Source organism: Phyllobacterium sp. CCNWLW109 (genome assembly GCF_037203905.1).
Classification (GTDB): domain Bacteria; phylum Pseudomonadota; class Alphaproteobacteria; order Rhizobiales; family Rhizobiaceae; genus Phyllobacterium; species Phyllobacterium ifriqiyense.
This window is the reverse complement of the sequence record NZ_JBBCBK010000004.1, coordinates 171,396-632,768: the sequence shown is the minus strand read 5'-3', so window position 1 is coordinate 632,768 and position 461,373 is coordinate 171,396. Positions and strand designations below refer to the sequence as shown.

General features: G+C 52.1%; 444 protein-coding genes, 2 tRNA genes, 2 other RNA genes and 3 riboswitches (2 of these 451 running past the window's edge). Of the genes, 189 read left to right on the top strand and 259 right to left on the bottom strand.

Translation table 11 applies throughout. The features are described from left to right. The 6 genes from V9K92_RS18540 to V9K92_RS18515 form a co-directional block, all read right to left on the bottom strand. Nucleotides 1–1,492, bottom strand: the 5' portion of a protein-coding gene (locus tag V9K92_RS18540; RefSeq protein WP_336439894.1) for an NAD+ synthase. It extends 182 nt beyond the left edge of the window; the window shows 1,492 of its 1,674 coding nt (coding positions 1–1,492); it begins with the start codon at nt 1,490–1,492; its stop codon lies beyond the left edge, outside the window. 52 nt (nt 1,493–1,544) lie between these two features. Next, nucleotides 1,545–1,895: a diacylglycerol kinase gene (locus V9K92_RS18535; RefSeq protein ID WP_337354623.1), complete on the bottom strand. Its 351-nt coding sequence runs from the start codon at nt 1,893–1,895 to the stop codon at nt 1,545–1,547. Nucleotides 1,896–1,992: 97 nt separating this feature from the next. Continuing rightward, entirely contained in the window at nt 1,993–2,427 is a 435-nt protein-coding gene (locus V9K92_RS18530; RefSeq protein WP_337354622.1) for a GFA family protein, read from the bottom strand. Nucleotides 2,428–2,487: 60 nt separating this feature from the next. Continuing rightward, nucleotides 2,488–3,663 (bottom strand): Na+/H+ antiporter NhaA, encoded by a 1,176-nt coding sequence (nhaA, locus tag V9K92_RS18525; protein ID WP_337354621.1) that lies wholly within the window; start codon nt 3,661–3,663, stop codon nt 2,488–2,490. Between the two features lie 96 nt (nt 3,664–3,759). Next, complete coding sequence (locus tag V9K92_RS18520) at nt 3,760–4,191, bottom strand: GFA family protein (RefSeq protein ID WP_337354792.1); 432 nt, start codon at nt 4,189–4,191, stop codon at nt 3,760–3,762. Between the two features lie 80 nt (nt 4,192–4,271). Continuing rightward, complete coding sequence (locus V9K92_RS18515; protein ID WP_115053270.1) at nt 4,272–5,651, bottom strand: class II 3-deoxy-7-phosphoheptulonate synthase; 1,380 nt, start codon at nt 5,649–5,651, stop codon at nt 4,272–4,274. Between the two features lie 196 nt (nt 5,652–5,847). Here V9K92_RS18515 and V9K92_RS18510 point away from each other — a divergent pair, with 196 nt between their 5' ends. Then, nucleotides 5,848–6,729: an alpha/beta hydrolase family protein gene (locus V9K92_RS18510; protein ID WP_336439891.1), complete on the top strand. Its 882-nt coding sequence runs from the start codon at nt 5,848–5,850 to the stop codon at nt 6,727–6,729. Between the two features lie 86 nt (nt 6,730–6,815). Next, nucleotides 6,816–7,112 carry a BrnA antitoxin family protein gene (locus V9K92_RS18505; RefSeq protein ID WP_337354620.1) on the top strand — a complete coding sequence of 99 codons (297 nt, stop codon included), beginning with the start codon at nt 6,816–6,818 and terminating at the stop codon, nt 7,110–7,112. A gap of 12 nt (nt 7,113–7,124) precedes the next feature. On the opposite strand, the gene gor is transcribed toward V9K92_RS18505, so the two are convergent. The 3 genes from gor to rpiA form a co-directional block, all read right to left on the bottom strand. Beyond that, nucleotides 7,125–8,516 carry a glutathione-disulfide reductase gene (gene gor, locus V9K92_RS18500; RefSeq protein ID WP_337354619.1) on the bottom strand — a complete coding sequence of 464 codons (1,392 nt, stop codon included), beginning with the start codon at nt 8,514–8,516 and terminating at the stop codon, nt 7,125–7,127. A gap of 114 nt (nt 8,517–8,630) precedes the next feature. Next, on the bottom strand, nt 8,631–9,176 hold the full coding sequence (locus V9K92_RS18495) for a DUF2059 domain-containing protein (RefSeq protein WP_115052742.1): 546 nt from the start codon (nt 9,174–9,176) through the stop codon (nt 8,631–8,633). Nucleotides 9,177–9,268: 92 nt separating this feature from the next. Then, the gene (gene rpiA / locus V9K92_RS18490; RefSeq protein ID WP_337354618.1) at nt 9,269–9,988 is read right to left on the bottom strand and encodes a ribose-5-phosphate isomerase RpiA; all 720 of its coding nucleotides are present in this window, start codon (nt 9,986–9,988) and stop codon (nt 9,269–9,271) included. Between the two features lie 183 nt (nt 9,989–10,171). Here rpiA and V9K92_RS18485 point away from each other — a divergent pair, with 183 nt between their 5' ends. The 6 genes from V9K92_RS18485 to V9K92_RS18460 all read left to right on the top strand — a co-directional run bounded on the left by V9K92_RS18485 (nt 10,172) and on the right by V9K92_RS18460 (nt 15,720). Continuing rightward, nucleotides 10,172–10,855 (top strand): phosphoglycolate phosphatase, encoded by a 684-nt coding sequence (locus tag V9K92_RS18485; protein WP_307285754.1) that lies wholly within the window; start codon nt 10,172–10,174, stop codon nt 10,853–10,855. Nucleotides 10,856–10,970: 115 nt separating this feature from the next. Continuing rightward, on the top strand, nt 10,971–11,480 hold the full coding sequence (locus V9K92_RS18480) for a BA14K family protein (protein WP_115052740.1): 510 nt from the start codon (nt 10,971–10,973) through the stop codon (nt 11,478–11,480). Between the two features lie 230 nt (nt 11,481–11,710). Then, nucleotides 11,711–13,123, top strand: coding sequence for a circularly permuted type 2 ATP-grasp protein (locus tag V9K92_RS18475; protein WP_115052739.1), 1,413 nt, complete (start codon nt 11,711–11,713; stop codon nt 13,121–13,123). A gap of 81 nt (nt 13,124–13,204) precedes the next feature. Continuing rightward, nucleotides 13,205–14,146: an alpha-E domain-containing protein gene (locus V9K92_RS18470; protein ID WP_307285758.1), complete on the top strand. Its 942-nt coding sequence runs from the start codon at nt 13,205–13,207 to the stop codon at nt 14,144–14,146. A gap of 5 nt (nt 14,147–14,151) precedes the next feature. Beyond that, nucleotides 14,152–14,949 (top strand): transglutaminase family protein, encoded by a 798-nt coding sequence (locus tag V9K92_RS18465; protein ID WP_115052737.1) that lies wholly within the window; start codon nt 14,152–14,154, stop codon nt 14,947–14,949. A 30-nt stretch (nt 14,950–14,979) separates the two neighbouring features. Further along, a complete protein-coding gene (locus V9K92_RS18460; RefSeq protein ID WP_115052736.1) occupies nt 14,980–15,720 on the top strand; it encodes a proteasome-type protease in 741 nt (246 codons plus the stop codon). 6 nt (nt 15,721–15,726) lie between these two features. On the opposite strand, the gene V9K92_RS18455 is transcribed toward V9K92_RS18460, so the two are convergent. Then, a complete protein-coding gene (locus V9K92_RS18455; RefSeq protein ID WP_337354617.1) occupies nt 15,727–17,643 on the bottom strand; it encodes a L,D-transpeptidase family protein in 1,917 nt (638 codons plus the stop codon). Between the two features lie 289 nt (nt 17,644–17,932). Between V9K92_RS18455 and V9K92_RS18450 the strand changes: the two genes are divergently transcribed. Beyond that, nucleotides 17,933–18,544, top strand: a complete 612-nt coding sequence (locus V9K92_RS18450; protein WP_307285768.1) for a L,D-transpeptidase — start codon at nt 17,933–17,935, stop codon at nt 18,542–18,544. A gap of 1 nt (nt 18,545) precedes the next feature. On the opposite strand, the gene V9K92_RS18445 is transcribed toward V9K92_RS18450, so the two are convergent. Beyond that, a complete protein-coding gene (locus V9K92_RS18445; protein ID WP_337354616.1) occupies nt 18,546–18,923 on the bottom strand; it encodes a DUF971 domain-containing protein in 378 nt (125 codons plus the stop codon). A 237-nt stretch (nt 18,924–19,160) separates the two neighbouring features. Here V9K92_RS18445 and moaA point away from each other — a divergent pair, with 237 nt between their 5' ends. The 8 genes from moaA to V9K92_RS18405 all read left to right on the top strand — a co-directional run bounded on the left by moaA (nt 19,161) and on the right by V9K92_RS18405 (nt 25,623). Next, nucleotides 19,161–20,150 carry a GTP 3',8-cyclase MoaA gene (moaA, locus tag V9K92_RS18440; RefSeq protein WP_336440208.1) on the top strand — a complete coding sequence of 330 codons (990 nt, stop codon included), beginning with the start codon at nt 19,161–19,163 and terminating at the stop codon, nt 20,148–20,150. Between the two features lie 134 nt (nt 20,151–20,284). After that, nucleotides 20,285–21,163 carry a DMT family transporter gene (locus V9K92_RS18435; protein ID WP_115052731.1) on the top strand — a complete coding sequence of 293 codons (879 nt, stop codon included), beginning with the start codon at nt 20,285–20,287 and terminating at the stop codon, nt 21,161–21,163. Between the two features lie 2 nt (nt 21,164–21,165). Further along, nucleotides 21,166–21,795 (top strand): molybdenum cofactor guanylyltransferase MobA, encoded by a 630-nt coding sequence (gene mobA, locus V9K92_RS18430; RefSeq protein ID WP_337354615.1) that lies wholly within the window; start codon nt 21,166–21,168, stop codon nt 21,793–21,795. Then, complete coding sequence (gene mobB / locus V9K92_RS18425) at nt 21,792–22,301, top strand: molybdopterin-guanine dinucleotide biosynthesis protein B (RefSeq protein WP_115053268.1); 510 nt, start codon at nt 21,792–21,794, stop codon at nt 22,299–22,301. Before mobA ends, mobB begins: the two co-directional genes overlap by 4 nt. 236 nt (nt 22,302–22,537) lie before the next feature. Then, entirely contained in the window at nt 22,538–23,329 is a 792-nt protein-coding gene (locus tag V9K92_RS18420; RefSeq protein ID WP_336439881.1) for an ABC transporter substrate-binding protein, read from the top strand. A gap of 103 nt (nt 23,330–23,432) precedes the next feature. Then, on the top strand, nt 23,433–24,146 hold the full coding sequence (locus tag V9K92_RS18415) for an ABC transporter permease (protein WP_115052728.1): 714 nt from the start codon (nt 23,433–23,435) through the stop codon (nt 24,144–24,146). Further along, entirely contained in the window at nt 24,143–24,979 is an 837-nt protein-coding gene (locus tag V9K92_RS18410) for an ABC transporter permease (RefSeq protein ID WP_337354614.1), read from the top strand. Before V9K92_RS18415 ends, V9K92_RS18410 begins: the two co-directional genes overlap by 4 nt. 23 nt (nt 24,980–25,002) lie before the next feature. Next, nucleotides 25,003–25,623, top strand: a complete 621-nt coding sequence (locus V9K92_RS18405) for a glutathione S-transferase family protein (protein WP_337354613.1) — start codon at nt 25,003–25,005, stop codon at nt 25,621–25,623. 9 nt (nt 25,624–25,632) lie between these two features. On the opposite strand, the gene V9K92_RS18400 is transcribed toward V9K92_RS18405, so the two are convergent. Further along, nucleotides 25,633–28,086: a penicillin acylase family protein gene (locus tag V9K92_RS18400; RefSeq protein ID WP_337354612.1), complete on the bottom strand. Its 2,454-nt coding sequence runs from the start codon at nt 28,084–28,086 to the stop codon at nt 25,633–25,635. Between the two features lie 58 nt (nt 28,087–28,144). On the opposite strand from V9K92_RS18400, the gene V9K92_RS18395 reads away from it, so the two are divergent. Next, nucleotides 28,145–29,014, top strand: a complete 870-nt coding sequence (locus tag V9K92_RS18395; protein ID WP_337354611.1) for an NAD(P)-dependent oxidoreductase — start codon at nt 28,145–28,147, stop codon at nt 29,012–29,014. A gap of 53 nt (nt 29,015–29,067) precedes the next feature. Here V9K92_RS18395 and V9K92_RS18390 read toward each other — a convergent pair whose 3' ends face one another. The 4 genes from V9K92_RS18390 to V9K92_RS18375 form a co-directional block, all read right to left on the bottom strand. Continuing rightward, on the bottom strand, nt 29,068–29,562 hold the full coding sequence (locus tag V9K92_RS18390; RefSeq protein WP_115052723.1) for an Lrp/AsnC family transcriptional regulator: 495 nt from the start codon (nt 29,560–29,562) through the stop codon (nt 29,068–29,070). Nucleotides 29,563–29,671: 109 nt separating this feature from the next. After that, nucleotides 29,672–30,292 (bottom strand): uracil-DNA glycosylase family protein, encoded by a 621-nt coding sequence (locus V9K92_RS18385; RefSeq protein ID WP_337354610.1) that lies wholly within the window; start codon nt 30,290–30,292, stop codon nt 29,672–29,674. 15 nt (nt 30,293–30,307) lie between these two features. Further along, nucleotides 30,308–30,919, bottom strand: coding sequence for a glutathione S-transferase family protein (locus V9K92_RS18380; RefSeq protein ID WP_337354609.1), 612 nt, complete (start codon nt 30,917–30,919; stop codon nt 30,308–30,310). Continuing rightward, nucleotides 30,916–31,476 (bottom strand): thermonuclease family protein, encoded by a 561-nt coding sequence (locus tag V9K92_RS18375; protein WP_337354608.1) that lies wholly within the window; start codon nt 31,474–31,476, stop codon nt 30,916–30,918. The genes V9K92_RS18380 and V9K92_RS18375 overlap by 4 nt, the downstream gene beginning before the upstream one ends. A gap of 239 nt (nt 31,477–31,715) precedes the next feature. On the opposite strand from V9K92_RS18375, the gene V9K92_RS18370 reads away from it, so the two are divergent. Then, the gene (locus V9K92_RS18370) at nt 31,716–33,239 is read left to right on the top strand and encodes a sensor histidine kinase (RefSeq protein ID WP_307285800.1); all 1,524 of its coding nucleotides are present in this window, start codon (nt 31,716–31,718) and stop codon (nt 33,237–33,239) included. A gap of 90 nt (nt 33,240–33,329) precedes the next feature. Next, a complete protein-coding gene (locus V9K92_RS18365; RefSeq protein ID WP_115052718.1) occupies nt 33,330–33,770 on the top strand; it encodes a DoxX family protein in 441 nt (146 codons plus the stop codon). A 35-nt stretch (nt 33,771–33,805) separates the two neighbouring features. On the opposite strand, the gene cobT is transcribed toward V9K92_RS18365, so the two are convergent. Next, on the bottom strand, nt 33,806–34,825 hold the full coding sequence (cobT, locus tag V9K92_RS18360) for a nicotinate-nucleotide--dimethylbenzimidazole phosphoribosyltransferase (RefSeq protein ID WP_115053267.1): 1,020 nt from the start codon (nt 34,823–34,825) through the stop codon (nt 33,806–33,808). A 122-nt stretch (nt 34,826–34,947) separates the two neighbouring features. Between cobT and V9K92_RS18355 the strand changes: the two genes are divergently transcribed. Genes V9K92_RS18355 through V9K92_RS18345 form a run of 3 tightly spaced genes read left to right on the top strand, consistent with a single transcriptional unit; the run spans nt 34,948 to nt 36,670 of the window. Further along, entirely contained in the window at nt 34,948–35,721 is a 774-nt protein-coding gene (locus V9K92_RS18355) for an adenosylcobinamide-GDP ribazoletransferase (RefSeq protein ID WP_337354607.1), read from the top strand. Between the two features lie 18 nt (nt 35,722–35,739). Continuing rightward, the gene (locus tag V9K92_RS18350) at nt 35,740–35,967 is read left to right on the top strand and encodes a DUF1289 domain-containing protein (protein WP_336439873.1); all 228 of its coding nucleotides are present in this window, start codon (nt 35,740–35,742) and stop codon (nt 35,965–35,967) included. A gap of 1 nt (nt 35,968) precedes the next feature. Then, nucleotides 35,969–36,670: a TIGR02281 family clan AA aspartic protease gene (locus tag V9K92_RS18345; protein ID WP_115052715.1), complete on the top strand. Its 702-nt coding sequence runs from the start codon at nt 35,969–35,971 to the stop codon at nt 36,668–36,670. On the opposite strand, the gene dusA is transcribed toward V9K92_RS18345, so the two are convergent. The 16 genes from dusA to phnG all read right to left on the bottom strand — a co-directional run bounded on the left by dusA (nt 36,667) and on the right by phnG (nt 50,047). After that, nucleotides 36,667–37,671, bottom strand: coding sequence for a tRNA dihydrouridine(20/20a) synthase DusA (gene dusA, locus V9K92_RS18340; protein WP_337354606.1), 1,005 nt, complete (start codon nt 37,669–37,671; stop codon nt 36,667–36,669). The two genes, V9K92_RS18345 and dusA, sit on opposite strands and share 4 nt — an antisense overlap. An 86-nt stretch (nt 37,672–37,757) precedes the next feature. Next, on the bottom strand, nt 37,758–38,387 hold the full coding sequence (gene phnN / locus V9K92_RS18335) for a phosphonate metabolism protein/1,5-bisphosphokinase (PRPP-forming) PhnN (protein ID WP_337354605.1): 630 nt from the start codon (nt 38,385–38,387) through the stop codon (nt 37,758–37,760). Next, a complete protein-coding gene (locus V9K92_RS18330) occupies nt 38,387–39,526 on the bottom strand; it encodes an alpha-D-ribose 1-methylphosphonate 5-triphosphate diphosphatase (protein ID WP_337354604.1) in 1,140 nt (379 codons plus the stop codon). Before V9K92_RS18330 ends, phnN begins: the two co-directional genes overlap by 1 nt. 1 nt (nt 39,527) lies before the next feature. After that, nucleotides 39,528–40,235 (bottom strand): DUF1045 domain-containing protein, encoded by a 708-nt coding sequence (locus V9K92_RS18325; protein WP_337354603.1) that lies wholly within the window; start codon nt 40,233–40,235, stop codon nt 39,528–39,530. Between the two features lie 66 nt (nt 40,236–40,301). Then, nucleotides 40,302–41,633 carry a phosphonate ABC transporter, permease protein PhnE gene (gene phnE / locus V9K92_RS18320; protein ID WP_337354602.1) on the bottom strand — a complete coding sequence of 444 codons (1,332 nt, stop codon included), beginning with the start codon at nt 41,631–41,633 and terminating at the stop codon, nt 40,302–40,304. Continuing rightward, complete coding sequence (phnE, locus tag V9K92_RS18315; protein WP_307285829.1) at nt 41,630–42,598, bottom strand: phosphonate ABC transporter, permease protein PhnE; 969 nt, start codon at nt 42,596–42,598, stop codon at nt 41,630–41,632. The genes phnE (V9K92_RS18320) and phnE (V9K92_RS18315) overlap by 4 nt, the downstream gene beginning before the upstream one ends. 70 nt (nt 42,599–42,668) lie before the next feature. Then, nucleotides 42,669–43,580 carry a phosphonate ABC transporter substrate-binding protein gene (phnD, locus tag V9K92_RS18310; protein ID WP_337354791.1) on the bottom strand — a complete coding sequence of 304 codons (912 nt, stop codon included), beginning with the start codon at nt 43,578–43,580 and terminating at the stop codon, nt 42,669–42,671. Between the two features lie 78 nt (nt 43,581–43,658). Next, nucleotides 43,659–44,492, bottom strand: coding sequence for a phosphonate ABC transporter ATP-binding protein (gene phnC / locus V9K92_RS18305; protein ID WP_115052708.1), 834 nt, complete (start codon nt 44,490–44,492; stop codon nt 43,659–43,661). 95 nt (nt 44,493–44,587) lie between these two features. Then, nucleotides 44,588–45,202, bottom strand: coding sequence for a DapH/DapD/GlmU-related protein (locus V9K92_RS18300; RefSeq protein WP_115052707.1), 615 nt, complete (start codon nt 45,200–45,202; stop codon nt 44,588–44,590). Further along, nucleotides 45,199–45,909, bottom strand: coding sequence for a phosphonate C-P lyase system protein PhnL (phnL, locus tag V9K92_RS18295; RefSeq protein WP_337354601.1), 711 nt, complete (start codon nt 45,907–45,909; stop codon nt 45,199–45,201). Before phnL ends, V9K92_RS18300 begins: the two co-directional genes overlap by 4 nt. A 2-nt stretch (nt 45,910–45,911) precedes the next feature. After that, nucleotides 45,912–46,688 (bottom strand): phosphonate C-P lyase system protein PhnK, encoded by a 777-nt coding sequence (gene phnK / locus V9K92_RS18290; protein WP_307285838.1) that lies wholly within the window; start codon nt 46,686–46,688, stop codon nt 45,912–45,914. Next, nucleotides 46,685–47,566, bottom strand: a complete 882-nt coding sequence (locus V9K92_RS18285; protein ID WP_115052704.1) for an alpha-D-ribose 1-methylphosphonate 5-phosphate C-P-lyase PhnJ — start codon at nt 47,564–47,566, stop codon at nt 46,685–46,687. Before V9K92_RS18285 ends, phnK begins: the two co-directional genes overlap by 4 nt. Continuing rightward, nucleotides 47,563–47,844, bottom strand: a complete 282-nt coding sequence (locus V9K92_RS18280) for a hypothetical protein (RefSeq protein WP_337354600.1) — start codon at nt 47,842–47,844, stop codon at nt 47,563–47,565. The genes V9K92_RS18285 and V9K92_RS18280 overlap by 4 nt, the downstream gene beginning before the upstream one ends. Then, nucleotides 47,841–48,938 carry a carbon-phosphorus lyase complex subunit PhnI gene (locus V9K92_RS18275; protein WP_337354599.1) on the bottom strand — a complete coding sequence of 366 codons (1,098 nt, stop codon included), beginning with the start codon at nt 48,936–48,938 and terminating at the stop codon, nt 47,841–47,843. Before V9K92_RS18275 ends, V9K92_RS18280 begins: the two co-directional genes overlap by 4 nt. Nucleotides 48,939–48,941: 3 nt before the next feature. Then, complete coding sequence (gene phnH, locus V9K92_RS18270) at nt 48,942–49,553, bottom strand: phosphonate C-P lyase system protein PhnH (protein ID WP_337354598.1); 612 nt, start codon at nt 49,551–49,553, stop codon at nt 48,942–48,944. Continuing rightward, nucleotides 49,553–50,047, bottom strand: coding sequence for a phosphonate C-P lyase system protein PhnG (gene phnG, locus V9K92_RS18265; protein ID WP_337354597.1), 495 nt, complete (start codon nt 50,045–50,047; stop codon nt 49,553–49,555). The genes phnH and phnG overlap by 1 nt, the downstream gene beginning before the upstream one ends. 90 nt (nt 50,048–50,137) lie before the next feature. Here phnG and phnF point away from each other — a divergent pair, with 90 nt between their 5' ends. Next, nucleotides 50,138–50,884, top strand: coding sequence for a phosphonate metabolism transcriptional regulator PhnF (phnF, locus tag V9K92_RS18260; protein ID WP_115052700.1), 747 nt, complete (start codon nt 50,138–50,140; stop codon nt 50,882–50,884). Between the two features lie 17 nt (nt 50,885–50,901). On the opposite strand, the gene V9K92_RS18255 is transcribed toward phnF, so the two are convergent. Next, the gene (locus V9K92_RS18255) at nt 50,902–51,513 is read right to left on the bottom strand and encodes a pyridoxamine 5'-phosphate oxidase family protein (protein WP_337354790.1); all 612 of its coding nucleotides are present in this window, start codon (nt 51,511–51,513) and stop codon (nt 50,902–50,904) included. Nucleotides 51,514–51,644: 131 nt separating this feature from the next. Between V9K92_RS18255 and V9K92_RS18250 the strand changes: the two genes are divergently transcribed. Continuing rightward, on the top strand, nt 51,645–52,559 hold the full coding sequence (locus tag V9K92_RS18250) for a sugar kinase (RefSeq protein ID WP_115052699.1): 915 nt from the start codon (nt 51,645–51,647) through the stop codon (nt 52,557–52,559). Here the strand turns inward: V9K92_RS18250 and V9K92_RS18245 are convergent. The 3 genes from V9K92_RS18245 to V9K92_RS18235 form a co-directional block, all read right to left on the bottom strand. Next, nucleotides 52,556–53,575 (bottom strand): aldose epimerase family protein, encoded by a 1,020-nt coding sequence (locus V9K92_RS18245; protein WP_337354596.1) that lies wholly within the window; start codon nt 53,573–53,575, stop codon nt 52,556–52,558. The two genes, V9K92_RS18250 and V9K92_RS18245, sit on opposite strands and share 4 nt — an antisense overlap. A gap of 86 nt (nt 53,576–53,661) precedes the next feature. After that, the gene (locus V9K92_RS18240) at nt 53,662–55,119 is read right to left on the bottom strand and encodes an NAD-dependent succinate-semialdehyde dehydrogenase (protein ID WP_337354789.1); all 1,458 of its coding nucleotides are present in this window, start codon (nt 55,117–55,119) and stop codon (nt 53,662–53,664) included. Between the two features lie 139 nt (nt 55,120–55,258). Next, entirely contained in the window at nt 55,259–56,218 is a 960-nt protein-coding gene (locus tag V9K92_RS18235; protein ID WP_162802506.1) for an AEC family transporter, read from the bottom strand. Between the two features lie 96 nt (nt 56,219–56,314). Here V9K92_RS18235 and V9K92_RS18230 point away from each other — a divergent pair, with 96 nt between their 5' ends. From V9K92_RS18230 to V9K92_RS18205, 6 genes are all read left to right on the top strand, one after another. Then, nucleotides 56,315–56,899 (top strand): histidine phosphatase family protein, encoded by a 585-nt coding sequence (locus V9K92_RS18230; RefSeq protein WP_337354595.1) that lies wholly within the window; start codon nt 56,315–56,317, stop codon nt 56,897–56,899. Nucleotides 56,900–57,005: 106 nt separating this feature from the next. Then, a complete protein-coding gene (locus V9K92_RS18225) occupies nt 57,006–57,287 on the top strand; it encodes an acyl carrier protein (RefSeq protein WP_027231748.1) in 282 nt (93 codons plus the stop codon). A 71-nt stretch (nt 57,288–57,358) separates the two neighbouring features. After that, nucleotides 57,359–58,543: a beta-ketoacyl-ACP synthase gene (locus tag V9K92_RS18220; RefSeq protein WP_337354594.1), complete on the top strand. Its 1,185-nt coding sequence runs from the start codon at nt 57,359–57,361 to the stop codon at nt 58,541–58,543. A gap of 11 nt (nt 58,544–58,554) precedes the next feature. Continuing rightward, nucleotides 58,555–59,832, top strand: a complete 1,278-nt coding sequence (locus V9K92_RS18215) for a beta-ketoacyl-ACP synthase (RefSeq protein ID WP_336439860.1) — start codon at nt 58,555–58,557, stop codon at nt 59,830–59,832. Between the two features lie 117 nt (nt 59,833–59,949). Further along, complete coding sequence (locus V9K92_RS18210) at nt 59,950–60,978, top strand: zinc-binding dehydrogenase (RefSeq protein WP_337354593.1); 1,029 nt, start codon at nt 59,950–59,952, stop codon at nt 60,976–60,978. Between the two features lie 6 nt (nt 60,979–60,984). Beyond that, nucleotides 60,985–61,917, top strand: a complete 933-nt coding sequence (locus tag V9K92_RS18205) for a lipid A biosynthesis lauroyl acyltransferase (protein WP_337354592.1) — start codon at nt 60,985–60,987, stop codon at nt 61,915–61,917. Between the two features lie 5 nt (nt 61,918–61,922). Here V9K92_RS18205 and V9K92_RS18200 read toward each other — a convergent pair whose 3' ends face one another. From V9K92_RS18200 to V9K92_RS18190, 3 genes are read right to left on the bottom strand one after another with little or no spacing between them, the layout of a single operon-like run. Continuing rightward, nucleotides 61,923–62,822, bottom strand: a complete 900-nt coding sequence (locus V9K92_RS18200; RefSeq protein WP_337354591.1) for a dimethyl sulfoxide reductase anchor subunit family protein — start codon at nt 62,820–62,822, stop codon at nt 61,923–61,925. Continuing rightward, nucleotides 62,822–63,589, bottom strand: a complete 768-nt coding sequence (locus tag V9K92_RS18195; RefSeq protein WP_336439857.1) for a 4Fe-4S dicluster domain-containing protein — start codon at nt 63,587–63,589, stop codon at nt 62,822–62,824. Before V9K92_RS18195 ends, V9K92_RS18200 begins: the two co-directional genes overlap by 1 nt. Next, a complete protein-coding gene (locus V9K92_RS18190) occupies nt 63,586–66,438 on the bottom strand; it encodes a molybdopterin oxidoreductase family protein (RefSeq protein ID WP_337354590.1) in 2,853 nt (950 codons plus the stop codon). The genes V9K92_RS18195 and V9K92_RS18190 overlap by 4 nt, the downstream gene beginning before the upstream one ends. A gap of 161 nt (nt 66,439–66,599) precedes the next feature. Between V9K92_RS18190 and V9K92_RS18185 the strand changes: the two genes are divergently transcribed. From V9K92_RS18185 to V9K92_RS18170, 4 genes are read left to right on the top strand one after another with little or no spacing between them, the layout of a single operon-like run. Next, nucleotides 66,600–67,871: an acetylornithine deacetylase/succinyl-diaminopimelate desuccinylase family protein gene (locus tag V9K92_RS18185; protein ID WP_337354589.1), complete on the top strand. Its 1,272-nt coding sequence runs from the start codon at nt 66,600–66,602 to the stop codon at nt 67,869–67,871. A 13-nt stretch (nt 67,872–67,884) separates the two neighbouring features. Then, on the top strand, nt 67,885–69,366 hold the full coding sequence (locus V9K92_RS18180) for an ABC transporter substrate-binding protein (RefSeq protein WP_337354588.1): 1,482 nt from the start codon (nt 67,885–67,887) through the stop codon (nt 69,364–69,366). A 31-nt stretch (nt 69,367–69,397) separates the two neighbouring features. Beyond that, a complete protein-coding gene (locus V9K92_RS18175) occupies nt 69,398–70,345 on the top strand; it encodes an ABC transporter permease (protein WP_337354587.1) in 948 nt (315 codons plus the stop codon). Next, entirely contained in the window at nt 70,342–71,178 is an 837-nt protein-coding gene (locus tag V9K92_RS18170) for an ABC transporter permease (RefSeq protein WP_336439851.1), read from the top strand. The genes V9K92_RS18175 and V9K92_RS18170 overlap by 4 nt, the downstream gene beginning before the upstream one ends. Before the next feature lie 13 nt (nt 71,179–71,191). On the opposite strand, the gene cbiB is transcribed toward V9K92_RS18170, so the two are convergent. Genes cbiB through cobA form a run of 4 tightly spaced genes read right to left on the bottom strand, consistent with a single transcriptional unit; the run spans nt 71,192 to nt 75,346 of the window. After that, nucleotides 71,192–72,172, bottom strand: coding sequence for an adenosylcobinamide-phosphate synthase CbiB (gene cbiB, locus V9K92_RS18165; protein ID WP_337354586.1), 981 nt, complete (start codon nt 72,170–72,172; stop codon nt 71,192–71,194). Nucleotides 72,173–72,201: 29 nt separating this feature from the next. Next, nucleotides 72,202–73,212, bottom strand: coding sequence for a threonine-phosphate decarboxylase CobD (gene cobD, locus V9K92_RS18160; RefSeq protein ID WP_337354788.1), 1,011 nt, complete (start codon nt 73,210–73,212; stop codon nt 72,202–72,204). Next, nucleotides 73,212–74,510 (bottom strand): cobyrinate a,c-diamide synthase, encoded by a 1,299-nt coding sequence (locus tag V9K92_RS18155; RefSeq protein WP_337354585.1) that lies wholly within the window; start codon nt 74,508–74,510, stop codon nt 73,212–73,214. The genes cobD and V9K92_RS18155 overlap by 1 nt, the downstream gene beginning before the upstream one ends. Beyond that, nucleotides 74,507–75,346, bottom strand: coding sequence for a uroporphyrinogen-III C-methyltransferase (cobA, locus tag V9K92_RS18150; protein WP_307286612.1), 840 nt, complete (start codon nt 75,344–75,346; stop codon nt 74,507–74,509). Before cobA ends, V9K92_RS18155 begins: the two co-directional genes overlap by 4 nt. A gap of 105 nt (nt 75,347–75,451) precedes the next feature. Between cobA and V9K92_RS18145 the strand changes: the two genes are divergently transcribed. Together V9K92_RS18145 and V9K92_RS18140 are read left to right on the top strand one after the other, a co-directional pair. Continuing rightward, nucleotides 75,452–76,567 (top strand): cobalt-precorrin-5B (C(1))-methyltransferase, encoded by a 1,116-nt coding sequence (locus tag V9K92_RS18145; protein WP_337354787.1) that lies wholly within the window; start codon nt 75,452–75,454, stop codon nt 76,565–76,567. Beyond that, the gene (locus V9K92_RS18140) at nt 76,560–77,315 is read left to right on the top strand and encodes a cobalt-precorrin-6A reductase (protein ID WP_337354584.1); all 756 of its coding nucleotides are present in this window, start codon (nt 76,560–76,562) and stop codon (nt 77,313–77,315) included. The genes V9K92_RS18145 and V9K92_RS18140 overlap by 8 nt, the downstream gene beginning before the upstream one ends. Here V9K92_RS18140 and cobM read toward each other — a convergent pair. From cobM to V9K92_RS18125, 3 genes are read right to left on the bottom strand one after another with little or no spacing between them, the layout of a single operon-like run. Continuing rightward, on the bottom strand, nt 77,301–78,062 hold the full coding sequence (gene cobM, locus V9K92_RS18135; RefSeq protein ID WP_337354583.1) for a precorrin-4 C(11)-methyltransferase: 762 nt from the start codon (nt 78,060–78,062) through the stop codon (nt 77,301–77,303). The two genes, V9K92_RS18140 and cobM, sit on opposite strands and share 15 nt — an antisense overlap. A 9-nt stretch (nt 78,063–78,071) precedes the next feature. Next, nucleotides 78,072–78,464, bottom strand: coding sequence for a cobalamin biosynthesis protein (locus V9K92_RS18130; protein WP_115052680.1), 393 nt, complete (start codon nt 78,462–78,464; stop codon nt 78,072–78,074). Then, nucleotides 78,464–78,892: a tellurite resistance TerB family protein gene (locus V9K92_RS18125; protein WP_115052679.1), complete on the bottom strand. Its 429-nt coding sequence runs from the start codon at nt 78,890–78,892 to the stop codon at nt 78,464–78,466. The genes V9K92_RS18130 and V9K92_RS18125 overlap by 1 nt, the downstream gene beginning before the upstream one ends. A gap of 173 nt (nt 78,893–79,065) precedes the next feature. Here V9K92_RS18125 and V9K92_RS18120 point away from each other — a divergent pair, with 173 nt between their 5' ends. Next, complete coding sequence (locus V9K92_RS18120; protein WP_337354582.1) at nt 79,066–79,857, top strand: TSUP family transporter; 792 nt, start codon at nt 79,066–79,068, stop codon at nt 79,855–79,857. 40 nt (nt 79,858–79,897) lie between these two features. Here the strand turns inward: V9K92_RS18120 and cobO are convergent, their stop codons facing one another. The 7 genes from cobO to V9K92_RS18085 all read right to left on the bottom strand — a co-directional run bounded on the left by cobO (nt 79,898) and on the right by V9K92_RS18085 (nt 88,717). Next, the gene (gene cobO, locus V9K92_RS18115; RefSeq protein WP_115052677.1) at nt 79,898–80,536 is read right to left on the bottom strand and encodes a cob(I)yrinic acid a,c-diamide adenosyltransferase; all 639 of its coding nucleotides are present in this window, start codon (nt 80,534–80,536) and stop codon (nt 79,898–79,900) included. A 26-nt stretch (nt 80,537–80,562) separates the two neighbouring features. Further along, nucleotides 80,563–84,294 carry a cobaltochelatase subunit CobN gene (gene cobN / locus V9K92_RS18110; protein WP_337354581.1) on the bottom strand — a complete coding sequence of 1,244 codons (3,732 nt, stop codon included), beginning with the start codon at nt 84,292–84,294 and terminating at the stop codon, nt 80,563–80,565. Nucleotides 84,295–84,305: 11 nt separating this feature from the next. Then, the gene (gene cobW, locus V9K92_RS18105; RefSeq protein WP_115052675.1) at nt 84,306–85,358 is read right to left on the bottom strand and encodes a cobalamin biosynthesis protein CobW; all 1,053 of its coding nucleotides are present in this window, start codon (nt 85,356–85,358) and stop codon (nt 84,306–84,308) included. A gap of 4 nt (nt 85,359–85,362) precedes the next feature. Next, nucleotides 85,363–85,887 carry a bifunctional adenosylcobinamide kinase/adenosylcobinamide-phosphate guanylyltransferase gene (cobU, locus tag V9K92_RS18100; protein ID WP_337354580.1) on the bottom strand — a complete coding sequence of 175 codons (525 nt, stop codon included), beginning with the start codon at nt 85,885–85,887 and terminating at the stop codon, nt 85,363–85,365. Then, nucleotides 85,887–86,612, bottom strand: a complete 726-nt coding sequence (locus V9K92_RS18095; protein WP_337354579.1) for a CbtA family protein — start codon at nt 86,610–86,612, stop codon at nt 85,887–85,889. Before V9K92_RS18095 ends, cobU begins: the two co-directional genes overlap by 1 nt. 125 nt (nt 86,613–86,737) lie before the next feature. Further along, on the bottom strand, nt 86,738–86,917 hold the full coding sequence (locus V9K92_RS18090; RefSeq protein ID WP_337354578.1) for a CbtB domain-containing protein: 180 nt from the start codon (nt 86,915–86,917) through the stop codon (nt 86,738–86,740). A 49-nt stretch (nt 86,918–86,966) separates the two neighbouring features. Continuing rightward, nucleotides 86,967–87,199, bottom strand: a riboswitch (cobalamin riboswitch). A gap of 60 nt (nt 87,200–87,259) precedes the next feature. Further along, nucleotides 87,260–88,717 (bottom strand): cobyric acid synthase, encoded by a 1,458-nt coding sequence (locus tag V9K92_RS18085; RefSeq protein ID WP_337354577.1) that lies wholly within the window; start codon nt 88,715–88,717, stop codon nt 87,260–87,262. A 108-nt stretch (nt 88,718–88,825) separates the two neighbouring features. On the opposite strand from V9K92_RS18085, the gene V9K92_RS18080 reads away from it, so the two are divergent. Both V9K92_RS18080 and mmsB read left to right on the top strand, forming a co-directional pair. Next, on the top strand, nt 88,826–89,992 hold the full coding sequence (locus tag V9K92_RS18080) for an isobutyryl-CoA dehydrogenase (protein WP_115052670.1): 1,167 nt from the start codon (nt 88,826–88,828) through the stop codon (nt 89,990–89,992). A gap of 26 nt (nt 89,993–90,018) precedes the next feature. Then, nucleotides 90,019–90,909, top strand: coding sequence for a 3-hydroxyisobutyrate dehydrogenase (gene mmsB, locus V9K92_RS18075; protein WP_337354576.1), 891 nt, complete (start codon nt 90,019–90,021; stop codon nt 90,907–90,909). Between the two features lie 311 nt (nt 90,910–91,220). On the opposite strand, the gene V9K92_RS18070 is transcribed toward mmsB, so the two are convergent. Continuing rightward, nucleotides 91,221–91,358, bottom strand: a complete 138-nt coding sequence (locus tag V9K92_RS18070) for a hypothetical protein (RefSeq protein ID WP_162802472.1) — start codon at nt 91,356–91,358, stop codon at nt 91,221–91,223. A 573-nt stretch (nt 91,359–91,931) separates the two neighbouring features. Between V9K92_RS18070 and V9K92_RS18065 the strand changes: the two genes are divergently transcribed. The 5 genes from V9K92_RS18065 (at nt 91,932) to V9K92_RS18045 (ending at nt 99,387) form a co-directional block, all read left to right on the top strand. Then, on the top strand, nt 91,932–92,936 hold the full coding sequence (locus V9K92_RS18065) for an ABC transporter substrate-binding protein (protein ID WP_115052666.1): 1,005 nt from the start codon (nt 91,932–91,934) through the stop codon (nt 92,934–92,936). 124 nt (nt 92,937–93,060) lie between these two features. After that, the gene (locus tag V9K92_RS18060; RefSeq protein ID WP_115052665.1) at nt 93,061–93,948 is read left to right on the top strand and encodes an ABC transporter permease; all 888 of its coding nucleotides are present in this window, start codon (nt 93,061–93,063) and stop codon (nt 93,946–93,948) included. A 7-nt stretch (nt 93,949–93,955) separates the two neighbouring features. Further along, the gene (locus V9K92_RS18055) at nt 93,956–95,011 is read left to right on the top strand and encodes a quaternary amine ABC transporter ATP-binding protein (RefSeq protein WP_370878870.1); all 1,056 of its coding nucleotides are present in this window, start codon (nt 93,956–93,958) and stop codon (nt 95,009–95,011) included. A 159-nt stretch (nt 95,012–95,170) separates the two neighbouring features. After that, entirely contained in the window at nt 95,171–96,751 is a 1,581-nt protein-coding gene (locus tag V9K92_RS18050) for a trimethylamine methyltransferase family protein (protein ID WP_337354575.1), read from the top strand. A 59-nt stretch (nt 96,752–96,810) separates the two neighbouring features. Next, nucleotides 96,811–99,387, top strand: coding sequence for a GcvT family protein (locus V9K92_RS18045; protein WP_337354574.1), 2,577 nt, complete (start codon nt 96,811–96,813; stop codon nt 99,385–99,387). Here the strand turns inward: V9K92_RS18045 and V9K92_RS18040 are convergent. Together V9K92_RS18040 and V9K92_RS18035 are read right to left on the bottom strand one after the other, a co-directional pair. After that, entirely contained in the window at nt 99,364–100,131 is a 768-nt protein-coding gene (locus V9K92_RS18040; RefSeq protein ID WP_337354573.1) for a phosphate/phosphite/phosphonate ABC transporter substrate-binding protein, read from the bottom strand. The genes V9K92_RS18045 and V9K92_RS18040 overlap by 24 nt on opposite strands. A gap of 9 nt (nt 100,132–100,140) precedes the next feature. Then, a complete protein-coding gene (locus V9K92_RS18035) occupies nt 100,141–101,166 on the bottom strand; it encodes a fatty acid desaturase (protein WP_337354572.1) in 1,026 nt (341 codons plus the stop codon). Between the two features lie 117 nt (nt 101,167–101,283). Between V9K92_RS18035 and V9K92_RS18030 the strand changes: the two genes are divergently transcribed. Together V9K92_RS18030 and bmt are read left to right on the top strand one after the other, a co-directional pair. Next, a complete protein-coding gene (locus V9K92_RS18030; protein WP_337354571.1) occupies nt 101,284–102,120 on the top strand; it encodes a helix-turn-helix domain-containing protein in 837 nt (278 codons plus the stop codon). 90 nt (nt 102,121–102,210) lie between these two features. After that, on the top strand, nt 102,211–103,224 hold the full coding sequence (gene bmt, locus V9K92_RS18025) for a betaine--homocysteine S-methyltransferase (protein WP_336439837.1): 1,014 nt from the start codon (nt 102,211–102,213) through the stop codon (nt 103,222–103,224). A 3-nt stretch (nt 103,225–103,227) separates the two neighbouring features. Here bmt and V9K92_RS18020 read toward each other — a convergent pair whose 3' ends face one another. Together V9K92_RS18020 and V9K92_RS18015 are read right to left on the bottom strand one after the other, a co-directional pair. Then, nucleotides 103,228–103,902, bottom strand: a complete 675-nt coding sequence (locus V9K92_RS18020) for a hypothetical protein (RefSeq protein WP_337354570.1) — start codon at nt 103,900–103,902, stop codon at nt 103,228–103,230. 89 nt (nt 103,903–103,991) lie between these two features. Continuing rightward, entirely contained in the window at nt 103,992–105,581 is a 1,590-nt protein-coding gene (locus V9K92_RS18015) for a trimethylamine methyltransferase family protein (protein ID WP_115052656.1), read from the bottom strand. A gap of 245 nt (nt 105,582–105,826) precedes the next feature. Here V9K92_RS18015 and V9K92_RS18010 point away from each other — a divergent pair, with 245 nt between their 5' ends. Continuing rightward, on the top strand, nt 105,827–106,525 hold the full coding sequence (locus V9K92_RS18010) for a corrinoid protein (RefSeq protein WP_336439836.1): 699 nt from the start codon (nt 105,827–105,829) through the stop codon (nt 106,523–106,525). Between the two features lie 75 nt (nt 106,526–106,600). Here the strand turns inward: V9K92_RS18010 and V9K92_RS18005 are convergent, their stop codons facing one another. Then, a complete protein-coding gene (locus V9K92_RS18005) occupies nt 106,601–106,756 on the bottom strand; it encodes an entericidin (protein ID WP_115052654.1) in 156 nt (51 codons plus the stop codon). Nucleotides 106,757–106,824: 68 nt separating this feature from the next. Between V9K92_RS18005 and V9K92_RS18000 the strand changes: the two genes are divergently transcribed. The 9 genes from V9K92_RS18000 (at nt 106,825) to V9K92_RS17960 (ending at nt 114,986) form a co-directional block, all read left to right on the top strand. After that, the gene (locus V9K92_RS18000) at nt 106,825–107,448 is read left to right on the top strand and encodes a DUF1638 domain-containing protein (RefSeq protein WP_337354569.1); all 624 of its coding nucleotides are present in this window, start codon (nt 106,825–106,827) and stop codon (nt 107,446–107,448) included. Nucleotides 107,449–107,517: 69 nt separating this feature from the next. Then, nucleotides 107,518–108,093, top strand: coding sequence for a DUF4893 domain-containing protein (locus tag V9K92_RS17995; RefSeq protein ID WP_307285970.1), 576 nt, complete (start codon nt 107,518–107,520; stop codon nt 108,091–108,093). Between the two features lie 68 nt (nt 108,094–108,161). Continuing rightward, nucleotides 108,162–108,833: an exopolysaccharide biosynthesis protein gene (locus tag V9K92_RS17990; protein ID WP_307285973.1), complete on the top strand. Its 672-nt coding sequence runs from the start codon at nt 108,162–108,164 to the stop codon at nt 108,831–108,833. A gap of 119 nt (nt 108,834–108,952) precedes the next feature. Beyond that, nucleotides 108,953–109,255, top strand: coding sequence for a virulence factor (locus V9K92_RS17985; RefSeq protein WP_115052651.1), 303 nt, complete (start codon nt 108,953–108,955; stop codon nt 109,253–109,255). Nucleotides 109,256–109,271: 16 nt separating this feature from the next. Continuing rightward, nucleotides 109,272–110,144, top strand: coding sequence for a methylenetetrahydrofolate reductase (locus V9K92_RS17980; RefSeq protein WP_337354568.1), 873 nt, complete (start codon nt 109,272–109,274; stop codon nt 110,142–110,144). A gap of 10 nt (nt 110,145–110,154) precedes the next feature. Continuing rightward, entirely contained in the window at nt 110,155–111,117 is a 963-nt protein-coding gene (locus V9K92_RS17975) for a methyltetrahydrofolate cobalamin methyltransferase (protein ID WP_337354567.1), read from the top strand. A 141-nt stretch (nt 111,118–111,258) separates the two neighbouring features. Beyond that, nucleotides 111,259–113,286, top strand: a complete 2,028-nt coding sequence (locus tag V9K92_RS17970; RefSeq protein ID WP_337354786.1) for an ASKHA domain-containing protein — start codon at nt 111,259–111,261, stop codon at nt 113,284–113,286. A gap of 66 nt (nt 113,287–113,352) precedes the next feature. Then, nucleotides 113,353–114,267, top strand: coding sequence for an ROK family protein (locus V9K92_RS17965; RefSeq protein WP_115052648.1), 915 nt, complete (start codon nt 113,353–113,355; stop codon nt 114,265–114,267). Beyond that, nucleotides 114,264–114,986 (top strand): copper homeostasis protein CutC, encoded by a 723-nt coding sequence (locus tag V9K92_RS17960; RefSeq protein WP_337354566.1) that lies wholly within the window; start codon nt 114,264–114,266, stop codon nt 114,984–114,986. The genes V9K92_RS17965 and V9K92_RS17960 overlap by 4 nt, the downstream gene beginning before the upstream one ends. Here the strand turns inward: V9K92_RS17960 and V9K92_RS17955 are convergent. Next, nucleotides 114,976–115,884: a LysR family transcriptional regulator gene (locus V9K92_RS17955; protein ID WP_115052646.1), complete on the bottom strand. Its 909-nt coding sequence runs from the start codon at nt 115,882–115,884 to the stop codon at nt 114,976–114,978. The genes V9K92_RS17960 and V9K92_RS17955 overlap by 11 nt on opposite strands. Nucleotides 115,885–116,021: 137 nt before the next feature. Between V9K92_RS17955 and V9K92_RS17950 the strand changes: the two genes are divergently transcribed. Together V9K92_RS17950 and V9K92_RS17945 are read left to right on the top strand one after the other, a co-directional pair. Further along, nucleotides 116,022–116,282, top strand: a complete 261-nt coding sequence (locus tag V9K92_RS17950; protein WP_337354565.1) for a hypothetical protein — start codon at nt 116,022–116,024, stop codon at nt 116,280–116,282. Between the two features lie 218 nt (nt 116,283–116,500). After that, the gene (locus tag V9K92_RS17945) at nt 116,501–117,499 is read left to right on the top strand and encodes a GlxA family transcriptional regulator (protein ID WP_337354564.1); all 999 of its coding nucleotides are present in this window, start codon (nt 116,501–116,503) and stop codon (nt 117,497–117,499) included. Nucleotides 117,500–117,504: 5 nt separating this feature from the next. Here V9K92_RS17945 and V9K92_RS17940 read toward each other — a convergent pair whose 3' ends face one another. After that, nucleotides 117,505–118,356, bottom strand: coding sequence for a DUF1194 domain-containing protein (locus V9K92_RS17940; RefSeq protein WP_337354563.1), 852 nt, complete (start codon nt 118,354–118,356; stop codon nt 117,505–117,507). Nucleotides 118,357–118,479: 123 nt separating this feature from the next. Further along, nucleotides 118,480–120,993: a GcvT family protein gene (locus tag V9K92_RS17935; RefSeq protein WP_307285992.1), complete on the bottom strand. Its 2,514-nt coding sequence runs from the start codon at nt 120,991–120,993 to the stop codon at nt 118,480–118,482. 378 nt (nt 120,994–121,371) lie between these two features. Between V9K92_RS17935 and V9K92_RS17930 the strand changes: the two genes are divergently transcribed. Next, the gene (locus V9K92_RS17930) at nt 121,372–123,075 is read left to right on the top strand and encodes a hypothetical protein (protein ID WP_337354562.1); all 1,704 of its coding nucleotides are present in this window, start codon (nt 121,372–121,374) and stop codon (nt 123,073–123,075) included. Nucleotides 123,076–123,121: 46 nt separating this feature from the next. Here V9K92_RS17930 and V9K92_RS17925 read toward each other — a convergent pair whose 3' ends face one another. The 7 genes from V9K92_RS17925 to V9K92_RS17895 form a co-directional block, all read right to left on the bottom strand. Further along, complete coding sequence (locus tag V9K92_RS17925) at nt 123,122–124,558, bottom strand: aspartate aminotransferase family protein (protein WP_336439832.1); 1,437 nt, start codon at nt 124,556–124,558, stop codon at nt 123,122–123,124. 12 nt (nt 124,559–124,570) lie between these two features. Beyond that, on the bottom strand, nt 124,571–125,566 hold the full coding sequence (locus V9K92_RS17920) for an NAD-dependent epimerase/dehydratase family protein (RefSeq protein ID WP_337354561.1): 996 nt from the start codon (nt 125,564–125,566) through the stop codon (nt 124,571–124,573). A gap of 13 nt (nt 125,567–125,579) precedes the next feature. Next, nucleotides 125,580–126,008 carry an EamA family transporter gene (locus tag V9K92_RS17915; RefSeq protein WP_337354560.1) on the bottom strand — a complete coding sequence of 143 codons (429 nt, stop codon included), beginning with the start codon at nt 126,006–126,008 and terminating at the stop codon, nt 125,580–125,582. A gap of 84 nt (nt 126,009–126,092) precedes the next feature. Next, the gene (locus V9K92_RS17910) at nt 126,093–127,415 is read right to left on the bottom strand and encodes an FAD-binding oxidoreductase (protein WP_337354559.1); all 1,323 of its coding nucleotides are present in this window, start codon (nt 127,413–127,415) and stop codon (nt 126,093–126,095) included. After that, a complete protein-coding gene (locus V9K92_RS17905; RefSeq protein ID WP_443094481.1) occupies nt 127,412–128,848 on the bottom strand; it encodes a UbiA family prenyltransferase in 1,437 nt (478 codons plus the stop codon). Before V9K92_RS17905 ends, V9K92_RS17910 begins: the two co-directional genes overlap by 4 nt. 206 nt (nt 128,849–129,054) lie before the next feature. After that, on the bottom strand, nt 129,055–129,318 hold the full coding sequence (locus tag V9K92_RS17900; RefSeq protein ID WP_115052638.1) for a hypothetical protein: 264 nt from the start codon (nt 129,316–129,318) through the stop codon (nt 129,055–129,057). Nucleotides 129,319–129,445: 127 nt separating this feature from the next. Further along, nucleotides 129,446–131,905 carry a mechanosensitive ion channel family protein gene (locus tag V9K92_RS17895; protein ID WP_337354557.1) on the bottom strand — a complete coding sequence of 820 codons (2,460 nt, stop codon included), beginning with the start codon at nt 131,903–131,905 and terminating at the stop codon, nt 129,446–129,448. A gap of 263 nt (nt 131,906–132,168) precedes the next feature. Between V9K92_RS17895 and V9K92_RS17890 the strand changes: the two genes are divergently transcribed. Genes V9K92_RS17890 through V9K92_RS17880 form a run of 3 tightly spaced genes read left to right on the top strand, consistent with a single transcriptional unit; the run spans nt 132,169 to nt 136,011 of the window. Beyond that, nucleotides 132,169–132,444, top strand: a complete 276-nt coding sequence (locus tag V9K92_RS17890; RefSeq protein WP_115052637.1) for a sarcosine oxidase subunit delta — start codon at nt 132,169–132,171, stop codon at nt 132,442–132,444. Next, nucleotides 132,444–135,431: a sarcosine oxidase subunit alpha family protein gene (locus V9K92_RS17885; RefSeq protein ID WP_337354556.1), complete on the top strand. Its 2,988-nt coding sequence runs from the start codon at nt 132,444–132,446 to the stop codon at nt 135,429–135,431. Before V9K92_RS17890 ends, V9K92_RS17885 begins: the two co-directional genes overlap by 1 nt. Beyond that, nucleotides 135,424–136,011 (top strand): sarcosine oxidase subunit gamma, encoded by a 588-nt coding sequence (locus V9K92_RS17880; protein WP_337354555.1) that lies wholly within the window; start codon nt 135,424–135,426, stop codon nt 136,009–136,011. Before V9K92_RS17885 ends, V9K92_RS17880 begins: the two co-directional genes overlap by 8 nt. A 2-nt stretch (nt 136,012–136,013) precedes the next feature. Here the strand turns inward: V9K92_RS17880 and V9K92_RS17875 are convergent, their stop codons facing one another. From V9K92_RS17875 to V9K92_RS17860, 4 genes are all read right to left on the bottom strand, one after another. Beyond that, nucleotides 136,014–137,225: an NAD(P)/FAD-dependent oxidoreductase gene (locus V9K92_RS17875; protein ID WP_307286020.1), complete on the bottom strand. Its 1,212-nt coding sequence runs from the start codon at nt 137,223–137,225 to the stop codon at nt 136,014–136,016. 56 nt (nt 137,226–137,281) lie between these two features. Further along, nucleotides 137,282–138,589: a guanine deaminase gene (guaD, locus tag V9K92_RS17870; RefSeq protein WP_337354554.1), complete on the bottom strand. Its 1,308-nt coding sequence runs from the start codon at nt 138,587–138,589 to the stop codon at nt 137,282–137,284. Next, a complete protein-coding gene (locus V9K92_RS17865) occupies nt 138,582–139,814 on the bottom strand; it encodes a urate hydroxylase PuuD (protein WP_337354553.1) in 1,233 nt (410 codons plus the stop codon). The genes guaD and V9K92_RS17865 overlap by 8 nt, the downstream gene beginning before the upstream one ends. Nucleotides 139,815–139,880: 66 nt before the next feature. After that, nucleotides 139,881–140,588 (bottom strand): 2OG-Fe(II) oxygenase, encoded by a 708-nt coding sequence (locus V9K92_RS17860; protein ID WP_115052631.1) that lies wholly within the window; start codon nt 140,586–140,588, stop codon nt 139,881–139,883. A 195-nt stretch (nt 140,589–140,783) separates the two neighbouring features. On the opposite strand from V9K92_RS17860, the gene V9K92_RS17855 reads away from it, so the two are divergent. From V9K92_RS17855 to V9K92_RS17835, 5 genes are all read left to right on the top strand, one after another. Then, nucleotides 140,784–141,209: a hypothetical protein gene (locus V9K92_RS17855; RefSeq protein WP_307286033.1), complete on the top strand. Its 426-nt coding sequence runs from the start codon at nt 140,784–140,786 to the stop codon at nt 141,207–141,209. A 92-nt stretch (nt 141,210–141,301) separates the two neighbouring features. Further along, nucleotides 141,302–143,836, top strand: a complete 2,535-nt coding sequence (gene secD / locus V9K92_RS17850; protein ID WP_115052629.1) for a protein translocase subunit SecD — start codon at nt 141,302–141,304, stop codon at nt 143,834–143,836. Between the two features lie 186 nt (nt 143,837–144,022). After that, a complete protein-coding gene (gene ybaL, locus V9K92_RS17845) occupies nt 144,023–145,786 on the top strand; it encodes a YbaL family putative K(+) efflux transporter (protein ID WP_115052628.1) in 1,764 nt (587 codons plus the stop codon). Between the two features lie 42 nt (nt 145,787–145,828). Beyond that, complete coding sequence (locus tag V9K92_RS17840) at nt 145,829–146,773, top strand: lysylphosphatidylglycerol synthase domain-containing protein (protein ID WP_337354552.1); 945 nt, start codon at nt 145,829–145,831, stop codon at nt 146,771–146,773. A 136-nt stretch (nt 146,774–146,909) separates the two neighbouring features. Further along, the gene (locus tag V9K92_RS17835; RefSeq protein WP_115052626.1) at nt 146,910–147,470 is read left to right on the top strand and encodes an RBBP9/YdeN family alpha/beta hydrolase; all 561 of its coding nucleotides are present in this window, start codon (nt 146,910–146,912) and stop codon (nt 147,468–147,470) included. Here V9K92_RS17835 and cysW read toward each other — a convergent pair. The 3 genes from cysW to V9K92_RS17820 all read right to left on the bottom strand — a co-directional run bounded on the left by cysW (nt 147,467) and on the right by V9K92_RS17820 (nt 150,270). After that, a complete protein-coding gene (gene cysW / locus V9K92_RS17830; protein WP_337354551.1) occupies nt 147,467–148,333 on the bottom strand; it encodes a sulfate ABC transporter permease subunit CysW in 867 nt (288 codons plus the stop codon). The two genes, V9K92_RS17835 and cysW, sit on opposite strands and share 4 nt — an antisense overlap. After that, nucleotides 148,317–149,159 (bottom strand): sulfate ABC transporter permease subunit CysT, encoded by an 843-nt coding sequence (cysT, locus tag V9K92_RS17825; protein ID WP_337354550.1) that lies wholly within the window; start codon nt 149,157–149,159, stop codon nt 148,317–148,319. The genes cysW and cysT overlap by 17 nt, the downstream gene beginning before the upstream one ends. Nucleotides 149,160–149,262: 103 nt before the next feature. Beyond that, nucleotides 149,263–150,270 carry a sulfate ABC transporter substrate-binding protein gene (locus V9K92_RS17820; protein ID WP_307286044.1) on the bottom strand — a complete coding sequence of 336 codons (1,008 nt, stop codon included), beginning with the start codon at nt 150,268–150,270 and terminating at the stop codon, nt 149,263–149,265. Between the two features lie 746 nt (nt 150,271–151,016). Here V9K92_RS17820 and V9K92_RS17815 point away from each other — a divergent pair. Next, nucleotides 151,017–151,466 carry an RrF2 family transcriptional regulator gene (locus tag V9K92_RS17815; RefSeq protein WP_115052622.1) on the top strand — a complete coding sequence of 150 codons (450 nt, stop codon included), beginning with the start codon at nt 151,017–151,019 and terminating at the stop codon, nt 151,464–151,466. Between the two features lie 12 nt (nt 151,467–151,478). Further along, the gene (locus tag V9K92_RS17810) at nt 151,479–152,075 is read left to right on the top strand and encodes a class I SAM-dependent methyltransferase (RefSeq protein WP_115053253.1); all 597 of its coding nucleotides are present in this window, start codon (nt 151,479–151,481) and stop codon (nt 152,073–152,075) included. A gap of 5 nt (nt 152,076–152,080) precedes the next feature. Here the strand turns inward: V9K92_RS17810 and V9K92_RS17805 are convergent, their stop codons facing one another. From V9K92_RS17805 to V9K92_RS17690, 24 genes are all read right to left on the bottom strand, one after another. Then, nucleotides 152,081–152,854, bottom strand: coding sequence for a thiazole synthase (locus tag V9K92_RS17805; RefSeq protein WP_336439818.1), 774 nt, complete (start codon nt 152,852–152,854; stop codon nt 152,081–152,083). 1 nt (nt 152,855) lies between these two features. Continuing rightward, entirely contained in the window at nt 152,856–153,053 is a 198-nt protein-coding gene (thiS, locus tag V9K92_RS17800) for a sulfur carrier protein ThiS (protein WP_115052620.1), read from the bottom strand. Further along, nucleotides 153,022–154,017, bottom strand: a complete 996-nt coding sequence (gene thiO, locus V9K92_RS17795; protein WP_337354549.1) for a glycine oxidase ThiO — start codon at nt 154,015–154,017, stop codon at nt 153,022–153,024. The genes thiS and thiO overlap by 32 nt, the downstream gene beginning before the upstream one ends. Nucleotide 154,018: 1 nt before the next feature. Continuing rightward, on the bottom strand, nt 154,019–155,836 hold the full coding sequence (thiC, locus tag V9K92_RS17790; RefSeq protein WP_336439816.1) for a phosphomethylpyrimidine synthase ThiC: 1,818 nt from the start codon (nt 155,834–155,836) through the stop codon (nt 154,019–154,021). Nucleotides 155,837–155,938: 102 nt separating this feature from the next. Continuing rightward, nucleotides 155,939–156,059: riboswitch (TPP riboswitch) on the bottom strand. Nucleotides 156,060–156,104: 45 nt separating this feature from the next. After that, nucleotides 156,105–156,674, bottom strand: a complete 570-nt coding sequence (locus V9K92_RS17785) for an NAD(P)H-dependent oxidoreductase (RefSeq protein ID WP_115052618.1) — start codon at nt 156,672–156,674, stop codon at nt 156,105–156,107. 181 nt (nt 156,675–156,855) lie between these two features. Beyond that, a complete protein-coding gene (gene rpsU, locus V9K92_RS17780; protein ID WP_337354548.1) occupies nt 156,856–157,137 on the bottom strand; it encodes a 30S ribosomal protein S21 in 282 nt (93 codons plus the stop codon). A 167-nt stretch (nt 157,138–157,304) separates the two neighbouring features. Next, complete coding sequence (locus tag V9K92_RS17775) at nt 157,305–157,649, bottom strand: RidA family protein (RefSeq protein ID WP_008123603.1); 345 nt, start codon at nt 157,647–157,649, stop codon at nt 157,305–157,307. Nucleotides 157,650–157,734: 85 nt separating this feature from the next. After that, nucleotides 157,735–157,810, bottom strand: a tRNA-Lys gene (locus V9K92_RS17770). A 112-nt stretch (nt 157,811–157,922) separates the two neighbouring features. After that, entirely contained in the window at nt 157,923–158,861 is a 939-nt protein-coding gene (locus V9K92_RS17765; protein WP_337354785.1) for a PhzF family phenazine biosynthesis protein, read from the bottom strand. Between the two features lie 52 nt (nt 158,862–158,913). Then, nucleotides 158,914–159,627 (bottom strand): NUDIX hydrolase, encoded by a 714-nt coding sequence (locus V9K92_RS17760; protein ID WP_307286067.1) that lies wholly within the window; start codon nt 159,625–159,627, stop codon nt 158,914–158,916. 3 nt (nt 159,628–159,630) lie between these two features. Continuing rightward, nucleotides 159,631–160,746 (bottom strand): endonuclease/exonuclease/phosphatase family protein, encoded by a 1,116-nt coding sequence (locus V9K92_RS17755; protein WP_337354547.1) that lies wholly within the window; start codon nt 160,744–160,746, stop codon nt 159,631–159,633. 555 nt (nt 160,747–161,301) lie between these two features. Then, nucleotides 161,302–162,321 carry a ketol-acid reductoisomerase gene (gene ilvC / locus V9K92_RS17750; protein ID WP_113097408.1) on the bottom strand — a complete coding sequence of 340 codons (1,020 nt, stop codon included), beginning with the start codon at nt 162,319–162,321 and terminating at the stop codon, nt 161,302–161,304. Nucleotides 162,322–162,381: 60 nt separating this feature from the next. After that, complete coding sequence (locus V9K92_RS17745; RefSeq protein ID WP_307286079.1) at nt 162,382–163,020, bottom strand: TetR/AcrR family transcriptional regulator; 639 nt, start codon at nt 163,018–163,020, stop codon at nt 162,382–162,384. A gap of 85 nt (nt 163,021–163,105) precedes the next feature. Further along, nucleotides 163,106–164,329, bottom strand: coding sequence for an FAD-dependent oxidoreductase (locus V9K92_RS17740; protein WP_337354546.1), 1,224 nt, complete (start codon nt 164,327–164,329; stop codon nt 163,106–163,108). Nucleotides 164,330–164,352: 23 nt separating this feature from the next. After that, complete coding sequence (locus tag V9K92_RS17735) at nt 164,353–166,278, bottom strand: potassium transporter Kup (RefSeq protein WP_337354545.1); 1,926 nt, start codon at nt 166,276–166,278, stop codon at nt 164,353–164,355. 140 nt (nt 166,279–166,418) lie between these two features. Beyond that, complete coding sequence (locus V9K92_RS17730) at nt 166,419–167,159, bottom strand: pyridoxine 5'-phosphate synthase (RefSeq protein ID WP_115052610.1); 741 nt, start codon at nt 167,157–167,159, stop codon at nt 166,419–166,421. A 109-nt stretch (nt 167,160–167,268) separates the two neighbouring features. Further along, nucleotides 167,269–168,396, bottom strand: coding sequence for an ATP-dependent DNA helicase (locus tag V9K92_RS17725; protein ID WP_122083390.1), 1,128 nt, complete (start codon nt 168,394–168,396; stop codon nt 167,269–167,271). Between the two features lie 61 nt (nt 168,397–168,457). After that, nucleotides 168,458–168,904, bottom strand: a complete 447-nt coding sequence (locus V9K92_RS17720; protein WP_115052608.1) for a hypothetical protein — start codon at nt 168,902–168,904, stop codon at nt 168,458–168,460. Continuing rightward, complete coding sequence (locus V9K92_RS17715; RefSeq protein WP_336439811.1) at nt 168,901–169,257, bottom strand: nitrile hydratase accessory protein; 357 nt, start codon at nt 169,255–169,257, stop codon at nt 168,901–168,903. The genes V9K92_RS17720 and V9K92_RS17715 overlap by 4 nt, the downstream gene beginning before the upstream one ends. Continuing rightward, nucleotides 169,244–169,903 carry a nitrile hydratase subunit beta gene (nthB, locus tag V9K92_RS17710; RefSeq protein ID WP_336439810.1) on the bottom strand — a complete coding sequence of 220 codons (660 nt, stop codon included), beginning with the start codon at nt 169,901–169,903 and terminating at the stop codon, nt 169,244–169,246. Before nthB ends, V9K92_RS17715 begins: the two co-directional genes overlap by 14 nt. Next, complete coding sequence (gene nthA / locus V9K92_RS17705; RefSeq protein WP_337354544.1) at nt 169,900–170,520, bottom strand: nitrile hydratase subunit alpha; 621 nt, start codon at nt 170,518–170,520, stop codon at nt 169,900–169,902. The genes nthB and nthA overlap by 4 nt, the downstream gene beginning before the upstream one ends. A 37-nt stretch (nt 170,521–170,557) precedes the next feature. Further along, nucleotides 170,558–171,151, bottom strand: a complete 594-nt coding sequence (locus V9K92_RS17700) for a LysE family translocator (protein WP_115052605.1) — start codon at nt 171,149–171,151, stop codon at nt 170,558–170,560. A 115-nt stretch (nt 171,152–171,266) separates the two neighbouring features. After that, nucleotides 171,267–171,839, bottom strand: a complete 573-nt coding sequence (ilvN, locus tag V9K92_RS17695) for an acetolactate synthase small subunit (RefSeq protein WP_115052604.1) — start codon at nt 171,837–171,839, stop codon at nt 171,267–171,269. A gap of 17 nt (nt 171,840–171,856) precedes the next feature. After that, nucleotides 171,857–173,659, bottom strand: a complete 1,803-nt coding sequence (locus tag V9K92_RS17690) for an acetolactate synthase 3 large subunit (protein WP_337354543.1) — start codon at nt 173,657–173,659, stop codon at nt 171,857–171,859. A gap of 358 nt (nt 173,660–174,017) precedes the next feature. Between V9K92_RS17690 and V9K92_RS17685 the strand changes: the two genes are divergently transcribed. Next, nucleotides 174,018–175,868 (top strand): ATP-binding protein, encoded by a 1,851-nt coding sequence (locus tag V9K92_RS17685; RefSeq protein ID WP_337354542.1) that lies wholly within the window; start codon nt 174,018–174,020, stop codon nt 175,866–175,868. A gap of 4 nt (nt 175,869–175,872) precedes the next feature. On the opposite strand, the gene miaA is transcribed toward V9K92_RS17685, so the two are convergent. Further along, nucleotides 175,873–176,766 (bottom strand): tRNA (adenosine(37)-N6)-dimethylallyltransferase MiaA, encoded by an 894-nt coding sequence (gene miaA / locus V9K92_RS17680; protein WP_370878831.1) that lies wholly within the window; start codon nt 176,764–176,766, stop codon nt 175,873–175,875. A 14-nt stretch (nt 176,767–176,780) separates the two neighbouring features. Between miaA and serB the strand changes: the two genes are divergently transcribed. Then, the gene (gene serB / locus V9K92_RS17675; RefSeq protein WP_337354541.1) at nt 176,781–177,668 is read left to right on the top strand and encodes a phosphoserine phosphatase SerB; all 888 of its coding nucleotides are present in this window, start codon (nt 176,781–176,783) and stop codon (nt 177,666–177,668) included. Between the two features lie 167 nt (nt 177,669–177,835). On the opposite strand, the gene V9K92_RS17670 is transcribed toward serB, so the two are convergent. The 8 genes from V9K92_RS17670 to V9K92_RS17635 all read right to left on the bottom strand — a co-directional run bounded on the left by V9K92_RS17670 (nt 177,836) and on the right by V9K92_RS17635 (nt 184,995). Continuing rightward, complete coding sequence (locus tag V9K92_RS17670) at nt 177,836–179,329, bottom strand: DegQ family serine endoprotease (protein WP_370878872.1); 1,494 nt, start codon at nt 179,327–179,329, stop codon at nt 177,836–177,838. A gap of 345 nt (nt 179,330–179,674) precedes the next feature. Next, nucleotides 179,675–179,860 (bottom strand): DUF2065 domain-containing protein, encoded by a 186-nt coding sequence (locus tag V9K92_RS17665; protein ID WP_115052599.1) that lies wholly within the window; start codon nt 179,858–179,860, stop codon nt 179,675–179,677. A gap of 16 nt (nt 179,861–179,876) precedes the next feature. Then, complete coding sequence (gene hflC / locus V9K92_RS17660; RefSeq protein WP_115052598.1) at nt 179,877–180,821, bottom strand: protease modulator HflC; 945 nt, start codon at nt 180,819–180,821, stop codon at nt 179,877–179,879. Beyond that, complete coding sequence (gene hflK, locus V9K92_RS17655; RefSeq protein WP_337354540.1) at nt 180,821–181,927, bottom strand: FtsH protease activity modulator HflK; 1,107 nt, start codon at nt 181,925–181,927, stop codon at nt 180,821–180,823. Before hflK ends, hflC begins: the two co-directional genes overlap by 1 nt. 291 nt (nt 181,928–182,218) lie before the next feature. After that, nucleotides 182,219–182,722: a dihydrofolate reductase gene (locus tag V9K92_RS17650; RefSeq protein ID WP_337354539.1), complete on the bottom strand. Its 504-nt coding sequence runs from the start codon at nt 182,720–182,722 to the stop codon at nt 182,219–182,221. Then, entirely contained in the window at nt 182,719–183,711 is a 993-nt protein-coding gene (locus V9K92_RS17645; protein ID WP_337354538.1) for a DUF4424 domain-containing protein, read from the bottom strand. Before V9K92_RS17645 ends, V9K92_RS17650 begins: the two co-directional genes overlap by 4 nt. A gap of 60 nt (nt 183,712–183,771) precedes the next feature. After that, the gene (locus tag V9K92_RS17640) at nt 183,772–184,566 is read right to left on the bottom strand and encodes a thymidylate synthase (RefSeq protein ID WP_115052594.1); all 795 of its coding nucleotides are present in this window, start codon (nt 184,564–184,566) and stop codon (nt 183,772–183,774) included. A 117-nt stretch (nt 184,567–184,683) separates the two neighbouring features. After that, nucleotides 184,684–184,995, bottom strand: a complete 312-nt coding sequence (locus tag V9K92_RS17635; protein WP_115052593.1) for a DUF2853 family protein — start codon at nt 184,993–184,995, stop codon at nt 184,684–184,686. Between the two features lie 245 nt (nt 184,996–185,240). On the opposite strand from V9K92_RS17635, the gene V9K92_RS17630 reads away from it, so the two are divergent. After that, nucleotides 185,241–185,447, top strand: coding sequence for a hypothetical protein (locus V9K92_RS17630; protein ID WP_337354537.1), 207 nt, complete (start codon nt 185,241–185,243; stop codon nt 185,445–185,447). 13 nt (nt 185,448–185,460) lie between these two features. On the opposite strand, the gene V9K92_RS17625 is transcribed toward V9K92_RS17630, so the two are convergent. Next, a complete protein-coding gene (locus V9K92_RS17625; protein WP_337354536.1) occupies nt 185,461–186,048 on the bottom strand; it encodes a tyrosine phosphatase family protein in 588 nt (195 codons plus the stop codon). 93 nt (nt 186,049–186,141) lie between these two features. Here V9K92_RS17625 and ssrA point away from each other — a divergent pair. The 6 genes from ssrA to V9K92_RS17595 all read left to right on the top strand — a co-directional run bounded on the left by ssrA (nt 186,142) and on the right by V9K92_RS17595 (nt 189,287). Next, nucleotides 186,142–186,500: a transfer-messenger RNA gene (gene ssrA, locus V9K92_RS17620) on the top strand. A gap of 147 nt (nt 186,501–186,647) precedes the next feature. Next, nucleotides 186,648–186,998, top strand: a complete 351-nt coding sequence (locus tag V9K92_RS17615; protein WP_115052591.1) for an ArsR/SmtB family transcription factor — start codon at nt 186,648–186,650, stop codon at nt 186,996–186,998. Next, entirely contained in the window at nt 186,982–187,455 is a 474-nt protein-coding gene (locus tag V9K92_RS17610; protein ID WP_337354535.1) for an SRPBCC family protein, read from the top strand. Before V9K92_RS17615 ends, V9K92_RS17610 begins: the two co-directional genes overlap by 17 nt. 38 nt (nt 187,456–187,493) lie before the next feature. Then, a complete protein-coding gene (locus V9K92_RS17605; protein ID WP_337354534.1) occupies nt 187,494–188,264 on the top strand; it encodes a DUF899 domain-containing protein in 771 nt (256 codons plus the stop codon). Nucleotides 188,265–188,306: 42 nt separating this feature from the next. Then, the gene (locus V9K92_RS17600; protein ID WP_307279082.1) at nt 188,307–188,573 is read left to right on the top strand and encodes a hypothetical protein; all 267 of its coding nucleotides are present in this window, start codon (nt 188,307–188,309) and stop codon (nt 188,571–188,573) included. 168 nt (nt 188,574–188,741) lie between these two features. Further along, nucleotides 188,742–189,287, top strand: a complete 546-nt coding sequence (locus V9K92_RS17595; RefSeq protein ID WP_337354533.1) for an AAA family ATPase — start codon at nt 188,742–188,744, stop codon at nt 189,285–189,287. Nucleotides 189,288–189,337: 50 nt separating this feature from the next. Here the strand turns inward: V9K92_RS17595 and V9K92_RS17590 are convergent, their stop codons facing one another. Next, a complete protein-coding gene (locus V9K92_RS17590) occupies nt 189,338–190,543 on the bottom strand; it encodes a multidrug effflux MFS transporter (RefSeq protein WP_337354532.1) in 1,206 nt (401 codons plus the stop codon). Nucleotides 190,544–190,849: 306 nt separating this feature from the next. Here V9K92_RS17590 and V9K92_RS17585 point away from each other — a divergent pair, with 306 nt between their 5' ends. The 5 genes from V9K92_RS17585 (at nt 190,850) to V9K92_RS17565 (ending at nt 193,411) form a co-directional block, all read left to right on the top strand. Then, entirely contained in the window at nt 190,850–191,557 is a 708-nt protein-coding gene (locus V9K92_RS17585; protein WP_307279091.1) for a TetR/AcrR family transcriptional regulator, read from the top strand. 270 nt (nt 191,558–191,827) lie between these two features. Continuing rightward, complete coding sequence (locus tag V9K92_RS17580) at nt 191,828–192,421, top strand: SspB family protein (RefSeq protein WP_337354531.1); 594 nt, start codon at nt 191,828–191,830, stop codon at nt 192,419–192,421. An 8-nt stretch (nt 192,422–192,429) separates the two neighbouring features. After that, nucleotides 192,430–192,621 carry a DUF4169 family protein gene (locus V9K92_RS17575; RefSeq protein ID WP_336439801.1) on the top strand — a complete coding sequence of 64 codons (192 nt, stop codon included), beginning with the start codon at nt 192,430–192,432 and terminating at the stop codon, nt 192,619–192,621. Next, the gene (locus V9K92_RS17570) at nt 192,618–192,851 is read left to right on the top strand and encodes a ribbon-helix-helix domain-containing protein (protein ID WP_336439800.1); all 234 of its coding nucleotides are present in this window, start codon (nt 192,618–192,620) and stop codon (nt 192,849–192,851) included. The genes V9K92_RS17575 and V9K92_RS17570 overlap by 4 nt, the downstream gene beginning before the upstream one ends. A gap of 74 nt (nt 192,852–192,925) precedes the next feature. Further along, complete coding sequence (locus tag V9K92_RS17565) at nt 192,926–193,411, top strand: VOC family protein (protein ID WP_115053247.1); 486 nt, start codon at nt 192,926–192,928, stop codon at nt 193,409–193,411. 3 nt (nt 193,412–193,414) lie between these two features. Here the strand turns inward: V9K92_RS17565 and V9K92_RS17560 are convergent, their stop codons facing one another. From V9K92_RS17560 to V9K92_RS17535, 6 genes are all read right to left on the bottom strand, one after another. Then, nucleotides 193,415–197,131, bottom strand: a complete 3,717-nt coding sequence (locus tag V9K92_RS17560) for an AsmA family protein (protein ID WP_337354530.1) — start codon at nt 197,129–197,131, stop codon at nt 193,415–193,417. Nucleotides 197,132–197,234: 103 nt separating this feature from the next. Continuing rightward, on the bottom strand, nt 197,235–198,644 hold the full coding sequence (locus tag V9K92_RS17555) for an FAD-binding oxidoreductase (RefSeq protein ID WP_115052581.1): 1,410 nt from the start codon (nt 198,642–198,644) through the stop codon (nt 197,235–197,237). 120 nt (nt 198,645–198,764) lie between these two features. Continuing rightward, complete coding sequence (locus V9K92_RS17550; RefSeq protein ID WP_337354529.1) at nt 198,765–199,154, bottom strand: DUF2185 domain-containing protein; 390 nt, start codon at nt 199,152–199,154, stop codon at nt 198,765–198,767. Nucleotides 199,155–199,162: 8 nt separating this feature from the next. Then, nucleotides 199,163–200,116: a hypothetical protein gene (locus V9K92_RS17545; protein ID WP_337354528.1), complete on the bottom strand. Its 954-nt coding sequence runs from the start codon at nt 200,114–200,116 to the stop codon at nt 199,163–199,165. A gap of 109 nt (nt 200,117–200,225) precedes the next feature. After that, a complete protein-coding gene (locus V9K92_RS17540; protein ID WP_336439798.1) occupies nt 200,226–201,113 on the bottom strand; it encodes a dienelactone hydrolase family protein in 888 nt (295 codons plus the stop codon). 40 nt (nt 201,114–201,153) lie between these two features. After that, nucleotides 201,154–202,065, bottom strand: coding sequence for a DMT family transporter (locus tag V9K92_RS17535; RefSeq protein WP_337354527.1), 912 nt, complete (start codon nt 202,063–202,065; stop codon nt 201,154–201,156). A 145-nt stretch (nt 202,066–202,210) separates the two neighbouring features. Here V9K92_RS17535 and V9K92_RS17530 point away from each other — a divergent pair, with 145 nt between their 5' ends. Then, a complete protein-coding gene (locus V9K92_RS17530) occupies nt 202,211–202,681 on the top strand; it encodes an Lrp/AsnC family transcriptional regulator (protein ID WP_115052576.1) in 471 nt (156 codons plus the stop codon). 1 nt (nt 202,682) lies between these two features. On the opposite strand, the gene V9K92_RS17525 is transcribed toward V9K92_RS17530, so the two are convergent. Further along, nucleotides 202,683–203,216 carry a glyoxalase superfamily protein gene (locus tag V9K92_RS17525; protein WP_115052575.1) on the bottom strand — a complete coding sequence of 178 codons (534 nt, stop codon included), beginning with the start codon at nt 203,214–203,216 and terminating at the stop codon, nt 202,683–202,685. 180 nt (nt 203,217–203,396) lie between these two features. After that, nucleotides 203,397–205,739 (bottom strand): glucose/quinate/shikimate family membrane-bound PQQ-dependent dehydrogenase, encoded by a 2,343-nt coding sequence (locus V9K92_RS17520; protein WP_337354526.1) that lies wholly within the window; start codon nt 205,737–205,739, stop codon nt 203,397–203,399. A gap of 258 nt (nt 205,740–205,997) precedes the next feature. Between V9K92_RS17520 and V9K92_RS17515 the strand changes: the two genes are divergently transcribed. Continuing rightward, nucleotides 205,998–208,439: an ATP-dependent helicase gene (locus tag V9K92_RS17515; protein ID WP_115053246.1), complete on the top strand. Its 2,442-nt coding sequence runs from the start codon at nt 205,998–206,000 to the stop codon at nt 208,437–208,439. Between the two features lie 4 nt (nt 208,440–208,443). On the opposite strand, the gene V9K92_RS17510 is transcribed toward V9K92_RS17515, so the two are convergent. The 5 genes from V9K92_RS17510 to V9K92_RS17490 all read right to left on the bottom strand — a co-directional run bounded on the left by V9K92_RS17510 (nt 208,444) and on the right by V9K92_RS17490 (nt 212,063). After that, nucleotides 208,444–209,205: a DUF5131 family protein gene (locus V9K92_RS17510; RefSeq protein ID WP_336439794.1), complete on the bottom strand. Its 762-nt coding sequence runs from the start codon at nt 209,203–209,205 to the stop codon at nt 208,444–208,446. Further along, a complete protein-coding gene (tcmP, locus tag V9K92_RS17505) occupies nt 209,205–210,068 on the bottom strand; it encodes a three-Cys-motif partner protein TcmP (RefSeq protein ID WP_336439793.1) in 864 nt (287 codons plus the stop codon). The genes V9K92_RS17510 and tcmP overlap by 1 nt, the downstream gene beginning before the upstream one ends. Nucleotides 210,069–210,133: 65 nt before the next feature. Beyond that, complete coding sequence (locus V9K92_RS17500) at nt 210,134–210,757, bottom strand: N-acetylmuramoyl-L-alanine amidase (RefSeq protein WP_337354525.1); 624 nt, start codon at nt 210,755–210,757, stop codon at nt 210,134–210,136. A 104-nt stretch (nt 210,758–210,861) separates the two neighbouring features. After that, nucleotides 210,862–211,344, bottom strand: coding sequence for a CreA family protein (locus V9K92_RS17495; RefSeq protein ID WP_337354524.1), 483 nt, complete (start codon nt 211,342–211,344; stop codon nt 210,862–210,864). Nucleotides 211,345–211,430: 86 nt separating this feature from the next. Beyond that, nucleotides 211,431–212,063 (bottom strand): DapH/DapD/GlmU-related protein, encoded by a 633-nt coding sequence (locus V9K92_RS17490; protein ID WP_337354523.1) that lies wholly within the window; start codon nt 212,061–212,063, stop codon nt 211,431–211,433. A gap of 114 nt (nt 212,064–212,177) precedes the next feature. Here V9K92_RS17490 and V9K92_RS17485 point away from each other — a divergent pair, with 114 nt between their 5' ends. The 4 genes from V9K92_RS17485 (at nt 212,178) to V9K92_RS17470 (ending at nt 216,884) form a co-directional block, all read left to right on the top strand. Then, entirely contained in the window at nt 212,178–213,053 is an 876-nt protein-coding gene (locus V9K92_RS17485; protein ID WP_115053243.1) for a 50S ribosomal protein L11 methyltransferase, read from the top strand. An 82-nt stretch (nt 213,054–213,135) separates the two neighbouring features. After that, a complete protein-coding gene (locus V9K92_RS17480; protein ID WP_337354522.1) occupies nt 213,136–214,224 on the top strand; it encodes a hypothetical protein in 1,089 nt (362 codons plus the stop codon). Further along, nucleotides 214,221–214,946: a hypothetical protein gene (locus V9K92_RS17475; protein ID WP_336439789.1), complete on the top strand. Its 726-nt coding sequence runs from the start codon at nt 214,221–214,223 to the stop codon at nt 214,944–214,946. The genes V9K92_RS17480 and V9K92_RS17475 overlap by 4 nt, the downstream gene beginning before the upstream one ends. Nucleotides 214,947–215,045: 99 nt before the next feature. Continuing rightward, nucleotides 215,046–216,884 carry an aminopeptidase P family protein gene (locus V9K92_RS17470; RefSeq protein WP_337354784.1) on the top strand — a complete coding sequence of 613 codons (1,839 nt, stop codon included), beginning with the start codon at nt 215,046–215,048 and terminating at the stop codon, nt 216,882–216,884. 1 nt (nt 216,885) lies between these two features. Here the strand turns inward: V9K92_RS17470 and V9K92_RS17465 are convergent, their stop codons facing one another. Together V9K92_RS17465 and V9K92_RS17460 are read right to left on the bottom strand one after the other, a co-directional pair. Beyond that, nucleotides 216,886–217,179, bottom strand: a complete 294-nt coding sequence (locus tag V9K92_RS17465) for an AzlD family protein (protein WP_337354521.1) — start codon at nt 217,177–217,179, stop codon at nt 216,886–216,888. After that, the gene (locus tag V9K92_RS17460; protein WP_337354520.1) at nt 217,179–217,925 is read right to left on the bottom strand and encodes an AzlC family ABC transporter permease; all 747 of its coding nucleotides are present in this window, start codon (nt 217,923–217,925) and stop codon (nt 217,179–217,181) included. Before V9K92_RS17460 ends, V9K92_RS17465 begins: the two co-directional genes overlap by 1 nt. Before the next feature lie 136 nt (nt 217,926–218,061). Between V9K92_RS17460 and V9K92_RS17455 the strand changes: the two genes are divergently transcribed. After that, nucleotides 218,062–218,406: a cupin domain-containing protein gene (locus V9K92_RS17455; protein WP_115052565.1), complete on the top strand. Its 345-nt coding sequence runs from the start codon at nt 218,062–218,064 to the stop codon at nt 218,404–218,406. A gap of 53 nt (nt 218,407–218,459) precedes the next feature. On the opposite strand, the gene V9K92_RS17450 is transcribed toward V9K92_RS17455, so the two are convergent. From V9K92_RS17450 to V9K92_RS17415, 8 genes are all read right to left on the bottom strand, one after another. Continuing rightward, nucleotides 218,460–220,724, bottom strand: a complete 2,265-nt coding sequence (locus V9K92_RS17450; RefSeq protein ID WP_337354519.1) for a TonB-dependent hemoglobin/transferrin/lactoferrin family receptor — start codon at nt 220,722–220,724, stop codon at nt 218,460–218,462. 225 nt (nt 220,725–220,949) lie between these two features. Then, nucleotides 220,950–221,654 (bottom strand): DUF2461 domain-containing protein, encoded by a 705-nt coding sequence (locus V9K92_RS17445; RefSeq protein ID WP_115052563.1) that lies wholly within the window; start codon nt 221,652–221,654, stop codon nt 220,950–220,952. Beyond that, nucleotides 221,651–223,978: an NAD-dependent DNA ligase LigA gene (ligA, locus tag V9K92_RS17440; protein ID WP_337354518.1), complete on the bottom strand. Its 2,328-nt coding sequence runs from the start codon at nt 223,976–223,978 to the stop codon at nt 221,651–221,653. The genes V9K92_RS17445 and ligA overlap by 4 nt, the downstream gene beginning before the upstream one ends. Before the next feature lie 147 nt (nt 223,979–224,125). Then, complete coding sequence (recN, locus tag V9K92_RS17435) at nt 224,126–225,805, bottom strand: DNA repair protein RecN (protein ID WP_337354517.1); 1,680 nt, start codon at nt 225,803–225,805, stop codon at nt 224,126–224,128. A 23-nt stretch (nt 225,806–225,828) separates the two neighbouring features. After that, on the bottom strand, nt 225,829–226,731 hold the full coding sequence (locus V9K92_RS17430; protein ID WP_115052560.1) for an outer membrane protein assembly factor BamD: 903 nt from the start codon (nt 226,729–226,731) through the stop codon (nt 225,829–225,831). 179 nt (nt 226,732–226,910) lie between these two features. Next, complete coding sequence (locus V9K92_RS17425) at nt 226,911–227,480, bottom strand: DUF4865 family protein (protein WP_337354516.1); 570 nt, start codon at nt 227,478–227,480, stop codon at nt 226,911–226,913. Then, nucleotides 227,477–227,899 carry a cupin domain-containing protein gene (locus V9K92_RS17420; RefSeq protein ID WP_115052558.1) on the bottom strand — a complete coding sequence of 141 codons (423 nt, stop codon included), beginning with the start codon at nt 227,897–227,899 and terminating at the stop codon, nt 227,477–227,479. Before V9K92_RS17420 ends, V9K92_RS17425 begins: the two co-directional genes overlap by 4 nt. Nucleotides 227,900–227,916: 17 nt before the next feature. After that, entirely contained in the window at nt 227,917–228,306 is a 390-nt protein-coding gene (locus tag V9K92_RS17415; protein ID WP_115052557.1) for a tautomerase family protein, read from the bottom strand. A 108-nt stretch (nt 228,307–228,414) separates the two neighbouring features. Between V9K92_RS17415 and V9K92_RS17410 the strand changes: the two genes are divergently transcribed. Further along, nucleotides 228,415–229,305: a LysR substrate-binding domain-containing protein gene (locus tag V9K92_RS17410; protein ID WP_307279170.1), complete on the top strand. Its 891-nt coding sequence runs from the start codon at nt 228,415–228,417 to the stop codon at nt 229,303–229,305. 1 nt (nt 229,306) lies between these two features. Here V9K92_RS17410 and lpxC read toward each other — a convergent pair whose 3' ends face one another. From lpxC to V9K92_RS17300, 22 genes are all read right to left on the bottom strand, one after another. Beyond that, nucleotides 229,307–230,227 (bottom strand): UDP-3-O-acyl-N-acetylglucosamine deacetylase, encoded by a 921-nt coding sequence (lpxC, locus tag V9K92_RS17405; RefSeq protein ID WP_337354515.1) that lies wholly within the window; start codon nt 230,225–230,227, stop codon nt 229,307–229,309. 145 nt (nt 230,228–230,372) lie between these two features. Next, entirely contained in the window at nt 230,373–232,061 is a 1,689-nt protein-coding gene (ftsZ, locus tag V9K92_RS17400) for a cell division protein FtsZ (RefSeq protein ID WP_115052554.1), read from the bottom strand. A 67-nt stretch (nt 232,062–232,128) separates the two neighbouring features. Beyond that, nucleotides 232,129–233,451: a cell division protein FtsA gene (gene ftsA, locus V9K92_RS17395; protein WP_337354514.1), complete on the bottom strand. Its 1,323-nt coding sequence runs from the start codon at nt 233,449–233,451 to the stop codon at nt 232,129–232,131. Further along, nucleotides 233,448–234,389, bottom strand: a complete 942-nt coding sequence (locus V9K92_RS17390) for an FtsQ-type POTRA domain-containing protein (protein WP_115052552.1) — start codon at nt 234,387–234,389, stop codon at nt 233,448–233,450. Before V9K92_RS17390 ends, ftsA begins: the two co-directional genes overlap by 4 nt. Next, on the bottom strand, nt 234,377–235,303 hold the full coding sequence (locus V9K92_RS17385; RefSeq protein WP_336439779.1) for a D-alanine--D-alanine ligase: 927 nt from the start codon (nt 235,301–235,303) through the stop codon (nt 234,377–234,379). The genes V9K92_RS17390 and V9K92_RS17385 overlap by 13 nt, the downstream gene beginning before the upstream one ends. Nucleotides 235,304–235,708: 405 nt before the next feature. Next, the gene (gene murB / locus V9K92_RS17380; protein ID WP_337354513.1) at nt 235,709–236,683 is read right to left on the bottom strand and encodes a UDP-N-acetylmuramate dehydrogenase; all 975 of its coding nucleotides are present in this window, start codon (nt 236,681–236,683) and stop codon (nt 235,709–235,711) included. Nucleotides 236,684–236,728: 45 nt separating this feature from the next. Further along, entirely contained in the window at nt 236,729–238,129 is a 1,401-nt protein-coding gene (murC, locus tag V9K92_RS17375) for a UDP-N-acetylmuramate--L-alanine ligase (RefSeq protein WP_307279189.1), read from the bottom strand. Further along, a complete protein-coding gene (murG, locus tag V9K92_RS17370; protein WP_336439777.1) occupies nt 238,126–239,253 on the bottom strand; it encodes an undecaprenyldiphospho-muramoylpentapeptide beta-N-acetylglucosaminyltransferase in 1,128 nt (375 codons plus the stop codon). The genes murC and murG overlap by 4 nt, the downstream gene beginning before the upstream one ends. A 3-nt stretch (nt 239,254–239,256) precedes the next feature. Then, nucleotides 239,257–240,414, bottom strand: a complete 1,158-nt coding sequence (gene ftsW, locus V9K92_RS17365; RefSeq protein WP_115052547.1) for a putative lipid II flippase FtsW — start codon at nt 240,412–240,414, stop codon at nt 239,257–239,259. Further along, nucleotides 240,414–241,826 (bottom strand): UDP-N-acetylmuramoyl-L-alanine--D-glutamate ligase, encoded by a 1,413-nt coding sequence (gene murD, locus V9K92_RS17360; RefSeq protein WP_337354512.1) that lies wholly within the window; start codon nt 241,824–241,826, stop codon nt 240,414–240,416. Before murD ends, ftsW begins: the two co-directional genes overlap by 1 nt. A 10-nt stretch (nt 241,827–241,836) precedes the next feature. Next, entirely contained in the window at nt 241,837–242,919 is a 1,083-nt protein-coding gene (gene mraY, locus V9K92_RS17355) for a phospho-N-acetylmuramoyl-pentapeptide-transferase (protein WP_115052545.1), read from the bottom strand. Nucleotides 242,920–242,951: 32 nt separating this feature from the next. After that, nucleotides 242,952–244,385 (bottom strand): UDP-N-acetylmuramoylalanyl-D-glutamyl-2,6-diaminopimelate--D-alanyl-D-alanine ligase, encoded by a 1,434-nt coding sequence (locus tag V9K92_RS17350; protein WP_337354511.1) that lies wholly within the window; start codon nt 244,383–244,385, stop codon nt 242,952–242,954. Further along, entirely contained in the window at nt 244,382–245,851 is a 1,470-nt protein-coding gene (locus V9K92_RS17345; protein ID WP_115052543.1) for a UDP-N-acetylmuramoyl-L-alanyl-D-glutamate--2,6-diaminopimelate ligase, read from the bottom strand. The genes V9K92_RS17350 and V9K92_RS17345 overlap by 4 nt, the downstream gene beginning before the upstream one ends. Before the next feature lie 72 nt (nt 245,852–245,923). Beyond that, nucleotides 245,924–247,663 (bottom strand): peptidoglycan D,D-transpeptidase FtsI family protein, encoded by a 1,740-nt coding sequence (locus tag V9K92_RS17340; protein ID WP_115052542.1) that lies wholly within the window; start codon nt 247,661–247,663, stop codon nt 245,924–245,926. Continuing rightward, entirely contained in the window at nt 247,663–248,076 is a 414-nt protein-coding gene (gene ftsL, locus V9K92_RS17335) for a cell division protein FtsL (protein WP_337354510.1), read from the bottom strand. Before ftsL ends, V9K92_RS17340 begins: the two co-directional genes overlap by 1 nt. A gap of 3 nt (nt 248,077–248,079) precedes the next feature. Next, nucleotides 248,080–249,117: a 16S rRNA (cytosine(1402)-N(4))-methyltransferase RsmH gene (rsmH, locus tag V9K92_RS17330; RefSeq protein WP_337354509.1), complete on the bottom strand. Its 1,038-nt coding sequence runs from the start codon at nt 249,115–249,117 to the stop codon at nt 248,080–248,082. Next, the gene (gene mraZ, locus V9K92_RS17325; RefSeq protein WP_115052539.1) at nt 249,117–249,560 is read right to left on the bottom strand and encodes a division/cell wall cluster transcriptional repressor MraZ; all 444 of its coding nucleotides are present in this window, start codon (nt 249,558–249,560) and stop codon (nt 249,117–249,119) included. The genes rsmH and mraZ overlap by 1 nt, the downstream gene beginning before the upstream one ends. A 363-nt stretch (nt 249,561–249,923) precedes the next feature. Further along, nucleotides 249,924–250,357: RNase P RNA component class A (gene rnpB, locus V9K92_RS17320), an RNA gene on the bottom strand. An 88-nt stretch (nt 250,358–250,445) separates the two neighbouring features. Beyond that, nucleotides 250,446–251,204 (bottom strand): transglycosylase SLT domain-containing protein, encoded by a 759-nt coding sequence (locus V9K92_RS17315; RefSeq protein ID WP_115052538.1) that lies wholly within the window; start codon nt 251,202–251,204, stop codon nt 250,446–250,448. A 214-nt stretch (nt 251,205–251,418) separates the two neighbouring features. Further along, nucleotides 251,419–252,183 carry an N-acetylmuramoyl-L-alanine amidase gene (locus V9K92_RS17310; protein WP_115052537.1) on the bottom strand — a complete coding sequence of 255 codons (765 nt, stop codon included), beginning with the start codon at nt 252,181–252,183 and terminating at the stop codon, nt 251,419–251,421. Beyond that, nucleotides 252,170–252,889 carry a DnaJ family molecular chaperone gene (locus V9K92_RS17305; RefSeq protein WP_337354508.1) on the bottom strand — a complete coding sequence of 240 codons (720 nt, stop codon included), beginning with the start codon at nt 252,887–252,889 and terminating at the stop codon, nt 252,170–252,172. Before V9K92_RS17305 ends, V9K92_RS17310 begins: the two co-directional genes overlap by 14 nt. Nucleotides 252,890–253,010: 121 nt before the next feature. Next, on the bottom strand, nt 253,011–253,367 hold the full coding sequence (locus V9K92_RS17300; RefSeq protein WP_115052535.1) for an antifreeze protein: 357 nt from the start codon (nt 253,365–253,367) through the stop codon (nt 253,011–253,013). Between the two features lie 172 nt (nt 253,368–253,539). Between V9K92_RS17300 and V9K92_RS17295 the strand changes: the two genes are divergently transcribed. From V9K92_RS17295 to V9K92_RS17260, 8 genes are all read left to right on the top strand, one after another. Further along, the gene (locus V9K92_RS17295; protein WP_307279226.1) at nt 253,540–254,040 is read left to right on the top strand and encodes a GNAT family N-acetyltransferase; all 501 of its coding nucleotides are present in this window, start codon (nt 253,540–253,542) and stop codon (nt 254,038–254,040) included. Nucleotides 254,041–254,118: 78 nt separating this feature from the next. Continuing rightward, a complete protein-coding gene (locus V9K92_RS17290; RefSeq protein ID WP_115052533.1) occupies nt 254,119–254,565 on the top strand; it encodes a MarR family transcriptional regulator in 447 nt (148 codons plus the stop codon). Nucleotides 254,566–254,570: 5 nt separating this feature from the next. Then, nucleotides 254,571–256,214: an MFS transporter gene (locus tag V9K92_RS17285; RefSeq protein ID WP_115052532.1), complete on the top strand. Its 1,644-nt coding sequence runs from the start codon at nt 254,571–254,573 to the stop codon at nt 256,212–256,214. 7 nt (nt 256,215–256,221) lie between these two features. Next, entirely contained in the window at nt 256,222–257,262 is a 1,041-nt protein-coding gene (locus V9K92_RS17280) for an HlyD family secretion protein (RefSeq protein WP_337354783.1), read from the top strand. A 166-nt stretch (nt 257,263–257,428) separates the two neighbouring features. Further along, nucleotides 257,429–258,694: a DUF3419 family protein gene (locus V9K92_RS17275; protein ID WP_307279233.1), complete on the top strand. Its 1,266-nt coding sequence runs from the start codon at nt 257,429–257,431 to the stop codon at nt 258,692–258,694. Between the two features lie 3 nt (nt 258,695–258,697). Continuing rightward, a complete protein-coding gene (locus V9K92_RS17270) occupies nt 258,698–259,357 on the top strand; it encodes a class I SAM-dependent methyltransferase (protein WP_307279235.1) in 660 nt (219 codons plus the stop codon). A gap of 108 nt (nt 259,358–259,465) precedes the next feature. Next, nucleotides 259,466–260,284: a glycoside hydrolase family 25 protein gene (locus V9K92_RS17265; protein ID WP_115052528.1), complete on the top strand. Its 819-nt coding sequence runs from the start codon at nt 259,466–259,468 to the stop codon at nt 260,282–260,284. Between the two features lie 114 nt (nt 260,285–260,398). Continuing rightward, complete coding sequence (locus V9K92_RS17260) at nt 260,399–261,610, top strand: lytic murein transglycosylase (protein WP_307279239.1); 1,212 nt, start codon at nt 260,399–260,401, stop codon at nt 261,608–261,610. Here V9K92_RS17260 and V9K92_RS17255 read toward each other — a convergent pair. Next, nucleotides 261,605–262,840: an alanine racemase gene (locus tag V9K92_RS17255; protein ID WP_337354782.1), complete on the bottom strand. Its 1,236-nt coding sequence runs from the start codon at nt 262,838–262,840 to the stop codon at nt 261,605–261,607. The genes V9K92_RS17260 and V9K92_RS17255 overlap by 6 nt on opposite strands. Before the next feature lie 179 nt (nt 262,841–263,019). Between V9K92_RS17255 and V9K92_RS17250 the strand changes: the two genes are divergently transcribed. Beyond that, nucleotides 263,020–263,916, top strand: coding sequence for a DMT family transporter (locus tag V9K92_RS17250; protein ID WP_337354781.1), 897 nt, complete (start codon nt 263,020–263,022; stop codon nt 263,914–263,916). 494 nt (nt 263,917–264,410) lie between these two features. Here V9K92_RS17250 and metF read toward each other — a convergent pair whose 3' ends face one another. Continuing rightward, on the bottom strand, nt 264,411–265,337 hold the full coding sequence (gene metF / locus V9K92_RS17245) for a methylenetetrahydrofolate reductase [NAD(P)H] (protein WP_115052525.1): 927 nt from the start codon (nt 265,335–265,337) through the stop codon (nt 264,411–264,413). After that, a complete protein-coding gene (locus tag V9K92_RS17240; protein ID WP_115052524.1) occupies nt 265,337–266,344 on the bottom strand; it encodes an ArsR/SmtB family transcription factor in 1,008 nt (335 codons plus the stop codon). Before V9K92_RS17240 ends, metF begins: the two co-directional genes overlap by 1 nt. A gap of 128 nt (nt 266,345–266,472) precedes the next feature. On the opposite strand from V9K92_RS17240, the gene V9K92_RS17235 reads away from it, so the two are divergent. After that, on the top strand, nt 266,473–266,790 hold the full coding sequence (locus tag V9K92_RS17235; protein WP_307279245.1) for a DUF2293 domain-containing protein: 318 nt from the start codon (nt 266,473–266,475) through the stop codon (nt 266,788–266,790). On the opposite strand, the gene bluB is transcribed toward V9K92_RS17235, so the two are convergent. From bluB to ettA, 3 genes are all read right to left on the bottom strand, one after another. Continuing rightward, nucleotides 266,723–267,466 (bottom strand): 5,6-dimethylbenzimidazole synthase, encoded by a 744-nt coding sequence (gene bluB, locus V9K92_RS17230; protein ID WP_115052522.1) that lies wholly within the window; start codon nt 267,464–267,466, stop codon nt 266,723–266,725. The genes V9K92_RS17235 and bluB overlap by 68 nt on opposite strands. Nucleotides 267,467–267,512: 46 nt before the next feature. Continuing rightward, nucleotides 267,513–267,705, bottom strand: a riboswitch (cobalamin riboswitch). Between the two features lie 26 nt (nt 267,706–267,731). Continuing rightward, nucleotides 267,732–268,340, bottom strand: coding sequence for an MOSC domain-containing protein (locus V9K92_RS17225; RefSeq protein WP_337354780.1), 609 nt, complete (start codon nt 268,338–268,340; stop codon nt 267,732–267,734). A 99-nt stretch (nt 268,341–268,439) separates the two neighbouring features. Further along, a complete protein-coding gene (gene ettA, locus V9K92_RS17220; protein ID WP_115052520.1) occupies nt 268,440–270,089 on the bottom strand; it encodes an energy-dependent translational throttle protein EttA in 1,650 nt (549 codons plus the stop codon). 484 nt (nt 270,090–270,573) lie between these two features. Here ettA and V9K92_RS17215 point away from each other — a divergent pair, with 484 nt between their 5' ends. From V9K92_RS17215 to V9K92_RS17200, 4 genes are all read left to right on the top strand, one after another. Continuing rightward, on the top strand, nt 270,574–271,515 hold the full coding sequence (locus V9K92_RS17215) for an alpha/beta hydrolase (protein WP_337354507.1): 942 nt from the start codon (nt 270,574–270,576) through the stop codon (nt 271,513–271,515). After that, nucleotides 271,512–272,699, top strand: a complete 1,188-nt coding sequence (locus V9K92_RS17210) for a CaiB/BaiF CoA transferase family protein (protein WP_115052518.1) — start codon at nt 271,512–271,514, stop codon at nt 272,697–272,699. Before V9K92_RS17215 ends, V9K92_RS17210 begins: the two co-directional genes overlap by 4 nt. After that, nucleotides 272,696–274,345 carry a thiamine pyrophosphate-binding protein gene (locus V9K92_RS17205; RefSeq protein WP_337354506.1) on the top strand — a complete coding sequence of 550 codons (1,650 nt, stop codon included), beginning with the start codon at nt 272,696–272,698 and terminating at the stop codon, nt 274,343–274,345. The genes V9K92_RS17210 and V9K92_RS17205 overlap by 4 nt, the downstream gene beginning before the upstream one ends. 82 nt (nt 274,346–274,427) lie before the next feature. Further along, nucleotides 274,428–274,748 carry a lipid-A-disaccharide synthase N-terminal domain-containing protein gene (locus V9K92_RS17200; protein WP_115052516.1) on the top strand — a complete coding sequence of 107 codons (321 nt, stop codon included), beginning with the start codon at nt 274,428–274,430 and terminating at the stop codon, nt 274,746–274,748. Nucleotides 274,749–274,756: 8 nt separating this feature from the next. Here V9K92_RS17200 and V9K92_RS17195 read toward each other — a convergent pair whose 3' ends face one another. From V9K92_RS17195 to V9K92_RS17160, 8 genes are all read right to left on the bottom strand, one after another. Further along, nucleotides 274,757–276,067 carry a UDP-glucose dehydrogenase family protein gene (locus tag V9K92_RS17195; RefSeq protein WP_337354505.1) on the bottom strand — a complete coding sequence of 437 codons (1,311 nt, stop codon included), beginning with the start codon at nt 276,065–276,067 and terminating at the stop codon, nt 274,757–274,759. A gap of 133 nt (nt 276,068–276,200) precedes the next feature. Next, nucleotides 276,201–277,262: an L-glyceraldehyde 3-phosphate reductase gene (mgrA, locus tag V9K92_RS17190; protein ID WP_337354779.1), complete on the bottom strand. Its 1,062-nt coding sequence runs from the start codon at nt 277,260–277,262 to the stop codon at nt 276,201–276,203. Between the two features lie 101 nt (nt 277,263–277,363). Further along, nucleotides 277,364–278,365 (bottom strand): ABC transporter ATP-binding protein, encoded by a 1,002-nt coding sequence (locus tag V9K92_RS17185; protein ID WP_115052514.1) that lies wholly within the window; start codon nt 278,363–278,365, stop codon nt 277,364–277,366. A gap of 27 nt (nt 278,366–278,392) precedes the next feature. Next, nucleotides 278,393–279,454 carry a Gfo/Idh/MocA family protein gene (locus tag V9K92_RS17180; RefSeq protein WP_115052513.1) on the bottom strand — a complete coding sequence of 354 codons (1,062 nt, stop codon included), beginning with the start codon at nt 279,452–279,454 and terminating at the stop codon, nt 278,393–278,395. Continuing rightward, entirely contained in the window at nt 279,451–280,290 is an 840-nt protein-coding gene (locus V9K92_RS17175) for an ABC transporter permease subunit (protein WP_115052512.1), read from the bottom strand. The genes V9K92_RS17180 and V9K92_RS17175 overlap by 4 nt, the downstream gene beginning before the upstream one ends. Before the next feature lie 10 nt (nt 280,291–280,300). Further along, nucleotides 280,301–281,251, bottom strand: coding sequence for a carbohydrate ABC transporter permease (locus tag V9K92_RS17170; protein WP_336439766.1), 951 nt, complete (start codon nt 281,249–281,251; stop codon nt 280,301–280,303). Nucleotides 281,252–281,394: 143 nt separating this feature from the next. Then, nucleotides 281,395–282,654, bottom strand: coding sequence for an ABC transporter substrate-binding protein (locus V9K92_RS17165; protein WP_115052511.1), 1,260 nt, complete (start codon nt 282,652–282,654; stop codon nt 281,395–281,397). A 54-nt stretch (nt 282,655–282,708) separates the two neighbouring features. Next, nucleotides 282,709–283,620 carry an N-acetylmuramic acid 6-phosphate etherase gene (locus tag V9K92_RS17160; protein WP_115052510.1) on the bottom strand — a complete coding sequence of 304 codons (912 nt, stop codon included), beginning with the start codon at nt 283,618–283,620 and terminating at the stop codon, nt 282,709–282,711. 198 nt (nt 283,621–283,818) lie between these two features. Between V9K92_RS17160 and V9K92_RS17155 the strand changes: the two genes are divergently transcribed. From V9K92_RS17155 to V9K92_RS17115, 9 genes are all read left to right on the top strand, one after another. After that, on the top strand, nt 283,819–284,706 hold the full coding sequence (locus V9K92_RS17155; protein WP_115052509.1) for a BadF/BadG/BcrA/BcrD ATPase family protein: 888 nt from the start codon (nt 283,819–283,821) through the stop codon (nt 284,704–284,706). Then, the gene (locus V9K92_RS17150) at nt 284,699–285,487 is read left to right on the top strand and encodes a GntR family transcriptional regulator (protein ID WP_115052508.1); all 789 of its coding nucleotides are present in this window, start codon (nt 284,699–284,701) and stop codon (nt 285,485–285,487) included. The genes V9K92_RS17155 and V9K92_RS17150 overlap by 8 nt, the downstream gene beginning before the upstream one ends. A 14-nt stretch (nt 285,488–285,501) precedes the next feature. Beyond that, nucleotides 285,502–286,512 carry an SIS domain-containing protein gene (locus V9K92_RS17145; protein WP_337354778.1) on the top strand — a complete coding sequence of 337 codons (1,011 nt, stop codon included), beginning with the start codon at nt 285,502–285,504 and terminating at the stop codon, nt 286,510–286,512. Beyond that, nucleotides 286,509–287,669 (top strand): N-acetylglucosamine-6-phosphate deacetylase, encoded by a 1,161-nt coding sequence (nagA, locus tag V9K92_RS17140; protein WP_336439761.1) that lies wholly within the window; start codon nt 286,509–286,511, stop codon nt 287,667–287,669. The genes V9K92_RS17145 and nagA overlap by 4 nt, the downstream gene beginning before the upstream one ends. A gap of 51 nt (nt 287,670–287,720) precedes the next feature. Beyond that, nucleotides 287,721–288,320, top strand: a complete 600-nt coding sequence (gene pncA / locus V9K92_RS17135; protein ID WP_336439760.1) for a bifunctional nicotinamidase/pyrazinamidase — start codon at nt 287,721–287,723, stop codon at nt 288,318–288,320. 146 nt (nt 288,321–288,466) lie between these two features. Beyond that, nucleotides 288,467–289,777 carry a sn-glycerol-3-phosphate ABC transporter substrate-binding protein UgpB gene (gene ugpB, locus V9K92_RS17130; RefSeq protein WP_115052505.1) on the top strand — a complete coding sequence of 437 codons (1,311 nt, stop codon included), beginning with the start codon at nt 288,467–288,469 and terminating at the stop codon, nt 289,775–289,777. Between the two features lie 66 nt (nt 289,778–289,843). Further along, a complete protein-coding gene (gene ugpA / locus V9K92_RS17125) occupies nt 289,844–290,734 on the top strand; it encodes a sn-glycerol-3-phosphate ABC transporter permease UgpA (protein ID WP_115052504.1) in 891 nt (296 codons plus the stop codon). 14 nt (nt 290,735–290,748) lie between these two features. Continuing rightward, nucleotides 290,749–291,597, top strand: coding sequence for a sn-glycerol-3-phosphate ABC transporter permease UgpE (ugpE, locus tag V9K92_RS17120; RefSeq protein WP_337354504.1), 849 nt, complete (start codon nt 290,749–290,751; stop codon nt 291,595–291,597). 1 nt (nt 291,598) lies between these two features. Further along, entirely contained in the window at nt 291,599–292,669 is a 1,071-nt protein-coding gene (locus V9K92_RS17115; RefSeq protein WP_307279296.1) for a sn-glycerol-3-phosphate import ATP-binding protein UgpC, read from the top strand. Nucleotides 292,670–292,726: 57 nt separating this feature from the next. Here the strand turns inward: V9K92_RS17115 and V9K92_RS17110 are convergent, their stop codons facing one another. The 4 genes from V9K92_RS17110 to V9K92_RS17095 form a co-directional block, all read right to left on the bottom strand. After that, a complete protein-coding gene (locus tag V9K92_RS17110) occupies nt 292,727–293,509 on the bottom strand; it encodes a MetQ/NlpA family ABC transporter substrate-binding protein (protein WP_337354503.1) in 783 nt (260 codons plus the stop codon). Between the two features lie 23 nt (nt 293,510–293,532). Then, the gene (locus tag V9K92_RS17105) at nt 293,533–294,198 is read right to left on the bottom strand and encodes a methionine ABC transporter permease (RefSeq protein WP_337354502.1); all 666 of its coding nucleotides are present in this window, start codon (nt 294,196–294,198) and stop codon (nt 293,533–293,535) included. Further along, nucleotides 294,188–295,228 carry a methionine ABC transporter ATP-binding protein gene (locus V9K92_RS17100; protein WP_162802500.1) on the bottom strand — a complete coding sequence of 347 codons (1,041 nt, stop codon included), beginning with the start codon at nt 295,226–295,228 and terminating at the stop codon, nt 294,188–294,190. Before V9K92_RS17100 ends, V9K92_RS17105 begins: the two co-directional genes overlap by 11 nt. 333 nt (nt 295,229–295,561) lie before the next feature. Next, nucleotides 295,562–296,662 carry an NADH:flavin oxidoreductase/NADH oxidase gene (locus V9K92_RS17095; protein WP_337354501.1) on the bottom strand — a complete coding sequence of 367 codons (1,101 nt, stop codon included), beginning with the start codon at nt 296,660–296,662 and terminating at the stop codon, nt 295,562–295,564. Nucleotides 296,663–296,747: 85 nt separating this feature from the next. Here V9K92_RS17095 and V9K92_RS17090 point away from each other — a divergent pair, with 85 nt between their 5' ends. Together V9K92_RS17090 and V9K92_RS17085 are read left to right on the top strand one after the other, a co-directional pair. Then, nucleotides 296,748–297,056 carry an ArsR/SmtB family transcription factor gene (locus V9K92_RS17090; protein ID WP_115052498.1) on the top strand — a complete coding sequence of 103 codons (309 nt, stop codon included), beginning with the start codon at nt 296,748–296,750 and terminating at the stop codon, nt 297,054–297,056. 397 nt (nt 297,057–297,453) lie between these two features. Then, nucleotides 297,454–299,745: a putative bifunctional diguanylate cyclase/phosphodiesterase gene (locus V9K92_RS17085; RefSeq protein ID WP_307279308.1), complete on the top strand. Its 2,292-nt coding sequence runs from the start codon at nt 297,454–297,456 to the stop codon at nt 299,743–299,745. A 52-nt stretch (nt 299,746–299,797) separates the two neighbouring features. Here the strand turns inward: V9K92_RS17085 and V9K92_RS17080 are convergent, their stop codons facing one another. Next, the gene (locus V9K92_RS17080) at nt 299,798–301,612 is read right to left on the bottom strand and encodes an acyl-CoA thioesterase (RefSeq protein ID WP_307279312.1); all 1,815 of its coding nucleotides are present in this window, start codon (nt 301,610–301,612) and stop codon (nt 299,798–299,800) included. Between the two features lie 299 nt (nt 301,613–301,911). On the opposite strand from V9K92_RS17080, the gene V9K92_RS17075 reads away from it, so the two are divergent. Beyond that, nucleotides 301,912–302,058, top strand: a complete 147-nt coding sequence (locus V9K92_RS17075) for a hypothetical protein (protein ID WP_307279315.1) — start codon at nt 301,912–301,914, stop codon at nt 302,056–302,058. Between the two features lie 15 nt (nt 302,059–302,073). Here V9K92_RS17075 and V9K92_RS17070 read toward each other — a convergent pair whose 3' ends face one another. The 4 genes from V9K92_RS17070 to V9K92_RS17055 all read right to left on the bottom strand — a co-directional run bounded on the left by V9K92_RS17070 (nt 302,074) and on the right by V9K92_RS17055 (nt 307,296). After that, the gene (locus V9K92_RS17070; protein WP_337354500.1) at nt 302,074–302,871 is read right to left on the bottom strand and encodes an inositol monophosphatase family protein; all 798 of its coding nucleotides are present in this window, start codon (nt 302,869–302,871) and stop codon (nt 302,074–302,076) included. A gap of 31 nt (nt 302,872–302,902) precedes the next feature. Further along, entirely contained in the window at nt 302,903–303,967 is a 1,065-nt protein-coding gene (locus tag V9K92_RS17065) for an ATP-binding cassette domain-containing protein (protein WP_115052496.1), read from the bottom strand. After that, nucleotides 303,967–306,186 carry an ABC transporter permease gene (locus V9K92_RS17060; RefSeq protein ID WP_336439756.1) on the bottom strand — a complete coding sequence of 740 codons (2,220 nt, stop codon included), beginning with the start codon at nt 306,184–306,186 and terminating at the stop codon, nt 303,967–303,969. Before V9K92_RS17060 ends, V9K92_RS17065 begins: the two co-directional genes overlap by 1 nt. 81 nt (nt 306,187–306,267) lie before the next feature. Beyond that, nucleotides 306,268–307,296 (bottom strand): extracellular solute-binding protein, encoded by a 1,029-nt coding sequence (locus tag V9K92_RS17055; RefSeq protein WP_115053235.1) that lies wholly within the window; start codon nt 307,294–307,296, stop codon nt 306,268–306,270. A 181-nt stretch (nt 307,297–307,477) separates the two neighbouring features. On the opposite strand from V9K92_RS17055, the gene V9K92_RS17050 reads away from it, so the two are divergent. Then, nucleotides 307,478–308,494, top strand: a complete 1,017-nt coding sequence (locus V9K92_RS17050; RefSeq protein WP_337354499.1) for a LacI family DNA-binding transcriptional regulator — start codon at nt 307,478–307,480, stop codon at nt 308,492–308,494. Here the strand turns inward: V9K92_RS17050 and V9K92_RS17045 are convergent. Both V9K92_RS17045 and V9K92_RS17040 read right to left on the bottom strand, forming a co-directional pair. Continuing rightward, nucleotides 308,487–309,878 carry a GGDEF domain-containing protein gene (locus V9K92_RS17045; protein ID WP_336439754.1) on the bottom strand — a complete coding sequence of 464 codons (1,392 nt, stop codon included), beginning with the start codon at nt 309,876–309,878 and terminating at the stop codon, nt 308,487–308,489. The two genes, V9K92_RS17050 and V9K92_RS17045, sit on opposite strands and share 8 nt — an antisense overlap. 134 nt (nt 309,879–310,012) lie before the next feature. Then, the gene (locus tag V9K92_RS17040) at nt 310,013–310,516 is read right to left on the bottom strand and encodes a peptide deformylase (RefSeq protein ID WP_337354498.1); all 504 of its coding nucleotides are present in this window, start codon (nt 310,514–310,516) and stop codon (nt 310,013–310,015) included. 220 nt (nt 310,517–310,736) lie between these two features. Between V9K92_RS17040 and V9K92_RS17035 the strand changes: the two genes are divergently transcribed. From V9K92_RS17035 to V9K92_RS17025, 3 genes are all read left to right on the top strand, one after another. Beyond that, entirely contained in the window at nt 310,737–312,869 is a 2,133-nt protein-coding gene (locus V9K92_RS17035; protein ID WP_337354497.1) for a sensor histidine kinase, read from the top strand. A gap of 378 nt (nt 312,870–313,247) precedes the next feature. Next, on the top strand, nt 313,248–313,775 hold the full coding sequence (locus tag V9K92_RS17030; protein WP_337354496.1) for a GFA family protein: 528 nt from the start codon (nt 313,248–313,250) through the stop codon (nt 313,773–313,775). A 149-nt stretch (nt 313,776–313,924) separates the two neighbouring features. Continuing rightward, complete coding sequence (locus tag V9K92_RS17025) at nt 313,925–314,137, top strand: hypothetical protein (RefSeq protein ID WP_115052490.1); 213 nt, start codon at nt 313,925–313,927, stop codon at nt 314,135–314,137. Nucleotides 314,138–314,139: 2 nt separating this feature from the next. Here V9K92_RS17025 and V9K92_RS17020 read toward each other — a convergent pair whose 3' ends face one another. Beyond that, complete coding sequence (locus V9K92_RS17020; RefSeq protein ID WP_337354495.1) at nt 314,140–314,742, bottom strand: cysteine hydrolase family protein; 603 nt, start codon at nt 314,740–314,742, stop codon at nt 314,140–314,142. 69 nt (nt 314,743–314,811) lie between these two features. After that, on the bottom strand, nt 314,812–315,033 hold the full coding sequence (locus V9K92_RS17015; RefSeq protein WP_336439750.1) for a hypothetical protein: 222 nt from the start codon (nt 315,031–315,033) through the stop codon (nt 314,812–314,814). A 421-nt stretch (nt 315,034–315,454) separates the two neighbouring features. On the opposite strand from V9K92_RS17015, the gene V9K92_RS17010 reads away from it, so the two are divergent. Next, a complete protein-coding gene (locus V9K92_RS17010; RefSeq protein ID WP_337354494.1) occupies nt 315,455–315,658 on the top strand; it encodes a hypothetical protein in 204 nt (67 codons plus the stop codon). A gap of 41 nt (nt 315,659–315,699) precedes the next feature. Here V9K92_RS17010 and V9K92_RS17005 read toward each other — a convergent pair whose 3' ends face one another. Next, nucleotides 315,700–315,894, bottom strand: a complete 195-nt coding sequence (locus tag V9K92_RS17005) for a hypothetical protein (RefSeq protein WP_337354493.1) — start codon at nt 315,892–315,894, stop codon at nt 315,700–315,702. Between the two features lie 36 nt (nt 315,895–315,930). Further along, complete coding sequence (locus V9K92_RS17000; RefSeq protein WP_337354492.1) at nt 315,931–316,269, bottom strand: hypothetical protein; 339 nt, start codon at nt 316,267–316,269, stop codon at nt 315,931–315,933. Between the two features lie 473 nt (nt 316,270–316,742). Between V9K92_RS17000 and V9K92_RS16995 the strand changes: the two genes are divergently transcribed. Continuing rightward, nucleotides 316,743–317,042 carry a DUF982 domain-containing protein gene (locus V9K92_RS16995; protein ID WP_337354491.1) on the top strand — a complete coding sequence of 100 codons (300 nt, stop codon included), beginning with the start codon at nt 316,743–316,745 and terminating at the stop codon, nt 317,040–317,042. A gap of 38 nt (nt 317,043–317,080) precedes the next feature. Here V9K92_RS16995 and V9K92_RS16990 read toward each other — a convergent pair whose 3' ends face one another. The 4 genes from V9K92_RS16990 to V9K92_RS16975 form a co-directional block, all read right to left on the bottom strand. After that, nucleotides 317,081–317,554, bottom strand: a complete 474-nt coding sequence (locus tag V9K92_RS16990) for a VOC family protein (protein ID WP_115053233.1) — start codon at nt 317,552–317,554, stop codon at nt 317,081–317,083. A gap of 559 nt (nt 317,555–318,113) precedes the next feature. Then, entirely contained in the window at nt 318,114–318,626 is a 513-nt protein-coding gene (locus tag V9K92_RS16985; protein ID WP_337354777.1) for an autotransporter outer membrane beta-barrel domain-containing protein, read from the bottom strand. 458 nt (nt 318,627–319,084) lie between these two features. After that, nucleotides 319,085–319,161 (bottom strand) — tRNA-Ile (locus V9K92_RS16980). A 98-nt stretch (nt 319,162–319,259) separates the two neighbouring features. Then, on the bottom strand, nt 319,260–320,315 hold the full coding sequence (locus V9K92_RS16975) for a sugar-binding transcriptional regulator (protein ID WP_443094474.1): 1,056 nt from the start codon (nt 320,313–320,315) through the stop codon (nt 319,260–319,262). A gap of 132 nt (nt 320,316–320,447) precedes the next feature. On the opposite strand from V9K92_RS16975, the gene V9K92_RS16970 reads away from it, so the two are divergent. Next, nucleotides 320,448–321,188 carry a hypothetical protein gene (locus tag V9K92_RS16970; protein ID WP_337354490.1) on the top strand — a complete coding sequence of 247 codons (741 nt, stop codon included), beginning with the start codon at nt 320,448–320,450 and terminating at the stop codon, nt 321,186–321,188. A 1-nt stretch (nt 321,189) separates the two neighbouring features. Here V9K92_RS16970 and ptsP read toward each other — a convergent pair whose 3' ends face one another. Genes ptsP through V9K92_RS16945 form a run of 5 tightly spaced genes read right to left on the bottom strand, consistent with a single transcriptional unit; the run spans nt 321,190 to nt 325,860 of the window. Next, a complete protein-coding gene (ptsP, locus tag V9K92_RS16965; RefSeq protein WP_337354489.1) occupies nt 321,190–323,139 on the bottom strand; it encodes a phosphoenolpyruvate--protein phosphotransferase in 1,950 nt (649 codons plus the stop codon). Nucleotides 323,140–323,177: 38 nt separating this feature from the next. Then, nucleotides 323,178–323,555, bottom strand: a complete 378-nt coding sequence (locus V9K92_RS16960; RefSeq protein WP_115052479.1) for a PTS glucitol/sorbitol transporter subunit IIA — start codon at nt 323,553–323,555, stop codon at nt 323,178–323,180. Nucleotides 323,556–323,584: 29 nt separating this feature from the next. Beyond that, on the bottom strand, nt 323,585–324,607 hold the full coding sequence (srlE, locus tag V9K92_RS16955; protein ID WP_115052478.1) for a PTS glucitol/sorbitol transporter subunit IIB: 1,023 nt from the start codon (nt 324,605–324,607) through the stop codon (nt 323,585–323,587). Between the two features lie 17 nt (nt 324,608–324,624). Further along, nucleotides 324,625–325,383 (bottom strand): PTS glucitol/sorbitol transporter subunit IIC, encoded by a 759-nt coding sequence (gene srlA / locus V9K92_RS16950; protein WP_307279373.1) that lies wholly within the window; start codon nt 325,381–325,383, stop codon nt 324,625–324,627. 42 nt (nt 325,384–325,425) lie between these two features. Then, the gene (locus tag V9K92_RS16945) at nt 325,426–325,860 is read right to left on the bottom strand and encodes a transcriptional regulator GutM (RefSeq protein WP_115052476.1); all 435 of its coding nucleotides are present in this window, start codon (nt 325,858–325,860) and stop codon (nt 325,426–325,428) included. A gap of 197 nt (nt 325,861–326,057) precedes the next feature. Here V9K92_RS16945 and V9K92_RS16940 point away from each other — a divergent pair, with 197 nt between their 5' ends. Continuing rightward, nucleotides 326,058–326,696, top strand: a complete 639-nt coding sequence (locus V9K92_RS16940) for a hypothetical protein (protein WP_115052475.1) — start codon at nt 326,058–326,060, stop codon at nt 326,694–326,696. Here the strand turns inward: V9K92_RS16940 and V9K92_RS16935 are convergent. The 4 genes from V9K92_RS16935 to V9K92_RS16920 all read right to left on the bottom strand — a co-directional run bounded on the left by V9K92_RS16935 (nt 326,677) and on the right by V9K92_RS16920 (nt 330,513). Beyond that, nucleotides 326,677–327,999 (bottom strand): acetoin dehydrogenase dihydrolipoyllysine-residue acetyltransferase subunit, encoded by a 1,323-nt coding sequence (locus V9K92_RS16935; protein ID WP_337354488.1) that lies wholly within the window; start codon nt 327,997–327,999, stop codon nt 326,677–326,679. The genes V9K92_RS16940 and V9K92_RS16935 overlap by 20 nt on opposite strands. A 3-nt stretch (nt 328,000–328,002) precedes the next feature. Then, on the bottom strand, nt 328,003–329,001 hold the full coding sequence (locus V9K92_RS16930; RefSeq protein WP_337354487.1) for an alpha-ketoacid dehydrogenase subunit beta: 999 nt from the start codon (nt 328,999–329,001) through the stop codon (nt 328,003–328,005). Nucleotides 329,002–329,005: 4 nt separating this feature from the next. Next, nucleotides 329,006–330,037 carry a thiamine pyrophosphate-dependent dehydrogenase E1 component subunit alpha gene (locus V9K92_RS16925; protein ID WP_337354486.1) on the bottom strand — a complete coding sequence of 344 codons (1,032 nt, stop codon included), beginning with the start codon at nt 330,035–330,037 and terminating at the stop codon, nt 329,006–329,008. Nucleotides 330,038–330,219: 182 nt separating this feature from the next. Beyond that, nucleotides 330,220–330,513 carry a hypothetical protein gene (locus V9K92_RS16920; protein WP_337354485.1) on the bottom strand — a complete coding sequence of 98 codons (294 nt, stop codon included), beginning with the start codon at nt 330,511–330,513 and terminating at the stop codon, nt 330,220–330,222. 141 nt (nt 330,514–330,654) lie between these two features. Here V9K92_RS16920 and V9K92_RS16915 point away from each other — a divergent pair, with 141 nt between their 5' ends. Beyond that, nucleotides 330,655–331,383 (top strand): SIMPL domain-containing protein, encoded by a 729-nt coding sequence (locus V9K92_RS16915; RefSeq protein ID WP_337354484.1) that lies wholly within the window; start codon nt 330,655–330,657, stop codon nt 331,381–331,383. Nucleotides 331,384–331,869: 486 nt separating this feature from the next. Here V9K92_RS16915 and V9K92_RS16910 read toward each other — a convergent pair whose 3' ends face one another. Further along, a complete protein-coding gene (locus V9K92_RS16910; protein ID WP_307286183.1) occupies nt 331,870–332,322 on the bottom strand; it encodes a YcgN family cysteine cluster protein in 453 nt (150 codons plus the stop codon). Between the two features lie 247 nt (nt 332,323–332,569). Between V9K92_RS16910 and V9K92_RS16905 the strand changes: the two genes are divergently transcribed. The 3 genes from V9K92_RS16905 to V9K92_RS16895 all read left to right on the top strand — a co-directional run bounded on the left by V9K92_RS16905 (nt 332,570) and on the right by V9K92_RS16895 (nt 335,795). After that, the gene (locus tag V9K92_RS16905) at nt 332,570–334,690 is read left to right on the top strand and encodes an OmpA family protein (RefSeq protein WP_337354483.1); all 2,121 of its coding nucleotides are present in this window, start codon (nt 332,570–332,572) and stop codon (nt 334,688–334,690) included. Between the two features lie 117 nt (nt 334,691–334,807). After that, nucleotides 334,808–335,332, top strand: a complete 525-nt coding sequence (locus V9K92_RS16900; RefSeq protein ID WP_307279396.1) for a TIGR00645 family protein — start codon at nt 334,808–334,810, stop codon at nt 335,330–335,332. Between the two features lie 169 nt (nt 335,333–335,501). Further along, nucleotides 335,502–335,795, top strand: a complete 294-nt coding sequence (locus V9K92_RS16895; RefSeq protein ID WP_307279401.1) for a DUF2798 domain-containing protein — start codon at nt 335,502–335,504, stop codon at nt 335,793–335,795. Nucleotides 335,796–335,853: 58 nt separating this feature from the next. Here V9K92_RS16895 and rpoD read toward each other — a convergent pair whose 3' ends face one another. Beyond that, a complete protein-coding gene (gene rpoD, locus V9K92_RS16890; protein WP_115052466.1) occupies nt 335,854–337,881 on the bottom strand; it encodes an RNA polymerase sigma factor RpoD in 2,028 nt (675 codons plus the stop codon). 304 nt (nt 337,882–338,185) lie between these two features. Then, nucleotides 338,186–340,135, bottom strand: a complete 1,950-nt coding sequence (gene dnaG / locus V9K92_RS16885) for a DNA primase (protein ID WP_115052465.1) — start codon at nt 340,133–340,135, stop codon at nt 338,186–338,188. A 362-nt stretch (nt 340,136–340,497) separates the two neighbouring features. Here dnaG and V9K92_RS16880 point away from each other — a divergent pair, with 362 nt between their 5' ends. Continuing rightward, nucleotides 340,498–342,168: a Na/Pi cotransporter family protein gene (locus V9K92_RS16880; RefSeq protein ID WP_115052464.1), complete on the top strand. Its 1,671-nt coding sequence runs from the start codon at nt 340,498–340,500 to the stop codon at nt 342,166–342,168. Between the two features lie 14 nt (nt 342,169–342,182). On the opposite strand, the gene V9K92_RS16875 is transcribed toward V9K92_RS16880, so the two are convergent. Next, the gene (locus tag V9K92_RS16875) at nt 342,183–342,347 is read right to left on the bottom strand and encodes a hypothetical protein (protein WP_162802461.1); all 165 of its coding nucleotides are present in this window, start codon (nt 342,345–342,347) and stop codon (nt 342,183–342,185) included. A 98-nt stretch (nt 342,348–342,445) separates the two neighbouring features. On the opposite strand from V9K92_RS16875, the gene V9K92_RS16870 reads away from it, so the two are divergent. The 3 genes from V9K92_RS16870 to cml all read left to right on the top strand — a co-directional run bounded on the left by V9K92_RS16870 (nt 342,446) and on the right by cml (nt 345,064). Further along, a complete protein-coding gene (locus V9K92_RS16870; protein WP_336439734.1) occupies nt 342,446–342,949 on the top strand; it encodes a GNAT family N-acetyltransferase in 504 nt (167 codons plus the stop codon). Next, nucleotides 342,933–343,466: a DUF1003 domain-containing protein gene (locus V9K92_RS16865; protein ID WP_115052462.1), complete on the top strand. Its 534-nt coding sequence runs from the start codon at nt 342,933–342,935 to the stop codon at nt 343,464–343,466. Before V9K92_RS16870 ends, V9K92_RS16865 begins: the two co-directional genes overlap by 17 nt. A gap of 395 nt (nt 343,467–343,861) precedes the next feature. After that, the gene (gene cml, locus V9K92_RS16860; protein ID WP_337354482.1) at nt 343,862–345,064 is read left to right on the top strand and encodes a CmlA/FloR family chloramphenicol efflux MFS transporter; all 1,203 of its coding nucleotides are present in this window, start codon (nt 343,862–343,864) and stop codon (nt 345,062–345,064) included. A 73-nt stretch (nt 345,065–345,137) separates the two neighbouring features. On the opposite strand, the gene V9K92_RS16855 is transcribed toward cml, so the two are convergent. Then, complete coding sequence (locus tag V9K92_RS16855) at nt 345,138–345,587, bottom strand: GatB/YqeY domain-containing protein (RefSeq protein ID WP_115052460.1); 450 nt, start codon at nt 345,585–345,587, stop codon at nt 345,138–345,140. 282 nt (nt 345,588–345,869) lie between these two features. Between V9K92_RS16855 and carA the strand changes: the two genes are divergently transcribed. After that, nucleotides 345,870–347,111 (top strand): glutamine-hydrolyzing carbamoyl-phosphate synthase small subunit, encoded by a 1,242-nt coding sequence (carA, locus tag V9K92_RS16850; protein ID WP_115052459.1) that lies wholly within the window; start codon nt 345,870–345,872, stop codon nt 347,109–347,111. On the opposite strand, the gene V9K92_RS16845 is transcribed toward carA, so the two are convergent. Then, entirely contained in the window at nt 347,108–348,022 is a 915-nt protein-coding gene (locus V9K92_RS16845) for an aldo/keto reductase (RefSeq protein WP_337354481.1), read from the bottom strand. The genes carA and V9K92_RS16845 overlap by 4 nt on opposite strands. Nucleotides 348,023–348,163: 141 nt before the next feature. Here V9K92_RS16845 and V9K92_RS16840 point away from each other — a divergent pair, with 141 nt between their 5' ends. Together V9K92_RS16840 and V9K92_RS16835 are read left to right on the top strand one after the other, a co-directional pair. Continuing rightward, on the top strand, nt 348,164–348,637 hold the full coding sequence (locus V9K92_RS16840; protein WP_307279424.1) for a nuclear transport factor 2 family protein: 474 nt from the start codon (nt 348,164–348,166) through the stop codon (nt 348,635–348,637). A 1-nt stretch (nt 348,638) separates the two neighbouring features. Beyond that, on the top strand, nt 348,639–349,196 hold the full coding sequence (locus V9K92_RS16835; RefSeq protein WP_115052456.1) for a TetR/AcrR family transcriptional regulator: 558 nt from the start codon (nt 348,639–348,641) through the stop codon (nt 349,194–349,196). 47 nt (nt 349,197–349,243) lie between these two features. Here V9K92_RS16835 and V9K92_RS16830 read toward each other — a convergent pair whose 3' ends face one another. Further along, complete coding sequence (locus tag V9K92_RS16830; protein WP_115052455.1) at nt 349,244–349,708, bottom strand: winged helix-turn-helix transcriptional regulator; 465 nt, start codon at nt 349,706–349,708, stop codon at nt 349,244–349,246. Between the two features lie 141 nt (nt 349,709–349,849). On the opposite strand from V9K92_RS16830, the gene V9K92_RS16825 reads away from it, so the two are divergent. Next, a complete protein-coding gene (locus tag V9K92_RS16825) occupies nt 349,850–350,572 on the top strand; it encodes an aspartate/glutamate racemase family protein (RefSeq protein ID WP_115052454.1) in 723 nt (240 codons plus the stop codon). A 16-nt stretch (nt 350,573–350,588) separates the two neighbouring features. Here the strand turns inward: V9K92_RS16825 and ypfJ are convergent, their stop codons facing one another. Next, nucleotides 350,589–351,500, bottom strand: a complete 912-nt coding sequence (ypfJ, locus tag V9K92_RS16820) for a KPN_02809 family neutral zinc metallopeptidase (RefSeq protein ID WP_115052453.1) — start codon at nt 351,498–351,500, stop codon at nt 350,589–350,591. A 335-nt stretch (nt 351,501–351,835) separates the two neighbouring features. On the opposite strand from ypfJ, the gene carB reads away from it, so the two are divergent. Next, nucleotides 351,836–355,321 carry a carbamoyl-phosphate synthase large subunit gene (carB, locus tag V9K92_RS16815; protein WP_115052452.1) on the top strand — a complete coding sequence of 1,162 codons (3,486 nt, stop codon included), beginning with the start codon at nt 351,836–351,838 and terminating at the stop codon, nt 355,319–355,321. 19 nt (nt 355,322–355,340) lie between these two features. Here carB and V9K92_RS16810 read toward each other — a convergent pair whose 3' ends face one another. Beyond that, complete coding sequence (locus V9K92_RS16810; protein ID WP_337354480.1) at nt 355,341–357,125, bottom strand: ABC transporter ATP-binding protein/permease; 1,785 nt, start codon at nt 357,123–357,125, stop codon at nt 355,341–355,343. 335 nt (nt 357,126–357,460) lie between these two features. Between V9K92_RS16810 and V9K92_RS16805 the strand changes: the two genes are divergently transcribed. Continuing rightward, nucleotides 357,461–357,673, top strand: coding sequence for a cold-shock protein (locus tag V9K92_RS16805; RefSeq protein WP_008124164.1), 213 nt, complete (start codon nt 357,461–357,463; stop codon nt 357,671–357,673). A gap of 84 nt (nt 357,674–357,757) precedes the next feature. Here V9K92_RS16805 and V9K92_RS16800 read toward each other — a convergent pair whose 3' ends face one another. Together V9K92_RS16800 and V9K92_RS16795 are read right to left on the bottom strand one after the other, a co-directional pair. After that, nucleotides 357,758–358,432: a type 1 glutamine amidotransferase domain-containing protein gene (locus V9K92_RS16800; RefSeq protein WP_337354479.1), complete on the bottom strand. Its 675-nt coding sequence runs from the start codon at nt 358,430–358,432 to the stop codon at nt 357,758–357,760. Between the two features lie 99 nt (nt 358,433–358,531). Next, nucleotides 358,532–359,563 (bottom strand): zinc-dependent alcohol dehydrogenase family protein, encoded by a 1,032-nt coding sequence (locus V9K92_RS16795; RefSeq protein WP_337354478.1) that lies wholly within the window; start codon nt 359,561–359,563, stop codon nt 358,532–358,534. 110 nt (nt 359,564–359,673) lie between these two features. On the opposite strand from V9K92_RS16795, the gene V9K92_RS16790 reads away from it, so the two are divergent. Further along, nucleotides 359,674–360,591, top strand: coding sequence for a LysR family transcriptional regulator (locus V9K92_RS16790; protein ID WP_337354477.1), 918 nt, complete (start codon nt 359,674–359,676; stop codon nt 360,589–360,591). A gap of 9 nt (nt 360,592–360,600) precedes the next feature. On the opposite strand, the gene V9K92_RS16785 is transcribed toward V9K92_RS16790, so the two are convergent. Further along, entirely contained in the window at nt 360,601–361,215 is a 615-nt protein-coding gene (locus V9K92_RS16785) for a glutathione S-transferase family protein (protein ID WP_336439726.1), read from the bottom strand. A 242-nt stretch (nt 361,216–361,457) separates the two neighbouring features. On the opposite strand from V9K92_RS16785, the gene V9K92_RS16780 reads away from it, so the two are divergent. Then, entirely contained in the window at nt 361,458–362,660 is a 1,203-nt protein-coding gene (locus V9K92_RS16780) for a pyridoxal phosphate-dependent aminotransferase (protein ID WP_115052446.1), read from the top strand. Between the two features lie 428 nt (nt 362,661–363,088). Here the strand turns inward: V9K92_RS16780 and V9K92_RS16775 are convergent, their stop codons facing one another. Both V9K92_RS16775 and trxB read right to left on the bottom strand, forming a co-directional pair. Next, on the bottom strand, nt 363,089–363,985 hold the full coding sequence (locus tag V9K92_RS16775) for a LysR family transcriptional regulator (protein ID WP_115052445.1): 897 nt from the start codon (nt 363,983–363,985) through the stop codon (nt 363,089–363,091). Between the two features lie 57 nt (nt 363,986–364,042). Continuing rightward, nucleotides 364,043–365,017 carry a thioredoxin-disulfide reductase gene (gene trxB / locus V9K92_RS16770; RefSeq protein ID WP_115052444.1) on the bottom strand — a complete coding sequence of 325 codons (975 nt, stop codon included), beginning with the start codon at nt 365,015–365,017 and terminating at the stop codon, nt 364,043–364,045. A 281-nt stretch (nt 365,018–365,298) separates the two neighbouring features. Between trxB and V9K92_RS16765 the strand changes: the two genes are divergently transcribed. Both V9K92_RS16765 and V9K92_RS16760 read left to right on the top strand, forming a co-directional pair. After that, nucleotides 365,299–366,699: a TrkH family potassium uptake protein gene (locus V9K92_RS16765; RefSeq protein WP_115052443.1), complete on the top strand. Its 1,401-nt coding sequence runs from the start codon at nt 365,299–365,301 to the stop codon at nt 366,697–366,699. A 96-nt stretch (nt 366,700–366,795) separates the two neighbouring features. Next, complete coding sequence (locus tag V9K92_RS16760) at nt 366,796–367,266, top strand: winged helix-turn-helix transcriptional regulator (protein WP_115052442.1); 471 nt, start codon at nt 366,796–366,798, stop codon at nt 367,264–367,266. Here the strand turns inward: V9K92_RS16760 and V9K92_RS16755 are convergent. Beyond that, nucleotides 367,263–368,324, bottom strand: a complete 1,062-nt coding sequence (locus V9K92_RS16755; protein ID WP_115052441.1) for a glycosyltransferase family 4 protein — start codon at nt 368,322–368,324, stop codon at nt 367,263–367,265. The genes V9K92_RS16760 and V9K92_RS16755 overlap by 4 nt on opposite strands. A gap of 5 nt (nt 368,325–368,329) precedes the next feature. After that, complete coding sequence (gene greA, locus V9K92_RS16750; RefSeq protein ID WP_115052440.1) at nt 368,330–368,803, bottom strand: transcription elongation factor GreA; 474 nt, start codon at nt 368,801–368,803, stop codon at nt 368,330–368,332. Nucleotides 368,804–369,088: 285 nt separating this feature from the next. Here greA and V9K92_RS16745 point away from each other — a divergent pair, with 285 nt between their 5' ends. The 3 genes from V9K92_RS16745 to V9K92_RS16735 all read left to right on the top strand — a co-directional run bounded on the left by V9K92_RS16745 (nt 369,089) and on the right by V9K92_RS16735 (nt 372,242). Continuing rightward, nucleotides 369,089–370,234, top strand: a complete 1,146-nt coding sequence (locus tag V9K92_RS16745) for a PQQ-dependent sugar dehydrogenase (protein ID WP_337354476.1) — start codon at nt 369,089–369,091, stop codon at nt 370,232–370,234. Nucleotides 370,235–370,308: 74 nt separating this feature from the next. Next, nucleotides 370,309–371,214: a DMT family transporter gene (locus tag V9K92_RS16740; protein ID WP_307279469.1), complete on the top strand. Its 906-nt coding sequence runs from the start codon at nt 370,309–370,311 to the stop codon at nt 371,212–371,214. 89 nt (nt 371,215–371,303) lie between these two features. Then, nucleotides 371,304–372,242 (top strand): extensin family protein, encoded by a 939-nt coding sequence (locus V9K92_RS16735; protein ID WP_337354475.1) that lies wholly within the window; start codon nt 371,304–371,306, stop codon nt 372,240–372,242. On the opposite strand, the gene V9K92_RS16730 is transcribed toward V9K92_RS16735, so the two are convergent. Then, on the bottom strand, nt 372,239–373,423 hold the full coding sequence (locus V9K92_RS16730; protein ID WP_337354474.1) for a low temperature requirement protein A: 1,185 nt from the start codon (nt 373,421–373,423) through the stop codon (nt 372,239–372,241). The genes V9K92_RS16735 and V9K92_RS16730 overlap by 4 nt on opposite strands. A gap of 249 nt (nt 373,424–373,672) precedes the next feature. On the opposite strand from V9K92_RS16730, the gene V9K92_RS16725 reads away from it, so the two are divergent. Then, nucleotides 373,673–374,095, top strand: a complete 423-nt coding sequence (locus V9K92_RS16725) for a VOC family protein (RefSeq protein ID WP_337354473.1) — start codon at nt 373,673–373,675, stop codon at nt 374,093–374,095. Between the two features lie 60 nt (nt 374,096–374,155). Here V9K92_RS16725 and V9K92_RS16720 read toward each other — a convergent pair whose 3' ends face one another. Next, the gene (locus tag V9K92_RS16720) at nt 374,156–374,545 is read right to left on the bottom strand and encodes an acyl-CoA thioesterase (protein WP_115052435.1); all 390 of its coding nucleotides are present in this window, start codon (nt 374,543–374,545) and stop codon (nt 374,156–374,158) included. Nucleotides 374,546–374,705: 160 nt separating this feature from the next. On the opposite strand from V9K92_RS16720, the gene V9K92_RS16715 reads away from it, so the two are divergent. The 5 genes from V9K92_RS16715 to uvrB all read left to right on the top strand — a co-directional run bounded on the left by V9K92_RS16715 (nt 374,706) and on the right by uvrB (nt 381,541). After that, nucleotides 374,706–375,902, top strand: coding sequence for a mandelate racemase/muconate lactonizing enzyme family protein (locus tag V9K92_RS16715; RefSeq protein ID WP_337354472.1), 1,197 nt, complete (start codon nt 374,706–374,708; stop codon nt 375,900–375,902). Nucleotides 375,903–376,042: 140 nt separating this feature from the next. Further along, complete coding sequence (locus tag V9K92_RS16710) at nt 376,043–377,212, top strand: alpha/beta hydrolase (protein WP_115052433.1); 1,170 nt, start codon at nt 376,043–376,045, stop codon at nt 377,210–377,212. An 80-nt stretch (nt 377,213–377,292) separates the two neighbouring features. Further along, nucleotides 377,293–377,580, top strand: coding sequence for a SemiSWEET family sugar transporter (locus V9K92_RS16705; protein WP_307279486.1), 288 nt, complete (start codon nt 377,293–377,295; stop codon nt 377,578–377,580). A gap of 122 nt (nt 377,581–377,702) precedes the next feature. Continuing rightward, nucleotides 377,703–378,608, top strand: coding sequence for an HNH endonuclease (locus V9K92_RS16700; RefSeq protein ID WP_307279489.1), 906 nt, complete (start codon nt 377,703–377,705; stop codon nt 378,606–378,608). A 116-nt stretch (nt 378,609–378,724) separates the two neighbouring features. Beyond that, nucleotides 378,725–381,541 (top strand): excinuclease ABC subunit UvrB, encoded by a 2,817-nt coding sequence (gene uvrB, locus V9K92_RS16695; protein WP_337354471.1) that lies wholly within the window; start codon nt 378,725–378,727, stop codon nt 381,539–381,541. 7 nt (nt 381,542–381,548) lie between these two features. Here uvrB and V9K92_RS16690 read toward each other — a convergent pair whose 3' ends face one another. Then, entirely contained in the window at nt 381,549–382,133 is a 585-nt protein-coding gene (locus V9K92_RS16690; protein ID WP_115053227.1) for a TetR family transcriptional regulator, read from the bottom strand. A 119-nt stretch (nt 382,134–382,252) separates the two neighbouring features. Here V9K92_RS16690 and V9K92_RS16685 point away from each other — a divergent pair, with 119 nt between their 5' ends. Beyond that, nucleotides 382,253–383,557 carry an MFS transporter gene (locus V9K92_RS16685; protein WP_115052431.1) on the top strand — a complete coding sequence of 435 codons (1,305 nt, stop codon included), beginning with the start codon at nt 382,253–382,255 and terminating at the stop codon, nt 383,555–383,557. Nucleotides 383,558–383,566: 9 nt separating this feature from the next. On the opposite strand, the gene V9K92_RS16680 is transcribed toward V9K92_RS16685, so the two are convergent. Next, the gene (locus V9K92_RS16680) at nt 383,567–384,151 is read right to left on the bottom strand and encodes a TetR/AcrR family transcriptional regulator (protein WP_337354470.1); all 585 of its coding nucleotides are present in this window, start codon (nt 384,149–384,151) and stop codon (nt 383,567–383,569) included. A 156-nt stretch (nt 384,152–384,307) separates the two neighbouring features. Here V9K92_RS16680 and V9K92_RS16675 point away from each other — a divergent pair, with 156 nt between their 5' ends. Continuing rightward, on the top strand, nt 384,308–385,336 hold the full coding sequence (locus tag V9K92_RS16675) for an NAD(P)-dependent oxidoreductase (RefSeq protein WP_337354469.1): 1,029 nt from the start codon (nt 384,308–384,310) through the stop codon (nt 385,334–385,336). A 102-nt stretch (nt 385,337–385,438) separates the two neighbouring features. Beyond that, entirely contained in the window at nt 385,439–386,956 is a 1,518-nt protein-coding gene (locus V9K92_RS16670; protein WP_337354468.1) for an ATP-binding protein, read from the top strand. Here the strand turns inward: V9K92_RS16670 and V9K92_RS16665 are convergent, their stop codons facing one another. Continuing rightward, nucleotides 386,957–387,658, bottom strand: coding sequence for an HAD family hydrolase (locus tag V9K92_RS16665; RefSeq protein WP_115052427.1), 702 nt, complete (start codon nt 387,656–387,658; stop codon nt 386,957–386,959). A 128-nt stretch (nt 387,659–387,786) separates the two neighbouring features. Between V9K92_RS16665 and V9K92_RS16660 the strand changes: the two genes are divergently transcribed. The 4 genes from V9K92_RS16660 to V9K92_RS16645 all read left to right on the top strand — a co-directional run bounded on the left by V9K92_RS16660 (nt 387,787) and on the right by V9K92_RS16645 (nt 390,118). Beyond that, a complete protein-coding gene (locus tag V9K92_RS16660) occupies nt 387,787–388,656 on the top strand; it encodes a lytic transglycosylase domain-containing protein (protein ID WP_337354467.1) in 870 nt (289 codons plus the stop codon). A gap of 447 nt (nt 388,657–389,103) precedes the next feature. Next, nucleotides 389,104–389,319, top strand: coding sequence for a cold-shock protein (locus tag V9K92_RS16655; RefSeq protein WP_008124224.1), 216 nt, complete (start codon nt 389,104–389,106; stop codon nt 389,317–389,319). A gap of 64 nt (nt 389,320–389,383) precedes the next feature. Next, nucleotides 389,384–389,632, top strand: a complete 249-nt coding sequence (locus V9K92_RS16650; RefSeq protein ID WP_337354466.1) for a hypothetical protein — start codon at nt 389,384–389,386, stop codon at nt 389,630–389,632. A 60-nt stretch (nt 389,633–389,692) separates the two neighbouring features. After that, on the top strand, nt 389,693–390,118 hold the full coding sequence (locus V9K92_RS16645; protein WP_115052425.1) for a BA14K family protein: 426 nt from the start codon (nt 389,693–389,695) through the stop codon (nt 390,116–390,118). Between the two features lie 40 nt (nt 390,119–390,158). On the opposite strand, the gene V9K92_RS16640 is transcribed toward V9K92_RS16645, so the two are convergent. From V9K92_RS16640 to V9K92_RS16630, 3 genes are all read right to left on the bottom strand, one after another. Then, the gene (locus V9K92_RS16640; protein WP_337354465.1) at nt 390,159–390,803 is read right to left on the bottom strand and encodes an MBL fold metallo-hydrolase; all 645 of its coding nucleotides are present in this window, start codon (nt 390,801–390,803) and stop codon (nt 390,159–390,161) included. A 116-nt stretch (nt 390,804–390,919) separates the two neighbouring features. Continuing rightward, nucleotides 390,920–391,231 (bottom strand): hypothetical protein, encoded by a 312-nt coding sequence (locus tag V9K92_RS16635; protein WP_115052423.1) that lies wholly within the window; start codon nt 391,229–391,231, stop codon nt 390,920–390,922. A 137-nt stretch (nt 391,232–391,368) separates the two neighbouring features. Beyond that, nucleotides 391,369–392,259, bottom strand: a complete 891-nt coding sequence (locus V9K92_RS16630) for a branched-chain amino acid aminotransferase (protein WP_336439711.1) — start codon at nt 392,257–392,259, stop codon at nt 391,369–391,371. A gap of 245 nt (nt 392,260–392,504) precedes the next feature. Between V9K92_RS16630 and V9K92_RS16625 the strand changes: the two genes are divergently transcribed. The 3 genes from V9K92_RS16625 to V9K92_RS16615 all read left to right on the top strand — a co-directional run bounded on the left by V9K92_RS16625 (nt 392,505) and on the right by V9K92_RS16615 (nt 395,221). Further along, entirely contained in the window at nt 392,505–393,008 is a 504-nt protein-coding gene (locus V9K92_RS16625) for a MarR family winged helix-turn-helix transcriptional regulator (protein WP_307279534.1), read from the top strand. Between the two features lie 31 nt (nt 393,009–393,039). Beyond that, entirely contained in the window at nt 393,040–393,768 is a 729-nt protein-coding gene (locus V9K92_RS16620; RefSeq protein WP_307279537.1) for a response regulator, read from the top strand. Between the two features lie 157 nt (nt 393,769–393,925). Next, nucleotides 393,926–395,221: a sensor histidine kinase gene (locus V9K92_RS16615; protein WP_435530168.1), complete on the top strand. Its 1,296-nt coding sequence runs from the start codon at nt 393,926–393,928 to the stop codon at nt 395,219–395,221. A 14-nt stretch (nt 395,222–395,235) separates the two neighbouring features. On the opposite strand, the gene V9K92_RS16610 is transcribed toward V9K92_RS16615, so the two are convergent. Both V9K92_RS16610 and V9K92_RS16605 read right to left on the bottom strand, forming a co-directional pair. After that, on the bottom strand, nt 395,236–395,571 hold the full coding sequence (locus V9K92_RS16610; RefSeq protein ID WP_115052419.1) for a tRNA-binding protein: 336 nt from the start codon (nt 395,569–395,571) through the stop codon (nt 395,236–395,238). Between the two features lie 38 nt (nt 395,572–395,609). Next, a complete protein-coding gene (locus tag V9K92_RS16605) occupies nt 395,610–396,110 on the bottom strand; it encodes a YbjN domain-containing protein (RefSeq protein ID WP_115052418.1) in 501 nt (166 codons plus the stop codon). Between the two features lie 549 nt (nt 396,111–396,659). Here V9K92_RS16605 and V9K92_RS16600 point away from each other — a divergent pair. Next, nucleotides 396,660–396,833 (top strand): hypothetical protein, encoded by a 174-nt coding sequence (locus V9K92_RS16600; RefSeq protein ID WP_307279543.1) that lies wholly within the window; start codon nt 396,660–396,662, stop codon nt 396,831–396,833. 17 nt (nt 396,834–396,850) lie between these two features. Here the strand turns inward: V9K92_RS16600 and V9K92_RS16595 are convergent, their stop codons facing one another. Beyond that, on the bottom strand, nt 396,851–397,147 hold the full coding sequence (locus V9K92_RS16595; protein ID WP_115053225.1) for an accessory factor UbiK family protein: 297 nt from the start codon (nt 397,145–397,147) through the stop codon (nt 396,851–396,853). Nucleotides 397,148–397,316: 169 nt separating this feature from the next. On the opposite strand from V9K92_RS16595, the gene lgt reads away from it, so the two are divergent. The 11 genes from lgt (at nt 397,317) to V9K92_RS16540 (ending at nt 406,663) form a co-directional block, all read left to right on the top strand. Continuing rightward, entirely contained in the window at nt 397,317–398,168 is an 852-nt protein-coding gene (lgt, locus tag V9K92_RS16590; protein WP_337354464.1) for a prolipoprotein diacylglyceryl transferase, read from the top strand. After that, nucleotides 398,165–399,247, top strand: a complete 1,083-nt coding sequence (locus V9K92_RS16585; RefSeq protein WP_336439709.1) for a class I SAM-dependent methyltransferase — start codon at nt 398,165–398,167, stop codon at nt 399,245–399,247. Before lgt ends, V9K92_RS16585 begins: the two co-directional genes overlap by 4 nt. A gap of 67 nt (nt 399,248–399,314) precedes the next feature. Then, complete coding sequence (pgeF, locus tag V9K92_RS16580; protein WP_115052415.1) at nt 399,315–400,106, top strand: peptidoglycan editing factor PgeF; 792 nt, start codon at nt 399,315–399,317, stop codon at nt 400,104–400,106. Between the two features lie 4 nt (nt 400,107–400,110). Further along, nucleotides 400,111–401,262, top strand: coding sequence for a M24 family metallopeptidase (locus V9K92_RS16575; protein WP_115052414.1), 1,152 nt, complete (start codon nt 400,111–400,113; stop codon nt 401,260–401,262). Between the two features lie 62 nt (nt 401,263–401,324). Continuing rightward, on the top strand, nt 401,325–401,930 hold the full coding sequence (locus V9K92_RS16570) for a hypothetical protein (protein WP_336439708.1): 606 nt from the start codon (nt 401,325–401,327) through the stop codon (nt 401,928–401,930). Between the two features lie 144 nt (nt 401,931–402,074). Further along, nucleotides 402,075–403,007, top strand: coding sequence for a ribose-phosphate pyrophosphokinase (locus V9K92_RS16565; RefSeq protein WP_008124277.1), 933 nt, complete (start codon nt 402,075–402,077; stop codon nt 403,005–403,007). A gap of 214 nt (nt 403,008–403,221) precedes the next feature. Then, nucleotides 403,222–403,860 carry a 50S ribosomal protein L25/general stress protein Ctc gene (locus V9K92_RS16560; protein ID WP_115052412.1) on the top strand — a complete coding sequence of 213 codons (639 nt, stop codon included), beginning with the start codon at nt 403,222–403,224 and terminating at the stop codon, nt 403,858–403,860. 24 nt (nt 403,861–403,884) lie between these two features. Then, the gene (gene pth, locus V9K92_RS16555; protein ID WP_307279560.1) at nt 403,885–404,604 is read left to right on the top strand and encodes an aminoacyl-tRNA hydrolase; all 720 of its coding nucleotides are present in this window, start codon (nt 403,885–403,887) and stop codon (nt 404,602–404,604) included. A 12-nt stretch (nt 404,605–404,616) separates the two neighbouring features. Next, a complete protein-coding gene (gene ychF / locus V9K92_RS16550; protein WP_115052410.1) occupies nt 404,617–405,720 on the top strand; it encodes a redox-regulated ATPase YchF in 1,104 nt (367 codons plus the stop codon). Nucleotides 405,721–405,728: 8 nt separating this feature from the next. Further along, nucleotides 405,729–406,193 (top strand): MaoC family dehydratase, encoded by a 465-nt coding sequence (locus V9K92_RS16545; RefSeq protein WP_307279564.1) that lies wholly within the window; start codon nt 405,729–405,731, stop codon nt 406,191–406,193. Next, on the top strand, nt 406,190–406,663 hold the full coding sequence (locus tag V9K92_RS16540; protein WP_162802459.1) for a MaoC family dehydratase: 474 nt from the start codon (nt 406,190–406,192) through the stop codon (nt 406,661–406,663). The genes V9K92_RS16545 and V9K92_RS16540 overlap by 4 nt, the downstream gene beginning before the upstream one ends. Nucleotides 406,664–406,686: 23 nt before the next feature. Here V9K92_RS16540 and V9K92_RS16535 read toward each other — a convergent pair whose 3' ends face one another. The 6 genes from V9K92_RS16535 to V9K92_RS16510 all read right to left on the bottom strand — a co-directional run bounded on the left by V9K92_RS16535 (nt 406,687) and on the right by V9K92_RS16510 (nt 414,264). Further along, nucleotides 406,687–407,232 carry an adenine phosphoribosyltransferase gene (locus V9K92_RS16535; RefSeq protein ID WP_115052408.1) on the bottom strand — a complete coding sequence of 182 codons (546 nt, stop codon included), beginning with the start codon at nt 407,230–407,232 and terminating at the stop codon, nt 406,687–406,689. Nucleotides 407,233–407,315: 83 nt separating this feature from the next. Next, the gene (locus tag V9K92_RS16530) at nt 407,316–408,185 is read right to left on the bottom strand and encodes a cytochrome c1 (protein WP_115052407.1); all 870 of its coding nucleotides are present in this window, start codon (nt 408,183–408,185) and stop codon (nt 407,316–407,318) included. Between the two features lie 20 nt (nt 408,186–408,205). Then, entirely contained in the window at nt 408,206–409,504 is a 1,299-nt protein-coding gene (locus tag V9K92_RS16525; protein ID WP_115052406.1) for a cytochrome b, read from the bottom strand. 21 nt (nt 409,505–409,525) lie between these two features. Further along, nucleotides 409,526–410,089 (bottom strand): ubiquinol-cytochrome c reductase iron-sulfur subunit, encoded by a 564-nt coding sequence (petA, locus tag V9K92_RS16520; RefSeq protein WP_115052405.1) that lies wholly within the window; start codon nt 410,087–410,089, stop codon nt 409,526–409,528. 345 nt (nt 410,090–410,434) lie between these two features. Next, nucleotides 410,435–412,285 carry an ABC transporter ATP-binding protein gene (locus tag V9K92_RS16515; protein WP_337354463.1) on the bottom strand — a complete coding sequence of 617 codons (1,851 nt, stop codon included), beginning with the start codon at nt 412,283–412,285 and terminating at the stop codon, nt 410,435–410,437. A 146-nt stretch (nt 412,286–412,431) separates the two neighbouring features. Then, nucleotides 412,432–414,264 (bottom strand): ABC transporter ATP-binding protein, encoded by a 1,833-nt coding sequence (locus tag V9K92_RS16510; protein WP_337354462.1) that lies wholly within the window; start codon nt 414,262–414,264, stop codon nt 412,432–412,434. A gap of 353 nt (nt 414,265–414,617) precedes the next feature. Between V9K92_RS16510 and V9K92_RS16505 the strand changes: the two genes are divergently transcribed. Beyond that, nucleotides 414,618–415,094, top strand: coding sequence for a tRNA (cytidine(34)-2'-O)-methyltransferase (locus V9K92_RS16505; protein ID WP_307286189.1), 477 nt, complete (start codon nt 414,618–414,620; stop codon nt 415,092–415,094). A gap of 21 nt (nt 415,095–415,115) precedes the next feature. Here V9K92_RS16505 and V9K92_RS16500 read toward each other — a convergent pair whose 3' ends face one another. Continuing rightward, nucleotides 415,116–416,219 (bottom strand): ABC transporter substrate-binding protein, encoded by a 1,104-nt coding sequence (locus V9K92_RS16500; RefSeq protein ID WP_115052402.1) that lies wholly within the window; start codon nt 416,217–416,219, stop codon nt 415,116–415,118. 223 nt (nt 416,220–416,442) lie between these two features. Further along, complete coding sequence (locus V9K92_RS16495; RefSeq protein WP_115052401.1) at nt 416,443–416,715, bottom strand: hypothetical protein; 273 nt, start codon at nt 416,713–416,715, stop codon at nt 416,443–416,445. Nucleotides 416,716–416,870: 155 nt separating this feature from the next. Between V9K92_RS16495 and hemF the strand changes: the two genes are divergently transcribed. Then, on the top strand, nt 416,871–417,782 hold the full coding sequence (gene hemF / locus V9K92_RS16490) for an oxygen-dependent coproporphyrinogen oxidase (RefSeq protein WP_337354461.1): 912 nt from the start codon (nt 416,871–416,873) through the stop codon (nt 417,780–417,782). A 96-nt stretch (nt 417,783–417,878) separates the two neighbouring features. After that, nucleotides 417,879–418,061, top strand: coding sequence for a DUF1059 domain-containing protein (locus V9K92_RS16485; protein WP_115052399.1), 183 nt, complete (start codon nt 417,879–417,881; stop codon nt 418,059–418,061). Between the two features lie 9 nt (nt 418,062–418,070). Here V9K92_RS16485 and V9K92_RS16480 read toward each other — a convergent pair whose 3' ends face one another. From V9K92_RS16480 to V9K92_RS16470, 3 genes are read right to left on the bottom strand one after another with little or no spacing between them, the layout of a single operon-like run. Further along, entirely contained in the window at nt 418,071–419,342 is a 1,272-nt protein-coding gene (locus V9K92_RS16480; RefSeq protein WP_336439702.1) for a CCA tRNA nucleotidyltransferase, read from the bottom strand. After that, on the bottom strand, nt 419,339–419,980 hold the full coding sequence (locus V9K92_RS16475) for a CoA pyrophosphatase (protein ID WP_336439701.1): 642 nt from the start codon (nt 419,978–419,980) through the stop codon (nt 419,339–419,341). Before V9K92_RS16475 ends, V9K92_RS16480 begins: the two co-directional genes overlap by 4 nt. Further along, entirely contained in the window at nt 419,977–420,585 is a 609-nt protein-coding gene (locus V9K92_RS16470) for a DUF1285 domain-containing protein (RefSeq protein WP_336439700.1), read from the bottom strand. The genes V9K92_RS16475 and V9K92_RS16470 overlap by 4 nt, the downstream gene beginning before the upstream one ends. A gap of 123 nt (nt 420,586–420,708) precedes the next feature. On the opposite strand from V9K92_RS16470, the gene V9K92_RS16465 reads away from it, so the two are divergent. Genes V9K92_RS16465 through V9K92_RS16450 form a run of 4 tightly spaced genes read left to right on the top strand, consistent with a single transcriptional unit; the run spans nt 420,709 to nt 427,540 of the window. Next, nucleotides 420,709–421,716: an AAA family ATPase gene (locus tag V9K92_RS16465; protein WP_336439699.1), complete on the top strand. Its 1,008-nt coding sequence runs from the start codon at nt 420,709–420,711 to the stop codon at nt 421,714–421,716. Next, entirely contained in the window at nt 421,716–422,630 is a 915-nt protein-coding gene (locus V9K92_RS16460) for a DUF58 domain-containing protein (protein WP_337354460.1), read from the top strand. The genes V9K92_RS16465 and V9K92_RS16460 overlap by 1 nt, the downstream gene beginning before the upstream one ends. Beyond that, nucleotides 422,627–425,455 (top strand): DUF4159 domain-containing protein, encoded by a 2,829-nt coding sequence (locus tag V9K92_RS16455; protein ID WP_337354459.1) that lies wholly within the window; start codon nt 422,627–422,629, stop codon nt 425,453–425,455. Before V9K92_RS16460 ends, V9K92_RS16455 begins: the two co-directional genes overlap by 4 nt. Before the next feature lie 9 nt (nt 425,456–425,464). Beyond that, entirely contained in the window at nt 425,465–427,540 is a 2,076-nt protein-coding gene (locus V9K92_RS16450) for a hypothetical protein (RefSeq protein WP_337354775.1), read from the top strand. Between the two features lie 2 nt (nt 427,541–427,542). On the opposite strand, the gene V9K92_RS16445 is transcribed toward V9K92_RS16450, so the two are convergent. Then, a complete protein-coding gene (locus V9K92_RS16445) occupies nt 427,543–428,049 on the bottom strand; it encodes a GNAT family N-acetyltransferase (RefSeq protein WP_337354458.1) in 507 nt (168 codons plus the stop codon). 372 nt (nt 428,050–428,421) lie between these two features. Here V9K92_RS16445 and V9K92_RS16440 point away from each other — a divergent pair, with 372 nt between their 5' ends. Next, nucleotides 428,422–429,402: a glutathione S-transferase family protein gene (locus tag V9K92_RS16440; RefSeq protein WP_337354457.1), complete on the top strand. Its 981-nt coding sequence runs from the start codon at nt 428,422–428,424 to the stop codon at nt 429,400–429,402. A 1-nt stretch (nt 429,403) separates the two neighbouring features. Here the strand turns inward: V9K92_RS16440 and V9K92_RS16435 are convergent, their stop codons facing one another. Beyond that, a complete protein-coding gene (locus tag V9K92_RS16435; RefSeq protein WP_115052389.1) occupies nt 429,404–429,874 on the bottom strand; it encodes an NUDIX domain-containing protein in 471 nt (156 codons plus the stop codon). An 85-nt stretch (nt 429,875–429,959) separates the two neighbouring features. On the opposite strand from V9K92_RS16435, the gene V9K92_RS16430 reads away from it, so the two are divergent. Further along, on the top strand, nt 429,960–430,871 hold the full coding sequence (locus V9K92_RS16430) for a metallophosphoesterase (protein WP_115052388.1): 912 nt from the start codon (nt 429,960–429,962) through the stop codon (nt 430,869–430,871). A 26-nt stretch (nt 430,872–430,897) separates the two neighbouring features. Here the strand turns inward: V9K92_RS16430 and V9K92_RS16425 are convergent, their stop codons facing one another. From V9K92_RS16425 to putA, 8 genes are all read right to left on the bottom strand, one after another. Then, nucleotides 430,898–431,512 carry a hypothetical protein gene (locus V9K92_RS16425; RefSeq protein ID WP_337354456.1) on the bottom strand — a complete coding sequence of 205 codons (615 nt, stop codon included), beginning with the start codon at nt 431,510–431,512 and terminating at the stop codon, nt 430,898–430,900. A gap of 178 nt (nt 431,513–431,690) precedes the next feature. Beyond that, nucleotides 431,691–433,394 carry a 2-isopropylmalate synthase gene (gene leuA, locus V9K92_RS16420; protein WP_337354455.1) on the bottom strand — a complete coding sequence of 568 codons (1,704 nt, stop codon included), beginning with the start codon at nt 433,392–433,394 and terminating at the stop codon, nt 431,691–431,693. A 301-nt stretch (nt 433,395–433,695) separates the two neighbouring features. Beyond that, the gene (locus V9K92_RS16415) at nt 433,696–434,640 is read right to left on the bottom strand and encodes an alpha/beta hydrolase (protein WP_307279618.1); all 945 of its coding nucleotides are present in this window, start codon (nt 434,638–434,640) and stop codon (nt 433,696–433,698) included. A 286-nt stretch (nt 434,641–434,926) separates the two neighbouring features. Next, complete coding sequence (locus V9K92_RS16410) at nt 434,927–435,508, bottom strand: NUDIX domain-containing protein (protein WP_337354454.1); 582 nt, start codon at nt 435,506–435,508, stop codon at nt 434,927–434,929. Between the two features lie 24 nt (nt 435,509–435,532). After that, nucleotides 435,533–436,462: a cation diffusion facilitator family transporter gene (locus V9K92_RS16405; protein WP_115052384.1), complete on the bottom strand. Its 930-nt coding sequence runs from the start codon at nt 436,460–436,462 to the stop codon at nt 435,533–435,535. 15 nt (nt 436,463–436,477) lie between these two features. Then, the gene (locus tag V9K92_RS16400) at nt 436,478–438,661 is read right to left on the bottom strand and encodes an anthranilate synthase (protein ID WP_337354453.1); all 2,184 of its coding nucleotides are present in this window, start codon (nt 438,659–438,661) and stop codon (nt 436,478–436,480) included. A gap of 234 nt (nt 438,662–438,895) precedes the next feature. After that, on the bottom strand, nt 438,896–440,575 hold the full coding sequence (locus V9K92_RS16395) for a formate--tetrahydrofolate ligase (RefSeq protein WP_337354452.1): 1,680 nt from the start codon (nt 440,573–440,575) through the stop codon (nt 438,896–438,898). Between the two features lie 85 nt (nt 440,576–440,660). After that, nucleotides 440,661–443,750 (bottom strand): bifunctional proline dehydrogenase/L-glutamate gamma-semialdehyde dehydrogenase PutA, encoded by a 3,090-nt coding sequence (gene putA, locus V9K92_RS16390; RefSeq protein WP_337354451.1) that lies wholly within the window; start codon nt 443,748–443,750, stop codon nt 440,661–440,663. 109 nt (nt 443,751–443,859) lie between these two features. Here putA and V9K92_RS16385 point away from each other — a divergent pair, with 109 nt between their 5' ends. Further along, nucleotides 443,860–444,321, top strand: a complete 462-nt coding sequence (locus tag V9K92_RS16385) for an Lrp/AsnC ligand binding domain-containing protein (protein WP_115052381.1) — start codon at nt 443,860–443,862, stop codon at nt 444,319–444,321. A gap of 45 nt (nt 444,322–444,366) precedes the next feature. On the opposite strand, the gene V9K92_RS16380 is transcribed toward V9K92_RS16385, so the two are convergent. From V9K92_RS16380 to V9K92_RS16355, 6 genes are all read right to left on the bottom strand, one after another. After that, the gene (locus tag V9K92_RS16380) at nt 444,367–445,506 is read right to left on the bottom strand and encodes a DUF2333 family protein (protein ID WP_337354450.1); all 1,140 of its coding nucleotides are present in this window, start codon (nt 445,504–445,506) and stop codon (nt 444,367–444,369) included. 10 nt (nt 445,507–445,516) lie between these two features. Further along, nucleotides 445,517–446,803 carry a DUF6638 family protein gene (locus V9K92_RS16375; protein WP_337354449.1) on the bottom strand — a complete coding sequence of 429 codons (1,287 nt, stop codon included), beginning with the start codon at nt 446,801–446,803 and terminating at the stop codon, nt 445,517–445,519. After that, complete coding sequence (locus tag V9K92_RS16370) at nt 446,803–448,713, bottom strand: AAA family ATPase (RefSeq protein ID WP_307279647.1); 1,911 nt, start codon at nt 448,711–448,713, stop codon at nt 446,803–446,805. Before V9K92_RS16370 ends, V9K92_RS16375 begins: the two co-directional genes overlap by 1 nt. Nucleotides 448,714–448,726: 13 nt before the next feature. Beyond that, complete coding sequence (locus V9K92_RS16365; RefSeq protein ID WP_337354448.1) at nt 448,727–449,878, bottom strand: hypothetical protein; 1,152 nt, start codon at nt 449,876–449,878, stop codon at nt 448,727–448,729. Nucleotides 449,879–449,881: 3 nt separating this feature from the next. Further along, nucleotides 449,882–450,970: a hypothetical protein gene (locus tag V9K92_RS16360; RefSeq protein ID WP_337354447.1), complete on the bottom strand. Its 1,089-nt coding sequence runs from the start codon at nt 450,968–450,970 to the stop codon at nt 449,882–449,884. 149 nt (nt 450,971–451,119) lie between these two features. Then, nucleotides 451,120–451,701, bottom strand: coding sequence for a thymidine kinase (locus V9K92_RS16355; protein WP_337354446.1), 582 nt, complete (start codon nt 451,699–451,701; stop codon nt 451,120–451,122). Between the two features lie 187 nt (nt 451,702–451,888). Between V9K92_RS16355 and V9K92_RS16350 the strand changes: the two genes are divergently transcribed. From V9K92_RS16350 to choV, 3 genes are all read left to right on the top strand, one after another. After that, complete coding sequence (locus tag V9K92_RS16350; protein ID WP_115052372.1) at nt 451,889–452,830, top strand: choline ABC transporter substrate-binding protein; 942 nt, start codon at nt 451,889–451,891, stop codon at nt 452,828–452,830. Nucleotides 452,831–452,924: 94 nt separating this feature from the next. Then, nucleotides 452,925–453,767 carry a choline ABC transporter permease subunit gene (choW, locus tag V9K92_RS16345; protein WP_115052371.1) on the top strand — a complete coding sequence of 281 codons (843 nt, stop codon included), beginning with the start codon at nt 452,925–452,927 and terminating at the stop codon, nt 453,765–453,767. Further along, nucleotides 453,764–454,804 carry a choline ABC transporter ATP-binding protein gene (gene choV, locus V9K92_RS16340; RefSeq protein WP_337354445.1) on the top strand — a complete coding sequence of 347 codons (1,041 nt, stop codon included), beginning with the start codon at nt 453,764–453,766 and terminating at the stop codon, nt 454,802–454,804. Before choW ends, choV begins: the two co-directional genes overlap by 4 nt. 39 nt (nt 454,805–454,843) lie before the next feature. Here the strand turns inward: choV and V9K92_RS16335 are convergent, their stop codons facing one another. The 6 genes from V9K92_RS16335 to V9K92_RS16310 all read right to left on the bottom strand — a co-directional run bounded on the left by V9K92_RS16335 (nt 454,844) and on the right by V9K92_RS16310 (nt 460,506). Next, entirely contained in the window at nt 454,844–455,113 is a 270-nt protein-coding gene (locus V9K92_RS16335) for a hypothetical protein (protein WP_442958517.1), read from the bottom strand. Nucleotides 455,114–455,165: 52 nt separating this feature from the next. Next, nucleotides 455,166–455,999: an ABC transporter ATP-binding protein gene (locus V9K92_RS16330; protein WP_115052369.1), complete on the bottom strand. Its 834-nt coding sequence runs from the start codon at nt 455,997–455,999 to the stop codon at nt 455,166–455,168. Then, on the bottom strand, nt 455,996–456,853 hold the full coding sequence (locus V9K92_RS16325; protein ID WP_115052368.1) for an ABC transporter ATP-binding protein: 858 nt from the start codon (nt 456,851–456,853) through the stop codon (nt 455,996–455,998). The genes V9K92_RS16330 and V9K92_RS16325 overlap by 4 nt, the downstream gene beginning before the upstream one ends. Before the next feature lie 2 nt (nt 456,854–456,855). Next, nucleotides 456,856–457,767, bottom strand: coding sequence for an ABC transporter permease subunit (locus tag V9K92_RS16320; RefSeq protein ID WP_115052367.1), 912 nt, complete (start codon nt 457,765–457,767; stop codon nt 456,856–456,858). A gap of 11 nt (nt 457,768–457,778) precedes the next feature. Then, nucleotides 457,779–458,783: an ABC transporter permease subunit gene (locus V9K92_RS16315; RefSeq protein ID WP_115052366.1), complete on the bottom strand. Its 1,005-nt coding sequence runs from the start codon at nt 458,781–458,783 to the stop codon at nt 457,779–457,781. 115 nt (nt 458,784–458,898) lie between these two features. Next, entirely contained in the window at nt 458,899–460,506 is a 1,608-nt protein-coding gene (locus V9K92_RS16310; RefSeq protein ID WP_115052365.1) for an ABC transporter substrate-binding protein, read from the bottom strand. A gap of 314 nt (nt 460,507–460,820) precedes the next feature. Between V9K92_RS16310 and V9K92_RS16305 the strand changes: the two genes are divergently transcribed. Further along, nucleotides 460,821–461,373 carry the 5' portion of a 3-hydroxyacyl-CoA dehydrogenase gene (locus V9K92_RS16305; protein WP_115052364.1) on the top strand. 209 nt of this gene lie beyond the right edge of the window, so the window shows 553 of its 762 coding nt (coding positions 1–553); it begins with the start codon at nt 460,821–460,823; its stop codon lies off the right edge, out of view.

Below are 461,373 nucleotides of genomic sequence, written 5' to 3'. Positions count from 1 at the left end.
TCTCGTTTTCGACCAGGCATTCGAGGATGTCATCGAGAACCGGGTAAGGCGGCAAAGAATCCTGGTCCGTCTGGTTTTCGCGCAGCTCCGCCGACGGCGCCTTGCTGATGATATTGACGGGGATCACTTCTCCTGAGGGGCCAAGACCACCGGCAGGCACATTCTTGTTGCGCCATTCGGACATAGAATAGACCTGCATTTTGTACAGATCTTTAATGGGATTATAGCCGCCATTCATATCGCCATAAAGCGTGGCATAACCGACGGACATTTCTGACTTGTTGCCGGTCGTCACAACCATGGAGCCAAACTTATTGGAAATAGCCATCAAGATTGTACCGCGGGCGCGGCTTTGCAGATTTTCTTCAGTAATTCCTTCCTTGGTACCTTCGAATGTCGGCCCCAGCGCCCTGAGAAAACCTTCCACCGGCTTGAAGATCGGCACTATGTCATAGCGGCAACCGAGCAATCTTGCGCAATCCTCGGCGTCTTTCAGCGAATCCTTGGATGTGTAGGTGTAGGGCATCATAACAGCGCGAAGCCGCTCTTCACCCAGCGCATCAACGGCCAGAGCGGCGCAGATCGCTGAATCGATACCGCCGGAAAGTCCCAGCACCACGTCCTTGAAGCCATTCTTGTTGACGTAATCGCGCAGGCCGAGCATGCAGGCGCGGTAGTTCGCCTCCTCCCCCTCCGGGATACGTGACATCGGGCCTTCGCCACAGCTCCAGCCATCTTTGCCACGACGCCATGTGGTGACAATCAGCTGTTCCTCAAATTGCGACATTTGGAACGCGAGATTCTTGTCGGCATTGAAGGCAAATGAAGCGCCGTCAAAAATCAAATCATCCTGCCCGCCAAGCTGGTTCGCAAAAATCAGCGGCAGTCCGGTTTCAATGACCTGACGCAATGCCACCTGATGGCGCACATCGACCTTACCGCGATAGTAGGGAGAGCCATTCGGCACGCAAAGTATTTCCGCGCCGCTTTCGGCCAGCGTTTCGCAAACGCCCAGCTCGCCCCATATATCTTCACAAATCGGTATGCCGATGCGGATGCCCCTGAAATTGACGGGACCCGGCATCGGCCCCGGCTGGAACACACGCTTCTCGTCGAATTCGCCATAGTTTGGCAGATCAACTTTGAAACGCTCGGCAATAACCTTGCCGCCATCCAGAACCATGACAGAATTGTGCAGACCTGTTTCGCGCCGCAGCGGCACACCAATAATGACACCTGGACCACCATCACCGGTATCCTCGGCAAAATCCTGAACTGCCTTCTCGCAAGCCGCGATAAAGGCCTTTTTCAGCACCAGATCCTCTGGCGGGTAGCCGGAAATGAACAGTTCCGTGAACAGCACAAGATCAGCGCCCTGCCGCGCAGCATCGGCTCTGGCTTCGCGCGCTTTGGCAAGATTGCCCTTGATGTCACCCAGAACCGGATTGAGTTGGGCAATGGCGATACGGAGGATGTCAGGATTTTTGCTCATTATGAACATATATCGTTTCGTTGATGGAAAAACAATGTTGCCATGAAGCGTATCACAGGAAAAATATGTGCCAGAGCAAGTAGAGCCAGACGATGGCAACAAGGATAACCGAGATCAGCACCGCGAGCGAACCGCAATCTTTAGCGATCTGGATTTCCTTGTGAAAATCGCGCGAAACTGCATCACAAGCCGCCTCAATGCCCGTGTTTAAAACTTCAACCATAATCAGGAAGAGCAACGAGCCGGTTAGAAGCAGGAAAACGAGTACAGAGGGGGCTATAAAAGCGGCAATGGGAATGGACAGGAAAAACAGGACGAGTTCCTGTTGCACTGCCTTTTCATGCGCGGCAAGATGCTTGAGTGCCCGCATAGAATTGATAAATGCCATAACAAGCCGGTGCATGCCCTGCCCCTGAATATTCTAGAGAATTTCAGTTAAACGGAATCGCGGAAATATTCCAGATCGCCGAATAACGTGACAAGCGCAATGTGGCGATTCGTCAACCCGCATCAATGCTTTGGCAGGCCACTACAACACCGCTGCTGCTTTTTTCGTACTGCGGCAGGCCATCGGCAATTTCGTAGTAATCGCCTTTGTCAGCAACGAAAATATGGACTTCACCCTCAAGACTTGTGGGACTATCGAAGGCTCCAGCCATAACTGAGATGTAGTCAAGCTCATTGTGCTTCCAGAACAGGACAGAGCCGCAATGTTTGCAGAAGCCGCGCCGGGCAAACTCACTGGCGGCATACCAACTGATATTTTCTTTTCCGGATATATTAATGCAGTCATCCTGCACGTTCGTCGCTGCGTAATGATGGCCGGACTGTTTACGGCATTGCGAGCAATGGCAGTAGACTATGCCACGAAGGGGACCGCGCGTTTCAAAGTGCACTTTTCCGCAAAGGCACGAGCCTTTATGCAATTCCGTCATCAAATGGTCCTCCTTGCAGGACTGGAGAATAGCCGTGCGCAAGCCCGCCTGCTTTTACATTCACGCCTTGGCTGATCGTTTTGACGACAGCACCAGCAGGAGCGCACCAAGCAGAGCCGACAGCAAAGAGCCAAGCAGAACGCCGAGCTTCGTTTCATCCTGGAGCAAGGGCGAATTGGCGTAAGCGAGCAACCCGATAAACAGGCTCATCGTAAAGCCAATGCCGCAAAGGGTAGAGACGCCATACATTTGCATCCAATTTGCGCCGGCGGGACGCTCAGCCAGCCGCATTTTGATGGCAAGCCATGCAAAGGAAAACACGCCAAGCTGTTTGCCTACAAACAGGCCGGCTGCAACACCAAGCGGCACCGGATCGGCCAGATTGGAGAGCGAGACGCCGCTGAACGAAACACCTGCGTTGGCAAATCCGAATATCGGCACAATTGCAAAAGCGACCCATGGCTGGATGGCATGCTCAAGCTTGAGAAGCGGCGAATCCGCCTCGCCCTTTTCCCCTTTCATGGGGATAGTCAAAGCAAGAAGCACACCTGCAATCGTCGCATGAATGCCGGATTTGAAAACCAGTATCCAGAGAATTACACCAAGCACGACATAGGCCCAGAGCCTGACCATGCCCATGAAATTTATCGCCATAAGGAGTGCAAAAACGACGGCGACACCGGCGAGGGCCGGTATGTTCAAGCCTTGCGAATAGAACAGCGCGATAATGATGACCGCACCCAGATCATCGATAATGGCAAGCGCCGTCAGAAATACTTTCAACGACATTGGAACGCGTGACCCGAGCAGCGAAAGCACGCCGAGCGAGAAAGCAATGTCTGTGGCCGATGGTATAGCCCAGCCCCGGATGGTATCGCCTTCATTGAAGGCAACGAAAATCACAGCTGGAACGACCATCCCGCCAACTGCAGCAAAGCCGGGAAGTGCTCGCCGCGACCAGTTTGACAATTGTCCGCTGATCATCTCACGTTTGATCTCAAGGCCGACCAGCAGGAAAAACACTGCCATCAGCGCGTCATTTACCCAATGCAGGACGCTTAATCCGCCAACATACCGATGAAGCAAATCAAAATATGTCTGGCTGAGCGGAGAATTGGCGATGATCAACGCCAGCGCAGCAACCACCATGAGAATGATGCCGCCAGCGGCCTCGCTTGCCATGAATGAACGGAAGGATGCTGACAGACGGACTCGGCGGGGCGTTTTCGTGTTCATACCGCTTTGATAGTATTCGAAGTAAGAAAACTCCACCCCAAAGTGGTTTGTAATGACATGATTGTGAGAATAGAGTTTTCTGCGTTTATAAGGACGTCACTGTCGCGGATAGAACCTCAAAATTCCGGCTAGTTCCGAACTTGCATCCTTTCCCCTGTCGGAAGGATGACTGGTGCCGTCATTTACAGGCAGTTCTTCAAAATCAAAGGGGCTGATACCCTCAAGACATGCAGCATTAACGCCGTATTCCTGTGGATTTGAGCGGCGCTGATGATGCGTATAGATCCCGCATTTTGAACAGAAATAATGCTTGGCTGTATTCGTATTGCATTGATAAAGTGTCAGCACGTCTTCGCCTTGCAACATAGTGATGTCGCTAATATTGGCGCTCACGGCAACCGCACCGCGCATCCGACAAAAGGAGCAGGTGCATCTGCGAGCACTGTGCAAGCCATTCTTCAGTCGCACATGGAACCGAACAGTGCCGCAATGGCAGGCGCCATCGATTTCGTTGATATTCTTGTCCATGGCACCTCCTGCGCTGTACCTTACCCCTAAAACAATAATGGCGGCCACGTGGGCCGCCATTAAATTTTAAGTTAGTTTGATCAGCCGTTTGCAGCCATTTTCTGTGGCTGGCTGTCACGTTCCTTCTTGAGAAGCTCGGCAACCAGAAAAGCAAGCTCCAAAGCCTGATCGGCATTAAGGCGCGGATCACAATGGGTGTGATAGCGATCCTGCAGATCTTCAGCAGAGATAGCGCGCGCACCACCCGTGCACTCCGTTACATTATTGCCTGTCATCTCAATGTGGATGCCGCCTGGATATGTTCCCTCGGCATGATGAACTGCAAAAAAGCCCTCAACCTCCTTAAGGATGCGGTCGAATGGACGTGTCTTGTAACCATTGGCAGTGATGGTATTGCCATGCATCGGATCACAGGACCAGACAACATTGCGGCCTTCCTTTTGCACGGCGCGGATCAGCTTTGGCAAATGATCGCCAACCTTGTCGTGACCGAAACGGGCAATCAATGTCAGTCGCCCAGCCTCGTTTGCAGGATTGAGCAGATCAATCAGACGCAAAAGATCGTCGGGCTCCAAGCTTGGTCCGCACTTGAGGCCAAGCGGGTTCTTGATGCCACGGCAATATTCAATATGCGCGTGATCAGCCTGACGGGTACGATCGCCGATCCAGATCATGTGACCTGACGTGCCGTACCAATCGCCGGACGTGGAATCCACGCGAGTCAAAGCTTCTTCATAGCCAAGCAGCAGCGCTTCATGGCTTGTGTAGAAGTCTGTCTCACGCAGTTGCGCGTTTGTTTCAGCAGTAATGCCAACAGCGCGCATGAAGTCGACCGTATCGGCGATACGGCGTGCAAGCATGCCATAGCGCTCGCCTTGCGGACTGTCGGCCACGAAGCCAAGCATCCACTGGTTGACGTTCTCCAGATTGGCATAGCCGCCTTGCGCGAAGGCACGCAAAAGATTGAGCGTTGCTGCGGACTGACGGTATGCCATTTCCTGACGTGCGGGATCCGGAATACGCGATTGCTCGGTGAACTCGGTGCCATTGATGATATCACCGCGATAGATTGGCAGTTCAATGCCGTTCTTTGTTTCCGTGTCCGAAGAACGCGGCTTGGCGAACTGGCCCGCAATACGGCCAACCTTGACGATGGGCTGCGAGGCACCGAAGGTCAGAACAACTGCCATTTGCAGGAACACGCGGAAAAAGTCGCGAATATTGTCGGCGCCGTGTTCGGCGAAGCTTTCGGCGCAATCACCACCCTGCAGCAGGAAGCTTTCACCACGCGAGACAGCGGCGAGCTGCTTCTTCAGCTTGCGTGCCTCACCTGCAAAAACCAGCGGTGGATATGTCCGAAGACGGGCCTCGACATCGCTCAGAGCCTGAGCGTCCGGATAAAAAGGCACCTGCTTGATCGGTTTGCCTCTCCAGGAAGTCGGTGTCCAGTTCTTGGTCATTATTGCACCTGTTACTTGCTTTCCACTTTGGTAGCGTTTGTTTGAATTTTTCCGGTCATGCCGGAAGGCGCTCATATAGTCCAATTACGCCTGTGATACCAGTCCCGTTAACAATTACCCCGCTCATCTCTTTTGGTCATTGTGAGAAGTGCCCATCTATATTACCTTAACGTAAAAGTAAGTGTGGGAGGCTGCGATGCAGGAGATTGCTTTTAAGGCTGAAGATGGGTTTCCCTTGCGCGGCACTTTGTTCAGCGGGCCGGGGCAAAAGCCAGCGGTTCTGATCTCTTCTGCTGCGGCGGTTCCTGACAGTTTTTATCGGCATTTTGCCAACAGATTGCTTGAGCTCGGCGCTTCTCATGTACTCACTTACGATTATCGCGGAGTAGCGAAATCACAAGTTCCCAAAGGCTGGAAGCCTCGCCTCCACATGAAGGATTGGGCAGTTCTGGACATGCCTGCAGCGCTGGACGAGCTGAAAAAAGCATCCGGTAACAAACCAATTGTCGGTATTGGCCATTCCTTTGGCGGGGTCGCGCTCGGCCTATGCAACCGTTCAGTTGATTTTGAGCGATATACCACCCTCGCCTCGCTGTCGGGTTACTATCGCAACACTGCCGAGCCCATTGCCGTCTTTGCCAGAATGAACCTCCTGGGCGTGCCGCTCACATATCCGCTTGGACGATTACCCAAATGGAGCGGAATAGGCGAAGCCCTTCCCGGCAGCATTTTCCGTGACTGGGCGCGCTGGTGCCGCAATCGGAACTTCTTATTCGAAGACCCAAAAGTTCCTGAAGCACGGCATTTTTCAGCAGTGGAGATACCGGTTCTGGGCATTGGCATAAATGACGACCCTTGGGGAACGCCAAGGGCTGTTCGATTATTCCTCGAAAGGCTGGTGAATGCAGATGTTCACGAGCTTTGGTTATCACCGGAAAACCGCGCCGATCAGATCGGCCATCTTGGTTATTTCCGCAAAACCCGCGCTGAAACTCTCTGGCCAGACGTGATGGGCTGGTTGCTGAACGGGACGCTGCCCGCAAACGCCATAAAACGCGTTGGCGCTCGTGCAGCATAAGACCAAGGTCGTGCTTTAAACGGAGACAATATTCCCTATTATCGTTTCTTATTTTGATTTCTCTTTCATTTATTGTACGTAGGCGTGTGAGCCCCCTTAGCGACGAGGAAGAGGCAAAAATTCAGGCTGGCATTGCAAATGATCCAGATAATCCTGAGTGGACGGAGGAAGAACTGAAGAATGCGCGCCCATTTCGCGAAGTTTTCCCTGAATTGGCGAAAAAAATCGATGAGGAAATCGCCAAACGTGGCCGCCCGCTTTCTGCCACGACCAAACAGCCGGTAACGATACGTCTTGATCCTGACGTGATTGCCAAGTTCAAAGCGACCGGGAAGGGCTGGCAGTCCAAGATTAACGAAGTGCTCCGGCAAGCAAAAGTCTAATTTCCATCAAATTCAGTCGACGCGTTCGCCTTTGATAAGGCGATAGCTGGGCTTATACATTGTAACAAGCTCCTCCGAAGCGGTCGGGTGAACCGCCATTGTCCGGTCAAAATCGTCTTTGGTGCAGCCCGCTTTGATCGGAATGCCCAAAAGCTGCGCCATTTCGCCAGCATCCGGCCCAAGAATATGGGCACCCACCACTTTGCGGCTCGCCGCATCGACAATGAGCTTGGTCAGCATCCTTTCTGTTGACCCGGAGAGCGTATTGCGCATCGGGCGGAACAAGGCCCGGTAGACTTCAACCTCGTCGAACTTCTTGGCGGCTTCCTCTTCCGAGAGCCCCACCGTACCGACCTCGGGCTGCGAAAATACCGCCGTCGCGATATCATTGTGGTCAGGCTTGGTGGGATTATCCTTGAATGCCGTTTCAAGAAAACACATGGCTTCGTGAATGGCCACCGGGGTTAGCTGTACGCGATTTGTTACATCGCCAACCGCCCAGATATTTCCAACAGTCGTGCGTGAATAGTCGTCAACCTTAATGGCGCCAATCTCATCGACTTCGACGCCGACCTGCTCCAGACCGAGCATTTTTGTGTTCGGCACACGCCCAATTGCCAACATGACCTGATCTGCAACAAGTTCGTCATCTGACGATAAATGCACGTCGAGGCGACCGTCAGTATTACGCTTGACCTCTTTCAATATTTCGCCGCAGCGGATTTTTATGCCTTTGGCTTCCATCGCCTCGTGCAAAAGATGCCGCAGATCATGGTCGAACCGCGAAAGTATCTCCTTGCCACGATAGACAAGGGTGACGTCGACACCCAGGCCATGGAAGATATTTGCAAACTCGACAGCTATATAACCCCCACCGGCGATTATAATGGCCTTCGGCAGCTGTTCCAGATGAAATGCCTCGTTGGAGCTTATGCAAAACTCGTAGCCCGGCAATGCGGCATGCGGGTTTGGGTGCCCACCAACAGCGATCAATATCTGATCAGCCGTAATGCGCTTACCGGTTTTGAGGATTTCAATTGTGTGAGCGTCGATCAGCACTGCTCGGCTGTCAAATATCTCGACATGCGAATTATCCAGCCCCTTGCGATACAGCCCTTCCAGCCGCGCAATCTCACGATCCTTGTTGGCAATCAGCGTGGCCCAGTCAAAGCTGACAGGTCCAACCGTCCAGCCATAACCAGCGGCTGCTTCAAAATGCTCTGGAAACTGCGAGGCATAAACAAACAGTTTTTTGGGAACGCAGCCGCGTATGACACAAGTTCCGCCCATGCGAAACTCTTCGGCAAGGCCGACCTTTTTGCCCATTGCGCCCGCAAGCCTGCCAGCGCGAACACCCCCGGACCCTCCCCCGATAACAAAAAGGTCGTAGTCATATGATGTCATGGGGGAGCACTCCGAATCTTTGCTTGAGCAACTATATGGGACTTATCCAAACGATTTAAAAGCACAAAGCCCGGCTTGAACCGGGCTTTGAAATCAAGTTACCGTAGAGTTAGCTCACGGCTTGGGGGCTTCCGGTGCTGCGGGAGCAGGCGATGTTGCCGCCGCTGCTGCAACAACCTTTTCGGCAACAGCCTGAGCCAGATCGCGGGCTATACCGCGCTGCCAGATGCCGGCGGCCTTCAGAACTTCACGCGTAACAATCGGGCCTTCCGAAAGGAGCTTTTTTCCAGCTGGAGAATTGTAAAAACCAGTGATGGCATTCAGGTCTTCTTCAGTGAAAGAAACAGCATATGCACGGGCTGCTTCGTTTTCGAGATCACCGCGACGCGAAGCCAAAACCAGAGCCTGTTCATCGACAGTGGTGCTGATGATCGATTCCAGGTTCGGGTCTTTCTGGATCAGCTCCGACTTCAGCTGCTGGGCAACCATTGGCAAAATTGTATCGAATTGATCGGTGGTCTTGATAGCCGTAACAGCGGCGCGTGCAGCAGCCAGATGTGATGGAGTGATCTCCTGCGCTTGTGCAGAATAAACACCGCCCAGCATGATTGCGATGGACAAGGGTGCAATCAAGCGGCGAAAGCCAGTTGCTCGGTTCATGAATTTATCGCTCCGTTTTTCGTTGTACGCGTCTCACCCGAAACATCTCCAAGCTTGCAGATGAAACAACCAATTCTAATATTACTGCGCGCCTAGACAGATGGGGCACGCTGCAATGTTTGAATACCGTCAGCACCGGCCAATATGGCTGTGTGCGCCAGATTCAGAAACAATCCATGCTCCACCACGCCGGGAATGGCATGCAAAGCATTGGACAACGCTCTTGTATCCGGAATGCGGCCAAAAGATGCATCCAGGATCAAATGTCCACCGTCCGTTACAAATGGCTCTGTAACAAATGCATCGCCTCCCGTCACCCTTAATGTAAGGGCGCCCGACAGACCCAACCCCGCAGCCGCCCGCTCGATCGCCAGCTTTGTCGCGGCCAGTCCGAAGCGATTGATTTCGATGGGCAGCGGAAAAGCGCCGAGCACATCGACGAACTTTGAAGCATCGGCAATTACGATCATCCGGCTTGAAGCTGCGGCAACGATCTTTTCACGCAGCAGCGCCCCTCCGCCACCTTTGATAAGGCTGAGCTGTGCATCAATCTCGTCGGCACCATCAATGGTAAGGTCAAGCTGCGGCGTTTCTTCAAGCGTTGACAAGGGCACAGAAAGCTCGCGGCAAAGCGCTGCTGTCCGTTCCGAGGTGGGCACGCCAATGACAGATATTCCCTCCTCGACTTTCTTTGCCAAAAGGCGAACAAACTCTTCTGCCGTCGATCCCGTGCCAATACCAAGACGCATGCCATCCTCGACGTAGGTCAATGCCGCAGCGGCAGCTTCGATCTTCAGTGTTCTCGGATCCATGGGTGATGCGTCCTCTTGCAGCTTTGACATGCCATCTTTTTGCATTGACATTGGGCTCCCTAACACGTCAGTCAAAAGGGTCAAGACCAGTGGTGATCGAAAAGGGATGCGAATGTTTGAATCAGACCGCTGGCCTTTTGATTTTGGCCGGTTTGACACCCACAAAGCGATTGCAGGAATAAGATGTCTCAACCCATTATAGTATTCGACCTTGATGGAACGCTGGTAGATACAGCTCCTGATCTTCTCGACAGTCTCAATCATTGTCTGAATGCAGCAGGAATGCAAAAAGTCGACCCGGTGGCGCTGCGCCGCTATGTCGGCCAAGGCGGCCGCGTAATGATCGAGCGTGCTTTTGAGGCACAGCAAAAACTCTTGAGCCCGGAACAACTCGACTGGCTTCTCGGTCTTTTTATCGAGCATTATAGTGCAAATATGCCAGGACACTCCGCGCTTTATGAAGGCGTTGCACAGGCAATGGACGAGCTTGCCAATGCCGGTTACCTCCTTGCTATTTGCACGAACAAGTTTGAAGGTTTGGCCGTATCGCTGCTGGGCCACCTTGGAGAGACATCCCGTTTCGCCGCCATTACCGGTGGTGATACGTTTGCCTTCAGAAAACCCGATCCACGGCATCTCATTGAGACAATCCGGCTGGCAGGCGGAGACGTCGACAGAGCCGTGATGGTGGGCGACAGTCATACGGACATCAACACAGCCAAAGCAGCCGGAATTCCGGTGATCGCAGTTGATTTCGGCTATTCCGATATGCCGGTTGCGACGTACGATCCCAGCCGCGTCATTTCACATTATCGCGAGTTGAGCGTCGAGATGGCCGGGAATTTGATTGCTGCCGTGAACGCATAGGCCAGAGGAAGGAACAAAGCATCGCGATGCGCGTTTCTGTTGTAGAATGATGCCGACAAAATTGGTTCGTCATTAGAACGAAGTGTTTGATACTTCGGGAAACTCTGGAGGAACGATGAAAAAGCTCACTTCAATTCTGACAGCAATGGCCATGTCTGTCGGTATGCTTTCGGCGGGTGCCGTTCCGGCAATTTCCGCACCGCTTGCGCCTGTGGCTATCGAAACCAGCAATGCGAATGTGCAAACCGTGCGTGATCGCAGAACCATTTTTTACAACAAGCATCAACAATATATGAGCCGTGGTGATCGCTGGCGCGGCGACAGGCATTGGCGTGGCGATCGTGGCTGGCGAGGAGATCGCGGCTGGAGAGGCGATAGATATTGGCGCGGCCATCGCGGTTGGCGTCATCATCGTCCAGGATATCGTTATTATGACGGCGCATGGTTCCCGCTGGCCGCCTTTGGCACGGGCGTGATTGTTGGCAGCACTGTTAATCGCCCGGCATATCGTGGCGTCCGTTCGCATACTCAATGGTGCTATGACCGATATCGTTCATATCGTGCGTCGGACAACACATATCAGCCCAATTACGGTCCGCGCCGCCAGTGCAACTCACCCTATTAAGGTGGTGTGACTCGATTCTTTGGCCCGGCTATCACAGCCGGGCCCATTTCTAGTTAGCCGACATCAATGAAATGCCTTCATATTAGACGAAGGCTTTTTGCTCTTGCCCATAAGATATCATAGCTGCCTAGTTTTTAGCCCCTCTTATCCGTGGCGGATGTTAACGGAGGAATGTGCTTGCATTTTTCCCCGAACGCGCTTGAATGTCAGTTGTATAAAAGGGGATTTGAGTGAAGCCATTTGACGAGATGATCAAGACCGGCGACGAGGTCCGTCCGCCATATGACCAGCTGAAAAGCTGGCTCGATACGCAAAATCCAGGCCGACTGGCGCAAAAAGCACTCGACGCTGAGAATGTTTTTCGTAAAACCGGTATTACTTTCGCCGTCTATGGCGACGAAGAGGCTGCCGAGCGGCTTATTCCTTTCGACATTATCCCGCGCATTATAACAGGCAATGAATGGCGACGCCTTTCCCAAGGTATCGAACAGCGCGTGATGGCTCTTAATGCCTTTCTTGATGACATTTATCACCGTCAGGAAATCATCCGCGCCGGGCGCATACCCCGCGAATTGTTTACACATAATGATGCTTATCTGCCGGAAATGGTCGGATTCCGCCCACCGGGCAATGTCTATACCCATATTATAGGCGTCGATATCGTCCGCACGGCCGAAAACCAGTTCTATGTGCTTGAAGACAACGCGCGAACCCCTTCCGGCGTGTCATACATGCTGGAAAATCGCGAAACAATGATGCAGCTCTTTCCGGAACTGTTTCAGCAGATCAAGGTTCGTCCGGTAGAGACCTATCCGAAAATGCTGCGGCAGTCCCTGGCGGCTGTGGCACCGCCCGGATGCAACGGCACACCGACAATCGCGGTTCTGACACCCGGCATCTATAATTCCGCCTATTTCGAACACGCGTTCCTGGCCGATCAGATGGGTGTGGAATTAGTCGAGGGCGGCGACCTGAAGGTCGAAAATGGCAAGGTCGTCATGCGCACGACCGAAGGCAACCGCGCCATCGACGTATTGTATCGCCGCGTGGATGATTCCTATCTCGACCCCCTCACCTTCCGCCGCGACTCGGCGCTTGGCGTTGCCGGTATCATGGATGTGTATCGGTCAGGCAACATCACCATAGCCAATGCGCCGGGAACCGGGATTGCTGACGACAAGGCGCTTTATTCCTACATGCCGGAAATCGTCGAATTCTACACCGGGCGAAAGGCAATACTGGAAAACGTCCCGACTCATCGTTGTTCCGAACCGGACACGCTGAAATATGTCCTCGAAAATCTCAGCGAACTTGTGGTCAAGGAAGTGCATGGTTCCGGCGGCTATGGAATGCTGGTCGGACCGGCTGCCTCCAAAAAAGAGTGCGAGGATTTTGCACTCAAATTGAAGGCCAACCCCAAAAATTACATCGCCCAGCCAACATTGGCGCTATCGACCACACCGATCATGACGGAAAAAGGTCTCGCGCCACGCCACGTGGATTTGCGGCCTTTCGTGCTCGTTTCGGACCGTATCCGCATCACACCCGGTGGGTTGACACGCGTGGCGTTGAAGGAAGGCTCGCTGGTGGTCAACTCAAGTCAGGGAGGCGGCACAAAGGACACATGGGTGTTGGACGATTAGGTTCAATCGACTGCCGATAATTGCGGAAATAAGGGTCATCCATAAGGCCCCCGATGAATAAAAGAGGGATTTTATTAGAAAATGCTACTTGGGCGCACCGCAAACGGTCTTTACTGGATGTTTCGCTATATAGAGCGGGCAGAAAACATGGCTCGGTTGATCGATGCCGGGCTGCGCATGGCGCTGACCAAAACATCCGATGCACCCGAAGAATGGTCATCCGTATTGATGAGCGCCGGTGTGAAGATCGGTTACGACAACAAGTACAAGGAATATAACGCCAGCCTCGTTTCGGATTTTCTCCTGCGTGATCCGAGCAATCCCTCAAGTGTCATGTCCTGCGTCGAAACAGCCCGCTCAAATGCGCGCATGGTGCGTACCGCTTTGACCCGCGAAGCCTGGGAAAGCGTCAATGAAACCTGGATGGTCTTGAAGTCCACCTTGGCCTCAGCAGTTCCCGAAACAGACTTGCCACGCGTTCTCGACCAGATCAAACGTGAAACAGCAATCATTCGCGGCGCTTTTCATGGCACGATGCTGCGCAACGAGATTTTCAATTTCGCTCGGATCGGCACCTTTATTGAGCGAGCCGACAATACGGCGCGAATTCTCGACGTAAAATATTATGTGCTTCTGCCATCGATTTCCTATGTCGGTACAACGCTGGACAATTTTCAGTGGGAGTCCATTTTGCGGTCGGTTTCCGCCCATCGCTCCTATCGCTGGGTCTATGATATCGAATATAGCCCTGTGAATATTGCTGATTATCTGATCCTTAATTCACGCATGCCCCGTTCGCTGAATTTCTGCTATTCCAATATCGTCGATAATCTTAAACATCTGGCGATTGATTACGGTGCCCGGCACGAATGCCACGATATGGCAGAGGGCATCATGACGCGTCTTGAGAACAATGATATCCGCACGATCTTTGACAATGGATTGCATGAATTCCTGAGCGATCTCATCTATCAAACAACTGGCTTGAGCAGTAAAATTGCCAAAGCCTACAATTTTGATTGAAACCCATGCTTTTGAACATCCAGCATAATTCCCACTACCGCTACGATGCGCCCGTTCACTATGCCATTCAGCGGTTACGCCTTCATCCGCAAAGCTCTCCGGGTCAGAAAGTCATCGACTGGACAGTAACCGTGGACGGCGCAACCCAGGAAGCAAATTACCGCGACGGCTATGGCAACCGGACCATGTTGATCAGTGTTGACCGGGGAACAGAAGAACTCGTGATCCGCGCCGCAGGACATGTTGAAACAGAAGACAGGAGCGGCGTTCTCGGCAAGGTCTATAATTTCATGCCGACCTGGCTCTATGAGCGCGAAACCGAATTGACGGCGGCTGGTGAGGCGATCAAGGATCTGGCAGCGGGATTGCCGGCAAAATCGGACAGGCTGGAAATATTGCATGAGTTGATGGGAGCATTGAACCGCAAGCTGGTTTATACGCCCAACTCAACCACCATCAACACAACCGCCGAAGAGGCGCTTCGACTTGGGACCGGGGTCTGCCAGGATCATACCCATGTATTTTTGTCAGCTGCCAGACTTTTGGGTATACCTGCCCGCTATGTCTCCGGCTATCTTATGATGAACAATACGATTGAACAGACCGCCAGCCATGCCTGGGCGGAAGCACATATAGATGGGCTGGGATGGGTGGGCTTCGACGCCGCTAACGACCTTTGTCCTAACGAGACCTATGTCCGCATCGCCTGCGGGCTAGATTATCGGGAAGCAGCGCCTGTTTCCGGAATACGCTTTGGACCATCAATTGAATCACTTGCCGTCGAGGTCAATGTAGAGCAGTAATCGCTTTATATTTCGAACTTGGGATTCGCTATGACTTATTGCGTCGGGCTCAAACTGGACCGTGGGCTTGTGTTTATGTCTGACACAAGAACCAATGCGGGCGTCGACAACATTTCGACATTCAAGAAAATGTACACTTGGGCCAAAACGGGCGACCGGGTGATTACCCTTTTATCGGCCGGCAATCTAGCAACCACGCAGGCCGTTATCAGCATTCTCAACGAGCGGACGAAAACGCCCTCTGAACGCTCGCCTTCAATTTACGAGATGCCTTCGATGTTTCAGACAGCAAGGCTGGTCGGAGACACGATTCGCGATGTGATCCACCAAGTGGATAGTGGCGGTCAGCGGGCCGATTCCTTCGGAGCTTCGATTATTCTTGGTGGTCAGATAAAGGGCGGCGACCCTCGGCTTTTCCTTATTTATCCTGAGGGAAACTTTATTGAATCGACGCAGGACACGCCCTTCTTCCAAATTGGCGAACATAAATATGGTAAGCCGATCATCGTGCGGTCTTACGATCCCGCGATGACTTTCGAGGAAGCGACAAAGCTATTGCTGGTTTCATTTGATTCTACGTTGAAATCGAATCTGTCGGTTGGACTGCCGCTCGATCTGCAATTTTACGAATCAGACAGTTTCCGTCTCGGGTTTGAGAAGCGTATCGAGCGCAATGATCCCTACTACGAGATCGTCTCGGAAGGCTGGTCGCAGGCTTTGAAACTTGCGTTCCAGAGCCTGCCGCCCTTTGAAATCAAATCGCGCGATTAAATTCGCTCAGAGATTTGCTGTTTGAATGGTGTCAGCCTGACGGACGGCCTGTGTCTTGAGAATAGCCTTTTGAAGATAGGCGTCGCGCTCATAGACATCATCATAATAATGAATTTGCCCAGTCGCCGCATCCGGCCAAGCTGTGAAGTAGGAGACGTAAACAGGAAGCTGTGATTTCACCTTCACATTACGCTCGTTCTTGCCGAAATACTGGTTCAACTCCTCCACAGGCATTTCAAGCACTGCAGCTGCCATATCGCGTGGACGCTCCAAACGGATGCAACCATGGCTCAAAGCGCGCATATCCTTCTTAAAATAGGACTTTGCAGGCGTGTCATGCATGTAGATGTCATGGCTGTTGGGGAACAATATCTTCAACTCACCAAGAGCATTGTCCAGGCTTGGCTTCTGTCTGATGCCAACGCCGCCGCCGTTTGATGCAACCTGCCCCCAATTGACTGAACTTGATGGAACCACCCGGCCGGACTTGTCGTAGACTTCATAGCCGCTATTTTCGAGATAGGATGGATTGTTCAGGATTTTTGGCATCATCTCATTGAGAATGATGGAGCGTGGCACCCCCCAAGACGGGTTAAAAACCACCGTTTCAATCGTATCATTGAAGAAATAGGTCTGGTTCTTCGCAGACCCGACAACAACATTCATCGCCAATTTCTCAGCATTATCGTTGAAATATTGTGCGCGATATGCGGGCTGATTAATGAAGACATAGCGACTGCCAAAATCACGAGGCATCCAGCGCAAACGCTCCATCGAATAGAGAATCCGGTCGCGCTTGGACGCGCTGCTCTCGCCCTGAAGAGTTTTTATCGTGGCATTGCCGATAACGCCGTCCGCCTGTCGCCCCTGCGATTTTTGATAGTCCTTAACCGCCTCGACAAGACTTACATCATAGGTTTCAGCAGTTTCATTCGCCTGCAGAACCGCATCATGCTGAAGAAGATAATCCTTGGGTGCTTTTGCCCTGATGAGAGCAACCACATTCTTCAACTCGGCATTGCTTTCGCCAGGACGGATCAATGTGCCGGGCGCGATATGAATAGAAGGGCCAGCAGTGTCAGCTATGGCATGCAAATTCTGCTTAAGCTCGGTGTACCATTTGTTTTGCGGTTCAAATCCCGCTAAGACAGCGCTCGCATCGCCAGCCGACGCAAGCTGATTGATAACGGTGCGCGGCTTTACATTGTCCGTATTCAGATCGTGAAATCCGCTCAGGCGATTAGGATTGATGCGGCCATCCCCCTGATCCATCGCATAACGAAGGGCGCGGGCGGACAGTGAAAGTTCGAACTCGGCAAGCTCCTTCAATCGAGCAGGAATATCGCTCCGCTCATAATCATCTCCGGGTACTTTTACGGCATAGTCCTGAGGATCAAGCCCGCTTTCCGCAGCCTTTGCGAACAATGCAATAACGGCTTTGGCTTTCGGCGAAACATCATAGGATACAGTCCATATCGGGTTCTTGCCGGATGCATAATAAGCGACAATTGCATCAGCAATGTCCTTCTCCGCTTTCACATGCGCTTCGCGAAGATGATCGATCTTCAAACCGAACTGGTCCATCTCCATGGATGGCGCAACACCGGTGCCGACATGTGCGGAAGCTGTCAGTTGCGGGTCAATCTTCGTCAAATCGATCTGAACGAGCGCATCCGCTTTGTAGTCATAATTCTTGGGCGCAGTGACCGTTACACGCTTGATTGGCGCGCGTGACGCGGGCGCAGAATTCTGGTCTACGTTGACCCTTGGTTCTGGCGGCATGACAGGCTGGGATTGAACCCGGCGACCGGGGAACAGAAGCTCCATCAGATTATTGGCTGCCGAAGCTTGCGGCACGGCACTCGCCGTTGCCGACAACATTGCGGCCAGAAAGAGTGCTCGTTTTTTTGAGAAAGAAGTCATGGTGCTCGCCCAGCTGGAACAGTCTCGCCCGCAGTCAAAAGCGGGCTATCAATTTGGTGTCGTTCCAGTTTCGGCGCATCTTGTTTAGAATGTTTTAACAATGCTCCGCCGCCGGCAGATAATTCTCAGGCGACGCATTTTCGGCACTCACCCCGACTCAAAGATTAACGCGATTCACATCGAATTTCATTTTGATTCACTACACGACGAGTTGATCATAGGCATTCTTTTCCCAAACATGCAATAATGTCACAGTACAAGCGGTCGAAACATCGAATTGGGGGATACGATGATTGGAGTTTATCGCGTATTTTTAGTATGTCTTGGCGTTTTTTGTCTAAGTTGCTTCGGCGCGACAGCAAAATCAATGGATAGTAACCTTGGGAAAAGAAAACACCCAAACAACGGATACCAAATTCAGTCGACAAAATTTAAATCTGATTTTTCGCCAATTGCACGAAAAAGTGTTGCTTTTCCTTCCAAATATTCAGCCGGAACCATAGTCATACGAACCAGCGAACGGCGACTTTATCATGTGACAGCAGAAGGCCGCGCATTGGCTTATGGAATAGGTGTCGGCAAGACCGGCTTCACCTGGAGTGGAAGCAACAAAATTTCGCGCAAGGCCGAATGGCCGGGCTGGACGCCGCCAGCGCGCATGCGCGCCCGCGAAGCAAAGAAGGGACGCATCCTTCCCGCTTATATGCCCGGAGGGCCGAACAATCCTCTCGGCGCAAGAGCCCTGTATATTGGTTCGACAATCTATCGCATTCACGGAACCAACCAGCCGTGGACGATTGGTCACGCCATGTCATCGGGCTGCATAAGAATGGCGAATGATGACGTGAAACATCTCTATGCCAATGTCGGTGTCGGCACGCGTGTCGTCGTTCTGCGGTAGTTTATGAGTGTTTCCGGCTGACCGGATCGCGGCTAAGGCCTTTTTGCGTTAACTCGTCGAGATATGCCTGCCAGCGTGTGTCCTTATTCCGGCCAAGATCGATCAGATAGTCCCAGCTGAACAGGCCGGTGTCATGCATGTCGTCAAACGTGATTCGCACTGCGTAATTGCCAATAGGCTCCATCTTGGCAATCTCGACATTGATCTTGCCGGGGACGGTCACGCGTTGCTCGGGAGAATGCCCCTGCACCTCCGCAGATGGCGATGCCACGCGCAGCAATTCAGCGCTTAAATCATAACGCTCGCCATTATCGAATGTAACGACCAGCGACTTTCGATCCTTGCTGACGCGTAGTTCCTTTGGCCAAGCATCGGTCATTACTGATATCCCTGTTTTTATTTGGTGTAGGCGTTGTCGTTGATTGCTGCAAGCGCCAAGACGGCGCCTCTTAATTCCGCCGATCCTTATAAGCAAATGTGCGAAAACGTCTCAGCTATAAGGCATAGACGCCATTCGCAATAACTGGACAAGTCCTTGACGCCGCACTATCTCTGGGTGAGGAGGAAGCCCTTGAACCATTTGGCAACATTCGACCAGACGCCAACGCAGACAAGCATGATCGACCCTTTCGGGCGGACGATCAATTATCTGCGCGTGTCGGTAACGGATCGTTGTGATTTCCGCTGCACCTATTGCATGTCGGAACATATGACGTTCCTACCGAAGAAAGAACTTCTGACGCTTGAAGAACTGGATCGTCTGTGCACTGCCTTTATCGAAAAAGGCGTGAAACGGCTAAGGCTCACGGGTGGTGAGCCATTGGTGCGCAAGAATATCATGCATCTTATCAGCGAGATCTCCCGACATTTGCGTTCAGGCGCTTTGGATGAACTGACGCTGACAACAAATGGCTCACAGCTCGCGCGGTTTGCGCATGAACTGGCGGACCTTGGGGTAAAACGCATCAATGTATCACTGGATACGCTCGACGCTGCAAAGTTCAAGGCCATCACACGTTGGGGTGATCTTGGCCGAGTGATGGAGGGCATTGATGCTGCGCAGGACGCTGGAATCAAGGTCAAGCTGAATGCTGTCGCGCTCAAAGATTTCAACGATATCGAAATTCCGCACATGATCCGCTGGGCACATGGACGCGGCATGGACTTGACACTTATCGAAACCATGCCAATGGGCGAAATTGATCTCGACCGAACGGACCAATATCTTCCCTTGTCGCTGCTCAGAACAAGGCTGCGGGAAGAATTCACGCTGAACGATATTCCTTACAAGACTGGTGGCCCTGCCCGTTATGTCGAAATTCCGGAAACGGGTGGTCGCGTCGGCTTCATCACGCCGATGACGCATAATTTCTGCGAAAGCTGCAATCGTGTTCGCCTGACTTGTACCGGGACACTTTATATGTGCCTCGGCCAGGAGGATGCAGCAGATTTGCGTGCTCCCTTGCGGGCATCAGAAGGCAACGAGCTCCTAAGCAACGCTATTGACGAAGCTATCGGCCGCAAACCGAAGGGCCATGACTTCATTATTGACCGCCGCCATAATCGCCCGGCAGTTTCCCGTCATATGAGCGTGACCGGCGGCTAAAATTCCAAAGATTCCGCATGCACAATATTGCTTTCGTTGATATATCAATGACAGCGATTCTGGAGGAGAATCGTCCTGCCCAGCGGAAGTAAAAAATCTTGGCGCTATCTCCCAATTTGCGCGGAAGTCTGCACATGGCTATCGGCATGGCGTGCTTCACTTTCAATGACGCGACAGTGAAGTTTGTCGCCGAAGAAATGAACATGGGCCAGGTCATGCTGGTTCGCAGCACCATAGCGACAGTGTTAATCGTGGCTCTGGCTTGGTATCAGGGGATGCTGATCCCGATCCGGCAGGCGCTTCACAAGATGACGATATTGCGCGTTATTGGAGAAGTCGTTGGGACAATAACCTTCCTTATCGCACTCGTTCACATTCCGCTGGCGCTAACGTCCGCCATTCTTCAATCATTACCGCTTCTGGTCACACTCGGTGCGGCTTTGTTTTTCGGAGAACCCGTGGGTTGGCGTCGATGGGTCGCCATCATCATAGGCCTTGCTGGCGTTCTGATAATTGTTCGTCCCGGCCAGGAAGGAATGAGCCCCTATGTTCTGCTGATTGTGGTTACGGTGATTTTTGCGTCGTTACGAGACCTTGCAACCCGCAGAGTTCCCAAAACCATACCCGTGCTGATGATATCCGCTTTGACATCGGTCGGCGTTGGCGTCGCCGGTGCCGCGATGATTGTACCGCTGGGTGGCTGGACACCCATGTCGACCACAAATACGTTTCTGTTGATTCTTGCTGCCTGTTGCGTGATGGCAGCGTATCATTTTCTCATTCTTGCAATGCGCGAAGGTGAAATTTCGTTCGTTGCGCCGTTTCGTTATACGAGCCTTCTATGGGCAATCCTTCTTGGCTTCCTGTTTTTCGGTGATTTGCCCGATATGCCAATGATAATCGGCTCGATCATAGTTATTGGCAGCGGTCTATATACGCTTTACCGTGAGCAGATGGTGAGCCGCGCAAAGCCAGCAGCCACTGCGGCAGCGTCTTCACCCGACGGAGTCTGATCTTGAAAACAGCGGGTATCATTCTGGCGGGCGGACAATCGCGCCGCATGAATGGGTCTGACAAGGCTCTTCTACCCTTCGGCACGGGCAGACTGATCGACCATATTCACCAGCGTCTGGCACGCCAGCTACCGGTTCTAGCTCTCAACACCAATAATGATCCTGCACATTTTCGCGATCTTGGCATTCCGATTATCCCGGATGAAATTGCCGGCTACGCCGGTCCCCTAGCCGGGATACTGGCGGGAATGGAATGGGCTTCAACCCATAGCGATGGTTTTTCGCATATTTTGACGGTTGCGACCGATACCCCTTTCTTCCCGGATGATCTTTGTGAAAAACTGAGTCAGCAAATCGCCGATGCACCAGATAGGATAGTGATTGCATCGTCGGCCGGACGGATTCACCCTGTTTTTGGCATATGGCCGATTTCATCACGTGGTGAACTCCGTGCATGGCTGGCTGATGACGAAAACCGCCGAGTGATGAGCTGGATCGCTGCGTACCCACACAAGAGCTTTGAGTTTCCGTTGACAACGACGCAAACAGACCAGCCAATCGACCCCTTCTTCAACATAAATACGCAGGAAGATATTCTCGAAGCGCAAAAGCGATGGACGCCTTCAACATGACGACTCGCCTGTTCGGCATAACTGGCTGGAAAAATTCTGGGAAAACCACACTGACAGTCAAGCTGGTTACAGAACTGACGCGGCGGGGCTGGAAAGTGTCGACGATCAAGCATGCGCATCACGATTTCGACATCGATAAGGAAGGCACAGACTCTTATCGCCACCGCAAAGCCGGGGCTGGCGAAGTTGCGATTGTCTCCGGTCGCCGTTGGGCGGTGATGCACGAATTGACGAATGAGGCTGAGCCGTCGCTGGCCACCATCGTGGAGCGACTCTCACCCTGCGACCTCATATTGATTGAGGGATATAAACGCGAGGGACACAAGAAGATCGAGACACGGCGTCAGGAAGGCCGCTCCGGCGAGCCCCTGACGGCAGGCGATCCGACAATCGTCGCTGTTGCCAGTGACCACGCCTTAAATGATGAAACCGTGCCGGTTTTTGAACTTGATGACGTTAATGGGCTCGCCGATATGATCGAGCGTGAAACGGGACTTCGCGTTTGATGTGTTTGAATGTGTCTTTTCATCCCGTATGTGTGAAATAAAAATATAGAGGCCTCAAATATCGGGAATTTTTACGGTCGGATTCGTTAAACGGCACACGATTCCCGGTTGCTTTTCCTTGAAAACTAGTGGGAATATCGGTGTCAGGAGCAGTGACGTAAACTGCGACTTTGCTCGGAAGGCTGTCCAGAAAAAACAGGGGAACAGCCGGGCTTATAAAAGAGAGGTTCAAATAAATGCGTACAACCAAGCGTCTCGCAATCGCGATTTCTGCTGCAGCCCTCGCCTTAACCATGGGCGCAGCCCATGCACAGGATGCGCTGAAGATCAAAATCGCTTCCGAGGGAGCTTACCCTCCTTTCAACAATCTGACCTCAGACGGCAAGCTTGAAGGTTTCGACATCGATATTGGCAAGGCGCTGTGCGAAGAGATGAAGGCAGATTGCACTTTCGTCACGCAGGATTGGGATGGAATGATCCCAGCACTTCAGGCTGACAAATTCGATGCTGTTATCGCTTCCATGTCGATCACCCCGGAACGTCTGAAGCAGGTCGACTTCTCCAAGAAATACTACAACACGCCGCCAGCAATCGCTGTACCGAAAGATTCCGATATCAAGGATGTCTCACCGGAATCGCTGAAGGGCAAATCCCTTGGCGTTCAAGGTTCGACAAGCCACTCCAACTTTGCTGAAGCCAAATATAGCGGCTCTGACATCAAAATGTATCCGACTGCCGACGAGTATAAGCTCGACGTTTCAAACGGCCGTATCGACGCGGTTATGGATGACGTAGTTGTACTTAGCCAGTGGGTGGACAGTGATGCCGGTTCTTGCTGCAAGATCCTCGGTACAATTACCCCTGATATCGCGATTCACGGCCCAGGTGCTGGTGTGACTGTCAAAAAGGGCAATACTGCTCTGGCAGACAAGTTCAGCGAAGCGATTGCTGCGATCCGCAAGAACGGAAAGTACAAGGAAATCAACGATAAGTACTTCAAGTTCGACGTATATGGTGCAGAAAACTAAGATAAAAAGTTGATCTGACAGGCAGATGGCGGATAAAACTGCCATCTGCGAACTTACAAAAATGACGGGTTGGGGAATTGCCCGCGAGATATGAAAGTTGCCTATGGAAGGCTCAATAGCACTCTTGGGTTTTGGCGAAGGCGGATGGGGCCTGAGCATAGCCAGCGGAATTCTTGTCACTGTGACGCTGGCGCTTGCCACCCTCCCTTTGGGATTGGCGATCGGATTTTTCGTCGCCCTCGGTAAACAGTCAGAAGAACCTTCGGTCAAACTCGCCGCCAATATGTACACGACGATATTTCGTGGCTTGCCCGAGCTGTTGACGCTGTTTCTGGTCTATTATGGCGGACAGATCGGCGTTCAAAAAATCGGTCAATTGCTCGGTTATACCGGTGCCATAGAGATAAACTCCTTTATCGCGGGCATGTTCGCCTTGGGCACGGTCTTCTCATCCTATGCAAGCGAAGTTTTTCTCTCCGCATTTCGTGTTATTCCCAAAGGGCAATATGAAGGTGGCTATGCGATTGGTCTTTCCTATGGGCAAACCATGCGCAAGATTATCCTGCCGCAATTGATCCGTATCGCCCTGCCCGGTCTAGGTAATCTCTGGCTGATATTGCTGAAAGATACGGCGCTTGTGTCGGCCATCGGCCTTGCGGATATTTTGCGCCAGACTGCAGTGGCGGCACGTGTAACGAAGCAAGCCTTCCTGTTCTACGGAACCGCCTGTCTCATTTTCCTTATACTCGGCATCCTTTCATCATTCGTCATTAACGGTATTGATCGCTGGGCGGCCAAGAGCGGGGCAAAAAGATGACCGATAATGCAATCGCCCCCTCTGCAGCAGCAGTGCGCCGACCACCATCGCCGCCCAAGCCATGGACGAAAACACGCATTATCGGCCATGTGCTGGTAGGCCTTTGGACGGCTCTGATCGTCGGTTTGATATATTTTCTCTTCGTCGCCTGGGACAGAGAACTTATTGACAAATATGCTCCGACTTACCTGTCCGGGCTTTGGACCACAATAACCCTTGTCCTCGCCTCAGTGATTATCGGCGCAGTGCTTTCCGTTCCGATTGCGCTTGGCCGGATGAGTAAAAATCGGATCATATCTTCCATAGCCTATTTCTATGTCTACTTTTTCCGCGGAACGCCGCTGATCGCTCAGGTTTTCCTGATCTATTATGGCCTTGGATCGTTCAGCAAAGAACTTCAGGCGATCGGGCTTTGGGGTTTCTTTCGCGAAGCCTGGTACTGCGCATTGCTATCCTTTGCACTAAACACCGCCGCCTATCAGGCGGAAATCCTGCGCGGCGCTGTTCGCAGCGTTGCACCGGGGCAATGGGAAGGCGCAGCCTCCTTGGGTATTTCCAAGTTTGTGACATTCCGCAAAGTCATCTTGCCTCAGGCATTGATCGTGGCTTTGCGGCCCTACGGCAATGAATTGATCCTGATGATCAAAGGCTCAGCTATTGTGGCGCTGATTTCAGTCTATGATCTTATGGGCTATACCAAACTGGCCTATTCACGCACCTTTGACTTCCAGACCTATCTCTGGACTGCAATCATATATCTATTGCTGGTTGAAGCTTTGCGCCATTTATGGGACTGGATGGAACGCCGCATCACCCGCCATTTGACTCGCTAAAACCCGATCACAAAGAGAATCTCATGCTCAAAATCTGGGGTCGAACAAATTCGACCAACGTCAAGAAAGTCCTGTGGGCTGCCGAAGAAGCAGGCGCTCCCTATGAAAATATCGCTGCTGGCGGCGCATTTGGCATAGTCAGTGATCCGGAATATCGCGCCAAAAATCCGAATGGACTTGTGCCCACACTGGAGGATGGCGACCTGATCCTTTGGGAAAGCAATACGATTGTCCGTTATCTGGCCGCTCAATATGGCGTTTCGGAGCTTTTTATTGCCGATGCGGGACAACGCGCAAAAGCAGAACGCTGGATGGATTGGACAACATCCTCGCTTGCGCTTCCGTTCCGTGATCTGTTCTGGAATGTCGTACGCTTGGCGCCAGACAAGCAGGATCTTGCAGCCAAGGAAGCCGGTTTTCAAAACTGTAGCAAATTATTTGCGATGGTCGATGATGCTCTGGCATCACAACCCTATCTGTCGGGCTCAAAGTTCGGCATCGGCGATATTCCGCTCGGTTGCTTCGCCTATGCCTGGTTTGAAATGGCGATTGACCGTCCAGAACTGCCACATCTGAAGAGTTGGTATGAGCGGCTAAAAACCCGCCCCGCCTATCAGAAATCGGTAATGACTCCCCTCACTTGAGGAGCGTCATTACGGGTTCAAACGCCAGATCCCCTGCACACCATCCTGATAAATGGCTTCATCCGTCGAAATCGTAATTGCTTCGATATTCGACCATCTCTCCGCAAAATCACGATAGTTGGACGAGAAAACATTGCCCGACTGACCAGTGGTCTGGATATAGGTGGACTGGTTGAGATCTGAGAGATCAAATAATCCGCGATAACTCGACCCATGGGTCGCGCGGTAAGGATTGCTCTCATCGGTGAACGTCGATTTGCCCCGATCCAACGTATAAGCGCCCCCCGAAGCAGGCACGGTAACATTGAATAATTTGTCGAGTGGACTGACCTGAGCAAAGGGGCGGTGGGCACTATAGGCATAATGCAATGCACCCCAGTTCCATTTTGCACGATCACTGCCAAGCCGCGTTTCAATATCCTTCAGCGCGTCGCCAAGTGAAAGCGCCAGCACGTCGCCGCAAATCTCTTTCTCGGGCGTGCGTCCATTGTCACACCAATCACGTCCCGGATTTTGTCCAAGCCAACGCATCATGGCATCGACGCGGCCCTGCCAATAGGACGGGAAGGCGTCGCCCAGATCATCCTCAAGGATGCGTTTCGTCGCAAACCGCAGCCACGCATTGAACAGTAGCGGCTCGGTGCGCGCACGATCCTCGATGAAGTCCCATTCTTTCAATTGTTTTATCGCCGTCAGATCAACATCATCGCGGCCTTCAACAAGTTTAAGCATGGCAGGAGTCAGAACAGCATAGGCGCCTGCATAGACATCGCCCTGCACTATCCGGTTTGTTTCCAGCGTTTGTTGATTGGCGTTATAGATCAATGATTTGATCCGCTCCAAGCGCCATGGTTCATCCCAGTCAAAGGTCAGGAAGTGCGGATAGTTGGTATCAACCATCTTGGTATTGGCAGTGGCCAGAACATTATCCGCTGGATTATAGGCGCGCGGCAATTCTTCATAGGGAATATACCCTTTCCAGTCGTAAACGGCATCCCAACCGGGGGACGGCGCACGACCCATAATCTGATTAGCCGGATCGCGAACAGGAATTCTGCCCGGTGCGATCATGCCGATATTGCCGTCGACATCAGCAATGACCATCGATTGCATAGGCGTAACATAATCAGCCATGCCATTTTGGAAATCCGATACGTTTGCGAAATCCCAAAGCTTCAATCCGGCAGCGATTGTTTTATCGTCCCCCGCAAGCACAGTCCACGAAAGCGATGCAACCGATCCCTCATCCAGATAGTGTTGAAGGCCGCGATATTCCGGCGGAAGAACTGGCCCGTGGCGTGTGCTACGGCGATCGAAACTGACGGTTTCACTGCCTTTAACGCGAATCTCCACCCTCTTCTTCTCAAATGGTCGAAAACCTTCGGGAGCCTGATACTGATCCGGATTGGCTGGATTGATCTTTTCGATGAAAATATCCTGAACGTCCGATCCTGTATTGGTGAAACCCCAGGCAACCTTGTCGTTACGGCCAAGCAGAACCAGCGGCGCGCCGGGAAGCGTGACACCAACAAGATTTTTCGCTGTTCCATCCGGCTGCTTCACCTGAAGATGCGCGAGATACCAGATCGCGGGTGCGGTCAAACCAAGATGCGGATCATTGGCCAGGATTGGCTTGCCAGTGGCAGTACGTGCTCCGCCAACCACCCAATTGTTGGATGCTCCGGTGGACATGATATCGCTCAGCGCAGCAAATTGTTTCTCCGCCTCAATCGCGCCCGTCTTGATCGTTCCTGTAGGCAGACCAAGCAATTGCTGCAAATTTGGCAATGGAGGCGGCGTATCCCCTTCGACAGGAGGCAAGAGATCCACAATTTCTTGCTCATTCATTCCGAGACGGGCAAATTTCAGTCGCAGCACCTCGTCATCAATATTGGCCGCAAGCGTAACCGACATCAGTTTCAGCGTTACAATGACATCTGCGGCTGTCCATTGTTCAGGGAAATGCTGGAGGATGACGAATTCCGGCGAATATTTCGACCCGAAAGAAGGCCCTGAACTATCTATGAATGCATTGATACCGCGCACATAAGCGTCCACCTTCGCGCGATCGGCTGGTGCCAGTGAATCCGCCGAGCTTTGCGCGGCTTCATAAAGACCAAGTGTGCGAATGAAGACGTCCGTCGCAATGGTCTTATCCCCGAAAAGCTCTGACAGACGGCCTCGCCCTGCCATGCGGGTGACGTCCATTTGCCATAGGCGCTCCTGCGCATGCACAAACCCGAGCGCGCTGAAAACGTCCTCAACCGAGGAGCCGGTGATATGGGGCACAGCATGTTTATCGCGGGTGATGGTGACGGGACCGGACAGTCCCGCAATGCTTGTTTCACCGGTTGCCGGTGCTACCGAACCTGCGAGCCAGGCATAAGCGAAGATAAAAGCGAGAAGAGCGAGAGGTATAAGTGAAAAAACAATCCAAAGCAGGCCTTTGATGATGCGCCGCAATATTCTAACCTCCGCAAATCGACCTGATTGAAGGCCATAAGACAGAGGAAATTACTGAATGGCAAGTGTTGCATTTATTGGTCTGGGCGTCATGGGTTACCCGATGGCGGGGCATTTGAAGACGCGGGGTGGTCATGACGTGACAGTCTTCAATCGCTCTGGGGAAAAGGCCGCAAAGTGGGCGGAACAGTTTTCCGGATCACATGCCGACACGCCTCAAAAGGCGGCAGAGGGCAAGGATTTTGTCTTTTGCTGTGTCGGAAACGATGATGATCTGCGCTCGGTAACGACTGGCGAGAATGGCGCTTTTCACTCCATGAAAAAGGGCGCGATTTTTATTGATAACACCACGGCATCAGCGGAAGTTGCGCGCGAGCTCAGCGCAGAAGCGATAAAGCGCGGGTTCCATTTTCTGGATGCGCCCGTTTCGGGAGGACAGGCGGGTGCCGAAAACGGCGCGCTTACCGTCATGGTAGGCGGCGAAGCGGCAGCTTTTGAAAAAGCCAAGCCAGCCATCGAATCTTACGCGAAAATGGTCGGATTGATGGGCGATGCCGGTGCAGGCCAATTGACCAAGATGATCAACCAGATTTGCATTGCCGGTTTAGTTCAGGGACTGGCCGAGGGTATCCACTTTGGCAAGAAGGCAGGACTTGATATCGAAAAAGTCATCGAAGTCATTTCCAAGGGTGCCGCAGGCTCCTGGCAGATGGAAAACCGGCACAAGACCATGAATGCCGGTAAATATGATTTTGGCTTTGCCGTTGATTGGATGCGCAAAGACTTGGGCATCTGCCTTGCAGAGGCGGACCGCAACCAGGCGAAATTACCGGTTACGGCGCTTGTCGATCAATTTTACAAGGATGTTCAGGTGATGGGCGGAAATCGCTGGGACACGTCATCCCTGCTCGCGCGACTGGAAAAGTAAGCCAGCCGCGCTTGGGTGGATCGGTTTTGGGTCCAGTATGGCCGGCGACCGCTCTAAATTCCTTCCCGGTTTTCGTTGAGGCCTTCGATCCTCATATAGTCCAGCGGCAATTCGGTGGTGTATTTGATCTGCTCCATGGCGAAGGCAGACGATACATCCCGAATGTCGATCTTGCTGATCAGGCGCTTATAGACGGCATCATAGGCCGCAATGTCCGGCACCACTACACGCAGCAGATAGTCGACATCGCCGCTCATGCGATAGAATTCGACCACCTCGGGAAACTCCTGCACCACTTCTGAAAAGCGCTTGAGCCATTCATTATTGTGCGCGCCCGTACGGATGGAAACGAATACCGTCACCCGCGTGTTCACCCGGACCGGATCAAGAATAGCGACCCGGCGCTGGATCACGCCATCTTCTTCAAGCTTCTGGATACGCCGCCAGCAAGGTGTCGTCGATAGTCCAACTTTCTTGGCAACATCCGCCACTGCCAGCGTGGCATCCTCCTGAAGAAGGCGAAGTATTTTTCTATCGAGTCTGTCCATGTTTGCTTACCCCTTGGAATGGGATACTTTATGAGCTGATTAACGGCCGTCGTACAAGAAAATTATTCCAATCTTTTTCAATTGTAAAAAAATTTCATCCGAAAATGGATCAAATTAGATTCTGAACCGTCTGCTGAAGCACGGGCAGAACATCTTGTGCGAACCAGGGATTCTTTTTCAACCAACCACTGTTGCGCCATGATGGATGAGGCAAAGGCAGGATTGCAGGAATTGTGTGGTCGTTAAAATATTCGCGCCAATTGCGCACCGTATCGGTCATGCTGGATTTGCGGCGCGAACCGAGATGATAGGCCTGCGCATATTGTCCAATGGTGAGGACCAATTTCACTTGCGGCATGGCTGCAAAAAGCCGGTCGTGCCAGACTTGGCGGCATTCCCGCCGGGGAGGCAAATCCCCGCCCTGCGCATCGTAGCCGGGAAAGCAAAATCCCATCGGAACAATGGCAAATTTATGCGGGTCATAAAAAGTTTCAGCGTCAACGCCCAGCCACTGACGTAACCGCACGCCGGATGGGTCGTTGAATGGAACACCGGTATTATGAACACGAATACCGGGAGCCTGCCCGCAGAGAATAATGCGCGCGACGGGCGACGGCACACAAACCGGGTTTGGTTCATGCGGCAAAGGCAAACCATATTGCGGATTGTCGCGGCAAATCCGGCAAGCCTTTATCGCCGCACTCAGATCATCCAAACCAATGGAACCCACCGCGAGCATCCAATATCAGGCCTTGGCGCTCGGACGGCTGGAAACCGCCTCATGCCAGCGTTTCAAGTTCTGGAACTCGTCAGGCATGGTTATCTTGGCGGGTTTCAGAAAGTCGACACTGACAAGCAATGTTATATCGGCAATTGAAAAATGTTCTCCGGCGATGAATGTATTGGTTGCCAATTGCTCATCCAGCAAAGCCATGAACTTCACGGCTTTGGGCCGGTTTGCCTCACCCCATTCCGGAACTTGCGGGACTTCCCATTCCGCCATGGCCGGGTGCGTGTGCCGGAAGGCCGCCGAGACTGGCCCAAAAAAATTCAGTTCAACGCGGCGATTCCACATTTCGACACGTGCCTTGCCGAGTGCTCCCTGACCAAAAAGGGCTGGTTCCGGATGCAGCTCTTCAAAATATCGGCAGATCGCAACGGATTCAGTAATGACCGTACCATTATCAAGTTCGAGAATTGGCAACCTTTGCAAAGGGTTGAGTGATTGTATTTCGCTCGATCGATGGCCCAAAGCACCCATGTCGACTGGCACAAGCGGTATATTCAGTCCTTTTTCGGCCAGAAATATGCGCGTGCGTCTCGGGTTGGGCGCGCGACCTCCATCATATAATTTCACCAGATACCTCCCAATAATCCAACAACCCATGCGATGACAGTATCAATCGCTTCGGCGACGACGTTTCGCTCAGGTGGCGATGTTTCGGTAACACCATCATGCGTTCTGCGCCAATCCTGTGGTGTTTCAAATGCGTCGACCCATATGCCAACCCTGCGTCCACGGGCGAGCAATTCCGCATCGCGATAATCGCCATAGGCTATAGCCTGGCCCGTTTCGACCATAATACGGTTGACGTTAATTTGGCCAGCAAAACAGGTTGCCAGAAAGCGATCAAACTTGTCGCGCCCCTGTCCCTCACAACGCACGTCCGTCCTGGCAACGAGCTTTTGCAGAGCTTGCCGGGCGATCTGCCCGCAATTGCGTAGCGATGGCTGCCTGCCGCAGGTTTGATCAAGCTCCGGAGCGTCGATACCCTTTAGCCGAATATGCTGTTTCGAGATTATCAGCGTATCTCCGTCAATCACGTAGGCATTACCGGAAAGGTCAATGGCCGGTGGTCTTTGATCAATGCGCGCTATGAGCAACGCTACCAATCCGAAGAAAATAAGCGTCAAGCAGATATCGAAAAATTTGCGAATGGCCGAGCGTGGCGCCGTTCGGTTTACAGACCATCGTCGAGAGGTGCGAAACCGCCCTCTCACGGCCTGCCCGCTTGATAAAGTTGTTTCATACTTACCTTTATCGCCAAGAATAGATTCGCTTTCTTACCGCAATCTACGCCGCTTTAATCATTTATGAACGGGCTTGCGGTGCAATGCAGCCACTGGACGGTTTATCACCGGGAATGAGGCTTATGGCACTACTAGACGCAAGCCATGCAGACAAGAACATAGTTGACCGGCGCAAGCAGCCGCGCAACCGCGATATGTCTGTGGTTGTTCGCAGCGCCCGGGAACGCCTCATGCAGCGGCCAAAAACAGAGCATTTCGAGCGGGAATTGCTGTTCATGCACACGCGCGCGTTGATCATCAACGCCGCCACTATTCCCTTGCTTATAGCTATCGTCACCGTAACCAGCATTTTTGCCGGGTTCGGCCAGCAAATGATTATCTGGGCGTGCTTCAGCATTTGCCTTTACGCCCTGCTTGGCTTGCTCGCACGCCAGATCAATAGAACCAGCATTAGCGACGGTCACATTCACCAATGGCATCTTGTCTATCTGCTTGGCCACTTTGTGACGGGCATTGGCTGGACATATTTCATATTCCTCCAATGCGAAGTCTGCGGCATCAGCCAGTTTTCGATTATCAAAGCGGTGGTTCTCATTCTCGCAATGGCGATTACCGCCGTGTTTTCTTCCGCTCTGCGCTTGGCTGTACCGATTGCATTTACCCTCCCTATCCTCGCCTATATAAGCGCCGTATCGGATAGTCTTGGCGATCCTGCTCAGGCGACAATGGTTGTAATGCTGCTGGCGGGCCTGACGTTTTTCTATCTGGTTGCCACGCGCCTCAATTATTCAGTTGTTCTCACTTTGGCACTTCAGGCGGAAAAAGATGCACTGATCGCCGAACTTGAAACTGCCAATGCCATGTCTGACGAAGGAAGACGGCGCGCAGAGGAGGCAAATCTTGCAAAATCACGCTTCCTTGCCTCAATGAGTCACGAACTCCGCACGCCGCTCAATGCAATACTTGGCTTTTCGGAAGTCATGGTCAGGGAAGTATTGGGACCGATCGAAAACGCCACATATCGGGAATATGCCAGCGATATTCACGCTTCAGGTGAACACCTTCTCAATCTTATCAATGAGATTTTGGATTTAAGCCGCGTTGAAGCAGGTCGTCACACGCTCAGTGAAGATGCGGTAATGCTGACAGAAATTGCCGATGAGTGCATTCGCATGATGTCTTTGAAAGCGCGTAACAAGGAAATTACGCTCATTGCACAATTCGAATCCGGCATGCTCCCCATGATGGGCGACGAACGCTCCTTGCGGCAAATACTGCTCAATCTCATGGCTAACGCAGTCAAGTTTACGCCGTCAAAAGGAAAGGTCTACGTGAAGATCGGTTGGACCGCCGGCGGCGGTCAATATCTTTCAGTTCGCGACACCGGGCCGGGCATACCCGCCGATGAAATTCCCATTGTCTTGTCCGCTTTTGGGCAGGGATCGATTGCCATAAAGACTGCCGAGCAGGGAACAGGCCTTGGACTACCCATCGTTCAAGCGTTGGTTCACGTCCACGATGGCGAGTTCCATCTCTTCTCCAAGCTTCGCGAGGGAACCGAAGCGCTCGCAACTTTTCCACGAAGCCGCATCGCCACATCTGCCGGGAAGAACAAGACTTCGTCACAGTCCCAAAAAGCTGCCTAGAAGACTCCACTTCAACTTATTGTTATTTGATAGTGGGTTAGCGGGCCTGCATTGCTTGCTGCATTGCAACAATTCGGGGACCCGAAATTAATGGCCGTCAATAACCGCCCACTTTTCATACCAGCGCTAGGCTCAATCTATTCAAATTTCGGCACGCTCGCCGAAACGCTGTTGCGTGTAACGGCTGGCGCTTTGCTCGTCGTTCACGGCTCAGGCAAGATCGCCGCTCCATTCGGCTCTGTCGAAATGGTCGAAAGCCTCGGCTTTTATCCCGGTGTCTTCTGGTCGCCGCTCTTGGCGATAACGGAATTTTTCGGCGGTATTCTGCTGGTTCTCGGCTTGTTTACCCGTCCGGCAGCTTTTGCAACGACCATCGTTTTGATCGTAACCGTCTATTTCCATTGGGTTACTGCCGGGCAAGGATTCTTTGGCGCGGAAAAATCCATTCTCTGGACATTCGTCCTGTTGTTTTTCCTCTTCCGTGGCGCCAACGCTCATTCGGTCGACGCCAAGATCGGCAAAGAGTTCTGATTGAAAGGCCCGTTTCGGCGGGCCTTTTCCATCAATTAATCGCGATTGCTGATGCCTGCCTGCTCAAATGTCGCCATGCCACTATGGCAAAGCGCTGCAGCCTTGACGATCCCTGCCGCAAGCGCAGCACCTGTGCCCTCACCCAATCTCATGCCCAGATCGAGAAGCGGCTTCTTCCCAAGCCGCTCAAGCACCTTGTGATGGCCAGGCTCGGCCGACACATGGCCGATCAGGCAATGATCAATCGCCTCGGGATTGGCGGTATGTAGAATTGCAGCCGCAGCGGTGGCTACATAGCCATCAATAATGACCGGTATTTTCTCAACGCGCGTCGCCAGGATCGCGCCCACCATGGCCGCCACTTCACGACCGCCAAGACGGCGCAACACCTCCAGCGGATCCTTGAGATGCGATCCATGCAAAGCGACCGCAGCACGTACGGCATCGGCTTTGCGCTTCATTCCCTCCCTGTCGGACCCGGTGCCCGGACCAACCCAATCTTCCGCCGCCCCGCCATAAAGCGCGTGGAAAATCGCGGCAGCGATTGTAGTATTACCAATTCCCATTTCGCCAATGCAAAGCAGATCAGTACCGCCTGCAATCGATTCCATGCCGAATGCCATGGTTGCGGCGCAGGTCTTTTCGTCCATCGCGGCATCTTCAGTGATATCGGCGGTTGGATATTCCAGCGCTAGATCAAAGATTTTCAAGCCGAGATCATTGGCAATGCAAATCTGGTTGATAGCAGCGCCGCCAGCAGCAAAATTTTCAACCATTTGGGCCGTTACAGACGATGGATATGGTGAAACGCCTTTTGCGGTAACACCGTGATTTCCGGCAAAAACAGCAACCAATGGCCGCGTCACCTGCGGCTGCGACCTTCCTGTCCATGCTGCAAGCCACTCAACAATTTCTTCAAGACGCCCCAGCGCGCCCGGCGGTTTGGTCAACATGGAGTCGCGTTTGCGAACGACTGCAACAGCCGCGTCATCCGGGCCAGGCAAAGTTTCGATAAGGGTGCGGAAGTCGTCAAATGGCAGGCCAGTGGTCATGATGTTCCTTGCGGTCAACTCTTCATGGCAAATCAGATTTACCCGTCCTATAAGCGCTGTATGGGAAAACGCAAAGGTCAACGTTCGGCGCAGAGTGTCGCGACCTGTCAACCAAGGTGTGCAACATGGACTTGATCACAGATATGATGCGCTCGCTGGCATTTCTTTCTCGTATAAGCGTCGCGTCAAGCTGGTTCGATAGATTTAGCGGGAAGCTGGCAGACAGTGTGCGCGGGTTTCCCTTGGCTGGAGTCGTTCTGTCTTTGCCGGCCGTAATAATCATTCTGATTTGCAAAGCCTTTGACCTTCCAGAGAGTATTAGCGCAATCCTTGTTGTCACGGCGCTGATCGTGACCACCGGCGCACTGCATGAAGACGGCTTGGCAGATGTGGCTGATGGCTTTTTTGGCGGCGCGACCGCGGAACGCCGCCTGGAGATCATGAAAGACTCCAGCAACGGTTCCTATGGCACATTGGCACTGATTCTGACGATCTTGCTGCGGATAGCGCTACTTGCAACCATCATTGATGAAGTCAGTCTGTTTCAAGTCGTTCTTATCGTGATCGGAACGGAAGCTGCCAGCCGCGGATTATTGGTAAAATTCTGGCAAATCCTGCCCTCGGCGCGAAATGGTGGCGTTGCTGACAGAGCCGGAATACCCGATGCATCAGCAGCCAATTTCGCACTCATTTCTGCCAGCCTTATCGGGGTCATCACATTCGGTATTGCTGGCGGGCTTTTGGCGATTATCCTTGCTGCCGCTTTAACTACTCTGGTATTTTTCGGGTTCAGCAGATTGTGCCGGGATAAAATTGGCGGGCAAACTGGCGATACGCTGGGAGCCATACAGCAATTGACCGCAATTACGCTGCAGCTTGGGCTTGTCATTGCCCTCTAATCACACCAGATTTGCTGTATGAGTATTGAGTCACCCTGTATTCTCGTATGCGCGATCGACATAAAGACCGGCTATTGTTTCGGCTGTGGACGTACGCGCGATGAAATCGCCGGATGGATGATGATGTCTGCGGATAATCGCCACTCCATCATGGCCACGCTCCCTGCCCGACTCGCGACGCTGGAACGGCGCCCGCGCCGGGAAACCCGTCGCACTCGCATGGCGCGGGAAAGGCAGGAGCAATAGAATGCGTGTGTTTTGGATCGCCATCGCTCTTATCGGCATTGTCCTGTTGCTACTGGTAACAAACAATGATGCGGGCTCGACATTCGGCATTGCCAATGATTCATTCGCGCGCCTGGCCTATTTTGGCATATTGGGCGTTGTTGTCGGGTCTGCGCTATTGGGTTCTGGAATTCCGCTCAGCCATTCCTTGCGCAACCTCGCCGTATGGATCGTTATTATTCTCACCCTCGTGACCGGATACCAATATCGCTATGAATTGCAGGATGTTGGCCATCGTATTACCGCGGGCCTGATACCCGGCAGCCCGATTTCCATGCGGGATGGAGATGGACTGGTTTCTGTAACGCTGGCCAAGGCAGAAAACGGGCACTTCGAAGTGCGCGGACAGGTTAATGGCGAAACCGTACCCTTCATGATTGACACCGGCGCGTCGTCCATCGTGCTTTCGGCAGATGATGCACGCAGAGCGGGTATCGATCCGGATAAACTTAACTACAGCACGCCCGTTATGACGGCTAACGGCCTTGCAAATGCTGCAAACATCACAATCGACAGTATAAAAATTGGCGATATCGAGCGGCGGAATATGCGCGCCATGGTAACGCAAGATGGCCGTATGGACGGCAGCTTGCTTGGCATGAACTTTCTTAACACACTCAGTGGTTTTTCAGTTCGGGGGGACCGGCTGGTCCTGACTGATTAGGCCGCTTTTTCGATGGCAGCATTCTGAACAGCCGCATAGGCGCGGCGTACGACATTGCTGGTCGCACCTGTCTGATTGGCTTCTGTTGACAAGATTTGCCGCCAGCGCCGCGCACCGGCAGCGCCATGAAACAGCCCGACCATATGGCGCGCTATGTGAGACAATCGCCCGCCAGCCGCTATATGCCTATCCGCATAATGGCACATATAATCAATAATGGCATCGATCGACGCCGGGCCGTTCTCATTGCCGTAAATGGCAGTATCAACTTCAGCGAGCATCATCGGGTTATGATAGACAGCCCGGCCGAGCATCACGCCATCAACATGATTCAAATGCTGAAGGCCTTCGCCGATGGTCTGAATACCGCCGTTTATCCCAATGAATTGATTCACATATTGCTGCTTAAGCCGGTAGACGCGATCATAGTCCAATGGCGGAATATCGCGGTTTTCCTTTGGCGAAAGCCCCTTCAACCAAGCCTTGCGGGCATGAACCCACAGAGCATCGGCACCAGCGTCGAACACGGCTTTCGCCAAATTGTTCAACGCCATCTCTGTATCCTGATCATCGACACCAATGCGGCACTTAACGGTAACCGGGACATCGACCGCCCGCTTCATGGCAAGAACGGCCTGCGCAACGATCTCCGGGGTTTTCATAAGGCAAGCGCCAAATGTTCCCGATTGAACCCGGTCTGAAGGGCAGCCTACGTTCAGGTTGATTTCCACATATCCCATTGCTTCGCCAATGCGAGCAGCTTCCGCCAGCTTGGCAGCGTCAGAGCCACCCAGTTGCAACGCAACCGGCTGTTCCTCATTCGCAAAACCCAGTATCCGCTCCCGATCTCCGTGGATGGCAGCATCGGCAACGATCATCTCGGTATAAAGCAGAGAATAGCGCGTGAACTGGCGATGCAGAGTCCGGCAATGCCTGTCTGTCCAGTCGATCATCGGCGCTACCGCGAAGCGGTTGGCGCCATAAGCACTGCTAACTGGCATTTTTTTCGCTGTCTGGTTTCGGATATGTTGTTATGCCTTCACATAATATCCCGAGGCACAATTGTCCACTCCAGCAGCTGTGTGGCTCAAACCTGTTCGGAGATTGCGGCTTTCACCGCCATCTTTCTCAGCAGCGCAACGAATTCGCCTCCGGCTTTTGCCACGTCCCCGGAATTGTCAATCATGATGGCGTCCAAAGGATCGCAAGGATTTGCACCAGCCCGCATCAAGCGACGTTGAATTTCGTCGGCACTTTCCCTGCCTCGCGCCGCGAGCCGCTTAGCCAACACCTCGTGCGAAGCCGTAATGTGGACTACGGCAAAATTTGCGTAGGTCGCACGAAGCTTCGGAACGATACCGCGCGAAACATTTGCTATTGCGACAGCGCCCAGCCGGATTTCATCATGGACGGATTTAGGCAAACCATAGCATAGGCCATGCGCTTCCCACTGATGCGAAAAAGCACCCGATTGCAACGCCTTCGAGAACTCCGCCTCACTCAACGTATCATGATCCTCCGCATCGACGGACGATGGGCGAGTTACCACGCGGCGTACAAAATGAAATCCCGGCTCATCTTTTAACACCATTCGAGCATAGTCGATAATGGTATCCTTACCGGCACCACTTGGACCGACGACCGCAACAAATACGCCGTTTTGAACGTAGTCAGCTGCAGGGTCAAGCAAGCGCTCTATTGAAGCAGAAGCTGTCATCACACCACTCTTCGGCCTTCGCGCCATACTGTACGCACCACCGGGATGTGCTCATCGACGCGAACGCGAACAAGATCCGCGCGCTTGCCAATCTCGATGACACCACGATCTTCGAACCCTACGGCCTTGGCCGGATTTCTGGTCACAAGCTGGATAGCCTCGGGAAGCGTAATATTATCGACAGTCTCGCTCATGAAGAATGTCGATTGGATAAGGCTGAACGGAATGTAATCCGACGAGAGGATATCCAGATATCCATGCTCGGCAAGCTCTCGCGCCGAAACATTGCCCGAATGCGAACCGCCGCGAACAACATTCGGCGCGCCCATCAGCACTGAAAGACCCGCCTGTTTGGATGCAGCTGCGGCTTCAAGAGTCGTTGGAAACTCGGCAACCTGAATACCCTGCTCGACCGCCTCATCAACATGCGCGCCCGTCGCATCGTCATGACTGGCAAGAACGATACCGTGGTCACGGCAAAAATCTGAAATAGCTTTGCGGTTGGGACCGGAATTCGTCGCAGATTGCGCCATCCGCTTTTCGCAGAATGCATTAAACTCAACATCGGATAATTTCAGCTTACGCTGGTAGTAGGTTGCGTAGGTCTCAAGATTGACAAACTGCCTCTGACCCGGTGCGTGATCCATGAGCGAAGCGAGACGAACCCGGTTGTCATTTTCGAAAAATGCAAATCCATCCAGGCAGTCAGCCGCCGACACCTCGCAGCGCAGATGAAAATAGTGATCAGCGCGCAGGCGATCCTGCTGCACACTGTCTTCTATTGCATCCGCCAGCTTACGGATTTCCTGCGGTGTCATTTCGGCATCTTCATCCATACCGACGCGCAAGGCATCGAGCACGGTGGTGATACCCGATGTGGCAATCTGCGCATCATGGGCTAGAACGGAAGCAATAGGATTCCAGCGGACCTTGGGGCGCGGCATGTAATGGCCTTCAAGATGGTCCGTGTGCAGCTCAATCAGCCCAGGAATAAGATAGTCGCCTTCGAAATCTTCCCCGCCCGATGTGGAGGTGTTCGAAATATCGGCGATTTTTCCGTCGCGGATAAGGACGGAACCGGGAATTACTTCATTCTCCAGAACGATTTTGGCGTTGTTCAATACAAGTTCGGCGGACATTTCAAGCGGTCTTTCTTATGTTCGTTCCTGCCAAGGGATGCAGGGAATGTACTTCGAATGGGGCACCGGGCTCCGCCTCGATAAACAATGCGATATTGTTGATCTCAACAGGCTCTTCGAGAACAGGCTCCAGAAATTCGCTCAGCATTTGAGCGATCTTTTCCCGGTCTTGCTCCGCAACGGGATTGGTAAGCGTCATGTGAAAACGGAAATCATCGAACACATAAGGATACCCCCACTGTTCAAGATTACGCCGCTCCGAAACACTCATTTTCTCAGGATTTCGCCTTGCGATTTCCGCCACGCTGGGCGGCGCGCGAAAACGATCAAATGCAACAACAATATCATTGGCCAACTGGTTTAGCTTCGCCACGGGTTCTTCAGGAACCAGAGCAAAGAAACCGTCAAGATTTGCGATCTTCAGCTTGGGAATCTCTACCGGTCGCATGGAGGACGCAAAATGCATCAAGGCGGACAGAAGCTCCCGTTCCTCCACCCCTTCGGTCAGATGAAAGGGTGCCTTGAGCGTTGCATGGAACCCATAACGCCGGGCGGATTCCGTAAGCTTCGTTACTTCCTCATGCGCCAGGTTGCGAATTTGTGGCGGACGCACCGGCTGCCCGGTAAAGGCATTCCGGCCAAGCCAGTTAGCCGCCACTTTCAACAATGGATCGCTGGAAGGCGGTGTAAAATAAATCGCATAGCGCATTTTGATTCCTCCGGAGCAGTGTCGCGTTACGCTCCGATTATGACAAGCCTTTGAACGTCGCCAATTTCATTGTTGCTTTCCCATCAGGCGGGAGCGCAGTGCATTGGAAATGCTATCAAAGATAAAGATCACCGCGAGGATAAGCACGACCATATAGGCAACATTATGCCAATTGGTATTGGTGCGCATCGCCTCCCAAAGTTTCAGTCCGATACCACCTGCGCCAACCGCACCGATAATGGTGGCCGACCGTGTGTTTGACTCCCAGAAATAAAGCGCTTGGCTGGCGAAAACCGGCAATACCTGCGGTAAGACGCCATACCGCTGAACATTTACGGGCGCCGCCCCAACAGATTTGACGCCTTCGCGCTGCTTGTCATCAATGTTTTCCAGCGTTTCGGAATAAACTTTTCCGAGCGTACCCGTATCGGTGAAAAAGATAGCGGAAATACCGGCAAGCGGTCCCGGACCAAAGGCGCGCGTAAAGAACAATGCCCAGATCAGCATATCGACCGAACGGAGAAAATCGAAAAACCGCTTTGTGATCTGATTTGCAAAGAAGTTCGGCATGATATTGCGTGCGGCTATGAAGGCCAACGGGAACGACACAAGCGTTGCAAGCAAGGTCCCGACAAATGCCATGACAATGGTCTGCATGAGCTTGGTCCAGACATCGCCATGCTGCCAGGAGGAGTTGTACCAGATATTGTCGAATGCCAGCTCGGCATTGGACATTTCCGGCTTTATACGCTCGCCGCTGACAATCATGGATGCGACTTCGCCAAGGGATTTGTTCCAGAAGGGCGAAGCGGTATCGAAGACAAAATTCGCCCAGCCGAAGAAACGTCGGCTGACAACGACCCGCTCTGGAATAATATCGGCGGTTCCGGCAAAGCCGAAATTGACCGTGACCTGATCTTCCTTGAGCGATGCCCAATCAGGCAAAGCTCCCTGAGGTTTGGCACCATCGGGCTCAATGAGCACGAGGAGTTTCTCACTGCCGCGCGTAGCGATAACCTGTGTCGGGGTGATCTGAAGCGACTTACCCGTGCCGAATGTTATCGTGACATCATTGCCTTGCTTGATCGCCCAATCCGGCTTCGGATTGTCGCCAAGCTCGGAAAAGCGCGGATAGCTGATAGTTGTCCCTTCAGCGCCCATACGGACTGTTGTGCGGATCGCATAAGACACCCAGTCGCGAGCATAAATTTCAGCCCGCTGCCATTGGCCTGATGCAAGCACCGTGCCGATGGAAAAAAACCACCAGCAATAGATAACATAAAGCACCACACCAGCCCCTATAATCAAGGGCATGAAGCGCTTCAAAATCGAAGGGTTGAATACATCGGGATAGCGGGCTTCGAAGTCAGCAACATTCAGGGAGGTTATAGCGCTCATGACTGTTTGCCTCCGAAAGCGAAAGCCTGATTGCCAACAAGGCGTCGCCGGAGCCAGGCAGAAAATTGATCGACGGCGATAATCGTTGCCAAAAGCAGCAATATGATTGCCAGTGTCTTTGCTTGATGACCACGCCCGATGGAAAGGCGCAATTCTTCACCAATGCCCCCGCCACCAACCGCACCGATGATTGTGGAGGCACGCACATTGATTTCCAAACGCAACAAAGCATAGGACATGAAATTCGGCATGACTTGTGGGACAATTCCAAAGCCAACTCGCTCGAACCAATTGGCACCAGCTGCGCGCAGGCCTTCATCTGCCTTCATGTCAGCATTCTCGACAACTTCGAAGAATAGCTTGCCAAGCGCACCGATGGTGTGAATGCCGACGGCGAACATAGCGGGTATAGGCCCCAGCGAAAGAATCGCGGCGAAGAACCCAGCGATGACTATCTCGGGAAAGGCGCGCAGAATTTCCATATAGCGACGCGCGGCAAACCTTATCAGCTTGCTCTTCACAAGGTTTTTGGCCGCAAGAAAACAAAGAAGGAAACCGAAAAACGCTCCCACCAATGTCGAGATGATCGCGATATTGAGCGTCTCCAGCATTTTGTAGAAATATTCGGGAATGTAGAGCCCACTGAAAATGTAAACCCGGCCCTCCGGGTAGTCGAATTTCAAGCTTCCATCGAAATAGGGTGATGGCAGATCGAACAAGGCGCGCCAGACTTCCCACCCATCGCGCGGAATCAAATCCCCAGCGAAATCGAAGAAATGTGGCAGCCGGTCAAAGAACTTGCCCGCATTTGACTCGTTTGCAAACCAAAGCGAACCCGAAACAGCAATGAGCAAGCCAATGCCGATCAACCAGGAATATGCACGGCGACGGCTGGCAAGTTCTTGCCAATGACGCTCGATCTCTATTCCTTCAGGCGTTAGTTCTGTCGAATTGGCGCGGCTCATGGGCTTATCCTTCCAGAGCATAAAAAATCACGGCCAGATCAAGTGATCTGGCCGTGAAAGGGTGATTAAATTAACCGCCGACCTGCGCCTTACGAGCGTCAATGATGGGTTGGTAGAATTCAGTGTTTACCTCTGTGTAGCCTTTGAAATCGCCGCCCATCGTTGCTGCAAAGCAGGCTGGATCTGACTTTGGAAGTTCCATCATGAAGTTTTTAAACTTTGTCTTCATGTCGCTGTCTAGCGAAGTACGGACGACTATCGGGCCATTTGGAATCAATGGTGACTTCCACAATTCCACAAAATCCTTCATGTCGATAATGCCCTTATCGACCATCTTGCGCAAATTGCCGGAGGTATAGCCTTCATCGAACTTGCCAACACCCGAACCGAAAGTCGTACCAGCATCAAACTTGCCATCTTTGACAGCAAGCACAAGATTTTCGTGTCCGCCACCAAAGCCGGTTTCGCTGAAGTAATCCTTCACGGAGGTCTTGATGTCTTTTGGCAGAGCCGTAACTGGAACAAGATAACCGGAGGTTGAGTCTGGATCAGCAAAACCCAGCTTTTTACCCTTCATGTCGGCTAACGTCTTGATGCCGCTATCTTTGCGGGCAACCATGATCGAATAATAGCCGGTGGCGCCGTCTGTCTGGACTGTTGTCAGGATTGGTTCAACAGCCTTCGGGTTTGCGAGATAGATTTTTGCGAAACCAGATGCGCCAAGCTCTGCATAATCCAACGTACCGCCGAGCAAGCCCTGGATAACGCCATCATAGTCCGTAGCAGGAAATAGTTTGACGTTCTTTACGCCAAGTACCTTTGGCAGCTGGTCTACAATGCACTGATAATTGCGCAGGCGATCAGCTTCATTCTCACCGCCGATAATGCCAACGCGGAATGTTTCGAGGTTTTCTGCACGAGCCATCGAACCGGCAAGCATTGCGCCGATTGCGATCGCACCAAGAAGGGCTTTTTTGAGCAACATTGGTCTCTCCTGTCAAACGTCTGTTTGAGTTTGTGATCTGTTCATGGTTGCCCGTGACGTGGGCTAGACGATCTCTCAGCGAGCGGCCAGAATAGCCTCAAGCTCGGGAATGGGTTTTGGCGCGCCGCGCGAAATACTGGTCGATGTAATAGCTTCTGAAAATGCGTCCTTGAGGCCGTCAGCACCGTAAATCCGGCGGGCAGCCATTTCCGTCAGGTCGTCCGGCCCGCCATCGAATACGATTTTGCCTCCTTGCATACCGATGATCCGCTGGCAAAAATGACGCGCCGTATCGAGCGTATGCAGATTGGTTATGACCGTAAGGCCCTCGCGCTCATTGATATCACGCAGTGATTCCATAACCACTTGCGCATTGCGCGGGTCCAGCGAGGCGATAGGCTCATCCGCCAGAATGACTTTGGGATTCTGCATCAAGGCGCGGGCGATAGCGACACGCTGCTGCTGGCCGCCGGAAAGCGTGCCGGCGCGCTGCAGGGCCGTCTTTGCAATATCCAACCGCTCAAGCGCGGCTATGGCCATGGCGCGTTCTTCACGCGAAAAAATGCCCAGAAGGCTTTTGATTGTCGAACGGTGATTGAGGCGCCCAAGCAGAACATTGGTAAGCACATCAAGACGCGGCACAAGATTGAATTGCTGGAAAATCATTGCGCAATCACGCTGCCAGTTGCGCAGATTGCTGCCACGCAATTTGGCAACATCCGTGCCTTCAAAAATGATGGCACCTTCCGACGGATCGATCAGCCGGTTGATCATGCGCAGCAGCGTTGATTTACCCGCTCCCGACCGGCCAATAATGCCAACCATCTGACCCTGCGGAATTTCTACATTGACGTTGTCTATGGCGATATTATTGCCAAAGCGCCGCGTCACGTTTTCGATTTTCAGCATCAATTAACCTCTGTTGGCGTCAGCCTGTGGTAGAGGGTTTATGTGAACCTGCAATGGCAGTTTTGTCTCAGTTTCGTGACAACTTTGGGCTGTATCTAAACGTGATGTTTTTCCAGGAATTCCTGGATCTCCAATGTGCGGAAATCATCCAGCCCAGCACGTAATTTTGCGTGATCCCAATCCCACCAGGCCAACCTTTGCAGACGCTCCGCAGTATGGGGATCAAATCGGTCCCGGATTTTTTTGGCCGCAACACCGCCAACAATTGTGTAGGGCGCAACATCCTTCGAGACGACGGCTCCAGCACCGATAACCGCCCCGTCACCAACAGTCACTCCGGGCAGGATTGTTGATCCGTGACCGATCCACACATCGTGCCCAATGGTGACAAGATTTGACCGACGCCATTCAAAAAACTCGTCGTCGACTCCCGCATCATCCCAATATTCGGCGGAACGATAGGTGAAATGATGCAGTGTCGGACGCCATGTCGGGTGGTTGGTCGCGTTGATACGAACGCTGGCTGCAATATTGGCGAATTTGCCAATCTTCGCACACCAGACCGCGCCATCCTGCATAATGTAGGAATAGTCGCCGAGCGTAGCTTCGCTTATGCGGCAACGCTCGGAAACTTCCGTGTAACGGCCCAGCGTGGAATCCTGAACCGTTGCGGTTTCATGCACCAAAGGTATTTCAGACAGACGACTCATGCGGCCGCTCCGGTTTGAGCCGAAAACGCCGTGACATCGATAATCCTGTCAGCGACTGCTTCGCGCACATCGTCATCGTGGAAGATGCCAAGCATGGCGACGCCCGCATTTTTCTTGTCGCGGATCATTGAAACCACCACATCGCGGTTTCTGGCATCGAGTGACGCCGTAGGCTCATCAAGCAACAAAATGGGATGATCCGTGATAAAGCCCCGAGCGATATTAACGCGCTGCTGCTCACCACCCGAAAATGTCGCCGGCGGCAATGACCACAACCGTTCCGGCAAATTAAGCCCCGCGAGAAGAGCGGCTGCCTTTGCGCGCGCTTCATCGCGATCAATGCCGCGTGCCACTAATGGCTCAGCTACAACATCAAGGGCAGAAACGCGCGGCACAGTGCGCAGAAACTGGCTTACATAGCCAATCAGATCGCGTCGAATGCCAAGCATTGTGCGCGCGTCTGCCGCCGCAACATCAACCAACCTGTCCCGGTAAGGCACGATGATTTGGCCGGTATCGGCAGCATAATTGCCATAGATCATCTTGAGAATCGAGCTTTTACCCGCACCGGAAGGACCACCCAGCACGGCGCATTCCCCTGCTTTAATGGAGAAGGAAACATTGGCCACAACCGGCAAGCAAATGCCGTCACGCAAATGCATGGTGAAGCTCTTGGCAACATCGGAAACAACGAGAGGTGTCGGCATGGTCAAACCTGTAGAATGGAGGAGACAAGAAGCTGCGTGTATGGCGCCTGCGGATCGTCCAGAACGCGGTCGGTAAGGCCCGTTTCCACGACGTGACCGTCCTTCATCACCATCATACGATGTGAGAGAAGACGAGCTACGGCCAGATCATGGGTCACGACAATCGCTGCCAGGCCAAGATCGCTGACAAGACCGCGGAGCAGATCAAGAAGCCTTGCCTGCACCGAAACGTCCAGTCCACCCGTCGGTTCATCCATGAAAACGAGACGCGGGTTGGTAACAAGATTGCGTGCAATCTGCAGGCGCTGGCGCATACCGCCGGAAAAGTCGCGCGGCTGATCGTCAATGCGGTCCCCTGCAATCTCAACGCGGCCCAGCCAATCGGTGGCTGTAGCGCGTATATTGCCATAATGCCGGTCACCAACGGCCATCAGCCGCTCGCCAACATTTGCGCCCGCAGACACGGTCATTCTCAAGCCATCAGCGGGATTCTGGTGAACAAAACCCCAGTCGGTACGCATCAGGAAGCGCCGTTCTGCCTCGCCCATGCGGTAGAGGTCACGGAAATGCCCGTCGCGCATCCGGTACTCAACCGTGCCCGCAGAAGGCGCAAGTCTCGTAGCCAGACAATTGAGCAATGTGGTTTTACCGGACCCGGATTCGCCAACGACGGCCAGCACTTCGCCAGGAAAAAGTTCAAACGAAACATTCTTGCAGCCGATACGGCTTCCGTAAAATTTCGATAATGCCCCAACCTTCAAGAGTGGTATATCGCTCATTCTGCTGCCTCCGCCTGTGGTGCCGATAATTCACCGCGATGCCCTGCGGCCTGCCGTTCTTCACAAAAATCCGTGTCGGAACAGACGAACATGCTGCCTCCTTTATCGTCGAGAATGACTTCATCGAGATAGCTGCCCTTGGCACCACAAAGAGCGCATGGCTGCGAAAACTTCTGAATCTCGAAAGGATGATCTTCGAAATCGAGACTGACGACCTGCGTATAGGGAGGAATTGCATAAATCCGCTTCTCCCGCCCTGCACCGAAAAGCTGCAAGGCTGGCGAGTTATGCATCTTGGGATTGTCGAATTTGGGTGTCGGAGATGGGTCCATCACATAACGCCCCTCGACCTTCACCGGATAGGCATAGGTGGTCGCAATATGGCCGTGGCGAGCGATATCTTCGTAAAGCTTCACATGCATGAGCCCATATTCCTCCAGCGCATGCATTTTGCGCGTTTCGGTTTCACGCGGCTCAAGAAAGCGCAACGGCTCTGGGATTGGCACCTGATAGACGAGCGTCTGACCTGCTGCTAGCGCAGTCTCCGGAATGCGATGGCGCGTCTGGATAATTGTTGCTTCTGTGGTCTTCGTGGTCACCGGAACATTGGCAACCTTTTGAAAAAAGGCACGAATTGAAACCGCATTCGTTGTGTCATCAGCGCCTTGATCGATTACTTTCAGCGTGTCCTTCGGGCCGATGATCGCAGCCGTTACCTGTACGCCGCCAGTACCCCACCCATAGGGCATGGGCATTTCGCGGCTGGCAAACGGCACCTGATATCCAGGTATGGCAATGGCTTTGAGAATAGCCCGGCGGATCATCCGCTTGGTCTGCTCATCAAGATAAGCAAAATTGTAGGTGGCAAGCTCGGTCATTTTGTCATAGCCTCAAAGGAGTTGGTTTGCGCAAAACCACGGAGTTTTGATCCTTTGGTTTGAACTGCAAAACGTAGGGATGCATGACGGGAGATATTGAGTTTTATCTTTTTACTGGTGTTTTTGTTTTCATCGTAGCGCTTGCCGCAATCGAGCAGCGCAACAAGAACCGAAAAAAATTGAATAACGATAGTGGCGACACTGGTGTTTCCGGCAGCAGCGACAGCTGGGGCGACTCCGATGGCGGAGGTGATGGAGGCGGTGGCGACTGAGTTCATTCTGCAGCCTCACTGATTTCGTTCTTTTGGCTTTCATGCCCACTACGCATACGGCGCACGAGATCGAGCTCCGCTTGGAAATCCACATAATGCGGTAATTTCAGATGCTCGACGAAACCCGTCGACTGGACATTGTCGCTATGTGAAATGACGAATTCTTCATCCTGCGCCGCAGCGGTGATATCTTCGCCAAGCTCCCGCGCCCTCAATGCGCGGTCGCAAAGAGCCATGGACATCGACTTGCGCTCGCTTTGGCCGAAAACAAGACCGTAGCCACGCGTGAATTGGGGCGGCTGCTTGGATGATCCCTTGAACTGATTGACCATCTGGCATTCGGTAAGACGAATGCGGCCAAGCGTTAGTGGAAAATCAAGTTCGGCGACTTCGAGTTCCACTTCAACCTCACCAATGCGAATTTCACCGGCAAAAGGATGGCTACGCGCGTAGCCGCGCTGGGTGGAATAGGCCAAGCCCAGCAGAAAACCCTCATCGCCGCGCGCCAGAGCCTGCAATCGCAAATCCCGCTCAAGCGGAAAGGTCAAAGGCTCGCGGGTCAAATCGCCCGTTTGAGCTCCCTCGGGCATATCACCATCGGCTTCGATCATGCCATCATGGCCGAGAATATCGGTCACACGCGGCATATGTTCATGGGCCTCGATGCGTTGATCCGGCAGATCAACTGACCCATCTTCCGCAAGTTCAGGATCGAGCAAGCGGTGCGTATAATCGAAGGTCGGACCCAGCAATTGACCGCCTGGCAGATCCTTGAATGTTGCGGAAATGCGGCGTTCAATAGCCATCTGCGATGTCTCGACCGGCTTTGTATAGCCGAAACGCGGCAAGGTCGTCCGGTAAGCCCGAACGAGGAAAATCGCCTCAATCATATCGCCGCGAGCCTGCTTCACAGCGAGCGCAGCAAGCTCGGTATCGTAGAGCGAACCTTCAGCCATCACACGATCAACTGCGAGCGCCAGCTGTTCAATAATCTGATCGAGGCCGATAGTCGGAACGGAGCGATCACCACGGCGGCGGTCTGCCAGAAGCTTGTGCGCATTGCGAATGGCGGCTTCGCCGCCTTTAACAGCAACATACATGGCCTAAGCCTCCTTCTTCGAAATGCGGGTGGTTCGCGGCAAAGCGGCAAGCGCGCCATTGCCAGCAAAGATCAGGTCGATACCACGCGGAAAGACGCCACGATTTGCTGCCCATTGTTCAATAAACATTCTAGGAAGCTCATTCGGCGAAAAGACCGCATTATCCTTGATTCCAGGACCTTCGAGGGTCACTTCTTGCGAACCATCAAAACCGGTCACCTGCAAAATGATTGTGGTCGAACGATCCGGATATTCAGACGTGCCTTTGGCAAATGAATCAAAAGACGGCATGTTTTCGATGTCGCTGACCAAAGCAAAATCGGCCTGGGAAGGATCATTCGTGAGCTCAACGCCGGTATGGAACTTCAGCCAGCCGATAGCGTCCTGCGATGCTTTAACTGGCTTGTCACACCAGACGACCGCATCATGATCCAACAACGTTGCTGCAATCGAAGCTATCGCCGGAGATAAGGGCGATGGAGCAAGAGCCAGATCACCGACGGAAATGACACGGCCCGGATTGGCCATAGCGTCCATCAATGCCCGAAAAATCTCCTGCGAGTTTAAAACCGTGTCGGCGAACCCGCCTTCAAAAACCTGAGTTGCTGCACGCATCAATCATCTCCTCGCACCATAGTGAAAAAATCGACCTTGGTTGCAGCGGTCTCAGCCCGCTTCTGTTCAAGCCCTTCATTCAAACGCTGCGCGATTGGAGCAAGCACGTTGTCTTCAACTGCTTGGCGATGGGCTGGCTCCTGCCAGATCGCATCAAAGACTGCAGCGAGCTTTACTTTCTCGCTTGAACGCCCGAGCGCGTAGGCATGACCGACAGCGCCATTATCGAGCCTTATGGTCGCTCGCGTCACGCTCGCCTCGCCCAGATTGAAAGCTGCGCCACCACCGCCGATGCGTCCACGCACCATGACCAGGCCGGTTTCAGGACCGCGCAGAGTTTCCACTGCTGGCTTGTTTTCCCAGCGCTCCCAGAACTGCCGCATTTCCTGCACGGTTGCTTGCGCCAGAAGCGCCATAGCCGCTTTGCGGCTGGAATCTGCAATCTCAGCTGTTACATCGGGTTCTTTACCCGTTTTCAAATTTGCATTGCGCATTGACACCTCACAGCAATTTGTCTATTTATATATACAACTAGACAATAAGCGTGGTTATAATACCCGTCAATGACAGGAGCATGACAAAGCATGCGTTCAAGCCATTTGATAACCAGGAATAGTGGCGTTGCTGTCTGGCGGCAGATTGCCGATCAGATCAGGGGCGATATTTCAGCGGGCAAAATGGCCAGTGGCGTGCGCATGCCGCCTGAGGTGGAGCTTGCAACCCGGTTTTCCGTCAATCGTCATACAATCCGCAGCGCAATAGCCGCATTAACGAAGGAAGGCGTGCTTCGAGCTGAACAAGGGCGCGGGACATTCGTCGCCAATGCCAAAAAGCTCACCTATCGAATTGGTGAACGCACGAGGTTTTCGGAAATTCTCTCAACACAGGTTCGCGAGACAAAGGGTGTGCTGCTTGGGTCGTCGCTGGAGGAGCCTACAGCGGAAGTTGCCTCTGCGCTTGGAATGCACTCCGGCATGGTCATCAGAATTGATACGATGCACACAGCAGATAACAATCCCATCTCTTGCGCCACATCCTGGTTCGATGCTGCGCGTGTGCCAAATATCATCGAGGATTATCGTGCGACCGGTTCGGTTACCGCAGCGTTTAAACGGGCAGGAATTGATGACTATCTGCGTCAGTCAACGATTATCGGAGCCCGGCATGCTGATGCTGAGGATCTGCGACACTTGAAGCTTTCGCCTGGCGCCATTGTTATCGTCGCAACAGCCGTCAATGTCGATATGGATGGACGGCCTGTTGAATACGCAACAACGCACTTTTCTGCCGACCGCATGGAAATTGCCATCGGCAGACAGTCATCTCTTTAGAGCAAACCTTGCTCTTGCTACCACATGGTTTTTGCGGCCCGCTCCGGCCATTCGCGGTCATAGGTATCACCATCAAAGCGCGCTTCGCTCAACGCGGCAAGGATTTGGCCCGGCGTCGGAAACTCCTTCGGAGAACGATGTTTTGATGGATTCCAAAGCTCCGACCGAATAAGCGCGCGGGCACATTGGAAATAGGCCTCTTCGACCTCAATGACGGTGACGGATCGTGGCGCCTTGCCGTCCACATTGAAACTCTCAAGCACTACCTGATCCGTTTCAATATAGGCACGGCCATTGACTCGAAAGGTCGTTGTCAAACCGGGAATGAGAAACAACAGAGCCACACGCGGGTCACGGACGATATTTCGCAGCGAATCAATACGGTTGTTGCCCCGCCGATCCGGCATCATCAGCGTTCTCTCGTCATGTACCCGGATAAACCCGGCTAGATCACCACGCGGAGAACAATCCAGCCCTTCCGGACCACTGGTGGCAAAAGCAACGAATGGCGATCCTTCGATCAGCAAGCGATAATCCGGCGTGATTCGATCTGCCACTTTGGAAGTCGAGGCTTCACTTACACCGCTATAAATGGCTTCAAGTTGCTCTATCGACGTAATCCGCGTCATCATTTCCTCCTGCATGCGCATTCGCCGACTAACATGCCATGGCGAAACGATTATGACAGCCATCACTTTGGAAATGACATACAGACCGCACTAGTATATCAGTCGCGCGACCAATATTCGGGAGAGATGACATGGGTGGTTTTGCGGCAATCGGCGAGTGTATGATTGAGCTGTCCGGTGCTAATGGCGACCAATGGCGCATGGGTTTCGCAGGCGATACGCTTAACACCACCTGGTATGTCCGGGCGCTTACCAAAACCGAGTATCCCGTAGATTACGTCACGGCTTTCGGCGATGATCCCTTCTCGATGAAGCAGCGCGCATTCCTGAATGAAAACGGTATTCAAACAGCCAATAGTCCGATTATCGCCGGTGCGCGCCCGGGACTTTATGCGATAAGTTTGACCGGGGCCGAGCGTTCGTTCACCTATTGGCGCAATGACGCGGCTGCGCGCCAGCTGGCAGATGACACGGAGGCGCTGGCACAAAGCCTCGCCGGACGTGAGATTGTTTATTTCTCCGGGATCACCATGGGTATTCTCAGTCCCAAAAACCGTGAAAATGTTTTGAACGCTGTCAAAAACGCACGCGAACAGGGATCTCTCATTGTCTTCGATGCCAATTACCGCCCTCGCCTGTGGGAAAATGCCGACACAGCCCAGCAGGTACTCAGCGATGCCTTTCGCGTCACCGACATTGCCTTACCCACATTTCCAGATGAGAACGCACTTTTTGGCGACGCAACACCTGATCACACGGCTGACCGGATAGCCGGTTTTGGCGTAGGCGAGATCGTCGTTAAAGATGGCACGGAGCCAGCGCTTGTAGTGGCTGATGGTCGCCGCACCAACGTGCCAGCAACCATTGCCAAGGCAGTTGATACGACCGGCGCTGGCGACAGCTTCAATGGCGGCTACATTGCCTCGCGCCTTGCCGGCTTTGACCCCGTCAAGGCTGCAGCCAGTGCCCATAGGGTTGCCGCTCGCGTGGTTGAATTTCACGGCGCACTTGCTCCCATGAGCGAAGCGCGCGCGGCCTTTGGCTAAGATTTTTTAAAACTGTACTTTGTCATTTGGCTGTATGTTTCGTCTGGCCGCAGGATCGCCTGCGGGAAGTACGAAAAATGTGTTGAATCTGGCCAAATCTGCGCTTCGAAACACAATGCCGCATAATTTTCATATGTTTTTCCGGTCAAACCAATGGCAGGCTTTCCGCCAAGCGTATTGGATGCATAAAGCTGCACACCCGGCTCGGTGGTGGACACGGTCATTTCCACGCCAGATTTAGCTCCTCTGGCCCAAGCGACCGGGCACAGCGGGCGCCGCTCGCTCGCCAGACAGAAATTATTGTCATAGATAACCTGCTTGCCGTTTTCTTCACGCCGTACTGGTCTGAATTCACGAAAATCATGCGTGGTTCCTGCCACAGGCAAAACGCGCCCATCAGGCAGAAGATCAGCATCGGTAGGCAGATAGGCCTGCGCATCTATACGTACCTGATGATCGAGCGCTTCAGTTGCGCCACCATCATCCAGATTGAAGTAACTGTGATGCGCGAGATTGCATAGGGTTGGCTTGTCTGTGACTGCATCCATACGAATGGCCAGAGTGCCCTTCGACTCAAGCATATAGGTGCAGGTAATGTTGAGATTACCCGGAAAACCCACCTCGCCATCGGGCAGATGAATTGTCAGCGTCACATAGTCCGGCCCAACGGCCACAACCTGCCACAGACGTTTTCCCGCCCCAAGCGTGCCGCCATGAATATTGTGCAAGCCGCGGAAATTCTTCTCCAACTGATAGGTTTTGCCATCAATCGTCAATTCGCCGTCCCGAATGCGATTAATGGAACGGCCAATCGTGGCCCCGAGATAGGGCGAATAGGCGGGGTAATCGGCAAAGTTCTGATAGCCAAGCACCAGCGGACTTTCATGACCTTTCAGGCGCAGGTCCTGAATAACGGCACCCCAGGTCAGGACTTTCGCCGTCAGGCCACCGCCAATAATGGTAATGCAATGCACCGCTTCACCTGAATCAGTATGCCCAAAAACTTCCGTATCCATTTGACTTTAAAACCTTTTATAAGATTCACTGCGCAGGCAGCCTGATGCACCGGAATGCATCAGGTGAATGATGTGAGCTACATAGTCTAAAGACCAAGCCCACCAATGCAGACATATTTGGTATCGAGATAATCTTCGATGCCTTGATGCCCGCCTTCCTTGCCGAGACCTGATTCTTTAACGCCGCCAAAGGGAGCTTCGACGGTTGTGATCAGTCCCTCATTGACGCCGACCATGCCATATTTCAAACCTTCCGAAACACGGAACACACGCCCAAGATCCTGCGTGTAGAAATAGCTGGCAAGGCCGAACTGCGTGTTGTTGGCAAGATCAATTGCTTCCTGCTCCGTCTCAAACTTGTAGACAGGAGCAACGGGGCCAAAGATTTCCTCTGTCGTGAAAAGCATGTCCGGCTTTGCATCGCCAATGACGGTTGGCTCAAAGAAGCTGCCGCCTAGCGAATGGCGCTTGCCACCAGTGACAATCTTCCCGCCCTTCTGTTTTGCGTCAGCGATAAATTCCTCAACCTTTTCGACGGCCTTTTCATCAATGAGCGGACCTTGTTCGGTGCCTGCTTCAAGCCCATTGCCGATCTTGAGCTTTGCAGTCTTTGCTGCAAATTTTTCAACGAAACTATCGTAGATTCCAGCCTGAACCAGAAACCGATTTGTGCAAACGCAGGTTTGTCCGGAGTTGCGGAACTTTGCCATGATGGCGCCGTCGACGGCCCGGTCGACATCCGCATCATCAAACACGATGAATGGCGCATTTCCGCCGAGTTCCATCGATACTTTCTTGACAGTATCGGCCGCCTGTTTGATCAAAATCTTGCCGATTTCGGTAGAACCCGTGAAGGTTATCTTACGCACGACGGGATTGCTGGTAATTTCGCCGCCAATCTCGCTGGCCGAGCCTGTCAGAATATTGACGACGCCTTTCGGAATACCTGCCTGCTCGCATAATAGTCCCCATGCAAGACCTGAATAAGGTGTCTGCGTGGCTGGTTTTACAACGGCTGTACAACCAGAAGCCAAGGCCGGGCCAATCTTGCGTGCCAGCATGGAAGAGGGGAAATTCCAAGGCGTGATAGCGCCGATAACGCCAACTGGCTCTTTGGTAATCATGATCCGGCGATCAGCCCAAGGTGACGGTACGGTATCACCGTAAGTACGACGCGCCTCTTCAGCATACCAAAGGATATAAGCGGCAGACATGCCAACCTCGCCCTTGGATTCGGCGAGTGATTTACCTTGTTCCAGCGTCAGCAATTCGGCGAGCGCATCCTGATTGTCCAGGATTGCATCGTGCAATTTGCGCATCAGCTTTGAGCGCTCCAGCGCCGATGTCTTGCACCAGGTTTTGAAAGCTTCCGCTGCCGCGTCAATGGCGCGCTTCGTTTCGGCCCTACCCGAATTGGGCACTGTGCCAATGACGAGCCCCGTCGCGGGATTGATGACATCGATTGTCTTGCCCGAATCTGCCGCGATCCACTCGCCATTGATAAGATTGGCCTGCTTCATGAACTGGCTGGATTTCTGCAACATCATATTCTCCCTGTGTTCGAAGGGTTATGCTCTTTAGGTGGATTCCGTGAAGGATAACCATATTGCGCTGGGCAATCGAGCCTTGGGTCAAGGTCCGTAAGCACCCTGCTCCTTTTTGGCAAAAGCTGCAACGGCGCAGCTAGCCAAATATATAGGTAACAACTGAAACCCAGAATGCCAGTGTCACCGCAGACAGAGCAGTCGCCATAACCATTGAGTTAGATGCCAAAGCCTGCCCTGTTCCAAAGCGTGTGGCAATGAGATAGGAATTCACGCCTGCAGGCAAAGCTGCTGCCACGACGGCAATTTTTGCGGTAAACGGCGCTAGTCCCAACAGCCACACAGCCCCTAAAACAACTGCAGGCATCAGCAATAATTTTATGACAGACATGACGAGCGCTGCGGCAATATTTCCCGACACGCCAAATTTCTTCAGCCCCATCCCCATCGCGAACAGCGCAACCGGCCCCGCAACACTCGCCAGAGTTTGTATGAGAGCATCCGCTGTCTGTGGCATCGTCAGACCAACAAGCCGCCAAATCCATCCGGCTAATATTCCAAGCACGAACGGATTTCGCAGCAAGCTCTTGAAGAACGAAAGCACGACCGCCGCCAGATGGGCTTCTCCGCTGAATACGCCATCCCGTCGCATCGCGATTTCATGCAAGCTGATTGATGCTGCCATCATGATCGGCATGTGAATGGCGACAATGAGAGAGAGTATCGCAAAGCCGTTTTGCCCGAATACGCCAAGCACAAGCGGCATTCCAAGGAAAACCAAATTGGAGAAAGATCCAGAAACCCCGGCAACGACACCAGCGCGATTATCTCGGCCAAACATATATTTGATAGCGAGGTCCGACGCGGCCCAGGCCACAACGACACCGCTGAAATAGGCGATCCACAGCGACCAGGGCGCTGCGCCATGAAAGTCGGCCGTCACCATGGTTCTGAACAATAATAGCGGCGCTGCAATCATGAACACGAAATCGGAAAGACCATCGCCGACCCGCTCATCAAGCAATTTGAAATGCGCCGCCGCATAGGCGATAGCGATGACGCCAAAAACAACGATGATTGTTTGGATAAGACTCATGATCCTTGGGATAAGCCCGGAAGTTTCGAGGAGCAAGCCTGGAAAACGATCACTTTATTTTTGTGAGCAGAATTCCCATCTGCCTGATAAGGAGAATGAATGGCATATCGATCGAGTCTTTGGCTTTACTCCGGATTGGTTCTGACGTTTGGCATCGCCCTCGCATCCGTGCCCGCTCAGGCGACAGATGCCGCTTGGGCAAGAGTTCAGCGCGGAGGCTATACAATCCTCATTCAGGGCGGCGATGCTTCAGGCGCGCTCAGCCCATCATCTGATACTTCCGCGGATTGTGCCGCACGAACGCTCTCGGACCGGGGTCACCAGCTGGCGCAAAAGCTAGGCGCGCGATTTGCTGCCCGCGGTGTGCGAATCGACAAGGTTTTGACAAGCACCGTTTGTAATGCACGGGAGACAGCGCGCCTTTCCTTTGGTTCATCCCCTATGGAAATATTCGCCCCGCTTGATCCAATGGCTGGCGATGACACAGCAAGAGGAACGCAGCTTGAACAAATTCGAACCACGATCATTTCGTTCAAAGGCTCTGGAAATCTGGTATTGCTCACGGATCGTAACAATATAATAGCGCTAACAGGAGTGGCACCCCGGCCCAGCGAGGCTGTTGTTGCAGCTCCCGCAGAGGACGGAAAAACCATTCACGTTGCCGGAAGAATCATATTCGACTAATCACCACATGCTCTTGGGTCTTTCCCTCGCCTGCGAAAAAAGCTAGATACCGGCTCATCAGATCGCAGGGTCTTAGACGAGACACCTAAAACAAAAGGAAAATCAATTGTCCGAAACATTCGACAAAGTCGCCGATATTATTGCTGAAACCAGCGAGATCGACCGCGACAGCATCACGCCGGAAAGCCATACAATCGACGATCTTGGCATCGACAGTCTGGATTTCCTCGATATCGTTTTCGCCATCGACAAGGCATTCGGCATCAAGATTCCGCTTGAACAGTGGACGCAGGAAGTCAATGACGGCAAGGTTCCGACCGAAGAATATTTCGTGTTGAAGAATCTTTGCGCCAAAATCGACGAACTGGTCGCCGCCAAGAAAGCCTGATCCGCAGACCAACGCGGGCGCTAAGACATATCCATTAACCGGATGCACCGTAACAACGGTGTTGCGAGACAATGCAGAACAACACCGTCGTTATCACAGGTATCGGACTTATTTCCTCTTTGGGCGAAGGGGCCGATGCTCATTGGCAAGCTTTCAACGATGGAGCCAAGCCGCGCATCGATGGTGAAAGATTCAAGCCATACACAGTGCATCCGCTCGGTGAAGTCGATTGGAACAGCCAGATTCCAAAACGCGGCGACCAGCGGCAGATGGAAACCTGGCAGCGAATCGGCACATATACTGCCGGTCTTGCTCTACAGGATGCTGGCATCAAGGACGATGAAGCTCTCTGCGCAACAATGGATATGGTTGTGGCAGCGGGCGGCGGCGAACGCGATGTGACTGTCGACACGCAAATTCTGGCTGAAGCACGTGTACGCAATGATCTTGGCACGATGCTGAACGAAAAACTGTCGACAGAATTGCGTCCGACGCTTTTCCTGGCACAGCTTTCCAATCTCCTTGCGGGCAATATTTCGATTGTTCACAAGGTGACAGGATCTTCACGCACATTCATGGGCGAAGAAGGTGCGGGTATTTCCGCAATAGACACAGCGGTTTCGCGCATTCGTTCCGGCCAAAGCACCCACGCCCTCGTGGGAGGCTCCTATAACGCTGAACATCCCGACATGCTGCTCGGTTTCGAGCTGAACCAGATGTTGAAAACCGATGGATGGTCGCCGGTTTGGCAAAGGGAAAATTCCGAGGGCGGTGGCATTGTCACAGGCTCCGGCGGTGCCTTTCTCGTTCTCGAAAGTGCAGACCATGCCAAGAAGCGCGGTGTTCGCGCTTACGCTGCCATTGACGCTATTTACAGCTCACAGATTCGCCGCAACCGCGAAAACCTTGGCGAAACGATTTCCAAGCTTCTGGGTGCCGCAAGTGCGGATAAGGCACCTGATCTTATTGTTTCCGGTGCAACCGGGGCAAAGAAAGTCACGTCTGCAGAAAAAGCAGCGCTGGAGGCTTTCTCCAGTTCAACAGTTCGTGGACTTTCCAGTAAAACGGGCCATCTGCGCGAGGCACAATTCCCTCTCGCTGTTGCCATCGCCGCATTGAGCGTTTTTCATGGGACAGCCTTTCTCCCGCTTGATAGTGAAAACGAGGCAACTGGTCCGGCTAATATTTCCAGTGCACTCGCGACTTCCATCGGTGCGACGCGCAGTGAAGGCGTTGCCCGCCTAAGCAAGGTTTAAAGGATATTCCAATGTCCAAATATACTGATCATCTAGGTCGCCCCCTGGTTGCGATTACTGGTCTTGGTGTGGTCTCCTCGCTTGGACAAGGCAAGGAAGAAAACTGGGCAGCTCTGACCTCGGGAACTTCCGGCATTCACACCATAACGCGTTTTGCGCTCGACAATTTGCGCACGCAAATAGCCGGGACTGTGGATTTTCTTGAAGAGAGCAGTCAGGGAGCGTCAGCACTTTCGCAGAAACTGGCTTCCCTTGCCGCTGAAGAGGCCATAGCGCAAGCCGGTTTTCCAATCGATGATTTCGGCGGGCCTTTGTTTCTCGCAGCGCCACCCGTGGAACTCGAATGGCGCAACCGCTTCGCGCTTGATGCACTGGTAAAGTCCGAAGGCGAACCCGGTTACGATCTATTGCTGGCAGCGTGCCGAAAGGCACCGCAAAGCGCGATGTTCAACACGGCCGAATTTGGCTTTATAGCAGAATGCATCGCCGACAAGTTCGGAACGCGCGGACTGCCCATCACGCTGTCGACCGCATGTGCATCAGGCGCAACTGCAATCCAACTTGGTGTCGAGGCTATCCGGCGTGGCGAAAGCGACCGCGTCCTGTCAATCGGAACTGATGGCTCCGTGTCGGCAGAAGCGCTTATCCGCTTCTCGCTGCTATCGGCACTTTCAACCCACAATGAACCTGCCCATAAGGCCGCCAAGCCTTTCTCAAAGGACCGTGACGGTTTTGTCATGGCCGAAGGTTCCGGCGCGCTTGTTATGGAATCGCTGGAATCTGCTGTCGGCCGCGGCGCCAATATTCTCGGAATCATGCGTGGTTGCGGCGAAAAGGCAGATGATTTCCATCGCACGCGCTCAAAGCCCGATGGCTCTCCGGCGATTGGTGCCGTGCGCGCAGCCTTGGACGATGCGGGGATCAAGGAAGATGCCATCGACTATGTCAATGCCCACGGCACTTCAACTCCGGAAAACGACAAGATGGAGTATTTGGCCCTCTCGACGGTTTTTGGTGACCGCATATCCTCGTTACCGGTTTCCTCCAACAAGTCAATGATCGGCCATACGCTGACTGCTGCGGGCGCTATCGAAGCCGTTTTTTCAGTTCTGACAATTCAGACCGGCACTATTCCGCCAACAATCAACTATGACAATCCCGACCCTGCAATCGTGCTCGACGTCGTTCCCAACGTGAAGCGTGAGGCAAAGGTTTCAGCGGTGCTTTCAAGCTCCTTCGGATTTGGCGGACAAAATACGTGTCTTGTCATGACGGCAGAACCGAACTAATCCGGAACCTGAATTAGAGCAATTTCAAAATGCGGGATCCGGTTTTCCCGTCCGGAATTGCGCAACCCACAAATGAGCGGCTACGTGCCTTTAGCGGCGCCACTCAAGGAAACGGATATGCGTGCACTACAGCTGATCGAAGATCGCAAACTTGAAATCGTCGACGTCGCTCCTCCGCCTCCCCCTGGCCCCGGCGAAGTCACTGTTAACATCAAAGCGGTTGCGCTCAACCACATTGATGTCTGGGGTTGGCGCGGCATGGCCTTTGCCAAGCGCAAAATGCCTTTGACAATTGGTGCGGAAGCATCCGGCATCGTGGATGCTATCGGCCCGGGCGTCAGCAATCTGCTTCCAGGACAACTGGTTTCGATCTATGGCGCACAAACCTGCGGTCTATGCCGCCCATGCCGCGAAGGTCGCGATAATCTTTGCGAGCATGTCTCCGGCGTGCACGGCTTCCATCTTGATGGCTTTGCTCAAGAGAAGGTGAATCTGAAGGCCCGGCTACTGGTCCCTGCACCTCCCGGTGTTGACGAGATTGGCGCCGCAGTTGCTCCGGTCACATTTGGGACCGTCGAGCATATGCTCTTCGACAACGCGAAGCTCGAGTCCGGCGAAACCATTCTGGTCCATGCAGGCGGATCCGGCATTGGTTCGGCTGCAATCCAGCTTGCCAAAAAGATGGGCTGTACTGTCATCACCACCGTAGGTTCCGACAACAAGATTGAAAAAGCCAAGGCGCTTGGCGCGGATCATGTCATAAATTACCGCGAGGACCGCTTTGAAGGCGTTGTCCGCAAACTGACCAAGAAGAAGGGTGTAGACGTTGTTTTCGAACATGTCGGTGCCGATACCTGGGCGGGATCCATGCTATCGCTACGACGCGGTGGACGGCTCGTGACCTGCGGCTCGACATCCGGTGTCTCTACCAGCATGAATTTGATGATGTTGTTTCAGCAACAATTGAAGCTGCTCGGTTCATTCGGTTGCCGCATGGAAAACATGGCTGATGCCATGCAGAAGATGGCGCGAGGTCTGGTTCAGCCTGTCATCGATACTGAAGTCGGCTTTGATGACATTGATACGGCCCTGAAGCGAATGGAAGGCCGGGATGTTTTTGGCAAGATCATTCTGCGCGTCAACTGATCCCTTATGAAACTTGATAGAAAGCTAGCTCTGTATCGGTGGAGCCAGAAGTTGAAATCGATCAACTACTGGCTTTCCGCAAATATTATATTCGGCATACTTTGGCTTTTGCGTCAGTTGCCCGCCAAGGCTGCGATGGATTTCATCGATGCTTCTGCGCGCAAAATCGGCCCGTTGATGGGCCGCCACCGTGTTGCAATGACCAATCTGCGCAAAGCCTATCCGGACAGACCGGAAGAAGAACTACAGCAGATCGCGCGCGACATGTGGGGAAACATGGCGCGGTTGACGGCAGAATATGTCTTCCTTGATGCAATCTTCGATTACGATCCGCACAGCGACAAGCCGGGATTGATCGAGGTACAGGGCCGCGAAATCTTTGAGCGCATCCGCGACGAAAAAGACCGGCCTCATATTTTCTTCACCGGTCACACGGGTAATTTTGAATTGCTCCCGATCTGTGCCGCAACGTTTGAACTGAACGTGACTGCCTTGTTCCGTCCACCGAATAATCCCTATGTTGCAAGGAAAATTCTGGGCGCTCGCCGTACGAATATGGGCCACCTCGTTCCATCAAAAGCGGGCGCAGCGTGGTCACTTGCCAGTGTTTTGAATGCCGATGGCAATGTGGGTATGCTGGTAGATCAAAAGTTCCATCGCGGCATTCCCACGACTTTCTTTGATCGCCCCTGTAAAACCAATCCTCTATTGGCAAAACTTGCGCGTCAATATGAGTGTGATGTCTATCCCGCACGCTGCATTCGCCTGCCGGGGGGACGCTTCCGTCTGGAATTGGAAGAGAAGATGCAACTGCCGCGCGATGAAAAAGGCGCCGTTGACCTTGCCGCCACTGCACAGGCACTGAACGACAAGGTTGAAAGCTGGGTTCGTGAATATCCCGGCCAATGGATGTGGTTCCACAAACGCTGGAACAAATAGCGCCTTTAGTAGTAATTGGTCACGGCGTGTTTTGCCTCGGCAAAAAACAACCAGCGTTCCACAAATATCCCCAATAAGTGGCTGACAGCAGCGACAGCGAGTATTAATTGCGCTGGCAGGCCGGTTCCCAACGCCATGGCAGATAGTAAAGCCACTATAGGCAATACCACGCCGCTCAACCATGAAATGATCCATAGCTTGGCAGCGTGTTTGCGGGCAACGCGAAAACCCATCTCACGTGTCAGATAATTATCGAGTGAGTGGGGCCTCTCAAACAGCCGGACCTTTCCGATAAAACCGAGCCCGGTTGCGCTTTCCGGTGTTGAGCGTGGCACGAGTGTCGCGATGCGATTGCGCCATACCATCTTGGCGATAAGCGCTGTCAATAATAACAGCACGGCCAACAGCTCGAGTATAAGCATACCGGAAAAAGTGCTTGCCAGCAGAAAGCCGCCAGCCAGTGAAAACGATATAAAACAGAGGGGCGTAAGCCTTGTGTGCCAAGAGTCTACAGTCTTCAGCGACCCATAAATCATTGACGTGCAATAGACCGTCAATAGCGAACCGAGCACACTGATCAAACCCAGAGTCGCATCATACCGATTGGCAAAAATTGCCAAACCGGCGCTTAACATAAAGGGAACAAAGGTAGCGATTGCCATGACACCTTCACGCGACAACCAACTGGAACGCCATTGGCTCAGCGCCCGCCAAGCGCGTTGTGGATTTCCTAAATGGAAAAGCGACGCGATCAAGCCTGTTGCAATGAGAGTTAGCGAGGTCAAGTAGGCTAGCTTTGTTGCAACCATGGCAGCATCGAAAAAGCCAAGGCCGAGCACAATGGCTAGGCCATAGCCCAATCCCGATAAGGTCGTGAAAATGATCATCGAAAACGCTGGATGCATCAGATTCTATCCAACGTTTTGTCGAGCCATGCAAAGAAGCCACGCGCACCTTCGGTATTTTCCGCAAGCGGAATAATCGGTGCAACATCACTCAATGAACTACGAGGACGTGGGGGCAAATATTTATTCGTCGGCCTTGTACCCTGTTCCGGCATCAGATCAAAACCACCCCGCTCTGCAACCATCATGGAGACATCGGAATTCGGGTCACCAAGATCACCAAAGTGCCGAGCATTGACCGGACAGGTTCTGACGCAGGAAGGAACACGATCCTCCTGCTTCAATGTCTCATTATAGATACGGTCAACGCAGAGCGTGCATTTCTTCATCACGCCGGCAGCCAGATCCATTTCCCGGGCACCATAGGCGCATGACCAGGCGCAAAGCCCGCAGCCAATACACTTATCCTCGTCCACCAGCACTATACCGTCTTCTGCACGCTTGTATGAGGCTCCCGTTGGGCACACCGTTACGCAAGGTGCATCTTCGCAGTGCAGGCAGGACTTGGGAAAATGTACCACACGGGCTTCACCCGCTTCGCCGATGATCAGGCCACCTTCCGGAACAACTTCAAAGCTGTGAATGCGATTGAGAAATGTGCCAGATACATCTGCGCCATAGGCATGTTGGTCAGACAAGGCGCTGCCATAACCACCCGTGTTCCACTCCTTGCAACTGATGACACAGGCATGACAACCAACGCAAACATCAAGGTCGATAACCAGACCCAGTTTTTTTGAGGCAGGGCTGTGTGGCAGACTCGTCATTTCGCCCACTCCTGCCCATAACGCACTTCTTCCGGCGGCTCCTTTTGGCTTCCAGAACGCTTTATCGCCTTGAAATGCGGCTCGCTAAACCCTTCGCCAATTTCAGCTTTCTCAATTCGTACGCGCAGATCATACCATGCCGCCTGTCCGGTAATCGGATCGGAATTAGACCAGCGCATGCCATCGGATTTCGGTGGTAGCAACTCGTGAATAAGATGGTTCAGCAAGAATCCCTTGGTGGCCTCGGGCGAATTTGGCTCAAGCGCCCAGGCTCCGCCACGCTTGCCAATTGCGTTCCATGTCCACATGGTTTTGCCATTCACGGCATCAGTACGGGCAATTTCACATTTGATCCGGCCATGATGGGAGATAATCCAAGCCCAGTCTCCATCACTCAACCCGATCTCATCGCAGATGACACCTGGCACATATAGCGGGTTTTTCGTGTGGATCTGGCGCAACCAGGCATTTTGCGAACCCCAAGAATGGTACATGGCCATCGGGCGCTGGGTAATCGCATGGTACGGAAATTCCGTCGTATCAACACCCTGTTCTTCAAACGGGCGGTACCAATCCGGCAGTGGGTAGAAACATTCCAGCAGGCGCTGCTTGTATTGCGATGGCGCAAAGGGTTTTCGAATGCCTTCTGCGGAAAGGCGGAACTTCTGCAACGTCTCCACATAGAGCTGAATCGTCACCGGCTGGGGAGTATCGAAGAAGCCCATATCGATTGCGAATTGCTGATACGCGGCATTGTGATGTTTGAAATACAATGCCTCCTGCGGAATGTGTTTTGTCCAAAAGGCTCCATTATCAATATAATTTTGAATTTGATCCTGATTGGGAGCGCCCCTGCCCTCGCTATCGGCTTGAGCGCCGCGCCAACCTGACAATGGACCAATACCCGGCTTGCGCTGGTGATTGGCGATATAATCGGCATAATCCTTGTAGAGCGCCTCACCATCCTCGTTCACAAAGCCCGGCAGCTTCAACCGAGCACCAAGGTCTATCAATACCGATTGGAAACCGCGTACATCCCGGTCAGGCTTGATGACAGGCCAGCGAATTGCATCACATACGGCCCCCGGTTCAGAAATAGGTCTGTCCAGTAGTGAGATACAGTCATGCCGTTCGAGATAAGTCGTATCGGGCAAGACAAGATCGGCATAAGCAACCATTTCCGATGAATAGGCATCGGAGTAGATAATTTTCGGAATCTTATATTCGCCGGTTGCCTCGTCACGCTCCTCCAGCATCTTGATCGTGCCACGCGTGTTCATCGACGAGTTCCAGGCCATATTAGCCATGTACAGAAACAGCACGTCAATCGGGTAAGGATCGCCCGCATGAGCATTGGCGATCACCATGTGCATCATGCCGTGGGCAGAGAGTGGCGCTTCCCACGAAAACGCCTTGTCTATCCGCTGCGGCTTGCCTTCAGCATCAACAAGCAGATCTTCCGGACCCAATGGATATCCGAGATGTGGCCCAGCCAGAGGTTTTCCCGGCGTCACATGTTCCGAACGACCATGAGGCCGGGGGTGCGCCGTAGCAGGTTTTGGATAGGGCGGCTTGTAACGATAGCCGCCAGGACAATCGATGGAACCAATGATTGTCTGCAACACATGCAAGGCGCGGGCCGATTGAAAGCCATTGGAATGAGCAGAAATGCCACGCATGGCGTGGAAGCTGACCGGTCGCCCAATCATGACCTCATGCTGCTCGCCCTTCATATCGATCCAGGGCTGCTCGACTATAATTTCTTCTTCGAAGGCTACGCGCGCAATCTCTGAAGCAAGCCCGCTAATTGTTGTCGCTGAAACCCCGGTTTCAGTTGCAACAGCTTCGGGAGCATATTTCGGATCGAGATATTTCTCCGCCATTAACCGCAGAACGCTGCGCACCTTGAGTCCATCTGCTGTCGTAAATTCAGCGTTAAGATCGGCAATATGGCCCGGCTCATCGAAACGCACGACAGCGCCTGTCTTTCGGTCTCTAATCAGCGCTTTTCCAAGATCATCGCGCAAGAACAGGCCGTGATCTTCGTGGCCCTCATTGTCGATTACCAGCCAAGGCGCATTGGTATACCGGGCAAGATAGTCCAGATCGATCTTACCCGTCCGGAACAGCTCATGGATAATGCTCAGGACAAGCAGGCCGTCTGTGCCCGGCCGGATGCCAATCCAATTATCGGCGATAGCGGAATATCCGGTGCGAACCGGATTGACCGAAACAAAGCGCGCGCCCCGCTTCTTAAGTTTTGAAATGCCAATCTTGATGGGATTGGAATCGTGATCTTCCGCCACGCCAAAGAGCACGAACAGCTTTGTTTTGTCCCAATCCGGTGCGCCAAACTCCCAAAATGCCCCGCCGATTGTATAAATGCCAGCGGCTGCCATGTTGACTGAGCAGAACCCGCCATGGGCCGCATAATTAGGCGTCCCGAAATTTTGAGCCCAAAAGCTCGTCAATGCCTGGCTTTGATCTCGGCCCGTAAAAAAAGCGAGTTTCTGCGGTGCTGTATCGCGGATTGGTTGCAGCCAATCGACCGCCAGCTTAAGCGCTTCGTCCCAACTGATTTCCCTAAATTCACCCGATCCGCGCGGTCCCGTGCGGAGCAACGGCGCACGCAATCGCGCGGGCGAATAATGCTGCATGATTCCCGCTGAGCCCTTGGCGCAAAGCACACCCTTGTTAATCGGGTGATCGCGATTGCCCTCGATGTAGCGAACTTTTCCATCCTTCAAATGGACATCAATGCCGCAGCGGCAGGCACACATATAACAAGTCGTTTTGGCAATCTCGTCACCAACCGGCTCGGACAGGGCAAGGCGTGGTTCGGAATTCATGTCGTGTTGCCCCGATCATCATCAGCTTCACATGCTGTTTTATAAGAACAATTCCAATCTACCAAACACTCAAACGACATCTCACCAGGAAAGCGGCAATTTGCCATCGTTGCGAAACTTGCCTCTTGCCAAATCGGGATACCGCCTGATTTGATAGGCGAATGGACGAAAAGCTTTCCCGCGCGATTGATAAACGAAGTGACGATCTGATCGCACTCACGCAAGAGTTGATACGCTTTCCGACGATTAATCCACCGGGCGAAGCCTACGCCCCCTGCGCAGAGTACATCGCACAACGATTGCAGAAGAGTGGTTTTGAAACGCAATTGATTCGCGCTGAAGGAACCCCTGGCGATACGGACCGGTATCCACGGACAAATGTCCTTGCGCGCTTCGATGGTCGCACTCCTGGCCAGACCGTTCATTTCAATTCGCATATTGATGTCGTAGATACTGGCAAAGGCTGGACCGTCGACCCTTTTGGAGGTGTCGTCAAGGATGGCAAAATCTACGGTCGTGGCGCATGCGACATGAAAGGCGGTCTCGCCGCTTCAATTATAGCTGCAGAAGCTTTTCTCGAAGTCTACCCTGATTTTGCTGGCGCCATAGAGATTTCAGGCACAGTGGACGAGGAGTCCGGCGGCTTTGGCGGCGTAGCCTATCTTGCTAGCAAGGGGTTCTTTTCCAAACCTCGGGTTGATCACGTGATCATTCCCGAACCACTGAACAAGGATCGTATTTGCCTTGGTCATCGCGGCGTGTGGTGGGCGGAGATCGAAACCAAGGGCGAGATCGCGCATGGCTCGATGCCATTTCTTGGTGATTGCGCAGTCAGGCATATGGGTGCAGTTCTTGATGCATTTGAGAAAGAACTTTTTCCCGCCCTCGATCGGAAAGAAACCCGGATGCCGGTGGTTCCCGAGGGCGCGCGGCGATCGACGATGAATATCAACTCGATTCATGGCGGACAGACCGATGATTTTTCGGGGCTGCCCTCGCCCAATGTTCCAGATTCATGCCGGCTTACAATCGATCGGCGCTTCCTGCTTGAGGAGGATATTGACGAGGTCAAGCGCGAGGTCACATCAATCCTGGACCGCCTTCAATGGGAACGGCCAAAGTTCCATTACAAAATTCGCGACATCATGGAAGTACAGCCCTTGATGACCGAGCGTGACGCTCCTGTCGTAACGGCAGTTGCACAGGCGATTCGCTCTGTTTTCGGCAAAGAACCGGAATATGTGATTTCGCCCGGAACATATGATCAGAAACATATTGCGCGTATCGGGCTTTTGCACGATTGCATCGCCTATGGTCCGGGCATTCTCGATCTTGCCCACCGGCCGGATGAATATGTCGGTATTGAAGATATGATCGAGTCAGCCAAAGTGATGGCTCTTGGCCTGAAAGTGCTACTGTCCGGTTCGATTTAATGGGAGACGCTGAATGAATATCTGGAAAGCATTTTTGTTCGGCACGGCAGTCGCCCTGCTCTCGGCAACCGCTTCATTTGCAGCGAAGACGGATCTCGTGCTCGGCATTGTATTGGAGCCGCCGCATCTTGATCCGACAGCCGGCGCCGCAGCGGCGATCGATGAGATCGTATATGCCAATATATTTGAGGGTTTGACGCGCATTGGCCAGAAAGGTGATGTCCTGCCCGCTTTGGCCGAAAGCTGGACCAAATCAGACGACGGCAAGGTCTATACGTTCAAGCTGCATAAGGGCGTTAAATTTCACGATGGCACGACATTTGATGCGGACGATGTGAAGTTCTCCCTCGACAGAGCTCGAGGCGACACGTCAACCAATGCCCAGAAGGGTCTCTTTGCTGCGATAGATACGGTCGAAAGCGTCGATCCGCTGACTGTCAAAGTGGCTTTGAAACAACCGAGCGGTGATTTTCTCTATAATATGGCTTGGGGCGATGCGGTTATTGTTGCGCCGGAAAGCGCCGATACCAATAAGGACAAGCCAATCGGCACCGGCCCTTTCAAATTGGAAAACTGGGCAAAGGGATCGCAGATCGTCATCGCGAAAAATCCGGACTATTGGGGAACGCCAGCAACGCTCGAAAAAGCCACGTTTCGCATTATCCCCGATCCAGCGGCAGCAACAGCGGCTCTTTTGGCGGGTGATGTGCAGGCATTTCCGGTTTTCCCCAGCTATGAAACCATTGCTCAATTTCAGGCAGATCCGCGCTTCAAGGTCGTGATCGGCACGACCGAAGGCGAAACAGTGATGGGCATGAACAATAAGAAGCCCCCCTTCGACAACGTCAAAGTGCGTCAGGCAATTGCACATGCAATTGACCGCAAGACGGTTATCGATGGAACCATGTTTGGATTTGGAACTCCGATTGGTTCATTCTTTCCACCACATCATCCGGCCTATTTGGATTTGACGGCAGAAGCCGCCTATGATCCCGAACTTGCCAAGAAGCTTTTGGCTGAAGCTGGTTATGCCGACGGCTTCAAGACAACGCTCAAATTGCCACCCCCGACCTATGCACGGCGTGGCGGCGAGATTATTGCCGCTCAACTGCGTGAGATTGGGATAGAAGCCGAAATTATCCCGGTAGAATGGGCGCAATGGCTCGACCAAGTCTTCAAGAATAAAAACTATGAGATGACAATCGTTTCTCACACCGAGCCAAACGATCTCAACATTTTTGCGCGCGATGATTACTATTTCAATTATGACAGCGCTCCGTTTAAGGAATTGATCAAGCAGATAGATGCAACTTCCGATGGACCAAAGCGCATTGAGCTTTATCAGCAGGCGCAAAAGCTGCTCGCAGCCGACGAACCCGCAGCATTTTTGTTTCAATTGCCAAAAACCGGCATATGGGACGCAAAAATCGAGGGCCTTTGGGAGAACGGACCAATTCAGGCAAATGATTTGACCGCAGTAAAATGGGCCGATTAAAGATGACTCCTGGCTTTCAAAAAGGGATGGCATGCTGAGCTACGCGTCAAAACGCGTGGTTATTGGCATCCTTACGTTGCTGGCGGCATCAATCATTGTATTTGCCGTGTTGGAAGTTGTGCCGGGTGATCCGGCGCGACTAATGCTCGGTATCAATGCTACCGAAGACGCCGTTCGAGCCTTACAAGATCAGATGGGATTTAACCGACCCCTGATTTTACGATATTTCAGTTGGCTGGGCGATTTGCTGACCGGAGATTTTGGCAAGTCTTACACCTATTCGGTTCCGGTAATTGATCTCATTAAAGAGCGGATTGCGGTTTCCCTACCTTTGGCGCTGATTTCGCTCGCTCTTTCGACAATAATAGCCATTCCGATTGGAATATTCGCAGCATCAAGGCGCGGCAGCACAGCAGACACGACTGCGATGGGAATTGCGCAAGTTGGCGTAGCAATCCCGAATTTCTGGTTTGCTCTGCTCCTCGTCTATATATTTGCAGTTATGTTACGTCTTTTGCCAGCTGGCGGGTTCGCTGGATGGGAAAACGGCTTTTGGCCGAGCATAAAGTCACTGATATTGCCATCGGTTGCCTTAGCCTTGCCTCAAGCTTCAATTCTCGCTCGGGTAACCCGATCTTCTTTGCTAGACGTTCTCGGCGAAGATTATATACGCACCGCCCGTGCCAAAGGGCTGTCACGGCGCAAAGTGCTTTATCATCATGCGTTGCGTAACGCGCTAATACCCGTCTTGACTATACTTGGCATGCAATTTTCATTTCTCCTCGCCGGTACAATCATCGTGGAGAATGTATTCTACCTGCCGGGTCTGGGGCGCTTGGTATTCCAAGCAATCACTCAACGCGACCTGATAGTGGTAGAGGGTGTCGTCATGATTCTCGTGGCTACTGTGATTGCAGTTAACGTCCTCGTTGATCTGTCCTACGCCATTGTCGACCCGCGTTTGTGGAGCCGCAAGTGAGCCGCAAATTCGAAAGTCTGATCGGCAACAGGTCATTTCTGATTGGAACGATCATCACGCTTATCGTGGCATTGATGGCTGGTCTATCGTTCTTGTGGACGCCCTACAGCGTCTCAGCGCTTGATATAGTCGCGAAGTTAAAGCCGCCATCCATTTCGCACTGGCTGGGTACAGACCATTTCGGTCGAGATATCCTGTCTATGATCATGGTCGGCAGCCGCGCTTCGATTTTCGTCGCGTTTGTTTCGGTTGCGATTGGCGCTGGTATCGGTGTCCCATTGGGACTTTGGGCTGCTGCCCGCGGCGGCATTGTCGACGAGATGCTTATGCGATTCAACGACCTCATTTTTGCTTTCCCTGCCCTTCTGTCGGCCGTCATGATCACCGCCATTTTTGGCCCTGGAGCCGTTAACGCTATCATTGCCATCGGCATCTTCAACATTCCAGTGTTCGCGCGTGTCGCGCGAGGAGCGGCGCTAGCGCTTTGGGTTCGGGAATTTGTTCTTGCCGCTCGGGCCATCGGCAAAGGTGAAGGCCGTATCACCCTCGATCACATCCTGCCGAACTTGGCCAATATCTTGATTATACAGGGCACAATCCAGTTTTCCCTCGGCATTCTTGCTGAAGCTGGGCTGTCCTATGTCGGACTCGGCGCTCAACCGCCAATGCCAAGCTGGGGCCGAATGCTGTTTGAGGCACAAACCATGATCAGCCTCGCGCCGCACATGGCCCTTTTTCCAGGACTGGCCATCATGGTGACAGTGCTCGGGCTCAATTTGCTTGGCGACGGGCTTAGAGACTTTCTCGATCCCAAATTGCGCTATATGCGCTGATAGTGCGCTTGCTCTAGAAAAACAGGCCAACAATAAAAAGGGTAAGAACTGCTATCGCGAAGATCGCTGTTGTTGTGCTGAAAACATGTAAAGCATCCTCGATATTCTCCAACCCCGCGTCCCGCCGCCCAGCACCATTCAACATTGGTTCATTTGCGATGACGCCGCCATAAATGCGCGGGCCCGCCAGCGCTACGTCGATTGCCCCCGCCATTGCCGCTTCAGGCCAGCCAGCATTTGGCGATCTATGCAAGCGAGCGTCCCGCATCATGACATCGAAAGACTGTTTGGCGGCGCGGTAACCGTAAACGACCCAAGCTGCACAAGCGATCAACAAACCAGTTAAACGCGCCGGTACCCAATTGGCAGCATCGTCCAGCTTTGCGGCAAAGCGGCCAAAATCGCGATGACGATCATTCAAATGTCCGATCATGGAGTCAGCCGTGTTCAGCATTTTGTAAGCGAATAGACCAGGCAGCCCGAGCAGTACAAACCAGAACGCCGGAGCAATAATGCCATCCGAGGTGTTTTCAGCGAGACTTTCAATGGCAGCCCGACTGATCGCGGACTCATCCAGGACGTCCGGATCGCGACCCACAATCATTGAAACAGCATGCCGTGCGCCAATCAGTCCTTCTTCGCGCAATGCTATTGCGACCCTCTCAACATGATCGCCAAGACTCTTCTGCGCCAAGAAAACAGCGACGATAATAGCTTCAATCAAACCACCAAAAGGCGGAATTGTCCGTAATGCCAGATGCACAAAGAAGCCAATGGCCGCGGAAAGCAATAAAAGTCCCAGCACAGCAAGAAAACCATCGCGCCGACGCCGCTGGTCGGAATTGCCCGGCACATTAAAGCGCTTGTCCACATAGGAAATAGCTCTGCCAAACATAACAACCGGATGCGGTATTTTTTTCCACAACCATTCGGGGTCGCCAAAATAACGATCTGCCAGCAGGGCAAGAAACAGGATCAAGAGGTTGATTTCCATTATAGATTCTATCCTGTTGAATCAAAATATCAGTTCTGGATTGCACTCAGTGCCAAGGCAAGTCGCTTATGCAACCGGCTCGCTGCCAACTCATCGAGCGGGAGTCCGAACCGTAAGTGCTGCGGCGCATTATTAAATTTCCGGGTAAAGACACGCTGCTCGCATAATGTGTCATGAAGCCGATGCGCCTCATCGAATTTGACTAGAGAAAACAGCATCGTTCCGCCAATCTCGATTAGTTGAACTTCTGAAAGAACATCTGCGAGCAATTTGCGGCGAATTTTTAATCTCGAGGTGTACTCGCTCAAAAGCTTCGCATCAGAAAACGCATGAGCTGCTATGGCAAGCGCTGGCCCGGATACGGCCCATGGTCCAAGCCTCAGTTCCAATCGCTCAGCATATGCATGGGTGGTCAAAGCAAAACCGAGACGTAGTCCGCCAAGGCCGAAGAACTTGCCAAATGATTTGAGAACAATCAGCCCATCCATGCCTGCATATGCAGCGACGCTGCATTCTGGATGGGGGTCAGCAAAGGCTTCATCCACGATGAGATATCCACCTCTGCCATGCATTTCCTTGGCAAGATTAATCAAGATTTCCGCAGGCACAATCCGACCGTCGGGATTGTTAGGATTGACCATCACAACAATCTTTGCAGATCGAGGAATTTCGCCAATTTGAGTCTGATGGGAAACATGCCATCCAGCCTGTTTGAACGAAAATTCGTGCTCTTGATATGTGGGGCCAATGATCGTGACTTCACCAACTTGCATCAATTCCGGCAATATTTGTATCAGAGCTTGAGTGCCGGGCGCAGCGACAATACCAGCCTCAGCGCGGATGCCGTAGTAGCGCCGCGCTGCGGCAATTGCCGTGGCTAACAGCTTCTGATCCGGCAATCTGTTCCAGATTTCCGGCCCAATCTCGGGCAATGGAAACAATTCCGGATTAATGCCAGTCGAAAGGTCAATCCAATCCGACGGCGCACCGCCAAACCGCGCTACAGCGCCATCAAGGGCGCCTCCATGTTCAATCTGCATCATCCAACCAAATCAATTACATGCATATAGGAACCACTGACCGAACCGACGCGCAAACCAGCATCGCCCAGATCATTGTCCAAAGCATCGCTAACATGAAACAAGCGGTGTGCCTTTCCTTCTCGCACAATGCTCGCGTAGTGAAATTCATGTCCGGTCAAGGGCGTGTGGAAAGGCGACCCTTCGACGGGCGTCAGTCGTCGATAGCCCAGATGCAGTTTGCGCTTTGCAAAGCTTGTTTCAACAGGCAATAGACCGAGCATTCTATGTGAAACTCCCGCAGCATCTTCGATGCTTTCGCCAAGCACCATATAGCCACCGCACTCACCATAGATTGGGATGGTTTTGGCCGCTGCCTGCTTCATCCCTTCGGCAAAGTGGCTGGCTGTGGCTAACTTACCCGCATAAAGCTCGGGATAGCCGCCAGGCAAATAAATCGCATCACTGTCCGCGGCAGGGACCTTATCGGCAAGCGGAGAAAAGAAGCTGATTTCAGCACCACGCCTGCGCCAACCATCCAGCAAATGAAAATAGGAGAACGCAAAAGCATTGTCCTGCGCCACCGCTATTCTCTGCCCCAGCGGAGGAACGCGCTTGACATTAGCCATTGATTCCAATGGGCCATATCGTCCCGCAATGTCGAGAATGCTTTGGATATCAATCCGTTCGGAGACCATCAAACCAGCATTTTCAAGGAAATTGTCGAGATCGCGGTGCTCGCCTGCTTGCACTAAGCCAAGATGTCTTTCCGGCAGCTGCAATTGTTCGCTTTTGGGTAATGATCCCAATATGGGAATCCCGACCGGCTGCAATGCAGAACGCAGCATCATTTCATGACGCGCACTGCCAACGCGGTTAAGAATAAGTCCTGCAATCATGACATCTCGCCGGAAATCACGAAACCCACTGACAAGTGCGGCAATTGAATGCGATTGGCGGGCACAATCGACAACCAGAATAATGGGCAGGGATAAATGTTTGGCCAGCTCAGCGGCAGAGCCCTTGCCATCCAAAGCGCCGTCAAACAGCCCCATCATGCCCTCAACGATCAACGTCTTGTCGCCTTCTGCGTGCCTGGAGGCTAGCGCACTGATGAGGTCGGGCCGCATGGCCCAAGGATCAAGATTGACACAAGGCGCGCCAGCGGCAACCGCATGATAGGCAGGGTCAATATAATCCGGACCTGCTTTTGCGGGAGCAATATTAACGCCCAAATTGCGCAATGCCCGCAAAAGGCCAAGCGTAACCGTTGTCTTTCCGCTACCTGATGAGGGCGCGGCAATCAGGAAACCTTTCATCCGGCATCCTTCGCGCGCCGCGTACCGAGCGGGTCGTTTGTCAGGACGCGACCTTCAAGCGCGCCTAGCCAGTCCAACGCACCACGCAGTCGAACGACCTGCCCAACGACCACTATGGCCGGAGGCTTGAGATCAGCAGCCTCCACATCAGACTCTGCTTTCTCCAGCGTTGTTTCAAGCACCTGCTGATGAGCGGTGGTGGCATTGCAGACGAATGCGACAGGTTCGTCAGAGGGGCGGCCCGCCTCCATCAAGCGCGAAGCTATAAGACCAATATGTTTCATCGCCATGTACATGACGATAACGGCAGAGCCCTGTGCAATGCTCTTCCAGTCCATCGAATCGGGAACAAGGCCAGTGGCATCGTGCCCTGTCAAAAAGGTAACGCTTTGATTGGTTTCGCGATGGGTAACGGGAATACCGGCATAGGCCAGTCCGCCAATGCCAGCAGTTATGCCGGGAACAATCCGGAACGGCACGTCATGTTCGACAAGGGTAAGTGCCTCCTCGCCGCCTCTGCCGAATACAAATGGATCGCCACCCTTCAGGCGGAGCACCCGCTTGCCCGCACGGGCGAGCTCAACGAGCCGAAGAGAGATATCCCGTTGCTGCGGTGAAGGTTTACCACCGCGCTTGCCGGCATATTCCAAAACAGCGGACGGGCCAGCAAATGAGAGACATTCTTCGTTCACCAGCGCGTCATAGACAATCACGTCGGCCTGCTCCAGAGCATTGACTGCATGCAACGTCAAAAGTCCTGGATCACCGGGTCCGGCTCCAACAAGCCAGACATGTCCAATCTCAAATTTCGGCAGCTTATTCCGCTTTGCGCGCATCATTTAACCTCGTTCATCTGCGCATAGCACAATTTTTCTGTCTGCAAGAATGCACCTGTCGGAAAAATCATGCAACGATTGCACAAGCTGGTCTATAAGGTTGGAATGAATAACGAGCCTGAGACCGCCTTGCGCAAACCACACGAACCCGGCGGAGGCCCCTTGCGCCGCGGCTGGACAACCGGGGCATGCGCAACTGCAGCAACCAAAGCAGCATTGCTCGCGCTGATCACGGGTGAATTTCCTGATCCGGTGGCAATCATTTTGCCTAAAGGCGAAGTTCCACACTTCCAGCTTGCCATAGAATCGATTGGTGAAGGCTACGCAATGGCTGGAATTGTAAAAGATGCGGGAGACGACCCTGATGTTACACATGGTGCAACCATAATCTCCACGGTGTTCCCGGCTCCGCCGGGAAGCGGCATTCAGTTTGCCGCTGGCGAAGGTGTTGGCACAGTTACACTGCCCGGCCTTCCCATTCCTCCCGGGCAAGCCGCTATAAATCCGGTGCCCCGCGAGATGATGACAAAGATATGCGAAGAAATATGCGCAGAATATGATTTGCCAGCGGATCTGCTAATCGCAATATCGGTTCCGGACGGCGAAGAACTGGCCAAGCAGACATGGAACCCCCGCCTCGGAATTGTTGGCGGTATTTCCATCTTGGGGACAACCGGAATTGTTTACCCGTTTTCTTGCGCTGCCTGGATACATTCCATTCATCGTGGCATTGATGTTTCTCGTGCAGCAGGACTGAAACACGTTCTTGCCGCAACAGGATCCACGTCAGAGGACGCTGCTCAGGCAATATACAATCTGCCTGAGATTGCACTTCTCGATATGGGGGACTTTGCCGGAGGATTGCTCAAATATCTGCGTGTACACCCAATTGACAGGCTCACAATTGCGGGCGGATTTGCGAAACTGACCAAGCTTGCGCAAGGCGCTCTCGATCTTCATTCAGGTCGCAGCCAGGTGGATATGACCTTTCTGGCAGACGAGGCGGAAAACCTCGGGCTAGACCCAGCCGAGAGAAACCGGATTCTAAATGCGAATACGGCCCAGGAAGTGCTTGAAATAACTCAAGAGCTTGGGTTTGACCTTGCACACGCAATTGCCATCAAGGCGAAACAGACCGCAATTGATACACTGAAGGGTGCCCCTGTCGACGTGGAGGTTATTGTGACTGACCGCAAAGGGACTGTACTCGCCCGTGTCTGAAACAACAATTCTCATTCTGGGTGGCACGGCGGAAGCAGTTAAACTCGCATCACGTTTGCAAGCACCGCATCTGCGCGTGATTTCATCACTAGCCGGTCGGACCCTCGCGCCTGCAAAAATTGCGGGCGAAATCCGCGTTGGCGGCTTTGGCGGACCTCAAGGGTTGGCAGACTATCTCAAGGCCGAAAACGTCAAGCTGTTAATTGACGCGACCCACCCTTTTGCCACGCAAATATCGGATAATGCTATTTTTGCCAGCACAACTGTAAATCCGATCGCATTTGTAAGACTGGAACGTCCTGCATGGCTTAAGAAACCTGGCGACAAGTGGGTTGTGGTCGATACATTGACGCAGGCGGCAGATGCTATTCCATCAAAGGCACGGGTGCTGCTGGCGCTTGGCAAACAACATATCGCAACATTCTCCAAGCGAAACAGCGTGCACTTCGTGGTTCGCATGATCGACCCGCCTGAAGCACCGCTTGATCTTGTCGACTTCGAGCTGGAATTGTCTAAACCGGGGACCGTTGAAAGCGAGGCCAGCCTTCTTATCGCCAAGCGGATCACCCACATCGTCTGCCGCAATTCGGGCGGCAAGGCCTCCTATGCCAAAATCACGGCGGCCCGCGATCTGGGTATTCCTGTCATCATGCTTGAACGACCGCGTCGCCCAGAAATCCGCATATTGCCCGACGTGGAGAGCGTTATCGGTTTTGTCAGGGAGACATTGAATTCACTTGGAACCTGAACGCAATGTGTGGCTGTGGCTCTTATGGTAAAGCGCTGAATCTCTGAAGCCGTCGGCGGATAATCCCCGCCCGACAAAGATCATCGCGGAGCGCATCAAACCAGAATCGGCAACCTTTTCGGCGATATCTGCAAGTGTTCCGTGAAGAAATTGTTCATCCGGCCAACCCACACGATAGGCGATAATGACGGGACAATCATCGCCATAAAGCGGGGAAAGCTCTTCCTCAATGCGTTTCAAATTACGGATCGACAAATGGATCACCATGGTGGCACCGGATTTGCCTAAAGTCGCAAGCTCCTCTCCTGCTGGCATGGCGGACGATTTCATCGAAGTCCGGGTGAGGATAATGGTTTGACACACCTCAGGAACGGTAAGTTCCTTTTTAAGCGCGGCAGCTGCTGCAGCAAAGGCAGGCACGCCCGGCGTTACGTCATACTCAATACCCAGCGCATCCAGCCGTCGCATTTGCTCGGCAACCGCTCCATAAATCGATGGGTCGCCGGAATGGACACGCGCTACGTCCTTGCCCTCCGCATGCGCCAACTCAAACTCTGCAATAATTTCATCGAGATTGAGCGAAGACGTGTCGACCACGCGCGCGCCTTCCGGCACCTCCGCAACCATTTCCGGCGGGACGAGTGAGCCTGCATATAGACAAACAGGGCAAGATTGAATCAGCTTCAATCCCCGCACTGTGATAAGGTCCGGGGCACCGGGGCCCGCTCCAATAAAATGAACAATCATGATAATTCGCTATGGGATTGCGTTGTAAACTGCAAGTGCCGCGGTGGCGTGAGCTGATTTTGTCTTGCCAACTATTAGCTGCGCTTTGGATCCCGCACCCGCCAGCGCGGCAGCTTCAGCGACGCCGTGACAACCCACAAGCGCGAAAACCTGCGCAGACGGATTGAGCAAGCGCGGCGTTTCCACTTCCAACCTGGCGGCATCAAATGCGTATAAAGGAACTGCTAGGCGGGTGGCGACATAGACAATCGCTGGCTCGTTCATCCGCTGATCGATAGTGAATAGACCGGCTAGCCGCGAAATATCGCGTCCGGCGGTGGTTATAACGTGTTCTGCTAGAGCAAGCAGCTCGGCAGGATCACACCCGCGCTCACACCCAAGCCCAAGAGTATAGGTTTCCATTAATGAGACTTATGCAGCTCTTCCGGAGTTACGCCCAACATTTCCGCAGTCTTGCGGATAAGATTGGCTTCTTTGGGATCAAGCTCATTATCCGCATTTGCGATCGTAAGAAGATGGCGCAGCAGTTGCACCTTGCGTTCAAAAGGAACATCCGCAAAGGCCAGCGCCGCTTGGCTGCTGGTGGTCTCATAACCAAAGTCCTTGAGGTATTCAGCAACTTCTCCGAATTCGTCGGGCGAAATACCAAAATCGGTCGATGCTATCCGCATGATCGCAGCATACTCAGCCTTTTCAGTTTTTCCATCCGCCAACGCCACATGCAAAAGCAGCAAAAGTTCGGCTGTGAGCACCGGATCATCCGCTACCTTCTGCACCGCGCTCTTTGTGCCCAGAAACGCTGTGATCCGATCAAAAATGCTCTCGCTCATTATACCCCCGAAATGATTTGACGTAATTGATTGCAGCGCAACCCAGCAAATTCAAGTGCGTAAACAACACAGCGGGCGCCTAATCGCATCAAGCCCTATAACTGTCCCGCAAAACCGCTCGCCAAACGCGAAAATCCAACTATTGTCCGCCTCGTTCAAACGAGTCTCCCGCCATGTCCGCCTTTTTCGACAATGTTCATTTGATTTTGATCGCTGCCGCCTTTGCGGCAGGCTTCATAGACTCGATTGCGGGAGGAGGCGGATTGGTGACAGTACCTGCGCTATTGCTGGCCGGTATGTCACCAATAGAATCGCTCGGGACCAACAAGTTGCAATCGCTTTTTGGTTCGGCCTCCGCAACCGTGGCATACGCGCAAAAGGGCCATGTCGATTTGAAAAAGCAGCTGCCGTCAGCCTTGATGGCAGCGCTTGGAGCGGTTGGGGGTGCTCTGCTGGCCGGGTTCTTGCCCGGAGACGTGCTGCGCGCGTTTTTGCCATTGTTGCTAATAGCAATCGCGCTTTACTTTGCTGTCAAACCCAATATGGGCGATGTGGACAGGGCGCAGCGCCTTACACCCTTTATTTTTGGCCTTTGCATCGTTCCCTTGATCGGCTTCTATGATGGGCTTTTCGGGCCCGGCACGGGCTCGTTCTTCATGCTTTCTTTCGTTTCCCTTGCAGGTTTTGGCCTGTTGAAAGCCACTGCTCACACGAAACTGCTGAACTTCTCGTCAAATCTTGGCGGATTCATAACATTCGCATTTCTTGGCGCAATCAACTGGAAAATCGGTTTATTGATGGGAGTGGCGCAGTTCATTGGTGCACGCATTGGCGCTGGCATGGCTATGAAAAATGGCGCGAAAATCATCAAGCCGCTTCTCATCATCGTATGTCTGGCCTTGGCAACCAAGCTTCTGCTTGACAGCGACAATCCAGTCCGTGTGTGGCTGTCGGACTTGTTCTAAAGTCCGACTTCAAGCGGCAATACCAGCCAGCCTTACATCATCAGAACTCGATACCCTTCTGTGCTTTGATGCCCGCACGGAAAGGATGTTTGATCATTTCCATTTCCGTCACAAGGTCGGCAAACTCGATTAGCTCATCCTTGGCATTACGACCTGTGATAATGACATGTTTCATGTGCGGCTTCTGTTTCAAGACGTCAATGATTTCATCGACGGGCAGATAATCATATCGAAGCGCGATATTCAGTTCGTCACAAAGCACCAACTCAGTTTCGTCATCCAATATCATCGCCTTTGCCTGCTCCCACGCATTGCGCGCCATCGCAATGTCACGTGCACGGTCCTGCGTTTCCCAGGTAAACCCCTCGCCCATGGCAGAAATCGTCACTTGCTCCGGAAACTTTTCGAGAACCCAGCGCTCACCCGTATCCCACGAGCCTTTAACGAACTGAATGACGCCGACTTTCATGCCGTGCCCCAATGCGCGGAAGACAACACCGAAACCGGCAGTGGACTTGCCTTTGCCTTTGCCCGTATTGACAATGACCAAGCCCTTCTCGTCCGTTTTCGTGGCCTGTATCTTGTCGCGAACGGCCTTTTTCTTACGCATCTTGTCTGCGTGCCGTTCGTTGATTTCCTCTTCGGTCAGATTCTGTAATTTTTGTGATTTTTCAGCCATTTGGCGTGTCCTTCCGAATCATAATCTCAAGCAGCAAGCTTACTCAGTTCAAATCGTGCCGAATTGGAACGTGGCGACCAGAAACCACGATTCACGGCAGCTTCCAGTTTCTCGGCGATATCACGCAGCGCATGGGGGTTTTTCTCAGCAAGAAAAGCCCTCACATCGTCATCCACCAGAAATGCCTGATAGACTGCCTCAAAATGGTGATCGCCCACAGCCCCTGTCGTAGCGGCAAAAGCAAACAGGTAATCAACTGTGGCAGCCATTTCAAAAGCGCCCTTGTAGCCATGACGCATGACACCCGCAATCCATTTGGGGTTTGTCACGCGCCCACGCACAGTGCGTGCAATCTCTTCTTCCAGTGTACGGATGACTGGTTTTTCAGGGCGCGAATGATCATTGTGGTAGATCGTGGTCCGCTCGCCCGACACAAGCTCCACCGCAGCCGACATACCACCTTCAAACTGGTAATACTCGTCTGAATCAAGCAAATCATGTTCCCGATTGTCCTGATTTTGAACAACGGCATTTACCGTCCGCAATCGTTCTTCGAGAAGGCCACGCTCTGGCTTGCCCTCTTCGCCTGCACCATAGGCGTAGCCGCCCCAGACCAGCCACGCTTCGGCCAAATCATCGCGCTTCGCCCAATCATTCTCATCCATAAGCGCTTGCAGCCCCGCGCCATAAGCACCCGGCTTTGAGCCAAAAACACGGAATCCCGCGCGTTGTTTGGCAAGCTTTTCGTCGGCACCTTCGGCAATCAACCGCGCCTGTTCACTATGCATGCGCGCAGCAATAGGATTGTCCTGCTCGTCTTCGTCCAATGCTCCCACCGCACGAACGGCAGTATCAAATAATGCAATTTGATCAGGAAAAGCATCCCGGAAAAAGCCGGAAATACGCAAGGTTATATCCACGCGCGGACGCCCCAGCAAAGCAATCGGAATGATTTCATATCCAGTAACCCGGCGGGATGCCATGTCCCATACGGGTTTGACTCCAATCAGCGCCAGTGCCTGCGCAATATCATCTCCGCCAGTGCGCATATTCGACGTGCCCCAAGCGGTTAGACCAAATGATGTCGGCCATTCGCCATGATCTTGCGTATATCGGCGGATCAAAAGCTCGGCAGATTTTTGTCCCAATTCCCATGCGGCGGGTGTCGGCACAGCGCGCGTATCAATGGAAAAAAAGTTGCGGCCTGTTGGCAAAACGTCCGGCCGTCCGCGTGTTGGTGCTCCCGAAGGTCCCGGTGCTACAAAACGTCCGTCAAGTGCCGTCAAAAGTGCATTAATTTCTGCGTCGCCACATGCTGAAACAGCCGGATGCAGATTGTCGCGGATACCTTCCAGCACCGCCGTAGTCGCAACCCAATCTTCGGGGCATTCAATTTCACCCGCCACCAGCTTGGCCGCGAGGATTTCAATGCGCTCGACCGTGTCTCCGGCGATACGCCAAGACGCATCGGAAAGAGTTCTCAGGCCTCGCGGGCGCAAACCTTCCCATGGCGCGGCCATGTCACAATCAAGCGGGTCAAAGCCATCGAGTTTGAGATCCAAAGCAATCGCACGTTGCAGACTTTGATCAGATCCATGCCCCGAACCGCGGGGTACACGCGCCAAAGCCACAACCAAATCGGTTAACAGGCTGCCTTTGGGGGATTGCCCGAAAATATGCAATCCATCGCGAATCTGCATTTCCTTGAGATCACAGAGATAGGCATCAAGTTTTTGCAGAGCGAGATCATCTGGATCATGGTCATGAATGCCGGCATCCGTGTCGAGGCCAATATCGCGCACGAGATCGAGAATTTGTCCCTTTAGACGCACAAGACGACGCGGATCAACGCCCGAGGCTTCGTAATATTCGTCAACAAGCGCCTCGAGATCCTTTAACGGCCCATAGCTTTCAGCACGGGTCAGTGGCGGCGTCAGATGATCGATAATAACTGCCGATGAACGGCGTTTAGCCTGCGTACCCTCACCTGGGTCATTGACGATAAAAGGATAGATATGGGGAACAGGGCCTAAAACCGCCTCTGGATAGCATTCTTCGGATAGCGCGAGGGATTTGCCCGGCAGCCACTCCAGATTACCATGCTTGCCAACATGTACAATGGCATGGGCACCATACACGCTCCGCAGATAGGCATAGAATGCGATATAACCATGCGGCGGCACGAGATCAGGCGAATGGTAAGTCTCTTTCGGGTCAATATTATAACCACGAGCCGGCTGAATGCCGACAAGAGTTTCGCCGTATCTCGTCAAAGGCAGCGCAAATAGGCTATCGCCTGCAATGAAATACGGGTCGGCTTCTGGTTTGCCCCAACGCTCGACTACTGCAGCCTGAATCGATTGAGGAAGAGTATCGAAGAAGTCCTTGTATTCTCGCAGAGAAATCGTTTCGCGCACCTCGCGCCCATCATTCGCGGAATTGGTTGGTCCCGCCATCAAATGATTAATCAGAGCATCGCCATCGGCAGGAATATCGGCGACCGGATAGCCCTGCTCGCGCATTTTATTGAGTATATGCCGCGTTGCAGCTGGCGTATCCAAGCCGACGCCATTGCCAAGGCGGCCATCGCGATTTGGATAGTTCGCCATGATCAATGCCGTCAAACGCTTGGCAGGCTTTGTGGCGCGAAGACGAGCCCAGCCAGCAGCCAATGCTGCAACGAACTCAACCCGATCGGCCAAAGGCTCATGCGTAACAATATTTGCTTGAACCGCCTCATCATAATGGCGTGCGGATTTGAACGACACCGCGCGCGATAAAACCCGACCATCTATCTCGGGCAGTGCAACATTCATCGCCAGATCGCGCGCTGAAAGCCCCTGATCAGAATTGCACCATTGATCGACACTTGAGCCTGAGAAGATGACTTGCAGCACCATAGCATCGTCATGCTCAAGCACGGTGGGCTTACGCGACGCGCCGGGCACCGAAACCGCAAATCCAGTTGCATTCAGGACCACTGCTGGCGCGGCTTCATTAAAAATACCTGTCAGTGTTGCAACTGAGACTGGATCTTTCAGGCTGGAAACGAAAACCGGCAAGGGGTTAAGGCCCTTTGCCTTCAGCGCACTAACCAGTGCTTCCACGGGTTGCATTTGTCCGCTTTGCACCAGTGCCCTGTAAAAGCAGATAGCAACAATTGGAGCATCCGCCACCCAGTGTTTGCGCAATTCGGTTAGCGATGGAGCCGAGCTCCCCGGCCACCAAAGGCCCGCCTTTAATAATGGTGCAGCCTCTTGCGGCTTGTCACCACCATGGATCATGGCCGCACAATAGTCGAGGAAGTATTGCGCGTTCTGCGCTCCACCTTCCAGCAAGTAATGCCAAAGAGCGTCGCGATCCTGACGCGTAACCGTCGAAAACCGGTCCAGACCCGGGTCGGGCTTGTCATCACCCGGCAGAACCGCCAAATGAACCTTATGATTTACAGCGCAGGCGTGGAGCGCTTCCAACCCGTAAGGCCAATAGCTTTCGCCGCCGATAATCCTGACAACGATAAGTTTGGAATATTGGGCTGTCCGCTCGATATAGGCATCGACGGACATGGGATGCGCAAGCGCCATCATATTTGCCAAGCGTAACGACAAGCCATTACCAGCTTGCCGTTGGGCCATACCAAGGCTCGCAAGTTCTGTATCGGCAGCAGAAAGAAACAGCACATCTCCCGGTGTCTGGCCGAGATCAATTGCCTCGGTGCCTTCAGCAATCGTTCCTTTTTGAGCCAGCAGAAGATGCATTCAATTTCCGATCAGGCTGCAGCAGCATTAACAGCTGATGTAATGGCTGCTGAATCAATATCGTGCAGGCCAATAACAACGAGCCTTGTCTGGCGTTCTTCGCCCGGATTCCAGCTACGATCAAAATAATGCTCGATGCGTGATCCGACGGCTTGAATGACCAGGCGCATAGGCTTGCCGGGTACATCAACGAAACCTTTGAGCCGCAGGACATCATGATCGACGATCACATGCTTCAACTTCTCAACAAATGATTTGGGCTCTGCAACCGGCCCAAGCCCAACGACAAAGCTTTCAAATTCATCGTGATCGTGCTCTTCGCCTGCCTCATGTTCCATCTCGTGATGGGACTTGCGGTTCGCAATATCCTCTTCGGTGCCAATACCAAGTCCAAGTAGGAGTTGATTGCTAAGCTTGCCAAAGCTAGCCGAAACCATGTTAAGTGAACGCGATGAGCGGCTCTGCACGTCACTCTTGACCCCGGCAAGTTGAGCTTCGTCAATAAGATCGGTCTTATTCAGAACAATAAGATCGGCGGCGCGAATTTGATCCTCGAACAGCTCTTCCAGCGGGCTGTCGTGATCAAGTGACTCGTCCTGCTCGCGCTGAGCATCAACCTTATCGTGATCATCTGCAAAACGGCCTTCCGACACGGCGGCAGCATCAATAACGGTAACAACGCCATCAACGGTTACCTGTGTCTTGATTTCCGGCCAGTTAAAAGCGGCAACCAGCGGCTGTGGAAGAGCAAGACCGGACGTTTCAATGACAATGTGATCAAAGCGATCAGGTCGATCCAGAAGCTTGGTCATGGTGGGAATGAAATCATCAGCCACGGTGCAGCAAATGCAGCCATTGTTAAGTTCGATCATATCTTCGTCGCGGCACGCTTCGATACCGCAGCCTTTGAGCAAATTCCCGTCAACGCCAAGATCACCAAATTCGTTGATGATCAGCGCGATGCGCTTGCCATTGGCATTTTCGAGCAGATTTCGGATCATGGTAGTCTTGCCCGAACCGAGAAAGCCAGTGATGACCGTTGCCGGAATCTTGTGACCCTGCATTTTGTTATCCCTTCATTTTGAGCGGCAGCCCTGCTGCCACGAAATAGACTTTTGCCGCAGCGGCAGCCACGGCTTGATGCAATCGGCCTGCGTGATCACGAAACTCACGCGCCATGCGGTTTTCCGGTACTATTCCAAGACCAACCTCGTTGGAAACCAGAACAATGGCACCCGCGAGATGGCTCAGTGTGTTTGTCAGACGTGTTATTTCGGCATCGATATCACGTTCGGCCATCATTAAATTGGTCAGCCACAGTGTAAGGCAATCGACCAGGATTGCCTTTTCGACACCAGCAAGACTTTCCAGTTTTCCGGCCAGATCAATTGGTTCTTCAACTGTAATCCATCGGGATCCGCGCCGCGCTCTATGATGCCCAATTCGCTCGGACATTTCATCATCCCACGCTCTGCCGGTGGCAAGATAAATAGCATCCCGCCCGGATGATTCGATCAGACCTTCGGCAAAGGACGATTTGCCGGAACGCGCGCCTCCAAGAATAAAGGTAATTTCGCGTTCCAGCGGTTGCATTACTGCTCAAGCTCCGATGAAGCATAATTCTGAATTGCCCAGCCCAGTGCAGTACCAAGTACAACCCAGAAGAAGAGATTGGTTGCCAGTGCTGAGACGGCAAACTCTGAGGCAAGTGTCGGAGGCACCGCTGATGTCAGATCTTCTGCTTCCGGTGCGCCATAAATATGGGGAGCGACAATCAATATAACACCAAGAAGCTTAGCCCAAATCTGCTCACGCAGTACGATCAGATAGACGCCGCCCGCCGTCAGAATGACAGTTATCAGCCACCAGGTCTGCCGCATGGCTAGATCGGCTGCAGGCATAGCAGGCAATTCAGGGGCAAGGCTGAACGCCGGTGCAAAATTGAAGATGAAAAATCCTGCAAGCCCCCAATAGATTCCGTTCTGAAGGGTAATGCGACGACCGAGGAAAAGCGCCGCAGCACCAGTGATCAACGCAAAGCCTGCTCCAGCCACCAGATTGATCAACAACGTATTACCGAGACGTCCAAATGGCAGTTCGGGACCCGCGTCTTCCGCATGTTCGTGCGGAGTAACCGCCGCAGGTGCAGATTCGCTCGCAGAGGCAGGCGTATCATGGGAATGACCTCCGCCACCCGCACTTTCATACTCTTCCGCATGCAATATGAGCGGTACATTTTTTACATACATGGCCGGTGTTAGAATTATTCCGGCAAACAGACCGGCTATGATTGTAGCCAGCAAATATTTGACCAACATGGAGTCCACTCCCCAATTCCAAAAGCGAGACGCCGGGCACCTGCAAAGGCCCCGGACCAAACAAACCATCATTATTTCAATGCTTAAGGGTCGATAGCTGAATCAGCATTTCAGCTATCAAAGACTCAATGGCAAGGAAATCCATATGAATGGCGGGTGTCGTGTGCTGTGTCATGCAGCGTTTCAGAATGTGAAAGACCGACGCCATAAATAATAAACACGCCGAGAAGCAATGACGCAACAGCCGTCGTCAGACGCGATGCGAGTGGGAGAGAAATCGTATTAGAAGTACGAACAGTAGCCATAACAACCTCCGTGCAGGGCCAGAAGGGAAAATCCCCCTCGGTTTTGGGCACTATTACCCTGTGATTGGCAGGTCTCCTGGCTCGCGGGTCGCAAGATAAATGCCGCCTTCCCGGTTTCCCAGTGACTGCCGTCCGCTTTCGCGTTCAGCATGGCATATATCCTAACCGCTCTACAGTCGCGGGGTCGGCTGCGGTGGGATCGCCCTAATGGGTACGACCGTCGCATTCCCTTTTGATCCCTGGCCTTTGGCCAATGCGGGAACCAATCATCTGCTGAACGTTATTCACCAAGCGCTCTAAAAGTCAAACGAATCTGCGACACCTTGATCGCTGCCTACGCCGTCAGACACGTTTAAGCGCAAACAATGCCTCGATATCCAGAACTGACTCCAATTGCGCTGCAATGGAATCGAGCGCCGCATCTACACCAGCGTGATAATCGAGAGCGCCAGCAGATATTCCCATGGACTTTAAAAGTGCTGCCCGGAATGCGTCCGCGTTGAAAAGCCCGTGCATATAGGTACCGAATACTTTGCCGTCAGCGGATATTGCACCATCCGCTATGCCATCAATATTCACGGCTGGCCGGATGCAATCGGGGCCAGTCGTTCGACCAAGGTGAATCTCATAGCCCTTCAACGGTATGTCAAACTGCAATGAATGGGCTTGGACATTGCGCACGGTCTTCTCCGGCTCCATAACTGTATCAATATCGAGATAACCAAGACCTCTAATTTCCCTGATATTTCCTTCAATCCCTTGGGGGTCAGATACTGTTTTACCCAGCATCTGGAAGCCGCCACAAATGCCGATAATATGACCACCTCTGCGCCTGTGCTGATCAAGATCGTGGTCCCAGCCATTTTCACGGAACCGTTGAAGGTCACCAATGGTGGATTTGGAGCCCGGAATAATGACCAAACCTGCATCTGCAGGGATTCGCTCGCCACTTTTGATCATGACGACCTCGACTTGCGGTTCAGCTATCAGCGGATCGAAATCATCAAAATTGGCAATGCGATCAAGCACTGGAACGGCAATTTTCAACGCCCGCCCATCACCTTTGACCAGCCGTTCCAATACAACCGAGTCTTCCGCCGGAAGACGGGAGGCATCTTTCAACCAAGGGACAACCCCGAAGGACGGCCAGCCCGTAAATTGTGTGATAGATTTCAAACCGTCATCGAAAAGCGAAATGTCGCCACGAAACTTGTTGATCAGATAACCGGAAATCATATCCCGATCTTCAGGCGAAAGAATTGCGTGCGTGCCGACAATCGACGCTATCACCCCGCCTCGATCAATATCGCCAACCAGAACCACAGGCACATTGGCTTTGACGGCAAAGCCCATATTGGCAATGTCCCCTGATCGCAGATTGATTTCTGCGGGCGATCCAGCTCCTTCAACGATGACTATGTCCGCATCGGCACGAACGATATCCCACGACTCCATAACCGCATTCAGCAATCCCGCCTTGTATTGCTGATAATCCCTGCCCTTCGCCTGTCCCCAAACTTTGCCCTGGACAATGATTTGGCTGCCCGTTTCTGACTGAGGCTTCAGCAATACCGGATTCATGTGAACGGACGAGGGCACGCCACAAGCCAGCGCTTGCAACCATTGCGCCCGGCCAATCTCACCACCATCATCGCTAACAGCAGCATTGTTCGACATGTTTTGCGGCTTGAATGGAAAAACCCTCAAACCGCGATTGCGCGCCAGACGGCACAATCCCGCCACCAAAACGGATTTGCCAACGTCAGAGCCAGTTCCTTGCAACATGATTGCGTGTGTCATGGGCTTTGAGTAGCGGATATGTCTTTCTCTTCCTAGTCCCATGCAAGCCGTTGCGCGCTTACGCGCATCCGATAGAGTGACCGGCAGCAATATTCGGGAGGAACTATAATGGATGCAGTCGTTGATGCGGCGGCCGGTCAATTTGAACTCAATGATGATCAACTGGCAATTCAGGATATGGCACGCGCTTTTGCGGCTGATCGGGTAGCACCGAAGGCACTCGCTTGGGACCGCGACAAGCATTTTCCCGCCGATGTCATTCGCGAGACAGGTCCGCTGGGCATGGGTGGCATTTATGTGCGCGAGGATGTTGGCGGATCGGGTTTGAAACGGCTTGATGCCGTGCTGATATTTGAAGCTCTTTCAATGGCCTGCCCTGCCTTCTCAGCATTTATATCAATTCACAATATGTCGACATGGATGATCGACCTGTTCGGAACACAAGCTCAACGACAAGAATTTGTGCCCAAATTGACGTCTATGGAGTGGCTGGGCAGCTATTGCCTGACGGAACCGAACTCCGGTTCCGATGCGGCGGCGTTGAAAACTACAGCTGTTCTGGATGGCGATCATTACGTTTTAAATGGTGCTAAACAATTCATATCCGGCGCAGGCGATAGCGATATTTATGTCACCATGGTGCGCACCGGCGAATCCGGACCAAAGGGCATTTCCGCACTGATCATTCCCAAGGATGCTCCGGGCCTGTCATTTGGCGCAAATGAATTCAAGATGGGTTGGAATGCCCAGTCCACCCGCACAGTTTTATTCGATAATTGCCGGGTTCCTGTTGCAAATCGGCTTGGTGCTGAAGGTGATGGATTTAAAATTGCCATGGGAGGGCTTGATGGTGGCCGTCTGAATATCGCGGCATGCTCCTTGGGTGGAGCTCAATCGGCACTCGACAAAGCGGTTGCTTATGCTTCCGAGCGCAAAGCATTCGGTAAGGCCATCAATCAGTTTCAGGCATTGCAGTTCAAGCTTGCCGACATGGAGACGGATCTTTCAGCCGCGCGAATGCTGCTCTACACAGCTGCCTCAAAACTCGATGCGAAGGCCCATGACGCGTCCAAGTGGTCAGCCATGGCAAAGCGTTTTGTAACCGATAAAGGCTTTGATATCGCCAATGACGCGCTTCAAATCCATGGTGGCTACGGCTATTTGCATGATTACGGCGTTGAAAAAATCGTTCGTGACCTGCGCGTCCATCAGATATTGGAAGGCACCAATGAGATTATGCGGGTGATCATCGCGCGGCATATGATCAAAAACTAAACAAGATATTCAGGGAGAGTGCTGCGATGACAATAATCGCCTTTATCGGCCTAGGACATATGGGCAACCCCATGGCCGCCAATCTGGTCAAAGCTGGACATACAGTTCTCGGTTTTGATCTTTTGCCAGACAATTTGGCTGTCGCCACGGCCAACGGCGTGACAGTAGCCTCAAGCGCAGAGTTCGCTGTTGCTGATGCAGATGTGGTCATCACCATGCTGCCAGCCGGGAAACACGTTCTCTCAGTCTACGAATCCGTGACAAAAGCAGCAAAACAGAATGCGCTGTTTATCGATTCATCGACGATTGACGTCGATACTGCGCGCAAAGCACATGAGATCGCCCACAAGAATGGGCTGCTTTCCGTTGACGCGCCTGTTTCCGGCGGTATCGGCGGCGCGGCGGCTGGCACTTTGACTTTTATGGTTGGAGGTAGTGCCGAAGCATTTTCCAAAGCCGAGTCAGTCTTGAAACACATGGGCGCAAAAATTGTCCATTGCGGTGATGCCGGGAACGGTCAAGCGGCAAAAATCTGTAACAATATGATCCTCGGCATTTCCATGATCGGCGTTAGCGAGGCTTTCACATTGGCGGAAAAGCTGGGACTTTCCCATCAGGCGCTTTTCGATGTCGCCTCCACCTCCTCCGGTCAATGCTGGTCGCTAACGACCTACTGTCCCGTTCCAGGGCCGGTTGCCACATCCCCCGCCAATAATGATTACAAACCGGGATTTGCCGCTGCGTTGATGCTAAAGGATTTGAAGCTTGCACAGGACGCTGCGAAAAGTGTAGGCGCTGCGACACCACTTGGCTCGCATGCTGAAGCCATCTATGCGGAATTTGGTGCCGCGGGAAATGAAGGCTCGGACTTTTCAGCCATCATCAATCATCTTCGCACAACTCAGCGCAAAGATTGACCTCACATATGCGGAAATTCGCAAAATTTAGGTTTAATTAAGTTCTCGATAACCTCGCGGTAAGGATGTCCGGTTAAAACTTTAGGGGTGAGTAGATCAAGACCCTGCTCACCGCTCCGGATCAGGTATTGCGTACCGGGGTTGGATCTCCTGCCGAATTTATCAATCGACAGATACCACATCTATTTTGGCAAAAACCGCGCTGCTTTGTAATGAGCAGAGCGGTTTTTTGTTATTCGCACCAAAGTCTAATTCGAATGACAAAAAGCCGTCACCCGGCGAGGCAACGGCTTCATGCAAGCCAATGACAATTAGCCTGCCGAGCGTGTCCAGATGAACGACAGAGCTGACGCAACGCCGCTCTTGGCATTGGTGCGTGGTGTATCGCGCTTTTCAGTTGCATTCCACGCTATGTGGACGCCGTTATTCCGATTGAAAATGTAAAGCATTTCTGCACCTCGAAGAGAAACTGTTGTTGCACTCCAAATGCGCTTATTGCTTAAAGTTTGATCACGGTAATTCGTCATACCTTGTCGCATTTACGTTAGTAGCTACATCAAAAATGCATGGCACCCATGAAAGTTCGCGCTAACTGCGCTTCCCTGCGGGCGTTTTCAACAGAAAAGCCTCCGGACGGTGCATGGCGCTAACAGGAAAGCCGAGAACTACCCACAGTGTCTGCATTTAGCGCGCCATGTCGTTGCAGCTAAAAACCCGTAACGGGATGTTATCGGCACGTACCGACATCAACTTTTGAAAGAAAATCACTGAAAGCGTTGATCTTTCATCTATTGGTTTGTTACGATGCCATTATGAGCATTGTTGTTTTGGCACCTCATTCATTTTTCCGGCGTCGTTTTATCGATAGGCCTTGTCGCGATACACCGCATTTATTCAATCAAAGCATTGCATTCTGTCGGGATAACGATGCCAAATGGCACATAAGCGAATGACTGGTAATGGCAGTACCGGGTAAATTCGCATTCGGGTGAACTGTCAAAAAAGAGTGGGAGACTAAGAACATGAAGAAGCTACTTGCTTCAACTATATTGGCAGCTGGATTATTCGGTTATGCCGGATCAGCTTCAGCAGCCGAAGATTGCGGTACGGTTACAATCGCAAACATGAACTGGCAGTCAGCCGAAGCCTTGGCCAACCTCGACAAGATAATCTTGACCGAAGGCTATGGCTGCGATGCAGAGCTTGTTGCAGGCGACACTGTGCCGACCTTTACCTCCATGATCGAAAAAGGGCAGCCTGATATCGCACCGGAAGGCTGGTTGAATGCTGTTCGCGAGCCGCTTGAAAAAGCTGTCAAAGAGAACAAGCTGGTCTATGCAGCGCCAGCCATCACTGAAGGCGGCACTGAAAGCTGGTGGGTACCCAAATATTTCGCTGATGCTCATCCGGATATCAAGACCATCGCCGACGCGATGAAGCATCCGGAATTGTTCCCCTCGCCTGAAGACCCTAAAAAGGGAGCCGTCTATAATTGCCCATCAGGCTGGGCATGTCAGATCACGACTGCTAACTTTTATAAGGCTTATGAGGGCGACAAGAATGGTTTCACACTTGTCGACACAGGCTCCGCAGCCGGTCTTGATGGCTCGATAGCGAAAGCTTACGAACGCAAAGAGCCTTGGCTTGGCTACTACTGGGGTCCGACAGCCATTCTCGGCAAATATCCGATGGTAAAGTTGGACAATGGCGTTCCATGGGATGAAAAGGAATGGAACCGCTGCAATTCCATCGCAGATTGCCCGGATCCAAAACCAAATGGTTGGCCGATTGCTGACATTTACACGATCGTCACCAAAAAATTCTCTGAACGTGCTGGACCAGCCTTTGAGTACCTGAAAAAGCGTCAGATTTCGACCGAAGAAACAAACAAGCTTCTCGCGTGGATGGTCGACAATCAGGCCACTGGCGAAGACGGTGCTAAATATTACCTGCAGAACAACGAGGCAACCTGGACGAAGTGGGTTTCCCCTGAAGCTGCCGAGAAAATCAAGGCTGCAGTTAAATAGTTGAATTGCGGCGGAGCAAGCTCCGCCGCAAGCAATCTTAATCAGGTTGGATGCCTCAGCATTCAGCCAGCAAGGTCGTATGAAAAAGCCAGGCTTTTTTTGACTTTAAAAGGGGTACCAACGCATGGATTGGTTCTACTCATTCCCGAACATGAATGATGAGACGCTGCGTAATTTGAAAAAAACGATGGATGAGGGCTTTAAGGCTTTCACGCGCGAATATGGCGACATCATTGAATCATTCTTTGAGCCCCTGCAGTACTTTCTGATTCAAGCAGAACGTTTCATGACAGGCACGCCTTGGCCCATCATGGTACTGCTCATTGCAGGCATAGCCTGGCTTGCCAGCCGCAACTGGAAGATCGTGGCCGGAACAATCCTTACACTGCTTCTGATCGGCTATTTCGATATGTGGAGCGATGCGATGAAAACCATCGCAATGATCTTTGTTGGAACAGTCGTATCCATCGTCGTTGGCATACCTATCGGCATTATCATGGCGCGATCCGACAGTTTCCAGAGAATCGTTAATCCAATACTTGACGTGATGCAGACAATGCCGAGCTTCGTATACCTGATACCGGTGGTCATGCTGCTCGGTATTGGCAAAGTTCCCGGACTTATCGCGGTGGTGATTTACGCCATTCCGCCAATGATCCGCCTGACTAATCTGGGTATCCGGCTTGTGGATAAGGACGTGTTGGAAGCTGCCGATGCATTCGGTTCATCGAGCTGGCAGCGCCTGAAAAACGTACAGATCCCCCTCGCCCTTCCAACCATCATGGCTGGCATTAATCAAACGATCATGATGGCGCTCGCCATGGTGGTCATTGCTTCAATGATTGGCGTGCAGGGACTTGGGCAACCGGTGCTGCGTTCTGTCAATGGACAGTTCTTCTCCCTTGGTCTTTTCAACGGCCTTGCCATTGTCGGCATTGCCATCATCTTCGACCGCGTTAGTCAGGCCTATGGCAAGCGTCTTCAAAAACATCAGGAGGTCGTCCATGGCTGATCAAACAATTCAAGGCGCGGGAATTAAGATCAAGAATCTTTACAAGATTTTTGGCTCGCGCGGATCTGCATATGTCGAGGCCGTAAAAAACGGCATGACCAAAACAGAGCTCAACGAGAAGCATCACCACGTGCTTGGCCTCCGCGATATCAATATCGATATGCCCGCGGGTGGAATTCAGGTCGTTATGGGTCTATCCGGCTCTGGCAAATCCACTCTCATTCGCCACATCAACCGCCTGATTGATCCAACTGCCGGTGAAGTTATCATTGATGGTACGGACGTCTGCCAGATGAACGAAAGCGATTTGCGCCAATTTCGCCGGCACAAGACTGCGATGGTTTTTCAGAAGTTTGCACTGCTGCCCCACCGCACAGTTCTTGACAATACCGTCTACGGCTTGGAAATCCAAGGCATTTCCCGCGATAAGCAGGAAGAACAGGCGCGCCGTTGGATTGAACGGGTCGGCCTCAAAGGCTTTGAGGACAACTACCCGAACCAACTTTCCGGTGGTATGCAGCAACGTGTCGGGCTTGCACGTGCGCTGACAAACGATGCGCCAATCCTGCTTATGGACGAAGCATTTTCAGCACTTGATCCGCTGATCCGCATGGACATGCAGTCTGTCCTTCTGGATCTCCAAAAGGAAATCAAGAAGACCATCGTTTTCATCACGCATGATCTCGATGAAGCGCTTCGCCTGGGTGACCGTATTGCCATTTTGAGAGATGGCGAGGTTATTCAACAAGGGACAGGACAGGACATCGTTCTTCAGCCTGCCGATGAATATATCTCCAGCTTCGTCAAGGAAGTTAATCGCGGACGCGTGATCATGGTAGACACCATAGCGACAACTACCGGCGGTCCCGCAGATGCCGGCCATGTCTCGGTTGCCAGCGGCACTACCCTGGAAGAAGCCGCCAAAACAATGACCGACGCAAACCAACAATACGCTACCGTGGTTGACGAAAATGGTAAGTCGTTGGGCGTTCTGAGCATGAATAGTCTTATTCAGGCAATGGTTACACCGATCAGTCATCTGACCGCCGCTGCTGCCGAATAATAGGCTTACAAAAGGATCGCTCTGATAAGCACAGCGCTCCTTATCAGCATCGAATGTCGTTTACTTTGCCCAAGGAGTCGCTCACGCCACGCATCCTTTTTTCACCTCTGGCGATAGTGATCCTATCGCCCTTCAAGGGTGTCATAGAGGGCATGCATTATGAGCGAACCTGCGATTGAAATCGAAAACACTGGTTCATCGCGAGATCATGGTAGACGCGGAGGCCGATCCCGCCCACGCAGCATTGAAAGCGGCGCTTTCGACCAGCCGCCCCCTCGTCAGCTTAGAATTCCTCTGACACCGACCAAAGTGGTCTCCGATGATGAGCTGGAATCGATACACAATGCTTCGCTGAGAGTCTTGCAAGAGATTGGCGTTGACGTTCTGCATGATGGTGCCCGGGAAATCATGAAGAAGGCCGGTGCTGACGTGCGCCCCGGCACTGCACGCGTCCATTTCGACAAGGATATGATCCTTGAATATGTGGGACATGCGCCATCCGAATTCACACTGCACGCGCGCAATCCGGCGCATAATGTCCGTTTTGGCGGCAATAACCTTATTTTTGCACAAATGGGTTCAGCACCAAATTGTTCTGATACAGACAGTGGCAGGCGCTCGGGCAATCAAGCGGATTTCCGCAATTTCCTCAAACTGGCGCAGATGCATAATATCATCAATGCGACGGGTGGTTATCCGGTCGAACCCATTGATATCCATCCGTCTGTGCGACACCTGGAATGCATCCGCGATCTTGCGACGCTCACAGATAAACCATTCCATATTTATTCGCTCGGTAAGGAACGCAATGAAGACGGAATAGAGATTGCACGGATCGCTCGTGGCATCAGCCGTGAACAATTACAGGAGGAAGCCTCCTGCTACACGATTATCAATACCAACTCCCCGCTTAAACTGGATATCCCGATGATGGAAGGCATTATCCAGATGTCTGGTAACGGTCAGATCGTTATTGTAACACCGTTCACACTTGCCGGAGCAATGGCTCCGGTTACCATTGCCGGCGCATTGGTGCAGCAAAATGCAGAAGCATTAGCGGGAATTTCTTTCACTCAAATGGTCAAGAAGGGCGCTCCTGTCGGCTATGGAGGATTTACCTCCAATGTCGATATGAAATCCGGAGCGCCTGCCTTCGGTACACCTGAATACATGAAAGCGCAGATGGTCGGCGGCCAACTGGCCCGCCGCTACGGCATTCCTTATCGCACCTCCAATGTTTGCGCGGCCAATACGGTCGATGCACAGGCAGCCTATGAGTCGGTTTTTTCGCTTTGGGGAGCCATTCAAGGCGGCGCGAATTTCATGCTGCATTCAGCAGGCTGGCTCGAGGGCGGGTTGTGCTGCTCCTACGAAAAAATGATCCTGGATTTCGACCTCTTGCAAATGGTGGCGGAATTTCTGACCCCGCTTGATCTGTCTGACGATGCGCTTGGCGTCGAAGCTATGCGCGATGTTGGACCCGGCGGACATTTCTTTGGCACGGCGCACACGCAATCGCGCTACAAAACAGCCTTCTATGCTCCAATCATCTCTGATTGGCGCAATTACGAGAGTTGGCAGGAAGCTGGATCCCCCACAGCGATCGAGCGCGCAAACCGGGTCTGGAAAGAGCGGCTCGCAACCTATGTCAAACCTGCGATCAACCCGGCTATCGAAGAAGAAATCGATGCTTTCGTAACCAAACGAAAGTCTGAAGGCGGCGCTCCAACCGACTTCTAATTGGCTGACTCAGTTTCTCAACATCTTGAATCATATTTATACCCAAGAGGCTTAATTGCATGAAATCGCACGTTAAAGCAGTTGTCATCGGCGGCGGCGTTGTCGGATGTTCCGTCCTTTACCATCTTGCTCGTGCCGGCTGGACTGATGTCTTGCTGATCGAGCGCTCAGAGTTGACATCGGGTTCCTCATGGCATGCTGCCGGCGGCTTTCACACACTTAATGGCGATCCAAATGTAGCCAAGTTGCAGGCTTATACGGTCAGCCTTTACAAGGAAATTGAAGAGCTTTCCGGTCAATCATGCGGCTTGCATTTAACCGGCGGCGTCATGATGGCCGACAGCCCGGAACGCATGGACTTTTTGCGGCTAGCGCATGCACGAGGACGCTACCTTGGCATGGATACCGAACTGATCACACCGTCCGAAGCCAAAGCCATGTTCCCGTTAATGGACGAAAGCAACTTTGTCGGCGCCATGTGGGATCCGGTCGAGGGTCATCTTGATCCATCTGGAACAACACACGCCTATGCCAAGGCTGCACGCAAACTCGGAGCTGAAATATCGCTGCGTAATCGCGTCGTCGAATTAACGCAGGAGGTTGATGGCACATGGAACGTGATTACCGAGCAAGGAACGGTAAAAGCCGAACATGTCGTTAATTGCGGCGGTCTTTGGGCCCGTGAAGTGGGTCGTATGGTCGGACTGGAACTGCCCGTTCTCGCCATGGAACATATGTATCTCCTGACCGAAGATGTTCCGGAGGTCATGGAATTCAACCAGATTACCGGTCGCGAGCTCATTGGCGTCATGGATTTCAAAGGTGAAATCTATACGCGGCAGGAACGCAATGGCATTCTGCTTGGCACCTATGAAAAGGCCGCGAAGCCATGGTCCCCGGTCAATACGCCTTGGGATTTTGGTCACGAACTGCTTGCGCCGGATATTGATCGTATCGCCCCTTCCTTGGAAGTCGGGTTCAAGCATTTTCCAGGCATTGAAAAGGCTGGAATAAAACAAATTATCAATGGGCCGTTCACTTTTGCACCAGACGGCAATCCCCTGGTGGGGCCTGTCCCTGGACTGACCAATTATTGGACCGCATGTGCTGTCATGGCCGGTTTCAGTCAGGGCGGTGGCGTTGGTCTGGCACTCTCCAACTGGATGGTGCATGGCGAGCCCGGATTTGATGTTTGGGGTATGGATGTCGCTCGGTTCGGTGAATGGGCAACCTTGCGTTATACCAACGCCAAGGTTCGCGAGAATTATTCTCGCCGTTTTTCCATACGATTTCCCAACGAAGAGCTACCAGCCGCGCGGCCTCAACAAACCACACCGCTCTATGAAACGATGCTCTCGCAAAATGCCGTGATGGGTGATTCCTGGGGTCTGGAAACACCGCTCTGGTTTGCACCCAAAGGCACAGAAGCGAAGGACATCGTTTCCTACCACCGCTCCAACGATTTCGAGCATATTGGCAAAGAGGTGCGGGCAACGCGTGGGCGTGTAGGCGTTACCGAAATTGCCAACTTCGCTAAGTACGAGGTTACAGGCATCGGAGCGGAAGCCTTTCTTTCCCGGTTGATGACCAACACAATGCCGAAAAAGGGACGCCTTGTCCTGACACCGATGCTCAATCACGAAGGCAAGCTTATCGGCGACTTTACGATTGCAAAGGCAGATGACGAGCGCTTTGTTATATGGGGATCATCAGCGGCACAGCGTTATCACATGCGCTGGTTCCAAAAGCAGCAGCCAAAAGACGGTTCCGTTACTATTCATCGTTTTGATCAAACATTGGTCGGCTTGTCGATTGCAGGGCCGAAAGCACGCGATGTTCTCGCCAAACTTGTTGATGAAGATGTGTCCAATGCTGCGTTTCGCTTTATGGATTATCGGGAGATGGCCGTTGGGGGCGCGCCATGCAGGGTAAACCGCATTTCCTATACGGGCGACCTTGGCTACGAAATATGGATGGAACCAGCCTATCAAAGGCTGGTCTACAAGGCGATCAAGGATGCTGGCGCTGAATATGATATTGTCGATTTCGGTATGCGCGCCCTGCTCTCCATGCGGCTCGAAAAGAATTTCCCAACATGGTATCGCGAACTGCGGCCGATCTACGGTCCCTATGAGGGTTCAATGGATCGCTTCGTCAAGCTCTCCAAGAATGATTTCATTGGCAGGGAAATGGCAATGCGAGAAAAAGCAGACTTCGATGCTGGTACCAGCACGAAGTTACGCCGTGTCTCGCTTATCATTGATGTACCATCAAGTGATGATGCAGCAGATGTCATGGGCGATGAACCCATTTGGGCAAAAGTCTCCAAGGATTACGGTGTCGTTCAGGCCAGCCATGGCGTCGGTGCTCCGCGCTTCAATAAGGAAGGTGAAGTTGTCGCCAATGCTGGAGACATTGGTGCCGTGCAAGGCGAATGGCGTGTGGTTGGCTGGGTAACATCCGGCGGCTATGCCCACTATGTAGGGCATTCCATGGCACAGGGATATGTGCCTGCAGAACTTGCTGCAAATGAGGACCAGGGCTTGTTCGAAGTGGAAATCCTTGGACGCCGGAGAGCCGCCCGGATCAATATCGAGCCACCATTCGACCCATCAGGTGAAAAGATGCGCGGGTAATTCCCGCGATGAAATGAAAGGCAGGCCTTTGCGCCTGCCTGTCCAGCCAACAACGACAAGAGCACTGGCCGCCTCGTCATAGCGCTGGGCCAACTCCCATGATTTGCAATCTATGGCAGCAACGTCCGCACGACCGGTTGCTACGGCCTTAATAGATTTCCGGTGCCCACCCGTTTCGGAATGACTAATGAAGAGACCTAGTGTCTCGCCCAAAGCCTCAAGGTCGCGCTTCAGAGAAAGATATCCAGACATGGAATCGGGGCTGTTAAATGCGAGACGTTTTTGCCTGATTGTATCCAAAGGCAGATCGGGCTTTCCGTCGGGGGGAGCAGCTATGGCAACACCCTCACCGCGCCTCATTACAATCGGACTGGAATAAAACGCTTCCTTGCCGCCTTCTGTGCCGGAGTAGTCGTCCTGTCCCACAAGCCGGACATGTGGTTGTAGCCCGAGCTCCATCGGTCCCCAACAGGTCTGCGCCAATAAAAGAGCGGGATGACGCCAAAGCGTGGGAAGATCGAGTTCATCTGGCGGCAACGTCGCCGGGTCTGGGGCGATAATATTGCCCGCAGCATCTCTAATGCCCCCCGGGACCGCAGGCAGGTCGGCGTTGCGTCTTGTCAGGTGATCCGGTGCATCAAAGCCTTCTGCGCGAAGAATGCCACGCAGGAGGGACCATTGCGCATCCACTTCTGCGCGTCGTTCCGGCCAATCATACATCGGCAAAGCCGCCACCAGAGTCATGGGCTATACTTAATCTTTCGGTGGCTCTGCGGGAATAGGCAAAGTTGAACCGCCCTGCATACTGATGCCATGACGCCGGGGACGAAAAGCCCGTGCTGTCGCAGGCTCACGTCTTAGCACGGGATGGACAACCTCTTGCTTCTTGCGGAATGCATAGGCGCGCAGAATTTCAAAATAGTTACGAAATACGTAGCCGCCATTCATCCGCTGCCATTCATCTCGTTGTTCATCATAGATTTGCGGCAGATCATACCAAGGTGCGGTGGGGCGCTTATGATGAACAAAATGCAGATTATTATTGAGAAAAAGCAGCGCCAATGGAGATTTCTCGACAATTATCGTCCGCCCGTCAGGGCGCTCTGACCATTGATGTTCGCAATAAGTACGGATGGCGATGATTGATAATCCCCAATAAGCCGCACTGAGCGTATAAATCCAGAGGGGAATACCAAACAAAGCCCAGACGACAACGAGCATGGGAATGAGACCAAGCAAGTGCAAAACCCATGCATTGCGTGTCTTACGTTCCCCGCCAGAGACGAGCTTGAACTCGCTCATAAGGAACCCGGCAACCATTAATGCAGGGCCAATTATAACCCGGCCGACAAGCGTATTGTTCCAGTTCAGCAAGATTTTCAAAGGCTTTGGCAGTTTGTTCCAATCACCCAGCGCGCGAAAATAGCTTTCCGGGTCATCATAAGGGTCGGTCAAGCGCTCATCAGCATGGTGTTTGAGATGCAGGTGCTTATAGCGCCTGAACGGGTAGAACATTCCAAGTGGTACGGAGACGAGCAGCTCGTTAATTGTCCCATTGCGTGTTGGATGACCGTGCAAGGCTTCATGTTGCAGTGACGAATGAAACGCGACTGCTAGGGCCATCAGCAAAAGCGCCAAAATCGGCATTGAGGGATAAAGATAAAGCCCTGCAAAAATCCAAAGCCCGTAACACAACACCATCAAACCAATAGTCGGCCATTCAATACGGTGCCGTTTGTGATTTGCGGATGAATGAGAGGTATGTCGTTCTGATTCCATGTTTTTCATGGTCTCACTGTCAGGAACTGTCAGCAATGATACAATTGTGACTAGGTGTTGATTTTGCGCACCAAATAATGCATTTGTTGTACATTATAAACAAATAGTGATGGCCAAATGGATAAGCGAGATCTTTCGCGCCTGTTTCAAACGCGGATAAAAAGCCTTCTCAATCGTAGCGGCGAGAATCAATCGGCATTCGCTCAATCGGTTGGAATTGACCGTTCTGCGCTGTCACAGCTCTTATCTGGCCAGTCAACGCGGCTCCCCAGGGTTGAAACCTTGCTCAATATTGCTGAGCGACATTCGGTTTCCCTGGATTGGCTGCTGGGCCTTAGTCAAGATGAAGGGATTACCGGCGAGCTACGCCCAAGCATGGAGATTGAAGAAGGGCCAGATAATTTCGAGCGCACTCTTCTGGTCCGCTGGCATGCTGAAGCAACCGGTAGCAAGATTCGCTATGTGCCAGCGCGTATTCCGGATTTGCTGCGTACCCCTGCCGTCATCGCCTATGAAACATCCATGGTTCATCGCGATCCGGCGGCGCAAATGATCGAAACGGCCTTTCGTCTCGATTATAACCGCCAACCCGGTACAGACATGGAAGTCTGCATGCCGTTTCAAACTTTGAATGATTTTGCGTCCGGGAACGGAATCTGGAGCGAATTGACCAAGGACGTTCGCGCTGAGCAACTTGGACATATGTCGTCGTTGCTGGAAGAACTTTACCCCTCCTTCCGTCTCTATCTGTTCGATGGGCGTGAGAAATTTTCCGTGCCTTACACGGTTTTTGGACCTTACAGAGTCGCCCTGTTCGTTGGCGGTATGTACCTCGTCCTCAACACAACAGAATCTGTATTGACGATGCAGCGTCACTTTGACGGTCTGATACGCGTAGCGAAGGTCAACGCGCACGAAGTCGCCGGCTATGTTTCGTCCTTGACAATAGAATAGCCACAGCGTCGGGCCTTGTCGCATATGGGAATTGACCACATATAAAGATTTCTTTATATCAGCATATCATGCAATTAAAGGACAACTTCGATGAACCGTGCGAACCCGCTTGCCGAACTGATTGCTGAAAAGGGTGTGCTATTGGCTGACGGTGCTACCGGTACCAATCTTTTTGCTGCAGGTCTTGAAGCAGGTGAAGCACCGGAGCTTTGGAACGAAGCGCAACCTGAAAAAATAACCGCATTGCACCAGGGCTTCGTGGACGCGGGTGCCGATATTATCTTGACCAACTCGTTTGGCGGCACGCGCCACCGCCTTAAACTGCACCATGCTCAAGATCGCGTTTTCGAGTTGAATAAGGCAGCGGCCGAATTGGCTCGAGGTGTTGCCGACAAGGCAAATCGGAAAGTTATTGTTGCAGGCTCAGTAGGCCCTACAGGTGAGTTGCTGGTTCCGCTTGGCGCTCTCACCGAAGAAGATGCGGTTGCTGCGTTCACAGAACAATTGGAAGGCTTGAAGGCTGGTGGCGTCGATGTTGCCTGGATCGAGACAATGTCTGCGCCCGGTGAAATTCGCGCAGCAGCGGAGGCAGCAGTCAAAGTCGGTCTTCCTTATGTCTATACGGGCTCCTTTGATACGGCCGGCAAGACTATGATGGGCCTGCCACCCAAGGAAATTCATGGCGTAGTAGACGGTTTGGCAGAACGTCCAGTTGCGGTTGGCGCCAATTGCGGCGTCGGTGCCTCGGATATATTGGCATCCCTGCTCGATATGAGCGAGGCCGATCCGTCAGCCACTATTGTAATCAAGGGAAATTGCGGCATTCCGGAATTTCGCGGCGCCGAGATTTACTATTCCGGCACACCTGAACTCATGTCCGACTATGCCCATATGGCAATTAACGGCGGCGCGAAGATCATCGGTGGGTGCTGCGGTACGTCATTCGAACATCTGGCGGCCATGCGCAAAGCGCTCGATAGCCATACACATGGACCACGGCCAACGGTGGAAGAAATTGTTGAAGTCATAGGGCCGATGCGCAACAAGCTCGCTGCCCATGCTGACAACACCCCCAAACGCGAGCGTCGTGGGCGGCGCGGTTAGAGCCTACGCAAACGCGGCCATGTGAAAGCGCTGCTGATCGGATACATATACGTGTTCCCGTCCGACGGGGCATGCCAGCCTCGCTTTGCATCCTCTATCCATGCATTCGAAACCGTCAGTCCAAAGGTAGTCCCGGCAGCGATCCACCGCAAAGCCGATCCCGTCAAAAGCTTGAACAGGACAGGCTGATAGACACGGTTTATTCAAACAGACATCACATGGATGAATGGTTGGAGACAGTTGCGAAGGCTCGAGAGCGCTATCAAACAGTAACGCACCTCTAAACGCCTGCCACAGTCCATATTGGGGATGAATCAGCAACCCGAGCGGAGAAGCGGAAACCCCTTCAGCGCGCTTTGCCCACTCCTGGAATGGCTGATACGGCTGGTCGGAAGGGAAAACGGCAAAGGCCCCCACACGCGTGGCGACTTTGTTTAGTATTTCCTTTGACCAACTATCCAGCGGATCAGCCATATTTGACTGCGACTGCCGCCATTGACCGAAGTGCGGCCATATGGTCGAGCCGAAATGCCCGATCATTACCGCACTTTTGAAATCGGTATGTTCACCAAGGCTCGGCGCCGGTGTCTTGGCATCAAACATAAAACTACCGCGCGGAACAAGGCCAAAAGGCCTTAGTTCCGCAGCAATCCAATCCAACTTCATGTCAGCAGTCATTGCCAGACAACCTACCCCTTCACTGCCGAGGCCCAGACGTCTTTATGGATAAAATCGGCCACTTTAGCCCGGCCGTCTTCGGGCTTCTTTCAGGTGAATGCGTCGGGCATCGATGCCTTTTTCTTGGCAATAAACTCTTTGAGCGATTCATCGATTGCCGGATCAAGATACGGCGCCTCGTAAGTCTCCAGCCAACGGCGGGCAAGTTCGTTGGCGCGCTGGTCGGCACGCTTTTCACCCTCAGCAAGCCATTGCTCATAGGAATTGTTGTCAGCAATGTTCGAACGATAAAAGGCTGTTTGGAAATTGGCCTGTGTATGGTCGCAGCCGAGATAGTGGCTGCCGGGCCCAACCTGCCTGATGGCATCCATAGCTTGGCCGTTTTCGGAAAGATCGACGCCTTCGGCGATTTTCTGGGCCATGCCGAGCTGGTCAATATCCATCATAAACTTCTCGTAAGAGGATACTAATCCGCCTTCGAGCCAACCAGCGGCGTGCAGCACAAAGTTTGTACCCGCCAGCAGCGTCGAATTCAAAGTGTTTGCACTTTCATAGGCCGCCTGAGCATCGGAAACCTTTGATGCGCAAAGCGAACCACCCGTGCGGAACGGCAATCCGAGCCGGCGTGCAAGTTGCGCAGCGCCGTATGACACAAGCGATGGCTCAGGAGTGCCAAATGTCGGTGCTCCCGATTGCATGGAGATAGATGAAGCAAAAGTACCGAAAATGACCGGAGCGCCTGGACGAATCAACTGAGTAAACGACGCCCCCGCCAGAACCTCGGCCAGAACCTGCGTCAGCGTCCCAGCCACGGTAACCGGGCTCATTGCGCCCGCAAGAATGAATGGCGTGACGATGCAGGCCTGATTGTTGCGTGCATATACTTTCAATGCGCCCAACATCGTCTCATCGAAAACCATCGGTGAATTTGCGTTGATAAGGCTGGTCAGCACTGTGTTCTGGTCAAGATAATCTTCACCAAACACAAGTTTGCACATGGAAATTGTATCTTCAGCCCGCTCGGGTGCAGTGACAGATCCCATAAATGGTTTGTCGGAATATTTGATATGAGCATAGATCATATCAAGATGGCGCTTGTTTACAGGCACATCCACCGGCTCACAGACTGTACCGCCCGAGTGATGGATCGAGGGGGCCATATAGGCGAGCTTCACGAAATTCTGAAAGTCGGCAATGGTCGCATAGCGACGATTGCCATCGAGGTCGCGAACGAAAGGCGGACCGTATACAGGGGCAAAAACTGTCGCTTTCCCACCAATCTGGACCGACCGCTCCGGATTGCGCGCATTTTGCGTATAAACTGAAGGCGCTGTTTTCAAAAGTGAGCGTGGCAAACCTTTTGGAAAATGAACCCGCTCGCCTTTGACATCAGCGCCGGCCTCTTTCCACAGTGCGAGGGCCTCTGCGTCATCGCGAAACTCAATACCGATCTCTTCCAGCACTGTGTCGGCATTGGCTTCGATAATCGCCAAACCTTCCTCGTCCAGCACCTCATAGGTATTTATCTTGCGGGTAATATAAGTCAGTGATTTTCCAGGCCCGCCACCAGACCGTGCGGCACGGCGCGCGGCAGCTCCAGCCCCTGCGCCACGACCGCGGCGAACACCACCGCCTGTTTCCGCCTCAGCGGAAGCATCAACTGACGTATCCTCACTCATTTTCTTATCTCCTCAGCGCTTCGTGAGCGCAGGCTTTTCCTTCAACAGACCAAATCCTAACCGCATAGCCTGCAAGAGCGTTTCCGTGTGCGGCACCCGGTGGCGCATCGGAGACAACCAACAGTCGTTTTCGTCATTTACGAGGTCGCATTTAAGCAATGTGTTTTCAGCAACTTGCCCGATATGATAGAGAAACGCCAGAACCCTTGTTCACATCTGCATGAGGCGCGAAAGGAAGCATAGAAATGGCCGACGATGAAATCATTCTTTCGGAGCTTTCAGACGAAGAACTCGTCGAGCAAATGCACGATGATCTGTATGACGGCCTCAAGGAAGAGATCGAAGAAGGCACAAACATTCTGCTTGAACGCGGTTGGGTGCCCTATAGGGTCCTGACTGAAGCGCTGGTGGAGGGAATGCGTATCGTCGGCGAAGATTTCCGCGATGGTATCCTCTTCGTGCCGGAAGTTTTGCTGTCAGCCAATGCGATGAAAGCAGGCATGTTCATCCTCCGCCCTCTCCTTGCTGCAACCGGCGCGCCCAAGCAGGGCAAGCTGGTAATTGGCACTGTTAAGGGTGACATTCATGACATTGGCAAGAATCTCGTTGGCATGATGATGGAAGGCGCAGGGTTTGATGTGATTGACCTGGGCATCAATAATCCCGTTGAAAATTATCTGGCGGCCATTGAAGAGCACAAACCCGATATCCTTGGCATGTCGGCGCTTTTGACCACGACAATGCCGTATATGAAGGTCGTCATCGACACGATGAAGGAAAAAGGCATTCGGGACGACTATGTGGTACTCGTCGGCGGTGCACCGCTTAATGAAGAGTTCGGCAAAGCAGTCGGCGCGGATGCCTATTGCCGCGATGCGGCGGTTGCCGTTGAAACTGCGAAATCATACATGAAGCGCAAACATAATCAGATGTCGGGCGCATAATTACGAAACGGCCGCATGATAATGCAGCCGCTCGTTCTCAGTAAAATGGGAGAAAGCGCCATATTGGCGCTTTAATTATTGAGCAGAATTTGCAACGCGGTGGCCTGCGTTCTGAGTTGCATTTACAGTATTTGCGGCATCGGCACCCACGCCCCGAATGGTATTTGCGCAGCCCGCTAGTGTAACTACAGCAAGAATAGCTGCAATCGGAGCAAAGTGTGATAGTTTCATGGAAATGTCTCCCGTTCTGATAAATTAAATCCAACGTTCGCATAACGCGATGGAGCAACATCGGTTCCATGAATGTTAGCCGAAACCACACAATTCAACCGGAGCCTGTACGGGTCATTGCTTGCGGAATGATTGCACGCGAAGTGCTTGCCATTCGCGAACAGTTTGGCCTCGATCATTTACAGTTGATATGCCTGCCGGCGGAGTATCATCACTACCCTGACAAAATAGCGCCATCTGTTGATCAAGCTATTCAAAAAGCCAAGGCCGAAGGTATAACAAACATCTTCATCGGTTATGCTGACTGCGGAACGGGCGGTTTGCTGGATCGGGTATGTGAAAAGCACGGTGTGGAACGGATTGCTGGCCCTCACTGCTTTTCATTCTATGCGGGTAACGACCTCTTTGCCGCACAATGGGATGCTGACATGACATCATTTTTCATGACAGATTTTCTTGCCCGCCATTTTGACGCCTTCATGGTCAAACCCTTGGGATTGGATCGCCATCCGGAATTGCGGGACATCTATTTCGGCAACTACAAGAAGATGGTCTATATGGCACAAACAGACAATCCAGAACTGAGCGTAAAAGCTGAAAAAGCCGCAGAGTTCTTGGGATTAGCTTACGAGCGTCGGCTTACCGGCTATGGCGACCTGGTACCTGCGCTGAAGGCGGCAGCCGGTCACTGAACGGCCTGCCTCCCCCAATGTCAGCGAGTTTAATTTCTCTTTGTTTTCTGATTCCAACAGGAATTTTCCATGCGATTTCCCATTTTGACAGTTCTTCTGATCTGCATCGCCCATTCTGCTTTTGCGGATGGGACCATCAACAAAATCATCACGGCCTCAGACAAAGTTCGTCTCGCCTCGCATGAAACAACCAAAGCGCAGGCGTTGAGCGAAGCAAGAAAAGGCGGAGAACCGGCAGATATAGCCAAACTCAACGATATTCTTGCCGCGCCCACTCTCGGATTTGGTGAGAATTTTGACATGACCGGCAACTGGCAATGCCGCACAATAAAGCTTGGGAAAACCACGCCGCTGGTAATTTACAGCTGGTTCAAATGTCGTGTCACCGATGATGGATCCGGTTGGATGCTGGAAAAGATAAGCGGATCGCAGCGTACCAAAGGTCGCTTCTTCACTGATAGTGACACAAGGCTGATCTATTTGGGAAGTGGCTTTATTGCTGGTGAAAAGCCGAAAAAATATGGTTCTGGCGCTGATACTGACGAGGTAGGTTATGCCTACCGAATGTCAACGAACTCGTTCCGGATTGAGTTTCCCTCACCAGCGCTCGAGTCAATTTTGGATGTTCTGGAATTAAAACGTTAAGCCCTTTCGTCATTGCAATGTCACCAAGCTCACGCCATATGCGTCGAAAGCACAAGCAAGACGAGAACATGACTGCTACTCAAGCAAACCATAAACCAAGTCCTGAGGACCACATAGAAGAGATGCAAGCGGACAACGATCCGCGGCCTCTCTCTCAGGTTTTCAAGGATTTATCTCTTTCCGTTACCGCTCCTGTTTCATTCACCGAACTGGAGGACGCATTTACGGATCGCAGTTTTGCTGCGCTGTTGACGTTCTTTGCCATCTTGAACCTTCTGCCACTGCCCCCTGGCACTGGAATAGTCACAGGTATCCCCCTTGTGCTTGTGTCGGTTCAAATGGTCATGGGACGGGATTCCGTTTGGCTGCCCTCTTTTCTGCGCACAAAGTCAATTTCGCCTGAACGTTTCAGGCAGGTTTCCGACAAGATTGTGCCCAGGCTCCAATGGCTCGAGCGCTTTATAAAACCACGCAACTGGCCGTTTGGTCGGAAACAAGGCGACCGCTTGCTCGGTGCTTTTACTACTATTCTCGGCATGTCAGTCGTATTGCCGATGCCGCTTTCAAACTGGCTCCCAGCGCTCGCAACTGCAATTATCGGAATTGCCTTATGTGAACGCGATGGGCGACTATTGTTTGCAGGGCTTACAATAGGTGTTGTCTCAATTGCGATTGTCGCTGGTTTTGCCTTCGTCGCTGCCAGCGTTATTACCTATGCAGCAAGTTTTTGGCCCTTCTAAAATAAGTTGTCGCAAAAATAGCACCACGGTACGTCGCATTTGAGTGCCCGTGCGTCGTGAGATAGCTAGCTTAGCCCAATATTTTCCGGCACAAGGAACGTTGTCGGAGGACCTTTTGCATGGCTGATCTCATTGTCGTTTATTGGCGGGATATACCCGCCCAAGTGACCGTCAAAAAAGGCCGCCAGGCAGCAAAGCGTGAACTCCCCATTCGTTTTACTGAAGCTATCGACATGTGCGCGATGCGCATAGGTGCCAAAGATTCTGACGCTTATCTGGCCGAATGGCGTCGCGGCACGCCGGTGCCTGTCAGTGACGATCTTGAAACTGAGGCTGATACGGCCCTCGCCCGTATTGACAATGATTATGACCGGGAACGCCTTGTGGCGCTTGTAAAGGCAGGTGGACATGACAATTCATGAATTGAGAGCGAAGCCAATGACAAAAATCGCAGCATCAATCGAAGTCGCAGCGCGCCAGGCTATCGAATCCCAAGACCTTCCGGGCCTTTTCCCGACGGGTACGCGTGTTTATATCACTGACATGGGCAGCGATAGCGTTGATACGCTCACAGCGGCTGCAAAGCGCGTTCATGATCTTGGATATAAGCCTGTTCCACATTTCGCTTCGCGTCGCCTTTCGACAAAAGCTGCCTTGGAAACCCGCATTCAACGCGCTGCGCAGGAAGCTGGCGTCACAGATGTCCTCGTCATTGGCGGTGGTCTTGAGCGTCAGGCCGGTGAATTTTCTTCCACAATGCAGGTTCTTGAAACCGGCTTTTTTGATAAATATGGCATTACGGAAATGGGTGTTGCCGGTCATCCGGAAGGAAGCCCTGAGTTTTCCGAAGCTGTTGCTTTGGAGGCGCTTCGCCTCAAGAAGAATTTCGGTGAACGCACCGGTGCTCGTATTCGGGTAGTCACCCAGTTCGGTTTTGATGCTGATCGCTTTATCCGTTATTCGGAATCGCTGCGCGAGCATGGCGTGGATTTGCCAGTCCATCTGGGCGTCGCAGGCCCCGCAAAAATCACAACGCTGATTAAATATGCTGCAATGTGTGGTGTAGGTAATTCAATCAGCTTCTTGAAGAAGAATGCGCTTTCGCTAACTGCGCTCGCGACAAGCCATTCTCCGGAGGGTGTAGTTGGCCCAATCGAGCAGCACGCGATTGCCAATCCGGCATCCGCGATCAAGCAGATACACGTGTTTCCGTTTGGTGGCCTGAAGAAATCATCCGAATGGCTGGTTGATCGTGGTTCATGGAACTTGAACGCTACACCCTACCTAGCAGTCAACTCAGCGGCCAATTAAGGATTTCTGCATGACCCGTACGATCGTTGCCTCGGCAACCAGAGAGATCATCATAGGTTTCGATCAGCCTTTTTGCGTAATCGGCGAGCGGATCAACCCTACCGGGCGCAAGAAGCTTGCCGCAGAGATGGTGGCTGGAAACTTCGATACTGTCATCAGGGATGCACTGGAACAGGTGGCCGCTGGCGCAACCATGCTGGATGTGAATGCCGGGGTAACCGCGGTGGATCCGAATGCTACGGAGCCTGATCTTCTGGTCAAGACACTTGAGATCGTACAGAATCTGGTTGACGTGCCGCTTTCCATAGACAGTTCGGTTACAGCAGCTATCGAAGCTGCGCTGCGTGTTGCCAAAGGTCGTCCATTGGTGAATTCAGTAACCGGTGAAGAGGAAAAACTAGAAGCAATTCTTCCGCTTATAAAGAAATATAATGTCCCGGTCGTAGCCATCTCGAACGACGAGACCGGAATTTCCATGGATCCGGACGTTCGCTTTGCGGTTGCCAAGAAGATCGTTCAACGTGCCGCTGATTTCGGCATTCCCGCCCACGACATTGTTGTCGATCCGCTGGTCATGCCCATCGGAGCCCTCGGCGATGCGGGACGTCAGGTATTTGCCCTGCTGCGCCGCCTGCGGGAAGAACTCAAGGTAAATACCACTTGCGGCCTGTCAAACATTTCGTTCGGTTTACCGCATCGTCATGGCATCAATGCCGGTTTCATTCCAATGGTCATCGGCGCTGGAATGACGTCGGCCATTATGAATCCCTGCCGCCCACAGGAGATGGAAGCGGTGCACGCTGCCAATGTTCTCAACGGCACTGATGCCAATTGCACCTATTGGATCAAAAAATACCGTGACCACCAGCCAGCAGGGGCAGGTGCAACTGCGGGAATTTCTGTCCCTGCCGATTCATCCGGTGGTGGTCGTCGCCGTGGTGGACGAGATGCGCGACGCGGCGTCGCAAGCTAGCCGTTTGCGTCAGACGCTCGGCCCGGCATAGATAGGTGGAGGCTACACCCTGCCCTCCACCTAATGAGTTTTGGAGTACCGATCTTGAACGCACCCGTTAAAACACCTGAAAGCTCCGCCAGAGAAGCACTCGTGCTTTTCATGCCTTCAGGAAAGCGTGGTCGCTTTGCAGTTGGCACTCCTATCCTCGATGCAGCGCGTACTCTCGGCGTATATGTCGAAAGTGTTTGCGGCGGTCGCGGTATTTGCGGCCGTTGTCAGGTCGAAGTACAGGAGGGTCGCTTTGCCAAACATGGCATTACCTCCTCCAACGATCATATTTCGGAATTTGGCGCCAAAGAGCAACGATACGCGGAAAAGCGGGACCTCAAACAAGGCAGGCGCCTGTCCTGTTCGGCGATGATCCTTGGCGATCTTGTTGTCGACGTTCCGCAAGACGTTCAAGTCAATGCACAGGTCGTACGCAAAGAGGTCGATACACGCGTGATCGAGCGTAATCCCGCTATCCGCATGTGCTATGTCGAGGTTGAAGAGCCCGACATGCACAAACCGCTTGGCGATCTAGACCGACTGAAGGCTGCGCTCGAAAAGGAATGGGGCTTTCACAATATAGACGTCGACACCTATCTTCTCGCCGATGTTCAGAAGATACTTCGCAAGGGCGAATGGGGCGTCACTGCCGCTATCCACCATGATGAAGAGACATCCCGCCCAACCATGATCGGCTTGTGGCCTGGCCTCAAGAATGAAGCCTATGGCATTGCTTGTGATATAGGCTCCACGACGATTGCCATGCATCTGTCGTCGCTTCTTTCAGTTCGTACCATCGCGTCGGCGGGCACGTCCAATCCGCAAATCCGCTTCGGCGAAGACCTGATGAGCCGCGTCTCATATGTCATGATGAATCCGGACGGACGCGAAGGCATGACCACCGCCGTTCGTGGGGCGATAAATGAACTGATCGACAGGGTCTGCGCCGAAGGCGGAGTTGCCCGCGAAGATATTCTCGATGCAGTTTTCGTCGGTAATCCGATCATGCACCATCTTTTCCTCGGCATTGATCCGACCGAGCTAGGTGGAGCGCCATTTGCGCTGGCGGTTTCAGGCGCTGTGCATCTCAAATCATCTGACATTGGCCTTCCGATGAATCCCGGAACCCGTGTTTACATGCTGCCATGTATTGCTGGGCACGTTGGCGCTGATGCTGCAGCCGCCACTCTGGCGGAAGGCCCGCATCGCCAAGAAGAGATGATGTTGCTGGTTGATGTTGGCACCAATGCCGAGATCGTTCTGGGAAATCGTCATCGTACAGTTGCCGCCTCATCGCCGACTGGTCCGGCCTTTGAAGGTGCAGAAATTTCTGGTGGTCAGCGTGCAGCACCCGGCGCCATTGAGAGGGTTCGCATAGATCCTGTAACTCTGGAGCCTCGCTTCCGGGTGATCGGCACAGAACAATGGTCCGACGAGCCGGGCTTTGATGACGCTGTGGCGGCAAGCGGTATTACCGGCATTTGCGGCTCTGCCATTATTGAAGTCGTTGCGGAGATGTATCTGTCTGGAATAATTTCCGAAGATGGCGTGATCGACGGTAGCCTTGCTGCCAAATCACCACGCGTTATGGCAACTGGCCGCACGTTTTCCTACCTTTTGCACGAAGGTATGCCGACAATTACCATTACCCAGACAGATGTCCGAGCCATTCAGCTGGCAAAAGCGGCACTTTATGCCGGGGTCAAGTTGCTGATGGACAAGTTGGGCATTGATCACGTCGATCAAATACGGTTTGCCGGTGCCTTTGGCTCGTTTATCGATCCGAAATACGCCATGGTTCTCGGTCTGATCCCTGATTGCGATTTGGACAAGGTTCAAGCCGTGGGTAACGCGGCGGGTACCGGCGCACGCATGGCTCTGCTAAACCGTAACTATCGCCGCGAAATCGAGGACACTGTTACTCGCATCGAGAAAATTGAAACTGCTCTTGAACCGAAGTTCCAAGAACATTTCGTTTATGCAATGGCGATGCCTAATAAGGTCGATCCTTTCCCAAAACTGTCCAAAGCCGTTACCTTGCCTCCACGCAAAAATGTCAGCGAGGATGGCATTGCAGGTGACGCCACGCCGCGTCGCCGTTCACGTGAGGATCGCGCTGCCCGCCGATCACGTGATTAGCTTTGTTACTTTCGTAATTTCCGCTATCAAACAACCTCATATGAGTGATTCCGGAAATTACCACCTATGATAGCGTGTTTTGATATTGGTGGCTCAGCCATCAAGGGTGCGATAGCCTATTCGCCAGAAGATATTCGCCCTTTGTCCAAGGTTGCTACTCCCCTGCACGACTTCGATCTATTTGCCATGGCAATAGAAAAAATTGCGGCTGATGGCGGCGTGGCTCCGACAAGTCTGATATCTATATCAATCGCGGGAGTTGTCGACTCTGACACTGGCGTGATCACTTGTGCCAATATCCCATGTATAAATGGCCGCCGGTTGGTTGCGGACCTTAGTGAGAAACTGAAACGGCCAGTGCTTGTGGCAAACGATGCTGACTGTTTTGCATTGTCCGAAGCTGTCGTCGGTGCTGGACGCAATCATCGGGTTGTCTTCGGCATCATTCTGGGAACAGGCGTTGGCGGTGGCCTGGTTATAAACGGCAAAATTCACGAGGGGACTGGAGGTTTTGCAGGCGAATGGGGCCATGGTCCTGTTTCGGCGACACTTGCAGGCAACCCGCCCATTGCCATACCTCGTTATGCGTGCGGTTGCGGTCAGATTGGCTGCGTTGATGCAGTAGGAGCGGCTCGCGGCATGGAACGGCTCCATGCACATATTCACGGTGTTTCGCTTGCCAGCACAGAGATTATTGCAGCTTGGGATGCTGGTGACGAGGCAGCAGCTCGAACGATTGACGTTTATGTTGATATTGTAAGCGCACCATTGGCAATGACACTCAACATAGTCGGAGCCTCTATTGTACCAGTTGGCGGAGGACTCGCTAATTCCCGCTCCCTGATCGGCAAACTGGACGAAGCAGTTCGCCGCCGTATCTTAAGACGGACTGACAGGCCGCTGGTAATTCCGGCAGAACTTAAGATTGAACCCGGCTTGATCGGCGCTGGAGTTCTAGGATTGATGGAACTGCCTAAATGACTGTTTTACTTGAAGTTTGCGTGGATAGTCCTGAAGGGTTGGCAGCGGCAATAAAGGGTGGCGCTGACCGCGTGGAACTCTGTTCCGCACTCGAGCTCGGTGGCTTGACGCCAACTCCCGGCCTGATCGGTCAAGCTGCTGCCTCATCAATACCTATCTACGCGATGATCCGGCCCCGTCCAGGAAACTTCGTTTTCAACGAAACTGATGTCGATGCAATGCTTCGCGAAATCGATGTTATTCGTGCGAGCGGTCTTTCAGGTGTTGTTTTTGGCGCAAACCTGATCAGCGGCGAGTTGGATCACAAGACGCTTGAACGTCTAATCCGGCAATGCAGCGGACTGGGTGTTACGTTGCATCGTGCATTTGACCTCGTGCCAGACCTTGAAGATGCCATTAATATGGTAGTCGATCTTGGATTTGAAAGAATCCTCACCTCCGGACGCGCGCCAACTTCTCGCGAAGGTGTTGATGATCTGCAGCAAACGTTTGAGCTTGCTGACGGACGGATAAAAATCATGCCCGGATCGGGCGTCAACATCGACAATGCCGAGATGCTCCTTGATCGCATTCCCTTTGCAGAAATACATTCATCTTGCGCGGTTTCCCGGCCCATTGTCAGTGAATCGGCAAGGCGGCTTGGTTTTGAAACCGCCTCGCAAAAGCAGACTTGCCCGGATCTCGTTAGAGCTTTGAAAAACTATTGCCTCAGCAGGTAAGTTTGCCAGTACGTTCATACCCTTCGAAATAGACGCGAAGATGTTGAGCTACTGCTTTAATGTGGGCACCGGCATTCTTGGTGACGAGCATACCAAGCTTTGATTCACCAAGCTCGGGTAATCCGTGCTCTGGTCCAAGTTGAACCATATTGTCATCCAGAAGAAACTTCGAGAATGGTGCGACCGCTAAATCGGCAACGATGGCTGCGCGCTGGCCCATCGTATGTGCGCTCATATAAGCGACGCGATAATCGCGGCCCATGCTCTCCAATGCCTCAATGGCGTTGGCACGCCAGATGCAGCCCTCCTCCCACATCGACAACGGCAGTGGACTGCGTTCGTGGGCATTACCGCACTTGGCTCCGGCCCAGATAATCTTTTCAGTCATGAGAACTTCAATTTCATCATGCTTCGCCAATGTCTCATTGACATTGACCAAGGTCACGTCGAGACGCTGCTCATCAAGGCGCTTCCGTAGGTTGTTGCTCTGATCGATAACCACGTCGACTGTCACATCCGGGTGCGACTCAGCAAATCTCTTTAAGACAAACGGGAGCACCCTTTCTCCTACATCGTCCGGTGCTCCCAGCCGCACAACACCAGAAACTGTCGGAGCAATAAATTTTGCAACTGTTTCGCGGTTCAGTGAGAGCATGCGCTTGGCATAACCCAGCAATATCTCGCCACTTGGGGTCAGCTTTACTGATCGTGCGTCACGTTCCAACAGAACATGACCGAGCACCTCTTCCAGCTTCTTGATTTGCATCGAAACTGCGGAAGGGGTGCGGAAGACTGCATTGGCAGCGCTGGAAAAGCTGCCAGTTTCGGCAATCATTGCAAATGTGCGCAATACGTCCAGATCCAGGATCGGAATCGGGTGATGCATTGGTGCTGACATGTCACATCCTCACAGATCAATTTTTCTTAATTATACCATTCTCTAATTTCGTTTGATTGAACATCAATTAGCGCCGATAGTCAAGTGTATCGAAAGGTAAGCACGAAGCACCTTTCTTTTCAAAAAGGAGAACGAAGATGAGTATTTGTGACGAAGGCTATAATAAGGGCGAGATTGGATTTTCCGAGCGTATTGCAGCTTCCATTAACGAGCACGTACACGGCTTGGCGCGAGCTGTTTTGAATGCACGCGATTCCGTTATTCGCAACCGCAGATTTCACGCTACGGAAAGTGCACTTGATTCACTGCCCGAAGGTATTCGGCAAGATATTGGCTGGCCTGATCTGTACGAGCGTCAGGTGCAGGAATGCAATGAAATGAAACACCGGCCAAATTAAATGCGAGGCCAATTCAAAAAAGGGAGCAGATAACGAACTATCTGCTCCCTTTAATATTAGTTACACCTGCGCTTTTGCGACACAGGGCCAAGCCCTTCCATTTAGAATAGTTCTATGGTTGTATCTGAAAAAAAGCTCTAAAGACCACGCCCGCCGCCGGAACATGCTGGTTCAGGTGCGACATGGCCTTAAAGCCAGATACGGGAACATAGGTCAACATGGATCAAGTCGGTCTCACCAAGCGCTCTTTCGTATTTTTTCTGGTTCCGAATTTCTCTATGATCGCATTTGCGACTGCGATCGAGCCTTTGCGTATTGCCAATCGCATGTTGGGATATGAGGCATATCGTTGGCGCCTCGCATCGGTGGATGCAAAGCCGGTAACAGCATCAAATGGCGTTGAATGCGCCGCCAATTCCTCGCTTGAAGATGAGCGGCGTTACTTGACCGGCGAAGACCGTCCATCAATGGTCTTTGTTTGCTCGGGCGTTCACGTTGAAAAGTTCCAGAACAAGTCCGTTTTTGCCTGGCTTCGCGAGGAATTCAACCGCGGCGTCGCGGTCGGTGGACTATGTACAGGTGCGCATATACTGGCTGCGGCTGGCCTGCTCTCAGGCAAGCGCTGTGCCATTCACTGGGAAAACCTGCCCGGCTTTGCGGAAGCCTTTCCTAAAGCTGATGTTTATGCCGATCTTTTTGAGGTCGATGGCAATATTTACACCTGTGCCGGGGGCACTGCTGCGCTCGACATGATGCTCAAACTTATTGGTGATGATTTTGGCGACAATATCGTCAACCGCGTTTGCGAGCAGGCTCTAACCGATCGAGTCCGCAGTCCGCATGACCGCCAACGTCTGCCTCTCCGTGCGCGGCTAGGTGTACAAAATTCAAAAGTGCTTACGATTATCGAGCTGATGGAAGCGCGACTTTCCGAGCCACTTTCATTGATAGAAATTGCCGATCATGTCGGCCTATCTCGCCGCCAGATTGAACGCTTATTCCGCCAGGAAATGGGGCGTTCCCCTGCTCGCTACTATCTGGAAATCCGGCTTGATCGTGCACGCCATCTGTTGATCCAATCGTCAATGCCCATTGTTGAAGTCGCGGTAGCTTGCGGATTTGTTTCCGCCTCACACTTTTCAAAATGCTATCGCGAACTATATGGGCGCTCGCCACAACAGGAGCGCGCTGATCGCAAGCTGCTTATGGCTGCCTAGTCAGGTTAGCGGGACTCCCAGTCCTGCATCCGCTTTTGCCATATTCGCTCTCCGGACAAACAATCGTATTCCCGCTTGTTCTGTACAACCGAGATAGGAGGCATATCTGATGAGCGATAATCCACCTTGTGCACATCGAATGCACCTCCCGCTAATTCGAGGACAAGCTTGCGTCTTACCGCCTCAGGAAATTGATCCCACGAATTGACGGGAATCATGAATGCACCGGGCCCGCCAATGACACAGTTTGTGTAATAGACATCCAAATCCTCGACGGCCCAATCGGAGTAAAAATCGCCCCGGGTCATAAGGGGCAATCCATTTATCGTTACACCCTTTGCGGTCGCATCATTTCTGGCTTCAAGTACGGGGCGTCCATTATTGTTTGCACCATCTCCAGAAACATCGATGACACGGCGCAACCCTTTAAAACCGTTATCATCGAAAAGGGTGGTGCCAAAGTCGATGACGCCTGAGATAGACGTCCTGCTTTGTGTTGTTGGGATAGGCGCTGCAAGTAGGGATGCGAACTTTTCAGCAGATTCTGTACTGTCCACCACCATCCATGGAACGATGACCCGTTGCATTGTCGAGCCTGCCCATTCGACATAGGTAATCGCAACCTTGCCATGAACGCCCTCCTGAATGGCGCGAACCACGTCTCTTTGCCGAAAAGCCGCAACGTAACCATCTCTCTGAATTTTTTGCTCAAAACTTTGCATCGAGCGCGATGCGTCAACCGCAAGAACAAGCTCTACATCCACATCAATTTCGTTTGATTGTGAGCGCGCCAAGGAACTGGCCAAGAGCGCCGCCAGTATCAGAAAACCGCAAAGAGCTTTCTTTTGTGATGACATATGGAAAGTGTACCGCAAAATGAAATAACGCAAAGCGGGTTTGTACTTGTTCACGCGCAGTTGAATGAACACAAAAGAAAAATGGCGCCAAACGGCGCCATTTTTATTTTTCAACGAAGGTTATTAAGCCTTCAGTCGTTCATTTTCAGTGTCGAAAGGTGATTCCGGAATGACCGTGGCCTTGTGAGTCTTACCGAGAATCTTGATTTCGAGTTCTGTACCCAAAGCCGAGTATTCCGGCTTTACCATTGCCAGCGCAAGACTTTTACCCAAGCGCCAGCCGTAAGTACCGTGAGTTGCACGTCCAACGAGTTCGCCTTTGGAGTAAATTGGTTCACTGCCCCTTGCGTCGACATCGGATACGCCAGGTACATGCACCTCCAAGGTAACGAAGTTCCATTTCAAGCCGTCTTCACGTGCCTTCACGACAGCGTCGCGACCAATAAAGTCACCCTTGTTCGGATGAACAAACCGGTCAAGTCCACTTTCAAAGGCATTATACTCAATGGATAGTTCGCGTGGGATGAGACGGTAGGACTTCTCAACGGCCATTGCAGTCATGGCACGGATGCCAAATGGCTTGATGCCAAACTCTGCGCCGGCTTCAAGCAACATTTCGTATATGGCGCTCTGCTGTTCGATGGGGTGATGCAATTCCCATCCGAGCTCGCCGACGAAATTAACTCGGAGGGCATGAGCAGTCGCAGTGCCTACGCTTATTTCTTTACCGGACAGCCAAGGGAATGCTTCATTGGAAAGATCTGCACGTGTCAGCTTCTCAAGCACCTTGCGGCTGTTTGGTCCAGCAAGAACCAAAACCCCATAGGTCGACGTGATGGGACGTAGCGATACTGAGCCATCGGTTGGCAATAGCTTATAGAGATAATCATGATCGTGGTTCTCATATGCCCCGGCAGAGACCAAATAGAATTTGCCAGGCACCCACTCATAGACCGTGAACTCAGAGCGAACGCCACCCTGCTTCGTCAGAAGATGGCAAAGTGCGATGCGTCCCTGTTTTTTGGGGATGCGGTTCGCCAGAATTGAATCAAGCCATTGGCGTGCACCAGGACCCGACACTTCCATTTTAGCGAACGCTGACATATCGAGCAGGCCGACATTGCTGGTAACGTTCTTGATCTCGAGGCCAACATGTTCGAAGTAATTCGAACGGCGAAATGACCACAACTCCTTTACTTTGCCGTTTACCGGCTTGGGATGATTGTGATTCATCAGGACGTCCGGCTTGTCCAGCTTTGCGACGTCCAGTTCATATTCTATCGGTGCAAACCAGTTGGCGCGTTCCCAACCATAGACAGTCCCGAACACAGCACCCAATTCCTTCTGGCGCTCATATGTTGGCGAGCGCTTCAAGGGGCGCGCTGCACCGCGTTCTTCATCCGGATAATGAACTGAGAAGACTTCCGCATAGGCCTCTTCGTTCTTTTCTTTGAGGTAACCCTCAGTTGCGTAGGGTCCAAAGCGTCTTGGATCGACACCCATCATGTCGATGGAGGGTTCGCCTTCCACAATCCATTCTGCCAACTGCCAGCCAGCGCCGCCAGCTGCAGTCACGCCAAAGGAATGACCTTCATTGAGCCAGAAATTTTTCAGGCGGGGCGCAGGTCCAATGATCGGCGAACCATCTGGCGTATAAGCAATAGCACCATTATAGACCTTCTTGATGCCAACTTCGCCAAAGGCGGGAACCCGCGCAATGGCTGTTTCAATGTAAGGCTCCAGCCTGTCCAAATCTTCCTGGAAAAGCTCGTATTCGCTGCCATCTGAAGGTCCATCGACATAGCAGACCGGAGCGCCGCGCTCATATGGCCCAAGTAAAAGCCCGCCATTTTCTTCGCGCATATACCAGGAACTATCACTTTCGCGCAGAACGCCCATCTCCGGCAAGCCTTTTGCTTTGCGTTCAACGATAGCGGGATGAGGCTCTGTAACAATGTATTGGTGCTCGACCGGAATAACCGGTACATCGAGCCCCACCATTTTGCCGGTCTTTCGAGCAAAATTACCGGTGGCGGACACAACGTGATCCGCGGTGATATCGCCTTTATCGGTCTTTACCAGCCATTTATCGGACGGCAACTGTTCGATGCCAAGCACAGTTGTATAACGATAGATCGTTGCACCGCGATCGCGTGCGCCTTTGGCAAGCGCCTGTGTCAGATCAGCCGGTTGAATATATCCATCTTCGGGATGCTGAATCGCGCCCAAAATTCCGTCCATCTCCGCGAGAGGCCAAATTTCCTTTACCTGATCCGGTGTCAGTAGCTTCACCGGTACTCCGATCGTCTCAGCGACACCGGCATAATACATGTACTCGTCCCAGCGATCCTTGGTACGGGCAAGACGAATATTGCTGCAATTGGTAAAACCGACATTCATACCGGTTTCTTCCTGCAGCTCCTGATAGAATTTTACTGAGTACTTGTGGATTTGGCCTACTGAATAGCTCATGTTAAAGAGCGGAAGCAGGCCAGCCGCATGCCAGGTGGACCCGGAAGTCAGTTCTTTCCGTTCGATCAGGACAACGTCGCTCCAGCCTTTTTTGGCCAAGTGATAAAGTGTTGAAACACCCACCACACCTCCGCCGATAACGACAACACGCGCCTCAGTTTTCATTTCTAAACATCCTTTGGTATCGATCGAGGGGTTCGAACGGCATCTATGATTTTTTGCACTATGCCGTTCTGTGTGTCTATTGCTAAGGCCTGTTTGCGACATGCCCAAAACATGGCGCGACGCATAGTAAACACTGCCTGCCTTGACTAAAAAACTTGAAGATCAGCCATACAATTTAACGCAATATGGAGAACTGAAGGGTAGGGTCATAAGCTGTTAGTCCCGGTGAAATGGTACAAGGCTTTTTCGTTTGGACAAGATGAGCAAAGGCGAAGGGACCGTGATCCATTTGCAAGCCTTTGCGACAAAGCTGCCGGGCAAAATTGACGCGACCCTGATCATCAATTGTAAAAAGTGAACGAGCTGAAGCGAAAGCAAATGGTGGATTTGACAACGGGCAGGAAACAATCGGTTACGTGGTTTTTTTCGCCATTGAGTTTGCTGTTTCTAACTGCACTGGTTCTCTGCGTTCTACTGAGCTTACCGCTCATTATTCCCATCGGCCCGATGTACTGGGATACCTACATATATCTGGACGCAGCACAGCGGTTGAAGCTCGGACAAATTCCCGCCGTCGATTTTCAAGCCCCCGTCGGCGCTATGGAATATTATCAGTTTTATTGGTTGCAAACGCTTTTTCCTGCTGGGCAACCGACATTGCTGGCGCAATGGTCTGTCCTGATATCAGCAATGCCGCTGATGGCGGCAGTTATTGCCGTGGTAGATAAAGACAATCGCAAATTAGCGATGGCTATCCTAATACCTTTTCTGATTTTTGCGCTTTGTCCTATGAATACCCAAGCCTTTCATTCCTATCCAGGCGTGAGTGGGTTTGGCATCTACAATCGCCACACGTCTTTATTTCTCTACATCTTAACAAGCGCGCTTATATTTTTGCCGAGAGGTCGCGCCTTAGCAATTATTGCGGCGCTGGCGATGCTTGCGCTTTTTTTCACGAAGATCACGGGATTTCTTGCGGGGGGAATGATTGGCCTTTTTGCCGTACTTACAGGCCGTTTCCTGCTACGCCATGTAATTCTGGCACTCGCGGTTTTCATGATTGTCTTAGCGGGACTTGAGCTCAATAACGGAATGGTCTCATCCTATATCGCAAACATCATTGCGCTGGTCAGTTTGAACGAAGGACTATTGATTTCACGTTTTCTGACGGTCTTTTCGAATAAACTCGACGTTATAATTGCTGCAGCCGGTCTGATCATCTTTTTGTTTTGGCTTGATTGGCGCGGCCATTCCCAAACAACAATGTTGCAGAAAAGCAGGTCTTTTCTCGACCGGGATTGGCTATGGGTCAGCATCTTAATGGTTGCAGGGACATTCCTTGAGACGCAAAACACGGGCAGCCAGGAGTTTATCTTCCTTTGGCCGGTTTTGCTGGCGATAATTTACAAGTCGACGGCATTTGACGAAAAAAAACGGCTAATCATCTTTTGCCTTATCGCCTTCACTGCCATTCCCACGGTAACGAAGGTCATCCACGGCACTTTGCGTTTTGTCGCCGTTGCTCCCAATTATATCCCTGCCCCGGTATCCGAATTAAAAACAATGGGACTGGTTTCGACGCGTGCAGATATAATGGACCGAGCCCTTCTCCTGGAAAACCATTATACGCAAAACGCTAAGCCCTATCAGCAGCTGGCTGATGAAGGGCAATTGCCCAGCTGGCGGCTCTATGCCGAGCTTGACTATCAGATGTACTGGCTTTTATCGGTCGACCATGCGGTTAAAGCCATCAAGCAATTTGAGGCTACAAACAATATACGTCTCAATAGCTTGATGAACCTTGATTTCACTGATCCATTTCCCTGGATATTGGATCGGGATGCCACGCGGCATATTCAAATTGGTGCAGATCCATTCCGCACAGTCGGGACGCTCACGCCATTGGTAGAAGCTTCTGTGCGCGCCACAGACGGTGTACTACGGCCGACTTGCCCGACAACAACAGCGCGGCGTCATCTACAAGACATCTACGCCAAAGCGCTGGACGATCGGACAATCATCAAACTCAACGAGTGTTGGGATCTCTTGCTCAGATCAGGAATGAGGTTACCAACCCAATAGAAAAAGCCGGACAAAGCCGGCTTCCCTAAAAGAATTATCGCGGCGGCTATTTCACTTGGGCTTTCACGAAATCCTTCACAATCCGCACAATCCCACGCGAAAGAACCTCATCCAACGCCTTGATGAACTCATCGACATGTTCGCGCTCACAGATCAATGGAGGTTCCAGTCGGACAACATTGCGATTGTACTCGGTGAAGGCAACCAGCACGCCATGGTCGCGCAGTAAATGACTTCCGATAAAGCCAGGAAGCGAACCTTTAAGCTTATCATCGAGTACGGCCAATACCGGGCGTAACACCATGGGAACGGTTTTGGAGAAGTCATGGAACTCCAGGCCAACCATAAGGCCCTTGCCGCGCACATCCTTGATCATAGCTGGATGCTTTGCTTTCAACTCTTCAAGCTTACTCAGGAGATAAGCGCCCGTCGCTGCTGAATTGGCGATCAGATTATCATCGTAGAGAATATTTATCGCTTCGATCGAAGTTACGCATGCTTCCCCGATACCTCCGAAAGTGGCCATGGCATGGATCATAGCGGTCTTCGGCGTGCCATAGGCTTTCATATAGACATCGCGCCGGGCGATCATCGCCCCGACCGCCGCTTTGCCTCCACCCAGCGACTTGGCCAATGCGGTGACATCCGGAACCACGCCGGCATGTTCAAAAGCATAGAATTTGCCGGATCGGCCAAAACCACACTGAACTTCGTCGGCAACCCAAAGTACGCCATATTGATCGCAAAGCGCTCGTAGTTTTTGCCAATATTCGTTCGGAGCCTGAATAATGCCGCCGCCGCCCTGAATCGTCTCCAGAACAATGACGCCAATCTCTGGATCCGACTTGAAAGCATTTTCTACGGCATTGATATCGCCGAAGGGCACGCGGATCGTATTGTCAACCAGCTTGAATTCGCCACGGTAAAGCGAACCGTCCGTAATAGACAGGACGCCCTTGGTCTTGCCGTGAAACGAGTTTTCGGCATAAACAATCTTGGGTTTCTTTGGGCCTGCCGCACGCTCGGCAACCTTGATGGCCGCTTCCATCGCTTCAGAGCCAGACGAGCCCAGAAATACCATATCCAGATCGCCAGGCGAACATGCTGCCAGATTATGAGCGAGCGCGCTGGCATATTGCGACATGAAGGCGATTGCAATTTCCTGCCGCTTCTCATCTTGAAATTTTTTGCGTGCTTCCACGATCTTCGGGTGGTTGTGACCGAATGCAAGCGATCCGAATCCTCCGAAGAAATCGAGGATCGCTCGCCCGTTCTGATCGTAATAATACATCCCCTCAGCTCGTTCGATCTTGATCTTGTGAAAGCCAAGCAACTTCATGAAGTGAAGTTGTCCCGGATTGAGATGCTTTGTGAAGATTTCTGTCATGCGTGGCAAAGTCATTGCCTTGGCATCATCGACTGACAACAGGTTCGGCCGGATAACCGACGTATCGGCTTTTGTCATTTCTTGAACGTTACTCATCGCCATTCCCCGTTAATGCGCTGCCATTGGCGCTTTGCCTTCTTTGACCAGCCGGTATTCTTTATAGGCCGCAATCAGCATGTCCTCGTCCCGATGCTTTGGAATCCAACCCAATTGTCTTTCCGCCTTCGAAACATCAAGCACGCACATTTCATCAGCGATCAGATATTGCTCGGGATCCATGATGGGCATGTTGATCATGTCGAAAAAATCCAGCGTGCGTTTCACCGCCCAAGCCGGTGTCGGCACAAGCAATGATTTAGAATCAGCGAACCTCACAAGATCGCCCAGAAGCTTGCGAACCGGTGGCGGGTTGAGTGAACCAAGATTATAAGCTTCGTTTGGAACACCTGCCTTCCAACCTGCATAGGCCGCATCCGCGCAATCAAACACGGAAATGAACTGATAAGGGTTTTTGCCAGAACCGATCATTGGAACAGGCAGATTGTAATCCACCAGCTTGAAGAGCTTTTCCAGGATACCAAGCCGCCCGGGACCGATAATCAAGCGGGGCCGAAACAAGGAGATGTTCATCCCACGCTTGCGCCACTCGGTCGCCAGCTCCTCTGTCTTCCACTTTGACAATCCGTATTCGCCAAGTGGAGCAGCCGGATGTTCCTCGGTTTGTGGCCAAACATATGTATGGCCGTAAATCATATCCGTCGTGTAGTGCACCAGCTTGTTGGCGCCAGCCTTATCCAAAGCCTTGATGATATTTTCGGTCCCGTAATAGTTTACAGGGAAAAAGAAATCATGTCGCTTTGCCCTGACCTGTAACGGCGACAGCATTTTCGCTGACAGGTTGTACACCATGTCATCAGCTTTAATTCCGACGTTGGCAATTGCACTGGTGTCTGTGACATCGCATTGCACGAACTGGACGTCGCCATAATGTGGCAGACTGCTCTTAACGATATCGGCGACAAGCACCTCTTCGCCTTCTGCCGCAAGCTTTGGTGCGAGATGCCGCCCGACAAACCCGTCACCACCAAAAATAATATGTCTCATGCCTCGGTTCCACTTATGATGGTGTGTTTAGCGTTGACGATTTCTCAGCATCCGGTGCCGATCCGCTATCGTGACCGCCTTGTGCGATAAGGATTGTGCCCACCATAATAAATGCAATTCCCGCAAGCTTGTATGCTCCAAGCTCTTCCTTGAACAACGCCCAGGCGATGACCGCCACGACGACGTAAGCAAGGCTTAGAAATGGATAAGCGTAGGAAAGATCAACCTTTGAAAGCACAAAGAGATGGGACGCCATGGAAATGACAAACATGAAAAGCCCGGCAAATACCCACGGATTGAATACAATCTGAAAGACGCGTTGGATAATTGTGTCGGTACTGAAGCTGATTGGTCCCAAGCTTATCATTCCATATTTTAGCAGGACCTGGGCAGCCGCGTTTGTCATCACCGTAAACAGAATGAACGGGATATACTTAGTCATTGAAATGTCCCCTTATGTCCTCCGATCGATAACAATCCTGTCTTGAGAACACACCAAGCACATTGTTAAAGTTTGATGCTTTCATCACATTGCTCCAGCCAAGGCAGTTCGCTGCCAAAAGTTCGAATTGATTTCTGGGTCCCGCTCCTGATCAAGTTCCTTCCAGCGCGGAAAGCCGGCTTTGAAAACCGCAGCGCTCATTCGTTGGTCCTTATAAGGATTGACCCGCCCCCCACTGGCAATTGTCATCCGGTCAAGTTCAGCCAGCAAGCCAAGCGTGCGGCGACCGCGATTGGGGAAATCCACGGTGAGAGTGTAGCCCGCTTGAGGAAAGGAAAGGATTCCAGGGGATTGAATATCACCGAACCTTTTCAACACCGTGAGAAAAGAGCTTTGCCCGGCATCGCGCGTGGCTTTTAGCATGTTTGGTATTACGGATGGTGCCGCGGCTTCAGGAATGACACTTTGATGCTGAAAGAGACCGGCTTTGCCGTACAGCCTGTTCCAATTTAAAACCTGATCAAGCGGATAAAAGAAGTTTTGATAACCGCTCAGATGTGACTTCTGTTGACGGCCCTTCAGATTATAATAAGCGGCATTGAACAGCTTTAGGCTGGGGTAATTCAACGCGGAAATCGGGAGGTCGAATGGTACATTCAACCGGCCGGGTTTTGTACTCACCGCGAAATTGCCATTGTCAGCATGATTACCACTTATGAGTACGCCTCTGCCAGCATCAGCACCAGAGGCCAGCTGATCAACCCAGGCTACAGAATATTCATTGTCCGCATCGGCCTGAACGGCAAGGCTGAAATACTCTCCCAAACTCCTAAAGGGGCGGATACGCTCAAGGACATCCAGAGACCCGACCTTCATAAGCTGAACCGTCGCAGCAAGAATGACGCCAGTCAGACCCAGACCACCGATTGTGGCCTCGAAAAGCCGGGAATTCGTTTCGGGCGAGCATGTGATCGTGGAACCATCTGACCTGAGAAGCTCAAAGCGCTCAACATGACAGCCAAATGTTCCACGCCGGTGATGATTTTTGCCGTGGACGTCGTTGGCTATCGCACCGCCCAATGTTACAAAGCGCGTGCCCGGCGTAACCGGCAGGAAATAACCGTGCTTTGCTCCGATGGTTATGATGCTGGAAAGCATTATTCCGGCTTGCGCCGTCAGACGACCAGTGTTGGCGTCAAACTCAATGAGTTGATCGCTGCCACGCATATCGATCAGCGTTCCTTGATCATTATGGCAGGAGTCGCCGTAAGACTTTCCATTGCCAAACGCCAGAAAACCGCCCGGGTCATAACGCTGGTTTTCAAAAAGCTCTCGAGCTTGCTCAAGCGGAATAGCCACACGTTGACGTCTGTCGATCAACCCAAAACTGTTATAATTTCCAGTCACGAGCGCATACCGCCATAAAGAAGGAGAGCAGCTCCGATAGCTATTACAACCTGGCTGCGCCAATCCGATATGATAAACACAACCGGGTCGTCATGCATTTCACCTCTATATGCCAATATCCAGATGCGAATGTTGAGGTAGAGTACGATTGGGCACAGCGGCCAGATCATCCATGGATAAGCGTAAAGACTTACGACGGCGTCACTGTCCACATACAGCGCCAGAACGAGGGCCGCAGCGAATGCCGAAGCGATTCCGCATTGAGCAATAACTTCACGATCAGCGCGCCGGTATCCCCTGCCCGCAATGCGATTATTTTCCTCAACGACAGAATTTTTTAGTTCCACATATCGCTTCACCAGTGCCAGCGACAAAAAGAAGAATGATGAAAATGCCAACAACCAGAACGAGCCTTCAGTCTGATTGGCCGCTGCACCCGCAAGAATACGCAAAGTATATAGCCCTGCGAGGGTAAAAACATCCACCAGCAACATTCGTTTTATTGAGATTGAATAGGCCGTGGTCGTGATCAGATAACCTGCTAGCACGGCACCAAAAGTCCAGTGCAGTTGCGATGCGAGCAGACCCGCTATCAGGAGAAGCGACGCAGCAACAACAAGGCCGAAACGAATAGAAAAAGCACCGCTGGCGAAAGCACGGTTCTTCTTGCGGGCATGCTGTCGGTCAAGCGGAAGATCGAACAAGTCATTGATAATGTAGATTGCCGAGGCTGCAGCGGAAAACGCAAAGAACGCAAAGATGGAATTTACGATTACCTGCCATTCCATCAACATATGGTCTAAAATGGCCGGAACAAATATCAGCGTGTTCTTCATCCATTGGTGGACCCGAAGCATCTTCAGGAATGTTTTGAAGTTGGTTTTGGGTGCTTCGAAGACCCGGGTAGAATGCATTTGTTGCCATTTGCGTGCTGCCCGATCCGGGGCGACCACGATGACCTCGCTCGCTGCATCGAACACCGGCAGGTCAGCACGACTGTTTCCGGCATAAGCGAACTTCACATTATCGTAGGTTTCCAACAAAAACGCTGCTTTGTGTGCCGTCAGGTTGCGGTTTTCATCGGTCGCATAAACCGCATCGAATATCCCAAGATGCCCGGCGATACTGTCTGCGAAGCTGCGTGCCGAACCGGTGGCGAGCACCAGTCTGCGGCCTTGATCGCGTTCCTGCCTTAGATATTCAACAAACTCAGATCGATAAGGCAATGTTGAGGGATCAATAGTAACGCGCTGCGATATCTGATGTTTTAGATTTGCTTTCCCTTTGAGTAACCAAACCGGCAAAAGAAAAACGTAGAGCATATTCTTCTTCAGTAACTGAAACACACTTTCCCAAAGAAGATCGGTCGCTATCAGCGTGCCATCAAGGTCTACGACCAAGTCCAAAACTTTGTTACTCGAAGGAGAATCTATCACGACAAATCCCTGGAGTCCTGCACGTGCGGGACATTTACATTATTCATTGGTGCAGTGCTTACCGTAAAAGATAAAATGAACAATGAACTTATCTAGCAGGGGCGAGTTCTTCGGGGAAAGTAATAGCGACAGTAAATCAACAATTAAAAAAACCGGCTGAAGGACTCAGCCGGCCTATAAAATAGTTATCTGATTTGTAGAATCTACTTGATGGTGGCTTTGCCGCCTTTGATCTCGACGGTTTCACCGCCGGTCAATGCCTCACGGTCGCCATTGGAAAATGTAACAAAGCAACCATTGCTGCAAAAATCGACAGTCTCGCCAGCTCCCACCTGAAGCTCGGTCTTGCTCGAACCTTCCGTGACAACAATTGTCTGAGCAGATGAATCGCCATTTGTGATACTGGCGGCAAAAGCCGACCCGGCAGAGATGGCACTCATAAGAATAGCAATAGCAACCTTGTTCATATCCATTCCAGTGTTACCACCGTCCCTGTTACCAAGAGTCAAACTTACTCTTTCACAAACAGTTATAGCGGCAACAAACTGAACGGCAACTGAACACTCCGTTATTTTGCCTTCATTCTGCCAAGGTCTAAACAGGTTTGGGTTTCGGCTTCTTGCCCTCAGACGTGATCTCGGCCTTGATCCTGCTGGTCAATGCTTCAATCAGAACATCTGCCTCTTCCAGATTAAGCTTCACGTCTCGTGCCGGGTAGGGAATTTCTATCCCCTCCTCGGCAAAACGATCAATCATCGCGAACCGGATATCGTTCTGAACGGTGCCGGAGTTTGACAGATCGGCAAGATGAACGCGCAGTTCAAAATCCATCGTAGAAGGTGTTAATGCCTTGAAGGCTACGAACGGTTCGGGGTTTTTGAGCACGAGAGGTTGTGCCCGTGCGATTTCCATCAACACATCATAAACGCGTTTAGGGTCCGACTTGTAGGAAACGCCAACCGAAATTTCGACACGGCCCAATTTGTTGCGATGGGTCCAGTTGCCGACATTGCCGTTAATAAACGAAGAGTTCGGGATAATTATTGACTGGCGCTGGAAGGTTTCCACCTCGGTTGCGCGCACGCTGATCTTCTTCACAATACCGCCAACGCCGGCCGTTTCGATCCAGTCTCCTACTTTGAACGGACGCTCGGCCAGAAGGATAAGACCGGAAACGAAGTTGGACACGATCGCCTGCATACCAAAACCGATACCCAGTGATAGACCACCAGCAACCAGAGCGAGACTTGATAGATTGATACCAGCGGCTGAAATACCAATTACACCTGCTATACCCAGGCCCAGATAACCAACTGCGGTGCGGATGGAATTGCGCACGCCGGAATCGAGCTTGCCACGCGCCATGACTTTTGTATCGAGCCATCCCTGAAACCAACGCGTGAAGGCATAGAACATTGCAAACAGCAAAATGCCTATGGCAATCGCCACAAGCGAGATGTTGACTGATCCGATCTGAAAGCCAGTGGCGACATTGAGGAACCAGGCCGTCATTTCGCTCCACTGGAAGCCCCACAACAGCAATATAACCGGTATGCCCAACAGGAGGACAAACACATAAATAACAATACTGGCTGCAAGCCCAAGCTGGTCCAGCGTTGTTTCATCCATACCAAAACGGGTTTGAATAGCCCTACCAAACACTGTGCTTGATAGAGCATTTTCGTCTGACACGGCCCGAGCGGTCAGAAAGCCGAGATACATTGTAACAACAACTGCACCATTTATAACGACTTGCTGCGAAACAAAACGCGCAAGCCCGATATAACCAAGCAGGGCAGCAACAACCGGCAATAATGCGATAATGTATAGAGAGTAGCTTATCGTCTTGGGCCATGGCTTGACCTTACCCGTTTCCTGATCTTCCAGCGGTTTTAGCAAGGCGATCGAAAAGATGAGAAGACCAACCAATATTGTGGCAAAGAGGCTTTTGGCCACTGTCAGTGACAAAGGCGATGTTGCGATCTGGTTAATTGTGTCCGCCAGATAATCCAAGCCCGTGATGGTGGCGGTTGCCGTAATGAGAACCATCAATATGCGACCGGGCCGAGGAGCAACCCGCACAAGCCGCCAATTGGGCGCGCCCGGACAGATAACCGCCTGGGCCAAGGCGTGAACAAAATAGACGATCCCGATAACGCTGAATAAAGTGTAGAAAAGAGAAGCAATATCTTCTCTGAGGACATTGAAATAGTCGAGAAAGAAATAGGTGGTGGCAAGGAAAACCACAACGGTGAGCGAGCGCATAAGGGTTGACCAGAATGCCACTGCCAACCGGCTAAGATATGAGGGAGCCTCAACCGTTGCATCGCGCAAATAAAGATGACCCAAGACTCGCTGCCCGCCAATCAACAGCACCAATGCTGTTACGGCAGCCATTCCTGCCGCCGCCAGCATGGATTGCCATTTGAATGCGATAACAAAGCGCCACCATGATGATATGCGCTGGTTCATCGTTTGCAGTTCGCGGCCGTAAGCTTCCGCCACTTCGCTCCCCAGCGAATAATTTATATCGACGCGTTGAGACAGTGTGTTCGCAAACAGCTCCCGCCTGGCATCGCTGATAGCATCAACCATTTTGTTAACGGCGATCAACTGATCCTCGGTTTCTCCAAGAACAGCATTGATTTCCGCTTTTTCGGTTGTCAGTCTTGTCCGCTCGTCAGTGACAATCTGCGCCTCGGCCGGTTGCCCTTGTGCGGGAGGCTGACCCAATTGTTCCAAACGCGAGTTGATTTCAGTCAATCGAGGACGAAATGATACGCCGATCTCGAGAAGCTTTTTTGCCGTCGCTTCCAAGTCAAGACGTAGATCGGCCAGTGCAGCATCTGCATCTGCTTTGTCCTTGAACTTCTGCTGATAACCGGAGATCTGCTTTTTTAGATCATCGATGAGGGGACGCTGTTCGGCAACAATGCCAGAACTAGCAGCGGCGACTGGCTGCTCAGCAGTCTGGGCCCACGTCGAATGTGTTTGTAAGGCGACGGCCAGAAGCATTGCGAAGGCGAGAATAATTTGCCGAAATGAAGAAATCACAGGTTCAAATCCATGCAGGGGAGTTTCATTGTCGACTTGCCCCCTCTTCTCGGCACAATCAAGGCGTGATCAAGAAAAACGGGGTCGGTTCCATGACAGTCATCGCCGCTATACTGATGATTGTACCCGGCTGACAATAGCATATTGTTAAAACCGCGGTTCGCGTCTTTGCAAAAGCCTACATATCCTGTCTTCTGTTTGTACGCGATTCACGCCACCATCATAATAATAACTCCAGCGATTCGCTTATCGGACATGAAACAATGATTATCAAATGCCCCTATTGTGGTCCGCGCGACGTTATTGAGTTTACCTATCAGGGCGACGCGACCCGCAAGAGGCCTGATCCAAGTTCGACAGACCAAAACCTATGGAATGCTTATATTTACGATCGTTCCAATCCCGCAAAATCCCATCGCGAATTCTGGCTGCATACGGGCGGTTGCCGTCAGCATCTGGTCGTTACCCGCGATATGTCGACCCATTCGATTTCATCGGTTGGCTTTGCTCGCGACAGTAAACACGCGGGAGATCAGTGATGACAAGTTCGCGACTTCCAAATGGCGGGCAGATTGAGCGCGCTAAATCCTTTGGATTTACATTCGACGGCAGGGCCTATAGCGGCCATCCAGGTGACACACTCGCTTCGGCATTGCTTGCCAATGGCGTCACGCTTTTTGGACGCTCTTTCAAATATCATCGTCCGCGCGGCTTACTTGCAGCAGGCAGTGATGAACCTAATGCGCTGGTCACAATCATTTCAGGCGATGTTCGCGAGCCGAATGTGCGAGCCACCGAGCTGGAAATTTTTGATGGCCTTGCCGTTCAAAGCCAGAACCGTTTTCCGTCGCTTGAACATGATCTGATGGCCGTCAACCAGCTGGCAGGCTCGCTTCTCTCAGCAGGTTTCTACTATAAAACCTTTATGGGCCCGGCGATTGGCCCGTTGAAAAGCACTCGCTTCTGGATGTTTTGCGAACGGTTTATCCGGCGCGCGGCGGGGCTTGGAAAAGCAGGCATCGCCGCTGATCCAGACCGCTACGAGCGAATGAATGCATTTTGCGATGTGCTTGTAGTAGGGAGCGGCCCCGCAGGCCTTATCGCCGCTGAAGCCGCAGCCGCAACCGGAGCACGGGTTATTATTGCGGAAGAGCGACCTGTCGCTGGTGGCTCTCTATTAGCTTCCGGCGAAATTATTGACGGACGTAATCCGGCAGTTTGGGCACGCGAAAAAGCCGAGGCCCTTGCAACTCTCCCGAACGTTCGCTTTCTGACCCGCACCTCTGTCTGGGGATATTATGACGGAAACGTTTTAACAGCTGTCCAGCGCGTTTCTGATCACAAGCCAAACCGAACCAAGGGACAACCGCGCCAACGTCATTGGGTAATTCGCGCGGGTAAAACCATTCTCGCAACAGGCGCGTTTGAACGTCCAATCGTTTTCCCCGGCAATGATTGTCCCGGAGTCATGCTGGCCGACGCTGTACGCCGCTTTGCTGTCGAGTATGGCGTGGCGGCGGGAAAGAACGTTGCCTTCTTCACCAATAATGACAGCGCCTATGACGCAGCGCGAACATTGTCACTGGCTGGCATTGCAGTAACCACTATTGTCGACGTCCGTCCCGACATATCTGGCGCTTGCAGGGATATTGCCAATATTCTCGGTGCTGAATTGCTACTCGGATCGGCCGTCACCGGCACCCATGCTGGAAAATCCTTAAGCGCTATAACTGTCCAGCATTTCAATATGACGACAGGACGGATATCTGGTGCTCCACGGGAGATAAAAACTGACTGTCTGGGTGTATCCGGTGGGTGGTCGCCGGTCATTCACCTTGCTAGCCAAGCCGGTGGAAAACCCGAGTGGGATGAGGATTTACAAGCTTTCCTCGCGCCAGAACCCAACCAGAACTGGGTCGTCACCGGGTCAGCTGCTGGCTACATGGATACAATCAGCGTTCTTTCAGATGCGGCCACCAAGGGCTCGGCCAAAAGCAGACTTGTTCTGCCGAGTGTGGAGGCACCCATGCTGGATAGTTCTCCTGCACCAGTCTTTGAGATCGAACCAGCCGGAAAATCGCAGAAAGCTTTTGTCGATTTTCAGCATGACGTAACCGCAAGTGATATTCGCCTCGCCTATCGCGAAGGTTTTCATTCGGTCGAGCATCTCAAACGCTATACCACTCTTGGCATGGCAACAGATCAGGGCAAGACTTCAAATGTCCCCGGCCTTGCCATCATGGCCGACATTCGCGGCATCTCAATTCCTGATGCTGGCACTACGAGATTTCGTGCGCCATTTACGCCTGTGTCCATGGGCGCCATCGCTGGAGAGCGCTATGGTGATCTGCGCCCCCATCGGCTGACTCCAATGCATGATTGGCACATCTCGAATGGCGCCAAGACCTACGAAGCCGGCCTTTGGCATCGTCCCATGATCTATGGTAGCCACGGCGAAACCATTGAGCAGGCATATACGCGCGAAGCCCGCGCCGTGCGTGAGGGCGTTGGCATTGTCGATGTATCTACATTGGGCAAGATCGATATTCAGGGGCCCGACGCGGCGGAATTTCTCGACCGTGTTTATACCAATATGTTCTCGACGCTTCCTGTCGGAAAGGCGCGCTACGGTCTCATGCTGCGTGAGGATGGTATCGTTTTTGATGACGGCACCACATGGCGTCTTGGCGAAACCCAATTTTTGATGACAACCACGACGGCCAATGCCGGTCCGGTCATGCAACATCTGGAATATTATCTCGACTGCGTATGGCCGGAACTGCGTGTCCATCTCACATCCGTAACCGACGTTTGGGCTGGAGCCGCTATTTCAGGCCCCAAATCGCGTTCCGTGCTCGAAACATGCGTTGCCGGAACCAAAGTGGACAATACGGCCTTGCCATTTATGGGTATTGTTCATGGTCGCATTGCCGATATTCCGGTGATGATCTGCCGTCTGTCGTTCTCTGGGGAACTGGCTTACGAAGTCTATTCTGGCGCTGGGCATGGAACGCGTATTTGGGAGGCGCTTATAGCTGCGGGTAAACAATTCGACATTGTCCCCTATGGATTGGAAGCACTTGGAACATTGCGTATCGAAAAGGGTCACGTGACGGGCGCGGAGATTGATGGGCGAACCACAGCACATGATCTTCATCTTGGCTGGATGCTCTCAAAGAAAAAAACCTATATTGGCTCGGCCATGATTAATCGACCCGGCCTGAAAGACGAGCATCGGTTATCACTTGTCGGTCTTATTTCGCTCGATAATCAATCAATCAACGGGGGTAGTCACATTGTGTCAGATAAGACGCCCCGCGAACCCGCCGACAGCTTCGGTCACGTAACGGCTGCGTGTTATTCGCCGGCGTTGGGCAAATACATCGCATTAGCACTGGTCAAACATGGAACATCGATGATCGGAAAACGAGCCTTCGCTACCGATCTCCTGCGCGACAAGCACGGCGCGGTCGAGATCGTGAGCCACCACATGTTCGACAAGGATGGGAGCCGGATGCATGGTTGATCTTCAATCACCGCTTGGGGTCACGTTTATCCCGGGAGATCATGGCAATGCTGCTGGCGGCGTTGGCATAACATTGCATGAGCGGACCAACATTTCTCTCATTCAGGTGACCGCCTGGAACAACACCATTCCAACGGTTTTAACGGCAATTGGCAGTGCGACCGGTGTTATCGTTCAAAATAAGCCCGGGCATGGCCGGGTTGCTGGCGAAAAATCTGTTTTTGGTTTTGCGCCAGGACGTTTCATGGTTACGGGAGCAACTCCAGATCTTGAGCAGCGATTGCGCGCTGCCATTTCGACCGATCTTGGAACAATCGTTGCGTTAACGCATGGGCGTACGGTTATTCGTATAAGCGGATCGCGCGTGGAATGGGTGCTAGCCAAGCTGTTTGCACTGGATTTCTCCGAACATGCTTTTCCTGTCGGAACCGGCCGGGCAACATTACATCACGACATTCATACTCTGATCCAACGTATAGACGAAAATAGTTTTGATCTTTACGTTTTCCGCTCTTTTGCGCGTTCCTTCTGGTTAACCCTTAGGCACGCAGCCGAAGAGGTCGGCTATCGTGTGGAATAGTCTTATTTGAATGCAAAGACATCTTCGTCGGGGTGACCATCTCCGCTTATCAGCCCGCGGATGACCTGTGATGCAACCATGGAAAATGTGATGCCGTTACCGCCATATCCGAGAACTGCATAGCATCGATCCATTCCGGGAATTGCGCCAATAAAGGGCAATCCGGTAGTGCTTGAGCCAAAACTTCCTGTCCAAGCGTAATCGGCTTCGGCTATTGATTTGGGGAACATCTTTTTGAGTTTAGTCAATAGAGTATGAGTTTTGGATGAGAGCTTGGCATCACGTTTTCTCTCGTCTTCGAATTCCTCATCTTCACCCCCAACTATAATTCGTCCGTCCTGCGTCGTCCGCATGTAAAGATAGGGATCGGAAGCCTCCCAAATGAGGCAGCGTTCTGGCCATAGCCTTTCAGGTTGCGGCACAGTCGCAAGTGCCCATGTCGAAATAATACGGTGTCCTTTTTTTGGTATGTGCGCGGGTAGTTCATAGCCGGTCGCTGATACAAGATATTTGCAGCGGATTTTCCGACCTTCAACGGTTGTCGCCAGAACATCGCGCGATCTTGGCTCAACATTTGCCACTTCAACAGGAGCATAAATGTGAGCTCCCCTATCAATTGCCTTTTTCAAGTAGCCAAGGGCAAGCTTACGGGGGTTAGCCTCGATATTATCAAAGCTCATAAGTGCTGCCTCACGGTCTATTCCAAATCTTGTCTGAAGGTCAGCTTGGGAGAGGAATGTCGTCTCAATACCTGCTCGCTGGCGGGCAAGAAATTCCCGATGCAGCCCCTTCGCATCCAGCACATCACCAGCGATGTAAAGCGAATCCCTATTCTTCATTTCACACGAAATGCCCAAATTTCGAGTTCGCTCTCGCATCGCATCGACCGCCAGTTTCGAGCATCGCCATGCGCGTTCGGCGTTGTTTAGGCCGATGCGCTTTGCCAATTTATGCAACGGCATATCAATCTCGAATTGTAACAAGGCTGTGCTCGCCGGTGTCGAACCCATCACTGGTTTGCGACGATCGAAAATTGCCACACTATAGCCAGCCTCCGTAAGATTCTCGGCTATAAGTGCACCGCTTATCCCCGCACCGATAACGGCGATATCGATACTGATATCATCCATTAAAGCATCAAATTTCACGCCTGTTGCGGGTTTACCCAACCAGATTGGCTGGCCGGTTCTCAAACGCCGATGCTGTGTTGTCATGAAAATTCCCGAACGATGCAGTGCTCGTTCGAAACGTCCGACACCAAGCTTCGTTCCTAGGTCAACGTGCTTTTGGATGCTTTTCCTGTTACGTAGACTTCTGCAACACTTCTGTCGTCACCCATCGTTTGCAACAACATCAGCTCTTCGACCAACGTCTCGATCGTCTCCATCCGCACGCGCATGGCGGATGTGGCGCGTGCGTCAAGAACAACGCAATCAGCCTCCGCACCAGGTTTGAATGATCCGATAACACCGTCCAAAGATAAAGCACGAGCGTTGCCAAGCGTCGCCTGATAGAAGGATCTGAGCGGATGATACCGCTGCCCTTGGATGTTTAGTATCTTATAGCCCTCATCCATTGTGCGTAGCATCGAATAGGATGTACCTCCTCCAACGTCCGTGGCGAGTGCATTCCGGACATTTGATTTTTTCAATCGGCCAAGATCGAAAAGCCCGCTACCAATAAAGAGATTTGAGGTTGGACAGAAGACTGCAACTGATTTGCTATTGGCGATGGCACCAATCTCGGCATCGGTCAGGTGAATGCAGTGACCAAGCAATGTCTTGGGACCAAGCAACCCGTAATGTTCGTAAACATTGGTATAATCACGGCTCCAGGGGAAGAGTTCTGCAACGAAAGCGATCTCAGCCATATTTTCGCACAGATGTGTCTGCACGTGCAGTTGAGGAAATTCACGCACCAGCGCGCCACTCATCTCGAGCTGTTCGGGTGTCGATGTCGGTGCGAACCGTGGCGTTATAGCGTAAAGCTGACGACCCTTCCCATGCCACTCATTGATCAGAGCCTTGGTCTCGTCATAACCCGACTGCGGCGTATCCAGCAGACCTGATGGCGCATTGCGATCCATCATCACCTTGCCCGCGACCATACGCATATTGCGCTTATGCGCCTCAGTAAAGAAGGCTTGGACGGACGCTTTATGCACAGAACAATAGGCGGCGGCAGTCGTCGTCCCATGCCGGATTAGCTCATCAAAAAAAGCGGAGGCTATTCGTTCCGGATGTCCTTGATTTGCAAATTTTTGCTCCTCGACAAAGGTATATTTATCGAGCCATTCTAATAATGCCCCGGCATAGGATCCTATCACCTGCATCTGGGGATAATGAATATGGCAATCAATAAAACCTGGCACGATAAGATGCGGGTGATGGTCTACGACTTCGACATTTCGTCCCTCGCCTGCCCGCAAAGCTGAATAGTCGTCCAGTGCAACTATTTTGCCATTTCGTATCAGCAGACCACCGTCTTCTATATATGCGTACGTATCCGTGCTGGCTTCGCCTTCCAAAGGTTCATCGTGGAAAGTCAGGACCCGTCCGCGGAGTAATATTTCAGTCATTTGCCGGTTTTCTCAATGTTCCATCACGATACCACGCAACGATTTGCGCACGTTCATCATCGGTTATCCGGGTCAGATTACCGGGAGGCATTGCATGGCTCACCCCGGCCTGAATGTAAATCTCGTTGGCATGGGTCGCGATCAGTTCGGCTGTGTCGAGGCGCACGCCCTTTGGGGGCAGCATAATACCTTCCCAAGACGGCTCTGCGGCATGGCACATTGAACAACGTCCCATGACAGTATCCCGAACGTGCTCGAAATTACGTGCTGCAAGAAATGGTTGAGCAGCGCGAGAAACCTTTTCCTCTCCAGTCAGCACTTTGGGCACAGTCGACAGCCAGATGACAATTATGAAAAGAATGGTTGTTGCAAGCCACGTCCAATGCGGATTGCCCTTTCCCGCATGTTTGGAATTGAAATAATGCCGGATAAGAACACCCATGATGAAGATCAGCGCGGCAATAACCCAATTAAACTGCGTGGAATGCGCAAGGGGGTAGTGATTGGACAGCATCAGGAAAATGACTGGGAGCGTCAGATAATTATTGTGTGTTGATCGCTGTTTTGCTTGTTTCCCAAGCTTTGGATCAGGTGTCTTTCCAGCGATGAGATCAGCAACAACGATTTTCTGATTAGGGATAATCAACAGGAAAACATTGCCTGACATAATTGTCGCGGTGAAAGCGCCGAGATGCAGAAAAGCAGCCCGTCCGGTAAAGAGATGCGTGTAACCCCAAGCCATAAAAGCGATCACCCCATAAAGAACGATCATCAGTGCGGTATCGTTGGAGGCAAGCGGAGAACGGCACAGCAGATCATAAATCAGCCAGCCGATAAAAAGCGAAACAAGGGATATTAAAATCGCGACGGGCGTCGACACATCCAAGACATTGGGATCTATCAAATAAAGATCGGCACCCGCATAATAAACGATGCAAAGCAATGTAAATCCGGAGAGCCAAGTGGCATAGGATTCCCATTTGAACCAGATCAGATGCTCAGGCATATTGGGCGGCGCGACCATGTACTTTTGAATGTGATAGAAGCCACCGCCATGGACCTGCCATTCTTCACCATTTACTCCTTGGGGCAGATTGGCGTGGCGTCGCAGACCAAGATCAAGAGCAATGAAATAGAATGACGACCCTATCCACGCAATGGCTGTGATCACATGTAGCCAACGGGCAGCAAAACTGAGCCATTCCCAGAAAATCAGATAATCCATCGACACCCCACACGTCCCATACCGCGCTACAATGCGGTCGTTCGCGAGCCGATGCAACTGGTCCGGCTATCGGGAATCGTGGAAAATAATCCCTAACGTATTCCGCTGTCCCCAACGCAAACGGCTTACGCCGTGACGCATATTCACGCGGTAATATCCTCGCGAGCCTTTAACCGGGCGTTGACTGACCGGAAAGATCACCGCATCGCCCTGTTTAAGAGAAACGACTTCAGCACGCGATTGCATCCGTGGGCGCTGCTCGGTCAGAACGAACTCGCCTCCGCTGAAATCATCCCAAGGTTGTGACAATAGAATCGCAACCTGTAGCGGAAAAGTGTGTTCACCATAAATATCCTGATGCATGCAATTATAGTCGCCTTCGCGATATTGCAGAAGAAGTGGCGTGGGGCGGTCTTGCCCAGCCGCATGGCATCTTTCAACAAAGGCCTTGTGCTGATCGGGATAGCGAATGTCGATGCCCATCCATTCGTTCCAACGATTTGCGATTTTTGCCAACGGTGGATAAAGCGTGGAGCGCAGTTCCTGGATGACATCCGGTAGCGGGTAGTTGTAATATTTATACTCGCCACGCCCAAAGCCATGTCGCGCCATGACAATGCGCTTCCGGAACTGGTTATCATCTTTATATGCGATTGCGATCTGTCGAGTTTCTGCTTGAGACAGCAGACCGGGCAGCAGCGCGCAGCCGAAATCATCGAGTTCAGTTTCGGCCGCGGCCCAGTTTATTTTGGAAGTATCCAATTTATGTAACACGTAAATCTCCTCAGTTCTTATCCGGGAGCAGCGTGCCGCATTGTGGATATTCTTCCACCCGTTTCCTGCTGAACGCCATATTTTGCTGGCATTTACACATTACACGACGATTTTAAGTGACTCGGGGAGTCAGACTTCATAAAGAAGGACGCAGCGAGGTGCTTTGCACCCCGCTCTGTTTTTACGGGATAAACCATGAATTTGTTTGGAAATAGGAAGACGGGAACACGCGGCACTGCTCCGCTCCTGATTTCTATTTTCTGGATTCTCTCCACTCTTAGCGCGACATTTGGTGCTGGCTGTGTGGTCGATCGCGATGCAAATATCTCATCAACGGATATTCGCACCCCCATAAAGAACACGACACGAATCGCTCGTGAAGTTGATAGCTCATCCGTGCCAGCCCAGCGACCATTGCGGGTCGTTGCTCTCGAAACGCTGCATCTGAAGATAAAAAGCGGATTGCACGCTGACGCCGGATCACAAGACGGACTTTTGCCCGGAGAATCGCAACTCGTTATAGTTCAAAAAGTTGTGGCAGAGCCAGAACAGCTTGGGTCCAGTCGAATACTGGATTATCATTCATTTTTCAGCGCTAGAGCGCCGCCGCTCACCGCTTGATATCTCCGTTTCTCATCAGGGAAATGATGAACCAAATTCCGGCAGCCGTCAGTCAAGGCAGCGTGCCCCGCTTTTCGTAATGGAACACAGATATGCGCACTTCTAGATGGGTTCTTTGGACCTATATTTTTATTATCCTTGCGGGCATTGTTCTTGCCTTCCCTAATATGTTCACCAAGGCACAGCTTGATGCGATGCCGAACTGGCTTCCTAAAAAACAGGTTGCGCTCGGTCTCGATCTTCGCGGCGGCTCCTATCTTGTCCTGGAAGTCGATGCTGCCGCGCTGAAAAAGGATCGCATTCGTTCCATCCTGGATGATGCCCGCGGTCGTTTGCGCACAGCAAAAATTCAACCACAATCTGTTCGGATCGCTGGCGACAGCGTTGTCGTTACAATCACCGATCCTGCACAGCGTGATGCCGCGACGACAGCACTTCGCGAGCTGACGACACAGGTTGCGCAGATCGGATTTGCGGCGCCGGTTAGCGACATTGATATCGCAACCAATGACAACCAAATCCGCCTCACGCTTACTGATGCGGGCATGAAGGATAAGCTCGACAATGCGCTGACCCAGAGCTTGGAGATCGTTCGTCGACGTGTTGACCAGGTCGGCGTTGCCGAACCATCCATCCAGCGCGTCGGTTCAGACCGTATCGTTGTCCAGCTTCCAGGGCTACAGGATCCAAGCCAATTGCGCGCGCTGCTCGGCAGCACTGCCAAAATGACGTTCCATATGGTTGCCGACCGCAACACAGGGGAAGCACCTCCCCCGGGCGTTTCCATTCTTCCTGACGCTAAAGAGCCGGGCGTGACTTATCCCGTCGAAGATCGCGTTGCACTTAGCGGTGAACGCCTCACGGACGCACGCGCCGCTTTTGATCAGCAGACCAACCAGCCGATCATATCCTTTCGGTTTGACAATATTGGTGCCCGTCAATTTGCCGAGATAACAAGCCAGAATGTCGGCCGTCCCTTCGCGATTGTACTTGACGGGAAAGTCCTGACAGCGCCTGTCATTCAGGTACCGATCACCGGCGGTTCAGGCCAAATAACCGGCAATTTCACCGTTCAGGACACTGTTACTACTGCCGCTCTTCTTCGCGCAGGCGCTCTGCCTGCACCTCTGACCGTCATTGAAGAACGAACTGTTGGTCCGGATCTTGGCGGCGACGTCATCAAAATGGGCCTTTTGACCGGTTTGATTGGCTTTGCGCTTGTCGTCGGCTTTATCTTCATTCTTTACAGTGGCTGGGGTCTGATCGCCAATTTTGCTCTTGCACTGAATGTTATTCTGACATTCGGAATTCTGAGTTTGATCGGCGCAACGCTTACACTCCCCGGCATCGCCGCTATTATCCTTGGTATCGGCTTTGCGGTCGACGCAAACATCCTTATCAACGAGCGTATCCGCGAGGAGGCGCGCAAAGGCATAGGCGCGATGGCCGCAGTGGATCGTGGCTTTAAGCTTGCCTATTCGACCATTATTGATGCCAATGCCACGCATCTTATCGCAACCTTCCTCCTGTTCCTTTTCGGCACCGGGCCTGTACGCGGTTTTGCGATTACAATGATCATTGGCGCACTCGTGTCCATGTTCACAGCGGTTACGGTGGTTCGCATCATCACGATGGCTATCGTTCGCCGCCGCAAGATGAAGACAATTCACATCGAGCACCTGTTCAAGCTTGTGCCAGAAAACACCAATATCTCTTTCATGAATGCTCGATTCTTCGGCATTGGTGTTTCTATCTTTCTCTCCATCGCATCCATCATTCTGTTTATCCATCCCGGCCTCAATTATGGTATCGATTTCAAGGGTGGTATCCAGGTCGAAGTCACCACATCCAAACCAGCGGAACTCGCTTCGATGCGCGAAAAGCTGGAAGGATTGGGACTCGGTGAAGTCGCATTGCAGCAAGCTGGCGGCGATAGCCAGGTCCTGATCCGCGTGCAGCGTCAGGAAGGTGGCGAAGAGGCGCAGACTGCAGCTGTAACAAAGGTCAAAGCTGCTGTTGAAGAGCTTGATCCGGGTGTAAAGATTGAGCGTTCCGAAGTTGTTGGACCGAAAGTCAGTGGAGAACTGGCGCGTTCAGGTATTATCGCGGTTGTTCTCGCCAGCCTTGCAATGCTGCTTTACATTTGGTGGCGTTTTGAATGGCACTTTGCCTTGGGCGCCATTGCGACCCTGATCCTCGACACAACGAAAACAGTCGGCTTCTTTGCCCTGTTGGGTCTCGATTTCAACCTAACAGCCATCGCGGCATTGTTGACGATTATCGGTTATTCCGTGAACGATAAGGTGGTCGTCTATGATCGAATGCGCGAAAATTTGCGAATCCACAAAAAGATGCCTCTACGCCAGATCATCGATCTGTCGATCAACCAGACCTTGGCGCGTTGTATCTACACGTCCTTGACCGTCTTCCTCGCCATGCTGCCAATGGCAATCTGGGGCGGAAAAGCAGTAGAGAACTTTGCGCTCCCTATGTTGTTTGGCGTCATTATCGCAACGAGTTCATCGCTGTTTATCGCAGCGCCAATCTTGCTCCTTCTCGGGACATGGTGGGAAAAGAACCACGCCCATCGCATCGGTTCTACTGACAAGGCAGTCACCCAAGGCTGAAAGCGCGCAATTTAATATTTGTCGCTAAATATTTGCGGCGCATGGAAAAAATCGCCTTTCCTGCGCCGCAAAACAACGAAAACGGTTTGCAAGCCGGACCCGGTAGGCAATACTGTTACAAACAACGATCCATCGATTGATACGAGTGTCTTCCATTAACAAACCTCAAGGGGGAGAAGCCGACATATGCCTCATGAAACGCCGCTGATTGCGACCATCGTCATAGGCCTTGTGCTAGCCTTTATTTTCGGTGCGATTGCCAACCGTCTGCGTATCCCTCCCCTTGTCGGTTACCTTGTTGCCGGTGTTCTCGCTGGTTCACACACTCCCGGTTTTGTTGCCGATCAAGATTTGGCAGCCGAACTCGCCGAAATCGGCGTTATTCTGTTGATGTTCGGTGTCGGGCTGCACTTCTCTCTTAAAGATCTTCTTTCCGTGCGAGCGATCGCCATTCCCGGTGCCATTGTCCAAATTCTGGCCGCAACGCTTCTCGGACTGGGACTTGCCTGGATTCTCGGATGGAGCCTTCAAGCCGGATTTGTTTTTGGTCTGGCCCTATCTGTTGCCAGTACTGTTGTTCTCCTTCGCGCAATGCAAGAGCGCCGGCTCATTGAGACAGAACGCGGTCGCATTGCTGTCGGCTGGCTTATCGTTGAAGATCTCGCCATGGTGTTGGCGCTTGTTCTGCTGCCTGCAATTGCTGGTGCACTTAATGGCGGCGACACGCCCAGCGGGCCAATTCACGCCAATAGCGATCCCATAGCAGCCTATTTCAATCTCGGTATTGGCGGCGTGATCGCCCTGACACTCGGTAAAGTTGCGGCGTTCGTTGCCGTTATGCTGATTGTGGGCCGTCGCGTTATTCCATGGACCCTCCATGCCATTGCCCACACCGGCTCACGCGAACTTTTCCGGCTTGCAGTTTTAGCAATTGCGCTTGGCGTGGCTTTTGGCGCAGCAAAACTCTTTGGCGTATCGTTTGCACTGGGTGCGTTCTTCGCCGGCATGATCATGAGCGAGTCTGAATTGAGCCACCGGGCCGCTGAAGAATCGCTGCCGCTACGCGATGCTTTCGCGGTTTTGTTCTTTGTTTCGGTCGGTATGCTGTTCGATCCGATGACAATTATAAACGACCCCCTGCCGCTTCTTGCAACGCTGGCGATCATTGTCATAGGCAAATCGCTGGCTGCCTTCTTCATCGTGCTTGCATTTGGCTATCCAACCGGAACTGCGCTTATCATCTCTGCCAGTCTCGCCCAGATTGGCGAATTCTCCTTTATTCTGGCGGAACTCGGTGTCGGTCTGGGCATGCTTCCAGAGGAAGGGCGCGACCTCATTCTTGGCGGCGCCATTCTTTCAATTCTCGTGAATCCGTTGGTTTTTGCAGGGGTAACCTATGTAAAACCTTGGTTAGAAAAGCGAGCACCCGCAGCTACAGAACCGGCGGCGGAGGCGGATACTCCGAAAGCAGACGAAACGGATGTAGAGGAAATTCGTCCCACATTGCTTACCGACCACGCTGTGCTGGTTGGTTATGGGCGAGTTGGCAGTCTGGTCGGAGATGCGCTGAAAGAGGTCGGAAAGCCATTCCTTGTTATAGAAGACGCCGACAAGACAGTTGCCAAATTGCGGGACGATAACATTGAAACAATCGTCGGGAATGCTGCAAACGGTGATATTCTCGCTGCTGCCAATCTAGCCGGTGCACGGCAGCTTATTCTCGCTATCCCGAATGCGTTCGAGGCAGGACAAATCGTAGTCAAAGCCCGCGCCGCCAATCCAGTTATCAGCATACTTGCCCGCGCTCATTCCGATGCGGAGGTTCAGCATTTGCAGGATCTGGGTGCTGACGCCGTGATCATGGGAGAACGCGAGATAGCGCGAGGAATTGTTTCGCATATACTGAGTTTGGATGAGCCAAAGCCAGAGGGACCACTGACCGAAACCTAAAACTAAAAGAATGATGATTACGAAGGCCGGGCAGGAAAGACAATGAAACTTAAAGATTACATTTGGCCGGTCGTAGGGTTGGCCGCAGTCGGCATATCTGCATGGCTTCTTTACAAGGAGTTGCGTAGTATTTCGCTGGATGATGTGGTCGACAGCCTTAAAGCTATATCGATGCATCGTTGGGTACTGGCTGCTCTAGCGTCGCTAGTGGCCTATGCCGCCCTTGCTGGTTACGACCGCATCGCGCTTTTGCACCTTCGCCGCAAGATTTCATGGGTGTTTATAGCCCTTTGTTCGTTCACGACCTACGCCCTATCCCATAATATAGGTGCTTCCGTGCTTTCGGGCGCGGTCGTCCGGTACCGCGCTTATTCCTCGCAAGGGATGAGCGGGCCGGAAATAGCGCTCCTGATTGCCTTTTGCTCATTCACTTTTCTAGTTGGCGTTATGAGTTTGAGCGCCATCGTGCTTCTGATTGAGCCGGAAATTCTACAGCGGTTCAATTCGGAATTACCGCTTTCACTAAGCTATATTCTCGGTCTTGGTTCGCTGTCACTTATCTTGCTTTACGCTTTCGGCAGCTGGCTGCACTTTAAGCCGCTACGCATTCGCCAGTTTACCCTTGAATATCCCCGGCTGACTGTTGTCGCGCAACAATTAGTCGTAGGACCACTGGAGCTCATCGGCGCGGCTGCAATTATTTATTTCACATTGCCAGAAGCCGGAAATCCCGGATTTATGATTATCCTTGGCATATTTCTTGTATCCTTTTCTGCCGCACTGATATCGCATGCACCGGGCGGATTAGGCGTGCTTGAACTCGTCTTTCTGACGGGCCTCCCGGACATGAATCAAGCCGACGTGCTTGCCGCTCTCATCATATTCCGTCTGTTCTACTTGTTGATTCCATTTGCTCTTTCGCTGGTGGTTGTGCTCGTCTTCGAACGTTCGCAATTGCTCCTGCGCTGGTATAAGAAAGAAGAATGAACATCGGACCATTTTCAGGTTGAGCGATTTCACGTAGGAAATATTTTCCAGATAAGCCACAAATTGGTGCGCAGTTTCTTCAAGAGCACAGCGCCCCACTCTATTTTGAAGGCAGACTTCAACGTGGAGTGCCACAATGACAACATTGATTATTCCGGGATACCGCGGCTCCGAAAATGGCCATTGGCAACGCCAGTGGTTGCTTGAGGATGAGACATCGCAGCTCCTTGAACAGGATGACTGGGACAATCCGGATCTATCCCAATGGCTTCATGTATTGGAGGCCGCTCTTGCCGAAACGCCCGGTGCCATTCTTGTGGCCCATAGTCTAGGATCTATTTTGGTGGCTCACCTTGCGAGCAGGCCTTCAGCTGCGCATGTAGCGGGCGCTGTGCTCGTGGCACCTGCAGACGCAGAGCGTATGGCCGCTTGGGATAAAAAGTTTGCAAGTTTCGCGCCCTTGCCGCGCCATAAACTGAGCTTCCCTTCTGTGGTCGTGGCAAGCCGTGACGATCCTTATATGTCTTTCAATAAAGCACAGGCACTAGCGAATATCTGGGGTTCCGGTTTCGTCGATATGGGTAATTCAGGGCACATTAATGTTGAAAGCGGTTTCGGCTCGTGGCCAGAAGGACATGTCCTGGCAGATTCAATGCGCAGGCCTCACCAGAGTTTTCGCGCACAACGCGCTGCCTAAGCCAATTGCTTGCGTTCAAGCAGATATTTGAGAACTAATGTCACGACAGCAATCAGCGCCAATGTAGATGAGGCTGCAAATGCACCAGTGACATTATAGTCATTGAATAGCAGCTCAATTTGCAAAGGCAGAGTGTTGGTTTGCCCCCGAATGGCGCCGGAAACAACTGAAACGGCACCAAACTCGCCCATCACGCGAGCATTGCATAGCACCGCACCGTAAAGAAGAGCCCAACGAATATTCGGCAATGTAACGTAAAAGAATGTTTGCAAGCCATTGGCGCCAAGGGTGATTGCCGCCTCCTCATCTTCGCTACCTTGAGCCTGCATCAGGGGAATAAGCTCGCGTGCAACGAATGGGCTTGTAACGAAAAGGCTGACCAAAAAGATGGCGGGAACCGTAAACATAATTTTTATGTCGTAGTTCTCCAACAACGGTCCAAGCAGGCCCTGACTCCCATATAGGAAGAGATAGGTTACACCCGCAACGATTGGCGAGACCGAAAAAGGTATCTCGATAAATGTAATCAACAACCCTCGTCCGGGAAATCTAAAGCGCGTAACCAACCATGCCACACAAATCCCGAACATCATGTTGATCGGTACTACGACGATCGCGGTCAAGACAGTTAGCCAAATCGCGTGCAGAGTTGCGGGTTGGCTTATCTGAGTCAAATAAACCGTCATGCCCTCCCGAAATGCATAGGTGAAAATAACGATCAGAGGCACGCCGATAAGTAATATAGACAGCAAAATCGCGGAAATTACCAAAAGCCGCTGGGACAATCGCACGGGCTTTTTGCCGTGTCGCGATGACGGCTTCAGGCTCCCGACGGGCGCAGCAAGATTAGTTACGTTCTGCATATTTCAGCTGCCAGGCCTGTATTGAGTTTGTTACGAAAAGCATGACGAACGCTACGACCAACATAACTGTCGCTATGGCTGCAGCTGCGGGATAGTCATATTCATCAAGCCGGATAAAGACGAGAAGAGACATAACTTCTGTTTCAAACGGCAAATTGCCCGAAATAAAGACGATGGCACCAAACTCTCCCAAGCTTCTTGCAAATGAAAGGCTGCAACCAGCGACAAATGCCGGAAAAATGGCGGGCCAGATAATGTTTGCGAATATCTGACAGTTTGTGGCACCCAAAGAGCGGGCAGCCTCTTCTACATCTGTTGCCACATCTTCCAAAACGGGCTGAACCGTCCGGACAACGAAGGGAATGCTGGTAAACATCATCGCGAGCGCAATTCCCAAAGGTGCATATGCGATTTTGATACCCAGCGGCTCCAGATACCGTCCGAACCAGCCATTGGCGGAAAATACGGTGACCAATGCCAACCCAGCAACGGCCGTGGGCAAAGCGAAAGGCAAGTCGACCACCGCATCAAGAAGTCGTTTTCCGGGAAACTCGTAACGCACCAATACCCACGCTAGGAGCATCCCAAAAAGCGCATTCAGCAAGGTGGCCAACAAAGCTGCACTGACTGTTATGCGATAGGTTGCGACGGCCCGTTCAGAAGAGATGATACTCCAGAAATCCGCCCAACCCAGATTGAAGGATTTGTACAGCATTGCCAGCAATGGCAGAGCCACAATCAACGTAAAATAAAATAACGTCACTCCAAGAGTGAGACCGAAACCGGGCAAAATTCCGCGCTGACTGGACTTGGAAAACAATGACATGCGAGGTTCTTAATTCATCCAGACTTTAACGCAAGTGATCTGTTGCAACGAAAAACGACGCGGATTGGCTGCCGCGCCGTCTGTATAGAGATTTACCTTTGATTCAGCGCTTGGTGAATACCTTATCAAGAATACCACCTTCAGCCAGATGATCTGTGGTGACCTTCTTCCAGCCTCCGAACACATCCTCGACAGTCAAAAGACGGGTTTCTGGAAACTGCGAGGCGTATTTGGCTTTGACTGCTTCATCATGCACACGGTTATAATTCTGCGCGAGGATGTCCTGGCCTTCCGAGGTGTAAAGGAATTTCAGATAGCTTTCAGCAATTGCACGTGATCCGCGCTTATCCGCAACTTTATCGACTACAGATACTGGAAACTCAGCTAACAAGCTTACCGGTGGAATGACCGCTTCGTACTTATCTTCGCCAAGCTGCTTTCGAGTGCCCAGCACCTCTGCCTCGAACGTGATGAGCACGTCGCCAATCCCGCGTTCAGCGAAAGTTGTGGTGGCAGCGCGACCGCCAGTGTCAAACACCGGAACATTGGCAAGCAACTTTTTCGCGAATTCTTGAGCCTTTGCTTGATCCTTATTGTTTGCCTCAAGCGCATAGGCATAGGCGGCCAAGTAAGTATACCGACCATTACCGGATGTTTTCGGATTGGGGAAAACAACCTTTACATCATCACGAACAAGATCATCCCAGTTCTTGATATTCTTTGGATTACCGGCCCGCACGAGAAAAGCAGGAAGGGAATAATATGGCGATGAATTGTTGGGAAGGCGTGATTGCCAATCGGCTGGGATCAAATTTCCCTTATCGTGCAACACTTGCACGTCGGTCACCTGATTGAACGTTACAACGTCAGCCTCAAGGCCTTCAAGAATGGAGCGCGCCTGCTTCGATGAGCCCGCATGCGACTGGTTTACCGTAATGTCCTTACCGACCTGTACCTTGTAAGCAGCGCTAAAAGCTTTGTTGATCTGCTCGTAAAGTTCACGGGAGATATCGTAAGAGACATTGAGAATTTCCGTAGGCTCTTCTGCCGCTTGTGCAGGAGTTAAAGCAAAGCCCAGCGCCAAAGCCGCAAAAGCAACCAATTTTTTCATGAAATTCTCCCAGTCGGAGGCGATAATCGCCCAATCTACTTTTCAAGCCACACCCAATCCGCCTGCTCTCCGGCTTCACGGACAATTATTCTAAGATTGTCGGTAAAAAACGGGCGGAAGGAAGGGTTACCTTTCCAAGGAACCGCAAAGAATAGAAACAAAATACTATGAACTGGGCAAATCAGGGCAAACGACGGCGATGCTCCAGGCCGCCCGCATTAATTGATATACTTCGGGTCTCAGGCTGTCGGTTTACCAAAAACCACGATGTTGCCAGCACCACAGAAAATCTTCCTCGCCCGAGTTGCGCCGCTTCTTCACACGAGCTTTATCATCTGCGCAATTCTCAGAATTACGAGCATCGAATTTGATGTTATCAGACGTGAATACCTCACGCCATAAACGCTCCGCTCGACTGAAGATGTTTGAGACTTCACTATACATTGCGACCTCCAAAAATAACTCGGCTGTAAAGTGGCTTACCATTGACGGGCAATAGAACGACAATGATGACGCCTTGAAATTGTTTGTCAATAATCACGACTGATTTAATCGTGTATCAAAATGGCTTCACAAAGGTATTTTTCAAAGCAAAAACCTTAATGAATTATTATTTTTCAGAGCATTACGTGCCATTATTGAGAAATTCGGGCGCCGCAAAAAAACTCACATTTTTTACGTTTTTATACTAGGAAATGTTTATCGAAGGGCTATGACTGCACCCAGAAGGTTGTAGGCTAAGAAGAATGATATCGCAAAAAGCCAAATATGCTCTCCGCGCGCTTGTCGTCCTCGCACGCGCCGACTCTGAAAAAGCTTTATTCATTTCGGATATTGCAGAAGAGCAAAATATTCCAAAGAAATTTCTCGAACAGATTTTGCTAGACCTAAAGCGTGAAGGCATTGTCATGAGCCGAAGAGGCAAGATGGGTGGCTATCTTCTTCTGAAAGGTGCGGACGACATTACTTTCGGCGAAATTCTGCGCCTGATAGACGGTCCCATAGCGTCCCTTCCGTGTTTGAGTAAAATTGCCTACCGGCGCTGCGAGGACTGCAGCGATGAAGATACCTGTGAAATCCGCCATGTTTTCAACGAAGTTGCGAATGTAACACGCGGGGTACTCGACAAAACGACCATTGCCGATTGTCTGATCTATGGCGAAAAGGGGAAAATACCCGCCATTCTTGATATGTAAAAGGACGATGTGGTGGTCGCTGAAGATCAAGATACTCTTCGATTTTATTCAGAAGAAGCTGAGACCTATGCCAATCGCATTGAACATAGATCATACGAACGATTGGATTCCTTTCTTATTCGTCTTACTCGCAATTGCTCCATTCTAGAACTTGGTTGCGGCGGCGGCGATGACAGTGCCCGCATGCTCGCTCTAGGCTTTGACGTTACACCTACCGATGGCAGCCCAGAACTTGCCTATCAAGCTGAGAAACGTCTGGGCGTTCCTGCAAAAGTATTGAAGTTCGATCAAATCAAGGATCGCAGCAAATTTGATGCTGTGTGGGCCAACGCCTGTCTTTTACATGTTCCGCGACCAAACCTTGCCGCTATTCTTCAGCGTATCGAGCGAGCGCTTAAATCAGGCGGTTTGTTTTATGCCAGTTACAAGGCTGGAAAGCAGGAAGGGCGCGACAAGTTTGGGCGTTATTATAACTACCCCTCTCCTGAATGGCTTAGGCAGGCTTATGGCTCAAGCTGGTCTTTGGTCGAGATCAAGAATTATATGGGGAGTGGTTACGATAATGAGCCGACGGAATGGCTCGATGTTATTGCTACAAAGGCCAGGTAATCTCCCTATGTGAATACAGCCTTGCCTATTACAGGCGTTGACGGCACAGCCATATCGCGCGGCTCCAGCACGACCGCTTGATAAGCTTGATGGCCAGCCTCAACAGCTTTGGCAAAAGCCTGTGCCATTGCTGGCGGATTGCCTGCCTTGGCTACCGCTGTATTGAGAAGGACCGCATCAAATCCCAATTCCATCACAGCCGCTGCATGCGACGGCCGACCCAAGCCAGCATCGATAATAATCGGAACCTCAGGGAAATGCCCGCGTATCGAGCGCAATGCATGCAAATTGAGCGGTCCCATGGCTGAACCAATAGGCGCGCACCACGGCATGAGAACATCGCAGCCCGCTTCCAGCAACCGTTCAGCGATGACCAGGTCATCGGTTGTATAGGGAAACACCTTGAAGCCATCTTCGCTCAAAATCCTTGCGGCTTCTACCAAAGCGAAAACATCGGGTTGTAGAGTGTCGTGATTACCAATGACTTCGAGCTTGATCCAGTCTGTAGAAAAAACGTCACGCGCCATATGCGCAGTCAGCACAGCTTCTTTCACGGTGTGACACCCGGCTGTATTAGGCAATACGCGCAATTCCAAGGAACGAAGCAAGGACCAAAATCCGTCGCCAGTTTTCGTGCCAGCCATTTCGCGGCGCAACGACACGGTTATGATCTCTGTTCCTGAAGCTTTAATCGCATCTATAAGAATTGCAGGAGATGGATACTGCGCCGTACCAAGCAAAAGGCGAGACGATATTTCGGCGCCATAAAGTTTTAACATTTCACCCACCCTGCTTCGGGGTCAAAATTTCGATGCGATCACCATTCTTTAGAGTGTGATTCTGCCGCTCGTTTGCTCGTACAAGCTCACTATTGACTGCTGTTGCGAGCCATTCACCCTCAAATTCAAGCTCTAACAACAGCGCTTCAAGAGTTTGCGCCGAGACATCATGCGCTTGTCCGTTCACGGTTAGTTTCATGGCGTATACTCCTTTCTTTCAGGATCATGTCGGCAGCCTGCTTTGCCATCGCTGGCGCAAGCAGAAAACCGTGTCGATAAAGTCCATTAATGCTGATGCAATTGCCCGTTTTAACCACGCGCGGCAGATTATTTGGGTAGGCTGGGCGAACGCCTGTTCCGGTTTCGATAATTTCGGCTTCACCAAATGCCGGGTGAACACTGTAGGCGGCGTTCAACAATTCCATCATTGAGCGCGCCGTTACCGGTCCATTGGCATCGCTCTCAATCATCGTCGCGCCCACCATGAAGGTGTGGTCCGGTCGGGGCACAATATAAAGCGGGAACCGCGGGTGAATAAGCCGTATGGGTCGTGATAGTGATATGTCTTTGCTGCGCAAAATGAGCATTTCGCCACGCACGCCCCGCAAATCAATATCTGGAGACGCGATTCCAGTACAATCGACAACCCATTCAAAGCTGGAAATTTCAGCGGCGCTCATCTCAGTTTCGCAGCGGGCGCCTAACCCAACGATTTTTGCCTTTAATTCCGTTAGAACCTGACGTGGCGCCAGATGCGCCTCACTTTCAAAGAACAATCCCTTGCGGAAAGCCGCCTCGCCAAGATCGGGTTCCAAGAGCGAAATTGCTTCCTCACCAATGCGCACAAAGCCCGACGTCCGCGCGCCAAAGCGCTCCAGTTCTTTTACATCCCGCGGTGTGGCCACCACCAGCGTTCCCTTGCGACTCACGGATCCGGGAATTACAGACTCCCACCAATTGGCCGCGTTCATTCCAAGATCAATGACAGCCTGTTCAGCGCTTTCGCGCTCACACCAAGGTGCGAGCATGCCACCGGCATACCAGGAGGCTGCAGAATTTTCGCCGCCAAAGGGGTCTAGTATCGTCACTTCGGCTCCACGTGCTCGAAGCTCATAAGCAACTGTGAGGCCGGCAACGCCGGCCCCTTTCACCAGAATATTCACCTCATTCCCCGGCATTGAGCGGCATATAGAGCTCGCCGCCTGTGCGGAATTTCTCCGCCATCGCTGCCATGCCTTCTTTTTGAGCCTCCGCACGAATGTCGTGTGAAATGCGCATTGAGCAAAACTTCGGCCCGCACATTGAGCAAAAATGCGCAACCTTATGCGCTTCTTTCGGCAAGGTCTCATCGTGGTAGAGTCTCGCCGTCTCAGGATCCAGAGAGAGATTAAACTGGTCCTCCCAGCGAAACTCAAAGCGCGCACGGGATAGAGCATCATCTCGAAGCTTCGCCGCCGGATGCCCCTTGGCCAAATCCGCCGCATGTGCAGCAATCTTGTAGGTAATAACGCCGACCTTTACGTCGTCTCGATTGGGCAATCCCAGATGTTCTTTAGGCGTAACATAACAAAGCATCGCCGTGCCAAACCAGCCGATCATTGCAGCACCGATGCCAGAGGTAATATGATCGTAGCCGGGAGCAATGTCTGTCGTCAGCGGTCCAAGCGTGTAGAATGGTGCCTCTCCGCAAACAGCAAGCTGCTTGTCCATATTCTCTTTGATCTTGTGCATCGGCACATGACCAGGACCTTCGATCATAACCTGGCAATCTCTGGCCCAAGCGATCTGAGTCAGTTCACCCAATGTTTCAAGCTCAGCAAACTGCGCCGCGTCGTTTGCATCGGCTATTGAACCGGGTCGCAATCCGTCACCGAGTGAAAAACTGACATCATAAGCACGGCAAATATCGCAGATTTCCTCGAAATGCTCATAAAGAAAGCTTTCCCGGTGATGATGCAGGCACCACTTTGCCATGATTGAACCGCCTCGCGAGACGATGCCCGTGACACGATTAACCGTCAGTGGAATATAATGCAGTCGGACACCGGCATGAATAGTAAAGTAGTCGACGCCCTGCTCTGCCTGTTCGATCAGCGTATCTCTGTAAACTTCCCAAGTCAGATCTTCAGCGATACCGCCAACCTTCTCCAGCGCCTGATATAGCGGGACAGTTCCGATGGGAACCGGCGAATTACGGATAATCCACTCGCGAATATTGTGGATGTTGCGCCCGGTCGACAAGTCCATCACCGTATCGCCACCCCAGCGGATAGCCCAAACCATCTTTTCGACTTCCTCCTCCATCGACGATGTGACGGCGGAATTACCGATATTGGCATTGATCTTCACGAGGAAATTCCGACCTATGATCATAGGCTCAAGCTCAGGATGATTGATATTGGCAGGTATGATGGCCCGCCCCCTGGCGATTTCCTCCCGTACGAATTCCGGTGTCACATGATCCGGTAACGATGCACCGAATGACTCGCCATCCCGAACTTGGTTCCGTGCGGCTTCCCGACCGAGATTCTCCCTTATAGCGACATATTCCATTTCAGGCGTAATAATTCCCGCGCGGGCGTAAGCAAGCTGCGTAATCGCTTTTCCGTCGTAAGCGCGGCGTGGCTGATATTGAACAGGAAATTCTCTTGTAAGCCGCTCGCCCGTGGCGAAGCCATTGTCAGCTGACTGGATTATTCGCCCCTTATAGGAATAGCTATCGGCCTGTTGACCGATTTTCCATGCCTCACGAACACGTGCGATCCCTTTATTGATATCGATACTTGCAGTTGCGTCAGTGTAGGGACCGGATGAATCGTAAACCGCAAGGTTTGGCTCACCAGCGGTGGGATGAACCGCAATTTCGCGCAAGGGAACGCGAATATCAGCATGTATCTGCCCTGGTTTATAAATCTTGATTGAGGCGGGAAGCGGCCCGGTTGAAACTTTCGGGGCCTCGGTAATTTTTGTTACAGCAGTCATCGTCAGGTTCCTTTGCGTTATTGCAGGAAACCCAGTTCTGAGCCGGAAGGATGAAAGAAGCCTCGCGAATCCAATCATGGATTCAGTGCGAATGCACTATGCGCGATAACCTTTGCACCGTCCCTACGCCAGTGTGAACTGGATCAGGTTCAACGGGTCACTGCGCTTGGCTATGCCTGAAGCAGTATCTCAGCCCCTTGTCGGGACTCCCCTGGTGAATGGCCTAAAGTGAACCGCCTGACGTATTGCTGTCAAGCGCTTCATAAAATTACGAAGCGCGAAGCGGTTTCAGAGCACCTGCCCATTTTGCAAGTTCAGTCAAAACCGTGCTGGCGCTGGTAGTTATCAGTTCATTTGGCGTGAACACGCCATCATCGTTGATAAACTGCTGGTACGAAGGAATGGGAACGCTTTCTGCAAGCGAAACCATACGGAGTGCCGAGATCAACCCTTTGACCGATTCGGTAGCACGCAATCCACCGGAAACACCGCCATAACTTACAAAGCTTACAGGTTTGTAGTTCCACTCATTCCATAAATAGACCAAGGCATTGATGAGCGAAGGTGGCGCGTTGTAGTCATATTCAGGCATGACAAAGATGTAAGCGTCGGCCGGCTCAATCGCCTCACTCCACTTCTTTGTATGCGGATGTTCGTATTTTTTCATGCGGGGATGATTCGGTTCGTCATAGACCGGCAACTTGAAATCAGCCAAATCGATAAGCACAGGGTCGAACTTGCCATCCTGCTTGGCGAATTCGTTGAACCACTTTGCTACAGCAGGACCACCACGCCCGGGCCGCGTGCTTGCGATTATAATATTGAGCCTGAGTGCCATAGGATCATATCTCCAAAACTGCGATAATCGATAAGTAAAGACATTGACCCATCGCACAAGAAGGCACTTTTTTGAAACTGCCCGGAATGTCTGCGTAGTCCCACAAAAAACGAAACCCGCTATAGCGATTTGGCCATGCGGGTTTGTCGTCACAATGAAGGGCGTTAAAGCCCGTCAGATATTAGCGATTATTATTATTATAGTCGTTACCTGCTGGCGCGCCAGGGCGTGCAACACGTTCTTTTTTCTTTGGTCCAGGCAACAAGCCTTCGCGTTGAGCCTGCTTGCGGGCGGCCTTGCGGGCGCGGCTAACGGCTTCTGCTTTTTCGCGAACACGACGTTCAGAAGGCTTTTCGAAAGCCTGACGGGCCTTCATTTCGCGAAATAGACCTTCGCGCTGCATCTTTTTCTTCAAGACCCGTAGGGCTTGTTCAACATTGTTATCACGGACGAGAACTTGCAATCGTTTTCCTTACCCATGCTTGCCTCGTCTTGCAGTACCAAAACTGGCCACAATCAGACAAGCGTTTGAAGAATTGCCACAACGGCAATCCGGAGAAGCGCGGACTTTATTCATTCCCGCGCCAAAAATCCAGTGCACCCAAGCAATTAAACTTGGATACGCAATCTTTAGATTGCAGCCGTGATGATGATTTCAACCTTATATTCCGGTGTTGCAAGCTTGGCTTCACCTGTCGCGCGTGCTGGAGCATTGGCCGGATCAACCCATGCATCCCATACTGCATTCATTTCGCCAAAGTCCTTCATGTCATCAAGCCAGATGATGGCCTGCAACAACTTCGACTTATCTGTGCCTGCCTCTTTGAGCAAACGATCAACCGAGGCCAGGACGTCTTTAGTCTGTTCTGTTACGCTCTTGCCCGGACCACCTACCTGACCGGCCAGATAGACTGTATTACCATGGATCACGGCCTGGCTCATGCGAGGGCCTGCTTCAATACGACGAACGCTCATGAAAATCTCCTGTGGAAGGTTTCGGACAAGCCGAGGCTTGCTTGGTGCAAGAAAAAAGGGCCATACGGCCCTCGTTTCAGAAAAATGGTGGGCACAGTAGGGATCGAACCTACGACCCGCTGATTAAGAGTCAGCTGCTCTACCAACTGAGCTATGTGCCCGTCAGCCGCTTCCGCGACGACAGTGAGCGCTCTATAACGGGGCAAATCTTGCCTGTCCAGCCCTTCATCAAACTTTATCGCGTTGATCGGCAAGAAGATGAAATTTTCGCTCTCAGACAAACAACTTGCCCTCTGCCACCTTGATCGCCGCGCCGCCGATTCGTGCGCTTATGATCGCCTTATCCTTAATATCGAGCTCTAGCTCAAGCTTCGACAGCCGGCCCATCTCATAGCCTTGTTCAATAGAAAACCGCTGAACCCCATCGAGCGGTTCATCGAACAAGTGAATTGCACCGGCAAACGCAGCTGTCGCTGAGCCGGTTGCAGGGTCTTCATAAGTTCCTTCGTCACTGACAAACATACGCGAATGAAAGTCGTTCTCATGCCCTACGGTTTCACGGCAGTAAGCATAAACCGGCAATTGCCTATGGCCAATTCGGGGTGCTATCCGCTGCATTGCAGCCTGATCGATCCGTATCCGAGCAGCTGATGCAAGACCACGTATCGGCACAAGTAAAAATGGTACACCGGCATCCCAAATGCTGGGAACATGGTTTTCAAAACCAATCTCGTCGCGCTCTAACCGCAGTGCCCGCGCTATAGCAACCTTGTCGTAGTTGTAGTCTACCCGTTGCGGCAATTTAGGGAGGTCAAATTCCGCAAAAGCCCCGTGTTTTCCCAGTCTTACGCCGCACCGAACAGGTCCAACCTGCTCTTCCAAAATAATAAGCGCATCTTGATCGCTTTCAACTTCACCAAAACGATTTTGCGCAAGTGACACAGCTGTCCCAACCGTAGGATGCCCGGCGAACGGCATCTCATAATCCGGCGTAAAAATGCGGACCCATGCTGTATGAGCGGCGTTTTTCGCCGGCAGCACGAAAACTGTTTCCGACAGGTTGAACTCACGGGCGATACGCTGCATCGCCTCATCATCAAGGCCCTGCGAATCGTGAACGATTGCCAATGGATTCCCTTTCAGGACCTCGGAAGTAAAGACATCATATATTTCATAACGGCGGAAGGTCATGGGCGTTGCCCCTTTTTCAATTTGATGAAAAATAGACCAACCCTAAGGTGGCGCAAGTCAAACCTTGTAACGGTTACATTTGGCTGAAATGCCAGTCGCCGAACGCGCGGAATGTAACAGGTGTTGTATCGGTCATATCAGCCGATGAAGCCACTGCAACAACATCGTCGAGCTCCGAAATAAGTTCTGCAGCGATATGGCGACGTATGCGCGTCAACAATTCTTGGGAACACAAATCAAAATAATAGCGACGAAACAATGCAATGCTGCGATCCGCGGTAACGAGATAAATATTGCTGTCAAAGCCCTGAGCATCCGCTAAATCAATAGCAGTCTCCTCCAAAACCTCACGCCTCATATTCCCTTCAATATCAATAATTTCGTTGCGCACATCACCTTCATCAAAGGAACCGGCCGGAAAATAGACACGCCCTGCCGCCGCCGTTGAACTGGCCATTCGACCGGCGATCAGCTTATTGTCGTTAGAGACGATCACGCCTACTGCATAAACGTGCCAAGGCTTCAGTGATGTCCGATTCTTCTTCCAGTGCATCATCGTTTTGAAACGCGTGCGTTTATAGACCGCTTCGAAGGCATCACCGTTGACGTGAGCCTGCTCAGCCATAAAGAAATCGCCATTGAAAAGAGTAGGATTGGCTCTAATTTCCTCTTCCCAATTTGCCCCAATTTCAGACTTGTTTTCTAATTCATAGGTGAGCGAGCCACTTTCTATCCGTATCGCGGCATGTTTGAGCTCAATCACCGTCTTCTCGGGAGAGGCTTTCATTGTTCAAACCATGTCAAACGTAACTACGACAGGACAATGATCGCTGGCCTTGGGGCGGTCCCAGCCAATACGAGGAAAACGTTCAAACTTTTGATCAGGTGGGAATACTGCCCGGAATGGCTGTCCTTGTCTGATGATGTCGGGAACAGCTTGCATGTTATTCTGCGCCAAGGACGGTGACGCCAAGATATAATCAAGCTGGCACAAGTGCCGTTCATTGGGTCCTCGCGTGTGATAAAGCGTCCAGCGATCCATTTTGGGGCGTCTTTCTACCAGATTTTCACAAAAGCCACCCTCAAGCAGGATGTTAAGACTGCTCTCTATCTCTTTAACCGGCTCGAACATGTACCCAACCAGCGTGTCCCCCTTGATAAGAACACGCTCTCGATAATCATTGAAATCACCACAGATGACCCAACTCTTATCAGCTGATCCCCCACTGCTGGCAAATTTGTCTTCGATGATACGGCGCACGGCCTTTGCCTCCGCAACTCGGACGGGCATGGAAGCAGCCCGCCCATCCATGCCGTTGCGAGGCGTGCCCATGGATTTGAAATGACTGACAAAAAGCGTCAACGGCTTTCCACCGATGCGCACGTCGATCTCTAGGCAGTCACGCTTGAATATTCGCTGGTAGGATTCGATACCCAATAACGCCAGGTCAGAGCTATAAATACCAAAATCATTATATGTGAGATGGGCATGACTCGTCATCGCAACAAATTCGATCGGTAAACCGTCACGTGTCTGATCTCGCATCAGGACAGCAACGTCGATGCCACGGCTATCATTTCCTTCGACCATATATTTGTGGCGATAGCCCTCACCCACCATCTTGAACAAATAGCCGAATTCGAAAGCATTCAGCGCGCCGATATTGTCCACCTCCTGGAGGCAAAGAATGTCCGCGTGAGTTTCGGCGATCGCCAATGCGGTCAGCTGGCGTGTGTCATCGGCATAAGCAATAGCTCGAGCCTGTTCGAGTTGCCGGTATTGCGCCTCATCATCTATCTGAAAGAGCTGCAAGGCTCTGTCTTTGTTAAGATTATTTTTGAAACCGGAAAAGTCGAAGCGATTCATCAGATTTTCAACGTTGAAGGTAGCAATGCGAACTGACATGCAAATACTCTGGATTAAGATCAATGACGCTCTATGCGCTCATAGCCTACCCGCATTACCCCGTTGCTGCCAGTAGCGATTGGCATCACAAGCGCCTATATCAACTCTATGAATAACCGGAAGCTTGAAACAATGAAATTTCTTAAGATGGCGCTGGCTCTTCTGGTTTTAGAAATGGTCGGCCAGACGCCGACTGCTTTCGCGCGAGAAATCCAGACATATCGACCGGCTCCGCGAGGGCTTGATGTGGTGCCGCGATCCCCAACGATCCTGCGCAATAATAGTCCGTATCGGGATAGTCTGCGGGATTGTTCGACAGGAAACTGCTACAATGGACGAGCTAACCGACCGACCGGAAATAACGGTCCTACGCAGGCTGAGAAATGTCGCGCGGCCTATCAGTCCTATCGAGCTTTCGACAATACCTATAAGCCATATAACCGTCCGCGAGAACGATGCAATTTGTAATGTAAATTCAGTGGCTTCGCCGAATCTAAAGGCACAAAAAAGCCACCGGGTTTCGCCGGTGGCCTTTAAAATTGTGTTCTGATCTTCTTAGTTCTTTGCCTTATCGACCAGCTTGTTGCTACCGATCCAAGGCATCATGCCGCGCAGCTTCTCACCAACTTCTTCGATCTGGTGTTTGTCATTGTTGCGACGGATGGCCTTGAAGCGCGATGCGCCGGCCTTATATTCCTGCATCCAATCGGAAGTGAACTTGCCGGTCTGAATGTCGGTCAGAACGCGCTTCATCTCTGCTTTTGTCTCGGCTGTGATTATGCGTGGGCCGGATACATACTCACCCCACTCTGCAGTGTTCGAGATCGAATAATTCATGTTGGCAATACCGCCTTCATAGATCAAATCAACGATAAGCTTTACTTCGTGCAAGCACTCAAAATAGGCCATTTCAGGCGCATAACCACCTTCAACCAATGTTTCGAAACCAGCGCGGATCAGCTCAACGAGACCGCCGCACAGAACAACCTGTTCACCGAACAGATCGGTTTCGCATTCTTCACGGAAATTGGTTTCGATAACGCCCGAACGACCGCCACCAACGCCACAAGCGTAGGATAGAGCGAGATCATGTGCGTTGCCGGATGCATCCTGATGAATAGCGATGAGGCATGGTACGCCACCGCCCTTCTGATACTCACCACGAACCGTGTGGCCGGGGCCCTTTGGCGCGATCATAACAACGTCAACAGTCTTCTTCGGCTCAATGAGACCGAAGTGAACGTTAAGACCATGAGCAAAAGCGATCGCAGCACCATCGCGGATGTTATCGGCGATATGGTCCTTGTAGATATCGGCCTGCAATTCATCAGGCGTTGCCATCATCATAAGGTCGGCCCATTTGGCTGCCTCGGCAACGCTGACGACCTGAAATCCGTCCGCTTCAGCCTTTTTCGCTGTTGCTGAACCGGGACGCAGAGCAATGCGCACATCCTTTGCACCGGAATCCTTCAGATTGAGCGCATGCGCACGCCCCTGCGAACCGTAGCCGATGATGGCGACCTTCTTCGACTTGATCAGATTGATGTCCGCATCACGATCATAATATACGCGCATTTTGTTATTCCTTCCTATGTTTCAATCAGTATTGTTTTCCAGTCGCTTGACCGGTTTTTCTCAAGGTTTGTATAGAACCAGAAATTGTTCAGTGGCCCGTTTTGCGTCACGCTCAATAGCTGCCTCGCCCAACTCGAAGCGATCTCCTAGCAGCAGACGAATTTGCAAATCGCGAACCACCAGACCAAAAAATGTACGGAATGCCTCATCGGTCTGTTCGAACTTAAGCAACCCCGCTTCCCGGCCAAGCAGCAGAACGGGCTCGAGCCTGCGAGCCATGGCAAATGGGCCATTCTCCAGAACGATACCGCCAAGATCGCGACCAAGTCCGTGCTTGTCTGTGCCGGCATGCGTGACAGCAACGCGGTTCAATGCAACTGAGATTTTACCCGACAAAACCCGCAGCCAATCGGCCGCGAAACGCTCCAAACCAGCTACCAGCGCATCGCGATCAAATGCATTGCGGCTGACGGGTACTCCCCTGACCTTGGAGGCTTGCCACTGGACCGTAGCCGTCAGCAAGCCATCGCGGTCGCCAAACCATTTGTATAAGCTTTCTTTCGAACAGCTTGCACGGCGCGCCACGCTTGTCATTGTAAGTTTGTCGCCAGCTTCAACCAGAAGCGCGAGCGCAGCATCAAGGACGTCTTTCTGACGTTCCGTTAATGCCGTTTCGCTGATTTCCAGTTCTGCTTTCAACACATCCTCCAACCGTACCGTACCGTACGTTACGGCTTGGCTTTTAATACATGTCCCAGGGTTTGACAAGCGTTAGGCCGAAAATTCAGCTCCAGACTTTCTCACGCAATCCGATCGGTCCAAATGGATCTATCAGCGTGCCTGAAACCATTGCTGCCAATAATTGCGGCGCTGGCGGAATGCCAGAAATTATTGGTACCAAGCGGTCACGGATGAAGGGCAATATTCTGGAGTCTGATTGATAAAATGGCGTGAATGCGCGCGACAACGCTTGGAAACTCCGTATATGCCCACGTCGCGACGATGCATATAGCGACAATGCTGTTGCAAGGTCTGATGAAGAATGCAGCGCATGAGCGAGAGCCTTGGCATCCAGCAAAGCCATATTTGCACCCTGCCCCAATTGGGGACTCGTCGAATGTGCTGCATCGCCAATAACCGAAAGGTGACGCCCGATTGGGAAAGGGAGTGTATGATGGCCATAACGCGCCAATGCCATATCATCGAAGCTGCCGATCTGGTCGAGATAAACCGAACATTCCGGCCAAAGTGACAATATATTGTCTTTCCATTGCGTCATTCCGGCACTACGCAATTTTGCGTCTTCGTCTGGCTTGGTACTCCAGAAGAAGGCAGCGCTCTTCTCGCCAGCAACGCTTGCTTTGCCTATCGGCAGCACGCCAATCATTATTCCTGCTTTGCGATAACGCTGTTGCAGCGAACGCTCATCAAAGGCATCCGGATGCCATTTGAGCGAGGCCCAATAAGCCCCATAAGCCAGCGGCTTCGGGTCGCGGCTCTTGTATGCAAATTTATTTATTTTCGATCTCGATCCGCTGGCATCAACAATCAGATCAAAGGCCCCGACGCGGCGGCCAGTATCCGTTATGAGCCAAGCGGAACCAGCTCCGACTTCCATTGAAACAACATCAATATTCGTCTCAATATCGATAGCTTCGCGTAGCACTGCATCGTAAAGCACACCAAACAAAGCCGCCCGGTGAACCGCAATGCCATAACGCCCACCCTTAAGCGCAGAGTATCTCACGTCAAGAACAGTGCGGCCAGAATGTGCATCCGCACCATAAAGTCTGTCGATGCGACTACCCAAACCCCGAATCATCTCAAACAACCCGAGATCGTCAAGAACCGTCAGTCCCGTGGGTTGAAGGATAAGACCTGAACCAACCGCAGAAGCCGATTCAAACCGTTCAAACAATGTAACATGATTGTCCGAACGCTTAAGGTAGAGCGCGGCGGCCAATCCAGCCGGTCCTGCGCCAACAATAGCGACCTGTAATTTTTTCATGCGGACCAGTTTGCTAATGCGGGCTAAATATTGACCTGCGTTCCAATCTCGACGACGCGTCCTGTTGGTATCTGAAAATATTCAGTCGCATCGCTGGCGCTTCTTGCCAGAGCAATGAAAAGACGGTCCTGCCAGCGTGGCATTTCAGAGCGCGCCGAAGCCTTCAAGGACCTCCGGGACAGGAAGAATGAAGTCGTCATAATATCGAACTTCCAGCCCTGCTTACGACAAATCGCGAGCGTCCTAGGAATGTTTGGTCGCTCCATATAGCCGAACGTCAAGGTCACCCGCATGAACAGGTCGTTGATAGGTTCTATCCGCACCCGCTCACTCTTTTTCACCAAAGGCGATGGAGCGGTGATTACGGTCAGGATCACATTGTTCTGATGCAAAACCTTGTAGTGCTTAAGACTGTGCATGAGCGCTGTTGGCGTGCTTTTCGGATCGCCAGTCAGGAAAACCGCAGTGCCCGGGACCAGGGTAGGCGGATTTTCAGCCATTTTCTTTGAGATCAAAGCCAGCGGAACTTCGCCCTTGCGAGTTTTCTCGAAGAGCTTCCGGCTGCCGCGAACCCAGGTAAACATGATAAGAACAACCAGGAAAGCAACGACCAAAGACGCCCAGCCTCCATCTACGACCTTAATCAAATTGGCGCTTACAAAAACAAGGTCGATGATGAGGAAACACGCGGTCAGACTGGTTGCCAACCACAAACTCCATTTCCAGATGCGGGTCATGACAATGAAAAGCAGGATTGTCGTTACTAGCATATTTCCAGTAACGGCAATACCGTATGCGGATGCCAAATTTGAAGAGCGCTCGAAGCCCAAAACAAGCAGTATAACAACAATACCGAGAAGTGCGTTGACCTTTGGCAGGTAGACTTGGCCTGACTGTTTCTCTGACGTGTGCTCGATATTCAGGCGCGGCAGAAGGTTCAACTGCACAGCCTGACGGGACAATGAATATGCGCCCGAAATAACGGCTTGGCTGGCGATAACAGTGGCCATAGTCGCCAACACAACCATCGGTAAGAGTGCCCAATGCGGGAACATCTCGAAGAATGGATTTTTTGCTTCATCCGGATTAGCGAGGATGAAGGCGCCCTGCCCAAAGTAATTGAGCAGCAAACACGGGAAAACAACCCACATCCAAGCGGTAGCAATCGGTTTGCGTCCAAAGTGGCCAAGATCGGCATAAAGCGCTTCCGCACCTGTCACGGCAAGGAACACAGTTCCAATCGTGGGGAAAGCGGTACCCGGATTGTCCATGATATATTCGAACGCATAGTATGGGTTAACAGCCGCAAAAATGCTGAGATCGTCGGCAATGTGCAGCAGGCCGAAAAAACCGATTGCAAGAAACCAGATCAACGTAATCGGTCCAAATATCTTTGCTACGCTCGCTGTCCCAAACCTTTGGATGGAGAACAAGGTTAGGAGGATGACAATCGTTATCGGGACGATAAATGGTTTTAATGTTGGCGTTACTATCTCAAGTCCCTCGACGGCCGAGAGAACAGAGATCGCAGGCGTTATCACGGCATCCCCATAAAACAGGGAAGCGCCAATGATACCAAGCCCCAAGATAAGTTGCGGCCGTGATTTAAAGCTGGACCGGGCCAGGGCCATCAAGGATAGGATACCGCCTTCGCCGTCATTATCTGCGCGCAATACGAAGGTGACGTACTTGATGGTAACAATGACCGTCAATGCCCAAAAAATCATGGATACGACGCCGAGCACGTCAGTACGGCTCAAGCTGCCATCAAGGGAGGCAGCATGCAACGCTTCGCGAAAAGCATAGATCGGGCTGGTTCCGATATCGCCATAGACAACACCAAGCGCGCCCAGAACGAGAACTGGAAAGGCTTCCTTGTGATGCGGTTCTGGCTCGTAACTTACCGAACCGTTATCGCAATCATCGCCGACCGCTTGCTGGTCATTCATAAAAGTTTTCCCTCGCTCCTACAGCGTGGGCGGACGAGTTAGTCGTGTTGCACCGCAATATCAATCGCCATTTTAACATATCTCATCCTTTGCGTTATGCAAAAATGCATGACAGCAGATTAGCATGCTAAATCAAAGCATTATACCTTGAGCGCATTGAGAAATCTTTCCACAGAGCCCGCCATCCCATGTATTAAAGCATCCGCTGTGAGGCCGTGACCAATGGAAACTTCGGCAAGTTTTGGCACTTTCTTCACCAGCGCAGGTAAATTTGCTACCGTCAGATCATGTCCGGCATTCACCGCAATACCCGCTTTCGCTGCTGCAGATGCCGTAACGCCCAGCTTCTCAAGTTCAATTAGCGCGCCGTTTGGATCATCATACATTGAGCCATAAGGGCCAGTGTAAAGTTCAATTCGATCAGCGCCAAGTTCTTTTGCGGCCAGCGGCGTCTCCGGATCCGGATCAACAAAAAGGGAGACTCGCATGCCGCGGTTTTTCAAATCCCGAATAATAGGCGTCAGAAATTCTGCGTTGCGCTCCAAGTCCCAACCATGATCGGACGTCGATTGGGCTGGATCATCCGGCACCAGCGTCACCTGTTCTGGTTCATTCCTGGTAACCAGTTCGAGAAATTCACTGGTTGGATAACCCTCAATATTGAACTCTGCTTCAGGAAACTCATCATCAATGAGGGCACGAATTTCCGGAAGGTCGGCAAACCGGATATGCCGTTCATCGGGCCGGGGATGCACCGTCAGTCCGGAAGCCCCCGCAGCCAATGCTATACGGCCGATACCGATGACATTTGGCCAAGGCAGATCACGGCGGTTCCGCAACATAGCAATTGCGTTCAGATTAACAGACAAAGATGCGGTCATGAAAATATCCGGAGCAGTGTATTTGGGTTTTGTTGTACATGAGTTTGGAGACGCTAGACATGCTTATCTTTGCGACGGCAGCGCAAACCCTCAACTTAACCACCTGAATTTATCGGACAACAGTCAAGCGTTCGGCTGCACGGGTTATAGCCGTATAAAGCCAGCGATCCCGCGTGTCTCGAAACGCATAGCTCTCGTCAAACAGCACCACTTCGTTCCACTGTGAACCCTGTGCCTTATGAGTAGTCAACGCGTAGCCATAATCGAAATCATCGAAACGCTTCTTTGTTTGCCACGGTATCTCCACATCGGGATCGTCAAACTGCGCTTTCAGCAATTTTATTTTCGCTACACCCCGTCCTGGCTCTTCATCTTCCGGTGCGATCAGCAAGTTGATGCCAGGTTTTACTGTCTCGCGTGAAGAGGTCATCACCTTCCAAAGCGAACCATTGAGAAGCCCCTTGGCTGGATCGTTACGCAAGCAGACCAGCTTATCGCCTGCCTGCGGAAAGGCAGCCGAAAATCCCTTGAGCTCTCGCAAGCGCTGATTATATCGTTTGCGGGTTCGGTTCGTACCCACGAGCACTTGATCTGCCCCCAGCACCAGCTCTTGAGTAACCTCTGACTTGGAAATCACCTTGGCGGCACCATAATCGCCAAATTCAAATTCGCGCCCCTCACGAACGTCCAAGGCCAACCGCAAAATTGGATTGTCACGCGCTTGCCGATGAATCTCACTCAATAGAAAGTCAGGCTCATGTTCGGTGAAAAAGCCACCGCCGGATATGGGCGGCAATTGTCCCGGATCACCCAAAACAAGAATTGGCGTTCCGAAACTCATAAGGTCCCGCCCCAATTGCTCATCAACCATCGAGCACTCATCAACGACAATCAATTTTGCCTTTGCTACAGGACTCTGCCTATTGAGAGAAAAGGTTGGCGCGATGCTGGTTTTGCCTGTCGTTTCGTTTTCGACAGCCTCTTCACCGCGCGGCCTATAGATAAGCGAATGCAGCGTGCGCGCGTTCTTGGCGCCCTTGGAACGCAAAACCTGCGCAGCTTTGCCCGTAAACGCAGCAAATTGAACATCGCCTTCGATATGTTCCGCAAAATAACGCGCAAGCGTTGTTTTGCCGGTGCCGGCATAGCCAAACAGCCTGAAAATCGGACTTCGTCCGCCCTTCAGCCATTTTGAGACGGCCTGTAAGGCCTCATCCTGTTGTGGTGACAGTTGCATGATCCTGAGAGACAGGATTCGTAATCAAAGGGCAAGGAAAATGCTGACAAAGGCCATTAGACTATAAATTATCAGGATTCCCGGAACGGATCTGTCCTTCGCCGGCAAGGCCAAATTGCTGGTCTAACATACGAAAACGGTCGCCCTTGACCTGCAACTTCCAGCAAATTTTCTTTTCCTCACCTTCATAAGTGAAACATAGGCTACCTTGGTCCAGCGCCCACTCCCCCGAATATGACATGCCCTTTGTTGCGAGCTCGTCGGGCTTGCAGCATTCGATCATCTTGCCGCGTGATGTGCCGTCAGCGCCAAGATACTCGCTGAAATTAAAGGGCGGCTGCGCTTTGACTTCGCCGGTAAGCGTTGCCCCTGTGACGATCTTACGGAGCTCTTCCTCATTAGGCGTAGGCCAAATATCTGCCTGTGCAAGGGCCTGCGTTACCACAAGTCCTCCAACAAGGGCAGCAAGAACAGAAATACTTCGCAATACTGTCAGCATAGTTTTCATACCCGATCAGGATCATTTTCCAGCCTGATAGGCTGCCCATGAGGCGTTGCCAAGGCAGCGCGTTGCCAGGCACGCGTCAGCAAATCTATATCCGCTTTTGGCGCAACCTTCTTTTCCGTTATGAGCGATTCCAACGCAGCAAGCCAGCATTGATAATAGTCGCTAGGGTCTTCCAGCTCGTCCGACTGTTTTAGTTGGGACGATAAAGCCTGTGCCCACTCGGCCCAGCTGAACAATCCACGCTCATGTAGCGCGACCACCATTGCAAATGCTTCTGCCTGCCAAGGTTGCGCAAAAACCGTTGCTTCTCCTCCAGGGGCGGCGGAATTACCGATCAGATCATGCAAGCTCAATATAATCCTCCCAAGCGTCAATACTGATGGTCAACAAAGGATCTGCGGCAACACCCCAAATTTCTGAAGCTTGAAACACGACGGTATAGACATATTGAGGGTTTTCCCCTTGGCCATGCGCGTTCGTGTCAGGAAACACGAAACCATCGCGAACAGCTTCGATGATACCGGTCTTGCCCCGCGCATAGCGTGGTAGGCGCGTATGAGTCTTAGGATTTAGATTACGGGTTCGCACTCGATCACCCGCTTGGAAACGAGGCTCGGACTTCATCTCCCTGTCGCATGGACCACCTTTAGCGAGCACGGAGGGTACGCTTTCTGCTAATAAGACACGTTTTGGAGTCGCGCTCTTTGTTAAAAACCGCGCCATTCTCAATTCGTCATCTGAAACGAACCCATGTCGCTCCAGGAGAACTTCCAAAGCCTTGATCCAAATTTCATAGTAGGATGACGAATAATAATCGGCTGGATGCAGGCTTTCTCGAGCATGACGGCTTTCATCAATGTTCCAATGCCCCATGCCACCCGCAGCAAGCGTGATGCCTAACGCCCTTTTTTCCCATTCTGCATGAAACAATGGCTCGTTGACTTCAGGGGCAACGGGACCAAATCCCATCTGCCCGCCAAGATCGTGCGGCCCGTTCATGTATGCCCCGGCGTCAAAGGCAGTCCGGTCCCGATCATTGAATCCCGCGTAACGAGAGCGGCCAGTTGCTCATCATTCAGGTCATGGGAACCTTCAGGGCGCAGTGGCACCACCAGGTAGCGCAGCTCAGCGGTTGAATCCCACACCCGTATCTGGGTGGTTTGAGGCAGAACCAGATCAAATTCGGCGAGAACACCGCGAGGGTCGATCACGGCTTGTGATCGATAAGGTGGCGATTTGTACCAGACTGGAGGTAATCCAAGCACTGACCACGGATAACAAGAGCAAAGTGTGCAAACGACAAGATTATGCGTATCGGCCGTATTGAATACAGCCTGCATATGCTCGCCTTGCCGACCGGTGAATCCAAGTGAAGCGATAGCCGCCGTAGCGTCCCGCTGGAGCCAGTCTGAAAATTCAGGATCGCTCCACGCTTTTGCTACTACCTTGGCGCCATTTCTTGGGCCGATCTTGGTTTCATAAGTCTCGACTATGGCTTCTATCGCCAAGGGATCGATCAAACCCTTTTCGGTCAGGATCGTTTCCAGCGCACGCACTCGCGCAGCCATGGGGTCAAGCTCATTATCATGGTGATGGTCGTCGTGATCATGTGGCATGGCAAAATCCTATGCACCTAAAGCCTTAGATGCAAGATCACTTCAACATAGGCCAAAGACTTGCCACCAAGAGAACGGCCATAATGATATTGAACCATTTGAGTCTTACTGGATCGGCAAGCCATCCGCGCATGATCTGGCCAAATGCGGCCCAGCTCGATACCGATGGTATATTGACGACAGCAAAGGCTATGCCGACTATCATCATCGTCGTGAAATAGGCATCCGGCGAGGTATAGGTCGCCATGGCTGTAACGGCCATCACCCACGCCTTGGGGTTGATCCATTGAAAGGCTGCCGCTTCCACAAACGTCATTGGCCGAGCCCTGCTATCAACATTGCTTATGGAGCGAGACATCGCAATTTTATAAGCAAGATAAAGAAGATAGGCTCCGCCTGCGAATTTCAGGACGGTATAAAGCACAGGCATGGCTTCAATTAGTGCGCCAAGCCCGCAGCCGACACCAATCAATAGGGTGAAGAAGCCAGAGCCAATGCCGAACATATGCGGAATGGATCGCCTGAAACCGAAATTAACGCCTGAGGTCAGCAGCATTAAATTGTTCGGTCCCGGCGTTATCGAGGTCACGAAAGCAAAAAGAAGTAGTGTCAGGAAAACATCGAGCGCCATTTAAGAACCAGTCAATGAAAATCCAACATTAAGATCTGGCCTGCCACCGCTCAATATCCAACTTGTCAGGGATACAATTTACCCCTGACAAAAAGAGAATTGATCCTCTGACAGATCACATTCCCAAAGGACCACGGTTCATTGCAGCAACACCGGTCCGGCAGATTTCAACAAGACCAAGCGGCTTCATGATCGCAATAAACTGATCGATTTTCGAACCTTTGCCGGTGATTTCAAAAATGAAGTGCTCGGTTGTGGCATCAGCAACTTTTGCATGAAAAGCATCTGCAAGACGTAATGCTTCATTTCGGTGCTCGCCAAGCCCAGCAACCTTGACCAGTGCCAGTTCGCGCTGGATTGGCCCTGCTTGGCCGAGTTCATCAGCACGGACAGAGAGGTCCACAACACGGTGCACCGGCACGATGCGCTCTAGCTGATGGCGTATCTGGTCAAGAATATGCGGCGTCCCTCGTGTCACAATGGTGATGCGTGACAGATGTTGCTCATGCTCCGTTTCGGAAACCGTCAGGCTTTCGATATTGTAGCCCCGTCCGGAAAAGAGACCGATGACGCGTGCGAGTACACCAGGTTCATTATCCACAAGGACGGACAAGACAGTCGTAACAGGTAGTTCAGTCTCCTTGGCGATGAAATATGCCGAGCCGGAGGCTAGATTTTGAGCGTTCATTCTATTTCTCCGGGTTCTTAAACGAGCTGTCTGCCCTTGGCATCAATAGCGTTTGCAACGGCTTCATCGGTGGCTTCGTCAGGCAGAAGCATCTCATTGTGGGCTTTGCCTGATGGTATCATCGGGAAGCAATTTGCCAGATTGGCAACGCGGCAATCAAAAAGCACAGGCTTTTTGACATCAATCATTTCCTGAATAGCGTCGTCGAGATCGCCAGGCTTTTCACAACGAATACCATGGCCACCATAAGCTTCCGCCAATTTGACAAAGTCCGGCAATGCTTCTGTGTAGGAATGCGACAAGCGATTGCCGTGCAGCAATTGCTGCCACTGACGAACCATACCCATATATTGGTTGTTCAAGATGAAGATCTTGATCGGCGCCTCATATTGAACTGCCGCGCTCATTTCCTGCATGGTCATCTGCACAGACGCATCGCCAGCAATATCGATAACCAACGAGTCAGGATGGGCGATCTGCACCCCCAGCGCTGCCGGCAAACCATATCCCATCGTGCCAAGCCCACCGGATGTCATCCAGCGGTTTGGCTTTTCAAAGCCGTAGAACTGCGCCGCCCACATCTGATGTTGTCCGACTTCCGTCGTAATGTAGGTGTCGCGATCCTTGGTCAGAGCATAGAGGCGTTCAAGCGCGTATTGCGGCATGATAACGTCCTTGTTGCGGGTATAAGACAAGGATTTCCGGCTACGCCACTTGTCAATTTGCAACCACCAATCATCAATCGCCTTCGCGTTGGGTTTGGTGGATGAAGCACGCAACAAGCGGATCATATCCTCAAGCACCGAGGCAACGTCACCTATCACTGGAATATCGACCCGAACGGCTTTGTTGATTGATGATGGATCGATGTCGATGTGAATCTTTTTCGAATTTGGTGAGAATCCGCTCAGGCGCCCTGTAATGCGGTCATCGAAACGAGCACCAATGTTCACCATGACATCACAGTCATGCATGGTCATATTGGCTTCATACGTGCCATGCATGCCGAGCATTCCCAGCCAATTCTTGCCAGAAGCCGGATAAGCGCCAAGCCCCATCAATGTCGATGTGATGGGGAAATTCGTCAGCTGTACCAACTCGCGCAACAATTTGCTTGCTTCATCACCGGAGTTGATAACGCCACCACCCGAATAAATCACCGGGCGCTTTGCCGTCAGCATCAGCGCTACAGCCTGCTTTACGGCTTCGAGGTCTGCCTGGATGGTGGGACGATAACTGGTCCGCGGACTGGTTTCAGGAGGTGTATAAATGCCCGTAGCGAACTGAACGTCCTTGGGAACATCAACCAGAACTGGACCAGGACGTCCGGTGCGAGCGATGTGAAACGCTTCGTGCAATATACGGGAGAGATCGTTTACGTCCTTCACCAGCCAGTTATGTTTGGTGCAAGGACGCGTAATTCCAACGGTATCACATTCTTGAAAAGCATCTGATCCGATCAAACTGGTTGGAACCTGTCCGCTGATGCAAACAAGCGGAATTGAATCCATTAACGCATCTTGAAGTGGGGTAACGGCGTTGGTTGCACCTGGACCGGAAGTAACCAGCATGACACCGACTTTGCCGGTGGAACGAGCATATCCTTCAGCCGCATGACCAGCGCCCTGCTCATGGCGAACGAGAATGTGGTTGATCTTGTCCTGCTGAAAGAGTTCATCATAGATCGGAAGCACAGCACCACCGGGATATCCGAAAATATCGGTCACGCCCTGATCGATAAGAGCCTGCACGACCATTTCGGCGCCAGTCATCTCACGTCGTTGCGAAGTTTTACTGCTATCCTGTTTATCTGCTGTCATCGGTCTCTTCCCGTCTATTCTGCGGCGCAAAGCCTTTCAGAAGGTGCTTTCGTTTAACTGAGATGTAGAAAATAAAAAAGGCCCCCGAGGGAGCCTGTGTTTCGCGCATGGGAGCTTTCGCCGGGTGCTTACAACACCCTGCCCATACGCGGTCCCACGACAATAAGAACTGTTTTCATGGTCGCGGACGATAATTTAGTGATTTCAATCCGTCAACCGGCAAAGTGCAAATCAAGTCAGGTGATTGTGGTCACGGCGATTTAGCATTGGGTCGCTAAGGTATTTTCAATTCCTTGCATGCAAAATAGCCATCTGGCCTCTGTCATCCGACGGGCAATCTAACTGGGATAAACAGCCGATGAGCGCTGAAGCCATGCCTACCGGAGAACCGCGGCCATTTGTTCGCAACAGAGCCGATGGTCATATTATCGAATGCAATGGCCGGACAGCTGTCATTTATGCCCAAACAGGTCCATCAACAGGTGCTTCCGACGATTACTGGACCGTCGGGCAACTTATCTCCATTCAAGTCGACAGCGCCCGAATAGTCGGGCTGATATTCAAAGTTGATTTGCCTGAAACCCGATGGGTTTCAGGTTCAGATCAGGATGTGCATGTGCACGTCGAACTTGTCGGACAGGTCAACACGGATGCCAATGACAAACTGACGTTTTCGTCGGGCATCGCAAACTATCCTCATATGGGGGCGATAGCGCATCGTATTCGCGCGACTGATCTGGCCACGATTTATACCGCAAGTCTCAAGAATGCAGTTTCAATAGGACATCTATCGCAGAACGCATCAATCCCTGCCCTGATTTCCATCGAAAGTTTGATTACCCGCCACTTTGCCGTTCTTGGCAGCACAGGCGTCGGAAAATCGAGCGCAGTTTCGCTTCTTTTGCGCAAAATCATCAAGCAGCGCCCAGAACTTCGAATCCTGATCCTTGATCCACATAATGAATTTGCCAGCGCATTTCCCAAAAATGCAATCTCAATAGACCATAATACTTTTGATATGCCCTACTGGTTGTTCAAACTCGAAGAGTTTGCGGAGGCCGTATTCCGGGGACGCCCTGTCATCGCCGGTGAAGTAGATGCCTTGAGGGATTTGATCCCCATGGCCAAGGAACAATTTGCAAATTCAGAGCAACCCGTAGCTCCTTCACTCCTAAAAAGAGACCGGGATTACACATCAATGACGGCTGATACGCCGGCACCCTATCGAATAGCTGACCTAATCAAGTTGATTGATGAACGCATTGGCCAACTTGAAGGCAAGACCGATAGGCCAGTCATGAAGGCTCTGAAACAACGTCTTCAGGCATTGATCGCTGACCCCCGTTATCGGTTCATGTTTACCGCCCCAACGACAATGGACACTATGCGGCAGACCATCAGTCATATTTTCCGCATACCGGCAAATGATAAACCTATCTGCGTTTTTCAGCTGGCTGGATTGCCATCAGAAGTCGTGAACTCTGTTGCGTCCGTATTGTGCCGAATGGCCTTTGATCTGGCTGTTTCAAGCGATGGTACCCTGAAGACATTGGTCGTGTGCGAAGAAGCGCATCGCTACATTCCAGCAAATCCGGACGCGGGATTTTTGCCAACGCGGCAAGCGATCGCCCGTATAGCAAAGGAAGGCCGAAAATATGGGGTTTATCTAGGTGTTATCACGCAACGTCCGGGAGAACTCGATTCCACGATTCTATCGCAATGCAGTACTGTTTTCGCCATGCGGCTGGGAAACGAACGCGATCAGGAAATTATTCGTGGCTCAATCACTGGCGCTTCACAAAGTACAGTCGGCTTTCTGTCATCAATCGCAAATCGTGAGGCCATTGCCTTTGGTGAAGCAGTTCCCACGCCGATGCGTATGATATTCGAGACAATAGCCCCGGAAGACCTTCCTGCGGCAAATATGACGAAGAAGCAAGAATTGGCAAAACCAGACAGTCAGCACTTGAGTCTTGATAGCGTGCTAATGCGAATGCGCCAGCTCAATGCCGCTGACGGCATGGCGAAAGACGATACAGACTCGGCATTTCAAACATTTGAGTCCCCCTTGGCCGCACCCAAACCGCAGCCGGAAAAAATTCCATGGCGCAGTACGGAACTGGTCGTGCGGACGGAACAAAGCCAGCCCACTGTTGAAGGCTTTCGTGCAAGCGATCTGATCCGAACATTCCGCAACGATAAAACCTGATAAATCAGGGATATGGCACTCTTTCCCAATCGTCGCCAAGTTGATTGCGAAACCAGGTCATTTGCCGTTTTGCATATTGCCGCGTGGCAATTGTCGCAAGTTCCGCAGCTTGCTCGGCTCTTATTCTTCCGGCCAATACTTCTGCTATTTCCTTAACGCCAATGGCGCGCATGGCTGGCAGTTCTTGTGAAAGTCCAAGCGATAACAAGGACTTGACCTCCTCGATAGCCCCCTCTTCCATCATTGCTTCAAAACGCTTGGCAATACGCGAACCTAGCCACTGCCGATCCGGTTCAATAATGATCTTTCTGGCAGTTGCAGCATTAATCAACGCCCGGCCAGTTTCCTTCTGCCATTCAATGATGGAGCGGCCTGAAGTATCGAAAACTTCAAGCGCACGAACAATTCGCTGACTATCCGTCGGGCGAAGTGATGCGGCAGCCAAAGGGTCTTTCAGCACCAGCATTTCATGGAGTTTTTCCGCTCCCAGTTCACCATCCTGCTTGCGCCAAAAAGAGCGGACAGCCTCTGGGATAGCCGGCATCGTTGAAAGACCGCCAAGAAGTGCACGAAAGTAAAGCCCGGTACCGCCAGCAAAAATCAAAGTCTTTTCAAAGAGTTCCGGAGACTTCAAAAGTCCCTCGACATCGGAAAACCAGCGCCCTGTCGAATAGGCTAAGGAGGGCGAGACGTGTCCATAAAGATAATGAGGCACTCGCTCCAACTCAGCTTTGCCCGGACGCGCGGTCAGCTGTTCCAGCACATTGTAAACTTGCATGGAATCCGTATTGATGATTACGCCATTCAATTCTTCGGCTAAACGAAGCGCGAGCGCTGACTTGCCGCTGGCCGTTGGTCCGGCTATCAGGATTATCTGTCTGTTCAAATCACTGCCCAAATGGAAATCGCCCCATGCCTCTAATGGCTACGCTCATTGCAAATCCTGCCGCATCCAATCTTACACCATCATTGGGAATTAAAGCCTCGGCTGCAGTCAATGCAACAGGTCTTTATTGGCTGGCCGATGGAATTGCCTGTGACATCACCTTGAAAGACACCAGCGACCTCGACGAAGCCAGAGGCCTACTAGCCCGCGCGCTGGACGGCGAACCCATTGATATTATTATTCAAAATCAGGATAGCAGGCGCAAAAAAATTCTGATTGCAGACATGGATTCAACCATGATTCAGCAGGAGTGTATTGATGAACTGGCCGAGGAAGCCGGGTTGCGCGATGAGGTAGCGGCAATCACCGCGCGAGCCATGAATGGCGAAATCGAGTTCGAACCGGCATTGCGGGAGCGCGTTGCCCTACTGGAGGGCCTGTCATATTCGGTCATCGATAAAGTAATCGCAAGCCGGATTACACTGATGCCGGGCGGACCGGAACTTGTCAGAACCATGAAGAAACACGGCGCCTACACCGCTCTCGTTTCCGGCGGCTTTACCGTATTCACACAACGTATCGCCGAGATGATCGGGTTTAACGAAAATAGCGCTAACATATTGATAAACAATGGAGAAACGCTAACAGGCAAAGTCCAGGAACCCATTCTTGGCCGCGCTGCGAAGGTGGCCGCATTAAGCAGCATTTGCGAGCGTTTTGGCTTTGTGCCGGAAGAAGCGATCGCAGTGGGCGATGGCGCTAATGATCTTGATATGTTGCAACTTGCAGGAACTGGTGTCGCTCTTCATGCTAAACCAGTAGTTGCCGAACAGGCCAAGATTCGAATCGACCACGGGGATTTGACCGCTCTGCTCTATATTCAAGGCTACCGAAAGTCCGACTTCCTTATCTAAGCGCACTCGCCTACCCGCAACTATTTTTCACGCTCTGGTAGAAAAATTTCAGCAAAAATCGAGCATTTTTCAGCAACTTTCAAGAATTATGCTTCGAAATGAACCTGTATCGGTAAAAACCTCGACCGATCAGGGCACTTTCGTACGCAGATTGCGCTTCCCAGTGCTCAGTCCATTTGCAAAGTTACAAATCGCAACTCGCCCGTCTTGGATGCGAGCATGAGGAGCGCATTCTTGCGGCCCTCATCGCGCAGTTTTTCGATACGTGCTGCAACATCCTCCGGAGTCGAAACTGTCTCCTGTGCAATATCGACAATTACATCCCCGGCTTGTATCCGCTTATTGCCTGCAACCGAGTCATCCTGGACTTCTGTTACGAGCACGCCTTCGACTTCTTTGGAGATCCCGAATGACTTGCGGGTATCTTCGTCCAGCACGCCCAGGGTCATCCCCAAGACATCAACGCCCTGAATGGCGCCGTCTTCATCCTGATCAGAATCAACAGGTTTCTTGGGAGCTTGTTCACTGTCTTCCAGACGACCAAGCGTGACCTTTACTGTCTGCTCCTTGCCCTTGCGAACAACGACGACATCCACTTCCTTGCCTACGGGGCTTTCAGCAACAACGCGCGGCAGATCTTTGACAGTTGCCACTTCTTTGCCATCGAAGCGAATAATCACATCACCTGCAAGGATGGAGCCGTTGGCGACAGGACCGCCATCAATGATACCGGCAACCAATGCACCCTTGCTGGTGGTCATCCCCAGACTTTCCGCAATATCGTCCGTCACGGGTTGAATACGCACACCCAGCCAGCCGCGACGAGTTTCACCAAATTCCCGCAATTGGGCAATCACGCCGGACGCCAATTCGGCAGGAATGGCAAAGCCGATACCAATTGAGCCACCGGTAGGCGAGATAATCGCGGTATTGATACCGATGACCTGTCCATACATATCAAACAGCGGCCCGCCGGAATTACCGCGATTGATCGCTGCATCGGTCTGGATAAAATTGTCATAGGGGCCAGAATTAATATCGCGGTTGCGTGCAGAAACAATTCCGACTGTCACAGTGCCACCGAAACCAAAGGGATTACCGATTGCCATAACCCAATCGCCAATGCGCGTTTTCGAAGAATCGCCAAATTTCACTGCAACAAGCTTGTGCTTCTTCGGATCAACCTTGAGAACGGCAAGGTCCGTCTTGGTATCTTTACCGACCAATTCGGCTTTCAGTTTCGAGCCATCACTAAAGTTGACCTCGATTTCGTCTGCATCAGCGATCACATGATTATTGGTTACGATAATGCCCTCTTGGGCATCAACGACGAAACCTGAACCCAATGACTGCACCTGACGGGATGGATTGTTTTGCCCCGGTTGTTGCTTACCGAAATAGTCATTGAAGAATTCCTGAAAGGGCGAGCCCTCGGGAACTTTCGGCATCGGGATTGGACCAGAATCCCCGTCCTGTCCCTTAACGGTCTGCGATGTGGAAATATTCACCACAGCGCCCAGGAGACCCTCGGCAAGATCGGCCACAGAAGCCGGGCCCTGCGCTCTTGGCTGCGCACTATTGGGAACAGTTGGCGCCTGCGTCTGCGCATTTGCCACCGTGACGAGTGCCGGTGGAAATCCGGTGGCTGCCAAGGCAGTCAATGCAATTGCGGCTGTAGCAGAACGGAGTGCTTTGCGGGCAGTGCTAGAAACCATGACAACAGGCCTTTTCAATAAGGTCGGAATATTTCAGGCCAGCAGAACCACCACTATGGTCGAAAGTATGGCCGGACAGAGCAAATTTTATTTATATAGAGCCAATTCTGTTTCACGGATAACGAGACAATCCACGCGGAAGGCAGCGAGGTCGATGTGGTTCCATCGAACGAACTGCCTGACCCGCAGAATGACTCTCTATAAACAAAACCTGCCCTAGCTATTTCAGCGTTTATTTGGTTGGAGTTCAACTCAAGATTTGCTGATTGAGATCGACAGCAATATCCAGCTCTAACCGCGGACCAGCCAAACAACGGCCACGCCAATTGCAATCGATGCAACGCCAGCTACACGCAGGAAACCATCGGGTTGCTCGCTGACATCGCGAGCAACCCGTTTGGCTACGATTGGAAAACACCCGTAGAGCAATCCTTCAAAAACAAGGAACAGTCCGACGGCATCCAAAAAATCAGTCATCAGCCGATCCTGCCCCCTATTGAGGGGCAGGTGTTGTTGCAGCAGGCGCAGGCGGTGTGGAACCGCTAACTGGCGGCAATGCTCCACCAGCATCCTGGAAGTAACGGAAAAACTCGGAGTTAGGTGAAAGTACCATCGTCGTTCCGGTGTTTTCCAGTGCAGTGCCATAGGCCGACATTGACCTATAGAAAGCAAAGAAATCGGGATCTTTCGAGAATACATCCGCGAAGATACGGCTGCGCTCGCCTTCACCCTGACCGCGGATAATTTCCGATTCCTTGCGGGCTTCGGCAACGATCTCGACCACCTGACGATCGGCAATCGCCTTGATCCGCTGTGCAGCTTCACGGCCACGCGCACGCAGACGTTCAGCTTCAGCAAGACGTTCGGCGCTCATACGGGCAAAGGTCTGCTGGGATACTTCCTGAGTTAGATCCGTACGGCGAATACGTACATCGGTGATCTGCAATCCAAGCGATTCAGAGTCAGGACGCAATTGTTCACGCACCTCAAGCATCATGCCTGCACGTTCATCCGACAAAGCAGCTTCAAAGCCGCGCAAGCCGTAAACGCCACGCAGGGCTGCATCAAGACGTGTGCGTAGGCGGGCTTCCGCCAGAGTCACGTCGCCCGAAACGGTCTGACGGAATTTACGAGGATCGGTGATGCGATAGACGAGGAAGGCATCGACTTCGTAGAACTTGCCGCCCGAAACCTGAACACGGATATTATCGAGTTCAAAGCTGAGAGCACGATTTTCGATCATCTGAACATTATCTGCTTCAAGAAAGCCGAAAGGCATTTTGAAATAGATACCGGGCTCGGATTCCACATCGACAATTTCACCGAAGCGCAGAACGATGGCCTGCTGACCGGCGCGTACAACAAAGATTGACGCATAAACAAGAAGCGCAGCGAAGAGGATTACACCGACATAAATCGGGAGACGATTCTGGTTCATCACTGTGCTCCTCCGATCGCGGGTTTCGCCTGTTTGCTCAGTTCCGGCAATGGTAGATAGGGAACAACGCCCTGCCCGTTCTGATCAACAATGACCTTGGTAGAGTCTTTCAGCACACGCTCCATGGTTTCAAGGAAAAGACGCTTACGGGTAACTTCCGGCGCCTTGACATATTCATCGTAGACTGAGGTAAAGCGCTGGGCCTCACCCGCTGCTTCCTGAACGATACGGTTTTTATAAGCCGCAGCATCTTCACGAATCTGCGCGCCCTCACCGCGAGCCTGACCGAGCTTCTGGTTGGAATATTGATTGGATTCCTCAACGAAACGATCTTCGTCCTGTTCAGCACGCTGAACTTCGTCGAAGGCGTCTGCAACTTCGCGCGGTGGAGCTGCATCTTCAATTGAAAGAGCATTGATAGCAATGCCAGCGCCATATTCATCAAGCGTTTTCTGGATAATGTTGCGCACGTCATTAGCAATGCCTGCGCGATTATCACGGAAAATATCCTGAGCTGGACTGCGGCCAACGATCTCGCGCATAGCGCTTTCAGAAACCTGCTGTACCAGATTTTCCGGATTTTCGACCTTGAACAGATAGGAAACCGGATCGGAAACACGATAAAGCACCGAGAACTGAACATCGACGATGTTCTGGTCACCCGAAAGCATCAGGCCTTCCTTGGCGCCGCGTGTACCTTGTCCGCCAATATTCTTCTGCTTTTCAACAATCTCCACCTTTTCGTAGGATTCGATTGGCCAGAAGTGGAAATGCAAGCCAGGCTCGGAAATATCGGTCTTCGGTTTACCAAAACGCAGTTCGACTGCACGTTCGTCTGGCTGAACAGTATAAACAGACTGGAAAACCCAGAAAGCCACAAGGGCAAGTCCGATCAGGCCCCAGATAGCTGGACTACCGCCGGTGCCACCGGGGATTGCTTGCCGCAGACGGTCTTGACCGCGGCGGAAAATGTCTTCGAGGTCCGGAGGCGTCTTGCCTCCACCGCCACCTTGCGGTTTTTGACCCCAAGGGCCACCACCACCGCCATTATTATTACCGCCACCGCCCCAAGGGCCGCCGCCACCGTTCTGATTACTCCAGGGCATTCCTACCTCTTAATTTGAACGAAAATCACCACCCTGTGGCTACCCCTCGCAGCACATGCCCCTAGAAACCGGAATCGATTTTTAGAATGGGCCATGCGCTATTTTAACGCTCTACTGAGACCTTTGCGTCGCCATTCTGACACGGGACGCAGTAGCTCAACATCCCGTTTATAGGGATGGCGAGGTTGGCTTTCAACGCACACCGACGCTTTTCTGAGCCTTTTGCTGAAAAACCAAACAATTATCGTCAGTTATCACAATATTTTCATAATATGAGGCGTGTCGGCAAGCTTAATGGCGACGCTCGTAGACGACATAGCGTGTCGGATAGTTGTCTTTTTCCCCAGCGGGAAATTCTTCGCTGGACGATTCCGACCAGATGGCAGGATCGATCTCGGGAAAATGGACATCGCCTTCCACGCTCGCAAGCACCCATGTCACATACAACCTGTCAGCGCGGTTGAGGCATTGCCGGAAGATCTCGCCGCCGCCGATAATGCAAATCTCATTGACCTGATCAGCGCCCGCGTGGCTGCCCGCAATCAGCAGCGCTTCGTCAACGGACCTGGCCGAGACTACCCTCTCGACATTGAAAGCTGGATCGCGCGTAATGACGATATTTGTGCGTCCCGGCAAAGGCTTGCCAAGCGAATCCCATGTCTTGCGACCCATGATGATGGGCTTGCCCATGGTAATCGCCTTGAACCGCTTCAAATCCGAAGATAATCGCCATGGCAGATCATTATCCCGTCCAATCACACCATTCTGCGCAATGGCAACTACAAAGCTGATCATTCAGACTTATTCCTCTTCAGAAGCAGTATTTCCAAATCGCGCTCGGGCCAGAAATCTTCAGCAGTCATCTCAAAGGTTGTGGGACCGGTTTTTCTGACATTCTGCCCACAAAAACTGATCAGATTCTCCGTGTCGCCCTTATCGATCGTAAGTTTGAACTTCTTGATAGGGCCTGCCCAATTACCACCTGTGGTAAGGATATACGATATCCAGTTTTCATAGAGCACGGTTCGCTCGAGCCCAGCCTTCTTGACGATTTTTGCAACGCTTTGATTGAAGCTCTTGTCACGGCAATACTTCTGCGCGTGGTCAAAATTGGGGCCATGGGTACTGTTATCATCGGGATCAAAATTCAGGCTGACAGTTCCGCCGACACTGGGCTTGTAGCGATGCGATACACGCACATCCTTTCCTGCCGGAAAATGGCCCACCCACCAATAGGTCGACTTGAGCAACCAGCCCGGTGCAAATTCAGAATCATCACTATTTTGGAGAATACCGCGTTTCAGCCAATCCTGTTTTGTGGCGGTATCCAACTTGTCAATCGCCGCTTGGACCGAAGCATTTTGCGGTGACACTGGAATTGCACTCGAAATGAGGGCGTCAGTAACGTCAAGACCGCCGGCCAGGCCACGCTGTTGCAGCTCGGGCTTGATCGGCTTGCCATCAATGGCGACTGTAAAGTCCAGAAAATTGTCCGAGCCCATATCCGGAATGGCAATATCGGATTCGTAACGGGGTTCGAGATCAGGCATGGGGAAAGCAATAATGTTCTCCACATCGCCATCCGAATTGTTTCTGAACACATAATCGACGCGTATCTCGTTTTCCGAAATGAACAGGTCTTCCTGTTCCATGGAAATGATTGAATTGCGCGTGTAGATCAGACCGCCAGTTCCCACCGATGCGGTTGTATCATTAGCCAGACCTGGCGATGAAACCAGAAGCAGCAATGTCTGAAGAGCGACGAGAGACAATCTGACAGTCATTTTCACTCTCCGCGAAGATGGTCCAGAGCATTTTCAACTAAAACGATGTCATGAATTGCTCTAGACGGCGATGGGCGCCTTAATGGCCGGCTCAGCGACATAATCAACGAGACGGAAGTCATCATATTTAAAAGCAAAGAGATCAGTCACATCAGGATTGATCTGCATAATAGGCAATGGACCCGGCTTGCGCGCAAGTTGTAATCGCGCCTGCTCGAAATGGTTTGCATAAAGATGCGCATCGCCCAGAGTGTGAACAAAATCACCCGGTTTCAAACCTGTCACCTGAGCGATCATCATCGTCAACAGTGCATAAGAGGCGATGTTGAACGGAACGCCCAGAAAAATATCGGCGGATCGTTGGTAAAGCTGGCAGGACAGTTTGCCATCAGACACATAAAACTGGAACAGGCAGTGGCATGGCGGCAGCGCCATCTCGTCTACAAGCGCGGGATTCCATGCCGAAACGATCAGACGCCGTGAATTGGGGTTGTTCCGTATGGCACTCAGTAGCCCGGCAATCTGATCAATATGCCCGCCATCCGGTGTCGGCCATGAGCGCCATTGATAGCCATAGACGGGGCCGAGATCGCCGTTTTCGTCAGCCCATTCGTCCCAAATCGTTACGCCATTATCACGCAGATAGGCAATGTTGGTGTCGCCTTTCAGGAACCACAACAACTCGTGGATAATCGACTTGAGATGCAGTTTCTTCGTGGTGAGAACGGGAAACCCTGCGGCCAGATCAAATCGCATTTGATAGCCGAAAACCGAACGCGTGCCCGTGCCCGTGCGATCACCACGGTCGGCACCGTTGTCAAGGACGTGCTGTAGAAGATCAAGATAAGTGCGCATCGTTTCTCTTTAGCAGATTCGACTGACTAAATAGTAAAACTTGTGCGTGATCCACAGCACTGCAAACAGAAAAGCCCTGCGGATTCCCACAAGGCTTTCTCTTTTGAGGCGGAAAGATCAGATGCTACCCAACGCTCCAAGAGCCTTAGCGGTCAGATAGTAAAATGTAACGCGGCTCTTGGTGCGGTCGTCCTTCATTGTTGCGCATACGGACTCGATTGCGGCATCGGCTTTGGCCACATCTGTCAGGCCAAGCTTCTTTTCCACCCAATTGGTGCGAACGCGCGCCAATTCTTCAGGATCAGAACAGGATACCAGTGATGAATCCCGGTTGCGTAGAGCAATGCCGAGATGTTTGACGATCTTTGCAACGACAGCTTCATCAGCCGCAGCATCGTAATGACGGACATCGGTTAGATAGTCACTCATGTAAAAATCTCCTGATTGCTAGGCCCAATGCGCTGCATTGCAACCTCCCCTGACAATGAAGACATGGCGCGTTGCGGAAAACAGGCTGGCCAATGTCCACGCTAGACAAAAGGAACATTCCTCAGCAATACCCCCAAGTCAATCACTCTTTGGCTCGGCCGATGTCAGGCTTTATCGCGAAACCGCTTTCGAAATCGTCCGCCAAAGGATAGTACAGCGGCATCAAATGACAGGAAGGCACCGCCATGGATACTGTGGAAATTACGACGCGCAGCGATTTTGCCATGTGGGCGATTGAGCGCGCGCAGGAGATAGTGCGAACCGAAGGGTCCGCTCTTGCCCTCGCCGCGCGCGATATGGATGAGGCCGGATTGAAAGAGTCCGGAGCAGCGCTGGGCAAGGCCATTGCCGATGCTATGCTGGAAGTCTTTGACGGCCTTGTCCCTGAGTAAGCGTGCAGAGCTATCAGGCCGCCGATCTGCCCATTTCCAATTCACGCGTGCGACCAATGCGTGTCATCAACTCTTCGAACATTGCATCGCGCTTCAGCTGGACTGCATAGTGGCGGTGCAATTCGGAAACCAGCCTGCCTTTACGGCCCAATTGTTCATCGGCATAGCCAATCATCAATGAGTTCGGCCAGGCCTGAGGCCGGATTGTTCGCAGTCTCTCGAAAAGCCGATCTTCAGCCTCATCCGGACTGGCTTGCGCCATAAGCGTCAGCATAGCGGCAGTCGAGCGTGAAACGCCCATATGGCAATGCACAAGCAGGTGGCCCTCAACGCGATCTTCTGCCGATTGAAGAAGGCGAGAGCCGAAATTGAGTATTTCCGTCACATGATGTTGCTGAGGTAGAACGCGATCTGGCGCAGCGTCGATAATATCGTGAAATTGCAGGATTGTGCGGTCATGGATACCATAGGACTGGAACGCTTCCAGCTCTGGCCAGTCGGGATCAACGATTGAAAGCACATGGCTGACGCCGCGCTCCCTTTGGCCGGGAAGTTCATCGATACCGCATATTGTAAGCGTGGATATTTTCAACGTCTGCATGATCTGACCGCTTTCTGGTGACTGTTGGCTCTGCTTATAAGGGAACCGAGCAGTCGCCGCTACACTTGCATCAACCGGAAAATCAATGATTTGCGCGTTGATTTAATTATGCGGCACACCTATATACGTTCCGCTGGCTTCGGCCAGCTATGGTGATAAACGGACGATGAAATAAGCCCATTGGACCCGGGGGCGGTACCCGGCGCCTCCACCACAATGCAGCAGAACAACGCTGCCTTGTGGCGGGGGCGAAATAGGATCGACAAGGGTGTAAAGATCGAACTTTTGCCCGGCATTGTACCACCGTTATCGGGCTAACTCAGTAGTTGCAAACGACAACTATGCGGAAGCACGTATCGCTGCTTAATGCAGTGCTATAGCTTCAAATCAAGTCCTAGGGGTTCGCACTTCTAGGCGGGGTTCGGAGGTACCTGGCAACAGAAACCTCCACTTCCTCTCCTTCAAAATCTTTAAAACACTCCTTCGCATTTCTGCGTTGTGACCTCCTGCTGCCTTTGCGCCTGCAAAGTCCTGCTTGACGATCGCGTTTGTCAGGCGTATATAACCATTAAGTTAAATAACCGAATGGTTCTACAGCAATGCAAACAGACCGCCTCGACAATATTTTTTCTGCGCTGGCCGACCCTACCCGCCGGGCGATTCTTGCGCGGCTTTCACTCGGAACAACTTCGGTAACGGAACTGGCAGAACCTTTCGAAATGTCAGGCCCCGCTATTTCAAAACATCTGAAGGTTTTGGAACGCGCAGGCCTGGTCATTCGTGGCCGGGAAGCGCAGTGGCGGCCATGCAGCCTCAATGCTGCACCGCTGAAGGAAGTCGAGACCTGGATCGAACATTATAAACGCTTCTGGGAAAACAGCTTCGACCGGTTGGAAGAATATCTGGAAGAGCTACAGGTGGAGGACAAGAAAAATGATTCAGAACAATAGTGCCGAAATAGCAAACACTGTTGCCGGGCGCGTCCTGACTATCAATCGGGTTTTCAATGCCCCACGTTCCGTAGTTTTCAAGGCGTTCATCGACCCGAAACGAATGCTGCAATGGCTTGGGCCCCGGGACTATCCCGCAAGTTTCGTGGAAGCGGATGTTCGCCCCGGTGGCAAATGGCGGGCATGCCTGGACTCGGCGGCAAATGGCGAGGAACTTTGGCACGGCGGAATCTATCATGAGGTCGTACCAGACGAACGGCTCGTCTTCACATTTGCATGGGATCAGGAAGACGGAAAAGCAGGCAGGGAAACGCTTGTCAAAATCGATTTCGAAGACTTGGCCGGCAAGACCAAAATGCAGTTTCAACAGTCCGAGTTCGACACAGTGGAAAATTGTGAAGGCCACCGGCAGGGTTGGAACAGCGCCTTCGACAGGCTGGAAGAACTGCTCGCCTGAAATCAGCAGCGACGAAGCAACAGCAACAGGAGATGATCATGCAACACCAGATCGTATCACGAGAACAATGGCTCGAAGCGCGCACTGCACTGCTCGAAAAAGAAAAAGCCTTTACCAAAGCGCAAGAGCGCATGAGTGCGGAAAAACGCGCGCTGCCTTGGGTAAAAATCGAAAAGGATTATGTCTTTGATAGCCCTTCAGGAAAGGTAACGCTCTCTGATTTGTTCAACGGACACAGCCAGCTTTTCATCAAGCATTTCATGTTGGCACCCGGTCAGGAAAAACCATGTTTCGGTTGCGGCCTCGTTGTGGATCACGTGGAAGGCATTTTACGGCATCTGGCAAATAATGACGTGTCTTATGTCGCCATTGCGCGGGCGCCAATTGCTGAAATCGAAGCTGCCCGTAAATCCATGGGCTGGAACTTTCCATGGGTGTCGTCTTTCAATAACGACTTCAACTATGATTTTGACGTGTCATTTACTGCGGAGGAAAGAGAGAAAGGCACGGCATTCTACAATTATGAATATGGCGACCCGGGGATCGACGATTTGTCGGGCGGCAGCGTGTTCTACAAGGATGAAGACGGCCAGATCTATCATACCTATTCAGCATTTGGCCGCGGTGATGAGCAATTCCTTGGTGTCTACGCCTATTTCGACATCATGCCAAAGGGCCGCAATGAAAATGGTCCGCATTTCAATCTTGGCGATTGGGCGCGGCTGAAAAACACCAATGGCCTGACCAGCAATCCGCCGGCGCCAATCCACGAGCAAGGCGCTGCATGCGCTTGTTCGACACCTAGCTGACTTTGCACCATGTGCTGCACACTAATTGCACTGTGCATCGCAATGGCAACCGCAACCCGGGCGAGTTTGAAAAACATTCTCGCCCGGCGGCTGCGCCTCCTTGCCTATGCCATCGCGTCCATCACCGTGATTGTGGGCTCAGCTTTCGCGGCAGAGCATGTCCGGCACTATTTCAACAGGGCCGCCAATAATGAGCGTTCTGTACTGGCTGAAATTCTCGCGCAGCCCATTTGCAGCGGCGTGCCAGCAAATGGGGCCAAACCCATCCAGCTAACTGATGCGAGCTATAAAAAATCCTCCGGACAATGAAATTCGCTTGAGTTTCTTCGATATAGTTGGTTAAATCATTCACATGGTTCGCTGATCAAGCGCCAAAACCCTCCCCCCAAATTCCCTTAAAGCTAGCGGCGGTCCGCCTCTGCTGTTCGTAAATCTATGAAGCTGATAGCCGTGAGCGCGCGTCAGCAGGAGCTATCCATGCACATTCTAAATGAAAGGTTTGTCGTCCTCACAGGCGGCCCGGGCTCAGGAAAAACAACTCTCATTGAAGAGCTGAAACAACGCGGTCACGCCGCCTCGGTCGAAGCTGGGCGAGCGATTATCCAGCAGCAAACAAGCATTGAAGGACCAGCGCTTCCTTGGAAAGACCCTGCCCTTTTCTCCGAACTGATGCTTTGTTGGGAACTGCGATCTTACGAGATTGCACAAGAAGTGGATGGGATGATCTTTTTCGATCGCGGCATCCCGGACATCGCAGGATATCTGCAACTATCGCAGCTTGCGGTGCCCGCACATGTTCAAAACGCTGCCGAACAATACCGGTATAACCCGCTGGCTTTCATACTGTCCCCTTGGGAAGAGATCTTTGAGCAAGATAGGGAACGCAAACAAACATTTGCGGAGGCTGTCCGGACCTATCATGCCATGGTGAAAGCCTATGGGCATTTTGGCTATGACCTGATCGAAGTGCCTCGATTGCCAGCCAGTCACCGGACCGACTTTATCCTTGAGCACCTATCATGAAAAAGGCCCGGATTTGCATCCGGGCCTTTTTGCAGATCTGAAACTCAGAATTACTCGGCAGCAGCACCGACTTCAACAGGACGGCGGCCGATCGTCAGTTGTGTGACGGCGAAAGCTATCACGGCGCACATGGCAATACCGGCGGCCATCGGCAGTGGCTTGCCTGTGAAGAAAAGCGCCGCAACAATCATGGCGATGATCGATATCACGAACTGCAAAGTACCCAACAGAGCCGACGCGGAACCGGCAATTTCTCCGTGCTCTTCCAATGCAAGAACACCGGTTGTCGGGATAACAAGGCCGAGGAAGCCATAGCCGACAAAGAGGAATGCAGCCAGAACCGGCAATTGATCAAAGCCGGCGCCCATGACAACAACCATGGCGGCCAATGTTATGCCAAAGCCCGTAACTGCCATACGCATGACACGCACCAGACCAAAGCGGCTGCCAAGCCAACCGGTCAATTGCGACACGGTGAAAAACGAAACCGCGTTGATCGAGAAAGCAATACTATATTGCGTTGGTGTCAGGCCGTAGTGGTCAATCAAGACGAAAGGCGAGTTGGCAAGATAGACGAGGAAGCTCGCAATGCCAAAACCGCCAATCATCGACAAGACCATAAAGTTGCGATCACGCAGCAGAATTCCGTAAGCAGTGAGCGCACTACGCAAGCTACTTTCCGCACGCGCTTCCTTTGGCCGGGTTTCTTCAAGCTGTGTTGACAGCAAAAACAGACCGATAAGGGCGGCAATCATTACGGCCCAGAATACGCCGCGCCATCCAAAAAAGTGAATAACCGCACTGCCTGTCAACGGCGCTAGAATAGGAGAAATGCTGAACACCAGCATCAGCAGCGACATAAGGCGAGCGGCCTGAACGCCAGTATGCATGTCACGTACAACAGCGCGTGGAATGACCATACCTGCTGCACCGCCAATTCCCTGCAGGAAGCGGAATGCGACCAGCGTCTCAATATTTGTTGCCAGGGCGCAGCCAATGCTGGCTACCGTAAACAGACCGATCCCCATATAGAGAGGTAGCTTGCGACCCCACATATCCGAGAGCGGACCATAGACGATCTGGAAGAGGGCAAAGGACAGGAAAAAGGCCAAAAGACTCATTTGCACGGCATTTTCACCCGCCGCCAGATCGGCACCGATGAATGGAAGCGCAGGCAAATACATATCGATCGCAAAAGGACCGATGGCCGACAGCAATCCAAGGATGATTGCATAGCGTAGGAAGGAGGACTTCATGGTGATGCTCTTTCAAGCAATCGCGGCACAGGAGCGCGTTGCATTTACGAATTGAACGGTCTTGATAGAGCAGGGCCGTCTCAATTTGATGAAACACCCTGCCCTATCCGAAATTTCTTCGCAGCTACCCCCGGACAGCCAGAAATCCGGTTTTGGGCACTGCGCTAAACATGAAGGCGTCTGCTTGGGAGGAGCATGGCGCTCATGGGAAATACTGCGTCAATATATTTGGACACAGGTGTAAAATTAGACACTATTGTCTAATACGTCAAGACGCATTATCTTGGGCCTATGAAAAATCACGCGATGGCTTTAAGCCGACCATCAACTGCACGCAAAGACACCGGTCCCACACAACGCGGTCAATGTTCAAAACGTGTATCTATTCTGGATGCCGCAGCAAATGTTTTTTGCCGGGAAGGCTTTTCCGGAGCCAGTATTGATGAAATTGCGATTGAAGCATGCGTCTCGCGCCAGACAATATATAACCACTACCGCGAAAAAGAAACGCTGTTTGTCGCAGTGATCGAAGATGTTATGGAGCGGGCAAACGCCATGCTTTTCTCTACACTTTCGACCTTTCCCGACAAGCCCGATCATCTGCAACAAGATTTGGCCGATTTCGCCATAAGGCTGACAAAAAATTGCCTGTGCAACGATGACGGAAAGTTCCTACGCAGGCTTGTCCAGTCCGAGGGCGAGAGATATCCGCATTTGTTCGAAGGATGGCGCCAGCACGGTCCATGCAAAATAAGCACGACGCTTGGCGCGCTGTTTGCAAAGCTCGCCCACAAGGGTGCATTGCGAATCGATGATTTTGACCTTGCCGCCCGCCAATTTCTGGCGCTGGTGAATGCCGATCTCCAAATGATTTATCTGTTTGGTGGCAAACCGACAGAAGAAGAACTGCAGACCGCTGCCAAAAATGCCGTTGAAACTTTCTTGCGAGCCTATGGTCCGCGCGTACAGGAAACCAGCAGCCAACCGGCTCCTGTCCTGATGGCTGTCAGCTGACTTCCACATTTGAATTGCGAAAGCGTCTACCAGCAAAGTACAATTTGCTCATTTATTGTGGTCCTTGGTTGTCTGACGCCAAGCCGCTGTAAAATTTGCCGCAAATACTCTTGATAATGCGCTTCACAGACATCGATATCCTGTTTGCTGGATATATTTGCACCCATTGCTGACAATCGGTCGCAAATGCATTAGCGATGCGCCATAATGGTCGGATACGATTTCTATCTCCGCTTGACAGGCAGGGGGGAATCCATGGGATAAGAGTGCATGCCACAAGATATGATCCGTTACGATATACTTGCCCAGGAAGCGCTTCGCGGCGTTATCCGTAAAGTGCTAGGCGAAGTTGCCAAAGCAGGCCTGCCGGGCAACCACCATTTTTTCGTCACCTTTTTGACCGGCGCACCCGGCGTGCGTATTTCGACGCGGCTTCACGAAAAATATCCGGAACAGATGACGATTGTCCTTCAACATCAATTCTGGGACATGCAGGTCACAGACGCCCATCTTGAAGTCGGCCTATCGTTTGGCGATGTGCCGGAGAAACTCGTCGTGCCATTCTCCGCGATTCGCGGTTTCTATGACCCTTCTGTAAACTTCGAGCTGGAGTTCGATGTGGAGGTTGAAGAAACCGTTGGCGACAATGACCAAGGTATCACCAGCATAGCGCCAACCGACATTGCTGACGGTCCCAAGCTCGCTTCGACCAGCGCCAAGCCAAAGCCTCCGGCAAAATCCGCCAAGAAACCGGCCAAGCCATCCGGAAAGTCGGAAGCGGCAGCCGATGCAAGCTCAGACGATAATGGCGAGAAAGCTTCTGCTTCGGTGGTATCGCTCGACTCCTTCCGCAAGAAGAAATAACGACCTCCATGGCCGAGATCGTCAACCTGCGGCAGGTCAGGAAACGCAAAGCCAAAGATGCTGGAGAACAGGTTGCGGCTCAGAACCGCATCTTGTTCGGGCGCACCAAGACTGAGAAGAAGTTCGAAACTGCATTAACCGCTAAAGCAGAGCGGTTTTTGGACGATAGCCGGCTGGAAAAGCCCTTGGACGACAAGTGAGTCTTGTCCAGAAGCGCTCGGTGACAATTCACGGGCACCGCACCAGCTTTTCGCTCGAAGATCCCTTTTATGAAATTATCACCTCCATTGCACAAACCCGCCAAATGACGCTGGCGGCACTTATCGCACAGGTCGACAACGATCGGGATCGCGACTCCAGCCTTTCATCCGCATTGCGATTATACGTATTGGCTTGGGTGCAAAGTGGCGGCATGTCTACGCAAAAATAATTCCGGCATCATGTAGGATTGGTCAGTCTTCCTTCGTCTTTCAGGCAGTTCAAATCGCAATGAAAGGGAATGACATGCCAATCAAACAAAAAATTACTCCATGCTTGTGGTTCGAAGGCAATGCCGAAGAAGCGATGGAGTTCTATTTTTCCATCTTTGAAAATGGAAAGATTCTGGAAAAGAGCTATTGGGGCAAAGGCGGCATGGGACCGGAAGGGTCTTTGCTGACCGCTCGATTTGAAATCGCCGGTCAGGAATATCTGGCGCTGAATGGCGGTCCGGAATTCAAATTCAACGAGGCCATCTCTCTTATAATCGATTGCGGATCCCAGGCTGAAATAGATGAGCTCACCGAGAAGTTGACTGCAAATGGCGGTGAAATCGGCCCATGCGGCTGGGTAAAGGACAAGTTTGGCCTGTCATGGCAGATCGTGCCTTCGGTGCTTGGTCAAATGATGCAAGACAAGGACCAGACAAAGGTTGACCGCCTTTTGGGAGCACTCCTGCAAATGCACAAGCTCGACATCAGCAAGCTGGAAGCGGCTTTTAGGGGCGAGTAAAGATCACTGCGGAACGGCATTCGGCTCGATGGTTTGCAAAAACTCATCGAGCGACTGCCGGTCAATGGCGCCTTGCGGCTGCGCTGGCGGAGGGGCGGCTGGTGGGTTCTCAAGAGCTTTGCGCGCTGCTTCCTCGGCCGCTTTTCTTTCCGCCGCCTCGCGCGCTTCCTGCTCAACCTTGAGGCGCGCGACCCTCACCCGCTCTTCCGCAAGCGCCTGAAACAATTGCGTCTCGCGGCGCAAACGCTGCTTTTCCACCAGCGATGCCTGCAGTGTTTCCACCCGCTGCTGCTCGCGCTCCAGCGCGCGCTGGGTCAGGAACTGCTCAAGCGGTTGGCGATTAAAGGTGACCGCAGGGCCATGCCATGGGCCATCCAGCGTAAACTCGACTACGGGGTCAGCACCGACGACAACGGTCTTTCCGGGCTCAAATGTCAGTTTGCCTTGGGAAGCCACCATCATTTCCGGGAAATTTATCCGCAAATCAGCAAAAAGCCGGGCATCCCCATTGTTTAACTGGAATGTCGATGTGCGCGCCACTCCTCCAGCAATCGTATAGGGAATTTCAGAGGCAGTTGCCTTCAACGCTCCGGCATTCAGATATTTACCAATGATCGCATCGATGGTGGCGGTTGTAACAGGCCCTTCCATGGCGTCGACATCTGCCAAAATCGGCACCAACGCTGCCGGATTAAGCGCGTTGATCGTAAGATCGCTTACCGCCACGACCCCAGAGCCAGCGATGGATTTGACCAATTCTGCCATCGACGTGCCCGTTGCATTGACGGACGCCGAAATTTTTGCCTTGCCTTGAACAGCAGCAATACCCGTTTCCGGCTGATAGAGTTCATCAATACCCGCTTGATCAAGCGTGAACTGGCCCGTCGCCAAGCCGGTACCGCTTGTATTGCGAAGCTCGAACATGCCAGCCAATTTGCCGCCGAAAAGGTCACCCTTGACATCATCAAGGCGCAAAGCACCGTCTTTCAGCGTAGCACTGGTTTGAAAATTGCCTATCTCGCCTACAATCCCCGTATCGGCAGTTTCTGCGCGCAATTTGAGGTCAAAGCCCATCGGGAAAAGTGGGCTGGCAAGAAATGGTTGTTGCGGCCACTGCGACTTGCCATCGCCATCCGTACTGCCTGTGCCAAGAACAAATTGCGTGACGGCATCAAGATTAATCTGAGCGAGCGTGAGATCGCCTTGCGCATTTGGCACGCCATTGTCGAGCACGAAGCCGATGTGCCCTCCAATTTTTGTGTCGTTCACCTGCCCGCTCAGATCGGGCAGCATGAGTTTGCCTTTGTTAAGGGAAAAGCTGCTGGCTGCATCAATCGGCGTGCCGTTCCCGAAGCCTGGCACCGAATAGCCTGCCGTTGCGAGATAGGCATCGATATCGCTGCTCTTGAGCGATGCCCGTCCCTCCCCGTTCAGGCTACCATCCGCATAGCGGAAACTACCATCCAGTAATGCGCGACCGTCCGGCGCTTTCAAAGCGAGCTGCGTCTGAAATCCGGCATTCTGGTTTCCTTTAAGGGCGATATCGGCTTCCAACTCTCCGGCAAGACCAAGCGGCAATGCTGGCAAGCCAATAAAGGCCATCAGCCCTTCGGCATGATCGGTACGCGCATTCATGGTCAGTTCGAGTGTGCGCAATTGCTCCTCATTCATGATGCTTGTGCCGGAAAGAGTGATGTTCATCCCACCCGACTTTCCCGCGGCACTCAACGAAAACTCATTTGTTCCAGACTTTCCATGCAGCGTATTGGCGAGGACACTCATCTGCGTATCCTCGAAGAGACCTGGGAAGCGTGATGATCGCTCCTTCATGGCAACGAGAAACGGGAAGTCCGGGAAACGCTGTGCAAGCGCATCGACAAAGGGCGCCATGTCATCCGACAGCAATGTTGCGTCAACCGACCCTGATGGCTCCGTCTTGAAGGGCTCCAGCTTGCCGGTGGCGGTGATCGTGGTGCCAGCGACACTGCCAATAATCAGGCGATCAATATCGAACACACCTTCGCGCAGACGGAACGCCGTATCCACCGTTTCAGCGACAAATCCGCCATGGGCGACCGGTCCTGCTTTCAGGTCAACATCAAGGTCCTGCCCGTTTAATATTGCGGAACTGCCATTTGATGCATTGCTGCTGAACAATGCGGCGAAAGCCTCCAGCGCATCTGCATCGAGCGCCCCGCCTTCCAGTTTCAATTGCGTCAGCGGCAGTGAATCGCCCTTGGCGCTACGAACCAGCGTTCCCTTCAACGAGGCACCGCCGAGCGCAAGCTCAAGATTATCGACCTTCTGCAATTCATCATGCAGGCTCACATCGCCGGAGAAACCGGCACCGCGAATACGGCGAATGGAATCGTCCACTGTGTTTGTCAGCCAGACGGCAAGTCCGGAAGGTTGGCGCGATGCGACAAGCAATTTGCCATCGAAGCCGAAATTATCGCCAACCTGCAAGACGCCTTTTGCTTCAAATTGCGTACGTCCTGGCAATTCCGCCTTGAGCTGATTTATTACCCAATTACCGGCTGCGGGTGCTGCATCAATCGTTACCGAACGAATTGTCGTATCGCCGGCAACGATAGCAGGCAGTTTCAAATCTATTCTTCCGGGCATGGTCGGCACAGGAAGCTGATCCATCAAACGCCGGAATATACCAAGGCGCTGAGCCGCGGTTTCAGGGTTTGCTTTGGCGTTTGCCTGCTCTGCCTCCTGATTGCCGAATGTTACTTGCTGACCATCGGCTTTCACCTCAAATCGCGGATTATCGCCATAGTCAAAATGGGCGTTGCCATTGACCACATAGGGGTCCGCCACCGGCCCCTGCTCCATATGAAACTCCGGTATGGTTATCCTGGCATGATCGGCTTCAAATTGTCCGGACAGGCGAAGACTGGAGAGCAGCGGCTTGTCTGCCGATCTTGCTTTTTCTCCTGATTTATCAGCGACTTCGTCGCGAGAACGAATGTCGATGCGGCCGGCATATTTCAACGCACCCTGATCGAGCGTTATCTGGCCGTCCGTTTCCATCGCAGCCGGAATATTGTCCGGAATGACACGCGCGTGCATTTGCAACGATCCGTCCGGTTTCAATGCGCCGGTCGAAGAGGAAACGGAGATTTTTTTGCCGTTGAAGAACAAGTTCCCGTCGAATTTCCATGGCCCGGAAAGATCGTCAGCAGACATGGTGGCATTCAAATCGGAGATTGAGCGCGTTGTCCCCGTCGAAGCATCGCGAATGATCAGCGAACCACTGTTGATCCGCAAATTCTCCAGCTTGACCTGCGTTTTCTGGAAAGGAGTGCGCGGCCGGATTGCCCAATCGACTACGCCCCCTTCACTTATCCGCACTGTCGCAGCCGGTTTTTCCAGCCGCATGTCAAATATGAGAATCTCACCGCGCAGAAAGGGAGCAAGCTCCGCATCCATGGAGAATTTCTCGATGGTCATTACCGGTTCAACGCCCGGGTCACCGACACGAACATCCGAAAAGGTAACGGATGGGAACGGCAAAAGCCGCGCACTCGCGCTTCCGGCAACAGTCACGGGACGGCCAAGCAATGTGGATGCTTCACGTTCGAACGAAGAGCGATAGCCGGCCCAGTCGACGAAATATGGCACAACCAGCGCTGCGGTCAGCAGCAGTACCAACAATCCGCCGATGAAAACAAACAAACGTGCCAGTGTCTTACTCCGATAGGTTCGCGCCAATCACCATAGAAACGACTTTATGGCAGTGCCGAGACATGACCGTTTCTATGCGCGATTTGCAATGCTTACACCATGCTTTAACACCCGGAATCAAAATGCGAACCTAAAGGCGTAAGATCTTGCCGGGATTCATGATATTCCCCGGATCGATAGCCCGCTTGATCGTTTCCATGACATCAACGGCACCGCCGAGTTCAGCGCGAAGAAATTTTATCTTCCCCTGCCCGATCCCATGTTCGCCGGTGCACGTTCCATCCATCGCGATAGCACGAAGATTGAGGCGCTCCACAAATGCCTCCACATTTTCGATTTCAGCGGGATTCTTCTCATCGAAAAGCACAAGAACATGGAAATTGCCATCACCGGCGTGACCGACGATAGGTGCAATCAAGCCGCTCTTCTCAATATCCTTTTCGGTTTCGACGATGCATTCGGCCAGACGAGAAATTGGCACACAGACATCAGTGGACAGCGATTGCTTGCCGGGCGCCAATGTCATGCAGGCAAAGTAGGAATTATGCCGGGCGGCCCAAAGTTTTTCCCGCTCCTCAACATTGGCAGTCCACTTGAATTCGCCGCCGCCATTGGCAGCTGCAATCTCTCCAAACAACTCCGCCTGCTCCGCCACACTCGTCTCGCTGCCGTGAAACTCTAGGAACAGATAAGGCGCAGGATCATAATCCAGCTTGGAGTAGGCAATCATTGCCGTCATTTCGAGCTCATTGACAAGCTCGATGCGTGCAACGGGAATGCCCATCTGGATCGTCTCAATAACCGTATTGCAGGCGCTTTCCAGATCAGGAAAAGCGCAAATGCCGCCCGAAATGGCCTGTGGGATGCCGTATAATTTCAACGTCAGCTCAACGATAATACCAAGCGTTCCCTCAGAACCAATCAAAAGCCTCGTCAGATCGTAACCGGCAGACGTCTTTTTCACCCGCTTCGACGTTGTAATAAGCCTGCCGTCCGGCATCACGGCCTTAAGAGCCAAGACATTTTCCCGCATCGTACCGTAGCGGACAGCGTTTGTCCCTGACGCGCGGGTTGCAGCCATGCCCCCAAGGCTCGCATTTGCACCAGGATCAATAGGAAAGAACAGACCAGTATCACGCAGATACTCGTTCAACTCTTTGCGTGTGACGCCCGGCTCTATAACGACATTCAAATCGTCATTATAGACTTTGAGAATACGGTTCATCCGCGAAAGATCGATTGATATGCCACCGGCCGGCGCATTCACCTGGCCTTCGAGCGAAGTTCCAGTTCCAAATGCGATAACAGGCACCTGCCATTCGCCGCAGAGGCGGACGACCTCCTGCACGTCTTCGATAGACTCGGCAAATACAACCAGATCAGGTGCCTGATTAGGCACATAGCTTGTGGTATGGGCGTGCTGCTCGCGGATGGATTTTCCGCCTTGGGCATTATCGCCGAAGCGCTTTTTGAGGATGGATACTACGGTTGCAATACCGTTTTCGTTGCGCAGCAATGCACCTGCGTCTGCCAATGCCATTCCAGTTTCCAGCCTTTTGTTGGATTCTCTTCAGAACGGTATTTTTAGGCAATACACGGGCCTTGTCTAGTTGTAACTCTGCGTTACACGAAAGGCCGCAGGCGTCAGTTCTTCCGCGCCTTAATCTTCGTCATCATCATCATCATCATCATCATCATCATCGTCTTCACCGGGTGACCAGTCGGTTACTGCAACGAAGCGTTCCTGCTCACCAGTTTTTTCAAAAACACTGCCAACGGGCGAATCCAGAAGAGGAATAATACTCGGATCATAGTTTGCGATGGTATTAACGTCGAAGATGCCACTATTCTCGGGATCTTCCATATAGTCGTCGCTCTCAAAGCCGGAGAGGAAGCGCCAACCACTATCAAGATCATTATCAGGATCTTCGCGATACATGAAACGCACTGGATAGCCGTCAATCGTTATCGTGTCAGTCGCAATGCAACCACCATAATTGCGTATCAGTGGCCGTATTTCTTCCTTGGTGAGTCGGTAACTTTTATCCATAGCCGATTTTAGTTGATCGTCATGGACTTGGCTAGCTTCCGGAAGCGGTCAGCATATTTGCTCTTTTCCGTAGCATTGACGATGAGGATGGCGCGCACATAGCGATTGGTTTCAAACCGCGCGATCTGGGCCACGTAAAGCGCATCGCCGCTGGCGGAATCTGTCGCTGTTCCATCGATTTCGATCCATTCCGCGCCATCGACCTCGCTGCTTGTCTCGTTATCGGACTGGACATCCTTGATTCCGGTTAGCGATGCGAAGGCCTTTTTCGAAAACTCCAGCCGCGTGGCGGCCTCAGGCGCTGTATTCAGGTTTGAAGCAATAATCACCATTGGTTGCATCGAGTTGATGGCAACATCATTTGGCCCCTCGGTCAAAAGCAAGGTGGCTCCGGCAATAACACGCACGGGGCGAAAACCGGACGTATCTGAAACTTTGAAGGGCAAAGACGCAATCTGGTCCGGCAAGCTTGCGGGCGCGCGAACAACCAAAGTACGCAGAGCTTTTTCCACATCGGCATCCGACAACGCACCTTTGGCACCATCCGGTATCTGGACCGTCACCATTGCAGTTGTGCTTTCGGCACCGACAAGCACAATCCACTTGCGATATTTGACGCCAGCTGCCACCTGACTGGCGCGGATCAGTTTTGAAACAACAGCGCCCTGCACCGACCATTCCTCAGGCCCGGATATGGTTTCTATACCCGTAGCCAGTAGGCCTTCCCGATTAAACCCCGCAGCGATTGTGGCATAGGCATCAACGGGAAGTTCGGTCACGACGATAGATGTGCCCTTGGCTGGGTCTTCGAAACCGCTGAAACTGGAAGATGGTACCAAACCGGCTGGCGGAACCAAGCCAATACCTGATCCACTTGGAAAAACCGCTTCTTGCGCAAATCCGGGTTGGGCGATCACCAACAAAACAAACAAGAGGCCGAAGACCCGTCCAACAAACTGCATTTATCAAATCCTGTTTTATTAACGCACAAATAGTAAGCACAGAACGATCCGGCAAGCGATTGGTTTCGCAAGTCCGGTCGACCATTCGTACAGCTGCGTTGAATTGCTCTCAGCTCAAATTCTTCTTGAAAAACTCAACCGTGCGGCTCCATGCAAGATCGGCAGTCTTCTTGTCGTAGCGCGCAGCAGAGGTGTCGTTGTTAAAAGCATGGTTCGCACCTTCATAGACATGAATCTCAAAGGTCTTTCCATTGGCTTCAAGCGCTTTCCTGTAATCCTCAATTCCGGCATTAATCCGTGAATCGAGACCCGCATATTGCAAAAGCAGGGGGGCTTTGATCTTTGCCACGTCTTCCGATTTCGGCTGACGACCATAATAGGCTACGCCTGCCCCAAGCTGTGGCGCATTGACAGCAAGATCGTTGACCATGCCACCTCCCCAGCAGAAACCAACAGCGCCAACCTTGCCATTCGATGATTTGATTTTGGCAAGATAGTCCAGAGAGGCGACGCCCTCTGCAATCGCGGTTTTTGAATCGAGCGCGCTTATCATGCCACGGGCTTTTTCCTCGTCCTCGGGCGTCCCGCCCGCTGATGACAGAAGATCCGGCGCCATTGCCACAAAACCTTCAAGGGCCATACGCCGGGCAACGTCGCGAATATGGCCGTTTAACCCGCGATTCTCGTGGATGACGACAACTGCTGGAAGCTTACCAGACGCATCGGCAGGAACAGCCAGATAGGCCTTGATATCGCCGGAAGGCCCTGCAAATACGAGATCTTTGGTGAAGAGCCGTTTGTCTTCCGGTGAGATGATTGCAGCCTGAGCAGAATTTGCTGCGAGCATGGGAGCAATAACTGCCGCAGCAGCGCCCGAACCTGCAAGCTTTGTGAGCTTGTCCATGAAAGAGCGGCGGTCGAGCGTCAGGTGAGTATACTCATCAAACGCGTCGACCATCGCCTGGGTAATATTCGGATGCTTTGTTGGTTCGCTCATTTTACAATCCTTTTAGAGGAAATGAGCCGCCCTCCTCCAATCAAGTCCTGACACGATGCGACAGGATGCCGGTAGAAAGAGCAACACCAAGTCCCGTGATAATTGCTGCCGCAATTTCCCAGACACCGAGCGCCTCGTCAAGGAAGATGGAGCCACCCACAGCAGCAAGCACCGGAGTGAGCGCGCTGAACGCGGCAGCCTGACTGCCACCAAGCGAGCGAACGGCTATTCCGTAGGCAAGCATAGCAGCCAGCCCGGAGAGCACACCCTGGCTCAAAAACTGCAAGCCGATTTCAGACAGCGGTACATCCATGATCGTTGTGCCGAAAAAAGCAGCCAGCACCAGATGGATGATGAATGACCAGACAGCAATCAAAGCGCCACCCTGCAGAGCAGTCAGACCTGAACGCTTGAAAGCGTGGGTATAACCAGCCCATAGCAATGCGCTGAATGGCAGAAACACAAAGCTCACCCATGAAATCTGATGGCTGCCGATGGCTAGCGTCAGCAGAATGGCAAGCCCGGCAACAATGGCAGCAAGGCCAAGCCAGCGTGCAGCATCCGGGCGTTCGCCGAACAGGACAACCCCGATCAGTGCGGCTGCAAGGGGCATTGAACCGCCGAGCAGCACGCCTACGGCGGCGGCGGGAGTCGAATGAATGGCGAAGGTGGTGATCTGGAAGAACAATACGCCCGCGCCACAAACCATGATTGCGAGCAACGCCAAGGGAACATTGCGGGGCAGCAAGCCCGTCTTCAGCCAGACCGGCGCCAGCACCAGCGCGGGAAGACCGTAACGAATGAGCCCAAGATCGATAGTACCAAGATGCGTACCGCCGGAATGGCGGGTGGCAATGATCCACGTTGCCCAGATGAAGACCGTAACCAAAGCGCCGGCATAACCGGGAGCCAGAGAGGCAGATTTGTTGATTTCGGGTGAGATCGCAACCATTGAAATATCCTTTCAGATTAGTCTGAATGTGTTTCCATGGGAGCAATATAGAGCGAATGCCTCTGGCATGTCCTTGCAAGTTGATGCCACTTAACCTATGATTTCAGCTACTTTCGATAAGATTTAACCTTGTTAAAGGCAGAATATGCCAAATCTTGATAAATTCGATATTGGTATTCTTGAGGCACTGCAAGGTGATGCACGGGCCACAAATGTCGAGATTGCAGAAAAGGTGAATCTGTCACCTTCTCCTTGCCTGCGGCGCATCCGAAATCTGGAAAAGTCCGGCGTCATTCGAGGTTACCGCGCCGATATTGATCGCAAGGAAGTCGGGCTTGGACTGACCGTCTTCGTGGAAATAAAGGTGGGACAGCACAGCAAGGCAAACTCCGAACTTCAGCAAGCGGCTTTGATCGCCATGCCGGAAGTGACCGGCGCGTTCCTTATTTCAGGAACCGCGGATTTTCTTGCTGAGGTGGTGGTGGAAGATCTCTCCGCCTATGAGCGGTTTCTTACGGAAAAACTGCTGGTCCTGCCCGGCATATCGGACATTCGCTCAAACTTTGCCATTCGCACAATCAAGACCAACAGTCCCTTGAAACTACCGCAGCGCTGAATCAGGATTCGCAGAAGGTAATCCGATTGCTGAACGGGTCAGTAACGGTGACTTCTCGTCCCCAGGGTGCTTCTTCAAGACCAGGTTTCATGAAACGGTAGTCTTGGGAATGCAGTTCCTTATGGAAAGCCTCAATGCCTGTCATGCGGACATAGACCCGCGCGCCGGGACTGGCATCACCTGAATGCTCGCTAAGATGCAGTGTCAGATCGGAACGTGATACCTGACAATAAAGCGGAAAATTGTCTCCAAACCGATGCTCCCAATCGAGCGTGAAGCCAAGAAAATCGAGATAGAATTCCCGGGCTTTAGAAACATCAAAGATACGAAGGATGGGATTGGCAGGTCCGAACGAGATACCTTCTTTCGGGGCTGGTTCATCGGCAATTTTGGCCGCAAGCACATTCCAACTATCGAAACCGAAACCGGCTGCGACGAGTTCAAGCCCCTCACCGTGAGAAATTTTGATATTCTTTTCGTCCAGAGCGTTGCGCAGCGATTTGGCAATAGCCTTGGCGTCATTGAAAGTACGCATAATCATTCCTTCGTCGTCGGTGAATCTGGAAAGTCAGTGCTCGCATTGCCGACCAGTTCACCTTTCAAAGGATGAAGCCAAGCTTATTTATTCGATACATTCACCGTAACCCGAAGGCCGCGAGCGGCTGGCTGTATCAGCCGCTTGCAGCAATATTCCTGCTTCGGATTACCGTCAATCTCATTTTGGCAGAGTATAGGCGATGACATAATCCCCCGGCTTTGTGCCGACCGAACCATGGCCACCCGCAACAATGACCACATATTGCTTGCCATCATCCAAGGAGAAGGTCATCGGCGTTGACTGGCCACCGGCAGGAAGGCGAGCCTCCCAAAGCTGCTTGCCATCAGTCACGTTATAGGCGCGCAGATAATCATCAACCGCGGCTCCGAGAAACGCAACGCCACCGGCTGTGATGATCGGACCGCCAATGCCCGGCACCCCAACCTTGAATGGCAATTGCACTGGCGAGGAATCCCGCACAGTGCCATTGCGGTGCTTCCAAGCGATCTTGCCCGTGCGCAGATCGGCACCGGCGACATAGCCCCATGGCGGCGACTGGCAAGGCAGGCCAAGCGGTGAAACAAATGGACCCATCACCACCGCGTAAGGAGCGCCCTCATTGCGGTTGAGCCCCTGCTCGCTACCCTTGGTGCCAACGCCGGGCGGAGGCACATCGGCGCGTGGCACAAGACGCGAGGTAAAGGCAAGATATGTCGGCATGCCGAACATGATCTGCCGTTCCGGGTCAACTGCGACGCCGCCCCAGTTGAACACGCCAAAATTACCCGGATAGACGAGCGATCCTTGCAATGATGGCGGGGTATAGCGCCCTTCATAGCGCAATTTCAGGAATTCGATCCGGCAGACGAGCTGGTCGAACATGGACACGCCCCACATATCCTTGCCCGTCAACGGTGGCGGCGAGAATGTCAGGTCCGAAATCGGCTGCGTGGGAGAGGTAAAGTCACCCTCGATAGCGCCTGTCGGCGCGGGAATTTCCTTGATCGGAATGATCGGCTCACCCGTACGGCGGTCGAGAACATAGAGATCGCCTTGCTTGGTTGGTCCTACCAGTCCCGGCACTGTGCCATTGACCGTATTGATATCAACCAGCGTTGGTTGTGCAGGAACATCCATATCCCAAAGATCATGATGGACAGTCTGGCGCACCCAGCGCATCTGACCGGTATTAAGATCAAGCGCAACGATTGAGGACGAGAATTTCTCCACATTTGCCGAGCGACCAGCACCAAGCTGGTCAGGTGTCTGATTTCCAAGAGGTACATAGATCAGACCAAGCTTTTCATCGGCACTGGAAACAGACCAGCTATTGGGAGAATTATGCGTGTAGGTCTGTCCATCCGGCAAAGGTGTCGTCACATCCGGATTGCCCGAATCCCAATTCCAGACCAGTTCGCCGGTGTTGATATCGAAAGCGCGGATGACACCGGACTGTTCCTTCGTCGAATAATTATCATTGACCGCGCCACCGATTATGATCTTTCCCGCTGCCACAACAGGCGGCGACGTGGAATAGTAATAGCCTGCGGGGTTATAGGGCATGCCTTTTTCAAGATGCAGCGTGCCTTTGTCAGCAAAGGACGAGCAAATCTGGCCATTGGCCGCATCAAGCGCAATCAAACGCGCGTCGGACGTCGGCAGATAGACGCGTTCGGCACAAGGCTGGCCTGGCGTGGCAGCAGGATCGGCATAATAGGAAACACCGCGGCAGGTCTGGTGCTGACGATCGGGATTCATGCCGGAATTGGAATCAAACTTCCACTTTTCCTTGCCTGTTGCCGCATCAAGCGCGATGGCCCAATTGTGCGGCGTGCAGATAAAAAGTGTATCGCGAACCTTGAGCGGCGTGACCTGATAAGTGGTCTCGCCAACATCCTCCGGCAACTTGACGTCGCCAGTCTGATAGGTCCAGGCGACTTGCAGCTTGTCAACGTTTTCGGTGGTGATCTGCTTCAACGGTGAATAACGCTGACCATAGGGCGTACGCCCATATTGGTGCCAATCGCCCTCCGGCATATTGCCGCCCAGATCGACAGTATCCGACACAATTTCCCTGCTTAATTCACCCGTAATTTGCAACGGATCCTGGGTCATCGAATAGCCTGCAACAACCAGCGCCACAACAACAGCAACGGACAACGACAGAGCCGGAACAGCGGAGGAAGAACCAGCACCGCTTGCAGATGAATTCAAGCCCCGCCTGATCCATGGTGTGAGCAGCCACAGGCCAAGGATCATGATGACGCCGCCGCGTGGCGCAAGCTGCCACCAGTCGAAGCCGATTTCCCAAATGGCCCAGCCAAGCGTTCCTACCACCAGCAGAGCATAAAGCAGCAGAGCGGATGACCGCCTGCGGAAGAGCAGAAAAGCAACCACAAGGAACGCAAGCGCAGCAATGATATAATACCAACTGCCGCCCAGGACAGCGAGCCATACACCGCCGACGCCAAGAGCCGCGCCAATGAGAAGGAAAACGAGTGCCGTGAGAGTGATTGCCATGAGGAAAGTCCCTTTCCGATCTCAATCAAAACCAGATGATCCTGACATGAGGCGACGAATGTTGCCATCGGCTGTCAAAACCTTGAAGTCACGAGTCATTAATCAAAATGGGTAGGCTCATAAATCGAGTGACGCAATATCCTGACTTGATATTTCAACCGCCCACTTCAATTGAAAGTGGGGGGCTAATTGCAATTGTTCTCTTTTTGTATCGCATTTTTCTGGTTTTTCGGTACCGAATCACTACATTGGGTTCAAATGTCTGGATTACCTGACGATATTCCGTTTTTCGACGAACCTGATGCGCCCCGCCAGCCTTCGGGCATAGCTGCACGCGCCATGCAGGCGCGTAGTGCACCACCTTATCTCAATGGACTTAACCCCGAACAGCGACTGGCGGTTGAAACCACCGAAGGGCCTGTACTCGTTCTGGCTGGTGCTGGCACTGGCAAAACACGGGTTCTGACTTCCCGTATTGCGCATATCCTTTCGCTCGGCAAAGCTTGGCCAAGCCAGATACTCGCCGTCACCTTCACTAATAAAGCAGCACGCGAGATGAAGGAGCGCATTGGCGTTCTCGTCGGCGGTGCTGTCGAAGGCATGCCATGGCTCGGCACGTTCCACTCCATCGGCGTCAAGCTATTGCGCCGCCATGCGGAACTCGTGGGGTTGCGCTCCGATTTCACCATTCTTGATACGGATGATGTCATAAGGCTGATCAAGCAGATCATTCAGGCGGAAGGGCTGGATGACAAGCGCTGGCCCGCCAAGCAATTTGCGCTGATGATTGATGGCTGGAAGAACAAAGGGCTCGGACCCTCCGAAATTGCTGAAGGCGATGCCCGGTCGTTTGCCAATGGTAAGGGCCGCGAACTTTACACCGCCTACCAGAACCGTCTGAAAACATTGAATGCCTGCGATTTTGGCGATTTGCTATGCCATCCAATCCGGATGTTCCGCGCCTATCCCGATATCCTCAAGGAATATCACGCCAAGTTCCGCTATATTCTCGTCGACGAGTATCAAGACACCAATACCGCGCAATATATGTGGCTGCGCCTGATCGCGCAGGGTTCGAAGAATGTCTGCTGTGTCGGCGATGATGACCAGTCGATCTATGGCTGGCGCGGGGCAGAGGTAGACAATATTCTACGCTTCGAAAAGGATTTCCCGGGCGCAGTCGTGATCCGGTTGGAGCGCAATTATCGCTCTACCGCGCATATTCTTGGCACCGCATCACATCTCATTTCCCATAATGAGGGACGGCTTGGCAAAACGCTTTTCACCGATGCCCCAAACCCGGAAGATGCCAAGGTCAATGTGCATGCCGGCTGGGATTCCGAGGAAGAGGCTCGGGCAGTCGGCGAAGAGATCGAACAAGCGCAGCGCAAAGGCCACAATCTCAATGATATTGCCATTCTTGTGCGCGCTTCCTTTCAGATGCGCGAGTTTGAAGACCGCTTTGTCACGCTAGGTCTGAATTACCGCGTTGTCGGTGGTCCACGCTTTTACGAGCGCATGGAAATACGCGATGCGCTGGCCTATTTCCGCGTTGTTGCGCAGGGTTCCGACGATCTGGCGCTGGAGCGCATTATCAATAATCCCAAGCGCGGTCTTGGCGAAGCTGCAATCCGGCAGGTGCATGATTATGCCCGCGCCAAGGACATCGGCATGCTTGATGCAGCCGCAGATCTTGTTGAAACTGAGGAGTTGAAGCCCAAACCGCGCTCGGCTTTACGCGAAGTGGTGGAAAATTTCCGGCGTTGGCAGTCGCAAATTGATTCCGTACCCCACACGGAACTGGCGGAAAAGATTCTCGACGAATCCGGTTATACCGCCATGTGGCAGGCAGACCGCTCAGCCGAAGCGCCGGGTCGCCTCGAAAACCTTAAAGAGCTTATCCGCTCTATGGAAGAATATGAATCACTGCGCTCTTTCCTTGAGCATGTCGCGCTGGTCATGGATGCTGAGCAGAACGAAAATCTCGATGCTGTAAACATCATGACGCTGCACTCGGCAAAAGGGCTGGAGTTTGAAACGGTCATTCTTCCTGGCTGGGAGGAAGGTCTGTTTCCGCATCAGCGTGCGCTGGATGAAGGTGGACGCTCCGGGCTGGAAGAAGAACGCCGTCTTGCCTATGTCGGGCTTACCCGTGCCAAGAAAAACCTGCATATCTGGTTTGTTTCCAACCGCCGTATCCATGGTCTGTGGCAATCCACCATCCCTTCCCGCTTCCTTGAAGAACTCCCCGAAGCGCATGTCGAAGTAATCGCCGGTGGCGATAGCTATGGTGGATATGGCGGGCGCGGAGGCTATGGCCAGTCGCGCTTTGATCGCGCCGATCCTTTTGAAAACAGCTACTCAACGCCCGGTTGGCAAAGAGCCCAGCAGAACCGTTCCGACGCAACACGCAATAATTGGGGCTCGCGGTCAGGCGCACGTGTGGAGCGAATAGGCTATGGCGAGACGGATTCCGGCCATGGCGCAGGGCGCGGCTCGGTTAAAGGACGCATGATTGATGGCGAACTCGTCGCCAAATCCGTCAGTGAAACGCCATCAAATTTCGATGTTGGCGACCGTGTATTCCATATCAAATTCGGCAATGGCAATGTCTCATCCATCGAAGGCAACAAGCTGACGATCGACTTCGACAAGGCCGGACAAAAACGCGTGCTGGATAGTTTCGTGAAGGGGATTTGAACGATTATCCCGCACAAAGAACATTGGGCATTTCATCCCATGTTTTTCCCTTATAAAGTCGCCCCGTCTTCTTTTTATTCACGCCCCCCCATTGTTTGAAGAAGAAAGCAGTTCCGAAGCTATCACAGGACGTTTTGATTTCATCCACCCAGTCAATATCCATTGGGCGAGCGCCTGGTCCCGATTCTCCTCCAACGATGGCCCAATCTATCTCGGTCAGATCTGCTCCTTTGACACTTCCCAATAGCGGCTCAAACGAAATAAACCTCACCGCTGCAGGGGCTTTGCGCAGACTGTCGATCCTATGTAAATACTTTCCATTCTCTACAGACGTTCCAAGCCAAACATTCTCGAGTATCGGCAACTCGCGTTCGCTCAGGATTCGCGCCATGTTATCGGGTCGTTTCGTTAGTATCTGGAATATATGCCAATGCGCATCGGCCATAACATCCCATACTCTCTCAATAAAATCAGCGGGCACACCATCTTGAAACAAATCTGACATCGAATTTACAAATATCATTCGCGGTTTGTTCCACGATCGTGGTGCAGTAAGCATTCGTTCATTGAGAATTACTTTACCTGTCCATACCGAGCGTTTTCCGCTCTTTCGAGTTGTGCCCTTATAGTGCCCATGGCCCATGGATTCCAGACGTGCAGCCATCCTCATGGCATAACAATTTGTGCAACCAGGGGAAATAATAGTGCAACCCGAAACAGGATTCCAAGTTGCGTCGGTCCATTCTATATCTGATAGGCCAGCCATTACTTCCTCGTCATGATTTCGTGAGCTACTTTCTGAGCGAGGCCCTTTGCTGTACTGGCGGGATTTGAGCAAGCAAACAACAGTGAGAAATTATGTCGACCATCCCGCCCAAGCGGCAGCCAACTTTGCGAAACACCACCACCAAATATCATTCCCATTTTTTTAATCATATAGCGAGTGATTCCTTCTGCTGTGGCGATCTTCCTAGTGACTGTCAAATCGTCGGAAAAAAGATCTGGTTTGGTCTCTAAAGCCACACACTCTTCACGCCACTCCCCTCCTCCGAACATGCGATCAAGTGAGGCTTCAGCATCCGATACTATATCGCCAGCATTTTTTATCTGCCGCGCAACCCCCAAACCTGCTGGAAAGAGATACCAAAGGTCAATCTTTCTCGTTGCGGCAATGGCCTCAAGAGTATTCCAATTAACCTGATTGCCGAAAGGATCTAGAAATACTAGTGCACGATCGTTCCTTTCTAAAGACTCGCAAAATTTTAATGTCACCTCATTAGCATCGCCCTGCTGAATATCAATGCGATTTGCCAGTGATACAAATTCACTCTGCAGATCACGTAGAGACACAGCGTTTTTTCGTTTTAAATCTGCAAACACGTATCGATCAAATGGGCGACTTATACTTAATGCTCTGCGAGCTGAGCCCATTATAACATTATCAATATCTTGGGTACCTGCAATAAGTGGCAAGTCCGAGGAATAGGGTATCTCTCCTGTGCCGGCAAATGCATCTAGATAGTGAAGGTTGAAGTAACTTGGCAAAGCCTTCGTGAAAAAACTGGCATAGCCAGCTACAGTTTCAAGTTTCTTTACTGTTCCAGAACTTCCAAATGGTTTTTGCGACATTTAAAAATACCTCAAAAGATAGAAATTTTGTCAAAGTGACATATATAAAATTAATGCACCACTAATCACATAGTCTTAGACATTACCCTCTCCCTGAACGCTGCCATGTCCCAAGCGGGTCCGGGGTCTGATTTGCGCCCGGGGGCAATATCGTCATGGCCCATGATATCTTGGATCTTATAGGCCGCGCAGATTGCCCGCGCTGCCGCTTGCGCTGTTTCAATCTGCGCCTTGGTGAAAACCTCCCAGCCACAATCCGGCACACCGAATTTATGGAGCGCCTCGATAATATTGGAACGAACAACATCAACGCCCGTCCATGAAATCCAGCGGTCCTCAATTTTCTTGAGTGGCCCCCAATTTTCCATTTCCATGCCAATCGAGGCATTGTTCAAGCCGGAATAGAACACGCCATTTTTCCCCGTCCATTGGCTTTTGCCCGCGTGCCACGCCACCCTGTTGAATGGAACACATTGCTTTACAGTCCCGTCACGACGGATAACTAGATGGGCCGAAACATTAGCCGATTTTCTAGCGAAATAGCTGGCAATATCCGAGTCAGGACCGCTGGCCGTATAGTGAATGATCAGAAATTTCGGGGAAAGCTGCCCACCAATATTGGGCGATGGGATGAAGGGAATCGCACTGGATCCGACATGTAGTCTGTGGCTTTTAACCGCGAAATTCATGAAAAAATTCCTCAAAACAATATGAGTATCCATATAATAAGTTTTAATTCCTATTCGTCAATGAAAAAGATGCCGCTTGTAGCGGCACCTTTCAGGTTTTCTGATTATTCCGGCTTGCCCTTTGTCCAGGTAGCATTGCCTGCAAATAGCGGGATTGTGGATATGGATGTTTTGGCCGAACCATCCTGAACCTGACTGGCGTGAGCCAGATAAATCAGCGTGTTGTTCGCCTTGTCATAAATGCGGGTGATAATGAGCTTCTTCCAGATCAGGCTGGTGCGCTCGGAAAACACGCGTTCGCCGCCTTCATCCAGTTCAATATCACCGATCACGACCGGGCCTGTCTGCTGGCATGAAATGGAGGCATTGGATGGATCTTCGAACCAGTTACCCTTTTGCAGCCGATCAATGACGCCGCGTGAGAACGAGGCGAGATGGCAGGTGACGCCCTGAACTTTGGGGTCCGTCACAGCATCGATGACAATATCATTGCCCAGCCAATCAACCCCGACCTTCCCCACCTCTTCCGCATGGGCAGGCAAAATGGCAGCGCCCAAAAGGGCCAGTGCAGCAAGAGTACGCTTCATCGAAATCTCCAGAAAATTGTGGCAGAACTCATAAGCCTCAGTTGGGGACTGAGCAGGTGGAATGCAACCAGAACGAGGATGGACCGCTAACGTTCCCACTTGGCGAGAAAATCCTCGATGCTCAGTGACTGGATATCAGCAATTGCATCAAACAGAACCGTATGCGGCCAATCCCACCAGGCAAGCTTGATCAGGCGGATGGCTATCTCTTGGGAAAAGCGCGGTCGAATGGGCCTTGCAGGATTACCAGCTACGATCATATAGGGCGCGACATCTTTGGTAACGACGGCATTGGCACCAATGACCGCGCCATGACCAATAGTAATTGCTGGCATGATAACCGCGCCATGACCGATCCATACATCATGACCAATGCTGACGCGCTTGCCTTGTCTGCGCGCACGAAAATCAGCGTCAATGCCCTGAAATTTGAAAAACTCATTGGGACGATAGCTGATTTTATGGGTTGTCACCCGCTCCATAGGATGTTCGAGAGCGTTGATACGCACATTGGGAGCAATGGAGCAGAACCGGCCAATATCGGCATATATGCCCTCACTGTGACGCTCAATATAGGAAAAATCCCCCATGGTAACGTCGCGTAGGATGACGCGCTCGCCCACTTCCGCATATTTGCCAAGCTTGACGCCCTTCAGATGCGCGCTCGGATGGATGCGCGGCTGCGGGTTGAGAAAGCGAGGATCATCAGTTTCAGTCATTGCGGTTTCCCGGATCAGGTCAGTGCAATTCTTTTGCACAAATGATGCACCGTTGCCTATGGCGAAAATCCTGATAGGGGTAGCCGACACATGCCTTTCCGAAAGCAAACGCCCATGACGACCCAGACCCGCCTTTTCATTACTGCCGGCAAGGCCGAAGCCGAGCGGCTGTTTATCTTGCTGGAAAATGCTTTCGAAGATGATGGCCTGCCAATCTCCTCAGCGGAGATCGATGAGGATCGCGAGATATATGAAGTTTCGGTCTATACGTTTGAACCGGAAGAAATTGAAACTCGCATGATCGACACCGTTGGCAAGAATTGGCCCGTCGAGCGCGAACAGGTGCCCGATATTGATTGGGTTGCGCATTCACTGGAAGGCTTGAAGCCGGTGCGCGCCGGGCGATTCTTTGTGCATGGCTCTCATGATCGCCACAAGCGCCGTATCAATGATCTCGGCATTGAAATTGATGCTGGACAGGCCTTTGGCACCGGCCACCACGGCACGACATCCGGCTGTCTTGATATGATCGGCGAAGTGATCCGCCGCGAACACCCACGCAATGCGCTTGATCTGGGAACAGGAAGTGCGGTTCTGGCCATCGGCATTGCAAAGCTCGCGCCTATTCCCGTTCTGGCGACAGATATCGATCCTGTCGCTGTTGCTGTTGCACGGGAAAACGTGGTGAAGAACGGTGTTGCTTCGCGGGTTCGCACCGAAACAGCAACCGGCTTCCATCATCCGGCGATGCGCGGTTCGGCGCCCTTCGACCTGATTGTCGCCAATATTCTGGCACGGCCATTGATGATGCTCGCGCCCGAAATGCGCAAACATCTTGGCTGGGGCGGCTCGCTGATCCTTTCGGGTATTCTGGAAACCCAACGCGAAAAAGTACTCGCCGCCTATCGTGTGCAGGGGCTTTTCCACGTGAAGACCCTTCGCCGCGAAGGCTGGGTAACGCTGCATTTGAAAGCGCGCGCAACTTACTAACCCATGGGCTAAATGCTTCTTTGGTATAATTGACAGCTTTATCTCGTTATAGGAATATATACCTTTAACGAGGATTTATTTCATGAGCGCATTATTTCCCTATCTGACTGAAATCCACCACCTCAGAAACCAAGTCGCAGCAGATAGCGCCAATCTTAAACATATGCGGCTGGCTCCACTTAATACCTTTCCCCGCATGCAAATTCGCCAGCTTGAGTTGGGGCTCGATTCCCGCAAGTCACGGTTACGCTTTCTCGAAGCAGCTGAACGGAAATTCAATGCCAATCAGCCGCGCGTGCCTGCAGGCCATTCAGACGGAGGACAATGGACGGATGGGGTCGGCGGCGGCTCCCTTTCCCGAACAGAACAAAAGCCTCGTGTTATTCTTGTCGGCGCCACCACCGCAAATAATGCAACTGTGAATGGCACAGGTAGATCGACTGGAACCAACCCTTGGATCAACGGCACCACTGAAACCTTGCGATCATTGACCAGACGTATTCCGGGGGCTGCCACAATGAGTGAAGTCCTTGGCAGCATGCGATGGACCGACAGCATCGACAATCACCTACAGGAGTATAATAAACTTGTCGCAGATATTGGCAATGACACCAGTATCATACCGATCATTTCATCACGTGCTCGTTCCTATACCAAAGAAAAGGCTGGAGTTAAAACTGCAGTGGCTGCACTTTCCCGAGAAGAGGTCATAAAATACTGTCCAAATTTTTTGACTGTTCAACAATTGTTGGACAAGGCTGCCAGAACCGCAGGCCCCCTCTCCAATTTTGGCTCTTCGGCACTGCGTGGCACTGCGATCCACACGCTGTTGAAGAATGAAGTGGACAGTTTGAACAACCCAAACTTGCGAACCGAAGTATCTTTCTACAAATCCGCCTATGCTGCACTGATCGAGACTGATCAACAAGTACTTCCATGGCACTCAAATCGATCTGACAAACTTCCTGGTGAGACAGATTATGGTAAAAAATTTACTGTGCGGATAGACGTACATGACAAAGCATCTGAAAGTCTAATCTGTGTCTATGATGCAAAAACTGGAATATATGATTTCTCCGTACCGCGCATGGATGAAATTGCCGACGGGGTTGCTCGGAACTATGGTGAAGGCGTTCAGTTCTTTGTTATCGGGATGAAACCATTCGAATGACGACAGTTGCACAAGTACGTCAGGCCCTTAAACCGCTTCTCCAGCGCCATTCAGATCTGGCGTTGGCAGGGCGTCATCTCGTACTTACGCCGATCAATCACTTCACCCGTGGCGTATATCTGGCTCGCAGCGGAAATCCAAAAATCTTTGCGCCAACAATCGATGTTGGTATAATTTTTATGGGCATCGACCGATTTCACTATGGCTGGGGCAATACAAGACTTATTCACCCAATTTTTTCCAACCTTAAAGGTGATACCAACGAGCGGGCACAAGCTATTATCAAGATGGATATCAAGCCATTCTTTGGCGGCTGGCATTTTGACAACCCGGAAAATATGGAAATCATGCTGAGTGTTATTGAAGATGCCTTGGTGCCTTTGCGCAAAATAACAAAACTGGAGGAAGTGGTCGAATTCGCTTCTCGGAACGAGAATAATTTTACACCATTTGAATTTAAGTATTATGCCCGCTTGATGATGGCTACGGCTCTTGGTGACTTTGAAGAAGCTATACGCATTATGGATGGACCGGACTACCGACAGGGCGAGCTTCGCAAAGACATGATGTACTGGAACCCGACATTTTATCCCGCTTTGATTGCAGGCGACCGGCGTGAATTGGCAAAAATCTTACATGAATTAGAGGCTATAACTATTAAAAGTCTCAAATATCGAAAATACTGGGAGCCCACACCCTTTCCGCTTGAACTCAAAGACTAAAACACCTCGAGCGATTAAACCGGTTGCTAAATTCAATGCTCCATTGCGCAGAGCAAATGGGGAAGATAGGTTTCGACCCAAACAAAAGAGGTCGATATCATCATGTTCCAGTCGTTTGAGGTGTCCAGCAATCCAGCTACCGGCGCACCGCGTGTTGCAAAATTACGAGCTGAACTCGAAGGCTTGAAGCTCGATGGTTTTCTCGTGCCCCGTGCAGACGAGCATCAGGGTGAATATGTTCCTGCCCGCGCGCAACGTCTGGCTTGGCTGACGGGCTTTACCGGTTCTGCGGGCGTTGTTCTGGTGTTGAAGAACAGGGCGCATCTTTTCGTCGATGGGCGTTACACTTTACAGGCGGCAGATCAAACCGACCCTTCCGTCTTTACGATTGAAAGCCTTATCGATACGCCGCCTGCGGTCTGGCTGCGCAGTATTGAACGTCCGCTAACCATCGGCTTTGATCCATGGCTGCACACAATCAGCGAAACAAAAGCCTTGCGCGAAGCGCTGGAGAAAAATGGCGGCAGCCTCGTCGCCGTAAAGGATAATCTTGTCGATCTTATCTGGGACGATCAGCCTGCCCCGCCGCTTGAAGCAGTGACGATCCAGCCGGAAAAATATGCCGGCAAGCTTGCCAAAGTGAAACTGCATGAATTGGCGGATGCTGTCGGCAAAGCCAAAGCGGATGCAACCATTTTGACAGACCCATCCTCCATTGCGTGGGCGTTCAACATTCGCGGCAATGATGTGAGCAATACGCCTTTGCCCTTGGCCTTTGCACTCATCCCCGCGAATGGCGAGCCCTTGCTTTTCATCGACAAGCGCAAGCTGCCAATGGAAACAGAAGCCTATTTGACCCAGCTCGCCACATTGCGCGCGCCGTCGACGCTCGATAATGACGTTGCCGATTTTGCTGCACAGGGTCACACTGTCATGCTCGATCCGGCGCTGGCAGCGGAAAAGCTTCGGCTGATCATCGAAAAAGCTGGCGGCAAAATCGTCGAAGGTCTCGACCCCGCGCGCCTGCCGCGTGCCATTAAAAACAAAACCGAGCTGGAAGGCGCACGCAAATCGCATGAGCGTGACGGCGTGGCCATGGTGTCCTTCCTGTCATGGATTGACCATCAAGCACCGGGCACGATTGACGAAATCGACGCTGCGACCAAACTCGAAGAAACGCGCCACGAGATTGCTCAAGGCTTCCAGATGCCGCTCGAGAATCTGTCATTCGACAGCATTTCCGGTGCCGGTCCAAATGGCGCATTTGCGCATTATCGCGTCAACACGGAGTCAAACCGCAAGCTGCAGGATGGCGAGCTCTATTTGATTGATAGTGGCGGCCAGTATCGCGATGGTACAACCGACATTACCCGGACATTGCCGGTTGGCACGCCAACAGCGGATATGAAAAAGAAGTTCACACTGGTTTTGAAGGGCATGATTGCCATTTCAACCGCACGTTTTCCGAAAGGAACGCGCGGCATGGACATTGACGTTCTTGCCCGCATTGCTTTGTGGAAACAGGGCTATGATTACGGCCACGGCACAGGGCACGGTGTCGGCTCTTTCCTCTCCGTGCATGAAGGCCCGCAAAATATTTCGAAGCGGGGCACACAGGAACTCTTGCCGGGCATGATTCTTTCCAATGAACCTGGATATTACAAGCCGGGTGGCTATGGCATACGCACAGAAAATCTGCTGATTGTTACGGAGCCACAAGTGCCTGAAGGTGGCGATTTGCCGATGATGGGGTTTGAGACAATTACCCTGTGCCCCATCGACAAGCGGCTCATCGATACAAGCCTGCTTGTTCGCGAAGAACTGGTATGGCTTGATGCCTACCATGCCACGGTCCGGGAAAAATTACTGCCTCACACCAGCGGTGAAGCGCGCGAATGGCTCGTCAATGCGACAGAACCATTCGGCCACGAAGGATAATTCAGGTAAACTGGCGCAGCAGGATGATGACTGCTGCGCCAATCAAAAACATGGTCAGCGCATTGAAGCGCAGTGACACAAGCCCGGCAATGGCAAGTGCCACAAGGCCTCGCCAATCGGCATTGGCCGCGGCGGGCGCAACAAGCGTCGTCAAGACCGCTGCCGGCACTGCATTCAACGCGACTTCAACGCGTGGATGCACCCGCTCAAAGCGCGAAAGCACGAGATGGCCGCCTATGCGGGTGAGAAAAGTGGCAATCGCGCCCGCAATAATGATCCAGAAAATCGACGACATCAGCGTTTTTCCTTTGCCGGCTCAGGCTTGGCAAGAATGACCGCCATGAGGATACCCGCGACGGCACCTATGCTGACATGCCAGGGCGATCCAATGGTCTTTGCGGCAATGATTGATGCAATGGCACTGGTAATGACAATCGGTCCCCAATTGGTCCGTTTGCGGAACCCCATCACCAATCCAAGGAAGTAAATGGGAAGCAGCATATCGATACCCAGCGCATGCGTATCCGCAATGAGATTACCAAAAAGCCCGCCAATAAAAGCCTCAACGACCCACATTACATAGATCGGTGTAGCAACGCCGAGATACCAGATGAAGGTTACCGGCTTTCCGGACTCTGCACGCTTTTCGGTTTCAGCATATTGCGGATCAGTCAGCAAAAAATAGCTGAGCATTGCTTCTAATGGCTTGAAATGTCCGATACGACGGCCAACCGCTGCCGAATAAAGAACATGTCGGAAATTAACCGCGAAGATGGAAAAGACGATGAGCCAAGCAGGGATATGCTGTCCAAACAGCTCAATTCCGACCATTTGGCTGGCACCGCCAAATATGGCAGCACTCATGAGTACAGTTTCGAACAGGGAAAAGCCCTGATCAATCGCAAGTGCACCAAACAATACCCCGAATGGCGCGGCCGCAATCATGATCGGCAGCCCTTTGGCAAACCCTTCCCAAAATTGCGTGCTTTTGCTCACTGGAACAGCCTGCGATGGCTTCTGCTGATATATATGTTCATCCATGTCCCCCATCTAGGCCACCGAGCTTATTCTGTCACGTTAGTTTTGTTGATGGCTATCATCAATCTCAGACACGGTCGCATCTTGTCGGTGATGTCTCGGCTCTCTAGATTTCCAGTTGAAGAGCGGAGGAGAAATCATGGCGCATATTATTAATAGGGAAGTTTGGGAAGATCTCCCGCTAAGCTGGCATGGGGAAATTACCGGCAAGCCCTATGGCACCAATGTGTCGATTATATTCAACAATCAGGAACGCGTCGGCGCCGGACCGCGATTGCATAAACACCCCTATACTGAAACCTTCATCATACGCAGAGGGCGGGCGCGCTTCACGGTGGGGGAGGAAATAATCGATGCCGAGGAAGGGCAAATCGTGGTGTGTCCGGCGAACACGCCGCACAATTTCAAAAATCTGGGACCAGGCGCGCTGGAAACGATCGATATTCACGCCAATGAAGTGTTCGTCACTGAATGGCTGGAGTAGCTTAATTATGCGGTACGGCTCCCCGCCTAGGCAGGGAGCCATGCCAATTTTAATCAGAATTTCTGTGTCAGCGACACACGGAAGCTACGGCCAACTTCGGAATAGCGGTCTGCTATAGCAAGGTTGATGCTGTCTGGTACGTCGGTTGCGGACCAATATTTCTTGTCGAATACGTTGAATACACCAACTTGCAGCTTCATGCCTTTGGCAAATTTCGGCTCCCAATAGGCAGTTGTATCGACAATGCCATAACCTGGGGCAACAAAACCACCCTGGCTTACCTTGTCGCGTCTGGCAGCCATGGTCAGGGACACGTCGGCGCCCCAGCTATCAGCCGCATAGCCAAGACCAACAATGGCGCGGATTGGTGGAATAGAGTTCAGATACTCATCTGTCTTGGTGTCCTTGCCTTCAACAAACGCAATGGATGTCCATGTCGTCCAATTATTAGCGAAGTTCACGCGCCCACTCAGTTCCGCACCATAAATCTGTACGCGGCTAAGGTTCTCATAGCCCGTAATACCACCAACCGGATACTCGCCACCGGGAGGTGCGATAGTCACGTCATGGATGAAGTTGCGGTAGTAATTGTTGAATATGCTGGCTGACAGCGCATAGGTGCCATCATCATATTTGGTACCAATTTCGAAACCATTGCTGGTCTCTGCCTTCAGGTCCGGATTACCGATTCTCGCATAGGAACCGGGAGCGCCATAATTCTGGTAAAGCTCCATCGCCGAGGGCATGCGGAAGCCCTGCGCCCATTGAGCATAGAAATCGAGATTATTATTTGCGTGCCATGTCGCACGAAGCTTGGGCGTGAAGCGGGAATCGCTGTTTGACGCAGGCAAGCCGCCATCATAATTCGGCCCCCTCTCGTAAGCTGCTGTCGACTGCGGGCTGTGCTCATACCAGTCAAAACGACCACCCGGCGTCAGCGTCAGCTTGCCGTTGAGAAGCTCGATATCGTCCTCGACATAGAGGCCAAATCCAGTTGTTTCCACATCAGGCATATCGGACGCATTCGAGTGCAGCATTTTGCACGATTGCGGGCCGAATGGTGAGGGAATTCTTGTCCAATCAACATCCGGACAATTGTCCACACCCGCTGAATATTGATGGAGATCCTGGCGGTAAATTTCCGCTCCAATACGGAACTTGTGCTCAATGCTGCCAATCTCGACAGTCTTGCTCGCATTGCCGGTAAAGCCGTAAGCGTCAAGCTCCAACTCATTGTCGCGCTTATAGATGCCGAAAGGATAGCCATAGCGGAAAGGATCACGCGGTATGATGGACGCTCTGCTGTCCCGCAGGCGAATTGCATCAGTGGTATTATTCAGAGTCTGCCGGGTCCAGTAAGCGATGGCGTGCGCCTCATCGAGCCAGCCGGTTTTATCCGGCGCGACATAATCATAGCTGCCCGAAATGCGGATACGCTCTGACTCTTCGCCCGACTGGAATTTCCCACGCTCATAGGAAGACGTTGTGCCAATGAAGTTCTCGCCGTCCTGTTCGCGATTGGAGATTTCTCCAGTCAAACCAAAACGATGGCCACCCTCGACGTTCTGATAGAGCTTTACCAGCAAATTGCGTTGGTCGACGTCGAGAGGATTCGGCTCTGTGCGTCCGGCACCGTAACCGCCAATATCACCCATGCGGTCCTTTTCATGACCTGTCGTGTAGCCGCCCTGAACAAGCAACTCAGTGTCATTGATACGCGTTGCAGCCGCAATATTTGTCCGCCAGCTGCGGCTTGAGTCATCATAGGTGCCCTTGGTCCAGACACCCCAATTCTTCCCCTCACCAATAATATCAACAGGGTCCAGCGTGTGTATCTGGATAACCCCACCAAGTGCGCCAGAGCCATAACGGCTGGAATCGGTACCCTTGGTGATGTTGATCTTGGAAAGGCCGTCAAAGCCGAACGTATCCAGCCCGCCTTGCGTGCTGCGTGGATCGGAAATCCATGGCACACGAATTCCATCAAGGGTGGTCAATACGCGATTCTGATCCAGCCCGCGGAGGTTGATACTCTTGGAGGTGGAATTGTAATTAACGCCTGCATCAACCCGTCGGCCGAGGTCTTCAAAGTCTTGGACCATACGGTTTTGGATAACTTCGCGGTCAACAGTATTTGTCAGGACAGTCGCTTCGTCGCCGCCCGGTTTGTTTTTAAGAACGATGGGTGCAAGCGTGATATTCTCGCCATCAGCAGGAGCGGTCTGCGCCGCCGCAATCCCCGAGCCCAATCCAAGCGCCAAAATCGTACCGGCGCTACCACACATAAGGCGTGCAAATAGAATCTTACCCAAAACCATAACAAGTCCCCGCGAGAGAATGCTTGGCTGGCTGGACCTGCGATAGGCGATCGCGAGATGTCGGTGGCTTGCTGAGCGAATAATGCACGCAATTACGTGCAACTGGCGCTAGCTACTTAAACTTTACCATTTAAGTCAAGATTAATTGCACAGAATATTTCCATATGTTTCAGCGAGGAGACATATGTGACAAGAAGGACACAATTGCTAACTGCAACAAGCTTTTTAAGCAGGGAGCGTGCCTTGAATTGCCCTGCCCCAATCAATAAGCGGCTTGGCGCGCAATGCAAAATCAAACAGATCATCCGCCAGCTCCGGAGATGTAATTCTCGCAGGTTCAATCGTATGGCGCACCATGAAATGCCGGTTGCGCAATGCTTCAATAAGATCGGCATCCGTCACCTCCTCAAACCCACGGGGGGTGCGCTTCAGACGGTCAATATCCCGAAGCTCCAAACCATTACTGGCAAGGGCTTTGACCATTGCTCGATATTTTTCCGGTTTGGCGACGATTGCCTTGCGCATCGCGAGTAAAAGCTCGGGCTTTCCCTGCCAGAACGCAACGGCGGCGTAGCACCCCCTGTATTCTTCGAGACCGACACACACGTAGAAACAACCGCTCTCGCTCCATTTGCTTCCATCAGGAGAAAGCAGTGCTGAAAGATGCCGGTTATAGGGGCTTTTATCCTTGGCAAAGCGCGTATCGCGCTTGATGCGGAACTGCGATTTTTTGCGATCTCCTTTAAATGGCAATCCGGCTTTTTCAAACCGCACAATCAGATCATCGACGAGATCTCCCAAAGGCTCGTAAAGATGTGCCTCAAACAGATCCTTGTTTTCCAGAAACCATTCGCGATTCTGATGAAAATCCAACGCCTTGAGAAAAGGCAGTGCTTTGTCGCCAAATCCCTTGAAAACAGTCTCGCTCATGCGCCCACCAGTTCAAACCATGCGTCTTCATCAATGACTTCGATGCCCAATGCCTGTGCCTGTGTCAGTTTCGAACCCGCGCCCGGACCGGCAACAACAAGATCGGTTTTCTTTGAAACGGAGCCTGCGGTCTTGGCGCCATAACGCTCTGCCATAGCTTTGGCTTCATCACGGGACATGCGCTCCAATGAGCCGGTAAACACAATAGTTTTTCCCTCCACGGGCGAGTCGCTGACGATACGCACTTCCTCATCAAGAGGCGTGACTTCATTGAGGAGCGCTGCAAGCGCATCGCGATTGTGCTGCTCCGCATAAAAATCGACCAGCGCCTCCGCGACAATACTGCCAATGCCTTCAACATCGTTTAATTCCCGCCAGGCATCATTACCCTTGTCCCCTTTGTCCTTCGGGGGAACGGCTGCGATTGCGGCATTGGCAAGCGCCTCATAGGAGCGATAAGCCTTTGCCAGCCGCTTGGCATTCACTTCGCCCACATGACGAATACCAAGACCGAAGATAAAGCGGCTGAGCGAAACCTCACGACGCTCGTCGATGGCATCGTAGAGTTTCTTGACTGAAGTTGCGCCAAAACCATCAATATTTTCAAGCTTGGCCAACGAGCCTGCCTGGCGTTTCTTTAGAGTGAAAATGTCGGCGGGCGTGCCGATATGCAGCGCCGGATCATCCGACTTGAAGAAAAATTCGACCTGTTTTTCACCAAGACCTTCAATGTCGAATGCATTGCGCTGAACGAAATGACGGAGGCGTTCGACGGCCTGTGCAGGGCAGATCAATCCGCCGGTGCAGCGGCGCACGGCCTCCCCCTCTTCGCGCACTGCATGGGAATCGCACGCCGGGCATGTGTGAGGGAATATATAGGGCGTGCTTCCGCGGGGCTTATCCGCCACGATGTCAACGATCTGCGGGATGACATCGCCTGCGCGCTGCACCACCACCGTATCGCCGACGCGCAGATCGCGACCTTCACGGATCGGTTGGCCGTTCTGGCCGATGCCTTTGATGTAGTCTTCATTATGCAGTGTGACATTCGTCACCACAACGCCGCCAACAGTAACAGGCTCAAGCCTTGCAACGGGCGTGAGTGCGCCTGTGCGACCCACTTGAATATCTATACCGCGCAGGATGGTCATGGCGCGCTCTGCCGGAAACTTATGCGCAATCGCCCAGCGCGGACTGCGCGAGCGAAACCCCAACCTATGCTGAAAGTCGAGCCTATTTACTTTATAGACAACACCGTCAATATCATACGGCAAATTTGGTCGTTCTTTCTCAATCCAGCGGTAATGGGAAATAAGATCGTCTGCAGAGACGCAGATTTTCATAAGCTTATTTACAGTGAAGCCCCAATCCTCAAACCTGCTTACGACGTCATATTGGGTTTGTCCGAGTTGTTCGCTGGTGTCACCCCAAGCATAGGCGAAAAACCGTAATTTCCTAGACTTCGTAACCTTCGGATCAAGCTGCCTAAGACTGCCGGCCGCAGCGTTGCGTGGATTGGCAAACCGTCTACCAGTATCTTTCATCCGGTTATTTAAATCTATAAAGTCATCTCGCCTCATATAGACTTCGCCCCTAACCTCTACACGGTCGGGAGCGTGAGGTGGAAGAGACTTAGGAATTTCATCAATTTCAAGAATGTTTGCCGTTACATTTTCGCCTTGTTCACCATCACCGCGAGTGGCCGCAACTTTCAAACGCCGTCCTTCGTATTTCAAGGACATTGAAAGGCCATCGATCTTTGGTTCTGCGATAAACTCTATGCGATCATCGGCCTCCTTTTCTAAAAACCTATAAATCCCGTTCACAAATGAACGAACTTCTCGTTCTGAAAAAGCGTTGTCCAGCGACAACATTGATTTAATGTGCCGTACATTCTTGAATGTTACTGATGGCCTACTACCAACTTTATAAACCTCAGAAACTAGTTTTTTTAGCTTAGCCTTTTTCTCCGACATTAAGACAATGATGCGGCGAAAATCATCGTACATAGCATCATTTATAACAGGTCTGCCTACTGTATACGCATGGTTCGCAAAGCGCATATAGCTGTTAATCTGCCTGAAGAAATTATCCGTCTCATCCTTTAAAAGCTTGTCCACGTTGAGAAGTTTTTCGCGCTTCTCAGCATTATCTAAACCAGATAAACCTTCATGTATCCTGTAGTACATTGTATTAATTGTTTCTTCATCGGCCCTTTTAAGTAAGTCGACCAAAGTTGCTTTATGAGAAAACGGATCTAAAACTACAAGATCATCAGCTATATCATTTATCTTACTGCTTTCAGTTTTCTCATCGTAGTTCATATCAAGAATCTCTCATTCTAGACTGCGCGTCTCATCTCAAAAACTACCGACGCAGTTTTAATCGGACACCCGAACCTCACTATATATCGCACAGAAGAAATTTCCGGAACAACAGTGCCGCTTTAAAAAACATAATCCTGACAATAACTAGTTAGCTAGAACCGCATTTTCCCGAAGCAATCGCACCGCGGCAGCACGCGCCTCATCGGTGACACTTGCACCGGCCAACATGCGCGCAATTTCTTCCTGACGATCATCCGTTTCCATTGCCCGGATCGATGTAGCCACGCGATCATTACCCGCAGAGGATTTGGCGATGAGAAAATGCGTTTGGGCCCGAGCCGCAACTTGCGGCGCATGAGTGACCGACAGTACCTGCACATTGCCGGACAAGCGCCGAAGCCGCTGGCCGATTGCATCGGCTACGGCACCGCCAACACCCGTATCAATCTCGTCAAAAACCAGTGTTGGAGCTGATCCGCGATCTGCCAGCGCCACTTTGAGCGCAAGCAGAAAGCGTGAAAGCTCGCCGCCCGATGCAACCTTCATCATCGGCCCTGCGCGCGTGCCAGGATTGGTTCGCACCCAATATTCAACCGTATCAATTCCATCTGCTGTGCGATTATTCACATCCGTCGTCATCTCGACAATGAACTCCGCCCGTTCAAGCTTGAGGGCGGGAAGCTCGGCCATGACGGCCTGTTTTAGATGTTCGGCTGTTTCATGACGGTGAGCGGAGAGCGACAGGGCAGCTTCATCAAAGGCATCCCGTGCCGCAAGGGTTTCTTTTTCCAGTGCTGCCAGACGTTCGGCTCCGGCGTCAATATCGGCAAGATCTCCGTCCATGCGATCCCGCAGTGCCGATAGATCATCCACTGCCACCGAATATTTACGCGCCGCACCACGCAGCGCAAACAGGCGTTCTTCCGTCTGCTCCAGAACACGCGGGTCGAAGTCGATCGCGCGAATTGCTTGCTCAATACCATTTTGCGCTTCGGCCAGAAAATTCAGCGCTTCATCAATGGCTTTGACGACTGGTTCAAGCAAATGCGGCGCTTCGGGTACTTTACGCTCAAGCCGCCGAACAAGACTGGCAAGCGATGGTACCGGCGACGCATTGCCTGACAAAATATCATTGGCCTCATTGACATCACCGGCAATTTTTTCCGAACGCATCATTTCTGTGCGCTTTATCGCCAGCATTTCTTCTTCCTGCGGTTCCGGATCGAGCTTGGAAAGCTCCTCCACCGAAGCACGCAGATAGTCGGCTTCACGTGCCGCTGCCTCAACCTTGGCCCGATGGCGAACCAGAGCATGTTCGGCCTCGCGCCATTTCTTGTGCAGCGACCGGACCAGATTTGCTTTTGTTTCCAAAGCACCGAAGGCATCAAGCAATGTGCGATGAATATCGATATCGATCAGCGCGCGATCATCATGCTGGCCATGAATTTCGACGAGCCGCCGTCCAAGCTCTTTGAGCATGGTAACGCTGGCGGCCTGATCATTGATAAAAACCCGGCTACGACCATCCGCATTCTGCACGCGCCGCAAAATAATATCGCCATCATCGTCAATGTCATTTTCACGCAAAAGCAGACGAGCCGGATGACTGCCCGCGACGTCAAAAACTGCGGTAACCTGCCCCTGCTCGGCACCGTGCCTGACCAAAGACGCATCGCCCCGTGCGCCGAGCGCCAGTGACAAGGCATCAAGCAGGATGGACTTGCCGGCGCCAGTTTCACCCGTAAGCACGGACAGACCTTCGCCGAACTCGATGTCGAGCCGTTCAATCAGGACAATATCGCGGATCGACAGATGCGAAAGCATGATGGCTCAGGTTGAGTTCTAGTTTAAGCGCCTTCTTTGCCGCCAGTAATTGCTGTAGCCGCTTTCGAAAGCCATGAGCCTGCATTTTCACGCGGCTCGAGACCACCGCTTTGCAGCAGCTTGTAGCTGTCCTTGTACCAATCGCTGTCAGGATAATTCTGACCAAGAACGGCAGCAGCAGCTTGGGCTTCGCTCGTCAAACCGAGCGCGTAATAGGCTTCAACGAGACGCGCGAGCGCTTCTTCGATGTGACGGGTATTGGAATATTGTTCAACGACACCACGGAAACGCTTGATCGATGCGAGGTAATCCTTGCGCTCCAGATAGTAGCGGCCGACCTGCATTTCCTTGCCTGCGAGCTGATCGCGGCCGAAACGGATCTTTGCTTTTGAGTCTTCAACATACTCAGAGTCAGGATAGGTTTGCACGACCTCTTGAAACGCGGCAATCGACCTGCGGGTCATGCTCTGCTCGCGCGTAATGTCCGGAATTTGCCGGTAATAGGAAAGGCCGGTTATATAATAAGCATATGCAGCTTCGGGCTGCGTCGGGTAAAGGGCAATATAACGCTTCGTCATGGCGATGGCATCGTCATATTTACCGCTGCGGTAATTAGCGAACGCGCCCATGACCAGAGATTTACGTGCAAATTCAGAGTAAGGATGCTGACGGTCGACCGCATCAAACTTCTTGGCTGCCTCATCAAGGCGACCCGAATTCAAATTTGCCAGAGCCTGATTGTAAAGCACGTCGGCAGGCTCAATCGTGTCCACATAGGCAGAAAGATCAAGATCATCGTCCTTGGATGCGCAACCCGAGATTGCAACAGCGCCGGCAATCGGAAAAAGAAGAAGAGCTGCACGGACCTTTCCGCCAAACCCTGCGTTTCCAAACCTTGCGCTGATAAGCGTTCTGCTATTCGCCATGCTGTCTCCGGCCCCACATTATAATTTAAGAGCATTGTCGCGAAACCCGATATCACGTTTTCGCGCCATGCTCTAGACATAGACAATCTTACCGTCGGTTGGGCGTTCATAAACCACAAGCGACAGGAATCAGCAATGTTATTGCCATGCAATCGTCCAAATTTGTGGCGGAGCGGGAATTAGTCGATCTTTGGCAGAGAAAGATGACCGACTTTATAGGCTTGAAAGCCTGTTTTTATTGTTGATTTCGGCTTTTCTTTCCATAATCGAAAACGTATCTGCATCCAGCAAGTAGGGTCAAAAGCCGAAACCGCAGCGAGCGCTCCGCCCTTTTCAACATCGGCCAAAGCCTTTTCTGCTTCGCGGCATCGCAAATCCGCAAGCGATGAATAGGGTTCTATCGGCAGTATTTCCCTTGTGGCGAAAGCAGCCGATAATATGGCAGCTGATATTTCTGCCTGCCATACTATCCATGTCTTAATGCTTGGCCGCCCGAATGACTGGCTGACCGCATCAAAGCCATTGCCGCAAACAAAATCGTTCAATCCAGCTTCGTGCCGCCACACATAAAACGGGGCATAGAGGTTTTCACGAATTTGTCGTTCGTCGTCGCGTCGCGCTGTCAGATAGGCCTTGAATGCAAGATTGGGGAAATTATCCAGCAACGGCCCCTTTTCTGCGATGCGCCGATCGATAATGCCCATGTCGTAATCGGCAGGCAGCGTAAAACTATACTGCATCGCAATCATTGCGCGGCCTCCTCGCGAATAACGGGTTCAAGCCAGGATACAGCGGTCCCATCCTGGGTTGCTTGAATGCTGATGTAGCAAAAAGTGCTGGTCGGACTTGCTCCGTGCCAATGGCGCTCATCCGGCGCAAACCAGACACAATCTCCCGCGCGCAATTCAACCATGGGACCGCCGTCGCACTGGGCAAACCCAACGCCGGACAGAACATAGAGGAACTGTCCGCGAGGATGTGTGTGCCAATTGGTGATGACACCAGGTTCGACATAGGCTTGCATGACATTATTTTCGCCATCCACATCGCTTTCCAGCAACATCTGTGCCCAGAAGGGAGCCGTGGAAATATTGGCGGGGGCCGGTGCGATGGATTGGCCTGCCCGACGAACGGTCATTTGCTGCGGGCAGCGCTTTGGACTGTTCATAATCTCGCTAACCTTGCTCAAGCTGGCTCAACCATTTGCGTATCGCCATTGCTGAATGACCACTCGTCGCGTGTCGATGTGCTGACCACAATCATAATGTCTTGCGGCCGAATACCGGGCGACTTACCCAGAAGCTCGACGACGCGCTTGTAGAAAGCTTGCTTGGTAGCTGTATCGCGCGGCTTGCCAATCGTTATTGTAAAGATAACGAAATCATCCGAGCGACCATCGCTGAAGTAAGTTGGATCAATGATGAGTTCGTTTGGCCGGTGCTGATGAATGGCCTGAAATTTATCAGTCAGGGGAACGTTGAATGTTTCGACCATTGCCTGATGGAAACTGTCCGACAGCGCCTTGAGGTACTCAGGAGATTTACCTTCCAGCAGGGAGATGCGGGTAAAGGGCATTTGACTTCCTTTCATGAATTGCTTGACGCCATATCAATAAGCTCCCACAATGATCCTGAAAATCAGATTATTCAGGACTAATAGTCCTAAAAATGTGGATTGTTTCAAATGAGAAAGATCACACTTGATCTGGACGTGCTGCGGACCTTCTCTACCGGGATGGAGTTGGGCAGTTTTGCCAAGGCAGCGGAGCGCCTTGGCCGTTCGACATCAGCAGTCAGCGCTCAGCTAAAGAAGCTCGAACAACAAGCCGAGACAGCCATCTTCGTTAAAGCCGGTCGTGGACTTGCCCTAACCGAAGCTGGCGAAACCATGCTCGGTTATGCGCGCCGCATGCTTGATCTGAATGATGAGGCAATCACGGCTGTCCATGGAAGTGAACTCGAAGGCTGGGTGAGGCTTGGCCTACAGGAGGATTTCGGCGAAAGCCTGTTGACCGACGTTCTTGGCCAATTTGCCCGAGCACATCCTAAAGTGCGCATTGAAGCGCGCGTAACGCGAAATGCCGACCTGCTTGATCGGATTACATCAGGGCGTCTTGATCTCGCGCTGGCATGGAGCAGCGGGGCCTCTACAACACCGCATTACGAACATGTCCTGGATGTGCCAATGTGCTGGATAGGTCCGGCTGGAGAATCCAGAAACTGGCAGAATGGCGGAGATCCCTTACCTTTAATTTCGCTGGAAGCACCATGTCTTTTGCGCACGGCCGCTGTCAACGCTCTGGATCGCGCCGGCATTCCCTGGCGTTTGTCATTTATCAGCCCAAGCCTGACCGGATTGTGGGCCGCAACGGCTGCAGGTCTGGGCGTGACGATACGAACGCCATTTGGACTACCAACAACGGTACAGCGTCTGGGACCGCAGGAGGACGGGCTGCCATCCCTGCCCTCGCTCGGCTTGATGCTTCATCGGTCAGAGGCGCAGCCTGAGCCAGCCACAGCCCGGCTTGCGGCCATTCTGCTGCAATCCATCAACTCAATACCGCAAAAAAAATGATTTATACGGTTGAAGCAGTACTGACTGCCTTGCTTGCACCCACAGGACCGCTGTGCTGCATCTCTATAATCTCAAAAGCCGACGGGTCGGCGAGCAAAGCACGCACAGCGCTCGCGTTGAGACGATGCCCGCCTCGATAGGAGCGGAAACAGCCAATAAAGGGTGCGCCCGCCAGCGATAGATCTCCGATCGCATCCAATGTCTTATGGCGAACAAACTCATCCGGATACCGCAATCCACCGGGGTTGATGACGGTATTGTCGTCACCAATGACCAAGGAGTTATCAAGCGATGATCCAAGCGCGAGGCCAGCGGCCCAGAGTCTTTCTACGTCCCGCATGAATCCAAATGTGCGCGCGCGCGATATCTCTTTGCGGAACACCGCGTCATCCATGTCGCCCGCGAACTTCTGACGACCTATGACAGGCGTTTCAAAGTCAATTTCGACTTCATAACGTGTGCCTTCGTAAGGAATGAACTCCGCCCATGATGCGCCGGATTCTACGCGCGAAGATTTAAGAATGCGGATATAGCGGCGCTTGGCCGACTGTTGGCTCAACCCCGCTTCATCAAAGGCTTCCAGGAAAGCGGCTGATGATCCATCGAAGATGGGCACTTCTGGACCATCAATCTCGAGCACCATATTATCAATGCCAGAACCTGCAATGGCCGCCATCACGTGCTCAATGGTGCTGATGGTGATACCTTCAACATTTGCCAACTTGGTCGAAAGGTCTGTTGCGCCAACTTCCGAAACCAGCGCTTTGATTGGGTGGCGGACACCTGCGCTGTCAATCACATTGAAAACAATGCCGGTGTTGACTGCCGCAGGCAAAAAGGAAAGCGTGACCGGGGCGCCGCTATGTACACCTGCGCCCGAGACAGAAATGCGTTTCGCAATCGTGGTCTGGAAATCCTGCAATACAAACCCTCGTAGTCATCCATCGCATCTGTGCGGCGCCTGGCTATCAGCTAAGTCGTTTATAGTATTTTTCAATGAATTAAACGAAAAATTCCGCCATTGAGACAATGGCGGAATTTGAGTTTTGAAGATGACTGCAGTCAGATCAGTTGGCCTGACGGCGAAGGAATGCGGGAATTTCCAACTGATCGTCTTCCGAAGACTGACGCGCCTGCGGCTGTACGCGGCCCTGTTCGTCAAGCTGTCCACGACGAGGTGCATAAATGGAAGCATCTTGCGAAAGCGGACGGCGTGGTTCTGCCGGGCGCATTGCTGGTTCGCGAGGCTGAGCTGGCTCGAGACGAGCAGTCTCATCTTCGCGGCGTGTCAGACCAGCGGTAAGGCGCTTGAGCAGACCCATCGGGCCACGGTCTTCGTGGGCTTCGTGAGCAGCCTGATCACGGGAATGGTCACGCGACCCCATATCACGGGCGTTGAGTTCAGCCTGAACCAGCGGCGGGAAATCAGCAACATTCGGCATGCGTGGTGCAACTGGCTGCGGTGCAGGTTCAGCCATTTGCGGTGCAGGCTGAGGTGCTGGCTGATAGACTGGCGCCTGTGGTGCTGCTGCGACTGGTGCATCAAATACTTCCGGAGCAGGAGCCTGGAAAATGCGGCTCTGCGGACGGAATTCCTGCTGGACAGGCTGTGGTGCGTGCTGCGCTACATCAAGCCCTGCATTGCGCACCGCCTCGGCGACCGGTGATACCGACTGCTGAACAGGCGGACGAGCCACTGTTTCAACCTTGGCCACTACTTGTGGTGCCGGCTTTGGCATTGGCTTTAGCGGCTGGCGAAACTCGATCGGCGCTGGCGCCGCATCTCCAACCTGCTTGTCGATGCCAGTGGCAACAACCGAAACGCGGATGATGCCTTCAAGGCTTTCATCGAAAGTAGCGCCGAGGATGATATTGGCATCCTGATCAACTTCTTCGCGGATACGAGTTGCAGCTTCATCAACCTCAAACAGGGTCATGTCGCGACCACCGGTGATCGAGATGAGCAAGCCCTTGGCACCACGCATGGACGTCTCGTCCAGAAGCGGGTTGGCAATCGCAGCTTCAGCAGCGGCCATTGCGCGGCCATCGCCGGAGGCTTCGCCTGTGCCCATCATTGCCTTGCCCATTTCGCGCATGACAGAACGGACGTCAGCAAAGTCGAGATTGATCAGGCCTTCCTTGACCATCAAATCGGTGATGCAGGCAACGCCAGAATAAAGAACCTGATCGGCCATCGCGAAAGCATCGGCGAAAGTCGTCTTGTCATTGGCAATGCGGAAGAGGTTCTGGTTCGGAATGACAATCAATGTGTCGACATTCTTCTGCAGATCTTCGATGCCCATATCTGCGGTGCGCATACGGCGCTGACCTTCGAAATGGAACGGCTTGGTAACAACACCAACTGTCAGAATGCCCTTTTCCCGTGCAGCGCGAGCTACGACAGGGGCAGCGCCAGTACCGGTACCGCCGCCCATACCGGCAGTAACAAAGCACATATGCGTACCCTGAAGATGATCATTGATCTCGTCAATGCACTCTTCAGCGGCAGCGCGGCCAACTTCGGGCTGCGAACCGGCACCCAGCCCCTCGGTAACCGAAGCGCCGAGCTGAACCAGGCGCTCTGCCTTGGACTGCGCCAATGCCTGTGCGTCTGTATTTGCTACAACGAATTCAACACCGCGCAAGCCGGCATTGATCATGTTATTGACCGCATTGCCGCCGCCGCCGCCAACACCGAAAACGGTGATCCGGGGCTTAAGCTCGGTAATGTCCGGCTTTTGCAGATTGATGCTCATTTGTCCGTTCCTTTTTGTCTTTACCGCGTCGCCGCTGCGGTAATTTCTTTTGGGTTTCCCCGATTAATTAAAAACTCTCTTTCAGCCACTGGCCGATACGCTGAAAACGCCCACCCGTACCTGTCATCAGCGATGATGAACCGGCCTTTACAGAACGCTCTTCAATACCTGCTACCTGCGGATAGATCAGAAGACCAACCGCTGCAGAAAAAGCCGGACCCTTTGCCGCTTCGGGAAGACCCGTAACGCCCAGGGGACGGCCAATTCGTACATTGCGAGCCAGAATACGGCGGGCGACTTCGGGCAGCCCTGCCAGCTGACTTGCACCGCCCGTCAGAACAACGCGCTTGCCGACAATCTGGCCGTAACCGGATTGATTGAGGCGGTCGCGCGCCAGTTCCAGTGTCTCTTCAACACGGGCACGAATGATGCGCGTCAAAACTGCGCGCGGATATTGATTGGGAACATCGCGGGCATCATTGCCAAGCGGCGAAACGCTGATGAGATCACGGTCGTCGGCAGCGCTTGGAAGCGCCGAACCATGCATGACCTTCAAGCGCTCCGCATCATCCATATGCGCCGACAAGCCACGAGCCACATCCATGGTCACGTGATTGCCGCCAATGGCGATTGCATCAGCATGAATGAATTTGCCTTCAGAGAAGACTGAAATCGTCGTTGTGCCGCCACCCATATCGATGCAGGCAGCGCCCATCTCTGCTTCATCATCAACAAGAGCAGAAAGACCGCTTGCATAGGGAGTGGCGATCATTGTCTCGACGGACAGATGGCAGCGATTGACGCAAAGCTCAAGATTGCGCAGTGGAGCCGCATCCGCGGTCAGCACATGCATATCAACGCCAAGAGTATCGCCAATCATGCCGAGCGGATCACGGATACCGCGCTCGCCATCAAGCCCGTAAGCGATCGGCAGCGAGTGAACGAGATGACGCTCTGTTGCCAAAGCCTGCTTGGCACCGGCAGCAAGCACGCGGCGAATATCAGCCTGATCGACCTCATGACCGCCAAGATTGATGCTTGCTGAAAAGCTTTCGCTCTTCAGGCGCCCCGCCGAGATATTGACGATCATCGAATCGACCGTCAGGCCAGCCATACGCTCCGCCGCATCGACAGCGAGGCGGATAGCCTGCTCTGCGGCGTCAAGATTGACAATGACGCCAGACTTGATGCCACGCGACTTCTGATGGCCGATACCCAAAACTTCAATGCGATGTGTGCGACCCGGCAAATGCGCACTTTCCTCGCGCGGACGCAGACGAGCAATGATGCAGCACACCTTGCTCGAACCTATGTCCAAAACCGTCAAGGAACGCGTCCGTTTTGCGGAAGACGTTCCTGATGATCCGCTTTTTCCGTTCAGAATACTCATACACGCTTCTCCGAACGCTTGGGCGCCTTATCGCGCGCCTTCAGATACTCAACACGCTGCACCATGGCTTCCGGTGTCAGCTTTACAACAACGCGGTCATCCAACCGCAAATCGACAGAGGCAATATCGCGAGACAACAGACCTGCCTTTGCTTCCATGCCCGCAATATCGGCCAAGGCCTCAGAAACGCCGTGCTCAGGCAGCATGAGCGTTACGCCATTTTTGAGAACGAGATCCCAGCGGCGATCACCCACACGAGCATAGGCTCGAACATCCTGGGCAATCTTCGGATAGGCAGCCATCTGCGCCATCAGAAGTTTTACCTGCTGATCAGCACCCGCACCGATGACCAACGGCAAGAGCGCACTGCGTCCGCCGGTGAAAGGAACAATGATCCGCCCATCGGCATCAATAACGTTCAGTTCCGTACCATTCTGCCAGACAGCCAATGCCGTGCGCTCATGGATCGAGATCTGGATTGTATTCGGGTAGACCTTGAAAACATCCACGCTCTCAACCCAAGGAAGGCCAGCGACAGCTGCCTGCGCATCAGAAGCGCTCAAACCTACCAGTGATGTTTCGCCGTCAAGGCCAAGTGCACCGAGAATATCGATCTCGGATGTTTCTTTATTGCCGACAACTTTTACATCTTCGATGGCAAAGCCGAACGTGGATGTCGTAACCTTGACGACTTCCGGCGCATGACCACCCAAGATCGCGCCATAGGCTCCGGTCAATGCAAGGAAAGCGACCGCTCCGATTGTGCCGATGTGATTCGGGACAGAAACTTCCCCATCTACCACCCGCAAGAAAACACGGACGGGCTTGCGAAGAAACTTTGGCAGGACCATGCGAAAACGGCCAAAAGCCACCGACCTGTCCGAAGACATCGGCGCAGCACCGAGGCGGTGCGTATTTTTGCCCTTCAACGCAAACACGATGCGTCCTCCACCATCCAACTCAACAATTCACCGAAGGTATGCCCCGCAGCTTTGGCGATATCAGGTACAAGTGATGTGGGAGTCATGCCTGGCTGAGTGTTCACCTCCAGCCAAATAAGCTCGCCATCTTCGGAAAACCGGTCGTCGTAACGAAAGTCCGACCGGCTTATCCCTTTACATCCAATTGCCTGATGCGCCTTGAGAGACAGTGTTTGTATTTTTTGGTAAATTTTTAGTGAAATTTTTGCGGGAACCACATGATTTGATCCGCCTGCAACATATTTTGAATCATAATCGTAGAACTGGTGCCCAACCGGGATGATTTCACAGACCCCAATGGCAACATCGCCCATCACCGCGCATGTCAACTCACGCCCGTGAATGTAGCGCTCGACCATCACCGAGCCGCCAAATTTCCATTCATCGGAGGTAACGACCTGCGGCGGATGCGACTGATCTTCCTTGACGATAACGACGCCAAAGCTCGACCCCTCGCTCACTGGCTTGATGACATAAGGAGGCTTCATCGGATGCTTGGCTGTGAATTCGGAACGATCCATCACCTTCGCTTCAGCTACAGGCACACCCGCGGCTTTGGCAACGATTTTTGCCTGCTCCTTGTTCATCGCCAGAGCGGAAGCAAGCACACCCGAATGGGTATAGGGAATCTGTAGATATTCGAGGATACCCTGAATGGTACCATCCTCGCCAAACGGGCCATGAAGGGCGTTAAACACAACGTCGGGCTTAAGTTCTTGCAAAACATTGGCGATATCGCGGGATACATCTACACGGGTGACTGTGTAGCCCTCAGCCTCCAAGGCATCGGCGCAGGAATTGCCTGACGACAGCGAAACGGGACGTTCCGAAGAAAATCCGCCCATCAGCACCGCAACATGCTTTTTCGCCATTAAGGCATCCCCTCAAACACATCCCCATCTGACGCATGACCGGAAACTAAAAACCCACGAAATTCTCGCAGCCATGCGCGGGCGGAAAAAGGCATGAGTCGTCGCACATCCGGCGGCCAGGACCGCAGATACCCAAGACTGGCAGAACCAGCCGACTCAAATCAGTTAACGCTTACCCCTAAAGAATCAGAGAGTTGATTCGCTGACAAGTCCCCAATGATTCAACAATGATATTTCGTGTAAAAAAATGTGTCAGGAGCGCAATTCCGGCCGCGCGAGCTCACCATGAGGGAGGTTATTATTTGCAGGAGGTTTATTTCCTACGAGGTTGGCAGCGACTAATATGCAATCCAACCACCTTCCTTATTGCGAGCCCTGTCGAACCACGCACAATATGTGTGCAGGCTAGAGCAATTGCCCCATGAATTCGTGCACTTCCTGACTCGGACGGAAAAGACCAAGCCGCTTTATTTCCCAGTGCAGGCGAATTCCGGAGTTTTGGAGGACACGCGAACGGATCGTTTCGCCTAAGGTCTCCAGCTCATAGCCATTGGCCGTACCGGTATTGATCATGAAATTGCAATGCATCGGCGACATTTGAGCGCCGCCAATCCTCAAGCCACGACCGCCTGCCGCATCAATTTCCTTCCAGGCAGATGAGCCCTCAGGGTTTTTGAACGTAGAGCCGCCCGTTTTTTCTCGAATTGGCTGCACGGTTTCACGATGATGCTGGACGGCATCCATCGCGGCCTGAATTTCCGGCCGCTCACCCGGCATTCCTTCGAAAAGAGCAGAGGTAAAAATCAGATCACTGGCGGCACCGGAATGACGATAGGCATAACCCATGTCGGCATTGGAAAGGATATGCAACTCGCCCTTGCGATCCAGCGCCCTCACCTCAACCACACGCTCACGGGTCTCAACGCCATTGGCGCCGGCATTCATACGCAGCGCGCCGCCAATTCCGCCGGGTATGCCGTGATAAAAATGGAATCCGGCAATGCCCGCGTCCAAAGCGGCAGAGGCGACACGCTTGTCAGGCGTCGCCGTACCGGCACGCAGTTGCGTTTCGCCCACGCGCTCTACTTCACCAAAACCTTTTGCCGAAAGGCGCACAACGAAACCCGGAATGCCACCATCCCGCACGAGCAAATTTGAGCCGATGCCCACGGTCAGAATCGGATATTCTTCTGGAACTGCTTTCAGGAACGCTGCCAAATCTTCTTCGTCGGCGGGTTGAAACATGACTTCAGCGGGCCCGCCTGCGCGAAACCAGGTCACTTTCTCCATGCCCATATTGGGCGTAAGCCGTCCACGCAAACCAGCAAAACGGTCTCCCAGCTTCGAAAGCAGGGCTTCTCCATCAACAAGTGAAGACATTTTATCCTTTCAGCAGCTCTACCCTCTCAAGGGCAACTGCCAAATCTAGAGCGCCGCCAGTTCTTTTGGCAAGGCATAGGCCCATTGTGTGATGTTGCCAGCCCCAAGAAAGATCACAAAGTCGCCCGGCTTGGCAATATCAGCGATCAACGGAGCAATTTCCTGCGAGCCATTGATGTAGCGCGCGTCTCTGTGCGCTGCTGTCTTGATCCGCGAAACCAATGTTTCCGATGTAACGCCCTCGATAGGATCTTCGCCAGCGGTATAAACCGGAGCGACGATAACTGTATCGGCATCGTTGAAGCATGAGGCAAATTCATCGAACAAACTGGCAAGCCGTGTGAAACGATGCGGCTGGACAATAGCGATAACGCGGCCCTTGGCGGAATCGCGTGCGGCTTTCAGTACCGCTTTGATTTCGACCGGATGGTGACCATAATCATCAAAAATGTCGACGCCATTCCAGGAACCGGTATGCGTGAAGCGCCGTTTTACACCGCCGAATGATGACAGGCCCTTTTTAATATCAGCCGATGAAATGCCCAGTTCATGTGCCACAGCAATAGCCGCCGTGGCGTTTGATACATTGTGCCTGCCCGGCATGGGCAAATGTAGTCCCGTGATCTCGGTTACTTCGCCGGTCTTGCGTTTGGCGATATGCACATCGAAACGTGAACTCGCGCCGTCAACAACCAGATTGACAAAACGCACATCGGCCTGTGGATTTTCACCATAGGTGATAACGCGCCGGTCCTCGATACGCGAGACGAGAGACTGAACTTCCGGATGGTCAAGACACATGACGCCGAAGCCATAAAACGGAACATTTTCAACAAATTGGCGAAATGCTTCACGCACCCGATCGAATGTGCCGTAATGATCAAGATGTTCTGGATCGATATTAGTGACAACTGCAATGTCTGCCGGCAATTTCAGGAATGTGCCATCGCTTTCATCAGCCTCGACGACCATCCAGTCGCCAGCACCCATGCGCGCATTAGTACCATAGGCGTTGATGATACCACCATTGATCACCGTTGGATCGAGCTTGCCGGCATCAAGCAGCGTTGCCACCATTGAAGTTGTAGTCGTCTTGCCATGGGTGCCGCCGATAGCTACGGCCTGACGGAACCGCATCAACTCGGCCAGCATCTCTGCACGGCGGACAATCGGCAATAATTTCTCGCGCGCCGCCATGAGTTCAGGATTGGATTTTTTGATAGCTGTCGAAACCACGACGACTTCTGCATCGCCGATATTGGGCGCTGCGTGACCGATGAATATCTCTATGCCCTTCTCACGCAAACGCTGCACATTGGCACTATCAGACTGATCGGACCCCTGGACCTTATAGCCAAGGTTATGCAGCACTTCGGCAATGCCACTCATGCCGATACCACCGATACCGATAAAATGGACCAGACCTATATTGAGCGGCATCTTCATGGACGCACTCCTTTTTTGAATTCTTCGACGCTTTGGCCGGTTGCAATAGCCTCTGCGAGATCGCCAAGCAACCTTGCCGCGTCCGGTTTGCCTGTTGAACGTGCCTTTTCGGCAATAAATGCCAGACGCGTCGGCTCGTTCATGGCGCTTGTCAGGATCGCTGCAATACGCTCCGGCGAAAGATCCGACTGCTTGATGACATCAGCTCCGCCTGCCGCCTGCAGCGCAGCCGCGTTGGCGGCTTGATCGTGATCGAGCGCGTGCGGGAATGGCACCAGGATGGCTGGCCGCCCGATAGCGGCGATTTCGGAAACAGTGGAAGCACCAGACCGGGACAGAACAAAGTGCGATTCTGATATGCGGCGTGCCATATCGGTGAAAAACACCGCCACATCAGCCTTGATCCCCGCATGCTGATAGGCGGCGCGAAGCTGTGCCTCATCTTCCGGGCGGGCCTGCTGGGTCAAGACAAGGCGAGCCCGCAAATCCGGCGCAAGCAAACTTATAGCTGCCGGTATCGCCGTCGAAAAATACTGGGCACCTTGGCTGCCACCAAAAACCAGAAAGTGAAATGGCTGATGTGCCTGCGATGCCTTGTATGGCTTGCCTACCTCCGCGAGCACGGCAGGGCGCACAGGATTTCCAGTAACAATTGTCTTGCTTGAAAAAGCCCCACCGTGATCGGGGAGGAACCCTCCGGCGATGGCATCGACGCGCGTGGCAAGCGCTTTGTTGGCACGGCCCATCACGGCATTTTGCTCATGAATGAGCGTCGGAATTTTCAGCGCGGTTGCAGCGTAAAGTGGCGGCAATGTCGGATAGCCACCAAAACCGGCAACAAGCTTGGGCTTTAAAGAGCGAAACAATCTGCGGGAATCAAGGTTGCCAAGCCAAAGCTTCCAGAATGTTTGCGCCAAAGCGATCGGGTTTCGCCCGCCAATTGTCGCGGAACGAACAACATGAATCTGACTTGCCGGAAAATGGCCGATAAAACGCTGCGCACGATCATCAGTGGCAAGATGAATATCCCAACCTCTTTCGATCAGATCGTGAGCTAGCGATTCAGCCGGAAAAAGATGGCCGCCGGTACCACCGGCGGCAAGAAAAATAACTCCCTTGGTCATTGGCTATCCTGCACCCATCATGGCAGGTCTCTGCGAATTTCCCAAAGTTGCGGAGCGGCGACCCTCGGGCCTGCGCCTGGTCAAAGCCAGCAATAATCCGGTCGAGATCGCCACGGAGATAAGCGAAGAACCGCCATAGGAGATAAATGGCAGCGTCATACCTTTGGCAGGCATAAGATGCAGATTGACCGAAATATTGATGATGGACTGAAAACCAAACAGGATCACCAGCCCGGACACAGCAAGACGTGTAAAGTCATCACGCTCCTTCAAGGCTATCGACAGACCGCGAATAACGATGAAAGCGAAAATCAAAACGATCAAGAGACAGAGCGCGATTCCATACTCTTCGGCAGTCACCGAGAAAATGAAGTCGGTGTGACTGTCCGGAATGATACGCTTGATGGTTCCTTCACCTGGGCCCTGGCCGAGCCAGCCGCCGCGGATAATGGCTTCACGTCCGGCATCAACCTGAAACGTGTCGCCCTCGCCCGTCATGAAGCGGTCAATACGGCCGGCAACGTGCGGAAAAACCGTATAAGCGCCAAAGAACCCGGCCACACCAAGACCGCCCAAAGCAATGATCCACATCCACGGAACACCAGCCATGAAGAACATGGCACCCCATGTACCCGCAGTCAGGATCGTTTGACCAAGATCGGGCTGAGCAATCAGCAAGGCAGCAACAACGCCGAACAGAACCATCGAAAAGAAATTGCCGGGTATATCCTTGCGGCGTTCGTTTTCGGCAAAAAGCCAGGCACAAACGATCACAAATGCCGGTTTCATGAACTCGGACGGCTGCACTGATATGCCCGCCAGCGAAATCCAGCGGCGTGCGCCTTTGACTTCAATGCCGAAAAACAGGGCAAGCACCATGGCAAATATCGCACCGGCGAGCAGGATGATCGCAAATCGCCTAATCGTTCTTGGCGCCATGAACGATACCGCAAACATGACGATCACAGCCGGAACCATGAACATGGACTGGTGCTTGACGAAATAAAAGCTCTCAAGCCCGATGCGTTCGGCAACAGCGGGACTTGCGGCAAAAGACAACAAAATGCCAAGGCCCATCAGGCTCAGACATGCAGCCAGAAGAAAGCGATCAATCGTCCACCACCACTCAGCAACGGGACCACGGTCAATGCGACTTACCATTACAGACCCCCAATAGGTGATGCGCCCGGAAGCGCAAGAACGGCAGAGCGGAAAGCTTCACCGCGTTTTTCAAAATTCTGAAACTGATCGAAGCTGGCGCAGGCAGGAGACAGCAGAACCACGGGCTCGCCGGCTTCGTCTTTGCTTGCGTCCGATGCAGCATGTCGAACGGCAACGTCAATTGTACCGGAAATCTCATAAGGTGCGGTATCACCAAGGGTTGCCGCGAATTGCGGGGCAGCTTCGCCGATGAGATAGGCTTTAGCGATACGCGGAAAGAAACCCGACAGCGAAGCGATGCCGCCTTCTTTAGGCAGCCCACCAGCGATCCAGTAAATACGTGGAAAGGAAGACAATGCAGGCGCTGCAGCTTCGGCATTTGTCGCCTTGGAGTCGTTGACGAAGAGTGTCGAGCCTAGCTTGGCAACCTGCTCCATGCGATGAGCAAGACCAGGAAACGTTCTCAGACCAGCATTGATCTCTTCAGCCGACAGACCAGCCGCACGGCACGCGGCAAAAGCTGCAAGAGCATTTTGCGCATTGTGCTCGCCGCGCAGCGACCCTATCCCTTCAAGCGAAGCAATTGCCGTCGTCACACCGTCATGGGCATGGAACAACTGGCTTCCTTCAGCAAAATAACCTTCCGCTATGGGCATACGCTTGGAAAGCCGCGCGACACGTTTTCCAGCGCGTTCCAGCCGGTCGGCAATTGCAGCGCAAAAACTGTCATCAACGCCAATAATCGCAGTTTGGCTTCCCGCCACCAGTCTTTCCTTGATCTCGGCATAGTGCTGCATGGTGCCGTGGCGATCCAGATGATCCGGTGTAAGGTTCAATAAAATACCCGCAGTCGGATTGATCGAAGGCGCCAGATCGATCTGGTATGAAGAACATTCAACCACATAGATACGCCCGTTTTCCGGTTGATCCAGCGTCATGATTGCTGTGCCGATATTGCCGCCAAGTTGCACGTCACGGCCCGATGATTTGATGATGTGGGCGATAAGAGCAGTAGTAGTGGATTTCCCATTCGTGCCGGTGATGGCGATAAACGGTATCTCCGCACCCGGGCTATCTGCGAGGACAAGATTACGCTCCCGCACGAATAATTCTATGTCACCGATAATCTCGACCCCGGTTGCCCGCGCAAGATCAACGCTCCAATGCGGACGCGGATGGGTCAATGGGACCCCTGGGGACAAGACAAAAGAGGAAAACTGTTTCCAATCGACATTACGCAAATCAGAGGTTGTAACGCCTGCGGCTTGGGCGCGCATTACGCTGTCAGGATTATCGTCCCACGCAATAACCCTCGCACCACCAGCAATAATGGCTTGGGCCGTTGCAATGCCCGAACCGCCGAGCCCAAAGAGCGCGACGGTTTTGTCCTTCATGGAGTGGGCAGATATCATACTTGCAGCCCTACCTCAGTTTCAGAGTTGAAAGACCGATGAGCGCGAGGATCACGGCAATGATCCAGAAACGGATCACGACCTGACTTTCGGTCCAGCCCTTCTTTTCAAAATGGTGATGGATCGGCGCCATAAGGAAAACCCGTTTTCCCGTCATTTTGAACGAGGCAACCTGGATGATCACGGACATGGCTTCCATGACGAAAACGCCGCCGATAATGGCAAGCACGATCTCGTGCTTGGTAGCGACAGCGACAGCGCCGATCAATCCGCCAAGGGCCAGCGAACCTGTATCACCCATGAAAATCGCAGCAGGCGGCGCGTTGAACCAGAGGAAGCCGAGCCCCGCTCCAATTACAGAACCGAGCACGACGGCGAGTTCACCCGTGCCGGGAGTGAAGTGAATCTGCAGATAGTCCGCGAAAATCGCGTTACCCGCCAGATAGGCAATGACGCCGAAGGAGGCAGCAGCAATCATGACCGGGACTGTTGCCAGACCATCAAGACCGTCGGTGAAATTCACTGCATTGCCCGCGCCAACCATGACGAAGGCTGCAAACGGAACGAAGAAAATTCCAAGGTTGAGTATAAACTCTTTGGCGAAAGGAAATGTGAGTGACGAGGAGAAAGGCTCCTGCCCTGCCCACATGATCGTCAGACCGGCAATGGCTGCAATAAGGAATTCGATGCCAAGACGCGCGCGGGCGGAAAAACCCTTGGACGCCTGCTTGCTGACCTTCAGATAGTCATCATAGAAGCCGATTGCACCGAAACCCAAGGCGACGAGCAGCACAACCCATACATAAATATTGGACCAGTTGGCCCAGAGTAATGATGAAATGATAATGCCCGTCATAATCATCAGTCCGCCCATTGTTGGCGTACCGGCCTTCTTGAAGTGGGTCTGTGGGCCATCTGCGCGTATTGGCTGGCCGCGACCTTGACGGACGCGCAAGGAATCAATGATCCGTGGCCCGAAAAGGAAAACAATGAGCGCGGAGGTAATCAGCGCCCCGCCGGTCCTGAACGTGATATAACGAAACACGTTGAGAAACTGTAGCTGTTCCGCCAGGCCGGCAAGATAATAAAGCATTGATTAGTGCCCTTTCCCCATCCCCCGCAGGCTCACTCGGCAGGAGCGAGAGGTTCGGCGGTGTTATATTTCTGCAAGAGCGTTTTGACGATCTGGGAGAAGCCGGTCCCCTTGGACGACTTGATCATGATCACGTCACCAGCTCTGATCGTATTCAGCAATTGCGGTTGCAACTCTTCCACGCTCTGCCTGTATTCGGCACGAATTTCAACCGGCATGGCTGCTTTCAGCGCCGCCATCTCCGGTCCGCCGAGAAAAACCATGTTGATATTGTTTGCTGCAATAACTGACGACAGCTCGGCATGCAGCCTGGGCGATTGTTTTCCCAGTTCCAGCATATCGCCTAGAACGGCAATACGGCGCCCTTTGCCCGTCGGGGTTGCAGACGCGAGAAGTTCGACAGCTGCGCGCATTGATGCGGGATTTGCATTATAGCTCTCGTCAATTAGCGTAAATGTGCCCTTTGCGATCTCAAGCGTGTGTCTCTCACCACGTCCGCTTTCAGCGCGAAGCGATGAAAGCGCCAGGGCAACCTTGGCCATATCAGCGCCTGTGAGATGTGCAGCACCGAGCACCGCCAGAACGTTCTGAACGATGTGGCGGCCAGGTGCGCCAACTTTTGCGACAACCTCTTCGCCGGCAAGCCGCGCAGTCATGCACGAACAGGCGTCGTGCAGTTTGAGCTTCATCAGCCGATAATCAGCCCTGGCATTCTCACCAAAGGATTTGATGTGCTCGACACCGGCTTCAAGCGCAAGTTTCTCCAGAAACTTGTAGTGCTTGTCGTCGCGATTGAGCAAAGCATAGCCACCGGGCAGCAGGCCCTCAAAAACTTCCGCCTTGGCTGTCGCAATCTCCTGAAGGTTTTTGAAATGGCCAAGATGTGCCGGAGCAATCAATGTAATGATCGCCACGTGTGGGCGCACCATTTTAACCAGCGGACGAATCTCATCGGCATGGTTCATTCCGATTTCGAAGACGCCGTAATCCGTGTCCTGCGGCATGCGTGCAAGCGTCAGGGGCACGCCCCAGTGATTATTAAACGATGCAACTGAGGCATGAACCTTACCGACTTCGGAAAGAACGTGACGCAGTGCTTCTTTTGTTGTCGTCTTGCCGACGGAGCCAGTTACCGCAATAATCTGTGCGTGAGAGCGCTCGCGCGAGGCAATGCCAAGCCGCGTCATAGCGGCCAAAACATCGTCCACAACAATCATAGGAGCTTTCAGCTTGCCAAGAGCAGGCAATTTGGCCTCTGCAACGACCAAAAGCGCCGCACCCGCTGCAACTGCGGCGGTGGCATAGTCATGACCATCCAAGGCGTCGCCTTTGATTGCGAAAAACGCCTCGCCATCGCGCAATGTCCGCGTATCGATGGAAATGCCGGTGATGCCCTCCGGAAGTTTACCGACCGGCCTGCCATTCATGGCGGCGATCATGGCATCGGAAGACCATAGAAGACTCATATACCGCCCTCCTGTGGTATACGGTCTTTCAATGCCTGAGCTACTTCAACGTGGTCCGAAAACGGCAGCACGACGTCGCCGACAGTCTGGCCTTCTTCATGACCTTTTCCCGCAACGATCAAGGTGTCGCCCGACTTCATCATTGCAACGGCTTCGCGGATAGCTTCGCGCCGGTCGCCGATCTCGCGGGCTCCGGGAGCAGCCGCGAGAATTTCGGCGCGTATGGTTGCGGGCACTTCAGAGCGTGGATTGTCGTCCGTAACGATAACGACATCTGCTAACCGCGTAGCGATTTCGCCCATCATCGGACGCTTGCCCTTGTCACGATCGCCACCGCAACCAAAGACCACGATAACGCGGCCAGTCGTAAATGGGCGCACTGACGTCAGTACATTTTCAAGCGCATCAGGCTTGTGCGCATAATCAACATAGGCGGGCGCGCCTTCTTCCGTCGCTCCCACCAGATCAAGCCGTCCCGGAGCGCCCTTGAGACGCTCAAGGCCACGCATCGCCGCTGCTGCCGGAACGCCCGTTGCGATGGCAAGACCCGCAGCAACGAGCCCATTGGCGACCTGGAAATCACCGGCGAGCGGCAATGTTATTTCATAAATCTCGCCCGCAATATGCACTTCAACGTGCTGGCGGAAACGTTCATGTTCAACCCGCTTCAGCGATATGAATTCGCCCTTGCGACCGACAGTCAATACTTTGCAGCCAGCTTCGGCCGCTGCGGCGATTGTCGCCTTGGAAAAAGGATCGTCGGCAAAAATGACCGCGGGCGCACCTTTCGGCAGGAGTTCTGTGAAAAGCCGCAGCTTGGCCGCGTGATATTCTTCGACCGTGGGGTGGTAATCCATATGATCTCGGCCGAGATTGGTGAACGCACCGGCTGTGAGCTTTACACCGTCAAGACGGCGCTGATCGAGACCGTGAGATGACGCTTCCATAGCCGCATGGGTAACGCCTTCCTCCACAAGTTCACTCAACAGCTTGTGGAGTTCAACCGGATCCGGCGTTGTCAGAGAACCATAATCATCGCGTGTCGGCGAGATGACGCCTGTAGTGCCAATGCTGGCGGATGCGAAACCTGCCTGCGCCCAGATCTGCCGCGTAAAGGAGGCAACGGAGGTTTTCCCGCTCGTCCCGGTGATAGCGACCATCACATCAGGCTGGCTTCCATAAAAACTCGCCGCGGCAAGCGCCAGTGTACGGCGCGGATCATCGACATAAATGATCGGCGCACCAATATTTCCAAGCTTGGCGCCACTCGACGCGATGATAACCGACGCGCCTCTTTTCACAGCATCCTGAGCATAGGCTATCCCGTCAGCCTTTACCCCTTTGAGGGCGGCAAAAACGTATCCCTTCTGAACCTGTCGAGAGTCCGATGTCAGACCAGTGATGGCTCTTTCCCCAAATTCGGAGATTGCCAAGGCAGGGATGCCGTTCAATTCTTTCAATTTCATGGCCGGACCGGAACCTGTTCTTTCCCATGAGTTCGGTTGAAAAACGCCTCTTATTGATTCGTTTTCCGAGTGTTATTGGTTAAAGTTCACCATCATTGGAGCAGATATTTGTTCTTCGTTGAAATCCGGCTGCACGCCCAAGAAAGAGGCTGAACGGCGGATGATTTCCTGAACCATAGGCGCTGCATTGAAACCGGCAGTAGCGCCGATTTTACCTGCCTCGGCCTTCGGCTCGTCTACAATCGTCAACACCACATATTCAGGCTTATCGATCGGAAATGCGGCGACAAACGCGTTGAACCTGACATCCTTGGAGTACCGTCCATTGACGACTTTTTCCGCTGTCCCGGTTTTACCGCCAACGCGATAGCCAGGCACCGTTGCGCGATTACCCGAACCACCGGAACCTTTTTCAGCATTCAGACGATACAGATAACGCATATCTTCGCTGGTCTTTTCGCTCACGACCTGTTTGGCGACTTTATTGGCTTCTTCCATGGTACGCGGCAGGAATGTCGGAGGCATCAGGCGACCGCCATTCATGAGAGCAGCCGCTCCAACCGCAGTCTGCAAGGGTGTCGTCGCCATACCATGACCGAATGCGATAGTGATGGAATGCACTTTCTTCCAGACTTTTGGCTCCATTGGCCGGGCCACTTCCGGCAGCTCTGTCACCATACGGTCAAGGAGGCCCATGCGGTGCAGGAACTCACGATGACCGTCAATGCCAACAACATCGGCCTCTTTTGCCGACCCGATATTGGATGAGTAAATGAACACTTCAGGCAGGGTAAGAACCCGGCCCTTGCCATGGAAATCCCGGATCGTCTGGCGGCCAATAGTGATCGGGCGGCGCGCGTCGAATGTGCTTTGCAAATTGACCTTGCCGGAATCCAGCGCCATTGCCGTGGTAAAGCTTTTGATTGTCGAACCCATCTCAAAGGCACCGGCAGACATGCGGTTAAGCCGGTCTTTTTCCAGAGCATTATATGGATTATTCGGGTCAAAATCCGGGGCCGATGCCATGGCTAGAACTTCGCCAGTCTTGACGTTCAATACGACTGCACCAGCGGCGATGGCGCTATATTTCTGCATGGCCTGAACAACCACATCGCGCACCACATGCTGCACACGCAGATCAATCGAAAGCCTGACGGGCTCAAGCGACCGGCTGTCTGCAAGTCCTGCGTCACGCAGATCCGACAGGCCATGTTCGTCGATATATTTCTCCATACCGGCAATCCCCTGATTGTCGATATTTACGAGACCAAGAATATGCGAAGCGGTAGGACCACCTGGATAGAACCGTGCTTTCTCCGTGCGAAAACCGATGCCAGGTATGCCCAGAGCCATGATCTGGCTCTTTTGCTGTGGCGTCAGGCCACGTTTCAACCAGGCAAATCCTGCCTTGCTTTTCAGCCGGCTGTAGGTCTGCTCGAAATTGAGATCAGGAAGCACTGTCGAAAGCAGCTCAATGGCTTCATCAGGGTCAATGATCTTCTTCGGTTCAGCATAAAGCGAATTCGTCTTGATATCGGTTGCCAAGACTTCGCCATTTCGATCAAGAATATCCGGTCGCGCAGCCAGCACCGTACCAGTTGGGCCATTATATCCGGTCGTATCTTCCTGAATCCCGTAATAGATCAGTCTTCCGCCGATGACGCTATATATGCCTATGAAGCAAGCAATGGCCATGACAACACGGTTGCGCGCGCGATTGCCTGATTTCTTCTTTTTTGCATCCACGGCAAAGGCCGGTGCAGTTCCAGACTCCAGATCGATCTTCTTCCGCTTGATCCAAACAGCAGCCATTATTGTGCAGCTCCTTTTGGTGCGGGATTAGCCTTTTTTGCCACGCTGCCGGTCAACGTAGAATCCGGCTTCAAGTTCTTGGCGCTGGCTTCGGTGATGATGTCTGCGACAGAGTCAAAAACAACCGGCTTTGGTTGGGGCAGATCATTGATGTCTATAATCTGATTGGCTTCAACGAGTTGAAGATCAAGCTGACCCTGGAAGGTCTCTATCAGTTTTTGCAAACGGTTTGGCTGGGTGAGCAGGCTCCAATCAGCCTTCAAGAGATCAATCGTATCGTTCTCATCCGAGATCATGCGCTCAAGCTTCGTCACTTGATTCATCTGCTTCTCGGCGTCGTGCTTGATCTTATAGGTTATCGACGCCGCCGCTATCATCAACCCGATCAAAATGATGTCGAAGGTACGCAGCACTGGTCAACTCCCCATTTTCTTCTGAGACTGGGTTTCATGAAATATGGGCAGATTAGGCAAACCATAAATCGCATGATCTTCGACAAGCGGCGCACTATCCGTGCGGATGCCTGCGCGAAGCTTGGCGGAACGTGCCCGCGGATTGCGCGCCGCCTCCGCCTCTGTCGGCGCAACGATCCCCTTGCCAACCGGGGTAAATGTGGCGCGGCGCTGCTCGACCTGCGGCAAATGACGCGAGCCGCCGCCTGCGCCTGAACGATCTGCAAAGAAGCGTTTAACGATGCGATCTTCAAGCGAATGGAATGTTACAACAACGAGCCGTCCGCCGGGCTTCAACACACGTTCAGCCGCATGCAATGCGCGCACCAATTCGCCGAGCTCATCATTCACAAAAATACGCAGCGCCTGAAAGACACGCGTCGCCGGATGAATCGGAACTTTCGGATTTCGACCAACCAGAGCTTCGATTGCATTGGCCAGATCGCGTGTACGATGAAACGGCTCCGTCGCACGCCGCTTGTCGATCATACGGGCGATACGGCCCGCGTTGCGCTCTTCCCCAAGAAAATTGAAAATGCGCGCGAGGTCGCCAATTTTGAGACGATTGACCACATCAGCAGCACTCAGACCCGAACTCGACATGCGCATATCGAGTGGTCCATCTTTTTGGAAAGAAAAGCCACGCTCGGCTTCGTCAATTTGCATGGACGAAACACCGATATCAAGAACAATGCCATCGGGAGCACCCAGAAGGGCAACCTGATCCAGCGTCGAAAAGGTGCCTTGAACGAGGGTCAGCCTTCCGGCGGAGTCTTTTTCCAGGGCACGGCCAGCTTCGATAGCAGAAGGATCGCGATCAATTGCCGTTACGTCAGCGCCCGTTTCAAGAATACGCTTGGTGTAACCACCAGCTCCAAAGGTTCCATCGATAATTCGCTGGCCTTTTTCCGGCTGCAAGGCAGCAATGACTTCATCAAGCAGAACCGGGACATGACGATCATCTGCGTTTTTTGAGCCATTATCCGCGTCAGAACCGGTCATCAATTCGCCTCCAGACGGCGTTTTTCCGCGAGCCGGGCCCGAACTGTTTTGCGATGCGCTTCGAATTGATCCGGCTGCCACATTTGAAAATGCGTATTCGCCCCCGCAAAGGTCACATCTGTGGAGATGCCCGTATGTTCCCGCAGGAAATCCGTCACCGTAATCCGCCCATCTGCGTCCAATTTGAGGAAGCCGCCGTCCGCGTGAAGATAAAACGACATATCGTCCGCTGTCTCCGCAAACGGATCTTCGCTTTCCAGCTTTTTGTCGAATCGGGTCAACAGTTCCGGTCCGCCCACATCCAGAGCAGGAAGATGAAGAGAGCGTAGGGCATAAAGCTCCGTATGACCGGCGGACTGCACAATCAGACGAAACTGAGCCGGAACGGAAACCCGCCCCTTTGCGTCGATCCTGTTCGTCATATGCCCGAGGAACCGGTTCAAAGCTTAATCCCGCCGTTCTGACCTCAAGGGTCTCTGATCGTTCTGCCCCTGCCTCTCCCTGCAACCGAGGAGACAGAATCTCATAAGCGCGCGTCGCAACTCCGGCGAAATGCCGGCCCTGCATGGCAAGATCCAATGTCGGGAAACACCGTGTCGACTGAACGCTACTGATGAAATCAATCGATATCATGGGGCACTATGGGCGTCAATGGGATTAGAGTACACAGGATGGAAGTAGCTGGCAAAACCAAGCACACTTCCGGCGATTCTGAATTTATCCATCATTAAGCTTAATGAAGCGTTAGGAATCGCAAACCAGTCCCCTCCCTTACGGGGAGAATGATAAATAATCGCAGAGTTTAAAGTGCCAGCTGGCCTGTAAGCCGGGTTCTGTATGGCCGGATTTGCATCCGGCGCGGCAGCCATTCATCTTGGACGGATGTTGCCATCCGCCTCCTGCAACCTACCCGGACGACTGACCCGGAAACTGATCGCCTGACTTTCGTCAGGCACGCCGTCCCTATTCGGTTTTGCTCCCGGTGGGGTTTGCCTTGCCGCCCCTGTTACCAGTTGCGCGGTGGGCTCTTACCCCACCCTTTCACCCTTACCCCGTCATTCCTTGTGTCCCATCCATTATAGACGCGGCACAACGAAAGACGGGGCGGTTTCCTTTCTGTGGCACTTTCCCTAGGGTCGCCCCCGCCGGACGTTATCCGGCACCGTGTTTCCCTGGAGCCCGGACTTTCCTCACATGCCGCCTTTCGGCTTATGACATGCGCGGCTGCCCGGCCAGCTGGCGCCCGTATAAATGCCTATCTTCCAGAAAAGGCAAATGAAAAAAGGCTGGATAGTCATCCAGCCTTCCTCAAAGCAACAAGCGAATGCTTAGTTGGCCGCCATTTGCAGTTTGACCTTGGCACAATAATTGGCCGAAATCGGATTCATCCGGGTGGCGCCGTGCCCTGCATTATAGCGCAGGATCGTGCCGCAAGTCGTGCCATTGCCAAGCTTATGGGCTCCGGCAAGATACTTCATACCCCAACGAATATTCGTATCGGGATTATAGAGCGCCTGACGGCTACCTGTGTAGCCCAAGCCCTGTGCCGTCGAATATTTGATCTGCATCAGACCAACCTCACCAGCACGGCCAGTCATGTCAGCCCGGTAGTTGCTTTCCACGCGGACGACCGCATGAGCAAGTGCAATCGGAACACCGTAAGACGCTGCGTAAGAAGAGATGATGCTGGAATATTTGGTCGAACCACCAGCAGAGGCGGCAGATGCAATGCTGCCGGTTGTCATTGTATCAATGCGGCTGTTTACCGTCGTGGTCTTGAAACGGGCTTTTGCCTGAACGACCGGACGCTTGGAACCAGAAATCTTTTTTGAGATACGCTGAGTTTTTACTGCAGCCTTTTTACCGGATGAAACCTTGGCACTTACCTTCTTGCCCTGGCTCTTTCCATCAACCTTCTTTGCAGTTTTTTCGGTCGTTTTTTTCTTGTCGGCTTCAACACGCTTTGCCTTCAGATAATCGGCCAGGTTTGTCGGCTGGGCCTCGACCGGTTTACTGAATGCTGAATTTGAACCAAACAAAGCCACCGCCCCAACAAGGGCGCAAATCATACCAAATCTATTTGTCATCGTTTTCCGTTTAATTTCTTGGGCCACACGAAAGATGCGCGCCGGGAACGTTCCGAGCCCAAAAATCCAAAATGGGCTGCCCGAAACACTGGGCTAGGATGTGACGGCCCAATGCAGCCGAATATTGATACATCAAATAACTTTGTGTAACCCATTGTAATATATATGCTGCATCGCACAATTTCCCTCAGAAAAGGCTTTAACGTTCAATACGTTATGCTGACAATGCCGGGAGTGCAGAAAGTAGCTTGTGCAGCGTTTCAATGGTTGACATGTCCGCGACTCCGTCCACTTTTGCCGGCCGAAAGTGGCGCTGGAAGGCCAAAACACTCAATTCGGTCGCATTTCCGAAGACCCCATCAATGGGTACGCCGTAGCCATAAAGGGCCAGCATGGACTGCAAAGCCTCCACTGGCTGCCCTTGATCACCAGCAGAAAAGAACCGACCACCGCGCACCGGAGCCGGATCGACCCAATGCCCCACGCCGGAATTAAATAGCACTGGCCAAGGGAATTTCTCGCCGGGGTCGATCTTGCGTGCAGGTGCGACATCTGAATGAGCAAGGACATTTTCAGGGCGAATTCCATTGCGCGAGATTATGCCTTTGCAAAGGTCGATAACCGCGTCGATCTGTTCGCCCGGAAACACCGGGAATCCAAGTAGCGGGCCGCCATTGACGATTTCAATCCCGATTGAGCAAGAATTAATATCCGTTTCGCCCTTCCACGAGCCCTTTCCGGCATGCCAGGCGCGCTCACTTTCGGAAACCAATTGCACGATCCTGCCGTCTTCATGCACGACATAATGCGCGGAAACTTCGCTTTCCGGGTTTGCCAGCCAGTTTTCGGCAGCTTCGCCCGTCTCCATGCCGGTATAATGCAGGATAAGAATATGCGGGCGCTTGCCATCCTTGCGGGGACCGAAATTTGGCGACGCGTGAACTGCCACGTTTAAATGATCGGGCTTAAACGCGTTCATATGCCTTCAGGTCTTTTTCGACTTTTTCCCAAGCCGCATTGATAGCCGCTATACGTTGATTGGCGATAGCTATGAATTCTTCCGGCACACCTCGGGCAATCAACATATCCGGATGGTTTTCTCTAACCAGCGCGCGATACTGCTTGCGCGCAGTCTCAAAATTTACATTCCGCGCCAGACCCAAGACCAGATATGGGTCTGCCTGTCCACGCCCAACATGCCGCGCAAGGACACGGTCAAACTTTTCCTCATCAAGGGCAAAGATTTCCGCAACCGTGCCGAGAAATGTCAATTCCTTGTCGTGCAATGCGCCATCGGCCTTGGCAATATGGAAAAGCCCATCAAGAACATCTTCCAGCATTTGACAGTTCCGGTGACCGGAACCGCAAAGTGAAGCCAACTGCGTTGCGTAGGCCTCGTAACCCGCGACATCCTGCTTTGCCAGATTATATAATCTGGTGACTTGGTCCTGATACTGCTCAGGCACATGAAAAATGTCGTGGAACGCATTAACCTCGGCTTGCGATACAATGCCATCTGCCTTGGCCATTTTGGCCGACAAGGCAATCATTGCTATCGAAAACGCAACACGTCGCCGCGTTTCGGGATCGCCTTCAAATGCGGTACGTACAGCCTCGATAATGCTGGAGAATGCATCGACTGCTGTGGTGGTGATGAAATCGCTGATGCGGCGCCAAATAGACATGGCTCTATTTTATTCAAAGTTTTTCGCAATTGCGAGAGAGATAATTATGCATCAAAACTGTTTGACATAGATGGGCGCAGGTACGGCAAACATGAGGCCTGCCGGACCTGCCAATTGAATTTTATTGAACGCCAAGCGCGTCCTTGATGGCTTTTTCAGCTGCGTCGGCAGCGGCTTTAACCTGATCGGCTGTTTGTCCCGCCGCTTTTGCGGCTTCTTCAGCTGCCTTGCGGGCGGTTTCGACGGCAGCCTGCTTTTGCTCAGCAGTCATGGTTGCAGCCTGCTCTTTAATGGTCTTCATCGCGTCCTGAGCAGTCATTGGCTTTGCTGGTTCAACCGCTGTTGGAGCCGGCGCCGGTGCTGGAGCTGGTGCTTCAGTTGTAGCAGGTGGCGTTTCGGTCTTCTGCTCGCTTTCACCGCAGCCAGCCAAAGCAAACAACGATACAGCTGCCAAGGCGATAACAAATTTATTCTTCATGTGTTTTAATCCTCTCCTAGGTACTCAAGTGGCCCCTCGAATCCACTCTATCTGAAATAAGGCGGAATGGAGTTCTATTTTCATTTTCATTCAACTCTTATGTGGATATCTCTTTGTAAACATGGCGACATTCGTCATCTGCCTGTCATGATGTGATATTTGGAGTCCGAATATGAATATTTCGATCCGGGTATTGAACAGGAAGGATGCAGAGCAATTCCAGCGACTGCGCTTACATGGATTGCAAGCGGCGCCGGAAGCATTCGGCTCAAGCTATGAAGAAGAGGCCGATCTCGACATGGCCGAAATTCGCTGCCGCCTTGACGCTCTGCCAAACGCCGTTTTCGGTGCATTTGCTGAAGGTGAACTGATCGGCGTTGCAGGCTTTGCCGCAAACTCCAAGACAAAGCAAAAACACAAGGGTTTGCTTTGGGGTGTTTATGTGGATGAGAGATGGCGCGGGCATCAGCTCGGAAAAAGACTGACGCTGGCAGTTATCGATTACGCTCGAAATCACGTTGATACATTACACGCGACCGTCATGGCTGCCAATATTACAGCCCGCACACTCTATCTCAGCTTGGGTTTTGAGGTGTTCGGCGTGGAGAAGGATGCCCTGCGTATCGACGGCAAATCTTATACGGACGAACTCCTGCGTCTCGATCTACGCTAACACGACCTTGAAATCCAATCCGTTTGGAGTTATATCGCACATTAATAATTAGCAACCTACTTATTATATGGCTATCTTATGGCACATCGTGGCTTACATTTCATTTTTGTGGACGAATTGGGCAGAGCCAGCCGAAAGCTGCGCACGCATTTTGATTCGCGTGTGAAAGAATTAGGACTGACACAAGCCAGAGCGCGGACATTGTTGCTGCTCGACAGGCTTGCAGTGCTCAATCAAAAGGAGCTTGCAGAAGAGCTGGATATAGAAACACCCACCATGGTGCGCTTGCTTGACGGTCTTGAGAGTCAGGGATTCATTCAACGCAAAGAGGCAGAAGGGGACCGGCGCGCCAAGGAAATTCACATCACAGTGACCGGCAGGACATTAGCAAAAAAGGTCAATGATCTTGCCCAAAAGCTGCGCGCTGATGTCCTGGCGGGTATCGAGAGCGAAGACCTGCAGAACACAATAGATGTCCTTCGGTCAATTAACCGCAATATCAACGAACTCGACGAGAGGGACTGAGCCACATGCTCCCCGAAGCTGAGTTTGTCGGTTATGATCCGATCAAAACTGCACCGCCTCCCCCTGCGGCGCCCGTTCCTATGCATCCGCTCCGCTCGGCTGCCTATATTGGCGCATCAACTCTGCTATCGATGACACAGGGCCTCGGAATGAACCTGATTGCGACTAATATACCGCAGATTCAGGGCTATCTCGGTGCAACAAACACCGAAACCACCTGGCTGATCGCTGCCTATATGGCACCCAATGTCAGCCTGTCGATTGCACTTATCAAAATCAGAAATCAGTATGGCTTGCGAAATTTCGCCCAGTTAAGCTTGGCAATTTTCGTGCTTGTATCGCTGCTGCATCTGGTGGTCACAGATTTGCAATCTGCCATCATCATTCGTTTTGTCAGCGGCATTGCCGCAGCTCCATTGTCGAGTCTTGCCTTCCTTTACATGCTTGAGGCGTTCACACCGGCGCGCAAGATGACAATAGCCATATGTCTGGTGCTAACGAATATATCGCTGGCCTCGCCTCTGGCTCGTCTGCTTTCGCCCACGCTGTTGGATATCGGCCAGTGGGGCGGATTATATACGTTCGAAATTTCTCTCGCCCTTATCGCATTTGGCGTTATCTATCTTCTCCCTCTGACGCCCATACCAAGGGCAAAGGTCATCGAGAAACTGGATATTGTCAGCTATCTTTTGATAGCCATCGGTTTCGGTTGTATCGCCGTGACACTCGTTACTGGTAGGCTTTATTGGTGGTTTGAAGCCCCTTGGCTTGGTGTACTTCTGGCTATTGCAGTCGTCACCATTACGGCTGCGGTCATTATTGAGCTCAACCGGGAAAAACCCCTCCTCGATATCCGCTGGATTGCCAGCAAGGAGATCGTGCATTTCGCCGGAACAATTCTGCTTTTCAGGCTTGTCGTCTCCGAACAATCAACTGTCGCCAATAATTTCTTTCAAAATCTGGGCCTGCTAAACGATCAAATCAGCATGATCTATATGGTTTCCATGGCGGCAATGATTGTAGCAGGCCTCTCATGTGCCGCAGTGATGACACCCGAAAGAGTGCCTGCGATCCATGCCGTTGCCTTGATGTTTCTTATTGCCGGCTCCTATATGGACAGCCAATCAACGAACCTCACGCGCCCAGCGCAAATGTATGCGAGTCAAGCTTGCATAGCGGCTGCCACAGCTCTCTTCTTGCCGCCAGCCATGTCCGTCGGGCTAAGTTCAGCGTTGAAACGCGGGCCAAACTACATTCTCAGTTTCATTATCGTATTTCTAGCCACACAAAGTCTTGGGGGGCTTTTCGGGCAAGCGGTTTTCGGTACGTTCATAACGATACGCGAAAAATTCCATTCCAATATTCTGGCAGAAAGCATTGTCCTATCTAATCCGCTTGTGGTTCAGCGTGTTGGGCAACTGACAGCGGGTTATAGCCGATCGATTACCGACGGCACCCTTTTGAATGCAGAAGGAATAGCGCTGCTTTCCCAACAAACGACGCGTGAAGCCAATATCCTCGCCTATAATGATGCGTTTCTGCTCATTGCCGGTATTTCGCTTTTCGCGCTCATTATTCTTTTAACGCACGTCTCCCTGCGCGCACTCTTCCGCAACCGGGAAACCGTTCTCGCCATTCAAACGAGTTGATCAGATGATGTCTAAATATATGCGCCATTCGGCAACGATAATTGCCATCCTTATTGGAATTTCCGGGCTCGTGCTTGTGCTTTATGCCTGGCGCCTGCCACCATTTCAGAGCGATATCGAGATAACAGAAAATGCCTATGTGAAGGGCTATGTCACTCTGATTAGTCCGCAGTTGAGCGGCTATATCGTTGATGTTCCGGTTCAGGATTATAACAAGGTCAAACAGGGCCAACTTCTGGCCAAAATTGACGACCGGATTTTTGCGCAAAAACTGGATCAGGCAAAAGCGACTCTCGCCAGTCAGCAAGCCGCTCTTGACAACTCAACACAGCAGCAACGTGCCGCCGAGGCACGCATTGGATCCAGCCAGGCACAACTCGACAGCGCCGAGGCTGTATTGCGGCGAGCACAGGCCAATTGGGCCCGCATCGAGCCGTTGGCTCGTCAGGGTGTTTTGACAAAGAGTGACGCAGAGCAAAGTGAAACAGCATTGGAGCAAGCCCAGGCATCTGTAACTCAGGCCAAAGCAGCACTGGAAGTGTCCAATCAGGACCTTGAAACCATTAAGGTCAGTCGCGGTTCGTTGGAAGCAGCAGTCGCGGGCGCAAAGGCAGCCGTTGAACTGGCTGATATCGATTTGTCGAACACTAAAATTGTAGCTCCACGGGATGGCACGCTTGGCGAAGTTGGTGTCAAGCTCGGCCAATATGTCAGTGCCGGAACGCAGCTCATGGCAATTGTCCCCAGCGACGTCTGGATTATCGCAAACTTCAAGGAAACGCAGCTTAGCAATATTGCACTGGGGCAGCCGATCACGTTCACAGTCGACGCTCTCAATCGCAAAAGACTGTCCGGCAAGGTTGAACGATTTGCACCGGCAGCCGGCTCTGAATTCAGCGTAATCAAACCTGACAACGCCACCGGAAATTTTACAAAGGTCGCGCAACGTATCTCTGTACGCATATCAGTCGATCCCGGACAGGACCTGGCACAATATCTCGCCCCCGGAATGTCGGTGGTGGTACGAACTGAACCGTCCCAACGCTAACAGCGTCAGCACAAGGCGGAAGAATCAGATTCGAAAACCAATACTTATCGATAAAATTTGAATCAAATTGTCATCAGCTTCATCCATTACGTCACAGCGGCGTCACCAACTTGTTACATGCGGGTGCTAGGCGAGCAGGAATTTCCAATAAAGGGGATTCGTTTGGATGCCAGTTGCTCGACAGTCTGCAAATACGCCGCCTCCTCGCTCGCATATCAGCAATGAAAAACTGAACAGGGCTGTTCGGCAAAACCGGCTTCTATCACGCGCCGGATTGTCTGAAAGACTATTTGCTCACGTTTTCAAGGGACTGGTCTATCCGCAAATATGGGAAGATCCGGAAGTTGATATGGAGGCCCTGCAGATTGGTGCCGGTCATCGAATTGTTACGATTGCATCCGGCGGCTGTAATGCCATGTCCTATTTGACGGCTGATCCTGCCAGTGTTGAAGCCGTTGATCTCAATACGGCTCACGTTGCCTTCAACCGCCTCAAGCTTGCTGCTGTCGTCAATCTTCCCAATTACGATGCGTTTTATCGGTTCTATGGAACTGCCGACAGCAAATCCAATCTAACGGCCTATGAACGCTTCATCCGGCCACACCTTGATGCAACCAGCCGCTCCTATTGGGAGAAGCGGATGGTCTCCGGCCGGCGGCGTATCTCCATTTTTTCGCGCGACCTTTACCGCCATGGCCTGCTTGGCCTGTTTATCGGCATGGGGCATCGCGTTGCCAGACTCTACGGCATTGACCCGCGCGATATTCTGAAGGCATCGACACTTGCCGAACAACGGGTTTATTTCGACACCGCCCTCGCCCCGCTCTTTGACAAACGCATGATCCGCTGGGCGACCGCACGGAAGTCTTCGCTTTTTGGCCTCGGAATTCCACCACAGCAGTATGATGCCCTTGCAACTGCAGGAAACGGCGATATGGCTGAGGTATTGCGTGGGCGCCTTGAAAAACTCGCCTGCGGTTTTCCGCTTTCAGAAAACTATTTTGCTTGGCAAGCCTTTGGCCGCGGCTATAGCGACAATGCGGAGACCGGTCCGCTACCGCCTTATTTATCCCGCAACAATTTTGCGGCAGTGCGTGAACGTGCCGGCCGAATGAGCGTCGTCAATGCGTCCTACACGGAGTTTCTGAGCGCAAAGCCTGAAAACTCAGTGGATCGCTTCATATTGCTGGATGCTCAAGACTGGATGAACGATACGCAGCTCAATGAGCTTTGGACTGAAATTACCCGCACAGCCGCTCCCGGCGCGCGGGTAATCTTCCGCACAGCCGCCGAGCCCTCTCTTTTGCCGGGCCGTGTCGATGACGCAACGCTAGCGCAGTGGGAATACAAGGAAGATCAGTCGAAAACGCTTCATGCGCGCGACCGATCTTCTATTTATGGCGGATTTCATTTGTACACATTCCGAGGCTGAATCATGTTTACGAAGATCGAACATGGTCCTCTTATGGATCGCGTCTATCGGCATCAACGCCATTTCTACGATGTGACACGTAAATATTATCTGCTGGGCCGCGACCCCATGATTGCCGGTCTCAATCCGCCAGAACGCGGCTCGATCCTCGAGATTGGATGCGGAACAGGCCGGAATTTGATTCTTGCTGGCGAGGCTTATCCAAAGACTTCCCTCTACGGCATTGATATTTCGAACGAAATGCTGGCAACCGCGCATAAGAAAATAGAGATAGCCGGTCTTGGTAAGCGGGCCAAGCTTGCCTATGCAGACGCAGCCGACTTTAATCCCCAAGCTCTTTTCGCGCGTCGGCATTTTGACCGAATTTTTATCTCCTACGCCGTTTCAATGATCCCGCAATGGCAGTTGGTAATGCATGAAGCGGTCAGTCACCTTGCTCCGCACGGCTCTCTTCATATTGTTGACTTCGGTGATCTGGCCGATCTGCCGTCCGTTTCCCGCAAAGCACTCTATAAGTGGCTGGACTGGTATCATGTCACGCCGCGCAATGATCTGTTCGATATTGCCGAATCCATTGCATTGAAAAACAATGCCACAGTGCAGAAACAACGGCTTTATCGCGGATTTGCCTGGATAACGACTATACGCCGGAACGGTATGTAATTTCGATCCCACGTGGGTCAGCGCGACCGCTCATGATCTGTTAAGCATAATAGTGCATCTGTAAGATCGCACCAATGCCGAACAATGATCTAGCCGCGGAAATTTTATATGAAACGTCTTGCAGCCGCTTTGATGACACTCGTTTTAACCGGCTGTACGACCGTCGATTATAATTTTGAGGACGCCAGGAAACCCTCCGCGACACGCCAGATGGATGCGCCCTCCGGCAATGTCAAGGCACCGCGCTACGGTGATAGCGATCCACATGAATGGACCGGAAAAACACCTTGGCATTATCCGATACACGGCACGGACGTTTCCAAATATCAATCCACCATAGACTGGCAGACTGCACGCTCGAGCCGCATCTCTTTTGCCTTTATCAAGGCCACGGAAGGTGGTGACCGGGTCGATGACCGCTTTGCAGAAAATTGGGCAGCAGCAAGAGCTGCAGGTGTTCCGCGTGGTGCTTACCATTTTTACTATTTCTGCCGCTCTGCCGCCGATCAGGCCCGTTGGTTCATCCGCAATGTGCCGAATGACCCGGGTGCCCTGCCGCCAGTACTGGATATGGAATGGAACGCCGCATCACCCACCTGCAAGCTGAGACCGAATGCAGCAATTGTTCGCAGCGAGATGCGCACCTTCATTGACATCGTACAGCGTCACTACGGCAAGCGCCCCATCATTTATACCACTGTCGATTTCTTTGATGACAATGATTTGCGCCAACTCGCCGATTATCCTTTCTGGCTTCGCTCGGTTGCGGGGCATCCTGATGAGAAATATGGACCGCATCCTTGGACCTTCTGGCAATATACCGGAACGGGTTCCATCCCCGGCATACGCGGAGATGCCGATATCAATGTTTTTGCCGGCAGCGAAAGCGCCTGGAAACAGTGGCTGGCGCGCAACAAGGTTCGATAAAGCTTTGAGTCGAACAGTTCTCTCTATTCTGTGACTTCACCTGACGACGGTTATCGTGCATTAGCAGGGAAAGTGTGCGTGCCTTGGCGCGCCCGTCATCAACGAGATTTCCCAATGAATAAAATATCGATCGCCATCGCCGCAAGTCTGCTTACCATTTCCAGTGCTCAAGCTCTGGATCAGGTTGCACCAGCTCAACCTGTTGTCGCCAAACCCGCCTGTGGAGGCGAACTTGAACCCTGGTTCAATGGCTTGATCGCCGAAGCAAAGGCAGCGGGTGTCAGCGATAAAGGCATCAGCGAGCTTTTCAAGGCTTCGATGGACGACAAGGTTTTGGAACGCGACCGTGCGCAGGGCGTTTTCAGCCAGACATTTTTGACGTTTTCATCTCGCATGGTTGCTGATTACCGCCTGAAACAGGGCGCAGCCAATCTGAAGAAATATGCCGATACTTTTGCCAAAGCCGAGGCCGAATATGGTGTCCCCGGTCCTGTGATTTCGGCCTTTTGGGGCCTCGAGACGGATTTTGGTGCCGTCCAGGGCGATTTCGATACGCTGAATGCCCTTCTGACGCTATCCTTCGACTGCCGTAGGCCTGAACTTTTCCGCCCGCAATTGATTGCACTGCTCAAGCTATTTGACAGCGGCGTTGTTGATGCAAAGACGACCGGTGCGTGGGCTGGCGAAATTGGCCAAATGCAGATGTTGCCAACCGATTATCTTGAGCGTGGCGTTGATGGCGACGGTGATGGCAAGGTTGACCTGAAAGGCTCCGCACCCGATGCGATCATGACCGCCGCCCGTGTTATGCGCGATCTTGGCTGGCGCAAAGGCGAGCCATGGCTCGAAGAGGTCAAACTCACCAAAGAACTCCCATGGGAGAACGCCATCCGCACCAATCGTCTGCCACACTCCAAATGGGCTGAATGGGGTGTAACCGGCCTAAAGGGGCCGCTTGGCCCGGATGATGGCGACGCATCGCTATTATTGCCGATGGGCCGAAAGGGTCCAGCTTTCCTTTCCTATTCAAACTTCGATATCTTTGTAGAATGGAATAAGTCCATCATCTACGCGACCACGGCCGCTTACTTTGCCACACGCTTGGCTGGAGCCGGTCCGCTGGAACAAACCACACCTGAACAGGGTCTCAACCCTGAACAGATGAAAGAACTGCAGAACAAGCTGGCAGCGCGCGGCCACGATATGGGCCCGAAAATTGATGGCGTGTTCGGCATTCTTACCCGCGACGCCGTCCGCGAGGAACAAATGCGACTAGGCCTGCCAGCCGATTCCTGGCCAACACCGGAACTACTGAACAAGCTATAGGTCTTGTGACGCGTATTCCATCGTCTCCAGCGAAGCAAAACCTTCCGGCCGTCCGCCCGCCTCAAACGGTGTTTCCACCTCGACAAATGTATCGGGGTAGAAACCGTTAAACCGGGTACGCAACGACAGAGAATAGGCACCAATATTGCCTATCTCGATCCAGTCGCCGGTATCCACGGTTTCCGGCAGCCAGAATGGGCGGGACAAAATATCAACGGAATCGCAAGTTGCCCCGCAAACACGGAAAGGCACAATCGTTTCAGGATTGCCGTTGCGATATTTCTTGGCTGGGTCTGGAATGAACCGTGCTGGCAGGGTGATTTTACCGGTCCAGGAATCCGACAGGGATGCCCAGATACCATCATTGATGTAAAGCCGCCTGCCTTTGCGCAGAAGCACTCGAACAATCAGCGAAAAGGCTCGCGCAACAATAACCCGTCCGGGTTCGGCAACCAGCGGCAAATCTCCAAAGCCATATTCATTGATATCGCCGCGCAAACGCGACATCAATTGACCGAGTGAAGGCATTTCGACCTGCTTTCGCTTTGGATCATGACCATACTCAGCGGGAAAACCACCGCCCACATCAAGCCCTGCCAATGTCACTCCTGCGCGATTTCTGACCCAATCGGCAGCGCGCAATGCGCGTTCGTAGGTATCGGGATCTTCAATCTGACTGCCAACATGGAAGCAAAGGCCGACTTTGTAGCCAATCTTTTCTGAACGCTGCAGTAATTCCACGGCATGGGCCGGAGCAGCACCGAATTTCTTTGAAAGCTCGTATGCTGCATGTCCCTTTGTCTGCAACCGAATGTAGAGAGTTATGCTGCCCGGATCGATATCCAAAGCCCGCACAATGCGGGTCACCTTGGCGATCTCATCTTCATGGTCTACGGCAAGGATGCGGATACCATAGGTTTCAAGAGCCAGACGGATGTCCGATTGCGCTTTGATCGGATGCATGTAGAGCATATGCGCATTGGGTGCCACTTTTCGAACAGCTGCGAACTCCCCCGGCGAGGCCACGTCAAATGTATTGATGCCGTTACGGGCGAGTGTTTCCAGCACCAGATTTTCACCATTGGTTTTAACCGCATAAGCGGTCTCGCCAGGAAACATCTTCATGAAGTTATGAGCGTCCTCGATGAGGACCTGAGGCCTGAAGCAATAAACCGGTTGATCCGGGCGCAATTCAAGCGCTGCATCACGGGCGGTGGCGAATCGTTGCATCTGTGTGTCTTGCGTCATTCCAGACTCTTAGCAAGGGAAAGTGACGGATGAAAGTCGCGACTTGTTGCAAGAATCGGGTGGCGACTCGCCATAAAATGGCTAAGGATTTGCAATCTGCTTACCATGAAAGGGTAATTGCCGTGTCCGTAGCTGATGCCAAAGTGCCGCCGACCCTTTCCATGTCCGGATTTGTCTGGCTGCAATTGCTGTTGTTAGGTGCTATTTGGGGTGGATCATTCTTCTTCGCGCGCATCGCTGTACAAGTCGTTCCACCCCTCACGCTGGTGTTGTTTCGCGTTGTCATAGCAGCCCTGGCGCTGCATATTTATCTTGGAAGCCGCGGTGTTAATTTCTGGGACTATCGTCGCCACGCGCTCGGTTTTGCCGGACTCGGCCTGTTGAACAATGTCATTCCCTTTTCTTTGCTTTTCATCGGGCAAACAGCGCTAGGTGCTGGTCTTGCCTCTATCTTCAATGCAACGACCCCTATCTGGACGGTCATATTGGCGACCATACTGACCGCCGACGAAAAGGTTACGGCAGCCAAGCTTGCCGGCATTTTCATGGGTATCGTGGGTATTGTGGTCATGATCGGGCCTGGAATTTTGACTGGCCTTGGCGGGCCGCTATGGGCCGAGCTTGCTGTCATAACCGCAACTATATCCTACGCCTTCGCGAGCATCCTGGCCAAACGCTTTAAAGGCATCCCGCCAACAGTAACGGCAACCGGACAGATGACAGCATCCACTCTTATCATGATCCCTGTCGTACTCCTCCATGACGGCATGCCGCATTTGGATGGGATTAGCCTGGGCGTCTGGTCCGCCATTCTCGGATTGGGGCTGCTATCGACAGCTTTCGCCTATATCCTGTTCTTTTCAATCGTGAAAGCTTCGGGAGCAACCAATGCCTCCCTCGTCACCCTGATTGTTCCGGTCAGCGCCGTTTTACTTGGAACAATTTTTCTTAGCGAGAAACTGGCGGTGCAAGACATTGCCGGAATGGCCCTCATCGCTTTGGGTCTGCTGATCATTGATGGCCGTATTCTAGCGCTTTCCAGAAAGCCGAATAGATAGAATTGTCATAAAATTTCTGTAGTTAGCCCGAAACTCCAAGGCTTAATCCTGTTCGAAATGTGGCAAAGCAACACGCTAACGAGAACTGCGGTAATTTTATCGCACTGCAAAATTTTACCGCCAGCAAAGAATTTTTTCGATTTTTTCGACATTTTCAAACGTTTAAATACGTTTAGTTTCAAAAACTTATCGTTGCTGTAGAAAAAATTTCTACACTCTTTGTCATCATTCGGTAATATTTGGGCTTTTTCTGTGGCGAATTTGCGCTATGTTATGGGGGTTAACTGCAGGAGACAAGCGATGGGACTAACTCGATCGATGAATGTCCTTATGATCTGTGCAGCGTTCGCATTTATTGGTGCAATGGTCGTAGGACTAATACCTTGAATTGAAATATGAGCGCTACGGATATGGTCTCTGACCGTTAAGTGAGTGAAACAAAAGAAACGGCCCGGTTATAGCAACCGGGCCGTTTCACTTTTAACAAGCTGTTATCAAGCTGCTGCACCGGCCAGATTGGATTGGAGTGCTACAGCTTCCGGACGAATACCAATGAGATGACAGATCGCAAAGGCGAGATCAGCCCTGTTCATCGTGTAAAAATGGAAATCCTGCACGCCACGTTCGACCAGATCAAGAACCTGTTCCGCTGCGACGGCTGAAGCTACCAGAGCATGAGTCTGCTCGTCATTCTGCAATCCATCAAACCGCTCTGCCAGCCATGTAGGTATGTGAGTACCAGCTTTGGAGCAGAAATTGGTAACCTGGGTGAAATTATGGATTGGAAGTATACCAGGCAAAATCGGAATATAGATTCCGGCACGACGCACCTTTTCAACATAGCGCTCATATTGGTCGTTCTCGAAAAAGAACTGCGTGATGGCACGCGTCGCGCCATTATCGACCTTGCGCTTCAACATATCGATGTCGGTAGCAAAATCCGGGCTCTCGGGATGCTTTTCGGGATATGCAGAAACCGAAATATCGAAGTCAGCGAAAGCTTTCAATCCAGCGACAAGTTCGGCACCGTTTTCATACCCACCCGGTGTCGGTTTGTAATGAGCACCTACGCCGCTTGCCGGATCGCCGCGCAAGGCGACAAAGCGATTGACACCCATGGCGGCAAATTCGCGGATTACCGTGTCCACCTCTTCCTTTGTGGCATCAACACAGGTCAAATGTGCCGCTGCATTCACATCGGTTTCGGTTAAGATGCGCTTGATCGTGCGGGCTGTGCGTTCACGAGTGGAGCCACCTGCCCCATATGTCACAGAGACAAATTCGGGATTAAGCGGAGCCAGACGCGTTACAGTCTCCCAGAGACGCTCTTCCATCACCTCGGTCTTTGGCGGGAAGAACTCGAATGAAACCTTGATATTGCTACCAAGATCGGCACGGCGGGATTGGCGGAAAAAACTCATTAGACACTCTCCGTAACGCGGGAGGTTGAAACAGGATCGGCAATTAGCAAGCGTGGGTCGCGTGCCAGCCACAATTTAACAGTCAGCTTGTCTTTATCTTTTGGTTGTAATTCCATGCTCTGTTCCAGCGTCAGTCCGGCTTCCGTCAGCCAGTCTTTAATCTGTCCGTCATGAAAACCGAGGCGCAAATGGGCATGTCTGTCGCGTAGAAATTCAAGTTCGTGTGGAGCAAAATCGACGATCAACATTCGGCCGGAAGGACGCAAGGCACGCGCAGCTTCACGAATGGCCTCGGCCGGATTATCAAGGAAGTGCAAGACCTGATGGATTGTCACCAGATCGAAAGACTCTCTGTCTACCGGCAAGGAATAGACGTCACCTTGACGGACTTGCGCGTTGGCAATGCCGGACTTCTCAAGATTTGACCGGGCAATCGTCAACATGTCGCGATTGATATCGATACCGACACCGCGCAAGTAGAGCGGAGCAAAGAGCTCAAGCAGGCGCCCGGTACCCGTACCGACGTCGAGCATCGCTTGAAACGGTCTTGCACCTATAATCTTGGTAAGGGCCTCTTCCACAGCGCCGTCTGGAACATGCAACGAGCGGATAGCATCCCAGCTTGAAGCATTCGCGCTAAAATAGGCAGCCGCACGTTCACGGCGCTGAAGCTTCACAGAGGAAAGACGTTCAAGGTCACGCTCCAGCAGGGGATCAGAACAATCCAGGCGATCTAGCAGGGAACGGGCAATATCTCCCACAATCAATGATTCCGCCAAACGGAAATAAGCCCAGGAGCCTTCCTGATAGCGGTTGATAAGACTTGCTTCAAAGAGCAATTTCAGATGTCGTGACACTCGCGGCTGAGATTGTCCTAAAATGGATGTGAGGTCGGAAACGGTTAGATCACCACGCGACAACAAAGCAAGAATGCGTAGCCGGCTAGGCTCAGCTGCCGCTTTCAACGTATCAACCATCAGGTCGAGATTAAGATTGTGCCGGTCCATAACCAATCCTCAAAAGACATAAAGATATGTTTATGTCATGACGCGACGATTGGCAAGAGGTTTTTGCCATTGACGACAATTTCTGCCGCGTCTGAAATAGGCGCCAGAATCAAATTAGAAAGACATCAATGAGTGCAGGAACGAACCGTCAGCGTTCAATCAACAAAGCGCTGACCTTGCTTTTACCCGCCGTTCCCTACTCCGATTCGGAACCAATACGCGCGGCCGCAGGTGCGCCCCATATGAAGACCTTGCCGCCGCCGATTGCCGTATGGTTGGCCGCTATTGCCCATGTGCGGCATCAACATACAGACTATGATGCGCTGCGCGACGAAGGCTATGACAAAGAGTCCGCTCGTTTCTTCGTGCTTGATGCGATTAATCGCAAACTGACGGAATGGCGGGCGACACGTCTTCTGGATCCGGATGAGGAAGATCCGAGCTGAGCTGGCCCCAGCCTTCTTCAAAAATAAGGTCCTGTAATTGGATTCTTTTGCGCCAGCCCTTTTTTTCCAGCTCCGGTGCATCAAAAAGCTCGTCGACATAGCCCAGGCATAGATAGGCAACAATCTCAACGTGATCCGGAATGCCTAATATTTGGCGCATGTCATTGTCGTGATAGATGCTCACCCAGCCAACGCCGATACCTTCAGCACGGGCAGCAAGCCACAAATTTTGGACTGCACAAACGGTGCTATAGACATCCATCTGGCGGTTGTGGGTGCGACCGAGCACGACCGTTCCACCGCGTGTCCGGTCGCAGGTGATGCATAAATTGACCGGCGCTTTAAGGATGCCTTCCAATTTGAGAGAGGCATACAGCGCCCGGCGTTCATCTTGAAACAGGGCCTTGGCTTCCTCGTTGGCTTTGGCGAAAGCGCGGTGCACTTGCCTCTTGCGGGCCATATCGCGAATTGTGATGAAGTTCCAAGGCTGCATGAAGCCTACAGATGGAGCATGGTGCGCCGCATCGAGCAATCGCATCAAAACATCATAGGCGATCGGTTTTGACAAAAACTGATCGCGGACGTCTCGCCGGGTATAAATCGCCTTATAAACGGCCGCACGCTCATCGTCAGTAAAATCACCCGCTGGAACCGGACTATCAAAAGCTTCGTGCATTGTTTGCTCCTAACAACGCTTGAGGCCCTCGCCGCCGTCCGCGCAGCTTGGGCTATGGGGTCCGGCCGGTCTTCTGACTTGGGTTCAGCTGAACCGTGCGCCTTCCTGTGGCCTCTCGGCCACCGTGGCATAATGCACGGTCATTCCCCTTACAGCGCTGGGCACGTGCCGGATTTTCACCGGCTTCCCGATTCTCCGCAATCGTCTAAATTGCTGGCACCGGACCTGTTTTCTATTCGCCATGAAAAGGCACTTGGCGCAAGCCTTAGACCCTGTAAATCCACTGTTCGGGAATACGAATATCAACTTTTTCACCGGCGCGTATGATCCCGGGCTTTTCAACCCAAGCGACGATACCCCGCGAGTGCTTGGACACGCGTACAAAATCCAATGCAGTGGTGGTTTCGTCAGGAGTACCCGCATGCGAAGCAATAGAACGACCAGCAATCTTGCAGGGCGCATTCTGTCCATCGACTTTCAACGTCACGCCACCTTCAAAAAACATCAGCGATCTGGGTGGTAGCATCGAAAGGGATGGAATACCGGAAATCACCATGTTTCCACCGATCCATTCAGCTTTCAGCTGAGGCAAGCTCATGCCTGCTGCGATCTCGTCAAGCTCGTCGGCACTCAGAATGGAAAGGTGGCGTTCGTTGCGCATCTCGGTGCCACGCGGATACCAAGGCTCACGTCCACCAGAGCGACGCGTCTGACCCGCGTGAAAGTCACCGACAATACCGTCAAAAGTCAGTTCCAGTGAATCTGTTGGAGAAGTGACAAAATCTCTGTCGAGTGCCTCAAATAGCCCGATCACACGACCACTGACCTTACGCGAAGGGACTATTTCGTCACGATTACCGAACAGGTCAGTCATCATTTGCTCCAAAGAGTTCCCTGCTTTAGAAAAGCGGCAAATTATCTGGCGATTACACCAGCAAAGACAACGGGGAACCTTGCGGTTCCCCATCTATATTTAGCGTGTCAGAGGCTTGTAGCTTGGGCGCTTTGGATTGACGCTATCGGGACCGAGACGACGAATCTTGTCGTTTTCATAATCTTCGAAATTGCCTTCAAACCATTCGACATGGCTATCGCCTTCGAAAGCCAGGATATGCGTCGCGAGACGGTCAAGGAACATGCGATCATGGCTGATGATCACAGCGCAACCTGCATATTTTTCCAAGGCATCTTCAAGTGCTGCCAAGGTTTCCGTGTCTAGATCGTTTGTCGGTTCGTCGAGGAGCAGAACATTGCCACCGGACTGAAGCATCTTGGCCAAATGCACGCGGTTACGCTGACCACCAGAAAGATTTCCAACTTTCTGCTGCTGGTCCGTACCCTTGAAGTTGAATGCTGAAACATAAGCCCGGGAGTTCATCTCATGCTTGCCAAGCTTGATGATGTCAGTTCCGCCGGAAATTTCTTCCCAGACATTCTTGTCGGCTTTCAGGTGATCGCGACTCTGATCGACATATCCGAGGTTAACAGTCTCGCCAACGCGAATAGTGCCGGAATCCGGCTTTTCCTGACCGGTGATCATCTTGAACAGAGTGGTTTTACCCGCACCGTTCGGACCAATAATGCCAACAATACCGCCGGGCGGCAGTTTGAAAGTCAGGTTTTCGATCAGCACACGATCACCGAAGGACTTGGTGAGATTTTCGGCTTCGATAACCACCTGACCCAGCCGTTCACCCGCCGGTATCAGAATCTGGGCATCGCCGGGGCGCTGGTCGTTAGCGGCATCAACGAGCGCATCATAGGCCTTGATACGTGCCTTCGATTTTGCCTGACGTGCTTTCGGGCTGGCGGAAATCCACTCGCGTTCGCGCTCGAGAGCTTTCTGACGGGAGTCATCTTCACGGCCTTCCTGCAGCATGCGCTTGGACTTGGCACCAAGATAGGCAGAGTAATTGCCTTCATAAGCAATGCCGCGCCCACGATCGAGTTCGAGAATCCAGCCGGTCACATTGTCTAGGAAGTAGCGATCATGCGTAATCAGAAGCACGGAGCCCTTATATTCGCGCAGATGTTTTTCAAGCCAGGCGGTCGTTTCAGCGTCCAAATGGTTGGTCGGTTCGTCGAGCAGAAGAAGATCAGGCTGTGACAGGAGCAAGCGGCACAAAGCAACACGGCGGCGCTCACCACCGGAAAGATTGGTTACTTCGCTGTCGCCGGGTGGGCAACGAAGTGCTTCCATCGCCATCTCAACTTGCGATTCAAGGTCCCAGAGGTTTTGAGAATCGATGACATCCTGTAACTTGGCGCCTTCATCGGCGGTCTCGTCGGAGTAATTCATCATCAATTCATTGTAGCGATCGAGAATGGCCTTCTTGTCGGCAACGCCATCCATGACATTGCCCATAACGTCCTTGGCTGGATCCAAATAAGGTTCCTGCGCCAGATAGCCAACGGTAGCGCCATCCGCCAACCAAGCCTCGCCTGTATATTCCTTATCCAGACCAGCCATGATTTTCAGAACTGTAGACTTACCAGCACCATTTGGACCCAGAATACCAATCTTGGCATCTGGGTAGAAGGACAAGTTGATATTCTCAAGAACCTTCTTGGTTCCATATGCCTTGTTCAGGCCGGACATGTGATAGATGAATTGGCGTGCCATAACGCGCGTCACTCCGATGCTCGGGATTTCTTTTGAATGAATTTGCGCCGTATGTAGGCGAAAGCCTCAGCCGTGGCAATGGATGCCCATCAATTTCGACCTTCGCCAAACGAGCGAAACCGGGCGCGGATATTTCCGTCACCCGGTTTCCCCTCTGGTGCCGCAACAGGAAGCGTCCTCTTCTCCCGGTAGCGGCCATGTAAACTAACTAGACGAAATACGTTTCGTCATTGCGACAACATCATCCGATTCGCGATTACACCGAAAAATTGCAATGCCCGCGAAACTCATATGCTTCAGGTTTAAAGTTCTGCGGCAAGTTTAACGGGTTTGCAAGGGGTTTTGCAAAATAAAATTGCACACCAAATCGCCTGACTAATAATTGAGCACAATAGTCCAAAATTAAGAATAGTTTGTAGATTGTTTTCCACATTGACTAATTTTACGGCACCCTCTCAACTGGGCGTCTCGCAAAGAGGTTGCCATGAGTTTTGATGATACCGACGTTTTGACCACCAGTACTGGTGCAGCCCTTGCAATACGACACATGCCCGCAAAGGGTCAGGTTCGCGGGATCATTCAAATAAATCACGGAGTGGCCGAGCATTCTTTGCGTTACAAACGTTTTGCAGGATTTCTGAGCGAGCATGGTTTTCACATTTATGCACATGATCATCGGGGGCATGGCCTGACGAGAGCACAAGACGCACCGGCGGGACGCTTTGCTGCAAAAGATGGAATGGACGCCGTGTTGCGCGATGTTGATGCGGTCAACAATGAAGCGCGCCTACGCTATCCGGATTTACCCCTGATCATTTTCGGGCACTCCCTCGGCGGACTTGTCGCGCTTAATTACGTTTTCAAACATCAAGAAAAAGTGGATGCGGCTGCAGTCTGGAACGCAAATTTTTCGGCCGGAATGTTGGGAAGGTTCGCCCAATGCCTATTACTGGCTGAACGTATGTTTTTAGGTTCTGATGTCCCAAGCATGCTGCTGCCAAAACTTACATTTCAGGAATGGAATCGCAGTGTAGCCGATCCGCGAACGGATTTTGACTGGCTCTCGCGGGATTCTGCTGAGGTCGATTTGTACGTGAAGGATCCCCTTTGCGGCTGGAGCCCTACTGTGAGCATGTGGCGTGATACATTCGATTTGGTATTCACCGGAGCAAAGGATAGCTTGTTGAGTAAATTGCGTCGCAACCTACCCTTCAACCTCGTTGGCGGTGCCAAAGATCCGGCGACAGCACAAGGCACTTCCGTCAATCATCTGGACCATAGAATGCGCAAGCTCGGCTTTATAGACGTTACGACCAAAATATATCCCGATACGCGCCATGAGGGCCTTAACGAAATCAACCGTGAACTCATCATGAGCGAATTTGCCAATTGGGCCATCCGCACAGCGTCAAAGGCAAGCCGATGATTGCTGAGCAAGCGGCAGCCCCGCTTAAAGGCATACGCGTTATTGAACTAGCCCGAGTGCTGGCTGGTCCATGGGCCGGACAGGTTCTCGCTGATCTTGGAGCCGATGTCATAAAGGTGGAAAATCCCTCCGGCGGCGACGAGACACGCGGCTGGGGGCCCCCTTTCATCACCAGCGCAGAAGGCGAGAACCTTTCCGCAGCGTATTTTCACTCTTGCAACCGAGGCAAGCGCTCCATCACGGTTGATTTTACAACCGCTGAGGGACAAGAAACCGTAAAAGCGCTCTGCCGAACAGCTGATGTTGTGCTTGAGAATTTCAAGGTGGGCGGACTGGCAAAATACGGACTGGATTACGCCAGCCTAAGCACTGAGAACCCGAGACTAGTCTACTGCTCAATAACAGGTTTCGGCCAGACCGGCCCATATGCATCGCAGGCTGGTTATGACTTTATCATTCAGGGAATGTCCGGCCTGATGTCGGTGACGGGCGACCCTGATGGCCAGCCTCAAAAAGTAGGTTTGGCAGTCGCGGATGTATTTACCGGACTCTATTCGGTCATTGCCATTCAGGCAGCCCTTGCCCATGCCGCTAAGACCGGTCAAGGTCAAATGGTGGATATGGCGCTGTTCGATGTCCAGTCAGCTGTTATGGCCAATCAGGCAATGAATTTTCTGGCTACGGGGAAAAGCCCGAACCGTATGGGCAATGCACACCCGAATATCTCCCCTTATGAGGTTGTTCCCACATCTGACGGACACCTGATCCTTGCTGTCGGCAATGATGGGCAATTCGCCAGATTCTGTTCAATCATCGAGCATCCGGAATGGGCGAGCGATGAGCGGTTTCTCACAAACCGATCCAGACTTGAAAATCGCACGATACTAACAACGCTCATCAGCACGGAAACCTCAAAAAGAACCCGGGCTGAGCTGCTGAACGCCTGTGCCAAAAATGCGGTGCCAGCGGGACCGATCAACAAGATTGGTGAGATGTTCGACGATCCGCAGATCGTGGCGCGGCAATTGCGACTTGACCTGGAAGACTCCCATGGCAGTTCTATCCCTTCTGTGCGAACGCCGATCATCATGTCACAAACACCATTGACCTACACACGGCCCTCGCCTCGCTTAGGCGAACACACTGCCGATATACTCCAACAGTTGAAGGACGCATCCGAATGAAGACGGGCGGTGAATTGATCGTTGAAGCTTTGGCCGCAAATGGTGCGGAGCGTCTCTTTTGCGTACCGGGTGAAAGCTATCTGGCTGTGTTGGACGCGCTTTATGACGCGAAGATCGGCATAACGATCTGCCGCGCGGAAGGCGGGGCCGCCATGATGGCGGAGGCTTGGGGCAAGCTCACAGGAAAGCCTGGAATTTGCTTTGTCACACGCGGACCTGGCGCGACGAATGCTTCACCCGGCATACATATCGCCATGCAGGATTCAACTCCAATGATCCTGTTCATCGGGCAGGTTCAGCGTGATGCCCGCGAACGAGAGGCATTTCAGGAGGTAGAGTACCGCCGCTTTTTTGCCGATACAGCGAAATGGGTCGCAGAGATTGATGATGCCCGGCGTATTCCCGAATTCGTAACCCGTGCATTTTCTGTCGCGACCTCCGGACGGCCAGGCCCGGTTGTTCTTGCTTTGCCTGAAGATATGCTCACGGACATGGTAGAAACCGTGACGGCACAAGCATGGCAACCCGTAGAAACCGGCCCGTCCGCCGCCAGCATAGAAAAGCTTGCCGACATATTACAGGCTGCTTCCAAACCATTCATGATATTGGGGGGATCCCGTTGGAGCGCAGATGCCGTTGCATCAATCACCCGTTTTGCCGAGAAGTGGCACCTTCCCGTGGGTTGCTCCTTCAGGCGGCAGATGCTGTTCGATAATCTACATCCCAACTATGCAGGCGATGTCGGAATCGGCATTAATCCGGCGCTGGCCAAGCGGGTGAAAGAAGCTGATGTTTTACTTCTTGTAGGCGGAAGGTTTGGTGAAATGCCCTCTTCCGGCTACACACTCATGGACAGCCCGTATCCCAAGCAAACCCTCATCCATATCCATCCGGATGCAAATGAATTGGGTCGGGTTTACCGGCCTGCTCTTTCGATCAATTCGGCGCCAGACGCATTTGCTGAGGTGGTCGAACATCTCGCACCGCCATCCAATATTAATTGGCCCGGTGAAGCAGAAACTGCCCATAAATCCTATCTTGATTGGTCCACGCCTCCGCAAAGCGGACCGGGCAAAGTCGCGATGGGACCAATCATGTCCTATCTTGAAACCGTCCTGCCCGAAGACGCAATCATGACCAATGGTGCCGGCAATTACGCGACCTGGTTGCATCGGTTCCATCGTTTTCGCCGTTTCGCAACGCAAGCCGCTCCCACATCAGGATCAATGGGCTATGGCCTACCCGCGGCGGTTGCTGCAAAACAAATTCATCCTGAACGCATGGTAGTATGTTTCGCCGGCGATGGCTGCTTTCTCATGAACGGTCAGGACTTCGCCACTGCGGTGAAGTACAACCTGCCCATTATTGTTCTCGTCATCAATAATGGCATCTATGGCACTATCCGCATGCATCAGGAGCGCGAATATCCTGGACGTGTGTCAGGCACGGACCTGACCAATCCTGACTTCGCAATGCTGGCAAGAGCCTATGGTGGTCATGGCGAAACCGTGGAAGCTACCAGTGAGTTTGAAGGGGCTTGGCAACGCGCGGTACAAAGCGGAAAGCCTGCGATCATCGAAATTCGTTTGGACCCGGAAGCGATCACTCCGGCCAAATCATTGAGTGACATCCGCAACCGCACATAATCCCAATGGTGCAGAGCGTCATTCAGTGATATTGAGCCCGCGCGAGAGGGAAAGCCCTCCCTGAATAATATGGAGACCAGCAATGGCCGAAGCATTTTCCAATTGGCTGCATACGGTTTTTATCGAACAGTTTGACGCCTGGATTTTACTGGGCTTTTTCGCTCAGGGATGTTTCACCATGCGCTTCGTCGTCCAGTGGCTCGCGTCCGAAAAAGCAAAGAAAAGCGTAATGCCTGTAGCCTTCTGGTTTTTTTCGCTTTTTGGTGGAGCGCTGCTTTTTGTCTATGCGATCGTCCGCAAGGACCCTGTATTCATAGCTGGCCAAGGCTTCGGTTTATTTGTCTATATCCGCAACCTTTGGCTGATCGCCAATGAAAAGCGAGCACTCACTCAAGATGTGTAAGCGGTGGCTTACCCAACAAGCGGTCTGCCGACTGAATAATATTCAAGGCCCGAGCCTTCGAGTTCCTGTTCATTAAAGACATTACGCAGGTCGAAGAGAATATTGCCGCTCATCAATTCTGAGACTTTTTTCAGATTAAGTGCGCGGTATGCGTTCCACTCCGTCAGCAACACGGTAATGCCGGCGCCTTCAATCGCATCATAGGCAGAAGTGCACCAGATAACACCGGGCAGAACCGGCTCGGCAGCGCTGCGCGCTTCCGGATCATGCGCCCGCACGGCAAGACCTGCATTCTGCAAGGCTGGAATAATATCAAGTGCTGGAGCCTCCCGAATATCATCCGTATTCGGCTTGAATGCGATGCCAAGCACGGCAATCGATTTGGTCCCGCTCTTTTTCGCAGCTTCAACAATCCGCTCAGCCATTGACCGTTTGCGCTGCTCATTGACAGTGACAACCTGTTCGATCAGCGTTTGAGGCGCATTCATCTTGCGTCCCGTTGCAGCGTAAGCTCGTGTGTCCTTCGGGAAACACGAACCGCCGAAACCCGGACCGGCATGCAGGAACTTTGAGCCGATGCGATTATCCATGCCGATGGCACGAGCAACATCCTGCACATTTCCGCCTGTCTTTTCGCAAAGGTCTGCCACTTCGTTGATGAAGGTGACCTTCATGGCCAAAAAGGCATTGGCCGCATATTTGATGATTTCAGCATTTTCCAAAGTGGTCACAATCATTGGCGTCTCACGCAGATAAAGCGGACGATAAACGCGCTTCATGGCAGCTGCTCCCGCATCGTCATGAACACCGACGACAACGCGGTCCGGTCGAAGAAAGTCTTCAACTGCTGAACCTTCACGAAGAAATTCCGGATTGGACACCATGGAAAACGGCACACCGGGCCGGGCCTTGGAGATGCGGTCGCGCACGATGGCATTGGTGCCGACCACCACTGTGGACTTAATCACAATGACAGCATTTGGCTTCATCGCCGCAGCGATCTCATCGGCTGCCGCGTAGATATATTGCAGGTCTGCTTCGCCGTCGCCGCGCCTCGATGGCGTGCCGACAGCTACGAATATCACGTCGGCATCTGCAACTGTCTCAGCGAGTTCGGTGGTAAATGTCAGGCGGCCGTCGCGCGCATTGCGCGCAAGCAATTCATCGAGGCCAGGTTCGAAAATGGTAACTTCGCCCGCCTGCAAGCGCTCGACAATAGCCGGGTTTTTATCAACGCATGTGACAGAGAAGCCGAATTCGGCAAAGCACACTCCCGACACCAGACCGACATATCCGGTCCCGATCATCGCAATCTTCATTGAAAAGTTCCATTCCGCTTGTTCAGGCTATTTCTGTTCTGCCGCAGACATTTCGCACAATTGGCGCGTTCTGCCAATTGCTTACATGCCCGGCGACCTACTCCGCCGCCGAAGCATTGTTCTGTCTGACGTGTCAGTCCAATTTGACCGGCTTGCGCTCTGGCCCTTTGCGTTCGGCCGAAGCAGCCCAAAGATTGACATTGGCATCGTTCGCATAGGTATCAATCTGAGCCAACTCCTCGTCGCTGAACTCAAGATTGTCGAGGGCTTTTACACAATCAATGACCTGCTGCGGCTTGCTCGCACCAATCAAAGCCGTCGTAATACGACCTTTCCTCAAAACCCACGCCAACGCCATTTGAGCGAGCGTTTGTCCGCGGCGCGAAGCAATCTCGTTTAGTGAACGGATATTGGCGATATTCTGATCGCTAAGAAAGTCAGGATTGAGTGATTTTCCTTGAGCAGCACGACTCTGTTCAGGAACACCCTTGAGATATTTGTCTGTCAGCATTCCTTGAGCCAGCGGCGAAAATACAATCGAGCCAATTCCCAGATCTTCCAAAGTATCAACCAAATTGTCTTCCTCGATCCAGCGGTTAATCATGGAGTAGCTTGGCTGGTGAATAAGGCAAGGCGTGCCAAGTTCTTCAAGAATGGCAGCCGCTTCGCGCGTGCGATGAGAATTATACGAGGAAAGCCCAACATATTGAGCGCGGCCAGACCGCACAATATGGTCCAAGGCCATCATCGTTTCTTCAAGCGGCGTATCTGGATCGAAACGATGGGAGTAGAAAATATCGACATAGTCGAGGCCCAGACGCTTCAAGCTCTGGTCGCAGCTGGCAATCAAATATTTTCGGCTACCCCATTCGCCATAGGGGCCTGGCCACATGCCATATCCTGCCTTGGAAGAGATAATCAACTCATCGCGATGGGCTCTGAAATCCGTACGCAGGATTTCGCCAAAAGCTGTCTCGGCAGAACCGGGAGGTGGTCCGTAATTATTGGCAAGATCGAAATGGGTAATGCCGAGATCGAATGCCTGACGGCAAATTGCCTGTTTGAGATTATGGGGTGTGTCATCGCCGAAATTGTGCCAAAGGCCGAGAGAAATCGCTGGCAGTCTTAGGCCGCTGCGACCACAGCGATTGTACTTCATAGTGTCGTAGCGCTTGGAATCCGGGATATAGCCCATAACATCGATCCTGTTCTCGTCAATAAGTATGCCGCGCACGAAGAGACTCTGCGCGGCGGCGACTATGACCCAAACAGTCTATGATGTCATGACATGAATCGTCACGATTTGATGACCTGTCCTTCGTTGTCAAAGCGATAAGTGCGCCCGGCATCTGGGGTTGCATATAGAATGCCATCAACTTCGTACTGATGCTCTCCGAACAGTCTGACCGTCAAAGGTCCAAAGTCCGTTTGGAGATAGATGATTGTATCAGCACCCAAATGTTCGACATGGATGACCGAGCCCTTCCATTCTCCGGATGTGCTGCTGACCTGAATATGCTCCGGGCGAATACCAATAGTTTTCGCATCGGTATGGCCAAGCTTTGCCGCGTCAATCAGGTTCATCTGCGGCGATCCGATAAAGCCGGCAACGAAAACGGTCTGCGGAGCATTATAAAGCTCCATAGGCGAACCTACCTGCTCGATCTTACCCTTGTTCAGCACGACGATCTTATCGGCGAGCGTCATTGCCTCAACCTGATCATGTGTCACATAGATCATGGTCGCCTTAAGTTGGCGATGAAGTCGAGCGATCTCCAATCGTGTATTTACGCGTAGGGCCGCGTCAAGATTTGACAATGGCTCATCAAAAAGAAACAGCTTGGGCTCGCGCACTATGGCACGCCCGATAGCAACACGTTGGCGTTGCCCGCCTGAAAGCTCTGAAGGACGACGCTCAAGATAATCGTCAAGCGACAACATGGAGGATGCGACTTTGGTGCGCTCCTTTATTTCGTCTGCGGGTTTTCCGGCCTGTTTCAACCCAAGACCCATATTGTCGCGAACCGACAGATGTGGATAAAGCGCATAGGTCTGAAATACCATCGCAATGCCCCGCTTGGCTGGCGGCGTATTATTGACCTTCTTGCCATCAATAAGAATTTCGCCAGCCGTCGCGTCTTCCAGACCAGCGATGATACGCAGCAGCGTTGATTTACCGCAGCCCGATGGTCCGACAAAAATGACGAACTCGCCGTCCTCTACCTCAAGGTCAATACCTTTCAGTACGTCCACATGGCCAAAAGACTTAACGATATTTTCGATCTTCAAAGAACCCAATGTCTTGTTCCCGTTTCTTGGATAAATTTATAGGTTTACTGGCTGACCGGTACGAACGCTTTCGTCGGCTGCAAGACACACGCTCAAAGAGCGCACCGCATCCTGCATGTGACGTGTAAGATCAATATTTTCCCGGATTGCCTTGAGGACATAGGCTTGCTCAAGATCGCACAGCTCCTGATGGCCGGGCTCACCAGCCATATTCAGCAACTCGTCCTGCTTGGTAAAACGACCATCTGCATCCATTGCTGCTGAGTGCAACTTTATCGTTGACGTCTTGGTATGGGAATCGATGTCATCTGATTTGGCATTCTGATCCATCACGATGGAGACACAACCATTGGGAGATATGACGTCTTTCACGAAGAAGGCGGTTTCCGAAATCATCGGACCCCAGCCGGCCTCATACCACCCCACAGTCCTATCATCGAACAGAACCTGGAGATGACCATAATTGTACATGTCTGGCGCAATCTCATCCGATAGCCGCACGCCCATGCCGCGTACCTGAACCGGCTTTGCATCGGTGATTTGCAACATCACATCGAGGTAGTGCACTCCGCAATCGACAATTGGAGACGTTGTCTGCATAAGCGCCTTATGCGTGTTCCAAGTTGCACCACTGGATTGCTGATTGAGATTCATCCGGAAAACATAAGGTCCGCCGAGTTTTCGGGCCTCTTCAATCAGCCGAACCCATGACGGATGGTGGCGCAATATGTAACCAATCACCAGTTTACGGCCATATTGCTTGGCGGCAGCTACCACACGCTCCGCATCGGCAACTGTTGTAGCCAATGGCTTTTCAACGAAGACATCCGCCCCCGCTTTCATTGCCGCCACAGCATAGTCTGCATGGCTGTCGGAATAGGTATTGATGGACACCAGTTCCGGTTTGAGCTCCGCCAAGGCTGCCTCAAATGATTGGTGAATCGTGTACCCTTCAAGTTCCGGCTGCAAGGGCACGACAGATCTGTTTACCAACCCAACGATCTCAAATCCCGGATTATTATGGTAGGCGAGCGCATGACTGCGGCCCATATTGCCAAGCCCGGCAACAAGAACGCGGATCGGCTTTTGTTCGCTCATTTCACGGCTCCTGCTGTGATGCCGCGGATCAACTGCCGCGAAAAGATAAGGTAAAGGACAAGCACCGGCACAATCGCCAGAGTAAGTGCAGCAAGAACAGCATTCCAGTTAGTCACGAACTGACCGATAAAGACCTGACTGCCAAGCGTAATCGTCTTGGTCGCGTCGCTGGGCGCAAGGATCAGCGGGAACCAGAGATCGTTCCAGATCGGTATCATGGTAAAGACAGCGACAGTTGCCATGGCTGGCCTTATCAACGGCAAAACAAGACGGAAGAATATGGAATATTCCGAAAGGCCGTCGATACGTCCGGCATTCTTCAAATCATCGGAAACCGTTTGCATAAATTCAGTAAGGATGAATACGGCTAGCGGAAGACCCTGTGCAGTATAAACCAGAATGAGCGCGGTCAACGTATTGACCAGACCGGCCGCTACCATTCCCTGCAGGATAGCGACTGTGCCCAGCCGAATCGGGATCATGATACCAAGTGCAAGATAAAGTCCCATTAGGGTATTGCCGCGGAAACGATATTCCGACAATGCAAAGGCTGCCATTGCCCCAAACAACAGAACGAAAAAGATCGATACGGCAGTGACGATAAAACTGTTTTGAAAATAGAGTATGAAATCGCCTTGCTTCAGCACTGTTTCATAACCAACGAGACTGAAAACCGATGGAGTCGGCAATCCTAAAGGATCGCGGAAGATCGATGCGCGATCCTTGAAAGAATTGATGACGGTCAGGAACACGGGGAATAACGCGATAAGCGTGTAAGTTATCAACGCGAGGTGGACGAGACCGGTCCGAACTGGGGATGTCGTGGTTTTTGCCATGATCGTAATCCTAAAACTGATACCGGCGCATGCGCCGCTGAATGGCAAACAGATAGAGGCAAACGCCAGAGAGGATGATGAGGAACATCACCGTCGCGATGGTTGCGCCCATGGACTTGTCACCGATCTGAAGCTGGAAGCCAAAGAATGTACGGTAAAGCAACGTTCCGAGAATATCGGTCGCTCCATCCGGCCCTGCCAGTGCACCTTGCACGGTATAAACCAGATCGAACGCGTTGAAATTGCCCACAAAAGTAAGGATCGAGATGATGCCGATGGATGGCAATATCAGCGGAAGCTTGATCTTCCAGAATTGGCTCCATCCGGTAACACCGTCGCACTCTGCTGCTTCCAGAACTTCGTCCGGAATGTTCAGCATGGCCGCGTAAATCAACATCATCGGTATGCCGACATACTGCCACACTGAAATCAGTGACACCGCAATCAATGCTGAACCGGGCTTGCCGAGCCATGGCGAGAAAAGTGATTTGAGGCCAATCAAATCCAAAAGGAATGGCGAGACGCCCCATATCGGTGAAAGAATGAGCTTCCAGATAAACCCGACAATGACAAATGAAAGCAGCGTCGGCAGAAACAAAGCGGTGCGGTAGAAGGCACCAAAGCGCAATTTTGGCACGGATAGAAGCGCTGCCAATGCAACCCCGATTGGATTTTGCACGACCATGTGAATGAAAAAGAAGATGAAGTTATTCTTAAGTGCGTTCCAGAAGCTTGCCGCCCAACGCGGATCTCCAAACAGCACAGCAAAATTGTCCAAGCCCACAAAGACGCTTTGGCCATCTTTGACGTTGAACAGCGAAAGACGCAGTGTTTCGATGAGCGGAAGGATCATCACCGCCGTGTAGACGAGCAAAGCTGGTGTCAAAAATACCAATATGTGCCAGCGCCAAGGACGCTTATCGTTGCCGCGGTCGGCCGATGCTTGCTCGACTGTGCTCATGGATAACAGAACCCCTGCTTTTGGTTTTGGCCGCATCATGAAACGGCGTGCGACTGCCGTGGAAAACCATCAAGTCGAATAATCGACGTTTTACTCAAAGCATAAACGGGGCATCAGGCGATGCCCCGTTTATGATCAAGTGCTTATTTGGCAGGCTTGTACCAGCTGTCCAGACCGTCTTGCAGCTTCTTGGCTGCTGCTTCAGGCGTGTCGGTACCATTGATCACGTTAGCAGATTCTACCCATGTCTCGTTTTCGAGATTAGGTGTGCCGCGCGACAATATCTGGTAAGTTGAACGGATTGTTGGCTTGCACTTTTCGCGCCAGGAAACGAACTCCTGCGCCAATGGATCCTGCATCTTTACCGGCGTCGAGTTCAGGCTGAAGAAGCCAGGCAGCGCATTGGCATAGATGTCGGCGAACTCGGGCGAAGCGACCCAATCGAGGAACTTCTTGGCTTCTTCCGGATGTTTGCTCTTGGCGTTCAGACCCGCGCCAATATCGTTATGATCCGAGATGTAGCATGCATCGCCAGCATTTTTCACGGGTGGCGGGAATGCCCCCATTTTGAACTGAGCCTGCGTATTGAAAAGGCCAATTTCCCATGAACCAGCTGGATAGATTGCAGCACGACCCAAGGTGAACAGATTCTGGCTGTCCGGATAGGTCTGAGCTTCAAAACCATCGCCCAGATAATCTTTCCACTTCAGCAAAACCTTGTAAGGCTCGACCCAAGGGGCGTCCGTCAGCTTTTCCTCGCCCTTAATCAGCTTGGCGCGGCCTTCTTCACCCTTCCAATATGTCGGGCCGATATTCTGGTAGCCCATGGTTGCGGCTTCCCAAAGGTCTTTCGTACCCATTGCCATTGGAATATAGGTGCCATCGGCCTTGATCTTGTCTAGCGCTGCAAAGAATTCAGCTTCGGTCGTCGGAATAGCAATGCCAAGCTTATCAAAGGCATCCTTGTTGTAGATGAACCCATGAATAACCGAGGCCATCGGTACGCAGAATGCGTCCTTGCCATCATCAGTCGTCCACGCAGCCTTGGCAACGTCGGAGAAATTTTTCATGCCGGGGAGATCAGTGAGGCTGGCGAGATTGCCGCGTTTGAACTGTTCAAGCGACTTGTCAAACGGACGGCAAGTGATGATATCGCCAGCGCTGCCTGCATCAAAACGCGCACCAAGGGCGGCATCATATTCGGTGGGCGGTGTTGGCGCGAATTTAACCTTGATGCCGGGATTCTTTGCTTCGAACGCTGGGATCAGCTTTTCCTGCCAGATGGCAAGATCATCCGTACGCCAGCTTTCAATTGTAAGCTCGGTATCAGCGGCATGAGCAAAACCGGCTGTTGCCAGGATGCTTGTCGCCATTAGCAGTGATTTTAGTGTCTTGCTTCCCATTTTAGTCTCCTGTTGCACCCTCATGAGTAGTGCCGTTAATGAGAACCCGGGCCCCTAGCGGGACCCAAGGATCTCTTTCAGTTCCGAAAGCGCCGGGCGAAGCCTCTGTTGATTGCTTTCGAGAATTCTTGTTGCTTTGTTCGCATCTTTTGCGCCGGCAGCGAGTAGTACCGCCTCTTTTACTGAGCCGCCGCTTGCATCAAGCCATTTTGCAGCTTCACCCGGATCGCAAACGCTTATTGCCGAGACAATCCGAACCGCCCTCTCGCGCAATTTAATGTTGTCCGCAACCAGATTGACCATGTAGCCGTCATGCACATGCCCAAGATGGATCGCCATCAGGGTAGATAACAAATTAAGGGCGATTTTCTGCGCCGTACCGGCACCCATCCTGGTCGAACCCGCGACCATTTCCGCCGGAGTTTCCAATGCAATGGCAACATCAGCACCGTCAAAGATCGGTGCGTTACGATTATTGGCAATCGAAATGATTTTAAGCCCGCGCTTCCTGGCTTCGTCAATTGCTGCCAGAGCATAAGGCGTTGTACCGCTTGCCGACACCGCTATCAGACAATCGCCTGCCCTCAAGTCTGCCTCGGCGATGTCTTTGGCAGCTTGACTAACGTCATCCTCATAGGTTCCGGCAAGACGATTAAGGCTGGCAATACCTCCAGCGATCAGAATGACAATCCTGTCCGGGGCGATACCATAGGTGCCAGGAATTTCCAGCGCATCGGCCAGAGCCATGAGACCTGAACTTCCTGCAGCTGCATATACCAACCTGCCGCCACCCGAAATGGTTTCAGCAGCGATCTGTGCCGCCTCCGCAATTGGTTCCAACGCATTGGCGACGACTTCTGCAGCAGCGATTTGCGCATCAAGCAGCAAACGTACAACAACGTCCGGCGACTTCTCGTCAAGACCGGTCGCTCTATCATTGCGTTGCTCGGTGCGGCTAGGTTCCACTCTGCTCTCCTCGTTTTTATAATTAATGCCAAAAAAATACCACTTGTCCAGTAAATCTTAAAAAAATCCTACAGTCATTTGCATCGGTGTAATTTTATGCATATATAACAATGCATTATAGAAAAATTTGAAAATACGTAAATTAACGCTTGGCTATTGGTACTTTATTGGTATTCTATTTATGGAGGGCTATTTGTCGTGACTTATCTCCTAGGAATCGATGGCGGTGGAACAGGTTGCAGAGCGGCATTGGCCGATCTGAACGGCCGCATCCTTGGTATAGGCAAGAGCGGCTCCGCCAATGTCATGACCGATATGGATATGGCGCGCGGCAATATAATGGACGCCACTGATGCTGCATTTGCCAGCGCAGGCATCGATAAATCACACGTAGGTTCTCTGTCCGCAGTGTTGGGGCTCGCCGGCGCGAATGTTGGCGACAACGCTGCAAACTTGAAAGCCTCACTCCCGTTCAAGGATGCATTGGTTTTATCAGATGGCTTGATCGCGCTTCAGGGCGCAATAGGCAATAATGACGGTACAGTCGTCATTCTGGGAACGGGCTCGCTCTTTATTGCGCGCGAAGGAGATAAGGTCCAGTTCGCGGGCGGTTGGGGATTCAAGGTCGGCGATCTCGGCGGCGGCGCACGTTTAGGTCGACATCTGCTCGAGGAAACGCTTTTGGCATATGATCGTTTCCGCCCTGCATCCGAACTTACACAAGCCGTCATGCAGCGTTATGAAAACAACCCGCATAACATTGTACGATTTGCGCATGCGGCAACTCCGAGCGACTTCGGAACGCTCGTGCCGATGATATTCGACTATGCTGCCGTCGAAGATGCGGTTGCTCTTGCTATCCTACAAACCGCCATAGACCAGATTGAGCAGGGCCTCGACACTATCATGTCAGCACGACAGACACGCCTTTCCCTTCTGGGCGGCCTTGGTCCGCTCTATGAAAAGCGCCTGTCAGCGCGCTATCAAGAGAAGCTGCAAAAACCGCTGAACGACGCTCTTGCCGGAGCGGTGCAACTCGCAGTTTTGAATTTCGCTTCAAAATCGGCGGAGTATATTCATGTCTGACGGCCTGATTAATATTCTTCCGACCCTCAATGACGGATCGATTGCCGGTGGCCCTCTTTATGTAAAATTGCAGCGGCTAATTGAAAATGCCGTGCTTGATGGTCTACTGAAACCCGGAGACGCATTGCCGCCGGAACGCGAGCTTGCCGCAATTGCCGATATTTCTCGCGTAACTGTTCGCAAAGCGGTTCAGGGTTTGGTGAGTGATGGTTTACTCATACAGCGTCACGGCTCCGGCACATTCGTCGCGCCTCGCTCTGCTCGGGTGGAGCAATCGCTGACACATCTGACATCATTTACGGAAGACATGGCGCGGCGCGGCATGGTTGTTCGCTCGACATGGCTTGATCGTGGCATCTATGTCCCCTCGCCTGAGGAAATGGTGACGCTGGGTCTGACTTCTGGCGAAAGAGTATCCCGGATCAGCCGCCTGCGTGTTGCCAATGATACGCCTATGGCAATCGAGAGAGCCGCTTTGTCCGTGCATGTTTTGCCCAATCCGGAACTGGTTACTCTGTCGCTTTATGCAGTGCTGGCCGCCAGCGGCAATCGTCCCGTTCGCGCGATACAGCGTATCTCGGCGGCAATACTTAAAGAGAACGATGCAAAATTGCTTGAGGTTCCTGTCGGTTCGGCCAGTTTGAATATTGAGCGAATCTCCTATCTTGATTCGGGAAAAGTGATTGAGTTCACCCGGTCCATTTATCGCGCAGACGCCTATGAGTTTGTTGCTGAGCTGAAACTCGGCGACAGTTCGGAAATATCAGGAGCAGTACTTTGAACAAGGCAACATTGATGCGGGAAGAGATATTGTCGATTCCCGACGTGACAACTCGTTTTCTGGATAGCTCCCGCGCCACGCTTGCCGCAGCTGGTGCAAAGCTGCGCGAAAAAAATCCACCATTTCTGGCATCCATAGCACGGGGGTCGTCAGACCATGTCACGGCATTCCTGAAATATTCCAGCGAGTTAACGGCAGGTATTCCAGTTGCATCACTTGGGCCATCGGTCGCTTCCATTTACGGCATAACCTTGAAACTGGGTAGCGCGGCCACTTTGTCCATCTCGCAATCCGGCAAGAGCCCCGATATTGTCAGCATGACAAAGGCAGCACGCGAAAGCGGCGCACTTACCATCGCAATTACAAATGTAATTAATTCCGATCTTGCCAATGCAAGCGATCTGCCAATCGATATACTTGCCGGTCCAGAGCGTAGTGTTGCGGCGACAAAATCCTTCGTGAGTTCCGCAGTTGCAGGCCTTGCTTTGATCGGGCATTGGACCAACGATCAAAAGCTGCTTGCCGCCATCGATGACCTTCCCTCAGCAATGGCGAAGGCCGTGATGTGCGACTGGCCGCCATTCGCAGCGGCGTTGGAAAACGAAAACTCGCTTTTTATTCTTGGGCGCGGACCTTCTCTGGCCATTTCCAATGAGATTGCCTTGAAATTCAAGGAAACCAGCGGTGTTCACGCGGAATCATACAGCGCCGCAGAAGTGATGCATGGGCCAAAGGCAATTGTCGGCAAAGGCTTTCCAGTTTTGGTGCTTGCCGCAAGGGACGCCGCAGAAGCATCGCTCGTCGATGCCGCCGATCGTCTTGCCGATCAGGGTGCTGCTGTCTTCCTGACATCAAACAAGCCGTCAAAGGCAACGGCCCTGCCCTTTGTCGCTACGTCGCATCCACTCACCGATCCGCTGGCGCTGCTCGTTTCATTCTACGCATTTGTAGAAGGGTTTGCCCGTAGCCGTGGCTTTAATCCCGATGAACCGCCGCACTTGCGAAAAGTGACGGAGACCATATGAGTACCGTCTACGCCATTACCGGTGCCGTCATTTTCGATGGAGAAAACTGGCACGAAAACGCCGCACTGGTTGTGGAACACGGCACAGTTAAAAGCATCGAAGCTACAAGCGCTCTAACTGCGGATATTCGCCGGGTTGAGATGAACGGGGGAAAACTTGTACCCGGGTTCATCGACGTTCAGGTGAATGGCGGTGGCGGGGTATTGCTCAATGACGGGCCGAGTATCGACGCTATCCGGACCATCTGCGATGCACATTTTGCTTTTGGCACAACGGCTCTGCTGCCAACGCTGATTACAGATACGCCGGAAACAACGGCAGCGGCTATTGCGGCGAGTAAAGCAGCGGCACAGGACAAAGTCGCTGGGTTTATTGGTCTCCACCTCGAAGGCCCTCATCTGTCTGTTAGCCACAAAGGCACGCACGATCCCAAGCTGATCCGGCCTATGGACGACGCTGATTTGATTGCAATCATCGAAGCAGTTCAGGAGATTCCGGTACTTCTCACCACCGTCGCCCCCGAAACGGTATCGCCGGAAAAAATCAAGGCAATGGTCGACGCAGGCGTCATTGTTAGCCTTGGTCACAGCGGGGCATCATATGAAACAGCCTTGGCTGCGCAAGCGGCTGGCGCATCAATGGTCACACACCTTTTTAATGCAATGAGCCAGCTTGGTCATCGCAGCCCTGGCGTTGTGGGTGCGACTTTGCAATCGGGAGAATTGTCAGCCGGACTGATTGCCGATGGTTTTCATGTCGACAAAGCGTCCATGTCGATTGCGCTGCGAGCCAAACAAGGCCCAGCAAAGATATTTCTGGTGACTGACGCAATGTCTACAATAGGCACGGACATCACGTCATTCACCCTTAACGGCAGAACCATAACGCGCGCCGGTGGCCGCCTGACGCTTGAAGACGGCACACTTGCTGGTGCCGATCTTGATATGATCTCGGCCGTACGCTTCGTGCACCAGCAATTGGGGCTTACGCTTGATGAATCATTGCGCATGGCCTCGCTTTATCCTGCCCAGAGTATTCGCATTGATCACACCCATGGCCGCTTATTGCCGGGCTATGAGGCAAATATTGTCCATTTAACTGAGAATCTTGACGTTGATCACGTCTGGATTGGCGGTGACCTTCACTATGCGCGTTGACGTCCGGCTCTAATTGACCATAGACTCCACGCCATTCTACAGGAGTGCATCATGGCCAAGGACGCATTGATCGTCATCGATGTTCAGAACGATTTTTGCGAAGGCGGTGCCCTAGCCGTGTCTGGTGGCAACGAAATTGTTCCGATCATCAACAAGCTGATACTCCGCTTCGACAGAGTTATCCTGACGCAGGACTGGCACACACCAGCTCATTCGAGCTTCGCATCAAGCCATCCAGGAAAAGCGCCCTTTGAAACCATTGCCATGCCCTACGGCGAGCAGACTCTTTGGCCGGATCATTGCATACAGGGCACAAATGGCGCCGATTTTCATCCTGATCTTGAATGGACAAAAGCCGAGCTTGTCATTCGAAAAGGCTTTCGCCCGCACATTGACAGCTATTCGGCATTTTATGAGAACGACCATGTGACGCCAACTGGCCTTGCTGGTTATCTGCGAGAGCGTGGAATCACTCATGTGACGCTTGTGGGTCTCGCTACAGATTATTGTGTGGCTTACTCCGCCCTTGATGCCGCCGCCCAGGGATTTTCCGCAGAAGTCTTACTTGACGCTTGCCGGGCAATCGATCTTGGTGGTTCGCTCGCAGCAATGACCATCACAATGCGCAAAGCCGGTGTCACGCTGATCTAGAGCAAAAAAGTGAACAGCTGCGCATTTTTTCCACAGGCTGACCTGCATCATTTGCCCAAAGTCAAATAACTGTTGTTTCTCTGTCACATAATGAGGATACTTAGCCCAAGCGCGCTAAAGACGACGCCTCACTATGGGAGATTATAATGACTAATCACGGCACCAAACTCACCGTGGCCTTCGGCATTTTGTTGGCCTCATCATCTGCATCATTTGCTGTTACCGAAATCAGCTGGTGGCATGCAATGCCTGGCGCCAACGGCGAAGTCGTGCAGGCTTTGACAAAAGAGTTCAACGAAAGCCAAAGCGAATACAAAGTTGTGCCTGTGTTCAAAGGTACCTATCCGGAAGCGCTCAATGCTGGCATTGCCGCCTTCCGTGCAAAACAAGCTCCAGATATCCTTCAGGTTTTTGATGCCGGTACAGGCGTTATGATGGGAGCGGAAGGCGCGATCAAACCAGTTGCCGACATCCTTTCGATGGGCGAAACCAAGTTTGACAAGAGCCTCTATCTGCCGGGCATCGTGGCTTATTATTCAAAGCCGGACGGCACTATGCTGTCATTCCCCTATAACAGCTCTTCGCCAATCCTCTATTACAACAAAGATATATTCAAAAAGGCTGGTTTGGATGAGAATACTCCTCCAAAAACTTGGCCAGAGGTTTGGGAAGCTGCGAAGAAAATCAAGACAAGCGGCGCCGCTAATTGTGGTTACACAACAGCTTGGATGACTTGGATTCATACAGAAAATTATGCTGCATGGAATGATATTTCCTGGGGCAGCAATGAAAATGGCATCGGCGGCGTCGATGTTGAGCTGAAGATCAACTCGCCTCTTTTCGTCAAGCATTTCCAGGAACTTGCTGATCTGGCGAAAGATGGCACGTTCCGTTATGGCGGACGCACATCTGAAGCCAAGCAGCTATTCACATCTGGTGAATGCGGCATTTACAATGATTCGTCGGGCGGTCTTGGCGACATCATCAAGTCCGGCATGAATTATGGTACCGGTCAGCTCCCTTATGAACCGGAATCCAAAAACGCACCACAAAACACCATACCGGGCGGCGCGAGCCTCTGGGTGTTTGCCGGCAAGTCAGACGAACAGTACAAAGGTGTGGCTGCCTTCTTCAACTTCCTGTCTAAGACTGAAATCCAATCAAGGCTGCATCAGGTTTCGGGCTATTTGCCAGTTACGCTGGCTGCTTATGAAGACACGAAGAAATCCGGATTCTATGAAAAGAATCCTGCTCGTGAAATTCCGATCAAGCAGATGATGGGCAAGGCACCGACCGAAAACTCAAAGGGTGTTCGTCTCGTAAACCTGCCGCAGGTTCGCGATATTCTGAACGAAGAATACGAGAACATGCTCGCTGGCAAGCAGACCGCTCAACAGGCACTTGATAAGGCCGTTGAGCGTGGCAACGCAGCAATCAAGCAGGCCATTGGCCAGTAACTAAGCCGTCAAAGATACCCGCCCGTATAATCTCATACGGGCGGGCTTTGTTTAAAGCGAGGCATCATGGCATCGTCAACGCGTGTCACTTTTCCCAACAAGTTTCTGCCCTACCTTCTGCTGGCACCTCAGTTGGCAATCACGGCCGTCTTTTTTTACTGGCCTGCATCGCAAGCCATTCAGCAGTCCGTATTGCGGGAGGATCCATTTGGATTGTCGACGCAATTTGTCGGGCTAGCCAATTTCAAACGCGTTCTGAACGATCCCAATTATCTGAACTCCCTTCAGGTGACTGTGATATTCTCGATTGCCACGGCCTTGATTGCCATGGCCTTTGCACTGTTGCTTGCGGTGATGGCCGATAAAGTCATACGTGGCAAAGGCGTGTACCGGACACTGCTGATATGGCCCTATGCCGTAGCTCCTGCGATTGCCGGCATGCTTTGGCTGTTTCTATTCAACCCCTCAATGGGTACATTGGCATATCTCCTTCGCTCGACGGGATATAATTGGGATCCGCTGCTTAATAGTGATCAGGCGATGGTGCTTGTCGTTGCTGCCGCTTCTTGGAAACAGATTAGTTACAATTTCCTGTTTTTCGTTGCGGGCCTGCAGTCCATTCCTAAATCGCTGATCGAAGCTGCGGCCATTGATGGCGCCGGAGAAACAAAGCGTTTTTGGACCATTATATTCCCGCTTCTCGCGCCAACGACATTCTTCTTGCTAGTCGTTAATACGGTTTACGCCTTCTTCGATACGTTCGGCATCATTCATGCCGTTACAGGGGGCGGTCCGGGAAAAGCAACAGAAACTCTGGTCTACAAGGTCTACAATGACGGGTTCGTCAACCTGATCCTTGGCGACTCGGCGGCGCAGTCCGTTATTCTGATGGTAATTGTCATTGCTATGACAGCGGTACAATTCCGCTATGTCGAGCGCAAAGTCCATTACGGCTGAGGGGAACCAGAGTCATGATTCAAAACAACCCCATAGGCCGCATCATCGCCCATATCATTTTGATTGTCGGCATTTTGATCGTTGCATTTCCAATCTACTACACCTTTGTAGCGTCAACCCAGACATTGCAGGATATTATCCGTCCGCCACTATCGTTGTTGCCGGGAGGTCATTTCTGGGAGAATTATTCCAGCGCTCTTTTCGGTGGCATCAGCAAGATCGGCGGCGTTGGCGTTGACCGTCTTTTGCTCAACACGCTTGTCATGGCGCTCGGCATTGCCATCGGCAAAATCATCATTTCCATCTTGTCCGCCTACGCGATCGTATTTTTCCGCTTTCCGGGACGCATGTTTTTCTTCTGGTTCATCTTTATAACGCTGATGCTGCCCGTCGAAGTGCGCATTCTGCCCACCTACAAAATTATGGTCGACCTTGGACTGATCGATACCTATACAGGCCTTATCCTTCCCCTCATGGCTTCGGCTACGGCCACACTTTTGTTCAGACAATTCTTCATGACAATTCCAGGCGAGCTGGTTGAAGCAGCCCGCGTGGACGGGGCTGGCCCGTGGCGCTTCTTCAAGGATATTCTGCTGCCCTTGTCGAAGACCAATATCGCGGCCCTGTTCGTCATCCTCTTCATCTATGGCTGGACCCAATATCTCTGGCCATTGCTCATGACCAATCGCAACGATATGGCGACCATCGTCATTGGGCTGCGCAAAATGATCGACTTCACCGACGCCAACACACAATGGCATCTGGTGATGGTCACCTGCATTCTCGCCATCCTGCCCCCAATTCTGGTCGTTGTTTTGATGCAACGCTGGTTTGTGCGCGGACTGGTTGAAACGGAGAAATAATATGGCAAGTGTAGAACTAACCGATGTCCGCAAAGTCTATGGAAGCTCCGTTGAAGCGGTAAAGGGCGTAAATATTTCTATCAATGACGGTGCGCTATGCGTGCTGGTCGGTCCATCGGGCTGCGGAAAATCTACTCTGCTTCGAATGATTGCCGGCTTGGAATCCATTACGGACGGCACGGTAAAAATCGATAGCACAGTCGTTAATAATCTCGGTCCCGCTGAAAGGGACATCGCCATGGTTTTTCAGAATTATGCGCTTTATCCGCATATGAAGGTCTACGATAACATGGCATACGGGCTGCGTAACCGCGGCATGCCTAAAGACGAAATCGACAAACGCGTTAGGGACGCCGCACAAATCCTTGAATTGACTCAGCTTCTCGAGCGACGCCCCAAGGAGCTTTCCGGTGGCCAACGTCAGCGTGTCGCAATGGGGCGCGCCATTGTACGCAGTCCGAAAGTGTTCCTCTTTGACGAACCGCTTTCCAATCTGGATGCAAAACTGCGTGGCCAGATGCGAGTGGAAATTAAAAACCTGCAACGCCAACTGGGCGTGACCAGCGTTTACGTTACCCACGATCAGCTGGAAGCAATGACGCTTGCAGACATACTCGTAGTCATGAACGGCGGTGCGGTCGAGCAAATCGGAGCTCCGCTGGATATATACGAGAAACCGGCAAGCACCTTCGTAGCAAGTTTTATTGGCGCGCCGCCCATGAACCTCGTCCCTGTCACGGCCGATGGTTCGGGACTCATCCTCAAGGATGGCACGCGTATTGGTGCTCAAGGTCTGGCGGTTCCAACATCGGGCGCTGTCATAGGCTTCCGCCCTGAAGATCTGGAAGTATCAGCCGGAACCAACACTCATATTGGTGGTTTGGCGCTTGATCTGAAGGTTCTTGGTGTAGAACCAGTCGGCGCGGAGAGCTATGTTTATGGCATTATTGGCGGTGAACGTGTCGTTGTCCGTGTGTCCGGACGCTCTACCTCACAGACTGACGATCATCTGCGCGTGATAATTCCAAAGGAAAAGCTGCATCTCTTTAATGAGGCAGGAAAACGTATCTGAAAGCAAAAAACCTCCCCCGTTTACGGGGGAGGTTTTCATTCGGGCTGGCAATATTGATTACCAGCTTGGAACGGCAGCGCCCTTATACTTGTCCAAGATGAACTGCTTTACAGGCTCCGAGTGATAGGACTCGACCAAGGTCTTTACCCAAGGCTTGTCCTTATCCGCGGTGCGGACTGCAATCAGGTTGATGTAGGGTGCCTTCTCGCCTTCCTTCAAGATCGTATCCTTCATCGGATCAAGACCGGCTTCAAGCGCGTAATTGGTATTGATTGCTGCTGCATCAACGTCATCAATGGAACGTGGCAGTTGAGCGGCATCGAGTTCAACGAATTTAAAGTTCTTGGTGTTTTCCGTCACATCGGCTGGAGTAACTTTCAAGCCCACGCCGTCTTTCAGCTTGATTGCACCCTTGTCAGCCAGAATAAGCAAAGCACGTCCGCCATTGGTCGGATCGTTCGGAATCGCAATTGTAGCTCCGTCCGCCAACTCATCGAAACTCTTCACTTTTTTCGAATAAATGCCCATCGGAAAATTGACCGTGTAAGCGACGTCAACAAGGTCGAATTTGCGATCTGCAATCTGATTGTCGAGATATGGCTTATGTTGGAAAGAGTTGGCATCGAGCTCGCCATCGTTCAGTGCCTGGTTTGGCACGACATAATCGGAAAATTCCAATATCTCGATATCAAGACCCTTGGGCTTTGCAACTTCCGCAACCTTTTCCAGAATTTGCGCGTGCTCGCCCGGTGTCACACCAATCTTGATTGTTTCGGCCAAAGCCACAGTCGCGCTTAGGCTTATTGCCAAGGCGGCGACGCCAAGAATCTTTTTTAGCATTTTATACTCCTGTTCAAGAATGATTACTTTGGTCGATTACGCTTGTCGAATTGACGAGCTAGCCGGTCACCCGCGCTCTGCACCAATTGCACGAGCACGATGAGGACGACCACGACGATGGCCATCACATCCGGCATGAAACGTTGGTAACCATATCGGATACCAAGATCGCCTAGTCCGCCACCGCCGATTGCGCCGACCATGGCTGCATAGCCAATGAGGCTGACGATCGTAAGCGTCAGGGCTGAAGCGATACCGGGCCGGGCTTCGGCAAGCAGAACCTTGAAAACGATCTGCATCGGACTAGCACCCATAGCACGCGCAGCTTCAGTAAGACCGGGATCGACCTCACGAATCGCCGTTTCAACCAAGCGGGCAATAAAGGGTATCGTTGCAATGGTCAGCGGAACAATCGCGGCCGTTGTACCAATGGAGGTGCCTGCAATAGCCCGCGTGAATGGAATGATGGCTACAACCAAGATGATAAACGGCGTGGACCGAGTGGCATTGACGACAAGTCCCAACGCTTTGTTTATTGAAGGAACTGGAAATAGTTCGCCGCGACCGCTCGTTGCCAGAAAAACTCCAAGCGGAATGCCAAATAACGACCCTATCAGGCCGGCCACGGCAACCATGTACAGTGTCTGTCCTGTTGCCTTGAATAAAAGAGCCAGAATATCAGCGGACATAGCCCAACACCTCCGATGACAGACCATGATCGGCGAGGAAATTGCGTGCTAAATCTATTTTTTCCAGATCAGCCAAGAGCGAGACAACCAGCATGCCGAAGGGTCTGCCTGCAATCTCGTCGACTGCTCCAGCCATGATATTGACCTCAATACCCAGATCACTGCCAAGCCGCGCAAGCATAGGCTCCGTTGCGTTCTCCCCCTTAAAGATAACTCGTAAGATGGTATGCGAGCCAGGTGTGGCAACGTTGGTCATGCGGCTGGTGAGAAACTCGGGAAGATGCATTCCAGCCAAGCCGCCGAGAAGTGCCCGTGTCGTTTCATGCTTGTGGCCGGTGAACACATCGAATGTTGCACCCTGCTCGACAATGCGGCCACCATCAATAACGGCCACATGAGCGGCTATCGTTTTGATCACTTCCATTTCATGCGTGATCAAAAGAACTGTAAGCCCCAGATCGCGATTGATTTTCGTCAAAAGCGCGAGGATGGAGCGCGTTGTTTCCGGATCGAGTGCCGAGGTCGCCTCATCCGAAAGCAATAATTTGGGTTCCGTCGCCAAGGCGCGGGCAATACCGATACGCTGCTTTTGACCGCCAGACAGTTCAGACGGGTAGCGGTTACGTTTATCGGAAAGCCCGACCAGATCAAGCAGTGGGGTTACCCTCTTCTCGATCGTCTGCTTGTCGATACCGGCAATTTCCAAAGGCAACGCAATATTATCAAAGGCAGTCCGGGAAGACAGAAGATTGAAGTGCTGGAAAATCATGCCAATCGAGCGCCGTACGGAGCGAAGGTTCTTCTCATCCAGACCTGCTACATCCGTACCATCAACCAGGACATGACCGGAGGTAGGTTTTTCAAGACCATTAACCAAGCGGATAAGCGTCGATTTACCTGCCCCCGAACGGCCGATGATGCCAGTGACTGAGCCACGAGGAACGATGAGGTCGACATCGTCCAGTGCAACAACCTCGGCTCCGCTACTGCCAGCGCCAAAACGTTTTGATACTTGCTGAAACTCAACCATAGGCTTGGCGGTCGATCCATCGCCTGGCCGCAGATCGAGGGGGCTTTGTGCCGTTTTATTCATAACTGCCATATTCATTTGCGGCGCTCGCACAACCGCCCTGTTGTCTGTTTGCGACCGTCTATATAGACGATCTGCGATTTTCGATAGGCCTTGACAACAGACATGAACATTTCAACTTCGGATTGTTGATGGCAGCTATGTGCCGTTGCCATCAACATAGGTGATGCCTGCCGAAATCGACACGCAAGATATTTCTCAAATTTAACGCGGGCCGGAATCTTGTTCTAAAGATCGCGGCTATCGTAGCCAATTAGGCTGTTATCTAATTTATTATGCTGCAGCGCGGTATCGCTCCAACCAATGGGCATATGCTGGTGGCAGAATCCATGACGGCTTTTCAACGCCAAGTTCTTTGGCTGCGCGATAAGGCCAATGAGGCTCGTCGAGCAGCGGGCGACCAAGCATAACAAGATCAACCGATCCATCACGCAAAAGACCCTCCGCCTGTTGCGGGGTGCTGATGTACCAGGATGTTGATGCCGGCAGGCCGGTTTCATTTTTAACACGGGCAGCAAGAGGACCAAGGAAAGCAGGGCCCCAAGGAATATTGGCTTTGCCACCGGAGAAGCCCATACTGACGTCGATGAAGTCCAATCCATCGGCCTTTAGCAGCTTTATCAGCTCGATTGCTTCCGCCACTGTTTCTTCATCATTGCCATCATACTCAATCACACCAAGGCGCATTGTCAGGGGTAAGTGCTGCGGCCAGACCTTGCGTACTGCCTGCAGCGTTTCACGAAGAAAGCGCGAGCGGTTTTCGAAACTGCCGCCATAGGCATCTGTACGTTGGTTGGAATGTTTGGACAGGAAGCTTTGGGCAAGATAACCATGCGCAAAATGTAGTTCCAACCACTCGAAGCCACTCGCAAGAGCCCGTGTTGCACTGTCAACGAAAGCATTTTTTATGCCTTCTATTTCGGCCAACGTCATTTCCCGAGGCACCTTCGATAAGCCGCCGCCATAAGCTATCGCGGAAGGCGCAATAATTTCCCAACCGCGCGGATCATCGGAAGCGATGTGATCGTCACCTTCCCATGGCCGATTTGCACTTGCCTTACGTCCGGCATGTCCGATCTGTATACCTGCAACTGCTCCCGCCGCTTTGATCGTTTTGACCGCCTTAGCCAATTCTGCTGCTTGGGTATCGTTCCATAGTCCAGAGCAAGCCGGAGTAATCCGGCCTTCCGGAGTGACGGCTGTCGCCTCCACAATCACAAGGCCAGCACCTCCTCTGGCCAAACCGCCCAAATGTACATGGTGCCAATCATTGATTACACCGTCGACCGCGGAATATTGGCACATTGGTGATACTGCGATGCGATTACGTAGCGTGACGCCCTTAAGGGTAAAGGGCTCAAAAAGAGTGGTCATAGGTCTTCTCCAAACTGCAATTGTTCGATTGTTCGATATTATTCGAACAATAGCAATACACAAAAATTTGTGTTATCAAGGAATCATGAGACAGTTTGTGCATCCTTCTTCGTCGGATATTCGGCTTGAATCCGTACTTCACGCTTTGAGCGATCCGGTTAGACTTTCAATTGTCCGGCAATTGGCCCGTGAAGGTGAAGCCACATGTGCAGCGCTTGATGGCGGTCGCCCCAAGTCAAGCATGTCCCATCATTTCCGTATTCTGCGGGAGTCGGGCGTTGTAAAAACCCGCAACGAAGGGACATCCCATATGAACGAGCTTCGATCACATGATCTGGAGAACGTTTTCCCTGGCTTACTGACGGCAATTCTCAATGCCACGCCAAATATTTGAGCCCCAAACTTCAGCTTGAGCCGTCACATTTCCTAAAGGGATGGATGCTTCAAGCCAAATTCCGCTTATCAACAAGTCAAACAAGAGTGAATTCTATAAAGACTATACTTTGCTGAGGAAGTATACGATAATAAATAATAAATTTTTATTTTGCCGATATATGCAGTCAACAATTAGATTCCAACCAATGATACATATGCTGCACTTGACATCTATCCTCAATTGTCTAGATTTTTCTGCCTTAAAGACATTGGTAACTAATATAAAGAATGTGAAGTATTTTAACGAATACAGAACTCAAAACGGATAAGACTGACTGGTCCGTTTTATCTTGCCGAGGCTCCGCGTGCGACTGTCAAGCTTCCATACTTTTGACGCTGTCCGATCGATGTTCGGCATGCGCGGAAACATAAATCCCGTTGTAAAACGCCGTGTTTACGCGGAGCAGATGGACGTTGCGCTCAGGCTGGCGCCTTTCACAGTTCTGGTGGCAATGTGTGTTGTGTTCGTTGTCACTTACGTTTTCTGGGACCTCGGCCCCCGCCCCTATTTGGCTGGCCTGGCGTTGGTCGTCGCTTTCATGACCGCCGTTTCCCTATTTGCCTGCTGGCAATGGTATAATGTTCCGAAAGTAAAGGAACTGGGCTTTGATGCCATAAAGTACCTCATCATCGTATCTGCTCTCTATGGCATTTGCCTTGGAAGCATACCACTGATGCTTTTCCTGGATGCCGACGCCTATCACCGGCTCCTCATAGCTTGTACCGCCGCGGGTCTGATGGCGACGGGCATTGGGGTAGCCGTCGTGCCGCTTGCAGCGATCGCTTATTCCGGCACGATCATCACCGGCTCCTTTTTCGCATTAGCCTCCACCGGCGAGGATTTTTTCCTTTTCATCGCAATTTTGCTGGCCTTCTACGCGCTTTTCATTTTGTTCACCATTGTTCACATGAGCAATCTCATTGTTATGAGGACTCTCGATCAGATCAAGGTGGAGCAGCAAAAAGAGGTTATCAGCCTGCTACTCTATGATTTTGAAGAAAATGCCAGTGATTGGATCTGGGAAACTGATGCTGATCTCAAACTACAGCATACATCGCCTCGCCTTGCTCAGATTTCCGCGAAAGCAATGCGCGACCTGCAGGGCATGCCTTTCGCGCAGCTTTTCAAGATAGACCAATCGCATGCAGACGCAGCGATAAAGGTCGGTTCGATCTGGCAGGCAATCGAAAACCGGACAACTTTCCGCAACCATATCCTGCCGGTGAATATCAAGGGCGAAACGCGCTGGTGGTCGCTTACGGGCAAACCAATTTTCGATAATGCCGGCCAATTCGTCGGATATCGCGGCGTTGGGTCGGACGTGACTGCGGCAAAACAATCCGAAGACCAATTGTCTTATCTGGCGCGCTATGACGTGTTGACTGATTTGCCCAACCGTACATTGTTCAACGATCAATTGAGTGAGGCGACAAAGAACCTGGAACACGGCCTGCGCAGCTTCGCTGTGTTCTGTATAGATCTTGATGAATTCAAGACCGTTAATGACAGTTTCGGCCACGGCATTGGCGATCAATTGCTGAAACAGGTCGCCGACCGTCTCCGGGGCAGTTCGCCGTCCACCTACACCGTTGCTCGTTTGTCGGGAGACGAATTTGCCATATTGGCAAATGGCGCCGACCACGCCGCGGCAACGGAACTTGCCCATCAACTGGTACACAATATTTCGCAGCCATTTTGGATCGACGGCATCCAGATCAACATCCATATCAGCATTGGCATTGCGATTGCCCCGACCGATAGCGTCAATGATATTATGCGCTGTGCAGATTTGGCGCTTTACCGTACCAAGAATGAAGGGCGTAACAGCTATCGGTTCTATGAAGTCGAAATGGATGCTCGGATAGAAGCCAAGCGTGCACTCGCCATGGACCTGCGCGGTGCTTTGGCCCGTAACGAATTCATCTTGCACTTCCAGCCGATTGTTTCGGCCTCAACGCTCAAGACTGTCGGGTTTGAAACGCTGTTGCGATGGAAGCATCCCGTTCACGGATTTATCTCGCCGACGGTCTTCATTCCCATAGCAGAGGAAACCGGTAACATTATTCCGCTTGGGGAATGGATCATTCAGGAAGCGTGCCGGACAGCGGTCGATTGGCCCGCCGATATCCATGTGGCAATCAATATCTCGGCGATCCAGTTTCGCCATTCCGATCTTGCCTCGATTGTGCGCGATGCGCTGACAAAGAACAAACTTAATCCCAGCAGGCTCGAACTGGAAATCACGGAATCCGTATTTCTAGAAGCAAATGTCGCTGCTATTTCGCTGCTCCGGCAGTTCCGCGCCATGGGTGTCAGCGTTGCGCTTGATGATTTTGGTACCGGATATTCCAGCCTGAGCTACCTGCGAAAAATGCCCTTCGACAAAATCAAAATCGATCAGTCTTTTGTTCGCGACCTTCCACATAATCGCGGTAGCTTGGCAATTATCAGAGCGGTCATGGGTCTGGGGGCAAGCATGGGCATGAAGATTACTGCTGAAGGTGTCGAGACGCGCGAGCAACTTGCATGCCTTCAAAAGGAGGGCTGCGATCAGGTGCAAGGCTTCCTTTTCAGCCCAGCCGAGCCGGTAGAGAAAACCTTTGCCCTGCTCGAATTTGATCGCGAAAGATATCAGGTCGCAAGCTAGAGCAAATTTTTCTTAGAGTACATGGATCGATCCTGATTGGGCACGCTCGATATCAGGCTTGTCGCTTTGACTGTTCAATCGTTTTCGGGTGGTAGCTAGGTGACAGACGCGAGTCTTTTGGCCAGTATGCCAAAAAGCCCTTGATGACCTCTCCGGGTATGTCGAGCGGGTTATAATTGTCCCTGTCAACAAACATCAATGATTGCTCGCCATGCCCTAGAAGGCCTTGCGAACGGCTGTGAATCTCGTGACTTAAAGTCACGAACTTTCGATTGTGACGAGCAATCTTGATCCTGACAGTAATCTGCTCGAACTCTTTCGACTCCCGCCGGTAATCATGCGTGAAGGAACGGGTAAGAATATAGAAGCGAGTAGTAGCAAGATCAAAATCCGGCATGCAGACATTGAAAAACAACTCGCGCGCTTTGCCGACCCAGCGTACATAATTTGCAAAATATACATTACCGACCGAGTTGGTATCATCGTAGGTCGGAACAAGCTGCATAACGAACCACTCCCCATCGAAGCCATGTGAAGGTGTTGTTTCTTCATTACCCGACGACATCAAAGGTGCAGACATCGCCATACGCAAGGGTTGATCGACAATGTCCACGGGGATGGCTTTAGAGCGCGGCCCGACCAGCTCGATAATAACTGGAAGAGCACCGATAAGACCAATGAATGGCGATATCACCAAGAAACCCGGAATTGGCTCGACATAGCCAATTACAAAAATCAACGATGATCCACATCCAATCATGAAACTCAAAACCGGATCGAAGCGCGCCTTCGCTCCCAAAGCCTCACAAACAAGATTTGCCGACGCGCTGACAAACAGTGTCGCAAACGGCATCATAAAATACATCAGCGAAAAATTTGCTGGCACGGCAGCATAGGAAACCCATGTTGCTCCAATCAGCAGCCAGAGCGGTGAAGACGCAATGTTGTCCGGAATGAGCGCAAGCAACGGACTGTTACTACGCAGGTTTTTTCCCTTCAAAAACCACGAAGTTGCACAGTAAAAGCTGTCAACGGTCGACGCCATGGCTATCGTTGTCCAAATCACGAAGGCCACTGCAAGATAGGGCTGGCCATTTTCAGCAGCCAGTACCGTTGCTGCTGAAACTGCCCCTTGCGCGCTTGGCAAACCATCAATGGAAAGAATGCTGCCAATAGGGCCTACGGCTGACGCCGTAAGTGCATTGAGAAACAGAAACCCAAAAAAGAGCAAGGCTCCCATGCCGTAAGCGAGCCCAACATTTCCGCCTTCGCGCTTGATAGTCACAGCACGTTGCCAATGCTGTATATCCAACCATGGCCCGAGTAAAAAGCCGATCAGCGTTGGCATAATCAGGCCATAGAAACGCGCATCAAAACTTTGCAATGGAACGCCAGGATAAGACGAGGTTTTTGCCAGCCCCAAGTAAAGCACTATGCCGGCGGTCACACCAACCCCCGTATAAACAATGTGCAGCAACTTCAATTGCTGCAAGTTCAGTGCATGGCCAATAGCGCAGGCAAACAGAAGCAGAAGAGCGACACCAAGACCGGAACCTTCACCAACGACGGGCTGCCAGAGATAGGCGACAAATCCGAAGATTGTTACAACCAGCGCGGCCATCTGAAACAGGAGGAAAACGCCCGCATAGCGGCCTTCAATATCTTTGATAATCTGGTCCGGCGAGCGTTTGGTACGCCCTAGAATATAACCGAATAACCAAAGCCCCCCGACATTGGCTATTGCAAATCCAAAGAAACCCAGCCAGCCATATGTCAGCGTGACATGAATGGAATAAAAGAATCCCAATCCCCAAAGCCAAGAGAGGCCAATTGTCGGCGCCCAAAGTAAATCCCGCACAAACTTCATGATATCCAGCTTTTCCAAAACCGGTGACCCACACACCAACATTAATCGATGTTATTCGCCGTGATAAGTCAATGATTTGCGCCCCATGCGCGCATCATGAAACCGTACTTTTTTAACGTGCTCAATTTGAAGGCAGAATTACTTCATCTAAAGAGGTTTTGTGCCTATTTGAGCGTATCACCTGCCTAATGTCAGACCAATAACACATCTTCATGGCGACATGCTTTCAAATTTGAGGGCGGGTGCTATTGCCACCATAACAGTCGGATGATCTATAATTGTGGCAGGAAGGAATATTCATGAATCGCAATATGCTTTTACTGGTCATCGGCGGGCTGATCGTTCTGGTCGCAGGTTTGGGATTTTACATTTACGACAAAGAGTCAAAGCCCGATGGAATCGAGCTTAAGATCAATGAGAGCGGGATTTCCATTCAGGAAAACTAACGAGCGTCGAATCGCTTACAGGTTTGCAATTTCCCGCAAATCATTAACGGCGCCCAAGGCAGCGGCAAGGACGGGCGCTCCCTTTGTAAGCCCGTCGCCCTTGACCGGAAATGGATGATGCCAGCCACCAGCCTCTTTAACGAGACAATATCCAGCCATACAGTCCCAAGCATGCATGTAGGGTTCGTAATAGCCTATCAATCTACCGGCCGCCACATAGGCAAGCATCAGTGCACCCGAGCCGTTACGGATGAAGTTTCCACCAGCATCCAGTAGTTTTTCGACGATAAGAGCGACACTTGCCGGGCTCACATGATGGTTCGCACCTATTCCTGTGACCGCGTCACGGATTGTTCGCTCGCCATTAAGCGTCAGCAGCTTGCCATTCAGTCGCGCGCCCATTCCCACCGCTGATGCATATAGCTCGTCATTGCATGGAACATAGATTACGCCGATGGCGATTTCTTCGCCGTGGAGCGCAGCAATCGAAATACACCAGCTGGGCATGCCATTGACGAATGGGCTGGTACCATCGATCGGATCGATAACCCACGTATAGTCAGATGTACCGGAGCTAACGCCGTATTCTTCGCCCAATATAGCGTCATCGGGGAAGCTTCCGATAATCCGGGACCGGATAAGCTCTTCTACTTCCCGATCTGCGATAGACACGACATCTTGAGGATCGGCTTTTGTCTCGACAATCAACTGTTCTCGCGCATTGAAATATTTCAGTGCAAGCACTCCGGCTTCAACTGCCATCTTTCGGGCCAAATCCAAGCGGTCTTCAAGATGGGCGGCATGCGATGTCATTATCTGTTCCCCTGATATAAATAGTGGTCGTTCAACTATTGATGAGTGCTATGCCACGGTGGTGAAATCCGATGCTAATATTGGTCCCTGGTTCCAAGCGCTGATCTACCGCCGGATCGACGACAAAGAGCGTGCCAGATTCCGTCTCGACTTCGTATTCCACGTGATCGCCAAGATAGGCCATAAACTTGATTCTCCCGGGAAACGCAGCATTCTCCGCAGCCGATAAAGTGATGGCATTCGGCCTCACCGCAAGTTTGGCCGGACCAGGTACAGAATGACTGCGAGCCGGAACGCTATGTTCAAGCTTTCCAACTTGTACGATCGCTTGGCCATTTTCGGTGCGAAGCACTTCACAAGGCACAACATTGGCTTCGCCTATGAAATCGGCAATGAACGAAGACACAGGTGCTTCGTAAAGTTCGCGCGGAGAACCCTGCTGCGCCACAACGCCATTCTGCATCACAATAATTCGATCGGATACAGCCAAGGCCTCCTCCTGATCGTGTGTTACGTAAACGGCTGTAAAGCCAAGGCGTTGTTGCAGTTCGCGAATTTCTGTTCTCACGCGGCGGCGCAACCGTGCGTCAAGATTGGATAGTGGCTCATCCAGCAACAAGACTTGTGGTTCCAGAACCAGAGCGCGGGCAACCGCAACGCGTTGCTGTTGCCCCCCAGAAAGCTCAGCCGGCAATCTTTGGCCATAGCCAGCAAGTCCAACCTGGTTCAGCCCCTCTTCTGCCCGTTCCCTCGCCTCCGCTTTTTTCATCTTTGACGATTCAAGGCCGTATGCCACGTTTTCCAGAACTGACATATGCGGAAACAGCGCATAGGACTGGAACACCATTGATACGTCCCGCTCGTTTGCGGGGAGCATCGTAACATCCTTGCCGCCTATCAGTATCCGTCCGGCAGTTGGATGCTCCAGACCGGCAAGCATGCGCAGCGTGGTCGTTTTGCCACAACCGGACGGCCCGAGAAGGGTGACCAAGGTTCCGGGTTCTATGTCGAGCGACAGATCATGTATGGCGGTAAATGTGCCAAACTGCTTTTTGACGTTGGAGAAAACAACTGATCCTGTAACATTCGGTGCCATTACGCGGCCTTCTCTGGAGATGCAGATGGTATGAAAGCAGTTGCAACACGGTTCTCGCGGCGCAATTTCCTCTCTCCCACCAAAAGCTGGAAACAGGTGATGATAACAATCATGACAATGATGAGCATGGAAGAGTAAGCAATCGCCACGCCGTACTCACCATTTTCGACAAGGCCGACAATATAGGCGGTCGCCATATTGTATTCAGCGCTGACGAGGAAGATGACCGCGCTAATCGAGGTGATGGCCCGAACAAACGAATAGACGAGCGCTGCAACGATCGCTGGGCGCAGCAAGGGCAAAATCACCTTGCGAATTGTCCGGAAGCTGGCGGCGCGCAAGGTCAGCGAGGCTTCATCGAGGCTCTTATCGAGCTGGCTCATGGCAGCAATACCGCCCCGCACACCTACCGGCATATTACGGAAGACAAAACACGCAACCAGTATCAGCGCGGTTCCGGTCATTTCCAGCGGAGGGAGATTAAACGCCATAATGTAGCTGATACCTATAACGGTACCCGGGATAGCAAAGCTCATCATAAGCGCAAATTCGAAGATGTTTCTGCCAACGAAACGCTGCCGGACGATGAGGTAGGCCGTCAGCAATCCAACTGCCGCTGTTAAGGGCGCTGCGATCAAGGCGATCTTGATGGTCGTCCAGAACGAGTTCCAGGCGACGCCAGTCCAGGAGATTCCGCCATCAGCGAAAGTGAATGAAAAGGCCCGCTGGTAGTGCTCAAAGGTCAGCGTATTATCAAGCCCCCAGGTGCGCACGAAACCGCCAAAGAAGATCATCCCATAGATAACGAGCGTGAAAATGATCCACGGTATAACAATCGCATGGACACCAATCGATAGTGATTTTGGAAGGGCGATATGAGCACCTGAATCACCCTTCCCTGTCACCGTTGCAAAACTCTTGCCGGATAGCCAGAAGCGCTGTGCCAGAAAGGCTGACAGAGTGAAGAACAGAAGAATTATCGCGAGTACCGCGGCGCGTGACGGATCGTTTTGCGAGCCGACAACAGCAAAGAATATCTCCGTTGAAAGGACGCCGTGACTGCCTCCGAGCACAAGCGGATTGCCGAAATCGGCCATGCTTTCGATGAAGCCGATCAGGAAAGCATTTGCCAGGCCGGGTTTCATCAAGGGAAGCGACACCTTCCAGAATGTACGCCAGCGATCTGCCCGAAGGGTTTGCGAGGCTTCCTCCATCGACGGGCTTACGCCTTCGACCACACCGATAAGAACGAGAAATGAAATTGGCGTGAACGACAAAACCTGAGCGATCCATATCCCGGTCAGACCGTAAAGCCAGCGGCCCGGCTCAATCCCGAAAAGGCTCGATAGCTGTTGGGTGACAACGCCTGCGCGACCAAAGAGGAGAATCAACGCAAGGCCGATGACGAAGGGCGGCGTGATGATCGGCAGAATAGTCAGCAGACGAAGGCCCTTTTTGAAGGGAAATCGCGTACGCGTTGCAACGAGCGCAAAACAAAGCCCAAGCAAAGTAGATCCAAATGCTGCCAGTATCGCCAGCAGAAGCGTGCGCCATGCGATGCCGCAGCGGTTTCCCCCTATAACGCAGTCCAGACTCCAGATTGATGGGTCTTGAATGTTGCGGATGAATCCGGACGGGTCAAATGAACCGTCAAAGCTTTGAAATGCTCCGACAAGCATGCTTCCAACCGGATAGAAGACAAAAATTGCCACCAGGAAAATGAGCAATGCGATGGATGCCACAACAAACGCATCGCCTCTCAATACGCCTCTTTCAGCAAGGCCGAACGAGAACAGCAATACAAAAGACAGGGCGACCAGACCGGCACCGGCGCCCATCGATGGCTGTCCATCAGAAAGTGGACCGAACAAATGCTCGCTAATGAGCCAGGTCCACCCGGTAAAACCGACAGCGAGCCCCTGAAGAACCAGAAATATAAGACCGGCGGCTCCAGCAGCAACAAGAAGATTTGATCGAAGTTTCGACACGGTCAAGGTTCGCGCAATAAGGCCAACCGCAAAGATCAGCGCGATGATCGCGATAGTCCATCGGCCATAGGCGAATATCTGGACGAGCCCCGGTCCTGCCGCACTAGCTGGAAAACCATCGAGCCAATCAAATCCGTAAAAACCTGTTTCAACTTTGTACCAAGGCAATAGAATCAGACCCGTAAGCCCAATACCGAGAGCGATGTTCAATCTCCGGTCACTGCGTTCCATAAGGCCTTCCGCGCGCTATCTTCAAAAATATGGCGAGAGATGCCCGGAAACCCTCCGGGCATGCTCCAGATTAATAGACAATCAATTAGCGCTTGCGCCGATTTCCTTATCCCAACGCTCAAGCAATTCCTTGCGCTTGGCAGGATCACCATAGGTTTTGAAGTCGTAATCAATGAGCTTGATGTCTTCAAACTTCGGAGCTTCCGGCGGAACGACGGCACTCTTGTTCGAAGGCAGCTGGAAGGATTTTGCATCCTTCATGTGCGATTGCGTTTCAGCACTCAGGGCCCAATCATACCACTGCTTGGCTTCGTCAAGGTTGCGAGCCCCCTTGATGATCGACATCGAGCCGATCTCATAGCCGGTGCCCTCGCATGGCGCTACAGCCTTGATGGGAAAACCTTCCGATATCTGCGCCACAGCATCGTGCATAAACACAATACCGAGCGCAGTCTCACCGCGGGCCGCAGCCTTAACCGGCGCCGAACCGGATTTTGTGTATTGTGAGACATTGGCATTGAGCTGCTTCAAATATTCGTAGGCTTTATCTTCTCCCATAATTTGCACGAGAGATGCCAAGGCCGTGTAGGCCGTACCCGAGGAATTGGGGTTTGCCATCTGAATTTCGCCCTTAAAGGCAGGATCAACCAAATCAGCCCAACATTTGGCTTCCTTGAGACCCTTCTTTTTCACGATTTCCGTGTTGTATCCCCAGCCAAGCGCACCGGCGTAAACGCCCACTGTTTTATAATCAGCGCTCTCAGCCTGTTTTTTGGCCCAATCCTGCAACTGGTCCAGCAGTGGAGATTTATACTCCTGCGTCAGGCCTTCGGAAGCAGCCTGAAGGTGAGGATCACCGGTCCCTGCCCACCAAATATCGGTTTTTGGATTACGCGCCTCTGCGCGGATTTTGGCATAGGTCTCTCCAGACGAGAGTCTCACCATATTCACGGAGATCCCCTTCTCTTTCTCAAACCTGTCCTTCATCATTTCGCAGATGACGACATCGGCCGAGCAGATCAAATTGAGATTTCCAGCTGCCTTGGCTTCGCCCGGCACCATCTGAAGTCCAAAAGCAAAAGCAGCGGCAATTGCGAACACTGAACGCATCATTATTCCTCCCTGGATAACACGGCACCTCCATGCCGCACGCATTTTGCAAGCGTGTGCAAAAGTTTCACATGCAAAGTCCCGTTGTCAAGTAAGGAACTTGAATACTTCCAATAAATTTGCATATGAATGCAGTTATGTTGTACGCAAGCGTGTGCAAATCACGCTAAGGGAGGGCTTTTTGAGCAAGTCATTTGTCAGCGCTAATGACGTCGCACGTCATGCGGGCGTATCGCGATCAGCAGTTTCTCGCGCGTTTACGCCTGGCGCGAGCGTTTCAGAAGATACGCGCAAACGCGTCATGAATTCGGCTCAAATTCTGGGATACCACGTCAATCAGCTCGCGCGGGGCCTCATGCGCAGCGAAAGCGGTATTGTCTGTCTCGTCGTATCTGAAATGGACACGCCATATCGTGCACGGCTCGTTCGCGCTTTCTCTCACGAACTGCAAAAAGCCGGAAAAATATCAATGCTCATCAATACCGATCGTTCAGACGGCGGTGTTGATGCAGCTTTACGGCAAACATTGAACTATCGCGCTGATGCTTCAATATTGCTTTCGGGACTTCCTGACAAAGCGATCACAAAGCTGTGCCTCGACAGCGGACAGAGGATCGTTCTCATCAATCGCGACGATAACATTAATGGTCCTTTTCACATCAATCTCAACGACCATCAGGCAGCCAAGGTAGCTGTAAATGCCTTTTTAAGAGCGGGTTGCCGTGCACTTGCGTTTGTCAACTCAGAAGTGGGAACGCCGAGCCTGATGGCCCGGGAAAACGGCTTCCTGGCTGCGGCAGCAAGTTTTGGTCTCAATGTGACAGTTACCCGCCATGGTAATACGGTTTACGAGAGTGGCAGGCATGCTGCGCACTCCCTTCTAACCAGTTTTGACCGACCGGATGCCGTTTTTTGTGTCAATGATTTGATGGCGCTCGGATTTATAGATAGTGCCAGGCAAGATTTTGGCGTCCGGATACCCGAAGATCTTTGCGTGATCGGCTTCGACGACATTGAGCAAGCTAGCTGGTCTTCCTATGAACTGACCACTTTTGCTCAACCGATTGATCAAATCGTTCAGGCGAGCCTGTTGTGGTTGAGCGAAGCCGCCGATACCCAGAACGTCAAATCACAGACTTTCAAAGCTCCCCTGGTTTGGCGAAAAACCGTTCGAGGCAATCATCAGCAAGTTAGCTGAATGCTCCCCAAAGACTAACTCTCCCGCGTCCATTGCGTTTGGACTGGTAGAGTGCAGTGTCGGCCAGGTTCAAAAGATCGTCCGGCCCGGCGATTGCCGCTCTATTGTTTTCGTCAAGTATCGCTATACCGAGGCTAATCGATACCAATCCACTCGGGCTCGCCTCATGTTTAATTTTCATTGCAGTGACGGAATTAAGCATCTGAGTTGCGGTTTTCATCACCTCGTGCTTGGAAACACCGGATAAGAGCGCGGCGAATTCTTCACCCCCGAAACGAGCCAGCGATCCGCTTGTCTGTTTTACAACCTTGTTCAAGCTGCGAGCGACATGAATAAGACAGTCATCGCCTGCGAGGTGCCCGTAAAAGTCATTGTAGGTTTTGAAGTGATCAATATCGACCATTATCACGGCGAGATCCTTGTGGACATCATGAGCCTGTCCAAATGCTTGCCGCAAAAGATGAGCAAATTTTCGTCTGTTCGGCAAATTGGTGAGATGATCGCGCTCAGAAAGATTCCTGAGCTTGCGATTAGCAGCCAAGAGTTTCTCTTCGAGCTTCAATCTCAATTCGACCGTGCTCGAAAGTTGTTCTTCGATACGCTTTTGCATGCTGATGTCGACACTGGTCGCCAGCAGGCGCAACGGCGCACCGTTGGCGTCATATTCAACAATCTTGCCGCGACTTAATATCCAAGTATCGCCGCCATCAGGCCGTTTTACGCGATAGATTGCTTCAAAAAGCGGGTTCTTGCCACTGAGTGCATCATCGAATGCCTGGAGTGTGTGTGCCCGGTCGTCCGGGTGCAGAATGTCCCAGCCAACGCTTGGCTTTTCAGCCGCATTCGGGTCAAGCCCGAGTAGAATGCGATATTGTGGTGAGCGCCACACCTGGTTGGCTGGTATATTCAGATCCCATATCCATTGGCCGGCATTCTCAAGGGCATAGGCAGTCCGCTGTTCAGTTTCCTGCAACTTGCGGGTGGCCCGGCGTAATTCGGTAATATTGGTATAGGCAACTGAAATACCGGCAAACTGGCCCAGATCATTCATCACAGCAGCAGCAGAAACCATGAAGCTTTCTTCAGCGATCTCGACTTCACCATCCGCAATGACTTCTCCACTCTTGGCCGCTGCCAAGCCTTTGCGCAAAAGCGGAGCGTGGAGTGGAACAATGTCCTCTATGTTACGGCCAACAGCTATCTTGCTTTCCACACCTAGCAAGCGAGACAGTTGGTCATTGATCGTGACAATCAATCCATCTTGATTGAGGTAGCAAAGGCCGACCGGCACCCTGTCATAGACTGCTTCAATCTGAAGCAAACGATCACCACCACTTTCATTCGCTATATTGAAGGGTGATTGTCGCGACTTGCTGATTGGCATTGCTCTACTTCCACTTTGCAACCTCACATTGCCTAAAGAAGAAAGGTGCAGTCAAGAATAATACTATGTGATTGCGCCGATAGATTGTTCTAGATCAAATCAGCTACCCAATAGATCGCCACGGTGCCAGAAAATTATTCTATAATGTTTCCGATCTTACCGAAGCGCTTGACGATCCGATCCCGTCGCAATTTGGATAATCGATAAATCCAGAAAATCCCATCGAGTTGATCAATCTCATGTTGCAGACAAACTGCAAGCAGACCATCGGCGGCTTCCGTTTGCTCGCGGCCCGACAAGTCCTGATAACGTATCCGGATTGCAGCAGGGCGCTCTATGGATTCCGTGACGCCCGGCATGGAAATACTTCCTTCGTCATACCGCGCCGTTTCGCTGGACGACCATTCCACCATGGGATTAACATAAATTGATGATCCCGCCCCTCCAGGAATCTCTATAGCAATAACGCGTTCCAGCACACCAATATGAGGGGCAGCAATACCAATTCCAGGTGCCGCTCGCATTGCCTGCAGGAGATCATCTGCCAATTCCTGCAAATGTTGATTGAACTCTTTCACGGGCTTGGCAATCGCTCGCAAACCAGCATCCGGAAACGTTAAAACCCTTCTTCTTGTCAACGCAATTCTCCATTAGGCAGACGGGCGAGAGAGGTCATGAAATAACCTTTCTCGCCGCTATAGCGCAATGTCCTGCAGGAAGCTTGCTTTACAAGGGAAGCTGGGAGCGATAATCGAAATGTCGTCGCTCGGATAAATTTGAGCGGCACAAAGAGGCTGACGGATGCCGGGCGACAAAAGCATATTGAAACCGCAGGTATTACCCAAGGGCGCGTTAGGAATGACGCTCTTGGTTCTGGCGACCACGATCATCTCCTTTGTCGTCATGATGGGTATAACCGGAATTTCTCCGACGAAGACTGTTACGCAGGTCATCGTCGGGGCGAATGCTATATCAATTCTCGTGCTCATTTATCTGTCTTATGCAACGTTAAGAAAACTGATTTTTTTCAAGAGCAAAGAGAAGAATCGTGACCTGCATACCAGCATCACTATTATCTTTGCTCTGATTGCCTCGATTCCATCAATTATAGTTGCTTGCTTCTCGCTTATCGTTCTCGACAACCGGCTGAATTCTTGGATTAATCCCGAGAATAATCAGATCATCGACATGTCGATCAAAGCTGCGCAGTCTTATACCGAAGACAATGCCCAAAGCCTTTTGTCCACGACCTTATCGATGGTCATCGAACTTGATCAGCGCAGGCTGCTCTACAATCTTGATAGGGGCGCTTTTTCGGATTGGCTAACATATGACGCTGATCGCAATAATCTGCTGGGTGCCTCGCTCGTCAAATCCACGGGAGAAGTCGTCGTCAGCGCGCGATTGTTCAACGATTTGGTCTTGCCGGCGGTGCCCCTGAAAGCGATTAGCGGTGCAGCCGGTGATCGCCCAGTTTTGATTCCGCCAGGATCAACCAATCTTGTAGGGGCTGTGATCAAAACGCAGGCTCTGCCTGATCTCTACCTTTACACAATACGCTCGGTAGACTCGTCCGCCCTCAACAATATGCGTATTATGAACGATAATAATACGGAATATCAATTACTTGCCAGTAACAGGTCTAATACACAAATTGCCTATGCGCTCCTGTACACCGAGCTAACCTTGTTGCTTCTATTGACGGCTGTCTGGACAGGTATCGCTGTTGCAAATCGTGTCGTGCAGCCGATCCGCGCCCTTATTAGCGCAGCAGAAGAGGTGGCGACTGGCAATTTCGATATTTCCGTGCCTGTAAAAGGTTCCGACGGCGATATTGGAGCGTTGTCGCAGACATTCAACAACATGGTCGGACAGCTAAAAACCCAGCACGATGATCTCACGTCAGCCAAGGATGAGATCGACGAACGTAGGCGTTTTACGGAGGCGGTGCTATCGGGCGTCACCGCCGGTGTTATCAGCGTCAATGCAAATGGCGAAATTGCGGGTTTGAACCGCCCTGCTGAAAACATGCTTGATATCAATGTATCGGAAACCCTCGGTCAGCAGCTTACCTCGGTGTTTCCGGAGATCAGCGAAATCTTTGCTCTGGCCGGTATCAACGATCGATCATCAAGCCGCAGACAGATCAGCATTACCCGCAATGGCATTGCCCGCTCGCTTAATGTTCAAATAACGCGCGAAGATGCCGACGCCAAAAACGCTTCTTATGTCGTTACAGTTGATGACATAACTGATCTCGTAGCCGCCCATCGCTCGTCTGCCTGGGCAGATGTGGCCCGACGTATCGCACACGAAATCAAAAACCCGCTTACCCCCATTCAATTGTCTGCCGAACGCATCCGCCGCCGCTATGGTAGAGTTATTGTTGAAGATCGCGCAATTTTTGATCAATGCACCGACACGATTATTCGTCAGGTTGGTGACATTGGCCGTATGGTTGACGAGTTTTCAGATTTTGCTCGAATGCCAAAACCGGAATTCGTTACCACAAATGTAGTAGACGTGCTTAAAGACGCTTCATTCCTCGTGGAAATCACCAATAATCGCATCACATTCGAGCATGAGTTCGACGATGAGCCGCTTCTTGGCAATTTCGACAATCGCCTGCTCGGCCAAGCTTTCGGGAATATCATCAAGAACGCATCTGAATCAATCGATGCAGTACTTGAGCAAGGCATCATTGATCAAGGATACATTCTTGTTCGCGCAAAGGGCTCCGGCGCCTCAATCCTGGTCGAGGTGCTGGACAATGGTAAGGGATTACCCGCGGAAAACCGCCATCAACTGCTTGAGCCATACGTTACGACCCGAGAAAAAGGCACCGGACTTGGTCTGGCAATCGTTAATAAGATCATTGAAGACCATGGTGGCCATCTGGAATTGCTCGACGCGCCCGCAAACTTCCATGGCGGACGCGGCGCACTGATGCGAATGGTCTTTCCTAGACTTGTTGAAACCTCTGCGGCTTAAACTGCATCACGATCTTTCATGACGCACATCAAAATGTGATGATGTATTAGGCCCGTAAAAATTGAACAAGATTAATAAAATGATTATAGTTGCATCTCCGGTATCTGAAGCGCGAAAACAGTATTTCGCAGCCAAACGGAAACAGGATCATGAAATCGACCAACGACATTGGCGCTAGCCAAGGTAGTCACGTGATCGTTTGAGGACATTCTGGATTATCCAGTTTCGCTCAGGAGGAGTCGATATGATGCGGCACATAAAGCAAAATGGTGACCTTTCCAACGGCATAACCTGCTCCATGATTTTGTTCGGAGCTTTTGCAGTGATGGCAGTGCTCTTGGCTGTATAGACACCAGGAATAACGACATTAAACTCACCATGTTCGCTGAGCTCTGCTCTGGCGTAATGTCTGTTGCTGATCGATTGAAAAACAGAGGTCGGGCCGTGAGTGAACGTATCGAAACATGCTCGTGTTTTTGCGGAGATATCAAAGCGGAACTTAAGGGAGAGCCTTTCTGGGTTAATTTCGACCACGATGACGATTGCCGGAAGGCGATTGGCAGCCCACTCACTGTATGGGTTGGTTATCGGCCATCGCAGTTTCAGCTCCTTTCTGGTGAACTCAAAACCTTTTCCAAAACGCTTGGCATTGAGCGTAGTTTTTGTGGACGTTGCGGCACATCCATCGGATATCAAGACACCGGAATTGCCGACGAACTTTACCTTACAATAGGATTGTTTGACCGTCCCGAGAGGTTTCCGCCCTCCGTCCACGGGTATTGGAGCATGCATCTGCCCTGGGTGAAGTTTGACGATGATCTTCAAAGGATAGACACCTACACACGTGATCGTCATCCTGCCGTCGGCACGCCAGCAGAACGCATGGCAAAAGGCGAAAAAAGCTGAAACCCCAGCATTTGCCTCCAGATAATTGGCACCGTCGTCCCTCAAAAAAATGCCGGTTTACATGGCATTGATGTGGTACAAGAAAGCGGCCATGATTGCCTATAGACTTCATTCTTAACCAAGCGCAATCTCCGCTTGGAGGTGACATCATGGAACGCCTGGATCATAAATTGGACTGTAAAGACTGCGGCACCATCTATCTGAAAATTCCGAAAGATGTGCAAAACGACACGCCAATCTATTGCAGCACATGCGGGGTTTTGCTTGGGCGGTGGGAAGAGTTGGAACGGGACTTCAACCGGCAGGGCGGTCAGGACGGCGTCTTCAAAATGAATGATGGACAGATTGAACGCTTGGATTAGCATCACCAATTGCTTAAAATGACCTGCGTTTCTGCTGTCTCGACTTGAAGAGATAACCGTCCAGCATAAAAACCCTGCATCGCATCGTGAGCTTGATCCGACGAGCTGCAAACTGCGTCACTGACCAGAATTACCCTATAGCCCAGATCAACGCCGCCAAGAACAGTTGCCAAGACGCAGACATCCGTCTCTCCTCCCGAAATCAATAGCGTATCGACATTCGCCATCCGCAGCGTCTGGTGGAGTTGGGTAAAGTGCCAAGGAGAGTAAACGCTCTTATCAACGACGCGCGCTGGCGGAACAAATAATTCGAGTTCAGCGACCAGATTCACATCTTCAGGAGGAAGCTGGTCAAGCGTCATGCAACGCCATTTATTATAATACCGAGCCCAAGCTCCGCCCGAATTTTCCGGCGATAAAGGAGGTATGAACCTCGTAAACACTGTATGAGTAGGCCGCTTCTCAGCCAGCAGGCACACATTGGGTAAAACGCGCTCAAACCACGGCATCGCCCAAGGGCTCGAGCCTGTAAAAAGGCACTGCATATCCACACACAGATGCACAGTGTTTTCTCCGATAGGTCCGAATCTCAATCCCGAAGCCATGTCAACAATGCAGTGTAACGTTGAAGGACGTGGTTAAATTTGCGAACGCAGATCACGCTCAAATCAGCATCAGGCAGCGGAATGCACACGGCCTGAATTCCATTCGACAACCTCCTGACTGCCATCATCATAAACCACTGTTAGGGCTGTTTCCGAACTTGAAATGACTTTCGCCTGCCTCCACTTGCTATCGTCTGGGCAACCCGAGGCCAACTCGTGCCTGAGAATTTTCACATCATCCCCTTCTTTCAAAGAAGCTCTGTATTTCGAAACCAGATCTGGCTGTTCCATGATCAGTCCTCCCAGCTACTACAACCTTTTTATCGAGCAAGGGTTGCAGCCAAGGGAACTGATTCATCGCAGGAACCGTTTCCAACTCAGAGGTTTGCTCCTTCAACAAAATTCAGGTCATGGCTCGCCGACCGGAGCGCGCTGCTGCAATCGACGTAAGGTTAGGAAAAGGAGACGGGACGTGACAACAAGAATAGCTTGGATCTGCGCCGCTGTTGTCGTAATCGCGACGGCTGCATTCATTATTATCAATCCGCTTGAAAATCGCACGACCGGGCAACAACCATCACCGCATGCGTTAGATCAATCCGGGCAATAACGATAATTGAACCAATAGTCTTGCCTTCAAACCCGGCGTGCACCCTCTTGTTTTCCACTTGGCTACACGGTTAGATTGCGCTGTAACAAAGGGGGCAAGTTGATGATCGCCGCTTATATTGACGAAGTGATTATGTTTTGTGCCGGATTATGGATGACGGGTGTGGGCTTCCGCTATCTTTCATTTCCAGCTCCCGATCAAAGCGCCAAGAATGCTTGGCTTGCAAACATCGTTCCTCATTTCAAATGGATGGGACCTTTATTGCTAATAATCGCAATCGTTCTAGCGATTGCATCGCCAGCCTGACGCAGTTCCGGCTGAACGGATCTGACAGCATCTGCTTGAGACTACTTAGCTGGCGCTTGCCGATCACGTTCGTTTTCTTTTGCGCTTGATTTGAATGTGGCATCACCATCTTCCTTGCCGGACATAATTCGCGGGTTGGCGCTGGAGACCCCATCATTGTTCGCGCCATGCCGAGTTTTTGCAAACTGACCTTTGGCGTCTTTTTTCGGGTCATCCTTACCCAATTTTTCTGTCAACGTAATGTTCCTTTCGAGATCCATATCTGTTCAGCATCACTGCGGCGTGGCGCTTGGAGGGTTTGCTTGCGTTCCTCCACCAGTGCCGGTCTGCGGCCTGGCATTTTCGACTGGCGGATTGGTGGTGGGTTGATCGCCAGACGGAGGTGTTGCCTGATCGGAAGGTTTATTCTGACCGGCTGCAGGATTTTCTTGCTCGGTTATAGTTGCACTGTTGTCAGTACCTTCTCCGAACAATTCGGCACCGCCCCAAGCAATCAATGCAAGAAGCAGCCCGCCTATTAAAACATACAATATCGGCTTGCCCAGTGGGCCCTGCCTTGCCTCTTTCCCGGTTTCTTTCACATTATGGTTCGATGAGCGCGTATCGGTCATGACTGCCTCCTTCCGTTTGAAAGATGAACCATCGAAAATGATTATGGTTCCGACATGCCACACGCGGGGCGAACAGGATTGTCCTCTTTCGTTACTTCGACGCAACCGCTTTTCCAGCCCGCATTGGAAATGAAATTTGTACAAAAGTCTTGAAACCCTTACTTCTCAAAATTATAATTTACGCCATCCAAACAACCCAAAACCTACACCACGCTTAATCCGTGGGTGCAGTTTGTTATTCTTCAGGGAGTGGCAAAACATGGAAGGACTGACTCTAAAAACTACTAATCGCGTGGCTTCACCGGAGCTCCTTAAACAAATCAAGGCTCAGGTGGCTCGAGACTACGCACCGCCTGAAACCATCTCCCAAATCCTCCGCAAAGCCAAAGGTGGCTGTATGCGTCGCCGCATAAGGTTGGGAAAAGCCTGAGGTCAAAGCTCACGAACTCTCGGTTCCCATTCAGGAGGACTTGATGAACTCATATTTTGAAAGCCCGATCTTCGTAAAAGATGGGTCGATGATCGTTCAAGAAATCGCAACCCTCGATGAGGCGATCGAATTTTTGGACAATTGGCCGGAAAGAAATCGCGACCTCATTCATGAAACCGCGACGCGAATTTGCCATGAAGCATTCGATGGTCACAAACCGTTAAGTGTGGCCCACTCGGCATTCGAAGGTTTTGCGCGAAAGGCAAAAATCCTTGAAGATCCAGCTGCTGTGATGCCCTGGATCATGAAAGCAAAGCCGAACGGTGGTCTTATGACTGCCTGAGCATAAAGGACGGCTCCTGCCCGCTGGGGCCCTATTTATCAGCCTCGGCGGGCGGCTTCGATTGCGGCGACGTCGATTTTCTTCATATCCATCATCACTGCAAATGCGCGTTTAGCTCCATCGCCTCCGGCAAACAAAGCTTCAGTAAGTACTCGTGGCGTGATTTGCCATGACACGCCCCATTTGTCCTTGCACCATCCGCATGCGCTCTCTTGTCCGCCATTCCCTACTATTGCGTTCCAATAACGGTCTGTTTCTTCCTGATCATCCGTAGCGATTTGAAACGAGAAAGCTTCATTATGTTTGAATGCCGGGCCACCATTGAGACCGAGGCACGGTATCCCAGCGACAGTGAATTCAACAGTCAGTACATCTCCCTTCTCACCGGACGGAAAGTCACCGGGAGCATGGTGAATAGCTGTAACTGAACTGTCGGGGAAAATTTCTGCATAGAAGCGTGCAGCAGCCTCAGCATCCTTGTCGTACCAAATGCATATTGTGTTTTTGGCGATTGGCATCACTTATCCTCCCTGTTCAAGCCTATACTGCATACAGTGTAGAAGCTGATCAACAGGCAAAAGGCGTGCAGCAACCATCATGGCGCACACGCGACAAGATGTGCTCATCACCTGCATTTGAAATCGCCGGGCACGCGCTTGCAAATTCCTATGATGGCAGCGGTGATCAGCTACATTGATGGGGAGGTAAAATAATATGGATTGGCGATAAAGAAATAAAACCCGCCAAATGCAATGGCAACGAGGATAACAAAAAGCAGGGTCATGAATAATGCCTCTAGCAGCACAAATCTTGAAGATCGCTTTCTAGCTTGCATTATTGCCTCATTGCACCGGCGCTGATTATGCTCCGTCCAATATGTGAAAATTCTCAGATAGGCAACGCGCATTTTTGAGGCCTTCAAAGATGCGCCACGCCAATAGGTAATCAACGCTGAAGAGCCGAATTGCTCCGGCCCGCCAACATTATTCAAATCAAGCAATCAGAACTTCACCCTGAAGCCTGTTGTTCCGTTGACGCTATAGCTGTCGGCAAAATTGCTCAGGCTGGTATTCAGCGAAACCTCACCGAAGATGGAATATTTGTCATCGGCCCAGCTATAAGAACCGCCAGCACCGATGCCGCCCCCACGGCCGGTCTGTTTTCATTGGCAAAGTTCACACCAGCCACATCAACATCTGATCCATCAAGGAACTCATGGTACAGATTGGCAAGGCCGTGAACATTACTGCGCGCCATCCTGCCTGAAGCATCCTGCCAAGCGTTTTGATATTCAGCTGCAACTCCGACGCGCCCCTTAAGGCTCTCACTTCTGTCCATCGAGACTCGAGCGCCAAACGGGTCAGTAACGCTGTCAAAGTCCACGTTGGAATATGCCAGCTGCGCCTGCGGCGTGACTGACCAGTTTCCATCAAGGGCAATCCGCTTGCCTGTTTCAAGGCTCAGCGAATAACCAAAACCATCATTGTCATTGGCCAGGCTGCGTCCCAGCATATCGGAACCAATGTCGGTTTCATACCATGTGACTTGGACCTGACCATCAACATAGAAGCCGTTTTGCGCCAGCAGGTCAGCGTTCCGCCAAAGCCATATCCGTCCGTGTCAATCGAACCATCGCCGAATACTGAGGAAGCATTGGTTGAAACTTGTCCATAATGGACGGTGACGCCGCCCATCAAGATGCCGAATTCGGTTTCATGCAGCTTGCCGTCCAGCTCTGACTGCAATCGCCAACTATTATGGTCATAGTCGGAGCGTGTTGTGGAGGTGGGGGATCAATGCTTGAATGCGCTCCATCAATACGTGTCCAAACGGCACCACTGTCCGGATTTGCCCTCTAACGCTCATCATATAAAGGCATTAAAAGGCTTGTTGGGTGTGAATTACACTTAGGCGATGAAAGACTCTAACTCCGAGCAGAATTTATCAATCGGATATTGCGGGAGAGAGCTTTGAAAAGATCAAAGCCGACGCTTGGTAATCCAAAGCGCTATTCCATGGAAATCACTTGTCTAATGGAAAAATGGTGGGCCCGGGAGGACTTGAACCCCCAACCAAGCGGTTATGAGCCGCCGGCTCTAACCAATTGAGCTACAGGCCCCACCTGAGGCAGCGTTGCAAGACACGCAAGCCGTGCGGGGATCAATAACGGGAAAAATCCTGAATGCAATCCCCGACTTGCCAAACAGTCCAATTACCTCAACTTTTTCTAACAGAAATTTCGGTTCGCGCCGTTTCGCCATCGGCCAGCGCAAGCAATTGTCGGGCGCTTTCTTCATCGGTGATGAATACAGTTGGCCGAATGAGCTTCATAGCTCCATAAAGCGCATTGATCTTTTCCCGCCCGCCCGATGTAAGCACGCGCACCGGCACCCTTTGTATGGTGTCAATGCCGACAGACATGACGAGATCATGAACCGGGTGATCGACCAGATTTCCTTGCCTATCATAAAAATGGAATAACAGATCGCCAACCGCGCCTCTTTCAGCCAGTGAGGCTTGATGCCCTTCATTGAGAAACCCGATACGATAAGGTGTGCTTGATGCAGTTTCGATGGCGCCAACGCTGAGCAGCACCATATCCAGGTCTTCCGCCATTTCGAACACGCTTTTCAATCCGCATCGCTCAATGAGCGCGGTTCGGGTTTCAATGCTGTCCACCATTGCCGGAGCGGGGATAAGATAGCCTTCGCCCTGAAAAAGCTGGGCGAATTGCCATGCAAATTCCGCCGGATTGAATCGGCGCGGTTGGCTGATTCCACCCAAAAGCGAGATCACGGTGAAGTCTTCCAGCGCTCGCGCTTCAATGAATGAGAGCGTGCTGAGCAATGTGCGGCCCCAGCCCACCCCCACGCGCATGCCATTACTGACAACATCGGATAGATATGCGCCAGTTGCAGCGCTGATGGCAGGTATCGGATCGCTTTCCGCTTGGGACAAGGGTGCGATAATCACCTTCTCCAAGCCGAATTGCTGCTCTACTTCGCGCTCCAACGCGATGAGATCAGAAAGATAACCCTGGATACCGATTTTGACCTCATTGCGCGCCCTCGCCTCTGCCAGCATGCGCACAATTGTCACGCGTCCAACCCCGAGGACCTCGGCAATCTCGTTCTGCGTCATCTGTTCTATGTAATACATCCATGCAGCACGCATGCGCATCCTGCTGATTTTTGTATCAGGCTGGCCCACATCGAGCGCAGCTTTTTTCGGGCTGCCGGCAGCACTAGTCGGTCGCTTGCGTCGATCGGTCAATCATCTCCCCCCTATACCTGCAGGCAAATCACCTGCGTGGTCATTATTATACAACTCCACCAGAATGTTATTTAGCAAGCCAAGAAAAAAAGATACAAAGTCTTATCCACTTTCCTGCACGGGATTGCCAATATGCTACGGGACATTCACAACGATTTCGTCGTCAATCTTAAAGACAGGCTCCGAGATGTTCGCCATCTCATAAGAGCCAGTCGGCAAGATGTGAAATTGACGCCTCAAGAACTCCCGGAATTCATGCTCGATAAGGTCGCGCGGGTTTTGGATAAAGCGTTCACATCAGCAGAAACAGTGTCAATTTCGTTGATTTCACACGATCCGACTGCTCATTCAGGCGCTCCGGAGGCGCGTAGCTTGGCCGCCTACTTCTTTGAGAATGGCGATGCTGGCGAAGCATTGTTCTGCCGCGACGCTTATTACCTGACAAAATATCTTTTGAAGGCACTCCATGAATCCAATGCGCTCGTTCATGAAGCGGGCTTCGCATCCGTCCATGCCACCATGATTCGCCGGCATGCCACCTTGCTTTCCGCAACAAAAAGCGGTGATCCGAAGGCGATTGCAAATGCATGCGCCGCATTGGCTATTGAACTGCACGCGCGCTACCGGAGCACCGCTCTGTTCACCCAGCAGGCGACGGATCAAATGAGATCATTTTTGTGCTTCTCTGCACTCGCTTTAGCTATAGGTCTGGCAACATACTCAAATCATCAACCCGACGGGGAGAAGTTGGTAGAAACAACCTTATTGGCCTTACAGGCTCGCCCCGAAAAACTCGAACAGGCTATAACGGCACGGGATAAGCTTCACGCATTATCCGACCTGTTCGCCTTTCTGATACCACACCTGCCTTAAGCTAACCGAAGTCCTGTACGCATTTTTTAGCCCTTTGTATCGACGCAGGACTCATACTCAGCTCGGTTAGGCCCATTTTAATGAAAGTCGGGATGAGATCAGGACGGCCCGCTGCTTCACCGCACATTCCGACCATTATTCCCGCCTGAACACCGGCGGTGGTTGTCATCTCAATTGCGGTCATGACAGCCGGATGGGTTACATCATTCAACTTGGCAACCGTGGGATTGAGACGGTCAGCAGCCATGATATATTGGGTCAGGTCATTCGTCCCTATAGAGAAAAATGCCACTTCGCGTGCCAATGCCGGAGCGATCAATACGGCAGCTGGCGTCTCGATCATCACCCCCAAATCAAACAATGCATATTCCTGGCCCTCAGCTTTCAGTTCAGCAATGCACTCATCAATCAGCGCTCGCGTGGCATGCACCTCATCGATGCTTGAGACCATTGGCAACATGACTTTGATATTTCCCTTCGCGGAAGCCCGCAAAAGCGCACGCAGCTGGGGTTTAAACACATCGGGCCGATCAAGACACATGCGAATTCCGCGCCATCCCAAAAATGGATTATCCTCGTCAGGAAAATCAATGCCCGAAACGGCCTTGTCTCCGCCAATATCAAGTGTGCGGACAATAACCGGATAAGGTGCAAAAGCAGTGGCTAACGCTGCATAGGTTTCTGTCTGAAAATCTTCTGATGGCAGATGCATGTGCCGCATAAACAAAAGCTCGGTCCGGAAAAGCCCGACACCCATTGCACCGGCTTCCTGCGCTGCTTCAATTTCCTCAAGCGAGCCTATATTAGCCGCAATTTCGATAATCGTTCCATCTGCGCGTTTGGGAATGAAGTCTTTGAAGACGCTCAGCGCATGTTTCTCGGCTGTAGCTTCTGCGATTTTTCTTTGAAACCTTGCGACAATCTCCTGATCCGGATCTTCAAACACTTCGCCGCTATTACCATCGATTGCAACGGTGCCAATATTGCTTAGTAGTTGCACATCCGATCCAAGTCCGAGCACCGCAGGAACACCGTGCGCGCGCGCAATAATGGCCACATGCGAAGTAGCCCCTCCGCGGCCGCATACAATACCTGCAATGCGCTTCAAGGGCGCACGCGCCAAATCCCACGCCCCTATATCTTCGGCTATCAGGATTGATCCCTCTGGAATTGCATCCAAATTGACATCGTTTTGGCCAAGCAGAGCCAGGCATATCTGGCGGCCGACAGCGTTCATGTCGTCAGCGCGCGCGTTCAAATAAGGATCATCGATAGCAGCAAAATCTGAGGCTATTCTGGATGTCGTGCCAATCACGGCCGATATTGCATCCATTCCACTTTCAACAAGTGTTGTGGCACCGTCGACGAGATCTTGGTCACAAGCAATATCTTTTAGCGCCGCAATGATCCCTCTATCGCTTGCGGCAAGATTATCAATTTCAAGCGATGCATTCATGCGATCCTGCACTGTTGCAAAAGCCTGTTTCAACCGGGCGAGTTCGGCTGGTATGGCGTCTTTCGCGATTGTCCGGTTTTCCTGATCAATTACGGCCGGAAAAAAACCAAAGGCCTTCCCGATTGCCAAGCCTTCACTTGCCGCAACACCGCGCAGATGGCTGTGCGACACGGTGTTGTTTGCAACCGGCGCGACCTCAACCGATTTGATTTTTTCGGCTGTATTGATTTCAAATGTGCCTGAGTGTGGATTTTCGAGAAAGCCTATAAGCGCCTCAATGGCCTCGGCCGCATCTGCTCCAGTGGCACGAACAGTTATCTCGTCATTTTCCTTGACGCCAAGCAGCATCAACTTCACTGAGCTTTTCGCATTGATCGACTTGTCAGCCTTGATCAATTCGATATCGCATTCGAAACCTTTGGCAAGATTTACAAATCGAGTGGCTGGTCGGGCATGCAATCCATCATGCACCCGGACGATAGTCGAGCGTTCCATTCAATTCTCTCTTCGGTATTCGATGTGTTTTCCGACAATCAACCGATGGTAATTACGGTTCCCACTTTCAGGGCGGCTACAAGCCTGTCAGCTGATATTTCAGCAGCACAAATTTCCCCAGGTCGCTCCACCTTGCTGGCGCCATTAAAAGTAATAACAACATGGCCAATTTCCTTGACCTTTTGCCATGCATAATCACCCATTCCGGTAATCTTGGCGGAGATATCCCCAATCTGAATGACTGAGCCGACGGGAGGACTGGAATCAGAAGCCTCTGTTTCCGCAAGATGGAGAACGGAGACCTCGGCAAGCTCGGGAGGAGCGCCGTCGGCAAAAAGAATGACGACGCCTCCTTCCGCAAGATCCGCCACTTCAGGCCCGACGGCTGTTATCCGTGTTTTGAATTGGACTGACATAATGGCGAACCTCTATCTCTTCTTTTGGTTTAAAATACGATCAGGCTGACGACCCAAGCGATCAGCACCGATACGGGTCCCATGATCTGGCGGCTGATCAGAACAGCGGGGACACCAATTTCAATGGTCTTTGGCTTGGCTTCACCCAGCGCCAGGCCAACCGGAACGAAGTCACAGCCAACTTGCGTATTATAGGCAAAGAGCGCCGGCAGAGCCATCGCAGGCGATATAGTGCCATTGGCGATCTGTGGACCGATAATTGCAACCCCGATAACCTGCGCGATAACGGCGCCCGGCCCTAATATTGGTGATAGGAACGGCAAACCGCAAATCGCGGAAAGTATCAGCAAACCAACAATATTATTGGCAAGAGGGCCCATAGGCTGTGCCAGTACATCGCCAATACCGGTATAGAGGATGAAGCCGATGAGCATGGTAACGAACGCCATGAAAGGCAGAACATTACGAACGACCTGATCAATTGTACGGCGACCGGCATTAAAGAAAATGCCAACGACACGGCCCATCACACGACCGACAGCACTGATCAGGCCAATTAGACCGCCCTCGCTGGACTGTCCTGCATCAGAAGCCCCCATCGAAGCGGCAAGCTCTGCCGGCGTCGGAGGTGCTGATCGTGAAGCTGATGCGCCTGCAACCGTGCTAGACTGAGATCCGTCCGCAAGCTCGATATCGGCTTCTTTCACGCCCGATACATAAATGTCCTCGGTTATGAACTGTGCCAAAGGTCCAGCTTGCCCAACCGATGTCAGATTAACCGTCGGAATGCGCTTGCGAGGATAAACGCCGCAACGCGCCGTACCACCGCAATCGACAACAACAACACCCATTTCACCTTCAACGGGCGGGGCCTTGAAGCCGTCAACCGCCTCACCACCGGTAAGCTCGGCAATTCGCCTTGCGACTGGATGAATACCACCTCCGGTAACGGAAACAACTTTGTTCCGCTCCGGTGTCAGCTGGATCACGAGTGGGCCGCCCCATCCGTTCTTGCCGCGAGAGATTTTAACTGGCGTATAAGTTTTTGACATTATCTGTTCCCCCCAGACTAAAGCTCAATGCCCTGACGGCGCGCCATGATGGCCGTTATCCGCTCAGTCAGCATGCCCTTCAGCAAAATGACTACCAGTCCAACAATCGCGTACCAGATCGCGACGTTGATATGATAGCCGGCGGGGACAGCACCTTTTTTCTCAAGCTCCAGAAGCGCCACCAGAATACCACCCCAAACGAAATACTCGCCCGGGTTGATGTGCGGGAAAAGCCCAAGAGGTGGATGCACATAAGAAACAGCCGCATCGTAGAATGCAGGCTTATGCTTTTCCTCAAGGAAGGAGCCGAAAGTATAGGCCATTGGATTGGTAAGGAAAAACACCGAAAGGAGCGGCAGAATTGTGTAGCGTGTCAATGCGATACGCCCAGCGCCACGTGCGATACCGTGGACTCGCTCTTCTCCCACTAGTTCCGTCAGAGCATAGAACGCCGTCATCAGCACGACCAGAGTAGGGATGATACCGGTCACGAAACCGGCGAAAACCTCACCACCCTTTTGAAAAATACCGATGAAATATTTACCGATACTTGTCAGCCAGCCAAGTTGCTCTTCTTGCTGTACATTCTGCAGCTTCTGCTTGAATTCTTCGACGGAAATGTCGCCGGTTGACTGTGCAAGAATGACAAGATCATTTCCCGCATGATCGATTGCATGTTTCCCATGCAAGGCCGCATCCGAAACAATCGACCCGGCCACCGATATATGGTGGGCGGCGATATCCGCATGCTGTGCCAAAATTGTTAGAATTGACATGTTTCCCTCCTCCTTTTGGTCACCCCCTCGAAGTGACCATCCCTATGCGTTGACAGCCTTTATACCGGTAAGACCCTTGCTCTTCGGCTCAGCCTTTGCTCTATCGATCTGAGCTATCGCAACTTCTGTCGCTTTTGCGAGCGCACGATCTTCCTCTGTCGTCATCAATGAACTTGTTCGCAAAGCCTCAATCGACATATTTTCAAATTCGGGGCGTCGCCTGAACTTCGCAAAAACCGAACGGCCACTCATGACCAGAAATCGTTGAATTGCCAGATCTGCATTTGTTACGATCAGTACGATCATGCCCTTGCCAAGGCGACCGCGAACATTGCCGGCTCCAACAAAACCATCATTATACTTCGACGTGATCCCCTTCATGACGTCGGTATAGTGGCGCATCTGGTACCAGACGCCCAGCGATTGCAAAGCCCACAAAAGACCGAGCGCGAGCAACCCCCATTGCCACATGACCATACCAACTCTCCTCCCTGCTTCACCGTACGATGTGTTATGATTAGCCTATAACCTGAAAAACCGTCACGGGTTTTTGAAAAGGGAATGGCGATGATCGAAAATACCGACAGTGAACAGAAAAAATAGAACATTTGTTCTTTAAAGTGTCAATATGTATAATACATAAGTCCAAGCTAAACGCAGGCAGGTGAACAGGAATGAGCTTTATTTTTAAGGATGAACTTGTCCATGTGCCGGACCTGCGGCATCGCTTGCGTCAATTGCGCTGGTTTCGCATGGCTTTTCGCAAGAACGCAGCGCTTATCACCCAGCATTTTGGCTATCACTTTTCGATCGACGATACCAAATTGACACGAGCCTTTCTCAACTGGATTGAAACCGTCGAATTGCAAAAATCATATGCTGATATCGATCGGAAAGACTTCATCATCTTCGCGGCAGGTATCGCACTTAAGGAACTGATTAAAGAGGAGCCTGCAAAGCTCACCGGAAAGACGAGCGAAAATGCCCTGTCACAACCGGAAATGCGCGAAATTGTTGCGTTTTGGCCGGAGGGCTTTCTCTACACAAACTATTGCGTGGGTGCGATTGCCGCCATCTGCCAACAGGAGTTTGGCACAGCACCGGAGACCAGCAAATGCGCCGAGGATTTACGGACTTGGTGGTCTTATCGCGAGAATGTTGCTGAAATACCCGATTACGCGATTGCTTTTCTCGACAAATTCATCGGCATCGAGCCCAATTGGATCACACCTAATCTCGCATCTGCACGGAGCGCCATCCGGCGCGCCACGCTCGGTAAAAGGACTGCCAATCTTATTTTACCGACTGGCTGACGTCCTTCAATATCCGCATAACAGCCTCACGGCGTTCCAGTTGCGGCATATGACCGGTTTGACCAAACATATGCAAAGCGATCTCGCCCGGTAGGCCAGCGCCATGGCTTGCCGGAATGATACGATCAGCAGCACCGGAAATAATGCGGACCGGAATAGAGAGACGATTCAAGGTCGGCCTTATGTCGAAAACCTGAGTGCCGTCGGCAAAAAAGCGGTCACTGATCAGCCTTTGCGCTTCACGCAGATCATGGTTCTCTGCCTGTTGCAAAGTTGCAGCAACAAAGGGCTTGGTTAGAAGGCTCTCATCTTCAACCAGTTGCTTCATCCACGCAGTCAAGCTGGCTTCAGTCCGGGCGCGTACGAAACCGGCAAGGAATGAACCATTGATCTCCGGGCCTAATCCAGCTGGCGCTATCAAGACCAAAGCTTGAACGTCCAAATTTCCGCGACCAGAAATCAGAGCAGCAATAGCTCCACCGAACGAATGCCCAACGAGTATGAGTGGTCCGGAATGTTGCGCGGCAATGGTCTGCTCAACCATTTCGGCAATCGCTTCAAGTTCGCCGGGAATAGAGCATGTGGACCCGCCATGACCAGGCAGATCGACGGCGAAAATTGGGTTATCAATACTGCCACCGCCGAGCATCGGTCGCCAGCTATTCATATCTGCGCCAAAGCCATGAAGCAGCACGATTGGCGCGAGCGACTTGTCTCTGCCCTCTCGCAACCAAGCGGCCTTGAGCATATCTCCATTGCTGGCTTCTGTCTGGGTGGCTTTAGGCATGTCAGCAGGTGCCTTGGCGCAGGTTTTCAGTTCAACGTCTTTCTTTTGCACTCGGCCTTTTGGTCCGGAACCGGCGATAGAGGCGAGATCGACACCCGCTTCGCGTGCAATACGCCTGGCCAGAGGAGTTGCGCGGATACCGTCGTTTTCATGTGAGGCAGAGGCCACGTCCGTAGGTTTCGCCGGAACATCTTGCGACACTACCTCTAACTGCTGCTGCGGCACTGTAGCTTGCACTTCCTTCTCTACAGGAGCGATGGCCGCGTCATAGCTTTCATCTTCAGCGTATATCCAGCCGACAGCTTGTCCTACGGGAACGATAGATCCCTCCTCTGCCGTCACATTACGCAAAATACCGGATGCCGGCGCGTCAACTTCCATCGCCGCCTTGTCAGTCTCGATTTCAAAAAGCAATTGACCTTTTGTTATCGAGTCCCCCTCCTTCGCATACCATCGCGAAATTTGGCCGCTTTCCATATCCATATCGACCTTTGGCAGGATAACTTCGACTGGCATAACCTATCGCACCCCTTTTACGAGATCGCGCGCGCTCTGGATAATTCCGGGCACTTGAGGAACTGTCGCCCTCTCCAAATCGGGATTATAAGGAATGGGAGTTTCGGCGCCGCCAAGACGAACGATTGGCGCGTCCAAATAGTCAAATGCTTCACTTTCGGCAATCATGGCGCTCACCTCGGCACCTACGCCAAGTGTTTTCACACCCTCATATACGCACATGAGCTTCGACGTTTTCTTTACGCTGGCAATAATGGTGTCCTTGTCCATCGGACGCACAGTTCGTAAATCGACAACTTCAACGTTAATGCCTTCTTTGGCCAGTTCCTGGGCCGCTTCAAGCGCCTTGTGAACCATGATAGCCGACGCAACAATCGTAAGGTCAGTGCCTTCGCGCACAATAGCCGCCTTGCCTATAGGGACAATGTAATGACCCTCGGGAACCGGCCCCTTCATTTTGTAAAGAAGCTTATGTTCGAAGATCATGACAGGATCAGGATCCTCGATTGCAGCAAGAAGCATGCCCTTGGCATCATAGGGCGTCGAGGGTTGGATAACTTTCAATCCGGGGACATGCCCGAACCATGCTTCGAGGCTTTGGCTGTGTTGTGCTGCCGCTCCCGTGCCGGAGCCCGCAGGAAACCGCATGACCAGCGGAACTGATACCGCACCGCCGAGCATATAGCGCATTTTCGCTGCTTGATTGACGATCTGTTCCATCGCCAGAGCGGCAAAATCAGAAAACTGAAACTCGAATATGGGCCGCATACCTGTCAGAGCAGCGCCCACAGCAACACCCGCCCCACCCAGTTCTGAAATGGGTGTGTCCATGACGCGATCTTCGCCGAAACGTTGCACCAGATCACCGGTTACCTGAAAGGCGCCGCCATAGACGCCTATATCCTCCCCCATAAGGAACACCCGGTCATCAGCCTCCATGGCGATGGCCATCGCCTCCTGGATTGCCTGCGAATAGCTCAGTTCGCGCACTACTTCATTCATGTGATCAGTCCGTATATACGTCACGCGTGAGATTATTGAGGTCCGGTGATGGACTGTCCTTGGCAAATTCGATCGCGTCGGCGATCTCCTTTGCTACACTATCGCGAAGGTCAGCGATCTGGGTGTCATCAAGGAAACCAAACTCTTTCAATTGATCCTCAAATAGATGAATGGGGTCACGATTGCTGATCCACTCCTCGATTTCCTCTTTGGTACGATAGCGGTTGCGGTCACTTTTCGAATGTCCGCGATGCCGATAGGTCTTGCATTCGACAAGAGTGGGCCCTTCGCCACGCCGCGCCCGCTCCACTGCATTGTGAGAGGCCTCGGCAACGTCTGAAAGATTATTACCGTCGACGATTACACCCGGCATGTTGTAGGCGACAGCCCGGTCCGCCACATTGGCGACAGCAGTAGAACGTGCGGTGGAAGTAGACATGCCATAACCATTATTCTCGCAGACGAAAACAACAGGAAGCTTCCATACCGAAGCCATGTTAAGGGCCTCATGAAAGGCACCCTCATTATTTGCACCATCGCCGAAATAGGAAACAACGACCTTACCGTTTTTCTGTTTCTTGGCTGACAGCGCTGCGCCCACGGCGATAGGAATGCCTCCGCCGACAATGCCATTTGCACCAAGATTGCCTTTGGAAACGTCTGCAATATGCATGGAGCCACCACGCCCCTTGCAGTAACCGGTTTCTTTGCCAAAGAACTCAGCAAACATTTTTGCAACGTCCGCGCCCTTGGCAATGCAATGACCATGACCACGATGTGTAGAGGTGATCATGTCATTTTCGGCAAGCGGCATGGATATACCGACGGCACTCGCCTCCTGACCGATTGAAAGGTGCATCGTACCGTGGATCAGCCCGCGTGTGTACGATTCCTCAGCGCCCTCTTCAAAACGGCGTATCAGATACATTTTGCGCAAGGCTTCCTTTAACTGATCTGGCGTGTAGTGCCGAAAGGCGAATGGAAGGTTGCTGCCGTCGTCCTTGAGCTTGGCATTTGACGTTCTGGCGGAAACCATCCCGGGACTCCTTGACTGATTGTCGAATTACGCTGCTCGCGACCCGAAAGACATGGCAGCACTGCATATCGAGTAATGAACATTTGTATCTTAGTCAATACCTATGTCCACAACTTGCGATGCTGTAGAAAAAGAAAACGCCCCTTAACGAGGCGTTGTCTTTCCAGCAAAGTTACTGCTGTTTAGTCACCAAACCGGTGACCCTCTCGCTCCGGATCAAATGCGATCTCAGCTTCCTCCTCGTCATCAGGCAAAGCTGCATCGCTTTCCTGATATGGATTATCATCGTCGTCTTCGGACAGATCGCCGGCGTCTTCGGATTGGGTTTGCCGCTCACCCAGTATTGCCAGCTCATCATCGGCCTGCACTTCAGTCACACCAACCTCATCCCAATCCTGGGTTTCGATTGGTGTTCTGTCAGGCTTTTCCTGCTTTTCCGGCTGTTTGCCGCTAATTTTCTCTCTTTCGTCGGTCATAATGCACTCCTTTGGTTGTTCAGGAACGTCGAACAACGCTTTTGGATGCATTTTATGCAGTCGGAGATTTTTTGCTTTTTGCCCTAATCCACCCATAATGACCTGCGAGTCAGCAGCTTCACGTCATTTGGGGAGATATCCATGACATCTAAAATCCTGACCCTAGCCCTTGCAACGACTGCGATGATTGCTTTTCCTTTTGCTGCTCTTGCGGATGAAACTCCGCGCCCGCACATCATCGTAACCGGCGAAGGCGAAGCTGCGATTGCACCTGACACAGCGGTTCTTTCGCTGGTTGTTATGGAGGAGAAACCAACGGCACGGGAAGCGCTGACTGCCAACAATGAATCAATGGCCAAGGTTCTGGACGGAATGAAGAAGGCAGGAATCGCAGATCGCGATCTCCAGACCTCCGGCTTCAACATTGAACCGCGTTATGTTTATCCGGAAAACAAGGACGGCAAACAACAGCCTGAAGCACCAAAAATCGTTGGCTATGCGGTGTCCAATTCGCTTTCCGTGCGCGTCCGCGATTTGAAAAAGGTTGGAGAAATTTTGGACCAATCTGTGTCACTTGGCGTTAATCAGGGTGGCAATCTCGTATTCACCAACGACAAGCCGGATGCGATCCTAGAAGAAGCACGAAAAAAAGCCGTTGCCAGTGCAATTTCAAAAGCGAAAACTCTCAGCACAGCTGCTGGTGTTGAACTTGGCAAAATTGTACAGATTAGCGAGCAATCGCGAAACCCTCGTCCCATGCCAATGGCGCAAAGCAAGATGATGGCAATGGCTGCAGATTCTGTCCCGGTCGCTGCTGGCGAGAACACCTACAACGTAACTGTGGATGTTACTTTTGAACTAAAGAACTGATCAATCTACACAGCCAGTAATAAAAAGGGTGCTTCAAAGCACCCTTTTTATATTTTATCGCTGATCAGCGGATAATCGGGCATCCTCTAGCTCTCGCAAACACCACTGCGCTGCGATGGCCATATCTCCAGCCCGTTACTCGTAAAACGTTTCTGCGCACTGTTACCGTCGGGTTACGCAGCCCCATACGGCGTGCTTTACTTGCTGCTTGGCCAGCTGTGCAGGCGCGTCGATAACCCGGGCCCCAGTGCCCTGGCCGGTGATTGACATTGATGATTTCCGAATTCGCAATTCCGAGTGTTTGGACCGAAGGCGTAGCAGACGCGACCCCAAGTCCAAATACGGAAGAGATACCAATCGCGGCACCGAGTGCCAGGATTCTTAATGAAACACGAGCCATTGAACGTTTCTCCCTGTCATTTAGTCCGTCAACCGGACACACCATAAAGGTCCAACAAGTCCACTTTGTTCCCAGGTTACAAATAGTTAATTGCCGGCAACTCTTACCATATGTTCAAAGTAATCTTCGTCAGATTTCAGATCATGATCGAACGCCGTTACTTGGCCCCGAACAGAGATTCCGGCTTCATGGACAGTCTCGCTGGTACCGGAGACGAGGGGATGCCACCAATAGAGATCCTGGCCCTCATCTATTAACCGATAGCCACAGGTTTCAGGGAGCCAGTCGACAGTTCTGACAATTTCAGGCGTCAGAAACACGCAGTCGGGCACCTTCTTTTTCCGATCAACATAGTCGGAACATTGGCATGTGCCCGCATCAAGCAGCGTGCACGCCACTGTCGTGAAGTAAATTTCTTCCGTATCTTCATCTTCAAGTTTGTGAAGGCAACAACGGCCGCAACCGTCGCAGAGGCTTTCCCATTCAGCGCGATTAAGCTCATCAAGTGTTTTGGTTTTCCAGAATGGTTCGCTAGGCATGCCATCAAATACAACGCTGATATGCTCCCGTCCATAGTAGCGACCGGTAGTTGTCCATGAATGCAAGATGAACAGCGCCTTCACACCGCATACAGGCGGGTAGTGGAATGCTGCATCTTTCGGATTCGGTCGTCATGGCCGGAAAAACGATGATCGCGCCACAAAAGGTTGCCATAAAATGGGAACAGGTTGCGGTTAAGAACATTTGACGTGTTTCAAGCTTTTGAAATGCGAGACAGGGATGGACATGAAACGGACAGCACTTTTTTTCGCCTCAACAGCAATTCTCTTTTCGTCGCCGCATGCGATGGCGGAGCAACCCGCTTTGAACAGGCCGTATATTTCATCGAACACCAATGATCCCCAAATGTTGCTCGCTCAAGTTGAAGAGCAACAGCCTGAAGCTGAAACAACTGAAGAGCCTGTCAAGAAAAAGCGCCCGGTTGAGGAACAAGTAGACGATGCCAAGCAGCGCGCGACCGAAGAGTCCGATGCAGCTGCCGAGTCACAAAAGCAGGCCGCAGAGCAGGCAAAAGAGCAAGCCGATCAGGCCGCAAAGGATGCCGAAGCGGAAGCCTCTGCCAAGGCAGAACAAGCCCAACGGGATGCCCAAGCCGAATCTGACAAAGCTGCGAAGAAGCAAAAGGCAATCGAATCGGAGGCTAAACAAAAGGCGGCTGATGAAGCTGCGGCCGTCGAATCTGCACAAAAGGAGGCCGCCAAGGATGCCGAACAGGCCAAGCGCGATGCTCAGGCCGAAGCTGATAAGGCGGCCGAAGAGCAGAAAGCTGTAGGAGAAGCTGCACGCGCGAAGGCGGCAGAAGAATCTGAAGCGGTCAAAGCAACTGAGAAAGAAACTGCCAAGGAAGCGGAAAAGGCTAAGAAAGCTGCTCAACAAGAAACTGACAAGGCGGCAGAAGCTCAAAAATTAGCTGAAGAAGAAGCACGGAAAAAAGCAGACAGTGCTCAGAAAGCTGCCGAGAAACAAACAGATCAGGCCGCCGAAGAAGCCAAGAAGGCTGCAGACAAAGCAGCCAAGGAAACGCCCGCCCAGCAAACCTCACCTGAAGCCGTCGAACAGAAATCTCCTGTTGAAACGACGCCCAGCCAGCCTACGGGCGAAACTCCGGCAGTACCCTCACAGGAGGCTACGCCTGTAACGCCAGACCAAAGTGCAAAGCCTGCCGATGGAACCACCGAAGCTCCTTCGGGACAGGCAGCTAAACCGGAACAACAGGAAGCATCGCCGCTTCCAGAAAATGCAGCACCTGTGCTCGATAGCGATAAGCCCCGGAAGGGCCGTCGCGGAGAAAAGGGCAGCAAACAGGGCCAAGCTACAGGCGAAGCTTCACAGGAGCAGCCAGCCAGCCAAACACCGGAAACTGCTCCCGTCGCGCCGCCAAAAACTGACGCAGATGTTCAGCAAGAACTTGCTCCGGTCAAGATCGAGCCAGTACGAACAGAAAAAGGCGTACGCACCAAGGAACCTAGACGGGATGAACGTCCCGATGACGTACAGGTTATCAAGCAGTTTGATAATCGCACGATTGTCGAAGTGAATAATAATATCTTCGTTGAAAGTTCGGATCGCCCCCGCATGTCTCGGGACGCACAGGATGTGTATTACGAAGACTTGCCGCGCAATCGCACGCGAGAAACCATTATTCGTGAAAATGGCGTCCAAATCATAACGGTTCGCAATCGGTATGGAGATGTGATCCAACGCTCACGGCTGATGCCTGACGGACGTGAGGTGGTTCTTAGCTACGCGCCCGACTATGATCGCGAAGAACGCCTCGTGTGGCGCGATCCGGGTGACGATCTGCCACCCCTGCGTCTCACGATCCCTGTACGCGAATACATTATGGACGCGGAAGAAGTGCCCGAGGAAGAAGTCTACGAATTCTTCACTCAGCCTCCGGTCGAACGTGTCGAGCGTCTCTATTCCATAGACGAGGTAAAGCGCTCTGCACGTATCCGCGACAAAGTACGCCGTGTTGATCTCGACACCATCACCTTTCCTTTCGGTTCTGCCGAAATCGGTGAAGATCAGATCGCGCGTATTGAAAGCGTCGCGAAGGCCATGGCCCAGATCCTGAAGAAGAATCCTGCAGAGACATTCCTCATCGAAGGCCATACGGATGCCGTGGGTTCGGATCAGGCCAATCTCGTTCTGTCGGATAAACGGGCTGAATCAGTCGCACAGGCATTGACCAATGTCTTCGATATTCCGCCAGAGAACATGGCCACACAAGGTTATGGCGAGAACTATCTGAAGATTAAATCAGAGGGTCCTGAGCAACAGAATCGCCGTGTTGCAATCCGCAGGATCACGCCGTTGGTTGCCCCGATGGCAAGCAATAATTAATCCCTTTCGAAACAATCGGACCCGGGCAAAAGCCCGGGTTTTTTGCGTTTGCGCCTTGAGTTCACGCAGATGCTCGTTATTTGTTGTTTGAACCTGTACTTCTATCGGAATGAGCAAATGAAACGCATAGAAATCTTTATCGAAAACATCATCCTCGCTTCACGTTGGCTTCTGGTCGTCTTTTATCTCGGGCTGGCGATTGCACTGGCGATCTATGCTTTTTCTTTTGCCGGGAAGCTCGTCGATTTCGTCTCCAAAGTCATGATCCTGAACGAAACCGACACGATCCTCAAAATGCTCAGCCTTATCGATGCAGCCCTCGTTGCAAGTCTTGTGGTCATGGTCATCATTTCCGGTTACGAAAATTTCGTATCGCGGTTCGACCAAGCAGATGAAGTGCACTGGCTCGGTACAATCGACGCTGGATCACTTAAAATCAAAGTCGCATCGACCATCGTGGCGATTTCATCGATCCATCTGTTGCAGATATTCTTGAACCTGACGCAGTACAGCCACGACCAACTGATGTGGTTCACAATTATCCACCTTGCCTTCGTGTTTTCGGCCTTGTTCCTCGCCTATATCGACAAACTCATGGTCAAGGATAAAGGCGACAAAAAATCCCACGAGCCATCGCTCTGAACAAAAAAGCCCGGTCAGCCGGGCTTTTTTATTGCCAACACGTCTATGCCGCGTGTAAAGGACAAGCGTAGGTTGAACTTTCAGCCCTACCGTAAGCGTCTTACGTCAGGCAACGCATCTCCTCCGGTCTCTAACCGGCGTGGCTTTTATCGGCCAAGGATCGTTGCACATGAGACCGCATACTTACGGAAAAACCATGAACTATAATCAGAAACTGTCTTTTCGTCGCAAGTTGCCAGCGAAGTACATTGCTGTCATTACACCGCTTATTCTCTCGGTGCTCATGACTTTAGTGGTGTCATTCATTGCGACAGTAAAGAATCTCGGGCTTCACGCCGACCTGCCTTACAATTGGGTAACAGCTTGGGCCTTGTCGTGGGTTGTTGCATTTCCAACACTTTTAATGGTGCTGCCTGTCGTTCGTCGTATCGTCAGCATTATCTGTGACTCGCCCACCCGCTAATGCAAAACGGGATGGGTTTTCGCCCATCCCGTTCTCTATTTTTGCAGATAAGGATCGCTTAGCTGTCGAGGAAGCTGCGCAGCTTGCGCGAACGGCTCGGATGCTTGAGCTTGCGCAATGCTTTGGCCTCGATCTGACGAATGCGCTCACGCGTAACCGAAAACTGCTGTCCAACTTCTTCCAGCGTATGATCCGTATTCATGCCGATACCGAAACGCATACGCAGGACACGTTCTTCACGCGGTGTCAGTGATGCCAGCACCCGCGTAGTGGTATCGCGCAAGTTCGCCTGAATCGCAGCATCGATAGGCAGAAGCGCATTCTTATCCTCGATGAAATCACCGAGGTGCGAATCTTCTTCATCACCTACCGGTGTTTCGAGCGAGATTGGTTCCTTGGCAATCTTCAGGACCTTGCGCACCTTCTCAAGTGGCATAGCCAGCTTTTCAGCCAATTCTTCCGGTGTCGGTTCACGGCCGATTTCGTGCAGCATCTGGCGCGACGTACGAACGATCTTGTTGATCGTTTCAATCATGTGCACCGGAATACGGATTGTACGTGCCTGGTCGGCAATAGAACGGGTAATCGCCTGCCTGATCCACCATGTCGCATAGGTCGAGAACTTGTACCCACGGCGATACTCAAACTTATCGACCGCTTTCATCAAACCAATATTGCCTTCCTGAATAAGATCAAGGAACTGCAACCCGCGATTGGTGTACTTCTTGGCGATGGAAATGACGAGACGCAGATTTGCCTCAACCATTTCTTTCTTGGCAAGAGCGGCTTCGCGCTCACCCTTTTGCACCTGGTTGACGATGCGGCGGAACTCCGAAATGGAAATTGCAGTTTCCTGCGCCATATTCTGAATTTCGGTACGCAGATTTTTGATCGTCTCTTTTTCGTTCTTCGTGAACTCTTTCCAGCCGCGTGTCGTCAGGTTGGAAACAGCTTTCAGCCAGTTCGGATCAAGTTCGTTGCCCTGATACTCTTTCAGAAAGTCTTCACGACGTACGCCATAAGACTCCGCAAGACGCAACAACCGACCCTCGTTCTGCACGAGACGCTTGTTGATGTCATAAAGTTGAGCCACCAGAGCTTCAATACGATTCTGGTTCAGCGACAGCGATTTCACTGCCTTGATCAGTTGGTCCTTGAGCTCCTTATAACGGCGCTCCTGGCTTGGTGACAACGAACCCGATGCAGCAAGGCGATTTTCAACTTGCTGATCCTGAAGCTTGCGAAGCTTTTTGTAAGTGTCAGCAATAACGTCAAGGGTTTCCATGACCTGCGGACGCAATTCGGCTTCCATCGCTGCAAGCGACAGATTGGCCTCATCATCCTCATCATCGTCGTCTTCGACCTGCGTATCGCCACCAACATTTGTAATGTCGTCATCATCGCGGCGGCTGCGCGAACGATCATTGCCTGGAGCAGGTCTTTCTTCTTCGACGCGCTCAATTACCGGTGCCTGCTTGGCTTCAGGGCCAGCATAGGTCGTTTCCAGATCAATGATTTCGCGCAGAAGAATCTGCGATTCATTCAGCGCTTCGCGCCAGATGATGATCGCCTGAAACGTCAGCGGGCTTTCACATAGGCCTGAGATCATAGTCTCACGACCAGCCTCGATACGCTTGGCGATCGCAATCTCGCCTTCACGCGACAAGAGCTCAACAGTGCCCATTTCACGCAAATACATGCGAACAGGGTCATCTGTGCGGTCGGTTGGTTCTTTCTTGGTGACAGTCGGAGCGACAGCCGTACCGGTCGACTCGGCGAGCTCGCGCGCATCGCTTTCATCATCGGCGCTATTATCCGCCTCTTCGGCGTCCGCGTCTTGCTCGTCATCCTCAACAACATTGATGCCCATATCGCTGAGCATCGCCATTGTGTCTTCGATCTGTTCTGAAGTGACCTCTTCGGATGGCAGAACTGCATTGAGTTCGTCCATCGTCACATAGCCGCGCTTCTTAGCGAGCTTGATCATCTTCTTGACAGCGTCATCGGAAAGGTCGAGAAGCGGACCGTCTGGCGCGCCTTCGCGCTCGACTTCTACTTCTTCATTTTCCTTTGCCTTCGTTGCCATATTCTATATCTCCAAGCGACATTCGCTTTTTTCATGCATGAGAACAACGAGTGCAGCAGCGCACCGGTTCCCCTACATCAATCAAGGTATTAAATGATCGACTAGCCGAAATCCTGTTAATGGCGGATTAACCCTGTTATTCCGGTGGCGAGCACGCTGCATATTTGTCGAATTTGCCGGTATTTCTGCAAAACCCACAAACATCAACGCAATATCTACAATTCTGCGCAATCTGATTCCGTCATTATTGACCCACGTCAACCCCGACTCAACTGATTCGGGTCAAAAAAGCGAATCAATTCGGTCAAAAACCCTTCGCGGAGCGTCCAGAGGGGATTCCAAACCCTTCGATCAGCGCCTCCGTAGCCTGCGCGTTACGGATATCGTTCTGTATATCGAGTAACCTGTTAAAGTTTTCCTCGGTCGCGTCAGCACCCAAAGCTACCCGAGCCAATTCCAGTTCTTTATGTAGTGCGCGAGCGCGCTGATGCAAGTGGATCGCCTGCCGCAAAGCTTCTCTGGCGTCCTCTTCTGCAGCTTCAGCAGAAGCAGACCATTCACGGTTGCGTCGGATAATAGCTTCAAGCGCCTCCACCAGCGTTGCCAATCCCTGATCCGCGATTGCCTTGCGCATCTCTGCTCCACTGGAGACATGATGCTCCGCCATCGCATCGAGCATAGCAGCATGAAAACGCTTCAGGTCCGGATGCTCCAATTCAAGATCAACAACCGTTTCAAAATCATCTTCAATCAGACGGGGGTGGTTGAACAAGGTCATCAGAATAGCTGTTTCTCTAACAGGAAGCTTTGATGACGAGCGAGCGCCCAATGCCGACTTTGTCAGATTATCACTGACAGCAAACCGCCCGGTGGCAGCACCTTTTCCGCGAGAACCATATCTGGGCTGACCATAGGCATTCTGATTGTTGCCGCGCTCACCATTGTTACGTTGGTTTGGCCCGAAAAACTGCTGGATTCGCTCACGTACATCCTGGCCATAATGACGCCGGACATTCTCATCGGCAATCAAAGCAGTCATCTGCTTTAAGCGAGATTCAAGCTCGGCCCGACGTTCAGGCGTATCAAAGACACCGCTTGATGTCTCACGACTCCATAGCATGTCCGCCAAGGGGCGGGCATCATTAAGGACTTCCTGAAAAGCCTGTGGCCCTGACGACTTAACGAGGTCATCGGGATCTTTGCCTTCTGGCAGCACAGCAAAACGGAGCGAATATCCCGGCTTCAAAACCGGCAAAGCCAAGTCGATTGCCCTATGCGCCGCCTTTATGCCGGCACTGTCGCCGTCAAAACAAAGTACGGGCTCGGGTGACATTCGCCAAAGAAGACCCAGCTGATCCTCCGTCAGCGCTGTACCCAACGGCGCAACCGCATGTGTGAACCCCGCCTGCGCCAAGGCGATAACATCCATATATCCTTCCACCGCAATGACAGCTTTGGCTGGCTGTCCCGCTTGCGGCTGTGCTGCCTTGCGGGCGCGCAATGCGTTGAACAGAATTTTTCCTTTGTGGAAAAGCTCGGTTTCATTGGAGTTCATATATTTTGCGATGGCATTGGGAGCCAGCGCTCGCCCGCCAAAGGCAATGATACGCCCCCGTAAATCTTCAATCGGAAACATGATGCGATCACGAAAACGATCAAAGGAAACTGGCTTGTCATCGCCATATACCACCAAGCCGCAGGCTTCTATCTGATCCTTTGTAGCCCCTTTGCTGGCCAGATGTTCTTTCAGGGCATTACGGCTTTCCGGTGCATAGCCGAGACGGTAAGAGTGCTGCGTTGCAGCGCTGAGCCCGCGATCGCGCAAGTAAGCCCGTGCTTTTGCACCACCGGCCGCTTGCAACTGCTCCTCGAAAAACTTCGTTGCCATTTCCATGACATCATAGAGCGTGGCGCGCTTTGCCTCGCGTATCTCCATTTCGGCATCGCGCGCGGGCATGGGAACACCCGCCATATCCGCAACACGCTCGACCGCTTCCGGAAAGCTCAGGCCCTCAAGTTCAGTCAGAAAACGAAAATGATCGCCTGTGACCCCGCATCCGAAACAATGATACCGCCCTTTGCGATCCTCACAGTGAAAGCTGGGGGATTTCTCGCCGTGAAATGGACAGCAGGCCCAGAAATCGCCTTTCTGGGCATTTGTCTTCTTGCGATCAAACGAAACGCGTGTCCCGATGACGCTGGATATCGGCACACGCTCCCTGATCTCGTCGAGAAAAGATGGCGGAAATCGCATATGAATGTTCGTTCTAAATTAAACTCTGCTGCGGGATATGGAGTGCTCTACACTCACGTCTGAGGTCCAGGTTCATTGTGCCTTAAATAAGACTGCTATGAAAGGCCTTCAAGCACTTCATCCCCGACTCATACTGTTCGATCAAAGCAAGAAGGGATTTGGTTTTTACAAAGCCGGCAAATTATCAGCGTGTCAGGTGTGAATTATCTTCTGCCAGCGTATTTGTGCTAAGAGCGACATATTTTTTCTTAGCCGGAACATATTTTTTTCGCTTTTTGAGTGATATCTTATATTAATAAATTGCAATCAAACTTGGCATGGTTGCTATTCTCGCTTCTCTCAACACGACAGGATTGTAGCAAGTGAACGGTTCCGCAATTTTGTTGCATTTGGCAGGTGCTGTAGCGCTCCTGCTCTGGGCAACACGAATGGTTCGAACAGGCGTCGAGCGCGCCTATGGCGAGCGCATGCGTCAAAGTCTACGCGGCGTCCTTCACAATCCCATTCTTGCTGTTCTCTGGGGCTTGATGCTTTCAATCGCATTGCAGAGTTCGACAGCAGTCAGCCTCCTTGTCGGGTCTTTCGTCGGTTCAGGCTTTGTCAGTGGCGTTGCAGGATTGATGGCCGTTCGCGGCGCTGAGGTCGGATCCGCTCTGGTCGTAAAGATTCTCAGCTTTGACCTAACCTTGCTGGTACCGCTCTGCCTTGTCGCGGGCACTGTAATCTTCATGTCCACGGAGCGCAGCAATTGGCGGCAGATTGGCCGCATTCTTGTTGGCATTGGTCTTTTGGTGCTTTCGCTGGAAATGACAGGGCAAGCGACCGAACCGCTACGCAACAGCGACTTGCTGCCCGTTATTGTTGGTTATCTCAGCACCGATCCGGTTACAGCATTTCTGCTTGCGGCGATCATGACCTGGCTATTCCACTCCAGCATTGCTGCCGTGCTTTTGCTGGTCACCTTTGCCTCGCGGGGTCTTATCCAGCCTGAGCTCGGAATTGTGATGATCTTTGGCGTAAATCTCGGGTCATCGTTCATTGCCCCCCTCCTCACTCGATCAGCTGCCCCACAGGCCCGGATCGTGCCGATGGGAAACCTGCTGATGCGGGGCGCTGGATCAATCGTGATCCTCATTCTCTTCATGACATTCAAACCCTCTATTGCCTTCCTTGGCTCGTCACCAGCGGACCAAGTCATCAACGGTCATATCTTGTTCAATATCATCATTCTGCTGGCGGGTGTCCCGCTGTCAGCACTGGTTTTACGCGTAACCAAGGCGGTTGTTGCGTTGAACGCACCTGTCGAGCAAGCGCCCTCTCTTGTTCAAGCAGAGCTCAGTGCTTTGGATGAAAGCGTGTTGGACACACCAAGCCTAGCACTGACAAATGCCACCCGGGAAACCGTGATGGTCTGCGAAACTGTGGAAATAATGCTTCGCGGCGTTATCGCGCTTTATGAAAACCCGGAACAGGATCGCATCAACGAACTATCGATGCTTGACGATAAGGTGGACCGCAAACATGCAGCCATCAAACTTTATCTGGCCAAACTAACAACGAGAAAACTGTCCGAATTCGAGGTGGCCCGTGCTCAGGAACTATTGGGTGCCTGTGTCAAGCTTGAACAGGTGGGCGACATCATTGTCCGCAATATGCTCGCCCTCGTTCAGAAAAAAATGGATCGCAAACTTAAATTTACTGATGAAGGCTGGCTGGAACTCAGCAACTTCCACGCAAAAGTATTGGTTAATGCCCGTATGGCTTTCAATGTGCTGGTATCTCGCGATCGGGAAACCGCACATCAGCTGGTTTTGGAAAAGGACCACCTGCGTGACCTGGAAAAGCAGAGCAGTCAACGCCACTTCAGTAGATTGCGTGAAGGGACTGTCCGTAGCCTGGAAACCAGCTCAATTCATCTCGACACCATACGAGACCTCAAGCAGATTAACTCGCTGCTCGCATCCATGGCCTATCCTGTCCTTGAAGAACAGGGTCTGTTGAACACAACGCGTCTGCGGGCGTTGCACAGCTGAGCGAATGGAACTCGTTAATAATTACGATGAATGTGGGTATTTGAACCGATGAAAGCTCCCATTGCTGAGCCAATGAGGAGCCCAAGCAACATGTTGCCCATAACAGTTTCGCCAATGCCTGCGCCTATCGACAGGCCCGCAACTATTCCGATTATGGTAGACCAGCTATGTTCTTTCATATCAGCCTCCGTTTTTATTAACCATAAACGTAAGTGCGTCGTTTCGGTTCCATCCGCTTGCGCGCACAGCGCTTAGCACACGCAATAGGAAGCAGCCGATGCTTATGTTTAAACCAATGCGCGCGGACGACTATTCGGATTTTCTGGATTATTTCATCGCCGACTACGCGACGGAGATTGCGGCCAATTATGGCCTTGAGCATTCTGTTGCAAAAGATCGCGCTATCGATGAAATCAATCACGATTTGGAACAGGGCATTGATACGCCCGGGCACAGTTTGGTCTGTCTCGTCGATTTGCAAGCGAACACCGAACGTGTCGTGGGTTATCTTTGGTATAAAGTAGATACAAAAATGGGGGAGATTCATATTTGCGACTTCTACGTTTTTCCATCCGAGCAGGGCAAGGGGCACGGTAAACAAGCACTAAGCCTTCTCGAAAATGAGGCGGTAAAAGCGGGGGTTCGGCAAATCAAATTACGGGTTGCCGCCAATAATCCTCGTGCGAAAAATCTTTATGATGCCTGTGGGTTCCACGTGACAGGCATCAATATGAGCAAACAAATTGCCGCTTTGGAGAGAAGCGATGGCCGAAACGGATGATGTGACGAAGGGCCTTCATGATGCCGAGCGGAAGCTGCTCCAACAGCTACGCACGGTTCGCCGCAGAATACGAAGCCACAAACCGGCGGAAATTGAAGACCAGCTTACTCGTGGTCAAAGAATTGCGGATGCTGTTGCTGCGACCATGGGCTCATGGAAATTCATCATTATCCAGACCACAATATTGTTCTTTTGGATTGTGCTGAACGTTACCGCCTATGTGCGGGAGTGGGATCCTTACCCCTTTATCCTCCTCAATCTGGCTCTGTCATTTCAGGCAGCCTATGCTGCACCATTCATTATGATGAGCCAAAACAGGCAACAGGATATAGACCGGAAAGAAGCCGCCAACGACTATAAGATCAACATCAAGGCTGAGCTCGAAATTGAGCTTCTTCATGAGAAGATTGAACTAATGCACCAGAAAATAGATGAACTTTGCGAGCGGGAAGTCGTGCATTTGAGAAAAGCCGCAAGAGGCCTGCAACCTGGCAAACGCGATTCCGAAGAAGGCTAAAACAAAAAAGGACCGCTGCGGGAGGAGGTGCAGCGGTCCTGATTGTAAATGTACCGCGGGAGGAGGTGCAGTACATTCGACGTTGGGATATCTGGGAGGAAAGAGCCCAACAAGTTCAAGATAGCAAAGCCTAAAATTTTTGCTACCTTCAAATATGCATAATAGCTATGCAAATAGTTGCATACCATATCGCACCGGTTGCGCTTCCCACCGCTGACTGCTAGTCAAATAGCGACTACCACGTCTCTTTTGGAGCAGCACAAATGGGTGCACAGAAAACCTCGGACAAGTAAGCCGCAGCAACCTTTCGTTGTTGCGGCGCATCTGTCAGACCATCCATCATTTTGATCGCAGGCAGACGCCGCCAAATGAATTCATTTAGCGGACATATAATCATGCCTATCAAACGACAAATTTGGGCTTACTCGCTCCCGGCTACCCTCCTGCTGATGGTGCCATTTGACATTCTGGCTTCACTTGGAATGGACATTTACCTTCCCGTCGTTCCTGCAATGCCAAGAAATTTGGGAACGACTTCAAACGTCATCCAGCTCTCTCTTAGTCTTTACATGGTTCTTTTAGGACTTGGACAAATCGTGTTCGGACCTTTATCCGACAGGATCGGCAGGCGGCCGATCCTGCTTACAGGTGCCCTGCTTTTTACCGGAGCATCATTTTGCCTCGCCCTCTCGTCCACGCCACTGCCCTTCCTGCTGTTTCGAACTCTACAGGCAATCGGCGCATCGGCGGTATTGGTCGCCACATTTGCCACGGTTCGAGATGTCTATGGTGAACGACCGGAAAGCACGATCATCTATGGGATGTTTACGTCAATGCTCGCATTCGTGCCGGCACTTGGTCCCATCGCAGGCGCCCTCATTGCGAACATGCTCGGCTGGAGGGCTATATTCTTGGCACTGGGTTGTATCGGAATATTTGCGGGCTTGAGGGCTGTTTTCATGTGGCACGAAACCAGCCCGCCTCAACGATCCTCAAAGGACAGGTCGATCTTACCCATCTTGGGCAGTTTGACATTCTGGACCTATACACTGGGATTCAGTGCAGCAATGGGAGCATTCTTTGTATTCTTCTCAACAGCGCCGAGAGTTCTGATCAACAATGCGAAGTATAGCGAAATTCATTTCAGCCTTATCTTCGCAACTGTTGCAGTCGTGATGATCATTACCGGCTATTTCATTAAACACGTCGTCGCCAGATGGGGCATTGCGGGCTGTTTAATACGAGGAATGCTGACAATTATTACCGGAGCGATTGTGCTTTTTATCAGCCAGCTGTTTTTCGCCCTATCATTTGCGAGCTTTGTTTTGCCGATGTGGATTATCGCTGCTGGCATCGTGCTGACGGGATCGGTTACAGCGAATGGCGCCCTCGCCGATTTTGCTGATAGGGCTGGCTCCGCTGTAGCCTACTACTTCTGCATTCAAAGTCTGATCACGGGGCTTGTAGGAACCAGCGTGGTAGTTTTGTTTGACGGGGGCACCCCCCTGCCATTGGTGGTCTACTGCCTGCTACTTCCCATAATCGTGCTGTCAGCACTCGTCTTACAGCGCCGTGCATTTCTAAAAAACACCATGTGACCGAAAATAAAAAGGGCGAAAGACCGAAGTCTTTCGCCCTTCATTGGGTCAAACCCAAGCGGTAACTCAATTGCTACTGCAATATTTCCTTCACGATGCCACTGGCTTTGCTGAAGTCCATTTGCCCAGCATATTTCTCTTTAAGAGCGTTCATGCACTTACCCATATCGCGCAGCCCACCAGCGCCAATTTCGCCGATTACCTGCGTACAGGCATTGCGTATGTCAGACTCACAAAACTGCTTGGGCATGAAATCACGAATGATCTCGATTTCTTCACGCTCCTGTTCAGCCAGCTCAAGCCTGTTACCTTCTTCGTACATCTTCGCAGATTCTTCGCGCTGCTTGATCATCTTCGCCAGAATTACGCTGATTTCATCACCGCTAACCGGATCTTTCCCGATTCCGCGATTTACAATGTCACGATCTTTGATGGCTGCCATGATCAGGCGTAGCGTCGAGACGCGGCGTTTGTCCTGAGATTTGATGGCTGTATTCAGTGCCCCGGCGATTATATCGCGCATGGCCGTATTCTCCTGTTATGCGCCCACCCTAGTCGTCGCTTCGAGCGAAATCAACAATGGCGCCACGTCATCCACGACATGAATTACCACCAAGTGCTCGTCTTGCAATTGACCGAAGGCGTTGCTTTGTTTATGGACTGGGACTTAGCCAGACATTTTTATTGTTGCTGCGGTGGATGATTACCCAACCATCGCGCTCAGCCACGTCATATGGGATATTCGAGGACATTTTTCAATGGCCCCCTTTATCCAGTGCGACGCTAGCTCATTCAGGAGTACCGCATGACAGCCACATCAATAGAAGCAGGTACGCAAGCAAAAACTGCGGCTTGGTCCGAAGTAAAGCCCACAGCCTTGCTCGTGCTGGCTGACGGCACGGTTATTGAAGGCAAAGGTCTCGGCGCTACGGGCATTTGCGAAGCTGAAGTCTGCTTCAACACTGCTTTGACTGGCTACGAAGAAATCCTCACTGACCCCTCCTATGCCGGTCAGATTGTCACATTTACGTTTCCGCATATTGGCAATGTCGGCGCAAACAATGAAGACATTGAAGACCTTACGCCGGCAAAGCGCGCCGGTGCTGTTGGAGCAGTATTCAAAGCCGATATCACTTCGCCATCAAGTTATCGATCGGTCGATCATCTGGATGCTTGGTTGAAAGCACGGGGTGTTATCGCCCTTGCCGGTGTCGATACGAGGGCCTTGACGGCGCTCATTCGCGAAAAGGGCATGCCAAACGCCGTAATTGCACATGATCCTGACGGCAAATTCGATATTCCGGCGCTCAAAGCGCGCGCTGCTTCGTGGCATGGATTGTTGGATCTCGATCTCGCCAAGGATGTTACATCCGGACAAAGCTCTGTTTGGACCGAAAAGCCATGGGTTTGGGATCAGGGCTTTGCTGAACAGTCCGCACCAGAGTTTCACGTCGTTGCCATTGATTACGGTATCAAGCGGAATATTCTGCGCCTAATCGCAGGACTTGGTGCAAAGATAACAATTCTCCCCGCGACAGCGACCTCCGAAGATGTCCTTGCCTATAATCCAGATGGAATTTTTCTCTCCAATGGTCCCGGCGATCCTGCGGCAACCGGAAAATACGCTGTCCCAACAATCAAAGAGCTGATTAAAACTGACATCCCGGTTTTTGGTATATGTCTTGGACATCAGATGCTGGCATTGGCGCTTGGTGGCGACACCAAGAAAATGCATCAAGGCCATCATGGGGCGAATCATCCAGTTCGTGATGACACAACCGGCAAGGTTGAGATTGTATCCATGAATCATGGTTTTGCTGTTGATGCAGCCTCCTTCCCCGACAATGTCGAAGAAACCCATGTCTCGCTCTTTGATGGCAGCAATTGCGGTCTGCGGCTAACTGGACGTCCTGTATTTTCGGTTCAGCACCATCCCGAAGCATCTCCCGGTCCCCAGGACTCACACTATCTTTTCCGCCGGTTTTTCAATCTGATCCGGCAGAAGAAGGGCATGGAGTTACTATCGGAGCGTGATCACGCCGCTTAGTCAACGTCCTCTCCGGTACTCGCCTTTAGAATTGCAAACCATTGTTGGCGACTGAGCTCGATATCCAGCGCAGTCGCCATTGTTTTTAGTCTATCAATCTTCAGGCTTCCAAGAACGGGGATTAAGCTGGCGGGGTGACGCAGCAGCCAAGCAATGGCAATTGCCGAAATATCTGTATTATCCAATTGCGAAGCAATATCTCTCAGAGCAACGCGGAGCCGTACCTCTTGCACGCCCTCGCCTGTGAAAAGACTGCCGCCGCCAAGCGGTGACCAGATCATCGGCGTATATTTCAATCTTTGGGCGTGGTCGAGACTTCCATCCGTCAAAGGCGAAACATATTTGACAGAAAATTCGATTTGGTTGGTGACCAGCGGGAATGGCAATCTTGATGCCAGAAGATCAAACTGATGCGGCAGAAAGTTTGATACGCCAACCGCACGGACTTTGCCAGCCTTGACTACATCTTCCAGACCCCGGGCTGTATCATCGGCATCCATCAAGGGATCGGGCCGATGCAGTAACAGCACGTCAATATAATCCGTATGTAAGTTTTTCAGCGACCGCTCCACGGAAGCCCGAATGTGCGCCGAGCTCGTATCATAGTGCTTAATGCGATTTTGAGGGCGGGCGCCCGATATCAGCATAATGTCGCATTTGGTAATCAGCTCAATTGTATCACGGCTGCCGCCCCACCTTTGTAATCCGGCACCAAAAGCCTCTTCCACACCATAATTCCCATAAATATCAGCGTGGTCGAAACTCGTAATACCGATGTCAATTGCACCATGAACCAGCCTGGCGACACTATCAGCATCAGATCGTTCAAGGTCGCTGAGCAACCTCCATGCGCCAAGGACCAATCGGGATAGGCTCAAACTACCCAACGAGATACGTGTTTCATAGGACATGCTGATTTCCTGCAAATGATTATGGCTCGTCTAGTTTAAAGCCTCACCACGGGAGGACAAGGGTACACCGTCCCTTGACTAAGAACTGATAATGTACCAATAGGTACACACATTACCATTTGGTACAAAAGGAGAAATCAAATGTCAGAGCAACGTCCGCCTTTTCCACCCTTTACGCACAACACTGCGATCCAAAAGGTTCGGGCTGCGGAAGACGGCTGGAACGGACGCAATCCTGAGCGCGTGGCGCTGGCTTACACACAGGATAGCTATTGGCGGAACAGATCAACATTCTTATGTGGCCGCGCCGAAATCGTCGCCTTCCTGCAAGAAAAGTGGAAGCGAGAATTGGAATACCGCCTGATCAAAGAACTTTGGGCGTTTTCGGGCAACCGGATAGCAGTGCGTTTTGCATATGAGTATCACAACGATTCTGGCAATTGGTTTCGCGCCTATGGCAATGAAAACTGGGAGTTTGACGAAAATGGCCTGATGCAGAAACGCTATGCTTCCATCAATGATCTTGCAATCAAAGAGGCAGATCGGAAGTTCTTGTGGGATCAAACTGGTCCACGTCCGATTGGACATCCGGGATTATCGGAACTCGAGCTGTAATATGGTCAAAACTGTCTCCGAACGCTCTGACGTTGTTCCGGTGCTTGCCGAAATCTTTCGGGAACACGGCTTTGAAGGGGCAAGTCTTTCAATCATCACCGAAAAGACCGGGCTTGGAAAAGGTAGCCTTTACTACTTCTTTCCAGGCGGAAAAACCGAAATGGCACAGGCCGTCCTCGCGGAGATAGAAGGTTGGTTTGAAAAGCAGATTTACAGCCCATTGCGCGAAGCCGCCGACTCTCAAACTGCGATACGGATGATGTGCGCCGCGGTAATTGAATACTTCAAGTCCGGCCGCCGCATCTGTCTCGTTGGTGCGCTTGCTCTCGACAATGTCCGTGATCGCTTCGCGTTACAGATCAATAATTACTTCGCGGCATGGATTGCTGCACTCAATAAGGCTTTGCAGAAGCTTGGGCACGATCCAGAAGTGGCCGCAGCTCTCGCTGAAGAAGCTATAATAGACATTCAGGGCGCCTTGGTAATAGCTCGCGCGCTTAACAACCCGTCCGTATTTGAGCGGGCCATGATCCGTATAGAAAAGCAGCTAACCACTTAAAGCAAGTTTGCTTATAGAGATCGGTCAAATTGATACCGCGACAGAAGTCACTTTATGTAATGCGTTGGAACTGCTGTAGTGGATTTCAACGTTTCCATTGAAACTGATGCTGAGATGTCAAAAAATTCCACTTTTTCGACCAATGACTTATATATTTCGTCATAAGCTTCCACACGTGGCAGAACGAGCTTTAATATATAATCGATAGTGCCGGTCATGCGATGCACCTCGACAATTTCCGGTATGTCGGAAATTGCCGCGCGAAACTGTTCCAGCCATTCCGCCGAGTGGCGCGCCGTACGAATGATAACAAACATGGTCGTTGGTAATCCGGCCAGAGGCCGATCTACCAGAGCAACCCGGCGCTGGATATACCCCTCCTCTTCCAGGCGCTGGATGCGACGGGAACACGCGGAAATGGAAAGGCTCACTCTGTTAGCGAGATCGGATACGCCCACAGAGGCATTTTCTTGCAGAATATCCAGAATCTTGCGATCACGATCGTCGATCATCTATAAATCCCAACAAATTTATCGCGTGGTATTAGATATTACGCGCAATATTTGCGCCGACATATCTGAATTTTGAAAACTATGCGAACACATTGTGCGCTGCAACCTCTATCCTCCGGCTAGGGAAATGAGGGATCCATCATGCGCACTATTGGACTGATCGGCGGGATGAGCTGGGAAAGCACTGCGGTTTATTATCGTCAGATCAATGAGGAAATCCGCGGACATCTTGGCGGATTATCCTCTGCAAAAATCGCCCTCCAATCGCTGGATTTTTCCGAAGTTGTCGCCTTGCAAAAGAGCGACCGCTGGGATGATGCTGCTGCGCTTCTGTCGGATGCAGCCAGCCGCCTTGAAGCGGCAGGAGCAGATTGCATCCTAATCTGCACAAACACGATGCATCTTGTTGCCGACGCCGTTGCTGCTGCTGTCAGTATTCCGCTCATTGATATCAGGCACGAAACAGGCCGCACTTTATCAGCCGCAGGCAAGAAGCGCCCGCTTCTATTGGCTACACGCTATACGATGGAGCACGGCTTTTACGCGGATTATTTGCACAATAATTTCCAGATCGACCTCGCCGTCCCCAATGAAATTGACCGGGCCAAGATTCACTCCGTCATTTTTGACGAACTTTGCTGCGGCTTGGTCAAAGACGAGTCTCGCCATGCACTGGAGAAAATCGTTGCCCGTGGCAAAGAGGCTGGCGCTGATTGCGTAATTCTCGGTTGCACCGAAATTTGCTTATCGCTGACCGAAGATAATTTGGCGTTGCCGGTCTACGATTCAACAACCATACATTCGCAGGCAGCCGTTGCTTATGCATTGGGCAACAACGTCAAGAACAGAAAGAACGCGATCTAATCGCGTTCTTATCTAATTAAATACTACCGCTGAACGTATCGCAATTATCCAGCTTGCCGCTATCAAATCCACGCTTAAACCATTTGCTGCGCTGGGCAGACGTTCCATGATTAAAGCTCTCTGGAACGACATAACCTTGAGTCTTGCGTTGCATAGTGTCATCGCCGATCTGTTGCGCAGCATTGAGTGCCTCGTCCAGATCGCCAACGTCAAGAATACCTTTCTGCTCGGTAAAGTGTCCCCATATACCGGCAAAACAGTCTGCCTGCAGTTCAACACGCACTGACATGGCATTGGCTTCCGCTTCGCTCATGTTCTGCCGCATTTGATTGAACTTGGGCAACACGCCAATCAAATTCTGTACGTGATGCCCAACCTCATGCGCCAGCACATAGGCTTGCGCGAAATCGCCCGATGCCCCGAACTTCTTATCCAGCTCGTCATAGAAGCTTAAATCGATATAAAGCTTCCGGTCGCCCGGGCAGTAGAAGGGACCGGACGCTGCGCTGGCAAAGCCACATGCGGAACGCACTTGATCACTGAATAACACCATCGTTGGCGCTGGATAGGTTTGCCCCTCAGCTTTGAAGATACCGCTCCAGACATCTTCCGTCTCTGCAAGAACTGTCTTGGCAAATTGCGTCGTCTCGTCGTTGTTTTTGACCGAGGTATCGCTCTGGGTTTGGCCCGGCACCAATTGCCCGCCACCCGAATCGACCAGTATCTGCATCGGATCAATATTGGTGCAGAATTTCAAAAAAAGAAAAATTGCAGCGAGGATGAGAATGCCGGAAAATCCACCACCGCCGGCCGTCCGCAATCCGGAACCGCCAGGAATACGAAATCTTCCGCCCCCTGGAAAACCGCCGCCGCCTTCGCCGCGTTGATCTTCAACATTGTCGCTCTGTCTACGCCCCTGCCAACGCATGTTCCGTCTCCCGATCGCTTGCCGATCCAAACCGGCTGATACGCTGTATGCACAACATCAATACGCGGCATTTGTTTCATGCGCGATGTTATTTTTCAACTTTTGCTTGCAGGAAGTGGCACATCAACTTTTGCGATGGAATGTTACGTTGTGGCCGTAATGCGAAACGAAACCCCAAAACCGCCTTAAAATGCGTTAACGTCGCTTTTTGGGGTTACGCAAAGCGTTTCCTTTGCCTATAAGGCAGCCTTAGCCTCGCATTTGAATTCAAGTAGCTACCCGTACGGTGAAACCGTGCGGTTTTTTGTGCAGACCGCTATGATAAGGACCCGAACATGCCAAAACGCACCGACATCAAATCTATTCTGATTATCGGCGCTGGCCCGATCATTATCGGTCAGGCATGCGAGTTCGACTATTCCGGCACCCAGGCTTGCAAGGCACTTAAAGAAGAGGGTTACCGGGTCATCCTCGTCAACTCCAACCCGGCAACGATAATGACTGACCCCGAATTGGCAGACGCGACCTATATTGAGCCAATCACGCCTGAAGTCGTTGCGAAGATCATCGCCAAGGAACGTCCCGACGCGTTGCTGCCAACCATGGGTGGTCAGACTGCGCTGAACACCGCCCTTTCGCTGCGTCGCATGGGTGTACTCGATCGCTATAATGTCGAAATGATTGGCGCGAATGCTGAAGCGATCGACAAGGCGGAAGATCGCGCGTTATTCCGCGAGGCCATGGCAAAGATTGGTCTGGAAACACCAAAATCAATGCTCGCAAACGCTACCGAGGTAAAAGATCTCGACCGCAAATTACACCAGGAACAGCGCGAAGCGGTTAAAGCCCAATATTCCGGTGCAGAGCTCGATGCGGCTTTAGACAAGCTGGAAACCGAGTGGCAGCTCGGCGAAGGTGACCGCAAGCAGCGCTATGTATCGCATGCCCTCGGCATGGCCGGTGCCGCATTAGACCATGTTGGTCTACCTGCCATCATCCGCCCCTCCTTCACCATGGGTGGTACAGGCGGCGGTATCGCGTATAACCGAACAGAATTTTACGAGATCATCGGCAGTGGTCTTGACGCATCGCCAACCACTGAAGTGCTGATTGAAGAATCCGTTCTCGGCTGGAAAGAATACGAGATGGAGGTCGTTCGCGACAAGGCGGATAATTGCATCATTATCTGCTCCATCGAAAATATAGATCCGATGGGTGTTCATACCGGCGACTCCATTACTGTTGCCCCAGCTTTGACGCTGACCGACAAGGAATACCAGATCATGCGCAACGCATCGATTGCGGTATTGCGCGAGATCGGCGTAGAGACCGGCGGATCGAATGTACAGTTTGCGGTCAATCCGGAAAATGGCCGCCTGATTGTTATCGAAATGAATCCCCGTGTGTCACGCTCATCTGCACTGGCATCGAAGGCCACTGGCTTCCCGATCGCAAAGATTGCAGCCAAGCTTGCTGTGGGCTACACGCTCGATGAACTCGACAATGATATTACCGGCGGCGCTACGCCAGCCTCGTTCGAGCCATCCATTGACTACGTCGTCACCAAAATACCGCGCTTTGCCTTTGAGAAGTTCCCCGGCGCAGAACCTACCCTAACGACAGCCATGAAATCGGTCGGTGAAGTTATGGCTATTGGCCGTACATTCAAAGAATCGCTTCAGAAAGCCTTGCGCGGACTGGAGACTGGCCTTACCGGACTTGATGAGATCACAATTCCAGGCATTGGCGAGGGCAATGACAACAATGCTATTCGCGCCGCTATTGGCACTCCTACCCCAGACCGGCTCCGTATGGTGGGGCAGGCACTAAGGCTTGGACTGACTGTCGAAGAAGTGCATGAAGGCTGCAAGATCGACCCGTGGTTCCTCGAACAAATGGCAGAGATCATTGGCACGGAAGAGCGCGTGCGCGAGCACGGGCTTCCTCAGGACGCGCAAAACCTGCGCGCATTGAAGGGCATGGGTTTTTCCGACGCCCGCCTTGCAAGTCTGGCAAAAATCGAGCCTAGCGAAGTTACCAAGCTACGCAACAAGCTTGACGTTCATCCAGTCTTCAAGCGCATTGATACCTGCGCGGCTGAGTTTGCATCGCCAACGGCCTATATGTACTCCACTTATGAAGTTCCATTTGCAGGTGCTTTGGTTTCCGAGGCCCAGATTTCCGACCGCAAGAAGGTTGTGATTCTCGGCGGCGGCCCCAATCGTATCGGCCAAGGCATTGAGTTCGATTATTGCTGCTGCCATGCTGCCTTTGCGCTGCGGGATGCTGGCTACGAAGCCATCATGATCAACTGCAACCCTGAAACAGTATCCACAGACTATGACACGTCAGACCGCTTGTACTTTGAACCACTGACAGCCGAAGACGTGTTGGAAATCCTGCGGGCCGAACAAACGGCAGGAACCTTGCATGGCGTGATCGTGCAATTTGGCGGGCAAACACCGCTGAAACTCGCAGATGCGCTTGAAAAAGCTGGCATTCCTATCCTTGGAACTTCGCCGGACGCCATCGACCTTGCTGAAGACCGCGACCGTTTCCAGAAGTTGCTGATCAAGCTTGATCTCACGCAGCCCAAGAATGGCATTGCCTACTCGGTTGAGCAGGCACGCACCATAGCTGGAGAGCTTGGCTTCCCGCTGGTCGTACGTCCCTCCTATGTCTTGGGTGGTCGCGCGATGCAGATCATCCACAATGAGCGCGGCTTACAGGCCTACCTGCTTGATACGGTTCCTGAGCTCGTGCCGGAAGATATCAAGCAGAAATACCCGAACGACAAGACCGGACAAATCAACACGCTGCTTGGTAAAAATCCTCTGCTGTTTGATCGTTATCTGACCGAAGCCATCGAGGTCGATGTGGACTGCCTCTGCGATGGCAAGGACACTTGGGTCTCCGGCATCATGGAGCACATTGAAGAAGCTGGCATCCACTCCGGCGACAGTGCTTGTTCTTTGCCGGTTCATTCCCTTTCCGCCGAAACCGTATCCGATCTGGAAAAGGAAACCGCCGCGCTTGCCAAATCGCTTAACGTGGTTGGATTGATGAACGTCCAGTACGCCATCAAGGACGGCACGATCTATGTTCTTGAGGTCAATCCACGCGCCTCACGGACAGTACCCTTCGTTGCCAAAACCATAGGCACTCCGATTGCCAAAGTAGCGGCCCGTATCATGGCGGGAGAGACGCTGGAACAAGCTTTGTCGCATTATGGCGGCAAACCTTCCGCTACAGGGCGCAAACATATTGCAGTCAAGGAGGCTGTGTTCCCGTTCGCTCGTTTCCCCGGTGTCGATACACTGCTCGGACCCGAAATGCGCTCGACGGGCGAAGTCATGGGACTGGATTATGACTACGCGCTGGCCTTTGCCAAAGCTCAGCTGGGCGCAGGTGTTGATCTTCCACGCGACGGTACTTTGTTCGTTTCCGTGCGGGACGAAGACAAGCAGCGCATTCTCGCGCCGGTAAAACGGCTGGCGGAATTGGGCTTCAAGATACTCGCTACTGGCGGAACAGCTCGCTTCCTTGGCGAGAACGGCGTAGCAGCGCAAAAGATCAACAAGGTGCAAGAGGGTCGTCCACACGTTGAAGACGCAATCCGCAACCGTCAGGTTCAATTGGTTTTCAACACGACAGACAGCGCCAAGGCGATCTCGGATTCAAAATCGCTTCGCCGCGCGACCTTGATGCAAAAAGTGCCATATTACACCACGCTATCGGGTGCCGATGCCGTTGCAGAAGCAATTGCTGCGCTCAAGGCTGGATCACTGGAAGTACGGCCACTTCAGGACTATTTCGCTTAACTTCGTCTGGCGAAATTGTTTAAACACCTAGCAACCCCTCCTCCTCCAATCCATGGCCGGAGGGGTCGCTGACAAAATGCAGCACCGTCGAAAATACATGATCATTCTTGTCTTCTCGCCCAATATGCACAATCGTCGATTTGGCGAGGTGCTCACGCAAGACTGCTACCACCCGGTCATAAGCATCTGACTCCATCGCGTCGAGCGACTCGTCAATAACCACCCACTCCGGCTTGTGCAGCATCAACCGTGCAAATGCGAGCGACTGTTGCTCATCATCACTAAGCTCGCGATCCCAGCGAGCACTGAAATCCAGCATGGTTTCAAGCCGCTTCAGTCCAAGCTCATGCAAGACTCCAACCAGTTGCTCGTCAGTAAAACCATCTTTACCGAGCGGATAGGACATCGCTTCACGCAAGCTGCCGGGCGGAAAATAGGGCAGACGCGGCATGTAGATAATGGTTTTGTTGGCAGGTAACGTGACTGTGCCAGCCCCCCAAGGCCAAAGGCCGGCAATGGCCCGAAACAGCAAAGTGCGATCAATACCCGCTTCGCTTGTAATGAGAACGCGGTCACCCTCTTTGACAACAGCGTGCTTTTCCTTGAGCCGTACTGTAGCGCGTGGCGCGGTGATCTTCAGCGAATCAAGAATGATTTGATCCCTATCGGACTCGGCAAATTTTATGCGCTGTTCAATGCTGTTCATGGCGTCGGTTGCCTGCACAGCCTGCCTGAAAGACGTCACGCGTAAAAGCGTTGCACGCCAGTCAGCAATCGCGCCGAAATTGTTGACGAACCACTTCAATGCATCGTGAACCTGATTAAATGCCCCGATAGCCATCATAAGACCGCCGAACGAAAGATTGCCTGCGAAGTAAACTGGTGCAGCAACGAGAATAGGTGCGACGATGGTAATCCAGCCATAGCCAGACGTGACCCATGTGAGTTGCGTCAAAGCTCTAACCAGCAATCGGATGGAAGCCAGAAGACTATCGACATCAAAGCCAAGACGACGGTTTTCGTCGGCCTCACCGCGGTAAAGTGAAATCGCATCAATATGTTCGTTCACCCGCATCAGCGAGAAACGCAGTTCAGATTCCTTTTGGTAGCGATCGGCATTGTACTTGATGAGTTTGCGTCCAACAAGCCAACTCAACCATGACGCGAGAGATGCATAAAGAATTGCAGCCCACACCATGTAGCCCGGAATAGAAAAACTGTAGCCATATACATTGAACACGAACCCGCTTGAAAGCGCCCATAACACACCGACAAAGCTGACCATCAGGATCGTGGATTGCAGCAAGCCAAAGCCGAGATCCGTCGACATTTCCGCCAGATGCCGTGCATCCTCATGTAAGCGTTGATCGGGATTAACGCCGATGGGCCCTGAATTGGAAAGTTTGAACGCACGCCGGGGCACCAGCCACTCGCCAATGAGATCTCGCGTCAGGCCTTCCCGCAGTTTCAGGCGCGTCATCTGATTGAGCCACGTCTGGCCCACACTCAAGACAAGAAGCACCGCCGCAATCCCGAAAAACACCATGAGCTGGTCGAGAAAGGCCTGAAAGTCGCGTCGCGACAGAGCATCATAAAACGGCACATTCCAACGATTGAGAAGTACCTGTCCTACCGAGGTCAAAATGATAATGCCGAACACGCCCGAAATGAACAATATCAGACGATTGCGGACTGGAGAGTTCCAATAAATGTCAGCAATAACGCCAAGCTGCGCCAAAAGCCCCGCTTGCACTTCGCCAGCGACGGAGGTTGCTGGCACTCGGTTGGGTTTCTGCTTCGCCATTGGGCTCCCCCGTCGAAGGCCGTGATTCGGCTTTCTCACTCTAACATTGACTCTTTCAAACCACTCAACCGCACCTGCAATTTTTGCGATAGTACAGAAACTTTCGCGCTAGATGCTCAGCGGGATACCCGAAAAGTCGCGTGTAGTTCCGTTTTGAAAACGGCTTGTTTTGCCAGAAATTCTATCATATGTATTTTGCATCGATTTTATCGGTCGAGTGACTTTGCGACCTGCGTAACCTGTTGCGCTTCCTGACGAGCTCCATTGCATAGGTTCGATTCCCTGGGCCGCATATGTGCATGCTGCCTGTTTTATATATCTGAAAGGAACTTCCCATGGCTTCGGGAACAGTGAAATGGTTCAACGGCACTAAGGGCTACGGTTTCATCCAGCCCGATACTGGCGGTGCAGACGTTTTTGTCCATATTTCCGCTGTTGAGCGTGCAGGCTTGCGCGGTCTCAATGACGGCCAGAAGGTCAACTACGAGATCGTTCAGGATCGTCGTTCGGGCAAGTCGTCAGCAGACAACCTTAGCGTTGAAGGCTGATAGCCGCATACGGGAATCGTCTGATTTCTGAACGCACATAAATTAGAAAAGGCGGGATTAATCCCGCCTTTTTGCATTCTTGCCCTATCCCAGCAGCTTGAGAACCTCACTGGCGACCGCTGCCGAAGAAGCGGGATTTTGGCCAGTTACCAGATGACCGTCGGTAACAGCCAGCACCTGCCAGTCATCAACTTTTTCATAATGAGCGCCGAGCCGCTTCAACTCATTTTCAACAAGGAACGGCACGACGCTCGTAAGTTGCACCGCTTCTTCCTCGCTATTTGTGAAACCAGCTACCCGCTTGCCCTTGACGAGCGGTTCGCCGTCAATCTTCGCCTGCAGCAATACCGCAGGCGCATGGCATACAGCCGCGACTGGCTTTCCGTTTTTGTAAAATTGTTCAATGAGTCTGATTGAAGCGAGGTCAGAAGTCAGATCCCAAAGCGGGCCATGGCCGCCAGGATAGAACACAGCGTCGTAATCCGCCTCTTTCAGTTGTGATAGAACTTTTGTATTTGCCAGAACTTGTTGGGCAGCCTTATCCCGCCGGAATCGCTCCGTCATTTCAGTTTGGCTGTCGGGTTCATCGCTTTTGGGATCAAGCGGCGGCTGCCCACCCTTCGGCGAAGCAACCGTTATTTCTGCGCCCGCATCCAAAAATACGTAGTAAGGCGCGGCAAATTCCTCGAGCCAGAAGCCCGTTTTCTTGCCTGTATCGCCAAGCTTGTCGTGGGAGGTGAGGACGATGAGTATCTTCATGATTCGGTCCTTAAAAACTGCCGCTGATATCCCCTGATATGATTGTGGCGGCCATTGGTTTCAATGGTCGCCCCATTTTTGATCTGTAGCTGGATGTATTTAGTTCAGCTCCACGACGATCTTGCCGAATGCACCCCGCTTTAAATGATCCAAAGCATCATTTAACTCATTGAAGGAATAAACCGCATCTATAACGGGTTTGATTTCAGTTCGATCAAAAGCTCTTACCAAGTCTTCCAACCCTTTGCGATGACCAACCTGAATACCTTCCAAAACCACGCGTTTAACCGCGAGAGGCACAAAGCCGCCAGAAACCTCCAAACCATCCAGAATACCGATCATTGAAATGCGTCCAGTTACCGCTGAGGCCCGTAATGATTTGTCCAGATGTGGACCACCTACTGTCTCCAGAATATGATCGGCTCCATGATCATTGGTAATCTGGTAAAGTGTTTCCACCCAATCTTCTTTCTTCCGGTTTATAGTGTGATGAACTCCAAGCTGTTGCACACGATGCAATTTTGCATCGTCTCCGGAAACCACAATAACCTCTGCTCCATGCATCAGGGCAATTTGTGCTCCAAAGAGGGAAACGCCTCCAGTGCCGAGCACGACTACTCTATCACCGGCTTTGATATTTCCGCGCTCCACCAGCGCTGTCCAGGCAGTCAGTCCGGCGCATGGCAGTGTACTCGCCTCTACCTGATTTAGTTTTGCAGGAGCATGAGTTGCCCAATCTTCGCTCATCGTCACGTATTCTGCCAGGACACCTTGCAGCGGACCGCCTAACGTTCGGCCATTGGGGGTTCGTGCAGTACCCGGTCCGGCACCCTCGATCCAATCCGGAATAAAGGTTGATATCACTCTATCGCCCGCTGCAAATCGGCTAACGTCTTCGCCGGTTGCTACGACAGTTCCGGCAAGATCTGAAGCGGGAACGAGCGGCTCGCCCATGTTTTCAGGCATGCCAAATCCGGTATCAATCAGCAGCCCCTCACGATAGTTCAGGGAGACCGCGGCGACCTTGATAAGTATCTCCCCTCGCCTGGGCTCCCGAGCCGCGGTTTCAACCAGCTTCAGATTAGTTCGTCCGGGCATTGCAATCTGCCACTGTTTCATTGTTTTGCTCATGTGAAATCCTCGCTTTAAATCAAGGATTCCGTATTTATATGAGATGAGAGCAAAGCAGTTGCGCCGATTTTACCCATGATTGTATCGTTAAACTCTACAAAGGACTTAAAATGGACAGGCTGATTGGCATGGAAGAATTTGTTGCGGTGGTGGACGCGGGCAGCTTTTCTGCGGCGGCTGACAAGTTACATCTATCGCGTTCAGCCGTTGGGAAGACAATTGCGCGGTTGGAAGAACGACTTGGCACTCGGCTTTGCCAAAGAACAACGCGTTCATTCAAACTCACCGATGACGGTCACACTTTTTACGAACATTGCCGATCGATACTGATGACAGTTGAAGCGGCGGAAAATGCCATCACGTCCGGCAAGGACATAATATCCGGGCGACTTCGCCTAAGTCTGCCTGTGCTATTCGGCCGACGTTGTGTCGCTCCAGTTTTGTTTGATCTCGCCCGCCAATATCCGTTGTTACGCTTCGAAGTGTCTTTTACAGACCGCCCGGTGGATCTCGTTGCAGAAGGATATGACCTCGTTGTTCGCAATGCTGGATTGCCGGATACAACCAATCTGGCGGCAAGGCGCATTGCCCGGCAGCGGATGACGGTATGCGCCTCGCCATCCTATCTTGAAAAACATGGCACGCCCGAAACGATTGAAGATATCGCCTCACACCAAGCCATTCTTTATGGTCAGGATGGCAATATACGTTCTTGGCTTTTTCCAAACAAACGGAGGGGATTTGACAGTGCCAAGACCGTAAGCCGTGTCATTTTTGATGATCTGGAAACGGTAGCGGATGCAGCCGCCAGCGGCATGGGCGTTGCTTGGTTGCCTTGCTGGCTTATACGCAATCAGGTGGAATCAGGGACGCTGAAGAGGCTCCTGCCCGACGTTGAACAGATGATATTCGACACACATGCGGTCTGGCCGAAGCAACCCTATATGCCAGGTCGCATCAGAGTTCTCATCGACGCTCTAGCCGCGTGGCTACCCGGCATGACCGGTGCAGATCGCGAAGTTAAATAAATCACGCCATTATGCCGGTAGCCATGTTATCGGCACATGCCCTTCATCTCCGGCAACGCGGCTTAGCCATTTTGCGACTGATGGATACGCCGAAAGATCAAAGCCGCCTTGGTTGGCTTCGTGCGTATAGGCATAGAGTGCTATATCGGCAATCGTCAGATTTGTACCGACCAAGTAGGGTGTTTTCTGTAGCTGGTTTTCCATCACCAGCAATGCCTTGTTGCCGCCTTCCAGAGTGGCAGCCAATCTTTCTGGCGTGGCATCCTTGGCTCGTTCCGGATAGACGAGCAACGCCCGCCGAACAGCAATATTAGGCTCGTGTGTATACTGCTCGAAAAACAACCATTGATACATTAGAGCACGTTCATAGGCATCCTCAGGAATAAACCTGCTGCCTTCTGCTAGATGCAGCAATATCGCATTCGATTCCGCCAGAAGGCGTCCGTCATCAAATTCCAACAGAGGAACCTTGCCATTGGGGTTCTTGGCCATGAAATCCGGTTTGCGGGTTGAGCCATCGACAGATGACATCGAAATGTGCTCGAACGGCAAGCTCAATTTAGCCATCAAAAGCCGGGGCTTATAGCAATTTCCGGATTCAATTTGCGAGTATAGTTTCGGCATGGTCCGTCTCTCCTGTGGCGGGCAGTGTTTTCCCGCAACCGTTGACAATGTCCAATCAGTTCTATTGACGCTTTACACAACCGACACTGATGTTTTTGACATGGGATGTCACACCCTGCACAGAAAGCGCAGGAAGTGAAGCCTTTGCGCACGCTTTTACTTGCGATTCTGCAGGTCTTGGGACATAGCAGTCCCGCAAACCGGCTACCGGTCATCAACGCTCGCTTCAGGAGAACGATACCATGGCATTCCTCGCCGACACCCTTTCCCGTGTGAAGACATCCGCAACGATTGCGATCACCCAGAAAGCGCGTGATTTGAAAGCCGAGGGTCGTGATGTCATTTCTCTTTCCGTAGGGGAACCGGACTTCGACACGCCTGATAATGTCAAGGAAGCTGCTATTGCTGCAATTCGCCGCGGCGAAACCAAATATACGCCGGTCTCTGGCATACCGCAGTTGCGCGAAGCCATTACGCGCAAGTTCAAGCGTGAGAACGAACTGGAATACAAGGCCAATCAGACCATCGTTTCCACAGGTGGCAAGCACGTCATTTACAATGCCCTTCTATCGACGTTGAACCCCGGCGATGAAGTTATTTGTGTTGCGCCATATTGGGTCAGCTATCCGGAGATGGTTTCTCTTTGCGGGGGAACACCGGTAATTGTGTCTGCCATTCAGGCAAACGATTTCAAGTTGCAGCCAGAGGATCTGGAACGCGTTATTACGCCGAAGACCAAATGGATCATCATGAACTCGCCTTCGAATCCATCTGGAGCGGCTTACACCTGGGATGAGATGAAGAAGTTGACCGATGTTCTCGTTCGTCATCCGCACGTGTGGATTCTGACCGATGATATGTATGAGCATCTGACTTACGGTGATTTCAAATTCGTCACACCAGCGCAAGTCGAACCAAATCTTTATGATCGCACGCTGACCATGAACGGCGTCTCGAAGGCCTATGCCATGACTGGTTGGCGTATTGGCTATGCGGCCGGACCCATTGAGCTGATCAAGGCAATGGATATGGTTCAGGGACAACAGACTTCAGGAACAAGTTCCATTTCACAATGGGCTGCCGTTGAAGCGCTGGATGGCACGCAAGAACATTTGCCGGTTTTCAAAAAAGCTTTTGAAGGACGTCGCGATCTAATCGTTTCAATGCTGAATCAGACGAATATGCTGGATTGCCCCAAGCCGGAAGGTGCGTTCTACGTTTATCCTTCCTGTGCTGCTGCTATCGGCAAGACTGCACCATCAGGCAAAATCATTCAAAATGACGAAGACTTCGTCAGCGAACTGCTGGCCACTGAAGCTGTGGCAGCAGTGCACGGCTCTGCCTTCGGCCTTGGTCCAAATTTCCGCATTTCCTATGCAACCTCCGATGCAAACCTCGAAGAAGCAGGCAAGCGGATACAGCGCTTCTGCGCTAATCTTCGCTAAACACATAGTTATAAGGATTGAAAAAGGGCCGAGATGGCCCTTTTTTTGTGTCGCTATCGGACTCGGCCAAATATCTAAGTTGGGCCAGATCAAGCCTATTGGATAAATGTGAGTAAATGAAAAAAAAGGCCGGACAAGTGCCCGGCCTATAAGTTTTGAAGGTGCCGTTTCCAGCAAAACCTCCAGAGGGGAACACTTGGTGGTGCGCAAATGGGAGGAGGAGACGCACGACCAAGTGATGTGGATATGTTCTCTCCCGATCCGACTTACAACCCTGCAAAAATGCATAGCTGCTATGCGCAAATCTCATAACCACTCAATTGTTTCGCCGATCAGAATTTGAACCCTCTATCGCCTTTCCTTGAGCAATTTGCTTTCAAGATAAAACCGATTTCTGGAAAGAAAATCTTCCCCAATAAATTTCCTGACTAGTAGGACCAGGTACGCGCCTTGTTAAAAAGAAAATCTCTGAACACATGCAACTTTGCAGCGTTCTTTATTCCCTCAGGATAACAGAAAAACGTATCGAACGAGGGGAGCTCCATCTCAGGTAACAATCGCACCAGCGTGGAGTCCTTTTCGATCATATAATCCGGCAAGACCCCGATACCTACACCCTTTTGGATTGCACGTTTAATCGAGAGCAGATTATTGATCTGAAGTACCGCCGGGCGAAGATTACCGTCGGAACGCCCTATAACTTCAAGCCAGTTAAGGTTCGTAAGATATGAGGGTGCCGGCTCACCGAAGCTGACAATGCGGTGAGAGTCGATCTCGTCTATATTTTCAATCTTGCCATACTTGGCAATGTAACTTGGCGACGCGTATACGTGCATATGCACCGTAAACAATCGGCGCTGGATCAGGTCCGGTTGTTGCGGCTGACGCAAACGGATAGCACAATCCGCATGACGCATAGTCAGATCAAGTTCTTCATTGTCAAAGAGCAATTGCAGCTGCACTTCCGGGAACAGCTCGATAAACTCTTGAACGCGCTCAACCAGCCAACCGGAGCCGAGGCCAACCGTAGTGGTCACGCGCAGCTTGCCTGAAGGCCTGTCCTTGCTTTCGGTAAGACGGGAGCGAACATTCTCCAGCTTCATCAGCACCTCATGTGCTGTGCGGTAGAGTACCTCGCCCTGCTCAGTCAAAATCAGACCGCGAGCATGCCTATGGAAAAGGGGAACCCCGACATCTTGCTCCAGCGCACTGACCTGACGGGAGATAGCTGATTGCGATAGATGCAGTGTCTCGGCGGCATGAGTGAACGACCCAGCCTCGGCAGCAGCATGAAATATTCGCAACTTGTCCCAATCAAGCGACATCGCGCGGTCTCTCCCCCTTTGTCGGTCCCGAAAATCGAGACCGGCCTCTTATACAGCCTATTCTGCTGCCTGACGCACCGGTTCCTGTGCCGCCAACCAACGTTCGGCTTCGAGAGCTGCCATGCAGCCCATTCCAGCAGCGGTGACTGCCTGACGATAAATATCATCGGTTACATCACCCGCAGCAAAAACACCCGGAACGTCCGTGGCGGTTGAATCCGCCGCAGTCCACAAATAGCCATTCGGCTTATGCTTGAGTTTCCCCTTGAACAGTTCCACCGCAGGTGCATGTCCTATGGCTATGAATACGCCATGCGTTTCAAGTTCTGTGGTTTCGCCGCTCTTTATATTTTTCAACCGTACACCAGTAACCGATGCAGCCATTGGGGGCTTCGCTTCGATCCCGGTAATCTCGTCAATGACATTGTCCCAGATAACTTTGACATTTTCTTTGCCAAAGAGCCGATCCTGTAGAATTTTTTCTGCGCGGAAGTGGTCTTTGCGATGCACGATCGTGACTGATTTGGCGATATTTGAAAGATACAGCGCCTCTTCAACAGCGGTATTGCCGCCGCCAACGACAACAACATCCTTGTTACGATAGAAAAAACCATCGCATGTAGCACAGGCGGAAACGCCAAAGCCCATGAATGTTTGCTCAGTCGGCAAGCCAAGCCATTTCGCTTGCGCACCTGTCGCAATAATCAAGGCATCGCAAGTATATTGCGTTCCACCGTCGCCAGTCAGACGAAATGGGCGGATCGACAGGTCAACTTCGGTAATGATGTCGTGAATAATCTCAGTGCCGACATGTTCGGCCTGAAGCCGCATCTGCTCCATCATCCACGGACCTTGAACCGGATCGGCATAGCCGGGATAGTTTTCCACATCGGTCGTGATCATAAGCTGACCGCCCTGCTGAAGGCCTGCAACAATGACAGGTTTCAGATTGGCACGAGCCGCATAGATTGCGGCGGTATAACCGGCTGGACCGGAACCGATAATAAGGACGGGCACATGGCGCTGTGTCATAACTAGACCTTGATGGTGCACTTTTAGAACTATGCGATAGTTGGCACACCCCACCATCGCTTTCAATGGCTTTAAAGTAGTGTTTCAGCCCCCCTCCTTGCAAGGTCTGCAACCAATATAGCAAGGTTAGCCACAGCTTGTGCAGGTCAGACTGGTGTTTCAGGGCGGATTGTGTCAATTCCGAGATAAGTCTATGAAATACCAGCAGTCAAAATCGCGAGCACGAGGCCAGTCCGATCCTTCGTACCATTACCAATATTTGCGCAAGATTTGGCTTGGTCATGGCTGGAACCATGCTTATTCCAGCTTTAGTTGACCTGCATATAGGCAACAGAGATTGGCTGGTGTTCGTGCAGTCAGCTATATTCACTGGTGTCTTGAGCGGGCTAGTGGTGCTCGCGACCCACAACTCCGATATTCGCTTCAGTCCGCGATTGGGATTTCTGCTGATCGTTGCCATCTGGTTGACAGCAGCGCTATTGGGCGCGCTTCCGCTCTATTTTTCGACCCTCCCCATCAGCTTTTCAAAAGCGCTCTTCGAATCAATGTCTGGTATTACTTCGACTGGAGCGACGGTTTTGACGGGACTGGATACAATGCCACGCGGAATACTGATGTGGCGATCGCTCCTGTGCTGGTTTGGCGGCCTCGGCTTTGTCGGATTGGGTCTTTTGCTACTGCCATCCTTGCGCGTGGGAGGCATTCAATTGCTGCACATGGAGTCGTCCGACAAGTCTGAAAAAATACTGCCCCGCATCCACCAGATCGCACAGGGTATCGTCCTTGCCTATCTCACCCTGACGCTGCTTTGCACGCTGCTCTATTTTGTTGCGGGCATGGGAATGTTCGACGCCATCAATCACGGCATGACGACTGTCGCCACAGCCGGTTTTTCCACACATGATTCCTCATTGGGTTTTTATGCCCATAACCGCGCCATTTTGGTGATCGCGACAATTTTCATGATCTTGGGTGCCCTACCCTTTGTGCTCTACATCAAAGCCTTGATGCCGCAGCGCCTCTCATCGCTAGCGGACCCACAGCTGATTCTGTTTTTCAGTATTGTTGTTGGTTTCAGCTTTTTCTTAGCGATCGGGCTGAAGCTGGAGACAAGTATCGGCTTTGGTGATGCGCTGATCGCCACCTCATTCAATCTCGTTTCGGTATTATCAACAACCGGCTTTGCAACCGAGGACTATACGCTCTGGGGTGCGGAAGCGCTGGGCATATTCTTCCTTGTCACATTTCTCGGTGGTTGCTCCGGCTCGACCTCCGGGGGCATCAAGCTTAATCGCATCATCATCCTTTGGCAGCTTGCATCCGCAAGCCTCACTCGCTTGATCATACCCAATGCAATTATAAAAATGCGCTATGGCCGTACCGAAATAACGCAGGATGTTTCTCAGTCGGCTCTGCTTTTCATATTTCTCTACATGGCCTCCCTGGTCATCGGTGCGACCGCGCTCACCATGCTCGGCAACGACCTTGGCACCTCCATCACAGGCGCGCTGACAGCACTTTCCAATGTCGGACCGGGCTTTGGCGACACGATAGGACCCGTCGGCAACTTTTCGACACTCAGCGATCCTTCCTTGCTTGTTCTTAGCTATCTCATGCTCGCCGGACGCCTTGAGATCATCACAATCGTCATTCTCTTCACGCGCCGTTTTTGGAGCCGATAGAATGAACCTGTTTGCAACCGCCGCGCGATGCATTACACAGCGTCAGGAATCGCCTATGGTGATCGTCAAGCTTTGGGATGGGGATAGATAACAATCATGCCTTTGAAGGCGGACCTCGACGCTATCGACTGGAAAATCCTGAAACAGCTGCAGGAGAATGGCCGTATCACCAATGTTGAATTGGCTGAACGGGTTGGTATTTCTGCGCCACCCTGCTTGCGTCGCGTACGCAAGCTGGAGGAAAGCGGCATCATACAAGGCTACCGCGCGATTTTGAACGGGGCGATACTTGGACAGGATATTGTAGCATTCTGCATGATCCGGCTGCATCGCCAGTCTGATGCCGATTTGAAAAGTTTCGCAGAGAAAACCAAGAGTTGGACCATTGTTCGACGGGCTTGGATGGTTTCTGGCGAATCCGATTTTCTGCTGCATTGCGTATCAGCCGATCTTAGTACTTTCCAAAATTTCGTTATTGAAGAGCTGACATCAACGCCCAATGTCGACAGCGTGCGCACATCACTGACGATCCGGTCTGTAAAAAACGAACCATTAATGGTGCTTTAGACTACCTGATTACCGGAAAAAATCTCTTCATAGGCTTCAAGAATATTTGAGGCTTCCTTCTGCAGCGGAAAATTTGCCCGCACGTGAGCAAGCCCGGCTTTTGCTGCCTCTTCGCATTTTGCGGGATCAGCCAGATATGGCTTGATGGCTTGCTCAAGAGCGCGCCCGTTACCAGCAGGTACAACCGCACCGGTTTCGGGCGTTACCATTTCCGCATAGGCTCCTGCATCACTAGCAATAATGGCCGTCTGCGAAGACATGGCTTCGAGCGGCGTCAAGCCAAAGCCCTCATTACGCGACGGGGCAACATAGAGCGTCATTCTTCTGTACCAGATACGTACGTCCGGAACTTCACCGAGAAACAATATCCGATCGTGCAGATTTGCAGCGGCTATGCGCCCACGCAGTTCTTTCTCGAAGCCAGCGAACTCATGGGTTGTCCGGCCAGTCATCACTGCCGTCCATTCGGGATATTGAGGTAAAAGACTGATCATCGCATCAACGAAAAGGTCAGTGCCTTTCGACGGGCGAATGCGACCAGAGCACCCCACGAGATATTTGCCCGGCAAGCCCGAAGCCGAAAAACGATCCTCCGCGTTTTGTGGCGGATGAAACTTTTCGGTGTCGACCCCGTGCATAATGACTCGGTGCGGAACCTTGAGAAAGCTTCCTGATCTACCGCTTGTTGCGATAACACCGTCCATCTGCCGGATAAGCCATTTGGTAAAGGGCCTATGATCACGCTGAGCAGCTGACGTAAATAACAGCTTGAACTTCATGCGTAGAACAGAGCGTAGAATGATGCCTGCGACCATCTCGGTATTGCGCCGTGCGTGCCAGATGCGGAATGGTCGATTATGCGGCTTGGACCAAGCGCCCAGCAAATCGACCCAGCCAATATGCGGCAGCGTAGAGGGAAGACCCGGCCCTATTGTAACAATTCCAAGACCGTTGGCTCGTTGCAGCGGAACAAGTTGAACGATTGTCGAGGTGACCCCAGAGAGCTTGCGCTTCAAATTTGGGGCTATCACCTCGACATTGTTCAATGATTCAGGCACGTGCTTCAGATAAATTTAAATCCGACGATCTCATAAGACCGCGCACCACCAGGGGCATTCACTTCAATCGTATCGCCTTCGCTCTTACCAATCAGGGCACGAGCAATTGGTGACGAAATGGATATGCGACCAGCCTTTGGATCTGCTTCTTGATCACCGACGATCTGATAGACTTTCTTGTCTTCAGTATCTTCATCGATAAGCTCAACGGTAGCGCCAAATTTGATCTTGTCGCCCGACAGCTTGGAAATATCGATGATTTCGGCGCGGGCCGTATAATCCTCAAGTTCGCCGACGCGTCCCTCGTTGTGGCTCTGCGCTTCCTTGGCGGCATGATATTCTGCATTTTCCGACAGGTCGCCATGGGCGCGCGCTTCAGAAATCGCCAGAATAATCCGTGGCCGCTCTTCCTGTTGTCGAAAGCGCAGCTCCTCCTTGAGCTTATCAAAACCAGCTTGAGTCATCGGGACCTTTTCCATGCCCTCTCCTTTCGTAGTCAATGTTGGGTTGCCCTTTCCCGGGCCTCGCAACACAAAAAGAAAACGGTCGCCAAAGTTCAAAGACTTCGGAACCGTTCAGTCAGTCGTTCTTTAATATAGCACTGTTTGCCGCAATTTCACGAAGAAAGTGGAAAAAGTCGCACCCACGTTACGCTTACATGATTTCAGGCACGAAACGAGCCAATTCACACCACTGTGAGACGACGGTGACCTGGATTACATGCAAAATCGCAACGCAATGCCAAATTTAGAGGAGGTCGAGGCATGAGACGGAATTATAAAGTAATGACCGCAAGCCTGTCGGCACTTCTTTCCGCGCTATCACTACCGGCAGAAGCAAAGGATTTCAAAACCCAGACTGTCACCGTCTCCGCAGAAACCATCGCCGATGGTCTCGATCACCCATGGGGCCTCGCATTTTTGCCTGACGGCTCGCTGCTCGTGACCGAACGTTCGGGAACAATGAGGCTAGTCAAGCAAGGGAAACTCTCCGAGCCTATCGAAAATGTTCCGGAAGTCTGGGCAAATGGCCAAGGCGGACTGCTTGACGTAGCCTTGGCCCCAGATTTTTCGACCAGTAATACGATCTACTTCACTTACTCCCAGCCCGGCCAAGGTGGCGCGGGCACGGCCCTTGCCAGCGCGAAGCTCGTGTACGGTTCTGATGGTACTGAACTTGAAAACGTTCGTACCCTGGTGTCGATGAGCAAAAGAACAAACAAGGGTCAACATTTTGGCTCTCGGATCGTGATCTCGCCCGAGGGCAAGCTGTTTGTCACGATGGGTGAACGGGGCGAGCAAAAGCGGGCACAGGATTATATGGACCATGCCGGCTCCGTATTGCGCGTCAATGCGGACGGGACAATTCCCTCTGACAATCCTTATGCAGACGGAAAAAAGGCTTTGCCGGAAATCTGGTCCAAGGGCCATCGCAATCCGCAGGGCGCAACATGGGACCCAATAACCCACTCTTTGCTCACCCTCGAGCATGGCGCAAAGGGAGGGGATGAAATCAATCAGCCGCAAGCCGGAAAGAACTATGGCTGGCCGGTAATAACCTATGGGGTGGACTATTCGGGAGCAAAAATCGGCCAAGGCACCGCAGCCGAAGGTTACGAACAGCCCTTATACTATTGGGATCCGTCAATCGCGCCATCGGGCCTAGTTGCTTACAGTGGCGATATGTTTCCAGAGTGGAAGGGTGATTTGCTTGCAGGCGCCCTCAAATTTGAAATGCTTGTACGTCTTGACCGCGACGAGAAGGGCAAGATGAAGGGCGAAGAACGGCTCTTCGAGGGAGAGTTCGGACGCATCCGGGATGTGCGCGCAGCGCCGGATGGATCAGTCTATCTGCTTACAGATGCGAGCAATGGAAAAATTATCAGGCTGACCCGCGCTTCTGATGGATGATGCGCTTGCCGTGTTCCATCCCAGTGGATAGAGATGGCGTCGACGCTTTAGCCGTTACAATCAATGGGGATATCATGACGCGCGGGCGTGCCAATTTACTTCTTCTTGCAGCCGGAGCCATCTGGGGTCTTGGTTTCGTCGCTCAATCAAGTGCTATGCGGGGCGTGGAAGCTTTTATGTTCATCGGACTGCGGTTTCTTCTGGCTGCTCTTACCGTGACACCGCTTGCATTTCGCGAGGCACGCCTTGCAACCGGGAAGCTGGAACCAAAGGATTATTTGGGATTCATTTTCATCGGGACACTGCTTTTCACTGGTGCCGCGCTGCAGCAGGTTGGTTTGGAAACAACCTCCGTCACAAACTCAGGCTTTCTCACTGGTCTTTATGTGGTGATGGTGCCCTTCCTAGCGGTTGTCCTGTTCTGGCAATGGCCTCACCCGATCGTTTGGCCTTGCGCATTGACTGCTCTAGCCGGAATTTATTTGCTATCGGGAGGCAATGTAGAAGGACTGTCTGTCGGCGATTGGCTGACCATAGCTTGCGCGGCCTTCTGGGCGCTGCAGATTATCTTCATCAACCGGCTCGCTGTTAAAAGCGGTCGACCGATTATGTTGTCGCTCGTGCAATTTCTCGTCTGCGCTGCGCTTGGCTTGATTATTTCAAGTGGCATCGAGCGCAGTAATGTTTCCGATATTCTTTCGGTTGCGCCTCTCATTATCTTTGCCGGCATTTTTTCTTCCGGTATCGCCTTTACTCTGCAGGCAGTTGGACAGCGCTTCACAACATCCGCGCAGGCCGCGATCATGCTGTCATCCGAAGCACTTTTCGCGGCGCTTTTCGGGGCAATGCTTCTTGGCGAGACAATATCATTTCGTGGAGCAATTGGCTGTGCGCTCATATTCACCGCCATGATCGCCGTAGAGCTTATTCCAGCTTTGCGGAACCGATCTTCAATGGATCGAGCCTCAGTCTCGCCATAAGCCTTAACGGGGCCGCTGACTATTCCTTTACAATTTGACGCTATTTTTGCGTGCAATTGACCCGATTTCGGGCAAAAGGAAGTGGTGACATGAGTTTTGCGTTGTCGTCCCCCAAGCGCTCTTGGCGTCTTTTGACTTTTGCCGCTTTAACGCTTTCGGCTTCTTTAAGTGCGTGCGGAATGGGGGATGTCAGACGCCCCTCCGCCGATGTCGGCAATCCGCAAGACGTGATCGCCACACAACCGCAGCAGGATATGCAGCCCCAGGCTGAAGAGAACTATGAGCAGGTCGTAACTGTTGCTCCTGCGCCCACCGAAACGGAACAAACCGAGCAACCTGAAGATGGCATGCAACCGCTTTCCCGGGCTGAAGAGCTGCCCGTGCAAAACAGTGAAAACGCTTCCGAAGAAAGTTATGGTTATCCCGGCAGCATCAGTGATCCGATATCGCGCGGTGAAAGCACATTTGCAATGTCAGGTAGCGAGGTTTCATGCCGAACACAGCTTAAACGGCTCGGCGTGGTTTTCCAGGAACGAGAGCCGATTAATGATGGCGGTGTTTGCCGAATCGACCATCCTCTAAAGGTCAGCGGATTTGCCAGCGGGCGAATAAAACTGAAACCAGCCGCCACCCTGAATTGTCAGATGACACTCGCCTTCGCCAAATGGGTTAAAGGCGATCTGTCACCCTCCACTCGTCTGCGTTACCTCTCAGGCATCAATACGATTCATCAGGCATCCAGTTATTCCTGCCGCACAATGAGCAATCAGCGTGGACGGGCCATGTCGGAGCATTCAAAGGGAAATGCGTTGGATATTGCCAAGGTCACTTTGAACAATGGGAAGGACATTAAAGTTCAAAGGCCGGGATTGTTCTCATTTCGCCAGCGCGGCTTGCTCAATAGCGTGCGCTCGGACGCCTGTAATTACTTCACCACGGTCCTTGGGCCAGGCTACGACATCTTCCACCGCGACCATTTCCATTTTGACCTTATGGATCGTCGCAGTGGAAAGCGTTCCTGTCGTTAGGCGTGGTGTTGGTCGTTGGGCCTGCCTTTCAATTCCCAGATCGTCACAATGATCAAAATGAGGCTGGTGAGAAGGCCTAGCATGAGCGGCGACATATGGCTGGCAAAACAAGCAAGTACTGCACACAAGCCCAGCCCCACCATATGGGACAATGGCGGGCGCCCAGCAATATAGAATTTGAACAGCAAGTTTCCCAACAGATAGAGAGCTGTTCCGCCGATTGATGTCCATATGGTCGCTGTCTCAATGTGACCGGATGGATGAGCAAGTATCAGTTCATCAGACACAGCAACCACGATGATTCCTGCAACCAGAAGGACGTGAATGTAGGTATAAGCAATGCGGGCAACACGACCTGGATCGTCCGTTGCCGTGATCTTATGGTGAGCCGCTGATTGCCCGACATTGAAATAGACCAGCCACATTGCGACTGACGCCGTAAATGTCGTCAGAAATGCGGAGAAAGAAATGAGATTCCAGTGTTGTTCGGCAAAGGTCGCCCCTGAAACAAGAATGGATTCTCCGAGCGCGATAATGATGAACAGAGCTGCGCGTTCAGCCATGTGATCGCCATCAATGTCCCAATCCGCTGTAGTGGATGAACCCAATCCCGGCGTACGGAAACCAAGTGCCGGTCCGCCAAGTTCGACCGCCAACGCCAAGCCCCAAAAGAATATTCGATGTTCAGGGTCAGCGAGTCCACCAGCGATCCAGAACATTCCCGATATTGCCAGCCATATTGAAATACGCAGAAAATTGCGGAAATTGCTTTGGCTATGACGGCGAACCGCCCATAACATAAACAGCGACCTTCCAAGTTGCATGAATACAAAAGCAATCGCAAAAATCAGGCCGCGCTCGCCAAAAGCTGTTGGAATGGACGTGGAAAGCACCAGCCCGGCAAGCATAAGAACAAACAACATGGCGCGTATCGGGGGTTTGGAAGGGTCCATCCAGTTTGTCACCCATGTGGTGTAAACCCAAACCCACCACACTGCCGCGAGCAGGAGCGCGCTTTCAACGAGGCCTTTCAATGTCAGATCGTGCAGAAGCAAGTGCGAAATCTGCGTGATGGCGAATACGAATACCAGATCAAAGAACAGCTCTACGAAATCGACCTTTGAACTATCTTTCGCATTCTTCTTGCGGGAGTAGTCACGAATTGCACCCGAAAAAACCACTCTTCACCTCATGAAATCAAAAAAAGAACACGCCACTACAATCACAGTTTACGGCAACGGCTCTTATATGCCGCAAAAATCTTATATCTTATTGCAGAGACATTTTCGCCAGCACAGTCTTTGACCGATAAAGCCGAACATTCTTTCAAAAAGAGTTCATTCGACAAACGCTCCTGACAAACAGGGCTTGCTCCGGCTTTTGCCTATCGTGTTAAATGCCGGCTGACTCGTAACGTCGCGGAGAATGCAATGAATCTTACCGACCGCTATCCCATTATTATCACTTCTCAAAAAGAAGCGTGCCGGGATTTCTGGATTAAACATCTGGGCTTCGTCAGCGGTTTTGACAGCACATGGTTTTCATGGCTTTCAGCAGAGGAAGGCTCAGCGTCCATTGCCTTCATGACCCCTGATCATCCATCATCGCCTCCGGGCTCGGAGAGTTTTAGCGGGACCGGAATATGCTTTGAACTGCAGGTTGACGATGCTCAAGCGGCCTTTGAAAAAATTAGCGCTACCGGCCTGAAAATCGAATATCCAATTACCGACGAACCATTCGGCCAACGGCGTTTCGGTTTCCACGATCCATCGGGTCTGTGGATTGACGTGGTTGAACAGATCGAAGCCCAGGCCGGTTTCTGGGATAAATATATGATCGGCAGTCAAGGCTAGCAAATTTGACATTTGCATGCCATCCGATCGCAAATTACGTGGTCAGAACCCACGCAGCCATCAGATTTCTGCTGGCACGGGCGTGGGGTGACCCTCTTTGTCGAGCGCAACCATCACAAAGTCGGCATAAGTAACCCGTTCCATTAAATCGGAAAGATAGCGCTGTGCCCAAGCCTCGACCTTAAGAGTGATTGATGTCCGCCCGACATGAGAAATATGGGTATAAACGCAAAGCGTATCCCCGATCTTGACCGGCTTGGCGAAGGCCATTTCCTTAACAGCAGCGGTTACGACGCGGCCCCTCGCCCGTTCCGCCGCCCGGATACCGCAGGATAAATCCATCTGCGCCATAACCCAACCGCCAAAAATATCGCCTGCAGCATTGGCGTCTGCGGGCATAGCCAGTGTACGAAGCGTCAACTCGCCGATAGGCTGGGTCTGTTCGGTCATTTACAGTCTCCAAGGCAATTTAATTATGTATCTTCTCTGTTCTGGTTGCCGCCATCTTGTCCGGAAACTGTCGGAAACCTGATATCCCGGGTCGTTACGCGGTTTCCGCAATAGGTCAAGCCTCGCATAGTCTCTTGTAAGGCAAATGTCTGGAGAAGCCATGAAAATTACCGATGTCAAAACTTTCGTTGTCGGCAATCCACCGCCTTCATTTGGAGGCGCATGGTTTCTTTTCGTCAAATTAGTCACAGATTCCGGTGTTATAGGCTATGGCGAGGCATATAACTCCACGATCAGCCCGCAAATTATGCGGAAAGTGGTGGAGGATATAGCCGAACGCTGGCTTATTGGCGAAGACCCGCATCACATTGAGAAATTCTTCAGACGTGCCTATTCCGGCGGATTTACACAGCGCCCGGACGTTACTGTCATGGGGGCCGTGTCAGCACTTGAGATGGCCTGTTGGGATATCATTGGCAAAGAAGCCGATAAACCTGTTTACGAACTGCTCGGCGGCCGAGTCCACGATAAATTGCGCAGCTATACCTATATCTATCCAAAGCCGGAGCTTGGCGAAACTGCCGATATATACTGGAACGCCGAGGCTTCCGCAGAGCGGGCAGCGGAGTATGTCGCGCAAGGCTATACGGCAGTGAAATTTGACCCCGTTGCCCCCTATACATCGTTCGACCCACGCCAGCTGTCTCTGGAACATCTCGAACTAGGTGAAAAATTTGTGCGGCTTGTGCGTGATGCAGTCGGTGCAAAGGCCGATCTCCTGTTCGGGACCCATGGACAGATGACCCCCACCAGCGCTGTGCGGCTTGCCAAGCGGCTTGAGCCCTATGATCCATTGTGGCTGGAAGAGCCCGTGCCGCCCGATATGCCGGAAAATATGGGATATGTTCAGCAACACACCTCTATCCCGATCGCCGCCGGTGAACGTCTGACCACCAAATATGAGTTCCAACGCTTGCTGGTGAACCGGGCGGCTAATATCCTCCAGATGAATCTCGGGCGTGTTGGTGGTCTACTCGAAGCGAAAAAGATCGCCGGTATGGCCGAGACCTTTCATGCGCAAATTGCCCCGCATCTTTATTGCGGGCCAATTGTGGGCGCAGCAAATATTCAGCTAGCAACCTGCAGCCCTAATTTCTTGATCCTGGAGTGCATCCAGGCCTTTGGCGGATTTCATGCAAAAATCTTGAAAAAACCTATTCTATGGGAAAACGGCTACGTCATTCCCTCGTCCGAGCCCGGACTTGGTGTGGAATTGGACGAAGCGGTCGCGGAAGAGTATGCCTATCATGGACATGAACTCCATTTAAATATGGGACGTAATCCATTGATAGTCTGAGTTTTTGCAATTTTAAATGTTGAAAATTTGTCACGCTGGTGAGCAATTACGGGTTTAATTTATAAGATAATATGGGATTTCAGTTGCAGTAATCGGCGATTGCTGTTTCAAGCTCGGTGATGGTAGTCCGGAGTTCAGCCATGACACTTTCGCGCTTGTCGGCATTACTGCTTCTCATGTTTGTTTTGTCTGGTTGCGGCGGACGCGCGGTGCTTGGGCTGGATGCAAGTGGCGTGGTCAAAGCCAATGCTGCCATTCCTGCCCCGGTTCTCAACGACAAGACTGGTCCAAAAGCCGTTATACCGGTGTTTGTTGCGACGAGTCGCGAGCGCTCAGACAATCTTTCTTTGCCTTATTCGGCCAAACGCTCGCCGAAATTGAATTTCTCCCGGATTGATATTGGTATTCCTCCTACCCACAAGAACGGGCAGGTAGAAAAATCGAGCACCAAGCCTAATCCGGCACGCAACTTCGCCGCCACGACATTCCAGCCTTACGATACAGGGGCGGTCTTCGTTGACCGGATCAATGCTGAACTTGCAAAACGTCCAGCAAACCAGCGCGAACTTTTTATCTTTGTGCACGGCTACAACAACAACTTTGCGGACAGCGTCTTTCGCGCAGCTCAAATGAGCTATGATTTTGGCATTCCAGCCGTCACAGTTCACTATTCATGGCCCTCCGCTGGCTCGCTTGGCCTTTACGTCTATGATCGCGATAGCGCCACTTTTGGACGGGACGGATTGGCTGAAACCTTGCGACTTGCCGCCAAAACCAAAGCCAGCAAGATTCTGCTTGTCGGACATTCCATGGGTACATTTGTCGTTATGGAAGCTCTGCGCGAGTTGGCAGAGAATGGTCAAACAGATGTTTTCCGTCGGATGTCAGGTGTAATGCTCGCGGCACCTGATATAGATATCGACGTTTTCCAGGCTCAAGTTGCCGACATAGGCCAGTTGCCAAAGCCTTTCACTGTATTGGTCTCACGCGCTGATCGGGCATTGAACGTATCAGGACGAATTGTTGGTGGGCACCCGCGCGTTGGTGATGGCTCGAGTATTCCCATGCTGCAAAAACTAGGTATCGTTGTGCTTGATGCTTCTGATCTTGATGGGGGCGCGCACGGTGTTTTTGCAAGCTCTCCTACGCTCATGAATATGGCTCGAAGCGGTCAGCTTTCCGAACGTGTTCTTGATGGCGATGAACGCTCGGCAGGACAGGCTGTGTTAGCCGACGGCACATCGGTAATCACGGGTGCAGCGTCACTGGTGATCTACTTGCCGGGACGACTTTTAGGTGTTGTACGATAACAGAAGAAATTGTTATGCACGGGCAACTCTAACGTCACGATTCCGCTATATTTCGCAGTGAATCCTCGCATATATATTCTTTGCAAAAAACTCTTTTGAAAGTACGCGCCGTGCCGCTTCATATTGAACTCATTGGCAGCCTTGCTGCTGTCATAACCACCATGGGTTGGATTCCACAGATCATAAAAATCGTGAGACACAGGGATGCGGCGAGTATTTCCCTCGTGACAAATATCACCTTGGCCTTGGGTGTTTTTCTCTGGCTTTGCTATGGCATCATGATCATGTCATGGCCCGTTATGGCAGCGAACGGAATGACGCTGCTGCTAATTCTCGCAATTCTTGGCCTCAAGCTGCGGTATGGCTGAGCGCTCAACCGATGTATGGATTGCATGCCTATATAAAATACAATTGCAGGTAAGTTTCGCTTGTCGCGTGACACCATAAGTTTGGAACATATCAATGTTTCAACAGGTTATTTTCAAATCGCATGCCCGCAGTATTCCAGATCAGATCAAACCAAGAGTCCACAACTTCAATTCACGAATTTTTTTACTTTGAGAAGAAGTACTTACCTATAGTAGAGCTAGTTCTGAATGACTGGATAATTTACTATTCGCCAGCCAAGCGAGCTGGTGAATTTGGCAATAGAACGATAGGATATTTCGCAACTGCCCGCATCGTCTCCCTGGAATTCTCCGTCGGCAAGGATGGGTATTGCGCTGCCAAATTGGTTGATTTTTGTGAATTCCCAAGCGTTCCCTTTAGCGTCACATCGCCAGACGCCCTCACCAAGTTTTACTTTGAGCAAAATATGCAGCAATCAGATGGCAGTTTGAACAAACATGCCAGTCAACAGCGCGTACGTCTTCTGTCCGTTGAAGAGTACAACAGAATTATGGAATCGGCTTTCAATGAGCCCATGAACCAAAAGAAGGCAGAAGTCCCCACCGCCCCCCACTCTGGCTTTGCAGAAGATCCGTCTGAACCTTTGTTGCGAAGCCGTTTCATAACCTCACGTGCGTTGCGTGACCGCACATTCAGCAAAGCTGTGGGGGAAGCTTACGGATGGAGATGCGCAATGACGGGAATTCATCTGCGTGCAGCGGATGGCGGTCACGAAGTCGAATGCGCCCATATCAAGCCAGTTAAAGATTCGGGGCCTGACGCGGTTAGCAATGGAATACCATTACTACGGACCATTCACTGGCTTTTCGACAAAGGCTTTATCTCGGTTGAATCCGACTATCGAATTGTGAAGTCATCGCGGTATTATCACCCGAAGATAGACAATTTGATCAATGAATCCGGCAGAATCATGCTGCCGAAAGACGTGCTCGTACGTCCGCATCCCGATTTTCTTCGCTACCATCGCGAGCATGTATTCAAACCGTAAAGTAGCGCTCTATCCTGACATGCTACTGACAGCCTTATGTCAGTAGCATGTTCCAATATATCGCTTTTGAGGGCGTGCCTCTTTCCATTTGTATAGACTCTCACCATATTAAGCCTATGGCAAAATCCCCTGACAAATATAAGCTCGACGGTTTCGGCGAAGCGCCCCAACCTGAACTGGAAGGCACCCCGCTGACTGGCTCAATTGGTGACTGGGCTGCCCAAATCACCGAGGAAACCAAAAAATCACAACCTAAAGCTGCCAAGGTCAAAAAGACGTCAGGCGACAAATCAAACGCGAGCAGGACATCTCGCGGAACCTCCATTGGCGGATCATCCGATCCTAAAATCCGCGCAGCAGCAGGTCTTAATCCGGTTGCCGGGCTTGATATTAATCTGGAGGACGCATCCAGCATTGCACCGGGCGGTGCCACCGCGACCGTTGCCGCGCTTTCTGCTCTGATCGAAAGCGGTAATCCGCTGTTTAAGAACGGCACGGCATGGCAGCCGCATCGACCGGCTAGACCAGACAAATCTGAAGGTGGCATATCCATTCAGATGGAAACTGAATTCGTGCCGTCTGGTGATCAGCCAACGGCGATACGCGACCTGGTGGCTGGCATTAGCGATAATGATAAAACCCAGGTTCTTCTCGGTGTTACTGGTTCGGGTAAAACTTTCACCATGGCGAAGGTGATTGAAGAAACCCAACGCCCTGCCCTTATTCTAGCGCCGAATAAAACCTTGGCAGCTCAACTTTACGGTGAGTTCAAGTCCTTCTTTCCCAACAATGCGGTCGAGTATTTCGTTTCATACTACGACTACTATCAGCCGGAAGCCTATGTGCCGCGGTCCGACACCTATATTGAGAAAGAATCGTCGATCAACGAACAGATTGATCGTATGCGCCATTCGGCAACTCGGTCGCTTCTCGAGCGCGATGATGTGATTATCGTCGCCTCGGTCTCGTGCATCTATGGTATCGGTTCAGTTGAAACCTATACCGCAATGACCTTCGAAATGAAGATCGGTGACCGATTGGATCAGCGTGCGTTGCTCGCTGATCTGGTTGCACAGCAATATAAGCGGCGCGACATGGATTTCACCCGCGGTTCGTTCCGCGTACGCGGCGACACGATTGAGCTTTTTCCGGCCCACTTGGAAGACCGTGCTTGGCGTATTTCGATGTTCGGCGATGAAATTGAAACGATAACAGAGTTCGATCCACTCACTGGCCAGAAAACCGGCGATCTGCGTTCCGTTAAGATTTACGCCAATTCGCATTATGTTACGCCGCGTCCAACGCTCAATCAGGCGATAAAATCGATCAAGGAAGAACTAAAACACCGCCTGGTGGAATTGAATGCTGCCGGACGCCTGCTTGAAGCCCAACGTCTGGAGCAACGTTGTACCTTTGACATTGAGATGCTTGAGGCAACAGGATCCTGTGCGGGCATTGAAAACTATTCCCGTTACCTGACCGGCCGCCAGCCGGGTGAACCACCGCCCACGCTTTTCGAGTATATTCCTGACAATGCGTTGGTTTTCATCGACGAAAGCCATGTCACGGTTCCGCAGATTGGCGCGATGTATAAGGGCGACTTCCGCCGTAAAGCGACCTTGGCCGAGTATGGTTTCCGCTTGCCCTCCTGCATGGACAATCGCCCATTGCGGTTTGAGGAGTGGGATGCGATGCGTCCGCAAACCGTTGCTGTTTCGGCGACGCCGAGCAAATGGGAAATGGAAGAATCTGGCGGTGTGTTTGCCGAACAGGTTATCCGCCCGACCGGCCTTATTGACCCTCCGGTGGAAGTACGTCCAGCCAAATCACAGGTGGATGATGTACTGGGAGAAATCCGCGAAACCTCTGCCAAAGGCTATCGTACCCTCGTAACGGTTCTCACCAAGCGCATGGCAGAGGACCTGACCGAATATTTGCATGAACAGGGGATACGCGTCCGCTACATGCACTCTGATATTGATACGTTGGAGCGTATTGAGATTTTGCGCGATTTGCGCCTTGGTGCATTTGACGTATTGGTTGGCATCAACCTGCTTCGCGAAGGTCTCGATATTCCGGAATGCGGGTTCGTTGCCATTCTTGATGCGGACAAGGAAGGGTTTCTGCGTTCGGAGACTTCATTGATTCAGACGATTGGTCGCGCTGCACGTAATGTCGACGGCAAAGTCGTGCTTTATGCCGACAATATTACCGGCTCCATGGAGCGGGCGATGGCGGAAACCAATCGTCGCCGCGAAAAGCAGGAAGCATATAATACGAAACACGGCATAACGCCTGCTAGTATCAAGAAGAATATCGGCGATATTCTCAATAGCGTCTATGAACGCGATCACGTCCGAGCTGACATCTCCGGTTTTGCCGAAGAGGGTGCAATGATGGGCAATAATCTCAAGGCCCATCTTGAACATCTCATGAAACAAATGCGGGATGCGGCGGACGATCTGGACTTTGAAGTGGCTGCCCGACTGCGCGACGAAATTAAGCGCTTGCGGGAAATGGAGCTTGCCATTTCGGACGATCCAATGGCTCGAGAAGTGGAGATGGAAAGTCCTGTCACCGGCCGCACCAAGGGCAGACATAATGCCGGTCGCTCGGTGCATCGCGTGGTCACCGATGAAAGCGAGGCGAACACTGCGCTCTTTCGCAAACCGCACCTCGACGAAATGGGTGGTGATACAACTCGCCCTCTTGGACCTGGAGTTTTCCGTAAAAATTCACTGGATGAAATGACCGTCGGGCGCACCGAAAAGCCTGTCATCGGTAATGTTCCGGAGAAACCCGCTTTCACGGGCACGAACCGGAATGACCAGACGATCATTCGCCGCGAACGTACCGGAGCGGGTTCATATGAGGACTCTAGCGATGCGCGTAAAAAGCGTCGCCCCGGAAAAACAGGTCGGCCAGGTCGATAAGGACGACCTATCGGTCGTCGCTTTCCGGTCCAAAAATCACACTGCCTGCGCTTAATATTTCATCGGCAAAAGCCGGATCATTAACGGCGCGGGCCAAGACGACGGCACCAACCAAACCGGCCATGGTGGCAATAGCCTTTTCCCGCTTGTCCTTGTCAGTCTTACCCGCAGTTACGCTTGCAAGGATTTCGAGCAATTTCTTGGTGCCATCAGTGAAATTCGTCTGAACATCACCACCGTGCCGCGCAATATCCGGCGCTAACATCGCCATGGTGCAGCTATTGGCAAGTCCACCCGAATGATATTTTGCCAGATATGATGATACAATCGCAGCTAGCGCATCCTCGGGTTCTTGCTGTTCAGTCAAGGCGGACCACTTTTCCGCAGATCGCTTCATCGCCTCATCGCAGGAAACTGCGATCAGGTCATCCTTTGATGCAAAATGGCCATAGAACCCCCCATGGGTCAGCCCGGCACTTTTCATTAAATCAGCTACCCCAATTCCATCAAAGCCCTTCTGACGGAACTGCTGGCTTGCAACTTCTATGATACGGGCGCGGTTTTCCGCTGCCTGATCTTTACTGACACGCATGCTGCGGTCCCCTTCAAAACAACTATTGACAAAATATATGATGATCGTCATGAATAGTCAAACATGATGCCCATCATTTAAGCGGCAGCAATCAGCAGCCCATTGTTGAAAGACCCGACATGATCTCCAATCCGCTCGCAGCCGCCCTGGCAAAGCGTAACTTCCATTATGGCTGGGTGGTTGTTGCCGTTACTTTTTTGACAATGCTCGTAACGGCGGCCGCTGTAGGCGCTCCCGGCGTACTGATTGTCCCGCTCGAAAAAGAGTTCGGTTGGGAAACCAAGGAAATTGCAACAGCATTTTCAATCCGGCTCCTGCTGTTCGGCCTAATGGGTCCGTTTGCAGCGGCGTTCATGAACTATTTTGGTGTCAGGAAGGTCGTTTGCGTCGCGCTAATCCTTATCACTGGCGGTCTCTTTGCATCGCTTGCAATGACGGAGATCTGGCAACTCATCCTGTTGTGGGGCGTAGTCGTTGGTTTCGGCACAGGTCTTACCGCAATGGTACTGGGCGCAACGGTTGCAGCTCGGTGGTTCACTGAGCGCAGAGGACTTGCCCTTGGTATGCTGACGGCGAGCTCCGCTACGGGCCAGCTAGCTTTCATGCCGCTTATGGCTTCTCTTAGCGAAAATTATGGTTGGCGAACTGCCATTATGCTGATCTGTGGCTTGTTGATTGTTGCAGTTCTTGCGGTCTTTTTCCTCATGCGTGATCGACCTGCGGATGTTGGTCTGCCAGCCTATGGAGACAAAGAGGTTGTCCCCACGCCTCCAGTCACAGGAGGGCTTATCACCCTTATCACCATGCCGTTGATCGCCCTGAAGGATGCCTCACGTAGCAGCACCTTTTGGGTTCTATTTGCGACCTTCTTCGTCTGCGGGGCGAGTACCAATGGTCTTGTCGGAACACACTTCGTTGCCATGTGCGGTGATTTCGGCATGGTGCCGATAATGGCAGCCAGCGTTCTGGCAATGATGGGCTTCTTTGATTTTTTCGGTACAATCGGCTCCGGCTGGCTTTCCGATCGCGTAGACAATCGTTGGTTGCTTTTCTGGTATTATGGCCTGCGTGGTCTTTCGCTCCTGTACCTACCTTACTCGAACTTTTCATTCTATGGCCTGTCACTTTTTGCCATGTTCTATGGGCTGGACTGGATTGCGACAGTGCCCCCGACAGTCAAACTGGCAACTGATCGCTTTGGCCGCGAAAAGGCGGGGCTGATCTTTGGCTGGGTTTTTGCGGGCCACCAATTGGGCGCCGCTTCCGCGGCCTATGGTGGCGGGTTCGTTCGCACCGAATACCAGACCTATATGCCCGCATTTTTCGTAGCAGGCATATTGTGTTTGATCGCCGCTCTGTTGGTGTTAACTCTTAGCAAGCACGGCAAGCCAAATCCTGTTTTGGAGACTGTTCCTGTTAATTAACAGGCAAATCTATTTGGATAGCCAAGTGACGATGAGCGACTGCAGCACCGCAGCAGCCGCTTTTTCTTCAAGCTTATCGCGGATCATTTCGCGTGAAATTGCTTCCGCCGCGCCAACGATTCCAACACAGCGCAAGCGAAGATCGTCTGCAGTGATTTTTGTATATGGCGCGAGTATGGAACAATAGAGATCGACGTAGCTGTCGATTAGGCCGCATTGGATTTCATCCATAACCTCGTCGCCTCTAAGAGCCGCAGAAATGGATGACCATTCTGCTCCGATGGATTGATAGCATGCCATATAAGCATCGCTCACGACACGGGCGACATCTTCCAACCGCTTGGGCGCTTCTGCAATCGCAGCGGCAAGCTGGTCGATTTGCTGCTGATCAAGTTGCTCGAACAGAGCAATGAGCAATCCACTACGCGTCCCGAAGTGCTCGTAGGCAATCGGCTTGCTCACACCTGCCTTTTCAGCAACGTGGCCAAGGGTCAAGGCATCAGTACCTTCGTCTCGAACGATATCGAGAGCAATCGATAAAAGCTGATCGCGGCGTTGCGCCTTTGGCATCTTCTTGGCAGCGGCTAGTCCCATTTCGCATTCAACCCTGATTTAACAAACGGCAATATTGGTCCCTAGGCATCTTGCAATATTACCAATAGTAACTTACTAATAGTAACATGCGTTATCGGGAAAGAAAATCCCAGCCAACGTTTAACCATTGTCCAGTTTAAAGTAGGAGTCGAGGCCATGCCGCTATCCATCACCGATCCCGTATTAATCATCGGCGGATCAGGAGTTGTCGGTGCAAAAGCAGCGCAAATACTACGCAAACTATATCCGGATCTGCCCATTGCCATCGGTGGTCGTAACCTGGCCAAAGCGCAACGCGTCGCTGACGGGATCGGTCACGCGCAAGCTGTCAAAATTCACTTGGAACGCGATGATCTGGGCCAGGTCGATGGTGCCAACTACAGTGCAATTGCAGTCTTCGTAAAAGACGCGACGCTCAATAGCATGAAATATGCTCAGGCGCATGGCCTACCCTACCTCAGTGTGTCGAGCGGAGTTTTCGAAGTAGGACCAGAAATGGCACTCGCTATCAGTAAGCCGAATGCAGCTCCAATATTAATGGCAAGCAATTGGCTTGCGGGTGCTGCAACATTTCCGACTTTGCAGGCCGTACGTAAGTTTAAAACTATTGACAACATCTCAATCACAGTCGTGCTTGACGAAGAAGACATGGGCGGACCAGCCGCTCTTGCGGACTACCAACGGCTTACAGAATCGGCACCCAATCCACTCCTCCTAGTGGATGGACACTGGCAATGGATAAAAGATGACGATGCCAAGCGGTCATTTGTGGATATTGACGGCACAATATTAGAATCCACGGCCTATTCGCCGCTGGATGTCCTCAGCCTATCGGCAGCTACAAACGCCAAATCCATCCGTGTTGGCCTTGTCTATGGCACTTCGGCCAGCCGCAGACGCGGAGAAGCTTTTTCAACTGAGATCGCTATCGAGATCACTGGTGAATTGGTTACCGGCGAGCGTGCTGCGATTCGGCTTGATATTGTGCACCCGGAGGGACAGGCTCCTCTCACTGCGCTGCACGTGGCGCTTAGCGTTGAACGTCTTCTTGGGCTGCATGGCGGCGAACCCGTAAAAGCCGGACTCTATCTGCCGGACTCTCTGATAGATGCTGATTATATCGTTGATCGGATGAAAGAATTCGGCGCAATTTTTCAGGAGAACATCAAACCAGCTGTGGGTTAAATCTGCAAAATACGAGAACGCTCAAGCATCCGGCGTGAAGGAGTGCTAGACAAGCCGCGCGCGAAATTTCGCGCGCGGAATCATATCAAGACTGGAGAAGCGATGAAGGTCGATATCGACATGGGAGCAGCGCCAGCAGGCGCAAAGGCCATGCTCGACCTTGAGGAGCTTTTGGCAACACGCTTGCTTGTTCAGGGCAATTCGGGTTCTGGAAAGTCTCATCTCCTGCGCCGCCTTCTTGAACAGAGCGCGCAATGGGTTCAGCAATGCGTCATTGACCCAGAAGGCGATTTTGTCACGCTGGCGGACAAATATGGTCATGTCATTGTTGATGGAGCTCGTACGGAGAACGAGCTGACACGGATTGCCGCCCGCATCCGGCAACACCGCGTATCGGTGGTTCTGGATCTTGAGGGTCTGGATGTAGAACAGCAAATGAGATGCGCCGCAGCCTTTCTTGGCGGGCTATTCGATGCAGAGCGAGACTATTGGTATCCAATGCTGGTCGTCGTGGACGAGGCCCAGCTATTTGCACCAGCCGTAGCTGGTGAAGTTTCGGACGAAGCTCGTAAACTTTCGTTGGGCGCGATGACCAATCTCATGTGCCGTGGACGCAAACGCGGCCTAGCCGGAGTGATCGCAACCCAGCGACTGGCGAAGCTTGCAAAGAACGTAGCTGCAGAAGCATCCAATTTTCTAATGGGGCGCACATTTCTCGATATTGATATGGCGCGAGCAGCAGATTTGTTGGGTATGGAACGTCGCCAGGCAGAGCAGTTTCGTGATCTGGCTCGGGGTCATTTCGTGGCGCTAGGGCCTGCTTTATCACGCCGACCGCTTCCGGTTACCATTGGAGCCGTCGAGACATCAGCGCGCTCTTCCAGCCCCAAGCTTACCCCTCTTCCCCAACCGGGTGACGATGCCCGTGATCTTATATTCATACCAGCTCCGGAGGAGCGTCGCGCTGTGGTGCGCAAGACGCACACGCCGCCTGCCCCCACCCCCACAGCGGATATCCTCAACCAGCTGACCCAGGCCAAGGCTATGGCGCAGGCAGAGTCGCCCACGCCAACCTTATTTCCTGAAATCGATGAGGCCGAACGCAACAGTCTTGTCGAGGCGGTCATGCATGAAATGCTCAATGATCCCGACGCGTCCTTCCGCACCGACGCCGTATTGTACCAAGATTTTCTTGTCCGCTGCCGCATTCGCCGCGTTCCGGGAGATCAGCTCTCACTCCCCGCATTTCGGCGCAAATTGGCTGTCGCACGCGCTGGAATTGATGGAGAGACCGCTCAAAGCGAGCCCTGGCAGCAGGCACTGGAACTTTCAAAGAGCCTGCCAGACGATGTTCAAGGTGTTTTCTTTATTGTGGCTCAAGCGGCCGTTACGACGAGTCCATGCCCTTCTGATGCAACGATAGCGCGAGCCTACGGTACGCACTCGGCCCGCCGCGCGCGACGGCTGCTAACCTATTTTGAGGAACAGGGCTTGGTCGTTGTACGTACTGATTTTACGGGTAACCGCGTGGTGGCGTTCCCGGATTTAGGCTGCGAGACAGCAGCGGGCGATCCCAACGGACCGGACGAACAGACCCAAGAACAATATGCGGCTGAATAATCAGCCTATCTCCTCAAGGAGAGTAGTGAGCTGGCCTAGATGTTCTATCTGGCGAAATCGCGGATTCTCGATCGGGGCTTCAACATGCTCCAGCACCCAAGTAAGTTCGTGGGGCACGAATATGCCCCACGCTCCAGCTTCAATCGCGGGAACGATGTCGGATTTTAGTGAATTGCCGATCATCAAACCCCGCTCGGCACCGTTGCCATGCCGGCTGAACACACGCTCATATGTACCAGTGTCCTTGTTACTGACGATTTCAATTGCATCAAAGAAATCTCCCAGTCCGGATTGAGCCAGCTTGCGCTCCTGATCGAATAGATCCCCTTTCGTGACCAACACCAGCTTGTAGCGCCCAGTCAGTTGCTCAAGTGTTTCCGCCACATGGGGTAAAGTTTGAACCGGATGACGCAGCATTTCACGCCCAGCATCAAGGATTTCGGCGATAATTGTTGCGGGCACCTTTCCCTCAGTTACCTCTACGGCTGTTTCGACCAATGAAAGTGTAAAGCCCTTGATCCCAAATCCATAGGACTCCAGATTGCGTTTCTCGACCTCAAGCAGCCTCTGGGGTAGATCGGCGATATCAGCATAGGGCGCCAAGAGATTTGCAAAATGCTTTTCTGACGAACGAAAAAACTGCTCATTCTCCCAGAGCGTATCGTCTGCATCAAAACCAATCGTTGTAACGGAGAGCGGCATAATATTTCTCTTCAATCTGGATGGCTACACTGGCCATCCGGTAGCAACGGAATCGTAAACCAATACCTTTTATCAGAAATATAAGCGTGCTTAATGCTCAATATCGTTCTCCAGGTTGAAAGGCCATTGTGACCCGTTACAGATCGATTGCCGTACTTGTGGCAGGCGGTGTTTTAGCCGCCTTTGATGCATTTGCTGCGGACAATCCGTCTGTTTCAATTCCGGCTGCACCGTTACCACCCAGCGTTACCCAGATTTGCGCAGCCATAGCGACGAATGCGGATGGTCATGGTGTTCCTCGGGACTTTTTTGCCAGACTGATCTGGAAAGAGAGCCGGTTTGACGTGTCTGCAACAAGCCCAGTCGGAGCGCAAGGGATCGCACAGTTCATGCCCGGAACCGCAAAAGAGCGCGGCCTCGCCGACCCTTATGATTTTTTGCAGGCGCTTCCGGCTTCAGCTAAACTATTGAAAGACCTACGAAAAGCATTTGGAAACTGGGGTTTGGCTGCCGCTGCCTATAATGCAGGCCCCACAAGAGTTTCCCGTTGGATATCCAGTGGAGGCTTCCTCCCCCTGGAAACCGAAGAATATGTGCTCGATATAACCGGAATTTCGGCAGACGATTTTTCAACCGGTGCCGAAATCAAGAAGCTTCCGCTCAACAGCAAACTCAATTTTGACGCTGCTTGCAGACAGCTGCCAATCGTGCGGTTTGCGACAGTCTCGATGGCGCAGATCAAGCCAAAGCCTTGGGGTATCCAGATCGCCGGAAATTTCAGGCAATCTGCGGCCATACGTCAGATGCAGCGATTAAAGCGAAACTTTCCCGCTATTCTCGACAAGCATGAACCGATCATCAGCCGCAAACGTTCAGCTATGGGCAGACGCGGAATTTACGCGGTCCGCATCGGTGCCGATAGCCGCGGGGAAGCCAACCAAATCTGCGCACAACTGCAAAGTGCTGGTGGCGCCTGCATCGTTACGCGTAATCGTTGACGCCGAAGCAACTTTATTGGCTAGCCGTTAGCCGAAAATGCGGAGCACCGCGAGATACTCTCTATAAGCAAAACTTGCTCTAGCTCGCCATGTAACAGGCATAGGTTTGCAACATACATATAACGACGTAATTTCTACATGCCTTGCTCATAGCGGCAACGCATTTCTACCTATTCACTCAAGTGGTAGAAAAACTTTTGCTTGCCAAAAAAGACTTATTCTAGCAGTCTCAAAGCGTTCGGGCATCTATGAACACTGGAAGACTGGAAGAACGGCGCGCCGGAACCGCAAGAATACCGGGTCGGGAGCAATCCCGGCAATGATCGGCTCCTTTCCTGAATTCGAGAATTGCCTGCATGACCTCCGTCGGAAGTAAGTACAGAAGACGGCACTACCAATCCCGCAAACCCGGAGGGGAACGCGGTAATTTAGAAAAAGGAACTGAGCATGGCACAGACCGGTACGGTCAAATTCTTCAACAGCGAAAAAGGTTTTGGCTTTATCAAGCCGGATGACGGAGCAGCGGATATTTTCGTTCACATCTCTGCAGTACAGGCATCCGGGCTTACAGATCTTGCAGACAATCAGAAAGTTTCGTTCGATACAGAGCCAGATCGCCGTGGTAAGGGCCCAAAAGCAGTGAATATCTCGATTACAGAGTAAATTCTGTAACCGCACTGCCATTTTAGCCCGCCAAACGGGGCGGGCCTGAGCGATCTATGCTTGAATGACATTTGTTGAAATCCCCTTTTCGCACGGGGATTTCAATCTTCTTGACCAAGAATTTGAAACCAACTCGTCAGATTGGTTTCAAGTATCTTTATCGCGCCTTGGAATTGCTGAAATCATGTGTCCTGTTCCCCCCTCCGGAACAATGTTTGACTGGATCAGCAAGGAACAAACTGCCTTGGTCGCCGTTCAGCCTGCATTCATTCTGAGATGGTTAAAACAACATTACGGTTGGCGGTCCAAGTGATCGCGACCCAAAATAATCAAGCGGCGTAGAAAATCGCCAAGATGCTTCAAGGAGGCACAGATGAATAAGGGTATGAAAATTGCCATTCTTGCAACTGCTGTAGCTGCGACCGTCATCGCACCACTGTCGTCAGCGTCAGCTGATCATCGCTGGCGTCATTATGATCGTGGTTATCGTCATCATCACCGCGGCGGTGACGCTCTGGCCGCCGGGGCTATTGGGCTTGCAGCCGGTGCGCTGATTGGTGGTGCACTTGCGCAACCGCGCGAACCGGAAGTGATTTATCGTGACTATGACGACCGTCCCACATACAGGGCTCCGGTTCGAGTGTACCGCCAGGTCGAAGCACCGCGCTATTATGGATCGGCTCAGCCTTGGACTCGCGCTTGGTATCGCTATTGCACGGATCGTTATCGGTCTTTCAATCCGGAAACAGGAACATTCCGCGGCTATGACGGACGTGACTATTTCTGTAACGCAAACTAAATTTTGAACTAAAACCGCCGGTCATTCCGGCGGTTTTCATTTAGTCGTTCAAAAACGGGTTGGTACGACGCTCTTCCCCAAATCTTCCACCCGGACCGTGACCGCAGATAAACCCGATATCATCCCCCAGCGGCAGAAGTTTTGTCGTGATTGAATTGATTAACACAGTGTGATCGCCGCCAGGCAGATCAGTCCGTCCAACGGAACCGTTAAAAAGCACATCTCCAACGTGAGCGAACTTGGCTTTCTTGTTGTAATATACAACGTGACCAGGAGCATGTCCCGGACAATGCAGGACTTCAAACAAATGATCGCCAAACGACACTGTGTCCCCGTCGCTTAGCCAGCGATCCGGTGTGCAATTGCGCACATTCCCCGAGATTCCGTATTGAAGCGCCTTTTCTTCCAAGCTTTCCAATAAAAAACGGTCGGCCTCATGCGGTCCAACAATATCAACAGCCAGTGCTTCTTTCATATCCATGGCACCAGCGGCATGATCAATATGACCATGGGTCAGCCAGATTGCCTCGATTATGATCCCATTTGACTGAATGGCGTGAAGCACCTGATCATTGTCCCCACCCGGGTCAATAAGCACACCCCGCTTGTCATCGCTGTCGAAAAGAATGGTGCAGTTTTGTTGAAAGGCCGTGACGGGAATAATACCGGCCTGCAATTGTCCCATAATATCTAAATCCTATGTCATTCACTGATCAAACCGCAAAGAACCTAATGTAACAGCATACCAAATGAAAAGGGCGGTCTAAGCGACCGCCCCAACAAATCTTCATCTAGCAATGATCAGGTCTTGGCCATTGAGTTCTTTATGGCTCCCACAATTGCGGTCAAGATGATACCGCCAATACCACCGCCTGCAATCTGGCCGACAATAGCACCAATATCGAGCCCCGAAGATGCAACCGCATCCGCAACGACTGCTGCGCCACCTGCACCCAGATATTGGGTTAGATAACCACCAATCAATCCGCCAACACCGCCTGCGACAGTATTACCGGTTGTACCAAGGCTGAGATTTTTAAGAAGACCGCCGACAATATTGCCGCCGACACCACCAGAGATAAGCTGGATAACGATAGGAAGAAGCGCTTCCATAATGGACACCCCGTCAACGTTTCAACGTCAGACTCATGCCTGACATACATCATGATGACTAAGTTTTAAGCAATGTCAAACAGCCTGATACCACAATCGATTTGTATCAGGCTTGTAATGTTGACCGAAAATTGCGGTTATTCTGCTGCGACTTTCTTGGGCGTTACTTCTGCAGCGTAGTCATTCATCAAGTTAATGGCGATTTCGCCTACCGTGAATTTGTACGAACCAATCTCAGATACGGGCGTAACTTCAGCAGCAGTTCCTGTCAGGAAACATTGCTCAAAGTCTGCCATCTCTTCAGGCATGATTACCCGCTCGATAACTTCATAACCTCTGCGCTTGGCAAGATCGATAACCGTACGCCGCGTAATCCCGTCCAGGAAACAGTCAGGTTTTGGCGTATGAATTACGCCGTTCTTCACGAAGAACACATTGGCCCCCGTCGCCTCAGCCACCTGCCCGCGCCAATCCAGCATCAATGCATCTGCATAGCCTTTGGCTTCAGCCGCATGCTTTGAGATTGTGCAGATCATGTAAAGACCGGCAGCCTTTGATTTAGAAGGCGCAGTCTTGGGATCTGGACGGCGGTATTCAGCCATATCGAGCCTGATACCTTTCAGCTTTTGCGCTGGATCAAAGTAGCTCGGCCATTGCCAGATCGCGATCGCAACATTGATCTTGTTCGCTTGCGCCGAAACGCCCATGGACTCGCTTCCGCGCCATGCAATCGGACGCACATAAGCATCTTGAAAACCCTGCTTCGCCAAAAGCTTCCGGCAGGCATCGTTAAGCTCGTCAACAGAATAGGGAATCGTAAAGCCAAGAATTCGCGCGGATTCGTGCAACCGTTCCGTATGTTCGTTCAGCTTGAAAATTTCGCCACCATAGGCACGCTCACCTTCAAACACAGAGCTTGCATAGTGGAGACCATGTGTAAGTACATGGACCTTTGCATCTGCCCAGCGAACAAATTCGCCATTCATCCAGATGTAACCTTCAAGCTGATCGAATGGAACGGATGCCATGTTTTCCTCCAGGCCTTATCCTGATGTTTTACGGGGATTTGCCTTCCGCCAACTGGTCCCGCTTCCCAATTGGTGTACCATTGCCCTTCAGCACCAATAGGCGTTTCATTACGGAAAGTTTCCAGAAACACGTATTGGCTTTTCGATTCATTCAAAATGCAGCCAACAGCTTGCCAAAAATTATCAGCAGTCTAAAATTAAGTCAACAACGCTGACATAATCTTTTCCAAGACCGGGGACCTTGCATGAAATCTTATACACCAGATAGGCACATTGAGACAGCCCTGACCGAGCAGCACGCCAAGGAACTCGATATTATCGAGCTGTTCTTCTTTGCCTATCGCGACTTTACCGCCGACCCGGATATGATACTGGAGAAGCTTACTTTCGGGCGGGCGCACCACCGTGTTCTCTATTTCGTCAATCGAAAGCCCGGCATGACCGTTGCAGAATTGCTGGAAGTTTTAAAGATCACCAAGCAAAGCTTGGCACGCGTTCTCAAGCAATTGATCGACACCGGCCACATTGTGCAGATACAAGGGCCGCGCGATCGGCGGCAGCGCGAACTCTACCCCACGCATCAGGGGCGTGAGCTTGCACTTGAATTGGCAGCACCGCAATCACGCCGCATTGCCAATGCATTGGAACAGCTCGATCCAAGCGACCGGGCGGTGATTGAGCATTTTCTCAAAGCCATGGTAAATCCCGCACAGTGGCAACAGATCGACAGCCTGCCGAAGTCAGGATAGATATAGGTTCCACTTGGTGAAGAGGGGATGCATGGTACAGGATACAGAAAAAACACCCGTTAGCAGCGATCTCGCGCTGTCGGACGATGCCCCACATTTGCTGATCGTTGATGACGATACCAGAATTCGAAATCTACTGTCCCAATATCTGACAGGCAGCGGCTTTCGCATTACGGTAGCGGCCAATGCCGACGAGGCAAGACGAAAGCTTGCCGGCATAGATTATGATCTGCTCATCCTCGATGTTATGATGCCGGGCGAAAGCGGTATCGCTTTGACTCAGGCTCTGCGTCAGGAAAAAAACGTTCCGATTCTCATGCTTACCGCGCTCTCGGAAACAGACAGCCGCATTACCGGTCTTGAAGCGGGCGCAGACGATTATCTGCCCAAGCCATTCGATCCGCGTGAACTGATACTCCGCATCAACAATATTCTGCGGCGTGGCGCTCCCGCTACACAGGCGAAGATCGAGCAGATCGTATTTGGACCCTACACATTCGTCATCGCAAAACGCGAGCTGAAACGGTCAGGGGATTTGATTCGTCTCACCGATCGCGAACAGGACATCATGGCGATTTTCGCTGCCCGCGCGGGGGAAACTGTTCCGCGTCATGAACTGACCGGACAGGAAGGAGACGTAGGTGAGCGGACAATCGACGTTCAGATAAATCGCCTGCGTCGCAAGATCGAGAACGATCCTGCAAATCCGGTTTGGTTGCAGACAGTACGAGGCGTTGGCTATAAGTTGAGTGTTGAATAACGAACACGCAAAGCAGGAAGCGCAAGCGGATATCGATGTAATGAGCCCCCCGGACGCCGCAGATCGCGCATTGGCCGTGAAGAAACGCCATTGGCGGCGCAAACGAAGCACATTGCTTGGTCCTTGGCGAAAGCTGACGCGTTGGCTGGCCCGCTGGATGCCCAAAAGGCTCTATGCCCGTTCGTTGATCATCATCATTGCGCCAATGGTGCTGTTACAATCGCTTATTGCATTCGTGTTTATGGAACGCCATTGGCAGACAGTCACTCAGCGTCTTTCGACTGCCGTGGTGCGGGATATTTCCGGCATCATTGATCTGATGGACACGTTTCCCCAAGATCCGGGCTACGAGAACCTGATCCGCATTTCGCGCGAACGTTTAGCTCTTAACATATCCATATTGCCACCCGACCCGCTCCCCGCGCCCGGTCCCAAACCGTTCTATTCCATTCTCGACAATATTCTGAGTGAAGAAATCACCAAGCAGATTAATCGACCGTTCTGGATCGATACGATCGGGGATTCGGATTTGGTGGAAATTCGAATACAACTCGAGGACAAGGTTTTGCGCGTCTTTGCACGACGTAGTCAGGCTTATGCATCCAACACGTTGATCTTCCTGGTATGGATGGCTGGTTCAGCCCTTGTATTGCTGGCTATTGCGATCCTGTTTCTGCGCAATCAGATTAAACCAATCCAGCAATTGGCCACTGCCGCAGACAGTTTCGGCAAAGGACGAGCACCGCCGCCAAACTTCAAGCCCCGCGGCGCCGAAGAAGTGAGGCGCGCTGGTGCGGCCTTTATTGTCATGCGTGAACGTATTGAAAGGCAAATTGAGCAGCGTACAACAATGCTCAGCGGCGTCAGTCATGACCTGCGAACCATTTTGACCCGCTTTAAGCTTCAACTGGCGCTGGTGAGCAACAGGGTCGATACCGAAGCGATGGAACAAGACATAGACGACATGCAGTCAATGCTAGAAGGCTACCTTTCATTCGCACGGGGCGAGGCTGACGAAGAGACCGGCGTCTTCAATCTTGAGCGCCTATTCGCCAAACTCAAGGAAGAAGCGATACTGCTCAAACGGGGATTCACCTCTACCATTCGCGGACAACCGGAAATTCATGTCCGCCCCAACGCGTTTTCGCGATTGATCACCAATCTTGTTTCAAATTCCTTCCGCTATGCGCAGAATGTTTTTGTCGCAGCCGATCATCGCGATGGCTGGCTGATACTGACCATCGATGATGATGGGCCAGGTATCCCGAAAGAAATGCGTGATGAGGTCTTCAAACCATTCTTCAGGCTTGACCAGGCCCGCAACCAGGACGCAGGCGGTACTGGCCTGGGACTTGCAATCGCCTTGGATATCGCTCGTAGCCATGGCGGCGATATTACGCTTGAAGACAGCCCTAAGAACGGCTTACGTGCGATAGTCAAAGTTCCAGCCTGACGAGAACACGTCGCTTAAAACAATTTGCCGCCATTCGGAACCGTATGGCTCACGGTAGCTAGAACAACGTCACCGGCTTCATCGGGAAAACCAAGCGTCAATACCTCTGACATGAAGGGACCGATTTGGCGTGGCGGGAAATTGACCACAGCCATGACCTGCTTTCCCCTTAGCTCTTCCAATGTGTGTCGCTTGGTAATTTGGGCGGAGGATTTTTTGATACCGATCTCTGAACCAAAATCGATCCGTAATTTGAATGCGGGCTTACGCGCTTCGGGGAATATTTCCGCCTCTATAATAGTCCCGACGCGAATATCGACTTTCTCGAAATCATCAAAACTGATGGTCATGATTTCTCAACTCCACCGCCTAGCCCATTTCAGGAAAATCAGGCTGACCCAACGGTTTCGAACAAAATGCTGTCGAGCGATTCCCGCGCTGTTGAGCCGGACCAGACGACAAACTGGAAAGCCTGAAAATAGGTTTCGCATGCATCGAGCGCACTCGAAAGCAAAACTTCAACCTGTTTACTGGTAGGCTCGGCACCGCCGGAAAGAAGCAGGGACTGGCGATACATGACCGCACCCTCCTGCCTCCAGAGATCAAAATGTCCCATCAGCAATTGCTCATTGACCAATGAGAGAAGCCGCATCACTTCATTGATGCGAGGCTCGCTGATGGCGATATCGAAAGCACAGGCCAGATGCAGGGCTTCAAAGTCTTCCATCCACGAAAAGGATATCTGGTAATCAGTCCAGCTACCTTCGACCGTAATCGCAATCTCATCTTCACCGGTGCGCTCAAATGCCCATTCGTTTGCATGGGCAACGTGCTCGATCACATCTACGGGATGTAAGTCACGCGCAATCTCTAGTTCCAGAAGGCTCATCGCCATTACCTGCTAAATCGAATCTCGTATAACGCTGCGGGAGATGCAGCGCACCCAAACAAAGCACACCAAATGTTTTCTGCACGTCAACATAGACCCACGCTGAATGCGGTAACATTTTTTAAACTCACCGGCAGGCAGAACACACCAACCGGGTTGCGGCCATGAACTTACGGACCGCTGCATGAACACTGAAACGAATCATGCAGTAATTTCAGTGTATTGATGCTGAGTCACAGCGCCAGTCCCCTTTTGACCAATTGACGAGAATGGGTGTGGACAGAAGTTAGGAAAAAGATTCACTTGGTTGCTTTAACTGACTCTAAGGAAACAGTTTTCGGCGATTTCCACCTGTTGATAAATACTTAAGATTTATTTTGGGGATAGTGGTCCGCGGGAGAGAAAAACGGCCAAAGCGGGACTATCAGCGGACCCGAATGGATTAGGGCCTAAAAAACTTCGTCATATAGTCGATATCAAAACGTCTTAGCTTGTCATTTCCAACGCGGCTCTCGCGGGAGTCTGGAACGGTCAAACAGGAGAACGAGCATGTCCGATGCAACTGAACCAACAGTCAAAGCCGTACAAAAAAACGATGATGGCAACTGGTATTATGTCGTCACTAAAGACGGCGTAGAAGGACCGAAGGTCGGCCCTTATGATACGGAAGAAGAGGCAATCGCCGACGGTGAAGAAAGCCTGGCCGAAGACGACATTGCCTAGATAATTTCAAAAAGGCACTAAGCCTTTTTGGCACGCGATGAGGTGGGCTTCGCCGATTCGTCCTTTTTGCCAACCAGCGCCTCCAAGGCCTCGATACGTGCTTGGAGGGCTGTATTCTCCGCCCGGGCCCTTATTGCCATTTCACGCACAGCTTCAAAATCTTCACGCTGGACAACGTCCATTGTATTGAGCAGACGCTCCGCCTGACCTCGAAATGCGGTTTCAACTTCGCGGCGCACGCCTTGGGCAGCACCGGCAGCATCTGTAACGAGCTTTGCGAGTTCATCGAGAACGCGATTTGATCCATTGGTCATTGCAGATACCTTTCTGGTTTCACCATTCAAATAATGACCACTTATAATGATTGCAAGCAAGTTAGCGCTAAGCCAGCCCGCACAAATGTTACCGCAGATGCGGCTTGACGCCTATCACGCCCTCGCGCATGGTCCCGCAAAATCGAGAAAACCGAGACGGAGTGTCCTTGTGAGCGAGCTACTTGTACCGACATTTGCTGCGATAGCTTTCCCCGAGATCGATCCGGTTATCTTTTCCATAGGTCCCATAGCGGTACACTGGTATGGACTTGGCTATGTGGTCGGTATTCTTTTTGCTTGGTGGTACGCCAAGAAACTCATCAACAAGCCACGACTTTGGGCAAACAATACCCCGCCAATGAAGCCCATAGATCTCGACGATTTCGTCTTGTGGGCCGCACTGGGTGTAGTTCTGGGTGGCCGTATTGGCTACATTCTCTTCTACGATTTTGCCAAATACATCGCCAATCCTTTGGACATATTCAAGGTTTGGGAAGGCGGAATGTCATTTCATGGCGGCATGCTGGGCACGACACTCGCAATGGTACTTTTTGCCCGCTCGCGCAAAATCAATATATCCAGCATGCTTGATACTGTTGCCGCCGGTGTACCGGTCGGCCTTGGTCTCGTTCGCGTAGCAAACTTTATCAATAGTGAGTTGTGGGGCCGAGAGACAGATGTGCCGTGGGGAATGGTTTTTCCGACGGGAGGACCTGTAGTACGTCATCCAAGCCAGCTTTATGAAGCCGCACTTGAAGGTATCGTGCTGTTTGCGGTGCTTGCAGTACTGATCTTCTATGGCCGCAAACTAAAAAGCCCCCGTTTTATCTCGGGCACATTTGTGGCGCTCTATGGATTGTCTCGTATTTTTGTCGAGTTTTTCCGCGAGCCGGATGCTCAACTCGGCTATCTTTTTGGCGGCTGGTTGACGATGGGCATGGTGCTTTCAATCCCAATGGTCATTATTGGTCTGGCGTTTATCTTGTCCGCGCGCAACCCTGAGGTAAAAACGCAACGATGAGTTTAAAGCAGCGCATTATCCGGCAGATCGAGACAACGGGTCCGATCAGCGTGGCAGATTATATGGCTTTATGCCTGTTCGATCGGGATAATGGCTACTACACAACACAAGAACCCTTCGGCAGAAGTGGCGATTTTATCACCGCCCCGGAAGTCAGCCAAATGTTCGGCGAACTCATTGGTGTCTGGTGCGTTGGAGCCTGGCAAGCACTAGGGTCTCCGCAACATTTCAGCCTTTGTGAAGTGGGGCCCGGCCGCGGGACCTTAATGAACGATCTTTTACGCACCGCCGGAAAAATTTCGCCCGCCTTTATGAAGGCGGCCAAGGTAATAATGGTTGAACTTAGCGAGCGGTTGACCAAAATTCAGCAAGAAGCGCTGGCGCAGCACACAGCAGACATCGAATGGCGTAAAACTATCGCCGAAATTCCGGCGAACCCGCTCATCCTTGTTGCCAATGAACTTTTCGACGCAATCCCATCAAGGCAATATGTGAAATCAAATGGTCGCTTTGTCGAAAGAATGGTTTCTGCCGACAGTGAGGGCAATCTGTTTTTTGCTGCAGGCTCTGGTTCTCTTGAAAAGGCCCTGTTGCCCGGCAGCAGCGATACTGCGGCAGATGGCAGTATTTTTGAAATCGCTCCCGCTCGCAACGCGCTCATGCATCAGATCGCCAACCATATTTGCCGCGAACGCGGAGCAGCATTGCTTGTTGATTATGGCCACCTGGAACAAGGTTATGGCGACACTTTGCAGGCATTGAGCCAGCACAGGCCGATCAATGCCCTTAGCACGCCGGGCGCAGCGGACATAACGACCCACGTCGACTTTCATAGTCTCGCGCAATCTGCCCGTGCTGAAGGGTGCAAATCCAGCGCAATGACACAAGGCGATTTTCTCATTGCCATGGGGTTGTTGGACCGCGCCGGTGCTTTAGGGCAAGGCAAATCTCCCGACGTTCAGGAGCAACTGCATATTGATGTTGAACGTCTAGCCGGACCCACCGAGATGGGAACTTTATTCAAGGTTCTGTGTATAACAGATCCTGCCACCCATACATTTCCTTTTCAGACAAAATGAAACGGAAGATTGACTTCGTCCGAGAGCTAAATCACCATCCGCAGCCTTTGGGAGAAACCACTCCACGATGAACACGTACGAAAAACCAGCACCACTGCGTTCTTCCCTGCTGGGCTCACCCGGGCAAAACCGAATCGATCATGGATTTTTCACCAGAAGAGGTGGTGTCTCTGATGGTATTTATCGCGGCCTGAACGTCGGTAGCGGCTCCAATGACAATCAAGTCAATGTCACGGAAAACCGACGGCGGGTTGCAGAAACGTTAGGCGTGCCACTTTCTCAACTTGTGACGGTGCATCAGGTGCATTCGCCGGACGTGATAACCGTGACGTCTCCCCTTACTGGAGACCGGCCCAAAGCCGACGCTATGGTAACGGCCACGCCCGGTATAGTGATAGGCGCATTGTCGGCCGACTGCGGTCCAATTCTTTTCGCCGACCCGGACGCTGGGGTCATCGGCGCGGCTCATGCCGGTTGGCGTGGCGCCATTGGTGGCGTGCTGGGCAACACGGTCGAGGCCATGATCGGGCTTGGTGCCAAACGTGATCGTATCCAAGCTGTTCTGGGACCTACCATTGGTCCCGACAATTACGAAGTGGGCCAGGAATTCTACGAGCAATTCGTCTTAACGAATTCGTCATTCAGTAAATTTTTCCGCGAATCAACCAATGAAAACCATAAGATGTTTGATCTTTGGGCATTCATAATCACACAGCTTGAGCAGGCAGGTGTAAATGCTTCAGCACTTGAACTGTGTACCTATGCTGATGAAGACCAGTTCTTTTCCTATCGCCGCACCACGCACCGCAACGAACCAGATTATGGCCGGCAGATATCGGCCATTACAATTACGGAGTAGCATTATGGGCCTTCATTTCGAACCGGAAGAATTCAATGCGCGCCGTGATCGTTTGATGATGGTCATGGCCGAGCAAAAGCTTGATGCGATCCTGCTCTTTGCACAGGAAAGCATGTATTGGTTGACCGGCTACGATACTTTTGGCTTTTGCTTCTTCCAATGCCTCGTTGTCAAAGCCGATGGTAGTAATGTGCTGATGACCCGCTCGGCCGATTTGCGGCAGGCGCGGCAGACCTCCAATATTGAAAACATCATTGTTTGGGCAGATCGGGACAATGCCAATCCGGCGGCGGATTTGCGCGAACTGCTCAATGACCTTGATCTGCTGGGCTGTCGCATCGGTATTGAATATCAAACGCACGGTTTAACAGCGGCCAATGGTCGAAAGTTGGATGAGCAGCTTGCCGCCTTTGGCCAACTCGTGGATGCATCCGGACTTGTGGACAAGCTTCGTGTTCTCAAGAGTCCAGCTGAAATCGTCTATAGCCGCAAGGCTGCCGAACTCGGCGACGATGCTCTCACCGCAGCTTTGAAACTAATAAAGGCAGGCGCGGATGAAGGCGCCATTCTAGCTGCCATGCAGGGAGCAATTTTTGCTGGCGGCGGCGATTATCCGGCCAACGAATTCATCATCGGTTCCGGCGATGATGCATTGCTCTGCCGTTATAAGGCTGGCAGGCGCAAGCTTACGAAAAATGACCAGCTGACGCTCGAATGGTCGGGTGTCTATCGACATTATCATGCGCCAATGATGCGTACCGTCCTGACGGGCAAGACATCGAAGCGCCACCAGGAGCTTTACGACGCTGCACTCGAAGCACTGCAGGCTGTTGAAGCGGCCATGACGCCGGATTCCACCTTTGGTGATGTGTTTGATGCGCATGCCAAGGTAATGGAAGAGCACGAGTTGACCCGCCACCGCCTCAATGCATGCGGCTATTCAGTCGGCGCCCGCTTCACGCCGTCTTGGATGGACATGCCCATGTTCTATTCGGGCAACCCTGAACGCATCCAGCCGGATATGACCTTGTTCGCCCATATGATTATCATGGACTCCGACAGCAATACGGCCATGACATTGGGCCAGACCTACCTTACAACCAATGGCAAGGCGGAAACGCTTTCACGCCAACCTCTTGACTTGATCGTGAAATAAAACTTTTGTCAGCTTTGCTTATCAAGCCGCTTTTGCGGTTGCTTAATGGGGTTTGAGTGAAGATGAAGTTGCGTAACGCACTGACTTGCACCGTCACCGCTTTCATGATGATCGTTTTGAGTGGGTGCAACAGCTCTGAAAATACCTTGGGCGTCACCAAATCCGATCTGCCACCGACGCAAGGTGGTGCAACAGGAGCGCCGGGAACTGATCCGGCGGCGGCTCCTGTGCCAGGCAATACGCCAACCACAGGTACGGCTCCGGCCGCCACCGGAACTGCAATGCCTACAGGTGTGTCGCAGACCGCTAAACTGCGTTTTGCGCCTATTGTTGGCGCACCTATTGCCGCTGCTACACCACTGTCCCAACGCCTCTCGGCACTTGCCAAGCAAAAAGGTATCGTTTTGGGCACCGCTGGCGATACGGACAATACCCACATTATGAAGGGCTATTTCTCTGCCCTGCCCGATGGCAATCTGACCACGATAATCTACGTGTGGGACATCCTTGATCCGGCGGGAACACGCCTTCATCGCATACAAGGGCAAGAAAAAGTGCCCGGCGGTGCGGCTGATCCATGGAGTTCCGTGCCAGCAGCAACGATGGAAGGCATAGCTGACAAAGCAATCGGCGGCTATCTATCGTGGGTTTCAGGCTCCAAGACGTGACATATTTACACGTTTGAGGGCTTAACCTTGTCCAACTGTGCATGAATCGACTCTGCCCGCTTGCAATGTGCGTCAGTCACAGTAAAAGGCGCGCCATACCCTTATTTTGGCTGACGCTCTGAAAAAGACGTGAGGAAATACAGCATGAAACTCTTCGCGGGCAATTCCAATCGCGTTCTCGCTGAATCTGTAGCCAAGTATCTTAATATTCCACTCGGCAAAGCAAGTGTACGGCGTTTCGCCGATGAAGAGATTTTCGTCGAGATTCAAGAGAATGTTCGAGGCGAAGATGTCTTCGTCATGCAATCCACGTCCTACCCGGCAAATGATCATCTGATGGAACTGCTCATCATGATCGATGCCTTCCGTCGTTCGTCGGCAAAACGTATCACGGCGGTTCTCCCCTATTTCGGTTATGCCCGCCAAGACCGTAAACCCGGTCCGCGCACGCCAATCTCCGCGAAGCTCGTGGCTAATCTGATCACCGAAGCTGGTGCAAATAGAGTTCTGACGCTTGATCTGCATGCTGGCCAGATCCAGGGCTTCTTCGATATCCCGACTGACAATCTTTACGCCGTGCCAGTTATTGCCCGTGATGTTCGCTCCCACTACGGCACTTCAAACGTGATGGTCGTATCTCCTGATGTCGGCGGTGTGGTCCGCGCCCGCTCATTGGCAAAGCGCATTGATGCGCAGTTGGCTATTGTTGACAAGCGCCGCGATCGTCCGGGCGAATCCGAAGTGATGAATGTCATTGGTGATGTCAGCGGCAAGGACTGCCTGCTGTTCGACGATATTGTTGATTCGGGCGGCACGCTTTGCAACGCTGCCGAAGCGCTACTCGCAAAAGGCGCAACAAGCGTTACTGCTTATATTACGCATGGCGTACTTTCAGGCGGCGCGGTCGCCCGCATCACCGGCTCCAAGCTGAAGGAACTGGTTATAACTGATTCCATTCAGCCAACCCCTGCCGTCAATGCTGCCCATAATATCCGTGTATTGCCCATTTCTGATCTGATCGGCGAAGCAATTGCACGTACCGCATCGGAAGAGTCGGTTTCCAGCCTGTTTGATTGAGGTTGCTACGCTCATAACTTGCACAATCGTGATCTTTCCGTTATAGAGCCGCCATCCGCGTAGACACCCTTGGAGGCAACGCGGAATGAGGCGGCCAATCATCTGTTACGGGATCTCTCGTTGGGATGGCCTTTGGGCCGCTTCATGTTTTTTGGATTGTCATTCATTTGACCTTGCAGGAACACTCCAGATTTAAACCTCGAAAGGAAATGCCATGAGCGAAGCATACGAGCTCAAGGCCGAGGCGCGCGAACGGGTTGGTAAGGGGTCCGCCCGAGAAATTCGCCGCAACGGTAAAGTGCCAGCAGTCATCTATGGTGACAAAAAGGCGCCAATCTCGATTACCCTCGACTACAAGACGCTGTACTACAAGATCCATGGCGGCGGTTTCAAAACCACCATTGCCAACATCATTCTTGACGGCAAGTCGATCCAGGTCCTGCCAAAGGACTACCAGCTTGATCCGGTCAGCGACAAACCAGTTCACGTTGACTTCCTGCGTGTATCGGCCAAATCGGTCGTAAACGTACATGTGCCGATTCACTTTCTTAATGACGAGCTTTCGCCTGGCATTAAGCGCGGCGGCGTTCTCAACATCGTTCGTCACGACGTTGAGCTTCATGCGCCAGCCAATGCCATTCCGGAAGCAATCGAAATTGATTTGACCGGCAAGGTTATCGGCGATTCGATTCACATTTCTGATGTTACCCTGCCAAAGGGTGTGACACCGGTTATTCAGGATCGTGACTTCACCATTGCTACCATTGCTGCTCCTGCCGTTCTCGCTGCTGAAGACGAGACAACGGAAGCCGCAGTTGAAAGCACTGAAGCAGAAGAAAAAGAAGGCGAATAATCGCCTTTACAGGGAGCTGGTCGCGTGCTGCTCATTGCAGGTCTTGGCAATCCCGGCTCTCAATATGCCTATAACAGGCATAATATTGGTTTTATGGCGGCGGATGAAATACACCGCCGCCATAATTTTTCGCCTTGGGCGAAAAAGTTTCAGGCACTCATCGCCGACGGCATGATCGACGGCGAAAAGATAATTCTGATCAAACCGCAAACCTTCATGAATCTTTCCGGTCAGTCGATTGGTGAAGCCATGCGCTTCTACAAACTTGGCCTTGGCGATCTTACCGTTATTTATGACGAACTTGATCTCGCCGCCGGGAAAGTTCGTGTGAAGGTTGGGGGCGGTTCTGGCGGACACAATGGAATAAAGTCCATTGATGCACATATTGGCAAAGATTATCGCCGCGTTCGTATTGGTATAGATCATCCGGGTGTCAAGGAACTGGTCACACATCACGTGCTTGGCAATTTTGTGAAGTCGGACTCCGAGTGGCTGGAGCCAGTGCTCGATGCGATTGCTGTCAATGCAGACTATATCGTCAAAAAAGACGATGCTGGCTTTATGAATCGCGTTGCTCTGGCCACCGGCGGAAAGCCTGAGAAAACACAAGTTGAAAAGTCTGTTGCAAAACCGGCCAGTCAAAGCCATATCCGGCAGGCTCGGGTTCAAAAACCGACAGTTAACATTCCAAAATCCGGCCCTATGGCCGACATGCTGAACAAGCTCTTCGGCAAGAAAGAATAAGGATCGCACATTATGGGTTTCAAATGCGGCATCGTTGGCCTGCCAAATGTTGGCAAATCCACGCTTTTCAACGCGCTGACAAAGACCGCCGCTGCCCAGGCTGCGAATTATCCCTTCTGCACCATCGAACCCAACACGGGTGAAGTTGCTGTGCCGGACCCGCGCCTGCAAGCAATCGCCAAGATTGGCAAGTCAGCGAATATAGTACCAACTCGTATCAGCTTTGTAGATATTGCAGGCCTCGTGCGTGGTGCTTCCAAGGGTGAAGGACTTGGCAATCAATTCCTCGCCAATATCCGCGAAGTCGATGCGGTCGTGCACGTGCTGCGTTGTTTCGAAGATGACGATATTACGCATGTTGAAGGCCGCATTGATCCCGTTTCCGATGCGGAAACCGTCGAAACAGAACTGATGCTCTCGGATCTCGAAAGCCTTGAGCGCCGCATCGTCCAATTCAGGAAGCGCGCGAGCAGCAAAGATAAGGAAGCAATGACATTGCTTCCCGTGATGGAAGAGGCGCTCGCATTGCTTCAGGATGGCAAACCCGTCCGTTTCATGTTGAATGGCATAGCCGCCGAAGACCTTGAAATATTGCAGGGCCTAAATCTCCTCACGTCAAAGCCAGTGCTTTATGTTTGTAACGTAGCCGAGGAAGACGCCGCTACTGGCAATGAACACACCGAAGCGGTCGAAGAGATGGCCACTGCGCAGGGTGCTGAAACCGTCGTCATATCCGCAGCCATTGAAGCAGAAGTCGCTCAACTTCCCGAGGAAGAGGCCAAGGAATATCTGGACGCTATGAACCTTGATGAGCCTGGCTTGGACCGCCTTATCCGGGCCGGCTACAAGCTTTTGCATCTCATTACCTATTTCACAGTTGGTCCAAAGGAAGCGCGTGCCTGGACCGTTGAACGCGGTTCTAAAGCGCCTCAAGCGGCTGGCGTCATCCACACGGATTTCGAGCGGGGCTTCATTCGCGCGCAGACGATCGCCTATAATGACTATGTGACGCTTGGTGGCGAAGTCGCAGCCAAGGAAGCCGGTAAAGCCCGTGACGAAGGTAAGGAATATATCGTGCAGGACGGCGACATCATGCTGTTCCGCTTCAACACATAGAGGCAATGATGAGTGAACCCCGCTACGCATTTGAAGATTTTGCTGTTGGCAGCGAATGGCCGCTGGGTTCAAAGATAGTCGACGCTGGCGAGATCATCGATTTTGCCAGCCAGTTCGATCCTCAACCATTCCATTTGGACGAAGCAGCAGGCAAAGCAAGCATCTTAGGCGGCCTTGCAGCGTCGGGTTGGCATACAGTCTCAATGTTCATGCGTATGATGTGTGACGCCTATCTCCTCGACTCGACCTCGCAAGGAGCACCAGGAATAGACTATGCGAGATGGCGTGCACCAGTACTTGCCGGTGACACGCTGACCGGCAAGACAACCGTCATCGAAAGCCGGGTATCCAAGTCCAAGCCTTCACTTGGCTTTGTGGTTTTACACCATGAAGTTTTCAATCAGGATGGCGTGCTCGTGTGTGAACTGCAAAACACCGGCATGTTTTCCTTGCGGGAGCCATTGGCATCATGAGCAACGACATTGAAGCCCACATCGGTGTCGAAATGGACCTGGGCAGCCATACATTCGGTGCGGAAGAAATTATTACCTTTGCCAAAAAATACGATCCGCAGCGATTTCACGTTGATCCCGAAGCTGCCAAGCATAGCAATTTCGGCGCGCTTTGTGCATCAGGTTGGCACACGACAGCCATCTGGATGCGGCTTAACGTGGAGAGCATGAAAGCCCTTATTAAAGAGGCTATGAAGCGCGGCGAACAACCGCCAACATTCGGCCCCTCGCCCGGATTTGAGAACCTGAAATGGTTGAAGCCGGTCTATGCCGGAGACACAATCCGTTTTACCCGAACCGTGAACAGCGTGCGTACACTTCAATCACGTCCCGGCTGGTCGATGATGCAGATGTCCTCAGCGGCCTATAATCAGAATGGCATCCGCGTGATGGAATTCGACAGCGCCGCTCTTATTGCCCTGCCTGACTAAGTCGCCACCAACATAAGACTTTGTTAGTGGCCGTCAAAATCGATCAATGTGCGAACGTTTACGCCAAGCGCCTCTAGTTTCTTTCGACCGCCCAGCTCCGGCAGATCAATAACAAAACAGGCAGCGACGATATCGGCGCCCAGTTGTTGCAAGAGCTTTACTGCCGCTTCTGCGGTGCCGCCGGTTGCAATGAGATCATCGACAAGCAAAACTTTTTCGCCGGGGATAATGGCGTCCCTGTGCATTTCCATCTCGTCCAGCCCATATTCAAGGCTATAGGCAATGCGCACAGTATCATGGGGCAGCTTGCCCTTCTTGCGGATAGGTACGAAGCCAGCTGATAACTGATGCGCCATCGCCCCGCCTATGATGAAGCCCCGCGCTTCGATGCCTGCAATCTTGTCGACTTTGCCGCCGGCATAGGGATGGACCAATTCATCAACGGCGCGGCGGAAGGCTCGCGCATTGCCAAGGAGGGTTGTAATGTCACGAAACATGACACCCTGTTTTGGATAGTCCGGAATGTTCCGGATGGAATTGACCAAGGTCTGCTTCAGACTTGAATCCATCTCATGATTCCTTTGTTTCTTTGCCATGCCCACAAAAGAAAAGGGCGCATTGCGCCCCTTCCATGATCAATACTATCAACCGCTCAATGCGGAACGTCAGACCAAATCCGGCGCTTGGCCAGATAAACCAGACCCGCAAACAAGATCAGAAAGATCATGACGCGGAAGCCGGTCTTCTTGCGCTCTTCCAGATGCGGCTCAGCAGCCCACATGAGGAACGCTGCGATATCTTGTGAATATTGCGACAAGGTCGCTGGCGAACCATCATCATAAGTCACCTGTCCGTCTTGCAGAGGCTGTGCCATTGCAAGCGATTTGGCGGCAATGAAGTAGGGATTATAGTGTGTTCCCTCTGGAATCTGCATGCCTTCTGGCGGCGTCTGACCATAACCCGTCAAAAGCGCGTGGATATAATCCGGACCGCCTTCCTGATATTGAACCCACGGTGCGATATCATACAGGAATTGCGGGAAACCGCGTTCAACTGAACGAGCCTTTGCGATCAGTGAAAAATCGGGCGGAGCAGCGCCACCATTGGCGGCGGCGGCAGCTTGAACATTTGGAAATGGCGATGGAAAATGGTCGGCAGGAATGGCCTTGCGGTTAACAATCTCACCATCGGCATTCGGTGCATCCGGCACTTCATATTCGGCAGCGAAGGCTTTTACCTGAGCTTCGTTGTAACCCAACTCTTCCAAAGCGCGGAATGGAACCAAGCTCATGGAATGGCAGGCCGAGCAAACTTCCTTATATATTTTCAAGCCGCGCTGCAGTTGCTGCTTGTCATAATATCCAAAGGGGCCGGAAAAGGTCCACTTCATTTCTTCCGGATGCTTGATCGGGAAATGCGTTGGCTCCGCTGCGTGGTTAGCTTCTTCTGCCGCCTTCGCACCACTGAAAGCCAGCATTGTACCGAGACCGGCAGCGGCAAGACCGAGGAGGATTTTTTTCATGGTTGAGTCCTTCACGATTCTCAGGCCCTGGTTTCCGAAGCAGTGGTTGCACCAGCTAGCTGCTCACCACTCTTGGTTTTGGCAAGTACGGCTTCCGTAATTGAATTCGGCAAGCGGCGCGGCGTTTCAATCAACCCCAGCAAAGGCATGATGATGATGAAGAAGCCAAAATAGTATGCCGTTCCGATCTGTGAGAAGACCGTATAGAGGCCTTCAGCAGGACGTGAACCGAGCCAGCCGAGAATGATTGCGTCAATGACGAACAGCCAGAAGAATAGCTTGTACCAAGGACGGTAGACAGCAGAGCGGACTTTAGACGTATCCAGCCAAGGCACCAGGAACAGGATCGCAATGGAACCGAACATGGTCAACACACCGCCGAGCTTCGAGTCGATTGGTCCGATGTTGAAGGTGATGGCACGAAGCATCGCGTAGAACGGCAGGAAGTACCACTCAGGAACGATATGCGCAGGCGTCTTCAACGAGTCCGCTGGAATGTAATTATCCGGATGACCGAGATAATTAGGCATGTAGAATACGAAGTAAGCGAAGAGGATAAAGAAGATGCAAAGACCGAAAGCATCCTTGACCGTCGCATATGGCGTGAACGCGACTGTATCGGTCTTTGACTTGACTTCGATACCCGTGGGGTTCGTCTGACCGGTAACATGCAGCGCCCATACGTGGAGAACGACTACACCGGCAATCATGAACGGCAGAAGGTAATGCAGTGAGAAAAACCGGTTCAGTGTAGGGTTATCGACAGCAAAACCACCAAGCAGCAGCTCCTGAATAGGATTGCCGATAACCGGGAAAGCCGTGAAGAAGCCGGTGATAACCGTAGCACCCCAGAACGACATCTGCCCCCAGGGTAGAACATACCCCATGAAAGCTGTTGCCATCATCAAAAGCAGGATGATGACACCAAGTATCCACAATAGCTCGCGCGGAGCCTTGTAAGACCCGTAGTAAAGACCGCGAAATATATGAATGAACACCGCAAGAAAGAACATCGAAGCGCCGTTCGAATGCAGATAGCGCAGAAGCCAGCCAGAATTGACATCGCGCATGATCTTTTCAACGGAGTTGAACGCAAGACCCGTGTCTGCGGCATAATGCATGGCCAGCACGATGCCTGTAATGATCTGCGAAACCAGCATCAATGCCAGAATTCCGCCAAAGGCATAAGCATAGTTGAGATTGCGCGGAACCGGGTAAGCTACAAAGCTATCATAAAGCAGACGCGGCAACGGCAGTCGCGCATCAAACCATTTTTCGATACCGGTATTAGGCGTATAGGATGAATGTCCACCGCTCATGTCGTGTCTCCCCGTAAAACCTTAGCCGATTTTGATGACGGTGTCGGAAATGAATGAAAGCGGCGGAACCGGCAGGTTCTCCGGCGCAGGGCCCTTACGGATACGTCCAGCCGTGTCGTAGTGCGAACCATGGCATGGGCAGAACCATCCACCAAAGTCGCCCTGCTGACCAAGTGGAATACAGCCGAGATGGGTGCAAACCCCCACCATCACCAGCCAGTTTTCCTTTTCCTTGACTGCAGTACGATCAGCATCTGTCGCCTGTGCGTCACTCGGCAGATTGGCGTTGCGCGCAATTGGATCCTTAAGCTCGCTGAGCTGTACAGCTTTGGCCTCTTCGACTTCCTTGGGCGTACGATTACGAATGAAGATCGGCTTGCCGCGCCATTTTACTGTCAGCGACATACCCGGCGTTAAGGCTGAAACATCAACTTCGATGGACGAGACTGCCAGCGTGGAGGCGTCCGGGCGCATCTGGTCGATAAAGGGCCAAGCAAAGGCGCCTACACCGACCGCACCGGCCATACCTGTCGCAATATAGAGGAAGTCACGCCGTGTCGGCTCGGTCGTATCGTGTGCGCTCACGGGGCCTGGTCCTTTCCGAATAACAACGCAGCTGGAGCCCCCGCTTTATCAACAATAGCAGACTGGCCCATATTAATGAGCCTCGCGGAATCCCCAACATATCGGGTGGTTTCTAAGCGTGTCGCAGGGGCTTGTCCAGCCTGACAAAGCCACAAGGGCAGGATGTCGCAGGGATAAGCTTGGTGGTCTTATTCTAACATTCGCATCTCATTTCGATCATGCTTGTTGCGAATGTTGGAATCGGCAAGACCACCGATAAGCATATGATTCCAGTAGAGTGATTTGATATTCGCACCGGAGTTTGCGGCTGGACCGGATGCAAATATCAAATTCATCCCGCAAGCGTTAATCATGAGCGATAAACCCGCCTGACTGCCGCGCCCAGAGACTGGCATAAATCCCATTCGCCGCGATGAGTTCTTCGTGCTTGCCTGTTTCCACAATGCGCCCCTCGTCCATCACGACCAAGCGATCCAATGCGGCAATGGTCGAGAGTCTATGGGCGATAGCGATGACCGTTTTTCCCTGCATCAATTGGTAAAGACTCTCCTGAATGGCCGCCTCAACCTCGGAATCAAGCGCGGAGGTGGCCTCGTCCAGTACCAAAATGGGAGCGTCCTTCAGCATGACACGCGCAATTGCGATGCGCTGCCGTTGCCCGCCGGAGAGCTTCACGCCACGCTCTCCAACATGTGCGTCCAGACCCTTTCGACCCTTCTGGTCACTTAAATCATTAATGAAAATATCGGCTTGTGCATTTTTAACTGCCTTTTGCAAAAGCTCTTCCGATGCGTCCGGCCTGCCATACAAAATATTGTCTCGCACGGAGCGATGCAGTAGCGATGTGTCTTGCGTGACCATACCGATATTGGCGCGCAGGGAATCCTGCGTAATGTTCGCTATGTCCTGCCCGTCAATGATAATTTTACCGCCTTCGAGATCATAAAAACGCAAAAGCAAATTAACGAGCGTGGACTTTCCCGCTCCCGAGCGCCCTACCAGCCCCACTTTCTCACCCGGTCGAATGGATAGTGACAAGTCATTAATGACCGATCTGGCGCTGTCATAGTGAAACCGGATATTTTCGAAGTTAATTGAACCTTGCGGCACCACCAATTCTTGTGCATCTTGTTTGTCGAGCACAGTCACAGGCTTTGCCAGTAGCTCTTTGGAATTTTGTATCGTGCCGTAGTTGCGCAAAAGGCCATTCAGATTAGCCATCATCCGGGTCAGCAACATGCTCAGGCGCAGCACCAGCCCCAGAGTAAAAGCCACTTCGCCCGATGAGATTTCCCCGGCCAGCCACAGGTCTATCGACACATAGGCAACTGTGCAGATCATAATTCCGCTGGTAGAGGCCAATGAAATGCGAATGCCGCTCAGGCCACGCGTCAGCGTGGTGATAGCCTGTAACCAACGATCCATGCCCTGACGGATATAGGCATCGTCGCGGCTTGCAGTACCAAACAGTTTCAATGTCTGGATATTGCTATAACCATCCACGAGTTGACCCATCGCAACTGAGCTGCTTTCCGCCGTTTCACGGGCCGCCCGGCGCACACGCGGCAGGAAATAACGCGCGGTCAAAGCAAAAACAGCAAGCCATGCGATCACCACAGATGCAAGGCGCCAATCCAGCCGCCCGATCAAAAAGAGCGTAGTGGCGCAGTAGACCACGCTGAACCAGACGGCTTGGAGCAGCGTCACCATGAAATCGCCAAGCGCCTGCCCGGTAGCCCAGACCTTCGTAACAATACGACCGGAAAAATCATTCTGGAAAAACGACAGGCTCTGACGGTAGACTATGCTGTGAGCTTGCCACCGCACGAGATTATTGAAGCCGGGAACAATTGCCTGCTCCTCAACCAGCGCCGCAAGTGAAAGTACCAGCGTACGACCAATCAACACCGCCAAAAGCATGAGAAGAAGCGCTATCCCATGTTTGTCGATTAATCCGTCCCATCCTTCAACGCGATCCGCCGAAGAGAGGATATCGATGATTTTGCCGACAAACCAGAAAAGCCCTGCTTCAAAAAAGGCGATAAGCCCGCCACAGACAAGCATCGCAAGAAACACATATTTCTGCTGCCGGACGTAGAACCACATAAATGCCAATGTGTGGTTTGGAACACGGTCCGCCGGAGCTTTGGCGTAGGGATCAACCCAGCTTTCGAAAAGGGCGAACAGACGCTTCATGCAAACCACATCAGTTTGGAATCCTTGCGGTTTGTTAAAACCAAACAGCCGTAACAAATGACGACCGGCGGAGTACTTTCCGTTGAGTCCCGGCGGTCGTCAAATTAAACTTGGTTCACTCTACTGTCTGCCAGAGCGAATTTGCTCTAATCATCCATTCCCAGGAAGCCTCCGGACTGGCGCGCCCACAGATCGGCATAAATACCGCCAGCTGCGATAAGCTCATCATGACTGCCGCTTTCTACAATCTGCCCTTTGTCCATGACAACGAGACGGTCGAGTGCTGCGATGGTAGAAAGCCTATGCGCGATGGCAATAACTGTCTTGCCCTGCATCAGGCGATAGAGATTGTCCTGAATTGCGGCTTCCACTTCTGAATCGAGAGCCGATGTCGCCTCGTCCATGATAAGGATAGGTGCGTCTTTGAGCATTACGCGGGCAATTGCAATGCGCTGACGCTGTCCGCCAGAAAGCTTGACGCCGCGCTCGCCCACATGAGCGTCGAAACCACGACGCCCCTTCGGATCGGAAGCCGCTTCAATAAACGAATCTGCCTGCGCGTTCCTGACCGCTTGCCTCATCAGTTCTTCCGAAGCATCTGGTCTTCCGTAAAGCACATTGTCTCTGATTGAGCGATGCAGCAATGATGTGTCCTGAGTGATCATCCCGATATGTTCGCGCAGCGAATCTTGTCGGACTTTCGAAATATCCTGCCCATCAATCGTGATTCTGCCGCTTTCAAGATCGTAGAATCGCAACAGGAGATTGACGAGCGTGGACTTGCCCGCGCCGGAACGTCCGACCAATCCGATTTTCTCACCTGGCTTGATATCAAGAGACAGCCGATCAATAACGCCGGCTCCCTTGCCATAGTGGAAACCGATTTTATCAAAGGTGATAGCGCCGGCTCGTACATCAAGGTTGGGAGCATCAGGCACATCCATGACCAATCGTGGGAGCGATATGGACGTAATACCGTCTTCCACCGTACCGATGTTTTCGAACAGTGCCGACATTTCCCACATGATCCACTGCGACATGCCGTTAAGGCGAAGCACGAGACCTATACCCACTGCCACAGCACCGACTGTGATCGCTGCCCCAAGCCAAAGCCAGATCGCTATGGCGCTTACGGAGAACAATAACAGGCAGTTCATCGCATACAGAGTCACATGAAAGCCGGTCACCATGCGCATCTGGCGATAAGCTGTCGACAGGAAATCCTGCATCCCTTCGCGGGCGTAGCTTTCCTCCCGTTTGGAATGGGAGAAAAGCTTGACCGTCGCAATATTGGTATAACTGTCGACAATCCGGCCCGTCATTGACGAACGGGAATCTGCTTGTGCTTTAGATGCAACCTGCAATTTTGGGATGAAATACCACATCAGGCCTATATAGGCCATCAACCAGAGTAGAAACGGCACCATCAGTCGCAAGTCGGCCGCAGCAGCGATAATGAGGGTCCCGGTGAAGTAGACGATTACATAATTAAGCACATCGAGCAGTTTCATCACCGCTTCACGGACCGCCAGAGAGGTCTGCATCAGCTTGGTCGAAATACGTCCAGCAAACTCATCCTGAAAAAAAGTCATTGATTGGCGAACCACATAGCGGTGCACCATCCACCGGATTCGCATTGGATAGTTGCTCAAAAGGGTCTGATGAATAACCAGCGAATCCAGAAGTACGATACCTGGCATTGCTATAAGCACAACACCCGCAAGCAATGCGAGTTTCCACCCCTCATCCGCGATGAATGTTTCCCGCGAATGATTCGACAACCAATCGACGATGTTGCCCAGAAATGCGTACATGGACACTTCGAGAACAGCGATCAGCGATGTGCACACCGCCATAACGGCAAGCCATGGCCAGACACCACGTGTGTAGTGCAGACAGAACGCAATTAGTGTTTTGGGCGGCTCACTCGGCTCAGCAGTGGGAAATGGCTCAAGCCTGTCTTCAAACCAGCGGAACATTGTCGGACCTCTTTTGGGATCGGCAAGAAATTATACCGGCATGAATTGCCGGAGCTGATTGGTCAGTAAATCGCCAACCATGAGAACGAATGCGGTTTGTGTCTTAAAAACTAGATCGTATAAATTGACCCCACGCCGCCTGCGAAACCGGCCACAGCTTCCATTGGTGAAACTATCCGGCTTGGAAGAAGTCGGAAAAATTCGGTCATCGACACCTCCAAATTTTGCTCAAGCGTTGCGGTGCAACCCCTATAGCGATTATGAACGTCAAAAGCGAGAGGCCAATCTGCGTAACGGCACTTCGTTCAGCCAATTGTTGCCCATGGAGCACGCCACACTTGACCGATAATAGTTTGAACCTGCGAGTAGCGCTCTATCAGCCTGACATTCCCGGTAATACCGGTACCATATTGCGGATGGCCGCTTGTTTTGGCATCGGCGTTGACGTGATCGAGCCTGCAGGCTTTGACATTTCCGACCGTTCACTCAAACGCGCGGGTATGGATTATCTGGAACAGGCGGCCCTGACCCGCCACTCGAACTGGCAGGCATTTCAAGAATGGCGGCTGGGTGAAAATCGCCGATTGCTTCTATTCTCGACCAAAGCGGCTACGCCCTACACAGAATTTTCATTTCAACCCGGTGACATTCTGCTGCTGGGGCGAGAATCATCGGGTGTCCCGGATGAGGTTCACCAAGCGGCACATTCGCGACTGATAATTCCCATGGTTGAAGGCGCTCGGTCGTTGAACCTCGCATTGTCCGCCGCAATTGCCACAAGTGAAGCGCTCCGGCAATTACAGTCCGGATTGAAAACCGCCGGTCACTAAGACCGGCGGTTTACTCAGAGATTAATCCAGCTGAACCGGCTTACCGCCTTCCCACTTGTAGAAAACAAAAGCTGGTGTTGTCAGATCGCCAGTTGCCGAGTAGGCAAGATCGCCAACAACTGTCGGCAGTGCTTCGCCCGACTTTATCTTGGCAGCAACTTCCGTTGGTTCTGACGAACCTGCCTTTTCAATGCCAGCAGCTATAACCTGCAAGGCAGCATAGGCGTTGAGCGTGAATGCTTCAGCCGGGATATTCTTGGCTGTAAGTGCTTCTACAATTTTTGCGGCGGCAGGATTCTTTGTTGGATCAGCACTATTCGTGAATAGTGTACCAGCAGCAGCCTCACCGCCAATGGCCCAATATTCAGTGTTTGAGAGGCCATCGGGGCCAATGAGCTGTGCTTTGATGCCCTGATCCGACAACTGGCGGGCAATCAGACCGCCTTCCGCGTGATAACCACCGAAGTAAATCACATCGGCTTTCTCAGACTTGATACGGGTAATGAGTGCGCTGTAGTCCTTCTCACCGGCATTGATGCCTTCGAAAACGACCTCGGTTACACCGCCTTTATTGAGAACAGCCTTCAGACCGTTGCCAATACCAGTGCCGTAAGGCGTCTTGTCATAGATAATGGCAATGCGCTTGTCTTTGAAGTTGTCGAGAATGTATTTGCCAGCGACATCGGCCTGCTGATCATCCCGTCCGCAGGTACGGAATACGGTCTCCAAACCACGGGTTGTCAGTTCCGGCGTCGTGGCAGTCGGTGTAACCATCACAATGCCGTTTTCGGCCAGCACATCGGATACGGGCATTGCCACGCCGGATGTTACCGGACCAACAACAAACTTGATGCCTTCACCCACCACCTGGTTGGCCACAGAAACGCCCTGCTTCGGCTCTCCTGCGTCATCAAACACCTTGGTGACAATCTTTTCACCCTTGATTCCGCCGGCCGCATTGATTGCCTCGGCTGCGCTCTCAACACCATTTTTGACCTGCAAACCGTAAGCGGCAACGGGGCCCGTGACCGGCGCGATGATACCCACAATGATGTCAGCGCGGGCAAATGATGTCATTGCCATCACGGCTGCCAGAGCCACTCCAGAGATTAATGATAAACGCATATTATCCTCCAATTATTGTGCGTCCCGGAAGATTCTCCGGTGCTGGAAAAAGTTCTACTGGCTTTAAAATAGACTGTCAGCACGATTCATTGGAATTAGCGAGAAATCGCCTAAAAACTCGAAATAATTTCAAAATACGGATGATTTTGGTCAAAACCCGATCAATTTATTGAAGAATCCATCAATTTTATTGTTGTTTGGTGCCAAAATGCCAAAATGTGACTTAGTCAGCATTCGGCAGTCGCCGCATGGTAAACTCAATTATATCTCCCGGACGCTCATACCAGCTTTCGATCTCGGTCCAATATGCAGCCTTTGGATATTGAGCGAACCACTCCTTCGCTTTTTCGCGCGCTGCCAGTCGCGGAAGCTTAAAACTCTCGCGAACGAACGCACCGCGCTGCAACCCAACATCTTCACGGCTTTGCCTCAATCTCTTGCGCAGCCCGTCGAGAGGCGGTTTCGGAAACTGCGATTTGGGTGCTCTGGAAACCATACTCGTATCCTCACTGAGCCCTACACCTGATAGATTAAGTGGAGGGCCGCCGAAAAACGAGTCATTTTTTGTGCATTTGCGAATTGGGTAAACGGCTTTGTCTTTTGGCTGTAATCTGTTGTGCTATTGTTCGGGCAAACAAGGATTCTCATCTCATGGACCGTCCCGACATACCCGCCATCCTTCCCGAAAAGCTCGAAGAGAAGAAAACTGCAGCAACGGCCTGGTTTACCGAACTACGCGACAAGATTTGCGCGAGTTTTGAGCTGTTGGAAGACGAGTTACAGGGCCCCCTGTCCGATCGTGCGCCTGGCCGCTTTAAACAAACGCCCTGGAAGCGTGAAGGCGATGGCGGCGGCGGAATCATGTCGGTCATGCATGGCCGTGTTTTCGAAAAGGTCGGCGTTCATATTTCAACTGTTCATGGCGAATTCAGTCAAGAATTCCGCAAACAAATCCCGGGCGCTGACGAGGACCCACGTTTTTGGGCGTCGGGAATTTCATTGATTGCCCATCCGCAAAGTCCTCTCGTGCCTGCCGTGCACATGAACACGAGAATGGTAGTGACCACCCGCCAATGGTTCGGTGGAGGGGCGGATCTGACGCCTGTTCTGGAACGTAAGCGGCAATCAGATGATTCTGACACTGTGGCGTTTCACAAAGCGATGAAATTTGTTTGCGACAAGCATTCCGCAGTCGCCGACCATGAAAAATTCAAATCCTGGTGTGACGAGTATTTCTACCTGCCGCACCGTAACGAACCCCGTGGCACCGGTGGCATTTTCTATGACTGGTTGCATTCATCCGACGAGAACGGCGGATGGGACGCGGACTTCAATTTCACGCGCGATGTTGGCCGGGCATTCTCGGTTGTTTATCCCTATCTCGTAAGGCAAAACTTCAATCAGGATTGGACTGATGCTGATCGTCAGGAGCAACTTGTCCGGCGTGGTCGCTATGTCGAGTTCAATCTGCTTTATGATCGCGGAACAATCTTTGGATTGAAGACCGGAGGTAATGTCGACTCTATTCTTTCATCCATGCCCCCAACGGTGAAATGGCCATAATAGGAATTTTGGGGGATCAATTCGGGTTTTGATGCGTTATAGTCCTCACCGTTGTGAAAAGAGTGCTTGTGGGCACTCGCAATAGGGAGAGAAGCCATGAAAGAACTTCATTGTATTGTTCCCGGCTGCCAGTGGCACACACGTCACGACACGGATGCTGAAATCATACGTCGAACCACTGACCATCTGCGCGAAACCCATGGTGAGACAACCATTCGCGAGTCTATGCTGGAAACAATCAAAGCCAATATCCAGCCTGAAAAGGGCAAGGCGGCCTGACCATCTTGCTTACTCTGTAGCGGCAATCTCCGGTATGCGTGCTAAAAGTGCGTCGCGGTCCAGCGCGAAGCCGGAGTTGACCCATTCTTCTTCGAGCTGCCGTTGAATTTGACCAATTGCCGGTCCCTTGAGTCCGCTTGCAGCAACAATGTCCCCGCCGGAGAGCGGAAATTTAGGCCGATTATAGTCCGCAATATAATCGAGCTGTTTAGACAATAGCCCAGCGCGCATCATTGCGCCGTTATCTGCCATTGCTTGAGCACGTGCGCTGACGATTGCCAAGCGCAGCCTGTCTTCCATGCCTTGGACGTTGCTGCGATACAGTTTTTTGGCAAAACCGGTTTCAGATATTTCCGCAGCAGGCAGGCTCGTATCTGCCCAGTTTTCGAGCCGCTCACGCTCGCTATTTGACAGCTTAAGCCTTGCTGCCATCTCGGCTATACGGCCCGCATCTGGCGGAACAATGCTGGCTAGGCGCAATATAGGATCGACCTCCCACCGCAAATCCTGCTCGGTATCAACAAGGCCGTGGATCGTATCAATGCCCCATTTCTCACTTTCCGGTAGCACCGCCGTCAAAACACCGGCCTGCCGCATCCACAATAAAGCCCGCGAGGGATCCGGAGCCGCAAAAAGTTTCTTGAGTTCTGACCAGGTTCGCTCAGCCGACAATTGTGCGAGGCCATCCTTCAAACGCGCACAGGCTTTCAATCCTTCGCTTTCAGGACGACCTTTTCCATACCACGCAAAGAAACGGAAAAACCGTAATATACGGAGATAGTCCTCGCGGATACGTTGCTCAGGATCCCCGATAAAACGAAGCGTCTGGCTTTCTATATCTGCAATACCGCCCACCAAATCTGTAATTGTGCCGTCGGCGTCAGCATAAAGCGCGTTGATGCTGAAATCACGGCGCTGGGCATCTACGAGCCAGTCGCGACCAAACGCTACCTCGGCATGTCGCCCATTCGTACTCACGTCGGCGCGCAGACTTGTCACTTCATAGGGCTTGCCGTGACTTACAACCGTTATCGTTCCGTGATCAATGCCGGTTGGGATCGCTTTGAAGCCTGCACTCGTTGCTCGTTCAATCGTCATTTGCGGTAAACATGTCGTCGCAATGTCAATATCGGATACGGTTTGATTGAGCAGGGTGTTACGCACAGCGCCACCAACAATGCGCGCTTCTTCGCCACCGGAAGACAGCACAGCCAGCAATGATTGCAATGAAGGTTCATTCAGCCAATCTGCCTTACCGGCGATGGAAATCATCTTGCTCACGCATAGAGCCTTTCATAAAGCGTTCTAATAATACCTGCGGTCACGCCCCATATAAAGCGGTCTCCAAACGGCATTGTATAGTAATAGCGTTCCTTGCCCTGCAACATTCGGCTCTCACGGCGATGATTGGCAGGGTTCATCAAGAATGACAAAGGTACCTCGAAAACATCCGCCACTTCATCCGGGTTGGGAATGAGGTCAAAGGGCGGATAGACCAACCCGATTACAGGCGTGATCGAATAGCCTGTCGTGGTCAAATAACGGGGAAGACGACCTATCAACTCCACGTTGCGGCGTTCCAATCCAATTTCTTCTTGGGCCTCGCGCAACGCCGCCGTCTCTGCTTCATAATTGTCTTCCGGGTCGATTGCTCCTCCCGGAAACGCGACCTGTCCGGAGTGTTTTCGCATATTTGCATTTCGCAATGTCAGAATAACATTGGCCTCCGCACCGCGATCGACAATCGGCACAAGCACTGCCGCATCCCGCAACGGATTGGCAGCAATCAGCACATCAAGTTCGGGATTGAGAATATGGTCGCCATGGTCGACGTTCACATCCTGATTGCCCTTGAGACCCACGCGCTGTGCAAACGACTGCGCTGAAAACCCTTCAATAAAAGCCGTTTGTTCAGTCATAGGCTTTGTTTCTCAAGTTCATCGGCAGGCATGATGGGGAAGACTGCGCCGTTCGAACGAACTGCAAACATGGTCTTGCCGTCAATTTCGATCTCTTCGCCATAATTCACCAATTCGTACATTACAGGCCGCGCAAGCAGCGCCTCAAGGCGCCCCCGCACAAGCAAATAGGGTTTCAACCCACCATTATCCTCATCGATAACAAAGCGAAGCGGATTGTTCGGGCCAGCCTCCACTACATCGCCGACATTGGTGCGGAACGTCATGATTTGAGCGCCCGCTGCGCTCGCCACATTCAGTTCAACCGCGAGAAAATGTGCATCCTCAACGCGAATGCCAACCTTCTCTACAGGGGTAACGAGATAGGTTTTGCCATCTTCATCTTTGCGCAAAACTGTAGAAAACAACCGGACGAGCGGTTGCCTTCCAATAGGCGTCCCCAAATAGAACCACGTCCCATCGGCCTTTATCTCCATGTCAAGATCGCCGCAAAAATCCGGGTTCCATTTGTCAACGGGTGGCAGTCCCTTTTCTGAAACCGCCGCACGCGAGATCAAAGCTTCGAGCCCTGCAGCGTCTCCCGGTAGGTTCGTAGATTTTGCCATGGCCGGACCTTTTTTCTGTATACGTCACGAAATAGTCAACGTTGGACCGCTTGTCAGCATGTCATAGTGATTTAGATTCATTTAAGAAAGAGTCTGAGCAGATACCAGTTAAGAGGTGACCCCATGAGTGTGATTAAACCTGAGGTATCGGTCGACCCGAAAGAGATGGTCGCAGAGGCTGAAAAGGCGCTCGCAGATATCGCCAGCGTAAAAGCGGGTATTGGCAAAGTCATATTCGGGCAGGAAAGCGTCATCGAACGAACACTTGTTGCGCTTTTGGCCGGTGGACATGCTCTTCTTGTCGGGGTGCCGGGCCTCGCAAAAACAAAATTGGTCGAGACATTGGGCACTGTGCTTGGACTTGACGAGCGCCGCATTCAATTCACACCAGACCTCATGCCTTCTGATATTCTTGGTTCAGAAATCATGGAACAGGACGAGCACGGCAAGCGGACTTTCCGCTATGTTAAAGGTCCAGTTTTTGCGCAATTGCTCATGGCAGATGAAATCAATCGCGCATCACCACGAACGCAATCTGCGCTGCTGCAAGCGATGCAGGAATATCATGTAACGATTGCAGGCGAACGCTATAACTTGCCGCAACCTTTTCATGTGCTGGCAACGCAGAACCCATTGGAGCAGGAAGGCACCTATCCGCTTCCGGAAGCTCAGCTCGATCGGTTCCTCATGCAAATCGATATTCTTTATCCGGAACTTGAGGCTGAGAGGCAAATCCTTCTCGCGACAACCGGCACAACGGAAGCTGTTGCGGCCAAAATCATTGATGCCGAGCGCCTCCGCGCCATGCAAAACCTTATTCGGCGGATGCCGGTTCCCGAAGGCGTGGTCAATGCAATCCTCACTCTCGTTCGGGCCGCACGCCCGGGTGCGGATAATGAGATAGCAAAGAAATTCATCTCGTGGGGTCCCGGCCCTCGTGCGAGCCAGGCCTTGATGCTCTGTGCAAGAGCACGGGCCCTTTACGATGGTCGTCTTGCGCCGTCGGTTGATGATGTAAAGGCGCTGGCTGAGCCAGTACTACAGCATCGCATGGCGCTGACCTTTGCCGCCCGCGCCGATGGTATGAATGTCCGGGACGTCATTGGAAACCTGACAAAGGCCACGCTCTGATGGCAGCAATTGGCGCGCAGGTCCAAAAGACTGGCACGGGCGATGCGCTTGCGCGCGCCCGTCAGCGCGCCGCGCTTCTGCCTGATCTGCTGGTTGAAGCCCGCCGGATTCTCAATACCGTCAATACTGGATGGCATGGCCGTCGCAAGAGCGGGGTTGGTGAAAGCTTCTGGCAATTCCGGCCCTATACGGAAGGAGAAGCCATATCGCGCATCGACTGGCGCCGCTCAGCTCGTGATGACCGCACTTACATTCGTGATCAGGAATGGGAAGCAGCCCATACGGTTTGGTTGTGGGCAGACCCCTCACCTTCGATGCTGTTCAAATCCGAGCAGGCTCAAGCATCAAAAGAATCGCGTGCGCTTGTCATGATATTGGCTCTGGCGGAGCTGTTGTCACGCAGCGGCGAGCGGATCGGCTTTCCGGGTGTGACCGACCCGACTTCCGCACGAAACGGCGCTGAACGTTTGGCCACCTCTCTTGCGCATACGGGTAATCTCAGCGCCAAACCAGATCTCAGTCGTATCAAACGCTTTTCGGAAGTCGTGCTCGTCAGCGATTTTCTTGATCCTGTCGATGAAACAATCGCTACTCTGGAAAAGCTGGCTCATTCAGGTGCACGTGTTCATTTGATCGAAGTTTATGATCCTGCCGAAGAGGATTTTCCTTATCGGCGCAGAACCGAATTCGTCGATCCAGAAACGGGGTCCTCACTGACATTTGGCAGAGCGGAGGATTATGCCGACGGGTACCGCCGCCTGTTTTTTGCCCGACGCGCAGCATTAAGCGATTTTTGCAAGCGCATTGGCTGGAGCTATACCACCAACCGCACAGACAGGCTGGCATCCGAAGCACTCGTATCAGTCCATATGAATATGACTGCCAATGTGGGCTATCAAGGGGGGGCATCATGAATGCGCTTCCCCTGGCTTTCGGCGCGCCGTACCTTCTGGCTGGCCTCTTGGTTCTTCCTGTTATCTGGTGGCTGTTACGGGTGACGCCGCCGCGTCCGGTCCTGGAAATATTTCCACCGCTAAAGATACTCGCACAGCTAAAGCAAAAAGAAGAAACGCCCAACAAAAGCCCTTGGTGGATGACGCTTTTGCGTCTTTTGCTTGCCGCATTCATTATTCTGGCACTCTCCGAACCCGTATGGAACCCACGGCTTGAGACCATGTCAGGAAAGGAACCTGTTGCCATTGTGCTTGATAATGGCTGGTCTTCAAATGAGGAATGGACTGCCCGCAAGGAGACTGCTGAAAGACTGATTTCCGATACACAAAGCGATGGCGCACTGATCTATATCGTTGGGACGGCTGAAAAAGCGAATACCGATATCGGCCCCTTTGATGCCAATACTGCCTTGGAGCGGCTTCGTGCCTTGACTGTGCGGCCTATCCCTGTTGATCGCCCACAAGCTTTTGCCCGGCTTAAGGCAGTTTTAGCAGATACCAAAGGGACGCGGCTGGCATATCTTAATGATGGTGTGGATGAACCGCGAGCGGCAGAAGTAATCAAGTCACTTGAAGGCTCCGGCATTGCTTCCATGATCTGGTATCAACCATCGATAGCTTCCCTTGTTGCGATAAGGCAAGCGACGAATAATGCAAATGGGCTCACCGTCCGTATTGTCCGTTCAAGCATTGATACTAGCCGCAATGTGGTTACCGTTGGAGCATTTGACGAAAAGGGCCGGCGCATTGCCGACACGGGAATCGCATTCAACGCAGGTGAAACTGCTGCCGAAGGCGTAATAGCTGCGCCTTATGAGCTACGAAATGATTTTCATAGCTTGAGGATCGATGGCACTGCACAGGCTGGGGCTACTTATCTGATTGACGATAACAATAAGCGTCGCCGGGTTGCGTTACTTTCTGGATCTGAAGCAGACCTGTCGCAGCCCTTGTTATCACCGCTTTATTATATCTCTCGCGCGCTTGAGCCATTTGCCGATCTGCTCCGGCCGCGAAATTCCGAGCTGATCCGCGCTGTGCCGGAATTGCTGGAACAGAAGCCTTCTGTGATTATAATGGCTGATATTGGCAAGCTCCCGGCTGAAACTGAACAGACCTTGTCAGACTGGGTGAACAAGGGCGGCACGCTGATCCGCTTTGCCGGTCCGCGCCTTGCTGGTGGAAGCGAAGAAGACCCGCTGCTCCCAGTCAGGCTGCGCAAGGGCCAACGCTCCTTGGGCGGCGCATTATCGTGGAAAGAGGCTCAGCCTGTCGCATCTTTTCCGTCAAATGGTCCTTTCGCCGGTTTGCCTACACCACAAGACGTAACCGTGTCGCGGCAGGTGCTCGCCGATCCATCTTCCGACCTCTTTGAAAAAAGCTGGGCCAATCTTGCCGATGGAACGCCACTCGTTACCGGGGAAACACGAGGACGTGGGCAGCTTGTTCTTTTTCACGTTACTCCCGAAGCAACTTGGTCCAATCTTCCCATTAGCGGCAGCTTTGTAGATATGTTGCACAGGATTGTCTCTCTTTCGTCAAACGCCGGTACCATCGCACAGGATAGTGGCGCGAACAGCGCTCGAGCTTTGCCACCTTATTTGACGCTCAATGGCGATGGTGCGTTGATGCCTCCAAATCAGGACACCAAGCCGCTCATTACATCGGGTTCAAATCTGTCGGTGACATTTGAAAATCCGCCGGGCTTCTACGGTGTGGAAGACGCAATGACCGCGCTCAACCTTTTCAAACCTGACAGCGAGATCAATCCGCTCGCTCGTCCGGAACTTAACTTTCCCGTCACGACCGCACGCTATGCTGTCGATGAATCCATACCCTTGCGCGGACCACTTTTTGCTCTTGCCGCAGCTCTGTTGGCGCTTGATGCTCTGGCCATAATCTGGCTCGGGGGACATTTGCGCCGCCGACTTCGCACAACCGCTGCCGCGTCACTGGCAATCCTCTTGCTCCCCGCCCTTATTGTCTTTGCACCTTCGCCTGCGCAGGCTCAACAAAATGACAGTAAGCCAGGTGACCAAGCCATCCTTGATGCTATCAATGTAACGCACCTGGCCTACGTCATTACCGGGGATGGGCCGACCGACGACATCAGCAAGGCGGGCTTGCTTGGTCTTTCCAAGGCTCTGGCTGACAGTACGGCATTGGAACCTGGCGATCCCATCGGTGTTGATCCTGCCCGAGACGAGCTTGCTGTCTATCCATTGATTTACTGGCCTGTCGATGCCGACGCTAACATGCCTTCCTCTGAGGCAATCGCTAAAATCAATGCTTACATGCAGCAAGGCGGTACTGTCCTGTTTGATACGCGCGATCAGGACGCGGCTGCATTCAATCTCGATAACTCAACGACGCCGTCCACCCAGAGGCTGCGGGACATTCTCTCAGGCCTGAATATACCGCCACTGGAACCCGTGCCCGGTGATCATGTTTTGACCAAAACATTCTACATTTTGCAGGATTTTCCCGGACGTTACCGCGGTAGCCCTCTTTGGGTCCAGGCATCGCTTAATGAGGATCGGCGTTCCGACCGGCCTGTCCGCGCTGGTGACGGCGTATCGCCCATTATCATCACCGGTAATGATTTTGCCGGAGCTTGGGCAATTGATGCTAATGGCGCGCCTTTATTGCCAACGATTCCAAACGATCCTGTGCAGCGTGTGCATGCTTTTCGGACCGGCATTAACATTGTCATGTATATGCTGACCGGGAACTATAAATCCGACCAGGTACATGTGCCAGACCTCCTCCTGCGACTGGGGAATTAGGCAATGTATATTTCAGTCGATTTCCAGCCACTCGTCTCCAATACTCTACTCATCCTCCTCATCGTGCCACTTGTAGCGCTGGCTTTGGCGGGCATATTCTTTCGCCAGCGCGGAAGTCTGATCCGGAGTTTGGCGGTAGCCGCTCTGATAGCAGCCCTTTTTAATCCGATCGTAGTCAACGAGGAACGCGAGCCGCTTAAAAGCGTGGTGGCGGTCATTGCGGACCGAAGCCAAAGTCAGGATATCGGCGTTAGATCCGCCGACACCGACGCTGCGCTTGCTCAAGTGCAGGCAGCATTGGCGAGACTACCGCAATTTGAAGTCCGCACGGTCGAATCCGGACGCTCTGCTGAGAATGATGATGCCACATCGACGCGTCTTTTTGGAGCCTTGAACGGCGCATTCCGCGATGTACCGCCTGCCCGCATCGGTGGCGCGATAATGATTACCGACGGGCAAATCCATGATATTCCAGCCAACAAAAGCGGTCTCGGTTTTAATGCTCCCGTGCATGGTTTGATTACCGGTACGCCCAATGAGATCGATAGGCGCATTCAATTTGTACGCGCTCCGCGTTTTGGACTTACCGGAAAGCCTCAACAGATTACCTATAAGGTAACTGGCGCCGGTGAGCCTCTGGGCGGTCGCGCAGGTGTGCGTGTGCGGGTCAATGGAACAGAAGTAAGCAGCCAGGACGCGATTATTGGCGAAGATATGCCGTTGGAAGTCACGCTTCCCCGTGCTGGCGACAATATCGTCGAAATCATCGTCGATACCGTTCCGGGGGAGCTGACGGAGGTCAATAATCGCGCTGTAGCAATGATTGATGGTATTCGCGAGAACCTTCGCGTTTTGCTCGTTTCGGGCGAACCGCACAATGGCGAGCGCACGTGGCGTAATTTGCTCAAGTCAGATGCATCGGTGGATCTGGTGCATTTTACCATCCTGCGTCCCCCGGAAAAGCAGGACTCGACGCCGATCAACGAACTATCCCTGATAGCTTTCCCGACGCGTGAGCTGTTTGTTGAACGTATCACTGATTTTGATTTGATTATTTTCGACCGCTATCAGCATCGCGATGTGCTGCCGCTGCTCTATTACGATTATATCAATGATTATGTTCAGCGCGGCGGCGCGCTCCTGATTGCAGCCGGGCCAGAATATGCCGGCAACATGTCTATCGCCAATACACCGCTGCTTTCAGTTCTTCCTGCTGTTCCAACCGGCAATATTGAGGAAAGAGCATTCTATCCTCGTCTCAGTGAACAAGGAAAACGTCACCCCGTAACAAGGGGGCTTGAAGGCAGCACGCAAGAGCCACCAAACTGGAGTCGCTGGTTCCGCGTTATCGACGTGAATAAGCCCGAGGGCGAAGTGGTGATGAACGCTGGCGACCGGCCACTCCTCGTGTTGAACCGATTGGGCGAAGGGCGTGTCGGCATGTTCCTTTCCGATCAAGGCTGGCTTTGGGCGCGTGGCTTTGAAGGTGGCGGGCCTCACGCGGCGCTTTACCGGCGTATCGCCCATTGGCTGATGAAAGAACCCGAGTTGGAAGAGGAAGCGCTGACGGCAAAGGGCTCTGGGCGCAATTTGGAGATTCGCCGCCAGACAATGGCAAAAACGGCCGATCCCGCCAGTATTATCACTCCCTCGGGCAAGACCCAGTCTGTGCCTTTGGCCGAAACAGAACCGGGCGTTTTCACCGCATCTGTGCCCATGGAGGAAATTGGGCTTTACCAGGTGGCCAATGGTGATCTGACAACACTTGCGCATGTTGGTCCCATCGACGCCCCTGAATTTGCAGACAACGTGTCCACAACAGCCAAACTTGATCCGCTGACCCGCGAAACTGGTGGTGGCGCTCGCCGTCTGCGTGAGAGCGCGGATCAAGCGTCAATTGAAATTCCGAACATTGTCGCCTCTCGCGGCGCAGCCAGTGCCAGCGGTGATAACTGGATCGGACTTCGCCCAACCAATGAAACAGTTCTTAAAAGCGTAGACCGGCTACCGCTGTTTTCCGGATTTCTTGGACTTGCTGCAATGATATTTCTGCTCGGCGGAATGTGGTATCGCGAGGGAAAGTAGCGTCAGGCCACCGAAGCATGCCTGACCCTTCCCTGCACGTCTTTCAATGCGTGCGGAACAAGTTCACATGCTAAAAAGCGTGACGGCTCAACCGGCGCGGGCATAACAATTTGATGGCCTTCGATCCGCCTGAAACCAAAGGGCGCGTAATAGGGCTCGTCTCCGACCAGAATTACCAACTTGTGATTGGCACGCCGTGCAGCCTCTATGCTTGTGCGCATCAAAGCCGCACCGATGCCTTGCTTTTTCCAGGCAGGACGCACTGCAAGCGGGCCAAGCAACATAGCCTTGGTTTGCCCAATCAGAATGGGAGTGAGCCGTACCGAACCCACGACATGCCCGCCACTTGTGGCGACAAAAGAAAGGCTGCGATCATGCGGCCCACCCTCGCGAATACGATAAGCGGCACGAGTAAAGCGTCCGGGGCCGAAGGCTTCTTTGTTGATGTCTTCAATGGCAGTGTCATGCTCCGGTTCTTCCGGTGCGTAGGTTACGACATGGGACAGCATTCTGGGCATCTTCATATGGGAGTGGGACAGAACCTTCATGTTCAGAAGGCAAGACAGGACGTCCGCCGCTATTAGCGCCGGTCAGGGTTTCATCGTCGGATGAACAAAGTACCTGTCACAATTGTCTCCATTTTTCCTCGCTAACATTAAACCGGGGCGGCGTAAACCGGAAAAGTGTCATGGTTTCCGGCTATTGGCCGATTGTGACATTCCCGTCCCCAGCGACCGCCGGAGGAATGCGAATATCCGTTCCATGCATTAGCGACACACTGTTTACATTCATCGTTCTGGTTGCACGGTAAAAAATGCCTAGGTAAGCATCGTAATGCGAATATCCCGTGTCGTTACGGGCAACCTTGAAGGATGAACGAGATGGGTTTGTTAATTGACGGCGTCTGGCATGATCAATGGTATGACACCAAGGGTAGCGGAGGTCGCTTCATCCGCTCGGAGTCGCAGTTTCGCAACTGGGTAACGCCTGATGGCAGTGCGGGCCCAACCGGCGAAGCAGGATTCCAAGCCGAGAGTGGCCGTTATCATCTCTATGTTTCATATGCGTGCCCTTGGGCCCATCGCACTCTGATCTTTCGCGCCTTGAAGAAATTGCAGGACGTCATTTCTGTTTCTGTTGTGGATTACTACATGGGCAGCGAAGGCTGGACATTCTCCGAAAAAGACGGAGCCACGGCCGACCACCTTTTCGGCCACAGGCGTCTTCACGAAGTCTATACGCGCGCGGATATCAATTACTCGGGACGCGTTACTGTGCCCGTACTGTGGGACAAAAAACAGAACACAATCGTCTCGAACGAGTCCTCTGAAATTATCCGCATGCTCAATTCTGCTTTCAATGAGTATGGTGATCCGGATTCTGATTTCTATCCGGAAGAATTACGCGGCGGGATCGATGCCATCAATGCGATTGTTTACCCCAACATCAATAATGGCGTCTATCGAGCCGGATTTGCCACAACACAAGAAGCATATGAAGAAGCATTCGCTCAGTTGTTTGGTGCACTGGACAAAATAGAGGTCAAACTCTCAAAGCAGCGCTATCTCGCCGGCAATCGCCTGACCGAAGCTGACTGGCGGTTATTTACAACGCTTCTACGCTTTGATCCGGTTTATGTCGGCCACTTCAAATGCAATCGACAACGGATTGCCGATTATCCCAATCTCTCAAATTACACACGTGAACTCTATCAGGTTCCCGGCGTCGCACAGACGGTCAATATGGAGCACATAAAAGGGCATTATTACAGGAGCCATAGTACAATAAATCCGACGGGTATCGTCCCGCTTGGGCCTGAAATTGACTATGCGGCACCACATAATCGCAATCAGATGGCCTGAACTACCAGAGCAGGGGCGGCTCCAAGCCGTCAAATATTTCTGCGAGCCTTTGTCGTGTCGAGGGCGTAGTGTCTTGCGGCAAATCATCAAGCTTAAAAAACCCTGCCTCGGCAATTTCACGATTGGCGAGGAAGGGCGTCGCCTGCCGAAATGACCGGCAGACATAAAGCGCGACATGATCGCGCTTTGAGGCATGAGCATTATGATAAATGGCAAAAAGCTCAGGGCGCCCCGTCAGCTCAATATTGCCTTCCTCCATAAGCTCCTTGGCGAGGGTTTGCTCAACCGTATGGCCGGTTTCAACGCCGCCACCTGGAAATTGCCAGCCTGCAACATAAGTATGGCGGATAAGGAAAACTGAGTTGGTTGCCTCATCGAAAACGACTCCGCGTGCGCCCAGCGTCATGGGGCGGCGAAATAAAAAATAGATGTGAAAGAGGCGGAGCCGCCATCTAAAGTGTTTTTGTGCCATGCCATCCGGTTTTCAACGAGACTGTCAAACCATGCGACGGTTCTATCACTGGATTCCTGCCTAATAGTCTCATAAAGCTGGAACCATGTTTCGTCTTGCACATATCTCCGATATCCATCTGTCACCCCTGCCAGCGCTTACCCTGCGTGAGCTGATTTCAAAACGTATCACCGGCTATATCAACTGGCGCTCAAATCGCAAAGGCATGATGACAGGTGGCACCTTGGAGGCGCTGACAGATGACCTCCTGACACAGCACCCGGACCATATCGCCGTCACTGGTGACCTGGTCAATCTTGCCTTGGATGAAGAACTCGAAACAGCACAGCGTTGGCTCAAAACGCTGGGTCGGCCGGAGGACGTTTCTGTAGTTCCCGGTAATCATGACGCATATGTTCCAGGTGCGTTGAAAAAGACGCGCCGCTACTGGGAAGCATGGATGCGAGGCGACAAGCAAGCGGCCGAAAACCTGCCTGTCGAATTTCCTTACCTACGCGTGCGCGGCGACGTCGCCCTTATCGGCGTATCTTCCGCACGCGCTACCGCCCCCTTCATGGCAACGGGCGATCTGAGATCAAAACAGGCAACGAAACTGGCCGAAATTCTTACAGAAACGGGTCAGCGTGGTCTGTTTCGTGTCATCATGATCCATCATCCGCCTATTCGCGGCGCGGCCCCTTCCCATAAGAGATTGCTTGGAATCGGCCTTTTCCAGCGCATTGTCCGTCAGCACGGCGCCGAACTTGTTTTACATGGCCATACCCATCTTGCCACTCGTTACGAAATTAACGGGCCAAGCTGGACCGTTCCCGTCATATGTGTCCCTTCGGCAAGCCAGAGCTTCGCCGGCAGCCATAAGCCACCAGCTGCATATAATCTGTTTACGATCGAAAAAACCAATGTAGGCTGGTCATGCCACATGAAACAACGAAGCGTTATCGATGCCCAGATGACGATCCAAACTATACGTGACGATGACTTGTTAGCAGGAAGCTAGTTTCAAATGGGGTTGACTGGGTTGAACTAGAAGTAGTTCGAAACGCGGTCCCAAAAAAACACCACGAATGCTCCTGATCCAATGGCTGCTCCAATAAGGAACCAGTATGCCGCTGTAATAAATGAACTCAGACGAGATGGTTGTTTGATGGCAGGAATGGTTACCGCAGGCTGCATGGATTGTTCGATCTGCCGTGTTTCTTTTACAGGTTTCGGCTCGATCAACCCGACCCGGCTGCCTTCCATCATTTGCCGTCTCTCGACAATTCGCTCGGCAATATAACGCGTTACCGCATCGGCCACAGGTCTTACCTCGGTGGACTCTGCAACGAGAATTCGGCCATTCCTCGTATCGCGAACAAAGCGATATGTACGTCGATCCCGGGCCATGGTGACATGCGACGTGACGTCGATCCATAAGCGCGGCTGCTGGCCTTTTGAAACAGCAAATTGCCACTGCGGATCATCAACTGGCACTTCGTCGAAAACCTCCTGCAAATCCTGGGCAAGAACTTCAATCCGGGCAAGATCAGCTTCTTTCGTATCGGTTAGAACATCGTTCCTATCCGCAGACGCAAGCTGCGCGCCACGCACTGCTTCTGAAAGGCTCAACCTGTCGCGTGGATTCGAATTCTCTTTCATCAATTCCTTCAAGCTGAAAATCGATCGGCGTGTGAACAAAATCCGGGCTCAATTATTAGCAATCATGCCACGCCAATGCACCTGAAACTTGTCAAAACAAGGCCAACCCTTTGACTTAAGCAAAGGATTGGCCCGAATTCATTAGCTGATAAAATTAAGCCGAAAAGGCTCTGTTCTGCTATTTTGCAATAATGCGATTTGCTGCAGAAACAATGCCTTCCAGCGAAGCCGTCACAATGTTCTTATTGATACCGGCCCCAAAGATTTTTCCTGCTGGATGCTCGATTTCCATGTAGCTGATAGCCGCCGCATCTGAGCCATGCTGCAGCGAATGTTCAGAATAGTTCACCACCGACATTTTGAAACCGAGATAATGCGAAAGAGCATCGATGAAGCCATCAACAGGTCCGGTTCCCCTGCCCTCGATACGCTTGGTTTCACCATTGTCGGTTATCTCAGCTGAAAGAATGCGAACACCCTTTCTTTCCGTGTCCGGATAGGTGTGGTGATCGACGAACTTGAGTCTGGCGTTGGGCTGATCGACATAGAGTTCCTGAAAGCGATCATAAATACGCTTGGAAGGCATTTCCTTGCCTTCGCCGTCCGTGATGTTTTGAATATCTTCACGGAACTCCACTTGCATGCCGCGTGGCAGGTTCAACCCGTAATCCGCCTGCAAGATATAGGCGATGCCACCCTTGCCCGATTGCGAATTGATGCGAATAATCGCTTCGTAGCTGCGCCCGACGTCTTGCGGGTCAATCGGCAAATACGGCACTTCCCACAAGCTTTTATTGGCTTGTTTAATGGCCTTCATGCCCTTGTTGATCGCATCCTGATGGGAGCCCGAAAAGGCCGTGTAGACCAACTCTCCAACATAGGGATGCCGTTCCGGAATCACCAATTGGTTGGAATATTCATAGACCTCCTTCATGCGATTAATGTCGGAACAGTCAATTTCCGGATCCACGCCTTGCGTAAACATGTTCAGTGCCAATGTGACGATATCAACATTGCCAGTACGTTCGCCATTGCCGAACAAAGTACCCTCAACACGGTCTGCTCCGGCCATCAGGCCGAGCTCCGTGGCCGCGATGCCTGTTCCGCGATCATTATGCGGATGCAATGAAACAATCAGATTTTCACGGTTATCCAGCTGACGGCACATCCACTCAATACGATCAGCGTAGATATTGGGCGTCGACATCTCGACCGTAGACGGCAGATTGATAATCAACTTGTTGTCCGGCGTCGGTTTGACGATCTCGGTTACAGCATTGCAGATTTCCAAGGCCACTTCGAGTTCAGTGCCAGTGAAACTTTCCGGCGAATATTCGAACCGGAAGCCACCACCCGCTTTGGCTGCCATGTCAGTAATCATCTTTGCGGCATCGGTTGCGATAGCCTTGATGCCATTTACATCTTTGTTGAAAACCACGCGGCGCTGCAATTCACTGGTGGAATTATAAAAATGGATGATGGGTTTATGCGCACCCTGCAGCGATTCAAATGTACGCGTAATCAATTCCGGACGGCACTGGACGAGCACCTGTAACGAGACATCCGCTCCGGGATTGCCTTCTTCCACACACCAGCGTGCAAAATCGAAATCGGTCTGCGATGCTGACGGAAATCCGATCTCGATTTCCTTGAAACCCATATCAAGCAACAGCGCAAACATGCGCACCTTGCGATCATGCCCCATTGGATCAACAAGCGCCTGATTGCCGTCTCGCAGATCCACAGAACACCAGATCGGTGCCTTTTCGATGCGTTTGGATGGCCATTGACGATCTTTGAGATCGACGAAGGCATATGGTTCATATTTCTTGGCTGCGTCAGGCATTCCTGCGACAGATCGGGATGTTATAATGTCAGTCATCTGCTTCTCGTTTCCGGCCAAGTGCGCAGCTGAACTGGCGCAATCATGGCACTATTTTAGGCTTGGAGCTAAAGTTGTAAATGGATAAGGAGCGAGAGCCACATGGCGGTTTCGACCGCCGGACGCTCCTTCAACGAGCCCGGCGATCGCCAATAAGGTCGAGTAGAAGCGGTAGAAGAAAGGCGCGATTGGCCAGCCCTGCAAAGGCAGACTGAGCATTGGACATCTGTGTCGGGCGCATTTTCATGAGCAAACACCTAAACGAGTGTCGGCTCGGATGCAAGAGCTCTTAAGAAAGCCGTTATTTTTTTAGCGAAGCCGTTGCACCAGAAAGCCACTCGCTGACAACCTTCACGTCATCCTTGCCAAGGCCATGGTCAGACTTGATCGAGCGCGCCTCCACACGAGCACCGTGCGAGCGCAACATATCTTCCAGTGCAGGAGCATAAGGGGCATAAAGCTGATCGGATGCGCCAGATACTGTCAGCACCCGGGCCTTGCCCAGATTGGCATCTATAGAGCCCGTCAAGACCGGCATTGAACGCAATAGCACTGCCTGCTTCACGAGGTCCGGATAGAGCATCATGACCGAATTGACGAGATTTGCACCGTTTGAATAACCAAGAAACGTGGTGCGGTTGATGTCGATCTTATATTTTGATGCAGCTTGGGTGAAGAAACCAGCAAAGGCTTCGGCTTCTGAACGAATATCCGTCTGGTCGAAGCTCACTGGCGACAATCGGCGATACCAGCGATTTGACCCATCTTGGACGACACGGCCGCGAACGGCGAGCAACAAAGCGTCCGGTGCAATTTTGGAGGCGAATGATACCAGGCTGGTTTCATCCTGACCCGAGCCGTGCAAAAGCACCATGGTATCGCCGCTCGGCGTTTCCGGGCGGTAGATACGATATTTAAAGGACATATCCTCATGAAGCGAACCTTCGTTCTGAAATTGAAGTTCGCCTTTCACTGCCTTTTTCAAAATACCTGTACCACCAGTTGCTAGGATGTTGATGGGCTTCAATTTTTCCGGAGCCTGGGAGACAACCTTGCCCTTTGTTGGGCAGGCATCCGCGACAACATTCTTGCCCGCATCAGGCTGGTTATCAATATTTGCAGATAAAATTTCGGGTTTGCCCGATTGCAGCTTGTCGCAATCAGCAGTGCTACGTGCATAGGAAGGCTGTGCCAGAACGATCATCGATAGACCAGCAACAAGTGCATAGAAATAAGGTTTACCCATAAGCTAATCCTAGTGTTTAAAGGTTAACTAAATTTGTAAACAGCCGCGGTCGTCCGCTGGCACTGCCATGCGTGTTGGCTATCAATTCCAGCCTCGGAACTGACGCTTTACCAAATGAACTTGTCCCCAACTTCGCGCTTTTACGCTTGATCCTGTTCGGAGAATTCGCATTGCTGGACGAGGTTTCAACCAGCGCGTCTTCTATGTCAATATAATTGTAACAAAATCATGACGGCTTGAAATATTACGTGACGCGATGTTGCGCGACTGCACCAAAAAGAGCCGGTCAGCGCGATAATTGCTTCAATTTGAGATGCTGGAGCAGGATGATTGTCTTGGCATCGACGATACGCTGTTCGGCAATCATCGTCATGGCTTCATCAAGCGTCACCTCTAGGACCTCAATGTCCTCGCCCTCGTGTTCATGTCCGCCACCGGCGGAAACTTTATCCGTAGGATCGTAGATTGCGATAAAGAATGCCAGACGCTCGGTCACGCTGCCCGGACTCATAAACAGATCAAAGACACGCTCAATATCGCGAAGCCGGTAGCCCAATTCCTCTTCCGTTTCCTTGCGGGCAGTGGTTTCAGCATCATTGTCATCAAGCAGGCCAGCACAGGCTTCAATCAGCATCGGCTCCTGATGGACCACGAAAGCTGGCAGCCGAAATTGCCTTGTCAGCAAAATTGTTCCTCGTACCGGATCATAGGGCAAAACCACCGCCCCATTGCCCCGATCATAAACTTCGCGAGTTTGTGTTTCGACAAGCCCGTCGCGACGTAAAAAATTATACGTATATTTGGTGAGAGTTCCCCAATTATCTGAAAGAAGCTCAGTCGATTTAACGTGAACCCGGGGTGCATTCATGAGAATTTCAATCCTTTCAACGGATCAGGCAAAAGGAACGGCAGCCGTGCCGATCGGCAGTTTTGCCTCATCTTCTGGCTCGACATGGATCACGACGCTGGCTTCAGGAATGTGGTGCATCAAAGCGTTTTCTATACGGTCGCAAATAATGTGCGCATCTCGAACAGACATGTTTGCGTCCACAACAAGATGGAACTCAATGAAGGTCATACGCCCGGCCACGCGGGCCTTCAAATCATGAACCTCCAAGGCACCTCCAGCATTTGCCGATATGATATCGCGGATGCGCATGGTTTCATCCGTAGACACCCCGCCATCCATCAATCCTTGGACGGAATTGCTGATCACGCGCCAGCCCTGCCAGAGAATGTTCACGGCAACAATAACCGCCAACAGCGGATCGAGGATTGTCCATCCGGTCGCAACCGCACCAACGAGACCAATGAACACACCAAGCGATGTCACCACATCCGTCATAATATGCTTGCCGTCAGCAATCAGCGCCGGGGAGCGATGCTTGCGCCCGCTTCTAAGTAGCAGCGAAGCCCAAATCGCATTGATCAGTGAGGCCCCGCCATTGATGGCAAGACCTAGCCAAGGTTCATCCAAACTTCTGGGTGTTTCCCAAGCCACCCAAACTTCACGCAAGATGAGCAAGGCAGCCAGAATAATCAGCACCCCTTCGATAACGGCTGAAAAATATTCCGCTTTGTGATGACCATAGGGGTGATTCTGGTCAGCAGGCTTATGGCTAAGCAGAATTGCCCAGAATGCTGCCAAAGCGGCAACCACATTTACAATCGACTCCAATGCGTCAGAATAAAGCGCTACCGATCCCGTAACATGATAGGCGGCATATTTCAGACCGAGCACGGCGATGCCGATAAAAATCGACCAGAATGCCAACCGGCGAACTGTCGTCTCGCCGTTAACTGCCGAGCGTGTATCTATCATGCTGAATTTCTCGCTCTAAGCCGCTCGTTCCTTCGCACGGCGCGGTAAATGAGCCACGACGTTTTCAATCATGCGCATACCAGCATTGTGCCCCAGTGTCATGATCGATTCCGGATGGAATTGCACCGCTGCAATGGGTTCGTGCTTATGCTCGATAGCCATGATGACACCATCTTCTGTTTCAGCTGTCACGATGAAATCATCCGGGAGACGTACCGGATCGGCAAAAATTGAGTGGTAACGGCCCACCGTTACTTCCTTGGGCAGCCCCGAGAAAATCCTGCCTTGTTTGGTGATGCGGATGCGCGAGGGTTTTCCATGCACAGGCACGTGAAGCTGCCTCAGACTTCCGCCATAGGCTTCAGTTAAAGCCTGCAATCCAAGACAAACACCGAATATTGGCAAGTTGCGTGTACGAGCTTTCTTGATTGTCGCCTTGCAGTCGAAGTCGGTCGGCGTCCCTGGGCCAGGTGATAAAACCACAAGATCTGGCTTGATGCGGTCAAATATCTCTTCCGGCACGGGCGTTCTGACAGTGGTAACAATGGCTCCGGTCTGTCTGAAATAGTTCGCCAAAGTGTGCACGAAAGAATCCTCGTGATCGACCAGCAAAATCTGCAATCCTTCACCGACGCGAGCAACGGCACGCTCTTCAGGAACGATATTGCTCTTATGGGCGTCACGTACGGCCGCTATCATCGCCGATGCTTTCAGTTCTGTTTCGGCCTCTTCCTCTTCCGGTATCGAATCATACAGCAAGGTCGCGCCTGCCCGCACCTGTGCGATGCCATCTTTGATGCGGATGGTCCGCAGCGTCAGGCCGGTGTTCATATCACCGTTGAAATTGACCATGCCAATGGCACCGCCATACCATGCACGCGGGCTGCGTTCATTTTCCTCAATAAATCGCATCGCCCATAGCTTTGGCGCTCCGGTAACGGTAACTGCCCATGCATGGGAAAGGAACCCGTCGAAAGCGTCCATGTCCTCGCGCAGACGGCCTTCAATATGATCAACAGTATGAATTAGGCGCGAATACATTTCGATCTGGCGGCGGCCAATAACGCGAACTGAGCCCGGCTCACAGACACGGCTTTTATCGTTGCGATCGACATCCGAGCACATGGTAAGTTCGGATTCGTCTTTCTTGGAGTTCAGCAGTTTGATGATTTGCTCGGCATCAGCGATGGCATCTTCACCACGTTTGATAGTCCCGGAAATCGGGCAAGTCTCAATGCGGCGGCCGACAACCCGAACAAACATTTCAGGCGAGGCTCCGACGAGATATTCGTTGTCACCTAGATTGATGTAGAACGAATAAGGCGAGGGATTGATCGCCTTCAGCCTTCGCGAAATTACCGATGGCTTGGTTTCGCAACGCTCATAGAAAGTCTGTCCCGGCACGACCTCAAAAAGATCGCCACGCATGAAACTTTCCTTGGCCTTCTTGACCAATTCCGCATAGACGCCCGGATTATGGTCGCCCCTGCCTGGAATAATGTCGGTAGGTTCAAACGGCTTTTTGGCAGTGTCGCGTGGCAGCCCCTCCGTCGATTTTCCTTCATAAGCATAGTCGTAACGGTCCAGCCAAGCCTTGGCAGCATGGTGATCAACGACCAAAATCTCATCGGGCAAATAAAGCACGATATCGCGCTGATCGTCCGGTCGTTTCAGCTTGTACTCGATCGGGTCAAACTGGAAAGCCAGATCATAGCCGAAAGCACCATAAAGACCGAGATTTGCATCATCTTCGGTAAAGAACAGCGCAACAATGCCGCGTAGAACGGTGAACACCGAAGGAATGCGTGAGCGCTCTTCCTCGGTAAATGCGCGCGTCGGCAACGCAATCTCCAGCTCCAGCTTCGTCTCGCTGGTCGAGCTGATTGTTATTTCCTCAAGCTTTTCCATGGCTTGCTTAATGGGCAGAAGAAGCACTTCACCGCGCTTGTTCAGCGCCTCAATGGTCATGTGCCGTCCATTTGAGGTAATTACAACAGGAGGATCGATGATCGCTGTATCCCACCGCGTATAGCGGCCCGGATATTCATAATTGGAGGAAAAGACGGCGCCACGGCGCTCGTCCAACGCATCAATATAGCTATCGATAGCGCTGGCATAGGCTGTTGCCACCCGCGAACGGGTGATTGTCACTCCACCCTTTGTATCGAATATTTCCAACTGGCCCTCAATTCTATGCATCGTCAAATCCTTTGTTGCATTCGGCATTCAGGGCAATTCAAGCGGTCAAACAAAAAGGCCGCCCGGAAAACCCGTTGCGGCCCTGTCCTTTTTCACAAACATGCAAAAGGCTGCGCGGCCGCTAAAAGCGAGCCCACCACCAGCCAGTTGAGAAAATGCATGTGTTCATGGCGACGATTGTTATCGTTACATTGGGCCGCTTGCAACTGCAAAAATCACTTGTGCGCCTAAGGTCTAAAATAGGCCCTCGATCAAGCCATCAGCGTTGAGATGAATACGCTCCGCCGATGGAGACTTTGGCAGGCCTGGCATAGTCATGATTTCACCGCATATTGCCACAACGAAGCCCGCTCCAGCCGAGAGCCGCACCTCGCGCACATGCACAACATGATTGACTGGCGCACCGCGTAAATCAGGGTTTGTTGAAAACGAATATTGCGTTTTTGCCATACAAACCGGAAGATGGCCGTAACCTGCCTCCTCCCAGCGGCGCAGTTGGTCACGAACGCTGGCATCGGCGTCTGCTTCTGCCCCGCGATAGATCCGTTTTACAATTGTTTCGATTTTATCAAACAAGGAAAGCTCATCTTCGTAGAGTGGCGAAAATTGTGCCGATCCGCCTTCTGCCAGTGCCGAAACTTTCTGCGCGAGTTCCTCTATGCCTGCCGAACCATGCGCCCAATGCTTACACAACACTGCTTCCGCACCGTGAGCAGCCACAAAAGCTTTGACCGCCTCGATTTCAGCCTCGGTATCCGCAGTAAAATGATTGATCGCAACGATCACCGGCACGCCAAACTGCCGGACGTTTTCCATATGACGCCCGAGATTGGCACAGCCGGATTTAACCGCCGCGACATTCTCTTCCCCCAGATCGACTTTGGCAACGCCGCCATGCATTTTCATCGCCCGAACCGTGGCGACAATAACGGCAGCGGCAGGCTTCAAGCCAGCTTTGCGGCACTTGATGTCAAAGAATTTTTCAGCGCCCAGATCCGCGCCGAACCCTGCTTCTGTGACAACAAAATCAGCCAGTTTTAGAGCCGTTGTCGTTGCAACAACCGAATTGCAGCCATGCGCAATATTTGCGAACGGTCCGCCGTGCACGAAGGCTGGATTATTCTCAAGCGTTTGCACAAGATTGGGCTGTATCGCATCTTTCAGCAGAACGGCCATAGCCTTGTCCGCCTTTAAATCCCGAGCATATACAGGGCTTCGATCAAATCTGTAGCCGATGATGATATCGCCAAGACGCTTCTCAAGATCGGCAAGATCAACGGCAAGACATAGGATTGCCATAACTTCCGAAGCAACAGTGATATCAAAGCCGGATTCGCGAGGAAAGCCGTTGGCTACACCGCCCAAGGATGATGCAATGCCGCGCAGGGCGCGGTCATTCATATCCATCACCCGGCGCCACGTGATCCGGCGCGTATCAATATTGAGGTCATTGCCCCAATAGATATGATTGTCGATCATTGCCGCGAGCAAATTATGCGCGGAAGTTATGGCATGGAAATCGCCAGTGAAATGCAGATTGATATCTTCCATTGGGATAACTTGCGCATAGCCACCGCCTGCTGCGCCCCCTTTGGTACCAAAACACGGACCGAGCGAAGCTTCACGGATACAGACGATCGCTTTTTTGCCTATGCGGTTAAGGCCATCGCCAAGACCAACGGTGGTGGTGGTTTTTCCCTCGCCAGCGGGCGTTGGGCTAACGGCGGTTACAAGAATGAGCTTGCCATTCTTCCCCTCCTTCTTGGAGCGGATAAACTCTGCCGACAGTTTGGCCTTGTCATGGCCGTAGGGCACCAGACGTTCCGGCGGAATGCCGATCGTTGCACCAATCTCTAAAATCGTTTTTTTGGTAGCGGAGCGAGCAATCTCAATATCGGACTTGACGGTGGCCATTGACGTTTCCCCAATGTTTAACAACGTCAATAGCATTCTGTACATGAAATGGGGATAGGCCGAACACGCCTATCCCCATTTGCTGCTATTCGCCCATGGCAATAAGGCTGGCATTTCCACCAGCAGCAGCCGTGTTAACGGAAACGACTTGCTCAAGTGCAAACCGCGTTAAATAGGACGGCCCACCAGCTTTCGGCCCGGTGCCGGAAAGACCCGATCCGCCGAAAGGCTGAGTTCCTACAACAGCGCCAATCGTATTGCGGTTCACGTAGATATTTCCAATGTCGAGCCTGTCGATGACTTTCGCGACCGTTGCTTCGATACGTGTGTGCAGCCCGAAGGTCAGGCCATAACCGGTCGACGCAATCTGGTCGAGCACCTTATCCAGATCCTTTGCTTTCCAGCGGACGACATGCAGAACGGGGCCGAATACCTCGCGCTGCAAGGCATCGGCTCTATCCAGCTCAACAATATGCGGCGCAAAGAACAAGCCATCGCTCGGCGCCTCGCCTGCAAAACGAACCTTCTGAGTTTTGCGCATTGCCTCGATGTGATCGCGCAGCATGTTGCGTTGGTCGCGGTCGATAATTGGTCCAACATCAGTAGATGCCAATGCCGGGTCACCGAGAACCAGCTCTTTTGCAGCTCCCTCGATCATATGGAGCATATTGTCCGCAATATCCTCCTGAAGGTAGAGAATACGCAGCGCTGAACAGCGTTGGCCTGCCGAACGGAAAGCTGACATGACGACATCATCAGCCACTTGCTCTGACAGAGCCGTTGCGTCAACGATCATAGCATTGAGACCCCCTGTCTCTGCAATGAGCGGTACAATGGGTCCCTTCTTTGCAGCCAGCGTGCGGTTGATAGCCCAAGCCGTGTCAGTAGAGCCCGTGAAGGCAACCCCGGCAATGTCCACATGAGATGTCAGTGCCGCACCAACCGAACCATCACCCGGTACGAACAGAAGTGCATCTTTCGGAATGCCCGCTTCGTGCAGGATTCTGATCGCCTCATAGGCTATAAGCGGCGTCTGCTCCGCCGGCTTGGCAAGCACACTGTTACCTGCAGCAAGCGCAGCCGTTACCTGTCCCAGGAAAATTGCCAGGGGAAAATTCCACGGGCTGATACACACAAATGCACCGCGTCCCCGGTGGCGAAGCTTATTATCTTCGCCCGTCGGACCAGGCATTATTTTGTCCGCTGCGAACTGGCGGCGGGCCTCAGCAGCATAGTATCGACAAAAATCGACTGCTTCTCGGATTTCTGCAATGCCATCATCAAGAGTTTTTCCAGCCTCCCGCGACAAAAGATCAAGCATTTGATCACGATTGCTTTCAAGCAGATCAGCCGCCTTTTCCAGTGCCTTTGCGCGTGTTTCAACCGCAGTGCGAGACCATGAAACAAAGCCCTTGCGTGCAATGCCGACAGCCTTCGCTGCCTCTTCGGCGGTTGCAAAAACAACCGAACCGATCGTTGCACCATTAACGGGAGAAATCACGTCCTGCGTTTTTCCCGATGGTTTTCCGTCAATCAATGGAACGGCCTTGACGCTTTTGGATGCCCTAGCAATGCCCGATAAGAGACCTGCCAATGCTTTCCTGTCGCCAAGTTCGACACCGGCCGAATTTGTGCGTTTGCCGTAAAGTTTCAGAGGCATCGGAATGTTGGGATGACGATAGCCCTTGCCGTCATTCAGCTTCTCGGTAGGACGAACCAGAAGATCGGCAATCGGCACATTATTGTCGCCAACCACCGAAACAAATGAGGAATTTGCCCCGTTCTCAAGCAGACGGCGCACGAGATAGGCTAGAAGATCGCGATATCCACCTACTGGCGCGTATATGCGGCAAGCAATCTTGTCATTCTTTTCGGTGATCTGCTTATAAAGACTTTCACCCATGCCATGCAGGCGTTGAAACTCAAAACCAGTCTTGTCGTCTCCGGCCATTTCCAGAATCATTGCGACTGTTAACGCATTATGGGTCGCAAACTGAGGAAAAATCCGCGGTCGAGCATCAAGCATACGCTTGGCGCAGGCCATATAAGAAGCGTCAGTCGCAGGCTTGCGCGTAAATACTGGATAGTCGGCGAGACCGCGCTCCTGGGCTCGCTTCACTTCAGTATCCCAATAGGCGCCCTTGACCAACCGCACCATCATCTTGCGGTCATGGCGGGCGGCAAGCTTGTCAACGTGATCGATGACCGCGAGAGCACGCTTCTGATAAGCCTGAATGGCAAGGCCGAACCCGTCCCAACCATGCAGTGACGGATCAGCAAAAACGCGGTCAATCACATCCAGAGACAGCTCAAGCCGGTCCGCCTCTTCCGCGTCAACCGTGAAGTTCAAATCATAGGACTTCGCCTTTTGCGCCAGAGCCAAAAGATCGGGCACCAATTCAGCCATGACCTGATCATGGTGTGTTGCAAGATAACGCGGATGCAGCGCTGACAGTTTGACAGAAATCCCCATACGATCCGGCAACTTCTTATTGCCCGTAGCGCGGCCAATGGCATCAATCGCATCTGAATAGGACTTGAAATAGCCCTGCGCATCCTTACGTGTCCGCGCGCCTTCCCCCAGCATATCGAAGGAATGGCGATAGCCCTTAGCTTCGTTTGTACCGGCACGTTTCAAGGCGTCCTTGATGGTTTCGCCCAGTACAAAGTGATGACCAAGATAACGCATAGCCTGTTTGGTGGCGGTGCGAACAGTTGGCAGCCCGATCCGCTTGACCAGTGACGATAATACACCCTCCGGCGTTTCACCTGGCTTGATAACTTTAGCGGAAAGGCCAAGTGCCCAAGCTGAGGCAGAAACGAACCACGTATCGCCGCTCGGCTCATGCTCGGACCAGTGGCCCTGCTTGAGTTTGTCTTCAATCAACTTATCTTGTGTAGCAGCATCCGGCACGCGCAAGAGTGCTTCGGCAAGCACCATCAAGGCCAAGCCTTCACGCGTCGAAAGTCCATACTCGCGAAGAAAATCCTCGACGCCGCCAATGCCATTCGCTTCTTTGCGGATCGTCGCGATATATTTACTGGCACGCTCGTCGATACGCCGGTTTACCGGTTCGGAAAGCGCAATGGTGTGCAGCAAATCAGCGACCAATTGCTGATCATCGACAGCATAGGGCGCGGAAAAATCTTGGGTGGATGGCGAATGGTTAGTCATCAGGCTTCCCCTTATTGATTTTTTCCATATAATCTATTCCAGCTGGTTATTCTCACCAATAAAAACAGCCTAATCAGAGTAAAAAACTAAAATGGGGAATTTTTTAGAGATGAAGAGTTTGGACAGTCTCGATCGCAGGATTCTGCGCGAGCTGCAAAAAGATGGAAGGCTATCCAATACTGAATTATCCGAACGTATCAGCCTTTCCCAAACAGCGACAACCGAAAGGGTGAAACGCCTATCCCGTGACGGCTATATACTTGGGTACACAGCAAAATTGTCGCCGAAAAAGCTCGATCGCGCAATGCTGGTTTTTGTCGAGATCAAGCTGGATCGCACCACACCGGACGTTTTCGCAACTTTCGCCGCAGCAACGCGCCGTAACCCGGACGTGATGGAATGTCATATGGTCGCCGGCGGGTTCGACTATTTGATCAAAGCCCGTGTCGCCGATATGGAGCATTACCGGCGTTTTCTTTCCGATGCGCTGCTTTCGCTACCGGGCGTTCGCGAAACCCATACTTATGCGGTCATGGAAGAAGTTAAGGAAACATCGGCCCTGCCGGTTTGATTGAGAAGAGACGGGGCTAAGCCCGCCTCACCTATCAAAGCCCGCTTATTGTTGCAGCACCTGCTTGATATCGATCAGGTTCGAGCGGACGCGCAAAATATAGAAACCCATGGTCGTTAGGTGGTTTGGCAACAGCCAGCCCCCTTCGCTGCCATTGGCGATGATCCAGGGCTGAATAGCCAGAGCAGAGCGCAATTGGCCGTCCATACCGTCCCACAGGGGCGTGAGATGCTTTTCATCCAGCACCTGCCTGAAATCGACCTGTGCAGCATTCATCAAGCCGTAATAAGCGTAGAGCTGACCATAGGCGAACCAGAAACGATCATCGGCACGCGTATCGAACCAGCCATTATTGTGATTTTCGGAACGATCTTTCAGGATAGCTGATGTGGCACCGATATCATTGGCGATACGATCGATAAACTGAATCAGATTATCCGCACGCGCGTCGAAGATCGCGTTGCAGTTTTCCAGCTTTGTATTGAATGTGCGCAGATCATTCACAGCCGAGCGGTAATAGCTTGGCGTCGGCGTTTTCGGACCAAATGGATTGAGGCCGAAATACCATGCATCCTCGGTGAACTGCAGATTACCGCGAGCCTTTTGCAGGTCACCATCGATCTGTGAGGTGCCACGAACGCGCCCCAACGTATCGACCAACTCTATACCCGTTCGGCGGACGGCTGAATTGATACCACGTTGAAAGGATGCCTTGTTATCAAGAAATGGCGTCCTGTCCCAATCCATACCGAAAAATCCGAGCTTGTAGAGCAGCATCGAGGAGATCCAGGCATTCTGGTTGACGTTGAAATCCGTCAAATCCGCAGTGACTGTTACAATTGCGGAACGAGCACAGGTCTTGGAAACATTTGTGCCCGTCGTCGCAGCTGCAGCGGGCGCAGCCAATGGCTCGCCAGCAGGCGCTGTCTGATTCTTGAAATTGTAGGACGCAACATAATCCGGATTAAAATTGGTCCAGGCCTGCGTGTTGTAAAAGAAATAACCGTAAAGACCCAGCCAGAGGAGAAGAGCAAGGCCCACCACAATCTTGAGAATAAAACCCCTCTGCGTATACCAGCTGCCCGCCCACATGAATGGCCACAGGAGGATACCGACAATAAACCCGATACCACGTCCGATATAGGTGAATATTCGGCTGAAAAAATTAACTACGGGCTCGAGCATCCTGTTTCCTTCACTGGTCAAGTCCATAGAGCCGCTTTCGCAGCCCTTCCTTGTCCTTCAAATAGGTTGTTTTGAGAATATCGACAACGTGTTCCTGATAAGGAAGGCTCCAGCGTTGATAATCGGCATAAAAACCGGGCTTGTTAAACACATAGCGCGACAGAAAATCCCAAGGCACAAAATCACTGATCAGCTGATTCACCAGCCATGCATCAGGATGCTTGGGCAACGCTCGGACAACAAGAAATCGCCGCGACGGATCAGTTTCAGATATATTTAACTGGCCGGATTGTCCGATCTCCCGCTTCACTGCGTTGAGAAATGGCCATGTGCCATCATGATTGATCAGGCTGGCATTGGCATGGATCCATGTTTGCAGCCAAATCCGGTCGATATTCTTTAAATCACGCTCTGGCTCCAGCGTTTGGATCAGGTGACGGATAATCATCTCGCCGCGATTTTCCAGATAACCGGATTGCTCAATCCACGATGCACGCGGCAATTCAATACGCGACGTCGTGCTCAGGAACTGGAAAACCTGCTCGGCATCCTTGACCGAAATATAATTGACCTGCCAGGGACGCGAGCGCCGGAAACCTGGTGCTTCAGGATTCCCGATAACAGTGGTCGTATTGTCATCGACAAAAATATAGACCCCGCCAAAATGACTGGTCCAAAAGGCGCTGTGCCTGAAAAGCACCTTGTCGGGAACCAGCGAGTTTTCGCGGATATCACCCGTGACTTTGGCAAGCTCGACCATACGCTCCAGCATTGCATTGTCGCGCCATGCGTCAGGCTCATCTTTGAGGCGGTCGGCCAGCAAGCGCAGCTCAGACGCCTGCGCCATAACGTTTTGCGCTGAAAGCACGCGAAACTCGACCTGATTAATGGAAAGCAGATCTTCGATATCAGAGACAACCGAAACCGAATCTTCGATCTCGCCGTAAAGGACATCCTTGATAGTCAGCGCATTAATCGCCCGGGCATTGCTCGAAAAAAACTCGTACATCAATTGCGACGTATTGGAGAATTGCGTGTGAACAACAGGCAAGTCGGCTTGCGACGGCGTGAGGATAATGAAGCGCCTGTTCACGCCATTCGGATCAAGATAAGCGGGATCCTTCAGTTCTTCGGCGATCTGTGGCGAGAATCCTGTTCTGTCAATGTCGAACTCATTCAGCTTGCTAGCTGGAAAGCCAAAGGATTGAAGCGCTTTATTGTACCGCTCAACAAGGTGCGGCTGGTCAATTTTCAACAACCGCCCATAGATCAGATCATTCTGGTAGAGCAGTTCCATCAGGCTTCCCATTGCCCCTTGGCTTTCAACGCCTCGACTTCCTTGACTGCACGCTCGCGCAGCCTTGCATCACGCACCATTTTGTCGATGGCGGCATCGTCGGACTTGTCGGCATAGCGGAATTCCGAATCCGCATAACGATTGATTTCCTGTAACACCATATCCATCGTGAACGGTTTACGCAGCGCCTCAATCATCGCTTTCTTATCATCATAATTCTTGTGCATGAACGTTTCGGGTTTTTCAAACCACTCGTCCGGCAGCTCGACATCCATTGCCCGCATCTTGATTGCATCGGTGACGTTTTTGATCGCACGTCCCGTGAAACGCGGTTCGCGCTCTTTGATCATATGGAGATATGTGCCAACATCGGACAATGTTTCGGGTTGGCCATTATCCTTTATGAAACGGTCGTAGACGACTTTCAGCCCATCTTCTTGTGGCTTCGACAATTCCTCATATGCAGTCTCCACCGCACGTTGAATTTGCTGTGCTTCATAGAGCTTATGGTCCCCAAGCGGAATCTTGTGGTTCTTACCTGCCAGCAGCGCAAAGATGTCAATATAGTCGTCGCGTGTCTGTGGACCATCAACCAGCCAACGAGCACCAGCGCGCTGGCGCAGCGCATCATCGACATTCTCCGGATAGTTGGAGAACATGCCGAAAGAGCAGTTGCCTCTCACAACAGTCGAAGCACCTGCAAAAGCTTCCATCAGAACGCCGGTTATCTCATGCTGGCCCGATGAAGCCCGGTCATCCGAGCGCTTGGCGGCGACCTGATCAATATCGTCGATCGTACCGAAACCGATGGTACGCGGATTGAGAACATTGGTAACGAACTGCTTACAGTTCTGACCCGATTTGCCTTGATATGAGGATATCTGGTCTACACCAAAGTTTTCGTAATGAAAGGCATAGCCAGCAACCTGACAGTAATCGTTGACGAGTCCCGCTATCATCTGGATCAGTGTTGTTTTACCCGTACCCGGTGCGCCGTCGCCAATGAATGTGAACAGGAATCCACCGAGTTCCACGAACGGGTTGAGCTGTCTGTCAAAATCATAAGCCATCAGCATTTTGGATAATTTTAACGCCTGATATTTGGCGATGTGATTGCCGACAACTTCGCTCGGCTTTCTGAACGTCATGACCAGCGGCGTGCGTTTTTTTGACGGCGCTACGTCGAAGCCATCCAATGTGAAATCGTCGCTATCCAGCCGCAGGTGCATGTCATCAAAACTGCCCAGCCCTTCAAATCGACCCTTTCGCTGCAAAAGCCCGTCAATACTGAGCGCTGCAAAGGCCTTGGCTCGAGCCAGCATTGTCTGTTCGTCCTTTACCCCGCTTATGGCGCGATCCAGTCCAGCGATTACTGACTTCAATGCATCCTGCGACGTGTCAAACAGGAAATCCGGCTCGGCAATATCATTTGCAGGCTCCCCGTCCGCTTCGATTAATTGGGCCAGATAGGCAGACAGAGAAAATGCCGCAATGTAGGATGCCGCTGATAGGAGACGTTTGAAATGGCTGGCCTCCTCACCCTGCAGCGGCGCAGAGGCATTGCGCGCCATCAGGCTTTCAAAGTCGCTCTGCCTTCCAAAGACATCCGCTACGGCAAGAGCAATAGCGACGCCGCGTCGCGCTCTGAACAACAATGTGTGCTGGGCGATCGACAACATCGGGTCATCCGCCCGCACAGATTGCACAGTTTTGGCAAATTCGACCTCACGCGTCTTGCGTAGCCCGCCAGTCGAGACTGTCGAAACGAAACGACGGCCAGTGCCCGCGATCTCGGTGCCCGACTGCCCCTCGCTGGTTTCCAGCGAAACAAATCGCGTCACCATTGCGTTCGCAACCGGAAGGTGTTTGTCGATATCTTTTTCTTCAATCGTCGTCAGGCCGACATCCATGAACTCAGTCCTTTTAAATGCCGCTGATAACCTGCCCATTCGACAGGATATGCGTTTCAAAGCCGGTAAAAATCCGCGATGCTTCCCCAGAGGCGTAGAGCGCCTGATATGCTTCATGAGGAACCAGAGCGTGCTGCTCGTAGTAACTTACACCCTGTCGGGTGGCTTCCAGATCGTCAGTATTAATATGAAATTCTTCGCGAGACGGTTCTGAAGACCAGATGCCGCGTTTTCCCGGTTTCTCGGCTGTCGAGAACACTTCCTGCATAGTCCAGGTCAACAGCCACGCGTCTTCAGGCCGACGGACACGCTCAAGCACATCTGCAACTTTCTGGTTATGCTCTGTGATCCCCGCCGTATAGAATGGGCCTAGAACAATTCGGCGCAATTGCTTGGGGTGCAATTCTGGGAAATCCTTGTCTAGGCTCATCGCGATTGTTACGGGGGATAGTGAATAGGCGGAATTTTTCGCCGCAAAATCATCGAAACGGCTTGCCAGATCGGGGTTCAGCAAACCACCCACTGGAAGTGGAATTTTGACTTTGGGATTGAGCTTTCCATCCTTCTGGACCAGTGTTTCGACGATGTCTTCCGAAGAATCCTCAATGACTGCCATATAGATCAGCGGGAGGTTCGAAGCACCATCGAAGGCTCCCCAATGCACGATGTAAAACGGACGCATTGTCTTTGGATTTACTGAAACACGGATCGTTGTGGGAAGTACGAATGGCGAAAAAACCTCGCCTTTCAAAACTGTCTCCAGATAGATGCGCTCAGCTATGGATTTTTGTAAATCTCGCGGAAACTCGCGGTGGCGCAGGATGAAATCCACCATCTCGCTGCGCAATGTTTCCACCGGCGATATGGCAGCAAGTCGTCCCTTTGCTTCCTTCTTGTCATTTTCCAGTTCCAGCACGTTCTGGAATACGGGAAAGCCGCTTTCCGCCTTGGATATGCGGAAGCGCTCTGTAAAGCCAAGCCTGTTACGCCAGCACTCAAATGATGCGTCCAGCCGCTCGAGATATTCTGCAACGGTCTGAGCAACCAGATCATGCTTGTAAAGCGGCGAGTCTTGATTGTTCAGGAAAACTTCAAGCCCATCCAATGCTGCACGGATTGCACCGAAGTAACGTTCCGCCGCCGCCAGATCTGCATTCTCCGCCATGAATTAACTCTGAACGTAATCGGCAGAATTATGTTTTTTGAGCACTTCAGAGAATCTGCGGGCAAATGCATCATCTGCAAGCTTCTTGCGGCGCTGAATATCTTGCGAACTGACCATGTTCTTTTCGTGCATCTCGAGAAGGTCGCCAATGTGTTTTTGTGCAGCGGCACCAACACCAGCCATGGTTTCCTCGGCCGCCTTGTCCACCTGACTGCCAAGCGTGTTGATCTTGTGGGCAACGTCCTGTTGAGCTGCAGTCTTGAGAGAGTCCTCCAGAGCCTTATAAAGCACAATGCGCTGTTCGGTATCGATAGCTAGCTTGTTGATCAGCGTGCTTTGAGCGGCGATCTGATTGTTGAGCGAGTCAACAAATGTCTGGAACATCGAGGTATAGCGTTCAAGAGTCTGGCTCTCAGCCAGCAGTTCCTGTTCCTTGGCCTGACGTTCATTATACTCGGTGGCGAGCTTGGAACGCTCTCCCTCAAGTTGCGCCCGTGTCCCTTGATCGGTCGACGCGGCAATGCGGTTTTCGATATCAAGCAATAGCGGATTAAGTTCTTCGATACGCTTTTGAGTCGCTTCAAGCGTAGCAATAGTGGTCTTGCGGCGCTCAATCACTGTTGCCAGGCTGTTTTCCGAGGTTTTGTACCGGGCATCGAGAACAACTTTTTGCTCTTTCAAAATACCGACGATGCGATCTGATTTGGTAAGAAGCTCCTGAAGATTGCCCGCGAGCGACATGTTGCGCACCCTATCGGAGCGCAGACGCTGCATCTTGTCTTTGGAAAACACGCCAATAAATTTTTCCCAGCCCGAATAGCCCTTCATGCTTTCGAATTCTGTACCGAAAATGTTGGTGGCATCCTCCAGGCCGATAATCAACTCGGCAATATTGCCTTCCATTGCCTTTTGCTGGCGCAACACGTCGTCGATGCGCGCATTCTCGATGTCAAAGTCGGTGGCGCCAATCTTTGCATCTGCTTTGGCGAATTTATCGAGAACAACGCTGGACTGATCAATCTTCGCACGCATGTCGTTGACCATTGTTTTGGTCTTTTCAATCTCAGCGTCGAAATCTTGCAAACTCGCCATTATAAATCTCCCCTATTGCGTAATTGAAATATCAACCATGATCCCGATTGCATATAGCAATTACATCTTGTCAAACAATGCCTGCAGCCAGATGACAACGGCGGGAGCGGACTTGCAAGCGAAGAATATCGGCTAATTATACGGTTGCCCTATAAAGAATGTCCGGTTTCATCTTCCCAATGTTTACGGCAGAGCGAAACATAGACAGACTTTTCGATGGCAACCTGATTTCCTTCAGTGAGCGCCTTGCCGGTTTGGTCCTTACGCACCACCATGGTGGCCTTGGCTCCGCAATGGCAGATTGTCCGGATTTCACGCAATGTATCGGCAATCGCGAGGAGTTCAGAGGAACCAGGAAAGAGCTTTCCCTGAAAGTCGGTACGAAGACCAAAACACATAACTGGAATGTTCAATCTGTCAGCTACGCGGGCAAGCTGCCACACTTGTTCCTTGGTCAGAAATTGCGCCTCATCAACAAATGCGCAACTGAGCGGAGCTTCATCATTCGCATCCTTGATTCGTGCAAACAGATCGTCATCGTCCCAATAAAGTTCGGCAGGTGCACTGACGCCAAGCCTTGATGTTATTCTCCCCACACCATTTTCTGCATAATGACCGGCAGTGAACAGTATGGTTCGCATACCCTGCTCTCGATAGTTGTGAGAAGCCTGCAGGAGAAGTGTCGATTTACCGGCATTCATTGCCGAATAACTGAAGTATAATTTTGCCATAACCGCTTTAACCAGACTTGCGTTCTGGCTTGAAGCCACAGCATGAGTACAGCGTTCACTTTTTGTGGAATATCAACAACTGTCGCTATTTGACCGGATTTATGCGCGCCTATGCTTGAATGGCTGCCCGTTTGATGCTTGGTTCAGCAGATTGAATGCCGGGAAAAGCCGGAAGGGGAAAACAAATATGAAAACTCTGTCCAAATTGACTGTTACCTTGGCTTTGGTGCTTTCGGCGGGCACCGCTTTGGCTGCCGAACCTGAGAGCTGTAAAAACGTACGCTTTGCCGATGTCGGCTGGACTGATGTGACCGCCACAACCGCAACAACAGCCGAAGTGCTTAAGGCGCTTGGCTACAGCACCGACATAAAAGTCCTGTCGGTGCCTGTGACCTATGCCTCCCTCGGCAAAAAAGACATTGATATTTTTCTTGGCAATTGGATGCCAACGCAATCAGCTGATATCAAACCCTATATTGAGAACAAGACCGTTGAGGACCTCGGTCCGAACCTGACCGGCGCGAAATATACGCTTGCCGTGCCACAATATCTTTATGACAAGGGCCTGAAGGATTTCAAGGATATCGCCAAATTCAAGGATGATCTCGGCGGGAAGATCTATGGTATCGAGCCTGGCAATGACGGCAATCGCCTCATCCTTGACATGATTTCGAAAGACCAGTTTGGCCTGAAGGGTTTCCAGCTTGCCGAGTCATCCGAGCAAGGCATGCTCGCCCAAGTTGCGAAAGATACCAAGTCCGAAAAGCCTGTGGTGTTCCTCGGCTGGGAACCGCATCCAATGAATGCCAACTTCAAGCTCGCCTATCTCTCTGGTGGCGACGACGTATTTGGCCCTAATTTTGGTGGCGCTGAAGTCCATACCAATGTTCGCACCGGCTACACAACCGAATGTCCGAATGTTGGCAAACTGCTTGCCAATCTCAAATTTACGCTACCCATGGAAAACGAGATCATGGGCAAAATCCTGGATGACGGGGAAGATGCTGCCGACGCTGCAACGGAATGGTTGAAAGCCAATCCGGGTGTTCTCGATGCGTGGTTGGCTGGTGTCACTACCTATGACGGCAAAGATGGTCTCCCCGCTGTCAAGGCAGAGCTCGGCCTTTAAGCCGGTGCAACAAGAGCATGAAACAAGTGCCGCCCGGCCAACCGGCCGGGAGGCTTTTTCCGCTTATTGATAGAACGACAGAGGGATAGTTCGGTTGGACTGGCTGACACAAGACAAGATTCCAGTCGGCAAGACGGCTAAGGCCGTCGTCGATTGGCTCACCACCAACTTTGCCGGGTTCTTTGACGGACTTGCAATGGTGATGCAAAGTTTCATTGACGGACTTATGTTCGTGCTGAAATACCCTCACCCTTTGGTTATGATCGCCATATTTGCTGCCGTTGCCTATGCCTTGCGGCGTTCAATTGCGGTCACCATTCTTACGATTGTGGGATTTCTCTTCATTGTTAACCAGGGCTACTGGGACGAGACGATGGAAACCCTCACCCTGGTGCTTTCTTCCTGCATCCTTTGCATGGGTATCGGTGTCCCTATTGGTATCATTGCCGCGCATCGACCCAAATTTTATTCGGCAATTCGCCCTGTGCTGGACTTGATGCAGACATTGCCAACCTTCGTCTATCTTATTCCCGCCATCGTGTTCTTCGGCATTGGCATGGTGCCGGGCCTGCTTGCCACCGCAATCTTTGTACTACCTGCCCCCATTCGCCTGACCCATCTTGGCGTCTCATCGACCCCGCTGCATTTGGTCGAAGCTGGGGAAGCCTTTGGCGCTTCGTCGCGGCAACTATTGTGGAAGATTGAATTGCCCTATGCCATGCCGCAGATTCTGGCAGGCCTCACCCAGACCATTATGCTGTCGCTTTCCATGGTTGTTATCGCCGCGCTGGTTGGCGCCGACGGTCTTGGCGTTCCGGTTGTCCGTGCCCTTAATTCGGTCAATACCGCTCTTGGCTTTGAAGCCGGTCTCGTCATCGTGGTCGTTGCCATCGTGCTTGACCGCATTTTCCGCCCCGGCAAGGAGCAAGGTGAATGACTGCTATTACACTTGATCAAGTCTGCATTATTTTCGGCAAACGGACCGACGCGTCACTGGCCTTGGCTGACCAGGGAAAAAGCAGGTCGGAGATTCAGGCTGAAACCGGTCATGTTCTGGGCGTTCACAACTGTTCGCTGACCATTGCCGAAGGCGAAATACTGGTCCTTATGGGCCTATCCGGTTCTGGCAAGTCCACATTGCTGCGCGCTATCAACCGTCTCAACCCTATTTCACGTGGTTCAGTCGTCGTTCATAATGACGGGCAGTCAATCGACGTAGGCAAGGCGGACAAGACGACTTTGCGCAACCTGCGCAAACATCTGGTGTCGATGGTCTTCCAGCAGTTTGGACTTTTGCCTTGGCGTACCGTTGAGGAGAATGTCGGTTTCGGACTGGAGCTTTCCGGAGTGCCGAAGGAAGAGCGCGCGCGCGCCGTTCAACAGCAACTTGAACTGGTCAATTTGAAAGACTGGGCCAAGCGAAAGGTTGGAGAGCTCTCGGGCGGCATGCAACAACGTGTGGGCCTTGCCCGCGCATTTGCGACCGGAGCTCCAATCCTGTTAATGGACGAACCGTTTTGCTCCCTTGATCCTCTCATTCGCAACAGGCTGCAAGACGAGCTATTGAGCTTGCAGGATCGACTGAAGAAGACAATCGTGTTTGTCAGTCACGACCTTGATGAAGCGATGAAAATCGGCAATCGCATTGCCATCATGGAAGGTGGCCGCATAATTCAGTGCGGAACAGCGCAGGATATTCTTCTAAACCCGGCAGATGATTATGTGGCGGATTTCGTTGCCAATATGAATCCACTTGGAGTGCTTACAGCGGCCGACATCATGGTTCCACTTGACCGTTCACGCGGTGACCGGCCATTCGCGGCCACTGCCCGGCCCGATACACCTGTGCGGGATGTGATGCAGGCAGTGGCTAAGAATAGCGGTGATGTCGGCGTTGTCGAAAAAGGCGCTATTCTTGGCATGATTTCCGCTGACGATATTGTTCGCGGTCTGCTCAAACATCAGAAGAAATAGTCAGGTCCGTCCTAACTTCCGGACTTAGCGCCGCTCTTGCTATTCTTCTTCGTTTTCTTCGGACTCATCCGATTTGCCAGCAGGCATCCATCCCGTTGGCGTTACCTTTTTCTGCGTGCTGGAATCGGTAAATACCCACCATCCGGCATCGGTCTCATCCCACTGACCGCCGGTAACTTTGAGGCGATCCAACGAACGATACTGCCCGATGGATTGGTTTTCCTGCCCATCTTCATCTGTCCAGAAAATCTGCACCTTGCTGCCATCTGTCGGGGCAGATGAAATCGACTGCTTTTTGCTCACGGACATTCCTCCTGTTGAAGCTCAATGAGTAAATGCCCGATTGCAAATCGGGCTTCACTCAAGCGGCAGCTTTTTTCTTTGCAATACGCGCTCGGATGCTCTCCACGTCAGATTTCGGCGTCGCCGCAAACAGCGTCTTGGTATAGCTGTGTTGCGGGTTTGAAAACACCTCGTCGCGCGTACCGTATTCAACCACCTCACCATAATACATGACCATAACGTCATCGGCGATATAACGAACCACCGACAGATCATGACTGATGAAAACATAAGTCAAGTTGAACTCATCCTGCAGATCCGCAAGTAGATTGAGAACCTGCGCCTGCACCGAAAGATCGAGCGCAGAAACCGGCTCGTCCAGAACAAGCAGGCTTGGGCTCAACATCAGTGCGCGCGCTATGGCGATACGCTGACGCTGGCCGCCGGAGAACATATGCGGGTAGCGATTATAGTGTTCAGGGCCAAGGCCTACTTTTACCAGCATCTGCATGGCAAGTTCGCGCCGCTCTGCAGCGGTCTTCTTGGTATTCAGCAGCAATGGTTCGCCTAGAACTTCACCAATCTTCTGACGTGGATTCAGCGAACCATAAGGATTCTGAAAAATGATCTGCACCTTGCGGCGCATTTCGGTCGTCACCTTGTCTTTGGCAATATTGATAGGCTTGCCGTCAATGAGCAATTCGCCAGATGTCTGCGGATCGATCAGCGTCAGAATACGACCAAGTGTCGATTTTCCGCATCCGCTTTCGCCCACTATTGCAAGCGTCTTGCCCTTCTCAACAGTGAAGTTCACGCCCTTTACAGCCTGAACAGTCTTTGCCTTTCCAAACAGGCCACCGCCAACGTGATACTCGCGTACGATATTGCGGCCTTCGAGTACAATCTCGCTCATGATGCAGCTCCTGCATTGGCTGCTTCGTTTTTCATGAAATCAGCCACGGTCGAAAGTCGATCGCCGGTCGCATTTTCGGGAAGAGCGGAAAGCAATGCGCGGGTATATGGGCTCTTGGGCGCCTCAAAAAGCGTCAGCACATCGGCCTCTTCCATCTTGGTGCCCTTATACTGAACGATTACACGATCAGCAGTTTCAGCCACTACGCCCATATCATGCGTGATCATAATCAATCCCATGCCATGCTCGGCTTGAAGACGAACAAGCAAATCGAGAATTTGCTTTTGGATGGTAACGTCAAGCGCGGTCGTTGGCTCATCTGCGATCAGCAGCTTTGGATTGCACGCAATCGCGATAGCGATCATGACGCGCTGGCACTGCCCGCCCGACATCTGATGCGGATAAGAGTTGAGCCGCTCTTCCGGGGTCGGGATACCGACCTGTTTAAAGAGCTCTATGGCACGGGCTCGCCTTGCCTTTTTGTCGAGTTTCATATGAACCCGCAGAACTTCTTCCAGCTGGAATCCAACAGTGAAACACGGATTAAGGCTCGCCATAGGCTCTTGGAAGATCATCGCAACGTCGCGCCCGATGATTTCACGCCGACGTTTGCTCGTCATTGTCAGCATGTCGTGACCATCAAATGTCATGCTATCGGCAGTCACTGTTGCTGATTTGGGCAGCAGCCCCATAACAGCCAGCATCGCAACGGATTTTCCAGAACCGGATTCACCGACAATTGCCAGGACTTCGCGAGCTTCGACCGATAAATCAATGCCTTGGACGGCCATAAACATGCCATTGCTGGTATCGAAGCCGACAGAAAGATTTTTGATTTCGAGTAGCTTGCTCATGTTCAGCTCCTCTTCAGTTTTGGATCAAGCGCATCGCGCAATCCGTCACCGACGAGATTGATAGCAAGCACTGTAATCAGAATTGCGAGACCGGGCAGCGTTACCACCCACCATTGACCGCTTGCGATAAATTCACGTGCATCGGCCAGCATTGTTCCCCATTCCGATGCCGGTGGCTGAGCACCGTAACCCAGGAAGCCCAGTGCTGCAGCGTCAAGAATCGCATTGGAAAATGAGAGCGTCGCCTGAACAATCAGCGGTGCCATGCAGTTAGGCAGGATCGTCTTGAACATTAATCGCAGCGGACCAGCACCGGCAACCTTTGCGGCCACCACATAATCACGCGTCTTTTCGGCCATCACCGCAGCGCGGGTCAAACGCACGAAATGCGGTTGATACACCAGCGCGATGGAGATCATTGCCCCGGTCAATCCCGGCCCGATAATTGCTACCAGAACCAGAGCAAGCAACAATGATGGAAAGGCCAGGATGACATCCATCAGGCGCATAATAACTGTATCGACCCAACCACGGAAATAGCCAGCGATAACACCTAGAAAAATACCGCCGACAAGCGCGATACAGGTGACGACAATGCCGATAAACAGTGAATAGCGCGCGCCGTAAATCAGACGCGAGAGAATATCTCGACCAACGGCATCTGTTCCAAGCAGATAGCCTGCACGTCCGCCTTCCTGGAAGATTGGTGGCAGGAGTACAGCATCGCGGTACTGATCTGCCGGGCCGTGCGGGGCAATCCATGGTGCAAAAATAGCCGTTATAATCAGCAATATGAAAACTGCCAGGCCGATGACGGCACCACGATTTTCCGAGAAATAATACCAAAACTCAGCAAGCTGCCGTCGGAGAGATGAATCGGTGGAGGTTCCACTTTGAATATTTGTCTGGGCCATGATCTATCCCCTCAATGTCGAATGCGCGGATTGATCAGGCCGTAGAGCAAGTCGACAGCGAGATTGACCAACATGATGGTGGCGGCGATGATGAGCAAAGCGCCCTGAATTACCGCATAGTCGCGGCGGCTGACGGAATCGACCAACCATTTTCCGATACCCGGCCAAGAGAAAATCGTCTCTGTCAGGATTGCTCCGGCCAGCATGACGCCAACTTGGAGACCGATGGTTGTAACAACCGGGATCATGGCATTTCGCAGCGCGTGAATACCGATAACGCGCAATGGAGCCAGGCCTTTGGCACGAGCGGTGCGCACATAATCCTCGGACAATACTTCGAGCATTGCGGAACGCGTTTGACGCGCGATAACCGCCAGCGGAATAGTGCCGAGCACAATCGTTGGCAGGATCAAGTGGCTGACGGCTGATTTGAAAGCACCCGACTGTCCAGAAATCAGTGAATCGATCAGCATGAATCCGGTCACTGGCGGGAAAAAGAACATCAGTGAGATGCGGCCAGATACAGGCGTCCAGTGCAATGTGTTGGATACGAGCATGATCAGCAGCAGACCCCACCAGAAGATGGGCATCGAGAAGCCTATCAGGGCAGTTCCCATGATTGACTGATCGAGAAAGGAACCGCGCTTGATCGCTGCGAAAACACCAGCTGGAATGCCAAGCAAAACCGCAAAAAGAATTGCGCAAATTGAAAGCTCAAGCGTTGCTGGAAACAGATTGAAAAACTGTTCGACAACCGGCTGCTTGGTAACAATCGATGTCCCGAAATCACCGTGCAGAATACCCCGAAGATAATCGAAATATTGAACGATGATCGGCTGGTCGAAGCCAAGATCGCGCGAAATAGCTGCATGACGTTCTGGCGACATGACACGTTCGCCTGAAAGCAACGCAACCGGATCGCCCGGAAGCATGCGAATAAAGGAAAAAGCGATGATGGATACACCGACAAAAGTCAGGGCCATAACCGCCACGCGTCCCATAATAAATCTGAACATATCGAACCTTCCAGCCACAATCGGTGGCGGTGCTTCCGGCTGCCTTAACGCATTTTTGCTCGGAAGAAAAAAGGGCGCCCGCCTGACGGACGCCCTTCCTACAAGTTTTCAGCTCTTACTCGGTAATGTCTACGCCGTCGAAGGCGAAGTCACCAAGCGGGCTCTGATGGAAGCCTTCAACACCCTTGCGCATCGGTACGATCGACAGGGAGTGATCAAGCGTGTTCCAAGGAGCTTCCTTTTTGAACACGACCTGCGCCTCTTCATAGAGCTTTGTGCGCTCTGCAACGTCTGTTGTAACCTTGGCTTTCTTCACCAGGGCATCAAATTCCTTGTTGCACCATTGCGCACGATTGTTACCGCCGACGGCTTCGCAACCAAGCAATGTATCAAGGAAGTTGTCTGGATCGCCATTGTCACCGGTCCAGCCGAGAATAGCAGCACCATCGCGGTCTTTTGCCTTGGACTTGTTCAAATATTCGGCCCACTCATAAGACACGATCTCGGCCTTGACGCCGATCTTTGCAAGATCAGACTGCATCAATTCCGCAGCGCGGCGAGCGTTGAGCATATAAGGGCGTGAAACTGGCATCGCCCAGATCTTCATGGAAAGATCCTTTACACCGGCATCTGCAAGCATTTTCTTGGCTGCTTCAGGATCGTACTTGTCGTCCTCAATGGCGTCATTATAGGACCACATTGTCGGTGGGATCGGGTTTTTGGCAGGTGTTGCCAGACCCTGGAATACGCCGTCAACGATTGCCTTCTTATTGATGGCCATGTTGAGCGCGTGGCGTACTTCAACCTTGTCGAACGGTGCAATCAGTGTGTTGTACGCGAGGTAGGCAACGTTCAAGCCTTCCTGCTCCATCACCTTCAACTCTGGATCCGCTTTCATCGCGGCCACATCGCTTGGGTTTGGATAAGGCATCAAATGGCATTCACCAGCCTTGAGCTTCTGATAGCGAACCGAAGCATCGGTCGTGATGGCGAAAACCAGATCGTCGATCTTCTGCTTGCCATTCCAGTAGTCAGGATTTGCCTTGAAACGGATAACGGCATCCTGCTGGTAGGCGACAAACGAGAAAGGACCGGTGCCGAGAGGCATCTGGTTAAGCTGGTTCATCTTGCCTTCAGCCTGGAGCTTGTCGGCATATTCCTTCGACATGATCGAAGCGAATGGCATTGCAACGTTTGCGAGGAACGGAGCCTCTTTGCGCTTCAGTGTGAACTTCACTGTCATGTCGTCGACTTTTTCAATCGACTGCAGGAGCTCAGGGAAGCCCATGCCGGCAAAATATTCCCATGACGTACCTGTTACATACTTGTTCCAGGGACTGTCTTCTTTCCACTGGCGCTCATAGGAGAAAATCACGTCGTCAGCGTTGAGTTCACGTGTCGGCGTGAAGAATTCTGTAGTCTGGAACTTTACGCCCGGACGAATCTTGAACGTGTACTGCAAACCATCATCAGAAATTGTCCAGCTTTCGGCCAGACCTGGTTGGGTTTCTGTCGTACCAGCCTTGAATTCCAAAAGGCGATTATAAACCGTATGCGCCGAAGCATCATAGGTGTTACCACCCGTATAGAGGCCGGGATCAAAGCCTTCCGGCGATGCTTCCGAGCAATAAACGAAAGTTTTAGCTGCGGCTCCACCTGCCATCAGCCCACCCGTCAACATTGCAAGCGCTGTCGCCGCAATGAGTTTCTTGTAGGTCTTCATGTTTTTCCACCTTCAGAGGTTTTTTTGTTGCCGGCCCCCTTGCCTGCAACCGAAGCTGCATGGAAGCCTTTGCCATGTCGCAATGCAAGCAGATTTATTCGCAGTCAACCCATCCGGAGAACCATAATCCACGATTCTGGGGAAACTCGACCACATAAATGCAAAAATAGTGAATTTCACTACAAAACCGTCCATTCACATTTCTGACAGTCAAAGGCACATAGTTACGTACATGAGCAAAGGGCGCGACTATCGGCGTCACACTTGCCATGGTAAGCGGCTGAGGAAATCGTTGCACTGGAAGGGAGCAAATTATGAATCTTGAAGGACATACCGCTATTGTAACAGGCGGGGGATCTGGACTTGGAGCAGCGACGGCCCGGCTTTTTGCGGAAAAGGGCGCCAAGGTGGCACTTTTCGACATTAATTTGGATGCTGCCCAGAAAGTTGCGCAAGAAATCGGCGGCATTGCACTCGGCTGCAACGTTTCCAGTGCAAGCGATGCAGAAGGCGCGGTGCGTCAGGTCACCGAAAAATTTGGCACACCGCGTGTTCTCGTCAATTGCGCTGGCATAGCAAATGCCGGACGTATTGTCGGACGAGATGGCCCGCATGATCTGGAGCTTTACCGGCGCGTGATCGAGGTCAATCTTATCGGCTCGTTCAATATGCTGCGCTTGGTGGGAGATGCAGCCGCCAAGCTTGATCCCTTGGAAACAGGCGAGCGCGGTGTGATTATCTCTACCGCTTCGGTCGCTGCATTCGACGGTCAAATCGGACAGGCTGCCTACGCCTCTTCCAAGGCCGGCATTGCAGGCCTTACTCTGCCAGCAGCGCGGGAACTTGCTCGCTTCGGTATTCGCGTTA

Excerpts from the sequence above, each read along its gene's own strand:
- V9K92_RS16485 (WP_115052399.1), top strand. The coding sequence starts at position 417,879 with ATGAAAGAACTTCATTGTATTGTTCCCGGCTGCCAGTGGCACACACGT.
- V9K92_RS16380 (WP_337354450.1), bottom strand. The coding sequence starts at position 445,506 with ATGCTCGAGCCCGTAGTTAATTTTTTCAGCCGAATATTCACCTATATC.
- V9K92_RS17685 (WP_337354542.1), top strand. The coding sequence starts at position 174,018 with ATGAGCGCTGAAGCCATGCCTACCGGAGAACCGCGGCCATTTGTTCGC.
- V9K92_RS17210 (WP_115052518.1), top strand. The coding sequence starts at position 271,512 with ATGATTGCTGAGCAAGCGGCAGCCCCGCTTAAAGGCATACGCGTTATT.
- V9K92_RS17665 (WP_115052599.1), bottom strand. The coding sequence starts at position 179,860 with ATGACTGATTTTTTGGATGCCGTCGGACTGTTCCTTGTTTTTGAAGGA.
- V9K92_RS16510 (WP_337354462.1), bottom strand. The coding sequence starts at position 414,264 with ATGTTCCGCTGGTTTGAAGACAGGCTTGAGCCATTTCCCACTGCTGAG.
- V9K92_RS18215 (WP_336439860.1), top strand. The coding sequence starts at position 58,555 with ATGTCCAAATATACTGATCATCTAGGTCGCCCCCTGGTTGCGATTACT.
- V9K92_RS18240 (WP_337354789.1), bottom strand. The coding sequence starts at position 55,119 with ATGTTGCAGAAATCCAGCCAGTTCATGAAGCAGGCCAATCTTATCAAT.
- V9K92_RS16570 (WP_336439708.1), top strand. The coding sequence starts at position 401,325 with ATGAAGTTGCGTAACGCACTGACTTGCACCGTCACCGCTTTCATGATG.
- V9K92_RS17010 (WP_337354494.1), top strand. The coding sequence starts at position 315,455 with ATGATCGCCGCTTATATTGACGAAGTGATTATGTTTTGTGCCGGATTA.
- cobD (WP_337354788.1), bottom strand. The coding sequence starts at position 73,212 with ATGCAGATTGAACATGGAGGCGCCCTTGATGGCGCTGTAGCGCGGTTT.
- V9K92_RS16830 (WP_115052455.1), bottom strand. The coding sequence starts at position 349,708 with ATGATCGACGATCGTGATCGCAAGATTCTGGATATTCTGCAAGAAAAT.
- V9K92_RS17265 (WP_115052528.1), top strand. The coding sequence starts at position 259,466 with ATGAAACGTCTTGCAGCCGCTTTGATGACACTCGTTTTAACCGGCTGT.
- V9K92_RS16335 (WP_442958517.1), bottom strand. The coding sequence starts at position 455,113 with ATGTCCGTGAGCAAAAAGCAGTCGATTTCATCTGCCCCGACAGATGGC.
- V9K92_RS16685 (WP_115052431.1), top strand. The coding sequence starts at position 382,253 with ATGATCTCCAATCCGCTCGCAGCCGCCCTGGCAAAGCGTAACTTCCAT.
- guaD (WP_337354554.1), bottom strand. The coding sequence starts at position 138,589 with ATGACTGAAATATTACTCCGCGGACGGGTCCTGACTTTCCACGATGAA.
- V9K92_RS18495 (WP_115052742.1), bottom strand. The coding sequence starts at position 9,176 with ATGAACCGAGCAACTGGCTTTCGCCGCTTGATTGCACCCTTGTCCATC.
- V9K92_RS18175 (WP_337354587.1), top strand. The coding sequence starts at position 69,398 with ATGCTGAGCTACGCGTCAAAACGCGTGGTTATTGGCATCCTTACGTTG.
- V9K92_RS17555 (WP_115052581.1), bottom strand. The coding sequence starts at position 198,644 with ATGGCATTGGCAGACGCAGGTGCATTGCTGCGCAACGAAAACGGTATT.
- V9K92_RS17755 (WP_337354547.1), bottom strand. The coding sequence starts at position 160,746 with ATGTCAGTTCGCATTGCTACCTTCAACGTTGAAAATCTGATGAATCGC.
- V9K92_RS17955 (WP_115052646.1), bottom strand. The coding sequence starts at position 115,884 with ATGTCAGCACCAATGCATCACCCGATTCCGATCCTGGATCTGGACGTA.
- V9K92_RS17610 (WP_337354535.1), top strand. The coding sequence starts at position 186,982 with ATGATTCAGAACAATAGTGCCGAAATAGCAAACACTGTTGCCGGGCGC.
- V9K92_RS17865 (WP_337354553.1), bottom strand. The coding sequence starts at position 139,814 with ATGGATTATCTGATTTTCTGGGAATGGCTCAGTTTTGCTGCCCGTTGG.
- V9K92_RS17930 (WP_337354562.1), top strand. The coding sequence starts at position 121,372 with ATGGTGGATTTGACAACGGGCAGGAAACAATCGGTTACGTGGTTTTTT.
- V9K92_RS16845 (WP_337354481.1), bottom strand. The coding sequence starts at position 348,022 with ATGTCCTATGAAACACGTATCTCGTTGGGTAGTTTGAGCCTATCCCGA.
- V9K92_RS18435 (WP_115052731.1), top strand. The coding sequence starts at position 20,285 with ATGGCTATCGGCATGGCGTGCTTCACTTTCAATGACGCGACAGTGAAG.
- V9K92_RS16625 (WP_307279534.1), top strand. The coding sequence starts at position 392,505 with ATGAAATCTTATACACCAGATAGGCACATTGAGACAGCCCTGACCGAG.
- V9K92_RS17510 (WP_336439794.1), bottom strand. The coding sequence starts at position 209,205 with ATGGCTGGCCTATCAGATATAGAATGGACCGACGCAACTTGGAATCCT.
- V9K92_RS17900 (WP_115052638.1), bottom strand. The coding sequence starts at position 129,318 with ATGAACAAGGTTGCTATTGCTATTCTTATGAGTGCCATCTCTGCCGGG.
- rpiA (WP_337354618.1), bottom strand. The coding sequence starts at position 9,988 with ATGGATCCGAGAACACTGAAGATCGAAGCTGCCGCTGCGGCATTGACC.
- V9K92_RS17105 (WP_337354502.1), bottom strand. The coding sequence starts at position 294,198 with ATGTCCGCTGATATTCTGGCTCTTTTATTCAAGGCAACAGGACAGACA.
- V9K92_RS18390 (WP_115052723.1), bottom strand. The coding sequence starts at position 29,562 with ATGGACAGACTCGATAGAAAAATACTTCGCCTTCTTCAGGAGGATGCC.
- V9K92_RS17165 (WP_115052511.1), bottom strand. The coding sequence starts at position 282,654 with ATGGGAAGCAAGACACTAAAATCACTGCTAATGGCGACAAGCATCCTG.
- V9K92_RS17460 (WP_337354520.1), bottom strand. The coding sequence starts at position 217,925 with ATGGATGAACATATATATCAGCAGAAGCCATCGCAGGCTGTTCCAGTG.
- V9K92_RS16465 (WP_336439699.1), top strand. The coding sequence starts at position 420,709 with ATGAGTGTGATTAAACCTGAGGTATCGGTCGACCCGAAAGAGATGGTC.
- V9K92_RS17205 (WP_337354506.1), top strand. The coding sequence starts at position 272,696 with ATGAAGACGGGCGGTGAATTGATCGTTGAAGCTTTGGCCGCAAATGGT.
- V9K92_RS16400 (WP_337354453.1), bottom strand. The coding sequence starts at position 438,661 with ATGCATAGAATTGAGGGCCAGTTGGAAATATTCGATACAAAGGGTGGA.
- V9K92_RS18230 (WP_337354595.1), top strand. The coding sequence starts at position 56,315 with ATGGCATATCGATCGAGTCTTTGGCTTTACTCCGGATTGGTTCTGACG.
- carB (WP_115052452.1), top strand. The coding sequence starts at position 351,836 with ATGCCAAAACGCACCGACATCAAATCTATTCTGATTATCGGCGCTGGC.
- V9K92_RS18030 (WP_337354571.1), top strand. The coding sequence starts at position 101,284 with ATGGATAAGCGAGATCTTTCGCGCCTGTTTCAAACGCGGATAAAAAGC.
- V9K92_RS16525 (WP_115052406.1), bottom strand. The coding sequence starts at position 409,504 with ATGAGCGGTGGACATTCATCCTATACGCCTAATACCGGTATCGAAAAA.
- V9K92_RS17840 (WP_337354552.1), top strand. The coding sequence starts at position 145,829 with ATGAAACTTAAAGATTACATTTGGCCGGTCGTAGGGTTGGCCGCAGTC.
- V9K92_RS17110 (WP_337354503.1), bottom strand. The coding sequence starts at position 293,509 with ATGCTAAAAAAGATTCTTGGCGTCGCCGCCTTGGCAATAAGCCTAAGC.
- V9K92_RS17640 (WP_115052594.1), bottom strand. The coding sequence starts at position 184,566 with ATGCGCACTTATCTTGATCTTCTACAGCACGTCCTTGACAACGGTGCC.
- V9K92_RS16675 (WP_337354469.1), top strand. The coding sequence starts at position 384,308 with ATGCCGCTATCCATCACCGATCCCGTATTAATCATCGGCGGATCAGGA.
- V9K92_RS17150 (WP_115052508.1), top strand. The coding sequence starts at position 284,699 with ATGTCTGACGGCCTGATTAATATTCTTCCGACCCTCAATGACGGATCG.
- V9K92_RS16855 (WP_115052460.1), bottom strand. The coding sequence starts at position 345,587 with ATGCGCGATATAATCGCCGGGGCACTGAATACAGCCATCAAATCTCAG.
- V9K92_RS16790 (WP_337354477.1), top strand. The coding sequence starts at position 359,674 with ATGGACAGGCTGATTGGCATGGAAGAATTTGTTGCGGTGGTGGACGCG.
- V9K92_RS17590 (WP_337354532.1), bottom strand. The coding sequence starts at position 190,543 with ATGAAGTCCTCCTTCCTACGCTATGCAATCATCCTTGGATTGCTGTCG.
- murB (WP_337354513.1), bottom strand. The coding sequence starts at position 236,683 with ATGTCTTCACTTGTTGATGGAGAAGCCCTGCTTTCGAAGCTGGGAGAC.
- ybaL (WP_115052628.1), top strand. The coding sequence starts at position 144,023 with ATGCCTCATGAAACGCCGCTGATTGCGACCATCGTCATAGGCCTTGTG.
- V9K92_RS17495 (WP_337354524.1), bottom strand. The coding sequence starts at position 211,344 with ATGAAGCGTACTCTTGCTGCACTGGCCCTTTTGGGCGCTGCCATTTTG.
- V9K92_RS18530 (WP_337354622.1), bottom strand. The coding sequence starts at position 2,427 with ATGACGGAATTGCATAAAGGCTCGTGCCTTTGCGGAAAAGTGCACTTT.
- V9K92_RS17690 (WP_337354543.1), bottom strand. The coding sequence starts at position 173,659 with ATGACAGCAGATAAACAGGATAGCAGTAAAACTTCGCAACGACGTGAG.
- V9K92_RS16435 (WP_115052389.1), bottom strand. The coding sequence starts at position 429,874 with ATGGCACAAAAACACTTTAGATGGCGGCTCCGCCTCTTTCACATCTAT.
- V9K92_RS16365 (WP_337354448.1), bottom strand. The coding sequence starts at position 449,878 with ATGGCGGAGAATGCAGATCTGGCGGCGGCGGAACGTTACTTCGGTGCA.
- ftsW (WP_115052547.1), bottom strand. The coding sequence starts at position 240,414 with ATGGTAAGTCGCATTGACCGTGGTCCCGTTGCTGAGTGGTGGTGGACG.
- V9K92_RS17445 (WP_115052563.1), bottom strand. The coding sequence starts at position 221,654 with ATGAGCGAGACTGTTTTCAAGGGATTTGGCGACAAAGCACTGCCTTTT.
- phnL (WP_337354601.1), bottom strand. The coding sequence starts at position 45,909 with ATGCCGACACCTCTCGTTGTTTCCGATGTTGCCAAGAGCTTCACCATG.
- pncA (WP_336439760.1), top strand. The coding sequence starts at position 287,721 with ATGGCCAAGGACGCATTGATCGTCATCGATGTTCAGAACGATTTTTGC.
- V9K92_RS18040 (WP_337354573.1), bottom strand. The coding sequence starts at position 100,131 with ATGACTCTGGTGGCGGCTTTGCCGATGTATGATTGGCCGGAACGACGC.
- V9K92_RS17980 (WP_337354568.1), top strand. The coding sequence starts at position 109,272 with ATGACAAAAATCGCAGCATCAATCGAAGTCGCAGCGCGCCAGGCTATC.
- V9K92_RS17035 (WP_337354497.1), top strand. The coding sequence starts at position 310,737 with ATGACGCTCTTGGTTCTGGCGACCACGATCATCTCCTTTGTCGTCATG.
- phnK (WP_307285838.1), bottom strand. The coding sequence starts at position 46,688 with ATGAGCGATATACCACTCTTGAAGGTTGGGGCATTATCGAAATTTTAC.
- V9K92_RS17805 (WP_336439818.1), bottom strand. The coding sequence starts at position 152,854 with ATGTTAAAACTTTATGGCGCCGAAATATCGTCTCGCCTTTTGCTTGGT.
- V9K92_RS17835 (WP_115052626.1), top strand. The coding sequence starts at position 146,910 with ATGACAACATTGATTATTCCGGGATACCGCGGCTCCGAAAATGGCCAT.
- V9K92_RS17350 (WP_337354511.1), bottom strand. The coding sequence starts at position 244,385 with ATGAGTCTTCTATGGTCTTCCGATGCCATGATCGCCGCCATGAATGGC.
- V9K92_RS16775 (WP_115052445.1), bottom strand. The coding sequence starts at position 363,985 with ATGTCGCTTGATTGGGACAAGTTGCGAATATTTCATGCTGCTGCCGAG.
- V9K92_RS18345 (WP_115052715.1), top strand. The coding sequence starts at position 35,969 with ATGCGTGTGTTTTGGATCGCCATCGCTCTTATCGGCATTGTCCTGTTG.
- V9K92_RS17625 (WP_337354536.1), bottom strand. The coding sequence starts at position 186,048 with ATGCAGACGTTGAAAATATCCACGCTTACAATATGCGGTATCGATGAA.
- V9K92_RS17760 (WP_307286067.1), bottom strand. The coding sequence starts at position 159,627 with ATGAAAGCCTCTCCCGAGAAGACGGTGATTGAGCTCAAACATGCCGCG.
- V9K92_RS16325 (WP_115052368.1), bottom strand. The coding sequence starts at position 456,853 with ATGAGCAAGCTACTCGAAATCAAAAATCTTTCTGTCGGCTTCGATACC.
- V9K92_RS16650 (WP_337354466.1), top strand. The coding sequence starts at position 389,384 with ATGACATTTGTTGAAATCCCCTTTTCGCACGGGGATTTCAATCTTCTT.
- V9K92_RS17970 (WP_337354786.1), top strand. The coding sequence starts at position 111,259 with ATGCCTTCAGGAAAGCGTGGTCGCTTTGCAGTTGGCACTCCTATCCTC.
- V9K92_RS17240 (WP_115052524.1), bottom strand. The coding sequence starts at position 266,344 with ATGGACCGGCACAATCTTAATCTCGACCTGATGGTTGATACGTTGAAA.
- V9K92_RS18120 (WP_337354582.1), top strand. The coding sequence starts at position 79,066 with ATGTCCGCCTTTTTCGACAATGTTCATTTGATTTTGATCGCTGCCGCC.
- V9K92_RS16425 (WP_337354456.1), bottom strand. The coding sequence starts at position 431,512 with ATGAAAGAGAATTCGAATCCACGCGACAGGTTGAGCCTTTCAGAAGCA.
- V9K92_RS17270 (WP_307279235.1), top strand. The coding sequence starts at position 258,698 with ATGTTTACGAAGATCGAACATGGTCCTCTTATGGATCGCGTCTATCGG.
- V9K92_RS16530 (WP_115052407.1), bottom strand. The coding sequence starts at position 408,185 with ATGAAAAAAATCCTCCTCGGTCTTGCCGCTGCCGGTCTCGGTACAATG.
- dnaG (WP_115052465.1), bottom strand. The coding sequence starts at position 340,135 with ATGCGATTTCCGCCATCTTTTCTCGACGAGATCAGGGAGCGTGTGCCG.
- V9K92_RS18095 (WP_337354579.1), bottom strand. The coding sequence starts at position 86,612 with ATGTTGGTCAAATATTTGCTGGCTACAATCATAGCCGGTCTGTTTGCC.
- V9K92_RS17565 (WP_115053247.1), top strand. The coding sequence starts at position 192,926 with ATGCCAATCAAACAAAAAATTACTCCATGCTTGTGGTTCGAAGGCAAT.
- mraY (WP_115052545.1), bottom strand. The coding sequence starts at position 242,919 with ATGCTTTATTATCTTGCCGGCCTGGCGGAACAGCTACAGTTTCTCAAC.
- cysT (WP_337354550.1), bottom strand. The coding sequence starts at position 149,159 with ATGTCATTGTTTTCCAAGTCCAGTCAGCGCGGAATTTTGCCCGGTTTC.
- V9K92_RS16610 (WP_115052419.1), bottom strand. The coding sequence starts at position 395,571 with ATGACCATCAGTTTTGATGATTTCGAGAAAGTCGATATTCGCGTCGGG.
- recN (WP_337354517.1), bottom strand. The coding sequence starts at position 225,805 with ATGCTTTCGCATCTGTCGATCCGCGATATTGTCCTGATTGAACGGCTC.
- ypfJ (WP_115052453.1), bottom strand. The coding sequence starts at position 351,500 with ATGCGTTGGCAGGGGCGTAGACAGAGCGACAATGTTGAAGATCAACGC.
- V9K92_RS18365 (WP_115052718.1), top strand. The coding sequence starts at position 33,330 with ATGGCCGTCAATAACCGCCCACTTTTCATACCAGCGCTAGGCTCAATC.
- V9K92_RS18515 (WP_115053270.1), bottom strand. The coding sequence starts at position 5,651 with ATGACCAAGAACTGGACACCGACTTCCTGGAGAGGCAAACCGATCAAG.
- V9K92_RS16350 (WP_115052372.1), top strand. The coding sequence starts at position 451,889 with ATGAAAACTCTGTCCAAATTGACTGTTACCTTGGCTTTGGTGCTTTCG.
- V9K92_RS16920 (WP_337354485.1), bottom strand. The coding sequence starts at position 330,513 with ATGACCGACGAAAGAGAGAAAATTAGCGGCAAACAGCCGGAAAAGCAG.
- thiC (WP_336439816.1), bottom strand. The coding sequence starts at position 155,836 with ATGACTGCTGTAACAAAAATTACCGAGGCCCCGAAAGTTTCAACCGGG.
- murD (WP_337354512.1), bottom strand. The coding sequence starts at position 241,826 with ATGATATCTGCCCACTCCATGAAGGACAAAACCGTCGCGCTCTTTGGG.
- mmsB (WP_337354576.1), top strand. The coding sequence starts at position 90,019 with ATGACAATAATCGCCTTTATCGGCCTAGGACATATGGGCAACCCCATG.
- V9K92_RS16640 (WP_337354465.1), bottom strand. The coding sequence starts at position 390,803 with ATGGGACAATTGCAGGCCGGTATTATTCCCGTCACGGCCTTTCAACAA.
- nagA (WP_336439761.1), top strand. The coding sequence starts at position 286,509 with ATGAGTACCGTCTACGCCATTACCGGTGCCGTCATTTTCGATGGAGAA.
- V9K92_RS18370 (WP_307285800.1), top strand. The coding sequence starts at position 31,716 with ATGGCACTACTAGACGCAAGCCATGCAGACAAGAACATAGTTGACCGG.
- serB (WP_337354541.1), top strand. The coding sequence starts at position 176,781 with ATGCCTCTAATGGCTACGCTCATTGCAAATCCTGCCGCATCCAATCTT.
- V9K92_RS17950 (WP_337354565.1), top strand. The coding sequence starts at position 116,022 with ATGAGTATTTGTGACGAAGGCTATAATAAGGGCGAGATTGGATTTTCC.
- V9K92_RS17275 (WP_307279233.1), top strand. The coding sequence starts at position 257,429 with ATGCCAGTTGCTCGACAGTCTGCAAATACGCCGCCTCCTCGCTCGCAT.
- hflC (WP_115052598.1), bottom strand. The coding sequence starts at position 180,821 with ATGAACCAGAATCGTCTCCCGATTTATGTCGGTGTAATCCTCTTCGCT.
- V9K92_RS16535 (WP_115052408.1), bottom strand. The coding sequence starts at position 407,232 with ATGGATTCAAGTCTGAAGCAGACCTTGGTCAATTCCATCCGGAACATT.
- V9K92_RS18020 (WP_337354570.1), bottom strand. The coding sequence starts at position 103,902 with ATGACTGCTGACATGAAGTTGGATTGGATTGCTGCGGAACTAAGGCCT.
- nhaA (WP_337354621.1), bottom strand. The coding sequence starts at position 3,663 with ATGAACACGAAAACGCCCCGCCGAGTCCGTCTGTCAGCATCCTTCCGT.
- V9K92_RS17890 (WP_115052637.1), top strand. The coding sequence starts at position 132,169 with ATGATTATCAAATGCCCCTATTGTGGTCCGCGCGACGTTATTGAGTTT.
- V9K92_RS17530 (WP_115052576.1), top strand. The coding sequence starts at position 202,211 with ATGCCAAATCTTGATAAATTCGATATTGGTATTCTTGAGGCACTGCAA.
- V9K92_RS18395 (WP_337354611.1), top strand. The coding sequence starts at position 28,145 with ATGGCAAGTGTTGCATTTATTGGTCTGGGCGTCATGGGTTACCCGATG.
- V9K92_RS17525 (WP_115052575.1), bottom strand. The coding sequence starts at position 203,216 with ATGCGTACTTTCAATGACGCCAAGGCTATTGCCAAATCGCTGCGCAAC.
- V9K92_RS17260 (WP_307279239.1), top strand. The coding sequence starts at position 260,399 with ATGAATAAAATATCGATCGCCATCGCCGCAAGTCTGCTTACCATTTCC.
- cbiB (WP_337354586.1), bottom strand. The coding sequence starts at position 72,172 with ATGGAAATCAACCTCTTGATCCTGTTTCTTGCCCTGCTGGCAGATCGT.
- V9K92_RS18050 (WP_337354575.1), top strand. The coding sequence starts at position 95,171 with ATGAGCGAACCTGCGATTGAAATCGAAAACACTGGTTCATCGCGAGAT.
- V9K92_RS16600 (WP_307279543.1), top strand. The coding sequence starts at position 396,660 with ATGTCCGATGCAACTGAACCAACAGTCAAAGCCGTACAAAAAAACGAT.
- V9K92_RS18000 (WP_337354569.1), top strand. The coding sequence starts at position 106,825 with ATGAATGTTAGCCGAAACCACACAATTCAACCGGAGCCTGTACGGGTC.
- V9K92_RS16865 (WP_115052462.1), top strand. The coding sequence starts at position 342,933 with ATGGCCGAAACGGATGATGTGACGAAGGGCCTTCATGATGCCGAGCGG.
- V9K92_RS17215 (WP_337354507.1), top strand. The coding sequence starts at position 270,574 with ATGAGTTTTGATGATACCGACGTTTTGACCACCAGTACTGGTGCAGCC.
- V9K92_RS18190 (WP_337354590.1), bottom strand. The coding sequence starts at position 66,438 with ATGAATTCCGAACCACGCCTTGCCCTGTCCGAGCCGGTTGGTGACGAG.
- V9K92_RS16930 (WP_337354487.1), bottom strand. The coding sequence starts at position 329,001 with ATGAATGAAGTAGTGCGCGAACTGAGCTATTCGCAGGCAATCCAGGAG.
- V9K92_RS18090 (WP_337354578.1), bottom strand. The coding sequence starts at position 86,917 with ATGGCTACTGTTCGTACTTCTAATACGATTTCTCTCCCACTCGCATCG.
- V9K92_RS17605 (WP_337354534.1), top strand. The coding sequence starts at position 187,494 with ATGCAACACCAGATCGTATCACGAGAACAATGGCTCGAAGCGCGCACT.
- V9K92_RS16575 (WP_115052414.1), top strand. The coding sequence starts at position 400,111 with ATGGGCCTTCATTTCGAACCGGAAGAATTCAATGCGCGCCGTGATCGT.
- murG (WP_336439777.1), bottom strand. The coding sequence starts at position 239,253 with ATGACCAAGGGAGTTATTTTTCTTGCCGCCGGTGGTACCGGCGGCCAT.
- V9K92_RS17410 (WP_307279170.1), top strand. The coding sequence starts at position 228,415 with ATGAGAAAGATCACACTTGATCTGGACGTGCTGCGGACCTTCTCTACC.
- V9K92_RS16795 (WP_337354478.1), bottom strand. The coding sequence starts at position 359,563 with ATGAGCAAAACAATGAAACAGTGGCAGATTGCAATGCCCGGACGAACT.
- V9K92_RS17385 (WP_336439779.1), bottom strand. The coding sequence starts at position 235,303 with ATGGCGAAAAAGCATGTTGCGGTGCTGATGGGCGGATTTTCTTCGGAA.
- V9K92_RS16720 (WP_115052435.1), bottom strand. The coding sequence starts at position 374,545 with ATGACCGAACAGACCCAGCCTATCGGCGAGTTGACGCTTCGTACACTG.
- V9K92_RS18510 (WP_336439891.1), top strand. The coding sequence starts at position 5,848 with ATGCAGGAGATTGCTTTTAAGGCTGAAGATGGGTTTCCCTTGCGCGGC.
- V9K92_RS16960 (WP_115052479.1), bottom strand. The coding sequence starts at position 323,555 with ATGTCAGTCCAATTCAAAACACGGATAACAGCCGTCGGGCCTGAAGTG.
- V9K92_RS17775 (WP_008123603.1), bottom strand. The coding sequence starts at position 157,649 with ATGAGCGTTCGTCGTATTGAAGCAGGCCCTCGCATGAGCCAGGCCGTG.
- V9K92_RS17030 (WP_337354496.1), top strand. The coding sequence starts at position 313,248 with ATGTTCGCTGAGCTCTGCTCTGGCGTAATGTCTGTTGCTGATCGATTG.
- V9K92_RS17025 (WP_115052490.1), top strand. The coding sequence starts at position 313,925 with ATGGAACGCCTGGATCATAAATTGGACTGTAAAGACTGCGGCACCATC.
- V9K92_RS17965 (WP_115052648.1), top strand. The coding sequence starts at position 113,353 with ATGATAGCGTGTTTTGATATTGGTGGCTCAGCCATCAAGGGTGCGATA.
- V9K92_RS16875 (WP_162802461.1), bottom strand. The coding sequence starts at position 342,347 with ATGAAAGAACATAGCTGGTCTACCATAATCGGAATAGTTGCGGGCCTG.
- V9K92_RS17725 (WP_122083390.1), bottom strand. The coding sequence starts at position 168,396 with ATGCAACTGTCACCACAACAGGATGAGGCCTTACAGGCCGTCTCAAAA.
- V9K92_RS17425 (WP_337354516.1), bottom strand. The coding sequence starts at position 227,480 with ATGATTGCGATGCAGTATAGTTTTACGCTGCCTGCCGATTACGACATG.
- V9K92_RS17475 (WP_336439789.1), top strand. The coding sequence starts at position 214,221 with ATGACGACAGTTGCACAAGTACGTCAGGCCCTTAAACCGCTTCTCCAG.
- V9K92_RS16315 (WP_115052366.1), bottom strand. The coding sequence starts at position 458,783 with ATGTTCAGATTTATTATGGGACGCGTGGCGGTTATGGCCCTGACTTTT.
- V9K92_RS17100 (WP_162802500.1), bottom strand. The coding sequence starts at position 295,228 with ATGGTTGAGTTTCAGCAAGTATCAAAACGTTTTGGCGCTGGCAGTAGC.
- V9K92_RS17645 (WP_337354538.1), bottom strand. The coding sequence starts at position 183,711 with ATGACTGTCAGATTGTCTCTCGTCGCTCTTCAGACATTGCTGCTTCTG.
- V9K92_RS17250 (WP_337354781.1), top strand. The coding sequence starts at position 263,020 with ATGTCCGGATTTGTCTGGCTGCAATTGCTGTTGTTAGGTGCTATTTGG.
- V9K92_RS16395 (WP_337354452.1), bottom strand. The coding sequence starts at position 440,575 with ATGGCCACCGTCAAGTCCGATATTGAGATTGCTCGCTCCGCTACCAAA.
- V9K92_RS16595 (WP_115053225.1), bottom strand. The coding sequence starts at position 397,147 with ATGACCAATGGATCAAATCGCGTTCTCGATGAACTCGCAAAGCTCGTT.
- V9K92_RS17310 (WP_115052537.1), bottom strand. The coding sequence starts at position 252,183 with ATGAACGCGTTTAAGCCCGATCATTTAAACGTGGCAGTTCACGCGTCG.
- V9K92_RS17975 (WP_337354567.1), top strand. The coding sequence starts at position 110,155 with ATGACCCGTACGATCGTTGCCTCGGCAACCAGAGAGATCATCATAGGT.
- V9K92_RS17935 (WP_307285992.1), bottom strand. The coding sequence starts at position 120,993 with ATGAAAACTGAGGCGCGTGTTGTCGTTATCGGCGGAGGTGTGGTGGGT.
- V9K92_RS17095 (WP_337354501.1), bottom strand. The coding sequence starts at position 296,662 with ATGACCACTCTTTTTGAGCCCTTTACCCTTAAGGGCGTCACGCTACGT.
- V9K92_RS17545 (WP_337354528.1), bottom strand. The coding sequence starts at position 200,116 with ATGCAGTTTGTTGGACGGGTCTTCGGCCTCTTGTTTGTTTTGTTGGTG.
- V9K92_RS16320 (WP_115052367.1), bottom strand. The coding sequence starts at position 457,767 with ATGGCCCAGACAAATATTCAAAGTGGAACCTCCACCGATTCATCTCTC.
- murC (WP_307279189.1), bottom strand. The coding sequence starts at position 238,129 with ATGAAGATGCCGCTCAATATAGGTCTGGTCCATTTTATCGGTATCGGT.
- V9K92_RS17450 (WP_337354519.1), bottom strand. The coding sequence starts at position 220,724 with ATGGTTTTGGGTAAGATTCTATTTGCACGCCTTATGTGTGGTAGCGCC.
- V9K92_RS17515 (WP_115053246.1), top strand. The coding sequence starts at position 205,998 with ATGTCTGGATTACCTGACGATATTCCGTTTTTCGACGAACCTGATGCG.
- V9K92_RS16440 (WP_337354457.1), top strand. The coding sequence starts at position 428,422 with ATGGGTTTGTTAATTGACGGCGTCTGGCATGATCAATGGTATGACACC.
- uvrB (WP_337354471.1), top strand. The coding sequence starts at position 378,725 with ATGGCAAAATCCCCTGACAAATATAAGCTCGACGGTTTCGGCGAAGCG.
- V9K92_RS18005 (WP_115052654.1), bottom strand. The coding sequence starts at position 106,756 with ATGAAACTATCACACTTTGCTCCGATTGCAGCTATTCTTGCTGTAGTT.
- V9K92_RS16375 (WP_337354449.1), bottom strand. The coding sequence starts at position 446,803 with ATGGAACTGCTCTACCAGAATGATCTGATCTATGGGCGGTTGTTGAAA.
- phnN (WP_337354605.1), bottom strand. The coding sequence starts at position 38,387 with ATGACAGCTTCTGCTTCAATAGAGCGCTTGCTTGACCCTGCAGCTGAC.
- phnC (WP_115052708.1), bottom strand. The coding sequence starts at position 44,492 with ATGCTGAAAATCGAAAACGTGACGCGGCGCTTTGGCAATAATATCGCC.
- V9K92_RS17575 (WP_336439801.1), top strand. The coding sequence starts at position 192,430 with ATGGCCGAGATCGTCAACCTGCGGCAGGTCAGGAAACGCAAAGCCAAA.
- V9K92_RS18485 (WP_307285754.1), top strand. The coding sequence starts at position 10,172 with ATGTCTCAACCCATTATAGTATTCGACCTTGATGGAACGCTGGTAGAT.
- V9K92_RS17550 (WP_337354529.1), bottom strand. The coding sequence starts at position 199,154 with ATGGATAAAAGTTACCGACTCACCAAGGAAGAAATACGGCCACTGATA.
- V9K92_RS17595 (WP_337354533.1), top strand. The coding sequence starts at position 188,742 with ATGCACATTCTAAATGAAAGGTTTGTCGTCCTCACAGGCGGCCCGGGC.
- V9K92_RS16910 (WP_307286183.1), bottom strand. The coding sequence starts at position 332,322 with ATGCCTAGCGAACCATTCTGGAAAACCAAAACACTTGATGAGCTTAAT.
- V9K92_RS16760 (WP_115052442.1), top strand. The coding sequence starts at position 366,796 with ATGCCTTTGAAGGCGGACCTCGACGCTATCGACTGGAAAATCCTGAAA.
- nthB (WP_336439810.1), bottom strand. The coding sequence starts at position 169,903 with ATGAACGGGCCGCACGATCTTGGCGGGCAGATGGGATTTGGTCCCGTT.
- V9K92_RS16800 (WP_337354479.1), bottom strand. The coding sequence starts at position 358,432 with ATGAAGATACTCATCGTCCTCACCTCCCACGACAAGCTTGGCGATACA.
- ychF (WP_115052410.1), top strand. The coding sequence starts at position 404,617 with ATGGGTTTCAAATGCGGCATCGTTGGCCTGCCAAATGTTGGCAAATCC.
- V9K92_RS17170 (WP_336439766.1), bottom strand. The coding sequence starts at position 281,251 with ATGAGCACAGTCGAGCAAGCATCGGCCGACCGCGGCAACGATAAGCGT.
- V9K92_RS17730 (WP_115052610.1), bottom strand. The coding sequence starts at position 167,159 with ATGACCGCATCTTTGTCTGTTAATCTGAACGCAATTGCTATGTTGCGG.
- V9K92_RS16665 (WP_115052427.1), bottom strand. The coding sequence starts at position 387,658 with ATGCCGCTCTCCGTTACAACGATTGGTTTTGATGCAGACGATACGCTC.
- V9K92_RS17520 (WP_337354526.1), bottom strand. The coding sequence starts at position 205,739 with ATGGCAATCACTCTCACGGCACTCGTTTTCCTTCTCATTGGCGCGGCT.
- phnE (WP_337354602.1), bottom strand. The coding sequence starts at position 41,633 with ATGAGCGCTATAACCTCCCTGAATGTTGCTGACTTCGAAGCCCGCTAT.
- V9K92_RS16735 (WP_337354475.1), top strand. The coding sequence starts at position 371,304 with ATGAGTTTTGCGTTGTCGTCCCCCAAGCGCTCTTGGCGTCTTTTGACT.
- cobM (WP_337354583.1), bottom strand. The coding sequence starts at position 78,062 with ATGATTGTTCATTTTATTGGAGCGGGCCCCGGTGCCCCGGACCTTATC.
- V9K92_RS17480 (WP_337354522.1), top strand. The coding sequence starts at position 213,136 with ATGAGCGCATTATTTCCCTATCTGACTGAAATCCACCACCTCAGAAAC.
- V9K92_RS16645 (WP_115052425.1), top strand. The coding sequence starts at position 389,693 with ATGAATAAGGGTATGAAAATTGCCATTCTTGCAACTGCTGTAGCTGCG.
- V9K92_RS16835 (WP_115052456.1), top strand. The coding sequence starts at position 348,639 with ATGGTCAAAACTGTCTCCGAACGCTCTGACGTTGTTCCGGTGCTTGCC.
- V9K92_RS17015 (WP_336439750.1), bottom strand. The coding sequence starts at position 315,033 with ATGGAACAGCCAGATCTGGTTTCGAAATACAGAGCTTCTTTGAAAGAA.
- V9K92_RS17290 (WP_115052533.1), top strand. The coding sequence starts at position 254,119 with ATGGCACATCGTGGCTTACATTTCATTTTTGTGGACGAATTGGGCAGA.
- V9K92_RS18070 (WP_162802472.1), bottom strand. The coding sequence starts at position 91,358 with ATGCTTTACATTTTCAATCGGAATAACGGCGTCCACATAGCGTGGAAT.
- V9K92_RS17650 (WP_337354539.1), bottom strand. The coding sequence starts at position 182,722 with ATGATCAGCTTTGTAGTTGCCATTGCGCAGAATGGTGTGATTGGACGG.
- V9K92_RS17925 (WP_336439832.1), bottom strand. The coding sequence starts at position 124,558 with ATGAGTAACGTTCAAGAAATGACAAAAGCCGATACGTCGGTTATCCGG.
- V9K92_RS16605 (WP_115052418.1), bottom strand. The coding sequence starts at position 396,110 with ATGAGCCTTCTGGAACTAGAGATTGCGCGTGACTTACATCCCGTAGAT.
- V9K92_RS17080 (WP_307279312.1), bottom strand. The coding sequence starts at position 301,612 with ATGAAGTTTGTGCGGGATTTACTTTGGGCGCCGACAATTGGCCTCTCT.
- phnE (WP_307285829.1), bottom strand. The coding sequence starts at position 42,598 with ATGAGCCGCGCCAATTCGACAGAACTAACGCCTGAAGGAATAGAGATC.
- V9K92_RS17820 (WP_307286044.1), bottom strand. The coding sequence starts at position 150,270 with ATGAAAAAATTGGTTGCTTTTGCGGCTTTGGCGCTGGGCTTTGCTTTA.
- V9K92_RS16500 (WP_115052402.1), bottom strand. The coding sequence starts at position 416,219 with ATGCGTTTATCATTAATCTCTGGAGTGGCTCTGGCAGCCGTGATGGCA.
- V9K92_RS17225 (WP_337354780.1), bottom strand. The coding sequence starts at position 268,340 with ATGACTGACCTGTTCGGTAATCGTGACGAAATAGTCCCTTCGCGTAAG.
- V9K92_RS16915 (WP_337354484.1), top strand. The coding sequence starts at position 330,655 with ATGACATCTAAAATCCTGACCCTAGCCCTTGCAACGACTGCGATGATT.
- V9K92_RS17070 (WP_337354500.1), bottom strand. The coding sequence starts at position 302,871 with ATGACATCGCATGCCGCCCATCTTGAAGACCGCTTGGATTTGGCCCGA.
- V9K92_RS17945 (WP_337354564.1), top strand. The coding sequence starts at position 116,501 with ATGGATCAAGTCGGTCTCACCAAGCGCTCTTTCGTATTTTTTCTGGTT.
- putA (WP_337354451.1), bottom strand. The coding sequence starts at position 443,750 with ATGACTAACCATTCGCCATCCACCCAAGATTTTTCCGCGCCCTATGCT.
- V9K92_RS17735 (WP_337354545.1), bottom strand. The coding sequence starts at position 166,278 with ATGAATGACCAGCAAGCGGTCGGCGATGATTGCGATAACGGTTCGGTA.
- V9K92_RS16540 (WP_162802459.1), top strand. The coding sequence starts at position 406,190 with ATGAGCAACGACATTGAAGCCCACATCGGTGTCGAAATGGACCTGGGC.
- thiS (WP_115052620.1), bottom strand. The coding sequence starts at position 153,053 with ATGAAACTAACCGTGAACGGACAAGCGCATGATGTCTCGGCGCAAACT.
- V9K92_RS17175 (WP_115052512.1), bottom strand. The coding sequence starts at position 280,290 with ATGGCAAAAACCACGACATCCCCAGTTCGGACCGGTCTCGTCCACCTC.
- phnF (WP_115052700.1), top strand. The coding sequence starts at position 50,138 with ATGCGTTCAAGCCATTTGATAACCAGGAATAGTGGCGTTGCTGTCTGG.
- bmt (WP_336439837.1), top strand. The coding sequence starts at position 102,211 with ATGAACCGTGCGAACCCGCTTGCCGAACTGATTGCTGAAAAGGGTGTG.
- V9K92_RS18415 (WP_115052728.1), top strand. The coding sequence starts at position 23,433 with ATGGAAGGCTCAATAGCACTCTTGGGTTTTGGCGAAGGCGGATGGGGC.
- V9K92_RS18060 (WP_115052665.1), top strand. The coding sequence starts at position 93,061 with ATGGATTGGTTCTACTCATTCCCGAACATGAATGATGAGACGCTGCGT.
- V9K92_RS16560 (WP_115052412.1), top strand. The coding sequence starts at position 403,222 with ATGAGCGAAGCATACGAGCTCAAGGCCGAGGCGCGCGAACGGGTTGGT.
- V9K92_RS17075 (WP_307279315.1), top strand. The coding sequence starts at position 301,912 with ATGAATCGCAATATGCTTTTACTGGTCATCGGCGGGCTGATCGTTCTG.
- V9K92_RS17055 (WP_115053235.1), bottom strand. The coding sequence starts at position 307,296 with ATGCGTTCAGTGTTCGCAATTGCCGCTGCTTTTGCTTTTGGACTTCAG.
- mgrA (WP_337354779.1), bottom strand. The coding sequence starts at position 277,262 with ATGGGCTATATCCCGGATTCCAAGCGCTACGACACTATGAAGTACAAT.
- V9K92_RS16370 (WP_307279647.1), bottom strand. The coding sequence starts at position 448,713 with ATGGATGTCGGCCTGACGACGATTGAAGAAAAAGATATCGACAAACAC.
- V9K92_RS17485 (WP_115053243.1), top strand. The coding sequence starts at position 212,178 with ATGACGACCCAGACCCGCCTTTTCATTACTGCCGGCAAGGCCGAAGCC.
- V9K92_RS17540 (WP_336439798.1), bottom strand. The coding sequence starts at position 201,113 with ATGAGCGAACCAACAAAGCATCCGAATATTACCCAGGCGATGGTCGAC.
- bluB (WP_115052522.1), bottom strand. The coding sequence starts at position 267,466 with ATGCACGAAGCTTTTGATAGTCCGGTTCCAGCGGGTGATTTTACTGAC.
- hflK (WP_337354540.1), bottom strand. The coding sequence starts at position 181,927 with ATGCCCTGGAGTAATCAGAACGGTGGCGGCGGCCCTTGGGGCGGTGGC.
- choV (WP_337354445.1), top strand. The coding sequence starts at position 453,764 with ATGACTGCTATTACACTTGATCAAGTCTGCATTATTTTCGGCAAACGG.
- V9K92_RS16785 (WP_336439726.1), bottom strand. The coding sequence starts at position 361,215 with ATGCCGAAACTATACTCGCAAATTGAATCCGGAAATTGCTATAAGCCC.
- V9K92_RS16895 (WP_307279401.1), top strand. The coding sequence starts at position 335,502 with ATGAGACCGCATACTTACGGAAAAACCATGAACTATAATCAGAAACTG.
- V9K92_RS18465 (WP_115052737.1), top strand. The coding sequence starts at position 14,152 with ATGCTTTTGAACATCCAGCATAATTCCCACTACCGCTACGATGCGCCC.
- V9K92_RS17300 (WP_115052535.1), bottom strand. The coding sequence starts at position 253,367 with ATGAAGAATAAATTTGTTATCGCCTTGGCAGCTGTATCGTTGTTTGCT.
- ilvN (WP_115052604.1), bottom strand. The coding sequence starts at position 171,839 with ATGAACGCTCAAAATCTAGCCTCCGGCTCGGCATATTTCATCGCCAAG.
- V9K92_RS17615 (WP_115052591.1), top strand. The coding sequence starts at position 186,648 with ATGCAAACAGACCGCCTCGACAATATTTTTTCTGCGCTGGCCGACCCT.
- V9K92_RS16840 (WP_307279424.1), top strand. The coding sequence starts at position 348,164 with ATGTCAGAGCAACGTCCGCCTTTTCCACCCTTTACGCACAACACTGCG.
- ugpA (WP_115052504.1), top strand. The coding sequence starts at position 289,844 with ATGGCATCGTCAACGCGTGTCACTTTTCCCAACAAGTTTCTGCCCTAC.
- ptsP (WP_337354489.1), bottom strand. The coding sequence starts at position 323,139 with ATGGAACGCTCGACTATCGTCCGGGTGCATGATGGATTGCATGCCCGA.
- V9K92_RS16670 (WP_337354468.1), top strand. The coding sequence starts at position 385,439 with ATGAAGGTCGATATCGACATGGGAGCAGCGCCAGCAGGCGCAAAGGCC.
- V9K92_RS18035 (WP_337354572.1), bottom strand. The coding sequence starts at position 101,166 with ATGGAATCAGAACGACATACCTCTCATTCATCCGCAAATCACAAACGG.
- ettA (WP_115052520.1), bottom strand. The coding sequence starts at position 270,089 with ATGGCACGCCAATTCATCTATCACATGTCCGGCCTGAACAAGGCATAT.
- cobW (WP_115052675.1), bottom strand. The coding sequence starts at position 85,358 with ATGCAGGGTCACAAGATTCCGGCAACGGTCATCACTGGCTTTCTCGGT.
- gor (WP_337354619.1), bottom strand. The coding sequence starts at position 8,516 with ATGACATCATATGACTACGACCTTTTTGTTATCGGGGGAGGGTCCGGG.
- greA (WP_115052440.1), bottom strand. The coding sequence starts at position 368,803 with ATGGAAAAGGTCCCGATGACTCAAGCTGGTTTTGATAAGCTCAAGGAG.
- V9K92_RS17880 (WP_337354555.1), top strand. The coding sequence starts at position 135,424 with ATGGTTGATCTTCAATCACCGCTTGGGGTCACGTTTATCCCGGGAGAT.
- V9K92_RS17855 (WP_307286033.1), top strand. The coding sequence starts at position 140,784 with ATGAATTTGTTTGGAAATAGGAAGACGGGAACACGCGGCACTGCTCCG.
- ugpB (WP_115052505.1), top strand. The coding sequence starts at position 288,467 with ATGACTAATCACGGCACCAAACTCACCGTGGCCTTCGGCATTTTGTTG.
- V9K92_RS16825 (WP_115052454.1), top strand. The coding sequence starts at position 349,850 with ATGCGCACTATTGGACTGATCGGCGGGATGAGCTGGGAAAGCACTGCG.
- V9K92_RS17200 (WP_115052516.1), top strand. The coding sequence starts at position 274,428 with ATGGCCGAAGCATTTTCCAATTGGCTGCATACGGTTTTTATCGAACAG.
- V9K92_RS17295 (WP_307279226.1), top strand. The coding sequence starts at position 253,540 with ATGAATATTTCGATCCGGGTATTGAACAGGAAGGATGCAGAGCAATTC.
- V9K92_RS18420 (WP_336439881.1), top strand. The coding sequence starts at position 22,538 with ATGCGTACAACCAAGCGTCTCGCAATCGCGATTTCTGCTGCAGCCCTC.
- V9K92_RS17580 (WP_337354531.1), top strand. The coding sequence starts at position 191,828 with ATGCCACAAGATATGATCCGTTACGATATACTTGCCCAGGAAGCGCTT.
- V9K92_RS17740 (WP_337354546.1), bottom strand. The coding sequence starts at position 164,329 with ATGAAAAAATTACAGGTCGCTATTGTTGGCGCAGGACCGGCTGGATTG.
- V9K92_RS17340 (WP_115052542.1), bottom strand. The coding sequence starts at position 247,663 with ATGGCTGCTGTTTGGATCAAGCGGAAGAAGATCGATCTGGAGTCTGGA.
- trxB (WP_115052444.1), bottom strand. The coding sequence starts at position 365,017 with ATGACACAGCGCCATGTGCCCGTCCTTATTATCGGTTCCGGTCCAGCC.
- cobO (WP_115052677.1), bottom strand. The coding sequence starts at position 80,536 with ATGGCTGAAAAATCACAAAAATTACAGAATCTGACCGAAGAGGAAATC.
- leuA (WP_337354455.1), bottom strand. The coding sequence starts at position 433,394 with ATGACTGACATTATAACATCCCGATCTGTCGCAGGAATGCCTGACGCA.
- V9K92_RS17285 (WP_115052532.1), top strand. The coding sequence starts at position 254,571 with ATGCTCCCCGAAGCTGAGTTTGTCGGTTATGATCCGATCAAAACTGCA.
- V9K92_RS18450 (WP_307285768.1), top strand. The coding sequence starts at position 17,933 with ATGATTGGAGTTTATCGCGTATTTTTAGTATGTCTTGGCGTTTTTTGT.
- V9K92_RS17600 (WP_307279082.1), top strand. The coding sequence starts at position 188,307 with ATGGCAACCGCAACCCGGGCGAGTTTGAAAAACATTCTCGCCCGGCGG.
- V9K92_RS18245 (WP_337354596.1), bottom strand. The coding sequence starts at position 53,575 with ATGGATACGGAAGTTTTTGGGCATACTGATTCAGGTGAAGCGGTGCAT.
- V9K92_RS17585 (WP_307279091.1), top strand. The coding sequence starts at position 190,850 with ATGGCTTTAAGCCGACCATCAACTGCACGCAAAGACACCGGTCCCACA.
- V9K92_RS17635 (WP_115052593.1), bottom strand. The coding sequence starts at position 184,995 with ATGAGTGACTATCTAACCGATGTCCGTCATTACGATGCTGCGGCTGAT.
- V9K92_RS17430 (WP_115052560.1), bottom strand. The coding sequence starts at position 226,731 with ATGGCGAATAGCAGAACGCTTATCAGCGCAAGGTTTGGAAACGCAGGG.
- V9K92_RS17985 (WP_115052651.1), top strand. The coding sequence starts at position 108,953 with ATGGCTGATCTCATTGTCGTTTATTGGCGGGATATACCCGCCCAAGTG.
- phnG (WP_337354597.1), bottom strand. The coding sequence starts at position 50,047 with ATGCGCAATGCAAATTTGAAAACGGGTAAAGAACCCGATGTAACAGCT.
- V9K92_RS17420 (WP_115052558.1), bottom strand. The coding sequence starts at position 227,899 with ATGAACAGTCCAAAGCGCTGCCCGCAGCAAATGACCGTTCGTCGGGCA.
- V9K92_RS17305 (WP_337354508.1), bottom strand. The coding sequence starts at position 252,889 with ATGTCTATTTGGCGCCGCATCAGCGATTTCATCACCACCACAGCAGTC.
- V9K92_RS17995 (WP_307285970.1), top strand. The coding sequence starts at position 107,518 with ATGCGATTTCCCATTTTGACAGTTCTTCTGATCTGCATCGCCCATTCT.
- V9K92_RS16710 (WP_115052433.1), top strand. The coding sequence starts at position 376,043 with ATGACACTTTCGCGCTTGTCGGCATTACTGCTTCTCATGTTTGTTTTG.
- ligA (WP_337354518.1), bottom strand. The coding sequence starts at position 223,978 with ATGAACTACGATGAGAAAACTGAAAGCAGTAAGATAAATGATATAGCT.
- V9K92_RS16330 (WP_115052369.1), bottom strand. The coding sequence starts at position 455,999 with ATGAGCGAGATTGTACTCGAAGGCCGCAATATCGTACGCGAGTATCAC.
- V9K92_RS17920 (WP_337354561.1), bottom strand. The coding sequence starts at position 125,566 with ATGAGACATATTATTTTTGGTGGTGACGGGTTTGTCGGGCGGCATCTC.
- V9K92_RS16935 (WP_337354488.1), bottom strand. The coding sequence starts at position 327,999 with ATGCCAGTCGAAGTTATCCTGCCAAAGGTCGATATGGATATGGAAAGC.
- V9K92_RS17085 (WP_307279308.1), top strand. The coding sequence starts at position 297,454 with ATGCGCGGAAACATAAATCCCGTTGTAAAACGCCGTGTTTACGCGGAG.
- V9K92_RS17180 (WP_115052513.1), bottom strand. The coding sequence starts at position 279,454 with ATGAGCGAACAAAAGCCGATCCGCGTTCTTGTTGCCGGGCTTGGCAAT.
- V9K92_RS17415 (WP_115052557.1), bottom strand. The coding sequence starts at position 228,306 with ATGCCCTTTACCCGCATCTCCCTGCTGGAAGGTAAATCTCCTGAGTAC.
- mobB (WP_115053268.1), top strand. The coding sequence starts at position 21,792 with ATGACGACTCGCCTGTTCGGCATAACTGGCTGGAAAAATTCTGGGAAA.
- V9K92_RS16470 (WP_336439700.1), bottom strand. The coding sequence starts at position 420,585 with ATGGCAAAATCTACGAACCTACCGGGAGACGCTGCAGGGCTCGAAGCT.
- tcmP (WP_336439793.1), bottom strand. The coding sequence starts at position 210,068 with ATGTCGCAAAAACCATTTGGAAGTTCTGGAACAGTAAAGAAACTTGAA.
- secD (WP_115052629.1), top strand. The coding sequence starts at position 141,302 with ATGCGCACTTCTAGATGGGTTCTTTGGACCTATATTTTTATTATCCTT.
- V9K92_RS17195 (WP_337354505.1), bottom strand. The coding sequence starts at position 276,067 with ATGAAGATTGCGATGATCGGGACCGGATATGTCGGTCTGGTGTCGGGA.
- V9K92_RS16715 (WP_337354472.1), top strand. The coding sequence starts at position 374,706 with ATGAAAATTACCGATGTCAAAACTTTCGTTGTCGGCAATCCACCGCCT.
- V9K92_RS17960 (WP_337354566.1), top strand. The coding sequence starts at position 114,264 with ATGACTGTTTTACTTGAAGTTTGCGTGGATAGTCCTGAAGGGTTGGCA.
- V9K92_RS18355 (WP_337354607.1), top strand. The coding sequence starts at position 34,948 with ATGGACTTGATCACAGATATGATGCGCTCGCTGGCATTTCTTTCTCGT.
- V9K92_RS16620 (WP_307279537.1), top strand. The coding sequence starts at position 393,040 with ATGGTACAGGATACAGAAAAAACACCCGTTAGCAGCGATCTCGCGCTG.
- V9K92_RS17875 (WP_307286020.1), bottom strand. The coding sequence starts at position 137,225 with ATGACAACACAGCATCGGCGTTTGAGAACCGGCCAGCCAATCTGGTTG.
- V9K92_RS18015 (WP_115052656.1), bottom strand. The coding sequence starts at position 105,581 with ATGAGTGAGGATACGTCAGTTGATGCTTCCGCTGAGGCGGAAACAGGC.
- V9K92_RS16460 (WP_337354460.1), top strand. The coding sequence starts at position 421,716 with ATGGCAGCAATTGGCGCGCAGGTCCAAAAGACTGGCACGGGCGATGCG.
- srlE (WP_115052478.1), bottom strand. The coding sequence starts at position 324,607 with ATGTCAAAAACTTATACGCCAGTTAAAATCTCTCGCGGCAAGAACGGA.
- V9K92_RS16765 (WP_115052443.1), top strand. The coding sequence starts at position 365,299 with ATGGCTGGAACCATGCTTATTCCAGCTTTAGTTGACCTGCATATAGGC.
- V9K92_RS16515 (WP_337354463.1), bottom strand. The coding sequence starts at position 412,285 with ATGAAGCGTCTGTTCGCCCTTTTCGAAAGCTGGGTTGATCCCTACGCC.
- V9K92_RS16810 (WP_337354480.1), bottom strand. The coding sequence starts at position 357,125 with ATGGCGAAGCAGAAACCCAACCGAGTGCCAGCAACCTCCGTCGCTGGC.
- V9K92_RS17345 (WP_115052543.1), bottom strand. The coding sequence starts at position 245,851 with ATGAAATTGAAAGAATTGAACGGCATCCCTGCCTTGGCAATCTCCGAA.
- ugpE (WP_337354504.1), top strand. The coding sequence starts at position 290,749 with ATGATTCAAAACAACCCCATAGGCCGCATCATCGCCCATATCATTTTG.
- V9K92_RS18535 (WP_337354623.1), bottom strand. The coding sequence starts at position 1,895 with ATGCACCGGCTTGTTATGGCATTTATCAATTCTATGCGGGCACTCAAG.
- V9K92_RS16355 (WP_337354446.1), bottom strand. The coding sequence starts at position 451,701 with ATGGCAAAATTATACTTCAGTTATTCGGCAATGAATGCCGGTAAATCG.
- V9K92_RS17630 (WP_337354537.1), top strand. The coding sequence starts at position 185,241 with ATGGATACTGTGGAAATTACGACGCGCAGCGATTTTGCCATGTGGGCG.
- V9K92_RS16900 (WP_307279396.1), top strand. The coding sequence starts at position 334,808 with ATGAAACGCATAGAAATCTTTATCGAAAACATCATCCTCGCTTCACGT.
- V9K92_RS17000 (WP_337354492.1), bottom strand. The coding sequence starts at position 316,269 with ATGACCGATACGCGCTCATCGAACCATAATGTGAAAGAAACCGGGAAA.
- V9K92_RS16430 (WP_115052388.1), top strand. The coding sequence starts at position 429,960 with ATGTTTCGTCTTGCACATATCTCCGATATCCATCTGTCACCCCTGCCA.
- V9K92_RS17455 (WP_115052565.1), top strand. The coding sequence starts at position 218,062 with ATGGCGCATATTATTAATAGGGAAGTTTGGGAAGATCTCCCGCTAAGC.
- V9K92_RS16725 (WP_337354473.1), top strand. The coding sequence starts at position 373,673 with ATGAATCTTACCGACCGCTATCCCATTATTATCACTTCTCAAAAAGAA.
- V9K92_RS17145 (WP_337354778.1), top strand. The coding sequence starts at position 285,502 with ATGCGGGAAGAGATATTGTCGATTCCCGACGTGACAACTCGTTTTCTG.
- V9K92_RS18280 (WP_337354600.1), bottom strand. The coding sequence starts at position 47,844 with ATGAACTCAGTCGCCACCGCCTCCATCACCTCCGCCATCGGAGTCGCC.
- V9K92_RS16925 (WP_337354486.1), bottom strand. The coding sequence starts at position 330,037 with ATGGTTTCCGCCAGAACGTCAAATGCCAAGCTCAAGGACGACGGCAGC.
- V9K92_RS18455 (WP_337354617.1), bottom strand. The coding sequence starts at position 17,643 with ATGACTTCTTTCTCAAAAAAACGAGCACTCTTTCTGGCCGCAATGTTG.
- V9K92_RS18155 (WP_337354585.1), bottom strand. The coding sequence starts at position 74,510 with ATGAAAGGTTTCCTGATTGCCGCGCCCTCATCAGGTAGCGGAAAGACA.
- V9K92_RS18045 (WP_337354574.1), top strand. The coding sequence starts at position 96,811 with ATGAAATCGCACGTTAAAGCAGTTGTCATCGGCGGCGGCGTTGTCGGA.
- ilvC (WP_113097408.1), bottom strand. The coding sequence starts at position 162,321 with ATGCGCGTATATTATGATCGTGATGCGGACATCAATCTGATCAAGTCG.
- V9K92_RS16690 (WP_115053227.1), bottom strand. The coding sequence starts at position 382,133 with ATGCGTGTCAGTAAAGATCAGGCAGCGGAAAACCGCGCCCGTATCATA.
- carA (WP_115052459.1), top strand. The coding sequence starts at position 345,870 with ATGACAGCCACATCAATAGAAGCAGGTACGCAAGCAAAAACTGCGGCT.
- rpoD (WP_115052466.1), bottom strand. The coding sequence starts at position 337,881 with ATGGCAACGAAGGCAAAGGAAAATGAAGAAGTAGAAGTCGAGCGCGAA.
- V9K92_RS16635 (WP_115052423.1), bottom strand. The coding sequence starts at position 391,231 with ATGGAAGCGCTTCTTCCTATCGTTATCCAGCTTATCTCTGGTGGTGTC.
- V9K92_RS17465 (WP_337354521.1), bottom strand. The coding sequence starts at position 217,179 with ATGTCGTCGATTTTCTGGATCATTATTGCGGGCGCGATTGCCACTTTT.
- V9K92_RS18195 (WP_336439857.1), bottom strand. The coding sequence starts at position 63,589 with ATGACGAGTCTGCCACACAGCCCTGCCTCAAAAAAACTGGGTCTGGTT.
- V9K92_RS16995 (WP_337354491.1), top strand. The coding sequence starts at position 316,743 with ATGAACTCATATTTTGAAAGCCCGATCTTCGTAAAAGATGGGTCGATG.
- V9K92_RS16700 (WP_307279489.1), top strand. The coding sequence starts at position 377,703 with ATGCCCGCAGTATTCCAGATCAGATCAAACCAAGAGTCCACAACTTCA.
- cobA (WP_307286612.1), bottom strand. The coding sequence starts at position 75,346 with ATGCGCGCAAAGCGGAATAAGCTGCCGAAATTTGAGATTGGACATGTC.
- V9K92_RS16945 (WP_115052476.1), bottom strand. The coding sequence starts at position 325,860 with ATGGTCATGTGGCAATGGGGGTTGCTCGCGCTCGGTCTTTTGTGGGCT.
- V9K92_RS17280 (WP_337354783.1), top strand. The coding sequence starts at position 256,222 with ATGTCTAAATATATGCGCCATTCGGCAACGATAATTGCCATCCTTATT.
- V9K92_RS17045 (WP_336439754.1), bottom strand. The coding sequence starts at position 309,878 with ATGCCAATCAGCAAGTCGCGACAATCACCCTTCAATATAGCGAATGAA.
- V9K92_RS17255 (WP_337354782.1), bottom strand. The coding sequence starts at position 262,840 with ATGCAACGATTCGCCACCGCCCGTGATGCAGCGCTTGAATTGCGCCCG.
- cobN (WP_337354581.1), bottom strand. The coding sequence starts at position 84,294 with ATGCATCTTCTGCTGGCTCAAAAAGGAACGATTGCTGAAGGCACCGAG.
- V9K92_RS18470 (WP_307285758.1), top strand. The coding sequence starts at position 13,205 with ATGCTACTTGGGCGCACCGCAAACGGTCTTTACTGGATGTTTCGCTAT.
- V9K92_RS17915 (WP_337354560.1), bottom strand. The coding sequence starts at position 126,008 with ATGACTAAGTATATCCCGTTCATTCTGTTTACGGTGATGACAAACGCG.
- V9K92_RS16940 (WP_115052475.1), top strand. The coding sequence starts at position 326,058 with ATGAGCTTTATTTTTAAGGATGAACTTGTCCATGTGCCGGACCTGCGG.
- V9K92_RS16805 (WP_008124164.1), top strand. The coding sequence starts at position 357,461 with ATGGCTTCGGGAACAGTGAAATGGTTCAACGGCACTAAGGGCTACGGT.
- V9K92_RS16630 (WP_336439711.1), bottom strand. The coding sequence starts at position 392,259 with ATGGCATCCGTTCCATTCGATCAGCTTGAAGGTTACATCTGGATGAAT.
- V9K92_RS17115 (WP_307279296.1), top strand. The coding sequence starts at position 291,599 with ATGGCAAGTGTAGAACTAACCGATGTCCGCAAAGTCTATGGAAGCTCC.
- V9K92_RS16740 (WP_307279469.1), top strand. The coding sequence starts at position 370,309 with ATGACGCGCGGGCGTGCCAATTTACTTCTTCTTGCAGCCGGAGCCATC.
- V9K92_RS16655 (WP_008124224.1), top strand. The coding sequence starts at position 389,104 with ATGGCACAGACCGGTACGGTCAAATTCTTCAACAGCGAAAAAGGTTTT.
- V9K92_RS18325 (WP_337354603.1), bottom strand. The coding sequence starts at position 40,235 with ATGCGCTATGCGATTTATTTTACACCGCCTTCCAGCGATCCATTGTTG.
- V9K92_RS18180 (WP_337354588.1), top strand. The coding sequence starts at position 67,885 with ATGAATATCTGGAAAGCATTTTTGTTCGGCACGGCAGTCGCCCTGCTC.
- V9K92_RS16410 (WP_337354454.1), bottom strand. The coding sequence starts at position 435,508 with ATGAATGCACCCCGGGTTCACGTTAAATCGACTGAGCTTCTTTCAGAT.
- V9K92_RS18275 (WP_337354599.1), bottom strand. The coding sequence starts at position 48,938 with ATGTATGTTGCTGTTAAAGGCGGCGAAGCCGCCATTCGCAATGCGCAC.
- V9K92_RS16565 (WP_008124277.1), top strand. The coding sequence starts at position 402,075 with ATGAAACTCTTCGCGGGCAATTCCAATCGCGTTCTCGCTGAATCTGTA.
- V9K92_RS18010 (WP_336439836.1), top strand. The coding sequence starts at position 105,827 with ATGGCCGACGATGAAATCATTCTTTCGGAGCTTTCAGACGAAGAACTC.
- V9K92_RS16405 (WP_115052384.1), bottom strand. The coding sequence starts at position 436,462 with ATGATAGATACACGCTCGGCAGTTAACGGCGAGACGACAGTTCGCCGG.
- V9K92_RS18220 (WP_337354594.1), top strand. The coding sequence starts at position 57,359 with ATGCAGAACAACACCGTCGTTATCACAGGTATCGGACTTATTTCCTCT.
- V9K92_RS17315 (WP_115052538.1), bottom strand. The coding sequence starts at position 251,204 with ATGACAAATAGATTTGGTATGATTTGCGCCCTTGTTGGGGCGGTGGCT.
- V9K92_RS18085 (WP_337354577.1), bottom strand. The coding sequence starts at position 88,717 with ATGACACACGCAATCATGTTGCAAGGAACTGGCTCTGACGTTGGCAAA.
- V9K92_RS18405 (WP_337354613.1), top strand. The coding sequence starts at position 25,003 with ATGCTCAAAATCTGGGGTCGAACAAATTCGACCAACGTCAAGAAAGTC.
- V9K92_RS17990 (WP_307285973.1), top strand. The coding sequence starts at position 108,162 with ATGACTGCTACTCAAGCAAACCATAAACCAAGTCCTGAGGACCACATA.
- V9K92_RS17020 (WP_337354495.1), bottom strand. The coding sequence starts at position 314,742 with ATGGCTTCGGGATTGAGATTCGGACCTATCGGAGAAAACACTGTGCAT.
- V9K92_RS16385 (WP_115052381.1), top strand. The coding sequence starts at position 443,860 with ATGAAGAGTTTGGACAGTCTCGATCGCAGGATTCTGCGCGAGCTGCAA.
- V9K92_RS17815 (WP_115052622.1), top strand. The coding sequence starts at position 151,017 with ATGATATCGCAAAAAGCCAAATATGCTCTCCGCGCGCTTGTCGTCCTC.
- srlA (WP_307279373.1), bottom strand. The coding sequence starts at position 325,383 with ATGTCAATTCTAACAATTTTGGCACAGCATGCGGATATCGCCGCCCAC.
- V9K92_RS16310 (WP_115052365.1), bottom strand. The coding sequence starts at position 460,506 with ATGAAGACCTACAAGAAACTCATTGCGGCGACAGCGCTTGCAATGTTG.
- V9K92_RS18330 (WP_337354604.1), bottom strand. The coding sequence starts at position 39,526 with ATGTCCGCCGAACTTGTATTGAACAACGCCAAAATCGTTCTGGAGAAT.
- V9K92_RS16680 (WP_337354470.1), bottom strand. The coding sequence starts at position 384,151 with ATGGGACTAGCCGCTGCCAAGAAGATGCCAAAGGCGCAACGCCGCGAT.
- dusA (WP_337354606.1), bottom strand. The coding sequence starts at position 37,671 with ATGCCAGTTAGCAGTGCTTATGGCGCCAACCGCTTCGCGGTAGCGCCG.
- hemF (WP_337354461.1), top strand. The coding sequence starts at position 416,871 with ATGGACCGTCCCGACATACCCGCCATCCTTCCCGAAAAGCTCGAAGAG.
- V9K92_RS18145 (WP_337354787.1), top strand. The coding sequence starts at position 75,452 with ATGAATAACGAGCCTGAGACCGCCTTGCGCAAACCACACGAACCCGGC.
- V9K92_RS16545 (WP_307279564.1), top strand. The coding sequence starts at position 405,729 with ATGAGTGAACCCCGCTACGCATTTGAAGATTTTGCTGTTGGCAGCGAA.
- V9K92_RS18080 (WP_115052670.1), top strand. The coding sequence starts at position 88,826 with ATGGATGCAGTCGTTGATGCGGCGGCCGGTCAATTTGAACTCAATGAT.
- V9K92_RS16905 (WP_337354483.1), top strand. The coding sequence starts at position 332,570 with ATGAAACGGACAGCACTTTTTTTCGCCTCAACAGCAATTCTCTTTTCG.
- V9K92_RS18205 (WP_337354592.1), top strand. The coding sequence starts at position 60,985 with ATGAAACTTGATAGAAAGCTAGCTCTGTATCGGTGGAGCCAGAAGTTG.
- moaA (WP_336440208.1), top strand. The coding sequence starts at position 19,161 with ATGATCGACCCTTTCGGGCGGACGATCAATTATCTGCGCGTGTCGGTA.
- V9K92_RS18200 (WP_337354591.1), bottom strand. The coding sequence starts at position 62,822 with ATGCATCCAGCGTTTTCGATGATCATTTTCACGACCTTATCGGGATTG.
- V9K92_RS17500 (WP_337354525.1), bottom strand. The coding sequence starts at position 210,757 with ATGAATTTCGCGGTTAAAAGCCACAGACTACATGTCGGATCCAGTGCG.
- V9K92_RS16445 (WP_337354458.1), bottom strand. The coding sequence starts at position 428,049 with ATGCTGTCCCATGTCGTAACCTACGCACCGGAAGAACCGGAGCATGAC.
- V9K92_RS18065 (WP_115052666.1), top strand. The coding sequence starts at position 91,932 with ATGAAGAAGCTACTTGCTTCAACTATATTGGCAGCTGGATTATTCGGT.
- V9K92_RS16745 (WP_337354476.1), top strand. The coding sequence starts at position 369,089 with ATGAGACGGAATTATAAAGTAATGACCGCAAGCCTGTCGGCACTTCTT.
- V9K92_RS16360 (WP_337354447.1), bottom strand. The coding sequence starts at position 450,970 with ATGGCGAGTTTGCAAGATTTCGACGCTGAGATTGAAAAGACCAAAACA.
- V9K92_RS16870 (WP_336439734.1), top strand. The coding sequence starts at position 342,446 with ATGCTTATGTTTAAACCAATGCGCGCGGACGACTATTCGGATTTTCTG.
- V9K92_RS16780 (WP_115052446.1), top strand. The coding sequence starts at position 361,458 with ATGGCATTCCTCGCCGACACCCTTTCCCGTGTGAAGACATCCGCAACG.
- phnH (WP_337354598.1), bottom strand. The coding sequence starts at position 49,553 with ATGCGTGCAGCAACTCAGGTTTTTGAAGGCGGGTTCGCCGACACGGTT.
- V9K92_RS16970 (WP_337354490.1), top strand. The coding sequence starts at position 320,448 with ATGCTACGGGACATTCACAACGATTTCGTCGTCAATCTTAAAGACAGG.
- V9K92_RS17720 (WP_115052608.1), bottom strand. The coding sequence starts at position 168,904 with ATGAAAACTATGCTGACAGTATTGCGAAGTATTTCTGTTCTTGCTGCC.
- V9K92_RS17235 (WP_307279245.1), top strand. The coding sequence starts at position 266,473 with ATGAGTGCAGGAACGAACCGTCAGCGTTCAATCAACAAAGCGCTGACC.
- V9K92_RS16415 (WP_307279618.1), bottom strand. The coding sequence starts at position 434,640 with ATGGGTAAACCTTATTTCTATGCACTTGTTGCTGGTCTATCGATGATC.
- V9K92_RS18410 (WP_337354614.1), top strand. The coding sequence starts at position 24,143 with ATGACCGATAATGCAATCGCCCCCTCTGCAGCAGCAGTGCGCCGACCA.
- V9K92_RS16585 (WP_336439709.1), top strand. The coding sequence starts at position 398,165 with ATGAGTTTAAAGCAGCGCATTATCCGGCAGATCGAGACAACGGGTCCG.
- V9K92_RS18250 (WP_115052699.1), top strand. The coding sequence starts at position 51,645 with ATGGGTGGTTTTGCGGCAATCGGCGAGTGTATGATTGAGCTGTCCGGT.
- V9K92_RS18210 (WP_337354593.1), top strand. The coding sequence starts at position 59,950 with ATGCGTGCACTACAGCTGATCGAAGATCGCAAACTTGAAATCGTCGAC.
- ftsA (WP_337354514.1), bottom strand. The coding sequence starts at position 233,451 with ATGAGTATTCTGAACGGAAAAAGCGGATCATCAGGAACGTCTTCCGCA.
- V9K92_RS18520 (WP_337354792.1), bottom strand. The coding sequence starts at position 4,191 with ATGGACAAGAATATCAACGAAATCGATGGCGCCTGCCATTGCGGCACT.
- V9K92_RS16615 (WP_435530168.1), top strand. The coding sequence starts at position 393,926 with ATGCCCAAAAGGCTCTATGCCCGTTCGTTGATCATCATCATTGCGCCA.
- V9K92_RS17885 (WP_337354556.1), top strand. The coding sequence starts at position 132,444 with ATGACAAGTTCGCGACTTCCAAATGGCGGGCAGATTGAGCGCGCTAAA.
- nthA (WP_337354544.1), bottom strand. The coding sequence starts at position 170,520 with ATGCCACATGATCACGACGACCATCACCATGATAATGAGCTTGACCCC.
- V9K92_RS17090 (WP_115052498.1), top strand. The coding sequence starts at position 296,748 with ATGAGACAGTTTGTGCATCCTTCTTCGTCGGATATTCGGCTTGAATCC.
- V9K92_RS16475 (WP_336439701.1), bottom strand. The coding sequence starts at position 419,980 with ATGACTGAACAAACGGCTTTTATTGAAGGGTTTTCAGCGCAGTCGTTT.
- V9K92_RS16455 (WP_337354459.1), top strand. The coding sequence starts at position 422,627 with ATGAATGCGCTTCCCCTGGCTTTCGGCGCGCCGTACCTTCTGGCTGGC.
- V9K92_RS18185 (WP_337354589.1), top strand. The coding sequence starts at position 66,600 with ATGGACGAAAAGCTTTCCCGCGCGATTGATAAACGAAGTGACGATCTG.
- V9K92_RS17940 (WP_337354563.1), bottom strand. The coding sequence starts at position 118,356 with ATGTCATCACAAAAGAAAGCTCTTTGCGGTTTTCTGATACTGGCGGCG.
- rsmH (WP_337354509.1), bottom strand. The coding sequence starts at position 249,117 with ATGACCGGTTCTGACGCGGATAATGGCTCAAAAAACGCAGATGATCGT.
- cysW (WP_337354551.1), bottom strand. The coding sequence starts at position 148,333 with ATGCAGAACGTAACTAATCTTGCTGCGCCCGTCGGGAGCCTGAAGCCG.
- metF (WP_115052525.1), bottom strand. The coding sequence starts at position 265,337 with ATGAGTTTTTTCCGCCAATCCCGCCGTGCCGATCTTGGTAGCAATATC.
- ftsZ (WP_115052554.1), bottom strand. The coding sequence starts at position 232,061 with ATGAGCATCAATCTGCAAAAGCCGGACATTACCGAGCTTAAGCCCCGG.
- V9K92_RS16495 (WP_115052401.1), bottom strand. The coding sequence starts at position 416,715 with ATGGTTTCCAGAGCACCCAAATCGCAGTTTCCGAAACCGCCTCTCGAC.
- V9K92_RS18125 (WP_115052679.1), bottom strand. The coding sequence starts at position 78,892 with ATGAGCGAGAGCATTTTTGATCGGATCACAGCGTTTCTGGGCACAAAG.
- V9K92_RS18480 (WP_115052740.1), top strand. The coding sequence starts at position 10,971 with ATGAAAAAGCTCACTTCAATTCTGACAGCAATGGCCATGTCTGTCGGT.
- cobU (WP_337354580.1), bottom strand. The coding sequence starts at position 85,887 with ATGCAACCGCTGGAACGCGAAATTACCTTTATTCTTGGAGGCGCGCGT.
- cml (WP_337354482.1), top strand. The coding sequence starts at position 343,862 with ATGCCTATCAAACGACAAATTTGGGCTTACTCGCTCCCGGCTACCCTC.
- V9K92_RS17490 (WP_337354523.1), bottom strand. The coding sequence starts at position 212,063 with ATGACTGAAACTGATGATCCTCGCTTTCTCAACCCGCAGCCGCGCATC.
- V9K92_RS18350 (WP_336439873.1), top strand. The coding sequence starts at position 35,740 with ATGAGTATTGAGTCACCCTGTATTCTCGTATGCGCGATCGACATAAAG.
- V9K92_RS18300 (WP_115052707.1), bottom strand. The coding sequence starts at position 45,202 with ATGAGTCGTCTGTCTGAAATACCTTTGGTGCATGAAACCGCAACGGTT.
- V9K92_RS18285 (WP_115052704.1), bottom strand. The coding sequence starts at position 47,566 with ATGACCGAGCTTGCCACCTACAATTTTGCTTATCTTGATGAGCAGACC.
- V9K92_RS18255 (WP_337354790.1), bottom strand. The coding sequence starts at position 51,513 with ATGACGCGGATTACGTCGATAGAGCAACTTGAAGCCATTTATAGCGGT.
- V9K92_RS18460 (WP_115052736.1), top strand. The coding sequence starts at position 14,980 with ATGACTTATTGCGTCGGGCTCAAACTGGACCGTGGGCTTGTGTTTATG.
- V9K92_RS18445 (WP_337354616.1), bottom strand. The coding sequence starts at position 18,923 with ATGACCGATGCTTGGCCAAAGGAACTACGCGTCAGCAAGGATCGAAAG.
- V9K92_RS17065 (WP_115052496.1), bottom strand. The coding sequence starts at position 303,967 with ATGGCACCGAATGTTACAGGATCAGTTGTTTTCTCCAACGTCAAAAAG.
- V9K92_RS17700 (WP_115052605.1), bottom strand. The coding sequence starts at position 171,151 with ATGGCGCTCGATGTTTTCCTGACACTACTTCTTTTTGCTTTCGTGACC.
- V9K92_RS18130 (WP_115052680.1), bottom strand. The coding sequence starts at position 78,464 with ATGGAAACCTATACTCTTGGGCTTGGGTGTGAGCGCGGGTGTGATCCT.
- pgeF (WP_115052415.1), top strand. The coding sequence starts at position 399,315 with ATGAACACGTACGAAAAACCAGCACCACTGCGTTCTTCCCTGCTGGGC.
- V9K92_RS17785 (WP_115052618.1), bottom strand. The coding sequence starts at position 156,674 with ATGGCACTCAGGCTCAATATTATAATCGCAAGCACGCGGCCCGGGCGT.
- V9K92_RS17060 (WP_336439756.1), bottom strand. The coding sequence starts at position 306,186 with ATGGAACGCAGTGACCGGAGATTGAACATCGCTCTCGGTATTGGGCTT.
- V9K92_RS17535 (WP_337354527.1), bottom strand. The coding sequence starts at position 202,065 with ATGGTTGCGATCTCACCCGAAATCAACAAATCTGCCTCTCTGGCTCCC.